Genomic DNA, 457,269 nt, shown 5'->3' on the forward strand with positions numbered 1-457,269 from the left:
GACGAGCGACTCGGCGTTGACGTTCTCGACGAAGGTCGCGCGAGTGAAGGCGCCGATGAAGCCGTTGAGCTTCCCGGGGTCGAACAGCACCTTGTTCGACAACGTCGAGCGCAGCAGCGACGACAGGAACTTCTGCTGCCGGCTGATCCGGCCGTAGTCGCTGTTGCCCTCCTGGTCGATCTTGCGGGCACGGACGTAGTCGAGTGCCCGTTTGCCGTCGAGCGTGTGGGTGCCGGGAGTCTCGATCAGGGAACCGAGTTCGTTGTCGTACAACGGTATGGAGGTGCACACCTCGACACCGCCGATCTCGTCGACCATCGATTCGAAGCCGGCGAAGTCGATGCCCACGAAGTGGCCGATCTTCAGCCCGGACATCTTCTGGATCACCTTGACCAGGCACTTCGGTCCGCCGAGGGCGTAGGTGGCATTGAGCTTGTCGCCTTCGGCGGCCGGATACAGCTCGGAATCGTATTCGCCGGTCGCGCTGTCCCATCCGCGGCAGACCGGTCGCTCGACATCCAGATCCCGGGGGAACGACACCGCGACCACGCGGCTGCGGTCGGCGGGGATGTTGACGAGGATGACGGTGTCGGCACGAGCGCCCTCGGCGTCCTCGACGGTTCCGGCGCCGATCTCACCGCTCGCACCGGCGCGGGTGTCGGTGCCGATGATCAGATAGGTCTCGTCGCCGGTCTGACCGACCGGGTCGACGATGTCCTCCGACTCGGTGTCGAGCGCGGCGATCTGGGAGAAGCCGGCCTCCGTGGACCGGACGTATCCCCACACCGCGCCGTTGCCGAGGAGCGCGAGGACCGAGACGAACGCCACCGCCGCTCTCGCCGCGAACCTCAGACGCTTCCGCTTGCGCTGTTTGCTCTGCGCGAGCCGGCCGAGGGTCGCATTGCCCACCGTGCGCGGCCGAGCGGAGCCGTGCGCCTTCTCGTCCGTCGCCTTGTCGTCGTTCTCGTCCTCGGCGTGCGATGCAACACCCGCGGGGGACACCGCGTCGATCTTGACGGTCGGCTGTTCGTCCGCGATAGGCGGTTGCTGTCGCGGAGGAGGCGTCTGCGGCGACCCGACGGGAGGCGCCGGTCGCGGCTCGATCGGGGGACGCGGCTCCGCCGGCGGTGCGGGGCGCGAGTCCGCGGGAGGCACCGGACGCGAGTCCGCAGGAGACACCGGACGCGAGTCCGCAGGAGACACCGGACGCGAGTCCGCAGGAGACACGGGGCGGGAATCCGCGGGGGGCACCGGACGCGCGGGCGGCGCAGACGGTACCGAAGGGGGAGGAGAGGGAGATCCGGCCATCCGGTCCGGCGCCTGGGTGCGCGGCGGGACGGGATTCTCCGGCGGCCGGGGCCGGGACGGCCCCGGAGGCACCCGGGAAGCGCCGGGCTGCACCGGCGGTACGACCGTGGTCGGCGGGCCCGAAGAGGTCGGCGGTACCGGAGGCGTGGGCGGTCCCGAAGGAGTCGGCGGAGCAGCCGGGGGCGGCGTCCTGCGCGGGAGCTCCGCGCGTCCGGTCTCCTCGGGCGCGACGTGCCGGGCGGATTCCGGGTCACGGGGACGGGCCGGGGGCAGCGACGAGGTGGACGTGTGCGGCGGATCGGCAGGAGGCGGGTCGGTGGGCGGATCCGATCGAGGGGACGGATCGGATCGGCGTCCCATCTTGTCGAGCAGTTCGGCGACGGTGAGCTGCTCCGGATCGTCCGAGTCCGCGGCACGGCGGTTGCGTGCGCTCTCGTGACGACGCGAATCGTCATCGGTGTCGTCGGAGCGGTGCACTCCACCCGAGCGGCTGCGGCGGGACGAGCGGGATTCGCGGTAGCTGCTGTCGGCTATCGGCCTTTCCCAGGGAGCGCGAGGATCCGGGGATCCTGTCTCGTGCTCCTCGTCCACCGATACCTGCTCTTTCCGCGGTCGTACCGCCTCGTCATCCGTCGTCGTCCACGTGATCGCTCACGGGCGACCGTCGCGAGGACTCCGCAATGATACTGATCGTCTGTTGCATGTGACCGTGACGCGGCTGTGTCGCACGACATCCATCGGTCGATCCGTCTGTCGTCCGGAACCACGTGCCGGGACGGGTTACCCGCCCGAGTGCATCATGTCGGCGCCCTCGGGCACGCAGGTGTCCTCGGGATCGTCGAGCCAGCCGTCGGGCAGTGCGACGCTGCTCGGGGAGCCCTGACGGCCCCGCGGGCCTTCGGCATCGGCGGGGAAGGGCACGTCGTGGTCGAGTTTGCCCAGCAGATCGTCGAGCTCGGCGAGCGTCGACACCCGGGCGAGGCCGTTGCGGATCTCCGAACCCGCCGGGAAACCACGCAGATACCAGGCGATGTGCTTGCGCATGTCGCGCAGGCCGCGGTCTTCGCCGTGGTGGTCGGCGAGAAGTTCGGCGTGCCGGCGCATGATCTGCGTCACCTCACCGAGATTCGGCGGGGTGGGGATCGTGCGACCACCGAGCGCGGCGCTCAGTTCGGCGAACAACCACGGGCGTCCGAGGCAGCCACGACCGACGACGACGCCGTCGCAACCGGTCTGCGCCATCATCTTCTCGGCGTCGGAGGCGTCGAAGATGTCGCCGTTGCCGAGCACGGGCACGTCGGTGACGTGCTCCTTCAGCCGGGCGATCTCGTCCCAGTCGGCCGCTCCCGAATACCGCTGCGCAGCGGTCCGGGCGTGGAGGGCCACGGCGGCGGCACCCTCGGCGGCCGCGATGCGACCGGCGTCGAGGTGCGTGTGGTGTTCGTCGTCGATCCCGATGCGGAACTTGACCGTGACCGGGACGTCGGTGCCCTCGGTGGCGCGGACGGCGGCCGCGACGATCTGCCCGAACAACCGGCGCTTGTAGGGGAGGGCCGACCCTCCGCCCTTGCGGGTCACCTTCGGCACCGGGCATCCGAAGTTCATGTCGATGTGGTCGGCGAGGTTCTCGTCGACGATCATCTTCGCCGCGGCGTAGGTGGTGTCGGGATCGACGGTGTACAGCTGCAGCGACCGTGGTGTCTCGGTGGGGCCGAAGGTCGTCATGTGCATGGTGACCGGGTGCCGCTCGACGAGGGCACGGGCGGTGACCATCTCGCACACGTACAGGCCCGACGTGCTGCCAGCCCGTTCGAGTTCGAGTTCGCGGCACAGCGTGCGGAATGCGACGTTCGTCACTCCCGCCATCGGCGCCAGCACGACCGGGCTGTTCAGTTCGAGCGGACCGATACGGAGGGATGACATGGGTACCTCTGGAAAACGTTGTGTGACAAAGAAATAGCGTGCCCGTCACTGGTGGGCCGCGGAAACGGCTGTGCCCGGTACCGAAACCGGCACCGGGCACAGGATAACCTCCGCCGGACTCGGCGGCGGTGTGCATCCGGACTCAGGCGTCCGCACACATGGGACTCAGGCGTCCGCGCCGACCTTCTCGCGCTTGGCGGCCTCACGGGCGAGGGAGCGATCGCGCATCTCCTCGAACCGCCCGGCCTGACGTCCCAGTTCGTCGAGGAAGTTGCCGAGCTTGTCGAGATCCTGCTGCGCCTCGCTGCCGAGATCGCGCTCGAAGATCCTCCACTTGCGCAGCACCGGCATCACGACGTCGTCGAGGTGCTGACGCAGGTCGTAGATGCCGTGCTTGGCCATGAGCACGCCGTTGCGACGGAAGTTCGGCATGCCGGCGCCGGGCATCTGGAAGTTCTCGAGCACCTCGACGATCGCGGCGAGCGTCTGGGCCGGAGCGATGTCGATCGCCGCGTCGCAGATGTTCCGGTAGAAGATCATGTGCAGGTTCTCGTCGGCGGCGATGCGCTGGAGCATCTTGTCGGCGATCGAGTCGTCGCAGGCACGGCCGGTGTTGCGGTGCGACACGCGGGTCGCGAGTTCCTGGAAGGTCACGTAGGCGACGGAGTGGAGCATGCCGGTCGAGTTGGGGGACGAGAAGCCGTTCGTCATGTGCTCCATGCGGGCGTTCTCGAGTGCGACGGGATCGACACCGCGCGTGACGACCAGGTAGTCGCGCATGACGATGCCGTGGCGGTTCTCCTCCGCCGTCCACCGGCCGACCCAGGTACCCCAGGCGCCGTCGCGAGAGAAGCTCTCGGCGATCTCCCGGTGGTAGGAGGGCAGATTGTCCTCGGTGAGCAGGTTGGTGATCATGGCCGCCTTGGCGACCTCGTCGAGCTTCGACTGCTCCGGTTCCCAGTCGACACCGCCCATCGCGGCGAAGTTCCGGCCCTCGTCCCACGGCACGTAGTCGTGGGGATGCCAGTCCTTCGCCATCGAGAGATGCCGGTTGAGGTTCGCTTCGGCCACAGGCTCCAGCTCTCGCAGCAGCTCCAGTTGAGTCAGGACTCGCGTCATGCTCTTCTACCCCTCACATCGTGTCCGTGTACTCCGCCGGCCTACGGAGGAGGGGAGCCCGGCCGTTCGTCGCCGCGGCACGCGGTGCGCCGGTGGCCCCCCATACTCGCCCGGATCACGGTACAGGTCCGAACCGCCCGACGACAGCACCGTCCCGCTCGTGCCGTATCACACGGGCGAGCGGAACGTGCTGCTCCAGCGGGTCTCAGCGCTTGCCGCCACCGAGAAGTCCACCGAGGAGGCCCCCGAGTCCACCACCCGAACTGCCGCCGAGCACGCTGCCGAGGACGTCACCGATTCCGCCACCGGAGCCGGCCGATCCGCCACCGGCGTTCTTCAGCAGACCCCCGAGGAGATCTGCGAGACCGCCGCCCTGCGGGGCGCTCGCGGTGTTCGTTCCCGCCCCGCCGCCGATCTGCTTGGCGAGATAGGACAGCACGATGGGGGCGATGATCGGCAGGACCTTGGCGATCAGATCGTTCCCGCCGGCGCCGTTCACGGAACCGAGGGTCGAGATCACCTGGTCCTTCTTGTCGCCGAAGACGTTGGAGACGATCCTGTCGCCGTCCTCGGTGTCGATCCCGTCGACGTCGACCGTGCCCTCGGCCAGGTTCGACTCGGAGTGCTTGCCCAGCGCGGAGAGCAGCGACGCCTCCCCGGTCGGGTTCTGGGCGTTGGCGTCGAGACCACCGACGAGGGTGGGGAGCGCTGCGCGGACGGCCGTCTCCGCCGTCGCGTTGTCGACACCGAGCCGCTGCGCCACCTGGTCGACGGGAATGCGGGCCATCAGATCGTCGAGACTTGCCATCGTTCCTGCCTTGACTCGTGGGTGCCCCGAAGCGGCCACCCGGTGCCGAGAGAGTATCGGGACGAGGCTCGTTCCAGCGGGAGGCGTCAATCGAGCGAGGCGGCGCTCGTCGACGAACGGCGCAGCGCGATGAGGCAGCACAGCAGCGCGACGAGCGTGCCGCTGAGCAGGAGCACGGTCCCGTTCTGATTGGTCAGTGTCGTACTGCGATTGAGTTCGACGTACTCGCCGTGGGTCTGGAACAGGCGCGTCCAGAACACCGCCGCCGTCGCGACACCGATCAGCGTCCCGGCCCAGCCGACGGCCACCGAATCGAACAGTGCGGCGGCGAGGAGCAGGACCGCGGCCACGACCAGCGGTACCGCGAGGGACTCGTACAGCGGCAGACCCGGGACCGCGACACCGGCCAGGTCGCCGTCGGGGAAACCGTCGCGCAGCGCCGACAGGGGAATTTCGGTGGGTCGTATCCCGCCGACCACCGGCAACACCGACCCGATTCCCAGAGCGACGGCGGCCAGGAACAGGCCCAGGTCCACGAAACTGCGCATGTTCCTCCCCGGACGATGAACGTTCGATTACCCCTGCGGCTCACCGTATACAAAGACGGGCAACCGCACCGGGTGAAATTCGCAGTGCGAAGAGACCTGCCCGAATGCACTGCTCCGAATGCGGTGGTCCGTAGGCTGAGATGCGCACGGCAGGTGCACCTACCGATCGGCCAGGAAGGTTCGAAATGACGGACATGAATGTCGACGAAGCGGGTTCGCGGAAAGGCTTGCCGCCGTGGGCGAAGAAGACCATCGCCGTGGTCGTGGCGCTGATCGTGCTCGTCATCGCCTACTACACCCTGGCGGCGTTCGTTCCTCGCTGGTGGGCGCAGCGGATCGCAAACCTCGCCGAGGGCGGCTTCGCGCGCGGAGTGCTGTGGGGTCTGCTCTTCGGCATCCTCTGCACGGCGATCCCCATCGCGCTGCTCGCGTGGATCTGGCAGGTCCGCAACTGGAAGTACCACCGCGGGCTGCAGATCACCTTCGCTGTGCTCGCGCTGGTGGTCGCCCTGCCGAACCTCATGACCCTGGCGGTCGTGCTGGGCACGGGGAACGGTGCGCACGCGGGGGAGCGGATCCTCGACGTGGACGCGCCGGGTTTCCGCGGCGCCACGTTGATCGGTGCGATCGTCGGAGCCCTGCTCGCGGTGATCTTCGTCGTCGCGCTCACCCGCTACCGCAAGCGCGGACGGGATCTGAAGCAGGCCCGCACGGACCTCGAACAGCGCCGGATCGAACAGGAACGGCTCGAAGCGCGCCGTGACGCGGAGAAGGAACTCGGCCGGCACACCGACGACGTCCCGCCCGGTTCCCACCGTCTCTGACGAAGGACCCGGACTACGACGAAGAACCCGGAACGTCCCGGAACGACGAACGCCGGCGTCGCGTACGACGCCGGCGTTGCCGGTGCCCCCAGTAGGGCTCGAACCTACGACCTGCGGATTAAAAGTCCGTAGCTCTACCAACTGAGCTATAGGGGCATGGGCGCACAGTGTAACCACACCGCACGGTGAGCCACGCTGCGCGATCGATGATATCGGACATCCGGCGGTGCGGACGCTGCCGGTGACCAATGGAAAGAGGCCCGGGTGCCCACCCCCTGCTTCGCACCCGAGCCGGACAAAGCGTACCACTCGGTGTGTTCTGTGGAAACCTGGGTACCGGGGGTGGGATTTCACGTTTCACCCGGTGGAACACGGCCCGGAGCCGGGATTGTGGGGGCAGACTAGAGTTGTCTCGTGGGGGAACACAGGAACGTGGAAGGCTGAATTTCCCCATGCCCCGTCAACAGGAGCGTGCGCGTCGTACGCGGGCTGCGATCGTCCGATCGGCAGCCACCGAATTCGCGCGGCGAGGTTTCGCCGCAGCATCGATCAACGCCATCCTCGAGCAGTCGAACGCCACCAAGGGTGCGATGTACTTCCACTTCGCGTCCAAGGAGGATCTGGCCCGGGCGGTACTCGACGAAGGGCTCGAGCATTACCGCGCCATCGTCGGCAGGTGGATGGACGTCCCCGATCTCGACCCCTTCGAGCGGCTGCACGGTCTCGTCGGTGATCTCGGTGCGGCCCTGCACGACGACGTGGTCATCGCCGCGGAGTTCCGTCTGGTCACCGAACCCGAGTTCGCGGAGGAGGTCAGGCTGCGCGGCAGCGTCCTGTGGGGACGGGCCGGCTATCAACTGGCACGCGAAGCGCAGGAGAAGGGCCTGTTCCGGCCCGATGTCGACCTCCAGCGTTTCGTCGAGGCGATCGCGTCGTCGCTCGCCGGTCAGCGCTATCTCGCCGACCTCACGTCGCCGGAGACCGACGTCCGCGCACGCTTCGAGGCCTGCGTGGAGGTACCGCTCGAAGCGATGGCGTCGGAGCAGTGGCTCGCGCAATGGCGGGAGAAGGGCTGGCCGAGCAGACCCGACAACGACGAATCGGCCACTTGACCTGCTGATTTGTGATTCGCGAATGCCGTGGCATAAGCTGTCCAAGCTCCCAACGGAACGCCAAACCCGTTGAGGGTGCGGTTCGGAGAAATCCGATCGGGCCCCCTTCGTCTAGCGGCCTAGGACGCCGCCCTTTCAAGGCGGTAGCGCGGGTTCGAATCCCGTAGGGGGTACGCTTCGACCTCGTCGAAGTGTGCAGTATCTTGGTGTGAGAAGTGAATATGTATGGCCCTGTGGCGCAGTTGGTTAGCGCGCCGCCCTGTCACGGCGGAGGTCGCGGGTTCGAGTCCCGTCAGGGTCGCTCCAGAGTTTCGATCGGCATTCGGTTCGGGTGCCGTCCGGCCAGGTAGCTCAGTTGGTACGAGCGTCCGCCTGAAAAGCGGAAGGTCGCCGGTTCGATCCCGGCCCTGGCCACCACGGTTGTCCGGCGAACAACCATCAATTTCATATCTTCGACCCACCGGTTACGGTGGGTCGAGCTGTGGGAACTCCGGTTCCTCATGGCCCTGTGGCGCAGTTGGTTAGCGCGCCGCCCTGTCACGGCGGAGGTCGCGGGTTCGAGTCCCGTCAGGGTCGCTCCAGGCGAAGCCCCGGTATCACATCGATACCGGGGCTTCGTCGTCGTCACCCGTTCGCAGGCCGATGCCTTCTCGCGGTCCCACTCGGATCGCCGATCCGCACCGGACGCGGTGCGGCTCGCTATCGTGAGGACACAAAACATGTTCTAGTGTGTGCCCTACACAACTAGTGGACATCTGTCCGAGCGACCTGGCCCTCCGAGCGAACCCCGAGGTGGAATGTGCGCGTAGCTCTGTTGTCGTACCGGAGCAAGCCGCATTGTGGGGGTCAGGGGGTCTACGTTCGCCATCTCAGTCGCGAACTCGTCGCCCAGGGACACACCGTCGAGGTGTTCTCCGGGCAGCCCTACCCCGAGCTCGACCCCGGCGTGACGCTCACGAAGGTGCCCAGTCTCGACCTCTACCGCGACGACGATCCGTTCCGCACCCCGAAGCCGGGCGAGTACCGCGACTGGATCGACGTCCTCGAGGTCGCCACCATGTGGACCGCCGGATTCCCCGAACCGCGCACCTTCGGCCTGCGCGCCGCACGTCTGCTGCGCGACCGCCTCGGCGACTTCGACGTCGTGCACGACAACCAGTCGCTCGCGTCCGGGTTGCTGCGCATCGCCGAGGACCTTCCCCTCGTCGCGACGATCCACCATCCGATCACCCGCGACCGCGAACTCGATCTCGCCTCCGCGACCACCCTCCGCCGCAGGATCACGCTCCGGCGCTGGTACGGATTCCTGCGCATGCAGGAGAAGGTGGCCCGGCGGATCCCCACCCTGCTCACGGTGTCGGAGAACTCGGCCGACGACATCCGCACGGCCTTCGGGATCGAATCCGAACGCATCCACACGATCCCGCTCGGCGTGAACACGGAGGTGTTCGCGCCCCGGCAGGACGAGCGTGTGCCCGGTCGGGTCGTCTGCGTCGCGAGCGCCGACGCCCCGCTCAAGGGTGTTCCCACCCTGCTCGAGGCGGTCGCGAAGCTGCGCACCGAACGCGAGGTCGAACTGGTCCTCGTCTCGAAGCTCGCCCCGGGCGGCGCCACCGAGAAGCTCATCGACGAACTCGCGATCGGCGACGTCGTGCGCACCGTCTCCGGGATCGACGACACCGAGCTCACCGACCTGCTCGCCTCCGCCGAGATCGCGGCGGTGCCGTCGCTGTACGAGGGATTCTCGTTGCCGGCCGTCGAGGCGATGTCGTGCGGAACACCGCTCGTCGCGAGCCGCGCCGGCGCGATCCCCGAGGTCGTCGGGGACGCCGGTCTCCTGGTGCCCCCGGGCGACGCCGAACAACTCGCAGCAGGACTCGCGGGTCTGCTCGACGACCCGGCCGAGCGCCGTCGTCTCGGCGCGAAGGGCCGCGACCGTGTGCTCGAACGCTACAGCTGGGCGGCCGTGGCCGCGCAGACCGCCGCGATCTACGACAAGGCGATCGCCGCGCATCGAGAGGGGAAGAACGGATGCTGACCGTCGACTTCGACCGCCTGGGCGTCGTACCGGGGATACGCGCTCTCGACATCGGGGCCGGCGCGGGGCGCCACTCCTTCGAGCTGTACCGCCGCGGCGCGGACGTCGTCGCCTTCGACCAGAACGCCGACGACATGAAGGCCGTCGCCGACATGTTCGTCGCGATGGAACTCGAAGGCGAGGTCCCCGAGGGTGCGCTCGCCCGGGCCGAGGTCGGCGACGCGCTCGCGCTGCCCTACGACGACGCGACCTTCGATCTCGTGCTCATCTCCGAGGTGCTCGAGCACGTGCCGGAGGACGAGCGGGCCATCGCCGAACTCGTCCGGGTCCTCAAGCCCGGTGGTGTCGCGGCCGTAACCGTGCCGCGCTGGCTGCCGGAGAAGATCTGCTGGGCACTGTCGGACGCCTACCACGAGGTGGAGGGCGGGCACATCCGCATCTACAAGGCCGACGAACTCGCCGCGAAACTCACCGCCGCCGGTCTCACGGTCTCGGGTACCGACCACGCCCACGCGCTGCACGCGCCGTACTGGTGGCTCAAGTGCGCCGTCGGCGTCGACAACGACGACAATCCGCTGACGAAGGCGTACCACCGGCTGTTGGTCTGGGATCTCATGAAGGCCCCGTGGGTCACCCGCACGGCCGAGAAGATCCTCGATCCCGTCATCGGGAAGAGTGTCGTGTTCTACCTCGAGAAGCCGGGAAACGCCGGTGCGGCACGGTGAATCCGCGCGCCTGACGGTGCCGTCGGTGCCGGGTGTGCTGTCGCCGGAACAGAGCCTGGCGACGGGCCGGGCCATCGCGCGGATGCAGGAGCCCTCGGGCGCCGTCCCGTGGTTCCCCGGTGGGCACATCGACCCGTGGGATCACATCGAATCCGCGATGGCGTTGACCGCCATCGGTTTACGTGAAGAGGCGGACGCCGCCTTCGAGTGGTCACGGCGGACGCAGCGTGCCGACGGGTCGTGGCCCATCCAGTTCCGCGGCGACATCGTCGAGAACCACGACACCGACAGCAATTTCACCGCCTACATCGCCGTGGGCGTATGGCACCACCACCTCGTGACGGGCGATCGCGGGTTCGTCGAGCACATGTGGCCGACGGTGCGTGCTGCGCTCGACCTCGTGGTCGACATGCAGTTGCCGGGCGGCCAGATCTCGTGGGCGCGAGGCGACGGCGGGATGTTCGACGAAGCGCTGCTCACAGGTTGTTCGAGCATCCACCAGAGTCTGTGGTGCGGTCTGCGGATCGCCGACCTGATCGGTGAGGCGCAACCCGAATGGGAGGTCGCGCTGATCCGTCTCGGCCACGCTCTGCGTCGGCACCCCGAGGCGTTCACGCCCAAGCCCGAGTACTCGATGGACTGGTACTACCCGATCCTCGGGGGAGCGGTGCGCGGCACCGATGCGCACGAACGGATCCGCGAGCGCTGGTCGGATTTCGTCGTCGACGGTCTCGGGATCCGGTGCGTCGACCATCGTCCGTGGGTCACCGGGGCCGAGACGTGCGAACTGGTCCTGGCGCTCGACGCCCTCGGCCACGCCGGGCGTGCCCGTGAATTGTTCGCGGCCATGCAGCATCTGCGCGACCCGGACGGTTCGTACTGGACCGGTCTGGTCTACGCCGACGGCAAGCGTTGGCCGGTGGAGGTCAGTTCCTGGACCAGCGCAGCGGTGATCCTCGCCGCCGACGCGCTCTCGCGCACGACGGGCGGAAGCGCGATCTTCCGGGATGCGGCGGCACCCGCCGATCAGGTGGGCGCCGACCGCTGCACCGAGCGCTGCCAGGTGCTCGTCCCGTAGTTCAGCTGCCGGGCAGGGAGCCGACCGTGCCGGCGGTGCGTTCGAGAACCCGCAGCGAGGACGTCACCGATTTCTCGACGAACTCGCCGCTCTCCAGTGCGAGACAGTAGATCTCGTACGGGGGCCGGCCGCCGTCCTTCGGGTCGGGGAAGACGTCGTGGATGATCAGGGCGCCGCCGATGCGCACCCATTTCGCCCAGCCGTCGTAGTCCGCCCGGGCTGCCTCGCTGCTGTGCCCGCCGTCGATGAACACGAACGAGGCCGGGGTGCGCCAGAACGACGCCACCACAGGAGAATTGCCGACCACCGCGACGACGTGCGATTCGAGGTCGCCGTCGGCGAGGGTGTGCCGGAGAGCGCCGACGGTGTCGAGCCGACCGGTGTGCGGGTCGACCAGTGACGCATCGTGGTACTCCCAGCCGGGCTGGTGCTCCTCCGAACCGTGGTGGTGGTCGACGGTGACGATGGTGCCGCCGGTCGCCTTGGCCGCAGCGCCGAGATACACGGTCGAGCGGCCGCAGTAGGTGCCGATCTCGACGCCGACGCCGTCACCGAGATACTGCACCGCAGCCTCGTGCAGTGCGGTTCCCTCGTCCTGGGGCATGAAACCCGGTGTCGCCTCGGCGAGTTCGATCGCCTCGCGGGGCAGGGTGGTGCGGGACATCGGATGGATCTCCGTTCTTCTCGCGTGATGCGGTGTATCCCGAGTCACCCTACCGACCGGTCGCGGCGTCCGATGCTTCCGGACACGACGGTGAGACTGTCGAGTTCGCGGATCGCGGCGCACGACCGCTTCACCATCACCGCGAACATGCGGTCGCCGCGCTCGGTCCTCGTGCCGTAGGCGCACCCGAAGACCGCGACGAGCGGACCCTGCAGCATCGCGAAGCGGTAGTCGTCCCAGCACTGCTGGAGGCCGTAGCCCTCGACGCCGTGGCACAGCAACGCGCGGTGATAGGTCGAGACCAGGGCCTGCTCGTGTTCGCGCCGGACCTCCGGTTCCAGGCTCGTCCCGACGAAATACGCGAGGTCGCGGGCGGGGAGTCCCACCGTCAGGGTCTGCCAGTCCACCGCGACCACACCGCTCTCGCCACCGGGAGGGAACAGGAGGTTGTCGAGCCGGTAGTCGCCGTGCAGCAGCGCGAACCGGTCGGATCGCGCGAGCACCCACTCCTGCGTGAGCTCCGCGCAGGCCCGCAGCGTATCGCGGTCCTCCGCGCCGATCAGGTCGCCGAGACCGTCGAGGAAGGTCTCGATGGCCGGACCGTACAGCTCGGCGAGGATCCGGGCCTGCTCGGCGTCCGTCGTGGTGAGCCAGTCCGATTCGTGGAGATCGGGTGCGCACCAGCGGGGACCGTGCAGTCCGGCGAGATTGCGGACGGCGTCGTGCGCCTCGTCGACGGTGCACCCGGCGAGCTGGTCGCCGGGTCGTGCGGGTGCGGCGTCCTCGAGGAGGAGGGTGAACTCGCCGTCCTCACCGGAGGCGACGTGATAGCAGGTGGGTGTGCGCACCGCGACGGACGGCTCGATGTCGCTGTAGAAGCGTGCCTCCCCGCGATAGGCGCCGGCGAGCATCCGCCGCGTCCCGGGATCGGGTGACGGGAGTTTCGCGACGAGTGAGGACGGCACGTCGTCGCCGGTCAGGACGAGCCGGTAACACAGGGCGATCTGACCCGTTCCGATCCGCTCGACCTGCACCGTGCGTACCGTGCCGCCGAGCACGGCCGAGAGTCGTTCGGGAGTCAGGTCGTCCACCGACAGCAACAGATCGGTCATGGTGCGCTCCGGCCGGGGTTGGCGGGTAGGGATGCGAAACGCTCGGGGTCGCGGATCGTCCGCCACGCGGCGACGACCGGAGCGAGCTCGGTGGGTGTGGCGCCGTGCAGGATCACGCTGTCGGCACCGGCGTCGAACTGGTCGGCGATGCGGGTCGCGCAGTGTGCCGCGCTGCCGGTCGCGCTCGCGGCGAGCCACTCGTCGGGCAGCAACGACCGGATGTGCATCAGCAGTTCGACCGGCGCTGCGTCGATCGGTCCGGAATGAGCACGGACCTGCGCGTCGTCCCGAAAGCGGTGCAGTACCTGGGGGTCCCAGCCGTTCGCACGGACGAGCACGTCACCGTAGCCCTGCAGGTAGGTCGCGAGCCGTCCGGTCAGTTTCCGCAACCGGAGATCCTCGGGGATCGACTCGTCGACGGTCGCGAGGACCGACCAGATGCGGACGGACTGCGGGTCGCGGCCGGCCTGCTCGGCGGCGCGTCGCACGGTCTTCACGGCGCGCGCGAGCGTGTCGTCGGTGAAGAAGGTGTGCAGGACGACGGCATCGGCCACGCGTCCCGCGAGGTCGAGCGTGCGCTCGCCGAGCGCGACCATGAGGATCGGGATGCCGTCGACGCCCTCGGCGGTGCGTCGCAGATACGGGAAGTCGCCGGCCGGGCCATGATGATCGACGGCCGCTTCACCGCGCCACAGCGTCCGGAGCAGGTCGACGGTGTCCTCGAGCTGCGCCGACGTCACGCGAGGCAGGCCCATGAGATCGAACAGCACGTCGAAGCCGCGGCCGAGCCCGAGGGCGTACCGGCCGCGGCTCAACCGATGCAGGGTGGTCGCCATCGTCGCCGTGACGAGGGGATGGCGGGTGTGCGGATTGGTCGCCGCGGTGCCGATCCCGAGCGTACGGCTCGTCGCGGCCGCCGCCCCGGCCAGCGCTGCCGCGTCCTTGGTGTCGAACCGTTCCGACAGGAAGACCGAACCGAGACCGATCTCCTCGGCGACGGTGATCTCGTCGAGCAGCGCCCTCGGGTCGTCGGTGTGCCCGGCGAGGCCGTAGAACCCGAGTTCCGGACAGTCCGGCTCCGGTGCGGACCCGCCGGGGATGCTCACGAGCGGGCCGCCGCCTTCCGTCGCTGCAACACGCTGCCCACTGCATTGTCGAGCTTCGAGCCCAGCGGCCAGCCCACGTAGTGGCACAGGAACAAAGCGATCTCGCGGAGCTGCTGCTCGTCGAGTTCGTCGTTCTTCAGCGCCGCCTCGATCTGGATCTCGGCGATGTCGGGAGCCCCCTGCGCGGTGAGTGCCCCGAGCAGCAGCAGTCGCCGATCGCGGATGGTCAGCCCGGGACGGGTCCAGATGTTCGCGAACAGGTGGTCGGCGGTGACGGCGAAGTGCTCGCCCGGGCCGTCCTGCATCTCCCAGCCGTAGACCTTGGACATCATCTCCAGGCCGCGGCGGCGGGTCTCGTCGGTCATGCGTGCTCCTTCCGGGAACGGGTCCGTGCGATCTCTCCCGTGCCGACTCCGAGGCCGGGGCCGAGGTCGGACAGCGCCCGGGCTCCGAGCGGCAGGTCGACTCCGAGTCGATCGCCGAGGTCCAGAGCCAGCGCGAGATCCTTCTCGCCGAGGGCGCGCACACGCGAGAAGATCGGGAACCAGGAGTCGTCCTCACCGAGGGGAGATGTGGTGTCGCGCCACATGATCGAACCGGCGCCGCCGGTGATCGCGTCGGTGTGCCGGACGACCTTGCCGAGCTCGGTGATGTCGAGCCTCGCGGCCTCGGCGAGTCGCTGCGCCTCCGTTGCCGCGGTGAACGCGATGAAGTGGAGCAGGTTGCGGGCGAGCTTCATCCGGGTTCCCGCCCCGACGGGACCCGCGTGCACGACCAGCGACGCGAAGGTGCCGAAGGGTTCCTCGATCTTCGCGAAGCCGTCGTCGGTCGCGCCGACCATCACCGCGAGAGTGCCGTTCTTCGCGCCGCCGGCGCCACCACTGACGGGTGCGTCGACGAAGTCGACTCCCTTCTCGGCGCACTTCGCGGCGAGTTCGACGGCGGTGGTGTCGGAGATCGTCGAGTGCACCGCGACGACCGTGCCGGGCCGTGCCGTCGCGAGCAGTCCGTCCGGACCGGCCAGGACGTCGCGGACCTGGGCGTCGTCGAGGACGGTCACGCACACGAGATCGCAGCCGGCGGCCAGCTCCGCCGGGCTCGACGCCGCGGCGGCACCCTTGTCGGTGAACGGGGTCATCGCCTCGGGCACCACGTCGAGCACGGTGAGGCCCCCGGGCCGGGTGAGCAGCCGCTCGGCCATGGGCGCCCCCATGTTGCCGAGCCCGATGTACCCGACCCGGCCGATCGCGGGGCCGGTCACGAGCGGATCACCTGCCCGCCGTCGACGTTGAAGATCTGCCCCGTGACCCAGGCGGCCTCGTCGGAGAGCAGGAACAGGCACATGCCGACGAGATCGTCGGGGGTGCCCATGCGCTTGAGCGGCAACTGCTTCACCATGTCGGCGACCATGTTCGCGGGGGTGGTGGTGCGGGTCGCCTCGGTGTCGATGGGGCCGGGGGCGATCGCGTTGATGCGGATGTTCGACCCGCCGAGTTCGACGGCGAGTTGCTGTGTGAGACCGTTGATCCCGACCTTGGCGAGGCCGTAGAAGCCCGAGTACAGCCAGGCCGCCGTCGACGACTGGTTGACGATCGACCCGCCGTTCTTCGTCATGTGCGGCCACACCGCGCGGGTGACGTTGAGGGCACCGTCGAGGTTCACGCTCATGAACTTCTTGTAGTAGTCCCACGGGACCGTCAGCAGCAGATCGAGTTTCATGCCGCCGTAGATGGCGGCATTGTTGACCACGTGGTCGATGCCGCCGTAGGTCTCGACGGTCGACGCGGCGAGTGCCTCGGCGGAGGCGGGGTCGGAGACATCGACCGAGGTGAAGCTCGCGATGCCGCCGTCGGCGACGATCTGTTTGGCGACCTGCTCGCCGAGTTCGGCATCGATGTCGGCAATCACCACGTTTGCGCCCTCGGCGGCGAGCGCACGTGCGTACGCCTCGCCGATCCCCTGGGCGGCGCCGGTGACGATCGCGGTGCGACCGGTGAAACGTGCCATCGGAAAAGTCCTTTCGGAAGTTCGGGTCAGCTCGCGGGCTCGGCGACGAGCTTGGTCTCCAGGTACTCCTCGAAACCGGCCACACCCATCTCGCGGCCGATCCCGGACTGCTTGTAGCCCCCGAACGGGGCGTCGGCGGCGTACCAGATGCCGCCGTTGACGCCCAGCGTGCCGGTCCGTACACCTGCGACGACCCGCGCGATGCGGTCCGGATCGGTGCCGAACACCGAACCCGAGAGGCCGTAGGGGGAGTCGTTGGCGATGCGGATCGCGTCGTCGTCACCGTCGTGAGGAATGATCACGAGCACCGGGCCGAAGATCTCCTCCTGCGCTGTGCGCGCGGAGTTGTCGAGGCCGGCGATGAGGGTGGGTTCGACGAAGAAGCCGCGCTCGTGTTCGGCGGGGCGTCCGCCGCCGGTGACGATCGTGCCGCCCTCCTCGACGGCGAGGCGGATGTATCCCTCCACGCGCTGCCGCTGCTTCTCGGAGATGAGCGGCCCGCACACCGTGCCGGGATCGCGCGGGTCGCCGGGCCGGATACCGCTCATGGACTTCGCGGTCAGGGCCACGGCTTCGTCGTACCGTTCGCGGGGAACGAGCAGTCGCGTGGTGATCGCGCAGCCCTGACCGGCATGCGTGCACACGGTGAAGGCCGCCATCGAGCAGGCGCCGCGCAGGTCGGCGTCGTCGAGGACGATGAACGCCGACTTGCCGCCGAGTTCGAGGAAGACCTTCTTGAGGTTCTCGGAGGCCGCGCGCATCACGGCCCGGCCGGTCGCGGTGGAACCGGTGAACGAGATCAGGTCGACGCGCGGATCCTCGCTCAGCTGTGCGCCGAGGCGGTGATCGCTCGAGGTGACGATGTTCAGCACTCCCGGTGGGATGTCGGTCTCCTCGGCCGCGATCCGCCCGACCAGGGCAGCGCACCACGGGGTGTCGGGGGCGGGCTTGAGCACCACGGTGTTCCCGGCGGCGAGAGCCGGCCCGAGCTTGGCGAAGTTGATCTGGTGCGGGAAGTTCCACGGCGTGATCGCGCCGACGACCCCCACCGCTTCCTTGAGCAGATAGCGGTGGGTGGGGATACCCATGGGGGAGGCGTTGCCGAGATCCTGCCTCCACGCGTAGCTTTCGGCGAGGTCGGCGAAGTAGAGCAGATCGTCGATGGGGCCTTCGAGATGCGCGGCGCTCGTGAGGAATCGGGGAGCGCCGACCTCGGCGATGGTGATCTCCCGCAGTTCCTCGATGTGCTCGCGCAGGGCGTCGCGCAACTGACGGAGGCAGCGGGCTCGGAAGGCGTGGTCGCGTGACCAGTCGGTGTCGTCGAAGGCGCGACGCGCGGCCGCGATCGCGGCGTCCATGTCGGTGGCGGTGCCCTCGGCCGCGTGGCCGAGCAGTTCTTCGGTGCTCGGATCGGTGATCGCGAAGGTGCCTCCGCTGCCGGGTACGAGCTTGCCGTCGATCAGAAGGGTGGAGCTGTCGGTGGGGCGAAGTGTCATCAGACGTTCCCTCGGTTCTGGACAGGTGTCTGGACTATAGTTCGGGCACTCGAGGCAGCGCAATGGGTGAACGGGGAACCTTATGGCAGAAAACAATTCGGGGCCGGACAATTCGACCCCGCTCGCGGGCCGCGTCGTGGTCGTGACGGGCTCCAGTCGGGGGATCGGACGGGCGGTGGCGCGGACCCTCGTCGACGAGGGTGCGCGGGTGGTGGTCAACGGCCGCGACGCCGAGGCGGTGCGCGACACCGTGGAGGAGCTCGTGTCGCAGGGCGGCAGTGCGATCGGAGTGTCCGGTTCGGCGGCCGCCTCCGGGGTCGCGGAGGATCTCCTCGGGGCGGCCCTCGACGAGTTCGGGGCGGCGGACGCGCTGATCAACTGTGCCGGCACCGCGGAACCTCCGGGCTCGTCGATCCTCACGGTCACCGACGAGGAGTGGGACGACCTGATCGATTCGCATCTGACCGGCACCTTCCGTACGTGCCGGGTGTTCGCGCCCCGGTTCGTGGCGCAGGGGAGCGGGGCGATCGTCAACACCGGATCGTTCGCGTTCCTCGGCGACTACGGCGGTACCGGATATCCGGCCGGAAAGGGCGCGGTGAACAGTCTGACCGCAGCGATCGCCGCGGAACTGCGCGAACACGGAGTGCGGGCCAACGTCGTGTGCCCGGGAGCCCGCACACGGTTGTCGACGGGACCGGAGTACGAGCGGCACATCGAGCGACTGCACGAGCGCGGACTGCTCGACGACGTCACCTACGAGGGCTCACGAAACCCGGCGCCGCCGGAGTACGTGGCGCGGCTCTACGCCTACCTCGCGAGCGGCACGGCGACCGTGACCGGCGGAATCTTCGCCGGCTCCGGATGTTTCGTCGGTCGGTTCGACAAGCCGGTACCGACGCTGCTGGCGTGGCGGGACCACGACACGTCGCCGCCCTGGACGCTCGACGAACTCGCCCACCTCGTGGAAGGCGCGAGTCGTGCGGGAGCGCCGGGATAGGTCGGTCCTCGACGAGCTCCGTCGTGTGAGGGCAGGGCTCAGAAGACCCGCAGTCCGAGGCGTCGCCGCGTGCGCAGATCGAGCAGATAGGCCTTCCACAGCAGCGGCCACACCCACGGCGTGACGCGGTGCAGGCGCCGGACCGCCACGAGATAGCGGTCGAAACGCCGCTGGTCGTCGGTGGTCCAGGGGTAGTGCATGAGGTCGCGGAACTCCGGCGGCAGTGCACCGCGGGTGATCAGTTCGAACGACCTGCCGAGCACCCGGTGGATCCCGCGGCCCAGTCGTCCGAGACGCACCTCGAGGAACGCGAGATTGCAGAGCTCGGTGAGGTACTCGCGCACCTGCTCGTTCATGGAGATGTCGGCGACGCCGGCCTTCCACAGTTCCTCGTACTCGTCGCGGGTCGTGGGCCACGACTCCGGCCGGACGTTCAGTGTCGTCGCGAGGGTCGCGCCGTCGCGGAGGATCCGGGCGTACTGCTCCTCGGTGAGCGGGCCGTAGAGGAACTCGTGCTGGTCGATGAAGTACTCGAGCAGGCAGGCGGCGACCCACAACTGCAGGGCAGGGGAGTTGGCGCTGTAGCGGACCTCCGCGCCGGGTGACGAGGTGACCCGGGCGTGGATCTTCCGCACCGACTCGCGGACGAAATCGCGGTCGGCGTCGTTACCGAACACCGCGACCGCCAGATAGGTGCCGGTCGTGCGGGCCCGCTTGATCGGATGGAGATCGGCGCGGCCGGTGTCGACCGTGCTGTCGACGACGCCCTGGCCGACGCCGGGATGGGCGAGCTGCATGATGACGTTGGCGGCGTTGATCGTGCCACCGAGCGGTGAGACGAGGTCGCCGAGAGTGTCGATCGTCCGCATGACCCCTCCATCTGAAGACGGACGTGTTCAGTTGGATGCCACTCTAGCGCGTCTTCGTGGGGTCGAGGGAGGCGCCGGTCAGAACTCCGCGCACGACCGTCTCGTAGATGTGGTCGAGGTCGAGTTCGTCGCCGAGGAAGCCGCTGCTCTGGAGGACCGCGAAGCCGTGCAGGGCGGCGAACATGCCGACCGCGGCCTCGAGAGTCTCCTCCTCCGGAACGCCGCAGGATGCGAGCATCGTGCGCAGGGCGACATTGGCATCCAGTGCGGCGGCGAGCAGGCCGTCGCGGTCGACCGGTGCGGTGGTCAATGCCTCGTAGCGACGGGGATGTTCGAGGGCCCAGGTGTGGTGGGCGTCGATGAGGGCGCGAAGCCCGTCGGCACCGCTGCGGCCCATCGCGACCTCGCGCAGGTGCGCTCCGAGATCGCTCATCGCGCGGATCTGCACGGTCGCCCGCACGTCGTCGAGATTGCGGACGTGGTTGTACAGCGAGGCCGTGACGATTCCCAAGCGCGACGAGAGGGTGCTCATCGTGAGCTGTTCCCATCCCAGCTCGTCGACGATTCCGAGCGCTGCCGCGACGACCTTGTCGCGGGTCAGTGTCCGTCGGCGCACGGGCCGGGAGTTGTCGTCTGCCATGAAAGCAGTCTAAGGGGCTTCCATTCCAAACGAACGTGAGTAGTTTGTAAACGAATGCCATTCGTACAATCCCACGAGAGCGGCTTCATGACGACTTCACCCACAGATCTCAAGAATCCCGACGTCTTCACCCAGGGGGTCCCGCACGACTACTTCTCCGAACTCCGGCGCACCTGTCCGGTCCACCGCCAACCCGAGGAGGGCACCGCGGGCTTCTGGGCCGTCACCCGGCACGCCGATGTCATCGCGGTCTCCCGCGACAGCACGACCTTCTCCTCGGCGCTCGGAACCACCCAGATCGACGATTTCGACGAGGAGACACGCCTGAAACAGGCGTCCATGCTGCTCAATCTCGACCCGCCGGAGCACACCCGCCTGCGGCAACTCGTCAGCCGAGGTTTCACCCCCCGCATGGTGAAGACGCTCGAGGAGCGTATCCGGCAGACGTGTGAACGCACCGTCGACGCAGCGATCGAGGCCGCACGCGACGGCGCGGTGATCGACTTCGTCCCGGCGATCTCGGCACCCCTGCCGCTGGAGGTGATCGCAGCGCTGCTCGGCGCACCGGCCGAGGACGTCGGGAAGCTGTACGACTGGTCGAACCGCATGATCGGCTGGGACGACCCCGAATACGGCACCACCCAGGAGGACGGCGAACTCGCCGCCGCCGAGATCTTCCTGTACGCCAACGAGATCGCCGCGCAACGGCGAGCCGAACCGCGCGACGACATCGTCTCGAAGCTGGTGTGTCCCGACGAGAACGGCGACACGCTCTCCGAGATGGAGTTCGACATGTTCTTCGTCCTGCTCGTCATCGCGGGCAACGAGACGACGCGCAACGCGATCTCGGGCGGGATGCAGGCCTTCGTCGATCATCCCGAACAATGGCGCAGGCTGCAGGACGATCCCGGCCTGATCGACAGCGCCGTGGAGGAGGTTCTGCGCTGGGTCACGCCCGTGGTGGGCTTCCGCCGCACGCCCACCTGCCCGGCCTCGATCGGCGACCAGCAGGTCGAACGGGGCGACAAGGTGATCATGTACTACCCGAGTGCGAACCGCGACGAGGAGATCTTCGACGACGCGCACGTCTTCGACATCGGACGCGAGCACAATCCGCACGTCGCCTTCGGCGGGACGGGTGTGCACTTCTGCCTCGGGGCGCATCTGGCGCGACTCGAACTGCGGATCATGTTCGAGACCCTCGCCGCCCGTATCGACCGGGTCGAGCCGGCCGGCGAACCGCGGCGGTTGCGGTCGAACTTCATCAACGGCATCAAGTCCATGCCCGTCCGTATCCACCCACGAGAGCACTGAATTCGTCGAATGAACGCGACGCGGGCATTGCCGACCCCCTCCGACCGTAGTAATGTCCAGACACGTGTCCAGAAACGTGAATCTCGAATCGACCCGCCGTCGCCTGACCGAGAAGCAGGCCGACACGGTTGCGAGGCTCACGCAGGCTGCGGTCGAGGTGCTCCGCGAGGAGGGCTTCACGGGGTTGACGGTGCGTATGGTCGCCGCCCGCGCCGGAGTCGCCCCGGCCACCGCCTACACCTACTTCTCGTCCAAGGAACACCTCGTCGCGGAGGTGTTCTGGCGTCGCTTGGCCAACGCTCCCACGGCCGACGCCGAGAGCACGAGCCGTGCCGATCGGGTGGTCGCGGTGCTGAGGGGAATCGCGCTGCTGCTGGCCGACGAACCCGAACTCGCCGCCGCCGTCACCAGTGCACTGCTCGGTCACGACCCCGATGTCGAACACCTGCGTGCGCGCATCGGACTCGACATCCGTCACCGGATCTCGGCAGCGCTCGGCGCCGACTCCGATCCGGACGAACTCGAAGCACTCGAACTGCTCTACGCCGGCGCGCTCGTCCGGGCCGGCATGGGCTACGGCACCTACGAGAAACTCGCCGACAGGCTGGAGACATCCGCCCGACTTCTATTGGAGTGATCCATGATCCAGGCATCCCCGGGCTCCGCGTCGCACGCAGGGCCCGCTTCGCCCGATCCACCGACGCTCGGCCCCGTGATCTTCAACCCGTACGACTACGCCTTCCACGAAGATCCGTATCCCACCTACCGCCGCCTCCGTGAGGAGGACCCGGCCTACCACAACCCCGACCTCGGATTCTGGGCCCTGTCCCGCCACGCCGACGTCGTCGCGGCCTTCCGCGACAACACTCGCCTCTCGAGCGCCAACGGTGTCTCGCTCGATCCGTCCGCCTACGGGCCCAACGCCCACAAGGTGATGTCCTTCCTCGCCATGGACGACCCGCGGCACATGCGCATGCGCCGCCTCGTCTCCAAGGGGTTCACTCCGCGCCGCGTCGCCGACCTCGAAGAGCGCATCCTCGAACTGACGCTGCGCTACCTCGAACCCGCTGTGGAGGCAGGGGAATTCGACTGGATCTCGGAGTTCGCGGGCAAGCTGCCCATGGACGTGATCTCCGAACTGATGGGTGTGCCCGAATCCGACCGCAGCGAGATCCGCCGTCTCGCCGATCTCGTCGTCCACCGCGAGGAGGGCGTGCTCGACGTGCCGGTCGCCGCGATGGAGGCATCGCTGCACCTCGTCGGTTATTACGCCGACATGCTCGCCGAACGCCGGAAGAAGGAGACCTCCGACCTCACGTCGGCGTTGCTGGAAGCCGAGATCGACGGCGACCGGCTCACCGACGACGAGATCATCGGCTTCATGTTCCTCATGGTGGTCGCGGGCAACGAGACCACCACGAAACTGCTCGGCAACGCCCTCTACTGGGGCGCGCACAACAAGTCCGAGGTGGCGCAGGTCCTCCACGATCCCGCCCGCGCACCGCAGTGGACGGAGGAGACCCTGCGCTACGACACTTCGAGCCAGATCGTCGCCCGCACCGCCGTCGCCGACATCGAACTGCACGACGCCACCATCCGGTCCGGCGACAAGGTCCTGCTGCTCATCGGATCCGCCAACCGCGATTCCGACGTATTCGACGCCGCCGACGACTTCCGCATCGGACGGGACAGCTCCCAGAAGATCGCCAGTTTCGGTGGGGGAGTCCACTTCTGCCTCGGTGCGCACCTGGCCCGCCTCGAGGCGAACATCGCGCTCGAACAGTTCGCCCGGCGCGTCGCCGACTACGAGATCGACGAGGACCGCTGCGAACGTGTCCATTCCACCAATGTCCGAGGCTTCGCGGCCCTTCCTGTAGAGGTAACCGAACGACATGCCTAGATTCGAACCCCACCCCGAACGTCGTCCCGCGCTGGTCGCCGGGGCCTCCTCGGGAATCGGTACCGCCACCGCCTACGCGCTCGCCGAGGCCGGACACCCCGTCGCACTCGGTGCGCGCCGCGTGGAGGAGTGCGCGGCGATCGCGGAGAAGATCCGCGGTGAGGGCGGCGAGGCCTTCGCCCACTTCCTCGACGTGTCGTCCACCGAGTCCGTCGACGAGTTCGTCACCGCAGCGGAAGAGGCTCTGGGCCCCGCGGAGATCGTCGTCTCGGGCGCGGGCGACATGGATTTCGCGTTGCCGCACGAGATGGACCCCGATCGGTTCGCCTTCCAGGTCAACGTGCACCTGATGGGCACGCAACGCCTGGCCCACCGCGCGCTGCCCGGCATGATCGAACGCAAGCGCGGCGACTTCGTCGTGATCGGATCCGACTGTGCCGTGCTGCCCCGGCCGTGGATGGGTGCCTACAACGCCGCCAAGACCGGCCTCGAAGCGCTCGTCCGCGAGATGCGGATGGAACTCGAGGGCACGGGAGTCCGCGCGTCGGTCGTGCGTCCCGGACCGACACAGACCGGCGCCGGCATGACCGCGCCGGCCGAGGTGCTCGAACCGATGCTCGAGGACTGGGGCACATGGGGATTCGCGCGACACCCCTACTTCCTTCGTGCATCCGACATCGCCGCGGCCGCGCTCTCGGTCGTCTCGGCCCCCCGCGGCGCCCACATCGTGCTCATCGAGGTTCAACCCGAAGCACCCCTGCGGAAGGACAATCCATGACCACACTCGTCGAACCCCGGCGTGTGTCCGGCGGCGAACACGAACACGGCCACCTCGAGGAACTGCGCACCGATCCCATCGCGCTCATGCGCCGGGTGCGTGAGGAGTGCGGCGACGTCGGGGTCTTCCAGCTCGCCGACAAGAAGGTCGTACTCCTCTCCGGTGCAGAGGCCAACGAGTTCTTCTTCCGGGCTGCGGACGAGGATCTCGACCAGCAGGCCGCCTATCCGTTCATGAAGCCGGTCTTCGGCGAGGGCGTCGTCTTCGACGCCAGCCCCGAGCGCCGCAAGGAGATGCTGCACAATTCGGCGCTGCGTGGCGAACAGATGCGGGGCCACGCGGCGACCATCGACCGCGAGGTGCAGGACATGGTCGCCGGCTGGGGCGACGAAGGCGAGATCGACCTGCTCGAGTTCTTCGCCGAGCTGACGATCTACACGTCGTCGGCCTGCCTGATCGGCAAGAAGTTCCGCGACCAGCTCGACGGACGATTCGCCCACCTCTACCACGACCTCGAGAAGGGCACCGACGCCCTGGCCTTCGTCGATCCCTACGCGCCGATCGAGAGTTTCCGGCGACGCGACGAGGCCCGCCGCGGACTCGTGGCCCTCGTGCAGGAGATCATGGACGGGCGCATCGCGAACCCGCCGCAGGGCAAGGAGGACCGCGACATGCTCGACGTCCTCGTCTCCATCAAGGACGAGGACGGCAAGGAACGTTTCAGCGCCGACGAGATCACCGGCATCTTCATCTCGATGATGTTCGCCGGCCACCACACCACCTCGGGCACGGCGGCCTGGGCGCTCATCGAACTGCTGCGCAACCCCGAGTACATGCAGCAGGTCACCGCCGAACTCGACGTCCTCTACTCCGACGGCGAGAGTGTGAGTTTCCATGCGCTGCGGCAGATCCCGGTGCTCGAAGCGGTCCTCAAGGAGACGCTGCGCCTGCATCCGCCGCTGATCCTGCTCCTTCGGGTCGCGCGCGACGACTTCGAGGTCGCCGGCTATCGGATCTCGGAGGGCGATCTCGTCGGTGCGACACCGGCGATCTCCAACCGCATCCCGGAGGACTTCCCGGATCCCGATGCCTTCGATCCCGGCCGCTACATCGACCCGAACCAGGAGGACATCGTCAACCGGTGGACCTGGATCCCGTTCGGGGCCGGCCGGCACCGCTGTGTGGGAGCGGCGTTCGCGCTCATGCAGCTGAAGGCGATATTCTCGGTTCTGCTGCGCGACTTCGAGTTCGAACTGTCCCAGCCGCCCGAGACCTATCGCAACGACCACTCCAAGATGGTGGTCCAACTCGAACAGCCGTGTGCTGTGCGGTACCGACGACGCACCCGGGCGGCGTCGGACACCGGCATGGCGACGCAGGAGTGAGGTTCGGATGAGGATCGAAGCAGATCTCGATCTGTGTCAGGGACACGCGATGTGCTCGATGGAAGCCCCGGACGTCTTCTCCGTCGCCAAACGGGGTGAGGTGGAGATCCTCCTCGATCCGGTGCCGGAGGAGATGCATGCCGACGTACGAGCAGCTGTGAAGTACTGCCCCACCCAAGCCCTTCGCATCGTCGAAGACTGAGGACCAGGAGACAGGATGGCCACGTTCGATCGTGCCGAGCTCGACGAGATGATCACCCGCTGGGTCGACGCCAACAAGCGGGCCGAGGCCGAAGGCGATTGGAAGCCTTTGGCCGACATGTACGCCGAGGACGCCACCTACGGCTGGAACTACGGTCCGAAGGACGAGTTCATGGCCGTGGGCCGCGAGGAGATCCGCGATCTCGCACTGGGCCAGGAGATGGACGGGCTCGAAGGCTGGCAGTATCCCTACCAGCAGTTCGTCGTCGACGAACGCTCCGGCGACGTGATCGGCTTCTGGAAGCAGGTCGCCGACAGGACCCGTGAGAACGGTGAGCACTACTCCGTGCACGGTATCGGCGGGAGCTGGTTCCGGTACGGCGGCAACTTCCAGTGGTCGTGGCAGCGCGACTTCTTCGACTTCGGCAACGTCTCGCACCTGTTCCTCGAGATGATCACGGCGAATGCGCTGTCCGACGGTATGCAGAAGCGGATCGAGCGATCGACGGGGAAGAAGCGGCTTCCCGGCTGGTACCGGGTCGGCGAGTCGCCGGTCCCGTTGTGGTGACCGCTGTGGACACCGGCGGATCGTTCGCCGCGCTCTCCCGCACCGACCTCGCCGTGCTCGTCCCCGAACTGTTGCTGTGCGGTCAGCTCATCGACCGTTCGGGGATGGCACATCTGATCTCGGCGTTCGGTCGGGAGGGCATGGCGGAGGTGGCCATCGAGGAATGGCAGGCGTCCTCGCCGTGGTACACGCGCCGCATGCAGCGTGCCCTGAAGTTCGAGGGCGACGACGTCGTCACCATCTTCAAGGGCATGCAACTCGACATCGGGGCGCCCCCGCAGTTCATGGACTTCCGCTATCGCGTCCACGACCGCGACCACGGCGAGTTCTGGCTCGACCACTGCGGGGCACTGATGGACGTCGAGCCGCTCGGCGACGCCTACGTGACCGCGATGTGCCACGACATCGAGGACCCGACCTTCGACGCCACCGCCCTCGCCACCAATCCGCACGCGAGGGTGCGGCCGATCCATCGGCCGCCCCGCGCGCCGGCCGATCGGCACCCGCACTGCGCATGGACGGTCACGATCGACGCGTCGTACGAACCACCGGCTGTCGAACCACACACCGAAGCGCTCGGCCGGACCGCGGCCGTGGCACTCGAGCTGAGTCCGATCGACCGGGACGGTGAAGGGAGACACGACTATTCGGGACCTCTCCTCGCAGACCTCCGGTTCGACGAGTTCTCGAAGTCGGCCCTGGTACGCATCGCCGAAGAGGTGTGCCTGCAACATCACCTGCTCGCTCTCGGCTTCCTCATGAGTGTGCGCAAGCGGACCGACGAGCAGTCCGCGATCGAGCTGACCCGTAAGCAGCTCACCGGCATCGCCGGCATCACGTCCGAGCGCATCCGTACCGCGCTGGGACTGCCGCGCTCGTTCGCCGGCCTGGCCGCGGTACTCGACGTGCATCCGCTGCTGGCACCGCACCGGTACGTCGATCGGGTGATCTGTTTCGACGACGACGCGCTGGGTCTCCGGATCAACCGGCGAGGTGGCGCCTTCGACGACGGGTCCTGGCCCACCCTGATCGACCCCGAACACCTCGGTCCGCTCGACGCCCTGGTGCGTGGTGTGGATCCGCACTTCACCACCCGCCTGGTCTCCGAGACCGAAGAGGCACTGGTCGTCGAGGTGTTCCGTGCCGAATCCCCGGCGAACGAGTGCGACGAGGTCGCCATCACCCGCTTCAGCACGGGTTCGTCCTTCGTCTTCGAGGATCGGGGTATCCCCCTCCCGCTCACGGTTGTCTGACCACGCTCCAGGAGAGCCATTCGTGAATACTGCGCTGTCCCGCCGTACCTTCCTGCGGGGAACCGTCGTCGGCGGTGCGGCTGTTGCCGCGTTGTCGTTGTCCCCGATCCCACGCGCACGCGCCGAGGTCACCGAGGAGCGCCATCGGGCGGTCGTCGTGGGCAGCGGATTCGGCGGTGCGATCACCGCGCTGCATCTCGGCCGGGCCGGTGTGCAGACCCTGGTCCTCGAACGGGGCATCCGCTGGCCCACCGGGCCGAACGCCGAGACGTTCCCACACATGCTGCAACCGGACCGGCGCATGTCGTGGTTGTCGTCCGCCCCGGTGATGACCGGTACTCCGCCGATCCCGACCGAACCGTTCACCGGGCTCATCGAACGGGTTCCGGGGAACGGTATGGACGTCATGTGCGGCGCGGGGGTCGGCGGGAGTTCGCTGGCCTATCACGGCATGACCGTGCAGCCCGACGGGCAGCGATTCTCCGATTCGGTGTCCTCGCGTATCGATTACGAGCTGCTGGCCTCCGACCACTATCGGCGGGTGGCGGGGATGCTGCAGGTCGCGACCATCCCGGACGATCTGCTCGACCACGATCGGTACCGTTCCTCACGCCAGTTCCTGGACCGTGCAGGTTCGGAGGGCTACGACACGTTCAGGGTGCCGATGTGCATCGACTGGGACTTCGCGCGACGGGAGCTGACCGGGGAACTGAAACCGTCCTACACGACCGGCGACGTCATCTACGGAGTCAACAACGGCGGTAAGTTCTCGGTCGACGTCACCTATCTCGCCGAAGCCGAACGCACGGGGCACGTCACGGTCGCGCCGCTGCACCGGGTCGACGACATCGAGCGGGCACCGGACGGCACCTGGATCGTGCACGTGGACCGGATCCACACGGACGGAACGGTTCTCGAACGCAAGCGGATCATCACACCGGCGTTGTTTCTCGGCGGCGGATCGGCCGGCACGACCCGTCTTCTCGTGAAGGCGAAGGCGAAGGGACTCGTCCCCGATCTTCCCGACGGCGTCGGAACGGGATGGGGCAACAACGGTGACCGGGTGTTCGCCGTGACGAGTCCGCTCGTCAGCCCCGGCGACCATCAGGGCGGGCCCGCCTGTGTGGGTATGCGCGACTACACCGACCCCGCCGGACCGTTGATGATCGTCACCGGTCCGGTGCCGTTCCCCGTCGATGTGGGAACGACGACGATGATCGGTCTGGGGATCGTCGACGGCCGGGGAGTCTGGCACTACGACGCCGGCCGCGACGATGCGGTCCTGAACTGGGATCAGGCCTACGATCGGGAACTCACCCGTGCGATCGAGGCCCGCATCCGGCGGATCGCGGGACCGGCCGCGATCGTCATCGACGTCAACGCCGTCGACATCAACACCTTCCATCCGCTCGGTGGTGCGCCGTTCGGGGTGGTGTGCGACGACGTGGGTCGCGTGCACGGCCAGCCCGGCCTGTACGTGGTGGACGGCGCCAAGATCCCGGGGTCGACCGGGGCGTGCAATCCGTCCATGACGATCGCGGCGCTCGCCGAGTACGGCGCCGACCACATCGTCTCGCGCGACCTGGACCGCGTGTTCTGACCTGACGGGTGGTTCCGGTGGCTCGGCCACCGGAACCACCCCTTCGGTCTCAGCCCTTCGCGGCCGACAGACCGGCGCGACGCCCGAAGAAGCTTCCGTCGCCCAGCGAGGTGCCGCTCGCATACCCCCAGGCGCACACGCCCGACGTGCAGCGACCCGCGGCGAACAGGCCGGGGATCGGATCGCCGGACACGTGCAGTACCTCCGAGTTCACCGAGGTGCGCAGGCCGCCGAGCGTGAAACCTGCTGTGCAGTTGCGGAGATCGAGCGCTGCGATGGGGCTGCCGATGGGCTTGACCCACTCGCTCTTCTTGCCCAGTACCGGATCGCTGCCGTTTTCCGCGTGCTTGTTGTAGACCTCGACGGTCGCCTGCAACGTGCCGGCCGGCAGCTCCATGTCGGATTCGAGTTCGGCGACGGTCTCCGCGACCCACTTCGGTCGGAACTTGAAGAAGGGTGTCGAACTCGTTGCCGCACAACCCTCCTCGTACGCCTGTTCGTCGATGATCAGGTACGCCTGGTTGTCGTTCTTCAGCAGCGTCAGCTGGCCGATGCGACCGGGGTAGGTGTCCTCGGGGACGTAGCGCTGACCGCGGCCGTTGACGAGGATGCCCCGGGCCATCAACTGCGGGTCGCCGAAGAAGGCGACCTCGGTGGCATCCATGTGCGCGAGATCGGCGCCGAGCGCCTGCGCCATGCGGATCGCGCGGCCGTCGTGCTCCTCGATCGCCGCACCCGGGCGACCGCTGAGCTGCGGCGCGTACGACTCGACCATCTCCTTGTTGTACGCGAAACTGCCGGTCGCGAGGACGACGCCGCGGCGGGCCCGGATGTGGACGTCCTTGCCGTACTGCTTGGCCACCAGGCCCACGACGCGTCCGTCGCCGTCGACGATCAACCGCTGCACCCGCACGTCGTATTCGGCGCGCACACCGAGACTTTCGGCGACCTGAGAGAGCGGCTGCATGAGCATGTACCCACCGCCCTTCTCACCGGTGCGCTTGTCGGTCATCTGCGGGACGTGGCCGCGCGGCGCGGGCGTCGCGATCTCGTTGAAGGGTGCGGAGTTCTCGCCGCCGGAGTACATCAGGCCGTCGTCGCCGGGGATCTCCCAGCCGGGTTCGCCCCAGAAGCTCTCCTTGAACACCACACCGTTGTCGACGAGCCACTCGTAGTGTTCGACGCTGCCTTCGCAGTACTCGGTGATCTTCGCTTCGTCGGCTCCCGGCCCGAGCGCGGCGAGCATGAACGCCTTCATGTTCTCGGGTGTGTCGTCGAATCCGAGGGCCTTCTGCAGCGGGGTGCCGCCGCCGAGGTAGACGATGCCGCCCGACAGTGAGGCGGCACCGCCCCAGCCCCCGGTCCGTTCGAGCACGAGCACGTCGGCACCCGCGCGGGCGGCCTCGATGGACGCCGAGACACCGGCGATGCCGTAACCGGCGACGACGACGTCGGCTTCGTGGTCCCAGGTGGAGACGCTGTCGGCGGGAAGGGGGTGGAGATCGGTGCTCATCGGGGTCCGTTCGGGTCGGTGATCAGTGGTCGAGTTTCGAGGCGAGTCGGTCGATGTACGCGACGACGTCGTCCTGGGGACGGTCGGGCAGGCCGAAGATCACCTCGGTGACCCCGGCGTCCTCCCAGATCCTCAGTTGCTCGGCGTCGTGACGGCCTGCCAGGGCGAGGATCTCGGGAGTCCCTGCACGGCCGGCATCGGCCCAGGCCTTGTGGAGGCGCGCGACGTTGTCGACGACGTTGTTCTCCGTGGGTGTGGTGATCCACCCGTCGGCGTGGCGGACGATCCAGTCGAAGTTGCGGTCGGTGGAACCGGCGCCGAGGAAGATCGGGGGCCGCGGCTGCTGTACGGGTTTCGGCCACGCCCAGCTCGGCCCGAACGCGACGAAGTCTCCCTCGTAGGAGGCCTCTTCCTCGGTCCACAGCGCCTGCATCGCTTCGAGATACTGGCGCATCGCGGTGCGCTTCTTCTTCGGCGGTACGCCGTGGTCGGCGAGTTCCTCGGCGTTCCAACCGAATCCGACACCGAAGTTCACCCGGCCGCCGGAAAGGTGATCGAGGCTCGCGATGGTCTTGGCGAGCGTGATGGGGTCGTGCTCGAGGGGCAGTGCGACGGAGGTGCCCAACTTGATCGTCGACGTCACCGCGGCGGCGAGTCCGAGCGCCACCCACGGATCGAGGGTGCGCATATAGCGGTCGTCGGGAAGGGTCTCGTTGCCCGTTCCCGGATGCGCGGATTCGCGACGGATCGGGATGTGAGTGTGTTCGGGCACATAGAAACTGTCGAAACCGCGACTCTCCGCGGTCGAGGCAGCGACTTCGGGCCGGATTCCCCGGTCGCTCGTGAACAGGGTGATTCCGTGGCGCACAGCAGCCCCTCTCCAGACGGTGACGGAGAAAATGTAACGCGTTCTACATCCGGAGGGAAGAGATTTCCGGACACCTGTCTGATTGTGGCCGGTCGGCGGTACGAAAAGGCAGGCGCACCACGCTGAACTATCCTCGAAACGGGCATGAACGGAAGGTGGCGTGATGACGGAGCAGTCGACGACGGAGACCGCGGGCGAGGAGTCGGCGTCGACGCAGACCTCGCGACCGGCCCTCGGGTCCACCCGGTCGCCCGGTGCGGGCCTGCGGCCGGCGCAGCGGGCGCGGTACATGCGGATCATCGCCTCCGCCGAGGAACTCGCCTCCGAGGGTGGCTACGACGCCGTGCAGATGCGGGCGGTCGCAGACCGATCCGGTGTCGCTCTCGGCACGGTCTACCGGTACTTCCCGTCGAAGAACCACCTGCTCGTCGTGGCGCTCGTATTCGAATTCGAGACCGCCGCCGAAGCCGTGACCACCGCGGAGATCCCGGGCGACGGTGCCGCCGAGCGTCTCATGGGCGTCCTGCGCGGGGTGATGCCGCGGCTGTCCGAGAATCCGCTGCGCTACGACGCGCTCATCCGGGCGGCGATGTTCGCCGATGCGTCCTCGGCGCCCGAACTCGACCGTCTCGGTGAGGTGCTCACCCGACTGTTCGCGCAGGCGGCGGGCATCGACATCGTCACCGAAGAGGTGCTCAACGCCGTGCGGATCATCGCCGACGTGTGGATGTCGGCGCTGGTCGCGTGGGTGGCGGGCCGGCAGTCGGTCGACGATGTGCTCGCGCACATGGACACCGCCGTCACGCTCGTGTTCGACCGGCTGAATCGACTGCAGCGGGCGAGCTGAGGCCCACCCGCTGCAGTTCGAGTTCGGGGTTCGATCAGGCCGGCACGTCCACGATGCCGATCGTGGGCAGGAAGAAGCACTGCGCGTCGCCGTTGCGGACGTTGCCGAAGACGGCCGAGAGCACGGTGCCCGATCCGGTCTCGACCGGCGCGACCCGCACACCACCCAGCGGCAGCGTGTCGGCAATGAAGGTCGTGATCGCCTGCTCGACGAGCCCGCGCAGGTCTTCGGGAACCCCGGCCGGGATGGCGCCCGCGGCCGCCTCCTCCGGCGTGCCCATCGGCACGAAACCGCCCTGGAAGGTGTTGACGTTGAACCACGCGAGCTGGATGCCCGAGGTGTCGGCGTCCTCCTCGAGCCCGACGGGGACGAAGGCGAAGAGCGTCTCGGCAGGGGAGACGACGTTCAGGTTCTCGGACACGAACGGGATGTCGGAGTTCGGCCACGGCCCGGGCAGAGCGCCCGCAACGGCCGGCACGGTGCCCAGCGGCAGGTCGCCGTCGGCCGTGCAGAACGGTGCGCCGGTGGGGTAGAGGAACGGTTCGACGCCGAGGCGACGCAGGAACTCCATGCCGTCCTCGTAGGCGCCGAGCGGGGTCGCTTCGGCCGCGTCGACCGCGCTTCCGCGTGCGTTCGCGATCGCTTCGGCAGCAGCGAGAGTCGTGGGATCGACGCCGGGCAGCGCGCGGAGGGCTTCGAGCGAGCTCACGAGCGGGCTCGTGGCGGGCGCTTCCGCCGGTGCTGCCGGCTCCGCGGGCGCGGGTTCGGCGACGGCGACGGCGGGAAGTGCCAGGCCGGCGGCGACGGTCAGGGCTGCGGCGGCCGAGATGCGACGCATCCGATTGCGGTGTCTGCGGCTCATGTGGGGTTCTCCTCCTGTGGGTCGTGACACCCGACGGGCTCTACCTAACTCTAAAGTAGAGGTTTAGAGTACGACCGTTCCAGGAGACCACAAGGGCGGCGCTCCGGCCAGAGCGCCGCCCCGTGGTGTTACCGAACCGACACCCATGTGGGTCGGTTGTGCAGATGATCAGTCCGGATCGTCCGGATGCTTTCGCAGATGCAGGATGCTCAGCAGGAGACCGCCCCACAGCGTGACGAGGGCGAGAATCATCATGGCGACGGCCGCTGTGCTCATCGGGTACCTCCGGTGGACGAGTCGGGTCCGGGCGAGGGATCGCCGGACGAAGCAGGCGCCTGGGCGGACGCGAGCGGACGGTTTTCGTCCAGCTCGTATTCCTCGTCGATTCCCCTGCGCCACGGGATGAACGTCAGGAGGACGGCGAGGATGATCACGCCGGCCTGCACGCTCCACCCGAAGGCCGTGACCAGGCTGTCGGGAAGACCGCCGTAGCCGTCGCGGACACGGTCGCGGATCTCGCTGAACAGCATGTAGCCGAGGACGAGCGGGGTGATGATGCCCGTGAACACCATCCAGCCCGTGCCGACCTTGAACGACGACACCGAGTTGAGGTGGTCGCGGAGTTCGGGCAGACGACGATAGATCCACGCGACCACCACGAGCGCCACGAAGGCGACACCCACGATGCCGAACTGGTTCGCGAAGCGGTCCACCACGTCGAGGGTGTTCAGGCCGGTGGTGGTGGGGAAGAGCAGCAGCGACACGATCGCCGACACACCACCGATGGCGAGAACGGCAGGCACCCGGCCGAGGCCCGTCTTGTCCTGGAAGGCCGAAACGGTCACCTGGATGATGCTGATCATCGACGTGAATCCGGCGAAGACCAGCGAGCCGAAGAACAGCACACCGAAGAGCGGGCCGCCGGGCATCTCCGAGACGATCGTCGGGAAGGCGATGAAGGCGAGACCGATACCGCCGGCGACCACCTCACCGACCTCGACGCCTTGCGCCTGGGCCATGAAGCCGAGAGCGGAGAAGACACCGATGCCGGCGAGCACCTCGAAGCTCGAGTTCGAGAACCCGACCACGAGACCCGAACCGGTGAGGTTCGTCTTGCGCTTGAGGTACGACGCGTAGGTCACCATGATGCCGAAGGCGACGGACAGCGAGAAGAAGATCTGCGCGTACGCCGCGATCCACACCCCGGTGTCGGTCAACGCCGACCAGTTCGGGGTGAAGAACGCATCGAGACCGGTGGTCGCGCCGTCGAGGGTCAGCGACCGGACGACGAGCGCACCGAACAGCAGGACCAGCAACGGCACGAAGAACCGGTTGGCGTTGCCGATACCGCGCTGGACGCCGAGAGCGAGCACCGCGAGCGTCGCGATCCAGACCAGCAGCAGCGTCCACGCGACGCCCGGCACGAAGCTCAGGCCGAAGGTCGCATCGGTGTCCTGGTTCAGGAACGAACTCATGAAGAAGCCTTCGGGATCGTCGCCCCATGCCTCGGTGATCGAGAAGAAGGTGTACCGCGCGGCCCAAGCCACGATCACCGCGTAGTACACGCCGATGACGAAGCACACCAGCACCTGCCACCAGCCGATGAACTCGGCGCCGCGGCGCAGTCTGCGGAAGGCCAGCGGCGGCGAGCCGCGGAACTTGTGCCCGATCGCGTAGTCGACCAGGAGAAGGGGGATACCCGCGGTCAGCAGCGCGACCAGATACGGGATCAGGAATGCGCCACCACCGTTCTCGTAAGCGATGTACGGGAAGCGCCAGATGTTGCCGAGTCCGACCGCCGAGCCGATTGCGGCCATGATGAACACCGACCGGCCCGACCAGACCTCCCGTTTACGTGTGACCTCGTGCTGTGCCACGGACCTCGTCCCTCCATTCATTCGGATGGAGGACAACGCTAGCGCCCCGACCGGCGCGCGGGCGATCTTTTCGGGTCGGCGCCTTCAGTCGTCGTCCCAGAGCCGCAGGTCCGGGGGAGTCTCGTCCTCCTCCTCGCCGACGTTCCGATAGCGGAATGCGAAAACGATCCAGCCGATCGCAGCGACGAGCACGAAACTGATCAACCGGTAGACGACCACCGCCGACAGGGCCTGCGCGCCGGTCATGCCGGAGGTGGTGAGCGCCGGGACCAGCACGGCGTCCATGACACCCAGACCGGCGGGGAGTAGCGGGATGGCGCGGCTGGTGGCGGTCCCGGCCGCGTAGGCCACCGCGATCCCTGCCAGGCTCGGTGCACCGCCGACCGCGTACGCGGCGAACGCCAGGCACGCACCGTCGCACACCCAGTTGCTCACCGACCAGCCGAACGCACGGGCCGCATGCGGACGGTCGAGTTGCACCGCGCTCAACTGGCCGACGATCTTCCGCCACGCCCGCGCACCCGCCTGTTCGGGCTTCTTCCGCAGCCGGTTCAGACTCCGCAGGGCGATCAGGCCGATCGATTCGAACGACCCCGGATTGCCCGCCGCGTACTGGATGAGCACGACCAGCAGCAACAGGCCGCCGATCGAGAAGATCAGCGAGAACGGGTTGTTGCTGGCGCCGACGAGCAGAGCGCCGACGAGACCCAGCAGGGCGAGTCCGGCAGCCTGCAGGAGACCGGCCATGACCAGCTGCCAGGTCGCCACCACCGGGGGTGCGCCCCAGTGGCGCATCTGCCGGTAGGTGAAGGTCGTCCCCACCACCGGTCCACCCGGCAGCGTCACGCTCATCGAGTTCGCCGCGAGGGCCACCGAAAGCGATTGCCGTTGTGAGACCTTCACACCCGCCGCGGACAGCAGTGCCCGCTGCACCCGCGCGAAGGTCGACATCTCCGCCATCGACGCGAACACCGCCGCCGCGACCCAGCCCCAGTGGAGGCGTCCGAGGCCGCGGACACTGTCGGACAGCTCCGGCCACACGAGCACGATCTCGACGGTGAGCACCACGACGAGCAGAGCTCCGACGATCCACTTGAGATACCGGCGCCGCTTCGGGGTCAGGGGCCCGTTCTCACCGTTCGTGCTCTCGTCGGGTCCGTCGTCGTCCGGCTCCTCGGGTTTCACGGTCTCGTTCGTCATCTATTCGGTGGGCCAGCTCGACAGCGTGCGGCGGTAGAGGTCCTCGACCTCGGCGATGTGCTCGTCGAGGTTCTCCCGCGACCAGCTGCTCACGTCGATCGGTTCGAGCACCGCCACGTCGACGGTGCCCGACCGCAGCAGGGTCGAGTGCTTCCACAGGATCTCACCGGCGTTGCGGATCACGACCGGCACGATCGGCACACCGGCCTGCATCGCGATGTGGAAGGCACCCTTCTTGAACCTGCCGATCGCCGGGGTCAGCGAGCGCGTGCCCTCCGGGGCGATGACGATCGACGTCCCCTCGCGGAGGGTGTCGACGACGGGTCCGAGCGCCGCGACCGCCCGTTCGGTGTTCGTGCGGTCGACGAAAGTGGCGCCGACGAACCGCAGGAGCGGACCGAACAACGGGTCGTTGGCCATCTCCTTCTTCGTCACGCCCGTGAAGTCCTGCCTCAGGACCTTGGCCAGCACCACCGGGTCGAGCTGACTCTGGTGGTTGAAGATGAACACCGCCGGCCGGGCGGCCCACGCATTCGCTTCCCCGACGATGCGTACGTCCACTCCGGCCAGAGCCAGGGAAACCTCGGTGCCGATGCTGATGATCGAGTCCAGCGCGGTCTTTCGGCTGCGGTTGATCAGGCCGAGTCCGAGACCCGTCCACACCGAGCCGAACATTCCGCCGTAGGCGGCGGCGGTGCGGACGAGTTCGCGGGCTCCCGGTGTGCCGCGCGGCCGGAACCGCATGATCGGCCAGTCGCGTTCGATGGCGACACGGGTGAGAGTGCGATCGGGATTCGTGGCGGTGGGGTTGCCGGCGACGGCCAGGAACTCCACGTCCTCACCACCGTTGGAATAGGTGTAGCTCGACTCGGCGTCGATGCCGTGCGTCTCGACGAAATTGCGCGCCGCCTCCGCTTTGCCGCTGCGCCACAACGATTTACCGTCGACCCGACCGGTGAGCACACCGTTCTCGACCTCGAGCGGGGTGAACAGGATGTGCTCGACGCCCAGCGCGTCCCCGGCGGCCTGGATCTGGTAACGCGAGGCCGACGAGGCGATCACCACCGTGTGGCCCGCGTTCTGGTGCGCGCCGATGAGCTGCCACGCCTCCGGATACAGGTGTCCCGCGATCGTCGTCATGAACAACCGGCTGCCGATCTCGTAGAGCTCGTCCTCGGTGTGACCGCGCCACGCCTTGAAGGCGATCGCGACGAAGCGTTCGAAGTCCTCCTCGGTCTCCGTCCCGCGGATCCCGTTGATCATCGTCGCGGCCAGTTCGGACGCGGAGACCTTCCCGGCGAGCACCCGATCGCGGAAGAAGTGGACACCGGAGAAGCCGTGCACGATGGTGCCGTCGAAATCGAAGAAGGCCGCCACCTCGGGTCCCTGCGGACCCGTGCGCACCCGTTCGAGGGCCTGCTCGAGGTTCACCGTTCCACCTTTCTGTTCGACACGTCGAGCGACTCGGCCAACGCGACCCGCTGGGCCAACTCCGACAGCTCCGTTGCGAAGGCCTTCCTGCGCTCGCGGACGATCTCGGAGTCCTCGTCGTGGTCGAGCAATCCTCGATTGCGCGCCAGGTCGAGCGCGGACGCGAACAACTCCGACGACACCGATTCCGGCCCGTACAGGCGGCGCTGCAGCAGCATCTGCCGACCCACCGCGACACACTCCGACAGGAAGGCTGCGCGGTCGACCTCGAGCTCCGGATCCCGGACGGCGAGACGCTCGGCGACGACGAGCTGCGCGTCGAAGAACGACCGCAGCGTGCGATGCGACATGAAGAAGCCCGTCTCGACGAGACCGGTCAGGGCCTCGTCCTTCGTCGGCAGCGTGTCGCCCCAGGACGGGACGAGCCAGGCCAGCTCGTCGCGCATCTGGACCTCGAAGGTGTCGCGGTCGGGGAAGAAGAACTCGAACTTCAGCAGGTCGCGCAGGTTCTTCGCCTCCTCCCACGCCACCCGCGCAGGATCGTCGCCGGGATTGACGTGCGCGTAGAGGATGGCCAGCTCCATGATCGACCGGTTGACGAACCAGTGCACACCGCTGTTGCGGTAGAACGCCGCGACGAGATGCTGACCCGGCTGGATCGAGTAGACCGGCTCCTCCCCGCCGGCGTAGGTGGTCACCACGCCCGCGTGGGTGAGCGACGAGAGCACGTCCTCGAGGCCACCCTCGACGTCGAGGATGTGGAGGCCGCCCTGCGGGACACCGCGGCGATCGAGATAGCGGCGGACCGGTGCGATCACGGCCCGCACCTCCTCGAGCGTCAGCGAGCGGTCGCGCACACCGAGCAGGGCCAGGGTGACCAGGCAGTTCACCGTCACGGGCGTGTTGCAGTTGATGCCGACCGCGACTTCGAAGGCGACCTTCTGCAGCGCCTTGCGGCGCAGCACCCGTATCTCCTCGGAATCCGTCGGCGCCGCGGACGGGTCGGCTGCCGGCGCCGGTGCGGTCAGGTCCGGATCCCCCCCGGCGACCAGCAGTTCGCGCATCGACACGGGATCGCCGAACCGCACGTACACGTTCCCGGCCCGCTTGCGCTGATTGCGGGCGTAGCGCACCAGCCATCCCAGGCCTTCGGTTTTCTTCGTCGCGCCGGTCTGTTCGGCGGCGACCGCCGCGACCTCGGCGAGCCCTTCGTAGGTGATCGAGACCGGCACCAGCATCGCGTCCTCGACGCGTCCGCCGCGGATCGCGTTGGCGACGTAGCTGAGCAATCCGTAGCGCGGGGCCCGGAGCTTTCCGGTGCGGGTCCGGCCGCCCTCGAAGTACCACTCGAGGTTGAACCGCTTGCTCAGCAGGAACGCGAAGTACTCCTCGAGCGCGGCCTTGTAGACGTCGTCGTCGGCGAAGCTGCGCCGGATGAACACCGTGCCGGTGCGGCGGGCGACGGGACCGATCGGCCAGAATGTGAGGTTGGCCCCGCCCATGATGTGGTTGCCGGGAAAATCGTTCGCCGCCAGGATGTCGCCCAGCACGAAGGCATCGGCGTAGGACCGGTGCGAGGGGAGGAAGACCAGGGAATACCGGCGGTTGGACTCGCGCAGTGCGCGCAGACCGGCCTCGTCGGCGTGCACGGTCCATGCCGACGAGTGCAACGGCCGCATCGCCTGCGTGAACAGGTCGGTGACCAATCGTGACTGCACGGCCACGAGTTCGTCGAGCGACCTGCGTGCCCGCGCCTCGACCTCGGCGCGCGAGAGGCCGTGCTCGGCGGCGATCTCGTCGAGACGGCGCCGGAAGATCGGCGAGTCCATGATCTGGGCGGCGACGAGCCGCGGGACCTTGTAGCGGTCGCCGATCACCGCTCGCTCGGCGCGTTCGAGCGCGACGACGGCGCGGCGGGTCACGTACCGCGCGAGAGCCCCGTCGTCGCCGTCACCGCCCTCCACCCTGAGCGCATCACGCAGTTCGGACAGGCGGGCCGGTTGCGCGACGACGATCCGGTAGCGGTCGGCGCCCTTGCGCACGAGCCATTTCTGCAGCAGCAGATTCGGATTGCGCGGGTTCGTGAGGGCGAGGACGTCGGCGAACCGGATACGCCGCGCACCGTCGCGCTCCGCCGGGAGCCACACGACCCGCAAGGGCAGGATCAGCGGATCGTCGGTGCGGGTCACGAGCTCCTCGGTGAGCACCCGTGAGTCGAGGTCGAGCGACTCGGGGCGGGTCGGCGTGCGGTACTCGGCGGGAAGCTCGTCCGAGCGCAGCCACTCCTCGATCATCGTTCGTTCGAGAGCCGTCGTGTACGCGAGGACCGTCACCGTGGGTCCGTCGTCCGCCCGCACGGTGTCGTCTCCTCGTACCCGGCTCGGTTGATCGTTTCTCATCTCACCCCGTCCAGAAGTCACCTCGGTGTGAAAGCTACCTGTCGCGGACGGTTCGTTCGGGCGATCCGGAGGAGAACACACACTGTGCGGATGCACCGGTGGGCGCTGTGCGGATGCACCGGTCGGCGCTGTGCAGATGCACCGGGGGAGTGTCTGAACGACAATATGGTGGACGAGAGGACTCGGTGGGAGCCGCCGACGACAGGGAGGGCGCAGTGACCACAGGTGCCGGACCGGAGGGTGTCGGCTACGCGGGGGTGAGGGAGACGCATTCGTCGGTGGTCTTCTTCGTCGGCGACCGCGTGCACAAGCTGAAGAAGCCGCTCGACCTGGGTTTCCTCGACAACCGCACGCGTGAGGCCCGCGAACGGATCTGCCACCGGGAGGTGGAGCTCAACCGGCGTCTCGCACCGGACGTCTATCTGGGTGTCGCGGACGTCCACGGCCCGGACGGACAGCTGTGCGAGCACCTCGTCGAGATGGTGCGGCTGCCCGACGATCGGCGCCTGGCCGCGGCGGTCCGCCGAGGTGAGGACGTGTCGGCGGTGATCGACGAGGTGGCACGGCAGGTCGCCGCACTGCACGCCTCCTCGCCGCACGGTCCTGAGATCGACCGGTGTGCCTCCGCGGACTTCGTCGCCCGGTTGTGGGATCTCAGCCTCGACCATCTCGGCCGGCTGGAGGTGGGGGCGGATCGTGCCGGAGTATTGGCGCGGATCGGGGAGTCCGTGCACCGCTATCTCGCAGGCCGGACGGTGCTGTTCGACGAACGCATCGCGGCGGGCCGGGCCGTGGACGGGCACGGCGACCTGCTCGCCGACGACATCTTCTGTCTCGACGACGGTCCGCGCATCATCGATTGCCTCGAGTTCGACGACGAGTTGCGCTACGGCGACGCAGTACTCGATCTCGCCTTCCTCGCAATGGATCTCGAACGTCTCGGTGCCGAACCCGCAGCACGGCGGTTGCTCGAGCAATATGGTGAGGTCTCGGGCGATCACCCGCCCTCCTCGCTCGTGCACCACTACATCGCCTATCGAGCGTTGGTGCGCGCGAAGGTGACCGCTCTGCGCTACGAGCAGGGTGATGCAGCGGCGCGGGAGACGGCGACCGGTTTCGTCGAGCTGCTCGAGGGACATCTCGACCGGGGACGTGTGCGCATGGTGCTCGTCGGTGGTGTCTCCGCGACCGGCAAGACGACACTGTCGCGCACGGTCGGTGCGTATCTCGGAGCGGATGTACTGCGCAGCGACGTCGTCCGCAAGGAGTTGGCGGGTCTGCAACCCACCGACCGCACCGGCGACGGTACGGATGCCGGTCTGTACGCACCGGCGCATTCGGAGGCGACCTACGGGGAACTGCTGCGCCGCGCCGAGACCGCTCTTGCCCGCGGGCGATCCGTCGTGCTGGACGCGACCTGGTTGTCGTCCGGGCAGCGCGACGCGGCCCGTAAGGTCGCGGACGGCGCCGGAGTGGACGTGATCGAGATCGAGTGCCGTGCGGACAAGGGAATCCTGTTGCAGCGGATGGCATCCCGCGCCGATCGCGGCGACGATGCATCCGATGCGACCCCTGCTGTGCTCGAACAGCAACTCCGTCGGCGGGATCCGTGGCCGGAGGCGGTGGCGATCGATACGGGTGTCGAGACCGTCGACGCGGCACGGCTGGCGAGCATGCTCGGTCCGGCGCCCTGGTGATCGCGCCCCGGGAACAGCGAACGGGGATCGCTTCGTCGAAGCGATCCCCGTCGGCCCGGAACGGTCGGTTCTAGACCTTGCGGGCGATGAGCACCGGGCACGGAGCCTTGTGCAGCAGGTTCTGGCTCGTGGATCCGAGCAGGGCGGCGCGGAACTGGCCACGCCCGTGGCTTCCGACCGCGACGAGCTGGGCGTCGTCGAGGTGCGCGAGCAGGACCTTCGAGGCCGGGCCCCGGTCGATCACACGCTCGACGGTGACCTCGGGATGGCGATCGCTCCAGCCGGCCAGCGTCTCGGCGAGAACCGCGGTCTCCGAGGTCTCCACGGCATCCCAGTCGACCAGTGCGGCCGTGGCGCCGACACCGAGTGCGGCGTCACCGAGCCAGGAGTGCACTGCCCGGAGCGGAACCCCGAGGGCCGACGCGAGATCGAACGCGTGAGTGACTGCGGCAGCGGACAATTCGCTGCCGTCCACACCGACGACGATCGGCCGGGAATCGGGCAGCGGAGAATCGGTGTTGCCGCGCCACACGACCACCGGGCAGGGTGAATGGTTCGCGACGCGCAGAACGGTGGAGCCGAGCAGGAAGTTCTCCAGCGCACCCGCGCCGGTGGCGCCCATGACGACCAGGCGTGCGTCCTCGGCGGCCTCGAGCAGCGACTTGGCTGCGGGTCCGGGACCGATGAACCTGCTGATCTCGAGATCGGGGTGATCTGCGCGGACTCGTTCGGCGGCGTCGGCGAGGAGCTTTTTGCCGTCCTCCTCGAGCTGCTGGATCATCTGCGACTGCACCAGCACCGCGGCCTCGCTGTAGAAGATGCCTTCCGGGGGCATCGAGTGCACGAGGTGGAGGGGTGCTCCGATACGCGACGCGACGGCTCCGGCCCACCGCGCTGCCGCTACAGCCGTCTCGGAGCCGTCGACGCCTGCGACGACTGCCTTGCGGGTGCTCGGTGTGCTCATCGATATCTCCTTCTCGTTGCGGCGCGCGGCTTCCCGTGCGCCGGTCGGCTCAAGGCCACGTTACCGCCACGACGCGGCTGTGGCCCGGTGTCGACGATCTTCATGATCTCCGATCCGGGGTGCCCGGGCCAGGGCCTTCGGACCTCGATCAGGTCCACAATCGGCGGGCGGAGCGGAAGGCCTTCTTCCAGCCGCCGTCCAGATGCGCGGCCTGCGCGTCGCCGAGCTCGGTCTCGATGCGGAACAGGATCCCGAGCCCGAAACTGGTCTCGGCGGCGTGCCCCTGCTCGGAGAGCATGTCCAGGAGATGTTCCCGCGCCACGACGGAGTCCTGGAATTCACCGAGCAGATCCTGGAAGTCGTCGAACCGGTCGAGGATCCGTCCCGAACGCTTCGGGTGCAGCGGCGCGATCACCTCGATGGCGTACCGCATCCGCTTGGCGCCCTTGCGGGCCCGGTGCATCAGCGCGTCGCGCTCCGCCGGGTTCTCGGCGTCGCCGACCTTGTCGACGCGGCGTGAGACCTTCTTCGACAGCGCTGCGACCGCGTGCAGCAGTTCCTTCCGTGCCACCTTCGGTCGCGCCCCCGCCGCTTCGGTGGCGGGAGCGAGGTCGTCGATCGCTGCGTCGAGGCGGGTGAGCAGCCCGACATACCGATCCGAGTTCAAGGTGTCGACGGCCTCGAGGCGGGCGGACTCCGACCTGGCCGAGAAGTACTCGTCGATACGGGCCCTCGTCGCTTCCCGATGCGATTCGACCGGGATGTCGGCCACGCGATCCGCGAGCCGCTCCCCTTGGACCTCGAGGTCGCGTGAGGGGCTGAGACGTCTTCCGAGCCAACGGAGTTCGTCGACGAGATCGTGATCGACGACGATCTCGTCGGAATAGGTCTGCAGTGCGCTGCGCAGACGCCGCGCGGCCTTGCGCATGCTGTGCACCGCGTCGGGCGTGTCGCGACGGACCGCGATGTCCGACAGCTCCAGGGTGTGCAGTTCGCTCGAGAGATAGTCGCGTACCGGGAGCAACCCCTTCGCGATCGACGGGCGGGTGGGGATCAGGTCGCCGAGCACGCGGTGGAGCTTCGACGGGCTCTCCGAACGGGTGATGCCGACGGCCGCGAAGCGCTCCTCGAGCGCCGTGAGGAATCGGCCGACCGCCTTGTCGCCGAGGGTGGAATTCCACTCGACCTCGATCTCCTTCCAGCGGATCTCCGATCCGTCGGCTCCGCGCACGGCGTCGACATCGTCGACCACCACCTCCGCGACGAGGCCGCCGTCGGACGACCGGAGTCGGTGCCGATGTCGTCGGGTCACGAGCAGAGCGGCCAGGCTCAGCGGGGCGCCGCGCCGGATGCCGCGCAACAAGGACTCGAGGTCTGCGGGAACGTCCTCGGCCGAGTCGTCACCGAGAGGGAAGTGCAGTTCGGTGCGGGTGTCGATACCGGACGGCAGTTTGAGATGCCATCCCGCGTCGTCACCGCCCTCGCGCCTCCGGAGCGTGATCTTCGAGCGCAGCAGGCTCAGCTCGGCGGTGTCGTAGTACTGGGCCGACAGTTCGAACCGGTCGACGTCGATCGCATCGACGGACGGCAGTCCCGTCAAGTCCGGAAGCGGCCGGTCGCCGGGGGCGGAATACTTGCGTTCCGCCTCCTCCGCGACGGTCGCCGGCGATGTGCTGCGCATGCATCTACTCCTTCTCCGTCTATGTCGAGTCCACCTTGCCACGCGGTCCGGTATGAGGTGATTCGTCCGACTGTGATCTGCCGATACCGGGCAAAGAGCACTTCGGCACTGGTCAAGGCCCGGTTCGGGGGTGATCATGGTTCGACGCGGGTCCGGAGGGTAGTGATGAAGGTTCTTGTTTCGGTGGCCAGTCGGCACGGCTCGACCGCGGAGATCGCGACAGCGCTGGCCGCGTCGATGCGTCACCACGGCGCGCAGGTCGACGTGAACGCGCCCGAACATGTCGACGAGGTCGACGCGTACGACGTCGTGGTGCTCGGCAGCGCCGTCTACCGCAGTCGCTGGCTGCGCAGCGCGCGGGAGTTCGCGGAGCGGCACGCGGCCGAACTGCGCGAACGCGACGTCTACCTGTTCTCGTCGGGTCCCGTCGCCTCGGGCGGGAGGTCGGTGAACACGTGCTACGACGCGTGCGCCGTCGCCGAGCGGGTTGGGGCCGTCGAACATCGCACCTTCCCGGGGAAGCTGGATCCGGCGGTGCTCGGCACCGGCGAACGGATGGTCGTCAGGATGGTCGGTGCCCCCTCCGGTGACTTCCGGGACTGGGACGCGATCGGGGCCTGGGGCACGCGCATCGTGGCACGCACGTCCGCCCGGGAGCACGATCTCGACGGCGTCGGTTCGGCTCCCGCGCGACGTGGGGCGCGCCGCTAGCGGATTCCACCCGGGCGATCAGCCCGAGCTGCCCTGGTAGTGCGTGCTGAGTTCGGCTGCGCGATCCCAGATCGACCAGTCCACCGGACGTTCCTCCAACTGGGCCTCGACCACCTCGAACCCGGCGTGCCAGGCGGCGCCGTGTGCGAGGGCGTCCTCCTCGTCGTCGGTGGTGTGGGTGAGGGTGAGCCAGCACCCGCCGGAGCCGTCGGGGGTGAGTTCCCAGTGCAGAACGTCGGTGTCCCAGAGGTATTCCAGGACCCGCGCGGGCCGCACCGTGAGCACACTGCCCATGGTGGTGTGCCCTTCGGGCAGGCCGAAGCGGCGGGTCTGCTCCTGTGTGGAGCGGAATTCGAGTGTCGCGCCGGGTGTGAGCTCGAACTCGACGTCGGCAGGGAACCAGGCGCGGAGATGTTGAGGATCGGTCAGGACCCTCCACACCTTCTCCGGCGGGTGGGGGAACGAGCGTTCGAACCGCAGGGCCACCCGCCCGTCATAGGTACGCGAGATGCTGCCGATTTCCATGGGAACCTCCAAGACGAGAACTCGCCGGTCAGCGGGGTCCTGGTGTGCTGTTACTCCATGCTGCCAGGTTTCGTCGGCTTACGAAGCGGGTCGGCCGACCTGTGATCGGATCGTGGAACGACAGGGATCTCGCCAGAAGCTGCAGCGGATTCGAATAGTCCTGCGGCCCAACCTCGTACACCTCAGGATAGAGGTTGTCGCCGAGGATGGGGATTCCGAGCGAGTTCATGTGTACCCGGAGTTGATGCGTCCGGCCGGTCTCGGGACGCAGACGGTAACGCGCACGGTCGCCGGCCGTGTCCACCACATCGATCGAGGTCACGGCGTTGACGGGACCGTCGACCTCGCGGGCCTGCAGCACGCCGCGCTCCTTGACGATGCGGCTGCGGACCTCGCGAGGGAAGTCGAGGCGCGGCGCGGCCGGGGCGATCGCCTCGTACTCCTTCTCGACGAGACGCCGGTCGAACAGCATCTGGTACGCGCGTCGCGCCTCGCGCCGGACGGTGAACACCAGGACGCCCGCCGTGAGCCGATCGAGCCGATGGACGGGGGACAGTTCGGGCAGGTCCAGTTCCTTGCGCAACCGGACCACGGCGGTCTCCGTCACCCAGGAGCCGCGAGGGGTGGTCGCCAGGAAGTGTGGTTTGTCCACGACGAGCAGGTTCTCGTCGCGGTGGAGCACGTCGATCTCGAAGGGGACGCGCGGTTCGGCGGGCGGATCACGGTAGAGATACACGAATTCGCGTGGGACGTACGGGGTCGAGAATGTGACCGCTGTGCCGTCCTGTACGACCACTTCGCCGGATTCGATCTTCTCCGCGATGCGCGTCGCATCGTTCGGAAAGCGCGTGAGCAGGAACTCCGCTATGGTCTCCCAGCTGGGATTTTCCGGCAGTCGCAGGCGGGTGGGGTTCAGGCCGTCGCGAACGGGGAGGGGAGCTTCGGGCACGGGTCGTCAGGCTAGCGGTGCGACCGGAATGCGAGCGCCGAAGGCCCGACGATAACGTTGCCGGACTTTCCACGATAACGATTGTGTGCAAGCCTGCTTAAGGTTTCTGCACCGTCGATATCCTGGGACGGAAGTGAAGAATGTTACTGGAGTGCAAGGGGAGCATGTTGTGACGATTTCGGCGAGAACCGGAACACGTCGGCGGGGGGGACGCGCTCTCGTGCGGCTGCTGGTGGCGGCACTGGTGCTTCCGCTGGCGCTCGCGTTCAGTGGGCTCGGCGCCGGCACGGCTGCGGCCGATCCGTACGAACGCTTCCACGAGGACATGGTCGCCGCCCCGGGCGGGGTCGGGGCGATCAAGGTACGCATCTGGCGGGCGAACAACGGCAGCAACAAGGCCGTCTATCTGCTCGACGGTCTGCGCGCCACCGACGACGTGAGCGGCTGGGAACACGAGACCAACGCGGCGTGGCTCGCCGATCACGGCGTCAACGTGATCATGCCGGTGGGCGGCCAGTCGAGCTTCTACGCCGACTGGTACGCGCCGAGCAATTTCAACGGCCAGCCCTACACCTACAAGTGGGAGTCCTTCCTCACCCAGAACCTCCCCGACCATCTCGCGAACGTCTACGGCATCGACCGCAGCAACAACGCGGTGGTCGGGCTGTCGATGGGCGGTAATGCGGCGCTGATCCTGGCCGCCTACCACCGCGACCAGTTCAAGTTCGCCGGCTCGCTCTCGGGTTACCTCAACCTCTCGGCCCCCGGTATGCGCGAGGCCATCCGTCTCGCCATGCTCGACGCCGGCGGATACAACTCCGACGCGATGTGGGGACCGCCCTGGGACCCGGCGTGGCTGCGTCACGACCCGTTCGTCGCGGCGCCGCAGATGCGCGGACTGCCGATGTGGATCTCCGCGGCGAGCGGTCTGCCCGGCCAGTACGACCGGCCGAACTCGCTCGTGGGCAGCTTCAACACGACCAACGCCATGGGTCTCGAAGCGCTCGCCCGCACGCAGAACCGCGCCTTCCAGGTGCGCCTGCTGACCCTGGGTATCGACACCGCACACTTCTCGTTCCCGATCGTCGGTACCCATTCGTGGGGTTACTGGCAGGACGAGCTGTGGGCGATGCTCCCGATGCTCAAGTCCTCGATTGGCGCCTGACGCCACCACATCGCTGGTCGGCCGCACCGTCGTCGTGACGGGGGCCACCAGCGGTGTGGGCGAAGCAACGGCCCGCGCCCTCGGGGCTGCCGGCGCCACCGTCGTCCTTGCCGGTCGCAACCTCGACCGGGGCAAGCGCATCGCCGACGAGATCGGCCCCCGGGCCGAGATGATGCCGCTCGATCTCGCCGACCTCTCGGCGATCCATGCCTTCGCGGACGCCTTCGCCGATCGCCGGATCGATGTCCTGGTCAACAACGCCGGGGTCATGGCGGTGCCGCTGCGTCGCACCGCCGACGGGTTCGAGATGCAGATCGGAACGAACCATCTCGGACACTTCGCCCTGACCGGACTGCTGTTGCCGCGTATCACCGGCCGCATCGTCACGGTGTCGAGCGCCGCCCACCTGATCGGCCGGATCGATCTCGACGACCTCAACTGGGAGCACCGCCCGTACAATCGCGCCGCGGGGTACGCACAGTCGAAGCTCGCGAACCTGTTGTTCGCGCTCGAGCTCGAACGACGCCTCGCCGCTGCCCGCTCACCGCTGCGCGCCGTCGCGGCCCATCCGGGCTACGCGGCCACCGAGGTGGGCAGCCACACGGGGACGTGGTTCGACCGGCTGTTCGGTTTCGGCAAGACGATCCTGCAGCGCACCCCGGACCAGGGAGCCGAATCAGTCGTGCTCGCCGCCTCCGATCCGGGCATCGCGGGCGGCTACATCGGCCCGCGTTTCCTCCTCTACGGAGCGCCCGGTGTCGCCGCCGTAGGGCGTCGCGCCCGCGACCGCGAGACCGCGACGCGGCTGTGGGAGTTGTCGGAGAAGCTCACCGGAGTGCACTTCGAGATCGGCTGATACGCATCGTCGCCCGCACCCCGTGACCGCCGCCCGAGGGGCGCCCTGCGGTCACGGGGTGCGGCGCATCGGCACGTGGTCGATCCCGGCCTCGAGATAGTTCGCTCCGGTGCGCACGAACCCGAATCGCGCGTACCAGTGCTCCAGATACGCCTGCGCCGAGATGTCGACCACCCCCGGACAGGTCCCGAGCGCCGCCTCGATCAGCTCCGCGGCGAGGCCGCGCCCGCGTGCGTGCCGGGCGGTGGCGACACGGCCGATGTGGGCGACGTCCCCGTCGTCGTGGAGCACGCGCAGCGTCGCGAGGACCTCGTCACCCTCCCGCGTCCAGAACAGTTCGGTGGTCGGGTCGAGATCGCGGCCGTCGAGTTCCGGTTCGCTGGTGATGCCCTGCTCGAAGACGAACACGTCGGTCCGCAGGGCGACGATCCGGTACAGGCTCTCGGGGTCGGTCTTCCTCAGCGGTGCATGGTGGATGGACGGCACGCCCCGATCGTAGGGGGACCCACTCTGTCGGGAGGACAGGGACGGGCTTCACCCGGCAGTGACGGTGGGTCGGCGGGCTTCACCCGCCCGTCGTGAACCCGTCGAGCAGTCCCGTATAGCGCTTCGGCGGGGGAGTTGCGAACTCGCCCCGCTTGCCGGTCGCCAGCCCCATGGTGACCAGCGACTGCACGGTCAGCGTCGCGGCCGCGACACCGTCGACCACCGGCACCCCGATCTCCGCGGAGATGTGGGCGCACAGGTCGGCCATCCCGGCGCAGCCGAGCACGATGGCGTCGGAACCGTCCTCGTACAGGGCATCGAGGCACGCCTCGGTGACGATCTTGCGTGCGTCGGGATCACTGTCGAGGGCCAGCACCGGCAGGTCGCACGCGTGCACGCCCCGGCACGCGTCGCGCATGCCGTAGCGGTGCGCGAGGTCCCACGCGCGTCCGGTCGTGCGGGCCAGCGTCGTGACGACGGAGAATCCGCGCCCCAGGACCGCGGCGGTGTGCATCGCGGCCTCGGCGATACCGACGACGGGCCCACCGGCGAGCTCGCGCGCCGCGTCCAGTCCGGGATCACCGAAGCACGCGACGACGTAGCCGTCGACGCCGTCGCGTTCACCCTTCTCGATCTCGCTGAGGATGCCCGGCACGGCGAGCGCCTCGTCGTAGTGGCTCTCGATCGACGGAGGCCCCATCGAGGGGCTGACCGCCTCGACGCGTGTGCCCGGACCTGCGACGGCCCGGGCACACGCCTCGATCGTGGCGGTCATCGACCACGTGGTGTTCGGGTTGACGACCTTGATGAACATGGAGGATCAGACTGCTTCCTGTGCGACCCGGTCGGGGAGACGGACTGCGAGGCGGGTACGGGTCGCGAGCAGGTGGTAGACGACGAAGCCGAGACCGCAGCCGATGAACCAGCTGTACTGGGCGGCGGTACCCATACCGGGAGCATCGTTGAACAGCACGGGAATCATCGCGACCACGGCGCCGACGACGGTCGCGATCACCGCGGCCGGGTTGTAGCCCTTGCGGTAGAAGTACGCACCCTTCTCCGACATCGTGAACAGGTCGTCGACGATCACCTTCTGCTTGCGCACGAGGTAATAGTCGGCGATGAGGATGCCGAACAGCGGACCGATGAACGCGCCCAGGGTTTCCAGGGTGTAGTGGATGACCTCGGGGTTGTTGTACAGATTCCACGGGGTGATGAGCACCGAGCCCACCGCGGCGATCATGCCGCCGGCGCGCCAGCTGATCTTCTGCGGGCTGACGTTCGAGAAGTCGAAGGCCGGCGAGATGAAGTTCGCGACGATGTTGATGCCGATCGTGGCGATGGCGAAGGTCAGCGCGCCGAGCACGATCGCGAAGGTCGAATCGATGCGGGCGACGGTCTCGACGGGGTCGGTGATCAATTCACCGTAGACGGGCAGCGTGAGCGACGCGGTGATCACCACGAGCAACGAGAAGACCAGGAAGTTCACCGGCAGACCGAGGAAGTTGCCCTTCTTCACCGCGGCGTAGGACTTCCCGTACCGGGAGAAGTCGCCGAAGTTGAGCATCGGACCGGAGAAGTACGAGACCACCAGGGCGATCGCGCCGAGCATGACCGGCACCGACGACCATCCGGTGTGCGTGACCTCACCGAGGGTCAGATCGATCGCGCTCCAACCGGCCTGGGAGATCAGATAACCGCACAGCAGGAACATCACGACGTAGACGGCAGGGCCGCAGAAGTCGATGAACCGCCGGATCGACTCCATGCCGCGCCAGAACACGCAGGCCTGCAGCACCCAGAGCGTCAGGAAGCTGACCCATCCGAGTGCGGACAGACCGGCGAATCCGTAGTCCTCGACCACCGCGTACGGCGCGAGCGAGGGGAACAGCTTGATCAGCACCACGTCCAGTGCCGCCGAGGCGAGGAAGGTCTGGATCCCGTACCACGCCACCGCGATCAGGCCGCGGATGATCGCGGGGATGTTCGCGCCGAGAACGCCGAAGACACTGCGGCAGATCACCGGATAGGGCACACCCGTGACCTGGCTGGGCTTGGCGACGAGATTGCAGAAGAAGTAGACGATCGTGATGCCCACGAGCAGGGCCACGAGGACCTGCCAGCTGGCCAGACCGAGAGCGAACAGGCTGCCGGCGGTGACGTACCCGCCCACGCTGTGGACGTCGGACATCCAGAAAGCGAAGATGTTGTACGAACCCCACCGCTGGTTCTTCAGCGGGGCGAGGTCGTCGTTGGTCAACCGCGGGTCGTATCCGGTCGCGGGCGGCGGGGCTGCGGCGGGGACGCTGCCGGCGCTCGGTGTCAGCACTTCGGTCATGCCTGCTCCTGTGCGAGGGGGAGCCGCCCGTGTCCCGGTGCGAGGCCGGTGGGCGGAGTCGAATCGATCGACGGAACATCAACGGCGGTGGTGAATTCCGATGTGCAGACCGTAACCGGGCGATATTGCCGGAGAGTTACCCGAACTGTATATCTTCCGCGGGAAGCAGGCCGGATTCGGCGGTGAGGCCGGAGATGGCGACGTCGAGGTGCCGGTTGTGGTGTTCGGACGCCGCGAGCAGCGCGTCGGTATCGCGCGCGAGGAAGGCGGTGAGCATCGCCTCGTGCTCGCGATGGAGTTCGGCGCGCTCGGAATCGCTCACGTGCACCATCGGCTGCACGGGTTCGGTTATGTTCCAGGCATATTCGAGCATGTGCAGCAGGCGGTGCATGCGGGACGGCCTGGTGAGGGCCATGTGGAAGACGCGGCTCTCGCGGTGATAACCACGCGAGTCGCTTTCCTGCACAGCGCGTTCGAGAATTCGATGCGACTCCTCGACGCGCCGGTCGTCCTCCTCGGTGGCGTTGCGCACGGCCGCCGCGAGCGACGCCGATTCGAGAGTCTCACGGACGAGGTACATCTCGCGCAGCTCCGCGATCGTCAGCTGGGCGACGATGTATCCGTGGTTCTGCCGGTGGGTCACGAGGCCTTCGCCGATGAGGGTCTTGAGTGCCTCCCGAACCGGGATGCGGCTCACCCCGAACAACTCCGAGACCTCCCCGACGGGGATCGGTGTGCCCGGGGGTGCGGCTCCGGAGAGGAAGGCGCGACGCAGCTCCTCGAGGATCACGTCCTGCGGGCGGCCCGGTACGTCGACGCGGAGCTCGTCCAGCAACGCGGATCTACGGCGTGGTGCCACGACCGGGTCCTCCTTCGTCACCGGAATGCGAGTGCTCGACTCCGCGAAGGTAGACCCGTCGTGTTACGTCCTCGTCTCCGCTGCGTGACAGGGATGCGCCCTCACGCGCCGCCGCGCGGAGGGAAGGTCGGCAGCGTCGGCATCGGCCGCGGCGTGGTGGGCGTACCCGTGGTGGGGCGAGGCGTCCCCGTGTTCGGCGCGTCGCTCTCCTCGGTGTCCCGGCGGGGGCGGTCCTCGTCCGGCTCGGTGTCGCGTCCGGGCCCGCCGCGCCTGGTGAAACCACCGGCGGTCGACGTCGCCGTGGTGGTGGGGGCGGCGGTGGATTCCGCATCCGGCTCGGCGGTCGGTGCCGAGGTGATGGTCACCACCGGTGCCTCGACCTCGGGTTCCTCCGTCGTCGTCTCCGCGGCCTCGGTGGTCGTGGTCTCGGTCGTCGCTGCGGTCGTGGTCGTCGCGACCGGCGACCCCATGTCGAGTGTCGGCTCGGCGGCAGGACGCAGGACCTGTCGCTCGACGGGCTCGGCCTGCGGGAACACGAACAATGCGCCGACACCCAGCACCGCGAACACCGCCACCGATGCCGCGATGACGGGAACGGTGCGCTTCGCCCGGCGATCGCGACGGGGGAAGCCCTCCCGGTCCAGCGGTTCGAGGCGGCGCCCGAGATCGATCAGTTCCGCCTCCGAGGGCTGCACCGCGAGCAGCCGTCCCCGCAGGTGCGCGGGTAGGGGAGTGAAGGGGAGAAGCGAGAACGTTCCGAGAGCGTTCGGCACCCGGGGCACCGCACGGTCGACGAAGTCCTGCGCATGGGCGAGGACACGTCCGTCGCCGCCGGAGCCGAGCATTGCCTCGATCTCGTGGGACGAGAAGTGATGCCGGACCGTGAGGTCGACGACCTCGCGGGCGGTGCCGTCGAGCAGGTGGACCGCCTCACGGACGTCGAGCACCTCGGAGGCGGCCTGATAGGCGGGGTCGGCCGCGGGGAGATATTCGAGGGCGGAGCCGGTGCGCTCGAGCACGCGGATACATTCGGCGCGGACCACGGCGTAGAGCCAGGCCCGCAGGAGGCTCTCGTCGCGCAGCGAACGGATCCGCGCGGTCGCCGTCCAGACCGCGTCGTACACCACGTCCGAGGCCGACGACACGGCGACGAAGCCGCACGCGTAGGCGTACAAGCCGGGGGCGAAACGATCGAAGACCGCTGCCGTGGCGTCCGGCTCCCCGTCCCGCAACGCTGCGGCGAGTTCGCGGTCCGGACGTCCGGGGTGGTGCCCCATCGATGGAACCTCCCTGTCGTGCATGCGCCCCCGCGCGCCTGCGGTCGTGAGTTCCGGGGAAGTCTACGAGCAGGTGCGCCCCACGGCGAGGACGCGATCCATCGGGCCCGTCGACGCCGGAAACGGGGGTGTCGCCACGCGGCGCGCGTCCGTAGGGTGGCGGGCATGGGGTGGACCACGAACGATATTCCGGATCTGTCGGGACGCACGATGGTCGTGACGGGGGCCAACAGCGGACTCGGTGCGGAGACCGCCCGGGCGCTGGCGCGGGCCGGTGCCGAGGTGGTGCTCGCCTGCCGCGATGTCGCCAAGGGTGAGGCGGTCGCGGCCGACCTCGGCGACCGCGCGACCGTGCGCCGTCTGGACCTGGCGGATCTCTCGTCGATCCGTGCGTTCGCCGACGAGGTGCGTGCCCGGTACGAGCGTATCGACGTCCTGGTCAACAACGCCGGTGTCATGGCGGTGCCGCTGCGGCGGACGGCCGACGGCTTCGAGATGCAGATCGGGACCAATCACTTCGGCCACTTCGCCCTCACCGGGTTGCTGCTCGACCGCATCACCGACCGGGTGGTGACGGTCAGCAGCACGATGCACCGCATCGGCAGCATCGATCTCGACGACATCAACTGGGAACGTCGCCGCTACGAACGGTGGCTCGCCTACGGGCAGTCGAAGCTGGCGAACCTGCTGTTCGCGTACGAACTGCAGCGGCGCCTCAGCTCCGCCGGATCGAGCGTGAGTTCGCTTGCCGCACATCCGGGTTATTCGTCGACGAATCTGCAGTACCGCAGCGAGTCCTGGCACGGGAAGATCGTCGAACTCGTCACCCCCATCATCGGGCAGTCCCCGCAGCAGGGCGCACTCCCGACTCTCTACGCGGCGACCTCGCCGGAGGCGGAACCGGGCGGCTACTACGGGCCGGATTCCTTCTTCGAGATGCGCGGCCGGCCGAAGCGGGTGCAGTCGACCTCGCGGTCACGCGACGAGATCCTGGCGCGGAGGTTGTGGGAACTGTCCGAGCGGCTGTGCTCCGTCGAGTACTCGATGCCCTAGAGCGCACGATGCCGTAGATCCTGCAGTTCTCAGGTCAGGGTGAACGAGACCGGCGGCAGATCGTCGCGCCGGCACAGTCCGGTCTGATCCACTAGGTCGAGGGTGCGCAGATAACGCCGGACCAGATCGCCTGCCGAGAGCCCCGCATCCGATGCGGTGCGCAGGGCGGCGGCGAGTCCGTCCCCGCGTGCCCAGCGGTGGATCGCGGCGACGGCGGTCGGATCCGGATCCGGCCCCACTTCCAGGCCGAGACGCTCTTCGCGTCCGGCGAGTTCGCTCCACAGCCGTGAGGTGGCGCGCAGCGCCTCGTCGATCGCCGGGGTGGTGCGTCCCGGGACTCCGACGGTGCGGCGCCGGGTCTCGCCCAGAGCGCTCGAGGCGACGGCGGCGAGTTCGGCCGGTGTCAGCCCCGACCACGCGCCCGTCCGCACGCATTCGGCGACGAGAAGGTCGTTCGCACAGTAGATCCGGCCCAGGCGACGACCGTCGTCGGTGACGTAGGCCGACCCGCCCATCGGGTCGCGGAGCAGATAACCCCGCTCCTCGAGCAGATCCAGTGTGCGATCGAAGGTCTCGACGAGGCGGCCGGTGACCGTGTCGATCTGCGACCGCATCCGTTCGGTGTCGCCGTGCACCGCGGCGCGTCGCGCCGAGAGGGCGAGGAGGCGCTCCCTGTCGCCGCGTCGATGCGCGGGATGCGACCGCACCGCCCGTGCCAGCGACGTCACCAGCTCGGCCGAACCGGAGCGCCGTGCCTCGGCGAGCCGGTCGCACAGGTGCCGGTACTCGGTGAAGCCCTCGACGTCCCCGAGTTCGGTGTCGAGATCACGCAGCGCCGTCGTGTTCGCGCGGACGGCGTCGGTGAGCGCCGCGACGGATCGTTCGGCCTGGAACTGGGCGAACGAGCGTCGCAGAAACTCGCGGGACCCGGGGATGCCGCGACCGGCGACCAGATTGACCGCGGTGTTGTAGCCGACGCGCAGCGAACTGTGCAGCGGGTACGAGCGTGCGCCGGCGAGACCGGCGACGGTCGCGGGGGCGGCCTCGGGACTCCACAGCACGACGGCGTGGCCTTCGACATCGATGCCGCGGCGGCCGGCGCGACCGGTGAGCTGGGTGTACTCGCCGGGAGAGAGGCGCACCGGGCCGTCGGCGGTGGGTTTGACGAGGCGTTCGAGGACGACGGTGCGCGCCGGCATGTTCACCCCCACGGCGAGGGTCTCGGTGGCGAACACGACCCGCACGAGACCGCGGGCGAACAACTCCTCGACGGTGTGACGGAAGGCCGGGATCAGGCCGGCGTGGTGCGCGGCGAAACCGCGTTCGAGTCCTTCGAGCCACTCTGTGTGACCGACGGCGTCGAGATCGGCAGGCGGCAGGGCGGCGGTGTGCCGGTCGGCGACCGCACGGATCTCGGCGACGTCGGCCGCCTCGGTGAGACGGACCGACGATTCGAGGCATTCGGCGACGGCGTCGTCGCAGCCGTTGCGGCTGAACCGGAACCAGATGGCCGGCAACAGTTGTTCGGCCTCGAGCCGGGCGACGACCTCGGGCAGGTCGGCGCCGGCCGGTCCGGGTGCTCCGCGTGCACGTCGCCGTCGCCGCCCACGGCCGGTCGCGGGGCCGGGTGCGGCCTCGACGAGCTGACGGTGGGCGATGTACCGCTCGAGGGTCTCGTCGACGGTGCCGCACGGGGACAGCAGGTCGAACAGCCGCCCACCGGCGAGCATGTGCTGGGTGAGCGGGACGGGCCGGGTTTCCTCGACGACGACCGCGAGGTCGCCGCGGACGCCGCGCAGCCAGCCGCCGAACTCCTCGGCGTTGCTCACCGTGGCAGACAGGCTGGTCAGCCGCACGTCGTCGGGAAGGGAGAGGATCGCTTCCTCCCACACCGCACCGCGCTCGCGGTCGGCGAGATAGTGCACCTCGTCCATGACGACGTGGGTGAGTCCGTGCAGGAGCGGGGAGCCGCCGTGCAGCATGCTGCGCAGCACTTCGGTGGTCATGACGACCACGGGCGCGTGCGGGTCCAGCGAGATGTCGCCGGTGAGCAGACCGACACGGTCGTCGCCGAAGCGGCGCGACAGGTCGAGGTACTTCTGGTTGCTCAGCGCCTTGATGGGGGTGGTGTAGAAGCAGCGTCCGCCCGCTGCGAGCGCGAGACGGGCGGCGAATTCACCGACGACGGTCTTGCCCGCCCCGGTGGGGGCGCACACCAGGACGTCGCGGTCGTCCTCGAGGGCGCGGCAGGCCTCGACCTGGAAGTCGTCGAGGGGGAAATCGAGTTCGGTCGCGAACAGCGCGAGCTGCGACCGGTCCTGCGTGCGCACGTGTCCACGCTACGGGTCGGCGCGGACACGTGCGCAGCGCAGGGGCACGTCACTCGCTCGTCACCCCTCGGGGGTGACTCAGTCGTCCGTCACCTCGAGGGTGACGTCGATGTTGCCGCGGGTCGCGTTGGAGTACGGGCACACCTGGTGGGCCTTCTCGGTGAGCTCGAGCGCCTGCTCGCGGGGGAGGTTCGGCAGGGTCACCTCGAGGGTCACGGCGAGACCGAATCCGCCGCCGTCGGTAGGGCCGATGCCGACACGGGCGCCGACCGCGGAGTCGCTGACGTCCGCCTTCTCCTGCCGGGCGATCATCTGCAGTGCCGAGTGGAAGCACGCGGCGTACCCGGCGGCGAAGAGCTGTTCGGGGTTGGTGCCCTTGCCGCTGCCGCCCATCTCGGTGGGGATGGACAGGTCGACGTCGAGCTTGCCGTCGCTGGTGCGGGCGTGGCCGTCGCGGCCTGCTCCGGTGGCGAGTGCTTCGGCGGTGTAGATGATGTTCACGATGTCCTGCCTTTCTTCGAGAGTGCGCCGGGTGCTTCCTGCAATGCGGCGGTCAGGCGGTGGAGCGTCTCGCGCAGCGCGACCAGTTCGTCGACGTCGAACCGGCTGTCCCGCGTCACGCAGCCGGGGATGTCCGCGGCCTCTGTCCGGAGTGCATCTCCCGCTTCGGTGAGGTGGACGACGACACGACGTTCGTCGGTCTGCTGCCGGCGTCGTTCGACGTATCCGGCGGCCTCGAGCCGTTTGAGCAGGGGGGACAGTGTGCCCGTGTCGAGATCGAGCGAGTCGCACAGATCCTGCACGCCTCGCGCATCGCGTTCCCACAGCGCCAGGAGCACGAGGTACTGCGGGTAGGTGATGCCCAGCCGATCGAGATGCGGCCGATAGGCGGCCGTGATGGTGCGGGAGGCGCGGTAGAGCGCGAAGCACACCTGCTGGTCGAGTTCGAGTGGAGACGGCACGGGAATGAATGTAGTGCCCCGTTTTGTTGTGCACAACATTAATGGCCACAACTCGATACGTGTTTCAGATCACTTCCATGTGGGAATTGAGAGAACTCTGGGCACGTTAGTTGAGTGAGAATGGCTCAAGTTCGACAGAAAGGCTTCGGAATGCCGGCATTCTTCGGGCCTGGTGGCCCCGGCCGAATCGACATCACACGTTTCATGAGCCGCGGTACCCAGGACCTCCTCGCCCACGCAGCGCGCTACGCCACCGACCGCGGTGACGCGGAACTCGATGTGCTGCACCTCCTCCGCGCGATGGCGGAGCAGGATCCGTCCCGCACGGCCATGACACGCGCCGGAGCCGACCCCGCCGACGTCGCTGCCGCCGTCGACCAGCGGCTGCCGCAGAGCCGCCCCGGTGAGGCCGTCTCCGCACCCGCACTGACCGGTGCCGTGAAGACCGCACTCCTCGAAGCGCACCAGCTCTCGCGTGCGCTCGGCTCCACCTACATCGACCCCGAGCACCTGTTCTTCACACTCGCGGCCGACCAGACCCGCGCTCCCGGACGCCTGCTGGCGTCGCTGGGCGTGACGCCGCAGTCGTTGCAGACCGCGTTGCAGCCCACCCCCGCAGCTCCCGTCGCGGAGGAGACCCCGACGCCGACCCTCGACAAGTTCGGCGTCGACCTCACCGAGCGGGCCCGCGGCGGCGGCATCGACCCCGTCATCGGCCGTGCCGACGAGATCGAGCAGACGATCGAGATCCTCGCCCGACGCACCAAGAACAACCCGGTGCTCGTCGGTGAGGCCGGCGTCGGCAAGACCGCCATCGTCGAAGGACTCGCCCAGCGCATCGTCGACGGCGACGTCCCGGACATCCTGCAGGACAAGCGGATCGTCCAGCTCGACCTGACGGCGATGGTCGCCGGAACCCGCTACCGGGGCGACTTCGAGGAACGCCTCACCGCGGCACTCGACGAGATCACCGCCCAGCAGGGGAAGCTCATCGTCTTCATCGACGAGATCCACACCGTCGTCGGCGCGGGCGCCGGCAACGAGGGCGCGATGGACGCGGCGAACATCCTCAAGCCGAAGCTCGCCCGCGGTGAACTGCACGTCGTCGGTGCGACCACCCTCGACGAGTACCGCAAGCACATCGAGAAGGATCCGGCGCTCGAACGCCGTTTCCAGCCGGTCACGGTCGACGAGCCCGCCCGCGACGACGCCGTCGCGATCCTGAAGGGTCTCGCCGATCGGTACGCCGAGTTCCACAAGGTCCGGTACACCGACGAAGCGCTCGAAGCGGCCGTCGACCTGTCGATGCGGTACCTGCCCGACCGGCACCTGCCGGACAAGGCGATCGACCTCGTCGACCAGGCCGGTGCACGACTGCGCCTGCGGGTGCCGCGCACCGACGTGACCGAACTGCGTTCGCGGCTGGACGAACTCGAAGCCGAGAAGGATCGCGCGGTCGAGGCCGAACAGTACGAGGAGGCCTCGCGCATCCGCGACGAGATCCTCCGCATCCAGGCGCGGATCGACGGTGGGGACGGTGACGGCGAGGGAACTCCCACCGTCGACCCCGAGCTGATCGCCGAGATCGTCTCGCGGGCCACCGGGGTCCCCGCCTCACAGATGACCCGTGCCGAGAAGGAGAGGCTGCGCACTCTCGAGGACGAGCTGCACAAGCGCGTCGTCGGGCAGGACGAAGCCGTCCACGCCGTGGCACGCGCCGTGCGGCGCAGCCGCTCCGGCATGAGCGACCCGCGTCGTCCGGTGGGCAGCTTCCTGTTCCTCGGTCCCACCGGCGTCGGCAAGACCGAGCTCGCGAAGGCACTCGCCGAGGTCCTCTTCGGCGACGAGCGCACCATGCTGCGCATCGACATGAGCGAGTTCGGCGAACGCCACACCGTGAGCCGTCTCGTCGGCGCCCCTCCCGGTTACGTCGGCTACGGCGAGGCCGGGCAGCTCACCGAACAGGTGCGTCGCCACCCCTACTCGGTGGTGCTGCTCGACGAGATCGAGAAGGCGCACCCGGACGTGTTCAACACGCTGCTGCAGGTCCTCGACGACGGTCGCCTCACCGACGGTGAGGGACGCACGGTGGACTTCACCAACACCGTCGTCATCATGACCAGCAACCTCGGTTCGGACATCATCTCGAGCCGCGGTGGCGCCCTCGGCTTCACCACCGGTGACGCCGAGGCGGCCGAGAAGCCGCTGCGCGATCGGGTCATGGGACGGCTGCGCGAATCGATGCGGCCGGAGTTCCTCAACCGCATCGACGAGATCGTGATGTTCCGCAAGCTCGACGACGACCAGCTGCATCGGATCACCGAGCTGCTGCTCGACGACAGCCGGAAGCGGCTGCAGAGCAAGGGGATCGATCTGGAGTTCACCGCCGACGCGGTGGCGTGGATCGCCCGCAACGGTCACCAGCCCGAGTTCGGTGCCCGTCCGTTGCGCCGCTCGATCTCCCGGGTGGTCGACGACCGCATCGCCGACATGCTGCTCGACGACGCGCTCGCCGAGGGCAACCGGGTCACGGCGGACGTCGTCGAGGACGAACTGCTGCTCCAGGTGAGCTGACCCGCACGACGAGGAAGGGGAGAGATGCCACGGCATCTCTCCCCTTCCCGCGTTCGGGCGGTGGTCAGCGGGCGGTGAGACGACGGATCGCCTCGAGCGGGAGATGCAGCCACGAGGGACGGTGCCGTGCCTCGTAGACCACCTCGTAGACCGCCTTGTCGAGCTCGTAACCGCGCAGCAGGACGTCGGAGTCCCGCGGATCCGTGCCCGAGGCAGCCGCGTAGCCGTCGCAGAAGGCGGCGCAGTTGCGTTCGGCCCACTCCCGGGCCCGGAACTCCCGCTGCGACTCCACCGCCGTGCCCTGTTCGGATTCACGGATCGAGTGGTGCGCGGCGTAGTCGAACGACCGCAGCATTCCCGCCACGTCCCGGAACGGACTGTCGGGTTTGCGGCGCTCCTCGAGGGACTTCGCGGGTTCGCCCTCGAAGTCGATGAGCAACCAGCGCTCCGGGGTGCGCAGCACCTGCCCGAGATGCAGGTCGCCGTGGATGCGGTGCACCGGAACCTGACCCTGCGCCGCGACCTCCTCGAACCGGGCCCGGACCGCGTCGGTGAGTTCGGCGAGCTCGGGGACCTCGGCCGCTGCACCCTCGAGACGGCGGATCATGCCCTCGGCCAGTTCGGCGGCGGCGCGCTCGTCGGTGCCGAGCGCGGAGCCGAGATGGGCGTGCACATCCGCCACGGCCGCACCGATGCGATGGGATTCCCCAGCGAAGTCGGTGCCCACCTCGTCGGCGCGCAGGTCTCCTTCGAGGAGCAGGTCCCGGACACTGCCGAGCGCCATCGACCAGCCGTCGGCCGAGTTCGCCGCGAAGTCCTGCACCATCGCCAGCGTGGTGCGGACCCCGTCGACCTCCGCTTCGATCCACGCCCGGATCGGGGCGATCGACCGGCACCCGTCCTCACCGAGTGCGAGCGGCAGCTCGACGTCCGGATTGATGCCGAGCGTGAGCCGACGGAACATCTTGAGCAGCAACTTCTCTCCGAGGACCACGGAGGTGTTGGACTGCTCCGCGCTCAGCGCACGCCCACGCAGGCCCGGTTCGATGACCGCGCCCGGCGCGGTGTGGAGCTCCACCGCACCGGCGGGGGTGCCGCTCGCCAGATTGCGCGAGTACCGGTCGAGGATTTCCTGATCGCGGAGGCCGTCGTAGACGTGCAGGCCGTGGTCGTGGGAATCGTCGGGACCGACCACACTCCACGACTGCAGTTCCTCGGGGAGATGAGGACGGAAGCCGAGGGGCACCTGATAGATCTGGTCCGCCGTCGAGTCGAACGAGACCTTCACGATCACGTGGTCGGCGCCGAAACCGGGCTCTTCCACGAGCGGATGACGCAGGACGACACCGATCCTGGTGACGGTGTGGCCCTTGGCCGCGAACCATCGCTGGTGCGGCATCCACTCGCGCAGGTCCTCGACGAGCCGTTCGTCCGGGTAGAGCTCGTTGTTGGTCGTCACGGCCGCACCGCCGCTTCCGCTTCGCTGCTCACCGGGTGTTCGCCCGGTCCCTCCTTCGACGGATCGGGTTGCAGGGCGAACCAGAAGAATCCGTGACCGGGCAGGGTGATCATGTAACCCTCCTCCGTGATCGTCGGAAACGGGACGGACCCGGTCAGCTCCACCGGGATCCACCCGGCGAAGCGCGACAGATCGAGGACGACCGCCTGCGGATAGCGCGACAGGTTGTTCACGCACAGGATGACGTCGCTGTAGTTGCGTTCCGGGCCGGGCGACATCTCGCGCAGGTAGGACAGGATCGCGGGATTCGCGCTGCCGAGTTCGGTGAACGAGGCCTTGCCGAAGGCGGGATGCTGCTTGCGGACCTGGATCATGCGACGCGTCCAGTGCAACAGCGAGTTCGTCGAGTTCATCTGCGATTCGACGTTCACCGCCTGGTACCCGTAGGTGGGATCCATGATCACCGGCAGGTACAGCCGGCCCGGGTCGGCGCGGGAGAAACCCGCGTTGCGGTCGGGGGTCCACTGCATCGGGGTCCGCACCGCGTCGCGGTCGCCGAGCCAGATGTTGTCGCCCATGCCGATCTCGTCGCCGTAGTACAGGACGGGGGAGCCGGGCAGGCTCAGCAACAGGGCGGTGAAGAGCTCGAGCTGGTTGCGGTCGTTCTCCAGCAACGGCGCCAGACGACGACGGATGCCGATGTTGGCGCGCATCCGCGGGTCGGTGACGTACTCGGCATACATGTAGTCGCGTTCCTCGTCCGTCACCATCTCGAGGGTCAGCTCGTCGTGGTTGCGGAGGAAGATGCCCCACTGGGCGGTCTTCGGGATCGGTGGGGTCTGGGCGAGGATCTCCGAGATGGGGAAGCGGTTCTGCCGCCGCACCGCCATGAAGATGCGCGGCATCAGCGGGAAGTGGAAGGCCATGTGGCACTCGTCGCCGATCTCGGGTTCGCCGAAGTACTCGACGACGTCGGTGGGCCACTGGTTCGCCTCCGCCAGCATCACCCGGCCGGGATATTCGGCATCCATCACCGCACGGCACTTCTTGAGGAAGGCGTGCGTCTCGGGGAGGTTCTCGCAGTTGGTCCCCTCGCGCTCGAACAGATAGGGGACCGCGTCGAGGCGGAACCCGTCGATGCCGAGATCGAGCCAGAAGCGCAGGACGTCGAGCATCGCGTCCTGCACTTCGGGGTTGTCGTAGTTCAGGTCGGGCTGGTGGGAGAAGAACCGGTGCCAGTAGTACTGCTTGCGCACCGGATCCCACGTCCAGTTCGACGTCTCGGTGTCGACGAAGATGATGCGGGCTTCCTGGTACCGGTCGTCGACGTCCGACCACACATAGAAGTCGCCGTACGGACCGTCGGGGTCGCTCCGCGATTCCTGGAACCACGCGTGCGTGTCGGACGTGTGGTTCATGACGAGGTCGGTGATGACGCGGATACCGCGTTTGTGCGCCTCGTCGAGGAAGATGACGAAATCCTCGACCGTGCCGAATTCCGGTAGCACGGCACGGAAGTCGCGGATGTCGTAACCACCGTCGCGCAGCGGTGAATCGTAGAAGGGCGGCAGCCAGATGCAGTCGGCGCCGAGCCACGCGATGTAGTCGAGTTTCTCGGTCAGCCCCCGCAGGTCGCCGGTGCCGTCGTTGTTCGAGTCGTTGAAAGCGCGGGCGAGGACCTCGTAGAACACCGCGGTCTTGAACCAGTCCGGGTCCACGGGCAGGCTGCGCGCATGGGCGAAGTCCTCGGCCCGGCTCTCGACGAGATGACCGTCTTCGGTGTGTTCGTATTCGGGTACTCGGTCGGACGGATCCGGCATGGCACCTCCGTGCTCGTCGCGTCGCAGGATGGACTCGCCCCAGAATGCCCCGGCGGACGGATTTCCACACCCGTACCGGACGGAACGCTATGTGAGTGCACGTGTGCGCCGATACATTGGCGGGCATGACTGCGAACCGGCCCGAAGGGCGGGTGGCCGAACTGTGCACCCGCATGCGTTCGTTCATCGACGACGAGGTGATTCCTCTCGAACCCGTCCTGAGCCGCCACGACGACAAGGCTGCCGAGGCGCTCGCCGGTCTGAAGGACAGGGCGAAGGAACTCGGGCTGTGGGCACTGGGGCATCCCGAGGAGATGGGCGGGGGCGGGGTTCCCTTCCTCGACTTCGTCTACCTCAACGAGATCATCGGACGCTCCGAGTACGGTCAGCTCGCGGTGGGATCGGTGTCCATGCAGGACGCCCTGATGATCCAGCGGCACGGCACCGCCGAACAACGCGAGCGCTGGATCCCCGGGCTCGTCTCCGGCGACATCCTGCCCTCCGTCGGCATGACCGAGCCGGACGTGGCCGGATCCGACCCTGTGCTCGTGCAGACCACCGCCCGGCTCGAGAACGGCGAATGGGTGATCGACGGACACAAGTGGTTCACCACCGGCGCCGCGCAGGCCGGCTACTGCACGGTCTTCGCCCGGACCGAACCCGAGTCGACGCCGCTGCACCGCAGCATCAGCGCGATCATCGTGCCCATCGACACCCCAGGACTCGAGATCGTGCGGGCGATCCCCACGATGGGGCACGACCCGAGCGATCACTACGAGGTGCGGTACGACGGTGTGCGGGTTCCCGAGGAGAATGTGCTCGGCGAACGCGGCAACGGCTTCGTCGTCGCGCAGGACCGGCTCGGGCCGGGACGGATCTTCCACTGCATGCGGTGGCTCGGCCAGGCCCAACGAGCCTTCGAACTCATGTGTGCCCGCGCCAACTCGCGCTTCGCCCACGGATCGCTGCTCGCCGAGAAGGGTGAGATCCAGCGCTACATCGCCGAATCCGCCGCCGACATCCAGGCCGCCCGTCTGATGACGCTGGACGCCGCGCGGGTGATGGATGCGGGGGAGGACGCCCGGGTCCGGATCGGACTCATCAAGTTCCGCGGCGCGCAGATACTGCACAATGTCGTCGATCGTGCGATCCAGGTGCACGGGGCGCTCGGTCTCACCGCCGACACGCCGCTCGAGGGGATGTACCGGCGGGCGCGCTACGCCCGTATCTACGACGGCCCCGACGAGGTGCACCGGATGTCCACGGCACGGCGGATGCTGCGCGACCCGGAACGCGTGCCGTGGCGGTAGACCGCCGGCCGTTCGTGATCGGTCCGATCGGCTCCCCGCCCTAGGGTCTTTCGGCACGCCGGGAGGCGGGTGCAAGTATGTGGCGTGGCATCGGGGGAGGTCGGCAACAGGGAGCGGTCGAGCGGCGCACGGCCCGAGGGACGATGGCGCTGTTCGATCGACGACGTGGCGCGCAGGATGCGCGCCGAATCCGCGTGTCTCGACGGCACCCTGAGCCTGATCACTTCGTCGGCCGTCGAGTTGATCCCGGGCGCCGAGCAGGCCGGGATCGCGGTGCGCACGTCCGGTCTGTGCTTCGAATCCCGCGCCGCGACCGGGCCGCTGCCGAGCGTGGTCGACGCACTGCAGCGGGAAGCGGGCGACGGCCCCTGCGTGGAGTCGATGCGGGAGCGCAGGACGATTCTCGTCACCGACATGCGATGTGAGAGTCGTTGGCCTGCAGTCTCTTCCGGATCCGCGGCCGCCGGTGTCGGATCGGCGTTGGTGCTGTGCCTGTACACCGGCGAGGTCCACGGAGCACTGCACGTGCACAGTTCCCGTGCGGAAGCGTTCGACGAACACAGCGTCGATGTGGGCACGAGCCTGGCGACCCACGCGGCGATCGCGCTGGTCGCCTCCCGCCAGGAGGAACAGTTGCGCGACGCACTCGCGTCCCGCGACGTCATCGGGCAGGCGAAGGGCATGCTCATGGAACGCTTCGCGGTGGGCGCCGACGACGCGTTCGTCCTGCTCCGGAAGCTGTCCCAGGAACGCAACGTGCCCCTGCGACGAATCGCGGGGCACGTGGTCGACGCGGGGCGGTGAGGTGTCTACGCCAGTTCGGGCGGGAAGCCTCCCGTGGCCACCGGACCCCAGCGGGTCGGGGTGATCCGGATCAGCGACTTGCCCTGATCACGCATGGCCTGCCGGTACTCGTCCCAGTCCGAATGTTCACCGGCGATGTTGCGGAAGTACTCGACGAACGGTTCGACGTCGTCGTGGGCATCGACCACCTCCGCGGTTCCGTCGACCTGCACCCACGCGTCGTTCCAGTCGTCGGACAGCACGACGACACCGACCTCCGGCCGGCTGCGGGCGTTGCGGGTCTTGGCGCGCCGGGGATACGTCGCGATCACGATGCGGCCGCTGTCGTCGACGCCACCGGTGACGGGGGAGGCCTGCGGTGTGCCGTCGTCGCGCTGCGTCATGAGGATCATCCGGTGCCGGGGCCGGACGAAGTCCAGCAGTTCCTCCAGGCCGACTGCGGTGTTGGTGGCGATCTTGCGGGCCATTCACGTTCTCCTGTTCCGAAGGGTCACGACTCGAGGAGCGCCGCGAGTCGCGCGAGGTCCTCTTCCACCATGCGCGTGTCGCGGTCGAACTCGTCGTCGGTCAGTTCGATCTGCCGGACGGTGAAGACGACCTCGGCACCGTCCGGGTGGGGGAGTACCCGCATCGGGTTGTACACCGTCGTCCCCGACGGCAGTGTCACCTCGTGGTCGAGCACCCCGTAGTCGTTGGCGCCGACGAACCGCACGGTGACCTCGCCCATCGGGGACTCCGCGACGAGGGTGTTGCCGACCCGCCGTACCTCGCTCCGCGCCAGGCCGGCCGCCCACTTCGGCAGGTTGTCGGGATCCGCGGCGAACTCGTAGACCCGGCGCGGTGGGCATCGGACGACCCGAGAGACATGGCGGCTGCGGACGACATGCGTGCTCATGCTCGCAACATTAGAAGTTCGAAAGCTCGATCGCCGACGGAAATCGGCTTCCCGTTTGCCGCACGCACACCGGTTTCCGAGGCGCACACTGGAAGTGTTCGAACCATCCGAAGGAGGCCCGGGAGCCTGCGCCGGGTTCTTCTCCTCCGAAGGAGCCGGCGGATGTCGTACACCGAAGACGACCCCAACGAAATCGCGGTCCCCGTTCACAGAGGCGCCCACATCGCCGACCCCGGACCTCTGGGTCTGGCAGCCTTCGCCCTCACGACGTTCATCCTGTCCTGCGCCAACGCCGGGTTCGTCTCGGCGGAGGCGGAAGCCGCCGTCTTCGGGGTGGCGTTGTTCTACGGCGGTCTCACTCAGCTCGCCGCCGGAATGTGGGAGTTCCTGAAGGGCAACGTCTTCGGGGCGACGGCCTTCAGCTCGTACGGGGCGTTCTGGTTGAGCTTCTGGTATCTGGTCACCTACACCGCCGAGGAGATGGGTGCCGAGCGGCACGTCGGGGTGGGCATCTTCCTGCTGGCCTGGACCATCTTCACCGTCTACATGTGGTTCGCCAGTACCCGGATCAGCGCGGCTCTCTTCGTCACCTTCTCGGTGCTCCTCGCCGCCTTCGTCTTCCTCACTCTCGGAGCGCTGCTGGAGCAGACCGGTCTGACGAGGGTCGGTGGTTATTTCGGGCTCGTCGCTGCCGCCGGTGCCTGGTACACCTCCGCTGCCGGGGTGCTGAGCACGACCTTCGGGCGTGTCGTCCTGCCCACGGGCCCACGCTGACGAGGCGCCTCTTCGTCCCCACACCGGGGGTGGTTTGACAGGCGCATCGGCCGTCCTGGTACAGTCCGGAGCTATGCAGCGTGCATATTTCTGGTTTAGCAGGCCGGCCCGGGGTGGGTCGGTCGGCGTGACCACGCGCTGACTTCTTCACCTACGAGCCGGATCCAGACCGGCTCGTCGGAATCTCAGGTTCTCTCGGGTCGGAATCCGCACCACCGAGAACAGGAACCATCGATGAGCTCCAGCACCGGAACCGCGACCAGCGGAATCTCCACGTCGAATCTCGACGAACAGCGCACCGTCAAGGTCAGCCCCCTCGTCGCACCCTCCGAGATCCGTGCCGAGTACGCACCCGACGCCGTCGTCGCAGCGACCGTCCGCTCGGGTCGCGCCGGCACCGTCGACATCCTCAACGGAGCCGACGACCGCCTCGTCGTCGTGGTCGGCCCCTGCTCCGTGCACGACCCCGCCGCCGCGATGGACTACGCGCGCCGCCTGGCCGCCAAGGCCGAGGAATTGCGCGACGACCTGCACGTCGTGATGCGCGTGTACTTCGAGAAGCCGCGCACCACGCTCGGATGGAAGGGCCTGCTCAACGACCCGCACCTCGACGGCACCTTCGACATCAACACCGGCCTGCGCATCGGCCGCAAGCTGCTGCTCGACGTCTCCGGTCTCGGCCTGCCCGTCGGCTGCGAGTTCCTCGACCCGATCCTGCCGCAGTACTACGCCGACCTGGTCACCTACGGAGCCATCGGCGCTCGCACCGCCGCGAGCCAGGTCCACCGCCAGCTGTGCAGCGCGCTGTCCATGCCCGTCGGCATCAAGAACTCCACCGAAGGTGACGTGCAGGTCGCGGTCGACGGCACCCGTGCCGCAGCGGCCAGCCACGTCTTCCCCGGCACCGACCTCGACGGTCAGGCTGCGCTCATCGAGACCGTCGGCAACCCGGACTGCCACGTCATCCTGCGCGGTGGTAGCGCGGGACCGAACTACGACGCCGAGACCGTGGCCGACACGATGGCCCGCCTGCGCAAGGCCGGTCTGCCCGAGCGTGTCGTCATCGACGCGAGCCACGGCAACAGCCGCAAGGACCACAACAAGCAGGTCGACGTCGTCACCGATGTCGCCGAGCGCATCGAGGCCGGCGAGAAGGGCATCGTCGGACTGATGCTCGAGAGCTTCATCGAGGCGGGACGTCAGGACCTGACCCTCGGCGAGGCCGACAAGCTCGACTACGGCAAGTCGATCACCGACGCGTGCATCGACTGGGACACCACCGCCGCGCAGCTCGACCGCCTCGCGCAGGCCGTGCGCACCCGTCGCGGCTGAACCGTCTGCGGCGCGAAGGGCCGGCGGAGTCGTCAGCGATGGCGAACCGCCGGCCCTCGTCGGTCCGGTAGCGTCGTTTCCATGGCTACGAACAGGTTGTCGATCGTCGTGCCGGCCCACAACGAGGAGCGTTACATCGCGCAATGCCTCGCGGCGCTGCTCGCCCAGAAGTCGGAGATCCACGAAATCCTGGTCGTGGACAACAATTCGACCGATCGCACGGCGCAGATCGTCGAAGCCATCGCCGCCGGCGAGCCCCTCGTGCGACGGATCGTCGAGTCACGGCCGGGTGTCGCATTCGCGCGTAATGCCGGATTGGACGCGGCCACGGGAGATCTCATCGGACGGATCGATGCGGACACGCGGGTTCGTCCCGGCTGGGCGCACACCGTCCGCAGCTTCTTCGCCCGCGACGACACCGCCGAGGTGGGAGCGATCAGCGGACTCAGCAACTCCTACGATTCCCCCTACCGCAGGCTCAAACAGTGGTACATCGACAAACGGGTCGCGCAAGGAGCATTCGGCGGGGAACGGCGGATCGATAATCTGCACGGCGCGAACATGGCACTGCGACGGTCCGCGTGGGAACGGGTCCGCGACGCCGTCAGTACCGACCCGAAGATCCACGAGGACATCGACCTCGCACTGTGTCTCCGCGAAGCGGACATCGAGATCGCCCAGCTCACCGAACTGTTCGTCGACGTGTCACCGCGCCGCGCCTACACACCGCCGAGCGAGTACGCGGCCTACATCCAATCGGGCATCGACACTTTCGAACTGCACGGCAGACTCACGCCGCAGATCCGCAAACTCGTTCGCCTGCAGTCGTGTCTCCACGTGATCGCGTATGCGGCATACCGGCCCTACGATCGCGAGCTGGGCAGGTTCACCCTCCGGCGAGCGATCTTCGGCTCGCGCGGACGCGCCATGCCCATCGACATGCAGGAGCGCACGACATCTCCGTGAGAACCGCGCCCTGTCCGCGGCGCTGCGACAACGGCGCCTTGTCCGCGGCGCTGCCGACGAAGGTGGCCGGGACGCCGCAGGGCGTCCCGGCCACAGCCGTGGGAGGTGCTCACCTCGTGTCTGTCACTTCAGGGGCGTGAAGTCGCGGCTGCCCAGATAGGGCGGACGCGGCTTCGACGCGGCGAACGGTTCGACAAGCGTGTTCTCGACGCTGTTGAACACCACGAACAGGTTCGAACGCGGGAACGGCGTGATGTTCCCGTTCGAACCGTGCATGCAGTTCGAATCGAAGACCGTCGCCGAGCCCGCCGGGCCGGTGAACGTCGCGATGCCGTGCTCGGCCGCCAGCCGGGTGAGGGTGTCCTCGTCGGGCGAACCCGTCGGCGGAACATGGGTGACCAGCGACTCGCGGTAGTAGTCCTCGGGCGTCTCGCCCGCGCACGAGACGTACGTCCTGTGCGAACCCGGCATGATCATCAAACCGCCGTTGTAGCCGTAGTTCTCGGTCAGAGCGATCGAGATGCTCAGGGCACGCGGCTTGGGCATGCCGTCCTCGGCGTGCCACGTCTCGAAGTCCGAATGCCAGTAGAACGGGCCTCCACGGAAGCCGGGCTTGACGTTGAGCCGCGACTGGTGGACGTACACATCGGATCCCAGCAGTTGCCGTGCGATACCGACGATCTCGGGCCTGCGGATGATGGAGTCCACGAGATCGCTGAGCCGGTGCACGTCGAAGACCGAGCGGACATCGCCGCTGCCCTGTTCACGGACCACACGGTCGTCGTCACCGAGCTCCCGGCCGAGTCGTGCGGTCTCCTCCAGGAGGTTCCCCACATCGTGTGCGGCGAGAAGCCCTTCGGCGGTGTGGAACCCGCGGCGGTCGTATTCGACCACGGCCTCGGCGTCGAGCGGCCCGCCGGTAGCCGAACCCCAGACGACGGGATCCTTCCTCTCGACGGACTCGCAGGCGGTGCGACCGCGGGTCGGATAGTCGTCGCGAACGATCGTGCGCATAGCTCGTAGATCACCCTCTCGAAAGTCGATGACGGTTCGCTTCCGACGTTCCCACTGAAAATGCAGGAATGCAAGCCGGGCTCCGGCATGTCCGCGTGCCGGCTCCTCGCCCAAAGCTCCTGGTCGAATCGAGTTTTGTTCCGGAACCGGCCGGGTATGCGGCGGCGTCGCGACGGTCGGCAGCCGCGAGCGTCAGCGGTGTTCTCGGTATGCGCGAGGGGTGTTTCCGGTCCACCTCTTGAACGCCCGGCGGAAGGCGCTCGGCTCGGAGAAGCCGAGCCGGGACGACAGATCGTCGACCGCTTCACCGCGTCTCAGACCCGCGATCGCGAGGTCGCGGAGGACCTCCTCGCGCAACTGCCCCAGCGACGTGCCCTCCTGGCGGAGCAGCCGGCGCAGATGGGGAGGGCTCACCGCGAGCCTGCCGGCGATGTCCTCGGCGGTCGCCGTCCGGCCTTCGATGCCCGACTCGAAGATCCGCCGAACCTGGGACGATACCGTCGACTCGTACTCACGTTCGGAGAGAATGAGATTCGGGGAATCGCGCAGGTACTCCTCGAGTGATTCCTCGGTCTGCACGAGTGGCGACTTCAGCGCGGCATTGTCGATCTCGAGTGCGGCCCGTCCCGCGCCGAAGGTCACCGGCACACCGAAGATCGCGTCGTAACTGCGGGCCAGGACGGGATCGGGTTCGGTGTACGGCAGGAAGACCGATTCGAGGGGGACGCGCCCGCCCACCAGCCACGCGGCGAAGCGGTGCAGCAGCATGAGAAGGAAATCCACCACCACGCGGGTCTTGTCGTCCACGACCTCCGGCAGTTCCACCTCCAGGAAGGTGGTGGACGCCCCCGGGGTCAGGCTCAGTTGCGGCAGGGACCGGATGACATGGTTCACCTCGATCATCCGTTGCAGAGCGTGGTCGAGATCGGGTCGGTGGATGAGGGTCAGGCACATCACCCGGAAGGTGCCGCGGGGCACGGGAGCTTCTGCGATGCCGAAGAGTTCGTCGTCGGTGATCTGCCAGACCACCTGGGTGAAGCGACTGACCTGGGCGGGCGTGAGCCGGGCATGGGGATGGGTGAGGACCGCGCGGCTGATGCGCGCTGCCTCGAGTGCCGGTTGCAGATCGATGCCCTCCTCGGCTCCCACCCGTACCGCTCGGGACACGAAGTCCGACGGGATGGTCGGTCGCAACATCTAGCGTGCCTCCTGCAATCCGTTCAGGCGTGCCACCGCTTCGGTGAGCACCTCGTCCCGTTTGCAGAACGCGAAGCGCACCAGATGGTTCCACGACGCAGTGTCGTCCACGAAGACGCTCACCGGTACCGCGGCCACCCCGATACGGCCCGGAAGTTCCCGGCAGAAGGCCACCGCGTCGGTCCGGCCGAGGGGTGTCAGATCGGCACACACGAAATAGGTTCCGGCGGAGTCGAACACCCTCAGACCGGCTTCGGAGAGTGCGTGGGACAGGAACGTTCGCTTGCGTTCGAGATCGGCGCGCATCGACGCGATCCACTCCTGTTCGTGCGTCAACGCATGTGCGACCGCCGGTTGGAAGGGCGCCCCACCGACGAACGTCATGAACTGTTTCGCGGCGCGCACCCCGTCGATCAGCTCGCGCGGGCCCATCGCCCACCCGATCTTCCATCCGGTGACGTTGAAGGTCTTGGCGGCACTCGAGACCGTGATCGTCCGTTCGGCCATGCCGGGCAACGATGCGAGCGGGATGTGCGTACGGCCGTCGAAGACCAGATGCTCGTACACCTCATCGGACAGCACCAGCAGGTCGCGTTCGCAGGCGAGCTCGGCCAGGGCGGTCAGCGCTTCACGGTCGTAGACGGTGCCGGTGGGATTGTGCGGGCTGTTGACGACCAGCATCCGTGTCCGGTCGGTGACGGCGGCGCGCAGGGCGTCGACGTCGAGCACGAAACCGTTCCCGGAACGGGTCAGCGGCACGGTCCGTCGCGTTGCGCCGGCGAGCGCCACCGAGGCCGCGTACGAGTCGTAGTACGGCTCCGTGAGGAGCACCTCCTCGCCGGGTTCGACGAGCCCGAGGATGGCGGCGCTGATTGCCTCGGTGGCGCCGACGGTGACGAGTACCTCGGATTCGGGGTCGTGGTGCAGGCCGTACCGCGCGGCGCGGTCGGCGGCGACGGCCTCGCGCAGGACCGGCATGCCGGACCCGGGCGGGTACTGGTTGACCCCCTCGGCGATGGCGCGGCGGGCGATCTCGAGCATGGCGGGCGGACCGTCGACGTCGGGAAAGCCTTGCCCGAGGTTGATCGCACCGTGCCGGACGGCGAGTTCGGTCATCTCGGCGAAGATCGTCGAGGCGAACGGTCGTAACCGGGAGACCGTACGAACTCGTCCCGAAGTCGTCGAATCAGCCATTCCTGCAGCGTAGCGCCCGCGGTGTCACATCCGTGCGGCCTGCCTCGTCTCCATGATGTAGGCCACCTCGAACCGGCGGAGTATCCGTCGGTCGCACCGGAAGGACACCGTCATGGCACGACTCGAAGCCGTCGCTCCCGACCGCACCGGTCCGATGACCCGTGCGATGTATGCGCTCGCCCGCCGCAGGTTCGGTTCGGTCCCCGAACCCTTCGCGGTGACGGCGCACCATCCGAGGTTGATGCGTACGAGCGGAGTCCACGAGATGCTCGCCCAACGCGCCTCCACGGTCCTGCCCGCCGCGGTCCGGGAGATCGCGGTCTACCGCGTGGCGTGGACCGTCGGATGCTCGTGGTGCATCGACTTCGGCACGATGCTCCAGCGGCTGGACGGACTCGACACCGAACGACTCGCCCACATCGCCGAGTACGAGACCTCCGATCTCTACAGCGACGACGAGAAGGCCGCGATCGCGTACGCCGACGCGATGACCGGCGACGTGGCGAAGGAGGTCACCGACGAACAGGTCGCCGACCTCGAACGTCGTTTCGGGCCGGCGGGCGTCGTCGAACTCACCTATCAGATCGCGCTCGAGAACATGCGTGCGCGCATGAACTCGGCGCTGGGCATCCACGATCAGGGATTCAGCACAGACGCCTGCCGGGTGCCGTGGGCCGACGAAGCCGGGAACGCATGACGCCTAGTCGAAGATGCCGTCGGGCAGAAGGACTCCGCGTCTGAGCTTCTCGGGGTTCGCGATGTCGTAGGCCGCCCAGATCCGTCCGTCCCGCACGGTCCACGCCGTCACGCGCGGAGGAAAGCCCGGCCGACCGTCCTCGGCCGGGCGACCGCGGTTCAACAGACCCAGCTCGCCGTTGACGAGGACCGGTTCGAAGGCCGTCAACGCCTCGGCACCGTAGAGCCGCAGCAGTCCGAGGATGAACCGCGCGACCTTCTCGGCGCCGACCACGACGTTCAGCGCGGTGCGCGTCGTGCCGCCGGCGTCCCCGATCATGCGGGCGTCGGGATGGAGCGCGGCGACGACGGCGTCGAGGTCGGCGCCCGCGAACGCCGCGACGAGTCGCCCGACGGCCTCCTCGTGTTCGGCCGGTGAACTCGGCGGTGGAACGGCCGAGACCGTCCGGCGGGCGCGGGAAGCCAGCTGGCGGGCGGTCGGGGTGGCGACGTCGAGGATCCGGGCGATGTCGTCGAACGGGATGTCGAACGCGTCGTGGAGCACGAACGCGACGCGCTGGGCCGGTGTCAGATTGTCGAGGACGACCAGGGCCGCGAGGCGGTTGTCCTCATCGCGCACGATCTCGTCGAGCGGATCCGGGGGAGCAGGGGAACCGAGGGGCGCGACGATCGGTTCGGGCAGCCACTGGCCCACATAGGTCTCGCGGCGCACCGCGGCCGAGCGCAATCTGTCGAGGCACAACCGTCCCACGACCGTCGTCAGCCAGGCACGCAGGTCGCGCACCTCGGAGACATCCGCGCCCGCAAGTCGCAGCCATGCGTCCTGCACGGCGTCCTCGGCGTCGGCGATGCTCCCGGTGAGGCGGTACGCCACCGACAGCAGGTGGGTGCGGTTCTCCTCGAACGTCTTCTGGGTGCTCTCGTCGAGCATGGGGACGATGCTAGACGCAAACGGCCGCGGGGCGAAGGGGTGTGGATCGCCCGTACGGATGCCGCCGGACGCCTATTCTCGTCCTCGAACGGAAGGGGCGCCGTGGGCAAATACGACATCAAGCGTGAGCACCGTGAGCTGTACACCTGCTCGACCGAGGATTTCACCGAGGTGCACGTCCCCGAGTTCGGTTACCTCGCCGTCGACGGCAAGAGCGATCCGAACGGTTCCGACGAGTACGCCGACGCCGTCGAGGCCCTCTACTCGGTGGCGTACACCCTGAAGTTCACCTCCGAGAAGGAACTCGGCCGGGATTTCGTCGTCGGGCCCCTCGAAGGTCTGTGGTGGAGCGAGGACATGAGCACCTTTCTCACGCGGGACAAGGACTCCTGGTCGTGGCGCATGCTCATCGCGCAGCCGCCCTGGATCACCGACGACATGGTGGACGACGCGATCGCAGCGGCGGGCGACAAGGCCCGCGCGAAGAAGAAGCCGCTCCCGTCCCTGTCGCGTGTGCGGCCGTTCCGGCTGACGGAGGGCAGGGCGCTGCAGATCCTGCACATCGGACCGTACGACGACGAGGGCCCCGTCCTGCAGCGCCTGCACACGCAGGTGATGCCCGAACGAGGGTTGGCATTCGCCGGCGACCACCACGAGATCTACCTGTCCGACCCTCGCCGCACGGCCCCCGAGAAACTGAAAACGATTCTGCGTCAACCTGTCGCAGGTATACAGGAGCGATGATGGCCGCCACCAGTGCAGGTCTGCTGTTCTACCGCATCGACGAGACCGGTCTGCTCAGCGTGTGGCTCGTCCACCCCGGTGGTCCGTTCTGGAAGGGGAAGGACGAAGCGGCCTGGTCGGTGCCGAAGGGGGAGTACGACCCGGAGGAGGATCCCCGGGAGGTCGCCCTGCGCGAGTTCACCGAGGAATGCGGGATCGAACCGCCGGACGTACCGCTGTCGTTGCTCGGTCGCTACCGGCAGTCGTCCGGCAAGATCGTCAGCATCTACGCGGGAGAGACGACGGACGAGTTGCAGTTCGTCGAAAGCAACACGTGCGAGGTCGAATGGCCGCCGAAGTCCGGTAAGCGGATCACGATCCCGGAGGTCGACGATGCCCGGTGGGTCGTCGCCGCGGACGCCGAGACGAAGCTGCACAAGGGGCAGCGGCAGGTATTGGAAGCGCTGCGTGCGCGATTGGACGACGAAGGCCGGTACTACCGCGTCGAGCCGTAGTCCGGCAGCACCATCGGAACGAGGAACTGCCGGGCGATCGACGCGAGGGCCTCGTCGTCGTCGATGTCGACGACCTGGCTCGGCGTGGTGAGGAACGACGCCGACATACGGACGAGCATCTCTGCCACCAGGTCGGTGTTCAGGTCGGCAGCGACCGTTCCGGCGCGTTGTTCGCGCTGCAACTGCCCCGCGACGAAACGGCGGACAGCGGCGAGCATCGTTCCGTCGTCGCCACCGATCGCGCCGGCGAACAGCCCCGGTTCGGTCTCGAGCAGATTGCCGATCAGTCTGTTCGTGCGGATGACGCGCAGCGCGCTGACGAATCCGAGGACCACGCGGTCGGCCACGGTGTCGGCCTGGGCGATGTCTTCGAGGAAACGCAGGAAGTAGCGGCGGAACTCGCGCATGATGACCTCGTCGACGAGGGCATCCTTCGATTCGAACTTGCGGTACAGGGTGATTCGCGACAGCTTCGCGCGGCGGGCGATCTCCTCCATCGAGGAGCGTTGGATGCCGGTCCGGCAGAACTGGTCGTAGGCGGCATCGAGCAGGCGCACGCGGGTCTCGTCGATCTCGGTACCCATGACGGATTCGTCCGGAAGGAGAAGTGCGTCCTGAAAGGCACGTTCCAGCAACGACGCCGATTCGGCAGGGGGTGGTGGGGAGGCGGGTGAGACCGCTCGGGAAATCGGCGACGCAGAATCCACATGTCCTCCTCGAAGGCCAGAGTTTACCGTTCCGGTCCTGTCGCCGACCATGCCGAGCAGTGACATTTCACGATTCATCGTGACCCGAGCCACGGTGTGGTTCCATGTTACAGAGAAACTCCAGATGTTTCATTGCTACATCCACGAGTCGTAGGGGAGCGACAGTATGGATAATCCGAGCAGGCGCGCCGTTCTGAAAACCGGTGGCCTCCTCGGTGCACTGGGCGCGTTCGCGGTGGCGACACCGGCCCAGGCCCGACCCTGGAGGTGGTCGCCCGCAGGACCGATACCGGGTACGGGGAGCGGTGCCGATCCACGACAGGTGTGGGACACCGAGGCCGACCCGCTCGTCGCCTCGTTGCTCGAGCGTGGCGACGTACCGAGGGTCAACGAGTTGCTGCGCACCTGGAAGAAGAACTCCCAGCCGTTGCCCGAAGGGCTTCCGAACGACCTGCGCGATTTCATGGAACACGCCCGGCAGTTTCCGTCCTGGGCCGATCCGGCGAAACTCGAGACGGCCGTTCGTTTCAACGAGAAGCGCGGGCTGTATCTCGGTGTCCTGTACGGATTCGTGAGCGGGATGATGAGCACGGTCATCCCGAAGGAAGCGCTGGCCGTCTACTACTCCAAGGGCGGCGCCAACATGAAGGGCCGTATCTCGAAGACGGCGAAGCTGGGTTACGACATCGGTTCTCGCAATGCATATCTCGGCGACGGCGAGATGATCGTCACGTCGGTGAAGACCAGACTCGTCCATGCCGGCGTGCGGCATCTGCTTCCGCAGTCCTCACACTGGGCCAATATGGCACCTGAGGACGTGCCGATCAGCCAGCACGACATGATGGTCACCTGGCACAGCCTGCCCACCAGCGTGATGCGCACTCTCGAGGAGTGGAAGGTTCCCATCCCGGCTCCGGAGGCCGAGGGATTCCTGCACTCGTGGCAGGTCAGCGCGCATATGCTCGGCATCGAGGACCAGTACATCCCGGCGACCTGGGACGACGCCGAATCCCAGGCGCAGGAGGTGCTCGATCCGATCCTGGCGCCCACACCCGAGGGTGTGAAACTCGCCGACATGCTGCTCGATCTCGGTAAGGGTCTGGACTTCTCGCTGTTGACCCGCCCGATCCTCGGTGCGCTGACACGGTTCGCGCTCGGCGACGAGATCGCCAACTGGCTCAATATTCCACGCGAACCGGTCTGGGGCACACTGCTCGACGTCGCGTGGGGCCCGTTCATCGCGGTACGCGAAGGCCTGCTGCCGCTTCCGCTGGCGCCGGATGCCTACTGGACGTTCGACGAACTGCTGCGCCAGTTCGTCCTGCTGTACATGTCGGAACTGCGCCCGATCAGCATCGAGATCCCCGAATACAACAATCCCAACTATCCCTGACCCGTTCGGGGCGAGGGCCGGCACAGTCGCTGTGCCGGCCCTCGTGGTGTCGCTTCAGTTCTGTGCCGTATCCGCCTTCAAGGAATCGATGGCGGCCTGCAAAGCGGTGGTGGCGTCGTCGGCGACCTCCGCGAGTCCCGGCTGATCGGCGACCTGCACCATCATCTGTGGGTTCATCGCGTCGACCACCACGGTGTCGGGATCCTCGGGGTCGGTGCGGACCACGACGTTGCAGGGGAGCAAGAGCCCGATCTGCCGATCGACCGTCACCGCCCGGTGGGCGAGCGGCGGATTGCATGCACCGAGGATCACGTAGTCCTCCATGTCCTCGCCGAGCTTGGCCTTCAGGGTGGCTTTCATGTCGATCTCGGTGAGCACGCCGAATCCCTGCCCGGCCAGTGCCTTGCGGGTGCGTTCGACCGCATCGTCGAACGAGGTGTGCAGGGTGGTCGAGAGTGCGAGTGTCATGGGTGTCCTGCTTTCTCTCGGAAGGGGAGGTGTCAAGCCAGGGCGAGGAAGAGCTTCTCGAGTTCGGCCTCGGTCATCGGCTCCTTGCCGTCCTGGGCCGTCTCGGTGAGGCATTCCCGCAAACCGCTCGCCACAATCTTGAATCCGGCGCGGTCCAGAGCGCGGGAGACCGCGGCGAGCTGGGTTACGACATCCTTGCAGTCACGGCCCTGTTCGATCATCGCGATCACTCCGCCGAGCTGACCCTGCGCGCGGCGCAGCCGGTTGAGTACCAGTGCGATGCTGTCTTCGTCGCCGACCATGGAGGCGTCCTTTCCTAGTTCTGTAGACCAGTGTACCCCCGGGGGTATCTGGTCGGAGTGTGAGTTGTGCGACCGATCTTCACCTTGTCGACCACGAGTGTGACAGCTACGCCGTGCGGGTATGAGGACGACGATTGCTGCGACGGCTGCGCTGCCGTGGTGCTTCGGTCTGCGCAGTCGGAGGGAGAACAGCGCGTGAGTGAGTTCATCACTTCGTCTCGTGATTCAGGGCTCGCTCGCTTGGTCGACAGTTCCGGGCGAGAGCATTGTCCCGAGCGACTGCGCATCGCTGCGACCTTGGCGGTTGTGGCGTCGGTGCACGTCCTGGGCTTCGGTCTGCTGGCGTGGGCCCAATGGACGTCGGCCGGCGACGCGGTGAGTGTGAGCGTCGCACTGACCGCATACGCGTTGGGGCTGCGGCATGCTCTCGACGCCGATCACATCACCGGTATCGACAACGCGACGCGTAAGTTCGTCGGCGAAGGCCGCCGGCCCATGAGCGTGGGCCTGGCGTTCAGCCTGGGGCATTCGACGGTGGTGTTCGTGGTGACGGTCCTGGTGGCAGCCGGGGTCGGCACCGCGACGCGGTTGTTGTCCGACGACGAACCGGCGACGGCGGTGCTGGCGACGGTCGGCGCGGTGGTCGCCGGGGGTTTCCTTGTGCTCATCGCCACCGTCAACGCCGTGGCCTGGGTGCGCTTGCGCGCCCTGCATCGCGAGCGCGAGCCGAACGCCGTGGCCGTGGAGCAGGCGCTGTCGCGCACGGCGGCGGCACGGGTGTTGCAGGCGCCCCTGCGCAGGGTGCGTCATCCCCGGCACATCTACGTGATCGGCGTCCTGTTCGGTCTGGGGTTCGATACTGCGATGACCATCGGGGTCGTCGCCGTCGCGGTCGCGACGACCCTCACCGGCGCCTCGGTGTGGTTGGTGCTGGCACTACCTTTGTGTTTCGCCGCGGGGATGACACTGGTCGACGCGATCGACGGCATCGCGATGACCAAACTCTATTCCGGTGAGGGTCTGGCACCCGGAACGAAGATCTTCTTCACGTTGATCACCACGGGTGTGTCGGTCGTCGCCGCAGCCGTGCTGGGAACCATCATTCTGGTGTCCACGGCGCGCGAGGTGTTCGCCTTGACCGACCCGTGGACCGGGTGGATCGCGGCTCTGAACCTGGAGTACGTCGGCCTGGCGTTGGCGGCGACATTTGCCGTGCTGTGGATGGGGGCGGCGCTGATCACCCGGCAGCGTTACCGCACTGCCGGGTGATCCGTTGGCCGAGGGACCGTCTCAGCCGGTGAGTCCGAGTTCGCGAGCACGGTCGAATTCGTCGTTGACGAGAACGACGTTGCGTTCGGGTGCATCGATCATCGATGCCGCGATCGACGAGCGGTAGCCGGACGCGCAGTGCACCCAGACTTCCCCGCGGGGGACCTCGTCGAGACGATCGGCGAGTTCGTGCAGTGCGATGTTGACGGCGCCGTCGATGTGCGATTCGTCGAACTCGTTCGCCTGCCGCACATCGAGGACGGTGACCTGCTGCTCGTCGCGTCTGCGGGCGAGAGCGGGGAAATCGGCGACACGATAGGAACGCAGTTCGGTGCCGGCGACGAGGGTGTGGATCTCGCCCACTGCTGCACCTTCGAGATCGTCGATGCCGATGCGGACGAGTTCGCGACGCGCGTCGAGTACCTGCTCCTCACTCTCTCCGATCAGGGTCAACGGCGCTCCCCAGGTGTAGAGCCAGCCCAGATAGGTTACGAACGAACCGGATAGTTCGAACCCGAGGGTGCCGCCGAGGTGTCCGGCGGCGAAAGCAGTGCGTTCGCGGAGGTCGACGACCCATTCGCCGGAGTCGATCCTCCGGCGTAGCTCCTCCGGATCGACGCGCTCGGGCATCGACAGGTCCACCGGCGCAGGTCCGGCGCGGTTGATCACTCCCATATGGGCGTAATAGGCAGGGTAGGCGGCCAGTCCCGCGAGCAGTTCGTCGACGTATGCCTGTTCGTCCTGGGTCAGGGCCGGGTTCGACGTACGTTCGCGGCCGATAGTGGACTCGTCGCCGCTGGCGGGTGTGGCGGCGCAGAAACTGCCGAAGCCGTGCGTGGGGTACACCTTCGTCTCCGCAGGCAGTTCCTCGGCGAGGCGGCGCACGGAGTGGTACTGCGCGTGGGTGAGTTCGTCGGTGTGCTCCTCGCCGACGAGATCGGTCCGTCCGGTCGTGCCGAAGAGCATCGAACCGCCGGTGAACACTCCGACGGCAGTGTCGTCGGGATCGCGCAGCACATAGCTGACGTGATGATGCGTGTGGCCGGGAGTGTGCATGACCTGGAATCGGAATGCTCCGGCGTCGACGATGTCGCCGTCGACCACCGCGCGCCGCTGGTAGCCGAGATCGTCGCCGGCCGGAACGACGTATTCGGCGTTCACTGCCCTGGACAGTTCGAGACCGCCGGTGACGTAGTCGTTGTGGATGTGCGTTTCGAGCACGTGGGTGATGCGTACTCCGCGTTCGGCCGCCAGCTTCAGTACTCGGTCGATGTCGCGTTGCGGGTCCACCACGGCACCGATGTCGCCCGCGCTGATCAGGTAGCTGCGATCGCCGAGGCCGGAGGTTTCGATGATCGACACGTCCATCGGGGGCTCCTTCGTTCGGGGTATGTACGGGACGAATACCCGTACCCGTATGGGTGAAACGGTGGATGCGGTAGCGGTCACCGCAGGAAGATCGCGTCGACGAGCACGTAGGCGGCCACGGCGAACACCAGATAGGCGAACCAGCGTTGAAGCCGGTCGGTGTCGATGCGGGTGCCGAACTGCCCCGCGACGAGCGACCCGACGATCGCTGTGCCGGCGAAGGCGGCGGTGATCGCCCAGTCGATGCTCGTGCCGCTCAGATGCGAGATCAGACCCGCGGCGGAATTGGCGACGATGATCACCAGCGAGGTGCCCACGGCGACCGGCATCTCGATGCCGAGCATGAGGACGAGCGCAGGGATGATCAGAAATCCGCCGCCGACACCGAACAGGCCGGTGAGAAAGCCGACCGCGAGGCCGGCCGCGATCGACCGAGGAGCGCAACGGCGCCAGTTGATTCGGGAGCCTTCGGTCGAGCACGCTGTTCCGGTATCGCCACGATCGGCGAGCATCCTCGCTCCTGCTACGACCATCACCACCGCGAACCCGATCAGAAGAGCGCGTTCCGGAAGCAACCGTCCCACGGCGCTGCCCGCGAAGGTGGCCGGAATGCCGGTGGCGGCGAAGATACCTGCCAGACGCCACTCGACCTGGCGAGCGCGTACTTTCGGAAGCACCCCCACCGCCGACGCCACGCCGACGACGATCAGTGAGATCGGGATGGCCTGCGCCATGCTCAACCCCAGGCCGAAGACCAGAGCCGGGACCGCGAGGATCGATCCGCCTCCGCCGAGCAGGCCGAGCAGCACGCCGATGACGGCACCGAAGCCGAGCGCGAGCACCAGCGTCATCTCGCTCCTTTCCGTCGCATCCTCTTTCAGTGGTACCCGGGACGGTCGGGATCGACCCCCGTGTCGGCTTCGGCAACGATCCGGTGCGGGGGTCGATCTTGACGCCGTTGCCGAATCACGCGGACTGCGACCACGGCGAACGCGATGACAGCGACTGTCAGGAGTAGGCCGGGACCGGGCATGTCCGTGGCCCATTGTCCGAGTGCAACTTGCAGGTCGAACTGCTCGTCGACGCCCATGAGGCCGGTGAGATTCGCGGTGCCGTCGGTGACGAGAAACAGCACGCCGATGCCGATGAACAGCAGACCCGAGATGAGGGAGGTGGTATGAGTTCGCAATGGGTCCAGCGTAACCGGGCGTCCTCGCAGCCAGGTGCGCTTGTGCAGGTCGAATCGTTCCCACGCGACGGCGAGTGCGAACAAGGGCAGTGCCATGCCGAGGGAATAGACAGCCATCAGTACGGCGCCGTGGAGTGGGTGACCGCCGGCGACCGCGATGGTCAGCACGCTTCCGAGTAGGGGTCCGGAGCAGAAGCCTGCGAATCCGTACACGGCCCCGAGCGCGAACACCGACAGGGCGCCGGAGCCGGTCAGCGAGTTCGCGGCTCGCTGCGCCGACTTCGAGGCGAAGCCTGCGCCGAGAACGGTCATGATGCCGAGACCGATGAGCACGATGCCACTGACCAGGGTGATCAGGGCGCGGTGCTGGGTCAGGAGCGCACCGACCAATCCGAGTCCGGCGCCCAGAGGCGCGAGCACCGAGGTCAATCCGGCATAGAAGAGTGCGGTGCGTGCTGCAAGACGTCCCGCGCCGTCGAAGGCATACGCGAAGAAGGAGGGCAGTAGCAGCGCCGAGCACGGACTGAGCAGGGAAAGCACGCCGCCGAGCAGGGCGCCGAGCAGACCGATCTCGGTCACGGCGCCGACCCGGCTGCTGCTTCGATGACCTGCTCGAAGACCCCGAGCGGTTGTGCGCCCAGAATCGGGGTGCCGTTGATCACGAACGACGGTGTACTTGCCACGCCGATGGTGTTCGCCTCGAGCATGTCGGCGTAGATGTCCTGGTCCACGGACGGGTCGGCGGCCTGCCGGTCGAATCGGTCCAGGTCGGGCACTCCGGCCGCAGCTGCGAAGCTGCGCAGGGCCTCCGATGTCAGGTCGGGATGACCACGATCGGGGGAGGAGGCGTAGACGGCCGTACCGAACTCCCAGAACTTCCCCTGTGCGGCAGCGGCGCGGCTGGCACGAGCCGCGGCCATCGACTGCTCGCCGAAGATCGGCAGGTCGCGCCATTCGATGCGCAGAATTCCCTCGTCCACGTACTTGTCGATCAAGGCCGGTTCGACGTCCCGGCTGAACTTGGCACAGAACGGGCAGCGGTAGTCGGAGTACGCGACCATCACCACGGGAGCGTCCACCGCGCCGATCGCCAACGGGTCGCCGTCGATGCGTCGGGACATGTCTCCGACCGGTCCCATCCGGGGAGTCGACCCAGATTCGGCCACCTCGTCGGTCCCGGTGCGGCCAACGACGAGAAACGCGAGCAGTACGGCGACGAAGACACCGAGCGTGCCGAGTAGCCACAGGTCTCGCCGGGTGTGGACGGTCTGTTTCGTCGGGGTCATGCGTGCCTCCACGGTCGGTCGTCCCGGAGTGGATCGATCACCCCGAACTACTAAGTGGGATAGTAGCTCGAGCTACTAAGCTACTTAGTAGCTCGAGCCGATCCCCATCGACAAGGATTCAGATGTGACGACCCCTCCTGCAGATCTCGATACCCGCAATCGCCTTGGCGATCAGAAGAATCCGTATCGCTTCAGGGCCCTCCTCCGAGCGGTGGTCGCGGGAGCGGTCACTCTCCTGGTCGTCGGCGTGCCGACCGACATCCTCGCGAACCCGTGGTTCGGCCGGGAGATCCCGGTGCGCTGGTGGGAATATCCGGTGCTGGGAGCGACTGTGATGCTGACCGCCCTGTGGTTCGGTCTACAGAACTCCCGTTCAGACCGCTCGCGGACGGCGACACCCGCGGCCGGCGTACTGCTGACCGTGTTCGCCGTGGGCTGCCCTGTCTGCAACAAGTTGGTGCTCGTCACCATCGGCGCGTCCGGAGCACTCGGATGGTGGGCCCCGCTACAACCGATTCTCGCCATCGTTTCGCTGGCCCTGCTCGCCGGCGCGGTTCTCTACCGGTGGCGACGCCGTCCCTGCGGTGACTCCTGCGAATCGCCGGTCACACGGTGAGGCAGGACGCGGTCACGATTGCGATGACGGAGGCTCCCGTGACCACCGCGGGGAAAGCGGAGAAGGTCACCGCGAAAGGGTAGGTGAAAGCACCGAGTGAACGGCCGGGTCCGCGAGCCGGGCTCAACCAGTGAAGTCGGGCGTCGAGGAAACCCTCGAACGGCTCACCGCGTGCCGCGGGTTCCGAGGAGTGTGCGCATCGGAGCAGCGCCTCGCGGACCGCGTCGTGGCCGCAGGCATGCGCGGCGCGGCGATCGGCTGCCAACTCGACCAGCACGCGTATCCACGGTGCTCCCTGCCGGCACAGCGGTACGAACGGCAATGCCGTGCTCAGAGCGCCACTGATCGCGACGATCACGTGGTGGCGGCCGCGAATGTGCGCGTACTCGTGGTCGAGTACCGCTCGACGCGCCCGCGGGTCGAGCGCCTTCAAACCCTCGGCGGCGATGATGGTGCCGTTGCGGCCACCGATGCTGTATGCGGCACATGCAGTGTCACGCAACCAGATCACCCCGCCTCCACCGCGGGTCCGGACCCCGCCGAGAACTCGGATCAGGTTCAGGTGGGCAGCGGTGTCGCGGCGATGCCGGCGATAGGAACGCGATACCACGACGAATATTCGTACGACGACCGATCCTGCGACCACCCACAGCACCGTCTCGGCGTAGGGCAGCCACGGCAACAGTCCCTCGTCTCGGGCGGCACGCACACACGACGCAGGTAGAGGCAGACGGTCCACATGCAAACCAGGCTTCGTGGCCACAGCCAGCGGGCCACCGACCAGCGCCGCGACGAACAGCATCTGGGCTGCCACCCACGCAGTCAGCGCACCGCGCGGATCCCGGCCCGGCACCGCCAGCCGCGAAAGCCACCGCGGTGCCGCGAACCCGAGCACGAGCGCTGCCACGAACAATGAAGTGGCAACGATCATGAACGAAACTCCCGGCGCTTGCGCGCCGTAGTTCTCCGGGCAGCCCGGCGCAGAATTCGGGACTCGTCCTCGGTCGCAGAACTGGCGAAGTGCAGCATGACCTGTTCGGCGTCACCGGACGTCCGAAGTACCTGGCGTAGGAGTTCCGCCGCGGTTTCCTCACGACTGCGGGTCGCGCGGTAGCTGTAACCGCGGCCGATCCGGTCGCGCGTGACCATGTCCTTGGTGTGCAAGTTGTCCAGGACCGTCATCACCGTCGTATAGGCCAGCGACCGTTCGGGTTCGAGGCGTGCCAGCACATCGCGTACACGAAGGGGTTCGTCGCTCTGCCACAGCACGTCCATGATCGCCGATTCCAGGTCGCCGAGGCCCATCACGTCCGTGTCACCGCTTTCGTCTCACTCCTACCGTTCGGGCGAAGCCCGGCACGGTTCCACTCTACGGCCTGCACACCGTCGTCGACGGCGGCGTGCAGGCCGCTGGTGAAGAAGTTCGGCCCGATGCTCAGGCGGTGGGGCCGCGCCGGACCTCTCGGCCCGCGGACACCCACGCTCTCGTTCCGCCGGCAACGGATACCGCGGGCCGTCCGGCCGATTCGAGGATCTCGGCTCCGCGCTTGCTCCGGTTTCCGGATGCGCAGATGACGTAGACGGTCTCTCCCGGAGATACCTCGCTCACACGGGCGGACAGTTCGGGGAGGGGGATCAATTGGGCGCCGGGAACGTGGCCCTGGATGTACTCGTAGTCCTCGCGGACATCGAGCACCGGAGCTCCGGACTCCCACGCCTGGATCAGAGCGGCAGTGTCGACTTCGTGCATGGTGAACTCCTCGGTTCGGGTCTGTCGAGAATGGGTGAGCACTTCCGAGTCTTCCGCTCAGCCCGCCGCCACGGCGGCGCGAGAGCGTCCTCCGAGTCGTTGCAGCGGGCAGTGCTCCCTGCGGTTGCAGGCATAGGTAGCGCCGGCGGCAACGACGGTGAGTGCCGCCGCGGCGATGCCGACGCCGGGATGGATCTCCTGCGCGAGGATGACGGAGGACATGATCAGGACGAACCAGCCGAAGCTCTTGCGCAGGGTGTCCGGATCGACCAGTGAGGTCAGGCGGCCGCCGATGAGGCTGCCCACGACGGCGGCACCGGTGACCATCGCCGCCAGACGCCAGTCGATCTGCACGTTGGACAGGTAACCGCCGAGTCCGGCGAAGGACTTCATGGCGATCACGATCAGCGATGTGCCGACCGCGACCGGCATCGGCAGACCACCGAGCAGCGCCAGAGCCGGGACGACGAGGAAGCCGCCGCCGGCGCCGACGAGGCCTGTGACCAGGCCGACGACCACGCCGTCGAGCAGGATCTTGCCCACGGGCATAGCCTGGTCGCCGTCGTCGGCCGCGGCCTTGTTCTTACGGCCGCGGAGCATGGCGATCGCTGTTGCGATCATCATTACGGCGAAGCCGAGCAGCAGGACGGTGCCGGGGATGAAGCGCGAGAGCAGACCACCGCCGTAGGCGCCGACCATGCCGGCCAGACCGAACAGGATTCCGGTGCGCCACTGCACGCGGCCGGCGCGTGCATGGGAAATCGCGCCGACCGCGCTGGTGACACCCACGACCAGCAGCGAAGTGGCAATCGCTTCCTTTGCGTCCATACCTGCCACGTAAGCGAGCAGCGGGACGGTGAGAATCGAGCCCCCGCCACCGAGCAGTCCGAGGGTGACACCGACGAGGACTGCCAGAGCTACGGTCAACGCGATCATGATCAGTTCCTCTCGGCGCGTTCGGTATTCGACTGGACCAGCTGCGCGACGATGCTCTGGGCGTCGCACGAGGCGCCGCGGTTGTAGGGCAGCTTGGACAGCAGCATGCCCATTGCGCAGGTGTTCGACAGTGCGGCGAAGGTCAACCCACCGCCGATTCCGGCGGCGAGCCACTTGAGCTTCGGCGCGGCGATGCTGCCGAGAACCGAGCTCAGCACGAGCGAACCGGCGACGAGCCGGACCTGGCGTTCGAGATCCCAGCGTTCGGCGCCGCGGTTGACGGGCAGGCCGGCCGCTTCCCAGCCGAGCATGCCGCCGGCGAGGATGTGGAGGTTGAACAATCCTGCGTCGCGCAGGGTCTCTTCGGCTTGACCGGCACGCTGTCCGGAGCGACACACCAGCACGACGTTCTCGTCGAAATGAGCGCAGAACTCGTCGCGGTGCTCGCGCAACAGGTCCAGGGGGACGTTGTAGGCGCCGGGGATGTGCACGGACTCGAACTCGCCCGGAGTCCGGACGTCGATGATCCGCACGTTCTTGCCGGAGTCGATCGACTCGTGCAAGGAGTTCGGGTCGACGGTGACAGCGGGGGACTCGGTCATGGGGGGCCTTTCGATCGGGGAATCGGATGGGGCTGATAAAAGTGCCCCAGGGGGTATTCTTCGACTATCGTACACATACCCCTAGGGGTATACGCAAGGAGTGTTGTCGTGTGAGCTCAGGCGAGGCCGAGGAACAACTCCTCGAGTTCCTTCTCGGTGAGGCGGTCGTCGCAGGCGGCGTCCTGTTCGTCGAGGATGCATCGGCGGAGCCGGTCCGAGATGATCTTGAATCCGGCGCGATGCAGCGCGTGGGATGTCGCTGCGAGCTGGATGACCACCTCGCGCAGATCGCGGTCGGTTTCGAGCATCGTGATAACCGCGGTGAGCTGGCCTTGCGCTCGGCGCAGGCGTCGCAGGGCGGCGGCATCGGCTTCCGGATTCTCCATCGGTAACTCCCTGCTCGATCCTGCGCTGCCGGGAAATCGAACCCGGATACCCCAGGGGGTACTTGACATACCCTAGGGGGTATATGCCACGATGTCTACATCACCGGAACATCACCCGGATCCAGCAACGGAGGAATCCATGATTCTCGAGCAGTACTACATCGAGTGCCTCTCCCACGCGTCCTACCTCATCGGCGACGAGAGCACCGGCAGGGCGGTCGTGGTCGACCCCCGCCGCGACATCACCGAATACCTGTCCGACGCAAAGAAGTACGGGCTGACCATCGAAGGTGTGATCAACACCCACTTCCACGCCGACTTCGTCTCCGGCCACCTCGAACTGGTCGACGCCACAGGTGCGTGGATCGGATTCGGTGAAGCCGCCGAGACCGACTACCCGATCCGCCGGCTGAGCGACGGCGAGAAGCTCTCCCTCGGCGAGGTCGAACTCGAAATCCTGTCCACCCCGGGCCACACCTGGGAATCGATCTCGGTGCTGGTGCGCGAACACCCCGACGCCGTCCCGACCGCGGTGCTCACCGGCGACTCCCTGTTCATCGGCGACGTCGGCCGTCCCGACCTGGTCAACCTCGGAGACGGCTCGACCAGCGATCTGGCGCGGGCCATGTACCACACCGTGCACGAGAAGCTGCTGACGCTGCCCGACGAGGTCGTCGTCATGCCCGCTCACGGCGCCGGTTCGTCGTGCGGAAAGAACCTGTCGACCGAACTCACCTCGACCATCGGGGAGCAGCGCGCCACCAACCCGTCCGTGCAACCGATGAGCGAGGACGACTTCGTCGCCCTGGTCACCGAAGGGCAGCCGGCCGCCCCGTCGTACTTCTCGGTCGACGCCGCGATGAACAAGCGGATGCACCCGCTCCTGCTGCAGGACCGCACCATTCCCGAGCTGAACCCCGAGCAGGTGAAGGCCGAACTCGAGGCCGGCACGCGTGTTCTCGATGCGAGAAGCGTCGACGATTTCGCCGCCGGGCATCTGCGCGGATCGGTCAACGTCGGGTTCGACGGGCGTTTCGCCGAGACCGGCGGCATGGTCGCCGAGGTCGGCGAGAAGATCGTGCTGATCACCTATCCCGGTGACGAGCAGGACGCCGCGGTGCGCCTGGCGCGAATCGGATCCGACGGTGCCGCAGGCTATCTGAACGTCGATCGGGACGGGACCTTCCCCGCGGAGCTGGCCGGCCTGATCGAGGCCGCACCCCGGACGACCGTCGAGGAACTCGACCGCTTGCTCGCCGCCGACGCGGTCACCCTCGTCGACATCCGCAACCCCGGTGAGCGCGAGTTCGGGACAATCCCGGGCGCGGTGCCGATCCCGTTGGCGCAGTTGCGGGCCCGTCTGGACCAGGTTCCCGCCGGCAAGCCGATCGTGGTGCACTGTGCCGGTGGATGGCGTTCGAGCGTGGCGGCTTCGCTGCTGCGGGCCCAGGGCTTCGAGAACGTCACGGACCTGCTCGGCGGCTACAACGCGTGGGCCGAATCTCACGTCCCTGCCTGATCATTCCGGCCTGGAGAAAGGAACGGAAACGATGACGACGAAGAACCTCACGATGGCGGACTTCGAATCCACCATCGTCGGCAACGACATCGTGCTCGTCGACTTCTGGGCGTCGTGGTGCGGCCCGTGCCGTGCCTTCGCCCCGGTCTTCGACAAGTCGTCGCAGGTACACCCCGAGATCGTGCATGCCAAGGTCGACACCGAGGCCGAGCAGCAGCTCGCCGCCATGGCGAACATCCGCTCGATTCCGACGATCATGGCATTCCGAGAAGGTGTGCTCGTCTACTCACAGCCCGGCGCGTTGCCGGCACCGGCTCTCGAGGACCTGATCACCCGGATCGAGGCCCTCGACATGACCGAGATCCACGACCAGGTTGCCGAACAACGCGCAGCCTCCCGCTCCTGACCCTTCGCCGGGTCCGTAGCGAACTCTCATCGAGGAGGACTCTCATGTGTTACCCCGTCGCCTGCCCGAACTGCGGAAAGACCGGATGGGGCGGATGCGGACAGCATGTCGACGCCGTCTTGCGTTCCGTGCCCGCCGCCGATCGCTGCACCTGCGGTCAGGACACCGTCCCGGCCCGCGCCGAGCGTCGAAGCGTGCGTTCGCTCTTCCGTCGCTGACCTCGGTCGCAACCATGGAGACGGTGTACGAACCGGAACCGGCCGTAGCCGTCGGCCCCGACCCGGAGGCCGGGGCGTGAGCCCCAGGGCCACGCCCCGGCCTCCGGTGCTGGGTCTGCGGGCCAACGCCGCGCAGTTCACCCTGCTGGTGGCGGTCAACGCCCTGGTGGGAGGCATGGTCGGTCAGCAGCAGACCGTTCTCCCGCTGCTTGCCGAGAACGAATTCGGGCTGAGCGGTTACACATTCATCTTCACCTACGTGGCAGCCTTCGGGATCACCAAGGCTGCCGCAAACTACTTCGCCGGGACCTTCTCCGACCGCTACGGGCGCAAACCGGTGCTGCTGGTGGGATGGTTGTTCGCCCTGCCGGTACCTCTCATGCTGATTCTCGCCACCGACTGGTGGTGGGTGGTAGCCGCGAACGTACTGTTGGGTATCAACCAGGGGCTCACCTGGTCGACGACCGTGGTGATGAAGATCGATCTGGTCGGTCCGGCCCGGCGCGGTCTGGCCATGGGACTCAACGAAGCTGCAGGTTACGGCGCTGTCGCCGTGACATCGCTGTTCGCCGGTTATCTGGCCGAGCATTTCGGTCTGCGCCCCGCACCCTTCCTGCTGGGGCTCGCGTACACCGCCCTGGCGTTGGTGTTGTCGGGTTTCTTCGTGAAGGAGACCCGGGATCACGCGTTGCTCGACGCCGGGCAACATGTGGCCCGCGCCGACGGAATCCACGATCACCTTCACGCCGACCTGACCGACCGTGAGATCGTGGTCCAGACCAGTCTTCGGGAACCCGCTCTGTCCTCGGCGAGTCAGGCGGGATTGGTCAACAACCTCAATTTCGGTCTCTCGTGGGGGTTGTTCCCCCTGTTGTTCGCCACCGCGGACCTCACCGTTGCACAGATCGGCCTGCTGTTCGCCCTTTATCCAGGAGTGTGGGGCGCGGGACAATTGGTCACCGGAGCCCTTTCGGACCGGATCGGCCGGAAGCACCTGATCACCGCGGGAATGGCCACGCAGGCGGTCGCCCTGGCGGTCATCGCGCTGAGCGACGCATTCGCGGGCTGGGCGACCGGCACCGTACTGCTGGGTGCGGGCACCGCCATGGTCTATCCCACCCTGCTGGCCGTGATCGGCGACGTCGCCCATCCGGTCTGGCGAGGCCGGGCCGTCGGCGTCTACCGCGTCTGGCGCGATCTGGGCTACGCGGTCGGGGCAGTCCTCGGCGGGATCGTCGCCGACCTGATGGGTCTGCACGCCGCGGTCGGAGTCGCTGCGGCCGTCAGCGCAACCTCCGCGCTGATCGTCGCTCTCCGGATGTACGAAACACACCGGCCGATGGACGCTGCTCGGTAGCAGTCAGGGCGAGCCGGGCACGTCCGATGACGAGTCGGCAGAGATCTCGGGCCCCGAACCGGTGGACGCGGAGGCCGGGATACCGGCACGGTCGAGGGCTTCCTCGGTGAGGGAGCGCCCCATCGCGATCATCTCGGCCGCCTTGTGGAAGTCGAGGCTTCGGCACGCGGTGCGCGGGACCTCCACGAGGATGTCGGGCGGATAGGCCGCCAACTGGAACCGGGACAGCGCCGACTGCATGATGTCGAGCGACCGGTTCATCACCGCGACGCGTCCGAACTTCGGGACGAGCGCATCGTCGGCGTCGACGTCTCCGGTGTCCTCGGTGTCCTCCTCCGGCGGCTCGTCGTTCGCCGCACTGGTCGAGAACCGGTTGACCACCGACCGCACGATGTCGGTGTCGAGCATCTGGTTGGCGCTGCGCCGGAAACGTGCCTTCCATTCCTCGATGGGCCGTGCCTCGGAGCTGGCGTTCTCGGGTGATTGTGCCGAGCCCTGCTCCTCCCCGCCGAGGCTGACTCCGATCGTGAGGTCGGCGGGCATGCCGACCGTCGGTGCGATCGGTAGGGGCGAGAGTGTGCCGCCGTCGGTGAGGACGCGGCCGTTGAGTATCACCGGCGTGATGACGCCGGGTATCGCGATGGATGCCCGGATCGCCGCGTGGACGGGACCTCGCTGGAACCAGACGGCGCGACCTGCTGCGAGGTCGGTGGCGACTGCGGTGAACGGAATCGGGAGTTCCTCGATCACCGCATCGCCGAGGATCTCCCGCATCTTGGACAGGATCCGTTCGGCGCGGATCGCGCCGGGAGCCGAGACCGACAGGTCGAGAAGGCGCACCACATCCATCTGGGACAGTCCGGTGGCCCATTCGGTGTACGGGTCCATCGCACCTGCCGCGTAGACGCCACCGACCAGCGCGCCCATCGAAGCGCCTGAGACTCCGACAATTTCGAGCCCGCGTTCCTCGATCGCCCGGATGGCGCCGATATGGGCGTACCCGCGGGCACCACCACTGCCGAGGGCGAGTGCCACGCGTGTCCGTCCGGCCATGGGTCCGATGGTACGCAGCACCCTCGCCGATATCCGACGGGAACGCAGTCGTCGTGTCGCGCACGGCGCCGGAGTTCGGAAGAATGTTCGGCGGTCGCACTGCACACTGGAGCCCGTGGGTGGATGGACGACATCGCGCCCGTACCTATCAGCGAAGGAGCCGCATGCGTTTCGGACTGTTCGTTCCCCAGGGTTGGCGCCTGGACCTCGTCGGCATCGATCCCTCCGACCAGTGGCAGGTGATGCGCGACCTCGCGCTCCGTGCCGATCGCGGCCCGTGGGAGTCGATCTGGGTGTACGACCACTTCCACACCGTCCCTGTACCCACCGACGAGGCCACGCACGAGGCGTGGACTCTCGTGTCGGCCTTCGCCGCCGTCACCGACCGTGTGCGCATCGGCCAGATGTGCACCGCCATGGCCTACCGCAACCCCGCCTATCTCGCGAAGGTCGCGGCGACCGCCGACATCATCTCCGGTGGGCGCATCGAAATGGGGATCGGTGGCGGATGGTACGAGCAGGAATGGCGCGCATACGGTTACGGATTCCCGTCGGCGGGTGAGCGACTGCGTCGGCTCGACGAGGGCGTGCAGATCTTCCGCCAGGCGTGGACCACGGGCTCTGCGACGTTCTCGGGCAGGCACTACACCGTCGACGGCGCCATCGTCCGTCCGCTTCCGCTGCAGGACGGCGGTATTCCCCTGTGGATCGCCGGCGGCGGCGAGAAGGTGACCTTGAAGATCGCCGCGAAGTACGCGCAGTACACCAACTTCGACGGCACACCCGAAGGATTCGCGCGGAAGTCGGAGATCCTGCGCGAGCACTGCGCCGAGGTCGGCACCGACTTCGACACCATCGTGCGATCGGCCAACTACAACGTGGCGATCGGCCGCACCGAAGCCGAGGTGCAGGACCGGCTCGAGGCTCTGCGGGCCCGTCTCGAACCGATCGTCGGAGCGGAGAAGGCCGACGGGGCGCTCGACGCCTTCCGGGGGATGCCCGCCGTCGGAACTCCCGAGCAGATCGTCGAGAACCTCACGGCGCTGAAGAAGCAGGGGCTCGAGTACGCGATCTTCTACGTTCCCGAGGCTGCCTACGACACCTCGGGGCTGGAGCTGCTCGAGAAGGAAGTGCTTCCGCACCTCGCGTGATACCCGCGGCCCCGGGTACTACAGCGCTGAGGCCACAGCGCCCGAGGGCTACAGGGGCCAGCCGTCCACGTGGCCGGGTGGGTCGTCGGCGGACAGTCCGGCGACCCACACGTCCCTCGGCACGCCCCGCTGGAGCAGGCCGTTGCGGGCGATGCCCTCGTAGCGGAACCCGACCCGCCGTGCGACGGCGGCGGAGGCACGGTTGCCGACGAAGGCACGCCAGGCGACACGCGGAACGAATCCGACCATGCCGCACAGCACTCCGTCCGCGGCGGTGCGCACGGCCCAATCGGGCCGTCCCTGCGTCCACCCGGCCGGAACGACGTCCTCGACGAAGTGCAGCGCGTCGGCCCGGGTGTAGGGGGAGGGCACGGTGGTCCACCGGGCGATCAGAGGATCCCGGCACGCCTCGGTGATGGCGTCGACGTCGGCCGGACCCGGTGGCGAGAGCACCACCGCGCCGTCGGTCAGCGTGCGTACGTCCATGTCACCACACTTCTGTGTCACCGCAGTTCTGTGTCACCGCAGTTCGGGTGGAAGTTCCTTGCTCGCCAGTTCGAGGCGACGCTCGTCGGTGGCGTCGACCTGGTCCACCATCTTCAGCTTGTCCTTCAGCACACGCCACTCCACCTCGGGGATCTGCGCGACCGCGTCGGCGATGACCTTCTGATCGCGGGTGCCCCAGGCGATCGGCATGGGGCCGACCATCTGCCACACACCCGAGTCGTTGCGGGTCGTGCGGTCGGACAGGACGGCGGCGCACGGCACCCGCTCACCGATCGCGATCCGATGACCCGGCATCGCCTCCACGTTGCGGGTGACCAGGGCGAAGTGCCGGCCGGACGTCTCGGGCTTGGCGATGTCGACCAGCGCGAGCAGCGTCAGCCCGCGGGCACGCTCGGCGGCGACGACGGCCGGGACGAGCGGACTGTCGCGGTAGAGCTGTTCGATGGTTCCCACTTTGCGCGGGGCCCACAGTGCCACCCACACCGACGTCGCGGCCGCGACCGCCAGCACGGCGGCGACGATGTACGCCCAGGCATCACCGAGCAGGAACAGACCGACCGCGCCCGCGATGCACACCACCCCGACGAATATCGCCGACCACCGCAGACGACGGACATCCGCGAGGGTCTGGTTCACGGCCTTGGCATGGGGCAGGTCCACAGGGAAGTCGAAGCGGCGCACGCCACCAGCTTATGGGAGCCCTTCGGCCGACCACTGCCGGTCTCCGGCGGCGAGCCCGGCCGCGGCGGGCTCGAGCAGAATGCGCACAACGGCGCTATCGCGCGCAACGGTGACTCGGCGAGGGACCCGGCCACACACTCTGCTGTAGCAGAGATCACACAACCCTCACGGCTCTCGGGCCGGACCTCACACGAACCTCCGGTCGCGTCCGCGACCCGTGGCCGACGTGTGCCCGGACCGGCCCCGATCACGTCAGAAAGTGGGCACCGCCATGCTCGTCGTCCTCGGCTTCCTGATGGTCGCCACGTTCATGTACCTGATCATGTCGAAACGGGCCACCCCGGTCGTCGGCCTGATCCTCATCCCGGTCGCGTTCGGCCTGATCGCCGGAGCCGGCACCGACCTCGGCGACATGATCGTCGACGGTGTCGAAAGTCTCGCCCCCACAGCGGCACTGCTGTTCTTCGCGATCATCTTCTTCGGCATCATGATCGACGTCGGCCTGTTCGACCCGCTCGTGCGGCTCATCCTGCGCCTCGTGCGCGACGACCCGGCGCGACTGGTGATCGGAACCGCGGTGCTGGCGATGGTCGTCTCCCTCGACGGGGACGGGTCCACGACGTTCATCATCACCACCTCCGCGTTGCTGCCGCTCTACCTGAAACTGAAGGTCAGCCCCGTCGTCCTCACCGTCGTCGCGGGACTGGCGAACGCCACGATGAACATCATCCCGTGGGGCGGGCCGACGGTGCGCGCAGCCAGCGCGCTCGGGTTGTCCCCGTCCGACGTGTTCGTCCCGATGATCCCGTCGCTCGTCGTCGGACTCGTGGTCGTGCTGGGCTTCGCCGCCCACCTGGGATTCGTCGAACGTCGCCGCGTCGGGAAGCTGACGTGGAAGCCCGATCCGATGCCGCTCGGCGCCGGTCCGTCCGGCGTGGGTACGACGGTCGGCAAGGACACGGACGGAACCGACGGGGAGGTCGGGCAGCTGGCTGCCGGGCTCGACCCCGACCGTCCGACCCTGCGTCCGCGCCTGCTGCCCTTCAACGCGATCCTCACGGTCGCGTTGCTCGTCGTCCTCGTCCTCGACATCCTGCCGATCCCCGTGCTGTTCATGATCGCCGCGGGTATCGCGCTGGCCGTGAACTTCCCGCGCGTCGTCGACCAGTCCGCCGCGATCGCACGGCACTCCTCGAGCATCGTGTCGGTCGTCGCGATGGTGTTCGCCGCGGCCGTTCTGACCGGCGTGTTCCAGGGCACCGGGATGGTCGAGTCGATGGCGTTGTGGCTCACCGGCGTCGTCCCCGACTCGCTCGGCCCCTTCCTCGCCGTCATCACCGGTCTGCTCAGCATCCCGATGACCTTCTTCATGACCAACGACGCCTTCTACTTCGGGGTGCTGCCCGTGCTGGCGGAGACCGCAGCGCAGTACGGCATCGAACCGGTCGAGATGGCGCGTGCGTCGATCACCGGGCAGCCCGTCCACATGCAGAGCCCGCTGGTCCCGGCGATCCTGTTGCTGGTGACCCTCGCCGGGGTGCCGCTGGCCGACCACCACCGCAAGGTGTTGTGGCGCGCCGGAGTGGTCTCGGTCGTGATGCTCGTGGTCGGGGTGGTACTCGGGCAGATTCCGTTCGGGTGAGATCGGCCCCGGGCCACACTGGACGGATGGGACGAACGGGAGCGACGCCGTGAAACTTCGCACCCAGGTACTTCTGCTCCAGTCCGCGGTGGTGGCGGTGGCACTCGGCATCGGATTCACGGTGTTCGCCACCACCACCGAGGATCGAGTCACCGACGAACACGGTCAGCGGGCGCTCGCGATCGCACGGTCGGTGTCCGCGGACCCGGCCGTGCGGGACGAGGTCGCGCGCTATTCGGCCGCCGACGACGGGGTGGTCTCCCCGGACAACCCCGAACTCGCATCCGGTGCGGTGCAGCAGGCCGCCGAGGCAGTCCGCGCCGCCACCGGAGCGTTGTTCGTCGTGGTCACCGACGACCAGGGGCTCCGGCTCGCCCATCCCGATCCGGAGCAGCTCGGCCGGAGGGTGAGCACCGACCCCACCGAGGCACTCGCCGGACGTGAGGTCGTGACCAGCGAGTCGGGCACACTCGGTGATTCCGTGCGGGCCAAGGTTCCGGTGACCGACCCCGCCTCGGGCAGGGTGGTCGGGGAGGTGAGCGTCGGCATTGCCACCGACCGGGTGCGCGCCGAACTGCGCAGCGACCTCGCCGATGCCGCCCTGATCGCACTCGCGGCGCTCGGGTGCGGTGCTGCCGGGTCGTTGCTGCTCGCCAACCGCTGGAAGCGACTCACCCTGGGACTCGAACCCGAGCAGCTCACCGAGCTGGTCCGCGAACAGAAGGTCGTGCTGCACGGGATCTCCGACGGGGTGGTCGGCACCGATGCCCGCGGCATCGTCACCGTCGTCAACGCCGAGGCGCGTCGGCTGCTCGATCTCGACGACGGGATCGGTCGCAACGTCGACACGCTCGGGATCACTCCGCGGCTGTTCGACGTGCTGCGCGCCGCGGACGGCACCCCGGTGGCGGCGACCACCGGCGACCGGGTCGTCGTCGCCGTCTCGCGGCGCGTGGTGCGCGACGGCCGGGACCTCGGCACGGTGATGTCGGTGCGGGACCGGACCGACATCGAGACGCTCACGCGTGAACTCGACGCCGTCAAGGCGATGAGTACGGCGTTGCGGGCCCAGCGGCACGAGTTCGCGAACCGGCTCCACCTGCTCGACGGCCTGCTCCGTCAGGGGCATGCGGAGCAGGCGCTCGAGTACATCGAACAGATCCTCGGTTCGGGACCGCTCGGTGAGCAGCTCGAGGGCATCGACGCGATCACCGACCCGTATCTGCACGCCTTCCTCGTCGCGAAGGCCGCACATGCGCGCGAGCAGGGAGTCACGCTCGTGCTCGGCGAGAACACGTGGGTGCACGCCACCGTGCGGGCACCCGTCGATGTCACCACGGTGCTCGGCAACCTGCTCGACAACGCCATCGAGGCGGCACGCACGAGCGGGCGCACTCCGGCGGAGGTCGAGGTCGAACTGATGGAGGACGGTGCCGACCTGCACGTGAGTGTCGCGGACACCGGCGACGGCGTCGATCCCGAGCTGCCCGACGTCTTCGTCGAGGGCGCGACGACCCGGAACGATCCGACGGTGCCCGGCGGCCGCGGAATGGGGTTGGCACTGGCCCGGCGCATCGCACGACTGCACGGCGGCGACGTCGTGCTCGCTGACCGCGGCGGGCAGCGCACGCCGGAGAATCCGACCGGGGGTGCGGTCTTCCTGGCGACGCTACCCGGGATGCTCGACGAAAGGGATACGGGATGGGCGGAACGGATCTGAAGGTCCTCGTCGTCGACGACGACTTCCGCGTCGCCGAACTCCACGCCTCCGTGGTCGCGGGTGTGGCGGGATTCGAGGTCTGCGCGGTCGCCGGGAGCATCGCGGCGGCCCGGGACGCCGTTCGGTCCGGTCCCGTCGATCTCGCCCTCGTGGACGTGTACCTGCCGGACGGTTCCGGGATCGATCTGATCCGGAGCCTCGAATGCGACAGCTTCGTGCTCGGTGCCGCCGGTGAGGGCGCGACGGTGCGCGCGGCGCTCGCCGCCGGTGCCCTGGTGTACCTGGTCAAGCCGTTCGCGAGCACCGAACTGGCCCGACGCCTGGCGGCGTACGCGCAGTACCGCAGGGTGGTCGCCGGGGAGGAACTCACCCAGACCGAGATCGACACGGCGCTGGCCGCATTGCGGCCGGTGTTGCCGGCCGCCCGGCCGGCACCCTCGCGTTCGATGACCGAGGAACTCGTGATGCAGGCACTCCGGGAATCACCGGAACCGATGTCGGCGGGGGAGGTGGCCGTGACGATCGGGGTGTCGCGCGCGACCGCCCAGCGCTATCTCGCGGCCCTCGTCGCGAAGAAACGCCTGCGGATGCAGTTGCGGTACGGCACCACCGGTCGTCCCGAACAGGAATACCGGCCCCTGTGACGAGGGGGCCCCGTGATCAGCGGTTCCGGAGGATTCCGCGTCAGCCGATCTGCGGTCCGAGCAGGTCGTCGGCGTCGGTGATCCGGTACGCGTAACCCTGCTCGGCGAGGAACCGCTGGCGGTGCGCGGCGTACTCGGCGTCGAGCGTGTCGCGCGAGACCACGGAGTAGAAGTGGGCCTGCCCGCCGTCGTGCTTCGGACGCAGCAGACGTCCGAGACGCTGGGCCTCCTCCTGACGCGAACCGAAGGTGCCCGACACCTGGATCGCGACCGAGGCCTCCGGCAGGTCGATGGAGAAGTTCGCGACCTTCGACACGACGAGCACCTTCAACTCGCCCGACCGGAACCGGTCGAACAGCGCCTCGCGTTCCTTCGTCTTCGTCGAACCCTTGATCACCGGGGCGTCGAGCGCTTCACCGAGCTCGTCGAGCTGATCGATGTAGGCGCCGATGATCAGTGTCGGGGCGTCCTTGTGCTGCTCGAGGATCGACTCGACCACCGGAATCTTGGTGCGCGCGGTCGAGCACAGCTTGTACCGCTCCTCGGGCTCGGCCACCGCGTACGCCATGCGCTCGGCGTCGGTGAGGGTCACACGGACCTCCACACAGTCGGCCGGCGCGATCCAGCCCTGGGCCTCGATGTCCTTCCACGGCGCGTCGAACCTCTTCGGGCCGATGAGCGAGAAGACGTCGCCTTCGCGCCCGTCCTCACGCACGAGCGTCGCGGTGAGGCCGAGGCGGCGGCGGGACTGCAGATCGGCGGTCATCCGGAAGACCGGCGCCGGCAGCAGGTGCACCTCGTCGTAGATCATCAATCCCCAGTCGCGGGAGTCGAACAACTCGAGATTGCGGTATTCGCCCTTCGACTTGCGGGTGATCACCTGGTAGGTGGCGATGGTGACCGGACGGATCTCCTTCTTCTCACCCGAGTACTCGCCGATCTCGTCCTCGGTGAGGGAGGTGCGCGCAATCAACTCGCGCTTCCACTGGCGCCCGGCGACCGTGTTCGTCACGAGGATGAGCGTCGTCGCGCCGGCCTTCGCCATCGCGGCGGCACCGACCATCGTCTTGCCGGCACCGCACGGCAGCACCACGACACCCGAGCCGCCCGACCAGAACGAGTCGGCCGCCAGTTCCTGGTAGTCGCGCAGGTGCCAGGGGTTCGTCTCGAAGTCCAGCGAGATCGAATGGGCCTCGCCGTCGACGTACCCTGCGAGGTCCTCGGCCGGCCAGCCGATCTTCAGCAGCATCTGCTTGACGCGTCCGCGCTCGCTCGGATGCACGATCACGGTGTCGTCGTCGATACGGGCACCGAGCATCGGTGCGATCTTCTTGTTCCGCAGGACCTCGGCGAGCACCGCCCGATCGAAGCTGACCAGGGTCAGGCCGTGTGCGGGGTTCTTGACCAGCTGGAGGCGCCCGTAGCGGCCCATGGTGTCGACGATGTCGACGAGCAGCGCCTGCGGGACGGCGAACCGGGAATGCGAGACCAGTGCGTCGACGACCTGCTCGGCGTCGTGACCGGCGGCACGGGCGTTCCACAGTGCCAGCGGCGTCACCCGGTAGGTGTGGATGTGCTCGGGGGCGCGTTCGAGCTCGGCGAACGGTGCGATCGCCTGCCGCGCCTCGTTCGCCCGTTCGTGATCGACCTCGAGGAGCACGGTCTTGTCGGACTGGACGATGAGCGGTCCGTCGGCCACGAGTGCCTCCTGTGGATGGAAAGTAGAACTTTCCCATTCTCCAGGTTCGGGCCGTACCGCGCCACCACGACGGTGTACGGCCGTGCGTTCCCCCGTGGCGGGAACGCACGGCCGACCGGTTTCACGGCGTACTCACCGTGCGAGCGACTGCCGCACCTCCATCACGCACACCAGTGCCTCGGAGATACCGGACCGGTAGCCGGCGTCCTTCTCGGAGGCGGGAGGCCTCGAATCCAGTTCCGATTCGAGTCGTTCCTGGATCTTGTCCAGGGCATGCAGCGTCCGCTTCATTCCAGTACCGATTTCTCTTTCTCAGGCCGGCTGTTTCATCGCGCCGGCTCGCTCGTCGAGAACGAACACCCGTGCACGCGCCAATGCGGCACGATATCCGTGCCGCTGTGCGTCGGTGCCCGTTTCCCGACCGGACAATCCACTTATCTTCTCGTACAGCGCTTCGAGCGCCGCGATTTCGAGATCCATGGCCTGCAACCGGATTCAGCTCCGCTTCCGCTTACGGATGAACTCGCCGGCTTCGGCGGCCTTCTGCCGCTTCTCCTGGCGACGTTCCTTCAGGGACTTCGCAGGCTTCTTCGGATTCTTGCCCTTGTCGGCCATTGTCACTCCATCTTCGATGAACAACCACTCGACAGGACCACACCATACGTCATTTCCCAGGAAATGCCAGTCGCTCGAATTATTCTGTGCGCCATCCGAACACGGCGCCGAAATATCCCGCACTCCGGTTTCCGGAGTTGATTTCACCGTGCGTCGATCCCTGTCGGGAAGTTCCGCGCGGCCGATACCGTCACCGGCGATGCTGTGCGGACAGAGGATGTCCACAGCCCGGGCAGACGGGGGAGAGCGATGGGCCGGACCGTGATCGCAGGCCGCAGTGCCTCGCGTCGCGAGCACCGTGCGTGTCGCGTCGTCCACCGATCGCGGTTCCGCGGTTGTCCGCACTGTCGCTGTCGGCTCTACCGCGACCGCTGATTTCGGGATCGTTCCTCTCGGGGCCGGGCCCGCGCCCGGGTTCCCGTTCGTCCTCCGGTAGCGCGCGTCGGCGCATTCCGCGCGACGTCGCGCCCCTCACCTTCGCAAGGAGTTCTCATGACCGTGTCCTCACTCGTGCGCTCTCGAAGATCGCGCGCTCCGATCGTCGTCGCGGCCGCGCTGAGCGTCGTGCTCACCGGGTGCTCCGGCGGCTCGACCGGGGGATTGTCCGCCGACGCCGAACTCCCCGAGGAGATTCCACCGGGGACGTCGTTGAGCATCGCGGTCAAGCCCACTCGTATCCAGCTCGAGGCGACCGGCCGTATCGACGAGTTGCCGTTCACGGTGTCGGACTGGCCCGATGTCTCGGCCGGTCCCGACGTCATCCAGGCGTTCCGCGGCGACGCCGTCGATCTCGCGGCCAATGCCGCGATTCCTCCCATCCAGGCCCATACCACCGGGCTCGACGCCAGGATCGTCGCCGTACGCGAGAAGGATTCGCCGCAGTACTCGCTCGCGACGGCACCCGGTACCGACATCGATTCGCTGGACGACCCGCGCGGCAGGAGAATCGCGTTGTCGCCGGGGCAGGCTCAGGGTGTCGTCGTGCTCCGGACGCTGAAGTCGGCCGGAATCGGCCTCGACGAGGTGGAATTCGTCGAACTGCCGAGCACTCAGTTCCTCACGGCGCTCCAGGCGAAACAGGTCGACGTCGCACCGCTGGCGGAACCGACCCTCACGAAGTACCTGAACCAGTACGAAACCGAGGGTGCGCGAGGGGTGTTCACGCCCGAGGTCGACGCGCTGAGTGTTCTGTGGGCTCCGGTGTCCGTGCTCGAGGACCCCGCGAAGGTCGCAGCGATCAAGGAGTTCATCCCGCTGTGGGCGCAGGGCGACGTCTGGGCATGGGAGAACCGGGACGAGTGGATCCGGAAGTACTACGTCGAGAGCGAGGGGGTCTCGTACGAGGACGGCAGGCGGATCGTCGACACCGTCGGCCAGAAACCGGCATATCCCACCGACTGGGACTCCGCGATCGAATGGACGCAGGAGACCTCGGAACTGCTCGACGAGGCCGGATGGTTCGACGAGTTCGACGTCGAGCAGATCTTCGATCGCAGATTCGAAACGATTGCCGCGGAGTCGGTTCCGCAGGAGTACCGGAAGGGGTCGGATTCGTGACCAGCACACTGACACAACCGGTGGAGGTCGGCGCCCGCCCGACGGACCCCGTCGATCCGCCACCGACGGACGGGATCAGGCCGCTTCGGCGGCTCGGTCTCCGCAAGGCCGTCCCGTTCTCGCGCATGACCGGCGTGGTTCTGCTGCTCGCCGTGTGGGCGATCGGGTCGGGTGCCGGATGGATCGACGACCGCAAGCTCTCCGCTCCCTGGACCGTGGTGACCAGCGCGGTCGAGCTCGTCGCGGAAGGAACTCTGCAACAACATATCCTGGCATCGCTGAGCCGTGCCGTGCTGGGCTTCGTGATCGGATGCGTCATCGGTACCGCGCTCGCGCTCGCATCCGGTCTGACCCGCACCGGCGAAGCCCTGATCGACGGCCCTGTGCAGTTCAAGCGTGCGATCCCGACGCTGGGTCTCATCCCGCTGCTGATCCTGTGGCTCGGCATCGGCGAGACCTTCAAGATCACGGTGATCGCACTCGGGACGGTCGTGACCATCTACATCCAGACGCACAACGCCCTCACGGCGCTCGAGCAGCGCTACGTCGAACTCGCCGAGGTCCTCGGTCTCACGCGCGCACAGTTCGTGTGGAAGGTGGTGCTGCGAGGAGCGCTGCCCGGATTCTTCCTCGGTCTGCGCCTGGCGGTGACCGGTGCGTGGCTCACCCTGATCGTGGTCGAGAGCATCAACGCTGTGAGCGGCCTGGGCAAGATGATGTTCAACGCCCAGAACTACGGTCAGCCGGACGTCATCCTCGTCGGATTGCTCGTCTACGGCGTCTTCGGTCTGGCATCCGACGCCGGTCTCCGGTTGCTCGAGCGTCGGGCGCTCGCCTGGCGGAAGACGCTGGGCGGATGAGCGCCGTACGCATCCGCGGCCTGATCCGCGGCTTCGGCGACCGGAACGTCCTCGACGGACTCGACCTCGAGATCCCCGAAGGGCAGTTCGTCGCCCTGCTCGGCAGGAGCGGATCCGGGAAGTCCACCCTGCTGCGTGCGCTCGCCGGCCTCGACTACGACGTGGAGATCCGCGGCGGCGCACTCGCGGTACCGGAGAAGGTCTCCGTCGCCTTCCAGGACTCCCGTCTGCTGCCCTGGCTGCGCGTGCTCGACAACGTCACGCTCGGTCTCGACAGGCAGGGCAGGAGCAGCGGATCCGAGATGCTGGCCGAGGTCGGCCTGGCCGGGCGCGAGGACGCCTGGCCGCTCGAACTCTCGGGCGGGGAGCAACAGCGTGTCGCGCTGGCCCGAGCCCTGGTACGGGAGCCGCAGTTGCTGCTCGCCGACGAGCCGTTCGGCGCGCTCGACGCCATGACCGCATCAGGATGCACGGACTGCTCGACGACCTCGTCCGCGCGCACCGTCCCACCGTGCTGCTCGTGACCCACGACGTCGACGAGGCGATCGTGCTCGCCGACCGGATCGTCGTGCTGGACGAAGGACGCATCGCCGTCGACCGCCACGTGGATCTCGACAAACCCCGTTCCATCACGGATCCCGGTTTCCGGGACATCCGTGAAGACCTCCTCACCGCCCTCGGTGTCATCACACAACCGTGACGAAAGACCTTTCACGACAGGAGAAGACATGACCGATCGTCGATTGCGCCTCAACGCCTTCCTCATGCCCATCGGCCACCACGAAGCGGCCTGGCGTCTGCCGGAGAGCGACCCGAACGCGAATCTCGACATCCAGCACTACATCTCGCTCGCCCGCACCGCCGAGCGTGGCAGGTTCGACTCGGTGTTCCTCGCCGACAGCCCCGTACTGTTCGCGAATCCCGAGCGGCGTCCGAGCGGCAAGCTCGAACCCACGATCATCCTCACCGCGATCGCAACGGCCACCGAGCGGATCGGTCTCATCGGGACCGCGTCGACGACCTACAACGAGCCCTACAACCTCGCGCGGCGATTCGCCTCGCTGGACTTCGTCAGCGGGGGACGTGCCGGCTGGAACATCGTCACCACCGCCGGGGACGACGCCGCCCGCAATTTCGGTCTCGACGGCGTGCCGGCGCACAAGAGCCGCTACGCGCGGGCCGCCGAGTTCGTCGAGGTGTCGACCAAGCTGTGGGACAGCTGGGAGGACGACGCGATCGTCGCCGACAAGGAGGCGGCGATCCACGCCGACTCCGCGAAGGTCCACACCTTCGACCACGAGGGAGAGTTCTTCTCGGTGGCCGGGCCGCTCAACGTGCCGCGGTCGCCGCAGGGCTACCCGCTGCTCGTGCAGGCGGGCTCGTCGGAGAACGGCAAGGACTTCGCCGCACTGTACGCCGAGGCGATCTTCACCGCCCAGCCCACCTTCGAGGAGGGCAAGGCGTTCTACGACGACGTGAAGGATCGCGTGGGCAAGGTCGGCCGCGACCCGCGGCAGGTGCTGATCCTCCCGGGCATCGTGCCCGTCATCGGCGATACGGAGAAGGAGGCACGCGAACTCGACGCCGAACTGGCCCGGCTGATCTCGCCCGAGTACGCGCGCCACCAGCTCGCCGAACGGTTCGGGCTGCGGCCGGAGCAGCTTCCGCTCGACGAGCCGCTGCCGGAGAACCTGCCGTCCGAGGACGAGATCGAGGGAGCCAAGAGCCGGTACACACTCATCGTGCAGCTCGCGCGACGGGAGAACCTCACGGTGCGGCAGCTCATCGAACGCCTCGGCGGCGGTCGCGGCCACCGCACTTTCGCGGGCACGGCCGAGCAGGTGGCCGACACGATCGAGCACTGGTTCCACAGCGGCGCGGCCGACGGTTTCAACATCATGCCCGCGGTGCTGCCGTCGGGGCTCGAGAAGTTCGTCGACGGTGTGGTGCCGATCCTGCAGGAGCGCGGTCTGTTCCGCGCCGAGTACACCGAATCCACCCTGCGTGGGCACTATGGGCTCCCGCGGCCGGAGAACCAGTTCACCGTCGGCAGGGCGTTCGCGCGGTTCGCGACGCAGCGCTGAGCCTCTCCGCCCACGGGCCGGTGGTGGGCGGTTCCGCGCGATGCCTGATCGACCGCACCCGGGTCCGTCGTCAGTCGACCAGCGCCACCGACGTGACGCGGTGCAGCACGAAACTGCGCACCGAGCCGGTCGCCGGGTCGAAGGCCTGCACCTGCCCGCCGCCCACCGACACCGGGTCGACGATGCGGCGCGTCGCGACACCCTGGGCGTCGACGTAGCCGAGGGTGACGCTGCGCTTGCCGTGGACGGCGAGTTGCAGCAGCGCGAGCGTCGCCGCACCGCCGGATCGGCTGCCGTCACCGCGTGCCGAGGCCGTCGGTGTCGCGGCCTCCGCACGGTCGCCGGCGCGCAGCGTGCGCACGAGGGTGTCGAGTTGCTCGTCGCTCGGCGCGGTGGGTCCGGCATAGCGGGCCCGGGCACGCGGCATCGCAACACGGGCGCCCCGGGGCCGTAGATCCACGATCGCTCCCGAGGCGTCCTCCCCGGCGGGCGCGAAGCCCGCGGCGCGCAGCTCGGTGAGCACCTCGGCGAGAGGCGCCTGCGAGATCGCGACGGTCGGGGCGACCGCGCGCAGGGCGAGCGTGGCGGCGACCGGGGCGGACAGCACCTCGGTGAGCAAGGCCGGATCGTCGGCGCGGACGAAGGACGTCGCCACACCGGCCCGCAGGCGTCCGTGGCGACGCGCGACGTCGTCGATCAGGTAGGTGAGCGACTGCGGCACCGGTGTGCGCGAATGCGTCGCGAACAGTCCGTGCAGGTCGCTCGCGCCGAGACCGGCGTCGAGCGCGCGCCGGATACTGCTGTCGCCGATCCGGTAGACGGTCGCGGCACCGGCCGATTCGACATCGGCGACGAGCGCGATCCGCTCGCCGAGTTCGGGGACGAGCGGGCCGGGAGCGACGACCGTGAGGTCGGCCTGGACGAGCACGTAGTCGACGGGTTCGGGCAGCACCGCCGCCATCTCGGCCTCGGCGTCGCCGCCGTGCAGCAGCGCCTTGCCCGGCGACGCGAGCATGCCGTGCGCGACGAGACCGAGTGTCGTCGCCTCCCGCACGGTCTCCACGACACTCGTCGTGTCGAAACGACCCGCCCAGCGCGGACGACGCCACGCCGCAGCGGCACGCAGGTCGGCGACGTCCGTGCCCGCCGCCGGCACGTCGGAGAGGACGTCGAGCAGCAGCCGCCGGTCACGGGCGGCGGTGGGGGACTTCACCTCGTCGGACAGTGCGGCGACCGGCTTGTCGTTCTGGTCGCGGCGGCCGATCAGCCAGGGCCGGCGCGGCAGGTCGAGCCAGGCACCGGCGAGCACGGCCCAGCGGTAGGCGGGGGAGGACGTGAGCCACGCGTCGGTGGCGGTGGTCGGGGCCCAGTGATCGTCGTCCCCGGGTGTCGGCGGGTCGGGGAGGCCGCGCGCGATCAGACCGGCACCGGCAAGGACCTCGACGACGAGCGCCGTCTCCTCGTCGTCGAGTCCGACCGCCTTCCCGACGCGATGCAGTTCGCGGACGCCGAGCCCTCCGGCCTTGAGGACGGGAGCGGGTTGCGCCCCGAGAATGTCGAGAACGTCCTCGCAGTGCCGCAACAGTTCGAGGGCGGCACCGGCAGCGGTCGCGTTGACGTCGGCGGTCGAGCGGGTGGGTTTCGGTGCGCGCGGGGGAGCGAGCGCCGCCGGATCGAAGGGGGCGTCGTCGCGCAGCGCTTGGCCCACCCGGTGGGGGAGTTCGACGGTCTCGTCGTCGATACGGAAGAGCAGCCCGGCAGCGAGCAGCTTCTGCACGGGCCGGTCGGCGGGAGTGTCCGGCGCGGCGTCGCGGGTCCGGCCGATCGGGGACGTGCGCGACAGGGTGTCGAGGATGCTGCGCTGCTCGGGCGGGAGAGCCGCGAGGAGGTCGTCGAGTTCCTGCCGGGACGGTCCGGTGACGTCGCCGGTGCGTCCGACGCGCCACGGAACGGCGTCCACGGCGGCGGCAACGAGACGCAGCTCGTCGGTGGACCCCCACACGAGCAGCAGCGAGCGCAGGGTGGACAGGATCCGGTCGAGATTCCTCGCGCTGATGCGGCCGGAGACCTCGTCGAGCACGGCAGCGCGGGAGACGGGGGTGTCCACCGCTCCGAGACGGGCCAGGACCTCGACGATCCCGAAGGCGGCGGTGTCGAGTTCGTCGGCCGCACGGAAGACCGAGGCGCGTTGCTGCGCTCGGCTCGCGAGCACGTTCATGCTCGCCGGTGGCGGCACCACGAGATCGGGACGGGCACGCAGCGTGGCGGCCAGATCCGTGTCGCGTCGACCTGCCAGCCAGCGGGCGAGGGAGTCCGAGGCGGTGTCGGGAGCGGGCGTGGTCGGGGACATCCCCTCCAGATTAGAGACCTGCGGTAGCAGGCCCCGAACTCACCTGCCAAAATGAGCGCATGGCTACCTCTTCGAAAAAGCATTACGTCGACCACGGATGGCCCGAGCTGGCCGACGGTGAGCACGCTGTCACCGAACTGTCGTCCACGCGTTCCGGTCCGCTCTCCCCGTACGGTGAGGACACCGTGTTCCCGTTGCCGGTCGAGGACCTGCCCTACACGCATCCGAAGACGGTGATCAACCGCTGATCCGATCGCGGATCACCGAACAGGCTCTTCCGTACGACGCCCGGTCCCTTCGCGGGGCCGGGCGTCGTCGTGTGAGGGAGGAACGAGCTCGTCCGCATATGCGGAAGGGCCCCGCACCGTGATCGGTGCGGGGCCCTTCCTGGATGTTCGGGGTGTTACTGCGGGAGCACCGCGCGAACGGCGTCCAGGATGTTCGGGTCGAGCTCGACACCGGCGTCCTGGAGTGCGGTGACGCCCTGCTCGAAGCCGGCCAGGATGCCCTGGACCTCGGCGGGGAGAGCGGGGGTCTCCGGAAGCTGCGGGACAGCGTTCTGGATGGCGGGCGCCGGGGTCTCGGCGGGAGCGCTGGGGGCTGCGTCGACGGAGCGCTGCGTGGGCGCGCTCGACAGTCCGAGGCTCGACGAGCAGGAGGGCCATGCGCCCCAGCCCTGGCCGGCGAGGACACGCTCGGCGACGGCGATCTGCTGTTCGCGGCTGGCCTGGTGGGCCGTGGCAGCGTATTCCTGGCCGCCGTAGGCGTTCCAGGTGCTCGGCGAGAACTGCAGGCCACCGTGGTAGCCGTTGCCGGTGTTGATTCCCCAGTTGCCGCCGGACTCGCACTGTGCGAGGCGGTCCCAGTCGGAGTCGGGGGCGGCAGCGGCCGTGCCGCTGAACGCGACACCCGTGACGCCGAGGACTGCGCCCGTCAGCGCGAACTTCGCGACGGTACGACCGGTATTGGTGGGCTTGCGATGGCGTCCGCTCATGTCGGTTCCGTGTTCCTCTCCGTACGCACCTACGAGGTCAGCTGTCGGGTTCGGGCTGAAGAGGTTGCCCGGCCGTGTCGCTCCGTTGGGAGCGCCTTCGGCTTCACCCCGAGGACCGTCGCGGTTGCGTCGGCCCGGGCCTCCTGGACACCGTCCGGCTGTGGGCCGATCGGTTCCTGGGAGACCGGTGGGTCCCCCGTTTCCTGTCCCCTGTGGATCGTTCGTCGGGACTTCCGGAACCACGGGACAGGAATTTGGCGCGGCGGTTCCGGACCGGTCGAGCCAGGCGGTTCGACCGGACATGACGGTAACGGTTCCGAGGGCGAAGTGTCACCAATTGATAACGCGCCGATTCGCGTGGCGACAGACGTGCGTGGCGCAGACCAGGGAATAAAGTCCCAGGTAGTGGGGTTCGGGTACCCGAAAATCCGTTTCGAGTCCCGCCCGTTATCCGCTCGTTATGTGAGAAAGGTCACATGTAACTCGGGCGGGCATCCACAGGAACGATCTCCCGCCCCAAGGGCATCAGGGAGATCGGGATCATCTTCAGGTTCGCGACGGCGAGCGGGATACCGATGATCGTGACGGCCATGGCGATCGCGGTGGCGATGTGGCCGAGGGCCAACCAGATGCCGGCCACCAGGATCCAGATGACGTTGCCGATCAGCGACATGGCGCCGGCCGTCGGCTTGTCGACCGTCGTCTTGCCGAAGGGCCACAGCGCATAGATGCCGATCCGGAACGACGCGATGCCGAACGGGATGGTGATGATGAGGATGCAGCAGATCAGACCTGCCGCGAAGTAGCCGAGCGCGAGCCACAGCCCGCCGAAGATCAGCCAGATGATGTTGAGCAGGATCCTCATGTCCGGTCTCCGTTCCGAGCGCGCCGGCCCGAGCGCAGCGCGAAGGCGATGGCGAGGGCGAAGCCCAAAGGCCATGCGAGGGTCAACAGGTACAGCACGAGCCCGGGCTTGCCGTCGGTGAGCGCCGGAATGAGGAAGATGGCGACGACCGCCACCACACCGACGACGAAGCAGGCGATCGCGGCCTTCAGGAGGCCGTTACGCGGGGCGGCAGACGAATCCGAAGATGAAGTACCCACGTGACCACGGTAGTCGCCGCGGGGACGAACGGTGACGTCCGGGAGCGGGAAGACGATTCGGGGGCGGACCCACCTCTGCGGGTACACTGACAGGTGTCCACGCGTCCCGCTCGACCGAGTCGGGGCGCGTTGTTTTGCATGTTGAACGGTTGCCCCACTGTGGGGCACAGCTGTCGAGGAGCAGGTGAGCGCGGTGCCGACCGGCAAGGTGAAGTGGTACGACGTCGAGAAGGGCTTCGGCTTCCTGTCCCAGGACGAGGGTGAGGACGTCTACGTCCGTGCCTCGGCGCTCCCGGAGGGAGTGGGAGCGCTCAAGCCCGGCCAGCGCGTCGAGTTCGGTATGGCGGTGGGCCGCCGGGGTCCGCAGGCGCTGAAGGTCGAGCTCCTCGAGCAGCCCACGCTGCGGCAGGGTCGCCGCGAGGCTCCCGCCCAGCAGAAGCGCCGCGCGCCGGACGAGCTGCACGGCATGGTCGAGGACATGATCAAGCTGCTCGAAGCAGCGGTCCAGCCCGATCTGCGGCGCGGGCGTTACCCCGACCGCAAGACCGGGCAGCGCATCTCCGAGGTCATGCGGGCGATCGCGCGCGAGCTCGACCACTAGATGTAATCCTGGGACGAACCACGACGGGCCGCCCTCGCCATGTGCGAGGACGGCCCGTCGTCGTACGCGGGGCCGAAGCTCAGAACGTCTTGACGGCCCACACGGCGTGCGCGATCGGTTCACCGGCCTCGTCGACCACGGCCGACGGCAGCTGGATCTCCACTCCGAGCAGCTGCAGCTCCGGAGAGCTCTCCACGGTGAGGGTGCGGCGCGCACCGGCCTCGAACATCGCGCCGTCGATGTAGGTCTGCCCGGTCTGCGTGTCGCCGTAGACGGTGAGGATGCGCCACGGCGCGTCGGCGATCTCCGACGGAAGAGACAGCTGCAGCGGGTAACCGGCCGGCACGTCGAGCTGACCGATCGGGTTCTCCACGCAGTCCTCGAGATAGAGATTGCAGTGCTGCGCGGGGTCGACCGTCACGGTCTCTCCCCGTGCGTACGCGGTGATCGTGGGGAGCGTGGGCTCGGCCGAATCGACCAGTTTCCACACCGTGGCGGCGACTCCCGCTACCACGACCACCAGGGCTACCAGCAGCAGCGCGAGAGTCTTCTTCGTCCGGGCCTGCAACTCAACTGTTCCAATCTTCGGTGGGGGATCCACCGGCGCGCCTTCGCCCGGCAGCCGTCTCGGTGGAGACGCGTTCGGGTCGACGGCCGCCGAATCCCGGCAGCAATGTCCCCCCACGGTATGTCAGCACCGTCTGCGCGAATCCGAGAACCAGCACGACCGAGACCACAGCGAATCCGAGCCACAGCTCGGTCGGCAGCAGCACACCCATCGCCCCACCGAACACCCAACTGAGCTGGAGGACCGTCTCGGACCTGCCGAAACCGGACGCGATCGACTCCTCGGGAAGGTCCTGCTGGAGCGATGCGTCGAGCGAGACCTTGGCCAGCGCGCTGGCGCACGCCGCGACGAGCGCCGCGAGCGCGGCGGCCAGGACGTTGCCGGTCGCGGCGACGACGGCGGCCACGACGACGACCGCGGCGGTGCATCGCACGACGATCAGAGCGGGCCGTCCGAGCGCGAGTCGCGCCCCGGTGGCGTTGCCCGCGAAGTTGCCGACCGCAGCGGCGGCACCGACACCACCGAGCATCGCGGCCTGCATGAGCGGATCCTGCCCGGTGGTGTTCTTCGCGACGAACGCCATGAACAAGGTCAGGAAGCCGGTGAGGATGCGGATCGTGCCGTTGCCCCACAGCCCGGTCACCACCGCCCGTCCCAGCGGTTGCTTGCGTTTGCCGGACTTGGTGACGATCACCTCGGTCACGGTGTCGGCGTTCAGCACCTCGGTGCGCGCGTCGGAGCGGTGGTACGACAGCGTCGCCGGCACCTCGCCCTCGGTGACCTCGACCCAGGCAGGGATACGCATGCTCAGGTAGGCGCCGAATGCGGTGATCCCGGCGCACAGCCACAGCGCGCCCGACGAACCGAACGCCCACGCTGCGGCCGCCGCGATCGCGCCGGCGCCGATCGTGCCGCCGACCAGGCCGAAGACCGTCAACCGGGAGTTCACCCGCACCAGGTCGATCTCCGGTGGCAGGACTCTGGGTGTCACCGCGGATTTGAGCACCGCGAACGATTTGCTCAGCACCATCATGCCGAGGGCCGCCGGATACAACAGCCAGCTGTCGAAGTTGAACACCAGCACCACTGCGAGCACCGTGCGCAGCGCGAACGACGTCGCCAGAGCGACGCGACGACCGTGTTGCAACCTGTCGAGCAACGGCCCGATGAGCGGGGCGATGATCGCGAACGGCGCGATCGTGATGAGCAGATACAGCGCGACCTTCGTCCTGTCCTCACCGGTGGCCGCCGAGAAGAACAGGGTGTTCGCGAGCGCGACGGCGATGGCCGCGTCGGAGGCGAAGTTCGCCATCGTCGCGTAGGTGAGCGCGGTCAGGCCCGACTTGTCGGCGCCGTCGGCCGTGGCCGCTCGACGGAAGGTCGCGATGCCCTTCGAAGTGAGTTCGCGGCTGCGCAGGGCCGCGACCCGCGTCACCGTCAACTTCCGCGGCATGCGCGGGGCGCGCGGCGAGTCGGTCTCGGACGAGGACTCCGTCCGACCGGCGGCCGACGCACCCGGTGGCCGGCGCGGATGGTCGACGGGATGCAGGGGCGGCAGGGGAGTGCGACGGCCCGAGACGCGGCGCGGAGGCGGATAGTTGCTGTACCCCGGATGCTGCGAACCCGGGGCATGGCCGTCCGCTCCCTCGGGGGCGGGTCGCTCGTCCGGTTCGGTCACGTCTTCGATTCTTCCCCACGCGATAGCGGCTGTAACACAAGGGCGGCACGTGGCCCGAGTGACGCGTGTCGCGATCGGTATGCCACCCGGATCACTCCACGAAACGCACTTCGAACAGCGTCGGCCAGTACTTGCCCGTCACCAGGAACCGATCGGTCCCGGGGATCTGCGCGATGCCGTTGAGGACGTCCACATCGGCGTCCTCGGGCAGCCGATCGCGCAGCGGAGCCGCATCGACCCGGGCCTCCACGCGGCCCGACGCCGGATCGATCAGCACGATCTCGTCCGTCTGCCACACGTTCGCCCAGACCCTGCCGTCCTCGGTGCACTCGAGTTCGTTGAGCTCCGACACGGCACGCCCGTCCCGGTGCACGGTGACGCGCCCGAGTTCGTCGAAGGTGGCCGGGTCGCGGAAGATCAGCTCGGCCGAGCCGTCGCTCATCACCAGGCGGTCGGGTTGCGCGCACAGCCCCCAGCCCTCGCCGTCGTAGTCGACCCGGCGCTTCTCGAGGAGGGTGTCGCGATCGCGGACGACGGCCGTGCCGTCCTTCCAGGTCAGCTGCCACAGCTCGTCGCCGACCACGGTGATGCCCTCACCGAAGAAGTCGTCGAGGACGGGTTCGCGGGTGCGCTCGGTCTCGGCGAGGGCGACGGTGCCGCCGTCGAGGTCGACTTGCCGGGCCGATACCCACGATCGCCCGGCCCGGCCGGTGCCTTCGAGCAGTTCGCCCTCGTCGATCTCGAGGCCCTGGGTGAACGCTTCCGGATCGTGGAGGTGCGTGGCGACGACCTCCACACCGAGTTCGGTGGCGGGCGGACCGGGTTCGGCGACGAGATCGTCGCCGCATCCGGCGGTGGTGACGCAGACGACCGTCGCGACCGCGGCCGAGAGGAGAAGACGGGACACGCGCCCATCCTGCACCTCGCGTGTGAGCGGTGCGTGTACGACCTTCCGCGACCCGCAGGCGCCGGAGCAGACAGGTCAGGCAGAATGGGGGCCGTGAGTGTTGCCTCTGCTTCCACTTCCCGAGGAACGAACCCCGTGGTCGATCCGGCGGTGCGTTCCGTGCTCGCCGACGCCGTCGACCTCGCCCGGGCCGCACTCGACGAACTCGGGGACGGTGGAGTCGGCGCCTATCTGGGCGTGACGCGCGAGGACGAGTGCTCGGCCACCCATCGTTTCGCCTCGGAGTTGCCGGGCTACCGCGGGTGGCAGTGGGCCGTCGTCGTGGCCGCCGCCCCGGACTCGGATCGGGTGACGGTGAGCGAACTCGTGCTCCTGCCCGGTCCCGACGCGCTCGTCGCGCCCGAGTGGGTGCCGTGGAGCGAGCGGATCCGTCCCGGCGATCTGGGCCCCGGCGACCTGCTGGCTCCCGCTCCCGACGACGTGCGCCTGGTCCCCGGTTACATGCAGTCCGGCGACCCCGAGGTCGACGAGACCGCTCTCGAGATCGGGCTGGGTCGCAAGCAGGTCATGAGCCTGGAGGGTCGCCTCGAGGCAGCGCAGCGCTGGTTCGACGGAGAGTACGGCCCCGGCTCGGAGATGGCGAAGGCCGCTCCGTCCTCGTGCCGCCTGTGCGGTTTCTACCTTCCGCTCGCCGGATCGCTGCGCGCGGCCTTCGGCGTCTGCGGGAACGAGTTCGCCGCCGACGGTCACGTCGTGCATGCCGAGTACGGGTGCGGCGCGCATTCCGACACGACCCTGCCCACCGGCGCCGGTTCGCCGATCTACGAGGCGTTCGACGATTCGGCAGTGGAGGTCGTCGAGCTCGGGCCGGCCACCGAGTCCGCGCCGACCGATTCCGCGCCGACCGATTCCACCGCCGAGTCGTCCGAGCCGTCCCCGCCCGAGTCGGAACAGACCGACTGACGTGACCCGGCCGGACCCCGCGGATCCGTTCGGGACCGCGGCGTTACGCGAAGGGATCATCGCGGCCTGGTCGTCGTCGCCCACCCGTCTGCGCGAGGACGCGGCCACCGAGGCCGATCACGTCCGTGCGGGGTACCGCGACCGCGTCCTGACCGAGCTCGCCCAGAACGCCGCCGACGCCGCGGCACGTGCCGGTGTGCCGGGTGAGTTGCGGGTGTGGTTCGCCGAAGGCCGTCTCCACGTCGCGAACATCGGTGAGCCGCTCGACGAGGGCGGTGTCCACGCGCTGACCGCGCTGCGCTCGTCGAACAAGACCGGCGCGGGATCCACCGTGGGGCGGTTCGGTGTCGGCTTCACGGCGGTGCTGTCGGTCTCCGACGACATCGAGGTGCGTTCGCGCACCGGTTCGCTCCACTTCTCGGCCGACCGCACCCGCGCGGTGCTCGCCGAGCGGAACCTGCCCGAGCCGGAATCCGGTGTCCCGGCGCTGCGCCTCGTGTGGCCGACGGAGACACCGCCGGCGACCGGCAGCGACACCGAAGTCGTGCTCGTCCTACGCCCGGGAGTCGACGCGGTCGCGTTGCTCGACGCCTTCCGTTCCGAGGCCCACGACATCCTGCTCGAACTCCCGGGCCTGCACACCCTCGTCGTCGCAGACGACGAATTCACCCGTCACCGGCGCGAACTCGACAGCGGCCTATGGGAGGTGCGGATCGGCGATCGCACCTGGTGGGAGTTCACCGGAGCGTCGGCGCGATGGCTGGTGCCCGTCGTCGACGGGCGGATCGACCCGGTCCGCAACGACGTCCTGCGGGCCCCCACCCGCTCCGACGAGGAGCTGTCGCTCCCTGCGATCGTCGTCGCCGACGTCGCCATGCAACCCGACCGGCGGCGTGTGCTTCCCGGCGCCCATGTCGAGAACGTCGCCCGCGGATACGCGCGGTTCGTCGCGGCTCTGCCCGCCGAGCAGCGACTCGACCTGGTGCCCCTGCCGGGTTTCGCGCGCAGCGAGGTCGACGGACGGATCCGCGAGGCGATCCTCGACGAGCTGGCTGCCGGCGCGTGGCTTCCCGCCGCCGACGGCAGCGCCGATCTGGTGCCCGACCGGGCCGTCGCACTCCCCGGTCTCACCGACGAGCTCGCCGACGTCCTCGGCGAGGTCGTCCCGGGACTCGTGATCCCCGAGTTGTGCGGGCCGCGACATGCCTCCGCGCTGACCGCCGTCGGCGTGCATCGGCTCGGTCTCGCGCGACTGGCCGAACTGCTCTCCGGGCACGAACGCGATCCGAAGTGGTGGAACCGCCTGTACGAGGCGCTCACTCCGCTCGTTGTCGACGCGGTCGCAGCCGAGGAACTCGCGTCCCTTCCCGTTCCGCTGTCGGACGGCCGGACCGTGACCGGCCCGCGCACGGCCGTGCTCGCGACGCAACTGCAGGATCTCGGCCCGGTGTCGATGCCGTGGGTGCGTCTCGTCCATCCCGACGCCGCGCATCCGCTGCTCGCCCGGCTCGGAGCCGGCACCGTGACGGTCGAGGACCTGCTCGCCGACCCGGCGCTCGTCGCGGCCGTCGAGGACACCGATCCCGACGACATCGACCCGGACGGCGACTCCCCGGCCGGTGAGCTCGCCGACGTCGTGCTGCGGCTGGTGCCGCTCGTGTCGCCCACGGCCGTGCCCCGCGAACTCGGGGCGCTGCTGTTGCCCGACGCCCACGGCGACCTCGTCCCCGCCGACGAACTGCTGCTTCCCGGTGCACCGCTCGCAGACGTGCTGGTCGCGGACGCGCCCTTCGGCACCGTCGACCCGTCCGTCCCCGACCGGTACGGCGCCGACGCCCTGCGCGCGATCGGTGTGGGCTGGGGTTTCACGGTCCTGCGCGCGGAACTGCCGACCGGACCCGACCACGACCTGCCCGACGAGCACCTGTGGTGGGAGCGGCTCGACGACGATCCCGAGGTGCTCGTCGCCGTGCGCGACCTCGATCTCGTCGACGATCGCCGCTGGTCGCGGGCATTGACCCTGCTGGCCGCCGAACCTGCGACGGCCGAGGCGATCACCGACCCCGCCGGATACACGGCGTGGTACCTGCGTACCCGCGCGTCGCTCGACGGCCGGCCTCTGGGGCACTACCGATTCGCCGACGACACCCTCTTCGAGGGTCTGCTCGACCCCTGCACCCACCCCGACGCATCGGCCTTCCGCAGCGCCCTCGCCGGTACGCGGATCGACGACACCGATCTGGCACAAACACTGCTCGACCGGCTCGCGGACGACAGCAGGTCGCCGGGACCGGCCGCGATCGTCGCCGCCCACGACGCGCTCGCAGCGGCCTTCTCGTCGGGTGGTCTCGACCCGGAGTCGGTGACCCTGCCCGACGGGGTGCGCAGCCTGGTGGGTGTCGTCGTCGATGCAGCCGACGCTCTCGTGCCCGACCGTCCGTGGTTCGCGGCCGCGATCCCGCACGACCGGCTCGTCACCGGGGGCCGGGGAACCGCCCACGCGCTCGCGGACGTGCTCGACATCGCCGTGGCATCCGCGGTGATCGACGCCGAACCTGTCGAGCAGGGCCGGAGTTCGACGTGGGAGCGCGAACCGGCCGCGGTCCTGGCCGGGATCGTCGCGGGTGTGCCGCTTCCGCGCGGGGTGCTCGCGCTGCACGACCGACTCGTCGTCCGCTGCTCCGGAGCGCTGACCGGTGAGGTCGAGGTCCCGTGGTGGGTCGACGCGGCCGGCACCGTCCACAGCACACCGGCCGGTCTGGCGGCGGCACTCACCGCGTTCGCGGCTCCGGACGTGAGAACCGAACCGTGACGCTCGATGCCGCGGTGCTCGACTGGATGGTGTCGATCCGTGAGCCGGGGCTGACCACCGCCGTGACCGCACTCACCCACACGGGCGGGGGAGTCGCCACGACCCTGATCGCCGCGGTGACGACGCTGCTGCTGGTGCGGGCCGATCGTCTGTCCGACGCCGTCCTCGTCGCCGGAGCGGTCCTCACGGGCTGGCCGGTGATGGTCCTGCTCAAGAATCTGTTCGGCCGCGTCCGGCCACCGGAACCCGAACGGCTGCTGGCCCTGCACACCGAATCGTTCCCGTCCGGACATGCGATGACCAGCGCCGTTCTGGCCACGGTGCTCATCGCGGTCGTCGTGCGCACATGGCCGCGGGGCGATCGCCGCCGGACCGCCGCGACGATCGCGCTCGCCGCCTACACCGTCGTGATCGGGCTCTCCCGCGTCTACCTCGCGGCGCACTGGTTCACCGATGTCGTCGCGGGCTGGATCTTCGGGATCACATGGGCACTGCTGTGGGTGTGGTTGATCACTCGGGTGCGGATCCGTCGCTGACACCGCTGCGGGCGTGTCGCGGACGGCTGTGGGCGAGGGTCAGTCCAGCCCCACCTGGGCACCCCGGTCGCCGCGCCGGGCGGCCCGGCGCTGCAGCAGGAAGAGCGCAGTTCCCAGCAGCCCCACCACGATTCCCGCCACGCAGACCGGGAGCACATCGTCCCGGAGCTCGCCGCCCACCACCGCCACGACGACGGTCGCCACCACCCACAGACCGGTTCCCACGGCGAGCGCGGGGCGAGGGTCGGCGAGGCGTCGGATGCGGGCTGCGACGAGCTGGGCGGGTTCCACGGTTTGCAGATTAGTTCCTTCGCGCTGCAATAATCGGTTCCCGTTGCGACGCCCCGTACTCGACGAGCGGATTTGTGGACATGGCCGTAGGCACCGACTCCAAGCGAACGTCCTTTCTGGACACCTATTTCAAGATCACGGAACGCGGTTCCACCGTGTCCCGGGAGGTGCGTGGCGGCATCGTCACGTTCTTCGCGATGTCGTACATCGTGGTCCTCAACCCGCTGATCCTCGGTAGCTTCTCCGCCGACGACGCGAGCGCGAAGGTCGACGTGATGGGCAACATCCTGCCCATCAACCAGGTCGCCGCCGTCACCGCGCTGGTCGCCGGCTTCATGAGCATCGTCTTCGGTGTGGTCGCCAACTATCCGTTCGCCATCGCCGCCGGCCTCGGCATCAACAGCCTGCTCGCGGTGACCATCGCGCCGCAGGTCACCTGGCCCGAAGCGATGGGCCTGGTCGTCATCGACGGCATCATCATCGTCGTGCTGGCCCTGACCGGTTTCCGCACCGCGGTCTTCAACGCGATCCCGGCAGAACTCAAGGCCGCCATCGCCGCCGGTATCGGCGCCTTCATCGCCATGATCGGCCTCGTCGACGCCGGCTTCGTCCGCCGCATCCCCGACGCCGCCGGCACCACCGTGCCCGTCGGCCTGGGCATCGACGGATCGATCGCGTCGTGGCCGACCTTCGTCTTCGTCATCGGCGTGCTGCTGATGGGTGTGCTCGTCGCCCGCAAGGTGCGCGGCGGACTGCTGATCGGCATCGTCGCCACCACGATCCTGTCGATGATCATCGAGGCCATCGCCGACGTCGGCCCCTCGCTGGGCACCAACCCCAAGGGCTGGAACCTCAGCACCCCCGAGGCCCCCGACTCCTTCTTCGGCATCCCGAACCTGAGCCTCGTCGGCAACGTCGACCTGTTCGGCGCGTTCACCCGCATCGGCGTGATCGCCGCGACCCTGCTCGTGTTCACCCTCGTCCTTGCGAACTTCTTCGACGCCATGGGCACCATGACCGGCCTCGGCAAGGAAGCCGGCCTGGCCGACAAGAACGGCACCCTGCCCGGTATCGGCAAGGCCCTCGTCGTCGAGGGCACCGGCGCCATCGTCGGTGGCGGCGCCTCCGCCTCGTCGAACACGGTGTTCGTCGAATCGGCCTCGGGTATCGCGGAAGGAGCCCGCACCGGCCTGGCCAACGTGGTCACCGGCGTGCTGTTCCTGCTCGCGATGTTCCTGACCCCGCTGTACGAGGTGGTCCCCATCGAGGCGGCCTCCCCGGCACTCGTGGTCGTCGGCGCCCTGATGATCGGTCAGGTCCGCGACATCGACTTCACCAAGTTCGAGATCGCCCTGCCGGCCTTCCTGACCATCATGGTCATGCCGTTCACCTACTCGATCGCCAACGGCATCGGCGTCGGCTTCATCACCTGGGTGATCCTGCACGCCGCCAGCGGCAAGATCCGCACCATCCACCCGCTGATGTGGATCGTCGCAGTGCTGTTCGCCCTGTACTTCTCGGTCGATCCCCTCACGGAACTGCTCACCTAGACGGCCGACGCGTGTTTCGGGCGATGTGACGTATTCTGCACGCCATGATCTCGGATACACGCGCACTCGCCGGTGACCTCTCACTCGCCGTAGTGCGTCTGACGCGTCATTTGCGGGGGAGACGCAGCGATTCCCGAGTTTCCCTGACCCAGATCTCGGCGATGGCCACCCTCGCGCAGGAGGGTGCGATGACCCCGGGGGCACTGGCAGCGCGCGAACGCGTCCAACCACCCTCGATGACCAGGGTCATCGCGTCTCTGCACGAACTCGGTCTCGTCGAACGGACACCGCACCCGACCGACGGACGACAGATCATCGTGACGCTGTCCGACGCCGGGAGCGAGCTGCTCGCCGACGAGGCGCAGGCACGCGAAGCGTGGCTGACCGAACGGCTCGAGAAGCTCGATCCCGACTCGCTCGCCACGCTGCGCGACGCCGTCGGAATCCTCACGGCGCTCGTCGCTGAAGACGACTGACCGCCCCGCGGTCGATCACGACCGACCGCACCGCGGTGGTGACGACCGACCGCACCGCGGTGGTGACGCCCGACCGCACTGCGGTCGATGACGACCGACCCGGTGCGGGAGGACGTGGGGGCGCTGGGAGAATGACCCGGTGGTTCACGTCATCGACATCGACGATCCTTCCGACCCCCGGGTGGACGACTTCCGCGATCTCAACTCCGCGGACCGTCGGCCCGACCTTCCCGGCGGCAAGGGGTTGGTGATCGCGGAGGGTGTGCTGGTGGTCCAACGCATGCTCGACTCCCGGTTCGCGCCGACGAGCCTGCTCGGAGTGGGTCGGCGGCTGGACGAACTCGCCGACGACCTGCGCGACGTCGACGTGCCGTTCTACCGCACCGATGCGGCGACCATGGCGGAGGTCGTCGGCTTCCACCTCAACCGCGGGGTGCTCGCCGTCGCGCACCGGCCCGAACCGCTGTCGCTCGACGACGTCCTCGACAAGGCGAGCACGGTCGCAGTGCTCGAAGGGGTCAACGACCACGAGAACATCGGCTCGATGTTCCGCAACGCCGCCGGGCTCGGTGTCGACGGTGTGCTCTTCGGGAAGGGATGCGCCGACCCTCTGTACCGGCGTGCGGTGCGTGTGTCGATGGGGCACGTCCTCCGTGTCCCCTTCGCGCACGTCGACCGGTGGCCGTCCGACCTGGATCTGTTGCGCAGCAGTGGCTTCCAGCTGATCTCGCTCACCCCGGACCCGCAGGCGATCCCGCTCGCCGAAGCGATGACGGGGGAGAAGGTCGCGCTGCTCCTCGGTGCCGAGGGCCCGGGCCTGACCGACCATGCGATGCGGGCGACCGACGTGCGCGCCCGCATTCCCATGGCTCCCGGCACCGATTCGCTGAACGTGGCCACCGCTGCTGCGATGGCGTTCTACGAGCGGGTGCGGCTCCCGCGATGAGCCAGGCTCGCGGCCCCGCGCCCACCCCCTGGGCGACGGGGCTCACACTGACGGCATTCTCCTTCGTCGCCACCGTCATCACCGTCGTCGCCTGCGGGCAGGCGCTCGGACGGATCCATCCGGCCCTCGCCGTCGTCGTCAATGTCGTGACGGTCGCGGGAGTTGCGCCGACGGTGTGGTCGTGGCTCCGGGTGCAGGTACTGCGCTGGCTTGCCGCCGGTTTCGTGGCCGGTGTGCCGTTCGGCTGGCTCGCGCTGATCGTGTCCTGACCGTCCCTGCGGAGCATTCCTCCCGCGGCAGGCATTCCGCAGAACGTCTCCGAAGCGCACACTCGGAAATGTCGGGTGGGCCGAAAGGAGCATCATGTCCCACGGTGCGCATGCCGAACAAGAGCACATGACGATCGGTCAGGGTCTGGCAGCCGGGATGTCGGTGGGAGCCGCCATCATCCTGACCTTGATCGGCGCGCTGCAGATCCTCCAGGGGATCGCTGCGGTCGCCGGCGACGAGTTGCTCGTCGCCGGGCCGGAATACACGTTCGCGTTCGACCTCACGACGTGGGGATGGATCCACATCGTCATCGGGGTCGCGATGGCGGTGGTGGGAATCGCATTGATCGCCGGTGCGACCTGGGCGCGCGTGGTGGCGATCGTCATCGCCGCACTGTCGATCGTGGCGAATTTCCTGTGGCTACCGAACTATCCGGGCTGGGCGATCCTGATCATCGCGCTCGACGTGATGGTGATCTGGGCGATCTCGGCGTGGAACCCCCGAGCGATCTACTCCTGAACGACCCGGTCGTGCGCCGGGCGCACGATCAGCGAAAACAGGTGTCCTTCACTCGTGATGGGCGTATGGTTTATGCGTTCCTTCCGGACGGGAGGGACGGAGGTCGTCATGGCTTGTAGAGACACCCGCCGACGCCGGAGTCGGACAGATGCCACGATTCGATCCGGTGTCGACGAGCGGATGAGCCGTGACTGGTGGTGGTGCCGGCAGCGGCACGCCGCAGGGGAAACAGGATTCGAGATCTTCAATTTCCGGGCGGTTTCGCGGGCATCGTTCCGTCCCCCGGTCCGGCCGAGGAGGTTCGGCTATGGATTCATTCTGGGACTACGTGTGGTACACAGTCGTCGTATTCGCATTCGTGGCATACCTGATCGTCCTGTTCCAAATCATCGTCGACCTCTTCCGTGATCACTCCGTGTCCGGCTGGGTCAAAGCGGTGTGGGTCATCGGACTGGTGATCCTCCCGTACCTCACGGCACTGGTCTATCTGATCGCTCGGGGCCGCGGGATGGCACTGCGGGCGCAGCAGGCCCAAGCGGAGGCGAAGCAGGCCACCGACGAGTACATCCGGACCGTGGCGGTCGGGAAATCCCCGGCCCAGCAGATCGCCGACGCCAAGGCCCTGCTCGATTCGGGTGCGATCACACCCACGGAGTACGAACACCTCAAGGCGCAGGCGCTCGGCAACGTCACGACCGGACGCGACGGCGTGCCCATCGCGTGAACCATCGGTGCGGGGAGGGCATCGAAGAACGGTGCCCTCCCATGGTCGGCTCGTGCGATCGTCGTGTCGCGTCGGGGCAGCCGGCGGTTGAAAATGTAAGGGTGACAGCGTAACCCGCAGCACCCTTGTTCCTCCGAATCGGATCGTGACCGCTCCTCGCGAGGGTCGGTGCACGATCGATGTCTCCTTCGTACACGAGAGGATCGTCATGTCGCATGACGTACGTCCCGACAGAGACGGGATGAGTGTGAAACAGGGCATCGCCGCAGGCACCTCGATCGGGGCCGCGATCATCCTGGCAACGGTCGGCGTCGTCCAGCTCTTCCAGGGCATCGCTGCGGTGGCCGAGGACGAAGTGTTCGTCCGGGGCGTGGAATACACGTTCAAGTTCGACTTCACCACGTGGGGATGGATCCACATCGTCCTCGGTGTCGTGATGCTGGTCGCCGGTCTCGCGTTGATGAGCGGTGCCACCTGGGCCCGTGTCACGGCGATCGTCCTCGCGGCGTTGTCGATCATCGCGAACTTCCTGTGGTTGCCGTACTACCCGTGGTGGTCGATCCTGATCATCGCGCTGGACGCGGTCGTGATCTGGGCGATCTCGACCTGGAACCCGCGCCCCGACTACTACTGACGCGACCGTGCAGGAAGACGGCCGCAGCGTCCGGGGCGATCCGGTCGCGAACGTCGCGGCCGATGACCCCCGATCGCGGACACGACGGAAAGCGCTGCACCTCACACTTCCCGGGTGTTGGGGTGCAGTGCTTTTCGCGTGCCTGTCCTTCACGCCGTCGCTGCTCCCGCGCGGCGGTCTCCTGCAGGGGATGATCTGCGGGATCACCGCTGCGATCGGATACGGTCTCGGTGTGCTCGTCGCGTTCGTGTGGCGTGCGTTCGCCGACCGTCCTCCTCGACCTCCGAAGGCGACGTCGTGGTGGACCTTCGGTGTCTGCGCGGTGGTCCTCTTCGCGGTCTTCTTCGGTCTCGGTCAGTACTGGCAGCACGAGATCCGTACTCTGATGGGGGTTTCCGAGTACAACCTGGCGCTTGCGGTCCTCTCCCCGCTCGTCGCGGTCGTGATGTTCGCTGTGCTGCTGGCGATCGGACACGGTATCCGCGCTCTGTACTACTGGGCGGCACGGACACTCGACCGGTGGATCGGGCAGCGGGCCGCGAACGTCGTGGGGTGGGTTCTCGTCGCGGGACTCGTGTACGCGATCGTCTCCGGAGTGCTCCTCGCCGGCTTCATCGACGCCGCCAACGCGGCGTTCTCGGCGCGGGACACGAGAACCGAGGAAGGTGTGCAGCAACCGACGACTGCACTCCGCTCCGGTGGACCGGATTCGGTCGTTCCGTGGGATTCTCTCGGGTGGCAGGGTCGGATCTTCGTCGGGCAGGGCCCGACCACCGAGCAACTCGGCGAGTTCGCGGAAGGTCCTGCTCTGGAACCGATCCGGATCTACGCCGGCCTGGCATCGGCGGACGACACCGAGGATCGCGCGTCCCTCGCGGTCGAGGACCTCACCCGGGCAGGAGGATTCGAGCGGAGCAACCTGGTGGTGGTGACGACGACGGGGAGCGGCTGGGTGGACCCGGCCCTGGTGGACTCCGTCGAGTACCTCACCGGTGGCGACGTCGCGACGGTCGCGATCCAGTACTCCTATCTGCCCTCGTGGATCTCGTATCTCGTCGATCAGTCGAAGGCGCGGGAGGCCGGACGCGACCTGTTCGACGCGGTCTACGACGTCTGGTCGAAGCTTCCCCAGGACGCCCGCCCCCGACTGCTCGTGGCTGGGGAGAGCCTCGGTTCGTTCGGCGGGGAGACCGCCTTCAGCGGCGAGTACGACCTGCGCAATCGCACGTCGGGTACGGTCTTCGCCGGACCTCCGAATTTCAACGTCCTCTTCCGGGAGTTCAGCGATCGCAGGGAGGCCGGCAGCCCCGAGATCGAACCGGTCTTCCGGGACGGCCGCACGGTGCGGTTCACGAACGACCCGCAGGCGGAGATCCCGCCGGCGGACGAGCCGTGGGAGGGCAGCCGGGTGCTGTATCTGATGCACCCGTCGGATCCGATCGTCTGGTGGAGTCCGCGCCTGATCACGAGCGAGCCGGACTGGATCGGCGAAGCCCCCGGCCATGACGTGCTCGAGGACATGGTGTGGATCCCGTTCGTGACCTTCTGGCAGGTCACGGCCGATCTGCCCTTCTCCACGGGCGTCCCTGCCGGGCACGGCCACAAGTACAGCACCGAGTACGTCGACGCCTGGGCCGTCGTCCTGCAGTCCCCGGAGATCACGCCCGACGACATCGAAGAACTGAAATCCATTGTCGGAGCAGAGGAGTGACGAGTCCGACCGGGAGCGTCGCTCGACGGCACGTCAGTGCGCGGCGAGTCGCCGCCACCAGGAGGTCTTCGGTGCGGGGACGGAGATCTGTGGGACGGGGGTGCGCAGCGTGAAACTCCACGTCTCGATGTTCCGCGGGTCGAGCTCGTCGTCGCGACGGCCGACGTAGCGGAATCCGAGCCACGCCCCGTGGGCCTCCTCGACGAGCTTGCGTGGGTGGAAGGGCAGGGACTCCGGGGGAGGGGGCACGTTCGGCGGCCAGCGGAGCGGATGCTCACCCGCCCAGAACGGGCGCTCCCACACGAACGGGAGTCCCTGATCCTCGAAGAACTCGACGGTGTTCGCCCCGAAGCTGCGGCGCAGCGTGCCGCACTCCCACACGGCGAACGATCCCCACGCGCCGGCCGGATCGGAGGCCAGCAGGCACGTGCGTTCGGCGGCGGGCGTGCGCAACCACATCGCGGGTAGCTCCGAGGGGTGGCGCAGCGCGAACCGGGGGCTCGACACCACCGTCACACCGGGATAACTGCCGATCCGGAATTGTTCGACGCCGTCGTCCTCGCAGGCATCCCCGGCCTCGGCCAGCGGAACCCGGCCGCCGGGATCGACCTGGAGATCCGGGAACAGGCGCGACAGAAGTGCCTGGGCCGCATCGCGATCCGGGGAGAACTCGCGCAGGACCGCTGCGGGATCGGGTGCGTCGACGTACCAGAGCGTCGACACCGTCGCCGACATCGTCGACGACTTCCTCAGACGCGTCCGTTACTGCGCACACCGAGCAGCACGTCGTCCCACGAGGGGAGTGCCGGCTTGCCGCGCTTGTCCTTCGCGGGAGCCTGCGACGTGCGCGATGCGTCGGTGTCGTCGGGCACCGTGACGGCGACGGCGGTCTCCTCGTCGGCGACCGGCTCGGGGGCCGGTTCGTCGGCGGCGGGGGCCTCCAGCGCGATCGGGGCGTGCCGCTCGGCGTTCTCCGCCTCGGTGGAATCGTCGACGTCGCGCGCGGAGTAGACCGGGGTCAGGTAGCGCAGGGGGCGACCGCAGTCGGGATCGACGAGATCGGCGGCGATGTCGTCGAGCGCGGTGATCGTGCCGCCGTGAGCGTCGGGCTGGTACCGCCAGTGGGCGCGGTTCGTGGAACGACCCGCGTGCCACCGCAGCTGTGCGACCCAGAAGCCCTCGTCGTCGCGCCAGGCGTCCCACTCGGCCTCGTCGAGGCTGTGCCCGCGAGCGCGGAAGGCCTGCGTGACGATCTCGTGGAGGGTCTCGACGGCGGGACCGTCGGGGCGGACGGGATGGCCCTTCTTGGCCATGTCGGCCGCCCGGGACCGCTCGAGCAGGACGGGATAGGCGAACCGTTCGACCTTGGCGACCGGGATGCCGGCCTCGTCGGCCACCTGTTCGACCGAGGCGCCGCCGCGGATACGGGCCTGGATCTCGCGAGGACGGAGCTGGCTGGTCGTCTCGATCTGGATCTGGCCGAGACGGGCCAGATCGCCGCGAGCGGCCGCGCGCAGGGTGTCGTCGACGGGAATGCGGAACTTGTCCCCCGTCGTGGGATCGGCGAGCACCACATGCTTAGCATCGGGCTCGAGACCGACCACTCGAAGCTCTCGCACCTTGACCTCCTCGCGCCGATCGCGATTGACCCGCCCGACTGTAACCGACCTGGATATTTTTCGTGGCCGGACACGCCGCGCCACGCCGAGCGACATCGCAAGAAATCCGACGCGGCGCGTTATCGTCCAGGGTTCGCCGAAATGTCTCGATGCGAGGTCGAGACTATGACGACAGCGGGGCCGGATCCGACATCGGACCCGGCCCCGCTGTGCGGCGTGCTCAGAGCTGGGAGACGACCCAGTCGATGCTCTTGGTCAGCTGCGTGACGTCCTCGGGATCGATGGCCGGGAACATGCCGATACGCAGCTGGTTGCGGCCGAGCTTGCGGTACGGCTCGGTGTCGACGATGCCGTTGGCCCGCAGGATCTTCGCGACCTGCGCCGCATCGACGGAGTCGGCGAAGTCGACGGTGCCGACGACCTGCGAACGCAGCGACGGATCGGCGACGAACGGCGTCGCGTACTCGGAGGCCTCGGCCCACTCGTACAGGCGCGAGGACGAATCCTTCGTGCGCGCGACGGCCCAGTCGAGACCGCCGTTGCCATTGAGCCACTCGATCTGATTGGCGAACATCAGCAGGGTGGCCAGCGCCGGGGTGTTGTAGGTCTGGTCCTTGCTGCTGTTGTCGACGGCGATCGGCAGCGACAGGAACTCGGGGGTGAAGCGACCCGACTCCTTGATCTCGGCGACACGCTCGAGCGCGGCCGGGCTCATCAGCGCGATCCACAGGCCACCGTCGGCGGCGAAGCTCTTCTGCGGGGCGAAGTAGTACACGTCGACGTCGGAGATGTTCACCGGCAGGCCGCCGGCGCCCGAGGTCGCGTCGATCGCGATCAGAGCGTTGTCGGAACCGGCAGGACGCTGGACGGGAACCGCGACACCCGTCGAGGTCTCGTTGTGCGCCCAGCCGATGAGGTCGGCCGACGCGTCGGCGACGATCTCCGGAGCCGAGCCCGGCTCCGAACCCACGACGATCGGGTCGCCGATGAACGGGTTCTTCTTCGCGACCGTCGCGAACTTCGACGAGAACTCGCCGTAGGTGAAGTGCTGCGAACGCTCCCGGATCAGACCGAAGGCCGCGGCGTCCCAGAAGGCGGTGGTGCCACCGTTGCCGAGGACGACCTCGTAGCCCTCGGGCAGGGAGAACAGGTCGCGCAGACCCGAGCGGACACGGGCGACGACGTCCTTGACCGGCTTCTGCCGGTGGCTGGTGCCGAACACCGAAGCGCCGACGTCGACCAGCGACTGCAGCTGCTCGGGACGAACCTTGGACGGGCCGCAGCCGAAGCGGCCGTCTGCGGGCTTGAGGTCGGCGGGAATGATCGGTGACGCGTCTGCCATCGGAATGCGTGTCCTAAGAGTCGAGGGACATGGTGCACAGGTAGTCTAGACCGCCCCCTCGGAGCCCCCGCCGGGCGCTGGTCGGCCCGGCAGGGGAAGAGGCATCAGCGATGCGTGATCGAATCCCAGCCCGTGACCTCGGAGGCAGGGCGCGGATCGGGGCCGGTGTAGATCGCTGCGGGACGCACGAGCTTGCCCAGGCGCTTCTGTTCGAGGATGTGGGCGCACCAGCCTGCGGTCCGTCCGCAGGTGAACATCGCGGGCATCATCGCCGCGGGGACTTCCGCGAAATCGAGGATCACCGCGGCCCAGAACTCGACGTTGGTCTCGATCGCCCGGTCGGGACGACGCTCGCGCAGCTCGGCCAGGGCGGCCTGTTCGAGCGCGGCCGCCGCCTCGAAACGGGGAGCGTCGAGCCGCTGGGCGGTGCTGCGCAGCACCCGGGCGCGGGGGTCCTCGGCGCGGTAGACGCGGTGACCGAAGCCCATGAGCTTCTCCTTGCGGTCGAGGATGCCCTTGACCAGCCCGCGCGGATCGCCGGTGCGTTCGGTCTCCTCGATCATCGGCAGCACGCGGGCCGGGGCACCGCCGTGCAGCGGGCCGGACATCGCGCCGACCGCGCCGGAGAGCGAGGCGGCCGCGTCCGCGCCGGTCGAGGCGATGACCCGGGCGGTGAACGTCGAGGCGTTCATGCCGTGCTCGGCCGCCGACACCCAGTAGGCGTCGATCGCCTCGACGTGCTTGGGATCCGGGTCGCCCTTCCAGCGGACCATGAAGCGCTCGGTGACGGTGCTCGCCTCGTCGATGCGCTGCTGCGGCACGGCGGGCTGGTAGATGCCGCGGGCGGACTGGGCGACATAGGACAGGGCCATCACCGCGGCGCGGGCGAGATTGTCGCGGGCGGTCGCGTCGTCGATGTCGAGCAGCGGACGGAAGCCCCAGATGGGTGCGAGCATCGCGAGACCGGCTTGGACGTCGACGCGCACGTCGCCGGTGTGGATCGGGAGGGGGAACGGCTCGGCCGGGTGCAGGCCGCGACCGAACTCGCCGTCGACGAGCAGGGCCCACACGTCGCCGAAGGTGACGCCCTTCTCGACGAGCTCTTCGATGTCGACCCCGCGATAGCGCAGTGCGCCACCGTCCTTGTCGGGCTCGGCGATGTCGCTCGTGAAGGCGACCACGCCTTCGAGTCCTGCGACGAAATCCTCGGGAACTGACGCGCTCGCTGCCATGACGGTTGGGCTCTCCTCGTTCGAGCACGGCCCGGTCCGAGCCGCGCTGCCGGTGGAATGAGGTCACCGTCGGGTGTGATCGGCGCCCCACTCGGGTCGTCGTCAAAACTGTAGCTCCCGTGGTCCGAGCGTCGACGCCCGGATGCCGGGAGTACCGTCGTCGTTCGTGCCGTCCGATTTCCCGTTGCCGCGCCCCGAGGGTGACGACCTCGCGCGTATGCGTGTCGACTACAGCCCGGCCGGGCCGACCGACGAGTCCCCGGCCGACTGCGATCTCACCCCCGGCGATGTCGCCGAGGGCTGGCTTCCGCTGGTGCGCACGTGGTTTGCGAATGCGGTCGCCACCACGGTGCCCGAGCCGAATGCGATGGTGCTCGCGACCGTCGACGAGCACGGCCACCCCGCGACCCGCACCGTGCTGTGCAAGAAGATCGACGCCGACGGCCTGACCTTCTTCACCAACTTCGAGTCCGACAAGGGCCGTCATCTGGCCGGGCACCCCTACGCGTCGGCGACCTTCCTGTGGCTGCCGGTCTACCGGCAGGTGACCGTCCGCGGGCCGGTCGTGCGCGTGCCCGACGAGGAGACCCTGGCGTACTGGCGGACTCGGCCGCGCGGATCCCGCCTGGGCGCGTGGGCGTCGCAGCAGTCGCGTCCGGTGGCGGAGCGCGCCGATCTCGAGCACGCCCTCGTCGAGGCCGCCGAGCGCTACGAGGTCGACGACGACATCCCGGTACCGCCGTTCTGGGGCGGATTCCGCATCGTGCCCGAGTCGGTCGAGTTCTGGCAGGGCCGGCCCAACCGGTTGCACAACCGGATCCGGACCCGGCTGGTGGACGGTCGCTGGATCACCGAGCGTCTGCAACCGTGAGGCGTCTGCTCGCCGACACCACACCGCTGCGCAACAAGGACTACGCCCGGCTGTGGTGGGCCGGGATCGTCACCGTCATCGGTGCGCAGATGGCGGTCGTCGCCGTACCCCAGCAGATCTACGAGATCACCCGCAACTCCGCCTATGTGGGGCTGACCGGCGTGTTCGGGCTCGTGCCGCTCGTGGTGTTCGGCCTGTGGGGTGGAGCCCTGGCCGATGCGATGGACCGCCGGAAACTGCTGATCGTCACCTCCACCGGTCTCGGTCTCACGTCGCTGTTGTTGTGGGCGCAGGCCGCGATCGGATTGAACAACGTGTGGGTGCTGCTCTGTCTCTTCTCGGTGCAGCAGGCGTTCTTCGCCGTCAACCAGCCCACCCGTGCGGCGGTGATCCCGCGGCTGTTGCCGGTCGGGCAGATCGCGGCGGCCACCTCGCTGAACATGACGGTCGTGCAGTTCGGGGCGATCGCCGGTCCGTTGTTCGCCGGCGCTCTCATTCCCGTCGTGGGACTGTCCACTCTCTATCTGCTCGATGCGATCTTCCTGCTCGCCACGCTGTGGGCGGTGGTCCGGCTCCCGGCGATCCCGCCGCTCGGTGAGGTCACCAAGGCCGGACTGCGCGCGGTCTTCGACGGTTTCCGATATCTGTCGGGCCAGAAGATCCTGCTGGCGTCGTTCGTCGTCGACATCGTCGCCATGGTGTTCGGGATGCCGCGCGCCCTGTTCCCGCAGATCGCCCACGAGTCGTTCGGCGATCCGGCCCAGGGCGGCTTCGCCCTCGGTCTGCTGTTCGCGGCGATGTCGGTCGGCGCGGTGGTCGGCGGTGTCTTCTCCGGATGGCTGCCGCGGGTGCAGCGCCAGGGTCTCGCCGTGATCGTGTGCATCGTCCTGTGGGGCGTGGCGATGGTCGGTTTCGGCGCCGCGGTGTGGTGGGCCGAACCCGAGGGCAGCGGTCTGCTGCTGTGGGTCGCCCTGTTCTTCCTGGCGTTCGGCGGGGCGGTCGACATGGTGTCCGCGGCCTTCCGCTCGACGATGCTGCAGACCGTCGCCACCGACGAGATGCGCGGCCGGTTGCAGGGCGTGTTCATCGTCGTCGTCGCGGGCGGGCCGCGTATCGGCGACGTGCTCCACGGTGCCGCTGCAGCGGCTGCGGGCACGGCCGTCGCGGCTGCCGGGGGAGGCGTCCTCGTGATCGTCGGCACGCTCGTGTGCGTCGTCGCCTTCCCGGCCTTCGTGCGCTACCGGGTCTCACGCACACTCGGGTGACGGGCCTGCGGGGTCGTCCGGCAGGGGAGCCCGCAACTCCGTGACGGCGATGCGCGCGGCCTCACCGATCGCCGCGTCGACGACGGGCAGTACGGGATCCGCGCGGGCGGCGCGGGTGAACACCGCGACGGCGATCGGATACTCGCCGGGGAACTCGACGACCGCCACCTCGTTGCGGATGATGCCGATCGTGCCGGTCTTGCCCGCGATCGCGACCCCGCGATGCGGGAAGCCCGACGCGATGCGATGCGGCCAGACCTGCGCGCGCATCACCTGCTGCGCGAAGTCGGTGCTCTCGGGCGAGAGCACCGAGCCCGACCACACGGCTTCGAGCAGTCGGGTCATCTCCTGCGGGGTGGTCGCGCTCGTATAGGCCGGGTCGTACGCCGAGACGGTCCAGGCCGCGTCGATGTCGGTGAGCGCCCGGAACGCCTCGACGGTGGTGCGGGTGTCCGTCTCTTCGACGAGGCGTTGATAGACGTCCGCCGTGCCACCGATGATCCGGGTCCGTGTGAGTCCGAGGCGCGCGAGGAGTTCCTCGACGGCGGTCGTGCCGATCTCGCCGAGCAGCACGTCGGCTGCCGCGTTGTCGGACACCGTCATCATCGACGCGGCCACGTCGCGTCGGCTCATCGTCACCGGATCCCGGAAGCTCGCGATCCCCGTCGGTCCGGGGGTGCAGTCCGACGGCACGATCCGCAGCTGCCCGGATGCGTCGAGCCGGCCGGCGTCCACCTCTGCACAGAACGCGAGGAACAGCGGAAGCTTGTACACCGACGCGAGCACCACGCGTTCGTCCCCGCGCACCGACAGCATCGCCGCACGCGGATCCGAACATCGGCGGGCGTGCAGCCATCCCGTGCACCCCGCATCCGCGAAGACCGCCCGGATCCGGTCGACCGCCGTGTCTCGCCGATCCCCGCCGGTCATCGGACCCGTTCCTTGAACAGGACGCGGTCGAGGGCGTCGACGTGCGCACCGACGTCGGCGTCGGCGCGTCGCACGATGCGCACCCGCAGCGCCAGCGCGGACGGAGCCCAGTCCAGCCAGGCCACGCCGGGCACCGAGCCGGGCGGTGAGGTCGACACCCCGAAGTGGGTACCGGCGGCCACGGCGGCGAGTACCGCACGGTCGTCCACCGCCGGGGTGGTGTCGACATCGAGTCCGCGTTCGCGCAACAGATCCTGCACCGCGTCGAAGGCCGCCGGGTTCCCCGTCCGCGGCGCCGCGGCGAACGTCAGGTCGGAGAGCATCGGCAGACGGGGCCGGTCGGAACGGGCGCTGCGGTGGTCGGCCGGCACGACGAGCCATCGCCGGAGTTTGACCACCGGGCCGGCGTCGAGTCCTTCGGTCAGGGCCGGATGTTCGACGACGGCGAGATCGCACATGCCCGAGCGCACGGCGTCGACGAGTTCGACGGTGCTCGCGGATCGTGTCGAGACGGTCGCTTCACCGCGTCTGCTCAATGCGGTGACGCACAGGGTGACCAGGCGGTCGGGCAGTGCGCGGGTGGCGCCCCAGTGCAGGAGACCCCGGGCGCGAGCGACGCGTCCGGCCTCGGCGAGGAAACGGTCGGCGTCGTCGACGAGGAGACGAGCGCGGGGGAGCAGTTCGGCTCCGGCAGGAGTGAGGACCGCTCCCTGCCTGGTGCGATGCACGAGTTCGGAACCGAGATGCTGCTCGAGTTTCCGAAGTCCTTGTGACAGAGGAGGTTGCGTCATGTCGAGCGCCGCCGCGGCCCGCCCGAAGTGTCCTTCCTCCGCGACGGTGACGAAGAACCGGAGATGGCGGATCAGGTCCATGGCAGGGGATTCAATCAGCACCGGCGGACGATTCGTCGACCCGCTGTGTCGCGCGGCCGGATCCCGCTCGTCGTCCCGGCCGCCAACAGCGGCGATAGTTTTTCCGACTCGTGCGGACGGCAGGTGGGTATTGGCGGGCCGATTCCCGTCGGTGGTGTCCTGTCGGCATGACACCCACCGAATCCATTGTCCGGAACGGATTGTCGCGCAGGGGTTTTCTCCACTCCGCTCTCGCCCTGTCGTCCGTCACCGCCGCGGCGGCCTGTGGGTCGCAGGACGGTCCGGTCGACACGATCCCGTCGACGACGGCCGAGTCGGCCACCGATACCCGGCTGCTCGCCGCCGGTGTCGACGAGCGCCTGAAGGAGATCGAGGACCGCTATGCCGTGAGGCTCGGTGTGGTCGCGCAGTCGCCGGTGACCGGGCGCGTCCACACCCACCGGGCCGACGAGCGGTTCGCGATCTGTTCTCCGTTCAAGGTCTACGCCGCCGCCGCGATCCTGCGCCTCGAGGCCGAGGGAACCCTCCGGCTCGACGAGACCCTTCCGATCGACCCGGACGACATCGTCGTCAATTCGCCGGTGACCTCGGAACATCAGGGGCGCGTGCTGCCGCTCGACCGGCTGTGCGAGGCCGCGCTCACCCGCAGTGACAACACCGCCGGAAACCTGATGCTGCAACGGATCGGTGGGCCCGAGGCTGTCACCGCCTTCGCCCGTTCCGTCGGGGACGGGACCACCCGGCTCGACCGCTGGGAACCCGAACTCAACGAGGCGGCACGGGGCGACCAGCGTGACACCACCACCGCTGCCGGACTGTCCCGTGGCTTCGGCGAGGTGCTGCTCGGTTCGGGGCTGCCCGCTCCGCAACAGCGGACACTGCTCGGCTGGATGCGGGCGACCACCACTTCGGACACCCGGATCCGCGGGGGATTGCCGTCGGGATGGACGTCGGCGGACAAGACGGGCGGGGGCAATCACGGGACGGTGAACGACGCCGGGGTGGTGTGGTCGCCGGACGGGCAGCCGCTGTTGCTGGTGATCCTGTCGGACTCGACCACCGGTGACCCCGACGCTCCCCTCGAGGGCGGGCCCGTCGCGGAGACCACCGCCGCGCTGGTCGATGCGCTCTTCGCCGTGCCGTGAGTACAGTGGCCGGCGTGGGGCGCCGGATACGCGCAGATCCCCGCGTAACGACCTTGGTGAGACCCGGGTAGTATTGCCGCAGGTTGTCGGCGTGTGCCGGCCTTGCGGCGCAGTCGCGGAGGGTGCGGGCGAGCGTTCGGAACCCACATGGACGACATACCGATCGGGGACTTTCGGCGGACCCTGCCGCAGCGCATACCCCGCGCTACGGCTAGGTTCTACGTGAATGTCCGGAAGTTTCTCGTAGGTCTGAGCTTGAGAGGGATCCTTCGTGCCCGCTGAGAATGACACCAACCCCACCCTCAGCTACCCCGGTGGCGAACACACGATGCCGATCGCCAAGGCGACGGAAGGCAATGACGGTATCGAGCTGGGCAAGCTCCTCGCGGCGACCGGGTACACCACCCTCGACCCGGGTTTCGTCAACACCGCCTCCACGAAGTCGGCGATCACGTACATCGACGGCGAGAAGGGCATTCTGCGGTACCGCGGATACCCGATCGAGCAGCTCGCCGAGAAGTCGACGTTCATCGAGGTCAGCTACCTGCTGATCTACGGTGAGCTGCCGACCGCGGAGCAGCTCGAGGTCTTCACCGACAAGATCCGCCGCCACACCCTCCTGCACGAGGATCTCAAGCGGTTCTTCGACGGCTTCCCGCGCAACGCGCACCCGATGCCCGTCGTGTCGAGCGCGGTCAACGCCCTGTCGGCGTACTACCCCGACTCCCTCGATCCGGACGACTCCGAGCAGGTCGAGCTGTCGACGATCCGTCTGCTCGCCAAGCTGCCGACCATCGCGGCCTACGCCTACAAGAAGTCGGTCGGCCAGCCCTTCCTCTACCCCGACAACTCGCTGTCGCTGGTCGAGAATTTCCTGCGCATGACCTTCGGCTTCCCGGCCGAGCCCTACGAGATCGATCCCGAGATCGCTCAGGCGCTCGACATGCTGCTCATCCTGCACGCCGATCACGAGCAGAACTGCTCGACGTCGACGGTGCGCCTCGTCGGTTCCTCCGACGCCAACCTCTTCACGTCCATCTCGGGCGGCATCAACGCACTGTGGGGCCCGCTGCACGGCGGCGCCAACCAGGCCGTGCTCGAGATGCTCGACGGCATCCAGAAGTCCGACGGCGACGTCAAGGACTTCGTCCGCAAGGTCAAGAACAAGGAAGACGGCGTGAAGCTCATGGGCTTCGGGCACCGCGTCTACCGCAACTACGACCCGCGGGCCGCGATCGTCAAGAAGACCGCCGACCGCATCCTCAAGAAGCTCGGTGCGGGCGACGAACTGCTCGAGATCGCCATGAAGCTCGAAGAGGCCGCCCTCACGGACGACTACTTCATCGAGCGCAAGCTGTACCCGAACGTCGACTTCTACACGGGCCTGATCTACCGTGCGATGGGCTTCCCGGACCGCATGTTCACCGTGCTGTTCGCCCTGGGTCGCCTGCCCGGCTGGATCGCGCACTGGCGTGAGATGCACTCGGACCCGACCCTGAAGATCGGCCGTCCGCGTCAGATCTACACCGGTTACACCGAGCGCCCGTACACGTCCCTCGAGGAGCGCTGAACCTCGTAGCGACCGGAAAGATCGACCGAATCCCGACGAGGAGACACGCATGACAAAGCCCGAAATCGAGTTCCAGGAGGGCCCCGCCCCCACCCAGTTGGTCATCAAGGACCTGGTGGTCGGCGAAGGTGCCGAAGCGGAGCCCGGATCGAAGGTCGAAGTCCACTACGTCGGGGTCGAGTTCGATACCGGTGAAGAGTTCGACTCGTCGTGGAGCCGTGGTGAGTCCATCACCTTCCCGCTGTCCGGTCTGATCGCCGGTTGGCAGGAGGGCATCCCGGGCATGAAGGTCGGCGGCCGTCGCCAGCTGACCATCCCGCCGGAGCTCGCCTACGGTCCCGCCGGATCGGGCCACCGCCTGTCGGGCAAGACGCTGGTGTTCATCATCGACCTGCTCGCCGTGCAGGTGCCGCCGGAGGTTCCGACGGTCGAGCCGGCAACCGGCCCGGCGCCCGCCGATCTCGTCATCGAGGACATCACCATCGGTGACGGCGACGAAGCGCAGCCCGGCGGCGTGGTCGACGTGCACTACCACGGGGTCGAGTACGACACCAACGACGTGTTCGACTCGTCGTTCGCTCGTGGCGACTCCGTCCGCTTCCCGCTCGGACGCCTGATCCCGGGCTGGCAGGAAGGCATTCCGGGCATGCGCGTCGGTGGACGTCGCAAGCTCACGGTGCCCCCGCAGCTCGCGTACGGACCGGCCGGTTCCGGGCATCCGCTCGGAGGCAAGACGCTGGTCTTCGTGATCGATCTGCTCGGCGTCGGATAACCCGACCCGCAACGACATTCGAGGCCCGCAACACCGGTGAGACCGCCGGGGTTGCGGGCCTCGTCGTCGTTCGGTGCCCGGCCGGCTCAGTTGCGGGACGCCCCGAGCATCGACAACGCGAGGTCGACGTAGTTGCGGGCCAGATCGTCGACGCCCACACGGCCGGGCCGGTACCAGCGGGCGACGTCGATCCCCAGCGACAGGATCGCCAGGGCTGCGGTGGGTACGTCGCCGACCCGGAACGCGCCGCTGTCGACGCCCGAGGAGATGACCTCCCGGACCACGGCGTCGGTGCGTCTGCGGATCTCCGCGATCTCGCGGTAGTGCTCCTCCGAGAGCGCATGCAGTTCGTACTGCGCCACCCGGCAGGTGGTGTGGTGCACGGCGTGGATCCGCACGAAGCGATCGACGATGGCGCGGATCCGCTCGATCGGGTCGGTGGAACTCGAAGCGGCGCTCTCGACCTCCTCGAGGACGTGGAGGTGCCCGTTGCGGCCGGCCTCGAAGAGCACGGCCTCCTTGGACGGGAAGTGCACGTAGAGCGCCGCGGGACTCAATCCTGCGCCGACGGAGATGTCGCGGGTGGTGGTCGCGTGGTAGCCGCGGCGTGCGAAGGACTCCACCGCGGACGCGACCAGCCGACGTGCGACCTCGGATCCACCGCCTGGGAGCGCTGCGGCGAGAGAGGCGTCGGGGGTCTGCTCGGGTGTGTCGGTCACGGGGTCCGTCCTGCGGGTCGCGGAGAAGGCGTCGTTGACATCATGCACCGTCGTTGGTCTACTGAGTGAGCGCTTAGTTCGTTCCTGCTGAGTTCGTTCCTGCTGCGGCCGATATCCGAGTCGCCCGAAAGGATCCTCGATGCCCTCTCCCGTACTGTCCCGCCGCGACCTGGACTTCCTCCTGTACGACTGGCTCGACATCGAGTCCCTCACCGCGCGGAGTCGGTTCGCCGAGCACTCCCGGGAGACCTTCGACGCCGTGCTCGACCTGAGCGCCGACATCGCCACGAAGCACTTCGCGACCCACAACAAGAAGGGCGACGCCCAGGAACCCCGCATCGGCGAGGACGGTCGCGTCGAGATCATCCCCGAGGTCAAGGACGCGCTCGACCTGTTCTGCAAGGCGGGACTCCTCGCCGGCGGGTTCGACGAGGAGCACGGCGGCATGCAACTGCCGGTCACCGTGCAGCGCGCATCGATGGCATGGTTCCAGGCCGCGAACGCCGGCACCTCGGCCTATCCCTTCCTCACCGCCGCCAACGCGAGCCTGCTGGTCACCCACGGCAGCGACGAGCAGATCGAGACGTTCGTGCCGCCGATGCTCGAGGGCCGCTTCTTCGGCACCATGTGCCTGTCCGAACCGCAGGCCGGTTCGTCGCTCGCCGACATCACCACGAGGGCCGTGCCCGCCGCGGACGGCACCTACCGGCTGACCGGCACCAAGATGTGGATCTCCGGCGGCGACCACGAACTCACCGAGAACATCGTCCACCTCGTCCTCGCCAAGATCCCCGGCGGGCCGGACGGGGTGAAGGGCATCTCGCTGTTCATCGTCCCGAAGTTCCTCGTCGAGGCCGACGGCACGCTCGGCGAACGCAACGACGTCGCCCTCGTCGGCCTCAACCACAAGATGGGCAACCGCGGCACCACCAACACCCTGCTCAACTTCGGCGAGGGCGTCCACACCCCCGGCGGCGAGGCCGGGGCGGTCGGCTACCTGCTCGGTGAGCCGCACCAGGGCCTGTCGTACATGTTCCACATGATGAACGAGGCCCGGATCGGCGTCGGCTTCCTCGCCACCTCCCTCGGCTACGCCGGGTACCTGCAGTCGCTCGACTACGCCCGTACCCGCGCGCAGGGCCGGCCGCTCGGCGCGAAGGATCCGGCCTCGCCGCAGGTGCCGCTCGTCGAACACGCCGATGTGCGCCGAATGCTGTTGGCGCAGAAGTCCTATGTCGAAGGCGCGCTCGCGCTGGGACTGTACTGCTCGAAGCTCGTCGACGTGCAGCGCACCGCCGAGAGCGACGACGAACGGACCCGCGCCGGTCTGCTGCTGGACCTGCTCACCCCCATCGCGAAGTCCTGGCCGTCGCAGTGGTGCCTCGAGGCCAACAGCCTCGCCATCCAGGTGCTCGGCGGCTACGGCTACACCCGCGAGTTCGACGTCGAGCAGTTCTACCGCGACAACCGCCTCAATCCCATTCACGAAGGCACGCACGGTATCCAGGGTCTCGACCTGCTCGGCCGCAAGGTGATCATGCAGGGCGGTGCCGCTCTCGCGCTGCTCGGCGAAGCGGTGGGCGAGACGATCGCGCGGGCGACTCAGGCCGGGGGCGACGCCGCCGCCTACGCCCAGCAGCTGGGTGCGGCCGTCGCTCGCGTCGCGGAGACCACCGCGACACTGTGGTCCACCGGCGATCCCGCTGTGGCCCTCGCCAACTCGTCGGTCTACCTCGAAGCCGTCGGGCACGTCGTGGTGGCGTGGATGTGGCTCGAACAGCTCCTCGCCGTGGGCGACCGCGAGGGCGACTTCTTCGACGGGAAGCGCGCCGCCGCACGCTATTTCTTCCGTTTCGAATTGCCCAGGACCGGACCGCAGTTCGATCTGCTCGCAAGCCTCGACCGCACGACCCTCGACGTGTCACCGTCGGTTCTGTAGCGACACATTCCAGGTGACCGTCAACGACCCGCCGACCGGTAGCGCATGCCACCGGTCGGCGTGGTCGTCGAAGGTGTCGACGATCCGGTCGACCACCGGGGTGACATCGTGTGCGGACACATATGCCGGAAGGCTCTGCGCCAGACCGCGTCGCACCTCCCAGACGGGAACGGCGATGCGCGCCAATTCCTCCGACCTGATCATGTCGGCCTCCGCGCGCGGCGGCATCGCATGCTTCTTCGCCTTGCGGCGTCGGCCCGCGCGGGTGCGTTCCGCGTTGTCGGCGGGCCAGAACAGGCCGTTGTCGCCCGCGGCCAGCTGCCCGAAGACGCCGAGTTCGATCCCCGCCTCCTTCTCGACCAGCAGATGTACGAGGTCGTGGGGGAGATAGGGGTGACCGCCCGGGCCGTTGCGCGGAGCAAGCTCCGGACCGGTGTCGCGGTGCACCGCGATCTCGTACCCGATGCCGGGACCCTTCGTGAAGACGACGCGCATGCTCGTCACGTTAGGCCCCGCGGGCAGAGGATCGCATCCGATTTTCAGGCGGACGCGCGCTCGACGAGCAACGACAGGGCGTGACGCACCGTCTTCGCGAGCACATCCTGGGGGTCACCGTCGAAGCGCTGCTCCTCGCTGTGGGTGCCGTCCGGACCGGTCGTCGCGAAGCAGACCGTGCCCGGCGGGCGGCCGTCCTGCGGGTCCGGTCCACCGGCGCCGCTCACGGCGACGACGATGTCCGCGCCCAGGAGACGAGAGGTGCTCTCCGCCATCGTGCGGGCCGCGCTCTCGGATACGACCGGACCTTCAGGAACCTCGAGCAGGCCGTACTTGACCTCGCGCGAGTACGCGACGATGCCACCGCGGAACCAGTCGGAGCTGCCCTTCGCGGCACCCAGGCGGGCTGCGAGCGTGCCCGCGGTGAGCGACTCCGCGCAGCCGAGCGTCAGCTCCTTGTCGGAGGCGAGCTGAGCCAGCTGCTCGATCAACTCGTCGGAGGTGTCCGTCCCCTCCACCACGTCGTCATCGGCCATGCGTGTCTCCTTCCAGAGCATCGGGTCGCACCCAGCGGGTGAGCAGGGTGCCGTCGTCGTCGCACACGAGGTGCGCACGTCGCAGGGGTGTCAGAGCGGCCGTCGGCGAGTGCGCGATACGCGCGGCGTTGCCGGCGGCCAGGACCGGAGCCCAGGTCAGGCACAGTTCGTCGACGACGCCGTCCTCGATCATGCGGCCGAACAGATTCGGTCCGCCCTCGCACAGCACCCGGAACCATCCGGCCTCGCCGATCGCCGCGAGCAGAGAGGGCCCGTCGATCACCGCGTCGGCGATGACGCGGACGTCGCCTCCGGCGGCCTCGACCGCGCGCCGGGCGGCCTCGGGGGCCCGTGCGGTCGTCAAGACCACGGGCGGGATCGTCGTGTCCGTGAACAGCCGCAGGTCGGTCGGCAGGTCGCACGAGGCCGTCACCACTGCGATCGGCGGTATCGGAGCGAGTCCGGCCTCCTCGCGGCGCGCACGCAGGGCCTCGCCGGTCCGGGCGCCGCCGTAGTTCTCGGCCCGCACGGTGCCCGCGCCCACGAGGATCACGTCGGCGAGTTCGCGCAGCAGCCCGAAGACCTTCTTGTCGGCGGGCGAGCCGAGGGCGCCGGATCGTCCCTCGACCGCCACGGCTCCGTCGAGGGAGGACACGAAGTTGATCCGCATCCACGGCCGGGACAGGTCGTCGGGGTAGGCGTAGAGAGCGCGCAGCGCCGTGTCGTCCACGTGCTGCGCCGCATCGGTGCCGTCGAGTCGTCGCATGTCGCCGATCAGACCACTCCCGCCCGCCGGATGCACGTCACGCGCCGTGCCCGGCGTCGAGATCGCCCACGGACTTGAAGGTCATGAGGCGGTCCAGGTCGCCGCGGAGCTCACCGCGTTCGGGTTCGAGGAGGAAACCGCCGTGGTCACCGGTCGTGAACGTCTCGAGGATCCGGCCGACGAACCACGCGCGCGGACCGTCCAGCACTGGCAGGCCGTGGGGTCCCTCGCGCCGCGCGCAGCGGTCGAACTTGTCGATGTCGTCGCCGGTGTGCTCACCGAACAGCGCTGCCAGTTCGCGGTCGTCCGGGGTCAGGACGTGCACGGCGAGGTGTTTCGTCTTCGACGCCACCCGGTAGGTCCGGTTCTTGTTCGACAGCGCCACCAGGAAGCGGGCCGGATCGATCGCGGACTGGGTCGCGAAGCCGATCAGGCAACCGCTGCGTTCCTCACCGTCGAATGCGGTGACGATGAACATCGGGTAGTCGAGCTGCGAGGCGATGTCCGCGAAACCGTCGGCGGAACCTTCGAGTGAGGTGTCGGCCATGAGCCGAATCGTACGGCCGTGCCCCCGCCCCGGCGGGAGTTCGGTACACGTGCGCCTGTGAGTTTGGTCTACGCGTGAGGTGGGGTACCCGCCGCAGTATGGACGCCGAGCACAGAGGTGACGGATCGTCGGGTGCCACCCTCGCCCCCGACGACCCGCGCAAACCCGACTCACCGACCGATCTGTCCAAGCCGTCGTGGAAGTACGTGCTGCGCAGGACGATTCGGGAGTTCAGCCGGGATCAGTGCACCGATCTCGCCGCCGCGCTGACGTACTACGCCGTCCTGTCGCTGTTCCCCGCGCTGCTCGTCGTGGTCTCGTTGCTCGGCGTGTTCGGCCAGGGACAGACGACGGTCGACACCGTGCTCGGCATGGTCGAGGACCTCGGCCCGTCCTCCGCCGTCGACACCCTGCGAGGACCGATCGAACAGCTCGTGTCCGCACCGACAGCCGGATTCGCCCTGGTCGTCGGTATTCTCGGCGCGCTGTGGTCCGCATCGGGATATGTCGGCGCCTTCGGCCGCGCCATGAACCGGATCTACGAGATCGAAGAGGGCCGGCCCGTCTGGAAGCTGCGCCCGTTGATGCTGCTGATCACTGCTGTGGCCCTGGTGGCCGCCGGTGCGACCGCTCTGATGCTCGTGATCAGCGGTCCGGTCGCACGCACGATCGGCGACGTCATCGGTCTCGGCGACACCGCCGTGACGGTGTGGAACATCGTCAAGTGGCCCGTGATGCTCGCACTGGTGGTCATGGTCGTCGCGGTGCTGTACTACGCGACGCCCAACGTGTCCCAGCCGAAGTTCCGCTGGGTCAGTCTGGGATCGCTCATCGCGATCGTCGTGTGGATCGTGGCCTCGGTGGCATTCGCCTTCTACGTCTCGAATTTCGGCAGCTACAACAAGACCTACGGCTCACTCGCCGGCGCGGTGATCTTCCTGCTGTGGTTGTGGATCACCAATCTGGCCCTGTTGTTCGGCGCCGAGTTCGACGCCGAGATGGAGCGTGGCCGTCAGCTGCAGGCCGGTATGCCTGCCGAGAAGACACTGCAACTGCCCGAACGTGATTCGCGCGCGAGCGAGAAGAACGCCGCCAAGCTGGAAGAACTCGTCGAGCAAGGGCGCAGGCTGCGTGAAGCCCACAGTACCGACAACCCCGACGGCTCCCCCGGAGAGGCGGCCGACCCCGTGGGCCCTACCGTGCCCACGACGGAAAGGAATCCGCGATGACGACACCCACCGGTAATGCACGCCCCGTGGCCGAACAACCGAAGAACCTGTCCACGGTAGAGCTCACCGAGCGACTCACCGAACAGGTCTCGACCCTGGTTCGGACCGAGGTCTCGCACGCGCTCGAGGAGGTCAAGTCCAAGGGCACCCGCATCGGTGTGGGCGTGGGGATCTCGGGTGCGGGAGCGATCCTGTTGTTCCTCGGTCTGGCGACGCTGATCGCGACGGCCGTGCTCGGCCTCGCCACCGCCGTCGAACCGTGGCTCGCGGCCCTCATCGTCGCGCTCGTGGTGCTCGCGGTCGGTGGCATCCTCGCCGCGGTCGGTGCCTCGAAGGCGAAGAACGCCGCACCGCCCGTGCCGGAACGCACGGTCGCCAGTGTCCGCGCCGACATCGACGCCGCGAAGGGAGCAACGAAGTGACCGCATCCGACAACGGTGGTCGTCCGGACGAGGTGGCCGACATCGAACGTCAACGGGCCGAACTCGCCGCGACCGTCGGCGAACTCACCGACAGACTCGACGTGCCCACCCGGGTCAAGCAGTCCGCGGCCGAACGGGCCCAGGAAGTCCGCAACCGGCCCGATCTGATCGCGGTGGCCGGCGGGGTCATCGCGGCCGTGCTCGTGCTGGTGCTTGTGAGGCGCAGACGGAAGAAGTGACGTAGGCGTACTCGAGCGGACGGATACTCGTGTTCTGCACCGAGTATCCGTCCGCTGCTGTGTGCAGGCTCAGCGGGGCGTGCCGTCAGCCGCCGAGCTGTTCCTTCAGCGCGTCGAGCACGGCCGGGTCCTCGATCGTCGACGGCACGGTGTACTCCTCGTGGTCGGCAATCTGCCGCATGGTCTTGCGGAGGATCTTGCCGGAGCGCGTCTTCGGCAGGGCCTGGACCACGGTCACGTCGCGGAAGGTCGCGACCGCACCGATCTGGTCGCGGACCATCGTGACGAGTTCCTGACGCAGGGTCTCGGGCTCGATCTCCACACCGGCCTTGAGCACCACGTAACCCGAGGGGCGCTGGCCCTTCAATTCGTCGCGGATGCCCACCACGGCGCATTCGGCGACAGCGGGATGCGAGGCCACCACGGCCTCCATGCTGCCGGTCGAGAGCCGGTGCCCGGCAACGTTGATCACGTCGTCGGACCGGCCGAGGACGAAGACGTAGCCGTCCTCGTCGACATAGCCCGAGTCGCCGGTGAGGTAGTAACCGGGGAAGGTGTCGAGGTACGACCGGCGGTACCGGTCGTCGTCCTGCCACAGGCCGGCCAGTGTGCCCGGCGGCAACGGCAGGCGGATGACGATGTTGCCCTCGGTGTTCGGATCGACGCGCTTGCCCTCTCCGTCGACGATCTCGACCCGGTAGCCCGGCACGGGGACAGTGGGGGAGCCGGCCTTGAGCGGCATCGCCTCGAGCCCGCGCAGATTCGCCGCGATCGCCCAGCCCGTCTCGGTCTGCCACCAGTGGTCGACCACCGGGCGGTCGAGCACCTTCGTCGCCCAGTGGTAGGTGTCGGGGTCGAGGCGCTCACCGGCGGCGAAGAGCGTCTGCAGCGAGTCGATGGGGTACTTCTTCAGTTCCTCGGCGTTCGGATCCGCCTTGCGCACAGCGCGAATCGCCGTGGGAGCGGTGAACAGTGCCTTGACGCCGTTCTCGGCGATGATCCGCCAGAACGCACCCGCATCGGGGGTGCCGACGGGCTTGCCCTCGTACATCACCGTCGTTGCTCCGACCAGCAACGGGCCGTAGACGATGTAGGAGTGGCCGACCACCCAGCCCACATCGGAGGCGGTCCACCACACGTCGCCCGGGTCGATGTCGTAGATGTTGCGCATCGACCACGTCAGGGCCACGGCGTGCCCACCGTTGTCGCGGACCACGCCCTTCGGCTTCCCGGTGGTGCCGGAGGTGTAGAGGATGTAGAGCGGGTCGGTCGCCGCGACCGTCACGGGCTCGGCAGGGGCGGCGTCGGCGCACAGTTCGTCCCAGTCGAACCACGCCGCCGAGGACGTCTGGTAGTCGGCCGCGGAGCCGGGGATCTGCTCGCGGTTCTTCACGATCACGGTGTGCGGCGGGGTCGGCGACAGGCCGATCGCCTGCTCGACGATCGGCAGGTACTCGATGGTGCGGCCGGGTTCGAGACCACCGGAAGCAGTGACGAGCACGACCGGCGTGGCGTCGTCGATGCGGGTCGCGAGTTCCTTCGCGGCGAACCCGCCGAACACCACCGAGTGCACCGCCCCGATGCGGGCGCAGGCGAGCATCGCGATGGCGGCCTCGGGGATCATCGGCATGTAGACGATGACGCGGTCGCCGGCGGCGACACCCTGGTCGCGCAGCACACCGGCGAACTTCGCGACCTCGTCGAGCAGTTCGGCGTAGGTGTAGGTGCGCTTGGCCGGGACCATCGCCGAATCCCAGATCAGGGCCGGGCGGTCGCCGTTGCCGGCGTCCACGTGCCGGTCGAGTGCGTTGACGCTGGTGTTCAGGGTGCCGTCCGGGAACCACTTGTACGACGATGCCGCCGAGTCGTCGAGAGCTCGCGTCGGCGCGCTCTCCCACTCGACCGCGCGGGCGGCCTCGAGCCAGAATCCCTCCGGATCCTCGGTGCTCCGACGGAACGCCTCCTCGTACGAGCCCATCGTTCGTGTCCTTCCTCGACGGCGGTTGTGGCCCGAACCACTCTATGTGACCTGCAAGGGGGTGGCTGCAGGTCTGCGCCGGACGGACACGACCAGGCGACGAACGGACGAAGTGCCTACCCTGAGCCGCATGACCTCGATCGCGGAAGACCTGCTGCTCCTGCTTCTGGACGACGAATCGGGAAAGCCTCTCGTCGACGGAGTGAAGTTGCCCCGCGTTCTCGCGGGTGCGGTGCTCCTCCAACTCGCCCTCGACGACGTGGTGGCGGTCGACACCGAGGGGGAGCAGGTGAAGAAGGGGCGGATCGCGATACGCACCGAGGCACGACCCGCCGATCCGATCCTTGCCGAGGCAGTCGAGCGTCTCGGCTCGGGCAGGCCGCTGAAGCCGACGTCGGCCATCGAAAAATTGCAGAAGGACCTGCAGGAGAAGCTTCTCGCGCGGGTCGTCGAGCAGGGCTGGGTCTCGGAGGAGCGCGGGAAGATCCTCGGGGTGTTCCCGACGAAGAAGTGGCCCGCGATCGATTCCACCCACGAGCAGCGCGTCCGCGACCTGATCCGCGCGGCGTTGATCGACGGCCTGACCCCGGAGCCACGCACCGCGGCGCTGATCGCGCTGCTGTCGGCGGCGGATGCGGCGCCGAAGGTGTTCCCGGACGCCGACAAGCGGGCAGTGAAGAAACGGGCGAAGGAGATCGCGCAGGCCGAGTGGGCGGCCGAGGCGGTGCGTGACGCCGTCGCGTCCGTCAACGCGGCCATGATGGCCGCCGCCGCGGCCGGCGGGGCTGTGGCGGGTTCGAGCTGATCCGGATCGCGCCGGGTCAGGAGTGCACGCCGAGCTTGCGGTACCGCTCGATCCGTCGCCGGTAGCGGTCCTCCGCGGGCTCGTCGGTGAGGATCGCGAGTTCGCGGGCGACCGCAGCACCGATCCGCTTGACGAACGAGACGGGTTCCTCGGTGGCATCGGGATGCTCGGGGACGATCGCGTCGACGACACCGTTGCGCAGCAGGTCGCGGGAGCGGATCCCCTGATCCTGCGCCATGGCCGGTGCGTGGGTGGTGTCGCGGTGCACGATCGCACTCGCGCCTTCGGGCGGGAGCGGGGCGAGCCAGCCGTGCTGCGCGCACAACACGCGGTCGGCGGGCAGAAGGGCGAGCGCGCCGCCTCCGGTTCCCTGACCGAGCAGCACCGACACCGTCGGGGTGGGCAGGGTGACGAGATCGGCGAGGCAGCGGGCGATCTCGGGTGCGAGCCCGCGTTCCTCTGCCTCCTTCGACAGCGACGCGCCGAGGGTGTCGATGACGAGCACGAGCGGCAGGCGCAGTTCGTCGGCGAGACGCATCGCGCGGCGGGCCTCGCGCAGTGCTCCCGGCCCCATCGTGCGTTCGGGTGACTGTCCCGCGCGGTCCTGGCCGAACATCACGCACGACACGCCCCGGAACCGGGCGAGGGAGAGCAGGACGGTGCGATCGGATTCGCCCTCACCGGTCCCGGACAAGGGGACCTGCGCGGAGGCGGCGTGACGCAGCAACTGCCGGATACCGGGCCGTTCGGGCCGTCGGCTGAGCATCACCGACTGCCAGGCCGGGATGTCGGGCACGTCGTCGACGGTGGTGATCGCCGGACTCGACGTCACCTCGGGCCGGTTGCCCTCGACGAGTACGCGCAGCAACCGGTGCACGACCTGCCGCACACCGCCGAGGGGCACGACCCCGTCGATCACGCCTTTGCGGTACAGGTTCTCCGCGGTCTGGACGTCCTCGGGGAAGTTCTCCTGGTAGAGCGCCTTGTAGACGCGCGGGCCGAGGAACCCGACGAGCGCGCCGGGTTCGGCGGCGGTGACGTGCCCGAGCGACCCCCACGACGCGAACACCCCACCGGTCGTCGGGTTGCGCAGGTACACGAGATAGCCGAGGTGGGCGGCCTTGTGTGCGGCGACGGCGGCGGCGATCTTCACCATCTGCACGAAGGCGAGGGTGCCCTCCTGCATGCGGGTGCCACCCGAGGTGGGCGACGCGAGCAGAGGTAGTCCCTCGGCGGTCGCACGCTCGACGGCAGTGACGATGCGCTCGGCGGCGGCGACACCGATCGAGCCTGCGAGGAAGGAGAATTCGCACACGATCAGAGCGACCCGGCGGCCGTGGACGGTGCCCGAACCGGTGAGCACGGATTCGTCGACCCCGGACTTCTCGGCGGCCCGCTCCAGATCGGCGAGGTACTTCTCGCCCGCCCCGACATCGATCGGCGGAACGTCCCAGGAGACGAAGCTTCCCGGGTCGAGCACCTTGTCGATGAACTCCTGCGCCGAGATCCTGCCACCGGCCACGTCGCCTCCACCTGTCCTCGTCCGTCGAGGTCAACCTATAACGGCGCGAACGAGGGGGAGGACATGTGCGTGTTCTTGCGACACACCGCACATATCCTCCCCCTCGTTGCGGGATCGGCTATCGGCCGAGCGCTTCCTTCCACGTGACCGTCCGGCCGATGCGCAGGATCGACCGCTGGTAGATGCGCGCGGCGATCACGCTGAGCACCGCGATGGCAGCGACCATCAGCGCGATGGTGCCGACGATCTGCACCGGCGTGGCCACCCCTGCCGCGATGCGCAGCGGCATGAGGATCGCCGAGAACGGCGGGATCCAGCTCAGCGTGGTGCTCCATCCCGCCTCGGGATCGTCGACCGACGAGAACGCCGCGAAGAACATCGCGAGGATCAGCATCACCAGCGGACCCGAGGTGGAGTTGACGTCCTCCTGCCGCGACACCATCGACCCCGCCGCCGCGTAGAGGACGGCGAAGAACGCGAAGCCGAGCACGAACCAGCCGAGGGTGCCGGCGAGCACGCCGAGGGCGGTACCGGTGATCGTGAGGGTGTCGGTGGCGAGCGCCGTGCCGACACCGACCACACCGTAGGCGGTGAGCTGCAGGAGCCCGACCGCGCCGATGCCGACGATCTTGCCCCACAACAACTGCAGCGGACGCAGCGTGGACAGCAGCAGTTCGACGACCCGCGAGGACTTCTCCTCGACGACACCCATCGCGACGTACATGCCGAACATCAGGATCTGCATGTACAGCAGGACCACGGCGATGATCGAGAGGATGATGCGTTGTCCCTGTTCGGGATCCGGCGGGTCGAGGGCCTCGACGGTCACGGTCGCCGCGGACACGTCGGCCGCGACCGCGGCGGGATCGACGCCACGGTCGGTCAGCGCGGCGACCTGGGCCTGCTGCACGACAGCGGCCTCGACGACCGCGCGGACGTCGGTGTCGAGTTCCGATTCGGTGATCGCCGTGACGGACGCTCCGTCGCCGGGGACGAGCGCGACGTCGAGATCACCGGAGGACACCTGCTCGCGGGCGGTGGCGGCGTCGGGAACGCCGGAGACCTCGAGCGGAGTGCCGACGGTCTCGCCGAGCGATTCGATCGTCGTCTGCAGCGCGGGTGCGCCCACCACTCCGACGGTGGGCCGGTCGTCGTCGCCGCCGGACAGGACCGAGGTGGCGACGATGCCGACGACGATCGCGACGAGGATGATCGCGTTGCTGATCAGGAAGCTCTTCTTCCGGACCTGCGTGACGAACTCGCGAGACGCGACGAGACCGACCGCGCGGGCGTTGCTCAACGGGGCGCTCATGCGGAAACCACCTCTCGGAACAGCTCGGTCAGGGACGGACGTCGGAGCGAGAACTCGTGGACCGGGCCGGTGGCCAGGGCCGCCTTGAGGATCAGCTGGTCGTCGGCGCCGGGGGTGACGGTGAGTACGGTGCGTTCGTCCTCGTACTCGGCGTGGGTGACGCCCGGCAGGCCGTGCGCCCAGCCTCGGGGTGCCTGCGGCGCGTGGACGACGAGGAGCGCGTCGCCCTTGGACCGCAGGTCGTCGACGGTGCCCACGGCGCGCATCCGGCCGGCGCCGATGATGCCCACGCGGTCGCACAGGCGCTGGACCAGGTCGAGCTGGTGGCTCGAGAACACCACCGGCACACCTTCTTTCGCCTTCTCGAGCAGGACGTCGCTCATGACGTCGACCGCCACCGGGTCGAGGCCGGAGAACGGCTCGTCGAGGACGAGGACCGTCGGGTCGTGCACGAGGGCCGCGGCGAGCTGTACGCGCTGCTGGTTGCCGAGCGACAGGGCGTCGACGGTGTCGCCGAGACGTTCGGCGATGCCGAGCCGCTCGGTCCACCGCTGCACCGCCTCCGACGCCTCCGACTTCGAAAGGCCGTGCAGCCGAGCGAGATAGGACAACTGCTTGCCGACCTTCATCTTCGGATACAGGCCGCGTTCCTCGGGCATGTACCCGATGTTGCGGCGCATCCCGAGGTCGACCGGCTTCCCGTCGATGCGGACCTCGCCGGAGTCGGCGGCCAGGACGCCGAGGGTGATCCGCATGGTGGTGGTCTTGCCGGCGCCGTTGCTGCCGACGAAACCGAACAACTCACCGGGGCGGACCTCGAAGCTCACGCCGTCGAGGGCGATCTTGTCGCCGTAGCGCTTCGAGAGATTGTCGATCGTCAGTGTCATAGCAGGTCCTCCGGATCGTCGTCGGGGCGGGTCCAGGCGAGCAGAACGGCGGGCAGGCAACCGCTGAACAGGATCGAGGCGAGTGCGAACCCACCCATCGAGTACGCGAGGGCCTGGTGGTCGAGGGAGTCGATCGAGGCGCCGAAGAGCAGGACGAAGATGGGGACCAGCAGAAGCGCCTGTGCCACCGACAATCCGATCGAACGAGCGCTGTTGCGTTCGGTGATCTCGCGTTCGTCGAGGGCGTGGCGGGGCGCGTCGGACTGTCTCCCCGACACGATCTGCAGGCAGGTCCACGCGGGAAGGAACGCGAGAACGACCGGCAGCCACACCAGGGAGACCATGATCGTGAAGTACGACGCGACGGCGGTGACGAACATAGCGCCGATGAGTGCGACCACTGTGCCGGCGAGGATGCGACGGCGATGTTGCGTGCGCCAGTTCGGTAGCCACCCGGAGGTGAGCTTCTCGTTCTCGAGGAACCGGCGGGTGCGGTAGTGCTCGTAACGGTCGATCAGTGAGGCGGTGGACACGTCAGGCCTCCTTTCGAGGCTTGTACAGCTCGGTCGACAACGGCGTGAACTCGGTACGGGAGAAGACGGCTTCGACCGGCAGTCCGAAGACATCGCAGATACGGAAGGCCAGATCGAGGCTCGGGTAGTGGTCGCCGCGTTCGAGCGCGCCGACGGTCTGCGGGTTCACATCGATGAGCGCGGCCAGTTGTGCGCGGCTCATGCCACGCTCCGCGCGCAGGACGCGGATGCGGTTGTAGATGGGGAGAGCTTCCCCACGGCGTACCGGACTCATGGAACAAAGTGTTGTGAAAACCCAACGCTTTGTCAATGGGAGAGGATGGATCGATATGTCGTAGTGTTGTCAGTCGTCGTCGGCGAAACCGCGGAGACGGTCGAGTTCGCGGCGTTCCTTCTTCGTCGGACGGCCCGCCCCGCGGTCGCGGCGGGGGAGCGCCGCGAGGATCTCCTTCGGCGGAGGCGGGGGACTGTGATCGATGTAGGCGGTCGCGGCGATCGGTGCACCCACGCGCTTGTTCACGAGCTGGGTGACCTCGACGATCTTCTCCGTACCGTGCGCGCGTACGCGGACCTCGGCGCCGATCGTCACCGGCGTCGACGGCTTGGCCGTCACACCGTCGACGCGGACGTGCCCGGCGCGGCACGCGCTCGCCGCGGCGGACCGGGTCTTGAACAACCGGACCGACCACGTCCAGCTGTCCACGCGCACGCTTCCACCCATCTACAGCAACTCCTCGCTCAACTTCCCGTCGTCGATCATCCATCGACGTGTCGTCCGTGTGGTCTCCAGCATGCGGCGATCGTGCGTGATCAGCAGCAGAGTGCCCTCGAAACTGTCGACGGCCTGCTCGAGCTGCTCGATCGCCGGCAGGTCCAGGTGGTTGGTGGGTTCGTCGAGCACCAGCAGATTGACGCCGCGTGCCTGCAGCAGCGCGAGCCCCGCGCGGGTGCGTTCACCCGGCGACAGCGACGACGCCGTCCGCAGCACGTGGTGACCCTTGAGAGCGAACTTCGCGAGCAGGGTCCGCACGTCGGCGTCCGGCCAGTCGGGCACGTTGCGCCCGAACGCCTCGACCAGCGGTTCGTCCCCCTCGAACAGGCTGCGGGCCTGATCGATCTCACCGACGAGCACACCCGAGCCCAGCGACGCGCGACCGGAATCCGGCTCGATCGTGCCGAGCAGCAACCGCAGCAGAGTGGACTTCCCGGCGCCGTTCGGGCCGGTGACGACGATGCGGTCGCCCCACTCGACCTGCGTGGTGATCGGCCCGAGGACGAAGTCGCCCCGCTGGACGACGGCCTCGCCGAGGGTCGCGACCACCGTGCCGCTGCGTGGGGCGGCGGCGATGCACATGCGCAGTTCCCATTCCTTGCGCGGCTCCTCGACGACGTCGAGCCGCTCGATGCGCCGCTGCGTCTGACGCGCCTTCGCCGCCTGCTTCTCGGTGGCCTCCGCGCGGTGCTTGCGTCCGATCTTGTCGTTGTCCTTGGACTTGCGGCGCGCGTTGCGGACGCCGTGTTCGAGCCAGTTGCGTTGCATCCGGGCGCGTTCCTCGAGCTGCGACTTGGTGTCGGCGAACTCCTCGTACTGTTCGCGCGCGTGTCGGCGCGCCACCTCGCGCTCGACGAGATACGCCTCGTACCCGCCCTCGTAGACCGAGATCTGCTGCTGCACGGGATCGAGTTCGACGATGCCCGTCACCGTGCGCGCGAGGAATTCGCGGTCGTGGCTGACGACCACCAATGCCGTGCGCGTCTCGTCGACGAACCGTTCGAGTCGTTCGAGGCCGGCCAGATCCAGGTCGTTCGTCGGTTCGTCGAGCAGGAGCACGTCGTAGCGCGAGAGCAGCAGTGCCGCCAACCCGGCGCGGGCGGCCTGACCACCGGAGAGCGACGTCATCGGAGCGTCGAGGCCGACGTCGAGACCGAGGTCGTCGACCACCTTCTCGGCGCGCTCGGCCAGGTCGGCGCCGCCGAGCGCCAGCCACCGTTCGAGGGCAGGGGTGTAGTCGTCCTCGCCGGAGTCGCCGAGCCGCTCGGCGGCGTCGTTCATGACGCGTTCGGCCTCGGCGACACCGGTGCGCCGGGAGAGGAAACCGAGGATCGTCTCGCCCGGCACCCGTTCGGGTTCCTGGGCGAGATAGCCGATGGTGGCGTCGGGCGGGCTGAGGACCACCGAGCCGGTGACATCGGCGTCACCGATCCCTGCGAGGGTCGTGAGCAGCGTCGATTTCCCGGCGCCGTTGGCCCCCACGAGGCCGATCACATCGCCGGGTGCGACGGTGAGATCGAGTCCGTCGAACAGGACACGTTCCCCGCGGGAGGCCGACAGGCCGTCGATACGAAGTGTTGCGCTCACGCTCCGAGTATCCCGGTCGAGGCGGAGCCGGGTTCCGGCGCGGGTCCTCCGTGCCACGGAACCACTCGTCAGCTCCGGCACTCGGCGGGGACGATCTCCTCGTCCTGCCCGTCCACCGGGACGAGATCGAGCGGATTGTCGATCTCGTCGCACGGCGTCCGGGCCGCGACGATCACGATCACGGCAGCGACGGCCGGCACGATCCCCGCCACCGCGAAGGTCGGCGCGAGCCCGACCGTGAGGGCCAGCGGCCCGGCCACGGCCATCGACAGCGGCATGAACACGATCGAGACGAAGAAGTCGAGACTCGACACCCGGCCCAGCAGATGCGCAGGCACCCGCCGTTGCAGCAGGGTCCCCCACACGACGGATCCGGCATTGAACAGCGCGCCGACGACGAACACCGCGGCGATCATGATCGGTACCGACCCGGAGACCCCGATGACGGCGAGGGGGACGCAGCCCAGCCCCCACATCAGAAGCGGGACGGTGAGATAGCGCCTCGGCAGCCGCAGCGACGCCACGAGCATCGACCCGACTGCCCCACCGACACCGAAACCGGCCATCACCATCGCGTGCTGCAACGGCCCGCCCCCGGTCGCCTCGCGGATCGCGAACGGGATCAGCACCTCGATCGGTCCCAGCACGCAGAAGACCGCGACGGACCCGAACAGGAGCGTTCCGAGCAACCACCGCGTGCGCACGGTGAACCGCACACCCTCCGCGAGATCGTCGAGCACGGAACGGAATCCGCTCGACCCTCCGGTCCGCGTGTCGTCGCAGCGGACCACGGTCGGGTGCATCGCGAGGATGCACAATGCCCCGACCACCTCGAGGAGCGCGACGGTGCACATGGCGACGGCGGGGGACGAGGCCGCCACGACGGCGCTCGCCGCCGCCGGACCAGCCGCCTGCACGAGCGTCGGCCGGAGCACACCCTCGACACCGTTGGCGGCGAGCAGGTCCTGCGGCGGGACGATGGACGGCAACAGTGCCGAATAGGCCGGGAACTGGACACCGTTGGCGAGTCCGAGTGCGAAGCCCACGACGGTGAGATGCCAGAAGGCGATCGACCCGTTCACGGCGAGCGCAGCCGTCACCGCGACCAGCACCGCCCGGGCGATGTACGTCGCGAGGAGCAGGGTGCGCTGCGGGATCCGATCGGCGAGCACACCCCCGAGAAGTGCGACGAGGAGCATGCCCACGGCAGGCCCCACTGCGACCGAGGACAGTTCGGCCGGACCGCCACCCATCTCGACGACCTGCCACACCACCGCGATGAGCCAGGTGCCCACGGACAGCAGTCCCGCGGCGAGCGCCAGGATCAGCAGGCGGTACTGCGGATGAGCGAACGGCCGCACGGGTCCGCGCGCCAGGCGCGGACGCCGGTGCGTCGGTGATGCGGTGTGGTTGCTCATCGCGTTCCCCCGGTCGTCGGACGGTCCGATGAGATCTTGCGACCTCGAGGCGACTCGAGGTCAAGTGTCTTCGCCCCCCGGGTGACCGATCAAACGATTTTTCCGTGAGTGTCGCCGTCAGCGTGCGGGTCCGACTTCGAGAACGATGTCTGCGGAACGTCTTTCGTCGTTCTCGGTGGTCCACTCGATCGACACGACGTCGCCGGGACGGTGACGGAGCAGATGTTCCTCGAGTTCTCCGGTCGACGAGACGCGCTCCCCGTCGAACGACACCACGACGTCGCCGGCGTCGAGACCGGCGTGATAGGCGGGACTGTCGTAGGACACCCACAGCACCTCGGCCCCGAGATCCTGCCCGTCCCTGCGGGCGGTGGTGACGCTCGCGCCCAGCCGGGGCGTCGGGCCCACGTGCACCGACCCTTCGCTCACTCCCGTCCGCACCTGTTCGACGACGGTGATCGCCTCGGTGATGGGCACGGCGTACGCCTCGGGGGTCGTGTCGGGCGAGGTGTCGGTGTTCCGCTGCACCGCGCCCGCGGTGTTGATCCCCACGACCGTTCCGTACTCGTCGACGAGCGGCCCGCCGGAATCACCCGGCCGGATCGGGGCATCGGTGCGGATCATCCCGGTGAGGCGGTGACGTGAACCGTCCGTGGCGTCGCGCACCACCACGTTGCGGTCGAACTCGACGATGGTGCCGGGGGTCGCCACGACGACCCCACCGCCCTGGGAGTTGCCGAAGGCCGTGACCCGGCTCCCCACCGGCGGCAGGTCCTCGGCGATCGTGGCGGCCGGGAGGTCGCTCGCGGTGCCGAGGCGCAGGACGGCGAGATCGCGTTCGCGGTCGTAGCCGAGGACCTCCGCGTCGTAGATCAGGCCGTCCGCACCGCTGACCGCGCTGATGTCGGTGGCTCCGCTCACCACATGATGGTTCGTGACGACCGTGCCGTCGGGGGTGATCACGATCCCGGTGCCCGTCATGCCCGTCCATCCCGCGCTCGCGTCGATCGTCACGACGACCGGCAGGGTGCGCGCGGTGAGTTCGTCGGCGGTCAACGGCGTCGGGGGAGGAGCGACCGGCGCCGGCGGTGGGGGAGGGAGCATGACGTCGACCAGGGCCGGTGCCGATGCGACGAGGCTGGCGGTGGTCGCGAGCGCGACCAGCAGCACCGATCCGCCCCGCCCGCTCACTGCTGCGGCACCTCGCCGGTGAGATGGTCGAGCAGTTCCCGGGCCGCGGCGCGACCGGCGCGGTTCGCCCCGATCGTGGACGCCGACGGGCCGTAGCCGACGAGATGGATGCGCGGATCCTTCGCGACGCGGGTCGCGAGCCGGCCGTCCATCGTGATGCCGCCACCGGCATTGCGCAACGACAACGGCGCCAGGTGGTCGAGGGAACTCCGGAATCCGGTGCACCACAGGATGACATCGACGTCGAGTGTCCGGCCGTCGCTCCACCGCACGCCGGTCTCGGTGATCTCGGAGAACATCGGGGACCGCTCCAGCACGCCGCGTTCGCGCGCTGCCCGCAGCGCCGGGGTGAGCGGGAGCCCGGTGACGGAGACGACCGATCCGGGTGGCAGTCCGCGTCGTACCCGATCCTCCACGAGCGCGACGGCAGCGTGACCGCGCTCGGCAGTGAAAGGCTCCTCGCTCCAGGCAGGTTCGCGTCGCGTCACCCAGGTGGTCTCGGTGACGCGGGAGATCTCGTCCAGGAGTTGGACCGCGGAGATGCCGCCACCGACGACGAGTACGTGCTGCCCGGTGAAGTCCTCGGCCGTTCGATAGTCCTTGGTGTGCAGTTGGCGTCCGGTGAAGCGTGCAGCGCCGGGATACCACGGGACGAAGGGGCGCTCCCAGGTGCCGGTCGCGTTGATGATGCCGCGTGCCGCGTAGACGGCCGATTCGGTCTCGACGCGCAGTCGCTCGCCGCGGTCGCACACGACCCGCACGGTGGTGGGGCGGTGGACGGGAAGGTCGAACTCCTTCTCGTAGGCGGCGTAGTACTGCGGTACCGCAGAGGCCGCCGGAACCTCACCCGCGGAGGTGTCGACGACGTCCGCGAACGCGAGGCCGGGCAGGTCGTGGACGCCGTTGACGGTGCTCAGTGTCAATGACGGACAGCGGTCCTGCCATGCGCCGCCGGGGCCGAACGAGTGGTCGAGGACGACGAATCCGGTCTCGGGTGCGACTCCGAAGCGGGTGAGGAAGTAGGCGGTCGACAGACCGGCCTGCCCGGCTCCGATCACGACGATGTCGACCGGCGTCGCATCGGCGGTCTGTATCTCGGCCGCATCGAGTGCCTCGTCGGCGAGCATCGCGAGCCTCCCTCTCGGATCGTTGTCCTTCATCATGCCGCGATCGCGGCCGATGCGCGGAAGGAACGCTGTCCGCAGCCGTAGAAATGTGATATCACTTTAATATCGCTTTGACTCTGGGAGGTAGGAACATGGATGTCGTGCAATCGCCCGTGACCGTCGAGCGGCCGGGCGGCTCGTCCAACGGCTGGTCGGTGCTGATCGCCGCCCTGGTCGTGATCGCCGTCGGCGCCGGTCTGATCGGCTGGGGAGCGGTGGATGTCGCCGTCCCGCTGATCGTCGCCGGTGGCGTCATCGTCGTGCTCGCCCTCGTGGCACTCGCCGGACTCGTCCTCGTCGAACCGAACGAGGCCCGCGTCCTCCAGCTCCTCGGCAGCTCGTACACCGGAACCCTGCGCGAACCCGGTCTGCGCTGGATGAACCCGCTCAACACCCGCCGCAAGATCTCCACCCGCATTCGTAACCACGAGACGGGCCGAGCCAAGGTCAACGACGCCGACGGCAACCCCATCGAGATCTCGGCGGTCATCGTGTGGCAGGTCGAGGACACCGCGCGGGCCGTCTTCGACGTCGACGACTTCGAGGAGTTCGTCGCCGTGCAGACCGAGGCCGCGGTCCGTCACATCGCCGGTTCGTACCCGTACGACGCTGCCCCGGAAGTGATGTCGCTGCGCCAGAACGCCGACGAGATCACCATCAAGCTCTCGGCAGAGGTCCACGACCGCGTGCAGTCCGCCGGTATCCGCGTCATCGAGACCCGCATCAACCAGCTCGCCTACGCACCCGAGATCGCCCAGGCGATGCTGCGACGCCAGCAGGCCGGCGCCGTGATCGCCGCCCGCGAGCAGATCGTCAAAGGTGCCGTCTCGATGGTCGGCACCGCCCTGGCCCGCCTCGAGGCCGAGCACACCGTCGAGCTCGACGAGGAACGCAAGGCCGCGATGGTCTCGAATCTCCTCGTCGTGTTGTGTGGAGACCAGAGTGCTCAGCCCGTCCTCAACACGGGATCGCTGTACCAGTAGGGATCATGCGGCATGGCCGAACGTAAGAAGGTGCTGCTGCGCCTCGACCCGGCAGTCCACGACGCGCTCGCGCGGTGGGCTGCCGACGAGTTGCGCAGCACCAACGCCCAGATCGAGTTCCTGCTCCGGCGGGCCCTCACCGAGGCCGGCCGGATGCCGCGCGAGGTGGGGCGCATACGCGGACCGGGCCGTCCGCGTGCCGATGCCGACGACGAGGAGTGAGCAGACATGGCCGGCACGGCACGACGGGGAGGCGCCACCGACGAGACGGGTCGCTACGCGGTGCTCTATCCCGCGCTCGCCGAGGCGGCCCACCGCGTAGGCGCGACCGCGATCGGTCTGATCGACGTGGGACGCCCCGCGGCGCTGAACCTGTGCGTCGACCGAGTGGGCATCACCTACAGCGACGGGGTGTTCCTGGGCGACCCGGATTCTCCTGTGCAGGAGAGCTGTTCGATCGTCCACGGCGGGTCGGTTCCCGACCGTGCGATGCCTCCGGTGGTCGCGCGCGTCGCTGTGACGCGCCACCGCCCCGACGTCGAGGACGCCCTGCTCGCCGAGGACCCACCCGTCCGGTTCTGCGGTGACGTCGTGGAGCTGCTGCACGAGGCGATCGCGGCGGTACCCGAGGATGCCCTGCCGGTCGTGACGACCACCTGGGCTCTGTCGCGTCTGGCGATTCCGCGGCGCCCGTCGTTCGTCGACCGCCTTCGCGAGGCGGCCACGGGACGAACGGTCGCATGGGTGTCGGCCGAGGGTGTAGGTGTCGCGCCGTCGGTCCCGACGCTCGGTGATCGTCCGGCCTCCGGCCACAGCATCGTCGGCATCGCGCTGTACGAGGGCGCCGAGCATCGGGTGGACGCGGTGGCGCGCTGCTGGTCGCGAGGTCGAATTCTCGACTGGTTCCACTGATCTCGATTCCACTGTTCCGGTGGTTCCACCCCCGCTCAGCGGGGTCGGATCCACCGAAATCGGATCAGGCGGCGAAGGTCGGTAGCAGGGTTCGCGTGATGCGAGCGGGCCAGTCGTCGTCCACCTCGCCGCGGCGCGCCTGCTCGGTGAAGTAGGCTCCGACGACGCAGTCCAGGAAGGTCTCCACATCGAGATCGGCGCAGACGGTTCCGTCGTCGCAGTGGCGTCGGATGGCCTCGGCGAGCATCTGCCGATGGCGCATCAACAGAGATCGCATCAGCTCGGTGAACCACGGTTCCTGTTCGGTGACGAGCGCCGCGAGCCCACCGAGCCCGATGCCCTCGTCGACGGAGAGGCGGGACTGCTCCACCACCCACCGCAGGAGCTCTTCGGCCGTGGCCTCCGGTTCCGGGGGTGCCGGTCGGGTGAGGGGTTCCATCACCGCCTTCAGCATCTCGCTGCGATCTCGGTACCTGCGGTAGATCGTCGTCCGGGCCATGCCGGCGACGTTCGCGACCGCTTCGATCGTGACGGCCTTCGGCCCTTTCGTGCGCAGCAGCAGGAGCACGGTGTCGGCGATCCGCTGTTCGGGTGAGGGTGTCGTCGCGGCGTCCATCGCCTTCGGCCTCTTCTTTCGGGTGTCGGGTCGGCCGCTCCATCGAAGCATGGCATTCGGACCGGAACGTCGATACAGTGGCTGTAGCTACAATACATGTAGCGTTTCGCTGTCAGGAGGTTTCGACATGTCCGTTCGCGCGTCCCGGGCAGGACGAATCGCGTTGTTCCTCGGTGTGCTCACCATGTCGTCGTCGTTCTGGGTGGAGACCACGGAGCCCGGTCGCGGCGCCACCCTCGGTCTGGGTGCTCTGGCGAGCATCTTCGCGCTGTGGTCGTTGGTCGCGCGCGATCCCACGAAGGATCACTGGGCGCTGTCCGTGGTGGGTCTGGCGATGCTCGTCTCACCGTGGGTCGGCCGCTTCGCAGGCGACGGCGCCTCGTGGATCGCGTGGATCTCCGGTGCGTCGATCATGATTCTCGGTGCCATCGCGTATCTCTCGGACGAGGCCGACAACGTGACCGAAGAGGTCGAGCGGTGGGAACGTGAGAGCTACGCGCCGACCGGCCGCGCCTGACGATCCGGCGCCTCGCCCACACTCGCGGGGCGGGTGGAATGATGCGGGGTGTTCGGTGACGAAGGGATGGGGCGACACATGATCGGGATCAGCCGCGACGGCGACGTCGTGACCGTGGAACTGCAACGCGAAGAGCGTCGTAACGCGCTCAACACGCAGCTGTGCGTGGAGATCCGCGAAGCGGTGGACAAGGCCGTGGCGGACGACGCGCGTGTCGTCGTGATCACCGGGCGGGGCACGAGCTTCTGCGCCGGGGCCGATCTCTCCGGCGACGTCTACGCCGAAGGGTTCACCGACAGCCTCGCCGAGATGCTGCGCACCATCGTGGAAGCCCCGATCCCGGTGATCGCGGCCGTCAACGGCCCGGCCATCGGTGCCGGCACCCAGCTGACGCTCGCGGCGGATCTGAGGGTCGTGGCGCCCACCTCGCGTTTCTCGGTTCCTGCTGCGCGCCTGGGCATCTCGGTGGATCGGTGGACGGTCCGGCGACTGGCCTCGCTCATCGGCGGCGGTCCGGCACGCGCGGTCTTCCTCGCCGCCGAACCCGTCCACGCCGAGGAAGCTCTTGCGCGTGGGCTCGCCAATCGCATCGGTGACCTCGCCGACGCGCAGGCCTGGGCGCACGAGATCGCGAAGCTCGCGCCGCTGTCGCTGAACGCGATGAAGTTGTTCCTCAACGACGACGGCACCCGCGACGAGGCCACGCCCGAGCAGACCGCCGCACTCGCCGCGGCGTGGCTCAGCGAGGACGCCCAGGAGGCCAGGCTCGCTCGTGCCGAGCGCCGCGACCCGATCTTCCGCGGACGATGAACATCCGGTCCGCCGTCTCGGCAGCGCTCGCCGGAGCGGGCACGCTGTGGGTGGCGCGCGCCGTGAACGGCCTGCCCGGTTCCATCGGCGCCTCGGTCTCCGACATCCGTCCCTACGCCGCCGCGTCGCCCCGCTACCGCGACGGTCGTTTCCACAACACCGACCCGGCGTCCGTGCTCGGCCCCGAGGCGGCGGGCGGTTTCGCGAAGGACCTGCTCACCCGCGGGTCGCGGGGGAGACCTCGCACCGAGGTGCCGTTGTCGACCTATCTCGCGCCGGTCGACGCGGCGGAACTCGCCATGACGTGGTTCGGGCACTCGACCGCCCTCGTCGAGGTCGACGGCTACCGGGTGCTGTGCGACCCGGTGTGGAGCGAGCGCGTGTCACCCTCACCGACCGTCGGCCCGGCACGTCTGCATCCGGCGCCGGTCGAACTGCAGACCCTGCCGCGCCTCGACGCGGTGGTGATCTCGCACGACCACTACGACCATCTCGACCGATTCACGGTCGAGAGCCTCGCCGTGCTGCAGCCGACCGTCCGGTTCGTCGTGCCGCTCGGGGTGGGCGCGCACCTGCGCCGCTGGCGGATCGCCGAGGAACGCATCGTCGAACTCGACTGGGACGAACACGTCGAGGTGGACGGCCTGCGCATCACGTGCACCGAGGCCCGGCACTTCTCCGGGCGCGGCCTGCAGCGCAACATCACGTTGTGGTCGTCGTGGGTGTTCACCGGGCCGACGCGCCGGGTGTTCTTCGGCGGCGACAGCGGGTACACCCCGCGGTTCGCCGACGTCGGCGAGGCCTACGGCCCGTTCGACCTGACATTGCTGCCCGTGGGCGCCTACGACAAGCGATGGCCCGACGTGCACATGAACCCCGAGGAGGCGGTGCGCACGCATCTCGACCTCGGTGGCGTCGACCGTCGCGACAGTCTGCTGGTCCCCGTGCACTGGGGAACCTTCGACCTGGCCTTCCACGCCTGGTCGGAGCCCATCACTCGGCTGCTGCCCGCCGCGCGGGAGTCGGAGGTGACCACCGCGGTGCCGATGCCGGGTCAGCGGATCGACGTGTCGAAGTCCGATGCGTCGAAGCCCGTCGCGGTCGATCCGTGGTGGCTCACGTCGAGCTGATCCACCTGCCACGGCACCGGTTGTTCGCTTTCGTGCCCTAATCTGGTTCGTCATGGCAGTAGAAGAGCCCACGACGGTGGTGGGAACGGGCGAGGCACCGGTCCTCGCATCCGACCATGCAGCCACCGGGCTGTCCACCGAGCAGGTCGCCGAGCGTGTGGCACGTGGCCTCGCCAACGATGTCCCCGACCGCGCGTCCCGATCGGTCAAGGACATCGTCCGGGCCAACGTGTTCACCCGGATCAACGCGATCCTCGGGGTGCTGCTGCTGATCGTGCTGGCCACCGGCTCGATCATCGACGGCATGTTCGGTCTGCTGATCATCGCGAACAGCGGCATCGGCATCATCCAGGAGGTGCGTGCCAAGCGCACCCTCGACAAGCTGGCCATCGTCAGCCAGACGAAACCCGTCGTGCGCCGGGACGGCGTCGCCGCACCGATCGCTCCGCGCGAGGTGGTCCTCGACGACATCATCGAGCTCGGCCCCGGCGACCAGCTGGTCGTCGACGGCGAGGTGGTCGAGGCCCAGGGTCTCGAACTGGACGAGTCGCTGCTGACAGGCGAGTCGGATCCCGTGCACGAGGTGCCCGGTTCGACGGTGATGTCGGGCAGCTTCGTCGCCTCCGGATCCGGCTCCTACCGTGCGACGAAGGTCGGCCGCGACGCCTACGCGGCGCGACTCGCGGAAGAGGCGAGCAAGTTCACGCTCGTGAAGTCGGAGCTGAACGCGGGCATCAACAAGATCCTGCGCTTCATCACCTACCTGATGATCCCCGCGGGTCTGCTCATCATCTACAACCAGCTCTTCTCCAGCGGCGAGTCGCTCGGCCCCGCACTGAGCGGCATGGTCGCCGCCCTCGTGCCGATGGTGCCCGAGGGCCTCGTGCTCATGACATCCATCGCGTTCGCGGTCGGTGTCGTCCGCCTCGGACGCCGCCAGTGCCTCGTGCAGGAGCTGCCGGCGATCGAAGGCCTCGCGCGCGTCGACGTGGTGTGTGCCGACAAGACCGGCACGCTCACCGAGAACGGCATGCGCCTGTCCGATCTCGAGGCCCTGGACGGAAGCAACCTCGACGAGGCCCGCGCCGCCCTGGCTTCGCTCGCCGCCGACGACCCGCGTCCGAACGCCAGCGTCCTCGCGATCGCCGAGGCGTTCCCCACCGCCCCCGGCTGGGGTGAGCCCACGGCGGTCGCGCCGTTCTCGTCGGCGAAGAAGTGGAGCGGCCAGTCGTACGGCACCCACGGCAACTGGCTGCTCGGCGCACCCGACGTGCTGCTCGACCCCGGCACCGAGGCGGCGCGACGCGCCGAGGAACTCGGCTCGAGCGGCCTGCGGGTGCTGCTCCTCGCGCGCAGCGACCGCCCGGTCGACGACGAACTCGCACCCGGCACGGTCACGCCCGCCGCGCTCGTCGTCCTCGAACAGCGGGTGCGCCCGGACGCGAAGCCGACCCTCGAGTACTTCGCCGGCCAGCAGGTCGACGTCAAGGTCATCTCCGGCGACAACGCGATCGCCGTCGGTGCGGTCGCCTCGTCCCTCGGCCTGCCGGGCAGCGCGTCTCCCATCGACGCGCGCTCCCTGCCGGAAGGCGACAACGAACTCGCCGACGTCGTCGAAGGCTCGACGACCTTCGGCCGGGTCCGTCCCGATCAGAAGCGCGCGATGGTCGGCGCGCTGCAGTCGCGCGGTCACACCGTCGCGATGACCGGCGACGGCGTCAACGACGTGCTCGCCCTCAAGGACGCCGACATCGGAGTCGCGATGGGGTCGGGCAGTCCCGCCACCCGCGCGGTCGCACAGATCGTCCTTCTCGACAACAAGTTCGCGACGCTGCCCTACGTGGTGGCCGAGGGTCGCCGGGTCATCGGCAACATCGAACGCGTCTCCAACCTGTTCCTCACCAAGACGGTGTACTCGGTGCTGCTCGCCTTCCTGGTGGGCGTGTCGGGTGTGCTGTCGCAGGTGTTCGACTTCGAGCCGTTGCCCTATCCGTTCCTGCCCCGGCACGTGACGATCGCGGCGTGGTTCACCATCGGCATCCCCGCTTTCCTGTTGTCGCTGGCACCGAACAACGAGCGGGCACGCTCGGGTTTCGTCTCCCGTGTGATGCGACTGGCGATTCCGTCCGGTGTCGTCGTGGGTGTGGCGACCTTCGTCTGTTACGTGCTCGTCTACGGCGGCCCGGAGCAGACCGAGCAGCAGAAGATCCAGGCCGGGACCTCGGCCCTGATCACCCTGCTGATCATCGCGCTGTGGGTGCTCGCCGTGGTCGCCCGCCCGTACCAGTGGTGGAAGATCGTGCTGCTCGCCGGTTCGGTGCTCGGCTACGTGATCCTGTTCTCCGTGCCGTTCACCCGGGAGTTCTTCGCGCTCGATCCGTCGAACGTCGGGTACACGACGATCGCGGTGACGTGCGGGCTGATCGGAGTCGTCCTGGTCGAGGCCCTGTGGTGGGTGTCGGGGCGTCTGCACGGGGAGCGCCGTCGCCTGTTCGCCGCCCCCGACGATCTGCTGCCGGGCGTACACTGACCCGCAGCGCACGGATGGGTGCGCCCGAACCTCACGGCGATCCGACGAGGGAAGGACCGAACGATGGGTTTCATGGATTCGGTGAAGGGCCTTGTGAACAAGGGCAAGGACTACGCCTCGAAGAACCCCGACAAGGCCGACCAGTTCATCGAGAAGGCCGGCGACCAGGTGGACGGACGTACCGGCGGGAAGTACGCCCAGCACGTCGACAAAGCGCAGGACGCCGCCCGTCAGCACCTGGGTACCACCGACAATCCCGCACCGGGCGCGCAGCCCGGACCGGGCGGTGAGCCGGGTCCCGAGGGCGGTCCCGGACCGGAAGCGCAACCGGGTCCGCGTCAGCCCTGATCACGGCAGGTATGGCAGCACGGTTCACGGTAGGTGCGGCAGCACGGTTCACGGGAGGTGCGGCAGCACCGTGTCGCCGAAGGTGTCGATGACCGGGCGCTGATCCGGCCCCACATGGTGCAGATAGATCTCGTCGAAACCGAGTTCGGCGAATTCGCACAGGCGGTCGACGTGTTCGGCGGGATCGTCGGACACGATCACCGCGCCCTCGAGGTCGCCGTCGTCGAGTTCGGCGGCGTGGGACTCGAATTCCTCGGGCGTGGCCAGTTCTGCCATCAGTTCCGGCGGTAGGGCGTTCGTCGCCCACTGTTCCCGCGCGATCTCGCGGGCACGCTCCCGGGTGGGTGCCCAACTCAGATGGACCTGCAGCACGGTCCGTCCGCGTCCGCCACCGTCGCGGTAGGCGCCGAGGATCCGGCGCAGGTCGTCGAGCGGGGCGTTCACGGTGACGAGACCGTCGACCCGGTCGGCGAAACGACCGGCCGTCTCGGGAGTCAGTGCGGGAAGCAGAATTTCGGGAGGAGTCTCCGGCCGGTCCCAGACCTGTCCGCGGTCGACCTTCACCGCGCCGTCGTGGTCGACGACTTCGCCTGCGTGCAGGCGTCGCACGATGTCGAGGTTCTCGCCGAGCAGTTGCTGCCGTTCCTCCTTGGGCTGCCAGGCAACTCCGGACATGCGTTCGTTGCAGTGCTCACCGCTGCCGAGTGCGAACCAGAAGCGGTGCGGGAACATCGATGCCAGAGTGGCGGTGGCCTGGGCGGTGACGACGGGGTGGTAGCGGAAGCCGGTCGCGGTGACGACACCGAAACGTAGGTCGGTGGTGGCCAGGGCCGCTCCGAGCCACGACCACGCGAACCCCGAGTGTCCCTGGCGGTGCGACCACGGTTCGATGTGGTCCGAGCACATGGCCGCCCCGAAGCCGGCCGCTTCGGCGAGCCGGACGTCCTCGAGCAGGCGGGATGGGGACGCCTGTTCGTGTGAGGCGTGAAAACCTATCAGCGTCATACCTGTCCGCTCCTCCGGTCGATCGGCGATCAGTACTTCTCGATGAGTGTCAGTGCAGCCGTCATGAGCGCGAGATGGCTCAGACCCTGGGGGAGATTGCCGAGGAAGGTGCCGTCCTCGGCGATCATCTCCGAGTACAGGCCCACGTCGTTGGCGAGCGGCACGAGTTCGCCCATCAGTTCGGTGGCCTCGTCGGTCCGTCCCGTCTCGGCCAGTGCCGCGACCATCCAGAACGCGCAGGCGACGAACGTCCCTTCCTCCTTGTCGGCGCCGCTGAACCGGTAGAGCAGCGGTCCGCGACCGAGTTCCCGTCGCAGGGCGTCGCAGGTGGCCTGCATGCGCGGACCCCGGTCGTATCCGCCGACGGCTCCGAGCAGGACGGACGCGTCGAGCCGATCGGTGCCGGGATAAGCGGTGTAGCAACCGAGTTCGTCCGACCAGCAGTTCTCCTCGATCCAGTCGCGGATGAGATCGCGTTCGCGGCGCCAGCGATCCGCCGTCCCCGGGATCTGCCCGACCTCGGCGAGGTGGACGGCGCGGTCGAGTGCGTGCCAGCAGCTCATCTTCGAGTTCGTGTAGTGCTCGCGTTCGAGCAGTTCCCAGATGCCGTGATCGGCCTGCTGCCAGACATCGCAGGTGTGGTCGGCGATGCGGGCGAGCAGACGCGCGGTCGCGATGTCGAGCACGTAACCCTCACTGCTGTAGAGGGTCACGATCTCGAACAGGTCGCCGTAGATCCCGAGCTGCAATTGCCCTGCGGCCCTGTTCCCCTCGACCACCGGGCCGATACCGCGCCAACCCGGAACATCCAGTCGCCGTTCGTCGTCGGGCGTTCCGCCGTCGAGCCGGGTGAACACCTCCGCATCGGCGCCCTGATCGCGCACCACGCGGAGCAACCAGCTCATCGCGGCGTGCACCTCCTCGCGATCGCCGAGACGGATCAGCGCGTGCAGGGTGTAAGCGGCGTCGCGCACCCAGGCGAAACGGTAGTCCCAGTTCTTCTCGCCGTCCGGGCTTTCCGGAACCGACGTCGTCGCCGCTGCGGCGATCGCGCCCGATCGGTTCTGCAACAGTTTCAGTGCGAGCGCGCTCCGGATCACCGCGTCGGCCCACGGCCCGTCGTAGTGCAGGAGCGACGACCATTGCTTCCACCGGTCGACGGTGCGGTCGATGTTGGCGTCGATCGCGCCGGCGTCGGGCAACGGCAGGGGTTCGTTCTCCGTCGACAGCACGGCGATGAGGTGCCGGGATCCGGCCGAGGTGGTGAAGCGGCCACCGATCGAGCGGTGCTCGACCACCGGTTCACCCGTGCCGGACGTGCGCACCCCGATGCTCACGGTCCCCACCCGCAGGACGGGGCCGTGTTCGGTCCGGTCGCACCAGGGCTGGTACCGGCCCAGTCCGGTGCCGGGGGCGACCGTCCAGCGCATCGCGACCTCGCCGTCCAGGCCCTCGACGCGGCGGGCGAGCTCACCCCAGGGCAACCGCCCGGCGACACCCGTGTCGATCGAATCGGTCACCCGTGCCCGCCCCTGTGCGGTGGTGAAGACGGCGCTCAGAACGTTCGTGCCCGGCACGTATGCGCGTTCGACGGTGAACTCGTCGACCGGACGCAGTTCGACGGAACCGCCCGTCGATGCGTCGAGCAGTCGTGCGAAGACCGGGTGCGAATCGAGGAGCGGAACCGGATACCAGTCCACCGAACCGTCCTCGGCGACGAGGGCGACGGTGTCACCGTCACCCAGCGCGGCATAGGTGCGCAGGTCCGCATAGCCGTCGTCGTCGCGGGCTGGGATCACACGCACTCCTCGCTGGGGCCGGGTACACGGCGGTCGATCGGTTGCATACCCCGGCCGCGTCGGGGCAAACGACCTGCCGGTCTCGCTGCGAGATCGGGTGTGCGGGCGCGTCGTGGAAGCAGGAGGGGCGGGGCGAACGGCATCCGGCAGGGCGGCCGAAGAAGAAGACGTGGCCGCCGTGTATCCGGGATTCGTTGTGCCACAGCGAATTTTTCACATCTTCTCGACATTGTGCAGGTAAGGGCGTGCAGCTATCGTGCGCCGTATACGTGGTGCAGACATCACCCGTCGTGCGACGACGAAGGGATCGGACGATGACCGCAGCGGCCTATGCCGAGTTCCTGCCCGAGAACTACCGATCGGCCTGTCGAGAACCGGAGTCCACCTGGTGGGACTGGCGCGGTCGCCGCGTCCACATCGCCCGCAACCCTCGCCCCGATGCTCCGGTGCGCGTGATGGGAATCCACGGCGCGGGCGGCCATTCCGCGGCGCTCTGGTCGTTCGCCTCGCTGGCCGCGGACGACGACGTGGACATCCTCTTCCCCGACATGCCCGTCTACGGACGGACCGTCGAACCCCGTCCCTCGCAGGTCCGGTACTGCGATTGGATCGACCTGCTCTGCGACCTCGTCGCAGCCGAACGCGCCGACGATCCCCGGCCGCTGGTCCTCTTCGGCGCGAGTATGGGCGGGATGATGGCCTACGAGGTCGCGGCTCGCACCGGGCAGGTGGCCGCGGTGATCGCGACCTGCCTCCTGGACCCCGGCGATGCCGAAGCCCGGGCGGCTGCAGCCCGATGGGGCTTCGCCGGAAGGATGGCACCCTCGGTTCTGCCGCCCGTGGCCCGGGTGGCGGGTGATCTCCGGTTGCCGATCAGATGGCTCGTGCGGATGAACCGGATGAGCAACGACCGTGACCTCACACGCATGTGCGAGTCCGATTCTCTCGGGGGAGGGGTCCGGATCCCGCTGGGATTTCTGGCCGACTGGTTCACCTACCCGCACACCGCACCCGAGGACTTCACCGCAGTCCCGGTGACGCTCGTGCATCCCGCCGCCGACCGCTGGACCCCACCGGAAACCAGCCTGCGGTTCCTCGACCGCATCTCCGGGCCGACGCAGGCCGTCCTGCTCGAGAACTGCGGGCACTGGCCGATCGAGGAGCCCGGCCTCACTCGGCTGATCGCCGCGACGCGCGCCGTCATCGCAGGGGTGGCCGAACAGGCGTAACCACGGAGCCGGCACCCGGACGCGGGTTCCCTTCGGGCGGCCGCCGGCTGTGTCACCATCACACCGTGAACCGGACACCTGGCACGGTGCCGTCGCGATGAACGGCGCGTGGATCCTGCTGGTCGTCATCGCCGGGATCGCGGTGACGGCCGTCGCGTCGCGACGCGACCTGCAGGCCCCGCTCGTGCTCGTCACCGTCGGAGCACTGGTGTCGTTCGCACCGGGTCTGCCGCGGCTCGAACTGGACCCGGACATCATCCTCGGGGTCGTCCTGCCGCCGCTGCTGTATTCGTCGGCCCTGCGGTTCTCGGTTCCCACCTTCCGGCAGTACCTGCCGTCGATCCTGCGGCTCGGCATCTACACCGTGCTCGTCACGGCGTTCGTCGTGGCGTGGACGGCGTCCGCGATGATGGCGACGCTGACCTTCGGTGCGGCGCTCGCTCTCGGCGCGGTCGTCGCACCGACCGACGCGGTCAGCGCTGTCGCCGTGGGACAGCGACTCGGACTACCGAAACGGGTCATCGCGGTGCTGACCGGGGAAGGTCTGGTCAACGACGCCACCGCCCTGACCCTGTTCACCGTGGCGATCTCGGCCGTCACCGGCACGCACATCCTCGCCGACTCGCCGTTCCTGTTCTTCCTCTACGAGGTCGCGGGTGGGATCGCCGTGGGTCTGGTGCTCGCGTATATCGTCCACCTGATCCGCGCCCGGATGTACGACTCGCCGCTCGAGACCGTGCTCGGGCTGGTGCTGCCGTTCGCGGCCTATCTCGCCGCCGAGGAGGTCCACGCCTCGGGAGTGCTCGCCGTCGTCGCCGCCGGACTGTTCCTCGGGCACCGCGCCACCGAGGTCTCGGTGAGCACGCGGCTGCAGGAACGCGCGGTGTGGAAGAGCGTCGACGTGGTGCTCGAGACCTTCGTCTTCGCCTATATGGGTCTGCAATTCCGGTTCGTCCTCGACGACGTCCGCGACAGCGGTACCGACCTGCATGTCGCGTTGCTGGGCGCGGTCGTGATCCTGCTCGTCGTCATGCTCGTGCGACCCGCGTGGGGTCTGCTGCACTGGGGCCGGCGCGCACTCGTGCGCCGCGCCGGATCCGAACGTCTCGGCCGCGACCAGCTGAATTTCCGGGAACACGTCGTGGTGTCCTGGGCGGGCATGCGGGGAGTCGTCACTCTCGCGGCCGCCGGCGGGGTGCCCGTGGTGATCGCGTCGGGTGCCGACTTCCCCGGTCGCGAGATGATCCAGATCTCCGCGCTGGTCGTCGCCATCGGCACACTGCTCATCCAGGGAGCGACCATGCCGTGGCTCATCCGCAGACTCGACGTCACCGACCCCTACGAGCGGCTGCGGACCGAGGAACAGATGGCGGTGGCCCGCAGGATCTCGGCGGAGTCCAGCGACCGTGTGCTCACCGAACTCGCCGCGCAGCCGCCCGACGGTGTGGATCCGGAGATCTACGACAGGCTGCTGGCCGAAGCACGCACGTCGCTGCGGTCGCGGCAGGAGGCAGAGACCGTTGAGGACGCGGCTGCAGACGCGGGAGCGCGACTTGCCGCGCTGTTCGACGACATCCGGCGAGCGTCCCTGCGGGCGCGACGACAGGATCTCATCGACGCACGTGATCGCGGGGAACTCGACGACGAGATTCTCCGCGACGTGCTGGAGAGTCTCGATGTCGACGAGGCAGCCGTCGAGGAACGCATCCGCCGCCGCCGTCAGGACGGCAGTGCACAACAGTAGGACGACAGCGCGCAACGGTAGACTTTCCGCAAGTGAACACCCCGCACGGCCCGGAACAGGTGCCGCACGATCCCCGCACCGACGTCTCCGTTCGGTTCGCTCTCCGGTCACCTGCTCGTCTGAAGACCGAACTCCTGGCCGGCCTGGTCGTGGCGCTCGCCCTGATCCCGGAAGCCATCGCCTTCTCCGTGATCGCCGGCGTCGACCCCCGGGTCGGGCTGTTCGCCTCGGTGACCATGGCCATCACCATCGCGATCGTCGGGGGACGGCCCGCGATGATCTCGGCGGCGACCGCGGCCGTGGCACTCGTGATCGCCCCGGTGTCCGAGCAGTACGGGGTGGACCATCTCATCGCGACGGTGATCCTCGGCGGCGTCTTCCAGGTGCTGCTCAGCTTCCTCGGCGTCGCCAAGCTCATGCGGTTCGTGCCGCGCAGCGTCATGGTCGGCTTCGTCAACTCGCTCGCGATCCTCGTCTTCGTCGCCCAGATCCCGCACCTCGTGGACGTGCCGTGGATGGTCTACCCGCTGGTGGCGGCAGGTCTGCTGGTGCTGGTGTTCCTCCCGAAGATCACCGAGGCCGTGCCGGCTCCGCTCGTCACGATCGTGCTCCTCACCGCCGTGACCGTGGCCTTCTCGCTGAACGTGCCGGACGTCGCGGACCAGGGTGAACTTCCCGAGAGCCTGCCCACCCTCTTCTTCCCGGACGTGCCGCTGACCTTCGAGACCCTCCGGATCCTCGCGCCGTATGCGCTCGCGATGGCCCTCGTCGGCCTGATGGAATCGCTGATGACGGCCAAGCTCGTCGACGACATCACCGACACCCGGTCGGACAAGACCCGCGAGGGCTGGGGCCAGGGCGTCGCCAACATCGTGACCGGATTCTTCGGTGGCATGGGCGGCTGCGCCGTCGTCGGCCAAACCATGATGAACGTCAAGGTCTCCGGGGCACGGACCCGTCTGTCCACCCTGGCGGCCGGCGTGTTCCTGCTGATCCTCGTGGTCGCGCTCGGCGACATCGTCGGTCTGGTTCCGATGGCCGCCCTCGTCGCCGTGATGATCATGGTGTCGATCGCGACGGTCGACTGGCACAGCGTCCACCCGCGGACGCTGCGGTTGATGCCGCTCAGCGAGACCGTCGTCATGGTCGTCACCGTCGTGGCCACGGTGAGCACCGGCAACCTCGCGATCGGGGTGTCGCTCGGAGTGCTCACCGCGATGGTGCTGTTCGCCCGCCGGGTCGCGCACATGACCACGGTCGAGAGGACCCTCACGAGCGACGACACGTGCACCTACGGGGTCACGGGGGAACTGTTCTGGGCGTCGAGCAACGATCTCGTCTTCCAGTTCGACTACATCGGCGACCCGGAGAACGTCGTCGTCGACCTCACCGCCGCCGACATCTGGGACGCGTCCACCGTCGCGACCTTCGATGCGATCCAGCAGAAGTACGCGGCCAAAGGCAAGACGGTCACCATCGTCGGACTGGACGGCGCGAGCCTAGAACGCCTCCGCCGGTTGTCCGGCCGACTCGGTGGGGAGAACTGACTGCGCCTCCCGGGAGCAGGCTGCCGTTGTCGAGGCGCAACTCGACGGCGATCGATTCGACGTAACGTGAGCGCATGATCGCGATCGAGCTCGCCGCGGTGGTACTGCTCCTGGTGCTGGTCGTGGTCTCGGTGGTGCTGTGGACCCGGCGGGTGGTCACCACACCCGCCGAACGCGCGGTCCACGCGACCCTGCACACGGCGTCCCTCGCGGCGCGACCCCTGCGTGCCGGGCTCGACGCGTCGTCGGCGGAGGAGGCCGCTCCGCACCTGCGGATGCTGCTGGCCGAAGCACGCGCGGTGGCGCTGCTGGACGAGAACGGTGCCCTGCTCGCCTGGGACGGCCCGTTCGAGGAACTGACGGACGAGATGATCACCGCCGCGGGCCGGGCCGTCGCCGACAAGCGCCGCGTGCTCGTCGGGCACCACGACCTGCGACGGGCCCACGGCGACCTCGCGGCCCGCGCACTGATCGCCCAGCCGCTCGTCGTGGAGGACATGGGTGTGGCGGGGGTGCTCGGCGTCGTGACGACCGTCGAACCCGGCCCGGCGCTGCTCGGTGCGATCACCGAGGTGGCGCGGTATGCGTGCAGCCAGATCGAGCTGGCCGAACTGGACGCCTCCCGCGCCCGGCTCGACCGCGCCGAGGTCCGTGCGCTGCGCGCCCAGATCAGTCCGCACTTCATCTACAACGCGCTCAACACGGTGGCGTCGTTCGTCCGGACCGACCCCGATCGCGCCCGCGAACTGCTGCTGGATTTCGCCGACTTCACCCGCTACTCGTTCCGCGCGGCCGGCGAGTACACCCTGCTCGCCGACGAACTGCGCAACATCGACCGGTACCTGACACTCGAACGCGCCCGCTTCGGCAACGCCCTCGAGGTACGCCTGCAGATCGCTCCCGAGGTACTCAACGTGACGCTGCCCTTCCTCGCTCTGCAGCCACTCGTCGAGAACGCCGTGCGGCACGGGATCGCGGGCAAGGACACCCGCACGGGCACCATCACCATCACCGCGGCCGACGAGGGCACCGACTGCGTCATCAGCGTCGAGGACGACGGCATCGGCATGGACCCGGAACTGCTGCGATCCGGCACGCTCGACGCGATCGCCGACAGCGAGCACGGCAGCGGCGTCCGCGAGTCCGCGCACGTGGGCCTCGCCAACGTCGACGACCGCTTGCGCGCGGCCTTCGGCAACGACTACGGCCTCGTCGTCGAGACCGCGCCGGGGGCCGGCACCCGGGTGAGCATGCGCGTGCCGAAGTTCAGGGCGGGTATCCGGCCGTGAGGAACACCCGGCATGGCACGATGGATTCGCCGTGAACGAGATCACAGACAACCTGACCGTGCTGGCGGTCGACGACGAACCGCCCGCCCTCGACGAGCTGGCCTACCTGCTGCGCGCGCAGGAGGAGATCGGCGTCGTGCACACCGCAGGAGACGCGACGACCGCTCTGCGCGTGCTGCGCGACGGAGGAATCGACGCGGTCTTCCTCGACATCAACATGCCCGGACTCGACGGGCTGGAACTCGCAGGCATCCTGCGCAATTTCGCGGTGTCCCCGGCCGTGGTGTTCGTGACCGCGCACGACGATCGCGCGGTCTCGGCGTTCGATCTCGGCGCCGTCGACTACGTCCTCAAGCCGCTGCGGGAGGAACGGCTCGCCGAAGCGGTCCGGCGGATCGCCGAGCGCCACCGGCCCGCCGCGCAGGCGACATCCGAGACCGGCCAGAGCGACGACGTGATCCCGGTCGAGCTCGGCGGTGTCACCACCCTCGTGCCGCGCTCGTCGGTCCACTGGGTCGAGGCCGAGGGCGACTACGCGCGCCTGCACACCGCGACCGGTTCGCACCTGGTACGTATCCCGATATCGACGCTCGAGAACCGCTGGGGCGACGCCGGCTTCCTGCGGGTGCACCGCTCCTATCTCGTGGCGTTGCCGCTCGTCACCGGTATCCGCAGTGTGGGTTCGGGTCTCGTCGTGTGCCTGCGCAGCGACAGCACCTCACCGCCCGTCGAACTGCCCGTCAGCCGCCGGCACACACGGGAACTCAAGGACCGGCTCATCCGAGGTCCCATGCAGTCGTGGACGTCGCGATGAGCACCACCGGCGGCCCGCCTCCGCCGCGTCAGAAGGTCGTCCTCGCCGAACGGCGTGGGGCGCGCATGGTCCGTACCCGGGTCGAGGTGCAGCAGCAGACCGAGGTGGGCGACGCGATGGTCCGCGGGCTGGTCCGGGCGCAGCTCGGGCTCGCGCTGCGGGTCGCGCTGTTCACGGTGTGTCTGCTGGGCGCCATCCCGGTGCTGTTCCACCTCGCTCCCGGTCTCGCCGCGGTGACGGTCCTCGGCATCCGCCTGCCGTGGGTGTTGCTCGGTGTGGTCGGTTATCCGATCCTGCTCGGTATCGCGTGGGTGTATCTGCGCCTCGCCGAACGCAACGAGCAGGATTTCACCGACCTTACCGACGATTGACGACCCCATGAGCGGATCGATTCCCGTCGTCACCGTCGTCGGTCTGGTCGCCGCGGCGATCGCCACCGTCGCGATCGGTGTGTACGGCGTGCGGATGGCGCGCACCACCTCGGATTTCCTCGTCGCATCCCGCAGCGTCGGCCCGCGCTGGAACGCCGCGGCGATCTCCGGTGAATACCTCTCGGCGGCATCCTTTCTCGGAGTGGCCGGGCTTGTGGCGAAGTTCGGTGCCGACGCCCTGTGGTATCCCGTCGGTTTCACCGCCGGTTATCTGGGTCTGCTGCTGTTCGTCGCTGCGCCGCTGCGACGTTCGGGTGCCTACACCGTCCCGGACTTCGCGGAGTTCCGGCTGGGGGAGAAGTGGCTGCGCACGCTGTCGATGATGGTCGTGGCGATCATCTGCATCCTGTACCTGGTGCCGCAGTTCCAGGGCGCGGGACTGACGCTCAACATCCTTCTGGGAGTGCCCGACTGGGTGGGCGTCGCGGTGGTCGGCGTGATCGTCGTCGCCAACGTGGTCGGTGGCGGGATGCGCTCGATCACCTTCGTGCAGGCCTTCCAGTACTGGCTCAAACTCACCGCGGTCGCCCTGCCCGCCCTGGTGCTCACGCTGCACTTCGTCGGTGACGACCGAGGTGTCGACGAACCCGTGCCGCCCACCGTCACCGAGACCACCACCGTCGACGTGACGATCGACGTGATCGTGCAGGTCGCCGAAACGCTCCCCGTCGTGGCGACCGGCGAGATCGACGGCCGGCCGGTCGCGGGCGTCTTCGAACTCGAACCGGGGGAGCACGTCCTCGGGGCCGGGACCGAACTGGTCCTCGACGCCGGGTCGCCGGTGCCGGTGGTCGCCGGTGCACCGACCGACAACGACACCTGGGCGTCGCCGGGGGCGGGGCTGGGAGCGAGCAGCGAACATCCGCTGTTCCAGGTGTATTCGCTGATGCTCGCGACCTTCCTGGGCACGATGGGGCTGCCCCATGTGCTCGTGCGCTTCTACACCAATCCCGACGGGCGGGCGGCGCGCATGACGTCGCTCGCCGTCATCGGCCTGCTCGGGTTGTTCTATCTGTTCCCCACGCTGCTCGGGGTGTTCGCGCGCCTGTACGTCCCGCAGCTGCTCATCACCGGACGCTCCGATGCGGCAGTGCTGCTGCTGCCGGGATCGGTGCTGTCGGGCTGGGGCGGGCAGTTGCTCGCGGCGCTGGTCGCCTCGGGTGCGATCGCGGCCTTCCTGTCGACGTCGTCCGGACTGCTGGTGAGTGTCGCCGGCGTGTTGTCCACGGACGTACTGCGCGGCCGGGTGCGCGACTTCCGGGTGGCCGCGGTGCTCGCCGGCGTGGTGCCGCTCGTGCTCGCCCTGTCGGTGACCTCCCTCGACCTGTCCCGTTCGGTCGGGCAGGTCTTCGCCATCGCCGCGTCGACGCTGTGTCCGCTGCTGGTGCTGGGGATCTGGTGGCGCGGGCTCACCGCGATCGGTGCCGCGGCGGGGATGGTCGTCGGTGGTCTCGTCGCGGGCGGTGCAGCCCTGGCGACCGTGCTGCTGCCGATCGATCCGTCGGTGGCCGCGGGGTGGCCGACGGTGCTCTCCGCCTACCCGGCGGCGTTGAGCGTGCCGCTGGCGTTCCTCACGATGATCACGGTGAGTCTTCTGACGCGTCGCCGGATCCCCAGGGACGTGGGTAGGACGTTCTCCCGCATGCACGTACCCGAGCGGCTCGGGATGGGCCGCGACCGCGAACTCGGCGCGTTCGGTGAGCGGGGCCGTGGTCCCGGTGAGAGGCGCCGTTCGTCGCGGTGACGCGACCGTTCGTCGCACGAGGGCACCCCTCGTCGTTCCGTCTCTTGTCTGCTCTGTTCGTGTGACAGCCGTCTCATTAGTGTTGTGATCATCCTCACCTCACACGACTATCAAGGAGTCGGCAGTGACCACAGCACCACTCAGCGAGAGTGGCGTACCCCAGCAGCGACGGATACCGACGCCGCAGGAGTTCGTCACGATGCAGGAGAGCCCGGAGTTCCAGGAACTGCGCAGCCGTCTGCGCCGTTTCGTGTTCCCGGTGACGGCGTTCTTCCTGGCCTGGTACGCCCTGTACGTCCTGCTGGCCACCTACGCGGACGAGTTCATGGCGACGAAGGTCATCGGCAACATCAATGTCGGGCTGATCCTGGGTCTGGGCCAGTTCGTCACGACCTTCGTGATCACCGCCGTCTACGTGAAGTTCGCCGGGCGTGAGCTGGATCCGCGTTCCGCCGCGATCCGTGAGGAACTGGAAGGACCGCAGCAGTGAGCGTTCTCGCGCAGAGTGGGGCCGACGTCGGCAACCCGATCCTCAACATCGCCATCTTCGTCGCGTTCGTCGTCATCACGATGGGCCTGGTCATCAAGGCCAGCCGCACGACGAAGAAGGCCTCCGACTTCTACACCGGCGGCGGCCAGTTCTCCGGCCCGCAGAACGGTTTCGCCATCGCCGGCGACTACCTGTCGGCCGCGTCGTTCCTCGGTATCGCCGGTGCGATCGCCGTCTACGGATACGACGGCTTCCTGTACTCGATCGGCTTCCTGGTCGCATGGCTCGTCGCCCTGCTGCTCGTCGCCGAACTGCTCCGCAACACCGGTCGGTTCACGATGGCCGACGTGCTGAGCTTCCGGCTCAAGGAACGCCCCGTCCGCATGGCGGCGGCGCTCTCGACCCTCGCGGTGTCGCTGTTCTACCTGCTTGCCCAGATGGCCGGCGCCGGCGGACTCGTCGCGCTGCTGCTCGACATCGAGGGCAAGGTCGGCCAGGCCATCGTCGTCGCGGTCGTCGGTGTGCTCATGATCGTGTACGTGCTGATCGGCGGCATGAAGGGCACGACCTACGTACAGATGGTCAAGGCCGTGCTGCTCGTCGCCGGCGCCGGCCTGATGTTCGTGCTCGTCCTGTTCGCGGTGCGGGGCAACTTCTCGCAGCTGCTCGCCGACGCACAGGCGATGGTGTCGAGCTCGTCGAACGAGGCCGTCGCCCAGCGTGACGTGCTCGCCCCCGGCGCCAAGTACGGCATCAGCAACATGACGCAGATCGACTTCTTGTCGCTCGGCATCGCGCTGGTCCTCGGCACCGCCGGTCTGCCGCACGTGCTGATGCGCTTCTACACCGTCCCCACCGCCAAGGAAGCACGTCGCTCGGTCACCTGGGCCATCGCCCTCATCGGCGCCTTCTACCTGTTCACCCTGGTGCTCGGTTACGGTGCCGCGAAGATGGTCGGCCCCGACGCGATCCTCGGCGCTCCCGGCAAGGAGAACTCTGCGGCTCCGTTGCTGGCCTTCGAACTCGGCGGCACTCTGTTCCTGGCGATCATCTCGGCCGTCGCCTTCGCCACGATCCTCGCGGTCGTCGCCGGCCTGGCCATCACCGCCTCGGCATCCTTCGCCCACGACATCTACGCCAGTGTCATCAAGCGTGGCAACGCCACCGAGGACGAGCAGGTGCGGGTCTCGCGGATCACGGTCGTCGTGATCGGTCTGGTGGCGATCGTCCTCGGTATCCTCGCCATGGGACAGAACATCGCCTTCCTGGTGGCCCTGGCCTTCGCGGTCGCCGCCTCGGCGAACCTGCCCACCCTGCTGTACTCGCTGTTCTGGCGGAAGTTCAACACGACCGGCGCCCTGTTCAGCATCTACGGCGGTCTGATCAGCTGCCTCGTGCTCATCGTGTTCTCCCCGGCGGTGTCCGGTGCACCCTCGGCGATGTTCCCGAACGTGGACTTCTCCTGGTTCCCGCTGTCGAACCCGGGCATCGTGTCCATCCCGCTCGCGTTCGCGCTCGGTGTCATCGGCACCTACGTCGGACGCCGCAGGCAGGAGGATCGGTACAAGCAGGCGGAGATGGAGGTCCGCTCGCTCACCGGTGTCGGTGTGGAGAAGGCCGTCTCCCACTGATCCTCTGCACCGCGGTGGCCCGCTCCCGATACGGGGGCGGGCCACCGCCGTGTCGGGGTGCGCCCCGCCGGCGGAACGGACCGTCTACTGTTGCGGACCATGGCGAAACTCGAAGTGTCCACCGACCTTCCGCTCGACCCGCACGCAGCGTGGGAGCACGCCTCCCGCCTCGAGTCGTTCGGGGAGTGGCTGAGCATCCACGACGGGTGGCGCAGCGACCTGCCGGACACCCTCGCCGAGGGCACCACCCTGCAGTCGGTGGTGTCCGTCAAGGGCATGCGCAACCGCGTCACGTGGACCATCGTCGAACTGGACGCGCCGCACCACGTGGTGCTGAAGGGCACCGGCAAGGGTGGCACGAAGTTCTCGATGCGACTCGCCGTCGCGGCCCGCGGGGACGGTTCGACGCTGTCGATGAAGATCGACCTCGGCGGGGCGCCCCTGTTCGGCCCGATCGGCTCGGGGGTGGCGCGGGCCCTGCACGGCGACCTGCAGTCGTCGCTCGACACCTTCGCGCGCCGCTACGGCGGGAACTGACGCCCGGCGCAGCGCGACACGACGCTCGGTCTCATCGAGCAGGGACATGATCCGATGCGGCCGCGCTCCGACGGTGCAGTCGTTCCACGCCGCTTGCGTACCAACGCTTACCGAAGACCAGCGCCACGATCGCGAGTGCGTACACCAGCGGGGTCAGTTGCAGCGCGGCGAGCAGACCCAGACGGTCGGCGAGGATCCCGACGACGAACGGCCCGGTCGCCAGCCCGAGGACGTTGTTGGCGACGGTGAGAGTGCCGAGCGCGGAGGCCCGCACCGACTCGTGGGTCAGTCGTGCCACCATGGCCGCGGTGGGACCGGAGGACCCGGCGGCGAAGAAGGCTCCGATTCCGATGAGGCCCAATTGCGCCGGACCCGGCGCCAGCTGGAATCCGATGGCGAGCGACACGAGGGAGACGGCGCAGTAGGCGATGGCGCTGGTCCACTTCGCCGACGGGTTCGTGCGGCTCACCCGATCGGTGATCATCCCGCACACCACCATGCCGGTGCCGATCAGCAGGACGAAGATCGATGCGACCATCCCGGCCTTGTCCGGGGCCAGACCGTACTGACGATTGAAGAAGCTGGGCGTCCATGCCAGCAGCACCGCGGCAGTGAACATCTGCAGACCGCCACCGAGATAGGCGCACCACACGGCAGGGCTGGTGAACAGTGTGGAGATCGGTACCCGGATCGGGGGTGACGAATCCGGACGAGGAGACGGTTCGGTCGGCGTCGTGTCCTGACCGACCTTGTGCGCCGCCAACCTACCTTCGGTGACCAGGGCGCGGAACAGAGCGACGAGGATCAGGCCGAGCACCGCCATGGCCGCGAACGACCACCGCCAGCTCAGGTGCACCGCGATGACGCCCCCGAGTGCGACGCCGATGACCGAACCGAACGAGCCGCCGGCCATGAAGGCGCCGCTGAGTGCGGAATGGACCCGCGGGACGAAGGCGCTCAGGATCACGGCGATTCCGACGCTGCCGTAGGCGGCCTCGCCGACCCCGACCAGGAAGCGGGCAATGAGCAACTGTTCGTAATCGGCTGCCACAGCGCAGAACAGCGTCGCGATACTCCAGATCACCGCCATCAGGGTGAGGCTCCGTACCCTGCCCCACCGATCGGCGAGGAGCGACAACGGGAAGGTCAACAGGCCCACCATCAGGGCGACGATGCTCGTCAGCGATGCGAGTTGTGAATCCGACAGTGCCCAGTCCGCTTTCAGGAACGGGAAGACCGCGCTGAGCACCTGGCGCGACATGTAATCCGAGAGCAGCAGTGCGAATGTCAGCGCGAAGACCAGCCAGGGGTATGCGACCCGTCGGCGTCGATTCTTCTCGGGTGCCGGTCCGCCGGAATCGGTTGGCTCGTCCGGTGATTCGAGGGTGAGTTCGGCAGGGGTGCCGATCGGGGTGGGGAGAATTCCCATAGGAGCTCCTCGATAGAAAAGGGGTGGGTCGGAACCCGAGCGGTTTCACGACTCTCACGCGGAGGAGGGGAGGACGGCGGGGCGTGCACGCCGATCCGCGATTGCCGTGGTGCACATCACAGTAGTCGGGGTGTGCGGCGCTCACTTATCCCGAGGGGACACGGGTCTGTCCATTTCGGGACACTCAGGCTTCGGACCGCTTGCGCCATTCTCGGGGAGTCATGCCGAAACGGCGTGTGAACCAGCGCGAGAAGCCGCTCGGAGCCGAGAACGACAACATTTCCGAGATCTCGGCGAAGGTGTGACGCCCACTCGTCACCAGTCGTTGGGCGAGTTCGGCCCGGGTGTCGTCGACGACCCCGGTGAAGGTCTGTCCCGACCTCGCCAGGTGCCGGTGGACGGTGCGGCGATCCACACCGAGACTTGCCGACACCTGGTCGACCGAACAGCGCCCGGTCGGTAACAGTAGTTCGACGAGTTCCCGGACCCGCCGCTCGAGCACGGGGGTTTCGGATGCCGAGAGGTCGTCGAGGACCTGTTGCGAATAACTTCGGAGGACGGGATCGGAGAGGCGATTGGGTAGGTCCAGATCGCCGGTGTACACGACGATTCCGGAATAGTTGCCGTCGAAGACGAGGGGCGCGTCGAAGACCCGACGGTGTGTGCTGTCGTCGTCGGGCCGACCGTGTTCGAAACACACCGACACGGGACGCCAGCGGTCGCCGAGCAGATACTGCAGAAGTTGGTGGATGACGGCGACCGCGAGTTCCGTGGCTTGGCGCACGGGCATGGGTTCGCCCGGTTCGACGCGGAGGGCGATCGTCGACAGTCCGTCACGTTCGGTGATGTCGATGAACAGCGCCTCGTTGTACGTGTGCTGGAAGCGGATCAGCATGCGCAGGGCGCTGCGGGCGTTCGGTTCGTCGCGGATGGCCACGCTCAAGGGGCCGAGGGTCGACAGGCGTCGCCGTTCGGCGAGTCTCAGTGCGAAATCCTGGTGGGCGGTGACGACGGCGGACAGTTCCAGCAAGCGGACGATCGACGCTGCCGGTACCCATCGGTCCTGCAGGTCGAGTCCGGACGGGTCCAACTCGACGCTGCGCAACAGTTCGATCGGGTCGACCGAGAGCGAGCGGGCCAGTTCGACGAATCCCGTCAGTGTGGCGTAGCGCGCCAACGGCTTCGGCAGCGTCATCGCGCGTCTCCTCGATGTCCCGTCGACCGATGAAGGGGTTGTCCCCGAATGACAACGAATATGTCCCGCAGGGGTAAGTATTCCGGATGTCCGCTCGTTAGTGTCGTGTTATCGGCGTCACACCCCCTCTGCGGTAGCAGAACGCCCGACATCCAAGGAGAACACAGATGGCACACGCGATCCGCTTCCACGAGACGGGCGGCCCCGACGTCCTCGAATGGGAAACCGTCGAGGTCGGCGATCCCGGCCCCGGCGAAGTGCGGATCCGGCACGAAGCCGTCGGCCTGAACTTCGCGGACACCTACTTCCGTACTGGGCTGTATCCGGCGCCGTTGCCGGCGGGAATGGGCGTCGAGGCCGCCGGCGTGATCGAGGCGGTCGGCCCCGGCGTCACCGACTTCCGCGAGGGTGACCGTGTCACCTACACGGGAAGCCCGCTCGGTGCATACAGCACCGAACGGGTGATGGACGCAGCACACCTCATCGCACTGCCCGACGCGATTCCCTTCGACACCGCGGCCGCGATGACCATGCGCGGCCTGACCGCGGCGTACCTCCTGCGCCGCATCCACCCCCTCGGAGCCGGCGACACGGTCCTGTTGCACGCCGCGGCCGGGGGTGTCGGCCTGATCTTCTGCCAGTGGGCGAAACGGTTGGGAATCAACGTCATCGGCACCACATCCAGCGACGAGAAGGCAGAAGTCGCTCGGTCCTACGGTTGTGCCGAGGTCATCGTCCACACCCGTGAGGACATCGCGGAACGGGTGCGCGAGCTGACCGACGGAGCCGGTGTGCCGGTCGTGTTCGACAGCGTCGGCGCCTCGACCCATCGTTCCTCGCTCGATTCCCTCGCCCGCCGAGGCCTGCTCGTCGCGTTCGGAACGGCCTCCGGCCCGATCCCACCGATCAGCGCCATGGACCTCGCGATCAAGGGCTCACTGTTCGTCACCCGTCCCGCGCTCGCGGACTACATCGCCGATCCGGTCGAGCGAGCCGAACTGGCGAACGAACTGTTCGCACAGGTCGCCGCCGGAGACATCGAGATCGAGATCAACCAGCGATACGCACTCGCCGATGCCGAACGAGCACACCGCGACCTCGAAGCCGGCATCAGCGTCGGCTCGTCGGTGTTCTCGCTCTGACCTTCGACCCGATCCACCCCGTCACGCCCAGGAGACCGTCATGACCACCACCGACCCCGCTCATGTCCGGGACGAGGCACATCGCCGATTCCCGATGGACGCACGACCGCTGACCGGCAGCATCGGCGCAGAACTGCACGGCGTAGACCTCGCCGAGGTGGCCCGCGACGACGAACGGTTCGCAGAACTGAAGGCGCTGCTGCTCGAACACAAGGTGTTGTTCTTCCGGAACCAGGAGATGAGCAGGGCCGAGCACGTCGCCCTCGCCGAGCGTTTCGGCTCGCTCGAGGACCATCCGGTACTCGGCAGCGATCCGGAACATCCCGGTCTGGTCCGTATCTACAAGGACCTCGACAGCCCACCCGAGGCGTTCGAGAACTCCTACCACTGCGACGCCACCTGGCGGGAGAACCCGCCCATGGGATCGGTGCTCCGATGCGTCGAAGGTCCGGCCGTCGGTGGCGACACGATCTGGGTGAACATGGCACTCGCCTACGAGCAGTTGCCCGGCCACGTGAAGGAACAGATCGCCGGGTTGCGTGCACGCCACAGCATCGAGGCATCGTTCGGTGCGCGACTGCCGATCGACAAGCGACTCGCGCTGAAGGACCGGTTCCCGGACGCGGAGCACCCCGTCGTGCGCACCCATCCCGAAACGGGCGAGAAGGTCCTGTTCGTCAACAGCTTCACCACACACTTCACGAATTTCCATACGGCGGACAACGTCCGTTGCGGTATCGACTATGCACCCGGGGCGGGCGAGCTGCTCCGGTTCCTGCAGAGCCGGGCGACGATCCCCGAGTACCAGGTCCGGTGGCGATGGACGCCGAACAGCGTGGCGATCTGGGACAACCGGTCCACCCAGCACTACGCGGTCCAGGACTACTGGCCTGCCGTCCGGAGGATGGAGCGCGCCGGAATCGCCGGCGATCGTCCCTTCTGACTCCGAGAACTTCCTTCCCTCATCACGCACGACCCGATCCACAGGAGACCACGATGCACTTCCACGACGATGCCTTGTTCCCCGAATGCCAGGAGAAGCTGGTCATCACCGCCGCCCCGTACGGACCCGAATGGGAACCGGAGGATTTCCCGGAAGACCTGCCGCTGACGATGGACGAGCACGTCCAGCAGGCGGTGGACTGCTACGAGGCCGGAGCCACGGTGCTGCACATCCACGTTCGCGAACTCGACGGCAAGGGCAGCAAGCGACTGTCGAAGTTCAACGAACTGCTCTCCCACCTGCGCGAAGCGGTGCCGGACATGATCCTGCAGGTCGGAGGATCGATCTCCTTCGCACCGGAAGGTGAAGGTGCCGAAGCGAAGTGGCTCTCGGATGATGTTCGGCACATGCTCGCCGAACTGGATCCCAAGCCGGACCAGGTGACCATCGCCATCAACACGAGCCAGATGAACATCATGGAGCTCATGACCGCGGACGACATCGCCGGCACCTCGATGGAGCGTCCGGAACTCGCGGTGACCTACCGGGAGATGACCGTGCCCGCCGGGCCGGAATGGGTCGAGGAGCACCTGCGACGCCTGCAGGCCGCCGGCATCCAGCCGCACTTCCAGCTGTCGTCGATCCCGCAGCTCGAGACCGTCGAACGCCTGATTCGACGCGGCATCTACACCGGTCCGCTGAACCTGACCTGGGTGGGGATCGGCGGCGGTTTCGACGGCCCGAACCCGTACAACATCATGAACTTCATCCAGCGTGTCCCGGACGGTGCCTGCCTGACACTCGAAACCCTCATGCGTTCGGTGCTGCCGGTCAACACCATGGCCATCGCCATGGGGCTGCACACCCGCTGCGGCAACGAGGACACCCTCTGGGGACGCAAGGGCGAGAAGATGACCTCGGTCGAGCAGATCCGGCAACTGGTCCGTCTCGCAGACGAACTCGGCCGTGAAGTCGCCACCGGAAAGGAAGCCCGTGAGATCTACCGGATCGGCGAGACCTACCGCGACGCCGACGAAACGCTCGCCAAACTCGGCTACGCCCCCAACCGCCGCCCCGGTCAGGTCGGCTTCACCCACCACAGCTGACACCCAGTGGCCCCCCGCTCGGAAATGCACCGCGCCAAGAAAGTTTCGGAGAGATGAACGACGACACCGAACCGACCGTGATCATCGTGCCCGGTCTGCGCGACCACGTCGCCGACCACTGGCAGACACTGCTCGCCGATCGGCTCGACCGGGTCCGCACCGTACCCCCGCTCGACCACGACCGACTGAGCCTGGACGCACGGATCGCCGCGCTCGACGCGGTCGTCGGCGACGTCGACGGTCCGATCGTGCTGGTCGCGCACAGTGCCGGCGTCCTGATCGCCGTGCACTGGGCCCACGCATCGACCAGACCGGTTCTCGGTGCGCTGCTCGCAACACCGGTCGATATCGAAAAGCCGCTCCCCGAAGGGTATCCGACCACGGCCGACCTCGATCGAGGCGGTTGGCTCCCGATACCGCGTCGCCGCCTTCCCTTCCCGAGCATCCTTGCGGCGAGCAGCAACGATCCACTCGCGGACCGGCGCCGGGTCGCAGGATTGGCGGAGGCGTGGGGCAGTCGATTCGTCGACCTCGGTGAGGTCGGGCATCTGAATCCCGCGTCCGGCTTCGGCGACTGGCCCGCCGCCGATCTGTTCCTGCAGGAACTGCTCCAGCGGTCCGGAGCGACAACGCGCGAGACCGCCCCCGTCCCGTCCGAATCCTGAAAGCGAACCAACGATGCTCAACCTGTCCGTTCTCCTGGAGGATTCCGCCCGACGGTATCCCGACCGGGATGCCTTGGTGCTGGGGAAGACCCGGATCGGCTACGGTGAACTCGACGCCCGAGCGAACCGGGTGGCCAACCTGTTGATCGCGCGTGGAATCGCGCCGGGCGACACCGTGGCGATGTCGATCCCCAACGTGCCGGAGTTCGTGATCGTCTACTACGGCATCCTCAAGGTCGGTGCCGTCGTGGTGCCCCTGAACATCATGCTCAAGGAACGGGAGATCGCCTACCATCTGCAGGATTCCGGCGCCCGGGCGTTCTTCTGCTCCGAAGGTGGACCCGACCTGCCCATCGGTGAATACGGTCGTGCCGGTTTCGCCGCAGCACCGAAGTGTCGCGACATGTTCGTCGTCGGCGGACTCGATGGTGCGGACAGTCTCGATACTGCGCTGGGGGAAGTATCGGATGTCCGCTCGTCGGTGGTACGTGATCCGCAGGACACGGCGGTGATCCTCTACACCAGCGGAACCACAGGAAAACCGAAGGGAGCCTGCCTTTCCCACTCCAACATGGTGACCAACGCACTCACCGCGAACCGCCTGTTCGACAGCACTCCGATGTGCCCCGACACGTACCTGGTGACCCTGCCGCTCTTCCACTCCTTCGGCCAGACCGTGACCATGAACGCGGGACTGTCGGTAGGGGCCACGCTGGTTCTCCTGCCACGTTTCGATGCCCGCACCGCACTGACACTGATGATCGAGGAGGACGTCACCGTCTTCGCCGGGGTCCCGACGATGTACTGGGCTCTGCTCGATGCGGTGGACGAGGCGGTCGACGTGCAACGGATCGCCGCCACGATGCGCCGGGCGATCTCCGGTGGCGCCGCCCTGCCCGTCGAGATCCTCACCCGGTTCTCCGAGCGCTTCGGCGTCCGGATCCTCGAGGGCTACGGGCTGTCCGAGACGTCTCCGCTCGCGTTGTTCAGCGATCCGGAACGCGACCCGCGGCCCGGATCGATCGGAGTCCCGGTGTGGGGAGTCGAGGCCCGCCTCGTCGACGCCGACTGGAACACCGTCACAGCTACCGACACGATCGGGGAACTCGCCCTGCGCGGACACAACGTCATGTCCGGATATCTCGGCCGGCCGGATGCCACCGCCGAAGTGATGCGGGACGGCTGGCTGCGTACCGGCGACCTCGCTCGCAGGGACGCGGACGGTTTCTACTACATCGTCGATCGCGCGAAGGATCTGATCGTGCGCGGAGGCTTCAACGTCTACCCCCGCGAGATCGAGGAAGTACTGATCACCCACGAGGCAGTGTCGCTCGCAGCGGTCGTCGGCGTTCCCCACGAGGTGTACGGCGAGGAGGTCGGCGCCTTCGTCGTCCTCGAGGCAGGGGATCAGACCACGGAAGAGGAATTGATCTCCTGGTGCCGCGACCGGATGGCGGGATACAAGTATCCGCGCTCGATCGAGATCGTCACGACGCTTCCGACGACCGCGACGGGCAAGATCCTCAAACGCGAACTCGTCGCCACGGTACGGACGAGCACGGTATCGACGAGTCAGGGTTCGTCGGATGTCGGGTGAGGTCGAGTTGACGTCGGCGCCGCAGGACGTCGTCCGCCCGGAAACGACGTCGGTGGGTCCGCGTTCCCGCACGGCCGCCCTCGCCGCAGGTATCGCGGTGTGCGCGGCCGGCGCTGCGATCGCGATCGGGTTCGGCCGGCTGTTCCCTGCCGTGAACCCGATGCTGATCGCGATCGTGTTCGGAGCACTGGTGGCCAATCTGATTCCCGTCCCGGCGTGGATCGGCCCAGGTGTGGATTTCTCGACCAAACGGCTGCTGCGCCTCGGCATCGCCGTGCTCGGCCTCCAACTGGTCTTCCACGACATCCTCGCCCTCGGGTGGGGCGTCATCGCGCTCGTCGTGGTCATCGTCACGGCCGGGATCACCGGGACGATGTACCTGGGGCGGGTCCTCGGACTTTCGTGGACTCAGCGGGTCCTCATCTCGTGCGGATTCTCGATCTGCGGCGCCGCGGCGGTGGCTGCCGCAGACGGAGTCGTCGACGCGAAGCGCAACGAGGTGATCACCTCGATCGCGTTGGTCGTCGTCTTCGGCACACTGATGATCCCCGGTGTTCCGCTGCTGGTAGGAGTGCTGGGGATGGACGACCGGCAGTCCGGCATCCTCGCCGGCGGGGCGATCCACGAGGTCGCGCAGGTGGTCGCCGCCGGAGGCATGATGGGTGGCGGAGCCCTCGCCGTCGCCACCGTGGTCAAGCTCGCCCGCGTCCTGATGCTGGCCCCGGTGATGGCATATCTGGGCGTGGTCCGTCGACGGCGCGGTCGCGAGGAGGGCGCCCACAAGGACACGATCGGGCGGCAGCCGCCGCTGGTGCCGGTGTTCGTGATCGGATTCCTGGTAGCTGTGGCGGTGCGGTCCTCCGGCGTGCTGCCCGACGTCGTGCTCGAACAGGCCGCGCTCGTGCAGTCGGCGTTGTTGACCACGGCCATGTTCGGCTTGGGCCTCGGGGTTCGTGTGGGACTGCTGCGCTCGATCGGACTACGACCGTTCGTAGTCGCTGCTGCCTCCACGCTGTGGGTGATGCTGATCGCCCTCGTCGGCGCCCTCCTGCTGAGCTGAACGGTCCGCGCCCGGCTTGCCGGCACAGCGGAACGTTCGGTGTCGCAGAGTTCTCTACCGGCAAAACACCTCTCGCCCGCGCACGATCGTGCCAAGCTCGGAAGTGGTGGTCGGTCCTCGACCCGAGAAGTTCGTCCGGCCCGCAAGGTCGGCTGTCCGGGCGCGCAGGAACGATTGCGAGGTCGAGTCGATGGCCGAGGAACACGAATCGCACCGGGGCCCGGTATCCGCCGACTCCCGCTGGTGGGCGTGGACCGCTGTCGTGGTGCTGATCGTCGCGATCGTGCTTCCGGTCGCCGAAGCCGGTCTGCGTGGTGTCCTCGCGCTGCTGCTGGTCGCGGTGGCCGGTGCAGCCCTGGCCGTTGCCGGGGCCTACTGGTTCCTCACCCACCGGGGGGTGGTCCGCGCGGTGGCTCTGACCGTGACCGTCCTCGTGCCGGTGGTCGTGGTGGTCGTCTTCGCACTGTCGGGTCACCTGTGGGTCGCTGTTGTGTCGGTGCTGCTCGTCGCCGTGGCGGTCGCATGCGGACGCCGCGCCCTACGAGGCGATCGCGTGAATCCGCAGCCGGAATTCCCGGCCGTTTCCGTGCACCATCCGTTCTTCGTGATGAATCCACGCTCGGGCGGGGGCAAGGTCGTCCGTTACGACCTGCAGCGCAAGGCCGAGGAACTCGGCGCCGAAGTGGTGTTGCTGAGCGGACCGCAGCAACTCGACGTCACCGAACTGGCGGAGAAGGCCGTCGAACGAGGGGCGGACCTGCTCGGCGTCGCGGGTGGCGACGGAACACAGGCCCTCGTCGCGGCGGTCGCAGCGGAACACCGACTTCCGTTCGTGGTGATCAGCGCCGGAACCCGGAATCATTTCGCTCTCGACCTCGGGCTCGACCGGGAGGATCCCGCTGCGGGTCTGGACGCCCTCCGTGACGGGGTCGAGCTGCGCGTCGATCTCGGCCGGATCAACGAGCGGCCGTTCGTCAACAATGCGTCCTTCGGGGTCTACGCAGAGGTGGTGCGGAGCCCTCAGTACCGTGCCGACAAGACAGCGACGGTGCTGCAGATGCTGCCCGATCTGCTCGGTGAGCAGGGCAGGCCGGGCCTGCGGGCGCACATCGACACCGAGACCGTCGAGGGACCTCAGGCGGTGTTGGTCAGCAACGGTCCGTACGCCTTCGACGACCTGGCAGGAATGGGCCGACGGCCCCGCCTGGACAGCGGCCGGCTCGGTGTCGTCGCGATCTCGGTCTCGAACGCACGCCAGGCGGTCGGCCTGTTCCGTCGCACCCACAACCGAGGCCTGTTGCAGCGCACCGCCACAGAAGTGGTCGTCGATGCGGACGTACCGGAGATTCCGGTCGGAGTCGACGGTGAGTCGGTGATGCTGTCGACACCCGTCCGATGCACGATCTCCACCGGAGCGCTACGAGTTCGTGTTCCCCGCAACCGTCCGGGAGCGCGTGTGCCGCCCCCGCACCTCGATTCCGTTCGGTTGCGGAAGATATTGTGGCCGAATTGAACTCTTCGGATCTCACATTCCGGCGCATCCTACGACTTCAATGGAGGGATGTGCAGATGGATGGCGTACACCGGTGATCCCGTCCTGATGGACGACCTCCTGTTCCGGCCGGTGCACTCCCTGATCGACCAGAGCCTGCATTCCAAGATGGGCGCAACTACCACGAACGGGGACGGCTTCGGCATCGGCTGGTACGGAGAGGGCCCGAGGCCCGCATTGTTCAAGTGCATCGAACCCGCCTGGAACGAGAGCAACCTCCGCGAGCTCGCCACGCAGATCCGTACGCCGTTGATGTTCGCGCATGTCCGCGCCTCGACGGGAACTCCGGTGCAGCGCACCAATTGCCATCCCTTCCGCTACGAGAACAGGTTGTGGATGCACAACGGGGCGGTGCACGGATTCCACCTCATGAAACGGGACCTGGCGATGGCCGTCGATGCGAGCCTCTACGACGCGATCCGGGGGTCGACGGATTCCGAGATGCTGTTCTACCTCGCGCTCACCTTCGGCCTCGCCGACGACCCGTTCACCGGCGTGGCGAAGGCCGTCGGTTTCGTGGAGGATATCGGAGCACGCATGGGCATCGAGAATCCCATGCAGGGAACGATCGCCACCACCGACGGCAGCAGCGTCTGGGTGTTCCGGTATTCGACGGAGCGGAAGACACGCTCGTTGTTCTACTCGGCCGACATCAAGGCGATACGGGCGCAGCATCCCGAAGTGGAAGTGCTGTACCAGCTGGGAGACGACACCCGCTTCGTGGTGTCCGAACCCCTTCGGGATCTCGAAGGGGCCTGGCTGGAGGTTCCCGAGTCGAGCGCGGGTGTCGTTCGGGGGAGCGATCAGGAGTTCCGGCCGTTCGCGCCGATCTCACCCGTGCGCTCGATGTGATCACGACGAATTCCCCGCTACAGACGTCGCTCCCGCCGAATGCGGCAACGATCAGGTCGTCGGTTGGTTCCCAGGGTTGCGCGCGGGCCTGATCACCAGTTCCAGAGCGAGCAGTGCCAGTACCGCACCCAGCACGATGAGCGTGACCACGAGTCCGGTGGGATAACGCCAGAACATCACGAGCAGTGCGGCCGCTCCGATGATGACCGATCGGATGGCGGTGCGGGCGCGGAAAGCGGTTTTCTCGAAGGGATTCGGCGAACGGGGCTGTCGCAGTCGCTGAACGGCATCGAGGCTGCGGCCGAGCCCACGCCGAACGGTCCGGGCGGAGGACGAGCCACCGGTGAGGTAGGCACCGAGAGCGATCACCAGTCCGAGCACCGCGACCGCCCGAAGGCTGGTCCGCAGCGGCATCAGCACGGCATCGATGATGGCTGCTGCCGCCTCCGGCGATAGGACGTCGGGCGGGACATCGTCGAGATACAGCGACCGGACGATGATGAGCGCGACCGCCAGAACGAACATTCCTACGACCAGTGCGAGGCCGACGAAGGCGAGTGCGCGTAGGCGACGGCCCGGCGGCGACTGCGCCGGCAGCAGCGGCGAGAGTGATCCAGGGCAGCACATCCGAAACGTTGTCGAGAGTGTTCACCGCCCGCTGCGCCCGGACCAGTTCCGGTGATCGGAACAGGACCAACTGCTTGTCGACACTCGGGATCTTCTCGGCGAACGTGAAACCGCGGTCGAGAAGACGTCCCTTCACGTTGTCGATCACCGTGCCGAGAGAGATGCTCACCGTGCCCGAATCGTCGACCGTCACCGACGACGGTCCGGCGTTCCCGGTCACGACCGCGACCAATGCGTTGTGGGCGACGCGGTGGGCCTGGATCCACAGATCCTCGAATCGCTCGCTCTGCACGAGCGACAACACCGTCTCGTTGACGAAGTTTCGTGCCTGCCCGGTGATCACCGGTGCCAGTCCCTCGACGGCGCGGTCGACGCGCGGCGCGTTCTCCGTGGCCGGAACGGCATCGGTGAGAGCAACGAGAGCGTCGGTCGTCAGTCCTTCGACGTCGACGCGCGTGAAGATCTCGTCGGTAACGGAATTCGCGATCTGTGTCTGGACGGCGGGATCCGAGCCCAGTGGGGCGACGGTGGTCACGTACCGGTCGGCGTCGAGGATCTCGCTGCGCACGAACCGTGCGGTGATCGAGAGGACGGCCAGAACCGCGACCAGCACGGTGAGCAGCGCAACCGCAGCCCAGCGCCATCCGTGTCTCGCGGGCCGCGGCTCCGGAACGGGCTCGACCCCGACAGCGGCTCGCTCCCGAAGCGTGGCGACCTCCGCACGCAACCGGTCGAGTTCGGCGCGTTCGTCGTCGCTCAGCCGGCCCGGTCGGGGCTCTTCACCGCCCGTGCCGATGTTCGTGGTCATCCCGGCATCGCCCCCTTTCGGGGCCGGATCCAGTATGCGCCGCTGCGGATCGCTCCGGCAGGAGTTCGAACCGTATTCGCTTCAGAAGTGGCCGTCGGGCGGTCATACTCGACGGGAGGGGGATCTGTTCTCGACGACACCGACGGAAGTCGGCTCCCGGCTTCCGTGAACGATCTTTCATCGAAACGAGGCTCCAGGTGACCGATTCGGATATAGACGAGATGGGCCCGGTCGACTATCTCGTCATCGAATTCCCTGCCGACCGACCACCGAACGGCTCTGCGCTACCGCTGCTGCTCGACCTCGTCGAGCAAGGCATCATCCGGGTGCTCGATCTCGCGTTCGTCCGCAAGGACACCGACGGTTCGGTCACCGGGATCGACATCTCCGAGGTCGGACTCGAAGGAGAAGTCGACGTGACGTTGTTCGCGGAGGCGTCGTCGGGCCTGCTCGGCGACACCGATTTCGACGAAGCGGGGGCTGCGCTCGAACCCGGCTGCTCGGCGGCCGTACTCGTCTACGAGAACACCTGGGCTGCTCCGCTGGCGCGGGCACTGCGTCGCAACGGTGCCGAACTCGTCGCGTCCGGGCGTATCCCGGTCCAGAGCATCCTGGCTTCGCTGGAGAAGCTCGACGTCGAAATGTGAGTCGAGCGAACGAAATACAGGAGGAGATCGACATGCCAGGACTACTCCGCGGGGTGGCTCGCACCGCAGTCGTAGCCGGGACGGCGACGGCAGTCTCCAACCGCGTCTCCCGTCGGCAGGGAGAGCGATGGGCATCGCAGGGGCAGGCCGTCTACGGTCGTCCGGCGCAGTACGCGCCCGAACCCGAACCCGTGCCCACGCCTCCTCCGGCCGCCCCACCTCCGGGTGGAACGGACCGCATCGCCGCGCTGAAGGACCTCGCCGAACTGAAGGCACAGGGCGTGCTCACCGAGGCCGAGTTCGAGAGGGAGAAGGCGCGAATTCTCGGATCCTGAAATACGAGTGCGGCATCCGGTGCGAGTGGCTACGACCGTTCCGACGCGACGATCGATGCGATGGGACCGGGCTCGTGGGCGACTGGAGGTGCACGGTACACCGGATCGGCGAGCCGGCCGACCGTCTGGCGAGGCTGTCGTTGGTGCTCGCGGACGAACTCACCTCGGCGGAGGTACGGGATCGTGCGCGTGCGCTCGCCCGTGAGCTCTTCGGGCACGACGTGGACGTCGGGGAGGTCGAGCCGGAGAATTGGTCGTCCCAGCGGCCACCGTCCACCCGGTCACCGTCGACTCGGCCGCCGTCGACATGATGCCGTACCAAGGACGCACTGCATCGGTTGGCGGAGAGCATGTTTCGTCCGGTGCGTCTCCGACTTTCCTTCCCGATGCAGTCGTCACCGTGTTCCGGAGGCGGAAGACGCGGCACTCGAGCTCGAGGGAAGGAGTGCGGACGCAACGAGTCCGACGAGCCCGATACACGCCAGCACGATCATCGCGGCCGCATACGAACGGTCCGGAGTGGCGAGGCCGACGACGAGTACGGTACCTGCCACGGCAGTGCCCAGGGACGAACCCAGATTGGACACGCAGCGCGACAGACCCGAGATCTCACCCTGCTGTTCCTCCGGGTACGCCGACTGCACGACGTTGACGGAGGGAGTGAGCATCGCACCCAGCCCGACGCCGATGAGTAACAGGCCAGGAGCGAACGCCCATGCGCTGGTCCACGCACGCACCAACAGGAGCAGAACCACGATGCCGGCGAGGGTGACGACGAAGCCGCTCATGATGAGAGCGCGCTGTGAATGCCTGTCGGCCAACCGCTCCGCCAGTAACGAGGCACCGAGGATGCCGGCGGTGGCCGCGGTGAAGATGACGCCGGTCTCGATCGCGTTGTAGCCGCGGACCACTTGCAGGAATGCCGAGACGACGAACGCGACACCCATCAATAGCAGCCACTGGATGTTCTGGGTGACGAGCGCGAGATTCGACGTGCGATTGCGGAACAGGCCAGTCGACAGCAACGGCACTCTGCCGGACCGTTCGAAGCGTCGTACGTGCAGGAAGAACCCCACGATGAGCAGGATTCCGATGCCGATGAGGCCGGCGGACACCGAAAGCGCGTTGTCCGCCTGGAGAATCCCCATGACGACGCAGACGAGACCTGCGGCGGACAGGACGGCACCGATCCCGTCGAAGGGGGTGGTCGGATCCGGGGGAAGGGGATCCTCGAGTCCTCTGCTCAGAACGACGATGGCGGCGACGATCAGTGCCTGGAAGACGAAGGCAGCCCGCCAGTCGATCGCGGTGGTGATCAATCCACCGATCAACGGCCCGGCCGCGGCGCCGATCCCACCCATACCGGTGATCACGCCGAAGGCCCGTGCCCGGGACTTCATGTCGGTGAAGAGCATCGTCGTGAGGATGTAGACGGGTGGGATCAGCAGTGCGGTGCCGATTCCTTCGAAGATCGAGTTGCCCAGGATCAGGATTCCCAGACCCGGTGCTGCCGCACTCAGGAGGGCTCCCACGCCGTACAGGACGAGCCCGGCGACGAAGCATCGCTTGCGGCCCCATCGATCCGTCAGCTTCCCACCCGGAATCATGAACGCCGCCATGACCAGAAGGAACACGGTGATCGCGGTCTGGACACCCTGCACCGTGGTGTCCAGATCGACGCTGATGTCGTTGATCATCACGTTCATGTTCGAACCTGCGAAACTGCAGATGAACTGAGCGAGGGCGAGTGGAAGCAACATTCGCCGGACGGGGGCGGACGGTCTCGCCACCGGATTGTCGGTCATCTCGTACTTCCCGTCGCGAAGGACGTCGCCGAAACTCTGCACGTCATGATCCACCGCGGTGGTGCACAGTGGCGTCGACGAGTCGAAACCGTGACCTTGACCTCGCATCCGAGACCAGAGGAGGATCGAAGGACTCGACTCCTCTTCTCGCGGGGGTACCGCCATGCTTCTCGAGGACTACGGCTTCATCGGTGACCTGCAGACCTCCGCGCTCGTCGGCCGGAACGGTTCGATCGACTGGCTGTGCATGCCCGCCTTCGACTCCGGATCGTGTTTCGCGGCTCTGCTCGGCGGCCCGGAGCACGGACGCTGGCTCGTCGCGCCCGAGGCGGAACCCGTGGCGGTGAACCGCCGCTACGTCGACGGCACCCTGGTGCTCGAGACCGACTTCGAGACCGCGGACGGTGCCGTCCGCCTGATCGACTTCATGCCTCGCCGGGGGTCGGGTCCGCCTCGGTTGGTCCGCATCGTCCAGGGTCTGCGCGGTCGGGTGCCGATGCGGATGCATCTGTCCTTGCGTCCCGACTATGCGGCCGTCACTCCATGGGTCGAGGCGGTGGCCGACGGTGCCGTCGCGACGGCCGGCCCGGATGCCTTCCATCTGTGCACGACGGTGCCGTTGGAGATCCGTGCCGGGACCGTCGAATCCGAGTTCGTCGCCGTGGAGAGCGGCCGATACCGATTCGCTCTGGACCGGTACCCATCCTTCGAACCGGCCCCCGTCGTCGAGGATGCCGAATCCGCGCTTGCACGCACCGTGGAGTGGTGGCGCGAGTGGACCGGTCGGTGCACCTACAAGGGGGCGTATCGCGACGAGGTGATCCGGTCTCTGATCGTCCTCGAGGGGATGACCGACGAGACGACCGGCGCGATCGTGGCGGCCCCGACCACCTCCCTGCCCGAAGCTCTCGGCGGGGTACGCAATTGGGACTACAGATACTGCTGGCTGCGCGACTCGGTGCTGGCACTCGAGGCGCTGCTCGCCGGCGGATACACCGGCGAGGCCCTGGCCTTCCGCGACTTCCTGCTCCGGGTGGGAACGGGTGATCCGGCCGATATCCAGATCATGTACGGGATCAGGGGCGAACGCCGGCTGACCGAGTTCGAGGTGGATCATCTGCCCGGTTACGAAGGGTCGGCACCTGTGCGGGTCGGTAACGCCGCCGCCGAACAGTTCCAACTCGATGTGTACGGCGAAGTCCTCAGCGTGGCGTACAAGGGGGCCGAGGCGCTCGGCAGGATCGAGGCGCGAATGTGGCCCCGATGGCAGGCGGTGATCGAGCACGTCGAGAAGATCTGGCGGGAACCCGACGACGGGATCTGGGAAACACGCGGTCCCCGCCGGGATTTCACACAATCCAAGGTGATGGCCTGGGTCGTCTTCGATCGTGCCGTCCGGCTCGCGGAGGGGTTCGGGCTCGACGCTCCTCTCGAACGGTGGAAGCGGACCCGCGACGAGATCCACGACGAGATCTGCGAACGTGGATACGACCCGGTCCGCGGCACGTTCACGCAGTACTACGGTTCCGCGGAACTCGACGCCAGCGTGCTGCTCATCCCGCTCGTCGGCTTCCTGCCTCCGACCGACGACCGGGTCACCTCCACGATCGACGCGATCCGGAACGAACTCGGTCGCGACGGCTTCGTATCCAGGTATTCCACGACGCACACCGACGACGGGCTTCCGGGGGACGAAGGCCAGTTCCTGGCCTGCTCGTTCTGGCTGGTGAGCGCTCTGGCGCTCAACGGCCGGGTCGACGAGGCCCGCGCATTGTTCGAGAGGTTGCTCGGACTCACCAATGACCTCGGACTGCTCGCCGAAGAGTACGACGTGCCGGCGGGACGGCAGGTCGGCAACTTCCCCCAGGCATTCAGTCACCTCACCCTCGTCGGCGCGGCCTGTGCGATCACTGTCGCCGAACGGGCACAGGCAGTGGATCCGGTCGACGGAGCACCGGCCGTATGACCCGACGTCATCCGAATGTCATGTGTCCGTAGGCTCTTCACACAAATGCGTGCGTGCTGTATGTATCCTGTCGGCACCCACAGCCCGGATACGCCCCCACGATCGTCGGTGTCTGTCCATCGAACGAACTGCATTGGCACGCCGTGAAATCGGTAGAAATCGTACGAATGTCGCCGATTCGGCGTGGACACTTCCCCGGACCCGCCGGGCACGTTTCAATGACAGGTGCAGAGGGGCTGTCGGGAGCGCAGGGGATACGCTTCCGCGTCGCTTGCTCCGTCGGGGACATTCGCGAACGGTGGCAGGGGAACAAGATGGAAAACGGTGTTGTGCTGTGGTTCGACGCCGGTCTGGGTCACGGGTTCATCCGTGACGACGACGGTACGGAGATCCTGGTGCACTACTCACAGATAGATGGGAGCGGCTACCGCTTCCTGACCGGTGGCCAACAGGTCCGTTTCGAGATCGGTTACGGGATCTTCGGTCGACATGCGGTCAACGTGCAGGTGTGCTGACATACGGGACGTTCGGATGGTGGGGTCGGGAGATGGACACACGGGCGAACGAGTGGGCGGAGGAGACCCACCTCGCTGCTGCAGCTCCGACCGAGGAGCAGATGTGGGCCTCGCGGGCCAAGATCTGCAGGCCGCCGACCCGAACGATGAGACGGTCGCGTCGATCGCTGCGCGGTGGGGCTTCTCCTCGCCCGGACGATTCGCGACGCAGTACCGGTCCGTCTACGGCCGGGCGCCTCGTGGGACCCGGTCGGGCAGGCTGTGGTCCGATCGAACTACTGCCGATCCTGTAGAAAACGAATAGACTGCACCGGAAGCGAACGATGCGTTCGCTGTCGACTCTGTCGGCGGGGCGCGAGACTTCCGACGCAGGGGGTCGGATCTGTCGACCTGCCCCGTCGGCCGTGCCTCGAGTACGCACAATCGGTCCCGGTGAGGGCATTTCGGCGTATGCTCAGGACATCGGTGATCGCCTGTCACCCCCTGCGCGGACGATCGCCGGCGCCGGGTGGATCAGAGGTAGGCCACTCGGGCGATGCCGAACCCTGTCGCCCATTTCCCCCTGCTCGGGTGGCAGGGTTTCGGCACGCCGCAGGTCGTTCGGCGCGCGGGCGTCATCACTTCAGCGGTCGGAATCCGGCCCCGTTCCTCGTGATTCGCCGGGATCGTCGTCGCCGTCGTCCACTTCGGGGAGGGACGCGGGGAGTTCGGCTGCATAGGGTGCACGGGGTGGGGCGATCTCGTCGAGGCGTTCGTTGATCGCATGGGTGATCAGATCGTGTTGCACACGGGAGAGGGGAAGCAGGCCGTCGAGATACGCCTCGATCTCCATCTTCCCCACCTCGCCGCCGAGCGCGAAGTGGCGGAGCCACAACTCCTCGACACCGGGTTCGGAAGCGCGGAGCGCAGCGAGGAGTTGCCGGCGATGCTCGCCGTCGGGGAAATAGTTCATCGCCGCGTCAGACCGACTCTCCGAACCTACCTCCTTTCGAAGCTCGGCGTTCCCGGACGTGCAGTCCCGATCGTCGCCCTTCGACACCGCACCCGAACGCGTCCGAATTGGCAGAATTCGAGATATGCCGACCCGGACGATCGATGGTCACCGCATCACCCTGACCAACCTCGACAAGGTGCTGTATCCGAGCACCGGGACGACGAAGGGCGAGGTCGTCGAGTACTACGAAGCCGTCGCCGAGGCGATGCTTCCGCACATCGCCGGCCGGGCCGCGACCCGCAACCGGTGGCCGAACGGTGTCGGCGAACAGTCCTTCTTCGAGAAGAACCTCCCCGACCACGCACCGGCCTGGATCGACCGTCGCACCCTGCACCACAAGGACCGCCGGGTCACCTACCCGCTGTTCGATTCCGCCGCCGGGCTCGTCTGGCTCGGGCAACAGGCCGCCCTCGAACTCCACGTGCACCAGTGGCGTTTCGACGGAGAGAAGGCAGGACCCGCGACCCGCATCGTCTTCGACCTCGACCCGGGGCCCGGCGTGGGCCTGGCCGAGTGCGCGGAGGTCGCCCGCCACGTCCGCGACACGGTCGCCGAACTCGGATGGACGGCCTATCCGGTCACCAGCGGCAGCAAGGGCATCCACCTGTACGTCCCGCTCGATCGGATGCTGTCGTCGTCGGGGGCGTCGAAGGTCGCGAAGCAGGTCGCACGCAATCTCGAGACCATCCTTCCCGACCTGGTGACCGCAACGATGGCGAAGTCGGCGCGCGAGGGCAAGGTCTTCGTCGACTGGAGCCAGAACAACAGTTCCAAGACGACGGTCGCGCCGTACTCGCTGCGCGGTCGCGACGAGCCGTGGGTGGCGGCGCCGCGCAGCTGGGACGAACTCGACGACCCCGACCTCGGGCAACTGCAGTTCCGGGACGTCCTCGCCCGCATCGACGAGTTCGGGGATCTGCTCGCCGGTCTCGACCCGCCCCTCGGCGAGGCCGTATCCGGAGACAAGGCGGTGTCCGGAGACAAGGCCGTGTCCGGCGGTAAGGCCGGGTCCGGCGGTAAGGCCGGGTCGGGAGACGCCCTGGACACCTACCGCGGCAAGCGCGACGCGTCGCGCACCCCGGAGCCGGTACCCGACCGTGTCCCCGAGAACGGTCCCGGCAACAGGTTCGTCATCCAGGAACACCACGCGCGTCGCCTGCACTACGACCTGCGGCTCGAACGCGACGGTGTACTGGCCTCGTGGGCCGTACCGAAGAACCTGCCGGACACCTCGGGGCGCAACAATCTCGCGGTACGGACCGAGGACCACCCGATCGAGTACCTGACCTTCCACGGGACGATCCCGAAGGGCGAATACGGCGCCGGCAGCATGACCGTGTGGGACACCGGCACCTACGAGACCGAGAAGTGGCGGGACGACGAGGTGATCGTGCGGTTCCACGGCGACAGGGTCGAGGGACGGTACGCGCTGATCCGCACCGAGAAGAACCAGTGGCTGGCGCACCGCATGAAGGACCAGTCGTCGCCGAGCACCGAGTCGTCCGATGCCGATCCGGCCTCCCTCGTCGGATCGTCGGGGTCCAAGGCCTTCCCGCGCGATCTCGCGCCCATGCTCGCGACCCCCGGTGACGTCTCGGGTCTCGACGCCGAAGACTGGGCGTTCGAAGGCAAATGGGACGGATACCGCGCCATCGCGGAGATCGAGGACGGCACCGTCAGGCTCCGCAGCCGATCCGGTCGCGGTGTCACCGGCGACTACCGGAAGCTCGTCGAACTCGCGACGATCCTCGACGGTCACCGGGCGGTGCTCGACGGGGAGATCGTCGCCGTCGACCGCTCCGGAGTGACGAGCTTCTCGATGCTGCAGCGCGGCGTGAACTACGAGTACCGCGTGTTCGACGTGCTGTATCTCGACGGGGTGTCACTGCTGCGCAAGACCTACGACGATCGCCGACGCGTCCTCGAGGCGCTCGCCGCTGCGACGGACGGACTGATCGTCCCGGATCTGCTCCCGGGTGACGGTTCGAAGGCCCTCGAACGCAGTAGAGCGAAGAACTGGGAGGGCGTGGTCGCGAAGCGCCGGGACTCCGTGTATCTGCCGGGCAAGCGCGGAGCCGGATGGATCAAGTCGAAGAACTGGCTCACCCAGACCGTCGTGCTCGGCGGATACCGCCGCGGCAAGGGCAACCGTGCCTCGACCTTCGGCTCCCTGCTGCTCGGCGTCTACGACGACGACGGTGAGTTCGTGTACGTCGGCAAGGTCGGCACCGGTTTCGACGACGAGACACTCCTGTCGGTGGCGAAGGCTGTGAAAGGGCACACGAGCCGCACGAACCCGTTCGCGAACGAGGTGCCGGCCGCCGAACGCCGCGATGCGGTGTGGTTGCGGCCCGAACTCGTGGGGGAGGTGCGGTTCGGGGGATGGACGGAAGGAGACCGGGTGCGGCACGCGAGCTGGCGTGGTCTGCGCGACGACATGGACGCGTCGAGCGTGGTGCGAGAAGAGGAAACAGGCACTGACTGCTAACGTTCGTCCGAAGTCGGGTGATCGGGCATTAGGGGAGGCATCAATGGCCGAGGGCTCGCGTGGCGTGGTCCGTCGGATCGGTTTGGTCGAGGATCACGAGTCGGTCGCGCTCGGGTTCGCAGCGATGCTCGCCGATCAACCCGATCTCGAGCTCGTGGGTACCGCCCCCACCGTCTCGGGTCTGCTCGAGCAGGTCACCGACCTCGACCTCGCCGTTCTCGACCTGCGCCTGTCCGACGGATCCTCCCCGAAGAGCAACGTCGAGCAGCTGCGCGCGGCGGGCCTCGAGACCCTGGTCTTCACCGGCGCCGAGAATCCGTATCTGCTGCGTTCGGCCGCCCGCGCCGGTGTGCTCGGGGTGGTGCGGAAATCCGAGCCCGCGGCCGTGGTGATCGAGGCGATCCGCGTGGCCGCCGCGGGAGGGCAGGTCGCCAGCACCGAATGGGCCGCGGCGATCGACGGTGATCCCGAACTCGACGACGTCGGTCTGAGTCCACGGCAGCTCGAAGTGCTCGAACTGTATGCGTCGGGGGAGAAGCTCGACCGGGTCGCCCGGCTGACAGGCCTCGCTCCGCAGACCGTCAACGACTACCTGCAGCGAATCCGCCAGAAGTACGCGGAGGCAGGTCGTCCCGCGCCCACGAAGACGGATCTGTACAAGCGCGCCGTCGAGGACGGATGGCTGCCGATGCCCGAACGGTCGGATGTCCGCCGTCGCTGACGAACCGGCCGGGGACGCCGGGGAGAAGTCGCACGATCGCAGCACCGCAGCCGCCGACCGGCTTCTCCGGATGTTCACGCGATTCGTCGCGATCGGATACCTCTGCTACTTCGCGTTGCTCGTGCCACAGATCCTCGAGGCGTCGGCACTCGTCGCGTGGTGGTGGACCCCCACCGCGACCGTCCTCATGTTCGGCTCCGGAGTCGCGCTCGGCGTCGCGTCGTTCCGCGGCTCGGTATGGATGCAGCGGACCGCAACCGTCAATGCGCTCGCCTACGTCGTGATGGTCGGGTTGTGGTTCGTGGCGTGGAACGGGACACAGATCCCGCAGGACCACTCGTTGTGGTTCACCGCCTTCCCCGGCCTCGCCTCGCTCGCGGCGGCGGTCGCGTGGCGACCCCGGCGGGCGTTCGTCCACATGCTCGTCGCGGTCCTGCTCGCGCAGGGCGCGAACCACCTCGTCCGCGACGCCCCATTCGGATACTTCCTGGCACCCGACCTGGCGTTCGCGTTCGTCTTCTGCACGGTCTTCCTCGCGGCTGCGGTGGTGGGCCTCGGCACCGGCCGCACCCTCGACGAGACCATCGCTGCCACCCAGGCCACGGCGGCCGCCGCGGCCGCAGCGGAGGCACGGAACGCCGAGCGCGCACGGTTCGATGCCCTGGTCCACGACCGCGTGATGTCGACCCTGCTGGCGGCGTCACGCAACGCACCCCGGGAGTCGCTCGTCGAGCAGGCCGAACGAGCGGTCGCCGAACTCGACGAGTTGCGGCGCGGCACCGATCGGGAGTCGGCGCTCGACGCCGCCGCGGTCGTGGCGCGGCTCCGATCGGCGGCGACCGAGGCCGACGAGGACGTCGTCTTCACCGGCCGTGTCGCCCCGGGATCCGGCGACGTTGCGTTCCCACCCGAACCCGCGCGCGCGACCGCCGCTGCCCTCGCCGAGGCGGTACGCAACAGCGTGCGGCACGCGGGTGAGGACGTGTCCCGCACGGTCGAGGTCGACGTGGCACCGAGATGGATCTCCGTGCAGGTCGTGGACGACGGCAGAGGTTTCGAACCCGACGCCGTCGACCCGCACCGGCTCGGTCTCGAAGTGAGCATCCGCGGACGTATGCGCCGACTGTCCGGTGGACGGGCGGTCGTGCAGTCCGCGCCGGGGGCCGGGACCCGGGTGTTGTTGTACTGGCGGGATCCGGCCGTATGAACACTGCGAACTCGACCGTCTCCGATCTGCTGCGGATGCACAGCCGGCCCGCGCGGGCCTTCGCCGTCATGTACGCGGTGACCTGCGTGGTGCTCGCCCTGAACACCGCGCCCCATGCGGAGGTCCGCTGGCCCCTCGCGATCGCCGTGATCGTGTGTGTGGCCGCCGCCTACGCGCTCGTCGCAGTCGAGGGGGACCCACTACCGGTGCGACCCGCACTGGCGATGACGTTCTCGGGAGCGATCGCGTCGGCGTCGGTGCTGTGGGTGGTGTCCGCCGATCCGGCGCCGCACCCCATCGAGTTGTGGCCGTTCGGGATGTCCACGACGATCCTCGTGTTCATGTGCGTGCGGGGACGCACGGGGTTCGCCTGGTGCGGGATGCTCCTCATGCTCGTCGTCGCCGCGCTGTGGTCGCATCTCACGGGCCCCGGGTTCGGCTACGGGCTCGGCCTGACGATCACGAGTGCGGGACCGGTGCTCATGGGCACCGTCTGCGCCTACACGATCCGCCCCCTCGCGCGGTCGATCTACCTGCTGCGCGCCCGGTCGATGCAGCGGATCGCAGCGGAGTCCGCAGCTGCCGCGGCCCTGGAGGAACGCGACGCTCGTCTCGGCAGCCTCGATGCGTCGGCGCGGCCGTTGCTCGAGCGGATCGTCTCGGGCGAACCCCTCGACGAGAACGAACGGATCGAGTGCGGACTCGTCGAGGCACGACTGCGCGACGGTCTGCGTGCGCCCGTACTCCAGGTACCCGAGGTCGACCGGGCCGCCGCTGCGGCCCGCCGGCGCGGCGTCGAGATCGTCATGCTCGACGACCACGCCATGGACTCGGCATCTCCCGAGGTCCGGCGCGCCGTCTACCGGGAGGTGGTGGACGCGCTCGATTCGGTGAGCGAAGGGTCGGTGACCGTGCGTGTGTTGCCGCCGGCCCGCGTGGCGATGGTGACGATGCTCGTGAAGGGCGAGGATGTGCGCCGAATCGAGATCGGGCACGACGGCTGCCGAACCGGTAATTAGTCGACACACCGATGCCCATATTTTCTTGGGCAGAGAAAAATCTGTCTGGGTAGTTGTCGGTTTCAACCGTTACGTTGTACCCACTCGAAACGGAGTTCGTCGGGGGACTCGGTTCGATCCCATGTATTCATCTCGGTAGGGACGCGCTATGACGACGATGCTCGAACACTCCCCGGCACAGAAGCCTGCGCCTCAGAAGCCCGCACTCTCGGCTCGCGAGATCGAGATCCTGCGGGCCTGGCTGCTCTGCGAGTCCAAGTCCGAGGCGGCTGCGAGCCTGTTCGTCACCGCAGCCACGGTCAGCACCCACATCGTCCGCATCCGCGAGAAGTACGCCCGCGTCGGGCGTACAGCGACCACGAAGACGGCACTGCTCGCCCGCGCTCTGCAGGACGGTGTGGTCTCCATCGACGAGCTGTGACCCGTCGGCCTGCCACCACACAGGGTGGACACACGACGGATCCCGTGAGCGCGGCCGACCGGATCCACCGGGTCTTCGGCCGGTTCATCAGCGCGGGCTACGTGTTCTACCTGCTGTTCGTCGTCCCCACAGCGGTGTCGCAGGCCCACCTCACGGCATGGTGGTGGTTGCCGACGGCACTGCTCGCGATCTTCGGCACCGGGATCGCGCTCGGGGTGGCAACCTTCCTGAGCGATGTCCGGTGGGTCGGACGACTCGCAGCCGCCAACGCCGTCGCCTTCCTGGTCGCGGCGGTCCTGTGGTTCCCGGCCTGGACGGGTGAGGTTTCCACGAACACGGCCTGGCAGGCGCTCTTCCCCGGAGTGGCAGGACTGTCCGCGGCGGCAGCGTGGCGGCCGCGGACGGCGCTCGCCTACCTCACGGTGGTGGTGCTCGTCGTGCAGGCCACCAACTACCTGCTGGTGAACACCACGACGGGATACCGATTCGTCCCGGAACTCGCGTTCGCACTCATGTTCTGCGGGGTCTTCGCTGCCGCGGCGATCGTCGCCTTCCGCACGGGCGACGTCCTCGATTCCACCGTCGCGGCCACCGAGCGATCCGTCGTCGCGGCGGCCGCGGCCGCGGCCAGGACGGTCGAACGCGAGCGGTTCGATGCGCTCGTCCACGACCAGGTGATGTCCACCCTGCTCGCCTCGGGTCGCGGCGCATCCGACGGTCCCGTCGCCGCCCAGGCCCGTCGTGCGCTGGAGATGTTCGACTCGCTGCGGCGCGGCGACGACACCGAGAGCAGCTTCGACGCCGACCGGGTGGCGGCCCAGTTCCGCTCGGCGGCCTCCGAAGTGGACGAGGACGTCGAATTCACGACTGCCACGAGCGTCGATGCCGGGCCGCACTACCCGGCCGACGTGATCAGGGCGGTCGCAGCCGCGCTGGCCGAGGCCGTGCGGAACAGCGTTCGCCACGCCGGCCCGGGCACGCAGCGTGCCGTGCACGTCGACCTCGGTTCCGGATCGGTCCGCGTGGTCGTCCGCGACGACGGCCACGGATTCGACCCGGCCCAGGTCGATCCCTACCGGATGGGCATCCGCGCGAGCATCCACGGACGCATGCGCAGCCTGGCCGGAGGCGACTCGCAGATCACCTCCGGTCCCGGAGGCACGACGGTGACGCTGTTCTGGCGCGATCCGGCAGAGCGTCGCGCGCCGTGACCGCCGAACCGACCCGCGACGTGCGCGACCTGCTGGGGATGCGCACCACGGCCGCACGTGTACTCGTGAGCCTCTACGCCCTGGTCTGCCTCGTGCTGGCGGCATTCGGCGCCGAGCACACGTCCGCGAGCTGGCCTCCCGCCCTCGCTGTGCTCGTGTGCACGTTCGCGGCGTTCACCCTCATCACCGTTCCGGGCGACCCGCTGCCGATGCCGGCGACGATCCTGCTCGCCGCCACCGGGACGGTCTCGTCGGCGCTCGTCTTCTCGGTGCTGCCGGTGCCGTCTCCGGGAGGCATCGCGACCTGGCCGCTCGGGATGTCCACCGTCGTCTTCACCTTCATGTGCGTGCGCGGACGCACGCTCGCAGCGTGGATCGGGTTGGCCTGCATGATCGCGACCGCGACCTTCTGGACCTACGTCACGGGACAGGGGATCGGACCCGGCCTGTCGCTGTCGGTCGTCAACGCGGCCCCGGTCCTCATGTCCACCTTCTTCGCCTTCACCCTGCGCCCCCTCGCCGGATCCATCTACCTGCTGCGGGCGATGTCGTTGCAGCGCAGCGCGGAACAGGCGGCCTCGGCGGCAGCGATCGAGGAGCGCGACGCGCAGCTCGACCGGCTCGACTCCCTGGCCCGGCCGCTCCTCGAACGCATCGCGACCGGGGAGCTGCTCGACCCGGGCGAGCGACGCGCCGGCGTGCTGCTCGAAGCGCGTCTGCGGGACGGGCTTCGAGCGCCCGCCCTGCAGGATCCGCAGGTCGTCGAGGCGGCCGACGCCGCGCGCCGGCGAGGTGTGGACGTGGTGATGCTCGACGATCACGGCCTGGACGGGGTGCCCCCGCACGAACAGGCCCGCCTCCGCCGCGCGGTCGCCGACGAACTCGACTCGGTCTCACACGGTTCCGTCACGGTGCGGGTCCTGCCTCCGGGACGCCGGGCGCTCGTGACGATCCTCGTGCGCGGGGACTCCGTGCGCCGCATCGAGCTGGGCAACGCGTCGCAGGGCTAGAGTCACACCTCGTGACCGTGCTGAAGTCGTTGCTGCTGTTCGCCGTTGCCGCCCTGTTCGAGATCGGTGGCGCGTGGCTGGTGTGGCAGGGCGTGCGCGAACACCGCGGCTGGATCTGGATGGGGTTGGGCGTGATCGCTCTCGGCGCTTACGGTTTCGTCGCCACACTCCAGCCCGACGCGAACTTCGGTCGCATCCTCGCGGCGTACGGCGGTGTGTTCGTGGCGGGTTCCCTGGTGTGGGGCATGGTGATGGACGGCTTCCGGCCGGACCGATGGGATGTCGCGGGCACGCTCGTGTGCCTCGCCGGCGTCGCCATCATCATGTATTCGCCCAGGTGACGCTGCATCCGGCCTCACCTCGGTGAGGAGGCATCCGGCACAGAGGTGGCCGGATGCCTCGCCCGAACGTCACGGCACCACGACGCTGCCGACTGCGGGGGTCGAGTTGCACAGCGGTCCACTGCCGAGATTCACCGAACCGAAGACCGTCGCCACGACCTCACCCGGCCCGGTGTCGACCAGCGTCGACAGGTTCGGGTACGCACCGCCGAGATCGACGATGCCGGCACGGCCGTTGTTGCGGTTGAGCCATGCGACGCTGACCTGTCCCGCCGCCGGGACCGGCCACAGGGCTTCCCGCGTGGAGAACAGGACGTGACCGCCGGGGACGCCCTCGTCCGGTCCGGGTTGCGCCGTGACCGAGGTGAACGACGCCAGGCTGCCCTGGTTGATGCAGCCGATGGTGATCGCCGTGCCCAAGGGCTGAGGGGGTGCAGCGGTGGCCACACCGGTGAATGCGATTGCGGCGGCGACGGGTGCCGCCAGGGCGAGAACTCGACGTGGGATTCGCAGTGCAGGCATGGTGCTGCTCCTCGGAAAGGGAAGGTCACGTCCGGGAGCCGACCGCAGCGAGGAATACCGCGGCGCGTCCCGCGCACCGATGACGTGCGTGAGTCTATCGAGACACCGAAGACCCAGGAGCGGTTTCGGTCTCGATCCGATACAGCTCGGAAGCATTGCGGCGCAGTACCGCGTCGGCGAGTTCGTCGCCGAGCACGTCCTCGACGAGGGTGATGTCGCTGTCCCGGAACGGTCGCGGTGCGCGGGTCGACGGCAGGTCGGTGCCGAACACGAGTGCACCGGGATTCACATCGGCAACGGCGCGAAGCGCGTCGGCCACCGGGAGATCGACGCGCCCGAACCCTGTTGCCTTCACGTGGATACCGCTCTCCACCAGCCGCAACAGTGACGGCAGGCCCTCCTGGGACAGGCCCAGGTGGTCGACGGAGACGGCGGGCAGTGCCGCGATCGTGGTGTGCAGCTCGGCCAGATCGCGCGAATCGATGTACAACTCGGCGTGCCAGCCGACGAGATCGTGGACCCGCCGGGCGAGCCGGTCGAGGTCGGACAGCGTGGCCGATCCGCCACGGCGGACGTTGAATCGCACGGCCCGCACTCCCGCCGCGTCGAGCCGGGTGATCTCGTCGTCCGAGGCGGTGGCCGGAAGTTGTACGACGCCGACGAAAGTGGGCCCGAGCCGGTCGAGCGCGTCGAGGAGATAGCCGTGGTCGAACGCCTGGAACGACCCCGACACCACCGCGCCTCCGGTGACACCCAGATGCGCGACCCGCGCGAGATAGTCGTCGACGGTGAACGGTTCGGGCAGATAGCCGTCGTTCTCGACGAGGGGGAAACGCGGATCGATGATGTGCAGGTGGGCGTCGAACATCTCCCCACGATAGGAAGCCCGGTCCGGGCGGAACAGGGTTCGGATCAGCGGGAGTTCACTCGCGGCGGCGATGCGCGGTGTGACGGCGGAGGAGGGATTCGGCCAGTTCCGCCACGAGGTCCCGTGCCTCGGGTGGCTCGACGATCTCGATGTGCTCGCCGAACTGCAGCAGTTGCCGCACACCGTCGATCGAGTCGTAGGCCACCGTGATCCGCGAGACGTCCGGTCGCGGCCCCGCGCTGCTCCCGCGCAGGCGGGCACCGAGGATGCGCCGGGCGAGATCGAGGCGGTTCGCCGCGAGATCGGCGGTGACGACGACGTCCTCGCGTCGTTCGAGCGCGTCGCCCAGTTCGCGTGCCAGGGCGGGCAGGGTCCGGCCGGGGGACAGGTGTCGAGGCCGGTCGAGCACTGTCCACGCACTCAGGCGGGTCAGCGCGAACAGTCGTGGTCGCCCCTCGTCGTCCGCCACGAGATACCAACGGCCCGCGCGGCAGAGCACACCGTAGGGATCGACGACGATCTCGCGTTCGTCGCGGTGCCCGCTCGACCGGTACGTGATGGCGAGTTGCCGGCCGCGCCGCAGGTCGCGGGTGAGGGCAGCGACGTCGGCCCGGTCCTCGGTGGCGAACCATCCCCGGTTGTCGACGGTGACCACCTCGGTCAGCGGCAGCAGGTCGTACTCGCGTGCGGTGGAGGGCGTGCGCCGGGCACGTGCGGTGAGCTTGTGGACGGCGTCCCTCGCGGCGGCGTCGACACCGAGTTGCCGGGCCCGGCCCATGTCGACCCCCAGGGCGCGCAGGACGTCCACCTCGGACGCGTTGAGCCGGTTCAGGTCGGTCTGCCGGCCGGGGAGCATCACGATGCCGCCGTACCTGCCGCGTTCGGCGACCACCGGAAGATCCGCGGCAGCAAGCGTTTCCACATCGCGCAGCACGGTGCGCTCGGAGACGCCGAACTCCTCCGCGAGTTCGGCGGCCGTGACCCGTCTGCGGGCCTGCAGGACGACCAGCATGCTCAGCAACCGCTGCGGCCGGTTCATCGACTGTCCGATCTCCTTCCGAAAACACGACAGGAACTGTCGGGTTTCGGTGTCACGGTAGTCCTCGAAGCCTTCACCGCCTACCGGAAGGAGATGTCGATGACCGTGTCGTCGCCCAATCTGTTCCTGATCTACGTGACCGACGTCGACCGCGCGACCCGCTTCTACAGCGAGCTGTTCGGCATGACCCCGCAGCTGACGACCCCGCGCTACGTGTCCTTCGAAGTGACGCCGGGAGTGCTGTTCGCACTGTGGTCGGGTCACGCGGAGACGGTGGATACGAACGCGCCGCGGTTCTCGGAGGTGGGCCTGATGGTGCCGGGATCGGCCGCCGCAGTCGATGCGATCCACGACGAGTGGGTAGGAAAGGGGGCGACGGTCGTGGAGGCGCCACACGACGAGGTGTTCGGGCGGACGTTCGTGGTGTCGGACCCGGACGGGAACCTCATCCGCGTCTCCCCGCTGGACTGAGCCTCCTCTCGACCGACCGGCCTACGACGCCTCGCGCATCGTGAGCCCACCGAGTTCGACCGTGTACGTCTGCGACGCCTCGTCCCACCACACGGAGTAGGTGGTGGGGTAGAGGCCCTCGCGCTGGTACGCCTCGGGCAGACGGAGTTCCTCGTGGTGCGCGGGCCGCGTCGCGAGCCACTCGCGGCTCAGCATGGGTTCGATGAACGCCTGCCGTCCGTCCCACGTGCCGTAGAGCACGGTCTCGGTGAGGTGGTGTCCCGCCGCCGGATCGTGCTCCGCCTCGGTGGTGTCCACCCAGTGCAGTCCCATGCCCGCGACGGTCGACGTCAGCGGATCCCCGGACGGTGCGTACCCCTCCGGTATGTAACGCGGGTCGGGCACGCGGGCCGCGGCCGGGATGTAGCCGGGGGCGAAGGGATGGATCGACTCCACCGTGGGCCGATCCAGGAGATAGAAGTGGACGTCGAAGTGCGGGACGTCGAAGCCGTGCTGGGGATCGTGGCCGTGCGAGTTCCAGTCGACCGTGACGTGGTCGAACGCGGTGGCGGCCGCCTCCTCGGGCAACTCGAGCACGTAGGCCTCGGTGACCGGCATCAGGGCACCGGGTAGGTCGTCGAGGGCGGCCGCATCGAGTCGCACCCCGATGGTGGCCGGCGTGCCCTCCTCGTCGACGGTGACGTACGTGCGGGCGTTGCCCGCCCCGACGGGATGAGCGGGTCCTTCGACGAGGCCCGAGACGCCCCCGGCGACCGCGGGGGCGGGAGGGACGAACAATCCGAGGACCGCCGCCGAGACGATCACGGCGAGATGTCGGGCACGAGGCCGAATGTCCATGTGAGGTCCTCGATTTCCGTCGTCGTCGAGCGGCATCGTTGTGGATGCTAACTGTCGCGCGGACGGTGGATGGCCGACTAGATCGAACCGTGATGCGTGGGCGGGAAGATGCCCGTGATGTTCGAGGAAGTGGGTCCGCCAGTGCTCGCGGATGCGGCGGAACCCGATCTGTGCCCCCGGCAGGATTCGAACCTGCGACACCCGCTTTAGGAGAGCGGTGCTCTATCCCCTGAGCTACGGAGGCGTCCGGCCGGGCGGAGCCGACCTTGGCGCGTTGTGAGTGTAGCCGCCGGACGCGTGCCGTAACCAAGCGCCCGCTCTCGAGGCTCTCGAGGCCGGGCGTACGACCTGCAGGTTCCCGCCGATTGAGATCAAGGAAAGGTAACACTGGCCTTTCCCTATACCGTTTTGTTACCTTGGGTCGCCAGGAGCGGCCGGGGGATACCCGGTCGAAGTCGGGACGAAACAAGGGACACACTGTGGGACGCCATCAGCGCACACGCGAAGACGAAGCATTCGACCTCGAGACGATTCGCGTGCCGTCCTCCGGCAAGGGCCGTCACCGCGTAGAGCCCACCGGTACGTCCGCTCCGGTCAAGGCCGCCACCGTCGCCGCTGCCACGGGTGCCTTCTTTGCCGTCGGCTCGCAGATCGGCGCCGGCACCGCTGCCGCGCATCCCGGCCACGACCACGTCCAGGCCGAGGCCCCCGCGCCCAGCCTGCCCTTCGAGCTTCCCGCGGGCCTGCTGCCCGAGGGTGTCGAGATCCCGGCCATCCCCGGCATCACCACCCCGGCCGAGCAGGGCGCGCCCGAGCTGCCCGCCGAGGTCACGAACTTCCTCGACCAGTTCTCCGGTCCCAGCTGGCTCGACCAGCTGAACCCCGCTGCTCCTTCTGCTGTGCAGCCCGTCTCCGGCACCCTCACCTCCGACTGGGGTCCGCGCTGGGGCGCACACCACGGCGGCATCGACATCGCCGCTCCGCTCGGCACGCCCATCAAGTCCGCGGCCAACGGCACGGTCCTCGACGCCGGACCGGCTTCCGGTTTCGGTCAGTGGGTCCGCGTCCTGAACGACGACGGCACCACCGCCGTCTACGGCCACGTGAGCACCTACCAGGTCTCGGCCGGTCAGCGTGTCAACGCCGGCCAGCAGATCGCCACCGTCGGCAACGAGGGCTGGTCCACCGGACCGCACCTGCACTTCGAGGTCTGGGACACCGAAGGCACCAAGATCAACCCCAACGCGTGGCTGAGCGATCGCGGCGTCGTCACCGACTGGGGCGGCTACCGCGCCGTCTGATCCCACCCGCGGTATCGGATCCCACCCGACGGCACGCCGTCGATCCCACCGCAGTGTTCGATCCCACCCGACGGCACGCCGTCGATCCCACCGCAGTGTTCGATCCCACCCGACGGCACGCCGTCGATCCCACCCGCAGCGTGAGCGCGCGCTAGGCTTGGCTCGACAGACCGCGCGCCGACCCGGGGGTTCCATTGGGAGCTGAGATATCCGCTCGTTCGTTCACCGGGGAAGACCGGCGGATGTTCCGGAGCAAGGTTCGCGACTGCATGAAGGCGCTCGAGCGGATGCTTCGAGAGGACGTCTTCGTCGACGTGCACTCGTCACCCGAACCGCATCTCGGCATGGAGATCGAGTTCAACCTCGTCCGCGACGACATGTCGCCCGCGATGTCGAACCTCGAGGTACTTCAGGCGATCGACGATCACGCGGTCTTCCAGACCGAACTCGGCCAGTTCAACGTCGAGATGAACGTCGAGCCACGACGTCTCACCGGCGACGAACCCTTCGAACTCGAAGAGTCGCTGCGGTCGTCGCTGCGGCGCGCCGACGAGCGGATGCACCTGCACGACGCGCAGCTGGTCATGATCGGCATGCTGCCCACGCTCGAACTCGACGATCTCGAACGGGGCCGGATCACCGCCAATCCTCGGTACGAAGCGCTCAACGAGCAGATCTTCGCGGCGCGCGGCGAGGACATCGAACTCGATCTCGACGGTGTGCCGTTGCCCGGCAGTGATGCCGTGGAAACCCTTCGCGCCGACATGAATTCGGTGGTCCCCGAGGCGGCCTGCACGTCCCTGCAGCTGCACCTGCGGATCGCCCCCGAAGATTTCGCGACGCACTGGAACGCTGCCCAGTGCCTGGCCGGAGCGCAGGTCGCGCTCGCGGCGAACTCGCCCTTCCTCGCCGGCAAGGCGCTGTGGCACGAGAGCCGGATCCCGTTGTTCGCGCAGGCCACCGACACACGCCCGCTCGAACTGCGGAACCAGGGTGTCCGTCCCCGCGTGTGGTTCGGTGAGCGGTGGATCGACTCCGTCCTCGACCTGTTCGAGGAGAACTCCCACTACTTCACGGCTCTCCTTCCGGAGGTCTCGGACGTCGATCCGATGGCCGAACTCGACGCCGGCCGGATTCCCGAACTGCGCGAACTGCAGATGCACAATGGCACCATCTACCGGTGGAACCGGCCCGTCTACGACATCAGCGACGGCCATCCGCACCTGCGCGTCGAGAACCGTGTGCTCCCTGCAGGACCGACCGTCCTCGACACCATGGCCAACGCCGCCTTCTACTACGGGACGCTGCGCGCCCTCACCGACGCCGACGAGCCGCTCTGGCGCGACCTCAGCTTCGACGCCGCCGAGCGGAACCTCGTGCTCGGTGCGAAGTTCGGTCTCGACGCGAAGCTGTACTGGCCGCGCACCGGATGGGTCGGCGCCGACGAACTCGTGCTGCGGTGCCTGTTGCCGCTTGCGCACCAGGGCCTCGAGGCATACGGACTGTCGGCGGCGGTCCGCGACCGCTATCTCGGCATCGTCGAGGGGCGTGCACTGACTCGGCAGACCGGGGCGGCGTGGCAACGACGGCAGGTGGCCCGACGCGAGGCTGCCGGCGAGAACCGTCGCACCGCCCTGCTCGGGATGATGAAGGACTACGTGCAGAACATGGCCTCGGGTACTCCCGCTCACGAGTGGGAGTGACGGCCCTACAGTTGCAGGGTCCGCGTCACGGCCACCGTCGGCTGGACGACGACGCGATCCGCGGGTGGCTCGAAGCCGGCTACTTCGCCGAGATCGTCACCGAGATCGGCGACGCGGACGCCTAGGCGGCTCTCGAGCATGCTCAACGTCAGCTCGACCTCGATCCCGTCGGCGCCGGGAGCCCAGAACAGGAAACCGAAGTCGTCGGACGGTTCGGCGCGGAAGCCGTCCACCGTCGCGCCGTGGACGTGGGCGGTGGTGTTGTCGATCCACAGTCCGACGGCCTGGGCGTTCCTCGGTGAGCTCAACCGCAGTCGTATCTTCCGGGCGCTTCCGCCGGTCGTGTCCTCGAGGATCTCGACCTCGGGCGCCTCGAGGTCGGCGACCGGGGCAGGCCCGTGGTACATCGGCCGGTGCTCCCGCCACGGGAAGGCGGTGGGGAGCGGTTCGGGCCCGGTGGTGAGCAGGCCTTCGCTCCAGTCGGATCGCGGGCCGTCGGGCGATCCCCACACCGCGGCACTCCGGTCGGCGTCGAGCGAGTACCAGAGGTATTCCTGCCGGGGATCGGTCGCACCGTCCCGGTTGAGATAGCCGGCGAGCAGCGTGCCCACCACGACGATCGCGATCGTGCCGGTCGCGGAGACGACGAGCCCGCGGGTGGTCGACGCGAACGGCTCGCACAGCGGGAGCACCGCGGCGAACGTGAAGGCGACGAACAGACCGGCCACCGGTGCCCCGTAGAGGAGTCCGGCGTCGAACGACACCAGCACGGCGGGCAGGCCGAAGATCACCGAGCCGAGCGCACCGAGCGCGATCGCGACGAGCGGCCACACCGTGTCGCGCTGCGGGAGCAGCAGCGCCACCAGCAGACCCAGCGCTGTCGGCAGGACGAGTACGAGCAGCGTCAGCGGCACACCGGCGAAGGGGATACCGGCGAGAGTGAGCACCGCGACGAGCGTGAACGCTCCGCACGTGAGCGCGGCGGCCGGACGGGCACGGCCCCACCACGATCGCGCGATCAGCAGTACGCCGAGAGCCGCGACGACCGCCGCGAACTGGAAGACACCCGGCCGGTAGGGCTCGTCGGCGACCGGCGCGGCCGTGCCCGGATCGACGGTCTGCACGATCCACCAGGGCAGCCACGCCGCGCCCGCCGCGAGCACGGCGGCGAGCAGGGCCACGGCCACGGCCGCGCCGACCTGCCAGGCCGAGGCCTCACCGCGGCGCACCCGCAGCACGACGATCGCCCCCACGATGGCGGCCAGCACGATCGCGCCGACCACCTCGGCCCAGCGCGCCATGTGGAGCAGTCCCCAGGGCGCGGTCGTCACGACCTGGTCGCCGCCGTCGTCGACGGTCGCGAGATCCGATCCGGCGAGCGTGCGGGCGGTCGCGAGGGAGGTGTCGCCCATGTGCTGCAGCGACGTCCTGCTGAGACGGTCGGGGGTGTCGAGAGGGCTGTGGTAGTACGCCGATCCCGCGGAGATCGCCGTGTCGAGGGCGTGGTGGCCGTGCTCGGCGAAGCGACGGAAATCGGTGTCGTTCGGCAGCGCCTCGAAGATCAGTTCGGTGAGGGAATCCGCGTTCGCGCCCGGTGCCCCCGCCAGGCTGTCGATCAGGACGCCGTTCGGTGAGGTGATCCGGAAGGTCGTCGGCGTACCGGCGTTCCCGCGGGCCTCGTGGTTGAGCACGACGACGGGACCGGCCCGGACGGATTCCGTGCCCACGAACCGGTGGGCGCCGAGCAGACCGTTCTCCTCACCGTCGGTGAGCAGGACGACGACGTCGTTCCGTGGGGGAGGGCCGGAGTCGATCGCACGAGCGACCTCGAGGACCGTGCCGACGCCGATCCCGTCGTCGCCCGCGCCGGGGGAGCCCCGGACCGTGTCGTAGTGGGCGGCGAGCACGACGGTGCCCGTGGGATCGGTACCGTCCCGGGTCGCCACGATGTTCTGCACGCGGGCGCCGCGTTGGGTCGCCTCACCGGACCGCGCCATCCATCCGACACCGGAGTCGACGCGGGTCGACCACCCGAGTTCCTCGAGGACGGCGACGAGATGGTCACGGGCATCGGCGTGGGCAGGCGACCCGAGCGGTCGTGGGCCGCCGGCGATCGCGTCGATGTGTTCGCCGGCGCGGGCGGCGCTGAAGACATCGGCGGGAGCGTCTGCACCGAGCGGCTCGTCGGATCCGGGGAACAAGGCGACGAGGCCCGCCACGAGGAGGACTCCGATCAGTGCCAGAACACTGCTACGCCGGGACGGGGCCGGGTGGCGAACAGCCGCGGCGGAGTCCATGGGTGCAGCCTAGCCGCGAATGCAGCGGTGCCCCGGCAGACTCGGCCGGGGCACCGCGATCGGATCGGGTCGGATCAGGAGGCAGGCGCCCAGCTGTCGGGTCCGAACACTTCGTAGTGGATGTTCTCGGCCGGGACGTTGCGCTCGATCAGGGCCTCGCGCAGCGAGAGCATGAACGGCAGCGGGCCGCACAGGTAGGCCTGGGTCTTCGGGTCGAGCGGCAGATCGGAGATGTCGGCGCGTCCGACGCGGACCGTCTCGAGCGGCTGACGGTTGCCGAGATCCTCGTACCAGCGGTACAGCTGGGCCGACGGGATCTTCTCGGCGAGGGTCTCGAGCTCGCGGCGGTGGGCGTGGCTCGCGACCGACCGGTCGGCGTGCAGGACCGCGACGGGACGTTCGTCGCCGACGCCGGCGAGGTGATCGAGCATGCCGATCATCGGGGTGCATCCGATACCGGCCGACGCCAGCAGGATCGGAGTGTCGTCCTCGGTGAGCACGAGATCACCGAAGGGGGTGGTGACCTCCAGCTCGTCGCCCTCGAAGACATTGTTGTACAGGAAGTTCGACACTTCACCGGCGGGAAGCGCGGTGCCGTCGGGTGCGGTGGTCGCGAGGACCCGCTTGACGGTGATGCGCCAGTCGCCCTTCGCGGGTGCGCTCGACAGGCTGTACTGACGGATCTGGCGGGCGCCGTCGGGGAGGTGGACGCCGACCGAGAGGTACTGGCCCGGACGGAAGGTGGGCAGCGGGGAGCCGTCGAGCGAGGTGAGGACGAACGAGACGGTGTCGGCGGACTGGTGGACGCGGTCGGCGACGCGGACGGTGCGCCAGACGTCGCCGGCCTCGACACCCGCGGCCCGGTACAGATCGGCCTCCATCGAGATGAGAGTGTTGGCCATCAGCCAGTACAGCTCGTCCCATGCCTTCGCGACCTCGGGAGTCACTGCCTCTCCGAGGATTTCGACGATCGCCTCGAAGAGGTGCTTGTGGACGATCCAGTACTCGTCGGGCTTGATACCGAGCGAGGCGTGCTTGTGGGCGATGCGGGACAGGATCGCCTCGACACGGGCGGGATCGGGATCGAGCTGGAGCGTCGCGAACGCCGCGATCGATCCGGCGAGTGCCTTCTGCTGCTCACCCTGCTTCTGGTTGCCGCGGTTGAACAGATCGCGTTCGAGCTCGGGGTGGGCGGCGAACATCTTGCTGTAGAACAGCGGGGTGATGTCGCCGATGGCGGCTCCCACCGCCGGGAGGGTCGCGGCGATGACGTCCTTGGATTCGGGTGAGAGCGGCATGGTGTGTCTCCTCGTGTGTGTCGTGACGGGCTGCACCGGCGGCCTCGCCGTGGGTCAGCGGCCGGTGGGTGGTTCGAGAGTGAGCAGGACCGGGCCGGCGTCAGGGGTCGCCAGGTCGGCGATCGTGACGTCGTCGAGAGCGGCGTAGAAGGCGTCCTGTGCGGTACGCAGCTTCGAGCGCAGGTTGCAGCCGTGACGCATGGGGCACGGCTTCGCTCCTTCGCACTCGACGACCTCTTCTTCACCTTCGAGGGCTCGGGTGAGCCATCCGAGGCTCGCCGTGCGGCCGAGTTCGGTGACGGTCAGGCCTCCGCCGCGTCCGCGGCGGGTGGCCACCACCCCGAGCTCGCCGAGTCGGGCGACGACCTTCGTCGTATGTGCGTACGACAGATCGAGCTGGTTTGCAATCGTTCTGGTACCGGGCATACTCCCCGCCGGGCCGGCGACGAGATGCATCACAACTCTCAGTCCGAGATCGGTGAACCGGGTGAGTTGCATGGCCCTACGCTAGTAAATTCGCATCCGCGGTGACAATTTTATGTGACGCACATCGCTGTCGATGGAATGCATTGCCACCGAAGGAATCCCGATGTGATGACCAAAGTCCGTATCCGGACGTAGCGGATCCGACTAGTCTCGGGGGCGTGAAACCACTCGGTGAGGCCCCCCGCGACCACAACCACGTGACCGTCGGTGCGGACGGCTCCCCGGCCTCCGAGCGGGCAGTGAGGTGGGCCGCGGCCACCGCGGCCGGCCGGAAGATTCCGCTGCATCTCGTCCACGCGGTGGACTTCGCGCCGTCGGGCTGGACGAAACTTCCCTTCTTCCGTCCCTCGCAGGTCTTCGAGTGGAGTGAGGCCGAGGCGCAGGCGCTCCTGAAGGAGGCCGCGGAGACCGCCGAGTCGGTGGCGCCGGATCTCGAGATCACCGCAGAGCTCGCGCTCACCGGAAGCGCCAAGTGGCTCGTCGAGCTGTCCCGCACGTCGCGGATGATCGTCCTCGGTGCCACCGGGAGCACCAAGCTGGGGGAGGCCTTCCTCGGTTCCACCCCGGTCTCCGTCGCCGGTCATGCCGAATGCCCGGTCGTCGTGGTGCGGGGACCGGAAGGGCCCGTCCCCGACGAGCGTCCCGTCGTCGTCGGTGTGGACGGCAGCCCCGCGAGCCGCCACGCGGTCGACCTGGCGTTCGAGGAGGCGTCCTGGCGCGGGGTCGACCTCGTCGCCGTCCACGTCTGGAGCGACCTGAAGGTCGGGGAGATCGACGAGTCGCCCCTCGACTTCGATCCCCGCGCGTTCGAGGAGTACGAGCACTCCCTGCTGTCGGAGTGCCTCGCGGGCTACGGCGAGCGCTATCCGGACGTGACGGTCCACCGGAAGGTCTACGTCGACGGCCCCCGCGCCCACCTGCGGTCCTGGAGCGGGAAAGCCCAGCTAGTCGTGGTCGGTACCCGGGGCAGGGGTGGCTTCAAGGGGATGGTGCTCGGCTCCACCGGAAACGCGCTCATGCGCGAGGCGCAGTGCCCGGTGATGGTGGTGCGACCGGTCACTACCTGACGGCGGTAGTGTTCGGGGGCACGTGGACGAACGCGCCCCGAACGGGGTGTGCAGCAGGAACGAAGGTGGCGCATGCGCATCGGAATGGGACTGAACTACAGCGGAGGTTTCGCGGAGACCGCGGCGGAGGTGGCCGACCTGGAGAAGGCCGGTCTCGACATCGTGTTCGTGCCCGAGGCCTACTCGTTCGATGCGGTGAGCCAGCTCGGTTATCTGGCGGCGAAGACCTCCCGCGTCGAGCTCGCCTCCGGCATCCTCCAGTTGTTCACCCGGACACCGACGCTCACGGCCATGACGGCGGCCGGCCTGGACTTCGTCTCCGACGGACGCTTCGTGCTCGGCATCGGCGCATCCGGTCCGCAGGTCATCGAGGGGTTCCACGGCGTTCCCTACAACGCGCCGCTGGGCCGCACGCGCGAGATCGTCGACATCTGCCGCCAGGTGTGGCGCCGCGAGAAGGTCGAGCACCAGGGCAAGCACTACCAGATCCCGCTGCCCGCCGAGCGCGGCACCGGTCTCGGCAAGCCGCTGAAGATCATCAACAAGCCTGTGCGCGAGCGCATCCCGATCATCATCGCGTCGCTCGGCCCGAAGAACGTCGAGATGACCGCCGAGATCGCCGAGGGCTGGCAACCGCTGTTCTACTACCCGGAGAAGGCCGCCGAGGTGTGGGGCGAGTCGATCGCCAAGGGCAAGGCCAAGCGCGATCCGGCTCTCGGCGACCTGCAGATCTACGCCCAGACCCCGCTCGCGATCGGCGACGACGTCGACCATATGCTCGACTGGGTCCGCCCCATGGTCGCGCTCTACGTCGGCGGCATGGGTGCCAAGGGCAAGAACTTCTACAACGACCTCGCGATCCGCTACGGCTACGCGAAGGAAGCCGAGACCATCCAGGAGCTCTACCTGGCCGGCAAGAAGGAGGAGGCGGCCGCGGCGGTGCCTGTCGAACTGCTGCGCTCGATCTCCCTGATCGGCTCGGAGGGCTTCGTGCGCGAACGTATCGCGGCCTTCGCGGAGGCCGGGGTCACCACCCTCAACGTCACCCCCTTCGCGGCCGACACCGCAGGTCGTGTGCGACTGATCGAACAGCTGCGACAGATCTGCGGCTGACCCACCGAGAAAGGTTCCGCGTGCGATGACCGAGAACAAGCCGATCGTCGTGGCCGTCGACGGATCCGACGCGTCCACGACCGCGGTGAGCTGGGCGGCACGGACGGCTGCGATCCGCGGCCTGCCGTTGCGCATCGTCACCGTCGTTCACATCCCCGCCTTCTACTACTCCGAGCCCTACCTCGCGCAGAGCTTCCACGAGGAGATGAAGGCGACGGCCCGCGACCGGCTCGACAATGCGGCCGTGCTCGCCCGGCAGATCATCGACGAGAACCGTCACGGGAACGTCGAGGTCACCACCGCGCAGCTCGAAGGCAAGGTCGTGCCCACGCTCATCGCGGAGGCCGAGCACGCCGACCGGCTGGTCGTCGGCTCGCGCGGTCTCGGCGAGGTGAAGGGTCTGCTCGCCGGTTCGGTCTCCACGGCGGTCGTCTCGCACGCGACGGCGCCCGTCGTCGTGGTGCGGGGCCGCACCCTCGACGGTGCGCCGCCGGCGGAGGGGCCCGTCGTGGTCGGTGTCGACGGATCGGTCTCGTGCCGCGACGCGGTGGAGGTCGCGTTCGAGGAGGCCTCCGCACGCGGGGCGACGCTCGTCGCGGTGAACGTGTGGAGCGACGTGAGCGTCCAGCCCTCGCTCGGCGCCGTCCCCGAGGACCCGCACTGGAGCCGGATCCAGACCGGTGAGGAGATCGTGCTCGCCGAACGTCTCGCCGGATACCAGGAGCGGTACCCGGACGTCACCGTCGAACGGGTCGTCGCCCGCGACCGGCCGGTGCGAGTGCTCAGCGAATATGCCGAGGCCGCACAGCTTCTCGTGGTCGGAACCCGCGGACGTGGTGGATTCAAGGGACTGCTGCTCGGCTCCACGAGCAACGCGCTGATCCAGACCGCGGACTGCCCGGTCCTCGTCGTCCGGTCGAAGGAGACCGAGGACTGATCCCGGACGGGGATCGATCCGGCGGACGAGCGATGCGGGGCGTCACCCGAAGTCGTCGACGCCCCGCTCGCGCAGTTCCCTCCACGCGTCGGCCGGATGCACACCCCGGCTGATCGCCCCGTTCTCGATGAGCACCCCGAGCATCTGCGAGAGGACGAACGCGACGTCCTCGACGCGTCCGCACTCGTAGCGGGCGGTCAGCCACCCGGAGACGTTCCCGGCCTTGGCGGCCTGCGCCATGTCCAGGGCCGTGTGGAACAACTCGCGGGTCGGATCGTCGATCGGATCCTCGGTCGGTGCGCTCATCGTCACCTCGATCTCTCTTCTCGTCAGAAACCCACGCGCAGGATCACCAGCGGCACGACCGGCAGGTCGAGCATCTCGGCCAGGCGCGAACCGGCGTCTTCGACGCGCAGGGGATGCGTCACGACCGACGCCGACAGTCGCGCGTCGATGGCCGCGAGCCAGCACCGTTCCACCGCCGCACCCACCCGGACCAGATCCGCCGGTGACGTCGACGGGGCGGAGAACAGCAGCACCGATTCGCGCGCGATCGCCGCCGCCAGCGCATCGATGTCGGGGATCCCGGTGGTGACCATGGCCTCGCCGGCCGCGCCGTGTTCGTCGAAGGTCGCGCTCCACGTGGTGACCACCTCGGCGTTGCCGCGCGGCTGCCAGTGGGACGTCCACGAGAACATCTCCCGCTGATAGTGCGGGTGACGCCGGCGGGCCTCCGCCGCGTAGGCGAGCACCTGGGCGAGGGCGGCGGACTCGTCGGCGGCGAGCAGGCGCACGTCGATGTCGGGTACCTCCCCGGCCGCGGCGACGACGTCGGCGAGCGTCTCCGTCGGCACCGGGATATCGGTGAACGATTCGCGGTGGCTGCGACGGTGCGAGATGGCGGCGTACAACCGCAGGTCGCGGCTGCTCGGGGTGCCCGAGCCGAGCGTCTCGATCCGGGCGATGAGTTCCGGACGTTGCGGATCGGGCAGCACGGAGGTGCGCGATCGGTTGCCGAGGACCCGGATCGCGAGCTCGAGATTCGCAAGGGCCGTACCGCACGAGATCAACCGGTCGACTCGCAGCGGGTCCGGGCCCGGCTCGGCGAACTCGAGGCGTTCCTCCAGTTCGGCGCTGTGATCGGGCAGGCGCAGATTCCACGGTTGCGTGTCGTGCACCGAGGGTGCCTCCACCACCGCACGCGCAATGATCTCGGTGTCACCGAGCGACCAGGTTCCGGCATCGACAGTCACGACATCCTCCTCGTCGGCTCGTTCGTCCCACATGTCCACCTCTGCCCCTCCAGCGTCTCCCGAGCGGCGCCCGCGGGGCAGGGGGAGAAGGTCCCCAGATGGGTGTCGAACGGCCCCGAGGACGTGGGTATCGCGGTACACCTGGGACAATGACGGGACAGCATGTCAACGAAAGGTGCCCGAGATGACCCGCGTGTTCCTCGTCGACGATCACGAGATCGTGCGGCGCGGCCTGGTGGATCTGCTGAGCAGCGTGCCCGACTTCACCGTCGTCGGTGAGGCCGCCTCGGTGGGCGAGGCCCTGGCCCGCGTGCCCGAGAGCGGCGCCGACGTCGCGGTGCTCGACGTGCGGCTCCCCGACGGCAACGGTGTCGAACTGTGCCGCGAGCTGCGTACCCGCATGCCGGGCCTGCGCGCCCTGATGCTCACCTCCTACGCCGACGACGAGGCGCTCTTCGACGCGATCATGGCCGGTGCCTCGGGTTTCGTGCTCAAGCAGATCCTCGGCACCGATCTCGTCTCGGCGATCCGCACCGTCGGTGAGGGCGGCTCGCTGCTCGACAGCCGTGCCACCGCCGCCCTCATGGAACGGATCCGGGCGTCGCGTACGGCCGATCCGCTGGCCGAGCTGTCGGAGCAGGAACGCGCCGTCTTCGAGCTCATCGGTGAGGGCCTGACCAACCGGGAGATCGCCGAACGGCTGTTCCTCGCGGAGAAGACCGTGAAGAACTACGTCTCGCGCCTGCTGGCGAAGCTCGGCATGCAGCGCCGCACTCAGGCCGCGGTGCTCGCCACCGAACTGCGCAACGAGCGCGGCAAGCCGACGTCCTAGTCCGACGGGTGCGGGACCGGTCCCGTCAGAGCGGGACCGCCCACAGCACCCGGGTGCCGCGCGGATCGGCGGGGCCGATCTCGCACGTCCCGCCGCACTGCACGGCGCGCCGCTCGAGGTTCGCCAGGCCGCTGCGGCGAGGCGTGTCGGGCAGACCCGTGCCGTCGTCGAGGATCTCGATCCGGAAGTCGTCCTGAACCGAGACCGACACCGAGATGTTGTCGGACTGCGAATGACGCAGCGCGTTGCTCAGCCCCTCGCGGAGCACGGCTTCGGCGTGCGGGTGGATGCGCATCGGCACCAGTGTGTCGATGGGGCCGACGAACTGCACGTTGGGTGCCACCGCGGAGTGGATGCTCAGATCGCCCACGACGTCCAGCAGTCTCCGGCGCAGGCTGTTCGACGCCGCCGCGCCGGTGGTGTGCAGATCGAAGATGGTCGTGCGGATCTCGCGCACCGTCCGGTCGAGTTGCTCGATCGCGTGGCGGATCACCTCCACGATGCGTTCGTTGTCCGCTCGGTCCGCGGTCGCGCTCTGCAGACTCATACCCGTGGCGAACAGGCGCTGGATGACGTTGTCGTGCAGGTCCTGTGCGATGCGATCGCGATCGGCCAGCACGTCGAGCAACCGCTTCTTGCGTTGCTGTTCGGCGAATTCGAGGGCCACGGCCGCGAGGTTCGCCATGGATTCGAAGCGGGCCACGTCCTCGTCGTCCCACGGTTCGGTACCGGCCTCGCGGGTCGCGACGAGCACGCCCGTGACCGTCGACGTCGCCGACAGCGGCAGCACCACCGCGTGGCCCTCGTCGCCCTGTTCCGTCGGCGGCAGTCCCTCGAGAGTGTCGAGGTGCATCGGCTGCCGGCTCTTGAGTGCTTTGAGCACAGGCGATCCGGTGAGATCGAAACGCTTGTCCTTCCCGCACGGGATCGCGGGGGACGCGGCCTGCAGGCGGCCGTGATGCCCGTCGACGAGCACCACATAGGCGCCCGCACACCGGGCGAGTTCGCGGACCTGGCCGGTGAGCATCGACAGCGTCTCGTCCACCGACCCACCCATCAGCAACCGGGAGTTGATGGATGCCATTGCGGTGAGCCATCTCTCGCGGGCAAGGGAGCCCTCGAACAGGCGCGCGTTCTCGACGGCCACGCCGGCGGACATCGCGAGCACCTTGAGGATCACCTCGTCCTCTTCGGTGAACTCGGGTGCGCCCAGCTTCTCGGTGAGATAGATGCTGCCGAAGACCTTGCCGCGCACCATGATCGGTGTGCCGAGGAAGCTCTTCATGGGCGGATGGTTGGGCGGGAAGCCGATGGAGGCGGGATGCTTCGACAGGTCGCCGAGGCGGACCGGCCGGGGATCGTTGATGAGCAGACCGAGGATGCCCCGACCCTCGGGCAGGTGGCCCATCACCTCGCGCTGCGTCGGATTGATCCCGACGTACACGAACTCCGACAGACCACCGTCGGCGGCGCGCACACCGAGCGCGCCGTAGCGGGCGTCGAGGAGGGCGGTCGCGGCGGTGACGATGCGCTGGAGCATGGAGTCGAGTTCGAGACCCGATCCCACGACGAGCACCGCTTCGAGCAGTCCGCGCAGGGTCGTCGGGGCGTCGACGGAGTCGTCGAGCCGGTCGCGGAGCTCGGCGAGCAGCGTGTCGATGGCGACGTCGGTGGGTTCGATCATGACTTCTTCTCTTCCAGCAGGTGCAGCGCGGCGGATACGGCGGATTCCGAGGGATCCGTCTTCGCGCGGCTCAGGTCGTGTGCGGCCCCGGTGACCTCGACGAGGGTCGTGGCCGCGGGCAGGAGATCGAGTGCCTCCCGCAGTTCGTCGAAGGTACCGAAGGGGTCGCGGTCGCCGTGGACGAACACCGTGGGCATCGAGATCTTCGGCAGGTGCTCGGTGCGCAGCTTCTCCGGCTTGCCCGGGGGATGGAGAGGATAGGACACCAGGACGAGGGCGTCGGCGATGCCGGGTTCGTCGGCCGCGAGCATCGACGTCTGGCGGCCGCCGTAGGAGACGCCGCCGAGCAGCAGGGGCCCGGACACGCGTTCGCGCAGCTCCGCGGCCGCGGCGGCCACCCCCTCGCGGTCCTCCGCGGCTCGGGACGGCTGCGGAGGACCCTTCGGCTTGCGACGGCGGAACGGCAGGTCGTAGCGCAGGGCGAGGAAGCCGGCGTCGGAGAACCGGCAGCACATCGCCTGCAGGATCCGGGCGTCGCAGTTGCCGCCGGCGCCGTGCGTCAACGCGACGGCACCCCGCGGGCTGCCCTCGGGAAGATGCAGGTGACCGGCCACGGTGCCGGTGTCCAGCGGTTCGACACTCACACCGATACGGTAACCGCCGCGTCGGCGACGTCTCCTCGGGCCTCCGTGCTCCGCAGCAGGTCGCTTGTGCTCCGTGCCGCAGGTCGCGCGTGCTGCTCCGTACCTCTACCGGCCGGCCGCCGCGCTGCGGGGGATCGGGCCGACGTCGGAATGGCGACCGGGCACGAGCGCGGCATGCCGGCCGCCCGGGCCGGGACCGCGGCGGGCGGCCAGTGCGTCGGCGACGGCACCGGTGACGAAGCCGTAGACGCTCTTGTGGAGGACGTCGATCGCCAGTTCCGAACGGGGCCACGTCTGCGGCGGTGCTCCCACGCCGGTCGCGTTCTCGAGGATCTGGTCGTTGGTGAGACGGACGACGGTGAACTTCGACGATGCGAGCGGCCCCCGCAGGCCGACCTCGGCCATGACCGAACGCAGGACGCCGAGTGCGATGCCCTGCCCGAAGTGCATCGCCCAGTTCAGGGCGGTCGAGTGCTGCCCGGCCGATTCGGACGCGCCCGTCAGCCGTGCGAGTACGCGGCCCGGCACGTGGGAGTTCGGTCGCCCGGTGACGGCCTGCTCGATCTTCTCCCCGACGGTCATGGCGGCGACGCCGGCCGCACCGGCGACCAGGCCTTCCCACAGTGCGTTTCTCAGCATGACCGCTCGGGTACCCGCCGCGGGATCGGAACAACCCGTATTCCCAGGGCGGAGTCCTACGGACGGCACGGTGAGGGAGTGATGACGGGAGCGACTCGACCCGGAGACACATACGGCGGAATCTCGGTGCGGCACTCCGCGATCAGTGGTGCCCTGCTCGGTGTGGCGCTCATGGCGGCGATCGACGAGATCGTCTTCCACCAGATCCTCGGCTGGCACCACTTCTACGATCGCTCCACACCCGCGGTCGGTCTCGCGTCCGACGGTCTGCTGCACACCGCCGAGTTGCTGGTTCTCGTAGCGGGATTCGCGTTGCTCGCGGATGTGCGCCGCAGGCACGCCCTGGCGGTACGGCACTTCTGGGCGGCGCTGCTCATGGGAGCGGGCGCGTTCCAGTTGTTCGACGGGCTGGTGAACCACAAGGTGTTCCGCGTCCACCAGATCCGCTACGACGTCGACGTGTGGCCCTACGACCTGGCCTGGATCGCAGGGGCTCTCGTGTTCCTCGTCGCCGGTGCGCTCCTGTGGTGGTCGGCGCGACGGAGCGCGCGCCCCACCGGGCTCTCGGACGGATAGGAGCCGTCGGTGCACGACCATCCGGCACAGGCGGGACCGGGAGCGCTCGCTCTCGTCGTTCTGTTCGCGGCGGCGGTGGCCGTCGCGCTGTACATCGGAGCGGCCGTGCGGCTGCGTCGACGCGGCGACGCCTGGCCGTGGTGGCGTGACGCGAGTGTCGCCGCAGGTGCCGGCGCCGTCGCTGCGGCAGCGGTGCTGCCTCTCGTCACGGCGGCGGTGCTGCCTCTCGTCACGGCGGCGGTGCTGCCTCTCGTCACGACGGCGGTGTTCCCTCTGCCCGGTGGTCCGTTCACCGCGCACATGGCCGGGCATCTGCTCGTCGGGATGGTCGGACCCCTGCTGATCGTGCTGGGCAGGCCGATGACGCTGCTGCTGAGGACCGTCCCGGTGGGAGGCGCACGTGCGGGTCTGCTCACCGTGCTGCATTCGCGACCGGCCGCACTGCTCACGGCGCCGGCCGTCGCGGCCGTGCTGGACATGGGTGGGCTGTGGGTGCTCTACCGGACGCCACTGTTCGCTGCCATGCACGACGACCCGCTCGTCGCGACCGTCGTCCACCTGCACGTCTTCGCCGCCGGGATGCTGTTCACCGTCGCGATCTGCCGCCTCGATCCGCTCCGCCGCCGGTACGGTCTCGCGCATCTCGCGGTGGTGTTGCTCGTGGCCGGCGCGGCTCATGCAGTGCTGGCGAAGACGCTGTACGCGCAGTCACCTCCCGGCACGATGTTCGCCGCATCCGATCTGCAGGCGGGGGCCCAGCTGATGTACTACGGCGGCGACGCGGTCGGTGTGGCCCTGGCCGTCGTGCTCGCCGTCCGCTGGTACGGCGAGATGGGGCGTGCCCGCGCGCGGGCGGTCACGGTCGGTCGCGCTCGACCGGCCGCGTGAGCCGGACCCACATGCGGTGCAGCATCGCGGCGAACACCACGACCCAGGCCGCCACCGCGACCCACAATTCGGCGGCACCGATCGCCCCGACCAGCGGCAGATCGTCGGCGCGACCCAGATACATCCCCGCGACCGCGTACATGCCGAGCGGGAAGACGATCGACCACAGGGCCGAGTCGTAGGTCAGCGGCACCCGATGGACGCGGTGACGCCACCAACCGGCCGCGACGAGAGGCGGCAGCAGCCACGTCGCGAAGGCCCAGATGACGACGGCGAGGCCCGCGATCAGTCCGCGGGTCGCGTCCACCATCGGGGCGTCGTCCATCTCGACGATGCGTGAGCCCGCCACGACGGTGATCGAGCACGCTCCCATCGACACCCAGTACGGTGCGGTCAGGTCGGTGGGACGCAGCGGGTACTGCAGCATCCGCGCCGCGACGAAGATGCCCGCCGCCGCGTACAGGAACAGCCCGACGCCCCAGGTGAACACCGCGACGGCGGCGAGGAGCCGGTCCAGTTCGCGGTAGACGGGCTGGAGGGTGGCCGCGGCGATGGCCACCGATTCGCTGGCGACGACCCAGACGAACCACGTTCCGTTGGCCTTCGCGAGGACGGGACGTTCCGCCGTGCCGAGCACGGCCGTCCACGGAACGACATATCCCAGTACCAGCCAGGTCGCCGCCGCACCCGCGAGCAGTACCGCCGCGGTGGAGTGCCACCCGTCCATCATCAGCCGCACGCCGAGCACGTTGCTGCCCGCGACGAAGGTGAAGAAGCCGAATGCCCGTCCGGAATCGGCGAGGTCGGCACGGACCCCGTCGCGGAACGCGAGAAACCGCCACACCGACAGGACCGCGAGCGTCGCGTATCCGATCGCGGACACGATCAGCAGCGCGGCCGATGCGAGGTGGAAACCACGGAGATGGAGACCGATGGAGACGATGCCGCCGGCCATGACGAAGGCGAAGTAACCCGGTGCGAGGGTGCGGACCTCTTCGCGGAGACGGGAACGGGCCTGCACGGCGCGCACGCTACTTCAGCAGGCGGGACATCCGCCGGTCGGCGAGGACCTTCCCTCCGGTCTGGCAGGTGGGGCAGTACTGGAACGAACGGTCGGTGTAGGAGACCTCTCGGACGGTGTCGCCGCACACCGGGCACGGCTCGCCGGTACGCCCGTGCACGCGCAGTCCCGACCGTTTCTCGCCCTTGAGGCGCGCCGCGTCCTGCCCGACCGAGCGGGTGACGGCGTCGGTCAGTACCGACCGCATCGACCCGTACAGGGCGGTCACCTCGTCGTCGGTGAGCTTGCCGGCTGTCGCGAACGGCGACTGCTGCGCGACGTGCAGGATCTCGTCGGAGTAGGCGTTGCCGATGCCCGCGAGAACCTTCTGATCGGTGAGCAGCGTCTTGAGACGCGAGGTGCTGTCGGTCAGGAGCGCGGCGAACTCGTCCCGGGTGAGCGCGAGCGCGTCGGGGCCGAGGCGGGCGATGCCGGGCACCGTCTGCGGACCGTCGACGACCCAGACCGCCAGGCGTTTCTTCGTGCCGGCCTCGGTGAGATCGAAGGCCGGTGTCGTCGCGTCGGGGGCGAACAGGTGCACACGGAGGGCGAGCGGACCGCGACCGAGTTTCGGGGGAGCCTGCGACGGTTCGTCGAGCCAGCGCAACCAGCCTGCCCGCGACAGGTGCGTGATCAGATGCAGCCCCGAACAGTCGATCGCGAGGAACTTGCCGAAGCGCGAAGCTCCGGTGATGTCGCGTCCCTGCAACGCCGTGATCGGCGGGTCGGCCGTCTGCAGCACGCTCAGCGCCGCGACGTCGATGCGTCCGACGACGCTGCCGACCGCGTGCTCGCGCAGGAACACCGCAAGTGCTTCCACTTCGGGGAGCTCGGGCATGGGAACAGGCTACGGTCGCCGGGCCGTTCGCGGGTGGCGACGGCCACCATCACCTCACCGATAGACTGCGCTCGTGACTGTGTCGACGCCCTACGAAGACCTGCTGCGCCTGATCCTCGAGACCGGCGCGGAGAAGGCCGACCGTACCGGAACCGGCACGCGGAGCCTGTTCGGCCACCAGATGCGCTTCGATCTGTCCGAGGGCTTCCCGCTGATCACCACGAAGAAGGTGCACCTGAAGTCCATCGTCTACGAACTGCTGTGGTTCCTGCGCGGCGACTCGAACGTCAAGTGGCTGCAGGAGCACGGCGTGACGATCTGGGACGAGTGGGCCGCACCCGACGGCGATCTCGGCCCGGTCTACGGCGTGCAGTGGCGCTCGTGGCCGACCCCGGACGGGCAGCACATCGACCAGATCAGCCAGGTGCTCGAGACGCTGCGCAGCAACCCCGACTCGCGGCGCATCCTCGTCTCGGCGTGGAACGTCGCCGAACTCGACCGGATGGCGCTCATGCCGTGCCATGCCTTCTTCCAGTTCTACGTGGCCGACGGCAAGCTCAGTTGCCAGCTCTACCAGCGCAGCGCCGACATGTTCCTCGGCGTGCCGTTCAACATCGCCAGCTACGCGCTGCTCACCCACATGGTGGCGCAGCAGACCGGACTCGAGCCGGGAGAGTTCATCTGGACCGGCGGCGACTGCCACATCTACTCGAACCACATCGAGCAGGTCACCGAGCAGCTCACCCGCGAGCCGTATCCCTACCCGACGCTGAAGCTGCACCCACGCGACTCGATCTTCGACTACCGCTACGAGGACGTCGAGATCGTCGGCTACCGGCACCACCCGGCGATCAAGGCGCCGGTGGCCGTCTGATGGGGGAGGTCACCCTCGTCTGGGCGCAGGCGCGCGGCGGTGTGATCGGCCGCGACAACAGCATCCCGTGGCACATCCCCGAGGACATGGCGTTCTTCAAGGACGCCACGATGGGCAAGCCGGTGGTCATGGGCCGGCTCACCTGGGACTCGCTCCCCCCGAAATTCCGGCCGCTGCCGGGCCGCCGGAACATCGTCGTCACCCGCAACGCCGAGTGGTCGGCCGAGGGCGCCGAGACCGCGACGAGTCTCGAGGACGCACTGACACTCGCCGGTGAGGACGAGGTCGTCGTCATGGGCGGGGGCCAGATCTACGCGCAGGCGATGCCGTTCGCGACGCAGCTGCTCGTGACCGAGGTCGACCTCGACGTCGCCGGAGATGCGACCGCCCCTCCCATCGGGACCGAGTGGGTGGCGGAGCCCGGGGAATGGATGACGTCCACCAAGGGAATCAGGTTCCGCTGGATCCGGTACGCGCGAAGCTGAGTTCTCGCGGCGGCATCTGAGCGATACTGCGGTACATGGACAAGCTCTCGTTGACCGCCCTGGCACGGCAGCAGCTCAAACTCGCAGCGGCGTCCAGCAGCGGACGCAGCTCCCAGACGGTTTTCGGTGGGCATACCAAGCACCTGCGGCAGACCGTCGTCGCGTTGCTCGCCGGCCACGAACTCGGCGAGCACGACAGCCCCGGCGAGGCGACCCTGCAGGTGCTGTCGGGCCAGCTCCAGCTCGTCGCCGGCAACGACGTGTGGAAGGGCTCGGCCGGCGACATGATCATCATCCCGCTGGTCCGGCACAGCGTCAGCGCCATCGAGGACGTCGCCTTCCTGCTCACCGTCGCCAAGTAGCGGCGCTCACTGCACGCGTCGAGTAGCGACGCTTACTGCACAGGTGCCGGAGCGGTGTACCCGCGGTAGCCCTCCCACGCGAGTCGGCGCTGGCGGCGCGGATCGTGCTCGATGCGCGTGACCTCGTCGAAAATCACTGTTGCGCGGTCCTTCTCGTCGTAGCGCGGCCACGACGGCAGTGGTTCACCGTGCCGGGCCACGTTCAGCCACTGGCGCTGCATCGACCCGGCGACCCTCCGCAGACCACGTCGCCCACCGAGCGCCGTGAGCGCCCGGCCGAGCGGTTCGTCGGTCTGGTCGAAGACGGCGAGCAACTCCACCGCGTGCGTCGCGTCGAAGCCCGTCCACCGCAGCAGTCGCGGCGCGAGATCGAAGCGGTACATGAAGGTCGGCGCGAAACGCGAATGTGCCTGCGCGATCTGCACGGACGGATACCAGAAGGTGAGGTCGCCGCCGAGATCGATCGCGGCACGCTCGTCCGGATATCCCGGATAGACCGCCGTGATGCGATCCTTCGCCTCCGGGTCGGTCGCGGCGAACAGCGCGTCGATCCGCCGCGGGTTCGTCGGAAGCGCGTCGAGGAACTTCGGGAACAGCGCACCTTCGCGGTCGTTCGTCCCGAGCACGAGCGGAACGGGATGTGCCGCGCCCGTCTCGTACGCCTCGAGCGGCTGGAGCGGAACGAAATCGCCGTCGACGACCGGGCCGAAGGGATGCAGACCCGGGGTCGCGCGCAGCACCTGCGCCCCGAGCCGCGATCCGACCCGCCCGAGTTCGACGGGGGAGGCGTCGAGCAGCGCCCGAGCGGCGGTATCCGGATCGGCACCGAGCAGTTCGACGAACTTGCGGCCCCATTCGGCCGAGCGGTCGGCGGTGACGACGAGATTCGGCGCCGGGCTCTGCGCGATCGCGGCGGAGAACAGTCCGCGCGCGGCGGGGGTCGCGAGCAGGGTCGTCACCGAGGTGCCGCCGGCGGACTCGCCGAATATCGTCACGTTGTCGGGGTCGCCGCCGAAGGCCGCGATGTTGCGCTGCACCCATTCGAGCGCCGCCACCTGGTCGCGCAGACCGAGATTGGAATCGAAACGCACGTCGTCGGTGGAGAAGGACCCGAAGTCGAGATAGCCGAGCGATCCGAGGCGGTAGTTGATCGACACGTAGACGACGTCGCCGCGCCGGACCAGCGACTCGCCGCCGTAGACCGACAGGGCACTCGTGCCGAGGGTGAACGCGCCGCCGTGGATGAACACCATCACCGGTCGCGGCGCGTGGACACGACCTGCGGGGGCGAGCACGTTGAGGGTCAGGCAGTCCTCGTCGGGACGCACGCGCACTCCGCGACGCCCGGTCTCGGCGTAGCGCGGACGCTGTGGGGCGGCATTGCCGAACCGTGTCGCATCGCGCACCCCCGTCCAGGGCTCGACCGGTTGCGGGGCGCGCAACCGCAGCGGCCCGACCGGGGGAGCGGCGTAGGGGATGCCGCGCCAGGTGAGGAGGTCGCCGAGCCGGGTGCCGCGGACGGTCCCGTCGGCGAATGTGACGTGGGTCTCGGGCGTCATGCTCCGCACTGTACGTGACGGCGCGTCACGGTAGCCGCCGCCTCCACCGTCGGCGTCACCAGGAGTGGGCCTCGAGTCCCCGGTCCGCGAGCTCGGCCAGCACGTAGGTGCGCAGCGTCGCGGTGTCGGGGAAGCGCTCCTCGTCGAGGGCGACGAACGCGAGGGTGTACCGCTCGTCGGTGTGGCAGGCGTAGACCGACAGGCGGGTCGCGGTGCGGGCCGGCCGGGTGTCGAGACCCGGGTGCATCGCGCGCATCGCGATCCCGGTGGTGCGGTACGGGCCCAGTGTCGTGAGTTCGCGGGGCACCGCACCGATGTTGGAACACAACAGGTCCCGCTCGCCCGCACCTCGCGCGACACGGGCGGCGAGGCGGTCGGGGAGGAGCTGCAGGATCTCGGCCGGCATGTTGTGCGGCGCTCCTTCCCGCGGCTGCGAGTAGGCGTGCGCGGCGCTGGCGCGGATGGAGGCGAGCGTGTCGCCGTCGTCGACGGAGATCCCCACCATCGACACGCCGTTGGAGACGGTTCCGTCCTTCCGGTCGTCGACCGGAACGGAGATGCGCACGGGGAACGGGATCCGGGCGCGTCGCGCGACACCGGCGGACACGGCGAGCAGCAGGGCGTTCGGGCTGCCGTCCTCCGCGGCGGCGACGGCCTTCCACTGCGCCGCGTCGACGTCGACGAGCGCGGTGCGCGGTCGCGAGCGCACCGTCTGCGGCGCGGGTGGCTTCTCCGTGCGGGGCGTGTACTTCACGCGGCGCAGCCCACTGCCGACCTTCCGGAACAGCTGCATCGCATCGCGCAGATCGGAATGGCGACCGGGGTCGGGTCGTCGCGGCCGGTCGGCGAGCGCGTCGGCGACCGCGCGGACGAATCCCCGCGCGTCGGTCAGGACATGTGAGCACACGATCGACAGTGCGGTGCCGCCACTCGTGAGGCGGGTCGCGGCGAGAGCCCAGCCGGGACCGAGCTCGGGATCGACGTTCACGTTCGCGTGCTCGTCGGCCCAATCGAGGAGCTCCTCGTCGGGGATGGGGGTCGCGGGATAGCGCAGCGGATGGACGTGCGTGTTGGGTTCGAACCGGGGGCGTGCGCCGGGAACACGGGGACGGACCACGCGGCGACCGAGCGGGCCTTCGGACAGTACGTCGTGAAGGGACAGCAACAGGGTCGCGTCCACGGTCTCGTCGGTGCGCCACAGACCCTGCATCACCGACGGCAGGCCGGTTCCTTTGTGGCGGTGGAGGAACATCTCGTCCACGACGCTCAGGCGATTCACAATCCCGACCGTAGCGCCGACCGTTGACCGAAGCACTGAACCGAGGTTCAATCCTTGGTGTGGCGTACCGGCGGACACCCGCAGTGCAGGAGCGACTCGACGCACAGCGCGAGGCGATCGCTGCCGCCGCGGTCGCTCTGCTCAGCGAACGCGGGTACAGCGGACTGTCCGTCTCGGCGGTCGCCGAACGGGCCGGTGTCGCCACCGGCAGCGTCTACCGGCACTACGTCGACAAGTCCGATCTCGTGGTGCGGATCTTCCGGGAACTGTGCGAACGGGAGGTCGAGGCCGTGACGTCCGCGGCCGCAACCGGATCCGGAGCCGACCGGGTGAGCGCGGTGGTCGACACCTTCTCCCGCCGTGCTCTGCGCAATCCCACCCTCGCCTACGCGCTGCTCGCCGAACCGGTCGACGTCGCGGTCGACGCCGAACGGCTCGTGCTGCGCCGCGCCTTCGCGGCGGCCTTCGCGAACGCCGTGCGCCACGGCATCGCGACCGGTGAATTCCCCGAACAGGATGTCGAACTCACCGCCGCCGCGCTCGTCGGGGCCGTCGGCGAGGTGCTCACCGGCCGTCTGCCCGGCGCGGCCGACGGTCGCCTTCGAGACAGCGCGGCCGGATCCACCGTCCCCGACCTCGTCGCCCTCGCACTGCGAGCGGCGGGGCACCTGCCTTCCGGAACGACTCAGGAGTGAAGCCGTGAATTTCCCCGCCACCCACGAGGTGTTCAACCAGGTACCGGATCTCGAGCCGTACCCGGCCGCCGACGATGCGGCCCTGCTCGAAGGACTGCGACGCGAGGGCGCGAGCTGGGCCGAGGACGAGGTCCGCGAACTCGGCGCGCTCGCCGGCACCGCCCGTGCCCAGGACTGGGGGCGGCTCGCCAACGAGTACCCGCCCGTGCTGCACACCCACGACCGCTGCGGTCACCGCGTCGACGAGGTCGAGTTCCATCCGCACTGGCACGACCTGATGACCGTCGCCGTCGAGAACGGCCTGCACGCGGCACCCTGGCGCGACCCGCGTCCCGGCGCGCACGTCGCCCGCGCCGCGAAGTTCTACGTGTGGGGGCACACCGACGCCGGGCACATGTGCCCCATCTCGATGACCTACGCTGCGGTCCCGGCCCTGCGCCACAACGCCGAACTCGCCGAGCGCTACGAGCCGCTGCTGGCCGCGCCGCACTACGACTTCGGGCTGCGCGAACCCTCCACGAAGCTCGGTCTCATCGCCGGGATGTCGATGACCGAGAAGCAGGGCGGTTCCGACGTCCGCGCCAACACCACCACCGCGACCCCCAACGCCGACGGCTCGTACACGATCGTCGGGCACAAGTGGTTCACGTCCGCGCCGATGTCCGACCTGTTCCTCACGCTCGCGCAGACCGAGCACGGGCCGTCGTGCTTCCTGCTCCCGCGCGTCCTGCCCGACGGCACCCGCAACGCCATCCGCATCCAGCGACTGAAGGACAAGCTCGGCAACAAGTCGAACGCCTCGTCCGAGATCGAGTACGAGAACGCGATCGGCTGGCTCGTCGGCCCGGAAGGCCGCGGCATCAACACCATCATCGAGATGGTGAACATGACGCGACTCGACTGCGTCATCGGCTCGGCCGTGAACATGCGGGTCGCGACGCTGCGCGCGGTCCATCACGCCCGTCACCGGAAGGCGTTCGGCGCGTTGCTCGTCGACCAGCCGCTCATGCGCAACGTCCTCTCCGATCTCGTCGTCGAATCCGATGCCGCGACGACGATGATGATGCGCCTGGCCGGGGCCACCGACCGCGCCGCCGGGGACGAGCAGGAAGCCGCCCTGCGCCGCATCGCGCTGGCCGTCACCAAGTACTGGGTGTGCAAGCGGGCGCCCGCAGTCGCCGCCGAAGCGCTCGAATGTCTCGGCGGCAACGGCTACGCCGAGGAATCGGGCATGCCGCGGCTGTATCGCGAGTCGCCGCTCATGTCGATCTGGGAAGGATCCGGCAACGTCGCGGCACTCGACGCGCTGCGCGCCATGGCCCGCCAACCCGACACGGTCGAGGCGTTCTTCACCGAGGTCCGACTTGCGGAAGGCGCCGATCCGCGGCTCGATTCGGCCATCGCCCGGGTGGGCAAGGAGCTCGCCGACCTCGAGGACGCCGAGTACCGGGCACGGCGGGTCGTGGAGCTCATGGCCCTGGTCCTGCAGGGCGCGCAGCTCGTCCGGCACGGGCATCCCGCCGTCGCGGAGGCCTTCTGCCGCAGCCGGCTCGACGACGACTGGGGCATCGCGATGGGCACACTGCCGACCGGCGTGGACACCGCCGCGATCCTCGACCGGATCTGACGGCGCGGGTCCGATTCTGCGGCGCTGTCACCTGTCGCAGGTCGCGGGCATACTGGAATACGTCCTGCGAGGAATCGACCACGGGTGGAGCCCGTCATGATCGGCAGCAACGAATGGTGGGAGTGGGGTCGGCAGATCGCACTCGCGGTGACCGAGCCGCATGCACTGCACCGTGCCCGCATGATCGTGCGCGGCGTCGTCGCCGAGTCCGAGGCGGTGAGCGACAGCCGCCGGGGCGACGCCGAGATCCACTCCGTGAACCTCGCGCAGGGCACTCCGGTCACGATGAGCCCCCGACTGGCGTCCATGGTGCGGTCGGCGCTGTGGGCGGCCCGCATGACGGGCGGGGCCGTCACCCCGGTCGACTCCGACGACGCCGCGGTCGACGCCGGAGCCATCCCACCGACCCACCCCATCCCCACCTTCCGCGATGTGCAGATCGACGGAGACATCGTGCTCGCCCCGTTCGGGGTGAGCCTCGAGCTCGGCGCGACGGCCGTGGCCGACACCGTCGACTACTCCGCGGCGCTCGTCGCGAACCTGCTCGAATGCGGGGCGCTCGTGCGCATCGGCGACGTCATGGCCACCGCGGGGCACGCGCCGGCCGGGGGATGGCAGGTGCCGCTCCCGGATCGGGGCTCGGTCGAACTGCCGGCCGGATCGGCGATGGCGTCGCACGCCAGCGACGTCGCCGATCCAGAGCGGTGGCGTCTCGTCAGCGTCATCGCTCCCGACGCGGTGTGGGCCGATGCGGCCGCGGCGACGGCGTTGCAGCGGGGGATCGGAGCCCTGTCCTGGCTCGAGCAGTACGACCTGCCGGCGCGTCTCGTCGACACGCACGGACGGGTCCGGACCACTACGGCCTGGTCCGATCCGAAGGCTGCCTGACGTCTCGGGCAGGGCGCGGTCAGGCTCCGTCGCGCAGGCGGCGGTAGATCTCGATCAGGTGGTCGGTGGACGCGTCGCCGGTATCGGGGGTGTCGTCGCCGGCGAGCACGGCTTGCAGGGCGGTGGCCTGGGTCTTGCCGAGTTCGACGCCCCACTGATCGAACGAGTCGATCCCCCACACGACGCCTTGGACGAAGGTCTGGTGTTCGTAGAAGGCGATGATCTGCCCCACCACCGAGGGGGTCAGTTCCGGGGCGAGGATCGTCGTCGACGGCCGATTGCCGGGCATCACCTTGTGCGCCACCAACGTCTCCTCGACGCCCTCGGCGCGGACCTCGTCGGCATCGTGGCCGAAGGCGAGGACCTTGGCCTGGGCGAACATGTTCGCCAGCACCAGCACCTGCATGCTGGTGGTGCCGTCGCGGGCGGGCAGGTCGTCGCCGGAACGGGCCAGGCCGAGGAAATCGACCGGCACGATCTCGGTGCCCTGGTGCAGCAACTGGAAGAAGGCGTGCTGGCCGTTGGTACCGGGTTCGCCCCAGAACACCTCCCCGGTCGGGCACGAGACCGGGGTGCCGTCGGCGCGCACGGATTTGCCGTTCGATTCCATGGTCAGCTGCTGCAGATAGGCCGGCAGCCGCGCCAGATCCTGCGCATAGGGCACCACCGCCCGCGACCGGTGGCCGAGGATGCTCGCGTTCCACACCCCGATCAACCCCGCCAGCAACGGCGCATTCTGCGCCGGGGCCGCGGTGGCGAAGTGGGTGTCGATCGCGTGCATGCCGGCGAGGAACTCACCGAACCGGGCCTTGCCGATGGCGCACATGACCGCCAGGCCGATCGCCGAACCCACCGAATACCGCCCGCCGACCCAGTCCCAGAACTCGAACATGTTCGCCGGGTCGATGCCGAACTCGACCACCCGCTCCGTATGGGTCGACACGGCGACGAAATGCTTGGCCACGGCGTCCTCGCCGAGGGCGTCGACGAGCCAGCGGCGCGCGGCGGTGGCATTGGAGAGGGTTTCGAGGGTGGAGAAGGTCTTCGACGCGACGATGAACAGCGTGGTGGCCGGGTCCAGGTCGGCCAGGGCGGCGGTCAGATCGGCGGGGTCGACGTTGGAGACGAATCGCGCCGTCGGGCCGTCGTGGAAACGGCGCAGGGCGCGGGTGACCATGGCCGGGCCCAGATCGGAGCCGCCGATGCCGATGTTGACGACCGTGGCGATCTTCTGCCCGGTGGCGCCGCGCCAAGCCCCGGTGCGGAGGCGGTCGGTGAACTCGCCCATCCGGTCGAGCACGGTGTGGACGTCGGCGACGACATCGACCCCGTCGACGATCAGTGTCGCGTCGCGGGGTAGGCGCAGGGCGGTGTGCAGCACCGCGCGGTCCTCGGTGACGTTGATGTGCGCCCCCGAGAACATCGCCTCCCGAGCGGTGGCGATTCCGGCGGTGTCGGCGAGCTCGAGCAGAGCCTGCAGGACGGGGGTGTCGAGGCGCTGCTTGCTGCAATCGATCACCAGATCCCCGGCACGGACCGTCAACGCCGAGACCCTGTCGGGTTCGGTGGTGAACAACTGCCGCAGCGACACCGATTCGAGCCGGTCGCGATGGTCTTCCAGAGCTTTCCACGGTGCCGTTGCGGTTACGTCGCTCATGTCGTCGACAGTAGTGCGCCCCGACACGGTGCGCCCGGTATGCGACCGTGCCCCCCCGATGTGACCGTGCCCGGTGTGACTGTGCCCGGTGTGACGAAGGGATCCCTCGGTTTCCCACAGCGAGCGACCGCGGCGCGCATGATGGGGCATATGGATGCTGCAGAACTGATTCGGTCCGTCCCCACCGACCTGTTCCTCGGCGGTGAATGGGTGGCGGCCGAGAACGGAGCCACCTTCGGAGTCCACGATCCCGCGACCGGCGACGAACTCACCCGAGTCGCCGATGCCGCGCCCGGCGATGCCCTACGGGCCCTCGATGCGGCCGTCGCGGCCGGTCCGGAATGGGCAGCGACCCCGCCGCGCGAACGCGCCGAACTGCTGCGAGCGGTCTGGCAGAAGATCACCGAGCGCGCCGACGACTTCGCGCTGCTTATGACACTCGAGATGGGCAAGGCACTACCGGAGAGCCGATCGGAGGTGACCTACGGCGCCGAATTCCTGCGATGGTTCTCCGAGGAGGCGGTCCGCATCGCCGGTCGCTACACGCCCGCCCCGGCCGGCACCGGACGCGTTCTCGTGACGAAACAACCCGTCGGTCCCTGCCTGGCCATCACGCCGTGGAACTTCCCGCTCGCGATGGGAACCCGCAAGATCGGTCCCGCCCTCGCGGCCGGGTGCACGATCATCGTCAAGCCCGCGTCCGAGACACCCCTCACGATCCAGCTGCTCGCGCAACTCTTCGACGAGGCAGGACTGCCCAAGGGGGTCCTGTCGGTGCTGCCGTCCTCGCATGCCGGTGAGGTCACCGGGCCGCTCCTCGAGGATCCCCGGCTGCGCAAGCTCACCTTCACCGGCTCCACCGAGGTCGGGCGCATGCTCGCCGAGAAGGCCGGTCGTTCGCTGCTGCGCACCTCGCTCGAACTCGGCGGCAACGCGCCGTTCGTCGTCTTCGAGGACGCCGATCTCGACGCAGCGGTCGAGGGTGCGGTGGCAGCCAAGCTGCGCAACGGGGGAGAGGCCTGCACGGCCGCGAACCGCTTCCACGTCCACAACTCGGTGCGCGACGCCTTCGTCGCCAAGCTCACCGAGCGCATGGCCTCGTACAAGCTCGGACCGGGAACGGACCCCGACGCGACGCTGGGCCCCCTGGTCAACGAGAACCAGAAGAAGACCGTGATCGAACTCGTGCAGGACGCGGTGTCGGCGGGTGCCTCGGTACGACTGGGCGGTGAACCCGCGGACGGCCCGGGATGGTTCTACCCGGCCACCGTCCTCGACGACGTGCCCAAGCAGGCCCGCATCCTGCAGGAAGAAGTGTTCGGGCCGGTCGCGGCCGTCACCGGCTTCGACACCGAGGAGGAAGCGCTCGCGGCGGCGAACGACACCCGCTACGGGCTCGCCGCCTACATCTTCACGCGCGACCTCGACCGGGCCCTGCGCGTGTCGCACGCGCTCGAAACGGGCATCGTCGGTGTGAACCGCGGTGTCGTCTCGGATGTCGCCGCCCCGTTCGGCGGAATCAAGGATTCCGGGCTGGGACGCGAAGGTGGTACCGAGGGCATCGAGGAATTCCTCGAGACCAAGTACATCGCCCTGCAGTAGGGAACTCAGCGATGGGCCGGACGGCCCCGCCGTCAGTGACTCGTACGGCCCCGCCGTCAGTGACCCAGGCGGCCACGCCCGAGGCGGAGCAGCAGCATCGCCAGGGTGTGGCCTTCCTGGCCCAGTTCGCTGAACCGCTCGAGGACCTTCATCTCGCGGCTGTGCACGAGACGGGTGCCGCCGGACGCCATCCGGGTACGCCCGATCATGCGGGAGACCTCGGTGCGCCGCTTGACCGCGGCCAGGATCTCGGCGTCGAGACGATCGATCTCCTTGCGGAGCTCCTCGATCTCGGCCTCGGTGGGCACTCCGGTGTCGTCGGCCTCGGCCGGTGTTCCGGCGTTCGCCTGGCCCGGCTCGCCGGAAAGGGAAGAATCGATGTGCGTGCTCATGTCGTCTCCTCGCATCTGCTCTGATGGATCGCCCGTATGGGAGCGGCTGTTACCGGTATCGGGTCGGGCCGGCAGTCGGGAATCGACAGCGACAACCGGAACTCGATCCGAGCCTGCAAAGGACAGAAGACATGGCCTCCAGTTTGCCACTCTCCCTGTAGGCCCTGCCACTCGGCTTGATCGACTTCGTGGTCCGGATCCGTTGTCCGAGCGGTCCGGTAGTTTGGTGAAACGATGAACACTCCCGTCGCGCTCGCACACTCCCGTCCCGGATCCGATGCTCTTCTCGAAGGGCTCAATCCGCAGCAGCGGGAAGCGGTCACGCACGAAGGGGCCCCGCTGCTGATCGTCGCGGGCGCGGGCTCCGGCAAGACTGCGGTGCTCACGCGCCGCATCGCCTATCTACTGGCCGAGCGCGGCGTCGCCCCTGGTCAGGTGCTCGCAATCACGTTCACCAACAAGGCCGCGGCCGAGATGCGCGAGCGGGTGGCGGCCCTGGTAGGGCCGCGCGCGAATGCGATGTGGGTCTCGACCTTCCACTCGAGCTGCGTCCGGATCCTGCGCGCGCAGGCGGGTCTGCTCCAGGGCATGAATTCGAATTTCACGATCTACGACGCCGACGATTCCCGTCGTCTGCTCACGATGATCGCGAAGGATCTCGAACTCGACAGCAAGAAGTACTCCGCCCGGTTGCTGTCCACGCAGATCTCGAACCTGAAGAACGAACTGATCGGGCCGGAGGAAGCCGCTCACGAGGCGGAGACCGATTCGGCGGCCACCGAACTCACCCGTGTCGTCGCCCGGGTCTACGCGCACTACCAGCAGCGCCTGCGCACGGCGAACGCCTTCGACTTCGACGACCTCATCGGCGAGACGGTGGCGCTGCTGCAGGCGCATCCGCAGGTCGCCGAGTACTACCGGCGCCGGTTCCGCCACGTGCTGGTCGACGAGTACCAGGACACCAACCACGCGCAGTACGTGCTGGTGCGCACTCTCGTGGGCGATCCGGAGGAGGGATCCGCAGTCTCCCCGAGCGAACTGTGCGTGGTGGGCGACGCCGACCAGTCGATCTACGCCTTCCGCGGCGCCACGATCCGCAACATCGAGGAGTTCGAGCGCGACTATCCGCAGGCGCGGACGATCCTGCTCGAGCAGAACTACCGCTCCACCCAGAACATCCTGTCGGCGGCCAATTCCGTCATCTCCAAGAACACGGGTCGCCGCGAGAAGCGGTTGTGGACCGATTCGGGCGAGGGCGAACTCATCACCGGCTACGTCGCCGACAACGAGCACGACGAGGCGCGGTTCGTCGCCGCCGAGATCGACCGGCTCGTCGACGGCGGCGACACCACCTACTCCGACATCGCGGTGTTCTACCGCACCAACAACGCCTCCCGCGCGTTCGAGGACGTCTTCATCCGGCACGGTGTGCCCTACAAGGTCGTCGGCGGTGTGCGGTTCTACGAGCGCAAGGAGGTGCGCGACGTCGTCGCGTACCTGAAGGTGCTCGACAACCCCGACGACACGGTGAGCCTGCGCCGCATCCTCAACACCCCTCGCCGCGGTATCGGCGATCGCGCCGAGGCGTGCGTGGCGGTGCACGCCGAGCGGCTCGGTGTGAGCTTCGGGCAGGCCCTCACCGACGCCGCAGCCGGCAAGGTCGCGTTGCTGAACACGCGGGCGCAGAAGGCGATCGCCGGTTTCGTCGAGATGATGGACGGCCTGCGGGCGATGCTCGTCGCGAGCGACGCCGACGGCAACGACATGGTCGACATCGGCGACGTCGTCGAGGCGATCCTCGAACGTACCGGGTACAGCGCCGAGTTGTCGGCGAGCGACGATCCGCAGGACGGTGCCCGTCTCGACAATCTCCACGAACTCGTCAGCGTGGCAAGGGAATTCAGTGCCGACGTCCGCAATTCGGCCGGGATCGTCGACGACGAGCGCGAAGAGGGGGATCCCGAACCGGGCTCGCTCGCGGCGTTCCTCGAGAAGGTCTCGCTCGTCGCCGACGCCGACCAGATCCCGGAGAGCGAGGCCGGCGTGGTCACGCTGATGACGCTGCACACCGCGAAGGGCCTCGAGTTCCCGGTCGTCTTCGTCACCGGTTGGGAGGACGGCCAGTTCCCGCACATGCGCGCCCTGGGTGATCCCGCCGAACTGTCCGAGGAACGGCGACTCGCGTATGTCGGCATCACGCGCGCGCGGCGGCGTCTCTACCTCACACGTGCCGTGCTGCGGTCGTCCTGGGGTCAGCCGCTCACCAATCCGGAATCCCGCTTCCTACAAGAGATTCCGCAGCATCTCATCGACTGGCGGCGCCTCGAGCCCACACCCGCGCGTGGTCAGGCGATCGGCTCGGGCACCGGTTCGCGCTTCGGTGCGGGCGAGCGGCGCGGTTCGTCGGGCACACCGAGTTTCGGTGCGGCGCGCGGACGCAACAACCAGTTGGTGCTCGACGTCGGCGACCGCGTCAGCCACGACAAGTACGGTCTGGGAACGGTTCTCGAAACCCGGGGTTCGGGCCCCACGGCCACCGTCGTGATCGACTTCGGCAGTGCCGGCAAGGTGCGGTTGATGCTCGTCGGCGGTGTGCCGATGATCAAGCTGTGATGCCCTGAAAGCCTGTGGCAGGCGCGGATTCGCACGCAGGAGCGGGTCCGCGCCGAAACGGGCAAGAGGGTGGAACGGGACGCAGTGCCCAACGTACGGCGGCGAGGTCGGTCAGTCGCGCTGGACGCCGAGGGCGATACCGCGGGTGGCGAGCCACGGAACGGGGTCGATCTTGTCGACGCCGTTGAGGTGCACCTCGAAGTGCAGGTGCGGGCCGGTGGAGAAGCCGCGGTTGCCCATGGTGGCGATCTGGTCGCCGGCCATGACGTGCTGACCCACGGTCACCAGCGACTGGTCGATGTGCCCGTACACGGTGACGGTGCCGTCGGCGTGGAGGAGGCGGACCCACATGCCGAAGCCGGAGGCCGGACCGGAATCGATGACCTCACCGTCGGCGACCGCGAGGATCGGGGTGCCGATGGGGCCCGCGATGTCGACGCCGGCGTGGAGGGTGCCCCAGCGGGCGCCGAAGTTCGAGGTGAACGACCCCACGGCGGGGAGGACGAACAGCGGGCGACGGGCCGCGGCCTCGCGCGCAGCGCGTTCCTCGCTGAACCGCTGGCCCTTGGCCAGGAGATTCGAGAACTGCGACAGGTCGTTCGGGTCGGCGATGTTGAGCACCTGCGGGGCCTGCGACGGCTCGGCGTCGGCGCTCGGCGCGAACTGCGCGGCCTGGGGCACTGCAGTGGCGGTGATGATCGAGGAATCGGCTTCGCCGGCGGCGAGAGCGACCTCGGAGTGCTCGGTGTTCTGTCCCGGACCACCGTTGGCTGCGGCCTGGCCCGCGGCGACCACGGCGCCTGCGGCAACCGCGAAGACCGCGGCGCGGCCCTTGAGGGCGGTGGGGGGAGTGGGAAGTCGATGGGCTCCACCGCGGGACGCGGGAGCGGTGACGTCGGTGCTCTCGTCGGGACGATCCTGCGCGAAGCGGTCGTCGCGGACGGCGTGGCCGAAGGAGTCGGAGTAGTAGGTGGGCTCGGGACCGGGGCCGGTGTTGCGGAAGTCCATCGTGGCGGCTTCCCAGGCGTTCCAGTCTTCGGGTGCCGATTCGGGACGGCGGGTTCGGCTCTCGGCACTCGGGTTACCAGAGCGCATCGCCATCCTCCGTTCGTGACCTCATCGTTACTTCGACCAGGCGACGGTAACGAAGCGATCGCGGGGGTGGCAAGCCGTAGTTCGTCCGGCGGACGTTATGTGAGTGGCATCACAGTGCAAACCGGGGCAAATTGGGACATGCCCCAGCGGTCGGCGTCCCAAACACTGTTTTCCGACATGTCACGAGTCCGTTGCGTCGCGGCAGCGTGGGATCCGGTGTCGGAGGGCGAGTGGGTACCTGTCATTCTGAACCGAGTGCTCCGCTCGAACGTGGCGTCCGCCACGTTCCGGGAGGGGAACTGCGAAGTCGTTCCCGGACCTACGCGCGCGTGACCTGTGCCACATGGGACTGCCGCGCGTGATCCGCGGCCCGGCCGAGAAACTAGAGTCCGAAACGACCCGCTCGATACCCCGGAGCGGGCGTGAACGCAGACGAGACGGTGAGCAGATGGATCTCTTCGAATATCAGGCGAAGGAACTCTTCGCCAAGCATGACGTGCCGACGTCGGCCGGCCGTGTTACCGACACTGTCGCCGGTGCCCGCGAGATCGCGGAGGAAATCGGCAAGCCGGTCATGGTCAAGGCCCAGGTCAAGGTCGGCGGCCGCGGCAAGGCCGGTGGCGTGAAGTACGCCGCCACCGCAGACGACGCGCAGACCCACGCCGAGAACATCCTCGGCCTCGACATCAAGGGTCACATCGTCAAGAAGCTCCTGGTCGCCGAGGCCAGCGACATCGCGGAGGAGTACTACATCTCCTTCCTGCTCGACCGCACCAACCGCACCTACCTGGCGATGTGCTCGGTCGAGGGCGGCATGGAGATCGAAGAGGTCGCCGCCACCAAGCCGGAGCGCCTCGCCAAGGTCCCCGTCGACGCCGTCAAGGGCGTCGACCTCGCGTTCGCGCGTGAGATCGCCGAGAAGGGCCACCTGCCCGCCGAGGTCCTCGACGCCGCAGCCGTGACCATCCAGAAGCTGTGGGAGGTCTTCGTCAAGGAAGACGCTCTCCTCGTGGAGGTCAACCCCCTCGTCCGCACCCCGGACGATCAGATCCTCGCCCTCGACGGCAAGGTCACCCTGGATGCCAACGCCGACTTCCGTCAGCCCGGCCACGCCGAGTTCGAGGACAAGGACGCCACGGATCCCCTCGAGCTCAAGGCCAAGGAGAACGACCTCAACTACGTCAAGCTCGACGGCGAGGTCGGCATCATCGGTAACGGCGCCGGCCTGGTCATGTCGACCCTCGACGTCGTCGCCTACGCAGGCGAGAAGCACGGCGGCGTCAAGCCCGCCAACTTCCTCGACATCGGTGGCGGCGCCTCGGCAGCCGTCATGGCCGCCGGTCTCGACGTCATCCTGAACGACGCTCAGGTCAAGAGCGTGTTCGTCAACGTCTTCGGTGGCATCACCGCGTGCGACGCGGTCGCGAACGGCATCGTCAAGGCCCTCGAGATCCTCGGCGACGAGGCCAACAAGCCGCTGGTCGTCCGCCTCGACGGCAACAACGTCGACGAGGGTCGCCGCATCCTCGCCGAGGCCGACCACCCGCTGGTCACGGTCGTCGCCACCATGGACGAGGCTGCCGACAAGGCGGCCGAACTCGCCTTCGCAGCGAAGTAAAGGGACACACAGAACAATGGCAATCTTCCTTACCAAGGATTCCAAGGTCATCGTCCAGGGCATCACCGGCGGCGAGGGCACCAAGCACACCGCGCTCATGCTCAAGGCCGGCACCCAGGTCGTCGGCGGCGTGAACGCCCGCAAGGCCGGCACGACGGTCTCGCACACCGACAAGGACGGCAACCCCGTCGAGCTCCCCGTCTTCGGCTCCGTCGCCGAGGCCATGAAGGAGACCGGCGCCGACGTCTCGATCGCGTTCGTTCCCCCGGCCTTCTCGAAGGACGCCATCGTCGAGGCCATCGACGCGGAGATCCCGCTGCTCGTGGTCATCACCGAGGGCATCCCCGTGCAGGACTCCGCCTACGCCTGGGCCTACAACGTCCAGAAGGGCAACAAGACCCGCATCATCGGCCCCAACTGCCCCGGCATCATCACCCCGGGTGAGGCGCTCGTCGGCATCACCCCGGCGAACATCGCCGGCAAGGGCCCGGTCGGCCTCGTCTCCAAGTCGGGCACCCTGACCTACCAGATGATGTTCGAGCTGCGCGAGTACGGCTTCTCGACCGCCATCGGCATCGGCGGCGACCCGGTCATCGGCACCACCCACATCGACGCCATCGAGGCGTTCGAGAAGGACCCGGAGACCAAGGTCATCGTCATGATCGGCGAGATCGGCGGCGACGCCGAGGAGCGCGCAGCCGACTACATCAAGGCCAACGTGACCAAGCCGGTCGTCGGCTACGTCGCGGGCTTCACCGCTCCCGAGGGCAAGACCATGGGCCACGCCGGCGCCATCGTCTCGGGCTCCTCGGGCACCGCTCAGGCCAAGAAGGACGCTCTCGAGGCGGCCGGCGTGAAGGTCGGCAAGACGCCGTCCGAGACCGCTGCGCTCGCTCGCGAGATCCTGCAGTCGCTCTGACAGCAGCGTCGCCTTCCGTGCGCGCCTTCCGGTGGCTCCGGCCATCGGGAGGCGCGCACGCGCTTTTTCCGGCGTAAATCCGGTCAGATGTCGATCCAGTCGACTCCCGCGGGTTCGAGTTCGCCCGCCCCTGACGTCAACGACGCCACCCAGCCCTCCAGTTCGCTCCGCTCACGCCCCGCGACGGTGAAGACGACCCGGTCCGCATAGGCCACGTCGAGCACCGCGACCCCGCGCCCGCGCAGTTCCGCCTCCACGCGACCCGCCTCGCCGTGATCGATCGCGAGGGTGAACTTCTCCTGCTGCCTGCGCTCGACGAGAGGCGCCTCGTCCAATGCCGTCGCGACCGCACCCGAATACGCGCGCACCAGCCCGCCCGCGCCGAGCTTGATCCCCCCGAACCACCGGGTCACCACCACCGCGACGTTCACCAGATCCCGGTGGTGCAGGACCTGCAGCATCGGGATACCGGCCGTGCCGCCCGGCTCCCCGTCGTCGCTCGACCGCTCGGCGCGTGCCGACGGGGCGTCACCCACCACGAACGCCCAGCAATGGTGTCGGGCATCGGGATACAGTCGGCGTTGTTCGTCGACGAAGGCGAGCGCGGCGTCGGCCGTGTCGACACGACGAACCGCCGCGAGGAAACGCGAGTGCTTCACCTCCGTCTCGACCACGACGTCGGGGCCCGGGGCGAGAGTGTGCGGCATGGACCCCATTCTCTCGGGTAGTCCCTAGGCTGTTGACTGCAGGACGAGTGACCGACACACACCGATCGACGGCAGGAGAATCGATGACATTCCCCACAGGCGCATCCGCCCAGAGCAAGGTGGTGCCGTTGCTGCTGCCACTCGCGGTGGCCGTGCTCGGTGCCGTGAACTTCCTGCTCGGCCTCACACCCTTCGTGAACATCACCTTCGGCTCCCAGGTGGCGCTCACGTCCTTCGATTTCGGCTTCGCCGTCGTGCCGCTGGCCTTCCTGCTCTTCGGCGGTGTGAGCGCGGCACTGTCGCTGCTCCCCGGCCAGGATCTGCGTGCCGTGGCCGTCGCGGCGTCGGGCGTCGGTTTCGTGACGTCCCTGTTCCAGCTGTTCCATCTGCCCGAGGACACCGGGATCGCGTGGGGCGGCGTGACGATCCTCGTCCTCGGTTTCCTGCAGTTCGCGCTGGCGCTCGTCGCGCTGCTGTTCGGCCTCGGCATCCTTGTGTCCGGCCGGTCGGGTGAGCGGAGCTCCTTCGGTTCGCCGCAGGGCGCCGGGCAGTACCAGGGATTCGGGACCGGTCCGGGAACCGGTCAGCCCCAGGGCTCCGGGGCGCCGCAGGGTTATGGTTCGCCGCAGGGTTACGGCCCGCAGGGATACGGCCAGCCCTACGGCGCGCAGCAGGGAGTCACCGGCGGGCAGTCCCAGTTCGGTGCGCCCCATCCCGGCCACCAGGCGTATCCCGGACAGCAGACCTCGGGGGAGTACTCCGGAGCGCAGCAGTACTCGGGGTCGCAACAGTACGGTGGGTCCCAGCAGTATCCGGGCGCGCAGCAGTACGGCGGGCAGCAGTACAGCGGAGCCCAGCAGTTCCCCGGTTCACAGCAGTTCCCGGGCGCCCAGCAGTACGGCGGGGGAGCGCAGTATCCCGGTGCCCAGCAGTACGGCGGACAGCAGTACACCGGTGCGCAGCCGACCCAGCAGTATCCGGTTCAGGAACCGCACGGCGCTCAGGACCCGACGGACCACACCGACACGCGGGCGGACGGCACAGTCACCCGGGCGGACGGCACAGTGTCCGATGACGACACGACGGGCACGGAACGTCGCGAGGAGACCGGGACCACTGCGACCGGCGACCAGGAGGCCACGCAGGCCTTCCGCGCACCGGACGACCAGCGGTGATCGGCGCGCCTGACACCACGACCGCCGTGTCGGTGACACTCTCGAACCGATGACTTCGACGCTCGGCCGGTCCACCCGGCACGTTCCCACCGACGACGACAGCCTGGACCCGGAGCGGTTCCGCATCCTGCTCGGCACCGCGGCCCGCGTTCCGGCGGTGACGCTCGCCGTCGTGGCCACCATCGTGGTGACGACGATGGTCGTCGCCAACAGCGACCTCACCGGCATCTACGCCGCGATCGCCGGCACGTGGCTCGCTCTGCACCAGGTGACGCTCACGATCGACGGCACGTCGTTGGGTGTGCTGCCGCTGCTGCCCACCGCGGTCCTGGTGCGGCAGGCGGCGCGCGGATGCGCGTCCGCGGCCGACGCGCTCGTCGAGAACAGCGGTTACGCCCTCGATCGTCAGGACGTCTCGCGCATCACCGTCGCCGTCCTCGCCGGCCCGCTGCTCGTGACCGCGGCGTCGCTGATCGTGCTGCAGGATGCGGCGAGCGTGCTGCCGGTAACGCCCCCGAACGCCGGTGCCGCGCTCGCGTGGGTCACCGGCATCTACCTCCTCGCGGCCCTCATCGGCATCGGGTCCCGCGTGTGGAGGCCGCTGGTGCGCTATTACGCAGCGCCCGACTGGCTCGTGCTCGCCTTCCGTCCGGCACTGCGGGTGCTGCTGGGAATGTTCGCCCTCGGTGGGGTGGTGGTCGTCGCCGGACTGCTGTGGTCGTGGAACGTCGTCGGTGAACTGCTCGCGCGCGGGGATCACTGGACCGGCGTGCTGGGGCTGACGGTGATGTCGATCCTGTACCTGCCCAACGTCATCATCGGTGCCGCTGCCGTCCTGGCGGGCAGCACCGTGCACTTCGGCGACATCCATCTGAGCCTGTTCGAGGCGACGGGCGGCGACCTCCCGGCACTGCCGGTGCTCGCGGCGGTCCCCTCGGGCCCGGCCGCAGCGTTCTGGCCGGTGCTGCTGGCCGTTCCGGCGACGATCGGTGCGCTGCTCGGCCGTTTCGCCGCGCAGCGAACCCTGCAGGCGAAGGCCGACGGTGCTCCGGTCGGCAGCGCCGATGCGGCATGGACGGTGCTCGCTGCCGCAGCGGGAGCCGGACTCGTCACGGCGCTGGCGACCTGGGTCGCGGGCGGTCCGCTCGGCGTCTTCGGCACGGTCGGCGCCAATTGGTGGCTCGCCGGAATCCTCGTCTTCGCCTGGTCGGGACTGCTCGGCATCATCACGGCCCAGCTGCTTGTGTGGCGCGAAGTACGATTGGCCGCGGCGGCGCTGCGCGCCGACATCGAGGTGGACGAGGAGATCTCGGAGGATGCGGCAGACGCGGCCCCGTCCGACAACACCGCCGACGGAGAGACCGACGCAGAACTCGAGGCGGCCGAGAGTGAGACCCCGGTACTCGAGGCTCCTGCGGCGGAGGACTCCGAGGCCGCTGATGTCGACAGTGCGGATGTCGACGGCGAGGATGTCGAGGACGCGGATGCCGACGAGGAGGAATCCTCCGTCGAGGACACCACCGCCGCCGAGCGCGAGGTCGCAGAGGTCGACGAGGACGAGGCCGACGAAGGCGATGCGACCGACGCCGTCGAGGACGACGACGTCATCGACGCCGAGGTGATCGAGGTCGTCGACGAGGATGATGCCGAGGACGACAGCGAGCCCGACGAGGAGGTCGCGAACAAGGCCGAGAAGGGCGCCGACTAGGCTCTCCTACGGCCGGTCGATCGGCCGACCCACCTCGACTTCACAGGAGTGGACCCTGACTGCCTCGCGTGACCAGCTGCCGCCCACCGCGCCGGCGCGGCTCGTCGTCCTCGCCTCGGGCACGGGCAGCCTCTTGCGTTCGCTGCTCGACGCCACCCGGACCGACGGATATCCCGCCACGGTCGTCGCTGTCGGTGTCGACCGCGAATGTCCCGCCGAAGGACATGCCGCGGACGAGGGGATCCCGTCGTTCCGCGTCGCGTTGCGCGACTTCGAGGACCGCACCGCGTGGGACCGCGCGCTGACCGACGCGGTCGCCGCCCACGAACCCGACCTCGTGGTGTCCGCGGGCTTCATGAAGATCCTGGGTTCGGCCTTCCTGGAGCGGTTCGCCGGCCGCATCATCAACACGCATCCCGCGCTGCTGCCGTCGTTCCCCGGCGCGCACGCCGTCGCCGACGCCCTGGCCTACGGCGTCAAGGTCACCGGTTCGACGGTGCATCTCGTCGACGGGGGAGTCGACACCGGGCCGATCCTCGCGCAGGAAGCCGTGCAGGTGCTCGACGACGACGACGAGGACACCCTGCACGAGCGCATCAAGGTTGTGGAGCGACGGCTGCTGGCCGAGATGGTCGCCGCCGTCGCCACCCGTGGAGTTGTTTCCGATGGACGAAAGGCCGTGATCCCCGGTGACCGAACGTAAGACTGTGCGCCGCGCGCTGGTCAGCGTGTACGACAAGAGCGGGCTGGTGGAGCTGGCGACAGGGCTCCACGCGGCAGGTGTCGAGCTGGTCTCGACCGGCTCCACGGCCAAGACCATCGCCGACGCAGGCGTGCCGGTGACGAAGGTCGAAGAACTGACCGGCTTCCCCGAGTGCCTCGAGGGCCGGGTCAAGACCCTGCACCCGCGCGTGCACGCCGGCATCCTCGCCGACACCCGCAAGCAGGACCACCTCGACCAGATCGCCGATCTCGGCATCGAGGCGTTCGAGCTCGTCGTCGTGAACCTCTACCCGTTCACGCAGACGGTCGCCTCGGGTGCGAGCCCCGACGAGTGCGTCGAGCAGATCGACATCGGCGGTCCGTCGATGGTGCGCGCTGCGGCGAAGAACCACCCGTCCGTCGCGGTCGTCGTCGACCCGGCCGCCTACGGTGACGTGCTCGCCGCCGTCGAGGGCGGCGGTTTCACCCTCGAGCAGCGCAAGCGTCTTGCCGCGCAGGCGTTCCAGCACACCGCCGCCTACGACGTCGCCGTCGCGAGCTGGATGAACAGCGGCTACGCAGCGCCCGAGGGCGACGAGTCGCAGTTCCCGGCGTGGACCGGCGCGACCTGGACCCGCGCGAACGTCCTTCGCTACGGCGAGAACCCGCACCAGGCCGCAGCCCTGTACGTGAACGAGGCCGGCGAGCCGGGGCTCGCGCAGGCCGAGCAGTTCCACGGCAAGGAGATGTCCTACAACAACTACCAGGACGCCGACGCCGCCTGGCGCGCCGCGCACGACCACAGCGAGCCGTGCGTCGCGATCATCAAGCACGCCAACCCGTGCGGTATCGCGATCGCCGACGACATCGCCACGGCACACCGCAACGCGCACGAGTGCGATCCGGTCTCGGCCTTCGGTGGCGTCATCGCCGCCAACCGTGAGGTGAGCGTCGAGATGGCCGAGCAGGTCGCCGAGATCTTCACCGAGGTGATCATCGCCCCGTCGTACGCCGACGGTGCCGTCGACGTGCTCTCCCGCAAGAAGAACATCCGCATCCTGCGCGCCGATTCGCCGAAGTCGGCTCCGGTCGAGATCCGTCAGATCTCCGGTGGGCTGCTGCTGCAGGAGCGCGACGTGCTCACCGCGGACGGCGACTCCACCGCCAACTGGCAGCTCGCGTGCGGCGAGGCTGCCGACGAGGCCACGCTGCGCGATCTCGAATTCGCCTGGCGCGCATGCCGTGCCGTGAAGTCCAACGCGATCCTGCTGGCTTCGGGCGGCGCGACCGTCGGTGTCGGCATGGGTCAGGTCAACCGCGTCGACTCGGCGCGACTCGCCGTGACCCGTGCGGGTGATCGTGTCGCCGGGTCGGTGGCCGCGTCGGATGCCTTCTTCCCGTTCGCCGACGGTCTGCAGGTGCTGACCGAGGCCGGCGTGAAGGCGATCGTGCAGCCGGGTGGCTCGGTGCGCGACAACGAGGTCATCGAGGCCGCTCGCGAGGCGGGCGTGACGCTGTACCTCACCGGCGCGCGGCACTTCGCGCACTAGTCACGACCACGCGCGGCACCCGCGCGCACCGTCGCTCAGGCGGCGTGCGCGTGGGTGCCGTTGTCGTGTGCGGTGTGTTCGACGGTGCGCTTGCCGCGGCCCTCGGAGATGACGAGCTTGGCGGCGCCACGGTCGAGCAGCTCGCGGATGAGATCCGCGGAGGCGGCGCCGCTCTCGGTACCGCCGACCCGGCTCAGGTCGATGGTGATGGCGTGACCGGTGAGGTCGTCGGGCAGTTCGGTCGACACGGTGCCGCCGGATTCGATTCGCAGTTTCATGGTGTTTCTCCTGTCGAGGTGATCTTGTACGGGTCGCGGTCGGGGATAGAGAAAGGGCACCCGGGGCGTATGTGCCCCGAGTGCCCGAGAACGAGTCGTCGTGTGACTTCTATTCTCGGGATCGCTCCGCCGCGAAGTGGAAGAAGAAGTGAGAAAACGGTACGGAACAACCGGCTACGTACATGTGCTTGTATCGCATCGGACCGTACCTTTCTCGTGTGAACCAGTTGGTTAACGGATGACCATACACGAACAACGCGGAATGGACATTTGTTATTTCTGCGTCGTCCGTGCGTGGGGTCGGGTGCTCAGCCCCTCAGCTTCTCGAGCCACGCCTCGAAACCGGACGTGAACTCGTCGGAGAAGGGCAGGTCGGCGACGTAATCGGCGCCCGTCGACTGCTGGTCGCCGATGTCCTTGAGCACGTGGTTGGTGCGCGTCATGCGCAGCGACGTCAGGCGGGTGTGGACGAGTGCCGCGTCGAGCGCGTCGACGTCCTCGACCCGCACCTGGATGTCCTTCGAGGAGACCGCGGTGAGCACCGGCAGGTCGCCGGCGACCTGTGCGGCGAGCATCCGCGGATCGAGCGCGTCCTCCTCGGCGAGCGCCTTCGCGTTGGCGGGGACGAGCCCGGCATTGCGCAACGGCTCGGGCAGGGTGTCGCTGAGGGTGCCGTCGGCGCGGAGCGACTCGACCGCACCCGTGAGCGCGACCCGCAGTTCGTCGGCGATCTGGACGGGGAGCTGTCCCGCGGCGACGACGGCGTCGAGCTGCGCGTCGATCTGGGCGGTCAGCAGGTCGAGCAGGCGCACGGCGAGCGGTTCGAGCAGACCGAGTCCGGCGACCGCGTCGTTGTCCTGGGCGAGCGACAGCGCGATCAGCGCGCCCTCGCTGTGCCCGACGACGTAGAGCCGCTCCGGGTCGACCCCGCGCTGCGAACCGAGGAAGGCGAGCGCGTCGGCGGCGCCGTCGATGAACGTCGAGAAGCCGAGATCGGCGACGTCCTCGACGCTGTACGGGCCGAGGCCGGTGACACCGCTGCCGAACTTGTCGTAGCGCAGGCTCGCGAAGCCCTTGCGTTCGAGCACGTCGGCGAGGTGCCGCAGGGTACCGATCGAGCCGGGGAGCAGTGCGCTGTCGCCGTTGCGGTCGGTGGGGCCGCTGCCGGCGAGCAGCAGGACGGCGGGCACCGGACCCCTCATGGAGACGGGTACCCGCAGGCTGCCGTGCAGGGTGACGTCGCCGCTGGAAAAGGTGATCTCGGTGTCCGACATGTCATGTGTCTATCAGAAGTCGCCGGGCCGGCCCGTATCGAGGGCGCCGCGGTGTGGCGTCGGTTTCGTCCGTGACGAACTGGCACGGCGCACCCGGCGGTAACCCCGCACTCCGAGCCACCCGAACAGCGCCAGCAGGGGGATGACGAGCAGGGGAGCGAGCAGCGCGATCAGCGACGTGACGAACGAGGTGACGCTCTCGACGATCGACAGCACCGGATTGCCGAAACCGGCGGTGGTCGCCGTGCTCGCGACCCGCGTACCCGTCTGCGCAGTGCTCACCGCCAGGGCGGTCGGGGCGCCGATCACGATGCCCGCGAGTGCTGCCATCGCCGGATCGAGGCTCGCGAAGGCCGCCCACGCCGCGAGCGCACCCGCGACCGGCCGGGTGACCGTGCCGACGGCGGACAGCGCGTTGTCCACGAGCGGCACGAGGTCGGCGACGACCTCCACGGCGGTGGCGATCGTCAGGGCGACGAGCGCCGAGGTGGACCCGAGCCACTGCATCGATTCGTTGAGGACCACGCCGAAGAGTTCGAAGTGGACCGCGGCCGACAGGAGCAGCAGCGGCAGGAAGGTGCGCAGCCCGGTGGCGGCCGCGAGCCCCAGCCCGAGCAGGGCCGCCAGGATCCAGGTGTCCATGCGGCGAGTGTAGGCGGACCGGTCGCGGGATCACGGATGCCGAAACTGCGGTTCGGTCGTACCTTGGGTGAGGTGACGTCACCCACACCGCGCCCCTCCACGGTCGGCGAGCTCCGCGCCTCCGGCCACGTGCAACGGTCCGTCAAGGACGAGATCCGGCACAACCTGCTCGCTGCGCTGCGCGACGGTACCGATCCGTGGCCCGGAATCCTCGGTTTCGAGGACACCGTCGTCCCGCAGCTCGAACGCGCCCTCATCGCCGGCCACGACGTGGTCCTGCTCGGCGAACGCGGCCAGGGCAAGACGCGCCTGCTGCGCACCCTGCCGCTGCTGCTCGACGAATGGACCCCGGTCATCGCCGGCTCCGAACTCGGCGAGCACCCCTACGAACCCATCACCCCGGCGTCGATCCGCCGTGCCGCCGAACTCGGCGACGACCTGCCCGTCGCGTGGCGGCACCGCAGCGAGCGGTACGCCGAGAAGCTCGCGACCCCCGACACCTCGGTCGCCGACCTCGTCGGCGACGTCGACCCCGTGAAGGTCGCGGAGGGTCGCAGCCTCGGCGACCCGGAGACGATCCACTTCGGTCTCGTGCCCCGCGCGCACCGCGGCATCGTCGCCGTCAACGAACTGCCCGACCTCGCCGAACGCATCCAGGTGTCGCTGCTCAACGTCATGGAGGAACGCGACATCCAGGTCCGTGGCTACACGCTGCGCCTGCCCCTCGACGTGCTGCTCGTCGCGAGCGCGAACCCCGAGGACTACACGAACCGCGGTCGCATCATCACCCCGCTCAAGGACCGTTTCGGCGCGGAGATCCGCACGCACTACCCGACCCGGCTCGAGGACGAGATCGCCGTCATCGAGCAGGAGGCGCACCTGCAGTCCCGCGTGCCCGACTATCTCTTCGAGATCCTCGCCCGGTTCACCAGGCTGCTGCGCGAATCGACCTCCGTCGACCAGCGTTCGGGTGTCTCGGCACGGTTCGCCGTCGCCGGCGCCGAGACCGTCTCGGCCGCGGCACTGCACCGCGGTGCGGTCCTCGGTGAGGACGATCCGGTCGCGCGTCCCGTCGACCTCGGCACGGTCGTCGAGGTGCTCCGCGGCAAGGTGGAGTTCGAATCCGGCGAGGAGGGAAGGGAATTCGAGATCCTCGATCACCTCCTCCGGCGCGCCACGGCCGAGACCGCCCGCTCGCGGCTCGCGGGCGTCGACCTCGGGCCGCTGGTCGCCGCCGTCGAACAGGGTGATCCGGTGGTCACCGGTGAGCGGATCACCGCGAAGGTGCTGCTCGACGAACTGCCCGAACTGCCCGTCCTCGACGCCGTCGCCGAGCGGCTCGGCGCCACCGACACCGGAACCCGCGCCGCGGCAGTGGAACTCGCCCTCGAGGGTCTGTACCTGGCGCGGCGCATCGCCAAGGACACCGGCGACGACGGATCGGCGGTGTACTCCCGATGAGCAGGTCGGCCCGCTACGGTCCGTATGCCGGGGGCGATCCGCTCGCCCCGCCGGTGGACCTGCGCGACGCGCTCGCCGCGATCGGCGACGACGTCATGGCCGGCGCGTCACCCAAGCGCGCCCTGCGGGAGTTGCTGCGTCGCGGGCAGGACGGCATGCGCGGCCTCGACAAGCTTGCCGCGCAGGCGAACCGGCGTCGACGTCAGCTGCTCGACCGCACCAACCTCGACGGCACCCTGCGCGAGGTGCGCGAACTCCTCGACCGCGCCGTGCTCGAGGAACGCAAGGAACTGGCCCGCGCCCTCGACGACGACGCGCGGTTCGCAGAGATGCGGATCGAGGAACTACCGCCGTCGACGGCGCAGGCCGTGCAGGAACTGGCCGACTACGACTGGCGCAGCGCGCAGGCCCGGCAGGACTACGAGAAGATCCGCGACCTGCTCGGCCGGGAGATGCTCGACCAGCGCTTCGCCGGGATGAAGCAGGTGCTCGAAGGGGCCACCGACGAGGACCGGCAACGCATCTCGGAGATGCTCAACGACCTCAACGATCTGCTCGACAAGCACTCCCGCGGTGAGGACACCGAGGAGGACTTCGAGCAGTTCATGGCCGAGCACGGCGAGTTCTTCCCGGAGAACCCGCAGAACGTCGAGGAACTGCTCGACTCCCTCGCACAGCGGGCCGCGGCGGCGCAGCGGCTGCGCAACTCGCTCACCCCCGAGCAGCGCGACGAACTCGACGCCCTCGCACAGCAGGCCTTCGGATCCCCGGATCTGATGAGCCAGCTCGACCGTCTCGACGGCCACCTGCGTGCCGCCCGTCCCGGCGAGGACTGGACCGGCTCCGAACAGGTGCGCGGCGAACAGGGCATGGGTCTCGGTGAGGCCACCTCGGCGCTGCAGGAGCTGTCCGAACTCGACCAGCTCGCCGAGCAGCTGTCGCAGCAGTACGCCGGGGCGTCCCTCGACGACATCGACCTCGACGCGCTCGCCCGTCATCTCGGACCCGAGGCCGCGGCCGATGCGCGTACCCTCGCCGAACTCGAGAAGGAACTACAGCGGCAGGGCTTCTTCGACCGGGGTGCCGACGGGCAGTGGCGACTGTCGCCCAAGGCCATGCGCCGGCTCGGCGAGGCGGCCCTGCGCGACGTCGTCAACCGCATCTCGTCGCGCACCGGGCAACGCGAGTCGCGGCGGGCGGGTGTGCTCGGCGAACCGACCGGCGCGTCGAAGGCATGGGAGTTCGGCGACACCGAACCGTGGGACGTCGTGCGGACCCTCACCAACGCGACCCTGCGCAGTCCCGGTCTGCCGGTGCGGATGTCGGTGCAGGACGTCGAGGTGATCGAGACCGAGCAGCGGACGCAGGCGGCCGTCGCGCTACTCGTCGACACGTCGTTCTCGATGGTCATGGACGGTCGCTGGGTGCCGATGAAACGCACGGCCCTCGCGCTCAACCATCTCGTGTCCACGCGCTTCCGCGGGGATGCGCTGCAGCTCATCGCGTTCGGCCGGCACGCTCGTGTGGTGTCGGCGCCCGAACTCGCCGGGCTCGACGGCGTCTACGAGCAGGGCACCAACCTGCACCACGCCCTGATGCTCGCGGGTCGTCATCTGCGTCGACATCCCAACGCGCAACCGGTGGTCTTCGTCGTCACCGACGGTGAACCCACCGCCCACCTCGAACCGGACGGCTTCGCGGCCTTCGACTACCCGCCGAGCGCACGCACTCTGGGGCTGACGGTGCGCGAACTCGACCACATCGCGCGGCTCGGCGCCCAGGTCACGATCTTCCGGCTCGGCAGCGATCCGGGGCTCGCGCGGGTCGTCGACGTGCTGGCGCGTCGCGTCGGGGGACGGGTGGTCGCGCCCGACGTCGACGGTCTCGGGGCGGCGGTCGTCGCCGACTACGTGCGGGCCCGTCGGCGGTCGTAGGAACTCTCAGCGGCGCACGGATCGCCACGTGGTCGTCGCGGCGGCGGACAGCAGGGCGGCGGTCACCCAGAAGATCGACGCGACCCCGGCGACCCCGGCGATCGCGCCGGCCACCATGGGCACCGCGACCTGCCCGAGACGGTTGCCGGTCAATCGCACCGCCAGCGCCGACGCGCGGTCGGCCGGTGCGACGAGTTCGACCACCCACGTCATGGTCAGGGGTTGGCCGACGCCCCAGAACATTCCGCACACGGCCAGCAAGGCGCACATGACCCACGGGTTCGGCACGAGCGGCAGCAGCGCGACGGGCACGATGGTCCCGGCGGTCGCGGAGACGAGCAGCCACCTGCGCGGAATCCGGCGCAGCGCCCACGGCAGCAGGGCACGCGAGACGATGGACGCCACGGTGCGGGCGGTGAGCAGGATCGACACCAGCAGCACACCGAACCCGAACTGCTCGCCGAGCAACGGCAGGTAGGCGACGACGAGGTCGACCGAGGCGAGGACCACCAGGCTCGACAGCATCGCGGGCTTCATGCCCTTCGTCCCGAGCATCGACAGGATCGACTGGGGCGCGCCGTCCTCCGCGGTGCGGCCGGAGCCGGGCGGTTCACGAAGTCCCAGCACGAGTGGAAGGGAGAGCAGCGAGACCACCGTCATGGCCAGCAGTGCGCCGGTGGTCTCGACGGAACCGTTGCCGTCACCGGTGGTCGCGGCGATCACGCCGGAGACCGGCACACCGACGGCCTGCCCGACCGATACACCCAGCGTGAGACCGGCGAACCCGCGATCCAGTTGACCCGGCGGCGACAGGATCGACACGAACGCCTGTCCCGACACCGTGACGAGCAACTGCCCGAGACCGAGCACGACGTTGCCGGCGGCGAGCACGGGCAATCCCGAACTGAGAGCGATCAACCCGGCGCCGACCGTGGTGACGACGATGCCCGAACGGAGAATGGCGGTCGCGTGGCCGCGGTCCACGGCGCGTCCCATCCGCACCGCCGCGATCAGTGGGACGATGGCGTAGAGCGCGGTGACGGCACCGATGGTCGTCGCGTCACCGCCGAGCGCGAGGATCCGGTAGGAGACCAGGACGCGGATCGACTGGAATGCCGCGTGCAGCAGGGCTGTGGACAAGCACAGGTACAGCAGCCAGTGACGCGGAGGATGCGGCATATGTCAGACGCCGGCGGTCACGACCCGGTCGCCGAGCGGCGACTGCAAGGAGACCTCGAGGGTGCCGGCGACGGCGACCATGATGCACATGCGGTCCTGCATCTCCGGCAGCGTGCCGCCGAGGAGCGTCACCGTCACCGCGTCGTCCGTTTCGGTGACGGTCGCGTCGACGCCGAAGCACTCGGGGGTGCCCGTCTCGAAGTGCAGGGCGATCCGGTCGTCGCTCACCCGCGACCACGACAGGATCGTCAGCGGATGTGCGTCGACGATGTCGGGTCGCGGCGAGAACGCCGTCGCCCCTGCCGGAACCGGTTCCTCGGGCAGTGCAGGGACGTCCGGTGTACCCGAACTCGATCCGCAGGCCGCGATGATCAGGTACATCGCGAGGACGGTGATTCCCCGGCAGACACGGACGACGGAACGCATGGTTCCCACGGTATTCCCGTGTCGTGTGTTCCTCATGCCAGCAGGGCGGCGGTCACGCCGATCGCAGGGATGGAGGCGAGGGTGGTGACGAGTGCGGCGTCGCGGGCGAGCACCGTGCCGCGACCGTAGGCACTGGCGTAGACGAACACGTTCTGCGCGGTCGGCAGTGCCGCGACCACCACGACGGCGAACAGCGCATGGCCGTCGAGGCCGAACACGAAACGCCCCATCAGGTACGCGAGCACGGGCTGGGCGAGGATCTTGAGCACCGAGGCGAGCGCGATGTCGCGGCGCGGGCTCGTCCCCTTCTCGAGCACTCGGACGCCCTGCAGCGACAACCCGAACGCGAGCAGCGCACCGGGAACAGACGCGCCGCCGAGCAGATGGAACGGCTGCAGCAGCGCTTGGGGAGGCGTCCACCCGCTGATCGCGATGGCGAGCCCGGCCGCGGCGGCCAGGACGATGGGGTTCTTGAACGGCGCGAGCAGGGTGTCGAGGCGCGAGACCCCGGCGCGCATCGTCGACAGGTCGAGCATCGTCAGCGCGATGGGGGAGAGCACGACGATCTGGAACAACAGCAGGGGAGCGACGAACGACGCGTCGCCGAGCACGAAGACCGCGATGGGGATGCCGAGGTTCGCGGAGTTGACGTAGCCGGCGCACAGCGCGCCGATGGTGGCCTCGGGAACTGCACGTCGCAGCCAGAGCTTCGCGACGACGAAGTGCACGATCGCGACGGCGAACGCCGTGGCCGCCGCGATGTAGAGATTGGGCGAGAAGATCACCGACAGGTCGGACGTCGCGAGCACGTCGAACAGCAGCGCGGGGGTGGCGACGAAGAAGACGAGCCGGCTGAGCACCGTCTGCGCCTCGTGCCCGAGTGTGCCCAGGCGCCCCAGCGTGAAGCCGATGGCGATGATCACGAAGATGACACTGAACCCCGCGATCACACCCGACACGGTTGCCTAGTCTAAGGACCCTGTGGATGAGTTCCCGAGGCAGGCGCCCGGAGCGCAGTTCTTGTCGATCGGAGCCGAATTTTTCGACGACAACTGCTCACTCGGGAACGTTCATCCACAGGGCGACGCTCCGGGGTTCCACGTCGAGCGGGCGTTGTGCAGGCTTCCGCCATGGGGGAATTCGACGAGCCGTTCAGCGGCACCGACGCACTGGCCGAGAAATGCTTGACGCCGTACCGACTGCGGACCATGCGCCGGCTGCATCGCGACGTGTACATCCATCCCGACGCGGAGATGACGGCACTGCGGCGTGCGCGTGCGGCGTGGTTGTGGACGCGAGGCGGTGGCGTACTGGCAGGGCTGTCCGCTGCCGCGGTGCACGGCAGCAGATGGGTCGACGGTCGTGCGCCGGCGGAGCTGCTCCGGACCGGGAGTCGCCGCGGCACGGCCGGGGTGAGGGTGCACGGCGACACCGTGCTCGAGGAGGAGGTCTGCGAGCGCGAGGGGATGTCGGTGACGACTGCCGCGCGGACCGGTTTCGATCTCGCCCGGTGGCTGGCACCGGCGCGAGCCGTCGAACAACTCGATGCGTTGTGTCGAGCCACCGGGCTGGATCCGGCAGACATCCTCACCGTCGCCGACCGGCACCGCGGGGAGCGCGGACTTCCGCAGGTGCGCGCGGTCGTGCCCCGCGTGGATCCCGGTGCCGAGTCTCCACCCGAGACCAGGGTCCGCCTGTTGCTCGTGCACCACGGACTACCGGCGCCGGCCACCCAGGTGCCGATCGTCGACGAGGGCAGGGTGGTCGGTTGGGCGGACATGGGGTGGCACGAATGGCGCACCGCCGTCGAGTACGACGGGGTGCACCACTGGACCGACGAGCGTCAGCGCACCAAGGACATCGAGCGCTACGAGTCGTTCGCCTCGCTGGGCTGGTCGGTGATCCGGGTGAACTCCGAGCAACTCCGAATGCGTCCGCTGACGATCGTCGAGCGGGTCCGCAGGGCGCTGCGGGCTTCGGGCGCACCCGTGTGATGTGCACTTCTCGTCGAAAATTTCGACGAATTTCGACAATACCTGCACATACGACGACGCCGCCCCTCCCGATGGGGAGAGGCGGCGTCGGAAGCTACGACCTACTTGCTGCTGACGTAGGGGAGCAGAGCCATCTCGCGGGCGTTCTTCACCGCGACGGCGACCTGACGCTGCTGCTGCGGGGTCAGGCCCGTGACGCGACGGCTGCGGATCTTGCCGCGGTCGGAGATGAAGGTGCGGAGCAGGTTGACGTCCTTGTAGTCGACGTACTCGATCTTCGCCGCGAAGAGGGGGTTCTTCTTGGGCTTGCGTCCCTCTACGGCACGCGACTTCTTCGACGGTCCTCGCTTGACTGCCATATCTCGCTCCTCACCAGCTCGACTTGTGGACGCCGGGTAGTTCCCCGCGGTGGGCGAGTTCACGCACACGCACTCGTGAGAGCCCGAACTTTCGCAGGTGGCCGCGCGGGCGGCCGTCCGCAGCGTCTCGATTGCGCAATCGTACCGGACTGGCGTCGCGGGGTAGACGCTGCAGTGCCCGCTGGGCTTCGCTGCGCTCCTCGGGCGAGGACGACGGTCGGCGCACGACCTCCTTCAGCTCCGCGCGGCGCTCGGCGTACCGGGCCACGATCGCCTTCCGTTGCTCGTTGCGCGCGATCTTCGATTTCTTCGCCATGACTACTTCTCCTCCCGGAAGTCGACGTGTCTGCGCAGCACGGGGTCGTACTTGCGCAGGACGAGACGGTCGGGATCGTTCCGGCGGTTCTTCCGGGTGACGTAGGTGTAGCCGGTTCCCGCGGTCGAGCGAAGCTTGACGACGGGCCGGATCTCGCTGCGTGCTGCCATCAGAACTTCTCTCCGCGGGCACGCAGACGCGCGACGACGCTCTCGATGCCGTCGCGGTCGACGATCTTGATGCCCTTGGTGGACAGGTTCAGCGTGACCCGGCGTCCGAACGAAGGTACGAAATAGGTTCTGCGCTGGATGTTCGGGTTCCACCGCCGGCTGGTGCGGACATGGGAGTGCGATACGGATCTCCCGAAACCGGGTCGCCGTCCGGTGAGTTGGCACGTGGCCGACACGTCGGCTCCTTTCGTAGGTAACGACAATCATTTTCGACAAAGTGCTTCGCTGACTGTACGCTCAGGTGTTGTTAATGACAATCGTTATCGAAAGGAGTCCTGTGGACACCAGGACGCCGCTCGTCATCGTCTGCGGATGGCGCGGACGGACTGCGCAGGTCGCGCGGTCGCTCCTGCGTCCGGGCACCGCGGTCGTCCACCACGACCTGTCCGGTCTCGACCAGGGCGTACTCCGCCGCTCAGTGCTCACCGTCGAGGGCGAACGCACCGAGATCCTCGAACTCGCGCACGGGTGCGTCTCCTGCACGCTGCGCGAGGATCTGCTGCCGCTTCTGCGCCGCATGCGCGACTACAGCAGCGTCGACCGGATCGTGCTGCACCTCGACCCGCAACTCGAACCCGAGGCACTGTGCTGGGCAGTCGAACATGTCGTGGTGAGCGGGATCGTCGGTCGTGTCGACGGACCCGCGTCCCTCGATGTCCGAGTGGACGGCGTCGTGACCTGCCTCGACGCCGCGACCTGGCTCGAGGACGCGACGGGCGACGACGAACTGAACGAGCGTGTCGACGACGACCGCACCCTGGCGCAGGTCGTCGTCGGCCAGGTCGAGTTCGCCGATGCGTTGGTGGTGCTTCCGGGAGCGGACGGCTGGCAGCAGGCACGCCTGCACGCGGTGCTCACCCGACTCGCCCCGGACGCGTCGATCGCGTGGGCGGGGGAACCGGACGTCGAGCGGCTCCTCCGCGAGATACCCGCCACCGCCCGTCGGGGGACGATCGACGGGGCGCACTCGCCTCTCCTACGAGGTCAACCGCCCCTCGACGACGACTGCGGAATCCGCCTCGTCGAGTTCTCCGCCGACCGGCCGTTCCATCCGGAACGTCTCCACCACGCGATCGACGTGCTGCTCGACGGCGTCGTGCGCGCCCGAGGGCGACTGTGGGTCGCCACCCAACCCGACAATGCGCTGCTCGTCGAATCCGCCGGTGGAGGACTGCGGGTCGCTCATGCCGGGCCGTGGCTCGTGTCGATGACTCCCGAGCAACAGCGCGAATTCCCGCCGGAACGCCGCGCGATGGCGTCGCTGCGCTGGGACGAACGCTACGGCGACCGGGACACGAGCATCGTCGTCCTCGTCCACGACGCCGACCCGGATCTCATCGACCGCACCCTGCGTGCGGCAGTCGTGACCGACGACGAGTTCGACCGCCCCGACCTGTGGCCGACCTGGCACGACCCCTTCGGTCGATTCCACGAAGACCCATGTGACGACCTCCCGGCAGACCGCCGCGACAACGAGAGAGAGGAACACCGATGAAACCGGCCCTGCATCCCGACTACCACCCCGTGGTCTTCCGGGACGCCAACACCGGCGCCACCTTCCTGACCCGTTCCACCGCGACATCCGAACGCACGACCGTCTGGTCGGACGGCCGTACCTACCCGCTGATCGTCGTCGATGTCACGAGCGACTCGCACCCGTTCTGGACGGGCGCCGCCCGCCTGCTCGACACCGCCGGTCGCGTCGAGAAGTTCGAGCGCAAGTACGGCCGGCGCCGACCCTGATCCCCGAACCTCCCGACATCGAAGGAGAACGACATGGCAGTCCCCAAACGCAGGAAGTCCCGCTCGAACACCCGTCATCGCCGGTCGCAGTGGACGGCGAAGGTCCCCGATCTCGTGCCGGTCACGGTCGACGGAACGACAGTGAAGGTGCCCCGCAGGCTCGTCGAGGCCGTGCACAGGGGTGACGTCGATCCCCGGACCGACTGAGTCGTAGAGCCCGCCCGCCACCGCGGGTTCTCAGCGCGCTCTCAGTAGGGGCAGGCCACAATGGTGATCATGCGCATTCTGGTGGTCGACGACGACCGTGCGGTGCGGGAGTCGCTGCGCCGGTCACTGAGTTTCAACGGATACACGGTCGACCTCGCGACGGATGGGCAGGACGCCCTCGAGCAGGTCGCGGCGTCGCGTCCGGATGCGATGGTGCTCGACGTGATGATGCCGCGCGTCGACGGTCTCGAGGTGTGCCGCCGACTGCGCAGCACCGGCGACGACCTGCCGATCCTCGTCCTTACCGCGCGCGACTCCGTCTCGGAGCGGGTCGCGGGTCTCGACGCGGGCGCCGACGACTACCTGCCGAAACCGTTCGCGCTCGAGGAACTGCTCGCGCGGCTGCGGGCGCTGCTGCGTCGTGCCGCGCCCGACCCGGACTCGTCCGCCGACGAGGTACTGCGGTTCGCCGACCTCAGCCTCGATCCGGCGACCCGCGAGGTCACCCGCGGCGACCGGCAGATCAGCCTCACCCGCACCGAATTCTCCCTGATGGAGATGCTCATGGCGAACCCGAGGAGGGTGCTCACACGCAGCCGCATCCTCGAGGAGGTGTGGGGTTACGACTTCCCGACCTCCGGCAACGCCCTCGAGGTCTACGTCGGGTACCTGCGACGCAAGACCGAGGCCGGCGGGGAACCGCGTCTGATCCACACGGTGCGCGGCGTCGGGTACGTGCTGCGCGAGACCCCGCCGTGAGCGACCCGATGCGACCACCTCTCCTCCTGACCCGCTCGGTGCCGCTGCGCACCCGCGTCACGCTCCTCGCGGCCGGCGCGGTGGCGCTCGCCGTCGCCGTCACCTCCATCGCGGCCTACGCGGTGGTCTCGCGGGCGTTGTACTCGGATGTCGACACGCAGTTGCGGGCGCGGGCCGCCGCGCTCGTCGAGTCGAGCACCCTCATCACCTACGACCCGCGCTACATCGGTGGGGCCCAGCTCTACAGCTCCGACATCAGCGTCGCCCTGATCTACCCGGATCTCGGCAGGTACGTGCCGCCGGGCTCGGCGGTGCCGATCGGCGAACCCGAGCTGGCGGTGGCCTCGGGCGACCGGGAGTCGTCGCTGCGCACCGTCGCCCAGCAGCGCGTCCTGGCCCAGCGCATGCCCGACGGCAGCACGGTCGTGATCGCGCAGCGACTGCGTCCCACCGTCGAGATCCTCAACCGGCTGGCGAGTGTGCTGTTCATCGTCGGTGGGTGCGGGGTGGTGCTCGCCGCCGCCGTGGGCGCGACCGTCGGCCGCACGGGTCTGCGTCCCGTCGCCCGGCTCACCGCCGCCGCCGAGCGGGTCGCCCGCACCGACGACCTGCGGCCCATCCGGGTGACCGGCCACGACGAGCTCGCTCGTCTCACCGAGAGCTTCAACATGATGCTGCGCGCCCTCGCCGAGTCGCGGGAGCGGCAGAGCCGGCTGGTCGCCGACGCCGGTCACGAACTGAAGACACCGCTGACCTCGCTGCGGACCAACATGGAACTGCTCATCGCGGCGAGCCGTCCCGGTGCACCGAGCCTGCCCGACGAGGACATGGCCGAACTGCGGGCCGACGTCATCGGCCAGATCGAGGAGTTGTCGACGCTCGTCGGCGATCTCGTCGACCTCGCTCGGGAGGATGCACCGGAGACGGTCTTCGAGGTCGTCGACGTCGCCGAGGTGGTGGACCGCAGCCTCGAACGTGCGCGTCGACGGCGTACCGACATCGAGTTCCGGGCGACCACCGAGCAGTGGTTCGTCTTCGGCGACCAGGCCGGACTCACCCGCGCCGTGGTCAACGTCCTCGACAACGCGGCCAAGTGGAGCCCGGCGGGGGAGGATGTCGTCGTGAACATGCGGCAGATCGCCAGCGGTCTGATGGAGCTGACCGTCGACGACGCCGGCCCGGGGATCCCGGAGGAGGAACGCGAACTGGTGTTCGAACGGTTCTACCGGGCGACGACCGCGCGGTCGATGCCGGGATCCGGTCTGGGACTGGCCATCGTGCGACAGATGGTCACGAAGCACGGCGGGACGATCGCCGTCGAACGGTCGAATCGGGGCGGCGCGCTGATCCGCATCGTGCTGCCCGGCACACCGACCCTCGACGGAGAGACACACCCCACCGAGATCGAATGAATTCGACGGCAGAATCGCGGGTACTTCTGAGGCGACTCTCAGCTGCCCGGTCCATGCTGGACGAAGAAGCGCGGAGGTGCTCGACGCACCCCGCATCATCGGCCACCGCACGCCGACGTCGACCCGTATGCGTCCGGTGGCCCCGGCGGACGAAGGTGAAGTGACGAATGAGTGAGGACCCCACCCGCGGCGCGGGAGCACCGCAACCGCAACCCCATCCGTACGGCCCCGGCGGATACACCGGCCCCTACCCGCAGACACCCCAGCAGTCGGCATCTCCGCCACCGACCGCAGGATCCGGCCGGATGCCGGGTCGCTCCGCCCTCGCCGTGGGGGCCATCGCGCTCGCGCTGGTGAGCGGCGGCATCGGTGGCGCGGTCGGCGCGTGGTCGGTGCGCGATTCGTCCGGACCGGTCGTCAACTCCCTCGACGCTCCGAAGCCCGATACCCAGTCGGTCGCCGCTGCCCCCGAGGGCAGCGTGCAGGCCGTCGCCGACAAGGTCGTGCCGAGCGTCGTGCGGATCGAGGTCGCAGGACGCACCGGCGCGGGTGAAGGGTCGGGCGTGGTCCTGTCGTCGGACGGATTGATCCTCACCAACAACCACGTCGTGGCGGGTGGAGGTCAGGGGGCGCAACTGACGGTCTTCTTCTCGGACGGGTCCACCGCGCCGGCGACGGTCGTCGGTGCGGATGCGGTGTCGGACATCGCTGTCATCCGGACCGAAGGGCGCACCGATCTCACTCCCATCGAACTCGGTAGTTCGGAGAATCTCGCGGTAGGCCAGGAGGTCGTGGCCGTCGGATCACCGCTCGGACTGCAGAGCACCGTGACGGCGGGCATCGTGTCCGCACTCAACCGGCCCGTGTCCACGAGCGGGGACAACGCCAATCAGGCGTCGGTCATCGACGCGATCCAGACCGACGCGGCGATCAACCCCGGCAACTCCGGCGGTGCGCTGGTCGACATGGAAGGCCGCCTCGTCGGCATCAACACCGCGATCGCCACGGCCGGCGGACAGTCGGGTTCGATCGGCCTCGGTTTCGCGATCCCCGTCGAACAGGCCCGGCGTGTCGCGCAGGAACTCGTCGACACGGGTAAGGCGACGCACGCGATCATCGGTGTCCAGGTTCCGTCCCGGGACGACGCCTACGGTGCGCGCGTCGTGGAGGTCGTGCCCGACGGGCCGGCCGACCGAGCCGGAATCCCCGACAACGCGATCATCGTCCGGATCGACGATCGGGTCGTGACCGACGGCGACTCGCTCATCGCCGCGATCCGCTCCCGCGCGCCGGGGGACACCGTGAAGATCACCTACAAGACGCCCGACGGCAACGAGACCACAGTCGACGTGGTGACTGCGTCGGATTCGGCCGGACGATGAGGAACGACATGGACATAGCTCACATTCCGGTACAAGAGCCGCATGCTTTCGAGCCGCAAACTACCGTGGACCTCATGGAACTCGAAGCTCCCAGAAAAGGCCGCGCACTCGTCGTCGTCGTCGACGATCGCGTCTCCCACGGCGACAGTCCGGACTCCGCGGGTCCGCTCGTCACGGAGCTTCTCGTCGAAGGTGGCTTCGCCGTCGACGGTGTCGTCACGGTCGCTGCCGACGAGGTCGAGATCCGAAATGCACTCAATACCGCGGTGATCGGTGGTGTCGATCTGGTGATCTCCGTCGGTGGCACCGGCGTCACCCCGCGCGATGTGACGCCCGACGCCACCGAGGACGTGCTCGACCACGAGATCCGCGGCATCGCCGAAGCGCTGCGATCGTCGGGCCTGGCGTCGGGTGCGATGGACGCCGGTCTCTCCCGCGGCCTCGTGGGTGTCTCCGGGTCGACGCTCGTGGTGAACCTCGCGTCGTCGCGCCCCGCCATCCGTGACGGGATGGCGACGTTGTTGCCTCTCGCCGCGCACGTCATCGAAGAGTTGTCGTGGATGGAGGAATGACGCCGTGTCCGACGACCGCGCTTCGTCGCGTGACGAAGTGACCGGCGAGCAGCAGACGAGCCGTGTCCGGATCGACCGGGCACGGCTGGCGCGCATCTTCGGCGACGTCCTTCCCGAGACCACTCGCGACGAGCGGCGTGAGAACGATCCGCGCAACGGCGAATCGGACGAATGGCTGCGCCGGCAAGTTCCGCCACACCACTCCGGTTAGTGATCTGCATCACTCTGCTCGGGTTGTACTGGTTCGGATTCCAGTTTGTTGTCGACCGCAACGAAACGTCGCCGCAACGGTCTGTTCACCTTCGCGTGGCCTCTGCGATATTTCGAGTAGGTGTTTCCGGTCACATAAGGTATTCGGTCTTGCACTGTGGGTGCAGCAATAGTATGCCCGCTACCTGCGGGTATGCCATCGGGCGTACCCGCTTACCTGTGATTCGAAGTTACGGATTCGAGGCGAATGAACGCCCGATTTGAGAATTTTCGGGAGGTAACCCGGCGGCTGAGCAGCGGGCCGTCTATACCGCAGCGTTACGAAACCTAGCCATTGCTCTAGGGATGGTCACGGTCTAATCTCCCTCTCAGGTTCAAACCGGGCGAGCCCAGGCTTAGCGGCCTGGGCTCGGTCACGAACCGGTAAAGCAAAACCGTGCGGACGATGGACGTACCGACACACCGGCGGCTGATCCGCCGGTGTGTTCGCTGTGGACAGCGGCCCGCGGGCGACAGGGCGACCACTTGTTGTCGGACGCGGTGCGCAACCCGGCACGCAGAGAACGGATGAGGCATTCATGAAGATTCAGACGCGACGTGGCTTCCGGGCCACCCGCAACGCCACGGTGGCAGCAGCTGCTGTGGCCGGTCTGGTTCTCGGATCGGCCGGCGCCGCAGGTGCCGAGGTCAACGACCAGAACCGGATCGTCTCCAACGGCCACGAGGTCATCGTCACGCAGGAGGACACCTTCATCAACGGTGTGCCCCCGATCGGCGGCAGCCCGCTGAGCCGTGAGTGGTTCCACAACGGCCGCGGCATCGCCAACATCGTCGGCCCCGAGGCGGCGGACTTCGAGGGTTCGACCTTCCAGTTCGGCTACCAGGTCGCGTGGACCGCTTCGGTGGACGGCGCGCTCGGCTTCAACTGGACCAGTCCGCAGATTGAGCTGGGTGCAGTGCGAGGTGTCAAGAACGTGCCTCTCTACGACCAGGTGTGGAATACCAACGACGACGGTGACTACATCGACTACGACGGCAACGTTGTCGAAGCAGAGGACCGCGTCCCCGCGACGACGGACGGCACCGAAGAGGGTGACCCGCTGTTCATCCCGAATGGGAAGACCAGCCCTGAGCCGTACGCCGAGGACGCCCTCGAAACGTCCGGGCTGCTGCCGCAGGCTACGGTCGCGATCGAGCTGACCCCGGCTCCTGGTATCGAAGAGGTTGTAGTCGCCGAAGGTGAGTTCGACGGTGACTTCAAGGAAGTTCAGATCGCCAACGTCCACGGTGCCGCTACAGGCGTCATCGGCCCGGTCTCCCTCCGTCCGTTCGTCCGTGTGATCACCGAGAACGGCGACAACGTCACCACCTACGGCCAGGTCTGGACCCTTTAGTCCTGCTCCGCGCCATCCCGCAAGAAATCCCCACCACCACAAACGGAGTAATCATGGGAATCAAGTCGCGTGGCTTCAAGGCCGCTCGTAACGCCACCGTCGCCGGTGCCGCCGTCCTCGGTCTGGTGCTCGGTGCCTCGGGCGCCGCTTCGGCCGAGGTCAACGACCAGAACCGCATCGTCTCCGACGGCCTCGAGGTCGTCGTGACCCAGGAAGACACCTTCATCCAGGGTGTTCCGGCCCTCGGTGGCAGCCCGTTCAACCGCGAGTTCTTCCACAACGGCCGCGGCACCGCGAACCTCCTCGGCGAGGACGCAGCCGACGCCGAGGGCACCACCTTCCAGTTCGGCTACCAGTTCGCCTGGGCAGGCAGCATCGACGGTGCCATCGGTGTCACCTACTCCACCCCGCAGCTCGAGGTCGGACTGAGTGCCGCGGACGGCGCATCCGCCACGGTCACCGACATCCTTCCGCAGGCCTACGCCGAGCTCGAGCTGACCCCGGCTCCGGGCATCGAGGAGCTCGTCGTCGCCGAGGGCGAGTTCGACGGTGATTTCAAGACCGTTCAGTTCTCGAACGTCCACGGCACCGCCTCCGGCGTCCTCGGCGCCGTCCAGGTCCGTCCGTTCGTTCGCGCCATCACGGCCAACGGCGACAACGTCACCACCTACGGCGCTCCCTGGACCGTCTAAGTAGACGTCCGGCTCAGGCCGAACACAGCACGACAAGACCGGGCTCGCTCGAATCTCGAGCGGGCCCGGTCTTTTTCGTCGTCGTGCACCTACTCGATGCCCGGGTTGGGTTTGGCGTGAGCGCCCTGAGTAGCCTGGCCGGCCTGTGCCTCGAGGATGTCGCGGATCTGGATGAGCAGGTCCTCGGCGCTGGCCTGCTTGTCCTCCGGCTCGGTGACGAACTTCTTCTTCGCCGCGTTGGCGGGGACGATGAGCACGAAGTACACGACCGCGGCGATGATGATGAAGTTGATGATCGCGGAGATCACCGCGCCGATGTTCACGAAGGTCTCCGGATTGCCGCTCACGATCTCGAAGCCCCAGCCCATCTCGTTGTCGCCGCCCACCGCGCTGATGAGCGGCTCGATGATGTTCGCGGTGAAGGCGGTGACGATAGCGGTGAATGCCGCACCGACCACGACCGCGACGGCGAGATCGAGGACGTTGCCCCTGAGTATGAAGTCCTTGAAGCCCTTCAGCATGGTGTGCTCCTTTTCGCGGCCTGTCCGCCGGAGCCGCGCACATGAGGTAGGTCACACGGACGTTCACACGATAAACCGCGAGGTCGGTTACGGGTGGCGATTGCGCTGGGGAAACGAGCGGATGCTCAGTGCAGTGTGACGGTCAGAGCACTGACGAGTGACGCCGCCGCGACCGCCGTGGCAGGTTCGGGCTCCAGCGCGACCAGCACGACCCGCTCGTTCCGATCCCTCGTCGAACCGCCGGATTCGGCCAGCACCACCACTGCACCCCGAGCGAGGACGTGGGCGCCGGGCAGGGGTCCCTCTTCGGTCTCCGTCACCGTCAGGACATCGACGCGGTCGCCCTCACGGAGCAGTTCGCTCACCCCGGCATCGGCGAGCCGGATGGGCACTACGCGGGCCTCGGTGGAGCCGGTGGCGACTGCGGCGAGACGAGGACCGAGAAGGCGGGTGTCCACGAGGGGTTCACCGGCCGGCACAGGGCCGGCGAGAGTGTGGCCCACGGCGTCGTCGACGTCGTGCAGGGTCCCGGCGACCACAGTGGACCGATCGCGCTCCACGTGCGCGACATCGTCGGCCGTGAGGGTGTGCCCGGGCGCGAGATCGTGAGCCGCGACGACGACACCCACACGATCGGTGTCGGGGTCGCCGCGCAGCGCGAGGATCACCGCGAGGACGGCGAGGAGTCCGGCCGCGATCCGGCGGGCCCGGACGATGCGCGACCAGCCGGGGCGGAGGAGTTCGACGAACCGGTCGGGGAGGGTGGGCTGCAGCGAGGCACCCGCAGAGGAGCGCGAGTGGTGCGGATGCGCGCGCGCACGCTGGAGGAACGAGAAAGGGCCGACGGGCATGCCCCGAACCTAGAAGGTGGGGATGCTCTGTCGGCCCCGATGAACCCTCGGAGACGGCGGTCTGTGGATGACTCGACCGCCTGTGGACAAAGGAGTCCGGAGGTCAGCTCGCGGCGGCCGCCGGAGCCGAGGACGTGCTGCTCGACGACGACGAGCTGGTGTCGCTCGACGAGGAGCTGGTCGAGCTCGTCGACGCGGATTCGCTCGCGGTGCTGCCGCTGCGGGAGTCGGTGCGGTAGAAGCCGCTGCCCTTGAACACGATGCCGACCGAGTTGAAGAGCTTGCGCAGCTTGCCCTCGCACTGCGGGCATTCGGTCAGGGAGTCGTCACTGAAGGACTGCACGATGTCGAACTTGTTGTCGCAGGCCGTGCAGGCATATGAGTAGGTGGGCACCGGTTGATCCTCCGCCAGTTCGTCGAACCGCAGTATTCGTCGTACTGCAGTTTTGGCACTCTACCGCCGACAGTGCCAACCGCGCTAGGGAGTGTGTTGTTCCGCACGGTCGCCGCTACCGAGCCGGACCAGCCCTTTCCCGGGTGTCAGCGCCCATCCCATACGGATGTCGTGGGGGTCCTCGGGGAGTTCGTCGACGAGCTCTTCATCGCGGACCACCGCGATGATCACGGCCTCGGGTGAGGCGAGGTGCAAGGTGCGGTCGTAGAAGCCGGCGCCGCGGCCGAGCCGCACGCCCCGCGCGTCCACCGCCAGGGCCGGGACGAGCACCGTGTGAGCCTTCGCCACCGCCTCGGGCGGGAAGATCTCACCACCCGGCTCGCGCAGCCCGAAATCGGCCGCCATCAGCGTCTTCTCGCCCATGTAGCGGGCCCACGACAACGGTTCGCCGGTGCGGGTCACCGGGACGAGCACCGTCGTTCCGGCCTCGGTCAGGGCGTCGAGGAGCGCGATCGATCCGGGCTCCGAACCCACCGGCACATATGCGCACACCATCGACCCCGCCGGGGCCAGCGTCGAGGCCACCGTGGCGAGCGCGGTGTCCTCGATTCTGCGCCTCGCAGCACTCAGCTCGCGCCGAGCTGTAAGAATGCGGTCACGCCAGACCGCTTTCGGGGGTGGGGGCATGTCTGCGCCTTACGATCGCCGAACCACCGTCCTCGGTGGCCGAAGTTTAGGGTGGGAGTCTATGACGAACAGTACGACCGGAGGCACGCGGCATTTCAAGACCGCGGTTGTCCCCGCAGCAGGTATGGGGACGCGGTTCCTTCCCGCAACCAAGACGGTTCCGAAGGAACTCCTGCCGGTGGTCGACACGCCCGGCATCGAGCTCGTGGCGGGTGAAGCCGCGGAGTCGGGCGCCGAACGCCTTCTCATCGTGACGGCGCCGGGCAAGGACGGCGTGGTCGCGCACTTCGTCGAGGATCTCGTCCTCGAGTCCAAGCTCGAGGAGAAGGGCAAGTACGAGCTCCTCGCCAAGGTCCGCAAGGCTCAGGGGCTGCTCGAGGTCGAGTCCGTGGTCCAGGAGAAGCCGCTCGGCCTCGGTCACGCCGTGGCGTGCGCCGAAGAGGCGCTCGATCCCGACGAGGACGCGATCGCCGTGCTGCTGCCCGACGACCTCGTGCTGCCGGTCGGCGTGCTCGAGACGATGCAGCGCGTCCGCGCCAAGCGTGGCGGTTCCGTGCTGTGCGCGATCGACGTGCCCAAGGATCAGGTCAGCGCGTACGGCGTCTTCGACGTCGAGGTCGTACCGGATGCCGCCAACCCCGACGTGCTCAAGGTGCTCGGCATGGTCGAGAAGCCGGCCGTGGAGGACGCACCGTCGACCTTCGCTGCCGCCGGCCGCTACCTGCTCGACCGGGCGATCTTCGACGCACTGCGTCGCATCGAGCCTGGAGCGGGGGGAGAACTGCAGCTCACCGACGCGATCGCCCTGCTCATCTCCGAGGGCCACCCCGTCCACGTGGTGGTGCACCGCGGCACCCGACACGACCTCGGAAATCCCGGGGGCTATCTGCGCGCTGCGGTTGACTCGGCGTTGAACACGGAAGAGTACGGGCCCTCGCTGCGCGAGTGGCTCCTCGAGCGCCTGAAGCGCTGACTGCAGGACGGGCTGGAGGACGAGAAGCGGTATGCGGTCGGTTGAGGATCAGCAGGCCAGGGTCACGGCGGCGGCAGTCGCACCCCGGCCGGTCCGGGTGGCCATTTCCGAGGCGCAGGGTCTGCTGTGTGCGGAGGAAGTGGTCACCGAGCGACCCCTACCCGGATTCGACCAGGCGGCGATCGACGGATACGCCGTGCGCAGCGTCGACCTCCAGGCCCCGGCCGAGACCGACGGCGGGTCCGCACCCGCCGAGGTGACGCTGCCGGTCGTGGGCGAGGTGCGTGCCGGTTCGCGTCAGCCGATCCGTCTCCAGCCCCGTCAGGCGGTGCGCGTCGACACCGGTGCGCCGCTGCCGACGCTCGCCGACGCGGTGCTGCCACTCGACAACACCGACGGTGGTGCCGCACGCATCAAGGTGCTCGAAGCGGTGCGTTCGGGCGACTACGTGCGTCGCACCGGCGACGATGTCCAGCCCGGCGACATCGCGGTGCGGGCGGGGACGATCATCGGGGCCGCCCAGGTGGGTCTGCTCGCCGCGGTCGGCCGCGACAAGGTGCTCGTCCATCCGCGGCCGCGACTGTCGGTCATCTCCGTCGGCGGCGAACTCGTCGACGTCGACCGCACCCCCGGGCCGGGGCAGGTCTACGACGTCAACTCCTACGCGCTGGCTGCGGCCGCGCGCGACGCCGGTGCCGACGTCAACCGGGTCGGCATCGCGAGCACCGACCCGAAGCGGCTGCGCGAGGTCGTCGAGGGTCAGCTGATCCGCGCCGAGATCGTCGTGATCGCCGGTGCCGTGGGCGGTGGCGCGCTCGAGGAGGTCCGCGAGGCGTTGTCCGATCTCGGTGAGCTGGGCGTCGAGCGGATCGCGATGCATCCCGGTTCGGTCCAGGGCTTCGGACGTCTCGGCCGCGACGAGGTGCCGACCTTCCTGCTGCCCGCCAACCCGGTGAGCGCGCTCGTCGTCTTCGAGGTGATGGTCCGGCCGCTGATCCGCATCGCGCTCGGCCGGCGCCAGCCGATGCGCCGCGTCGTCTCGGCTCGCACGGTCGCCCCGATCACCTCGATCCCCGGTCGCAAGGGTTTCCTGCGCGGCCAGCTCATGCGCGACGAGACGACGGGCGACTATCTCGTGCAGGCGCTCGGTGGCGCTGCCGGCTCGTCGTCGCACCTGCTCGCGACCCTCGCCGAGGCGAACTGTCTCGTCATCGTCGACCCCGAGGTCTCCGAGATCCGCACGGGAGATCCGGTGGACGTGGCGTTCCTCGGGCAGCGTGGTTGATGTCCCGTCATCCCGGCTGGCCGGCCGAACTGGGGCCGCTGCGGGTGGCCGGGGGAGTGGTGACCGTCCGATCGATCCGACTGCGCGATGCCGCGGCGTGGAGCCGCCTGCGTCTGCGTGATCGTGCGCATCTCGAGCCGTGGGAGCCGACCGGTGAGGCGCCGTGGGACATGCGGCACCACATCTCGGTGTGGCCGGGGCTCTATCGGAGCCTGCGGTCGGAGGCCCACAAGGGCCTGATGCTGCCGATGGCCATCGAACTGGACGGTAGGTTCTGCGGGCAGCTGACGGTGGGCAACATCGTGCGCGGAGCGTTGCGCTCGGCCTGGATCGGCTATTGGGTGGAGAAGGAGGTCAACGGCCTCGGTGTCGCGACCGCCGCCGTCGCCCTGGGCCTCGACCACTGCTTCGGCCCGGTCGGGCTGCACCGCGTCGAGGCCACCGTGCGCCCGGAGAACGAGGCCAGTCGCGCGGTGCTGCGCAAGGTCGGCTTCCGCGAGGAAGGTCTGCTGAAGCGCTACCTCGACGTCCAGGGCCGGTTCCGCGACCATCTGCTGGTCGCGATGACGGTCGAGGAGGTGCCGGGCTCGGTCTCGGATCGCCTCGTCCGTGCCGGTCGCGCGACCTGGTCCTGATCGCTTTCCGTCTCGAGTCGGGTCCGTCCGCTATGTAACGCAGGTTACTCGCAACTCGAGTAACAATCCCCAGCGCGTGTGGGATCTCTGTGATTAGAGTGAAGAAAGTGTCAATTGGTTTCGCGTGACTCGAGTGACGTCTGTTGTCGATCGAGTCGGCGTTTCTGTACAGGTAAACGCGGTGATGCCGTTAGCCTCATGTAGGTCGGTGGCGTCGACGGGCTGGTAGGGCGACGACTGGAGGGAGGACCACCGGATGCCGAACTCGCTTCTGTGGATCGGGCTCGTTGCCGTGTGGTTGTTCGTTCTGGTTCCCATGCTGGTCACGAAGCGTCCTCGAATCCGGCAGACGACCGACGCCGCGCTCGCAACTCGAGTTCTGCACCGCGGAGACGACGCGCCGATCACCCCTCGAGGGCCGGCCGCCGGGCACCGCAGCGATCCTCATTGGCGTCCGAGTCGTGACCGCACGCACCGCACACCCGCGGAGGACCGCATGAACACTGAACTCGACGACAGGCCGGAGATCGATTCCGACGAGGCCGACGTCCACGACGAAGCAGCACCCGACCGTGAGCCCGTGCGCGCACACGCACCGCAACGCCGGGGCCGCGGCGGATTCGACCCGCACGCCGATGCGGTCGCCAGCGCCGCACGATACGAATTCCGGCAGCGGGCCGTCCTCGGCCTGCTGATCGCCGCGATCATGACCTCGGCGCTCGCCCTGATCGTCTCGTCGGTCATGTGGTGGCTCGCCGGTCTCGCGGCCGTGGCCCTCGTCGCCTATCTGTTCTACCTGCGGCGCCAGGTGCATCTCGAGCAGGAGATCCGGCGGCGTCGCCTCGCACGACTGCAACGGTCCCGCGCGGGGGCCCGCGGCGGCCACGACGACGTTCCGCAGCGACTGCGTCGCCCGGGGGCCGTGGTCCTCGAGGTCGACGACGAGGATCCGGAGTTCGAACATCTCGATCGTTACGAGGACGACTACGGCATCGACCACGGCTACGACGTCCGAGCGAGCGACGGCGACGACGAGTCCGGCGACTACGTCGTTCCCCGCGCAGTGGGGGAATGATCGTCCGACGATGCTTCCGGCGGGGCCCGCACCGAATCGGTGCGGGCCCCGGCCCGTCTGCGGAGCAGGTCGCGAAATCGCCTGTCACCTGCGCCGACACTCCGATTTCGTGATGGACGGGGTGGTTTGCTAGAGTTTGCGAGTCGGTTCCCTCGGAACCTACGGGGCTGTGGCGCAGTTGGTAGCGCGCTTCGTTCGCATCGAAGAGGTCAGGGGTTCGATTCCCCTCAGCTCCACCCCCGAAAGCCCCGCCCTCGGCGGGGCTTTCGTCGTATGCGGGGTCATTCGCTGGCGGGTCCACGCCGAACCCGGCAGACTGTGTGGCATGGACCACAGGATGAGTGACGACGAGTTGCGTCGGGCGATCCGGGTACTGCGCGAGCGCGCCGATCTCGCGCGCAGCGAGAATCGCCACGACGATGTCGAGATGATCGAGCGCACGATTCGGCAATACCAGGAGGAGATGGCACAGCGGCTCTGAGTTCCGTCCCCGGAGTGGAACACGAACACTCCGGCCCACAAGTCGCTTCGCGCAGACACACAAGTCGCTTCGCTCCGGCGCATCCGGTTCGTCCGTGGCGCGCCGGAGCGTCGTGTCGTCACGGCGACGTTAGGGTGTCGCCATGGCGATCACCGACCTGCGCGGAACCAAATTCCTTGTGACCGGCGCGGCCAGCGGAATCGGCCGCGCCCTGGCCCATGCCGCTTCCGAACGCGGGGCCCGGCTGGTGCTCACCGACCTGCAGGAGGAGGCCCTCGACGAGGTCGTCCGCAGCGTTCGTGAACGCGGCGGCACCGTCCTGCACTCGGCCGCCCTCGACATCTCCGACTACGAGGCCGTCACAGCCTTCGCCCGCGACGTGCACGAGGCGTGCGGGTCGCTCGACATCGTCGCCAACGTCGCCGGAGTATCGGTGTGGGGCACCGTCGACCGGCTGAAGCACGAGCACTGGAAGCTCATGGTGGACGTCAACCTCATGGGGCCCATCCACGTCATCGAGAACTTCGTACCGGCGATGATCGAGGCCGGTCGCGGCGGGCACATCGTCAACGTCTCCTCTGCCGCCGGGCTGCTCGCCCTGCCGTGGCATGCCGCCTACAGCGCAAGCAAGTTCGGTCTGCGCGGGGTATCGGAGGTGCTGCGGTTCGACCTCAAGCGCGACGGCATCGGTGTCTCGCTCGTCGTCCCGGGGGCCGTGCGCACACCGCTCGTCGACACCGTGCAGATCGTCGGCGTCGACCGCGACCGCCCCGAGGTCCGCAAGCTCACCCAACGGTTCGTCCGGCACGCCGCGACGCCCGAGAAGGTGGCCGAGCGCATCGTCGCCGGCATCCTGAAGAACCGCTTCATGGTCTACACGTCGTTCGACACCAGGTTCGGTTACTGGTGGGCGCGTAAGTTCGCACCGCCCTACAACCTGGTCATGCAGGCCGCCAACGACTACTTCCGTCGCGTCGTCGGCACCAAGTGATCTCGGTGGATCCGACCCCGCTGAGCGGGGCCGGATCCACTGAACTCACTCCGACGCGCGGTGCAGCTCGGCGTGCAGGTGGTGCGTCAGCGGGGTGTCGGCGTGGGCCATCCAGAAGTCGTAGACCAGCGTGTCGCCGTCGACCTCGAAGCGCCGCCGGACCTCGTGTACGGGTTTGGCCTCGGGCGAGCGCTCCAGGGTGAGGGTGGTGAAGTCCAGCACGCCGCCGGCCGGCCTGGCCCGCTGGATCTCGACGAACCCGGTGGGCTGCGAGACGAGCAGTTCGACGTCGTCGCCGCTGCGGCGCAGGTAGCCGTTCTCCGTGTGCAGCGGGCGTCCCTCGGTCCGGTGCCGCGTACGGCTGACGTACATCAGGAACGGCTTGCCGGGGATGGTGGCGAACTCGATCGTCTCGTCGTACGCGAAGTCGTCGATGGTGGGGTAGTGGCCGTCGCCACCTCCGGTCCAGCGCCCGGCGAACGGTGCCAGGCACCCGAGCGGGTCGTCGGCCATGAAATCTCCCTCGTGTTCTCGGATCGGTGTGTTCTTCGCAATCGTTGTCGCCGTACTCGACGCGCCTGACCCGGCTGCCGCCGTCCTGCGCGATACCGTGAGCATATGAGTCATCGCTGGGGTGTCGAGTCCGAAGTCGGTGAACTCCGCGCCGTGATGCTGCACCGGCCCGGTGCCGAACTCGAACGCCTCACGCCCCGCAACAACGACCAGCTGCTCTTCGACGCCCTGCCGTGGGTGGCGCGCGCCCAGGAGGAGCACGACGCCTTCGCCGAGCTGCTGCGCAGCCGCGGGGTCGAGGTGTTCCTGCTGGCAGACCTGCTCACCGAGACACTCGAGGCCAGTGGCGCCGCGCGGGTGCAGAGCGTGTCGTCGGCCGTCGACGCGCAACGTCTCGGTTATGCGCTCGCAGAGGAGCTGACGGGCCATCTGCGTGCCCTGCCCGCTGCCGAACTCGCCCGGATCCTCATCGCGGGCATGACCTTCGACGAACTGCCCGCGGTAGGCAGTGGCGCGGCCCCGTCCCTCGTGCGCCTGATGCACCACGGCTCCGATTTCGCGATCGCACCGCTTCCGAACCTGCTGTTCACGCGCGATTCGTCGTTCTGGATCGGAACGCGCGTGGCGATCCCCAATCTGGCGCTGCCCGCGCGCCGGCGCGAGACCAGCCTCACCGACCTCATCTACGCCTTCCATCCGCAGTTCCTCCACGTGCGACGCGCGTACGAATCGCACACCGCGCCCGTCGAGGGCGGCGACGTATTGCTGCTCGCGCCCGGCGTCGTGGCCGTCGGGGTGGGGGAGAGGACCAGCCCGGCCGGTGCGGAAGCGTTGGCGCGCAGCGCCTTCGACGACGGTCTCGCGCACACCGTGCTGGCGGTCCCGATCGAGCAGCGACGGGCGTCGATGCACCTCGACACGGTGTGCACGATGGTCGACGTCGACGCGGTGGTGATGTACCCGGCGATCCGGGACAGCCTGCAGGCGTTCGCCATCCACCGCGAGAACGGCGCGGTACAGATCTCGGGACCGCGCCCCTTCCTCGAGGCGGCCGCCGACGCGATGGGGATCGAGAAACTGCGCGTCATCGACACCGGTCTGGATTCCGTTGTCGCCGAGCGTGAGCAGTGGGACGACGGGAACAACACGCTGGCCGTGGCGCCCGGCGTCGTCGTCGCCTACGAACGCAACGTCGAGACGAACACCCGCCTCGAGGATTCTGGGGTCGAGGTGCTGCGGATCGCCGGGTCGGAACTCGGTTCCGGCCGCGGCGGTCCGCGATGCATGTCGTGCCCGCTCTCGCGGGCGGTCCTATAACTGGCGTCAGAGGATCTCGCGCACCTTGTCGACCGGACGCGCGAGCACGGTGCCCTTGTCGGTGACGACCAGCGGGCGCTCGATGAGGATCGGGTTCGCGACCATCGCGTCGAGCAGTTCGTCCTCGGACGCCTCGGCCAGGTTCAGCTCCTTGTAGAGCGATTCCTTCTTCCGGATCGCCTGACTCGGTGTGAGACCTGCCGCATCGAGCAGCGACCGCAGCTCGTCGCGGGAGGGCGGAGTTTCGAGATATTTGATGACCGTGGGTTCGAGCCCGTTTTCCTTCAGCAACGCCAAAGTGTTGCGTGACGTGCTGCAACGCGGATTGTGATAGATCGTCGCCGTGGTTGCCATGGCCCGATTCTGCCCTGGCACAGCCCATACTCCGGTGTCACTCGCGCTCGTGTTGCCCGATTCGTCCCTGTTGAAGCTGTTGGGAAGCATTATTACGATTTCCGCGCCCTGAAGTTTTCGAATTCCCTCTCAGAAAAGGCACGGAGCACGATGCTCAAAGGTTTCAAGGATTTCCTGCTGCGCGGAAACGTCGTCGAACTCGCCGTCGCAGTGGTCGTCGGCGCGGCGTTCACGTCCATCGTCACGGCGTTCACCGATCACATCGTGAACCCGCTGGTCGCTGCTGTGGGTGGCGACAACGAGATGGGCTTCGGCTTCCGCCTGCTCTCGTCGAACGACGCGACCTTCGTCAACCTCGGTGCCGTCATCTCCGCGGCGATCAACTTCTTCATCATCGCCGCCGTCGTCTACTTCGTGCTCATCGTGCCGGTCAATGCCGCCAAGGCCCGCTTCGCGCCGGAGAAGGAGCCCGAGGACGAGCCGCTGAGCGAGACCGATCTGCTCATCCAGATCCGCGACCTGCTCGAGACCGGCAGCTACAACACCGCGCCCGCCGACGCGCCCTCGGCCGAAGCGCCCGTCAAGGTCACCGAGCGCTGATAACCTGCGAGAATGCTCGACCTCACCATCGATCCCGACTCACCCGTCCCGCCGTTCGAGCAACTGCGCCGACGCATCGTCGACCTGGTACACGATGGTGAGCTGATCGCAGGTTCCAAGCTACCCACGGTCCGGGGTCTCGCCGACACACTCGGCATCGCCCCGAACACGGTCGCGAAGACCTACCGGGAACTCGAGAAGCTGGGTGTGCTCGAGGCCCGCGGGCGGGCGGGGACGTTCGTCGCCGACACGGGCGATCCCACCCGGACGCGGGCCCAGCGATCCACCAACGAGTACGTTGCGGAGGTGAGGGCGCTCGGGATGTCCGACGAGGAGATCCTCGAATTCGTCTCGGCCGCCCTGCGCGCGGGCTGACCTGCCCGTCTTCCGGTTCGCGCAGAGTATGCAGGGTGCGTCCGAAATGTGACGATTTTCTCGGGTTCGGTGATTCCGCTCCGCAGGCGGCCGAAACTTGGAAGGTTTGTTCGCATGAACGTCCCTGGTGATCGGCCCGGGTCCGAGGAGATCGACGAGGTCTCGGGCGCCGGTGCTCCTGCAGTAGCCGAGTCTGCGGCGCATCCGCCGCAGACCGACAAGGTGGTCTTCGGAGTCGCTGCCGCGCTGGTCGCGGCGATCGTGGTGTGGGGTCTGGCCGCCACGGAGAACTTCGGGGCCGTTACCGGGAACATCCTCGACTGGATCGTCGTCGAGTTCGGCTGGTTGTTCGTGCTCACGGCGAGCGGATTCGTGTTCTTCGCGCTCTGGCTGGCGGTGAGTCGCTACGGCCGGATCCCGCTCGGCAAGGACGACGAGAAACCGGAGTTCCGCACCGTCAGCTGGATCTCGATGATGTTCGCCGCCGGCATGGGCATCGGTCTGATGTTCTTCGGTGTCGCCGAGCCGCTCTCGCACTTCGTCGAGCCGCCACCGGGCAGCAACGGCGGCACCGGCGTCGCGATGGCGACCTCGATGTTCCACTGGAGCCTGCATCCCTGGGCGATCTACGCCGTCGTGGGCCTGGCCATCGCGTACGGCACATTCCGCAAGGGCCGCAAGCAGCTCATCAGCTCGGCGTTCATCCCTCTGCTGGGACGCCGGGCCGAAGGGCCGCTCGGCAAGGTCATCGACATCCTCGCCCTGTTCGCGACCCTGTTCGGCACGGCGGCGTCGCTCGGCCTGGGCGCGCTGCAGATCGGATCGGGCTTCGAAGTCACAGGCTGGCTCGAGACGGCCGGCGTGATGCTGCTCGTCGCGATCGTCGCACTGCTCACGCTCGCGTTCATCGCGTCCGCGGTCACGGGTGTCGCCAAGGGCATCCAGTACCTGTCGAACATCAACATGGTGCTCGCCGCGATCCTGGCTGTCTTCGTGTTCGTGCTCGGACCCACCGTCTTCATCCTCAACCTCGTGCCCACCACCCTCGGTGCCTACGCCGCGGAGTTCGCCCGCATGTCGGCGCGCACGGCCGCCTCCAACGAGGCCGCAGGTGAGTGGCTGTCGAGCTGGACGATCTTCTACTGGGCGTGGTGGGTCTCGTGGGCGCCCTTCGTCGGCATGTTCCTCGCCCGCATCAGCCGTGGACGCACCATCCGCGAGTTCATCGTCGGTGTCATCCTCGTCCCGAGCCTCGTGAGCCTCATCTGGTTCTCGATCTTCGGCGGCGCCGGTATCGGACAGCAACTGGACGGGTACGACATCGCGGGCGCCGACAGCGTCGAAGGACAGCTGTTCGGGGTGCTCGGAAACCTTCCGCTCACCGGTATCGCCACGGTCGTCGCGATGCTCCTCATCGCCATCTTCTTCATCTCCGGAGCCGACTCCGCGTCGATGGTGATGGGCAGCCTCAGTCAGCGCGGCACCCTCGCGCCGAATCGTGGCGTCGTGATCTTCTGGGGCGGACTCACCGGCGGCGTCGCGGCCCTGCTGCTGTGGAGCGGCGGCGAGGAAGCGCTCAACGCCCTGCAGACGATGACAATCATCGCCGCGGCCCCCTTCCTCCTCGTGATGATCGGCCTGTGCGTGTCGCTCTACCTGGATCTGCAGCGCGACCCCCTGATCACGGGCGGGCGCAGGAAACGGACACTGCGCAAGGTCGAATGACCGAACGGTCCCGCATCGAGGGCGTCGAGTTCCTGCTCGACGTCCTCGATCCGCGTCCGGGCACGTCCGTCCTCGCGATCGACACCGGGCCCGCCTCCGCCGTGGTCGCCGAGCAGGTCGGCCCCAGCGGCCGCGTGCGCGTGGTCCCCTCGGCGACCCGTGCCCACGAGTTCGCGCAGCAGGAGCAGTTCGACCGCATCTACACGTTCGACCTTCCCGAACTCCGCACGGACACCATTGCGGTGGCCGCCCTCGCGCCGCTGCTGACCGGCGACGGACAACTGTGGGTGATCGACGAGGCGGGGCCGGGGGAGGACACCGGAACCGTCTCGATGACGGTGAGCACCGTTCTCGCACAGGCAGGATTCGCGATCGTCGACATCCTCGAACGCGGGTCGCGGGTCGCGGTGTGGGCAGCGGTCGCACAGCGGCATCACGGGTGACACACGACGCCGCGTGCCTGCGGTGAGTTGTCGTCCACCCCGAGTACGGTGTCGCCTGCCCGGCAGTTGCTCTTCGAGAGGAGTGCGCGTGACCGACACCGAACGATTCGACGAGGCCCTCGACCGCGACTGGGTCCGTTACGCCTCGCAGCTGGCCCGGCGCATCTCCGAACTCGCCGGCTCCGACGCGTTCGAGCTGCACGCCGAGACCGCCTCCGGGCCCGCGGCCTGCGTGCACGTGCACGCGAGCGCCGGCGGACACGCCACCGTCGAGGTCACCGGATCCGAGCCGGTCACCCGGCCGGTGTCCGAGGCCGACATGCTCGCCCGGCACATCGTGTCGGTGCTGCGCGGTCGCGGGAAGGTCCCGCATCCGGCCTTCCTGCAGGCACATCCGCCGTCCGCCCTCGGCGACCTCCGCGAGCGCGTGAGCGACGCACTCGCGCACGCCCTCGGGCGCCCGGTGCCGGTCGACGCCGACGGCGACTTCGTCGTGGTCCTCGACTCCCAGGTGGTCTTCGTCGTGATCGACGACGACGGCAGCATCCGGCTGTGGGCGCCGCTGCTGCACGCGATCCCCGAGAACGACACCCCGGGAGCTACGCCCGCCGCCGGTCGCACCCACGCGCTGGCCGAGCTCACCGAGCTGAACCGGACGTGGCCGCACATCAAGGTGGTGCTCGTCGAGGACCGCCTCGTCGCCACCGTCGACCTGCTCGGCGATCCGTTCGTACCCCGCCACCTGTCCGAGCTGCTCCAGCGACTCAAGGGCTTCCTCACGGTCGTCGACGAGCGATTCGCGCGCCGCTTCGACGGCGTCCGCTACGGCTCCGACAGGGACCGCGACGTCGACCTGCCAGAGGGCAGCGTGCTCGACGAACCGAACTGAACCCGGACCCTCCTCAGCGCCAGCTGGGGAGCCACAACTGGTCGTTCCAGTGCTCCGGCGTGATCGGCAGTGCCGTGAGGATCGGCCACAACCACACGAAGTTCGCGATGACGAGCCCCACATACAGGCACACCACGAGCAGCCCGGTCGTCCGCCGCTCCGTCGAGGCGTGCGGTGAACCGAGGATGTCGCCGAGCACCAGCGCGACACCCATCACCAGGAAGGGCGCCATCGGCACCGCGTAGAAGTAGTACATCTGCCGGTCGAGGCTCGCGAACCACGGCAGGATCCCCGCGCCGTAGCCGGTGAGCACCGCGGCCCACCGCCAGTCGCGGCGGACGAGCAGCTGCCACAGTCCCCACCCGAGCACCGGCAGCGACACCCACCACAGCGCCGGCGTTCCGACCAGCATCACGGCCTTGACGCACTGCTCGGCGTCGCATCCGCTGATCCGCTCGCCGTCGGCGAAGTAGTACAGCATCGGCCGCAGACCCATCGGCCACGTCCACGGCTTCGACTCCCAGGGATGCTGGTTGCCGGCCGAGTTCGTCAGACCGGAGTGGAACTCGAGGACGCTCGCGCTGTAGTACCAGAGCGAGCGCAGCGCGTCGGGCACGAACGAGAACATCCCGTCGTGGCCGATCCGCGAGCCGACCGCGTGACGGTAGACGCCGGTCTCGCTCGCGAACCACGCCCAGTAGGTCGACAGGTAGACCCCGAGCGGGACGAGCACGAGGGCGTACAACGCCGGACCGATGTCGCGCAGGGCCGTCCCGATCCACGGTCGCTGCACCCGGTAGGCGCGTCGAGTCGCGAGGTCGAAGGCGACGGACATCAGCCCGAAGAACGCGATGAAGTACAGGCCCGACCATTTGGTGCCCACCGCGAGACCCAGCAGGATGCCCGCACCGAAGCGCCACCAGCGCACCCCGAAACGCGGACCCCACACACTGTCGAGGACACGGCCCTCGGCGTGCACCTTCGCCATGCGGGCACGCACGTCGTCGCGGTCGACGATCAGGCACCCGAAGGCCGCGACGACGAAGACCGCCTGGAAGATGTCGAGCATGCCCAGGCGGGACGACACGAAGGTCACCCCGTCGACGACGAGCAGCAGACCGGCGACCGCGCCGAGCATCGTCGAACGGGTCAGCCGCCGCACGATCCGCACGACCAGCAGGACGAGCACGACACCGGCCGCCGCGGCCGAGAAACGCCAACCCCACGCCGTGTATCCGAACAGTGCCTCGCCGAGCGCGATCATCTGCTTGCCGACGGGCGGATGCACGACGAGCCCGTAACCGGGGTTGTCCTCGATCCAGCCGCCGGTGAGCACCTGCCAGCCCTGCGGTGCGTAGTGCTTCTCGTCGAACACCGGTGTCTTCGCATCGGTGGGGTAGTTGAGCATCGTGAACCGCGTGATCGCAGCGAGCGCCGTGACGAAGGCGGTGACGATCCAGCCACGCGCCCGATCTCCGGGGAGGGGCTCGGGTCCGGGCACCAACGGGCCGGGACCGATGAGGCGACGATCCTGCGCTGCCGACGGACCACGGCCGGGGGCCTGTGAAGGGCTGCGGTCCGTCACGGTCACGTTCCGATCGTAGGCTGAGCCGTATGCAGGCAGCCAAACCGGTCCAGGGCGCGAATCCGGGAGAGGGCCGGCTCGTGCTGGCCGCCACTCCGATGGGAGATATCGGTGACGCCTCGGCGCGTCTCCGCGACGCCCTCGGCACCGCCGACGTCATCGCCGCCGAGGACACCCGGCGCACCAAGGCACTCGCCGCGGCGCTCGGCGTCACCATCACCGGGCGGGTCGTGAGTTTCTACGACCAGGTCGAGGTGTCGCGGCTGCCGGGCCTGGTCACCGACATCGAGGAGGGCCGCACCGTCCTGCTCGTCACCGACGCGGGCATGCCGTCGGTGAGCGATCCCGGCTACCGGCTCGTCGCGGCGTGCGTCGAGGCCGGTCTGCCGGTGACCTGCCTGCCCGGTCCGTCGGCCGTCACCACTGCCCTCGCCCTGTCGGGCCTGCCCGTCGAGCGGTTCTGCTTCGACGGGTTCCCACCCCGCAAGCCGGGCCAGCGACGCGCGTATTTCGGAACGCTCGTCCACGAGCCTCGCGCCGTGGTGTTCTTCGAGGCACCGCACCGGCTCGCGGCGTGTCTGGCCGACGCCGTCGACGTGCTCGGCGGTGACCGTCGCGCCGCCGTCTGCCGCGAGCTCACCAAGACCTACGAGGAAGTGCGCCGCGGCACGCTTGCCGAACTCGCCGAGTGGGCCGTCGAGGGCGCGCGCGGTGAGATCACCGTGGTGCTCGAAGGAGCGGTTGCCGTGGCCACCGACCCCGTCGACCTCGTCGACGAGGTGGAACGGAAGGTCGAGGACGGGATGCGGCTGAAGGACGCCTGCGCCGTCGTCGCCGAAGCGGCGTCGAAGTCGTCCGGTGCGACGGTCTCGAAGCGCGAACTGTACGACGCGGTGCTGGAAGCGCGTCGCGACTGACGAGGCCTGCCGCCCACCGATCGAGAAGAACGCATATCGGACGCGCCGCGGGGTCCGGGGACACTGCGTGCCACGGAAGCCTAGACTCTGCCGGGTCCCGAGCGCAGACGTCACCGGCACCGGCCGGTCGGACGCTGTCGGGGGCTTCGGACGATCAGGAGGACGCGGATGGATTCGGTGAACGATTTCCTCGTCGAGGTGGGCGGGGTGGTGTGGGGGCCGTACCTGCTCATCCCGCTGCTGTTGGGTACGGGCCTTGTGCTCACGGTTCGGCTGAAGGGCATCCAGTTCCGCAAGCTGTGGCCCGCACTGCGGCTGGGTCTGATCACCCGCCACGATCCCGGAGCCACCGAAGGTGACATCTCCCAGTACCAGGCACTGACCACCGCGCTCGCCGCGACGGTGGGCGTGGGCAACATCGCCGGTGTCGGCACCGCGATCTACTTCGGCGGGCCCGGCGCGCTGTTCTGGATGTGGGTCACCGGCCTGGTCGGCATGGCCAGCAAGTACTCCGAGGCGTTCCTCGGCGTGAAGTACCGCACGACCGACGCCAAGGGTGAGCAGAGCGGTGGTCCGCAGTACTACCTCGCCCGCGCCATCCCCAACAAGGCCGGTCTCGTCCTGAGCCTGCTGTTCGCGGTGTTCGCCGTGCTCGCCAGCTTCGGCATCGGCAACATGACCCAGGCCAACACCGTCGCCACCCAGCTCGACGGCACCTTCGGTGTGCCCACCTGGCTCAGCGGCATCGTGATGACCGTGCTCGCCGCGGCGGTCCTGCTCGGCGGCATCAAGTCCATCGGCAGGGTCACCGCCGGCTTCGTGCCCGCCATGATCCTCCTGTACGTCGGCGCCGGCATCATCGTCCTCGCGGTCAACTTCACCCAGATCCCCGAGGCCTTCGCGCTCATCTTCACCGACGCCTTCACCGGCACCGCGGCCACCGGCGGCTTCATCGGATCGGTCTTCATGATCGCTCTGCGCTACGGCGTCGCCCGCGGCATCTTCTCGAACGAGTCGGGCATGGGCAGCGCGGCGATCGCCGCCGCAGCCGCCCAGACCACCCACCCGGTCCGTCAGGGCCTGGTGTCGATGACCCAGACGTTCATCGACACGATCATCGTCGTCACCTTCACCGGCCTGGTCATCGTCACCACCGGAGCCTGGGAGTCCGGCGAGCAGGGTGCCGCCATGACGTCGGCCGGCTTCGCCGACGGCCTCGGCGGGGACTGGGGTCACTGGATCGTCGCCATCTCGGTCGTCTTCTTCGCCTTCTCGACGATCCTCGGCTGGTCGTACTACGGCGAGCGGTGCGTCGAGCGACTCTTCGGTCGCCGCGGCGTGGTGCCCTACCGCGCAATCTTCGTGGTCGTGGTGTTCATCGGTGCCACCACCCAGCTCGAGGTGGTCTGGAACTTCTCCGACGTGATGAACGGCCTCATGGCCCTGCCGAACCTCATCGGTCTGCTGGTGCTGTCGGGTCTGATCGCGCGGGAGACGAAGGCCTATCTCGATCGCGACCCGTACCTGTTGGGCAACCCCGTCGCGACGGACGATCCCGACACCGTCAGGTAACCGGAGGAAACGGGAAAGGGCCCCGCGATGCGGGGCCCTGAACGTATGTGGAGCATGCCTCCACGCCGACCCGGAACTACCCCTCGTCAGTCCCTATCGGCGTGGAGGCCCCCGCCCCACGCTGCAAGGTCGAACCTTGCGTGGTCACCACTCTTCCGTGTCTTCGACGGGGACCAAAAATACCGACCGGCGCGGAACCGGTATCATCCCTGCTCAGACGTGGTGAGGAATTTTTCCGCAGCGGATGTTTGCAGGCGGGGAACGGGAGTACGAGGGGCGCGGAACGGATGGCAGACACCGGCGGAAAGCCTGGTTCGGCGCAGCGTCAGTTCTTCGCCGACCAGTTGCGGATGCTCTTCGCCGCGGCCGGTCGTCCCGCCCTCAAGAAGGTCGTCTCGGATGCCGCGATCGTCGCCCGGGCAGTGGGCAGCGACCGGACCGTCTCCGTCCAGCGGGTCAGCGACTGGCGCAGCGGCAACCGGATGCCGGCCAACTTCGAGTCGGTGCATCCAGTGCTCGTGGTCCTCATCCGCGCGGCGCGGGAACTCAACGCCGAACCGCCGGCCCCCGGTCTGTACTCCCTGAAGCAGTGGGAGAACTGGTGGAAGGCCGCGCGCGGGCAGGCGAACGCTCCGCGCACCAAGGAATCGGCACCGGCCTCGGTGCCGCCCGGGGTCCGCCCGTACAAGGGACTCGCGTCCTACCGTCAGAACGACGCCCGGTTGTTCTTCGGGCGCACCCAGAGCGTGCGCAGCCTCGCCGACGTGGTGACCGCCTCCCACGGGCAGGGCCCGGTCGTGGTGACCGGCGCCTCCGGCGTCGGCAAGTCCTCGCTCGTACAGGCCGGTCTTATTCCGCAGCTGTGTTCCGCGCCGGACTGCCACCCGGTGGTCCTCACCCCCGGCACCGACCCGGTCGCACGACTGGTCGACGCGTTCCCCGAACTGGCCGACGTCGGCGACCCCGCCGACCACACCGCCGTACATGCGGCCCTGCGCGCCGCGACCTCGCGCACGTCGTCGTCCTTGCTGTTGATCGTCGTCGACCAGATCGAGGAACTGTTCACCCAGTGCAGCGACGTCGCTCTGCGCACCGCATTCCTCACTCTGCTCGAGACGGCGTCGACCTGTTCCGACGGCGACGCGCCCGCCCTCGTCGTCGCGACGATGCGGTCGGACTTCTACGACCAGGCGGTGGCAACCCCGGTGCTCGCCCGGGCACTCGAGCGGCGGACCAAGACCGTCCAGCCCCTCGACCGCGACGATCTCGTCGAGGTCATCACCGCTCCCGCCAAGCTCGTGGGGGTCCGCCTAGAGCCCGGCCTCGTCGACCTCATCCTCCACGACCTCACGGGTCTGGCCGACGGTGAGATCAGTGGCACCGAGCTTCCCCTGCTCTCCCACCTGCTCGACTCGCTGTGGGACAAGCGCAGCGGGGGCACGCTCACCGTCGCCGCCTACCGCGCGACCGGCGGGGTCCGCGGATCCGTCGCCGCCGGCGCCGAACGGGCGTGGGAGAGTCTCGCCGACGATGCCGACCGGGCCCGCGCCCGCTCGATGCTCGTCCACCTGGTGTACGTCACCACGACCGGCACGGACGTCAAGATCGCCCGGTCGTTGAACGAACTGCTCGCGGTGGGCGGCGAGGATCGCGACGCGTCGAAACGCGTCCTCGACCATTTCGTGTCGGCACGTGTGCTCGTCGTCGACGCCGACTACGTCGAACTCATCCACGACGCGGTGATCGACGCGTGGCCCCGCCTCAAGTCCTGGATCCAGCAGGACCGCGCCGGCGCCGCCCTGCGGCAGCAGATCGAGGCCGACGCATCGACCTGGCTCGCCTCCGGACGCAACCGGGAACTGCTCTATCAACGCGGACGCATGGACGTCGTGACCGAGCAGAACCCGCACCTCGCCACGGCGGGCACCCCCGAGGACCGGCGCGGACCGGTCGCGCTCAGCCCCACGGCCGTGGCCTTCCTCGACGCCTCCCGCCGGCAGATCGCCCGCGAGACACGGACCCGGCGCGTCGGCATCGCCGCGATGGCGCTGTCCACGATCATCGCGTTCGTCATGACCGGACTGGCCTGGGACGCGAAGGGACGAGCCGAGACGGCACGGAGCACCGCGCAGTTCCAGCAGATCGTCGCGCTGTCCGACTCCCTGCGCGACGAGGACCCCACCGTCTCGGCGAATCTGGCGCTCGTCGCGGCCGAACTCCAGCCCGACAGCCCGGTCGCGTACTCGAGACTCATCGCCAGCCAGGCCGTGCCCCTCGCCTACACGCTGAGCGGACACACCGGGCCGGTCTACGGCGTCGTCGTCTCACCCGACGGGTCCACCCTCGCCTCGGCGAGCGACGACGGCACCGTCCGCCTGTGGGCACTCGACGGCGACGAACCGGTCGCGGTGGGCGAGCCGTTGCAGTTGTCGTCGAAGTACATGGCGTCCGTCTCGTTCAGCCCCGACGGCCGTTTCCTCGCGATCGGTGCAGGTGACGGCGGTGTGTGGATCTACGACGCATCCGATCGTGCTGCGCCGCGCGTGGTGCTCGACCGGCAGGTCTACGCCGGCGGCGCCGTGCACAACGTGCGGTACTCGCCCAACGGCCGGGTGCTCGCCGTGCCCTACGACGACGGGCACGTCGCGCTCGTCGACACCTCGGATCCCGGATCGGGCCGGTTCCCCGTCACCCTGGTCGACGGACACGACGGTGGTGTGCGGACGGTGGCCTTCCGTCCCGGTGGGCAGATCCTCGCCACGTCCAGCGACGACCGCACCGTCCGGCTGTGGGACGTGAGCACGCCGTCGCGGCCGGTGCCGCTCGGTGAGCCGCTCACCGGTTTCGGCGACGTCGCGCATTCGGTGAGCTTCAACGGCGACGGCACGATCCTCGCGGCGAGCAGCGACGACGGTGTGCTGCACCTGTTCGACACCACCGATCCGCGTGCGGCCCGCCCGCTGGGGGTGCCGACGAACGCCCACACCGGCGGTGTCTGGAACATCGCGTTCCTCCCCGACGGCCGCACACTGGCGAGCGCGTCCTGGGACGGCACCGCGAAACTGTGGGACGTCGATCCCTCCACGCGGAGCCTCGACGAGATCGGCCCGCCGCTGACCGGGCACGGAGGCGGTGTCCCGACGCTCGCGGTGAGCCCGACCGGCACCACCATCGTCACCGGCGGACAGGATTCCAACGTCCGGGTGTGGACGATGCCGCAGACCCGGGTGGCGGTGGCCGACGGTGCGCTGACCAGACCGGCGATCGATCGTGCCGGAGCCCTCGTCGCGACCGGCAGCTACGGACCGGATGTCACGCTCTGGCGGGTCGGTCAGGGTGGCGACTGGAACCGCGCCGGTGGGATCGCCTTGTCGCGCCCGCTCGGCGGTGCGTACGTGTGCGCGCTCTCGCCCTCGGGCACGATCCTGGCCACGGCACCGACGTCCGGCGGCAGCGTGCAACTGTGGGACGTGCGCGATCCGGCGACACCGAAGCCGTTCGGCGAGCCGGTGCCGCTCGACACGAGATTCACCTCCGCGCTGGCGTTCGGACCCGACGGGACGACCCTCGTGACCGGCGCCGACGACTTCTCGGTGCAATTGTGGGACATCGCGGATCCCGCCGAACCGGTGCCGTGGGGCGAACCGCTGACGGGACCGAAGAATCTCGTGCGCAGCGCCGCCATCAGCCCCGACGGTCGCAGTCTCGTGGTCACGAGTGCCGACAGTGAGATCTACGCCTGGAACGTGACCGATCCGCGCTCCCCGCAGCGGGTGAACGTCTCGGACGGGCACGTCACCGGGGTGAACACCGTGGCCTTCGGAGGGTCGAGCGACGTGCTGGTGACCGGCGGGGACGACCACGACGTCGTGGTCTGGGACCGCACCGGGTCCGGTGACCTCGTCGCCCGTGAGACCCGGTTGAGCGGCCATACCGGCACGGTCTACTCCGTCTCGATCACGCCCGACGGAACGCGCGCGGTCAGCGGCAGCGACGATGGCACCGTCCGCCTGTGGGACGTCGCCGACCCGGGGGACATGCACGAGATCGGTGGCCCGGTCACCGACATGGGAACGGGCCGATGGCAGGTGACCTTCGCGCCCGACGGCACCATCGTCGCCGCCGGCGGCGACGGTCTGCTCCGCACGTGGGGACTCGACGCCGACGCCGTCGTCGCCCGCATCTGCCGTTCCACCTCGGTGCACCTCGAGGAGGTACTCGACCGCTACGAGTTGCCGTCGCCTCCCGACGAGGTGTGCTGAGCTGCTGCCCGCGCGTCGCCGAGCGCGAGGATGCTGGCGGCCTTGTCCAGGCATTCCTGCCATTCTGCATCGGGATCGGAGTCGACGGTGATGCCACCTCCCACACCGAGAGCGCACACGCCGTTGCCGGCATCGTCATGGCCGAACTCGACGGTGCGGATCGCGACGTTCAGTTCGGTGCCGGCGATCGGACTCGACATGCCGACGGTGCCGCAGTAGACCCCTCGCGCCGAACCCTCCCACCGGGTGAGCAGCGTTCGGGCACGGAGCTTCGGACAGCCCGTGACCGATGCGGGCGGGAACGCCGCGTCGAGCACGTCGGCGACAGTCACGCCCGGTCGCCGCTCCGCCGCGACGGTGGACACCAGATGCCACACGCCCGGGGCGGGCCGCACGGTCAGCAGATCCTCGACCCGCACCGAACCCGTCTCGGCGACACGGCCGAGATCGTTGCGGACGAGATCGACGATCATCACGTTCTCGGCGACGTCCTTGACCGACGCTCGTAGCACGGCGGGGTCGGCGGAGCGGGGGAGAGTGCCCTTGATCGGACTTGACCGCAGCGTGTCGCCATGGAGGGAGACGAACAGTTCGGGCGACAACGACGCGATCGCACCCCACGATCCCTGCAGGTAGGCGGCGCGCGCCGGGGCGGTCCGGGAGATCCCGTCGGCGAAGAACGCCAGCGGATCGCCGCCCCACCGGCCGGTGAACCGCGTGCACACGCACGCCTGGTACACCTCGCCGGCGCGGATCGCGTCGAGACAGCGTTCGACGCCGCGGCGGTGCTCGTCGCGAGGCGGTGGTGTCCAGTCGATGTGCCAGTCGGATGCGGTCGGAGATGCGGCGCTCGACGGTGGTGCGAGCACCGCCGCGGCGAGATCGTCGGGGCAGGGTGCGGTGCCGAGCGTCTCGTACCACCAGCACCCGTCGGCGTCGAGACGCAGGACGGTGTCGGTCCACCCGCTCGCGGCGAGGGGCAATGCGGGTCGGTCCGGGATGCGATCCGGGTACGCGAGATAACCGATGCGCCCGCCCCCGATGAGCGGCCGATCGTCACCCACGGCGTCGGGAGCGTCCGCCGGGAGGGAGAAGACTCCCTCCGGTGGGACGGATTCGACGGACACGGAGGGGACAAGCACGGCCGCCGCCCCGAACCATTCGCCCGACAGTGCCGCCGGAGCGGGGACGGCGAGGATCCTGGCGCGTTCTGCGAGTGCACCGAGCACGCGATCGACGGTGCCGCCGCGGCCGAGTCGTTCCATCCGCATGGCGTCAGCTTGTCATGCCTGGTCGGAGGCATCGGGACGAGCCCCGAGATGCGCGAGCTTGTCGGGATTGCGGACCACGTAGACGCCGGTGACCAGGCCGTCGTCGATCTCGAAGTGCAACACCATGTCGAGGACACCCGCCGAGTACACGAGGACACCGGGCATCGAGTTCACCACGGCCGGCTCGATGGTCATGTCGGGCAGTGGATGCCGGACCAGTCCGAGGAACAGCCGGGCGACCTTCGCGGAGCCGAGGACCGGAACCCGGGCCGCATTGACCTTGCCGCCACCGTCGGCGAGGTACCGCACGTCGGGAGCCAACAGTGACAGCAGTCCGTCGAGGTCGCCGGTGGTGGCCGCGGTGAGGAACGCCGCGACCACCCGGTCGGTCTCGTCGCCTGCGGGAGTGAAGCGTCGCTGCCGGGCATGGACGTGCTCGCGGGCGCGATGCGCGATCTGCCGGACGGCGCTCTCGGTGCGGTCGACCGTCTCGGCGATGCGCCCGTACTCGAAACCGAACACCTCGCGCATCACGAAGACCGCGCGTTCGACGGGCGTCAGCGTCTCGAGCACCAGCAGCATCGCGGTCGACACCGACTCGGCGAGTTCGACCTCGGCGGCTGCGTCGGGAGCGGTGAGGATCGGCTCGGGCAACCACGGCCCGACATAGTCCTCCCGGCGGCGCTGCGCCGAACGCAGCGAGTTCAACGCCTGACGCGTCACGATCTGCGCCGCGTAGGCCCGCGGATTGTCGACGCTGCCGGTGTCGGTGCGGGCCCAGCGGATGTAGCTCTCCTGCAGGACGTCCTCGCTGTCGGCGACACTGCCGGTGATCTCGTAGGCGATCGAGAACAGCAACCCACGATGCTCGGTGAAGACGTCGTCGCCGGTCATACGCGCGCCTTCTCCCGTGCGGCGGTGTCCGGTCCGCGTCGGGTCGGCAGGGCACGTCCGCGCGCCTGGAGTCGCATGGAGTGGATGGTCCCACGAACGACGGCTTCCTTCACCGGTGCTGCGAGCCGACCGCGCACGGCCCACCTCGACGGGGTGTCGTCGCGTGCCGACAACTGCACGACGCCGCGATCGCGGCCGAGAGAGATGCAGGTCGTGACGAAACCGAGGGAGAGCGGTGCCGGCTCGCGTCCCTGCAGCAGTTGCCACACCGTGTCGGCGCCGTGGGTGCCGAGCGGCATCGCGGCCTGGCAGCTCATGCGCAGGTGGTCGTTGCCGTCCACCACCACGGCGTCGCCCACGCCGACGATCGGCATGCTGTCGCCCACGCCGACGATCGGCGTGCCGTCGACCGCCTGCAGGGTGTCGCGCACCCGGAGACGACCGTCGTCGTCGACCCGCAGGCCGCTGCGACGAGCCAGATCGGGCACGGAGAAACCGGCCGTGCGGACCACGAGGGTCGCGGGGATCTCGGAGCCGTCGTCGAGGACGACCGAGCCGTCGTCGATGCGGGCGACCTGCGTTCCCGACCGGACCTGAACGCCCAGTTCGTCGAGCCGGTGGAGGATGTAACGCTGCGTGTTCGCAGGAAGGGCCGCTCCCGGATCGCCGACGAGGACGAGGGTGCGCCGCGGATACGACTGTGCGAGTTCGGTGACGGTCTCGAGGCCGGTGAGCCCACCGCCGATCACGACGACGGAGGCGTGATCGTCCGCCTCGAGGAGAGCGTCGTGCAGGGCCGTGGCGGAGTCGAGGTCGGCGACGGAGAACGCCTTCTCCGCACCGGGGATCGCACCGGAGCCCGAGGTGCTGCCGACGGCGTAGATCACCGCGTCGCACGGCAGGACCGTCCCGTCGGCGAGGGACACCGCGTGCGGTTCGATCCGTACGGCCGAACCGACGTGCAGCGTCGCCCGCGGGTGCAAGAGATCGGACAGTTCGTGTGTGGCGGTTCCGGATCCGGCCGCCACCTGGTGGAGCCGGACGCGTTCGACGAAGACCGGTCGCGGGTTCACGACGGTGACCGCCACCTCAGGGTGTTCGGCGAGCAGACGGTTCGCGGCCATCACGCCGGCGTATCCCGCCCCTACGACCACCACATGGAATTGCGTCGTCATCGCTCTGTTCCCATCGCTGTCGGAAGTGGTGTCACCGATAGGACACCGCTCGTCGCGGGGATGTGACACGGCGCCGCCGCGAATTCCTGTGATGCCCGTCTCCTGCTGTCGGGCTCGTCGACGATCGATCCGGTCAGCGACCGACCGTGCGGGATTCCGGTGTCAGCGAGGCGGTCTCGGCCGCATCGCGACCGGCGTGGAAGCCGTCGGCGTCGACGCCGCGACTACGCGAGTCGCGGGTGACGGGGAACAGCCGCCGGAACTCGGTGTCGACGGCATCGGACCGCCTGGCGAGGATGGGCGCGAGTTTCGTGATGGGCATCTGCGCGTCGGCGGCGGCGTGGGCGGTGGCCCGGACATCCGCCTCGCGGAGACGTTCGCCGATCCGGTGCGCGTAGCCGGTGAGGAAGGCGCGGCGGAAGGAGGTCGCGGACGACCCGCGCCGCCCCGCAGTTCCGGCCGCCTGCACGGCCCGCCCGGCCTGCACGAGCAGCGAGGTGTACAGCATCTCGGCCTGCTGCAGGTCGGTGGCGGTGCCGACGATCGTCGCGATCTGCACCCGGGTGAACCACACCGTGCGCACGCGGTTCGCGTCGCCGATGGCGGTGAGGAGCAGGACCTTCTCGCGGATGTACGGGCTGTCGAGGTGGATGCGCCGGCCGACGACCGGGTCGGTGCCGGAGTCGGGCCCGGCCAGCAGCGCCGCACCCACCGCATGGCGCGAGACGAGTTCCTGCGCCTTCGCGGTGAGCGCTTCGGCCTCGTCGGGGAAGTCGGTGGACTCGGCCTTCGACAACAGTGCCCGGATGCGTTCGAGGATCCGGGTGTCGGGCGGGGTGGGCACGGACGGGTCGCCGGACCGGACGGACGGCCACCGCGACGGCGGGGGTGTGAGGATCGCGAAGGACGGCAGGTACTTCCAGGTGAAGGCGAGCCCTTCGATCTCGAAGCGGGTGACGTCGGGGCACGCGCGGAACAGACCGTCGGCCAGGGTCGGTGCCCCGGCTGCGTGGGCGGGACGCGGATGCCGGCGGGCGATCTCGTCGAGTTGCCGCACCCACTCGACGGGGGCGCGTTCGGCTGCGCGCCGGATCTGCGCGTCGAACAGCATCGTGGCCGCCGTCAGTGCGACATCGGAGGGACCACCCGAGCGGGCCGTCACGTGGAGCACGTCGGCGGGCTGCCATCCCCGCTCGTAGGCACCGCCCAGCTCGGCGAGCAGGGAGTGCTCGTTCAGACCACCGGATCGAACATGTGTTCTATCACTGCGCATGCGCCGCAGTGTGGCGCACGGTACCGACAGGTTTGCGCGGCGACGGAGAACACGCAGGTGAAAGGCTCTCCGTCGCCGGACCGGACGCTCAGTCCTCGTCGACGTAGCGCGGGAACACCGGTGCCGGGGCGGGCAGGGCGGTGCCCGGAGCCAGGCGGGTCGCGACGGCGTCGAACTGCCGTGCCTCGGGTGCCTGACCGAGGAGATCGAGGATGTTCGCGGCAGCATCGGGCATCACCGGCTGGACGAGCAGACCCACGATCCGCACGACCTCGAGCGTGACGTACAGGACCGTCGCCATCCGCTCGGGATCGGTCTTGCGCAGCACCCACGGCTGCTGCGCCGAGAAGTAGCGGTTGGTCTCGCCGAGCACGTGCCAGATCGCTTCGAGACCGAGGTGCAGGGCCTGGGCGTCGAACTCGGCGCGCACCTTCGCGAGCAGCGCGTCGGCCTGGGCGAGCATCGCCTCGTCGTCGGCGGTGAACTCGCCCGGCGTGGGCACGGTGCCCTCGAGATTCTTCGCGACCATCGTCAGGGAGCGCTGCGCGAGGTTGCCGAGGTCGTTGGCGAGATCGGCGTTGATGCGGGTGACGATCGCCTCGTGGCTGTAGCTGCCGTCCTGGCCGTAGGAGATCTCGCGGAGCAGGAAGAAGCGCAGCTGGTCGAGGCCGTACCGGTCGACCATCTCGAGCGGGTCGACGACGTTGCCGACCGACTTCGACATCTTCTCGCCCTTGTTGAACAGGAAGCCGTGGACGAAGACCCGCTTCGGCAGTTCGAGCCCCGCCGACATGAGGAAGGCCGGCCAGTAGACGGTGTGGAACCGCGTGATGTCCTTGCCGATGATGTGCAGGTCGGCGGGCCAGTAGCGGCGGTAGGACTCCGACCCGGTGTCGGGGAAACCGGCGCCGGTGAGGTAGTTGGTCAGCGCGTCGACCCACACGTACATGACGTGATCGGGGTGATCGGGGACCGGCACACCCCAGTCGAAGGTGGTGCGGGAGATCGACAGGTCCTTCAGGCCGCCGGAGACGAAGCTGACGATCTCGTTGCGACGGGTGGCCGGGGCGATGAAGTCGGGCTGCTTCTCGTAGAGCTCGAGCAGCTTGTCCTGATAGGCCGACAGCCGGAAGAAGTAGGTGGACTCCTCGGTCCACTCCACGGGGGTGCCGGTGTCGGTGGAGATCCGCGAGCCGTCCTCGAGCAGCGTGGTCTCGCCGTCGGTGTAGAACGCCTCGTCGCGGACCGAGTACCACCCCGCGTAGGTGTCGAGGTAGATGTCGCCCGAGTCGACCATGCGCTGCCAGATCGCCTTGCTCGCCTCGAGGTGATCGGCGTCCGTGGTGCGGATGAACCGGTCGTACGAGATGTTCAGCCGCTTGTCCATGGCCTCGAACACGTCCGAGTTGCGGGACGCGAGTTCGGTGACCGGGATCCCTTCCTTCGCGGCGGTCTGCTGCATCTTCAGACCGTGCTCGTCGGTGCCGGTCAGGAAGCGCACGTCGAAGCCGTCGAGACGCTTGAACCGCGCGATCGCATCGGTCGAGATGTACTCGTAGGCGTGCCCGATGTGCGGGGCGCCGTTCGGGTACGCGATCGCGGTCGTGACGTAGAACGGCGGGCGGGTGGTCTCGCCGGCAGCCGGGCGGGAGGAATCAGGCGCAGTCATGGTGGCCAGTAGTTTATAGGGCGTGAGCGCAGCCCGTCCCGCCCCCGAAGCCCCGCAGCCGTTGAGCCCCCTCGTCGACGCCCACACGCACCTCGACGCGTGCGGTGCCGAGGATGCCGCGACGACCTCCGCGATCGTCGATCGTGCCGCCGCGGTGGGGGTCGGACGCATCGTCACCGTCGCCGACGATCTCGAGGCGGCGCGTTTCGCCGTGCGGGCCGCGCACTGGGACGACCGCGTCCACGCGGCCGTCGCCATTCATCCCACCCGCGCGAACAGTCTCGACGACGCCACCCGCGCCGAGATCGAGAAGCTCGCCGCCGACCCGCGTTGCGTCGCGGTGGGGGAGACCGGCCTCGACCTCTACTGGCCCGGCAAGCTCGACGGGTGCGCCGAACCGGCCGAGCAGGAAGAGGGCTTCCGCTGGCACATCGACCTCGCGAAGCGACTCGGCAAGCCGCTGATGATCCACAACCGCGAGGCCGACGCCGACCTGCTGCGTGTCCTGCACGACGAGGGCGCACCCGAGAAGGTGATCTTCCACTGCTTCTCGTCGGATGCCGACATGGCCCGCCGCTGCGTCGACGCCGGATACCTGCTGAGCTTCTCGGGCACCGTGAGTTTCAAGAACGCGAAGGCCCTGCGCGAAGCGGCGCCGCTCGTGCCCCGTGAGCTGGTGCTGGTGGAGACCGACGCGCCGTTCCTGACCCCGCATCCCTTCCGGGGCGCGCCGAACGAGTCGTACTGCCTGCCGTACACCGTGCGCGCGCTCGCCGAGGTACGGGGCGAGGACGCCGACGAACTGGCCGCGGCCACCACCGCGAACGCCGAGCGGGTGTACGGACTTTCGTAAAGGGCACGCGCGTCCCCACTCCCGTCGTGAGAATACGGGCATGCGCTCCTTCGTCTACAACTCTCATCCGGTACGTGTGATCTTCGGCCCCGGTACCGCCTCGCGGGTCGCGGACGAAGTACGTCGACTCGGTCGTTCCCGCGTCCTGCTGCTCGCCGGCGAGCACGTGCGGCACCAGGCGGAGCTGGTCGAGAAGTATCTCGGTGATCTGCAGGTCGCGCGTTTCGACGGCGCGGTGATGCACACGCCGGTCGAGGTGACCGAACGGGTGCTCGGCCGGGTCACCGAGCACGACGTCGATGCGGTCGTCGCGGTCGGTGGCGGCTCGACCACCGGACTGGCCAAGGCACTGGCCCGCCGCACGGGGATCGATCAGGTGATCCTGCCGACGACCTACGCCGGGTCGGAGGTGACGCCCGTTCTCGGGGAGACCGCCGACGGGGTGAAGACCACACGTTCGTCGCCCGACATCCTTCCCGAGACCGTGATCTACGACGTCGAGTTCACCACCTCGATGCCCATTCCGTTGGCGGTGACCAGCGCGATCAACGCGATGGCCCACGCGGTCGAGGCCCTCTACTCCGAACAGGCCAATCCGATCGTCGACGCCCTCGCGCTCGAGGCCGTGGCCGCGATCGCCCGGGGTATCCCGGCGCTCGGTGCGGATTCGGCCGATCCCGAGGGGCGTTCGGATCTGTTGCTCGCGGCGTGGCTCTCCGGAACCTGTCTCGCCTCGGCGGGAATGGGGCTGCACCACAAGCTCTGTCACGTGCTGGGCGGCTCGTTCGACCTGCCGCACGCTGCCACGCACACCGTCGTGCTGCCCCACGCGCTCGCCTACAACGAACCGTCGGTACCGCACGTCATGGCGCGGGTCGCGCAGGCGCTCGGCACGGATTCGGCATCCGCGGGCGTCTACGACCTCGTGGCGGCGGCCGGTGGGCCGACGAGTCTCGAGGAACTGGGGTTGCGGCAATCCGACCTGGACGAGGCGGCACGACTGGTGACGGCGAAGCCGTATCCGAATCCCCGGGAGGTCACGGAGGTGGGCGTGCGGCGGTTGCTGGGGGAGGCATTCGCCGGTACCCGACCGGAACCGGCTCCGACGGCTGGTTGAAGCTACAACTACGGGTTGCTATCTTAGTTGTCGCTTCAACTAAGTGGGGCTCTCCGGCCTCCGACCCGAAAGGCTCGACATGAAGACCCCTCTCGTCCGCGACTTCGGCATCCTCGTCGCCCGACTCGTACTCGGCGTCATCTTCCTCGCGCACGGACTGCAGAAGTTCGACTCGTGGGGATACGAAGGCACCAAGGCCGGCTTCGAAGGAATGGGCGTGCCCGCCCCGGCCGTCTCGGCGTTCGTCGCCACCTGGATCGAGATCCTCGGCGGTCTCGCGCTCATCCTCGGTGTGCTCGTCCCCGTCTTCGGCGTCCTGCTGTTCCTGCTCATGCTCGGCGCGTTCTTCATCGTGCACGTGGAGAACGGAATCTACGTCGGCGACGGCGGTTTCGAGCTCGTCGCCGCACTCGGCGCAGGAGCTCTCCTGCTCGCGGCGGTCGGTGCGGGAGCGTTCGGCGTCGATCGATTCCTCGCGCGGAAGGTTCCGCTTCTGCGCACGGCCTGACCTGCGGGTCCGAGGCGCTGTGGACGATTTCTCCCGATCGTCCGCAGCGCCTTTTCCGTCCGATGACGCGCGCTTTTCGCATATGTCTTGTTATTCTCCTGCACGACATATGCGTTCACGGATCTCTCCGACAGGATCGATATGGCCGTGCAGCAAGCTGTTCCGCGTCGCGACACCACGTGGAATGTCAATCGACGGACCTTCCTCGTGGGCGCGGGCGCGCTCCTCGCTGCCGGCCTCGTGGGCGCCGGAACGTCTGCGGCACAGCCCCGGACGCCGCAGCGTCCCAACATCCTCATCATCATGACCGACCAGGAGCGTCAGCCGATGCACTGGCCGGCCGACTGGGCGCGCAACAATCTGCCCAACCGGCAGCGCCTGGCCGACACCGGGCTGACCTTCACACGGTCGTTCTGCAACGCCGCGATGTGCTCGCCCAGTCGCAGCACGTTCTTCACCGGGCTCTATCCCGCCCAGCACGGGGTGGTGAGCACCCTCACCGAGGGCGGCACGCTCTCGCCCACCGAACCTGTGCTGCCGGTGGACGGCCAGAACATGGCGAAGATGCTGCTCTCCGCCGGATACGACGTCCACTACCGCGGCAAATGGCACATGAGCAAGGGGGCCGACGGCGGTGACCCGTCGCCCGACGACATCGCGCGGTACGGCTTCGCAGGGTGGGAGCCACCGGAGGCCGGGCAGGACACCGCACCCGAGAACTTCGGCGGTGGCTGCGCCGACCGCGACGGCAAGATCGCCTCCGACGCCGCCGAGTTCCTGCGGTCGCGCAGCGCCACCGACGACAGGCCGTTCGCGCTCATCGTGTCGTTCGCCAACCCCCACGACATCCTCTCGTACCCGAAGACCTGGGATCAGGTCGACGGCGACTGCAACAACTACGGTGCCTTCGCGCCCGAGGCCTTCGAGCAGGGAATCGACCTGCCGCCCACCATCGACGAGGACCTGCTCCGCAACTTCAAGCCCACCGCCCAGGCCGAGCTGCTCCTGCTGCTCGCCGGGGCGCTCGGTCCGCTCGTCGGTCCCGAGGCGGCACGGCAGTACGTCAACCTGTACGCCTACATGCACAAGGTCGTCGACCAGCACATCGGAACCGTTCTCGATGCGCTGGAATCGGTTTCGGGCATGCGCGAACGCACCGTCGTCTTCCGGGTGGCCGACCACGGCGAGATGGGCCTGTCGCACGGCGGACTCCGCCAGAAGGCCTTCAACGCCTACGAAGAAACGCTCAATGTTCCTCTCGTGGTGAGTAATCCGGTGATGTTCCCGGGGCCGGTCTCCACCGACGCGCTCGCGTCGCTGATCGACGTCATGCCCACCCTCGCGACGATGGCCGCCGTGCCCGACCGTTCGGCGTGGACGTTCAAGGGCGTCGACCTCACGCCCGTCATCGAGGGTGCGTCGTCCGGTGGCACGCCACCACAGGTGCAGGACACCGTCCTGTTCACCTTCGACGACGAGAACGCCGCCGCGGCCAACGGGCAGACGACGGTGAAGCAGCCCAACCACATTCGCGCCGTCCGGCAGGACAGGTGGAAGTACGCGATGTACTTCGATCCCTCGGGTCGCGCGCTGCCGCAGTTCGAACTCTACGACCTGCACGACGATCCGCTCGAGACGCGCAACCGCGCGAACCCGCTCGACCTCGCGAACTTCGACCCGGTGCAGGTCGCGACCATGCACGCCGTCCTGATGGACGTGATGGCCCGCACGGGCACCACCCCGGCCGTGCCGATTCCTCGGTACCCCGTACCGAGCGGATCCGCCGATCTCCCGATCCCCAGCGGATCGGCCGGACGCTGACGAACCCGATCACCGGCAGCCGCGACCACCGGTAAGCGGCCCGGAAACCGCTGTGCCCGCGAAGCCGGCCGCTCCATCGGAGGCTGTGGGCATCGGCACCTCGAACGCCCCCGCATGGGGCAGAGCACAGATGCGCGGGATGTTCGGTCACCTCACCGAGCCCGTGTCCGCGGTGCCCGAATCGAGAGGAATTCCTTTTTCCGAGTATCGATCGAAAATGGCAATTTCGGACACTCGGAAATGATCGAGGTAATACCGATCCGATATCTGTGACGTGCGTCGTGATCTGACAGAAATCATCATCTGTGCAGCTAGAGGCGATGAAGTTGCGATAACAATTCCGTCTCGTTACCGTGCTGTGATCACAGTTGTCGTCCGTCTGGAAAGAATCGTGTCACCTTTCACCAAGATCAATCGCGTCAAGTCGCCGGTGTTCTACTCGGTGGTCGCCGCCGTCTTCGTCACCCTCGGTGCCGGTGGTGCCACTGCTGTGGTTCAGCACAAGGACGTCGTCCTCGACGTCGACGGTGAGCAGCGTGCCTTCGGCACGATGAACTCCAACGTCGGCGACATCCTGGCCGCCGCCGGCTACACCGTCGACGAGAACGACGTCGTGGCCCCGGCCGTGGACTCGTCCGTCTCCGACGGCGACACCATCGTCCTGCGACAGGCCCGCGAGCTGCGTCTGACCGTCGACGGTGAGGAGCGCTCGGTGTGGACCACCGCGCTGACCGTCGACGAGGCACTCGACCAGTTCCGCCTCTCCGACGACGCCTACGTCTCCGCTTCGCGTTCGCACCGTCTTCCGCTCGACGGCGCCGATCTCGAGGTCGTCAACCCCAAGACCGTGCGCTTCGCCGACAACGGCGCGCCCGCCGCCGAGGTACGCGTCGCAGCGCCGACGGTCGCCGAGTTCCTGGAGTCCCAGGGCGCCAGGCTCGAGCAGGCCGACAGCGTCACCCCTGCCCTCGGCGCGGAGCTCGAGGAGGGCATGGAGGTCGTGGTCACCCGCGACCGGACCGAGTCGCGGACCGAGAACCTGCCGATCGCCCCGCCGGAGAACCGCGTGGACGATCCGAACATGCTCGAGGGCGAGACCGCCGTGAACGACCCGGGTGCTCCGGGCGAGCGGTTGGTGACCTTCGACGTCCACACCGTCAACGGTGTCGAGGTCGGACGCACCGAGACCGCCTCGAAGGTCCTCGCCGAGCCGCGGCCCGTCGTGGTCCGCGTCGGCACCAAGCCGAAGCCCGCTGTGCCGGCCTCGGGCCGCGCATCGACCTGGGACTCCATCGCCCAGTGCGAGGCGACCGGCAACTGGGCCATCAACACCGGCAACGGTTTCTACGGCGGCCTGCAGTTCACGCAGCAGACGTGGGCCGGCTTCGGCGGCACCCAGTACGCGCCGCGCGCCGATCTCGCGACGCGCGAGCAGCAGATCGCCGTCGCGGAGAAGGTCCAGGCGGCCCAGGGCTGGGGCGCATGGCCGGCCTGCACCAGCAAGCTCGGTCTGCGCTGACCGGCACGGGTGTGCACGGTGTGACCTGCTTCCGAGTGCGCTAGGTTCACCACGTGTCAGCAGACGATCCCGAAACCACTCCGAGGGCCACCCCGGCTTCTCCGCGCGGCCTCGCCGCGCTGCTCGGACCCGCCGAGGTCCGCGCACTCGCGGAGGAGTTCGGGGTGCGCCCGACGAAGCAGCTCGGCCAGAACTTCGTGCACGACGCGAACACGGTGCGCCGCATCGTCAACGTCGCCGGGGTCGGCCCCGAGGATGTCGTGCTCGAGGTCGGGCCCGGCCTGGGCTCGCTCACCCTCGCTCTGCTCGACGTCGTCGACCGCGTGGTCGCGGTCGAGCTCGATCCCGTTCTCGCGCAGCGTATTCCCGCGACCGTGCAGGAGCGGGCCTCGCAGCTCGCCGACCGGTTCGACGTCGTGCACATGGACGCGATGAAGGTGCTGCCGAAGGACCTTCCCGTCACGCCCACCGCGCTCGTTGCGAACCTGCCCTACAACGTCGCGGTGCCGGTGCTGCTGCACCTGTTCTCCGAATTCCCTACTCTGCGAACTGCTCTCGTGATGGTGCAGGCCGAGGTCGCCGACCGGCTCGCAGCCGAACCGGGCGGAAAGATCTACGGCGTGCCCAGCGTGAAGGCGCGGTTCTTCGGCGACGTCCGCAGGGCCGGCGCCGTCGGGCGTGCGGTCTTCTGGCCCGTTCCCCAGGTGGAATCGGGCCTCGTGCGCATCGACCGTTACGCAGAGCCGCCGTGGCCCACCGACGCGCAGACGCGCGCCCGGGTCTTCGCCGTCGTCGACGCGGCCTTCGCCCAACGGCGAAAGACGTTGCGCGCAGCGCTGAGTGGATGGGCGGGCTCGCCCGCAGAGGCCGAGAGGCGCCTGCTCGCGGCCGGTATCGAGCCGTCGACCCGCGGGGAGAAGCTCGACGCCGCAGCCTTCGTGCGACTCGCAGGAGTGGAGTGATCCCGGTCACTCTTCCTGGTGGTCCGTTGCGATGTGTGGTTAAGTTGTCCTCGGTCGTTAGGTAGTGTGTTCGTGGTTTACCCCTCGCACATTTCTGGTTGCGAGCGGAGGCGATAGCCACGATGGAATCGTTTCAGCCGTGTAGTGACAGACCCGGGAGCCGAAACCGACTCCCGACGAGACAGAACGTCTATATCCGTTCTGCCTGCAAGTGAAGGACAGCAACATGGCTGAAGGTACTGTGAAGTGGTTCAACGGCGAAAAGGGCTTCGGCTTCATCGCTCCCTCGGACGGCTCCGCTGACGTCTTCGTGCACTTCTCCGAGATCCAGGGCCGCGGCTTCCGCACCCTCGAGGAGAACCAGCGCGTGAGCTTCGAGATCGGCCAGGGCCAGAAGGGCCCGCAGGCCACCGGCGTGAACGTCATCGGCTGATACCGATACTCTCCGAATCCGGGCCGGCACCTCAGGGTGCCGGCCCGGATTCGTTGTATCCGGTCAGCCGATCATCGCCCCGTAGCCAGTGATGCCGAGGCCGGACGAGCCGGTCGACGACCCCGCGGAGTCGGCCGAACCGGTGGCCACTCCGGCCGAGCCGGTAGGCGGATTGACGCAGTCCACGAGATTCAGCGAGCGCAGGACCAGGTCGCCGAGCGAGCAGACGCGCGGCGGGGCCGGTTCGGCCGAGGCGACGCCGGCGGTTCCCAGCGTGGCCGCCGCAGCGACGACGCAGACGGCGACCGCAGTGCGTACGGATCGAGTCACATTTCCTCCAGAGTGTTCACGAGTCGCCCGATCGTAGAGCGTGGCCGCGGCGGTCGGGAAGCATCCGTATCCCGAGTAAGCTCTGTACTCGTGCTTTCCGTCGTGCCGACCCCCGTGACAGTGCGGGTCCCGTCCAAGGTCAACCTGCATCTCGCGGTGGGCGACCTCCGTCCCGACGGCTACCACGACCTGCACACCGTCTTCCAGGCCCTGTCCCTGTACGACGAGGTGTCGGTGGTCCCCGCCGACACCCTGAGCGTGGCGGTGCGCGGCACGGGCGCCGAGGTGGTGCCCACCGATTCGACGAACCTGGCGTGGCGCGCCGCCGAGATGATGGCGGAGCGGGCCGCGCGCACCCCCGACGTGGCGATCACGATCGACAAGGGCATCCCCGTCGCCGGCGGAATGGCCGGTGGCAGTGCCGACGCGGCCGCGACGCTGGTCGCGCTCGACGCGCTGTGGGGGATCGGGGCACCCCGGGAGGACCTCGCGGATCTCGCCGCCCGCCTCGGCAGCGACGTGCCGTTCTGCCTCCACGGCGGAACGGCGATCGGAACCGGACGGGGCGAGCGCCTCGTCCCCGTCCTCACCCGCGGCACCTTCCACTGGGTGCTGGCCCTCGCGAAGGGCGGCCTGTCCACACCGGTCGTCTTCCGCGAACTCGACCGGTTGCGCGCCGAGGGGGAACCTCAGCGCGTCGGCAGCGCCGATGCCGTGCTCTCCGCGCTCGGCTCCGGCGACGCCCACCAGCTCGCGCCCCTGCTCGGCAACGACCTGCAGGCCGCGGCCCTGTCGCTCGACCCCATGCTGCGACGCACGCTCCGCGCGGGTGTCGAGGCCGGTGCTCTGGCGGGCATCGTCTCCGGTTCGGGCCCCACCTGCGCGTTCCTCGTCGAGGACCAGCACGCCGCGGTCACCGTGAGTGCCGAACTCGCCGGTGCCGGTGTGTGCCGTACGGTGCGGGTCGCCTCCGGTCCGGTGCCCGGCGCCCGTGTCGTCGGCGACGCCGATCCCGCACACCCCTGATCCTGTAGTACATCCCCGCAATCCTCGGAAGGCGTTGCTCCACGTGGCGAATCTGATCAACCTCGAACAGGTCTCGAAGTCGTTCGGCATCAAGCCGTTGCTCGACTCGGTGTCCCTCGGCGTGAACGAGGGGGAGCGGATCGGTGTCGTCGGCCTCAACGGCGGCGGCAAGACGACGATGCTCGAGGTGCTCGCCGGCATCGAGGAGCCCGATTCGGGCCGGGTGAGCCGCGTGAACGGTCTGCGCATGGCCGTCGTGACTCAGCGCGGCGGTCTGCAGGAGGGCTCGACCGTCGGCGAGGTCGTCCTCGGGCCGCTCGGCGTGGCCGAGCACGAGTGGGCGGGCGACGCACGCATCCGCTCGGTGCTCACCGGCATCGGCATCGACAATCTCGGCCTCGACGCGGTCGTCGACGGCCTGTCCGGCGGCGAGCGTCGCCGGGTCGCCCTCGCCGCAGCCCTCGTGCAGGATCTCGACCTGCTCGTCCTCGACGAGCCCACCAACCACCTCGACGTCGAAGGCGTGCAGTGGCTCGCCGAGCACCTGCTGTCGCGGCGCAGCGCGCTCGTCGTCGTCACCCACGACCGCTGGTTCCTCGACACCGTCGCGACCCGCACCTGGGAGGTCGTGAACGGGCAGGTCGAGAGCTACGAGGGCGGCTACAACGACTGGATCTTCGCGCGCGCCGAGCGTGCCCGCCAGGCCGACGCGATGGAGGAGCGCCGCCGTAATCTCGCGCGCAAGGAACTCGCGTGGCTGCGTCGCGGTGCCCCGGCCCGCACGTCCAAGCCGAAGTACCGCATCGAGGCCGCCGAAGCGCTGATCGCGAACGTGCCGCCGCCGCGCGACTCGGTGGCGCTGGCGTCGTTCGCCAAGCGTCGCCTGGGCCGCGTCGTCATCGAACTCGAGGACGCCACGCTCACCACTCCGGAGGGCCGCGAACTGGTCCGCGACCTCACCTGGCGTCTCGGCCCGGGTGAGCGGATCGGTCTCGTCGGCGTCAACGGCTCGGGCAAGACGACCCTGCTGCGCACGCTCGCGGGCGAACTCGAACCGGCGCAGGGACGTCGCATCCAGGGTCAGACCGTCGAGATCGGCTGGCTGCGTCAGGAACTCGACGATCTGCCCACCGACATGCGGGTGCTCGAGGCCGTCAAGGAGGTGGCCGAGCGGATCACGCTGGGCGACAAGGAGATCTCCGCCGGTCAGCTCGCCGAACGCCTGGGCTTCACCCCGGCCCGGCAGCGCACCCCGGTCGGCGACCTGTCCGGTGGTGAGCGTCGCCGCCTGCAGCTCACGCGCGTGCTCATGGCCGAACCGAACGTGCTGCTCCTCGACGAGCCCACCAACGACCTCGACATCGACACCCTCCAGCAGCTCGAGGACCTGCTCGACGGCTGGGCCGGAACCCTCGTGGTCATCAGCCACGACCGGTATCTCGTCGAACGCATCTGTGATTCGACATGGGCCCTGTTCGGTGACGGCCGGCTCACGAACCTTCCCGGTGGTATCGAGGAGTACCTGCGCCGGCGCGCGGCCATGGGCGACGGCGACGTGCCGTCGGTGGCGTCGACCGTCTCGAAGACCGGCGACGCCGCGGAGCAGCCGAAGAAGCGCGACGGTGCCGCCGAACGTGCCGCGCGCAAGGAACTGTCACGCCTCGAGCGTCTCGTCGCGAAGCTGACCGAGAAGGAGGAGAAGCTGCACCACGACCTCGCGGAGGCGGCGACCGATCCCGACCGGCTGCAGAAGCTCGACGCGCAGTTGCGCGAGGTGGTCGCGGAGAAGGAAGCGGCCGAGGAGCAGTGGATGGAGCTCGCCGAAGATCTCGACTGAATCCTCTTGACCTCGAGTCGGCTCGAGGTCGCAGGATGGGCGTCGTCAGAAGGAACGCCCATCAGGAGGATTCATGTCCGTCACCGAAACATCCGGTACCTCTACGCATCTCCCGCAGTCCCGGCTCGCGCGTTCCGCGGTGGTGATTGCCGCGTCCGTCGTGACCGCACTGGTGGTCAACCTCGTGCTGTGGGCCGCCGGGCTCGTCGCGGGAGGCTCGTTCGAACACACCGACGCCGGTGAGGTGGTGAGCGCGGCGCCCGGTGGCGTGGTGCTCATGTCCGTCGTCCCGCTCACCGTCGGTCTCGCCGTCGCCGCCCTGCTCACCCTGTGGTGGAACGGTTTCGCGCGGATCGCGCAGGTCGTCGGGGCGCTGCTGCCGCTGGCGACGATCCAGGGCACGATCTCCGCGGACTTCGACACGCCGAGCACCGTCGCGCTGACGCTGATGCACGTCGTGATCGCCGTGGTGGTCGTCGTCGCCCTGGAGATGCTCCGTGCGCGTGACTGAAACGAGTAGGGGGAGGAAATGTGCGCTTCCGCAAGGAAAGTCGCACATTTCCTCCCCCGAGTTCGGGCGGAGACCTACAGGCCGAGCAGCTTGCTGATGATCTCGTTCATGATCTCGTTGGTGCCGCCACCGATGCCGAGGACGCGGGCGTCGCGGAAGTGGCGCTCGACCTCGCTCTCACGCATCAGGCCGATACCACCGGCGAGCTGAACCGCCTCCATGACGGCGTGGTCGCACACCTTGACGGCGTTGTTCTTCGCCATCGAGGTCTCGAGCAGCATGCCCTCGCCGTTGACCCACCGCTCGGCGACCGAACGGCAGAACGTCCTCGCCGCGGTGATCTCGGTGGCGAGCTCGGCGAGGCGGTGCCGCACGACCTGACGCTTGGACAGCGGGCGGCCCATCGTCTCACGGGATTTCACCCACTCGACGGTCAGGTCGAAGCAGCGCTGCGCGGTGGCGACGGCCTGGAAGGCCAGCGACAGGCGCTCACCCTGGAACTGCTGCGCGATCTGACCGAACGCCGAGTTCTCGGCGCCGATGAGGTTCGAGACCGGCACGCGCACGTCGTCGTAGAACAGCTCGGCGGTGTCCGAGCACAGCCAGCCCATCTTGTCGAGCTTGCGGGAGACCGTGAAACCCGGTGTGTCCGTGGGGACGACGACGAGCGAGATGCCGCCGGCGCCGGCGTCGCCCGTGCGCACCGCGGTGGTCACGAAGTCGGCGCGCGTACCCGAGGTGATGTAGAGCTTCGCACCGTTGATGACGTACTCGTCGCCGTCACGACGCGCGGTCGTGCGGATGTTCGCGACGTCGGAGCCGCCGCTGGGCTCGGAGATCGCGAGCGAACCGATGGCGCGACCCTCGAGCGCGGGACGTGCGAACCGCTCGATCAGGTCGGTGTTGCCCGACGAGACGATGTGCGGGGTCGCGATGCCGTGGCTGAACAGCGCCGAGATCAGGCCCGACGAACCACCGGCGAGGATGATCTCCTCGAGGATCGCGAGCATGTCGAGGGCGGTGCCGCCCGAGCCGCCGTGCTCCTCGGCGACCGAGGCGCCGAGCAGGCCCGCGTCGGCGGCCTTGCGGTGCAGTTCGCGCGGGATCTCGCCGGCACGTTCCCACTCGTCGAGGTGGGGGACGATCTCCTTGCGGGTGAAGTCCGCGGCGAGCTGACGGAGTGCCTTCTGCTCGTCGGTGTCCCAGCGGATCACTTCGGTGGTGGTCATGCCTATTCGCCCTTCCAGACGGGTTCGCGCTTCTGCATGAAGGCCATGACGCCTTCGAGGGTGTCGGCGCTGGTGGTGAGACGTGCGAGGGCCTTGTCGGTCAGCTCCCAGGGCAGGTCCTCGGCGGGGACGTTGCCGTCGATGATGCCGCGGGCGACGGTCTTGCTGGCCTGCACGGCGAGCGGAGCGCCCTTCGCGACGTCGGCGGCGAGAGCGAGAGCGGTGTCGAGGACGTCGGCCTGCGGGACGACCCGGTTGACGAGGCCCCAGCGCAGGGCGTCGGCGGACGACATCGGCTTGCCCGCCAGGACGAGTTCCATCGCGACGGCGCGGGGGATGGCCTGGCCGATGCGGAAGACGCCGCCGGCACCGGCGATCAGGCCGCGGTGCACCTCGGGAAGGCCGAATTCGGCTGTCTCGGAGGCGACGACGAGATCGCTCGCGAGGGCGAGTTCGGTGCCACCTCCGAGCGCGGTGCCGTTGACCGCGGCGATGACGGGCTTGGAGATGTGGTGCTTGACGACACCGGCGAAGCCCCAGTGGGCGGTCTCGGGCGGGGTGACCCCGTCCGGTCCCTTGGTGCCGAGGGCCTTGAGGTCGGCGCCGCCGCAGAAGACGGCGTCGCCGGCACCGGTGAGCACCACGACGCGCACGTCGCGATCCTCTTCGGCGCGGTCCCAGGCCTCACCGAGTGCCTGGTGCACGTCGGCGTTGATGCTGTTGGCCGCCTTGGGACGGTTGATGGTGACGAGCAGGACGTGCTCGCGCTTCTCGACGAGAACGACGGGTTCGCTCACGACTGGGACTCCTCGGGGGACAGGTGCTCGATGCGGGTGACGGTGAGATTGCCACCGTTGTCGGTGACGTGGACGGTCTCGCCGACGATGTCGGCTCCGGCGGCGAGGACCGCGGCGCCGGCGGCGTCGGTCTGGCCGGAGACACGCCGGCCGTCGGGGGTGAGACCGATGAGGAAGCCGATCGACGGGTTGCCGTCGCGACCGAATTCGGCTGTGGCGGTGACGATCTGGACCTCACCGCTGTAGTCGGTGGCGGCCTCGGGTGCCGACGGCTCGAGCAGCACGTGGTCGGGGTCGCCGACGTAGCCGTCGGTGTGCGGGGCGCAGCCGAGGACCACGACGTGCTGGTAGGTCAGGTAGCCGCCGTTGCCGTGCACGAGGGCGAGCTCGCCGTCCTGACGCAACCGCTTTGCCACCGACACCACCGAGTGCAGCGTGTAGCTGTTGAGCGGGCCGCCGAAGAAGGAGTGCCCGCCGGTCACCGACGGGACGGTGTCGCGGGGGAGACCGAGCTGCTCGATGAGCAGCTTCGGGACCACGGGGAAGCAGCTGTAGGCGTCGATGATGTCGAAGTCGCCGGGACGCAGGTCGGTCGCCGAGAGCGTGCGGCGCAGCGCGTCGTCGAGTGCGGCCGAGCGTCCGAAGTCGCCGCGGGCGAGCACGTCCGAGGGCTCGGTCGCGCCGGCACCGCCCCACACGTAGAGCAGGTGGTCGTCGGGGACGCCGAGTTCGCGGGCCACGGCGAGCGAGGTGACGACCACGGCCGCGGCCTGGTCGACGAACGGCATCGCGTTGACCAGCAGCGGGTACGGGTCGGTGACGAGGCGGTTCTTCCCGGCGATGGTGCGGATGTCGTCGGCGGTGCGGCGCTCGGGGTTCCACGACGCCGGGTTCTCGGCGGCGAACTCGGAGAAGGCGGCGTACAGCGTCGCCGACCAGTCGAGCGACTTCTCGCGCGAGTGTCCGAGATCGTGGCTGAGCCGGTTCTCGAACAGCGGGTAGACGCGCGTGGGGACGATCATGCCGGCGCGCTGCATCGCGGGGCTGCCGAGGTCCTCGTTGCTGATCGGCGCGGGGCCGCCCGGGGCGGTGGTCCATCCGAGCGTGACCGGATCCGTCCCGGCCTTGTAGGAGTTGGTCGCCGAGGCCTGCGCCTCGCCGCCGACGAGCAGCGCGACGGTGCTGGTGCCCGCGGCGATGTCGTGGCCGATGCGGTCGAGCAGGGCCGCCGGCCAGTGGCCGCCGATCGGCGTGGTCGACGTGTGCTCGGGTGTCGCGCCGAGACGTTCGGCGAGCAGGCCCGGCAGGTCGTCGTAGTTCCAGCTCGCGGTCCTGATCGCGTGGATGGTGTCGATCCGCGTGGCGAGATCGGCGCCGGAGTCGGCGATCGCGGCGAGGGTGGCCTCGTGGATGAGGTCGAGCGGTTCACGCGGGTCGGCGGGCGCACCGGCACGGCCGGAGCGCAGGTCGCCGACGCCGATCACGACGGGAACCCGGGTGGGGTCGGTCATGGCGTTCCTTCGGTCTGCTCGGGGGGAGGAGGACGCGGCCAGCTTAATACGGACTATTTCAGTCTGTAAATCGAGGAGTGGTCTGGCACACTTGCCCGACGTGACCGAAGTACCCGCACCGCGCCGCCGCGGGCGCCCCCGCGACGCCGACCTCGAGGACCGCGTCTTCGACGCCGTGCTCGAGGTGTATTCCGAGACGAGCTGGCGTGGCTTCACGATCGACGCGGTCGGGCGACGCGCGCGGGTGGGCCGCGCCGCCCTCTACCGCCGGTGGTCGAGCAAGGACGACCTGCTGGTCCAGGCCCTCGAAGCACGCAGTCCGCTGCCCGTGCCGATCGACACCGGCGCGCTCCGGTCCGATCTCGTCGAACTCGCCCGGCAACTGTTGCGCGGTTACCGGACCACCCCGGGCCTGGTGAGCCTGCGCGTCGCGCTCGATGCCCGCGCCAATCCCGAACTGCTCGCCCGGCTGATCCACACCCTCAACCGCAGCCGCGTGCTCGCGGCACGCACGATCGTGCACCGCGCCGTCGAGCGCGGTGAACTCCCCGCCGACACCTCGGCGACGCTGCTGCTCGAGATGGTCACCGGCACCGTGCTCAGTCACGCGCTGTTCGCGTTGGCGACCCCCGACCAGAGCGTCGACGACGACTACGCCGAACTCGTCGTCGACGCGACCATCCGCGCGCTGCGCCGTCCCGAGTCGTGACCGACACGCACTCCCGTGATCGAATCGCGATCGAATGCCGCCTGGTAACAGTGTGATTCCGGCCGTCTGCGCCGGTCGTCCGGGCTAGCCTGGAATGCGAATACTCGCAGGGGGGCGCCAATGGGAGGCCGACGATGGATGTGCAGGCGGTAGCGGAGATCACGCGGCTCAAATACCGTTATGCGCGAGCGCTCGACACGAAGGACTGGGACGAACTGGCGAACACCCTCACCCCCGACGCACACGCCGTCTACGGGGAGTATCTCGTTTTCGACTCACGCGACGCCTTCATAGGTTTCCTCGAGAACACGCTGGGAACGCGCTTGATCACGGAGCACGCGTGTTCCCATCCCGAGATCGACATCGCCGACGACGGCCGCACCGCCACCGGGGTGTGGTTGCTGTCCGACACCGTGATCATCCCCGAGGACGGGATGATGTTGCGCGGATCGGCCTACTACCACGATCGATACAGCCTGGGTGACGACGGATGCTGGCGGATCGGCCGCACCGGATATCAACGCGACTGGGAGACGGTCACATGCATGGGCGACTCGCCTTCGGTCCGGTTGACGACCAATCGATGGGCGCTGCTGCAGCAACCGAAAGCGTCCTGAGCGGGAACGACGAGATGGTCTCGGAGAGCTCCGCCGATTTTCCCCCTCCGGGAGGCTCCGGCGATTTTCCCCGCCCGGGGGCGCTGCCCTATCTGACGGTGCCGCGGGCCCACGAGGCGATCGAGTGGTACACCCGGGTGTTCGGGGCCTCGCTGACCGCCGAACCGGTCGTGATGGACGACGGTCGTGTCGGGCACGCCGAACTGCGGTTCCCCAGTGGAATGATCTATCTCGCAGACGAATTCCCTGAACTCGGACTCACCGCGCCGCAGGAGGGAGCGGTCTCGGTGAGCCTGATGCTCGAGGTCGCCGATACCGACACGGTGCTCACCCGCGCCCGTCTGGCCGGCGGTTCGGTCGAGAGGTGGATCAACGAGGCCCACGGTCATCGCAACGCCACCCTGCTCGATCCCTTCGGGCATCGCTGGATGCTCGTCGGCCCGTTGACCGGCAAGCTGCCGCCCCCTCGGGAATGAGCTCCCCGCTCGGTACCATGCGGCGATGAGCGAGATCGCGCGTCGCAGTGAGTTTCCCGATGTCCGTGGCTGGATCCGGGCCCTGCCCACCCTCACGGCGTCCGCCCCGCGGTTCGAACCGGCCGCGACGCCGCAGGAGACCTTCCTCCGGTGGCTCGCCGAGGCGGCCGAGGCCGGCGTCGCCGAGCCGCACGCCGCGACCCTGTCGACCGTCGACCCGTCCGGGACGCCCGACGCACGCATGCTGCTCATCAAGGACGTCACCGACGACGGCTGGTGGTTCTCCGGCGACGACCGTTCCCCGAAGGGCCGCCAGCTCGACGCGACACCGGCCGCCGCGCTCACCGTGTACTGGCGCGAACTCGGCCGTCAGGTCCGCGTGCGCGGCCCCGTCCTGGCCGGCCCGCCCGAGGTGTGTGCCCGCGACTTCCGGGAACGGTCGGTCTTCGCCCGTGCCGTCGCCTCCACGGGACACCAGAGCGAGGTCCTCACCGATCCCGCCGAGTACGACGACCTCGTGCGGGAACGCCTGACCGCGCTCGAACACGACCCGGACCTCGTCTCGCCGCACTGGACGGCGTGGTGCGTCGCCGCCGAGGCCGTGGAGTTCTGGCAGGCGGATCCCGGCCGGCGGCACCTGCGGTATCGCTACCGGCGTGCGGGGGACCGGTGGGTCACCGAGGAACTTCATCCGTGACGTGTCGCGTGAGAGGGATCCGTCCCCTGCGCCCGGTAGGCTCCCGCCCGTGAACGAGTCCTTCATCCGCACACGCGTCGCCAACGGAGTCGGCGAAGTGCAACTCGACCGTCCCGGTGCGCTCAACGCGCTCGACCGGTCGATGATCCGCGACGTCCGTTCGTCGCTTCTCGCCTGGCGCGACGACCCGGCCGTCACGGCCGTGCTCGTCACCAGCACGTCCGACCGCGCGTTCTGCGCCGGTGGCGACGTCAAGCCGGTGCGCGAGGTGGCTCTCGAGGGACGCTTCGACACCGTCCGGGAGTACTTCGCCGACGAGTATCGCCTCGACTAACTGGTCGCCACCTACCCGAAGCCCTACCTTGCGGTCCTCGACGGCGTCACGATGGGCGGTGGCCTCGGTATCTCGGTGCACGGCGCGGTGCGTGTGACCACCGAGAAGACCACGATGGCCATGCCCGAGACGGCCATCGGGTTCGTTCCCGACATCGGGTCGAGCCACTTCCTCCCGCGCCTGCGCGGCACCACCGCGCGGTGCGACGCGGTGGGGATGTACCTCGCACTCACCGGTGCCCGCATCGACGCCGGCGACGCGCTCGCCGTCGGCCTGGCCACGCACCATGTGCCCAGCGCCCGCATCGACGAGTTCGCCGACCGCATCCGCGCCGGGCAGTGGCGCGACGCCCTCGACGAGTTCGTCGAACCGGCCCCCGAATCCTCCCTGGCGCAGCGTTTCCCCGATATCGAGACGGTGTTCGGCGACGGCACGGTGCTCGACATGGTGGCCCGCCTCGACAGCCTCACCGACATCGACGCCGAGTGGGCGGAGCAGACCCGCACGGCCCTGCGGTCGTTGTCGCCGACGAGCGTGTGGGCCACGGCCGAACTCATGCGGCGCGGCGCCGAGAGCACCCTCGAGGAATGCTTCGCCCGCGAACTCGACGTCGCCGTGCGCGTCGCCGCGACGCCGGACTTCATCGAAGGTGTGCGCGCCGTGCTCGTCGACAAGACCCGCGACCCGCAGTGGTCGCCCGCGACGCTCGAGGACGTCGATCCGGCGGCGATCGCCGCACTGTTCGGCGACGGATAACCCGGGACCTGCCCGCCGCTACCGGGCGTGACGCTGCGGTACCTGCAGGTCGACGACGATGGGCTGCCCACCGAGGGTCGCGTGGATCTCGGGCTTCTCGAGGCCACCGGCGAGCAGGTACTCGCCGAGCAGGGTGAGCAGTTCGTCGTCATCTGCCATCGGGTCGCCGTGCGAGCCGATTCCGCGCGAGTCGCGGGAGGTCAGTTCGTTCTGCGCGAGTCGCGCGGCGATGCGCACCGACGCCACGCCCATCGAATTGCGCCGCGACGGGACCGGGCCCGGTGCGGTGATCGTGCCGAGGCTCTCGGTGGCCGTCGTGGTCGTCGTGGTGGTGGCGGGCCCGCTCGCGGAGCCGTTCGTGCCGGTGCTGCTCACCAGGGTCGTTCCTTCCTCGGAATTGCCGGCGCCCACCCCGCCGGCCGGGTCACCTTCGAGCACTGCGTCCCCCACGCTCGTGCGGTGTGTTCCGGGATCCGGCGTACTCGTCAGCGGGGTACTGCTCGGAAGAGGAGTGCTCGGCAACGGGTAGACGAAGGTGCCCGAGCGCTTCGCGCGTCCGGATCGCCTGCCGGTCTCCGCCGTCCCACCGGACGACATGTCCTCACCGGCCGTGGCCGGTACGTCGTCGTTCATCGACACAACTCCTGATTCCACCCGAATACGTCGGATCGACGAAAGGGAAAGTATCAGTAAAATCCGCTGGACGCACTACCCGTCCGGCGTCGTCGGGACGGTCAGTCGGTGGCCGCGACCAACGGTTCGAGAGTCAGCTCCGGCAGCTCCTTGAGGATGTACTGCAGCCGCCACTTGTCGCTGACGAGAGCGAGGAGCGCGCCGTCCGATCGGGTGAACACCTCGACACCGCGCTGGCGGTTCAGCTCGTCGGCCGAGGCCGCGTCGGTGCGACGCGCGAGCGAGTAGCCGAGATGCTCGATCTTCGGGTCGACGTTGTACTCGGCCTTCATCCGCGCCGCGACCACCTCGAACTGCATCGGACCGACGGCCGCCATCACCGGCGACGCGTCGCCGCGGACGTCGTTGCGGAGGATCTGCACCACGCCCTCGGAGTCGAGCTGGTCCACGGCCTTGCGGAACTGCTTGTACTTCGAGGCGCTCTCGGCCCGCAGGATCGCGAAGTGCTCGGGCGCGAACGACGGGATCGGCGGGAACTCCACCTTCCTGTCGACGTAGAGGGTGTGGCCCGGCGCCAGCGCGGTCGCGTTGACCAGGCCGACGACGTCGCCCGGATAGGCGTTCTCCACCGTGGAGCGTTCGCGACCGAAGACCGTCAGCGCGTACTTGGTGGCGAAGGGCTTACCGGTCTGCGCGTGCGTGACGACCATGCCGCGCTCGAACACACCCGAGACCACACGCATGAACGCGAGCCGATCGCGGTGGGCGGTGTCCATGCCGGCCTGCACCTTGAACACGACGGCGCTGAACGGATCGTCGACCTCCCGAGCGGTCTCGTCGATCGCGAGACGGGCCCGCGGCGGCGGAGCGAGCGTGACCAGGGTGTCGAGGATCTGCCGCACACCGAAGTTGAGCATCGCCGACGCGAAGATCACCGGCGAGGTCTGCCCGGCGAGGAACAACTCCTGATCGTGGTCCTGGCCGTTGGCCGACAGCAGTTCGGACTCCTCGGCGGCCTCGACCCAGGTGTCGCCCTCGAGGGCGAGCGCCTCGTCGGGGGACAGATGCTCCTCGGGCGCGATCTTGGCGCCACCGGCCGTGCGGGTGAACTTGATGTACTCGGCCGCGTCTCCGTCCTCGCCGCGGCGCAGCAGACCGCGGAAGTCGCCGGCGATGCCCACGGGCCAGAACAGGGGAGTCGGCGTCAGGCCGATGCGCTCGTCGATCTCGTCGAGCAGTTCCAGCGGAGTGCGGCCGGGGCGGTCCCACTTGTTGATGACGGTGACCACGGGGATGCCCCGGTGGCGGCACACCTGGAACAGCTTCAGCGTCTGCGGCTCGAGGCCCTTCGCCGCGTCGATGAGCATGACGGCGGCGTCGACGGCGGTGAGGACGCGGTAGGTGTCCTCCGAGAAGTCGGAGTGGCCGGGGGTGTCGACGAGATTGACGACGTTGACGACCTCGTCGTCGGTGCCCGCGATGTCCGAGCGGGTGTAGTTGAACTGCAGGGCCGTGGAGCTGACGGAGATGCCGCGGGCCTTCTCCATCTCCATCCAGTCGGAGACCGTCGACTTGCGGCCGGCCTTGCCGTGGACCGCGCCGGCCTCGGAGATGACCTTCGCGTGCAGGGCGAGCGCCTCGGTGAGCGTCGACTTACCGGCGTCGGGATGGGAGATGACGGCGAAGGTGCGTCTGCGCTCGGCTTCGGCTCTGACCTCCTTCGCGGACCCGGACTTCGCTGTGCCGGAGGACTGCGCAGGCTCCGTCGTGCCGGTGGATTGACTGTCGGCCGAAGCGTGCGGGGTGCTCAACGGGAAAAACCTCTCGAAGGGGGCAGGGAGTAGGGGCGCTATCGCCGCCAACTCGTCCATGTTACTCGGCGATTCGGTGTCGATTTCCGCCAGATTCGATCACGTTTCCCCGGGGTCGCCCCATACCGACCGCTCGACGGCGCACGCTGATGTGCAACTACCGGATCTTGGTCGAGGTCGTGCACCACCGGACGAGGAGCGGGTCGTGAGCAGGTTCACCGAGGAGATGTACGCGACGGCGGAGGCGGACACCGGGGCTCTGATCACCGGCGAACCGGATACGCCGCTGCGGCAGAGCTGGGGAGGGATCCACCGGCAGGCGCGACGCATGGCCGGCGCGCTGGCCGCGGCGGGCATCGGACCCGGTGACGCGGTGGGCGTCCTCGCAGGACAGCCGGTGGACATCGCGCCGGTCTGCCAGGCTGTCTGGATGCGCGGCGGAAGCGTGACGATGCTGCACCAGCCCACCCCGCGCACCGACCTGCAGATGTGGTCGCGCGACACCGAGGTGGTGCTGCGGATGATCGACGCCCGCGCCGTCGTGCTCGGCGCACCCTTCGAGATCGCGGAGCCGCTGCTGCGCGAACGCGGCATCTCCGTCGTCACCGTGGAGCGGATGCGGGAGGGGAGGCCCGTCGATCCCGTCGACACGGCGGAGTCCGACATCGTGCTGCAACAGCTGACGTCCGGCTCCACGGGCTCGCCGAAGGCGGTGCGGATCACGCACGGCAACTTCTACGCCAACGCGACGGCGATGATGGACCGCGTCAAGTTCTCGCTCGACGACGACGTCATGATCAGCTGGCTGCCGCTGTTCCACGACATGGGCATGGTGGCCTTCCTCAGCGTCCCCATGCAGGTGGGCGCCGAGGTCGTGTCGGTCACGCCACTGGACTTCCTGCGTTCGCCGATCCTGTGGGCGGAGCTGATCAGCAAGTATCGCGGAACCCTCACCGCAGCACCGAATTTCGCGTACTCGTTGCTGGCCCGGAAGTTGTCGCAGGCGCCGGACGGCGCGCTGGACCTGTCGTCGATGCGCTGGATGTGGAACGGTGCCGAGCCGGTCGATCCCGACACGATGGAGGCGCTCGCGGAGGCCGGAGAGCGCTTCGGTCTCGACCCGTCCGCCCTCGCGCCCTCCTACGGGATGGCCGAGACCACCCTCGCGGTGTCGGTTCCCGATCCGGGACGCGGGATGGTGCTTGACGTGGTGGACCCCGACCTGCTCGAAGCCGGCGGGATGGCCGTGCCGACCAACCGCACCCACGCACGCCGCATGCCCACCCTCGGCCGTCTCGTGGCCGGTCTCGAGGGCCGGGTCGTCGACCGCGACGGGCAGGTGCTGCCGCCCCGCGGCGTGGGCATCATCCAGTTGCGCGGCGAGGCCGTCACGCACGGTTATCTCACCGTGGACGGACCCGTCCCCGCGCAGGATGCGGACGGCTGGCTCGACACCGGCGACGTGGGCTACTTCACCGAGGACGGACTCGTCGTGGTGTGCGGCCGGGTGAAGGACGTCATCATCATGGGCGGCCGCAACATCTATCCCACCGACATCGAACGGGCGGCGGGGACCGTCGACGGCGTGCGTCCCGGCAACGCCGTCGCCATCCGGCTCGACGCGGGGGACAAGCGCGAATCGTTCGCGGTGGCCGTGGAGACCAAACTCTTCGACCACCCGGACGAGGTGCGCCGCATCGAACACGACGTCGTGCACGCGGTGGTCGCCGAGGTGGGCGTGAGGCCCCGCACGGTCGCGGTGCTCGGTCCCGGCAGCATCCCGAAGACCTCCTCGGGCAAGCTGCGTCGCGGCACCTCGCTGGCGCTGCTGACGCGGGCCTGACCGTCCCGCGCCGATCGATGCGGGGTCAGTGGATGCGGTTCTGGGCGCCCTCGAGGCCGAGCTTCAACAGCAGTTCGACGGCGTCGGCGCCTTCCTCGCACCACACGTCGAGTTCTTTGCGTTCGATGGCCGAGAACGGCTTGAGCACGAAGTCGGCGGGATCCTGGCGACCGGGCGGGCGGCCGATGCCCATCCGGACCCGCAGGTAGTCCTTGGTGCCGAGCGCCGACGAGGTCGACCGCAGGCCGTTGTGGCCGTTCTCGCCACCTCCGAGCTTGAGCCGGATCGTCCCGAAGTCCAGGTCGAGCTCGTCGTGCACGACGATCACGTTCGCGGGATCGACCGAGAAGAACTTGGCGAGGGAGGCGACCGGACCACCGGACAGGTTCATGTAGGTGCGCGGCTTCGCGATGATCACCTGCCGCCCGTCGAGCCGGGCCTGCACGATGTCGGCGTTGCTGCGCTTGTGCGCGGAGAACTTGCCGCCCACACGTCCGGCCAGCACGTCGGCCACCATGAATCCGATGTTGTGCCGGGTGTTCTCGTACTTCGGGCCGGGGTTGCCGAGACCGACCACGAGCGCGGCGTCGTCGCCCACGAGCTGATCCTTCCGTGCATTCGAACGACATGCGGCGCGCCACCCCGAAGGGATGACGCGCCGCACGAGTGACTTCACAGGGAGCCGGGGAAGGCTCAGGCCTCCTCGGAGGCCTCTTCGGAGGTCTCTTCGGAGGTCTCTTCGCCCTCGGCGCCTTCCATGGCGTCGGCGGAGGGAGCCTCGACGATGTTCACGAGCAACAGCTCGGGATCGTCCTGCAGGGTCGCACCGGCGGGCAGCTCGACGCCACCGGCCAGGATCTGGGTGCCGGCCTCGGCGCCCTCGATCGAGACGGTGATCTCCTCGGGGATGTTGAGGGCGTCGGCCTCGAGCTTGATGGTGTTGACCTCGTTGACCACCAGCGTGCCGGAGCCGGCCTCACCGGAGAGGACGACGGGCACCTCGACGGTGACCTTCTCGCCCTTCTTCACGACGAGCAGGTCGGCGTGCTCGATGTAGCGGCGGATGGGGTGGACGACGACCGACTTGGTCAGCGCGAGCTGATCCTCGCCGTCGATGTCGAGGGTGAGGATGGCGTTGGTGCCGTGGTTACGCAGCACGGCTGCGAACTCGAGGTCGGGGAGGGCGAGGTGCCGGGGCTCGGTGCCGTGGCCGTAGAGGACGGCGGGGACCTGGCCGGCGCGACGGGCGCGGCGTGCGGCACCCTTGCCGAACTCGGTGCGGACGCTGGCTACGAGACGATTCTCGTCGGACATGATGTGACGGCTCCTACGCTGGTGGCACTTCGTGGTCGGGTGTTCTCGAACGAACGGATCCGACACGTGCGACCGGGGAGCACATTGCTTCCGTCGCAGCCGCGTCGATCACGGTGATCCAGCGATATTGCGGTTCACCCTCGCCGAGACAACTCGAACCACTTTACCGGACGACGTCGAGCGGGGACAAACAGCCCTGTCGTCGACTCGCGGCCACGAGCGGCGCACGGCCTCACGAACGGGCGATGTCGTGCACCGAGGCGAGGAACCTGTCGACGTCGGCGGGCGAGACGAAGTAGTGCGGCGACGCCCGCACCACCGACTGCAGGTCGCGCGAGGTCATGTCCAGCAGCGTCGAACTGCGGCTGCTGACCGTGACCGTCACCGACCGCTCGGCCAGGGCATCGCGGACCTCCCGCGGGTCGCGGCCGTCCACGGTGAACGAGACGATGCCGCTGCGCTGCTCACCGAGATCGGTGACGGTGACGCCGTCGATGCCTGCGAGCCCGTCCCGCACGTGCCCGGCCCGGTAGGCCACCGCTTCGGCCACGGCGTCGACACCCAGATCGAGGAGATAGTCCACGGCTGCGCCGAGACCGAGCCGGGCCGCCACCGAGGCCTCCCACATCTCGAAGCGCGTGGCGTCGGGGGCGAGCTCGTAGCTGTCGGCCGAGGTCCACGAGGCACTGCGCAGGTCGAGCACCGCCGGTTCGAGTTCGGTCACCAGCCGCGGCCGCACGTAGAGGAAACCGGTGCCGCGCGGACCGCGGAGCCACTTGCGCCCGGTGCCCGACAGTGCGTCGACATCGAGTTCGGGCACGCTCACCGGCAGTTGCCCCACCGACTGGCACGCGTCGAGCAACACGAGCGCCCCGACCGCGTGCGCGGCGTCGGCGATCTCCCGGACGGGGTTGACCAGCCCGCCGTTGGTGGGGGCGTGTACGACGGACACGAGCCGCACCCGTTCGTCGAGCATCCCCTCGAGTGCCTCGACGTCGATGCGACCGGACGGATCGGACGGAACGACCTCGACGGTGGCGCCGGTCGCCTGCGCGCGCTGCAGCGCGGCGATCGCGTTCGCGGCGTACTCGGCCTGCGAGATCAGGATGCGGTCACCCGGTTGGAGCGGCACGGCGTAGAAGAAGGACGTCCATGCGCGCGAGGCGCCGTCGGACAGCGCGAGGGAGGTCTCCGGCACGTCGAACAGGCGACCGAGCGAGGTCTTCACGGCCGTCAGGTCGTCGAGCCGCTCGTCGGCCGCCACGTACCCGCCGACCTCGGCCTCGCGGCGCAGGTGCGCGAGCATCGTCTCGAGCACCGGTGTCGGGGGCAGCGACGAGCCGGCGCTGTCGAGGAAGACCCGGTCGAAGCATCCCGGTGTGTCGCGTCGAGCCGCCTGGAGGTCCAGCACGGACCGCTCACCTCCTCCGTCGTCCGTATCGTCGGAGTCGAGCCTGCCCGGTGGAGTGCGTTCGCGCACGCACCGGTGCGTTATCCGCGCGTCGTGTCCCCGGGCGGGTTAGTCTCGACCGCAGACCTGGCGCACCGGCCGAGGGGGTGGACGAATGGCAATGGCAGTCGATGCCCCGGCCTCCCGTGCCCGTAAGGAACTCGGCTCCCGAGCAGCAGCGGAGGATCACGTCCGCAGCAGGGCGTTCCGGCTGGGAATTCCCAGGTTGATCGGGGTCGAACTCGAATGGCTCACCGCGCGGGCCGACGGCACCGAATCGCGTCCCGAACTCACGACGCTCGTCGAGGCCCTCGGGCCCCACGCACCGCGCACGGTGGCGCCGTCGTCGTCCGCCCGTCCCCTGCCGTCGGGCAGTGCGGTCAGCGTCGAGCCGGGTGGTCAGGTCGAGCTGTCGAGCGTGCCGTGCACCTCGGCGCGGCAGGTGTGCGATCGGCTCACGGCCGACCTCCGCATGCTCCGGGCGTTGCTGGCCCGCCGGTCGGTGATCATGCTCGACCGCGCCGCCGACGAGGTGCGGCCTCCCCACCGTCTGCTACGCACCCCGCGCTACGGGGCGATGGAACTCCGCTACGACCGCATCGGCCCGATGGGCCGGCTCATGATGAACAGCACTGCGTCGGTGCAGGTTTCCGTCGATGCGGGACGCGACGAGGCGGAGATCGTGCAGCGCTGGGAGCTGCTCCACGCCATCGGCCCGGCGATGATCGCGGCCTTCGCGTGCTCGCCCCGGCTGCGGGGCGCTCCGGAGGGCGACTGGGCGTCGCAGCGGATGCGCACGTGGCTCGAACTCGATCCCGCTCTCGGTCACGTCGACCATCCCGCCGACTACCCCGCGTGGGTGCTCGACGCACCGCTGACCTGCGTGCGTTCGGAGCTGCCCGAGTGGTACGCACCGCCCGGCGCGACCTTCGCGGCATGGCTCGCGGGCGAGCTCGACGCCGACATCCGTCGTCGACCCACCGTCGACGACCTCGACTACCACATGACGACGCTGTTCCCGCCCGTTCGGCCGTGCGGGCACCTCGAGGTGCGCTATCTCGATGCGCAACCGGCCGAGTCGTGGCAGGTACCCGTCGCGGCCCTCGAGGCGTTGCTGTCGGCACCCGAGGTCTCCGTGGAGGCGTGCGCGATCGCCGCCCCGGTGCGCGACCAGTGGGCCGAGGCGGCCCGCGTCGGTCTCGCATCGCTCGAATTGCGTGCTGCCGCAGCGGGTCTGCTCTCGCTCGCGGCGGAGTCCTCCCGCGACATGCGGTTCACCGCGGCGCTCGACGCGGCCGCGGCACGGTGCCTGCGCGGACTGGCGCCGGGTGAGGAGGTGCGGTGACACCTGCTCGTGTTGCGCTCAGGCGTCACCTCGAGCGGGCGCGTGCCCGCACCGAGGTACTCACCTCCGTGCCGGAACAGGATCTCACCGCACAACATTCGCCGTTGATGAGCCCGCTGGTGTGGGATCTCGCGCACATCGCCAACCAGGAGGAACGCTGGCTCGTGCGGGTCGCGGGCCGGCGCCCTGCGGTCCGCGGCGACATCGACGATCTCTACGACGCGTTCCGGCATCCCCGCGCGACCCGCACGGGGCTGCCGCTGCTCGACCCCGACGCCGCCCGCGGTTACGCGCGTGCCGTCCGCGATCTCACCTGGGACGTGCTCGAGCACAGTGCATTCGACGACGAGCTGACCCGCGAGGGCTTCGTCTTCGCGATGGTCGCACAACACGAACAGCAGCACGACGAGACGATGCTCGCGACTCACCAACTGCGGCAGGGGCCGCCGCTGCTCGACGCGCCGGACGCGCCGCGCACCGGAACCGTCCGCGACACCGAACGCGTCCGGATCCCCGCCGGCGCATTCGAGATGGGCACGTCCACCGATCCGTGGGCCCTCGACAACGAACGTCCGGCGCACGTCGTCGAGGTGCCGGAGTTCGAGCTCGACGCGGTGCCCGTCACCAACCGTCGGTACCTCGAGTTCGTCGAGGACGGTGGCTACGAGCGGCCCGAACTGTGGAGCGAGGTCGGTTGGCGGCATCGCCTCGACGCCGGTCTCGAGGCCCCGCAATTCTGGAGTCGCGACGAAACCGGATGGAACCGAACGGCCTTCGGTCGCACCGCGCCGCTGCACCCGGACGAGCCGGTCGTGCACGTGTGCTTCCACGAAGCCGAGGCGTTCGCCTGCTGGGCCGGTGGACGTCTTCCGACCGAGGCCGAATGGGAGAAGGCGGCACGCTGGGATCCGGCCACCGGAGCAAGCCGCCGATTCCCGTGGGGCGACGAGGATCCCGGCCCCGACCACGCCAATCTCGGTCAGCGTCATCTCGGTCCCGCCGTCGTCGGCGCGTATCCGCAGGGAGCGTCACCGCTCGGAGTGCACCAGCTGATCGGCGACGTGTGGGAGTGGACGTCCACCCCGTTCACCGGTTATCCGGGCTTCCGCGCGTTCCCGTACCGCGAGTACTCGGAGGTCTTCTTCGGCGACGGACACCGGGTGCTGCGCGGAGGCTCCTTCGGAACCGACGAGGTCGCGTGCCGCGGAACCTTCCGCAACTGGGATCTGCCCATCCGCCGCCAGATCTTCTCCGGGCTCCGCGTCGCGTACGGGACGGGCGATGTGTAGACATCTGGCGTACATCGGACCGGAGACGAACGTCGCCGCACTGTTGTCCACCGGAACCAATTCACTGCTCCGCCAGTCGTGGGCGCCCACCGACATGCGTGGGGGAGGCACGATCAACGCCGACGGTTTCGGTGTCGGATGGTGGAGTGCCGAGGGCACCTTCGGACGCTACCGGTCGGCGTTGCCGATCTGGTCCGATTCCTTCGTCGGTGAAGGCCTGACGTCGATACGGTCGCGCACCGTCGTCGCCGCGACCCGCTCGGCCACCGAGGGGATGCCCGTCGAACGATCGGCGTCCGCACCCTTCTCCGACGACCGGTGGGCGTTCAGCCTCAACGGTGTCGTCCGGGGCTGGCCGGGATCGCTCGTCACGCTCGCCGCCGCGCTGCCCGTCGCCGAACTGCTGCGGCTCGAATCGCCCACCGACGCCGCCACGCTGTGGCTCCTGCTCCAATCGCGGCTGCGCTCGGCCGATCCCGAACCGGCACTGATCTCACTCGTCCACGACGTGCTGGAACTCGCACCGGACTCACGGCTGAACATGTTGCTGTGCAACGAATCCGGGATCTGGGCCACCGCCTGGTACCACTCGCTGTGGACGTTCGTCGACGAGCAGGTCGCGATCGTGGCGTCCGAACCGTTCGACGACGACAGTCGCTGGAAACCCGTACCCGACCGGCATCTCGTCGCTGCGATGCCGGGCAAACTCATCGTCTCACCACTGGAGGTCGGCTCACCGTGATCGTCGACGTGCATCTGCGCCCCGAGGACCTCGACGCCAAACTGCGCGAGGACGCACGGCGCGGACTCACGTCCGATCCCAAGTACCTGTCACCGACCTGGCTGTACGACGCGCGCGGCAGCGAACTGTTCGACGAGATCACGCGGCTGCCCGAGTACTACCCGACGCGCACCGAGTTCACCCTGCTGCGACAGCACGCCGCCGACTTCGCCGACGCCGCCCGCCCCGAGATGCTCGTCGAACTCGGCTCCGGGTCGTCGGAGAAGACGCACGTGCTGCTCGACGCCCTCGAACCGTATCTCCACACCTATGTGCCGCAGGACGTCTCCGAACCGGCGTTGCGGTCGGCCGTCACCAGACTGGCGGCGGAGTATCCGAACCTGACGGTGCACGGGGTGGTCGGCGATTTCACCGATTCGCTCGCGCATCTTCCTGCCGGCGGGAAACGCGCGATCGCGTTCCTCGGCGGCACGATCGGCAACCTCGTCCCGAGCGAGCGCGCACAGTTCCTTGCCGGGACGGCCGCGATCCTCGACCCCGGCGAGTGGTTGCTGCTCGGCGCCGGGCTCGTCATCGACCGCGACACCCTGATCGCCGCCTACGACGACGCGGCGGGGGTGACGGCGGAGTTCGACCGGAACGTCCTGCGGGTGCTCAACGCCCGGCTCGGCGCCGACTTCGATCCCGCCCGGTTCGTGCATCGTGCCGTCTGGGACCCGGAGAACGAGTGGATCGAGATGCGCCTCGAGGCGACCGAGGCGATGGACGTGAGTATCCCGGGCCTCGATCTGCAGATCACCCTCGCCGAGGGGGAGCAGATCCGGACCGAGATCTCCGCGAAGTTCCGCCTCGTCGGTATCTCGCAGGAACTCGCCGACGCGGGATTCGTCGTCCGGCACGAATGGGTGGATCCGGACGGACGGTTCGTCCTGCTCGCCGCGTCCCGGGAGTAGCCCTCGACAGGCGGCCGACGAGGCGATTCGACTTCCGCCGCGCCCACACGGGACGCTGGAGGACATGACGTCCTCCCGTGCCGTCCTGACGACCCCGGTCCTGGTGCTCATGGCCGTGGCGACGGGTCTGTGTGTGGGCGGCAACTATTTCAACCAGCCGCTGCTCGACTCCATCGCCGAAGCGCTGGACACCTCCCGATCGGCCGCCGCTTCCACTGTGACGGTCGCACAGGTCGCCTACGCTCTCGGCCTGCTGTTCCTCGTGCCGCTCGGCGACATGTTCCCGCAGCGGCGACTGGCGGTGATGCTCATGCTGACCGCGGCGGCGGGTCAGGGGCTGAGCGGTTTCGCACCGAACATCGGGGTGCTCGTGGTGGGCACCGCGATCGCCGGTCTGTTCTCGGTGGCCGCGCAGGTACTGGTGCCGTTCGCAGCGACCCTCGCGACGCCGGAATCGAGGGGTCGCGCGGTCGGTACCGTGATGAGCGGCCTGCTCGTCGGGATCCTCGTGGCCCGGAGCGTCGCGGGCATCCTCGCCGAACTCGGCGACAGCTGGACGACGGTCTACCGGGTGAGCACGGTCGCCATGGTGATTGTGGCCCTCGCGTTGTGGCGGGTGCTGCCGGCGACGCCACCGGTGGTCCGTCAGGGTTACGGCAGCATCCTGCGATCCCTCGGGACGTTGATCGTCACGCATCCCCGCCTGCGGACCAGGACGCTGCTCGGCGGACTGGGTTTCGCGTCGGTGGGTGCGCTGTTCTCGACGATGGCGTTCCTGCTGTCCGACCCGCCGTTCGGCCTCGACGACCTGCAGATCGGCCTCGTGGGGCTGGCCGGGGTGGCCGGTGCGTTCGCCGCGACCGCGGCGGGCCGGCTCGTCGACCGCGGTTACGGACCGCCGACGACGGCGGTGGGGGTGTTCACGCTGATCGCGTCGTGGGCGGCGCTCGCGGCGGGTGGGAGTTCGCTGGTGTGGTTCGTCGTCGGGATGCTCGTCGTCGACCTCGCGCTCAATCTCGTGCACATCACCAACCAGAACATCGTGTACGCCCTCGACCCCGACGCCCGCTCGCGCGTCAATTCGGTCTACATGACGGGCTACTTCGTCGGGGCGGCATCCGGTTCGGCGCTCGGCACGATGGCGTGGAGCGCCGGTGGGTGGACCGCTGTGTGCGTGCTCGGTGTCGGACTGGCGGCGCTCGCGGGCGTCGTGTGGGCGCTCGATCTGCGGCTCACCGCCCGGATGCGTGCGCGTTCGGCTACAGCGACCGGCGGACCGGCAACAGCCTGAGATCACGCGCCCGGCCGATCGCCTCCACCCGCGTGTGCACCCCGAGCTTGCGGTAGATGCTGCGCAACTGGGTCTTGATCGTGTTGTGCGAGACGAACAACTTCTTCGCGATGTCGGCGTGCGTCGATCCCAGTGCGAGCAACTCCAGCACGTCCGTCTCACGCCGGGACAGTTCGACGTGGGTGACGGGTTCGGTGAAGACGGACCCGATCGCTTCGTCCGGGCCGGTGGGACCGCCGAGTTCCGCGAGACGCCCGGCGACACCTTCGGCCAGAGTCGTGAATGCGCGGCGGTTGCCGAGGGCCTCGGCGAGTGTGCAGGCCCGCTGCCAACTGCGGACCGCGGCGTCCTTCTCGTCGAGATCGAGATGGGCGCTCGCCTCGACGAGCAACGCCTCGAGATGTGCGCGCGGGAAGCCGCACTCCGTCCAGTGAACGCGCTTGAGCTTCTCGAGCGCGACGTCGGGATGGCCGGTGAACAGTTCGACGCGCGCATTCGTCACCACGAGTATCGGATGGTTCTGCGGCGCCTCCTCGGCGAGGGCGCGCGCGAGGTTGCCGTTGCCGAGCGCCAGATGCAGATCGATCTCGGCAGCCCCGAGCAGGATGCGGGAGAACGCGCCGCGGGCGAACAGATCGTGGTGCGAGGCGATGAGCCGGTGGAGTTCGGTGAGTCCGTCGTAGGCGTTGCCCGTCACCAGGTTGTAGTAGGCCCGGCCGTAGGCGACGAATCCCCAGAGTTCCTCCGAGACCCGCGGGACGCCGAGCTCGTCGAGATATCCGACGGCACGGTCGAGCTCGAGCGAGTCGAGGTGGACGAGCGTGGACGCCACCCGGCCGCCCACCTTGACCATCTCGCCCCAGCGGCCCTCGGTGGGCTCGGCGTTGCTCTCGGTGCGCAGCCATTCCCGGGCGCGCGGATTGTCGCCGGTCACCGCCCAGTTCAGCGCCGAGCTGCCTGCGGCGTTCTGGATGACGAAGGCGATGTTCGCGGCGTAGGCACCGCGGTAGGCGCGGCGGAAGACGGTGGTGGACTCGGTCAGATATCCGGCGAGCTGGAGCGTGATCGCCCACTGCACGCGCAGCAGCGGAAGCTGCGGGCCGAGATCGTCGGACCGGTGTTCGAGGATCGAATGGACCAGCGGACGTAACAGCAGCGTCAACCGCGCGGCCTCACCGAACTCGCCCGAGACCCGCAGGGTCAGGGTCTGCACCGTCGCGACGTAGACGGCCTGCGCGGCGCCGGGCGTCTTCCCGAGCTCGGCGAGTTCGTCGGGATCCGTGGGCAGGGAGGCGTGCAGGATCGAATGTTCGTCGAGCATCTGTGTGAACAGCGCGCGACCGGCCTGGACCGACGGATGGTCGCCGAGTTCCTGGTCGGGGATCTGCCGGAGCACCTTGACGAGAACGTCGAAGGAACTGTCGACCATGCGCGCCCAGGATTCCTCGACGATCGCCACGGCGGTCTGCCAGTCGCCGGCCTCGACGGCATAGATCGACGCCTCGGCGGGATTGCCGGCGTCGCGGTGCGCCCGGGCCAGTTCGACGAGCAGTGCGTCGACCCGTCCGGGGTGTTCCCGGCGGGAGATGTCGAGCACACAGGAGCGGACGGCGTCGGGCCACCGCCACGTCCGGGGATCGTCGAAGGGCGAATCCATCACGAGGCCTGCGGCGGCGAGTGTCGCCAGTGCTCGTGAGGCGGCGAGTGTCGCCGGTGCTCCTGAGGCGGCAGGTGTCGCCGGTGCATCCGAGGCATCTTCCGCGCCCGTCAGTTCGGCCGCCCGGTGGGCGGTGACACTGTGGGCCGCGGCGACGGAGAACGCGAACTCGCGGTGCGCGTCGTCGAGTTCGTCGAGCCGGTTCTCGACGTAGGTCCGCACGAGGCGGGCCAGGGCGGGTGTCGGCAGTCCCCGGGAGTCGATCAGGCGCTGGGGCCGGCTCCGGGCCACGACCGCGGCCGCCGATACAAGCGTCGGCACCCCACCGAGCGCACGTCGGACGACCTCGCACTCGCTGTCGGAGCGTTCCGGTCCGGCGTCGCGCAACAGCGTCGTCGTCTCCTCGACCGTGAAGGCGAGGTCGGCGGCCGGGATGTACGTGGAGTCGATCCCGCGGAGGACGACCTCGGTCATGTCGGTGCTGTTTCCCGGCAGGCAGACGATCGCATCGAGCCGCGGGCAGCGATCGAGCAGCCGGAGGGTTCCTTCGAGCACCTCGGCCGAGTTCCGCGGCGACACACAGGCGAGCACGAGCAGGCAGGGTGAGCCCAGATCGCGGAAGGTACGGACCACACGCTCGAACGGGGAATCGTCGGGACCCTCGGGGGCGGCCTCGACGGCCGGGTGGTCGGCGAGGACCTCGAGCACACGCTCGGACAGGTCGCCGTCGCCGGATGCGGTGAGTTCGGGAACCCAGACGATCGTGTGGTCGGGTCCACCACCCTGATGGAGCCATCCTGCGACGAGGGTCCGCTTGCCGAAGCCCGGGGGAGCGTCGACCACCGTCAGCGTGGAGCACCGGTCGAGACAGGCGAACAGCCGGGGCCGCGCCAGGGCCGAGGACAACGAACGCCACGCGGGTGCACCGACGCGAGGGGAGTCGGAAACACTCACGCGCACTCCTTCGGAAGGCTTCGGCCCGGATCCGCGCAGGCGAGAACGCCCGAGCAGCGCCCCCCCGACAGGCCCTTGGTCGATCACAGACTACCCGGTCCGTTGTCGTGAGGTGGGGTAACGACACCTACCGTGACGTGCAGTAACGACCGCAGCCCCGCACCCGGATCGTCGAGCGGACTCGACGGAGCGGGGCGGGGCTGCGGTGGTGCGGTCCGGCGACTAGCTGCCGGATGCGCTCAGACGTGCCTTCTCGAGTGCGGCGAGGGTGCGCAGGATCGTCGCCTTCTGCTTCTCCAGATCGCTGCGGCGGGCGCGGGCGGCGAGACCGCTCTGCTCGGCCACGAGGGCGAGCTGCGCGTCGATCGCGGAGAGCTGATCGAGCAGCGCGAGGGCGCGGGTCTGGATCTCCTCGACGTCCACGGCACCCGTCCGGACCGGAGCCGCGGTCTTCGCCGGCTTGGGCGAGGAGGACGAGGACGAGCTTCGGGATGCGGAGGACGGACGCGTGGAGGTCTGCGCGGAGGAACCGGTGTGGCTCTCGGTGATCGCGGCGGCGCGGGGACGCAGCGCCTTGCGCACGAGTGCCGGGTCGGGCTGCTCGGCGAGACGGATGTCGTTGAGGGCGCGGCGGGCCTCGCGGGCGGCGAGGCGGTGCTCGTACTCCTCCTCGTCGTCGGACTGCAGGGTGCCGCCGATGGGGCGCAGGCCGTACATGCCCATGAACTTGCGGGCCTCGTCGATGACGGCTTCGTGCTTACGGCATGTGGCACAGCGAGGTTCGTTGCGGAAGACCTCGACCGAGTCGGTGTCACCACACCAGACGCACGCACCCGGCGACCATCGTCGGACCGTTCGGATTGTCGCGTTTTCCGTAGGGGCTTCGAGAGTTTGCGCGTCGGTCACGAGGTGCCACTTTAGGTGAAAGCCGAGTTACGCAGGGGAGGGGGGTCTCGCACGACCTGCGACGATTTCGCGCGGCGTGACGAAGATCATTCCCCTCCCGGCGCGTCCTTCAAACCATTGCGCCACACAGCATTTCCATACCACCCGGTCTGCCGGATCACGTTGCGGTAGCGGCGGCGAGCCAGCGCACCAGCGGCCGGAACTCGCGCCACGCCGAACGCACCTCCTCGAGGGTGCGCGGACTGTCGATCCACGGCGGGGAGATCTCCGTCCGGCCGGCCCACAGCGACCGGTGACGCATGAGTTCGATGCGGGGATGATCGGCGTCCACGCCGCGCGGCCGGGACTTCAACCGGTCGCCACCGATCTCGTATCCCGCGCGCTCGAGCTTGCGCACGATCCTCCCGAGCTCGGGACCGCGACGGTCGTGATCGACCCCGGCCCGGTAACCGGCGATCTGATCGGACGAACCGTGGAACAGGCCCGCGGCGACCCGCAGCCCCGCGGCGTTGATCTCGACGTAGTAACCGACGCTCTGCGCGACGGAGACGAATCCGCCCTGATGGGTCTTGTACGGCAGCTTGTCCTTGCTGAACCGCACGTCGCGGTACGGACGGAAGGCCTTGCCCTCCCCGAACTCCTCCTCGAGTTCCGCGAGCAGGGCAAGCATCGGGCCGCGCACGCAGTCGTCGTAGACGGCCTTGTGCGCGGCCCAGAATGCTTTGCTGTTGTCGGCCTCGAGATCGTCGTAGAAGTCGAGGGCCGCGACGGGAAATCCGGTGAACACCCGGACAAGTCTGCCCCGTCGTCGAGCGGAAGGTCAGGCGACCCCGTTGAACAACGAGGTGACCGAGCCGTTCTCGAAGACCTCGCGGATCGTCTGCGCGAGCAGCGGAGCGATCGACAGCACGGTGAGGCAGTCGAACTGCTTCTCCGGCGGGATCGGCAGCGTGTTGGTGACGATGACCTCCTTGGCGCCGCACGAAGCGAGGCGCTCGGCGGCCGGATCGGAGAGCACACCGTGGGTGGCGGCGATGATGACGTCGCCCGCGCCGGCCTCCTTGAGGATCTTCACAGCGCCGGCGATGGTGCCGCCGGTGTCGATCATGTCGTCGATCAGGATGCAGGTGCGGCCGTCGACCTCACCGACCACGCGGTTCGACTTGACCTGGTTGGGCACCAGCGGGTCGCGGGTCTTGTGGATGAACGCCAGCGGCGCGCCACCGAGGGTGTCGGCCCACTTCTCGGCGACACGCACACGACCGGAGTCGGGGGAGACCACGGCGATATTCTCGACGCCGTACTTGCCGCGGATGTACTCGGCGAGCTGGCCCTGGGCGTGCATGTGGTCGACCGGACCGTCGAAGAAGCCCTGGATCTGATCGGTGTGCAGGTCGACCGTGATGATGCGGTCGGCGCCGGCGGTCTTGAGCAGATCGGCGATCAGGCGGGCGGAGATGGGCTCGCGGCCGCGGTGCTTCTTGTCCTGACGGGCGTACGGGTAGAACGGCAGGATCGCGGTGATGCGCTTGGCCGAACCACGCTTGAGCGCATCGATCATGATGAGCTGCTCCATGACCCACTGGTTCAGCGGGAACGGATGGCTCTGCAGCACGAAGGCGTCCGAACCACGCACCGACTCCTCGAAACGCACGAACGTCTCACCGTTCGCGAAGTCCCGTGCAGTCTGCGGGGTGAGGGGGACGCCCAGTTCCTTCGCGACCTGCTCCGCCAGCTCGGGATGGGCCCGGCCGGAGAAGAGCATCAAGTTCTTCTGGTTGTCGATCCAATTGGTCACTGGTTCTGGCCGTCCTTCTGGCGATCGTGGTCGTGCTGCTGCTGTGCTCTCGATGCTGCCTCGGCAGCGGGGGTACCGGCGCGATTTCGCTGGACCCACCCTTCAATATTGCGCTGTGGCGTACCCGACACCGCCAGCGCCCCCGGAGGAACGTCGCGACGGAGTACTGTTCCGGCGCCCGTGTAGGCGCCGTCGCCCACCGTGAGGGGAGCGACGAACATCGTGTCCGACCCGGTCCGGACGTGTGACCCGACGACCGTGCGGTACTTCGTCACCCCGTCGTAGTTGACGAACACGCTCGACGCTCCGATGTTGGAGTGCTCGCCGATCTCCGCGTCGCCGACATAGGTGAGGTGGGGGACCTTCGAATGCGCCCCGATCTGCGCGTTCTTCGTCTCGACGAAGGCGCCGAGCTTGCCGCACGCGCCGAGTTCGGTGCCGGGACGCAGATAGGTGAACGGGCCGACCGTGGCCTCCGCGCCGATCACCGCGTCGGAACCGTGGGTGCGCACCACGGTGGCGCCGGCGCCGACCTGCACGTCGGTCAGCGTCGTGTCGGGGCCGACCTCCGCGTCGTCGGCGATCACCGTGCGGCCGCGCAACTGCACACCCGGATGGATGGTGACGTCGGTGCCGAGCACGACGTCGACGTCGATCCACGTCGAGGCCGGGTCGATCACCGTGACACCCTCGCGCATCCAGTGCTCGAGCAGGCGCCGGTTGAGTTCGGTGCTCAGTGCAGCGAGCTGGACGCGGTCGTTGACGCCGGAGACCTGCACGGCGTCGTCGGTGTGCACACCGCGGACGGTGCGGCCCTCGCCGCGGGCGATCTTCACGACGTCGGTCAGGTACAGCTCGCCCTGCGAGTTGTCGTCGCTCAGCTTGCCGAGGGCCGATCGCAACGCCGCCACGTCGAAGGCGTATACGCCCGTGTTGATCTCCTGGATCGCGCGCTGCATCGGGGAGGCGTCCTTCTCCTCGACGATCGCGGCGACATCGCCGTCGGTGGTGCGCACGATGCGTCCGTAGCCGGTCGGCTCCGACACTGTCGTGGTGAGGACGGTGACGGCGGCCGGCTCCGTGTCGAGGTGCGCGTCGAGCAGCTCCTGCAGGGTGTCGGAGCGGAGCAGCGGGACGTCGCCGGCGGTGACGACGACCGTGCCGTCGAAGTCGTCGGGGAGGGCGTCGAGACCGCACTCCACGGCGTGGCCGGTGCCGAGCTGTTCCTCCTGGACGGCCACTTCGATCTCGCGATCGAGGCCCGCGGCGACGGCACTCACCTCGGCGGAGACCTCCTCGCGGCGATGCCCGACGACGGTGACGAGATGGGCGGGTCCGAGTGCGGCGGCGGCGTACAGGGAGTGCGCGAGCATCGTGCGTCCACCGAGGGTGTGCAACACCTTCGGTGTCTTCGACCGCATCCTTGTTCCTGCTCCGGCTGCCAGCACGACGATCGCGGTCTGCACTTGCATGTAGCTCCCTCGACACGTTTCTGCACGCCGGTCCGTGCGTGCACCGGGAAGCGCTGAGGCTCCCCGGGACGGTTCCCGCTCCGCCGCCAGGACTCGAACCTGAACTATCTGAACCAAAATCAGAGGTGCTGCCGATTACACCACGGCGGACTGCCACACCCCCGCGGCGGAACCGGCGGGCGTGCGCCCCCGATCCTCGCACGAGACGGCCTCGGCGTCGAACCTGGGGTGGCGCGATCGGGAATGGATAGGCTGTCGAACGTTCGAGTACGTCCCGCCGCCGAAGGAGGACCTGTGTCGCAGGCGTCGCAGAAGCGAACCGAGCGCACTCCGCGGATCCGGATGACGGGCACGCAGCGTCGGGAACAGCTCATCGAGATCGGTCGCGCGCTGTTCGCCGAGCGCGGCTACGAGGGCACCTCCATAGAGGAGATAGCTCAGCGGGCGCAGGTCTCCAAGCCGGTCGTCTACGAGCACTTCGGCGGTAAGGAAGGTCTCTACGCGGTGGTCGTGGACCGCGAGATGACCGTGCTGATGTCGATGGTCACCGAGAGCCTCACCCGCAACCGCTCGAGGATCCGCGTCGAGCGGGCCGCGCTCGCTCTGCTCACCTACATAGAGGAGCGCACCGACGGCTTCCGCATCCTCGTGCGAGACTCGCCGATGTCCGCCGAGGAAGGTACCTATTCGAGCCTGCTCAACGAGGCGATGCGGCAGGTGGGGGAGCTGCTGACCGGCGACTTCTCCCGGCGGGGCCTCAACCCCGAATTCGCTCCACTCTATGCCCAGGCGCTCGTCGGCATGGTCGCCACCACCGCGACGTGGTGGCTCGACCGCCGCACCCCCTCGAAAGAGGATGTGGCAGCCCACCTCGTGAACCTGTGCTGGAACGGCCTCATCGGTCTGGAAGCGGACCCCAAGCTCGGGGAACCTCCGGTTTCCGAATAGTTCTCTCGTTTTCGGGACCGTCTGCTCTCTACTTTCAGGTAAGTCGCGTTATCGTTGGGATACCCGTGAGAAGGCAGGCTGTGGTGGGACGACAAGTACGCGCAGAGGTGACACGCGAATCGGTGCTGCAGGGCGCAGCCACGATCTTCGTGCGCGACGGCTACGCGGACGCGAACCTGGGCGACATCATCGAGGAGGCCGGCGTCACCAAGGGCGCGCTGTACTTCCACTTCGGTTCGAAGGAAGAACTGGCACGCGGGGTGATCGACTCCGGCTATCTCCGCTTCGAGGCCGCCGCCGAATCCAAGATGGACCGCCGTTCCCCGGCGCTCGAGACGCTGATCGACCTGTCGGTCCTGCACGTCGACATGTCCGAGACCGATTCCGTGGTGCGGGCGATGTTCCGGCTGTTGGTCGAGATCGGCGACTACCAGGGCACCGAGCACCGACCCTACGAGATCTGGCAGACCGGCCTGCAGGAGCTGGCCGCGAGGGCGGCCGAGGAGCGCGACCTCGTCGAGGACGTCGATGTCCACGCCGTCTCCCTGTTGCTGCTCGAACAGGCGATGGGTGCCCGGATCATGGCGAACGCCCTCACGGCGACCGAACGGCTCGCCGAACAGACGGGCGCGATGTGGCGGATGATCCTGCCCGCGCTGGTGCCGGCGAACAAGCTCGAATACTTCCGGCAGTTCGTGGAGCGCCGTCTGCGGCTGCAGTCGTGAGTTTCGGGCCGTTCTCCGCGGAGGAGGCCCCGGCGGCGCTGGCGGGTCTGCTCGACCGGTTCGGGCCCGACACCGCCGTGACGATCGGTGTCGTGCCGCCGTTGCTGACCATCGCCCAGGCCGCCGACGTCCTCGGTTGCTCGCGCCGGCACGTCGCGCGCCTGGTCGACACCGGCGCACTCGCCGCCGACTTCCACGGCCTGCACCGGCGGGTGTCGCGCTCCGACGTCCTCGAACTCGCGAAGCAGCAGGCGGAGGTGGTCACGACCGTCCTCGACGGACTCGCCGACCTCACACGGCGCGAAGGACTGTACGACCCGTTCTGACAGCATGACGCGGCCCGCCGCGGCAGCACGGTACGGTTCGTTCCGACGATTCGACGAAGGGTGACGATGCCGGTTCGAGTGGTGCTCGGTGCGACGGTCCTCGCCCGTCCCCGCCTGCGCGATGTGGCGCTCGCCCTTGCCGAAGACGGCCTCTACCAACCCTTCTGGAGCGACGGGATCATCGCGGAGGTGGACCGCCGACTGCCGCAGGAACTGCTGCGTCCCGCCCGCGACTTCCTCTTCGCCGAACTCGACCGCGCCTTCCCCGACGCCCGGGTCGTCTGGCCCACCGCCGTGCTCCGCGAGGTGCCGCACGTGACGGGACCGAGGGAGGCGCACGTGACGTCGGTGGCGTTGCTGTGCCACGCCGACGCTGTCGTCACCGCCGACCCCGAGCTCACCGGGGCGCTGGAACGGTCGGGTATCGAAGCGTGGACGCCCGACGCCTTCGTCACCTTCGCGCTCGACGCCGATCCCGCCCGCACCCGCGCGGCACTGCTGAGGATGGTGCGCCGCCGTTGGCTCGCCGACGACGACACCCGGCGCGAGGCGGGCGACGACGAACTGTTCGCAAAGCTGGCGGAGTGGGCGGCGCGCGAGCTCGGTGCCAGCAGTGCCGACCTTCTCGTCCCCACGCGGTGATCATCCTCGCGACCCCGGCGCGGTAGCGCCCGTCACGCCACGGCGCGGTGACGCCCGGGGAACAGCGGAATAGACTCGACAAGGTTCTCGTCCCACACTCAGGAGCGCCTTCCTTGTCTGCTGTGCCCCCGGCCGCTGTCCCACTGTCCGGATTGGCGCGGATCGCGCTGGCCGACGACAGACTGCGCAGGATCGGCGAGCTCGCCGGTTCCGCCGAACAGGAGATCGTCGCACCACCCGCCGCGCGGCCGTTCGTCGCTGCGGCGCTGGCCGAGAAGACACCTCTGCTCGTGGTCACCGCCACCGGACGCGAGGCCGACGATCTCACCGCCGAACTCACCGAGATGCTCGGCGAGGGCGTCACGCAGTTCCCCTCGTGGGAGACCCTGCCGCACGAGCGCCTGTCGCCGAGCGCCGACACGGTGGGCCGTCGCCTGCACGTCCTGCGTCGCCTCGCCCGTCCCGGCGATCGCGACCTCGGGCCCGAACTGAAGGTCGTCGTCGCCACCGTGCGGTCGCTGGTGCAGCCGATGGCCCCCGGACTCGGCGAGATCGACCCCGTCACGCTGCGGGTCGGCACCGAACACGACTTCGAGGAACTCGTCGAGCGGCTCGTCGAACTCGCGTACAGCCGCGTCGACATGGTCGGCAAGCGCGGTGAGTTCGCGGTGCGCGGTGGCATCCTCGACGTCTTCCCGCCCACCGCCGACCATCCGGTCCGCGTCGAGTTCTGGGGCGACGAGGTCACCGAACTGCGCTGCTTCTCGGTCGCCGACCAGCGTTCGATCTCCGAGGTCGACGTGCCGGTGCTGGTCGCGCCGCCGTGCCGCGAACTGCTGCTCACCGACGAGGTCAAGGCCCGGGCCGCGCAGCTCGCCCAGGACAACCCGGCCGATGCGGCGCTCGTCGAGATGCTCGACAAGATGGCCGGCGGCATCCCCGTCGAGGGCATGGAAGCGCTGCTGCCGGTGCTGCAGCCCGGCGAGTTGCAGTTGCTCACCGACGTTCTGCCCGCCGGGACGCACGTGCTGATCTGCGATCCGGAGAAGGTCCGCACCCGCGCGAGCGATCTCGCTCGCACCGGGCAGGAGTTCCTCGAGGCGTCGTGGACCGCCGCCTCGATCGGTGGTGCGGCGCCGCTCGACACCTCGAACCTCAACGGTGTGGACGGCCGGAAGCTCGATCTCGGTGCGTCGGCCTACCGGTCGCTGCGCCAGGTGCGCGAGGCCGCGCAGGCCGCGGGCAGACCGTGGTGGACGCTGAGCCCGCTCGCCTCCGGTGCCGACACCGAACTCGTCCTCGACGTGCAGCCGGCCCCCGAGGTCCGCGGTTCCGAGGACCTGCTGTCGATGCTGTTCGTGAACCTGCGCGCCCACGTCACCGCCGGGGGCCGCGCGGTGATCGTCGTCGCCGGTGCGGGCACCGGACAGCGGATCCTCGAGCGGCTGAAGGAGAACGAGGTCCCCGCCGCGAAGCTCGAACCGGGCACCGAGCCGGTGCGCGGGCAGGTCGGCGTCATGCGTGGCTGCCTGCACGAGGGCGTGGTCCTCCCCGGCAACGACGACAACGTGGTGCCGGGGCTGGTGGTCGTCACCGAGGCCGACCTCACCGGCAACCGCGTCGTCACCGAGGGCCGCAAGACTCCCGTCAAGCGTCGCAACCAGGTCGACCCGCTCGCCCTGAACGCCGGTGATTTCGTCGTCCACGACCAGCACGGCATCGGCAAGTTCGTCGAGATGGTCGAGCGGACCGTCGGTGGCGCCCGCCGCGAGTATCTCGTCATCGAGTACGCACCCGGCAAGCGTGGCCAGCCCGGCGACAAGCTGTTCGTGCCGATGGAACAGCTCGACCAGCTCTCCCGGTACGTCGGCGGCGAACTGCCGTCCGTCAGCAAGCTCGGTGGATCCGACTGGGCGAACACCAAGCGCAAGGCGCGCAAAGCGGTTCGCGAGATCGCCGGCGAACTCGTGCGGCTGTACGCGGCGCGGCAGGCCTCGCCCGGCCATGCCTTCGCGCCCGACTCGCCGTGGCAGAAGGAGATGGAGGACGCCTTCCCCTTCACCGAGACGCAGGACCAGCTCACGGTGATCTCCGAGGTCAAGGCCGACATGGAGAAGGCGGTGCCGATGGACCGCGTCGTGATCGGTGACGTCGGCTACGGCAAGACCGAGATCGCGGTGCGTGCGGCGTTCAAAGCGGTACAGGACGGCAAGCAGGTCGCGGTGCTCGTCCCCACGACCCTGCTCGCGCAGCAGCACCTGCAGACCTTCACCGAGCGGATGGCGGCCTTCCCCGTGACCGTGAAGGGACTGAGCCGGTTCACCGACGCGTCGGACTCGCGCGCGATCACCGAGGGCATGGCCGACGGCACCGTCGACATCGTCGTCGGCACCCACCGTCTGCTCCAGACCGGGATCCGCTGGAAGGACCTCGGTCTCGTGATCGTCGACGAGGAGCAGCGTTTCGGTGTCGAGCACAAGGAGCACATCAAGGCGCTGCGCACGCACGTCGACGTGCTCACGATGTCGGCCACACCGATCCCGCGAACCCTCGAGATGAGCATGGCCGGGATCCGCGAGATGTCGACCATCCTCACCCCGCCCGAGGAACGGCACCCGATCCTCACCTATGTGGGTGCCTACAACGACAAGCAGGTCGCCGCGGCGATCCGCCGGGAGTTGCTGCGCGACGGCCAGGTCTTCTACGTCCACAACCGGGTGAGCTCGATCGACAAGGCCGCCAAGCGACTCCGCGATCTCGTCCCCGAGGCACGGGTCGCGGTCGCGCACGGGCAGATGAACGAGGAGACGCTCGAGAAGACGGTCCAGGGCTTCTGGCAGCGCGAGTTCGACGTGCTGGTGTGCACGACGATCGTCGAGACCGGTCTCGACATCTCCAACGCCAACACGCTCATCGTCGAACGCGCGGATTCGCTCGGCCTGTCGCAGCTGCACCAGCTGCGCGGTCGCGTCGGGCGTTCGCGCGAGCGTGGCTACGCGTACTTCCTGTACCCGGCGGAGAAGCCGCTGACGGAGACCGCCTACGACCGGCTCGCCACGATCTCGCAGAACTCCGATCTCGGCGCAGGTATGGCCGTGGCCATGAAGGACCTCGAGATCCGCGGCGCCGGTAACGTTCTCGGCGCCGAGCAGTCCGGTCACGTCGCCGGCGTGGGCTTCGACCTGTACGTGCGGCTGGTCGGCGAGGCCGTCGAGGCGTACCGCGCCGCGGCCGACGGCCGCACGGTCACCACCGACGAAGCACCCAAGGAGGTGCGGATCGACCTTCCCGTCGACGCGCACATCCCGGCCGACTACGTCGCGTCCGACCGGCTGCGTCTCGAGGCGTACCGCAAACTCGCCGCCGCGAACGACGATGCCGCGATCGCCACGGTCGTCGACGAACTCGTCGACCGCTACGGTCCGCTGCCCGAGGAGGTCCAGCGGCTCGTGTCCGTCGGCCGGTTGCGGTTGCTGTGCCGCGAGTACGGCCTCGAGGAGGTCGCGGTCACCGGCACCCAGATCCGGATCTCGCCGATGGAGCTGCCCGACTCGAAGCAGATGCGGCTCAAGCGGTTGTATCCGGGCGCGCAGTACCGCGCGACCAGCGGTCTGGTGCAGCTGCCGATCCCGCGGACCGGCGGGGTCGGATCGGATCGGGTGCGCGACGTGGCGTTGCTGCAGTACATCGCCGACTTCCTGCTCGCCCTCGACGGCAAGCCGCAGGGTTCGGTGGATCTGAACAGCGCGGCGACGGTGAATGCATGACCGACTACACCGCTCTCGCCGAGGCGGCGGCCGTGATGGACAGACTGTGGTCGTTCGGGGGCTGGGAGGTCACCCAGACCCACGAGAGTCTGCGCCGCTATCTGATCGAGGAGACCTACGAGGTCCTCGACGCCGTCGAGTCGGGTGATCCGGACGAGCTCCGCGAAGAACTCGGCGACCTGCTGCTGCAGGTGCTGTTCCATTCCCGGATCGCCGAGGCGAACGGGCAGTTCACGGTCGACGACGTGGCGGCGACGCTCGTCGCCAAGCTGGCAGCGCGCAGCCCGCACCTGACCAACGGCCACACCGGTCCGCTCGACGTCGCCGAGCAGGAAGCGGCGTGGGAGGTCGCGAAGAAGGCGGAGAAGGCACGCGCGTCGTGCCTCGACGGGATCGCGACGGCGCAGCCTGCACTCTCCCTGGCCGACAAGGTGATCGAACGCGCGATGCGGGCGGGCCTCCCGGAGGACCTGGTGCCCGAGGCGTTGCGGGTCGTCCGGATCACCGGCACGGGTGACACGGAGTCGACGCTCCGGTCGGCGATCCTCGCGTTCGCCGGATCGATCCGGGCGGCGGAGGAGGCCGCGCACACCGACGGTGTTCCGCGCGGCGGGCTCGACGAGGAAACGTGGCGCCGCTACTGGAGAACCGCCTCCTAGGCGACGAGTATCCGGTCCACTCCGCATCGATACCGAGCGCTCAGCCGCCGAACCGGACTCCGTTCCGGCCGTCCGGTGACAGATACCAGCGGCCGTGGAATTCCGGAAGCTGCACTCGTGCTTCGTGTAGCCGTTCAGGAGCCGTGAGCAGGATGCAGTCGGGCGCCGCGGCACGTAATGCGTCGAGGCCGACGATGGGAACGTCGGTGCCGGGCATGCGGTGGCCTGCTGCGGGCAGAGAACCGTCGGCCATGCCGGCCATGACGGAGCGATCCACGTGAGCCCGGACGAACAGAGCGACGGCCTGGGAGGCCGATCCGTAGGCGAAGACCTTCCGATTCCGCATGTGCATCTGTTTCAACCAGCTGTTCAACTCGGCTGCCTGTCGGTCGGCCTGCCGTTGCAAGGTGCCGAGAGTGACAGGGTTCGTCAATTCCATCGCGCGTTCGGAGGCCAACAGGCGCCGTGTTCCCGGTGCCGAACTCGTCCACGGATCACGTTGCGCTGCAAGCAGGACCGATCCGCCGTGTAGATCGAAGATCCACGTCTGGGCGATGTGTAGGCCCACGTCACCGAGCAACCGGCGGAGTGCGGTCAGGGAGTAGTAAGCGAAGTGACCGTGCCGCAAGGTATTCCATCGTCCTCGAGACGTGATCGCCGACAGGGACTGGAACTGCATCAGGAAGGTGCCATCGGGCTCGAGGGCTGCCGCACGCTTCAGGAAACCGGCTCGCTGGTCGGGTTCGTGCATCATCGCGAAGGAATCGAGGACGAGAGAAGCAGAAGCGCCCACCGGGGTGGGATGGAAGCCCCGCTCGACGAGCAGCGGCAACCATGATCCTACATCGTGTCCGGCCTGATTAGTTCGCTGTTCGGGGCTCGTCCTTGCGCAAGCCGAATCACCCCGTCCCCGAACTGGAGGTACCCATCTGACGCACGTCCCGACGACCCCGAATAGCCTTTCTGGCCGGAACGTAAGGACACACCTCGGGGGACTTGATGACTACAGGATCTGAACTGCCTCAGCCGGGCGCATTCCAACCGGTGGGAGAACCGGGGGCTGGATTTCCCACACCACCGAGGTTCCGCCGTTGCGTGCATCTTTCGACCCTCGCCACCCTGCTGCTCGGGATCCCTTGGTTGCTGTTCAGCCTTATCATCATCGGGCTTGTGGTGGACATCATCGCCCCCAACAACGACACCGCCCTCTCGACCACGATCGCGGCATTCCTCGCGTCAGGCCTGCTGGTCTTCTTCCGACCAACAGAAGACGTGATCGCCAGAGTGATGTTCCGTCTGCGGAAGCCAACCATGGCTGAAGCCAGCGTCCTCGACATGGTGTGGGGTGATGTCGCCGTCGCAGCCGGGGTCCGGCCCGAGCGGTACCGGCTCTGGGTGCAGGACACTCAGGAGTTGAACGCCTTCGCCACCTCGGGGCACATCGTGGCCGTGACCCGCACCGCGTTGGAGATGCCGCCGAACCACCTCGCCGCGGTACTGGCCCACGAACTCGGCCACCACCTCGGCGGACACGCCTGGGCGAGACTGCTCATGTACTGGTACGCCATTCCCGGCCGGATGACCGCGAAGGCGTTCTACTGGATCAACCACATGGTCTTCGCGATTCTCACGGGTTTCACCCTCGGTGCCGCCGGTGGCGCAGTCGCTGGCCGCGCAGGAGGGCAGGCAGCGGGGTGCCTCGTCGGGCCGATCGTGCGTCTGTTCCCGGTGCTGTGGCTGCTCGGCCTAGCGTGGTTCGCCTACGCCATCCACCCCGCATTGCTTCTTCTGTTCGCGATCCCCTTCGTGCTGGCCTGGTTCAGCAGGTACGGCGAGAAGTACGCCGACCGGGTCGCCGCTGACCTCGGTTACGGACCGCCGCTGATCGAAGTGCTCTACGGGTGGCTCAACGCGGGCCACGACGACGCACGCAAGCAACAGGGCTGGCGTGCCAACATGTTCTCCAGCCACCCCTCGTGCGCGGCCCGCATCCAGGCCCTCGAGAAGCGCCTCTACGGCCACACCCAGATCGGCAGCCGGCCATGAGGTGGCTCCCACAGCGCAAACACATCCGTGTGGAACAACCCTGGGACTACCTTCGCCACGACGATCCTGCCGCGGCAGGGATTCTGGATGCGCTGGCGAATGACCAGACCCTCGACGACATCGACCGGGCCCGCATCCTCACCGCCGTCGACCACGCCGCCCACGACCCGGAGATCCGCCAGCGCCTGACCAGCGAACTCGCCACGCTCGGATCGGCAGCGGCCCTGCACCCCTCCGGTCTCCGCACCCTGCCGGGCACCCGGTTCGCGATCCACAACGTGCTCGCCGGGCAGGTGCGGCTCGGCCGGGTGGTGCCCACCGCGAACAGTGCCCTGATGCGGGCCGGCGACTTCGGTGTCGACCACGACGTGCTGAGGACCTCGCTCATGGTGATCGGCCCGCCCGGATCGGGAAAAACCCGAAGCCTCGCCATCCCCATCGTCGAGCACCTCTCCCTCGCGTCCCTGGCGGGGAAGGCGAGTCTGGTCGTCATCGACCCCAAGGGCACCGACTTCGCCCACGACGGCTGGTTCGACATCACGATCGACCCCCTCAACCCGACCCACGGGTTCAGCCTGTTCGGAGGCGCCACCAACGCCGACACCGCAGCGGACCGGCTCGCCGCAGCACTGCTGCCCCCGAACGTGTCCGACGACAAGGCGTACTTCAAGGACGCCTCTTACAACGCGCTCTACGACTGCCTCGCGCCGTATCACGCCGCGTACGGGACCTGGCCGACAGTGAAGGAGCTCCTAGCGCTGCTGCGTGCCTCCCAGGCCGTTCACGACCAGGTGAAGGCAGCCTTGAAAGGCACAGCCGGAGCGAAGGAATGGAAGGAGCATCTAGACAACCGGGTCCGGCAGTCCCAGGGCAGTCACGACCCCGCCGCCAGTCTCGTCGAACGCCTCGCGAGGCTCGACCGGCCGGCGCTGCGCAGGATCTTCGACCACAAGCAGAGGTTCGAGATGCGTGACATCAACAGGCCAATTCGAGTCCGGGTCGCCATCCCCGAAGCCGACTATCCGGAAGCGTCGCGGGTGCTGGCCAGGCTGGTGGTCTCTCAGTTCGTGCAGACCACCTCGGCCCCGGATACCAACCGCCGCATCTTCAAGGGGCTTGTCATCGACGAGGCGGGGCGATACGTCGACGACTACGTCGCCCGCGGCGTGCAGAAGGTCCGCTCCAACAACGCCGGCATGGTCCTGCTCACCCAGACCCTCGCCGACTTCCCACCCGACGTGCGCCCGACGATCTTCGGATCCACCGGCTGCAAAGCAGTTTTCGGTGGAGTCGACCCGGAGACCGCGGACCACTTCTCGCGATGGTTCGGCGACGAATGGATCACCCAGAACACCGTCAGCCGCGGCCAAACCAGCAGTATCACCTACGACGACCGGACAATCCTCACCCGGCGCAGTGGTCACAGCGAGGGCCAGACCCAGTCGGTGTCCAGTCGACGTATCGAACGCGCACGCTGGACACCATCGGACATCATCACCGGCGTCCCGCCCGGACACGCGCTGATGGCGCTCGCCACCAGCGATGGCAACCGTGTCGGTCCGATGCTGGTCAACCTCCGGAACTGACCGGACGGACTGCGGCCCAACCAAAGATGGTTGGGCCGCAGGTGTTCGCGGTTACCCGATCATTTCCCGAGAAGGGGGATCGCGCGTTCCACGAGTGGCAGAAGCTCCGGACAGAACACACCGACGATGGGAAGGATGAGCATCACGACGCCGATGATCACCCTGATGATGCCGGCCACTTCCGTGGTCAGGTGATAAACGGCGGCGGCGAGCCTTCCGACCGCGTCCACGTTGTCCGTGGTGCGGTCGACCTTCGCGACGAAGGTGTTACGGTTCCGGTTGTTGTAGCGAGCCATCGGTTCTCCTCGAACCGTCAGGGATCAAGGGTCGCCAAGCGATGACTGCGCTAACAGCCACTACCGACGAACCCAAGATCCAGGTGAATTGACCTGAAAGGTTGAGTTGCCGGTGTAGTGGCAGCCTCTGTTTAGTTGTGCGGTCGAGAGTGTACCGGGGATCTCCGACATCCGATCCGCGAGCAGGTCATTGGGCTGTGTCGCCGGATGCCGGTAGCCTCGGGCTGTCGGTGGAGGTGCGCTAACACCGTTTGACATCGACAGGGGGCCGCGGCGTGGCTTGTAGCGAGCCCTGCGCCGCGGCTCTTCTCACTTCGCGGTACCAGGTGCGAGGCCTCGACGATCCGCGTACAGGTCATCGACACCGTGTGCGGTGCAAGCTCAGCGATTCACACTGCCCCATCGAACCGAGTCGCATCGCGCGGGGCCGCATTACGGGATGTTCCTGGACCCCCGGCCGGCAACGCGGGCGATCGTGGAGGAGTGCCCCCCGAAGCGGGAAACCGACGGAAGGTCGGTGGGAGTGCCGGGCTGGCGCACACAGGTCGAAATTGAGAATCTTCTGCCGCACCTGGTTGCCGACCCCGACGTACCTCCCGCATAGGTTTCCGCACTGTTGCGCACTGCCTGTTCTCACCTGGCTGGCGTTGTGCGGGAATCCGATTCCATGCGCGCAGGAGGAGACTGGCAGGTATGTCAGAGCGTGAGCCGCAGCCGGGGTTGAGCGACCGCGACATGGACCAACTGAAGGCGGTGGGGTCGATGCTCCAGTCCCTTCGCGACGCGTTCGTAAGTGGAGATGATGATGGCGGCGCCGCCGTGGTCCGGCAGCTTGCGCAGGTCGACATCGACTGGGATCGCATACGTGACTGTTTGCACGTACCGGAGGACGCAGGAGAGTACGCCGACGGATTACAGCAGATCCTGTTGCGGATCCCCGACGGGTGGGGACGGTATGTCCGGGCTGGCAAGGGTTGGTACTCGATCCTCGTCGGGCTCGACGAGGCTCTCGCTGCCCTCGATCCGGAATACCTGGTGTATCAGGTCAAGGAGAAGTTCGGTGGCCTGCGTTACTACTTCGGCACCGACCTCGATGAGGTCCAGGGGCCGCCCAGAGGGTCTGGGACGAAAGGACTCTCGGATCCGGCGGTGAGGAGTATCGGCGAATCCTCCGAGGATACCTGTTCGCGATCGCGGCGCTCGCTGTCGCCGGATACGGATGGGGGACCTCTGCGGGCCGGTCCTGGGCCTTCGGCGCCTTGCCGATCGCGCTCGTGCTCACCCTGGCGGGCCGGAAGATCCTGCAGTGGCGACTGTCCCGGGGGCGTTCGCAAGGTCGTTGTCTCCGTTCGGTGCTGGTGGCCGGGGACCTCGACGAAGTGCACGAACTCGTCGCGCGTGCCGATTCTCTGCAGCAAGCGGGGTGGCGGGTCGACGGCATCTGCCTTGCGCCCGACGCTTCTGCCGATGCCCGCCCCCTCGCGATCGACGACGTCCCCGTGCTCGGCACGGACGAGAACGTCATCACCATCGTCGAACAGCATCGTTTCGAAGCGGTCGCGCTGTTGCCGTCCGGCCGATGGTCACATCCGAGGATGCGGAACCTGAGCTGGGAACTCGAACGGCTCGGCGCGGACCTGCTCGTCGCCCCTGTGCTCATGGACGTCGTCGGACCGCGCCTGCACATCACCCCGGTCTCGGGGCTACCTCTGCTGCAGTTGAGCGCCCCCTGCTACAGCGGCCCCGCCTGGATCGTGAAGAACGTACTCGACCGGGTCCTGGCGATGCTCATCCTGATGATCTTCGCACCGGTGATGCTGGTCGTCGCTGTCGCGACGAAGGTCGACGGTGCGGGTCCGATTCTGCACTCCCAGGTCCGGGTGGGACGCGGTGGACGCACGTACACCGTATACAAGTTCCGCAACGATCCGGGCGCGAGCCGGATCGCGCGGTTCATCCGCCGGCATTCGCTCGACGGACTTCCACAGCTGGTCAACGTCGTCAAGGGGGACATGTCGCTGGTAGGGCCCCAGCCACCGCTCGGATCCGAGGTCGAGCGGTACGGGAACGATGGCGCCGCGCGCCGGTTGTTCGTCAAACCCGGACTCACCGGACTGTGGCAGGTCAGTCGTCGTGACCATCTCCACTGGGACGAGTCCGTTCGGCTGGATCTGCGCTACATCGAGAACTGGACGCTCCTGATGGATCTGTCGATCCTCCGGCGCACGGTGGGCGCCGTCCTCCGCGGCGACAGTGCGTACTGATCCACACCCTTCTGTTCCGAATTCGATCCCGACCCACGCTTGTCTACGAGAGGCGGACACGATGCTGATGGTCACCGGAGGTGCCGGCTACATAGGAGCGCATGTCGTCAGGTCGTTGCTCCGGGACGGCCATGAGGTCGTCGTCTTGGACGACCTCTCCACCGGACGGCCGGAACTGGTCCCCGACGGTGTGCCGTTGGAGACCGGGGCCGTCTGCGACAGTGCATTCGTGGCCGATGTGCTCGATCTCTACGACGTCGACTCCGTGGTCCACCTCGCCGGTCGGAAGGCCGTGGACGAGTCGACAGCCCGGCCCGGGTACTACTACCGCGAGAACGTCTTCGGGATGTTGAGCATTCTCGAGGCAATGGTGCGTACGGACATGCGGTCGATCGTGTTCTCGTCGAGCGCAGCGGTATACGGCACGACCGACTGCGAGAGGGTCACAGAGAACTCGCCCACGAACCCGGCCTCCCCCTACGGGCGGACGAAGCTGATGTGCGAGTGGATGCTGCGCGACATCGCTGCAGCCGAAGGCATCAGCTGGACGGCCCTGCGGTACTTCAACGTGGCAGGAGCCGGAGAACCGAGTCTCGCGGACAGGGGGGCGCGCAATCTTGTCCCGAAGGTGTTCCAGGCCCTGGACGAGGGTCTACCCCCGACCGTCTACGGAGACGACTACGAGACTCCGGACGGAACATGCATCCGCGACTACATCCATGTCGCAGACCTGGCAGATGCGCACGCGGCCGTGGTGCCGACGACACGGTCCGCACGCACCGCCGCCACCTACAACGTCGGACGCGGGCACGGCGCAAGTGTGCTGGAAGTGATGAGGGCGGTGCAGCGCGCGAGCGGCGTGTGCTTCGACTGGCGGGTCGGTGATCGACGTGCCGGGGATCCGGCGCGGGTGGTGGCCGATGCGGAACGCATGAGCCGAGATCTCGGGTGGCAGGCCCGCCGCGACCTGGACGACATCGTGAGCAGCGCGTGGCAGGCGTGGTCCGGTGCGCGACCCGTGGCCGCCGTGCCGGGTGAGGAGGGTGACACCATCCCGGTCGGAACCTGACCCCCGGTGGAGTCCGACCCCTCGCGGATTCCACCCTCCGAGGCCGGCGCCGACGATCAGGCGGGATCGTCGGCGCCGGTGGGTCTGCCGGTGCATCTGCCGGTGCGTCTACATGGGGTTTTCGTCCCGTATGGAATATGGAGGGGTGCCGTCCGATCGAGAACCCCGACGCTGGCTGTGGCCGGTGGTCCTGCTCAGTGCGCTCGTCGCCGTCGTCTTCGTGGCGGTCGAGTCCGCACTGCACTCACCCCGGCGGCCGTCCGTCGAGATCCCCGACGGCGTTCCACCGGCTCCCGGCCTGCCCGTTCCGCCCATCGACGTGAACGGTCCCGGCCGCACAGCGGCGCAGCTCGCCGACTGGGCCGAATCACAGTCCCGCGAACTGGGCATCCCCACCACCGCACTCGAGGCGTACGGGCACGCGGCGGCCGTCCTGGCGGTCGGCACCCCCGGATGCGGCCTGTCGTGGACGACCCTCGCCGGCATCGGCAACGTGGAGAGCAGCCACGGACGGTTCGGCGGCGCCTCCCTCGGACCCGACGGCAGCGTCTCGCCGCCCATCCGGGGTGTCCCGCTCGACGGCACCAGGGGCAACGCCGAGATCCGCGACACCGACGGTGGCCGCCTCGACGGCGACCCGGTGCTCGACCGGGCGGTCGGGCCGATGCAGTTCATCCCCGAGACCTGGGAACGATGGGGTGCCGACGCGAACGGCGACGGCATCGCCGACCCCGACAACATCGACGACGCGGCTCTGACCGCGGGACGCTATCTGTGCGACCGCGGAGGCGACCTGACCACCGCGGAGGGTTGGACGAACGCCCTGATGGCCTACAACCGCTCCACCGAATACCTGATGCTCGTCCGCGACCGCGCCGCCGCCTACGGCGTGGGAGTGCGGCCGTAGACGGCACCGCGCCGGGCCTCGAGCGCGCCTGTGCCTCACACGCAGGTCGCGACCGTTAGGCTGTCCCCAGCGTGCAGACACCGCAGCGTGACAGTCCATCGAAGGAGAATCAGCCAGTGGCCATCATTGAGCAGGTAGGAGCCCGCGAAATCCTCGACTCCCGTGGCAACCCCACGGTCGAGGTCGAGGTGCTGCTCGAGGACGGAAGTTTCGCCCGCGCTGCGGTGCCGTCGGGCGCCTCCACCGGCGAGCACGAGGCCGTCGAGCTGCGTGACGGCGGCGACCGTTACCTCGGCAAGGGCGTCGAGAAGGCCGTCGAGGCCGTCCTCGCCGAGATCGGCCCGGCCATCATCGGCCTCGACGCCACCGAGCAGCGCACCGTCGACCAGGCCCTCCTCGATGCCGACGGCACCCCCGACAAGGGCCGCCTCGGCGCCAACGCCCTGCTCGGCGCGTCGCTCGCCGTCGCGAAGGCCGGTGCGGAGTCGTCCGGACTCGAGCTGTTCCGCTACGTCGGCGGCCCGAACGCCCACATCCTCCCCGTGCCGATGATGAACATCCTCAACGGTGGCGCCCACGCCGACACAGGCGTCGACGTCCAGGAGTTCATGGTCGCCCCGATCGGCGCCCCGACCTTCAAGGAATCCCTCCGCTGGGGTGCCGAGGTCTACCACTCCCTCAAGTCCGTGCTCAAGAGCAAGGGCCTGGCCACCGGCCTCGGCGACGAGGGCGGCTTCGCCCCCGACGTCGCGGGCACCAAGGCCGCGCTCGACCTGATCAGCGAGGCCATCTCCAAGACCGGCCTGAAGCTGGGCAGCGACGTTGCGCTCGCGCTGGACGTCGCTGCCACCGAGTTCTACACCGAGGGCACCGGCTACAAGTTCGAGGGCCAGAACCGGACGGCCGCCGAGATGGGCGCCTTCTACGCCGAGCTGCTCGGCCAGTACCCGCTGGTCTCCATCGAGGATCCGCTCAGCGAGGACGACTGGGAGGGCTGGGTCGCGCTCACCGAGGAGATCGGCGACAGGATCCAGCTCGTCGGCGACGACCTGTTCGTCACCAACCCCGAGCGCCTCGAGGACGGCATCGTCAAGGGCGCCGCGAACGCGCTGCTCGTGAAGGTCAACCAGATCGGCACCCTCACCGAGACCCTCGACGCCGTCGACCTCGCACACCGCAACGGCTACAAGACGATGATGAGCCACCGGTCCGGCGAGACCGAGGACACCACCATCGCCGATCTCGCCGTCGCCGTCGGCAGCGGACAGATCAAGACCGGCGCGCCCGCCCGCTCCGAGCGTGTCGCCAAGTACAACCAGCTGCTGCGCATCGAGGAGTCCCTCGGTGACGTCGCTCGTTACGCCGGCGAGCTCGCCTTCCCGCGGTTCTCCGTCGAGGGCTGATCGCCGGCATGAGTCAGCGCGGTAGATCCCGTCCCGGAGCGAGGCGCACCCGCACCGAGGGTGTGTCGGGCGTCCGGCGTCCGGGCCGGGTCCGGCCCACGGGATCTACCGCCCCGGCCGAACACTCGGCCGAGAACGCGGGTGCGCGGCCTGCCGGTCGCGAGGACCCCGTTCATTCGTCGCCCGGTCGCGGCCGGCCCGGTGGTTCGGGGCGAGCCCGCCCCACCCGGGTCGGCGCGCCCCGCGACTCCCGCCGCACCCGCACCGAACGCACCGTCCTCGGCCTGTCCACCGGCCGCGCCGTGGTGCTCGCCCTCGTCGTGTGCGGTCTCGCCCTCACCCTCGCGGTGCCGCTGCGCACCTACGTGAGCCAGCGTTCCGAAGCCGAGCAGCTCGCCGCCGAACGCGTGCAGCTCGAACAGGAGATCGCGGCCCTCGCGGAACAGAAGGCCCGCATGGAGGATCCGGCCTGGGTCCGTGCCCAGGCCCGCGAGCGACTGCGGTTCGTCGTCCCCGGCGACATTCCCTACCAGGTGCAACTGCCGGGCGACGCCCCACCCGAACGCGAGGAACGCGAACCCGAGCGGCCGACGACCGGCGCCTGGTACAGCGACCTGTGGTTGTCGGTCTCCGAACCGGCACCCGAACCCGAGCCCGAACCCGTGCCGCAGCAGATGCCTGTGGCACCCCCAGAACCAGGAGATGTTCCCGGGTGACCGATCACGTCACGCAAGAAGACCTCGACGCCGTCGCCGCCCAGCTCGGGCGTGAACCCCGCGGTGTCCTGGCCATCGCCTACCGTTGCCCCGACGGTGCGCCCGGAGTGGTGAAGACCGCGCCCAAGCTGCCCGACGGCACGCCCTTCCCGACGCTCTACTACCTCACCGACCCGCGCCTCACGGCCGAGGCCAGCCGGCAGGAATCGGCCGGGGTCATGAAGGAGATGACGGAACGTCTCGGCACCGACGAGGAACTGGCTGCGGGCTACCTGCGCGCCCACGAGTCGTACCTGGCCGAACGCGACGCGATCGAGTCGCTCGGCACCGACTTCACCGGCGGAGGCATGCCCGAGCGCGTCAAGTGCCTGCACGTGCTGATCGCCCACTCCCTGGCGAAGGGACCGGGCGTCAACCCGCTCGGCGACGAATCCGTCGCTCTCGCAGCCGATGCCGGTCTGCGCGGCACCGCCGTTCCCGCGGACTGGCCCACCTACGCGGAACTGCGCGGAGAAGAGCAGTGAGAGTCGCGGCAGTCGACTGCGGTACCAATTCGATCCGTCTGCTGATCGCCGACGTGGGGGACGACGGCACGCTCACCGACGTCACCCGGCTCATGAAGGTCGTGCGGCTCGGTCAGGGTGTGGACGCCACCGGACGACTCGCCCCGGAAGCGATCGAACGCACGCGGGTCGCTCTGGTGGAGTACGCCGATCTGATCCGCGAGACCGGAGCCACCGCGGTCCGCATGGTGGCCACCTCGGCGACCCGCGACGCGAGCAACCGCGAGGACTTCTTCTCGATGACCCGCGAGGTGCTCGGAGCGGTGATCCCCGGCGCCGAGGCCGAGGTCATCACCGGCGACGAGGAAGCGCGTCTGTCCTTCGCCGGCGCGGTCGGTGAACTCGACTCCGCCCGTGGGCCGTTCGTCGTCGTCGACCTCGGAGGCGGATCCACCGAAGTGGTGCTCGGCGATGCCACCGGAGTGCACGCGGCCTATTCGACGGACATCGGGTGTGTGCGCCTGACCGAGCGGTGCCTGCACGACGATCCGCCCACCGGCGAGCAGGTCGCGCAGGCCCGGCAGGTCGCGGGAGAGAAGATCGGCGAGGCGCTCGAGCGGGTGCCGGTCGAGCAGGCCCGCACCTGGGTGGGCGTCGCCGGCACGATGACCACTCTCGCCGCCCTCGCTCTCGAACTCGACGAATACGACTCGGAGAAGATCCATCTGTCGTCGGTGCCCTTCGATCGTCTGCGTGAGGTGTGCGACGGACTCGTCTCCGCGACCCGCGAGAAGCGCGCTGCGCTCGGCCCCATGCATCCGGGCCGCGTCGACGTCATCGGCGGCGGTGCCATCGTCACCACCGTCCTCGCCGACGAACTCGAACGCCGCGCGGGCATCACGGAACTCGTCGTGAGCGAACACGACATCCTCGACGGAATCGCCATGTCGGTCGCACGCTAGTTTCCGGATCCGTGTGGTGTCGACCCCGGATTCCGGGGTTCGATCCACACGGATCCCGAGCGCGCGCGGCTCCGGACGGTGCGGGGGAGACTTCTCGACGAATGTGTGGTTGACTGTGTCCCGGTCGTAGTTTTTGTTCGCGTCTTGCCACGCTCGCAAATCCTGATTGCGAGCGGATGGTTCTCCTTTCGGAAGTCACCGCATGTGATGACGGCCTGGCTCTGCCGAACTTTCGGCGGAGTTCCGGTACATGACAGAAGGAGACAGACATGGCTGAGGGCATCGTGAAATGGTTCAACTCCGACAAGGGTTTCGGCTTCATCGCCCCCGAGGACGGCAGCGCTGACGTGTTCGCGCACTTCTCGGAGATCCAGTCCGGCGGCTACCGCAGCCTCGAGGAGAACCAGCGTGTGAAGTTCGAGATCGGCCAGGGCGCCAAGGGCCCCCAGGCCACCGGAATCACCGTGATCTGATTCGATCTCCCGTCCCCTCAGGGGATTCGAGACATGCATCGGGCCCGCCTCGCCACGTCGAGGCGGGCCCGATGCATGTCTCGAGCAGGTCGTTCAGCGGTCCTGTACCGCCCGAGCGCCGGTCATGACGTCCCGCAGTTCGACGACGGTGCCAGCCCGGCGAACCTGCCGTCGAGAAAGTCCAGTGCGCCGGGAAGGCCGATCACCGCGGCGGTGATGTGATCCGTATCCGGAGTCGGTTCGGTCTGCACGGGCACACCCGCCTCGCAGTATCTACGCAGGGTCGTGGTGATCGACTGGAGTGGAATCAGTCCATCGGTCGGTGAATGCCATTCGTAGACCGGGGCGTTCGGTACCGCCGCAATCTTCTCGACGCTGTTCTCGTCCAGCACCGCTCTCACGGGTGGACTGTCGAGCAGGGTCATGCCCACCTCGGGGTCGGCGACGTCGGCAATGCTCCTTCCTGCGCCGGCGAGCAGGATCTCGTTGGTGCACGCGTTCGCGATCCGGTCGCGCAGTTCCCGGCCCGAAGCGTTGAGCTGATCGGTGATCGGCATGCGATCCGGGTACTCACGCTCGAGCCCGAGGGCGGCCGCCATAGCCAATCCGAAGGCGGGATGGGCCGATTCGCCGAGGGCCTCCGCCATCTTGCCGATATCCATGGGGACCCCGCCGTAGGCGCTGCCCACGATCGGGATCTCCGGTGCGTAGGTCGGGGCCAGTGCGGCAGCCATCGCCGTCGCCATTCCACCACCGGAATAACCGGCGATCCCCACCGGGCTGTCGGAGAGCCCGAGCGGGGCGTGTCGCTGAGCGGCCCGGATGCCGTCGAGGGTGATCTGCCCGCCCACCTTCGCGGCGCCGTATGCGCTGTTCGGTCCGAGATGATCGGGGATCGCCAGCGACCAGCCGCGCTGGATCGCGACGAGCAGGCCCGGTGATTCCCGGATGCCGCGGAGCGGGTTCTCCGCGTACAGCGCGGTGGACGGCGCGCATTCGAGCCCGAGAGCGTTGATGATCGCCTGATACGAGACGAGCGGACGGCCCGGCGCCCCGCCCTGCGGCGACAGCACGGTCGTCACGGCGGAGATCGGCTCACCGGCGGAGTTCGTCGACCGGAATTTCAACTGCACCGCGTCGGTGTCGGGGAAGCCCAGCGGGGGCGGCACAGCACGCACGGCGAGGATATCGCCGGGCTGCCGATCGGCGATGTCTGCCGGTGTGCCGTAGAAGGAATCGTGCAGGGCTGCGGGGTAGACGATGCTCTCCGCATGCGCGGCAGACGTCGTCGCCAGGGCCGGTATCGCTGCGAGCGTCGCCACTGCTGTCGCGATGCCGAGTCGCCGGGTCCGACACCACGCGGTCGTGAAACGCATCCATCGTCCTTCTCGTCGTGACGGCTGTCCGTTTTGTACACCTTGCGCAGATGTCTACCCTGTCGCGCGGGGCGTGACAACACACGAATCCGGTCGCATCACGCGGCGTGGTGCCGGCAGGTGCAGCGCACCGCCCGTCGCGAGGGGCCACGCTCGCGACCCGGCGCTGTCCCACCCGGATTCGCGCGCTAATGTGATGCCCACGCCCCTATAGCCCAATTGGCAGAGGCAGCGGACTTAAAATCCGCCGAGTGTGGGTTCGAGTCCCACTGGGGGCACTCACTTCCGGTCCCGTATTTCGGACGTTTCTGTGGATCCGGCTCCGCTGGGCGGTGTTCAATACACCGAAACCGATCGGGGGATGCGATGCGCGTGATGGTGGGGGCCGCGGTGGTCGTGGTGGTGGGAAGTGTGCTGACGGCATCGGCGGTGTCGGCGCAACCGGCCGGACGCACCGAGATGCCGTACGTGTCGTCGGCGCCGCTGGCCGGTGAGGTGCTCGGATCGGTGGTGTCCGTTCCCGCCCCGCTACCGCCGGAGGCCGGCCCACGTCCACCGGCCTGTGATCGGTTGTCGTATCTGCGGTGGCGATCGGCGGACGGGCCGGAGCATTCCGCCGACGCCGACCGGATCCTCGTCGCCCAGCCCGGCATCTTCGAGGGGGCGGGCGCGTTCGAGAGCGTCGCGCGCAACACCGTCGCTGCTGCCGCGACGCGCGGTTCCCGCATCGAGTTCTGGGCGCTGGACCGGCGATCGAACTGTCTCGAGGACCACATCGGTACCCGGGCCGCTCTGCGGACCGGTTCGCTCGACACCGCGACCGACTACTACTTCCACGGTGCCGAGGTCGACGGGCAGCGGTTCGGCGGTCACGCGACCGGCCCCGACGTCGCGTGGCTCGCCTCTGTCGGACTGGAACAGACACTGCGCGATCAGTACGACCTGCTACGTCACGAACTTCCGGACCCGGCACTGCGGAAACAGAAAGTGTTGTGCGGCGGGCATTCTCTCGGTGGTTTCGTCACCGGCTACTTCGCGGAGTGGGATTTCGACGGAAATCCGGCGACCACCGACGACGCCGGCTACAACCAGTGCGGTGGGTACTTCGCGCTCGACACGGTGATCAGAGCCGGAGCGCCGTTCCCCGGCCGGGGCGCGCTCCCGGATCTGCCCGACACGGTGTCCGCTCCGCTCGATGCGTTGTCCGGTTCGATCTCCACGGTGTCGCCTGTGCTCGCGCTCCCCGCGGTCATCAACCCGGAGACGACGAATCTGCTGGCACTCACCGGTCTCGCGGCGCGGCTCGACCCGGACGGCATCGACGGCATCGTCCCGCGCATGCCGGACAACCCGAACGTCGATTGGACGTTGCGGACGCTGCTGGCGAGGGATTACGCGATGTTCGTGACCGGTGAGCCGGACGTGCGGACGCTGAACGCCACCAACGAGGCCGTTCTCGGGGCGATCCTCGACGACAATTCGCAACCGCTGGGATTCCTGCAGGCGAGCGTCGGCTTCATCACGGGGGCTCCCGTGCGCGACAAGCTGTTTCCTGTTCCCAGCACCCCGGAGGTGCTCGGTTCGGGGATGTTCGGCGACGCACCCAAGGCGTCGCCGGAAGTCTTCGCCGATCCGGCGGTCGTCTACCGCTGGCTCGACTACGACGAGGTGGGCACGGCGGCGTCGTCACCCGACGAGGCGCGGTACACCGATCGGGGGAGCGAGGTGACCTCGATCGCGGAGCTGGCGCGGAATCTGTCGGAGCCGCCACTGGATTTCACCGAGTGGTACTTCCCGTCGAAGCTGCCGTTCGACCTCGCGTCCGCAACCCGTTTCGAGGGGCATCTCCACCGCGACGCCGTCACCCGGAATCCCGTCGTGACACTGCTCGCGGGAGGTGGGATCACGGTTCCGGAGACGAATCATCCGAACGAACGCAGGGTGACACTTCCGGGCTACAACCACATCGACGTGCTCACCGCATCGGCGGTTCAGAACGACGGGCGACCCGAGCAGGTGTCCCAGGCGCTGGCCGACTTCGCAGTCGACTGATCCCGGTGCCGGTCGTCCGGATCAGGCGCCGCGGGCCGAGAAGATGGAGGTGTAGTCGTGGGGACCGGTGTTCTCGGCGACGACGGCGACGGGTTCGCGCTCGATCTCTGCCTCGGGGCTCGTGGGGGCGAGGAAGATGGGACCGTCGAATTCTTTGTTCTGGCTCATGGCCGTCCTTTCGGGTGCGGTCGGGTAGACCCCGACCATCGAGGGCAGTGCGAAGAAGAGGGGCCGCGGTACACGCGGCGGAAGACTCTCACGTTCGGCTCGTAACCTTCGGGCACTGTCGGTGCGAGGTAGCTCACGGAGTGCGAGCCGAGCGTTGGTCCCACCCTACACCAGAGCGCTCCGGCAACGTTTGATCGGCGAGTCGGACGGGAAGCCCCACGTCATGGCTACCTATCGAGTGATCGACCCCACCGGTAACGTCGTGGACACCAAGGAAATCGAGAGTGCGGACGACGCGCACGCCTGGTTCGTCGACCAGCGCGCGGACAACAGCGAACTCGGTTGGCGCATGGAGGCGCAGAACGAGCAGGACGGCACCTGGCACTTCTTCGACGACACCGAGGGCACCACGCAGTAGGCATCCACACACGCGCGGTGCCGGTAGTCGTGACTACCGGCACCGCGTGGGTCGGACTACTTCTTGAAGGCGTTCTTGACGTCGTCCACGGCGTCCGAAACCTTGTCGCCGGCCTGCTTCAGACCGCTCGAGGCCTGATCGCCCCGGCCTTCGGCTTCGAGATCACGGTCGCCGGTCGCCTGACCGGTGTTCTCCTTGATCTTGCCGCCTGCTTCTTCTGCCTTGTGCTTTGCCTTGTCGACGAAGTCGGCCATCGGTCCTCCTCTGTCATCGAACGTTCTCGGTCGTCGGACGTTGCCTCAACGGAGTACCCGCCCCGAACCGAGCGAAAACGACCATGGCGTGCCCCGGCGTGCCAGACTGCGGAAACAGAGAGCCAGGAGGAGATCGATGTCGCATCCCACCAGCCCCGGCCCCGAGGACGACGATCCGATCAGTGACGCTCCCGACGCCGATCCCGAACTCGTACGTGACGGCTCGGTGCAACGTCGACGATCCGCCGGCGGGGTGATCGTCGCGATACTGGCGGTCGTCCTGGTTCTGGTGCTGCTCGTCGTCCTGCTCTGAGCACCCGGCGCGAAATCAGAGCCAGTCGCGTCGCTTGAACTGGACGTACAGCACGATCGCCGAGACGGCGATGATCACGGCACCGGTCACCATGCCCCAGACCTGACCGAAACCCGGATAGGGCACGTTCATGCCGTACCACCCGGTGATGGCGGTGGGCACCGCGATGATCGCCGCCCATCCGGTCAGCTTCTTCATCACGATGTTCAGGTGGGAGTCCTGCAAGGACAGATTCGTCTCGAAGATGGAATCGACCATGTCGCGGAGCGAATCGGTCCATTCCGCCGCTCGCATCACGTGGTCGTAGAGGTCGTTGTACCAGCTGTCGAGTTCGGGATGGCGGTTCTGTTCGGCGCGGGTCCGGGCCACGGCGTTGACGATCTCCCGCATCGGGAGCACGACGCGCCGCAACTGCACGAGTTCCTTCCGGAGGCGGTAGACCCGGCGCTGGATCATCCGTGTGGAGACCTGGTCGTCGAACAGGTAGTCCTCGACCCCTTCCGCCGCATCGTCGAGTATCTGGATCGTCTCGAACTGTCCGTCGACGACGGTGTCCAGCAGCCCGTGCACCAGTGCTCCGGGACCGTACTGCAGCAGATCCGAGTGCTCGTCCCAGCGACGTACCACTTCGTCGATGTCGTGGGGGGTTCCACGGCGCACCGTGACGACACCGCGAGGCAGGACGAACGCCGAGATTCTCGTGGTGCGCAAGCGGGATTCGTGGCCCCGCTCGATGTCGTCGTCCCCGTCCCAGGACAGGTGGGTGGCGTACACCGTGAGGAAGGTGTGGGTGGAGTATCGGGTCGCCTTGGTCCGTTCACCCTGAGCAAGGGAGTCCTCGACCGCGAGCGGATCGAGATTCCATTCGCCGGCGAGTTCGAGCAGATGTGCTTGCTCGGGGTTCCACAGGTCCACCCACACCAGGGAGTCCTCGTCGGCGAGATATCCCGCGACGTCGGAGAGCGGAAAGCCGTCGTCGACGAGTTTGCCGTCGGTCCATCGCCGGGTCCGGATGGGAATTTCCTCGAGGTCCGTCATGCCGCGAGTGTCCCCGAAATCCGAGTTCTTCACACCACGGGCCTGTTCTCCGACTCTGCGAGCCGGGTGACGCGCGCGAGGAACTGCTCGTCGACGGGGGGCCACTCGTCCGGCCGGTCGTTCTCCCTCATCCGCCGGTGGAGAGCGGCGAGGACGCGTGCCGTCCGCGGACCTCCGTCCACCGGAAACCGCACCATCCCGCGTGATGCGCACTCGTCGACCACCGCGGCGAGCGTGCGCTCGGCCTCCTCCGTGCGTCCGGCGGCATGCAGGCAGCACACGAGCAGTCCTCTCGCCTGCAGGTGTGCGCGGGGACGCACTCCCTCGGTGCGGCGTACCCACCGCTGTGCCCATTCGACCGCGCGTTCCACCGCCTCCGGCTCGTCGCTCTCGCAGAGCAGGCGGATCGCCGTCGCGTCCTCGAGCTGACGGGTGATCTCCACCGTGCCGTCCGGATCGGGACGGTCGGACTCGGGCACACGACGTGCCGGTACGGGAACCGTGCCGAGCCCCAGTCTCAGGCGCTCGTTCTCGATCCGTGCCCGCAACCGGGGAAGATCGTTGATCGCTGCTGCGCACAGTCCTTCCTCCAGGAGTTGCCCCGCGGATTCCCGGTCGTGCCGCAGCACCTTCAGGCGCGCCGAGGTGACCACCCGGGCGATCATGAAATCGGTTGCCCCACCTTCGATGCCCAGTCTGTTGCTCTCGTCGATCAGGGTCTCGGCTTCGTCGATCCGGCCCTGCTCGTAGAGCAGTTCGCCGAGCATCGCTGCCGCGAGGCGGCCCGAATGCGTATGGATGCCGCCGGTGCGCCGTGCCCGCAGCAAGGCCGAGCGGAAGTACTCTTCCGCGCGGGCGACGTCGAGTTGTTCACCGACCGCGATCCCGCACAGGCATTGCCCGTAGATCGACGTGAACGGGCCTCGGGTCTCGTGGTGGAAGGGCGCCGCCCATTCCTGCATGCGGACGGCCTCGTCGAAGTCGAAGCGGAAGATCTCGGCGTAGGAGGCGAAGACCGCGGCCGCCGCGACGACCCAGGGATGCACAGCCCCCGGATCGTCGAGGCACGGCGCGACGAGTTCGTCGATCCCCTGCAGAATGTCGGCGTTCATGAGGACCGCCGCTTCGGCGGCGTCGGCCTCCACACGCAGAGCGTGGGGGTCCTGCCCGGCGGTGACGCCGCGATCCAGGAGTTCGCGTACGGCGGCGAGCGCGCTGCGGGCGCGATCCAGTCGTTGCGCCGCGGTGTTCGCCCATGCCTGCGCCAACAGGAGCCGGGGCTCACGGGCCACGGAGCGGGGCGGCAACCGGTCGATCAGCGCGAGCAGGGGAGCGATGTGACCGTGCTCCATCAGGTACATGCCGTCCGAGGCGAGCAGGTCCACCGCGAAGTCGGTGTCGCCGAGCTCCAAGGCGTGATCCACCGCTTCGGGCAGCATGCGATGGGCTGCGAACCAGGTTGCGGCCGTGCGGTGCAGGCCGGCGATCCTCTCGGGATGATCTCGTTCGAGTCGTCGCCGCAGGAAGTCGAGGAACATCTGGTGGTACCGGAACCAGATACGTTCGTCGTCGACGTGGCGGACGAAGAGATCGCGTGCCTCCGCTTCCTCGAGCATCGCCTGGCTGCGTGGATCACCGGTCAATGCTGCGGCCAGACTGCCACTGACGGATTCGGTGATGCACGTGGACAACAGGAATTCGTACATTCGCGGTTCGAGCGTCGAGAGCACGTTGTCGGCGAGGAATTCCTCGATCGCGTGGTGCCGGCCGGTGATGTTCTCGATCATCCACGACGGATCGTCGCTGGTGCGCAACGACAACGACGCGAGTTGCAAGGCTGCCACCCAGCCGTCGGTGGTCCTGTTCAGTTCGTGGACGTCCGCCGGGGCGAGATCGATGCCACTCACGCCGCGCAGGAAAGAGCTCGACTCGTCCACGTCGAATCGCAATGCTTCCGAATCGATTTCGACCAGCTCGTCCTTGACGCGCATACGACTCGCGGGGAGACCGGAACGGTTGCGGCTCATCACGACGAGGTGCAGATGGTGGCAGCCCTTCTCGAGCAGGAAGTCCAGCGCGGCGATCGTCCCGGGTGAGGTGACGCGGTGCCAATCGTCGATGAACAGTGTTGCCGCGGTGTCGGTGCGGTGGAGATCGTCGATCAACGTGTACAACACGTAGCGTTCTGCGTCCTGTCCGTGCGCGTCGAGGATCCTGGAGAGTTCGCGTGTCGACGAGGAACCGACCTCCTTCATCGCCTCGACCAGATGCGTGAGGAACCACAGCACGTTGTCGTCGTCACTGTCGACCGTCAACCAGGCGACGGGCACCCCGTCCGCCGCGAGTGCATCGCGCCACTGCGAGGCCAGGGTGGACTTCCCGAAGCCGGTGGGGGCGTGGATGGCGGTCAGGCGGCGGCGCCGTCCGGCGCGCAGCTGTGAGATCAGCCGGCTGCGTTCGACGAGGGGCCGTGTGGTCGAGGGCGGACGGAACCGGGTCGACGGTGTGACGGATCCGGGTCGACGGTGTGACGGATCCGTCCGCGCGATCGGGCAGTGCTCCCGACCTGTGATCGGTGGCAGGAAGATCCGGCGGGGCCGCGGGCGGATCCGGCGGGGGAGGCCCCGGCAGCGCCATGGTGTCGACCGGCAGGCCGTGCGCCCGCTGGATGTTCCGGAGGACGTCCCCGAAGGCGGCGGCGGTCTGCGGCCGGTCCTCGGGCTCGGGGGCCATACCGCGCTCGAGTGCATCGCACAGGTCGTCGGGAACACCTTCACCCCGCAGATCGGGAACAGGCTCGGAGGTGATGCGCAGGAACTGCGCGACGACCTTCTCGCCTTTCTTCCGCTCGAAGGCTGCGTGCCCGGTGATCGCGGCGAACAGGGTGGCGGCGAGGCCGTAGACGTCGGCTGCGGGTGTGGGGGCCCGGCCTCGCAGCACTTCCGGGGCCGTGAACGCCGGGGATCCGGTGATCTCACCGTCCGAGGTGCGGAATCCGTCGCCGATCCGCGCGATGCCGAAATCGGTGAGTTGCGGCTCTCCGTATTCGGTGAGGAGGATGTTCGCGGGTTTGACGTCGCGGTGCAGGACGTCGGATCGGTGGGCCGTCTCCAGCGCGCCGGCCAGCTTGACGCCCAACCGGACAGCTTCGGCCCACGAGAGGGTGCCGTGCCGGCGGACACGGGTGTCCAGCGAGTCGTGAGGGTGATAGGGCATCACCAGGTACGGAAGACCGTCGTCCGTGACACCCGTCTGCAGCACGGTGACGATGTGCGGATGCCCCGACACACGTCCCATCGCCCGCTGTTCACGCAGGAACCGCTCGAGATTCGTCGGGTCGGGACTCCGCCGGAGCACCTTCACAGCGACATCCCGGTCGAGTGATTCCTGCCTGCAGCGGTAGACCACGCCGAAGCCGCCACGGCCGATCACCTCGGCATCGGAGAAGCCCGCGTCGTGGAGCGCGCGGACGATGTCGGTCTCGGTCACGTCGACGGTCGGTGATCGTCGGGTGGCCGGATCGTTGTCGGACATCGGCGCCACCTCGGGAAGCGGTTTCCCCACAATAGTCCCCGGATCTGCACGCCCGCTGAATATCCTGCGTCGCCCCTGGTCTACCGTGGTCCGGCCGGACCACGGTGCATCACCGGGAACGGTCAAACGACACTGCGACCAGAAGTGGGACATAGATGAAGAAGACTCTCGCGGCGCTGTTCGGTGCAGGTGTGGTCCTGCTGGCGGCGGCGTGTGGATCCTCCGACGGATCCGACTCGGCCGAGGAGACCACCACCACCACGAGTACCTCGGCAGCCGCCGAAGCCGGCAGCACGGGCACCACCGTCGAGCTCGGCAAGAGCTACGAGGAGAACTGCGAGGCGTTGCTGCCCTACCTCGACGAGCTCGAGGAGTGGGGCCAGGACCGTGCGGCAGCCGCCCAGGCCGTCGCGGACGCCCAGCAGCAGCTCCCGGCGTGGCAGGATCTCGGGGAAGACGAGCAGGCCGACACCCTGCGTGCCATCGAGAACGCCGGCCAGGGGAAGTGCTGACAGCCGAGTGCTGATGGATGAGTTGTTCGACAGGTTGCGGCGCTTCCCGGACGTGGAAGCGCCCAATCTGTTCGCAGTAGACGGTGCCGACCGGTTGATCCTCGACGAGGCCGCTCCCGCGCTCGACGCCGCGGCTCCCGGGACCGTGATCGTCGTCGACGACAGGTACGGAGCCCTCACGCTCGGGACCGCGGTGCGCCACGACGTCGGCCTCCTGCGTGTCCATCAGGACTCGATCGTGGGTGAGCGATCCCTCGCGGCCAACGCCGATCGGGAAGGGCTCACGGATCGTTACCGGTCCTGTGCCCTCGACGAGGAGTTGCTCGCCGGGGCGCGCGTCGTTCTGTTGCGCCTCCCGCGCTCGCTGTCCGCGCTCACCGAGATCGCCGAGATCGTCGCACGCAGTGCCGACCCCGGGGTCGTCGTGTTCGCCGGCGGACGTGACAAGCACATCAGCCGCGCGATGAACGACGTACTCGGTGCGTCCTTCGCCGACGTCCGTGCCTCGCGGGGCCGGCAGAAGTCACGCGTGCTCACGGCGCGCGGTGCCCGGCCCGGGCCCGCCTCGTTTCCCGTTCGCGAGAGTCTCCCCGAACTCGACCTGACCGTCGTCGCGCACGGGTCCGTCTTCGCCGGCCCCCGCCTGGACATCGGCACCCGTTTCCTCCTCGACTTCCTTCCCCGCATCGATCGTGGTGCGCAGCTCGCAGTCGATCTCGGCTGCGGCACCGGCATCCTCGCCGCGATGGTCGCCCGGCAGCTCCCGACCGCCAGGGTGATCGCCACCGACCAGTCGGCCGCGGCCGTGACCTCCGCCGCGGAGACGGCTGCCGCGAACGGCCTGTCCGATCGCATCGAGACGCTCCGCGACGACGCCGCAGCGTCGATTCCCTCGGGGTCGGTCGACCTCGTCGTGTGCAACCCGCCCTTCCACGTCGGCGCGACCGTGCACACCGGCGCAGCGCACAGGATGTTCGCCGCTGCCGCCCGGATCCTGCGCCCGGGAGGGGAGATGTGGACGGTCTACAACCGTCATCTCGACTACCGTCCGGCGTTGTCCGGGGTCGTCGGTACCACCCGAGTCGAGGGCCGGAACCGCAAGTTCACCGTGACCCGCTCGGTGCGTAACCGGTAGAGTCCGATTCGTCCGAGGTTTCTCGACGATTCGGGAACTCGTGAGGTTGCCTCCTCGTTGAACGGACAGAAGCGACCACAAGAAGGGAAGTGCACGGTGCGCACCACCAGTAACCCGGTGTTCCGCAACCTGCCCAAGCAAGAGGGCGGCGGATACGCCACGTTCGGCTCTGCGACGGCGGGCGCCGCGCAGGTCACTCAGCAATTCGGTCAGCCGCAGACGGATCCGTGGGCACGCCCCACCGACCAGCGGACGATGACCATCGACGACGTCGTCACCAAGACCGGCATCACGCTCGGTGTGCTCGCCGTCTCGGCACTCATCTCCTACGTGCTGGTCAACTCCAACGTCGGCCTGGCAGCTCCGTTCGTCATCGGCGGCGGTCTGATCGGTCTCGTCCTCGTGCTGGTCGCGACGTTCGGCCGCAAGATGGACAACCCGGCGATCGTCCTCGCCTACGCGGTGGCGGAAGGCTTCTTCCTCGGCGCGCTGTCGTTCATGTTCACCGACATCACGTTCGGTGGCGCGGGCGGCGCGACCCTGATCGCGCAGGCCGTCCTCGGTACCTTCGGCGTGTTCTTCGGCATGCTCGTCGTGTACCGCACCGGCGCCATCCGCGTCACGCCGCGCCTGACCCGCATGATCGTCGGCGCCCTCGTCGGTGTCCTGGTCCTGGCGCTGGGCAACCTCATCGCCGGCTTCTTCATCGACGGTGGCCTGGGCCTGCGCGACGGCGGCCCGATCGCCATCATCTTCAGCCTCGTGTGCATCGGCATCGCGGCGTTCAGCTTCCTGCTGGACTTCGACTCCGCAGATCAGCTGATCCGCGCACAGGCCCCGGAGAAGGCCGCCTGGGGTGTCGCCCTCGGCCTGACCGTCACCTTGGTGTGGCTGTACGTCGAGATCCTGCGACTGCTCAGCTACTTCCAGAACGACTAGTCGTTCGCAGCACGACGGACCCCGGGCGTACAGCCCGGGGTCCGTCGTCGTTTACCGGCACGCATGCACCGTCACCGACCCTCGACGCGCGACGTGGGAACATGGAGACATGCGCATTGCGGATTCCGTCGTCGACCTCATCGGAAACACACCCCTCGTCAAACTCAACTCGGTGGTGAAACCGGGTTCGGGCCTCGTGGCCGCGAAGGTCGAGTACCTCAACCCCGGTGGCAGCTCCAAGGACCGCATCGCGGTGAAGATGATCGACGCCGCCGAGGCGTCGGGCGAGCTGAAACCCGGTGGGACCATCGTCGAGCCCACGTCCGGCAATACCGGCATCGGCCTGGCCCTCGTCGCCCAGCAGCGCGGCTACAAGTGCGTGTTCGTGTGCCCCGACAAGGTCAGCGAGGACAAGCGCAACGTGCTGCGGGCCTACGGTGCCGAGGTCGTCGTGTGCCCGACCGCTGTTCCGCCGGAGCACCCCGACAGCTACTACACCGTCTCCGACCGCCTCGCCCGCGAACTGCCGGGTGGCTGGAAGCCCAACCAGTACTCCAACCCGGGCGGTCCGGCCAGCCACTACGAGAGCACCGGTCCGGAGATCTGGAAGGACACCGACGGCAAGATCACGCACTTCGTCGCCGGGGTCGGTACCGGTGGCACCATCTCGGGCACCGGCCGGTACCTCAAGGAGGTCTCCGGAGGAGCGGTCAAGGTCATCGGCGTCGACCCCGAAGGCTCGGTCTACTCCGGCGGCACGGGCCGCCCCTATCTCGTCGAAGGTGTCGGCGAGGACTTCTGGCCCTCCGCCTACGATCCCTCCGTCCCCGACGAGATCATCGCCGTCTCCGACGCCGATTCCTTCGAGATGACGCGGCGCCTCGCTCGCGAGGAGGGCCTGCTCGTCGGCGGTTCGTGCGGCATGGCGGTCGTCGCTGCCCTGCAGGTCGCCGAACGTGAAGGCCCCGACGCCGTCGTGGTCGTCCTGCTCCCCGATGGTGGCCGCGGCTACATGTCGAAGATTTTCAACGACAAGTGGATGGCCAGCTACGGCTTCCTCCGCGCGCCGCTCGACGGCAAGCCCGACGACTCGACCGTCGGCGACGTGCTGCGTGGCAAGAGCGGCGATCTGCCCGATCTCGTACACACCCACCCCTCGGAGACGGTGCGCGACGCCATCGAGATCCTCCGCGAGTACGGCGTGTCGCAGATGCCGGTCGTGGGTGCGGAGCCGCCCGTCACCGCAGGTGAGGTCGCCGGCTCGGTCAGCGAACGCGAACTGCTCAGCGCGGTCTTCGAGGGTCGCGCGAACCTCGCCGATCCGGTCGAGAAGCACATGAGCCCCCCGCTGCCGAACATCGGCGTGGGCGAGTCCATCGACGCCGCCACCAAGGCGTTCGGCGACACCGACGCGCTCATGGTGATCGACGACGGCAAGCCCGTCGGAGTGATCACCCGCCACGACCTGCTCGGATTCATCTCCCAAGGCCGATAGGACACATATTTCATGACCGATCAGAACCAGCACGGTTTCGCGACCCGCGCCATCCATGCCGGGTACGAGCCCGACCCCCAGACCGGTGCCGTCAACGTGCCGATCTACGCGTCGTCGACCTTCGCCCAGGACGGCGTCGGCGAGATGCGCAGCGGCTTCGAGTACGCCCGCACCGGCAACCCCACCCGTCGTCCCCTCGAGGCGAACCTCGCCGCGCTCGAGAACGGCACCTACGGCCGGGCGTTCGGCTCGGGCATGGCCGCCACCGACTGCCTGCTCCGTTCGGTGCTGCGTCCGGGCGACCACCTCGTCATCCCCAACGACGCCTACGGCGGCACCTTCCGCCTCATCGACAAGGTGTTCACGCAGTGGGGGATCGAGTACACCCCGGCCGCGATCAACGACGCCGACGAGGTGCGCGCGGCGGTGCGCCCGAACACCAAGCTCGTGTGGGTGGAGACGCCCACCAACCCGCTGCTCAACATCGGCGACATCTCGGCACTCGCCGACATCGCGCACGAGGGTGGTGCCAAGATCGTCGTCGACAACACCTTCGCGTCGCCGTACCTGCAGCAGCCGCTCACCTTCGGCGCTGACGTCGTGCTGCACTCGACCACCAAGTACATCGGTGGTCACTCCGACGTCGTCGGTGGCGCGCTGGTGACGAACGACGAGGAGCTCGACGCCGCCTTCGCGTTCCTGCAGAACGGTGCGGGTGCCGTGCCGGGCCCGTTCGACGCCTTCCTCACGCTGCGCGGCATCAAGACGCTCGCGGTGCGGATGGAGAAGCACTCCGACAACGCCGAGAAGCTCGTCGACTTCCTGTCGGGCCACTCGGCCGTGAGCAAGGTGCTGTACCCGGGTCTCGAATCGCATCCGGGCCACGAGTACGCGGCCAAGCAGATGCGCCGTTTCGGCGGCATGATCTCCGTGCGCCTCGCCGGTGGCCGCCAGGCCGCGCTGGACTTCTGCAAGCGCACCGAGATCTTCACCCTCGCCGAGTCGCTCGGTGGCGTGGAGTCGCTCATCGAGCATCCGGGTGCGATGACCCACGCCTCCACCGCCGGGTCGCTGCTCGAGGTCCCGGAGGATCTCGTCCGGCTGTCGGTGGGCATCGAGGATGCCGCCGACCTGCTCGCCGACGTCGAACAGGCGCTCGGCTGACACACCGGCCGTAGAAGACACGAGAAGAAGGCGTCCCGAGGGACGCCTTCTTCTCGTGTCGATCGGAAGAACAGCGACGCGTCGCCCGCCGTTTCGGAAGAGTCGGAGCCATGACCGTCGCCGACGCCGGCCGGCTGGGCCCGCGCCCGATCGGAGGTCGCCTGCGATGCATGACGCGTGACGGCGACGTGCGGAAGGAACCGCATAGCCCCCGGAAGCACTACCGGGCGCCGTACGATCACGTGGTGACGGACAGCGAACATCCCGAATCCGCCCTGTGGGACACCGTGCTCGACACGGTACGGAGCCACGGACCCATGACGATCGACGAGGTGGCCGATCACCTCGAGGAACACGGATTCGGCTCCGCCGAGCAGGTGATGATCGATCTCGAACAGTCGGAACCGCATCCGCTGCTGCTGTGGTTGTCCGACGACCGGGTCGCGGCGACGGATGCGCTGTTCGAGGGGAGGACGCTCACACACCGCCTCACCGCGGACGAACTCGACCGGCACGCGATCCCGGTCGCCGACATCGAACCGCTCCTGCTGCTCGTCTCCGAGGAGGACGAGTTCGATCTCGTGCAACCGGGTGGATCCGAAGCTGCTGCCACGCAGAACGATCCGGATTCGGGTGGGGTCGTCGGTCGGGAGACGATCGTCTTTCCCGGAGGGGCCCTGTCGGGTCGCGAACCCGGCGATCTGCTCGCGCTCACCGTGCGGGACGGTCGCCTGTCGTTCGCTCCGGCCGACGACGAAGTCCGAAGCAGCGAGGCCGAATTCGTGCACGCGCTCGAACAGGCCATCGCCCGGGACCAGGTGGCGAGCCTCGACGGTGCCTTCCTCGACGTGCTCGCCGATGCACCGGACGCGTTCTCTGCGCCGTCCCTGCCACTCGGGGAACTGCTCGCCGGAGCCGGACTGGACCGCAGCGGAGACCTGGTGGCACCGAAGGGATTCGACTTCGACGGATACTCCGACCGGGCGATGTTCGAGATCTATGCCGAACAGCTCGGCATCCCCGTCGACGCCGTGCCCGGTGTGGCCCTGTTCGCGTCACTGGTCGAAGCCCTCGAACGTGGCGACGACGCCGAACTCGACGAGCGTTTCGCCGTGGGGAAGTCCGGTCTGTACTCGGTGCTGTCCGATCCCGAGATCGCCGAGACCGTCTACGACGAACTGGTGGGGGAGAAGCTCGCGCCCGAGGCGATCGAGCAGGCCGCGCTGTGGCTGCTCGACCATGCGCCGCGACGCGCGGCGGGGGCGGCGCACTGGATCGCCGGTCGCGCGGCCGAATCGACCGGACGCATCACCGAAGCCGAACGGCACTACGAGCGTTCGGCCGACCTCGACTCCGCCTTCGACCTGCCGTTGTTCGACCTCGCGCGCTTCGCCTCCGATCGCGGGGACGCGATCCGGGGGCTGTCCCTGCTCGCGCGGGTGCCGGGTGGCGACGAACATCCCCTCCACGAACTGCTCGAACGGTACCGGCCGAAGGAGGTTCCGGGGCTCGGCCGCAACGACCGCTGCTGGTGCGGGTCGGGCCGCAAGTACAAGGCGTGCCATCTCGGGCGCGCCAAGCACTCGCTCGAGGAGCGGTCCGACTGGCTGTACATGAAGGCGGCCATGCACGCCCTGGAACCCGGATGGGCGGAACAGCGGGTCGCGCTGGCGGAGGCCCGCTCCGGTTACGGGGACGACGATGCGGTGGCCGAGGCCGTCGCCGATCCGCTCGTCGAGGACGTCCTGCTCTTCGATGCCGGCGCGTTCGCGGATTTCGTCGAGCGTCGCGGGGAGTTGCTGCCCGAGGACGAGGCGGAACTCGCCCGCTCGTGGCTGGCGGTCGAGCGTTCGGTCTTCGAGGTCGAGGCGAGTGCGCCGGAGGAATCGCTCACGCTGCGCGACGTCCGCAGCGACCGGGTGGTCGAGGTGTCCGCGCCCTGGCTCGCAGGTGAGGTGCCCGCCGGCACGTTGCTGTGCGCCCGCGTGATGCCGGTAGGTGAGGACCGATGGGTGATGCCCGGTGGCTGCGAACCGGTGACGGAGGACCAGCGGGACACGCTCGTTGCACTGCTGGGCGAGGACACGGTCGATCCGGTGGACATCATGGACGTCCTGACCCATCCCGATGCCGCGGATTTCTATCCGGAACCGTAACTCTGGTCACACAGGTAACACGAGTCCCACTGATCCCAAGACTAGAACGTGTTCCTGAATATATGTGATAAGAACATCCGGAAGCCGTACTGGTGATCGACCTCACAGTTACGGTGAGAGCGGTTGATGGATGGATGTGGGGGTAGCGGATGTCGGTGGACCCGTCTGCGGTCATCGTGGCAGTGGCTACGGCAGCAAGTGCGCTCGTTCAGGGCGTGGACCTACCAGCAGAGATCAAGGATCAGATCAACGGGGCGATCGAATCGTTCGAGGCGACTGCCGAGAACGCCGACACGGACGTGGCGAACTTCGTCGCGTCGTTGCCGGAACCGATGCAGCAGGGAGCCCAACAGGCGGTCGCGGATGCGACAACGGCGGTCGCGGGGGCGATCGAGCCGCATCTGCCCGAGGAGGCGGCCGCGGCACTGCACCCCGCCGATCCGGAAGCGGCTCCGCCCGCGCTGGCGCCCGAACCGCCGGCCGCCCGGCCCGGACCCTTCGGGATACCGGTCCAACCGCCGGCGACCGGCGCGGTCGGGAACCCGCAACCGGGTCCCACGATTCCCGGCACCGGGATCACACTGCCGTCGATCCCGGCGATCCTTCCCGGAACGCGACTCGCACCCATCGGTGCGATCGCCGTGTTCGCGCCGTGGCTGAAGAAGGCCGGCGAACTGTGCGACGGGATCTCCGCGCCGGTCCTCGCGGCCCTCTACTCCGCCGAGAACGGTTTCCGGTACGGCCCGACCGCACCGGTCTCGCCGGTCGGCGCCCGCGGTCCGGGGCAGTTCATGCCCGGCACCTGGGACCAGTACGGCAAGGACGCCGACGGTGACGGCAAGGCCGACGTTCTCGGTATCGCCGACCCGGTCATGGCGTCGGGCAACCTCCTGTGCGACAACTACAAGCTCATCGACGACTGGAAGAAACGCGGTCTGGTCGAAGGCGACACCCTCGATCTGACCCTCGCGGCCTACAACGCCGGTCTCGGCGCGGTGAAGCGCTCGGGTGGCATGCCGTCCGGTCATCCCGACTACGAGAACCAGACGAAGCCCTACGTCGCGAAGATCCGCGCGACCGAGCACGTCTTCGCCCGCATGCTCTCGCCGTTCCTCGGCCTGGGCATCGGAGGCGGGGCCGGCGACGTCGGCAATCGCATCGTCGACCTGGCCTTCAAGTACCTCGGCCTGCCGTACGTCTGGGGTGGCGGCAATATCAACGGGCCGTCCGGCGGCGGTTTCGACTGCTCCGGCCTGACGTCGTACGCGGTGTTCGCCGCGACAGGCATCACGCTGCCGCGCACGTCCGAGACACAGTGGCACATCGGCACCGAGGTGCCGCTGTACGCGGCGCGCCCCGGCGACCTGCTGTTCGGCAACTGGCAGGCCGGGGGACCGGGTCACGTCGCCATCTACATCGGCGGCGGGCAGATGGTGCACGCGCCCACCACCGGCGACGTCGTGCGGGTGGGGCCGGTCTTCCCCGACATGAAGGCGCGGCGCATCTTCTGATACCTGCCGTGAACACGCGAAAGGCCCGACCGGATTGGCGGTTTCAAGGGGTCGACGCAACACCGCTGTTAGTTGGTGGTGATTAGATCACGCAGACGCTCGGCTGGAGTATCCCAGCCGAGCGTTTTGCGTGGCCGGCCGTTGAGCTCCTGGGCGACGTGCTCGAGGTCCGCCGGGCTGTAGACACTCAGATCGGTGCCCTTGGGGAAATACTGCCGCAGCAGTCCGTTGGTGTTCTCGTTGGTGCCGCGCTGCCAGGGGCTGGCCGGGTCACAGAAGTAGACGGCCATATCGGCAGCGATACCGAACTGCTTGTGCCGGGCCATCTCGGCGCCTTGATCCCAGGTCAGCGAGCCACGAAGATGGGCGGGCAGGTCTTTCATCGCGGCGATGAGCGCGTCCCGCACGGATTCGGCGTCGTGCCCGTTCGGCAGGTGCAGCAGCATCGTGTAGCGGGTGGTGCGTTCGACGAGGGTGCCGATCGCGGTCTTGTTCAGCTCACCGGTGATCAAATCGCCTTCCCAGTGCCCGGGCACCGCACGGTCGGCGACCTCGGCGGGCCGGTCACTGATCATCACCATCGGATCGGTGAATCGCTGATACCGCTGACCGTCCGCGCGGTGCGGTTTACGTCTCGCCCGTCCGGTCCGAAGTGACTGTTGTACTTGCTTTTTGAGGCCGCCTCGGGCTTGGAAGTAGAGGGCTTGGTAGATCGTTTCGTGGCTCACCCGCATACTTTCGTCGTCGGGATGATCCCGGCGTAGACGGTGCGAGATCTGCTCCGGTGACAACTTCCGGGACAGGCCTTCCTCGACCGCTGCCCGCAGGACCGTGTTCACCACCAGTTTGGACTGCTTGGGCCGCGCCCGGGCCGTGGCGGCGGCTCGATCGGCCTGATACGGCAGGTAGCTGCCCTCGATGCTGTGCCGACGAATCTCCCGCGAGACGGTCGAGACGTTCTTGCCGATCCGAGCGGCGATGGTTCGCAGCGAATCCTCGACGAGCAGGCCGTCGGCGATCGCGATCCGGTCCTCGGTCGACAGATACCGGTCGCTGATCGCCGGCCGTCCGCTGCCCTCACAGGTCACACTGGTCACAGACTGTGTGTAGACGGTTCCGTGGTGGTAGTCCACCACCCGCCCATCGGGATGGATCCGCTTATTGTTCGAGCGCCGGATTCCCTGCCGCCAGTCCCGTGCGGTGCGTTCGTTGACCCCGACCTCACGGGCTGCTCGTCTGGCCGACCAGCCCGCTGCGATCAACTCCAGGCAACGACGCTTGGCTTCGAGTTTGCCCTTCGGTGAGATTTTCTCCCTGCCGACCAGTCCCTCGTCCACCAGGATCCGGCGGGCCACCGAGTGCGCGACCTTCGATGCCTTCGCCGCCCGATTGATCGACCCGGTCTCGTTGTAGACAGACACGATCAGCGCACGGTCGGCGGTGCCGGCCGGGCCACGGGATCTACCCGCCGGCCGGTCGATGGCCCTCAAGATCGCGTAGCACCGCTGCCGGGGCAGCCCGATCGCGGCCGCGGCCTCCTTGACCGGAATCCCGGCATCGATCAGTCGTGCCAGTTGGTTACCGAACCGGTCGCAGTCCTCCGTGAACGACATGATCGTCGCAACCTCTCGTTGAGAGTGTTGCGACGATCATGTGAACCCGCCATTCTCCGGTCGGGCCTTTCGGCTGCAGAGGCGATCAGCCGCGGTAGGGTTCCGCGCTCACCAGGGTCACCTTCATGGTGTTGCCGTTGGGCAGCGTGTACTCGCGGGTCTCGCCGACCTTCGCGTCGATCAGGGCGCCACCGAGGGGCGAGCTGGGGGAGTAGGTCTCGAGCTCGCTGTTGCGGGCGCCTTCCTCGCGGGTCGCGATCAAGAACGTCTCCGTGTCGGTCTCGTCGCCGGCGTAGTAGACGGTGACGACGGAACCGGGGAGGGCGACACCCGACTCGGTCGGAGCGACGCCGACCTTGGCGGTGCCCAGCAGCTCCTGGAGCTGACGGATACGGGCTTCCTGCTGGCCCTGTTCCTCACGGGCTGCGTGGTAGCCACCGTTCTCCTTGAGGTCGCCTTCCTCGCGACGCTCGTTGATCTCGGCGGCGATGACAGGACGATTCGCGATGAGCTGGTCCAGCTCGGCCTTGAGCCGGTCGTACGACTCCTGCGTCAGCCAGGTCACCTGGGTCTCGGTCATCCTCGATCACTTCCTTCGGGTTGGAGCCCCCGGCTCCGTGGACAAGTCGTGCACATGCAACGACCGCGACAGCACGACCCCCGTCGTCCCCCCCTTGTTGTCAGGCTGAACGGAAGTCGTACTGTCTGTTGATGCTCTTATGCAGCAATACACGGCCCCAAAGGGTGGAACCGTGTATCCGGCTATTTTAGCATCACTCCCGTCGCTGCTCCGGGAAAGCGCAGGAAGACGCTGGTCGCGGCAGGTTCCTAGGGTGCGCGGAGGTACTCGGGGGCCTCGGTGGCGCAGCCGTAGGTGTCGCCCATTCCGGGGCGTTGTGACGTCTTGACCGTGGAGGTCAGCACGACCGTCTGCGAATCGGATGCCGGGATGAGCACCTCGCGCCGTCCGGTCTCGCTGCCGTCCTTCGACCGGGCCCGGATGATGCAGACGGCGTCCTCGGACGGATCGTCGCGCGTGACCTTGAGCTGGATGTCGATGGTGCTGTCGTCGATGATCTCGAAGGCGACGACCTCCGACTCGATCGGAGCCGAGTTGTTCTGGAACAGAACGAACGCCACGACGAGCCCCGCGAGCAGACCGGCGATGGTGAAACCCCAGCGCTTGCCGCGTGTCGACACGCGGGGTCCGGGGTACCGGGAGGAGGGGTACCGGTCGGTGGGCACGGTGTTGCTCATCACTTTGCTTTCACAGCGGAACGATGGATCGGGCGTCGCCGCAGGGTCACGGCTGACGTCGGAATTATCAGGTGGAACTATAGAGGACGGATCCGAAGCGACCGCGACGCGGGCGCAGGGTCGGTTCCGGCGAAGCAGACGACGTGAGGTGGAGGAATACACGTGAGCGGACTACGGCTCATGGCCGTGCACGCCCATCCCGACGACGAGTCGAGCAAGGGCGCGGCCACGATGGCCCGGTACTCGGCCGAGGGGCACGAGGTCCTGGTGGTCACGCTCACGGGCGGAGAGCGCGGCGACATCCTGAATCCCGCCATGGACGTGCCCGGCATCCGTGAGCGCATGAGCGAGGTGCGCCAGGAGGAGATGGCCGAGGCGGCCCGCATCCTCGGGGTGCGGCAGCAGTGGCTCGGCTTCGTCGACTCCGGACTGCCCGAGGGCGACCCGAAGCCTCCGCTGCCGGAGGGCTGCTTCGCGGCGATCCCGCTCGACGAACCGGTCCGCCGGCTCGTGCAGTCGGTGCGCGAGTTCCGCCCCCACGTCATGACCACCTACGACGAGAACGGCGGCTACCCGCACCCCGACCACATCCGGTGCCACGAGGTGTCGGTCGCGGCCTACGAAGCGGCCGCGGATCCGGATTTCCACCCCGAGCTGGGCGAGCCCTGGGCGGTGAGCAAGCTCTACTACTCGCACGGGTTCATCCGTAAGCGGCTCGAGCTGTTCCGCGAGGAGTACGAGCGTCGCGGGGAGCCGTTCCCGATGGAGCAGTGGCTCAACAAGTGGCGCACCGAGCAGGGCGACATCATGGGGCGCGTGACCACCCAGATCACCTGTGGCGACTACTTCCCGAAGCGCGACGACGCGCTGCGGGCCCACGCCACCCAGATCGACCCCAACGGATCGTTCTTCGCGGTGCCGTTGGACATCCAGCAGAAGGTGTGGCCGACCGAGGAGTTCGAGTTGGCCAAGACCCGCGTGAGCACGGAGCTTCCCGAGACGGATCTGTTCGCGGGCATCGAGGACGGACAGGGCAAATGACGATAGGCACGCTCGCGGTCGATGTTCTGGCCGTCGAGATTCTGGCCCAGGAGCCGACCGGCCCCGAGTTCGGCAAGGCGTCCCCGCTCGGACTGGCCATCGTGGTGGTCCTGCTGGTCGCGACCGCTCTGCTGATCTGGAACATGAACAAGCGGCTGAAGAAGCTGCCCGAGAACTTCCAGCCGGAGCATCCCGAACCCGACCAGGCCGTGGACGACGGCACGCTGCCGGGTGCGATCCCGGGTGGGGCCGAGGAGGAGAGGGCCGGCGGCACGAAGGCCACCGGTCCGGAACGTCCGGAAACCACCAAGGGAAGCTGACGACCGGCCGTCACCGAGGGTGCTCCTTCCGTAGCGTGGGGGCATGGCGAACCGACTGGCCGACGCCCTGAGCCCTTATCTGCGGCAGCACGCCGACAATCCGGTCCACTGGCAGGAATGGGGCGACGACGCGCTCGCCGAGGCGCGCGAGCGCGACGTGCCGATCCTGCTGTCGATCGGGTACGCGGCCTGCCACTGGTGTCACGTCATGGCACACGAGTCGTTCGAGGACGAGGCCACGGCTGCCGTCATGAACGAGAACTTCGTGTGCATCAAGGTCGACCGCGAGGAACGGCCGGACATCGACGCGGTCTACATGAACGCGACCGTCGCCATGGCCGGTCAGGGCGGCTGGCCGATGACCTGCTTCCTCACCCCGGACGGTTCCCCTTTCTACTGCGGCACGTACTACCCGAACACGCCGCGCGGCGGCATGCCGTCCTTCGTCCAGCTGCTCGAGGCCATCACCGAGACCTGGCACAACCGTCGCGACGAGGTCTCGCAGGCCGCCGACGCCGTGGCCACCGAACTCCGTCGCAGCAGCGGGGGACTGCCCGTGGGGGAGGCCGCTGTCGAGGCCGCCCTGCTCGACGCGGCGGCCGCGGCGATCGCCACCGACGAGGACCGCGAACACGGCGGCTTCGGGGGCGCACCCAAGTTCCCGCCGTCCAACCTGCTCGAGGGGCTGCTGCGCGGATACGAGCGCACGCGTTCCGCCGAGACGCTCGGTCTCGTCGAGCGCACGACCGACGCGATGGCGCGAGGTGGGATCTACGACCAGCTCGGTGGCGGTTTCGCCCGCTACAGCGTCGACGTCGCCTGGACGGTGCCGCACTTCGAGAAGATGCTCTACGACAACGCGCTGCTCCTGCGGCTGTACGCGCACCTCGCGCGGGTGACCGGCGCGGAACTGCCGACGCGGGTCACCCGGGAGACCGCCGAGTTCCTGCTACGCGACCTGCTCACCACGGACGGCGGATTCGCCTCGGCGCTCGACGCCGACACAGACGGGGTCGAGGGCCTGACCTACGTGTGGACTCCCGACCAGCTCGTCGAGGTGCTCGGCGCGGAGGACGGCCGGTGGGCCGCGGAGGCCTTCACCGTCACTCCCGGCGGCACCTTCGAGCACGGCACCTCGGTGTTGCAGCTGCTCGACGAGCCCGACGATCCGACCCGTCTCGCCGACGTGCGGGCCCGCCTGTTCGCGGCCCGGCAGGATCGCGCGCAACCCGGGCGCGACGACAAGGTCGTCACCGCCTGGAACGGTTTCGCCATCACCGCACTGGCCGAGGCCGGCGTCGCACTGGGCGAACCCGCCTGGATCGACGCTGCGGCGAGGTGCGCGCGGTTCCTGCTCGACCGGCACCTCGTCGACGGACGACTGCGCCGCGCGTCGCTCGGAGGTGTCGTCGGATCTCCCTCGGGCGTGCTCGAGGACTACGGAGCGCTCGTCACCGCACTGCTCGCCGTCCATCAGGGGACCGGGGACAGGAGCTGGGTCGAGCGCGCGCGAGAACTCGCCGACGTCGCGCTCACGCAGTTCGCGGATCCGGATCGTCCAGGGAGCTGGTTCGACACCGCGCACGACGCCGAATCGCTGGTCGCCCGGCCGCGCGATCCGGTCGACGGGGCGACGCCGTCGGGGGCCTCGCTGATCGCCGAGGCGCTGCTCGGTCTGTCCGCGCTCGTGCACGACGACCCCCGCTACGCCGACGCCGCCGCGCTGTCGCTGTCGGCGGCGTCGATCCTGCTCGAGAAGGCGCCGCGTGCCGGAGGGCACTGGCTGACCGTGGCCGAGGCGTCGGTGCGCGGTCCGCTGCAGGTCGCCGTCGTGGGTGGGGGCGAACTCTTGGACCTCGCGCGCCGGATCGCGCCCGGGGGAGCGGTCGTCGTGGGTGGCGAACCGGACTCGTCGCCGCTGCTCGACGGTCGGCCGCTCGTCGACGGAGCGTCCGCGGCCTATGTGTGCAGGGGTTTCGTGTGCGATCGGCCGGTGACGACGGCGACGGAACTGCGCGAGGTCCTCGCCGCGGTCTGACCTGTCACGGCCATGCGGAGACGGTGCGCGAGCCGAGGAAATCGCCCACGCTCGTCACCGGCGCTTCGAACATTCCGGCGATCGCATCGACGAGGAACAGGGCGAAACCCGTCCAGTCGGGTTCCACCCGTTCCCGTTCGAGCCGTGCTTCGTAGTCGGCGCACGCGTCCACGACGAGTTTCCCCAGCAGCCACGACCGACCGGTGATCACACCGTCGGGGATGTCGGCGACGCACGCCCTGGCCCGTTCGATCAGAGCGTCCAGATGGGGATCCTCGACGACGCTGCGGCCCACGATGTCGACCATCGAGGGGACCGTCCGGAGCTGTCGGAGGAACCGGGCGCGCCAACTGGGGACGGGCATCGATGCGAGCTGATCGGTGAACGGGACGACGAGGCAGCTCAGGTAGTCGCGCAGTCCCGGTTCGGGGCCGAGCAGGCCGACGAGTTCGGCTCGTCGTCGGCGGGTGTCCTCGGCGTAGCGGGTGACCATCGCGCGGACGAGTTCGTCCCTGCTCCCGAAGTGGTAGTTGACGGCCGAGTGGTTCGCGTTGCCCGCGTGCTCGGCGATGCGCCGGTTCGAGACCCCGTCGACGCCGTAGGTCGCGAACAGTTCCTCCGCGGAGTCGAGTAGTGCTCGCCGTGCCTGGTCGCCGTAGGTGCTCACGCTGGAACCCGCTGCTCTCTCGTTCTGCCGTACGGCTCATCGGTGGGTGGGACGAACGTCACCAGTGTCTCAGGTTGTCCATTTTAAGACACGCGGCGTAGCTTTTTAAGTCAGTCAGCGTATTTCCGAGTTGCCGGTACCGGCCGGGAAGCGTTCAGTCCATGACCGGATATCGAGGAGTTCGTCAGTGACCGACACCGCTACGACCGAGAAGAACGATCCACCGGGAGGTGACGGCCCGACCGAGGCCGAGCTCGCCCGCGCCCGCAAGGAACAGATCGGGCGTTACGTCGCGATCTTCGTGATGCCGCTGTTGATGGTCGGCATGATGATCACCGGCTATCTGTACGCGATGCACGCACCGGCCCCGCACGACATGCCGATCGCCGTCGCCGGATCGTCGCAGCAGCAGGCCTACGACTTCGCCCGCGCACTCGAGGGCGCCGATCCGGAGGCGGTCGACGTCCGCGTCGTCGGGACCGACGACCGGGCACGCGACCTCGTGCTCTCCCGGGAGGTCGCGGGCGCCGTCTCGCTGTCCGACGCGGGCACCGCCACCGTGTACACCGCCGGCGCCGCCGGGGCCTCGCAGTCGAACATGGTCACCGGTCTGGTGGCCCCGCCGATCATCGGATCGGGTCTCGACCTCACGGCCGAGGACCTGGCTCCGCTACCGGACCACGACATGGCCGGTCTGGGCGTGATGTTCATGGCGCAGGCATTGATGCTCGCGGGCTACATGCCGCTGAGCATCATGCTGTCCAACTCGCCCGAGCTGCTGCGCTTCCGTCGCATCGTACCCCTGCTCGCAGGCTGGTCGGTGCTGATCGGCACGCTCGTGTGGCTCGTCGCCGGACCGATCCTCGGCGCGGTCGAGGGCCCCACCGCGACGCTGCTGGGAATCAGTTGGCTGTCCATCTTCGCCGTGGGCTCGGTGCAGTTGTTCCTCACCCGGATCCTCGGACCGATGGCGGTCCTGGTGGGCATGCTCTTCGTGATTGTCCTCGGCGTCCCCGCGTCGAATCTGGGTATGTCGGTGTACGCACTGCCGTCGATCTACCCGTGGTTGCACGGCTTCCTGCCCACCGCGGCCGCCGGTGAGTCGCTGCGGTCGGTCGTCTACTTCGGCGGCGACGGGGTCGGCGGGCACCTCCTGGTGCTGGTGATCGGTGCGGTGCTTGCGCTCGCCGCGACCCTCGGGGTCGATGCCCTGAAGCGTCGCCGCAACCCCGACGCCGGTGATCCCGAGATCACGATGCCGTCGCTCACGCCCGGACCGCGTCCGGAGAGCAACCGCGTCCGGTACCTGACCCTCGCGTTCTTCCCGTTCGCGATGGTCGTGCTGATGCTGTCGATCATGCTCGGCGCGATGTACCAGCCGACGCCGCGCGACATGCCCGTCACCGTCGTCGCCGCGAGCACCGAACAGGCCGAACAGACGGTCGCCGGGCTCGAGCAGAACATGTCCGGCCTGTTCGACCTGCGGACCTCGGATTCGATCGAGGCAGCGCGCGCCGACGTCCGGGATCGCGAGATCGTCGCGGCGTTCGTCCTGCCGTCCGCGGCGTCCCCGACCGCGACCCTCATCACCAACGAGGCTGCGGGCATGAGCCAGCAGCAGGTCGTGCAGCGGGTCTTCGAGCAGGTCGCGGGCGGCATGCAGCTGCCGCTCACCGTCGAGAACATGACGCCGCTGCCGGGCTCCGACACGATGGGCACGGTGACGCTCTACGTCGCGATGGGCTGGATCATGTCCGGCTTCATGGTGGTCGTCGTGGCCGGCGGCGCGCAGCCCGCCGCGATGGTCCTGCGCCGCTTCCTGCCGATCTCCGCGGGGTGGGCGCTGTTCATGCCGGCCGTCCTGTGGGTGATCGCCGACCCGATCACCGGAGCCGTCGACGGGCACTTCCTGCCCCTGTGGGGCGTGGGGATCGTGGCGACGTTCACGACCTCGATGTTCACGCTGGCGCTGCACCGTCTGTTCGGGCTGCTCGCCGTCATCCCCGCCGTCGGCATCCTGATGTTCCTCGGTGTGCCCGCCTCGAACGGGGCGATGTCGATGTACATGGCGCCGGAGGCCTTCCGGTTCCTGCACGGTGTGCTGCCGATGCCGGCGGCCGTGGAATCGGTGCGCTCGATCCTCTACTTCGGGGGCGACACCGTCGGTCCGCACCTGGTCACGTTCGCGATCTGGGGCGCTGTCTCGTTGCTCTTCGTGATCGCCTTCGACCGGATCCGCGCCGGTCGGCGGACCGAGGCGGATCCGGTGGTGGAGCGCTCGCCGGAGAGGGTCTAGCTGCTCACGGGAGCTGCGACCGCGAGGTTCGGCGACTCGATGCCGTTCTGATCGAATGCCTCGAGCACCGAGCGGGTGAGGCTGCGGCGGATCGCCCACTGCTTGCCGGCGCGCACGCGCACGGTCAGCCGCAGCGTCACCGCACCCGCCGTCACGGAGTTGACCCCGAGCAGTTCGGGCTTCTCCAGGACGTCGGGTGCGATGTCCTCGCGTTCGACGCCGTCGAGCACGGCCCGCAGGGCGATCTGGCAGGCGCGGTCGACGTTGGAGGTCGGCGCGATCGGCACGTCGATCACGGAGACGGCGTGGCCCTGGCTCATGTTGCCGACGCGCAGGATCTCGCCGTTGCGGCAGAACCACAGGGTGCCGTCGATGTCGCGGACGGTCGTCACGCGCAGGCCGACCGACTCGACGGTGCCCACCGCGTCGCCGAGGTCCACCACGTCGCCCACGCCGTACTGGTCCTCGAGCAGCATGAACATGCCCGAGATGAAGTCCCGGACGAGGTTCTGCGCACCGAAACCGAGCGCGACACCGGCGATACCGGCCGAGGCGATGAACGGCGCGACGTTGAAGCCGAGGGTGTCGAGCGTCTGCAGCACCACCCAGACGAGCACGACGACCGACACACCGGACTTGAACACCGAGCCGATCGTCTGGGCACGCTGGATCCGGCGTTCGCGCGCGTAGGGATCACCGATGGCGCGTTCGGCGCGTTCCTGCAGCGGCGCGAGGAACGATCGGCGGGGCTTGCCGGATCTCTCGCGCGGCTTCGTCATGCGGTCGATCAGCCGGTGGAGGACGAAGCGGAGCGCGATCGCGACGACGATGTAACTCACGATCGCCAGCGGCCGGTGGATCAGCCAGTCCCGGTTGGTCTCGGTCAGTTCGAAGGCGAGCAACGGAATAGACATCCCTCGCGAGTCTACAAACGGGTGCCGGTTGCTTCAGGTGGTGTGAGAAGTTGCACGAAGCGGCCCATGAGGTTTCAACCGAGAATCACCAGCCACACCGCTACCGCGTGACACAGGGCCGCGATCACCGTCGCGGCGTGGAAGAACTCGTGGTGCCCGAAGGTCGCGGGCCACGGATCGGGCCAGCGGGTGGCGTAGAGGATCGCACCTCCGCTGTAGAAGAGCCCTCCGACCAACAGGAGCAGCATGGGGGCGAGACCGACCTCGGCGACCAGCTGTCCGGCGACGGGCACGATCGCCCATCCGAGCAACAGATACAGCGGCACACCGACCCAGCGCGGCGCGGTCGGCCACAGCATCTTCAGAGCCACGCCCGCCAGTGCGCCCGCCCACACGACGATCAGCAGCGGCCGCCCGGACTCCGGGGGCAGGGCGAGCGTCGCGAACGGGGTGTAGCTGCCGGCGATGAACACGAAGATCATCGAGTGGTCGGCGCGCTTCATCCACACGCGGGCCCGGGGACCCCAGTTCAGGCGGTGGTAGAGGGCGCTGACTCCGAACACTCCGCACACGGTGAGGCTGTAGACCGTCGCTGGGAGTACGGCGTCCGGACGGTCGGCGAGGAAGGCCGCTGCCGCGACGAGTGCGGCACCGGCGACGACGGCCACGCCGAACGCCCAGGCGTGGATCCATCCGCGCATCCGCGGCTTGACGGGCAGTTCCTCGAGGCCGAAGGCCGTCATGCGTGCGCTCCTTCCGGTACCGGACAGTAACCTACGCACCCGTAGGTTTGTTCCGTCGCCACGTTACAGCGTGGAACCGCGCTCCGGGAGGCTCTGTGACCACCGACGCGACCCTCCCTGTGCCTGGGCGTAATGTGACTCGCGTGGTGATGACGGGGTGAGCGTCCGCGGATTGCTGTACCGGCTCTACGAACGCCGGCTGCTGAAGGAACTCGAAGGAGCACGGAATCCGCGACACGTCGCGGTGATGTGCGACGGCAATCGGCGCTGGGCGCGCGAGAACGGCTTCACCGACGTCAGTCACGGTCACCGCGAGGGCGCCAAGAAGATCGCCGAACTGCTGGGCTGGTGCGACGCGGCCGGCATCGAGACGGCGACGATCTACCTGCTGTCCACCGAGAACCTCCGGCGCGACCCGGAGGAGCTCGATGCTCTGCTCGAGATCATCTCCGACGTGGTGGAGGAGATCTCCGCGCCCGGCCAGAACTGGAGCGTGAAGATCGTCGGCACCACCGACCTTCTCCCGGCCGACCACGCCAAGCGACTGCACGAGGCCGCGGCCGGCACCGCGGGCCGGACGGGCACGCACGTCAACGTCGCCGTCGGGTACGGCGGTCGCCAGGAGATCGTCGATGCGGTGCAGTCGCTCCTGCGGGTGCGCTACGCGCAGGGGCTGCGCGGCGAGGAACTCGTCGAGTCCGTGACCGTCGACGGCGTCGACAGTCACCTCTACACGTCCGGCCAGCCCGATCCGGATCTCGTGATCCGTACGTCCGGCGAGCAGCGACTGTCCGGATTCCTGCTCTGGCAGTCCGCCTACTCGGAGATCTGGTTCACCGAGGCATACTGGCCCGAGTTCCGCCGGGTCGACTTCCTGCGCGCGCTGCGCGACTACGCCGCACGGCACCGCCGCTTCGGCGCCTGACAGCACCGCCGGTTCGGCGCCTGAGGCAGGGCCGAGCGGCAGGCCGCGTCAGAGCTTGCGCAACCGGAGCCGGTTGATGGCGTGATCCGAGTCCTTGCGCAGGACCAGGGTCGCGCGCGGTCGCGTGGGCAGGATGTTCTCCACCAGGTTCGGCAGGTTGATCGAGTGCCAGATCTCCTTCGCGGCACTCATCGCGTCCCGGTCCGACAGGTTCGCGTAGTGGTGGAAGTGCGCCTCGGGATCGGCGAAGGAGGTCTTGCGCAGCGCGAGAAAGCGCTCCACGTACCACTTCTCGATGTCCTCGATGCGCGCGTCGACGTAGATCGAGAAGTCGAACAGGTCGGAGACCATCAGTCGCGGACCGGTCTGCAGCACGTTCAGGCCCTCGATGATGAGGATGTCCGGCTGCCGCACGATGTGGTACTGGCCCGGGATGATGTCGTACGAGATGTGGGAGTAGATCGGCGCCGCAACCTCTTTCGCTCCCGACTTGACCTCGGTGACGAACCGCAGCAGCTTGCGTCGATCGTAGCTCTCGGGAAAACCCTTGCGGTGCATGATGTTGCGCCGCACCAGTTCCTTGGTGGAGTAGAGGAACCCGTCGGTGGTCACGAGATCCACCCGCGGGTGGTGATCCCAGCGTGCCAGCAACGCCTGCAGCACACGTGCCGTGGTGGACTTGCCGACCGCCACCGAACCGGCCACACCGATCACGAACGGCACCTGCTGGTCGGGATGCTTCTCCCCGAGGAAGGTCGCGGTCGCGGCGAACAACCGCTGCTTCGCTGCGACCTGCAGGTGGATCAACCGGGCGAGGGGGAGGTACACCTCCGCGACCTCCGCGAGGTCGATCTGCTCGCCCAGGCCCCGAAGCCCGATGAGTTCGTCCTCGGTGAGGACGAGGGGAGTCGACTTCCGCAGCGTCCGCCACTGCTTGCGGTCGAACTCGACATACGGGCTCGGTTCGTTCAGACGAGCCATCGGCACGGCTTCCCGGTGGCGCGGCGGATGCGGCGTTGCATGTCCATGTAACGGATTGTGCTCGCTGACACAGGCGGATGCCTCCCCGGGGTCCCCACTCCGGCGGGTTCTCCTGTGTCGGCTCGCCGACGAGCGACTAGGCTCGGCCGGTATGGGAGCCGACGACTTCGTGAACGAATATCTGCTGCTGGGCCTGGCTTTCGACCGGCTCGAGGAAGGGTTCGTCGACGCCTACACGGGCGATCCCGCGCTGCGGCGGAAGGTCGAGAACGCCCCGACTCCCGATCCCCGTGATCTATCACACACCGCGCGACGGCTGCGGGACGAACTGCCCGGTGCGGGACTGTCCGACGAGCGCACCCGTTTCCTCGACGTGCATCTGCGCGCCCTCGACTGCTCGGCCCGCAAGTTCGCGGGGGAGGAGATCGGTTTCGTCGACGAGGTCGAGGCGTACTTCGACGTCCGCATCGAGCCCGGCGACGAGGACGCCTACCGCGACGCGCACCGTCGCCTCGACGCTTTGCTGCCCGGCACCGGATCGCTCACCGAACGGATGCAGGCCCACCGCAAGTCCGAGGTGATCCCCGCCGATCGTCTCGCCGAATGCGTCGAGGCGTTCTCGAGCGCTCTGCGGGAGAAGGTGCGGGCGGTCCACCCGCTGCCCGACACCGAGCGTGTCGAGTACGAGGTCGTCGGCGACAAGCCGTGGTCGGGCTTCAACTACTACCTCGGCGACTACCGGTCGCGGGTCGCGATCAACTCCGATCTCGAACAGACGATGGCGCACCTGCCCCGGCTGATCGCGCACGAGGCGTATCCCGGTCACCACACCGAGCACTGCCGCAAGGAGGCCGGTCTCGTCGCCGACGGTCAGGCCGAGCAGACGCTGTTCCTCGTCAACACCCCGCAGTGCCTCATGGCCGAAGGGCTCGCCGATCTCGCACTCGACGCGATCGTCGGCCCGGGCTGGGGGACGTGGGCGCAGGAGATCTACGCCGATCTCGGGCTCCGGTTCGACGGCGAACTCGCCGAACAACTGTCCGAGGCGTCCGAGCAGTTGCTGTCGGTGCGGCAGGACGCCGCGCTGCTGCTCCACGACCGCGGGCGCAGCCACGACGAGGTCGTCGAATTCCTGCAGCGCTGGTCGCTGTCGAGCCCCGAACGTGCCCGGCAGTCGCTGCGCTTTCTGTCGTCGCCGTTGTGGCGTGCCTACATCAGCACCTACGTCGAGGGCTACCGGCTCCTCGGCGGCTGGCTCGAGCAGGTTCCGGCCGGAGCCGAGCGCGCCGACCGTTTCCGGCGCCTGCTCGACGAACCCCTGGTGCCCAGCAGCCTGCGGTGAACCGCAGGTTGCTCGGGGACCGGCTTCCGCAGCGGTGGACGGCCTTCGTAGACTGGAGGTCGTATCCCTGACGCCCTCTGCTTGGAGAAACCTCGATGACCGCTGCGCCCGGCGCCGACGTGAACACTGCCGCACTGAACGACCTCGATCCCGAGGTCGCCGAGGCCATGGCCGGCGAGCTGTCGCGTCAGCGCGACACGCTCGAGATGATCGCGTCGGAGAACTTCGTGCCGCGCGCCGTCCTCCAGGCCCAGGGCAGCGTCCTGACCAACAAGTACGCCGAGGGTTACCCCGGCCGTCGCTACTACGGCGGCTGCGAGAACGTCGACGTCGTCGAGGACCTCGCCCGTAACCGCGCCAAGGAGCTCTTCGGCGCCGATTTCGCGAACGTCCAGCCGCACTCGGGTGCGCAGGCGAACGCGGCGGTGCTCATGGCGCTGATGACGCCCGGCGAGAAGCTGCTCGGTCTCGACCTCGCGCACGGCGGCCACCTCACGCACGGCATGAAGCTCAACTTCTCCGGCAAGCTGTACGACGTCGCGTCCTACGGGGTCAGCAAGGACGACCACCGCATCGACATGGACGAGGTCCGCGACATCGCCCTGCGCGAGAAGCCGAAGGTCATCGTCGCCGGCTGGTCCGCCTACCCGCGTCACGAGGACTTCGCCGCCTTCCGCTCCATCGCCGACGAGGTCGGTGCCTACCTGTGGGTCGACATGGCGCACTTCGCCGGTCTGGTCGCCGCGGGTCTGCACCCGTCGCCGGTGCCGTACGCCGACGTCGTCTCCACCACCGTGCACAAGACGCTCGGTGGCCCGCGTTCCGGCCTGATCCTCGCCAAGCAGGAATGGGCGAAGAAGATCAACTCGGCCGTCTTCCCCGGTCAGCAGGGCGGCCCGCTCATGCACGCGATCGCCGCGAAGGCCGTTGCACTGAAGATCGCCGCGAGCGACGAGTTCAAGGACCGTCAGCAGCGCACCCTCTCCGGTGCCCGGATCATCGCCGATCGCCTGTCGCAGTCCGACGTCGCCGACAAGGGCATCTCGGTGCTCACCGGCGGCACCGACGTGCACCTGGTCCTGGTCGACCTGCGCAACTCGCAGCTCGACGGCCAGCAGGGTGAGGACGCCCTCCACGAGGTCGGCATCACCGTCAACCGCAACGCCGTGCCGTTCGACCCGCGTCCCCCGATGGTCACCTCGGGCCTGCGTATCGGCACCCCGGCGCTCGCGACCCGCGGTTTCGGCGACGAGCAGTTCGCCGAGGTCGCCGAGATCATCGCGCAGACGCTCATCGGTGGCGCCGACGCCGAGTCGCTGCGCACCCGCGTGAGCGCCCTGGCGCAGTCCGTGCCGCTGTACGAGGGTCTCGAGGACTGGCGTCTGATCTGACGGCTTCCTACTGTCGCCGACCGGCCCGCACCGAACTCCGGTGCGGGCCGGTCGCGTATCCGGGGGACGAGACATCCCAGCGCAGGGTTGGTTAGGGTAGCCTACGCACGCCGACACTGTCGGTGCCCGCACGCGTACCCCCGAACAGCAGAAGGAAGTCGCATGGCCATCCCGAGCATCGATCCGTACGAGTTGCCCACCGGCGACGAGATTCCCGATGCTCGGGTGGACTGGACGCTCGACGCGTCCCGCTGCGCCCTGCTGATCCACGACATGCAGAAGTACTTCATCGACGCCTACCAGCGCGACGCCGAACCGCTCGCGACCGTGGTGCCCAACATCGTCCGCCTCCGCGAGGCGTGCCTGGCCGCCGGTATCCCCGTCGTCTACACGATGCAGCCCGGCGACCAGCATCCGTCGCGTCGCGGCATCCTCGCCGACTTCTGGGGCGTGGGGCTGAGCACGGGCCGCGACACCGAGGTCATCGACGAACTCACCCCCGGCCCGGACGACATCCAGGTCACCAAGTGGCGCTACTCGGCGTTCCAGCGCACCGACTTCCGTCAGCTGCTCGCGCACAACGGCCGCGACCAGCTCATCGTCACCGGCGTCTACGCGCACATGGGCTGCATGCTCAGCGCCGCCGACGCCTTCATGAGCGACGTCGCGCCGTTCATGGCCCTCGACGCCACCGCCGATTTCTCCCGCGACGAGCACCTCATGGCGCTGCAGTACGTCGCCAAGCGGGTCGGCCGGGTCGAGACCACGGATGCGCTGATCGAGTCGATCACCGCGTCGGCGCGTCGCCGCGATCGCGAGACCGAAGAACTCACCGCGTCGCTGCGCTGACCGACACGGTCCGAGAAAGCAGGAACGTCAGCACATGCAGCGAATTCTTCTGTCCGGCAAGATCCATCGCGCGACCGTCACCCACGCCGATCTGCACTACGTCGGATCGGTGACGATCGACCGCGATCTCCTCGACGCCGCCGACATCCGCGAGGGCGAACTCGTGCACATCGTCGACATCGACAACGGGGCACGGCTCGAGACCTATGCGATCGAGGGGGAACGCGGGTCGGGTGTCATCGGCATCAACGGTGCTGCGGCACGGCTCGTTTCGCCCGGCGACCTCGTGATCATCCTGTCCTACCGTCACGTCGACGACGAGCAGGCCCGCGACTTCCGGCCGCGCATCGTGCACGTCGACGGGGTGAACACGATCGTCGAACTCGGCGCCGATCCGGCACGACCCGTCCCCGGCGCGACCGGCCAACTCTCACCGCGCTGACCCGGGAAACGATTTCGGTGTTCTCGACCTCGCCAGGCGCTGTCGAGAACACCGAAACAGAGCACACAGGAATCGTCTAGGTGGTGCCGCGACGGCGCGCCTCGAGGGTCTCGACGGCCTGCTCGCGCAGCAGCCGCAGGCGGGCCAGTGGGCGATCGGACTCGGGGCTGCGCCAGTAACCCGACGCGTCGAGCATCGGCTTGGCGATGCCGAGCCGCTTCGACACGGCGCGCAGTTCCTTCACGATCGACGCCTCGCCGGCGATCCACATCCAGCCCTCGCCGCCGCGCGGCGCACCCGACTCGACGGCCTCGGCGAGCACGGTGGCGTCGGAGACGCCGGGACGGCGGTGCACCCACGTCACGCCCGCGAGATCGGACTGTTCCTCCTGCGAACCGTCGACCAGCGCGAAGACGTGCATCGGCACCGTGCCGCCGAAGGTCTCGACGAAGCGCCCCAGCGCGGGCAGTGCGGTCTCGTCGCCGGCGAGCAGCCACCAGTCGGCGCCCTGCGGAGGGATGATCGCGACCTTGGGTCCCGCGAGATGGAGCACGCTGCCGGGTTCGGCGGTGCGGGCCCAGTTACCGGCGGGGCCGTGGCCGTGCAGGACGAAATCCAGATCGAGCTCCCCGGCCACGGGATCGAACCGCCGCACGGTGTAGGCGCGGGCCACGGGTGCGGGCTTGCGGGGCCAGTGCAGGTGCCCGTCGTGCTGCTCGGGCAGGGCAGGGGTGTCGCTGCCGGGTTCGGGCAGGAAGATCTTGACGTAGTCGTCGGCACCCTCGGTGGTGAACGCCGGGGCGTCGTAGTCGCCGCTGCGGAAGGCACCGAGCTGCTCGCCGCCCAGGGTGATCCGACGCATCCGCGGTGTCACGTCCACCGCGCGGAGCACGGTCAGGCGCCGCAGGACGATGGGCAGGGAGACGCGGGTCGGGGGCGTCGTCACCGGCATGGTGAGCTCCTTCCGGACGGGACCGGCCGGACAATTCGGGCGGGCGCGTCGCTGCTGGTATGGTTAGGCGGCCCTAACTATATCCGGACGGAGGGGCGGATCCGAGGGGGCGGGTCCAGGAATGTCGAGGAGTACCCGTGGAATCGATCGTGCCTCTGCCGTTGACCGCTGCCCAGGCGGGAATGTGGTTCGCGCAGACGATCGACCCGTCGAACCCGACACTCGTCACCGGGCACTTCCTCGAGATCGACGGCGCCATCGATCCGGCCGTCCTCGCCAGCGCCGTCCACACGGTCTTCGCCGAGTCCGCCGGACTACGCGCCCGGATCGCCGTCGTCGACGAGGTGCCCGTCCAGTTCCCCGGTGCCCATCCGGCGCCGGAGATCGAGGTCACCGACCTCACCGCCGACGCCGACCCGCGGCGGACGGCCGTCGACACGATGTGCGCGATCCTGCGCGTGCCGATGGATCCGACGGCCGAAGCCGGCATCGGCGCCCGGGTGTTCGTCCTCGGACCGGACCGCGTCCTGCTGTTCCTGCGCGCCCACCACGCGTTGCTCGACGTCTACGGCTACAGCCTGATCGAACGCCGCATCGTCGCCGTGTACACCGCACTCGTGCGCGGCGAGGACATCCCGCCCGCGACCTTCGCTTCCGTCGAGCAGATCGTCGCCGAGGACGAGGAGTACCGCAGCAGCGAGCGCATCGTCGCCGACCGCGACTTCTGGACCGGGACGCTGCGCGGTGCGCCCGACGCACTCGGCCTCGCAGAGACCGCGGTGCCGGCTGCATCGTCGCTCGCCCGCGCGGTGGTCACCGAATCGGTGCAGGTCCCCGGGGACGTCGCCGAGGCACTCGACGCAGCAGCACGCCGCGCCGGGGTGGGCTGGCCCGACCTCGTCACCGCCGCGACCGCCGCCTATCTCGGCCGGGTCACCGGGGTCCGCGACGTGGTGCTCGGCTTCCCGGCCATGAACCGGATGGGCAGCGTCGCCGCGAAGGTGCTCACCACCGCCGTCAACGTCGTGCCCCTCCGCATCGAGGTCGCCCCGGAGGCGAGTCTCGCGGCGCTCGCCGCCGATGTGCGTGCCACCGTCGCCGCACAGGGACGCCACACCCGCTACCGGGGCGAGGACATCCACCGCGACCTGCGTCTGCCCGCGACCAGCCCCGGTCCGGTGGGCCCCACCGTCAACATCAAGCCGTTCGGCGACACCGTGCGATTCGGCGACGCGACCGCCACCGTGCACTCGCTCGCGCGCGGTCCCGTCCACGACCTCGCGGTGGTCGCCCGTCGCGTCGACAGCACCCGCGCACTCGAACTGACCCTCGACGCCGACGCCGACCGGTACACCGTCGAGGAAGTCGCCGGTCACGCCGCGGCCCTCGCGCGACTGCTCGCCTTCGCCGCCCGGGAGGACGCTGACGAGCGTCCCCTCGCTCACGCGGACCTGCTGGACCCGGATTTCCGTGCCGGCCTCGAATCCCGTTGGCACGGAACCGTCGCCGAATCCGTCGCGCCCGACGCGATGGATCTGTTCGACGCGCAGGTGGCCGCCACCGGTGCCGCGCCCGCGCTCGTCGCCGGCGCCGACCGTCTCACCTACGCCGAACTCGACGCGCGCATCGATGCCGTCGCAGACGAACTCGCACGGGCCGGCGCGGGACGCGAGGTGACGGTCGCGCTCGCGCTGCCGCGCACCGCCGACATGGTGGTCGCGCTCCTCGCCGTGCTGCGGACGGGCGCGGCGTACCTGCCGCTCGACCCCGCCTTTCCCGCCGAGCGACTCGAGTACATGCTCGACGACGCGCGACCGGCGATCCTGCTCACCACCGACGACTTCGCCGACCGTCTCGGCGCATCGATCCCGGACGCCACGGCGGTCTTCCGTGACGGCGTCCTGCACTGGCGCGGCGACGTCCCCGCCGGCACCACGCCTTCCGGGCGAGTCGTGCCCGACCAGTCGGCATATGTCATCTACACCTCGGGGTCGACCGGCCGGCCGAAGGGTGTCGTGCTCTCGCGCGGCGCACTCGCCCGCTTCGTCGACGCCGCGACCGATCTCACCGGAATCGGCACGCACACCCGGCTTCTCGCCCTGACCACCCTGTCGTTCGACATCTCGGTGCTCGAACTGATCGTGCCGCTGTGCCGCGGCGGGGCCGTCGTGCTCGCGGGCGACGACGAGGCGCGCGATCCGGCGGCCCTCGCCACGCTCGCCGCCACCGAGTCGGTGAACTGCATCCAGGCCACCCCGTCGCTGTGGGGCGCGATCGTCGAGCACGACGGTCTGGATCTCGCCGGTGCGGACGTGCTCGTGGGCGGCGAGGCCCTACCCGCCGTCCTGGCCGGAACCCTCGCCGCGCGAGCGCGTTCGGTTGTCAACATGTACGGTCCCACCGAGGCGACGGTGTGGTGCACCTCCGCTCCGGTCGCGCCGGACCTGCCGTGGACCGGGTCGGTGGGCCGCCCCTATCCGGGAACCGGTGTGCGCGTGCTCGACCGGCAGTTGCAGCCCGTGCCGGTCGGCGCGGCCGGTGAGCTGTACGTCGTGGGGCAGCAGCTCGCACGCGGTTACGGCGGCCGCCCCGGCCTCACCGCGACCCGCTTCGTCGCCGACCCCTTCGGCGACGGCCGGATGTACCGCACGGGCGATCTCGTGCGCTGGACCGCCGACGGCACCCTGCAGTATCTCGGACGCGGTGACGACCAGGTCAAGGTTCGCGGCCACCGCATCGAACTCGGCGAGATCGAAACCGCAGCAGCGCACTTCCCCGGCGTGACGCAGGCCGTCGTGGTCGCCCGGCCCGACGCCACCGGAGCGGCCCGCCTCGTGGGCTACGTGACCGGCACCGACGTCGACACCGCAGCGCTGCACGACTTCCTCCGCACGCGTCTGCCCGAGTACATGGTGCCGTCGGTGACGGTCGTGCTCGACGAGTTCCCGCTCACCGCGAACCTCAAGGTCGACCGCAAGGCCCTGCCCACCCCGGAGATCGGCGCCCCCGACACCGGACGCGATCCCGAGACCGCCACCGAACACACCCTCGCGGATGTCTTCGCCGACCTGCTCGGGCTCCCGGCCGTCGGTGTCGACGCCGACTTCTTCACCCTCGGCGGAACGTCGCTGTCCGCCACCCGACTCGTCGCGCGGATCCGTTCGGCGCTGGACGTCGAGGTGTCGCTGCGCGACGTCTTCAACGCTCCCACCGTGGCCGAATTGGCCGTGGTGGTCGACGGTGCGAGCCCGGCACGGCCCCGCTTCGTCGCAGGGCCGCGACCGGAACGGATCCCGTTGTCGTCGGCCCAGCAACGCCTGTGGTTCCTCGACCGCGCCCAGGGACCGTCGCCGACCTACAACATCCCGTTCGCCCTCGAACTGCACGGCCGGCTCGACGCCGACCTGCTCGACCGTGCGCTGGTGCACGTCGTTGCCCGGCACGAGGTGCTGCGCACCGTCGTCGGCGTCGTCGACGGTGAGCCCGTGCAGGTCGTCACCGACACGCCGTCGACGATCCTGCAGGTCGCGGAGGCGCGCGACGGGAATGCCGCGGCACTTCTCGACGCGGCTGCGCGGGCATCCTTCGACCTCGGACAGGACCGTCCGTTCCGTGCGCATCTCGTGCGACGCGCACCGGATGACGCGGTGCTGCTGCTCGTCGTGCACCACATCGCCGGCGACGAGTGGTCGGCCGAGACGGTCTTCGCCGACCTCGCCGCCGCCTACGCGGATCTCTCGGCGGGTCGTGTGCCCGACGACGCGCCGCGTCCCCAGTACGCGGACTTCGCGGTGTGGCAGCGCGGTCTCGCCGACGACCCCGTCGCGGCCGCGCTCCGCAACCGCGATCTCGCGTTCTGGCGTTCCACCCTCGCCGGGGCACCCGAGGAACTCGCCCTGTCGCACGACCGTCCGCGACCCGCGGTGCCGAGTCACCGCGGTGGCGAGGTGCACGTGCAGGTGGGTTCGGAACTGTCTGCGGCCCTTCGGGATACGTGTGCCCGTTCCGGGACGAGCATGTTCATGCTCACCCACGCCGCGGTGGCCGCCCTGTTCACCGCGCTCGGTGCGGGCGACGACATCGTGCTCGGCGCGCCCGTCGCGGGTCGCGCCGACAGTGGGCTCGAGGACATCGTCGGCTTCTTCGTCGACACCGTCGCCCTGCGCACCGATCTGTCCGGCGATCCCGACACCGCCGAGATCCTGACACGCGTACGGCGCGCCGACCTCGCCGCGCTCGCCCACCAGGAGGTGCCGTTCGACGAGGTGGTCGACGCCGTCGGTGTCACCCCGTCGCTCGCGCGGCACCCGCTCTTCCAGACGATGGTGCAGTACCGCACCGAACCGGTCGTCCCGCAGATCGGCGACACCGTCGCGACCGTGTCGTATCTGTCCACCGGCGCGTCGAAGTTCGATCTCACCGTCGACTTCGTCGACGCCACCGACGGTTTGTCGATCCGCTTCGAGTACGCCGAGGACCTCTACGACCGTACGAGCGTACGGACCCTGGGGCAGCGTCTGCTGTCGGTGCTCGCGGCCTTCGCCGAACCCGAACCGCGGCACCTCTCGACGATCGACGTGCGCACCGAGGAGGAGCGCGCCGCCGGCACCGCCGAGGCGGTGCCCGCCACCACGCAGCTGCTGCCGGATCTGCTCGCGGCGGCCTTCGCCACCCACCCGGATCGCCCGGCGCTCGTGTTCGGCACCGAGACCCTGAGCTATCGGGAATTCGGGGCGCGCGTGCATCGTTCGGCTCGTGCGCTCGCCGAGCGGGGCATCGGACCCGGCAGTGTCGTCGCGGTCGCGGCGGCACGCTCCGACGCCGCCGTGGTGGCCCTGGCCGCCGTCGTCGTCGCCGGTGCCGCCTACCTGCCCGTCGACCTGTCGTACCCGCCGGCACGCATCGAGTTCATGCTCACCGACGCCGCACCCGATCTCGTGCTCGTCGATACGGACGGCGCCGTGCCCGGAGGGGCACCGGAGCTGACCCTCGCCGCACTGGCAGAGGCGGCACAGGGCCACCCCGACGCGCCGGTGACCGACCTCGACCGCACCCGGCCGCTGCATCCGGAGGACGGATCGTACGTCGTCTACACCTCCGGTTCGACGGGTGTGCCCAAGGGGGTCGTCGGAACCGCTGCGGCGCTGGCGAACCGGCTGGCGTGGCAGGCGGCACGCGTCCGCCCGGCCGGCGACGACGTGCGCCTGGCCAAGAGCTCGCTGAGCTTCATCGACGGTTCCACCGAACTGTTCGCCGGTCTGCTCTCCGGTGCGACGATGGTCCTCGCCGACGACGCGGCCTCCCGTGACGCCGAGACCCTCGCCGATCTCGTCGCCCGGCACCGCGTCCGGATGCTCACCGCGGTGCCCAGCCTCGCCGAGACCCTCGCCGCCCTGCGCCCCGAGGCCGCGGAACTCGTCGACACGTGGTTCCTCAGCGGAGAACCCCTCGGCGCGAGCGTGATCGCGGCACTGCCGGGCGCACGGGTGATCAACTCGTACGGTTCGTCGGAGGTCGCCGGCGACGTCACGACCTGGACGGCGCCGGGCTCCGACGTCGACCGCGTCCGCATCGGTGCCCCCGTCGACGGCGTGACCGCACGCATCCTCGACCGGCACCTGCGTCCCGTCCCGGACGGGGTGACCGGCGAACTCTACGTCGGGGGAGTGCAGTCCGCCCGCGGCTATCTCGGCCGCCCGGACCTGACCGCGGCGCGGTTCGTCGCCGACCCCACCGGGAGCGGCGCTCGGCTGTTCCGTACCGGAGACCTGGTGCGGCGCAGTTCCTCCGGAGAACTCGACTTCGTTTCGCGCGCCGACCACCAGCTGAGCCTGCGCGGCTTCCGCATCGAACCCGGCGAGGTCGAGGTCGCATTGCGGCGCCACCCGGCGGTGACCGCGGCCCTCGTCACCGTGCGCCCGTCGGCGTCCGGAACCGATCTGCTCGTCGGCTACGTCGTCGCCGATCCGGCCGCACCGCGCCCGACGGTCACCGACCTGCAGGACCACCTGCGGACGGTGGTGCCGGACTACATGATTCCCGCCGTCTTCGCCGTCCTCGACGCCATGCCGACCCTGCCCAACGGCAAGGTCGACCGCGCGGCTCTGCCCGATCCCGCGCAGAGCCACAGCACGCGCGAGGCCACCGACGACGAACGCGCCGTGTGCGAGGTGCTCGCCGAACTCCTCGGTGTCCCCCAGGTGGGCCCCGACGACGACTTCTTCGCCCTCGGAGGCAATTCGCTCCTCGCGACACGTCTGTCCGCTGTGCTGCGCGTGCGCACCGGCCGGAACCCGTCGATCCGCGACATCTTCGATCTGCGCACCCCCGCGCGACTCGCGGCGACGGTCCCGGCCACCGCCGCCGGACCCGAACTCGTGCGCCGCGACCACGCCGATCTCGTCCCGATGTCGGCGGCGCAGCGCCGGCTGTGGTTCCTCTTCCGCCTCGAGGGCGCGTCGGCGACCTACAACATCCCGTACACGATGCGGTTGCGCGGCACACTCGACATCGACGCCCTGCGCGGCGCCCTGCAGCACCTGATCGCCGGGCACGACACGCTGCGCACGGTGTTCACCGAACCGGACGAGGATGACGTCGAGCAGATCGGCTACCAGCGGGTGCTGCCCGTCGAGGACTGCACCGTCGACCTGCGGATCGTCGACACCGCCCCGGCGGATCTCGACGCGCTGCTCGCCGAGGAGGCGGGCCGCCCGTTCGATCTCGCCCACGACCTGCCGATCCGCGCGACGCTCGTGCGCACCGCTCCCGACGACGCGCACCTGATGGTGCTCGTGCACCACATCGCCGCCGACGAGTGGTCCGCCACGCCGCTGGTCGCCGACCTGTCGGCCTGGTACGCGCACCTGACCACCGGGGCGCCCGCACCTGCGTCGCTGCCGGTGCAGTACCGGGATTTCACTCTCTGGCAGGACGAACGTCTCGGTACCGGGGAAGAGTCTCTGCGTGAGGTCCAGACCGAGTACTGGGCACGCGTCCTCGACGGCGCACCCGAAGAACTCGCCGTGCCGCACGACCGGCCGCGCGGTGCCGTCAGCAGCTACCGCGGCGGCGCGGTCCCGTTCACCGTCGACCCGCAGACCCGCTCGGCACTCGCCGATGTCGCCGCCGAATCCGGCGCGACGATGTTCATGCTCACCCACGCCGTCGTCGCGGCACTGCTGCGCGCGCACGGCGCCGGGGACGACATCGTCGTCGGCACTCCCGTCGCGGGGCGCCCCGACGCCGCCCTCGATCGGATCGTCGGCTTCTTCGTCAACACGCTCGTGCTGCGCACCGATCTGTCCGGCGATCCCACGGTCCGCGACCTGCTCGCGCGGGTCCGGGAAGTCGATCTCGACGCCTACGCGCACCAGGACCTGCCGTTCGAGGTGCTCGTCGAACGACTCGCCCCGGCCCGGTCGCTCGCGCGCCAGCCGCTGTTCCAGATCATGGTGCAGTACCGCGACCGGCTCGACGAGATCCGCATGCCCGGTCTCGACGCCGAACCGGTCTTCGTCGAGACCGGCACGTCGAAGTTCGACCTGACCTTCGACCTCGCCGAGACCGACGACGGTGGGATCCGCGGTCGCATCGAGTACGCGACCGATCTGTTCGACCGCGACACCGTCGACGGATTCGCGCAGCGGCTCACGGCCCTGCTGGCGGAGATCGCGGCGAATCCGGACGCCTCGCTGTCGGAGCTGAGCGTGCTCACCGCCGGCGACCGGAAGGTGTTGGCGGCAGCGGAGATCGGCACGGTCCGCGACAACGGTCCCGATCGCACGATCCCCGAACTGTTCTCACAGCAGGTCGCTGCGACACCGAATGCCCTCGCACTCGTCGACGACGCCACCGGACGGCGGTGGAGCTACGCCGAACTCGACCGTGCCGTCGCCGCCCTGGCCGGACACCTGCGTTCCGTGCCCGGAGTAGGAACGGATGCCGTCGTGGCCGTGGCGATTCCGCGCAGCACCGCGCTCGTGGTCGCCCTGCTCGCGATCCACCGCGTCGGCGCGGCGTATCTGCCGCTCGACGAGAACTATCCCGCCGACCGACTCGCGTACATGCTCTCCGATGCGCAGCCCGTCGCGGCGGTGGTGGCAACCGACGTGGCGATGACCTTCGACTCCGGTGTGCCGGTGCTCGAGGCCGACGAATCCGGTTCCGTCGGTACCGATCCCGTAGAGACGGTCACCGCACCGGCCGCGATGCCTCTCGACCGCGCGGCGTACGTGCTCTACACCTCCGGATCCACCGGAACCCCGAAGGGCGTCGTCGTCGGCCATCGCGCCGTCGCGAACCGGCTGCGGTGGATGCAGGACGAATACGGTCTCACCGCCGAGGATCGGGTGCTGCAGAAGACCCCGTCCGGATTCGACGTGTCGGTGTGGGAGTTCTTCTGGCCGCTGATCACCGGCGCCACGCTCGTCGTCGCGACCGCCGACGGTCACCGCGACCCGCACTATCTGCGCGACGTGATCGCCCGGCAGTCGATCACCACGGCGCACTTCGTGCCGTCGATGCTCGCGGCGCTGCTCGACGTGCTCGCCGAGCAGGACGGGCCGCTGCGCCTGTCCCGGGTGATCTGCAGTGGTGAGGCGCTGACCGCCGATCACCGTGACCGCTTCCACACCCTCGTCGACGCCGAACTGCACAATCTCTACGGCCCGACCGAGGCGGCCGTCGACGTCACCGCGGCACCGATTCCGGCGCAGGACATCCCGTGGGTCCCGATCGGGCGACCGATCGACAACACCCGCACCCTCGTCCTCGACGAACGGCTCCGGCCGGTGGCGCCGGGCGTCGTCGGCGAGTTGTATCTCGGCGGTGTCCAGCTCGCCCGCGGCTACCACCGGCGGGCGAGCCTGACGGCGGGCCGGTTCGTCGCCGACCCCTTCGGTGACGTGGGGGAGCGGCTCTACCGCACCGGCGACCTCGTGCGATGGCGCGACCGGGGCGCGGGTCTCGAACTCGACTACATCGGTCGCGCCGACGGCCAGGTCAAGCTCCGCGGCCTGCGCATCGAACTCGGGGAGATCGAGGCGACGCTGGTCGCGCATCCGAACGTCGCGCAGAGCGCCGTCGTCGTGCGCGACGGCATGCTCACCGGCTACGTGGTGCCCCTGTCCGGGCACACCGTCGAACCTGCGGACCTGCTCGTGCACGCCGCGACCTCCCTGCCCGATCACATGGTCCCGGTCACCGTGACCGTGCTCGATGCACTGCCGCTCGGACCGAACGGCAAACTCGACCGCAGGGCACTCCCGGACCCCCAGCCGACCGTGACGGCGCGCCGCGACCCGGAGACCCCCGCCGAGGCCGCACTGTGCGAATTGTTCGCGGAGGCACTGCGTCTCGACGTCGTCGGACCGGACGACGACTTCTTCGCGCTCGGTGGCGACAGCATCGTCTCGATGCAGGTCGTCACGGCCGCGCGTCGCAAGGGCATCGAATTCGGTCCGCGCGAGATCTTCCGGTGGCGCACCCCGGCCGGTCTCGCCGCCGTCGCGCAGTTCGCCGAGACGGCCGAACGGCCGGCCGGTCCCGTGGACGATCGGGAGCCGGGCCCGGTGCCCGTACCGCCGGCCGTGCACGCGCTGCGCGAGACCGGCATCGAGCCGGCCGGTGCGGCGATCGTGTTCGCCGTCGACACCCCGGCGGACGAGGAGCAGGTCGCCGAGGCTGCGCGCACGGTGGTCGCCGCGCACGATGCGTTGCGCATGCGGCTGACCCGCGTGGCGTCGGTGCTGTGGTCGCTCGACACCCACCCCGCCGACGAGGTGCCGGTCCGGGTCGTCGAGACCACCGATCTCGCAGCCGCCGAGCAGCGGGCCCGCATCGAGGCCGCCACGACGCTCGACCCCGAATCCGGGCCGGTGCTCTCGGCCGTCCTGCTGACCACCGGACAGGCGGGTCGCCTCGTGGTGGCGGTCCACCCGATCGTCGCCGACGGTGTCTCCGTCGGCGTGCTCGCCGCCGACCTCGCTGCGGCGGTGACCGGGAGACCGGTCGCCGTTCCCGCAGCCACCGCGCGGGGACTCGCGACCCGCATCAACGAGCGCGCGCAGGATCCGGCGCTGCTCGGGGAACTGGCGCACTGGGCGCAGGTCCTCGCACCGGGGGCCGCGCTGAGCACGGCTGTGCTCCCCGTCGGCGATCCGGTCGAACCTGTCGAGGTCGCCCCCGTCGAGATCCCCGCCGGTCCGGCCGATGAGCTGGACCCCGCTGCCGCAGCGGTGACCGCGCTGGCCGTCGCTGTCGCACGCGTCCGCGAGGCCGCGCCGGCACAGCTGCTCGTCGAGATCGAACGCGACCCGCGCCGGGTCTCCGACGGCGAGCCGGACTGCACCCGGACCGTCGGGCCGTTCGCCGTCGGTGTGCCCGTACGGGTTCCCGTCGCCGACGATCCGGACGCCGTGTCGGCCGGTGTGACCGCCGCCGTGGACGCCGTGCCCGGGGACGGTTCCGGCTACGCGCTGCTGCGACACCTCAACGCCCAGGCCGCGCCGGCCTTCATGGCGCTGGCCCGACCCGACGTCCTCGTCCGGATCGAGACGGTGCCGACGGAACGGCGGACCCCGTCCGGTCACGCCCTCGAGTTGTCGGTGCGGATCGAGGACGAGGCGGACGGTCGCATATTCGTGGCGACGATGCGGTCGGACGGACGAATTCCCTCCGAGGAGATCCGAGCGCTGTCCGAGGCCTGGACGACGGCGATGAACGCGCCGGTGGGAGCAGGTTTCAGCACCCCCTCGGGCACCTAGTATGGTTAGCCTAACCATCAGCTAGTCGGTATGCGCCCGCGGTTCGTCGCGGCATCCGTGGGAGAGAGAAAATTCGATGCAGTCGGTGTATCCCGTCACGCGCGCGCAGCGGACCATCTATTTCGGTCATCAGCTCGACGCCACCGGGCACCTCTACAACACCGGCATGTACACCGAGACCATCGGTGACGACATCGACATCGACCGGATGATCACGGCGATCCACTCGGTGCTCGACGTCGCGGAGACCCTGCACGTCAACTTCGACGTCGACGCCGACGGCAACGTCGTCCAGATCCCGCGCGCGACCCACGAGTGGGACCTGCCGGTCATCGATTTCCGCGGCGAGGACGACCCGGCGGCGGCGTCCGACCGCTGGATGCGCGAGACGATGAGCGAACCGCAGGACCTCGCCCGCGACCTGCTGTTCCGATTCGCCATCCACCGCCTGTCCGACGACACCGTGCGGCTGTACCAGCAGTACCACCACATCGTGAACGACGGCTACGGCATCGGCCTGGCGACCACCGCGATGACCAAGGCGTACGTCGAGGGCAAGGGCCCCGACCGCGCCGCGGAGTGGACCCTCGAACGGTACGTGCGCGTCGACGAGGAGTACGTCGCGAGCGAACAGCGCGAACTCGACCGTCGCTACTGGCTCGACGAACTCGCCGACCTCCCGCAGGTGACGCGCCTGCTCGGCTCGGGTCGCCTGTCGAGCCCCGGCGAACTCGTCGCCTGGTCGCACATCGACGCCGACGGACGCGGCCGGCTCGAGCGGTACGCCAAGGCCCACGGCACCCGGCCCGCCACCGTGCTCATCGCACTCCTCGGTGCCTATCTGGCCCGGGCCACCCGCCGCCGCGACGTGGTGATCAGCCTGCCCACGACCGCGCGTGGCACCCGCGAACTGCGCACCGTGCCCGCGATGGTCGCCAGCGTCCTGCCCCTGCGTTTCGACGTGCCCGACGACGCGCGTCTGGCCGACGTCGCCGAGGTCATCGACGGCAAACTGCTCGGACTGCTCAAGCACGGCCGGTACCGCGGCGAGGATCTCGGCCGCGAACTCGCCGAGATCGACCCGGACTGGCGGCCCCCGACCGTCGGCGTGAACATCATGCCCGCAGCTGCCTCGCGGTACTCGGTCGGCCGGGAATCGCAGGCGCACATGCTGTCCTCCGGACCGGTCGGCGAACTCGAATTCATCCTCGTGCTCGAGAAGGCCGGGCACCCGATCGAGATCGGACTGCGCGGCCACGCCGACGATGCACCGCTCGCGCAGCGCTGCGCCGCCGACCTCGACGACTTCCTCACCGCGATCCTCGACGACCTCGACGCGCCGCTCGGCACCTTCGACGTCGCCCCGGCACCGTCGCTCGCCGAGAAGCCCGAGGCCGACCACGTGGGCGAGAGTTCCGAGGCCGATCACATCGGCGTTGCCGCCGGGCACGAGGACACCATCGCGGGGCCGCTCGCGCTCATGCCGGCCACCGCGCGACGCCGCGACGCCGGACTCGCCGTCGACGCCGACCTGCGCGAATACCGCATTCCGGCTCCGGAGGATCTCACCGAGGACACCCTGGCCGCCGCCGTCGCCGCCGTGGTCGCGCACCACCCGGCGCTGCGGACGACCCTCACCGCACCGGCCCCGGTGCTGTGGCTGCTGTCGGTGAACGACACCGCCGCCGTCGACGCCCGGACTCTCGTCGCGGACGCCGCGCTGCCCGCGGGAGCCGCGACCGCCGACCTGCCCCTGCGTCCCGAGGCCACCGTCGGCCGGATCCTGACCGCGGTGCGGCTCACCGGCGCGGACGAGACCGCCGGGGAACTGGTCTTCCTCGCCCCCGCCGGACTCGTCGACGAGACGTCCTGGTCGATCGTCACCGCCGACCTGCACCGCGCCCTGCGCGCCGCCCGGCGCGGCACGCAGATCGTGCTGCCGCCCGTGCCCACCTCGCCCGCGACCCACGCCCGCGTCTTCACCGAGCAGGCCGCCTCCCCGCAGCGACTCGCAGAACTGCCCGACTGGATGACCACCGTCGCACCCGGTGCCGAGTTCGCCGCAGCGGTGGCCACCGGCCGCACACGGACGCCCGTGACCGTCACGCTGACCGACGACGAATTCGCCACGGCGACAACCACGGTGGCCGGTCTCGTCTCGGGTGACTCGACCGATGTGTGGACCGCGGTGACAGCAGCCGCGGTCGCGAACACCCGTGAGAGCGGCGACGGTGAACTGCTCGTCGACATCGTCCGCGACGGCCGCATCGCACTGACCGCCGACGCCGACCTCACCCGCACCGTCGGCGCGCTCGACTGGACGACGCCGGTGCGGCTGGCGCTCGCCACCGATCCGCTCGACGCCCTGCGCGCCGCGAAGGAACGCCTGCGCGCCGCCCCCGACCGGGGCATCGGCTGGCCGATGCTGCGTTACGCCAACGTCCAGGCCGGACCGGCCCTCGCGCCGCTCGGGCAGCCGCAGGTGCTCGTGCGGAGCGGCGGAGACCGCATCGGCAACTACCTGCTCGACATCCACGTCGAACGGGGAACCGGCGGCGCCACGGTGCATCTCACCGCCGACGAGGCTCTCGACCCAGATCTCGTGGCCCGGCTCGCCGAGGCATGGCGCGCGGCATTCGCCGATCTCCTCGGCCGCGCCGACGCAGCCTCGGGAAGAACCTCCCTCACCCCGTCCGATCTCGGGCACGTCACGCTCACGCAGGCCGAGATCGATCGTGTCGCACGGATCGCGCCCGTGCGGATCGAGGACATCTGGCCGCTGTCGCCGCTGCAGCGCGGCCTGTACTTCCAGTCGGTCTTCGACTCGTCGAAGGACATCTACACCGCCCAGTTCTCGCTCGACTTCGGCCACCGCCTCGACGTCGCGCGCCTGCGCCGCGCCGCCGCACGGTTGCTCGCCGAGAATCCCACCGTGCGTGCCGGTTTCACCGACTACGGTCTGTCCGATCCGGTGCAGTTCATCGGCGCGGCGGATCTCGAGGTGCCGTTCACCGAGGTCGACCTCACCGACCTCGACCCCGCCGAGCAGCAGGCCCGCGCCGAGAAACTGATCGAGGAGGATCGGCTGCAGCCGTTCGACCTCGCGTCCCCGCCGCTGTGGCGCATGCTGCTGCTGCACCTCGACGGCATCGACCGTCTCGTCGTCAACCGCGAATTCATCCTGTGGGACGGCTGGTCCGGTGCGCTGTTCGTCGACGAACTGCTCGCCCGCTACGCCGGTGACGAGATCGCGGCGCCCGAAGCGGGTTTCACCGATTACCTGCAGTGGCTCGCCGCACGCGACCGCGCCGCCGCCGAGCAGGCCTGGCGCGACGAGTTCGCCGGTTTCGACAAGCCCACGCTGCTCGCCGGATCCACCCGCGACCGCGCCGCCATCGTGCCGCTGCGCATCGAGTCGTTCATCGACGAGACGCTCACCGCGGCACTGCGCGACCGGGCCCGCAGCACGGGTGTCACCCTCAACGCGTTGATGAACGCCGTCGTGGGCCTGCTGCTCGCCGCCGAGTCCGGCAGCACCGACGTCGTGTTCGGTTCCACCGTCGCCGGGCGGCCCACCGAGATCGTCGGACTCGACCGCGTGATCGGCATGTTCCTCAACACCGTCCCGGTGCGGGTGCGCCTGTCCGGTGCCGAGACCGTCGCGGACCTGCTGCGCCGCATGCAGGACGAGTACGCCGACCGCATGGAGTTCGAGTATCTCGGACTCGGCGACATCCTCCGCGCCGTCGGTCATTCCGAACTGTTCGACACCCTGTTCGTGTTGCAGAACTTCAAGGACGCCGACGAGATGGCCCGGCAGTCCGCGCGGCACGACATCGTCGCGGAGGACAGCCTCGACCACACGCACTATCCCCTCGCGATCGTCGTGTCGCCGGGACAGACGATGCACGTCAAGATCGACTACCGGCCCGACGTCGTCGACGGCGCGCGTGCCCGGGCCCTGCACGACCGCTTCATGGCGCTGCTCGAGTTCGTCGCCCGCGGAGTGGATCTGCCGGTCGCGTCCGTGCCGGCACTGACGGCCGCCGAGCACGCCGTCACCGATGCCCGGCTGCGCGCCGAGATCCCCGAGGTCGAGGACGTCACCGTCGCCGAGATGCTCATCGCGCGCGCCGCGACCGACGCCGACCGCATCGCCCTCGTCTCCGGTGAACAGAGCTGCACCTACGGCGAACTCGCCGGCCGCGTCGAAGCGCTCGCCCGCACCCTCATCGCCGGGGGAGCGGGGCCCGAGACCATCGTGTGCCTCGGCCTGCCCCGCAGCATCGACACCGTCGTCGCGCTCTTCGCGATCCTGCGCACCGGTGCCGCCTACCTGCCGCTCGAACTCGACCAGCCCGACGAGCGTCTGCGCACCGTCATCGACGACGCGCAGCCGGCGCTGTTCCTCACCACGACCGCGGTGCAGAACCGTCTCGGCCTGCCCGCCGACCGCAGCATCCGCCTGGACGAAGCGGTCGCGATGGAACTCGGCACCGCCGACACCGCGCCGCTGACCGACGCCGAACTCGGCGCGTTCGCCCCGGGCCGTCCGGGCCGGCTCGAGCACCCCGCCTACGTCATCTACACCTCCGGGTCCACCGGCAAGCCGAAGGGTGTGGTCACCCCCTATCGGGGCCTGACCAACATGCAGCGCAACCATCAGGACGAGATCTTCGATCCGGTGGTCTCGTCGGTGGACGGACGCCGGATGCGGGTCGCGCACACCGTGTCGTTCGCCTTCGACATGTCGTGGGAGGAACTGCTCTGGCTCGTCGAGGGTCACGAGGTGCACGTCTGCGACGAGGACCTGCGTCGCGACGCCACCGCGCTCGTCGAGTACTGCAACACCCACGCCATCGACGTCGTGAACGTCACCCCCACCTACGCGACGCAGCTGATCGCGGACGGCATGCTCGACGAGGGGCCGGGACAGCACCGCCCGCCGCTCGTCCTGCTCGGCGGTGAGGCCGTGTCGGATTCGGTGTGGACGCGCCTGCGCGAGACCGACGGCACCCTCGGGTACAACCTCTACGGCCCCACCGAGTACACGATCAACACCCTTGGCGGTGGCACCGAGGACAGCGCGACCCCCACGGTCGGCGTCCCGATCCGCGCGACCCGCGCCTACATCCTCGACCCGTGGCTGCGCCCCGTCGTCGACGGTGTCGTCGGCGAGTTGTACATCGCCGGTGTGGGTCTCGCGCGCGGCTATCTGAACCGTTTCGGGCTCACCGCCGACCGGTTCGTCGCCGATCCGTGGTCGGCCGGTGGTCGCATGTACCGCACGGGCGACCTCATGCGCCTGCGTGCCGACGGCAACCTCGACTATCTCGGCCGCGTCGACGACCAGGTCAAGATCCGCGGCTACCGCGTCGAACTGCACGAGATCGCGGCCGTGCTCGAGGAGCACCCCGAGGTCGGCACCGCGGCGGTGATCGCCGTCGACGACCCGCTCGTACCCGGCACGAAACGACTCGCCGCCTACGCGGTTCCGGTCGGTGCCGGTGATCCGTCCGATCTGACCTCGCGGCTCGTCGCCCACCTGCGCGCCCAGCTGCCCGACTACATGGTCCCGGCCGGGGTGCAGCTCATCGACTCCGTGCCGATGACCGTCAACGGCAAGCTCGACACCCGCGCCCTGCCCGAACCGCAGGCCGCCACGGGCCTCGGCGGACGCGCACCGCGCACCGGGACCGAGAAGGTCCTGTGCGAGGTCTTCGCCGACGTCCTCGGCATCGACGAGGTCGGCGCCGACGACGACTTCTTCGAACTCGGCGGGCACTCGATGATCGCCATGCGGATCGTCGGCCGCATCCGCTCCGAACTCGGCGTGGACGTCACCATCCGCGACCTGTTCGAGGCCCGCAGCGTCGAGGAACTCGCCCGCCGCATTCCCGGTGCCGCAGCGGCGCTCCCGCCGGTCACCGCGCTGCCGCGCCCCGACCGGGTGCCGCTGTCGGCCGCCCAGGAACGCCTGTGGCTGCTGCAGCAACTGCAGGACGACAGCCTCGCCTACCACTACGCGCACGTCGCGCGCCTCGACGGTGCGGTGGACGCCGATGCCCTTGCCGCGGCGGTCGCCGACGTCGTGGAACGTCACGAGAGCCTGCGCACCATCGTCGAGTCCGAGGACGGCACGCCCTACCAGCGGATCCTGTCCACAGCCGAGGCCGTGCGCTTCGAACTGCACGAGACGGAATCCGAGGATGCCGTCCGGGTGTTGCTCACCGAGCGGCTCACCGCGTCGTTCGATCTGCGCACGGACCCGCCGCTGCGGGTCGTGCTGGTGCGCGTCGCACCCGACCGGCACGTCCTCGCGGTGGTGCTGCACCACATCGCGACCGACGAATGGTCGGACGCGCCGCTGCTCGGCGACCTCACCCGCGCCTACCTCGCCCGATCGGCCGGTGCGGCACCCGAGTGGTCGCCGCTGCCCGTCCAGTACGCCGACTACACGCTGTGGCAGCGCGAACTGATCGAGGCCGGCCGGATCGACACCCAGATCGACTACTGGACCGACACTCTCGCGCAGCTGCCCGACGAGATCGTCCTGCCCACCGACCGGCCCCGCCCCGCGCGGCCGACCGGCGCGGCGGGCAACACCACCGCGACGGTCCCCGCCGACATCGCCGCCCGCCTGCGTGCGGTCGCGGATGCCCGTGGCGGCACGATGTTCATGGCGCTGCACGCGGCCGTCGCGGCACTGCTCTCGCGGCTCGGCGCGGGCGACGACATCGTCGTCGGCACCCCGGTCTCGGGCCGGTCCGACACCGCCCTCGACGAACTCGTCGGTTTCTTCGTCAACACCCTCGTGCTGCGCACCGACCTGTCCGGCGAACCCACCTTCGCCGATCTCCTCGACCGGGTGCGCGAAACCGATCTCGCGGCGATGGCGCAACAGGAGGTGCCCTTCCAGCAGCTCGTCGAGCGACTCGCACCGCCGCGCGTCGAGGGACGGAACCCGCTGTTCCAGGTGATGGTGAGCTACCTGCAGCGCCCCGCGCAGCTGCCCGACCTGCTCGGTGTGCCCACCCGCTGGGAGCCGCTGAGCAACGTCCGCGCCAAGTTCGACCTCAATCTCACCTTCGTCGACGCCCCGGACACCGGTGAGGTCGCCGTGTCGGTGGAGTACGCGACCGACCTGTTCGACGCCACCACGGCCGATACGTTGCTCGCCGCGCTGCTCACGCTGCTCGATCAGGTCGCGAGCACACCCGAGACCAGGATCGGCGACGTCGCGATCCTCGACGCCGACGAGGCCGCGGGGCAGCTCGCCGTCGGCACCGGCGCGCGCGTCGACTTCGCTCTCGTCCCGCTGAGTCAGGCACTCGCGCGCAGTGCCGCCGAGCACGCCCGACGACCGGCTCTCGTCGCGGCCGACCGCACCCTCACCCACGCTGCGCTCGACGCCGCCTCGAACCGCCTCGCCCGCGAACTCGTCGCGCTCGGTGCCGGACCGGGTGCGATCGTTGCGGTCGCGGTGCCCCGCTCCGTGGAGCAGGTCGTCGCGATCCACGCCGTCGTGAAGTCCGGTGCGGCCTACCAGCCGATCGACACGACGCTGCCCGAAACGCGCATCGAGTACCTGCTCGGCGACGCGCGTCCGCGAGTCGTGCTCACGCGCAGCGACATCGAACTGCCCGGTGAGCATCCGCGACTCGACCTCGACGACGCCGAGGTCCGTGCCCGCATCGACGCCCGCAGCCCGGAGCCCGTCACCGACACGGACCGGATCGCGCCGCTCACCCTCGACCACCCGCTCTACGTCATCTACACCTCGGGGTCGACGGGTCTGCCCAAGGGCGTCGCCGTGTCGCACCGCGCCGTGGCGAACCGGCTCGAATGGGTGCGCCGCGAACTGCCGCTCTCGCCCGACGACCGGGTGCTGCTGCGCACGCCCGCGACCTTCGACGTGTCGGTGTGGGAGTTGTTCGCGCCGTTCGTCGACGGTGCGAGTGTCGTCGTCGGCGGACCCGACGCGCATCGCGATCCCGTCGAATCGGCGACCTTGCTGCGCGGCGGGAACATCACCGTCGCCCACTTCGTGCCGTCGATGCTCGAGGAGACTCTCGCCGTGCCCGCCACCGCGGGCGCCGCGAACCTGCGCCGCATCGTGTGCAGCGGAGAAGCACTGTCGCCCCGCACCGTCGAACGCGCGGCGAAGGTGCTGCCGCAGGTGAAGGTCCACAACCTGTACGGCCCGACCGAAGCTGCCGTCGAGGTGACCCTCGACGCCGACCCGGGTGCCCGGATCGGTTCGCCCACCCGCGGTTCCGTCATCGGCCGGCCGGGCGCGAACGTGTGCCTGTACGTGCTCGACCGGTATCTGCGCCCCGTGCCGGCCGGCACCCCCGGTGAGCTGTACATCGGGGGAGTGCAGGTCGCGCAGGGCTATCTGCGGCGCCCGGCACTCACCGCGCAGCGGTTCGTCGCCGACCCCTACGGCGATACCGGTGAGAGGCTCTACCGCACCGGCGATCTCGCGCGATGGGACGCCCGCGGCGACCTCGAATTTCTCGGTCGCGGCGACGACCAGATCAAGCTGCGAGGTCTGCGCATCGAGCTCGGTGAACTCGAGGCGGCTCTCGATGCCGTCGACGGTGTCGCCCGTGCCGTAGCGGCGGTCAAACCCGGTCCCGCCGGCTCTGCCGGTCCGACCGGCACAGGCGATTCGGTGCTCGTCGGATATGTCGTTCCCGCAGCGGAAGTCGCGGTGGACCCGGTGGCGGTCCGTGAGGCGCTCGTCGGACGTGTGCCCGACTATCTGCTGCCCGCACGGATTCTCGTGATCGACGCGGTCCCGACGACCTTCAACGGCAAACTCGATCGCAGTGCCCTTCCGGCACCGGAGTTCGACACCGGATCCGGACGGCAGCCGCGTACCGAGCTCGAAGCGACGATCGCGACACTGTTCGCGGATGCGCTGGGACTCGACGAGGTCGGTATCGACGACGACTTCTTCGCGCTCGGTGGGCATTCGCTCGCTGCGATCCGGCTCGTGAACGCGATCCGCTCGGAGCTCGGCGCCGATCTGGCCCTGCGCACGGTCTTCGACGCCCCGACGGTGGAGTCGCTCGCGCAGCGGTGCGCGGCGGCGGGTCAGGCGTCGCCGCGACCCGCGCTGGTTGCGGCCGACCCGCGACCTGCGATGGTGCCGCTGTCGTACGCGCAGCAACGCCTCTGGATCCTCGACCAGCTCGGGGCCCGCGGCGGCGTGTACAACGTGCCGGTCACGTGGCGGGTGCACGGACGCGTCGACGTCCCGGCACTCGAAGCGGCCGTGCGCGACGTCGTCCTGCGTCACGAGGCGCTGCGCACTGTCTTCCCGACCGAGGACGGACAGGCCTACCAGCAGGTGCTCACGCCCGACGAGGTCCGCGTGATCGCCGACCACCGCCCGGTCGACCCGGCCGACGTCCGCGGCGCGCTCACCGAGGCGATCGATCACCGCTTCGATCTGTCGGCCGAGCTGCCGGTGCGGCTGTCGGTCCTCGACGCCGGGGACGACACCGTCGTGGCGCTGGTGATCCACCACATCGCCGTCGACGAGTGGTCGACCAAGGCGCTGCTCACCGATCTGGCGACCGCCTACGCGCTGCGGCAGATGGGGCAGGCACCGGAGTGGACGCAGCCCGCCGTGCAGTACGCCGATTTCACACTGTGGCAGCGCGACCTGCTCGGCGACCCGGCGGATGCGGAGTCGCTCGCCGCGCGTCAGCGCGCCTACTGGCGCGACGCCCTCGCCGGCCTGCCCGAGGAACTGCCGCTGCCGACCGACCGGACCCGTCCGGCCCGCACCTCCTATCGCGGTGGCGCCGTGCCGTTCGCGCTCGACCCGGAGGTCGTGCGCGCACTGCGGGAAGTCGCACGCGCACACGACGTCTCGATGTTCATGGTCGTGCAGGCCGCCGTCGCGGTGCTGCTCGCCGCCTACGGCGGTGGCGAGGACATCCCCCTCGGCACCCCGGTCTCCGGACGCGGCGACGCGCAACTCGAGGATCTCGTCGGCTTCTTCCTCAACACCCTCGTGCTGCGCACCGACCTGTCCGGCGACCCGACCGTCGCCGAACTGCTCGACCGGATCCGCCGCACCGACCTCGAGGCGTTCGACCACCAGGACCTGCCGTTCGAGCAGGTCGTCGACGCGGTGCTCGGCTCCGACCGATCCGTCTCGCGCGCCCTGCACCCGCTGTTCCAGGTGATGATCGTCTATCTCGTCGAACCCGATCCGCGCAGTGCGGGTGGGCTCACGGCGGGTGTCACCCCCGAACCGCACCCGATGGAGACCTCGAAGTTCGACCTGTCGTTCGACCTCGTCGAGTATGCGGGCACCGACACCGTCGTCGGCGTCGTCGAGTACAGCTCCGACCTGTACGACCGCGGCACCGTCGAACGTCTCGCCGCCGGACTCGACCGGGTGCTGCGCACGCTGGCCGGGGGAGAGGCGCACCGGCGCCTGTCCGCCATCGACGTCCTGCCGGCCGACGAACGCGCCCGGCTCGAACAGTGGCGGGCCACACCGGCACCGGTCACCGAGGCCGTCACCGTCGCGGACCTGTTCGACGACGCGGTCGCCCGCCACCCGCACGAGACCGCGCTCGTGGCAAGCGATCTCGAATGGACCTTCGCCGACCTCGCGTCCCGGGTCCGCCGATGGGCGCGCCTGCTCGTCGACCACGGTGTCGCTCCCGAGACCCGCGTGGCGCTCGTGCTGCCCCGCACGGCCGACTCGATCGCGGCGATGCTCGCGGTGCTCGTCTCCGGCGGCGCCTACGTCGCGCTCGAACCGCGCACTCCCACCGAGCGTGTCGCGACGATCCTCGGCACCGCGGAGCCGGTCGTCGTGCTCACCACCGCGGAGCTCGCGTCGTCGCTGCCCGCGGTGGACGCGCCGGTGCTCGCGCTCGACGACGAGACGCTCGCGGCGCGGGTCGCCGGCTACGACGGCGCCCCGCTGACCGACGCCGACCGGCTCGCACCGCTGCGCGCCGACCACCCGGCCTACGTCGTGTACACCTCCGGCTCCACCGGCACACCCAAGGCGGTCCTCGCCCTGCACCGCGGCCTGACCGCGCTGTTCCACAGCCACCGCGCCGACCTCTACGCGCCCACGCAGGCACGGACCGGACGCGACCGGCTCCGGGTCGGCCACGCGTGGTCGTTCGCCTTCGACGCGTCGTGGCAACCGCAGCTGTGGCTCTTCGACGGGCACGCGGTGCACGTCGTCGACGAGAAGGTCCAGCGCGACCCGGCCGAGATGGTCCGCGTCGCCCACGAATCCCGCTGGGACTTCGTCGAGGTCACCCCGTCGCACCTCGCGCAGCTGCTCGATCACGGACTCGCGGACGACGGCCGGTGCCCGGCCTCGCTCGGCTTCGGTGGCGAGGCCGTCTCCCAACCGATGTGGGACCGGCTGCGCGACCTGGACGGGGTGAGCGCCTACAACCTCTACGGGCCGAGCGAGAGCACCGTCGACGCGCTCGTCGCACGGGCTTCGGACGCGGACGCGCCCGTTGCCGGCCGACCGGTGGCCGGAACCCGGGCCTACATCCTCGACCGGTGGATGCGCCCCGCGCCGATCGGCGTGGAGGGCGAGCTCTACCTCGCCGGTCGTGGACTGGCCCGCGGTTATCTCGCCGACCCGGGTCGCACCGCCGACCGTTTCGTCGCGGACACGATCGATCCGGAGTTCCCCGGTGATCGCATGTACCGCACGGGTGACCGGGCCCTGTGGGCGTCCGACGGACACATCCGGTACCGCGGACGCGGCGACGACCAGGTCAAGATCCGCGGTTACCGGATCGAGCCGGCCGAGATCGAGACCGTGCTCTCGTCGCGACCGGACGTCGCGACCGCCGTGGTGCTCGCCCGCACCGATCTCGGTGCGACGGCACGTCTCGTCGCCCACGTCGTCCCGGCCGCCGGGCACACCCTCGACGCCGAGACGCTGCGACGCGCGGTCGCGCGGGTGCTGCCCGACTACATGGTGCCGTCGGCGACGGTCGTGCTCGACACCCTGCCCACGCTCGCCAACGGCAAGATCGACCGCGCCGCGCTGCCGCGACCGGAACTCGCCCCGCGAACGCACCGGGCACCGTCCACACCGGCCGAAGAACTGCTGTGCGCCCTCGCCTCCGAGGTCACCGGCGTCGAGCAGGTCGGCGTCGACGACGATCTGCTCGAACTCGGATGCGACAGCATCTCGGTGATGCGGATCCTCGGCGGACTGCGCGCGGCCGGATACGTGATCGACGCCGAGTCGATCTTCACCACCGGGTCGATCGGCGGACTCGCCGCGACCCTCCACGAGAACGAGATCCGCGGCGCCGGGAACGGGGACCCGGCCGGCGGACCCACGAAGTGTTCTACAGCAGAGGAGAATCGATGAGGATCCACAAGCGACTGCGCCGGATCGGCGTCGCCCTCGCCGCCACCGCCATGCTGGTCGGTGTCACGGCGTGCGGCTCGGACACCGACAGCGGTGGCTCGTCCGGCAGCGCGACGGCGGCGAACGGCGAGTTCCCGGTCACCGTCTCCGGCAAGTTCGGCGACACCACCGTCGAGTCCGCCCCGACCCGCGCCCTGCCGCTGTCGCCGCAGGACGCCGACATCCTGCTGTCGCTGGGCGTCACCCCGCTCGCGCTCCCCGTCGATGCCCAGAACCTCGCCGCGACCGGCGGCACCGGTGTGTGGCCGTGGGAGGCCGAAGCGCTCGGCGCCGACGTCCCGCCGCTGCTGAACATGGACGGCGGTGCCACGGTGATCGCCGAGCAGATCGCCGCGCTGCAGCCCGACATCATCGTCTCCACCGGCTTCTGGGGACTCGAGCAGAACACCTACGACCAGCTCGCCGAACAGTTCCCCGTCGTCCACTTCGACTACCGCGCCAACGGTGAGCCGTGGCAGGACTCCACCCGCAAGATCGCCTCGGCCCTCGGCATCCCAGAGAAGGCCGAGGAGGTCATCGAGCAGGCCGAGGTCGATCTCGACGCCGCCAAGGAGCAGTACCCCGCGCTCGACGGCGCGACCTACAACGCGATCATCGGTGACACCGGTGGTCAGCTGTCGGTGCTCGCCGCCGACGACCGCGGCATCGGGCAGTTCCTGAACTCCCTCGGCCTCGAGCTCAGCGAGTACGCGAACACACTGCAGGTCGATGCCGACGGACGCGGTGTGCTGTCCTACGAGGAGATCTCGCAGCTCGACGCCGACCTGCTCGTCGTCGTCTCGCCCACCGGCGATCTCGGATACCTGACCAAGTTCGAGGCGTGGAACCGTCTGCCGGCCGTCGAGCGCGGCGCGGTCGTCTCGCTCGCCCGCAACACCGGCATGCCGAACGCCGTGGGCTTCCCGTCGGCGTTGTCGCTGAAGTGGGCCACCGACGAGATCGCCCCGATGCTCGCCGACGCCGCCGCGAAGTCCGAGTGACGGCCCGGCAATGAGCAACGGCGCCCTCTTCGATCTGCGGCCGCTGCGCGAGAGCGCGGCCTTCCGCCGGATCTTCATCGCTCGCACCATCTCGATCTTCGGTATCGGGATGCTCATGGTCGGCGTACCGATCCAGGTCTACGACCTGACCGGATCGTCACCGATGGTGGGTCTGGTCTCCGCGCTCGAAGGGGGCGCTGCGATCGGCGGCATGCTGCTCGGCGGCATGCTCGCCGACCGCTACAACCGCAAGTTCCTGATCCTGTTCGCCCGCACCGTCTCAGGCCTCACCTTCGTCGGACTGGCCGTCAACGCCGGCCTGTCGTCGCCCTCGGTGCCGGCGATCATCGCCCTGACGGTCGTCAACGGCCTGATCGGGTCGATCAGCATCGCCGCTCTGCTCGCAGTCGTACCCACCCTCGTCCCCAATGACCAGCTCGTCGCCGTCGGCGCGCTCAACGTCCTCAGTGCCCGCGCCGGAGCCGTCCTGTCCCCGGCGCTCGGCGGTCTCGTCATCGCTACGTTCTCGGTGGCGTGGAACTACTGGGTGGCCGCGATCGGCACCGCCGTGACCGTCACCCTGCTCTCGGGCCTGCCCGCGCTGAACCCACCGACGGCGGACGCCGGGCACGACGCCGACGCACCCGCGGAGACGGTGACCGGCTTCCTGCGCCGTGAACGCGTCGTCGGCGGGGTGATGATCGCCGGTGTCGTCGCGATGCTCGGCGGCGGTGTGCTCGTGCTCGTACCGGCCTTCGCCGACGCGCGTTTCGAGGGCAACGCGGTCGCCATCGGCGTCATGTACGCGGCGATCGCGCTCGGTGCCGCCGCGGCCACGGTCACCAGTGGATGGCTCGGTCGTTCGGTGCGGCCCGGCCGCGTGCTGCTCACCGCCCTGGTCCTCGGTTTCGTCGTCCAGGCACTGGTCGGCGTCACGTCCGTCCTGGCGCTCACCGCGGTGCTGCTCGTGATCGTCGGTGTGTTCGGGGCCGTGCAGGAGGTGCTGCGCTACTCGCTGATCCAGACGCACACGCCGCACACGCTGCTCGGCCGGGTGAACGGCCTGTGGTCCGCCCAGGAGGTCGCGGGCATGTCGGTCGGTGCGCTCGTCGCGGGCCTGTTCGGCGGCATCTTCGACGCCCCGGACGCGGTCGTCTGGTACAGCGCCGCGATGGCGGTCCTCGCGCTGCTCGTGACCCTGGTGCTGCGGCGCCTGCGCGGCGCGGCGGTGGAACCGAGCGCGTATCCGGTCACGGTCGAGTGACCGTACGCCGCGCGATCCACGGGTTCGCGCGCTCCTGACGCAGCGGAGTCGACTGTGTTTGCTGGGGTTCAGGGGTACTTACGAGGTGTCGTTAACGCAATCTTCACCGACACGCTTCCCCCTGCCGAGCGAATCGTCCGTATCGGGGTTAGCGTCGGGGGTGTAGGCGGCGCAGGTGCCGTCTACACGGGAGGTCCCTGATCGTGTGGCTGACACAGTCCGAGCGAGGGGGCCGGCACCGGGCCTCCGTGGTCGTGACGACACCGGGGACCCACCGGCCCACCGAATACGTCCGGGCGGTGCCGTCCGGGCCGAGGAGCCCCACGTGAACGCAACACGCTCCGTCCCCACCCGCTCCGGCCACGCCTCCGGTACCGCCGCTGCGAAAGAATCCGCTGTACGCACCTACGTGCTGGACACTTCAGTGTTGCTCTCCGACCCTTGGGCGGTCACCAGGTTCGCCGAGCACGAAGTCGTCCTTCCGCTGGTCGTGATCGGCGAACTCGAAGGGAAACGGCACCACCACGAACTCGGCTGGTTCGCCCGCGAATCGCTGCGTCTGCTCGACGACCTGCGGCAGCGGCACGGACGCCTCGACCAGCCCATCCCCATCGGGGACGAGGGCGGCACCCTCCACGTGGAGCTCAATCACACCGACCCCATGGTCCTGCCCGCGGGATTCCGCACCGACACCAACGACTCCCGCATCCTCGCGTGCGCCCTGAACCTGGCCACCGAGGGGCGCGACGTGGTGCTCGTCAGCAAGGACATCCCGTTGCGCGTCAAGGCCGGTGCCGTCGGTCTCGACGCCGACGAGTACCACGCCCAGGACGTGGTGATCTCGGGATGGACGGGCATGACCGAACTCGAGGTCGACCGGGCCCTCATCGACGAGATGTTCACCGAGGGCATCGTCGACATCGACGACGCGCGGGATCTGCCGTGCCACACGGGAATCAGGCTTCTCGGTGGTTCGTCCAGCGCACTCGGCCGGGTCACCGCCGACAAGCGGGTGCAGCTCGTCCGCGGCGACCGGGAGGCGTTCGGACTGCACGGGCGCTCCGCCGAGCAGCGCGTCGCGCTCGACCTGCTGCTCGACGAATCTGTCGGCATCGTCTCCCTCGGCGGCAAGGCCGGAACCGGAAAGTCCGCGCTGGCACTGACGGCCGGACTCGAGGCCGTCCTGGAAAGACGCACCCACCGCAAGGTGGTCGTCTTCCGGCCGCTCTACGCGGTGGGCGGGCAGGAACTCGGGTACCTGCCGGGTACCGAGGCCGAGAAGATGAATCCGTGGGGCCAGGCGGTCTTCGACACCCTGGAAGGACTCGCCAGCCCGGCGGTACTGGAGGAGGTGCTCAGCCGCGGAATGCTGGAAGTGCTGCCGCTCACGCACATTCGCGGCCGGTCGCTGCACGATTCGTTCGTCATCGTCGACGAGGCACAGTCGCTCGAACGCAACGTGCTGCTCACCGTCCTGTCGCGGCTCGGTGCGGGATCGCGCGTCGTGCTCACCCACGACGTCGCCCAGCGCGACAACCTGCGTGTCGGCCGGCACGACGGTGTCGCGGCGGTCATCGAGAAGCTCAAGGGACATCCACTGTTCGCGCACGTCACGCTCACCCGCAGTGAGCGGTCGCCGATCGCGGCGCTGGTGACGGAGATGCTCGAGGAGTTCGCTCCGGGCGCCTGACGCCCGAGCACGGCCGACACGGCGCGTCCGGCATCCGCCGGGCGCGCCGTCGTCGTCAGGCCTCGTCGGAGGCGTCGGTGTCCTCGGGGAGAGGGCCGAGTTCGGCCTCGAGCACTTCCTGGACCACGCGCATCGCAGCGAGTCCGGCGGGGGCACCGCAGTACGCCGAGCAGTGGATGACGGATTCGACGATCTCCGTGCGGCCGAGCCCGTTGCGCAGGGCTCCGCGGACGTGTCCGCGCAGTTCGTTCTCGGCGCGCAGAGCGATGAGCATGCCGAGGTTGAGCAGGCTGCGACTGCGCCGGTCCAGGCCGGGACGCGACCACACGGCCCCCCAGGCGTGCTCGGTCACGAACTCCTGCATCGCCTCGGAGTCGGTGCCGCGGGACCGCTCGAACGCCCGCTCGACGAAGTCGTCACCCATCACTTCGCGCCGGATCTCCAGACCCGCCGTGAATCCCGGAGTGTGCTCGGCGTCGGACATGTTCATCGCTCCCTGCTGATCCGTCGCCGAACGGTTCGGCGCCGAACGGATTCTATGGGGGCGCCCATCCATGGCTCTTCGGGGAGCGGTGGGGGTGAGGATCGTCAGGAGCGTCGCAGGACGGCGCGCAGTACGCCCACGACGGTTCCGCGGAGGAAGGTGAGGACGTCGAAGTGGTCGTCCCACACGGCGATCCGTCCGTCACGCAGTTCGAAGGTGCCGCACACCCAGAACTCGATGCTCACCGGTCCGAAACGCAGGATGTCGGTGCGTTCGGTGAGCACGATGTCGCCGTCGGCTGCAATGTGGTGGACGACGACACCGAAGCCCACCGAAGGCCGTGCGAGGCCGGCGAGGATCTTCCGGACCCGGGAACCGCCGCGGATGGTGGGGAGCCAGGTGTTGTGCCACGCGATGTCGTCGGTGATCAGCGAGGCGGCGCGGTCGATGTCCTCCGCGGCCGTTGCCTCCAGGAAATCGGTCACCGTGGCGACGGCGTCCTGCGCGGTGGCGGTCTGTGTGCTCATCGTTCTCCTCGGCGTCGGCTGCGTCGCATGGTAACGGCAGGATGCCGGGGGTGGGGTGGATTCGTGCAAGCACGGAATCACCGGAAACCGGGTTGTGTCGCGGAGGAGTCGGGCACCCTGAAATCAGGTACCCGTCCTCTCGAGTGACAGGAGCGAAACCGATGAATCGAATTCCCCGACGCAGAGCAGCGTTGGTGGCGGCCGCAGCGGCGGTCGGACTGGTGGTCGCGGGCTGCAGCGACGACCAATCCGCGGAGGAGACGGTGGGCAGCGCGACCAGCGCGGTCCAGTCCGCCGCGGAGAGCGTGGCGTCCGAGGCGGAGAGCGCCGTCGAATCGATCACGCAGGGCGACGATTCGCCCGAGGCCGACGAGCCCGCGGCGGATCAGTCCAGTGCGGTGCCGGGACCGGACGGCGAGCAGGTCGAACTCAGCGGACCGATCCTGCAGAAGTACGACGAGGTCGGCGGTGCGTCCAGCCCGCTCGGCGCCGCGACCGGCCAGCAGGAGGAGGTCGGCGACGGTTACGTCGCGGAGTTCGAGGGCGGCATCATCGCGTGGAGCCCCGACACCGATTCCCACATCGTGTGGGGTGAGATCCGCACGGCCTGGGAGGCCGCGGGTGGCGCCGGCGGCGACTTGGGCTTCCCGATCACCGACGAGGAACAGACGCCCGACGGTGCGCGGAGCAACTTCCAGTTCGGTTACATCACGTGGGCGCCCGGCGCCGGGACCGAGGTGGTCCAGGAGTGAGGTGACTCCCCGGCTCGCTGAGCCCTCGCTATCCGCTCACGTTTTCGCCATCCGCTACAGGAACTTGCTGTAGCGGATGGCGAAATTCGTAGCGGATGCAGGCGGGGGTAGGTCCGGACCCTGCGGGTCAGGACTCCTCGTCCACCCGCGTCATCGCCAGGACGTCGAGGCGGCGGTCCAGTTCCTCCTCGCTCAGGCGGTCGCCGACGAGGCCGCGGTCCACGACGGTCTGACGGATCGTCTTCTTCTCCTTCAGGGCCTCCTTGGCGACAGCGGCGGCCTCCTCGTATCCGATCGCGGAGTTGAGGGGAGTGACGATCGACGGCGACGACTCCGCCAGCGTGCGCAGATGTTCGACGTTCGCGACCAGTCCGCTGATACAGCGATCGGCGAACAACCGGGAGACGTTGGCGAGCAGACGAATCGACTCGAGGACGTTGCGGGCCATCACCGGGATGTAGACGTTGAGTTCGAACGCCCCGGCTGCGCCGCTCCACGCCACGGTGGCGTCGTTGCCCACCACCTGTGCGGCGACCTGCGTAACCGCTTCGGGAAGAACAGGATTGACCTTGCCCGGCATGATCGAGCTACCGGGCTGCAGATCGGGGAGCTGGATCTCGGCCAGACCCGTGAGCGGGCCGGATCCCATCCAGCGGATGTCGTTGGCGATCTTCGTCAGCGACACGGCGACGGTGCGGAGCGCCCCGGACACCTCGACCAGCGCGTCGCGCGCGGCCTGCGCCTCGAAACTGTTGCGGGCCCGCTGCAGCTCCTCGAGCCCCGTGGTCTCGACGAGCACGGCCACCACGCGCGGACCGAAATCCGCCGGCGCATTGAGGCCCGTGCCCACCGCGGTACCGCCGATCGGCAGTTCGCCGAGGCGGGGGAGGGTCGCCCGAAGGCGTTCGATCCCGGCCTCGATCTGGCGGGCGTAACCACCGAATTCCTGGCCCAAGGTCACCGGGACCGCATCCATCAGGTGCGTACGACCCGACTTGACGACCGTGCGCCACTCCTTCGCCTTCTCGTCGAGGGCGCCGTGTAGGTGCTCGAGGGCAGGGATCAGATCCTTGACCGTCGCCTCGGTCGCTGCGACATGCGTCGCGGTGGGGAAGGTGTCGTTCGACGACTGCGACATGTTGACGTCGTCATTGGGGTGGACCGTGACGCCGGCCTTCGCGGCGAGCGAGGCGATGACCTCGTTGGTGTTCATGTTCGAGCTCGTGCCCGAACCGGTCTGGAAGACGTCGATCGGGAACTGGTCGTCGTACTCACCCGCGGCGATGGCATCGGCGGCCGCGACGATCGCGTCGGCCTTGTCGGGGTCGAGCAGACCCAGGTCCTTGTTCACCCGGGCACACGCGCTCTTGAGCAGACCCAGCGCGCGGATCTGTGCGCGTTCGAGTCCACGGCCCGAGATCGGGAAGTTCTCCACGGCGCGCTGCGTCTGGGCGCGCCACAAGGCGTCGACCGGAACCTGGACCTCGCCCATCGTGTCGCGTTCGATACGGAACTGCTGAGAAGACTGTTCGGTGTCGGTCATGTCCTCCACGTTATGCCGCCGGAACGAACGAGGAGGGGCACTGCACCAGAACTCGGTGCAGTGCCCCTCCTCGGAACGATCGCTGTAGATCAGGGCAGTGACGATCAGGGCAGTGACGATCAGGGCATGGGCGGCGGCGAGCCGGCGACACCGTGGAAGTCGATGGACGAGAACTCGCTGAGCTTCTGCAGGCGGTGGTACGCCTCGATCATGCGGACCGTGCCCGACTTGCTGCGCATCACGATCGACTGCGTCTCCGCGCCACCGGCGGAGTAGCGGACACCGCGGAGCAGCTCACCATCGGTGACGCCGGTCGCGCAGAAGAAGATGTTCTCGCCGGTGACGAGATCGGTGGTGGTGAGGACACGGTCGAGATCGTGTCCGGCGTCGATCGCCTTCTGGCGCTCGGCGTCGTCCTTCGGTGCCAGGCGACCCTGCAGCGCACCACCCATGCAGCGCATCGCTGCCGCGGCGATGATGCCCTCGGGGGTACCGCCGATGCCGAGCAACATGTCGACACCCGAACCCGGACGTGCAGCGGCGATCGCGCCGGCGACGTCGCCGTCGGAGATCAGACGGATACGGGCACCCGCCTCGCGCACCTCCTTGATGATCTGCGCGTGGCGTGGACGGTCGAGGATCGTCACGGTCAGGTCGGCGTGCGCGATGTTCTTCGCCTTCGCGACGCGACGGATGTTCTCCGCGATCGGGGCGGTGATGTCGATGACGTCGGCGGCCTCGGGGCCGACGGCGATCTTCTCCATGTAGAACACGGCGGACGGGTCGAACATCGCGCCCCGCTCGGCCACGGCGAGCACCGCGATCGCGCCGGGAGCGCCCTTCGACATGAGGGTCGTGCCGTCGATCGGGTCGACCGCGACGTCGCACAGCGGACCGTCGCCGTTGCCGACCTCCTCGCCGTTGTACAGCATGGGCGCTTCGTCCTTCTCGCCCTCACCGATCACGACGACACCCTGCATCGACACGGAGCTGACCATGTGCCGCATCGCGTCGACCGCGGCACCGTCGCCACCTTCCTTGTCGCCGCGTCCGACCCACCGACCGGCCGCCATCGCCGCGGCTTCGGTGACGCGGACCAGTTCGAGCGCGAGGTTGCGGTCCGGAGCTTCGCGGCGTGGGGTGCTGGCCGTCATGGGCTACTGCCTCCTGGAGACTTTTCGGTCGACGCGGGTTGCGCCGGCAGAGGGAGCGGGCGCCGAGGGCGCCCGCACGATCCGTGTGTGTCGCGTGGCTATTGTCTCATCACGGCCGATGGTGTGGGCTGTCGGACCCGCCCGGCCTGAACCTGCCCGTTTCGTAGCTGTCAGACTGGACGGGTGGCATCCAAGAAACCTCGCATCCTGCAAGACGGTCGAGATATGGCGTGGTCGCTGATCCCGCTTCTCGTGCTGATCCTCTTCATCGCGGCGATCGCCAGCCAGTGCGAGTTCAAGCCCGGCGGACCCACGGCGGGTCCCGTGCCGAGCTTCGACATCGATGCCGGCCTGAAATACGACGCGGCGGAACTCGGATTCCCGATCCGCCACCCCGAGGTGCCCGAGGACTGGCAACCCAACTCCGGCAGCCGCAGCATCGTCTCCGGTAACCAGGGCGGCGATTCGAGCACCGTCGGTTTCATCACTCCCGCAGGTCGCTACGTGCGCTTCACCCAATCGGATGCCGGTGAGGACGAACTGGTGCGATTCGTCGCCGGAGGTGCCCGCACCGCCACCGACACCCGGTCCGTCGAGGGCCACGACTGGGTGGTCTACGGAGGCGAGGGCGTCGAAGCACTCTGGGTGTCCGACTTCGGCGACGTGCGCATCCTGATCGGTGGGTCGGGCGACGAGGCGGAGTTCACCACCCTGGCCACGGCCGCGGGCAGGGCCGAGCCGCTCGAACCCTGATCCGGGTCCGGTCGGTCGAACGCTGATCCGGGTCGGATGGGTCGAGGACTGATCGTTCGAGATCAGTCCTCGTCGTCCTCGTACTCGTCTTCGTCCTCGTCGTCCGCGAGGGAGAGTGCCTGCTCGACACGTTCGCGAGCGCCGGCGAGGTGTTCTTCGCAGCGCTTCGCGAGCGCCTCGCCGCGCTCCCACAGCTGCAACGAGTCGTCGAGGTCGAGCCCGCCCTGTTCGAGCATCTTCACGACGTTGACGAGTTCGTCCCGAGCTCGCTCGTAGCCGAACTCCCGCACATCGGCGTTGGCGTCGTCGGTTCCCGCGTTCGTCACTGTCCTGATCTTCCTTGTCGTTCGTGTCCCATGACGGCGGCGCGGGCCGCGCCGTCCGCCACGCGCACCCGCAGCTGGGTGCCGATGGGCATCTCGTCGAGTGTGCGTACCACTTCGGGGGCGCTGCCCGGCACGATCCGCTGGACCACGGCGTAGCCACGCGCCAGGGTCGCCGCGGGTCCGAGGGTCGCCAACCGTGCCCGCAGGTGTTCGAGCGTCGACGACTGCGACGAGATCAATCGCGTGACGTCGCGTCGTGCCGCGTGCTGCAGCCGCTCGATCTCCTCGTTCCGGCGGTCGAGGTCGCGGAACGGATCGGCCAGTACGGGACGGTCGCGCAACTGTGCGATCACGTGTTCCTCGCGCCGGACCCAGTTGCGCAGCGCCGCCGCCGACCGTGCTCTCAGTTCGTCGACGAGATCGAGTTCGGCAACCGCATCGGGTACGACGCGCTTCGCGGCGTCGGTGGGGGTCGCGGCTCGCAGATCGGCGACGTGATCGCAGAGCGGGCTGTCGGGTTCGTGGCCGATCGCGCTGACCACGGGGGTCGTGCACGCGACGATGGCACGGCACAGCGCCTCGTCGGAGAAGGGCAGCAGATCCTCGACGCTGCCGCCACCGCGGGCGAGGACGATCACGTCGACGTCCGGGTCCTTGTCGAGTGCTTCGAGGGCCTCGATGAGCTGCGTGACCGCGGTCGGGCCCTGCACGGTCGCGTGGCGCACGTCGAACTGCACGGCCGGCCAGCGACGCTGCGCGACCGACAGCACATCGCGCTCGGCCGCGCTGCCCCGGCTGGTGACCAGGCCGACGCGGCGCGGCAGGAAGGGGAGTGGGCGCTTCAGCCGCGGGTCGAACAAGCCCTCGGCTGCGAGCAACGCGCGCAGCCGCTCGAGACGCGCGAGAAGTTCGCCGATGCCGATCGCCCGGATCTCGGTGACCCGCAGCGCGAGGCTGCCGCGACCCGGCCAGAAGGTCATCTTCCCGAACATGATCACGCGGCTGCCCTCGGTGAGCGGCACCCCCGACTGCTGCAACAACTGTGGTGAGCAGGTCACCTGCAGGGACATGTCCACCGACGGGTCACGCAGGGTCAGGAACGCCGTCCGCGTCCCGGGACGGGCGTTGATCTGCGTGATCTGCCCTTCGACCCAGATGGTGCCGAGCTTGTCGATCCACCCGGCGACCTTCTGCGCCACGGTACGGACGGGCCAGGGCTGCTCCGCGGAGTTCGGGCGTGCCGCGTTCTGTCCGGCCGTCACTTGTTACGCGCGCTCGTGATCCGGTTCGACAGCATCGTCACGAACGGAGTACGCGCGGCGTGAGCATTCTCGTATTCGAGCAACGCTGTGAGCTCGTCCACCGACAGTGCGCGCAGACGGGCACGCAGCTGTGCGAGGGTCAGCGAGTCGTAGTCGAGGTATTCGACGATCTCGGAACGGTCGCCGGCGGCGACCTTCGTGTCCGTGGTCTCGCCGATCTTCGTGCCCTCGGCGTCGGCTGCCTTCTTCGGAGCGGTCTTCTTCGCTGCCGTCTTCTTCGCGGGGCCCTTCGTCGTCGCGGTGCCGACCTTCACCGGTGCGGCCTGCTCGGCCACGGGCGCATCGGCCTCGGTCGCCGGCGGGATCGAGTACAGGGCGAACCGGCCGGGAGCGCCGTTCGGGGTGTTGTTCGTCGAGGTCACGGCCTCGTCCGAGGCGGTCGAGCCGTCGTCGTCGAAGGTCGCCCACTGTGCGGTCTCGCCGGGCTCGGCTCCGAAGATCTCGAAGAACTGGTCGCCCTTGATGGCGAGCGAGGTCATGACCTGCTGCACTCGCATCGTCGTCTGCAGGATCTGGCTCACCGTCGTCATCGGCAACGAAACGGCTGTGCTCGGCAGCTTGAGGGTCTCTTCGTACGCGGTGACAGCAACGCCGGCAGCCACCCGTGCCAGGAACGGTGGACGGATCATGCCCCAAGACTGCCCGATGATCGGCGTGATTGGTAGCCGGGGAGCACGTCGGCCGCGAGCTGGGAAGCCCCACTCCGACGCGCCCCGTACTCTGGAGGTATGTCTGCGCCTGTTCCTCTCGAAGTCGGGATCACACGGTCCGCCGGTCCCTCCACCTCCGGAAAGCGCGTCCTGCTCGCCGAGCCGCGCGGCTACTGCGCCGGCGTCGACCGCGCCGTCGAGACCGTCGAGAAGGCGCTCGACAAGTACGGTGCGCCGATCTACGTCCGCAAGGAGATCGTGCACAACCGCCACGTCGTCGACACGCTCGCCGACCGCGGTGTGGTGTTCGTCGACGAGACCGACGAGGTGCCCGAGGGTGCCGTGCTCGTGTTCTCGGCGCACGGTGTGTCGCCCGCGGTCCACGAATCGGCCGCTGCCCGGCAGCTGCGCACCATCGACGCGACCTGCCCGCTGGTGACGAAGGTCCACCAGGAGGCCAAGCGCTTCGCCCGCGACGACTTCGACATCCTGCTCATCGGTCACGAGGGCCACGAGGAGGTCGAGGGCACCGCAGGTGAGGCCCCCGACCACGTGCAGCTCGTCGACGGCCCCGACGCCGTCGATTCGGTGACCGTGCGCGATCCGTCGAAGGTCATCTGGCTGTCCCAGACCACCCTCAGCGTCGACGAGACGATGCAGACCGTGCAGCGCCTGCGCCAGAAGTTCCCGCAGCTGCAGGATCCGCCGAGCGACGACATCTGCTACGCCACCCAGAACCGGCAGGTCGCGGTGAAGGCGATGGCACCCGAGTGCGATCTGGTGATCGTCGTGGGGTCGCGGAACTCGTCGAACTCCGTGCGGCTCGTCGAGGTCGCCCTCGGTGCGGGTGCCCGGGCAGCGCACCTGGTCGACTACGCCAAGGAGATCGATCCGGCCTGGCTCGAGGGTGTCGAGACCGTCGGCATCACCTCCGGTGCGTCGGTCCCCGAGATCCTCGTTCAGGGCGTCGTCCAGTTCCTCGACGAGCGCGGCTTCCACGACGTGCAGTCGGTGACGACCGCCAACGAGACCCTGGTGTTCGCCCTGCCGCGCGAACTGCGCGCGTCGCGTCGCTGAACCTGTAGTCCGTAGAGCGAAGACGACCGGTCACCGCCGTGAATCGGCAGGTGACCGGTCGTCTTCGTCGTGTGGGTCAGTCCTCGTAGCGGTCGCGGTACCGCACGCGCGGCGGCTCGTAGCCCTGTGTGGGTGCGGGGGAGGGCGCCGGCCGACCGGTCTCCGGATCGGGTGCCGGACGGCGACGCGGCTCGCGGACCTCCGGCTGTACCGGGTCCGCAGGTCGGGGAGCGCGGGCACGCCGGGGAGCGGGCTGCTCGGCGGCCGGGCCTTCGGGACGGACGCGGCGACGGGGTCGGGTGTCGGCGACCTCCCGGACCGACGCCTTCGCGACCGGCTTCCCGCGGCCCGAAGCGGTGCGAGGCGCATCCGCAGGGGTGGCCGTCGCCGGTCGCCCCCGGCCCGCACGCCTGGTCGGCCGGTCGTTCGCAGCGCGCGTCGGCCGGTCGCCCGCGGCGCGAGCGGGGCGGTCCTTCGCGGTTCCGGCCTTCGCTGCCCGCGGCTTCGCCCGCTCTCGCGGCGCACGGGCACGTACTCCCGTGTTCTGTCGGGTCACGAAGATCCGGAAACCGCCGATGGCCAGTGCCAGTAGGGTCGCCACCAGCATCGCCGGGAAGCGGTTCACCAGCGGATAGGCGACGTTGAGCGCGAGATCCTTCAATCCGCCGGTGCTGTCGGAGGAGACGATCTCCTGACCGATCGGCACCGCGAGGAGCAGCAGCAGAGGCGGCTGGGCCATGGCCGTGAACAGTCCGCGATAGCGCACCGCCACCACGGCCGCGACGCAGCCGAGCACGTAGAAGACAGTGAACGCAGAGGTCAGCTCGTTCCCGCGTGCGCTGTCGAGCAGCACCCCGAGAAGCGTCGTTCCGGCTGCGATCGCCACGGCACCCCACCAGGGCACACCGGGCACCGTAGGCACCAACGACCGCATGTCGAGCGGCACCGCCGAACGTGCACGTTGGGTTGCAGACACAACGTAGACATTAGCGTGGCGATGTCAGCTCGCTTCGTCGACAGGACCGTCCGCCACTGCTCTTTCTGCCAGAGTGCTGCGCCGCGGCCAGGCGTCGACACGCTGCACCTCGGGCACCTCACCGTCGAATATTTCCAGGTCGTGGAGCTTGCGGGCCGTCACGCCCACCCGGGTGTCCATCGACGAGACCGTCATGTTGAACGAATCGACGGCCTTGCCGAGCTGGTTGCCGAGCCGGTCGAGGTGGGAGCCGACCACACCGAGCCGTTGGTACAGCTCACGGCCCAATCGGTGGATGGTCGCGGCGTCGCGGGAGAGCGCCTCCTGCCGCCAGGTGTGCGCGATCGTGCGCAGCAGCGCGACCAGCGTGGTGGGTGTGGCGAGGATGACGTTCCGGGCGAAGGCGTGCTCGAGCAGATCGGGATCGGCGCCGAGCGCGGCATCGAGGAACGGATCGCCCGGCACGAACAGCACCACGAACTCGGGCGTCGGGTCGAACGACTCCCAGTAGACCTTGGCCGCCAGCTGGTCGATGTGGGTGCGCAGTTGGCGTGCGTGGCGCGTGAGGTGCCGGTCGCGCTCGTCGGGCTCCTCGGCCTCGGCGGCATCCAGATAGGCGGCGAAGGGCACCTTCGCGTCGACGACGATCTGTTTGCCGCCGGCGAGGTAGACGAGCAGGTCGGGGCGTACCCCGTCCTTGCTCACCTGGGTGTCGAAGTCGCAGTGCCGGACCATCCCGGCGAGCTCGACGACGCGTTCGAGCTGGATCTCGCCCCATCGTCCGCGGATCTGCGGCGCGCGCAGCGCGGTGACCAGCTGCTGGGTGCGGGTGGACAGCAGCTGCGACGCGCGGTGCATGCCCTCGACCTGCTCACTCAGCCCGGCGTAGGCGTGCACGCGGTTGCGTTCGACGTGCTCGACCTGCCGGGCCAGCGCGCCCACGGCCTCGTTCAACGGGCCGACGAGCCGCGACACCTGGTCGCCGATGGCGCCGGACTGCCGGCGGGCGGCGTCCTCGCTCACCGCGGCCAGCGACTGACGCAGCTGCTCCTCGTTGTCGCGGAGGGCCGCCAGCTGAGCCTCGGCACGGGCTGCACGTTCGCCGTCGCGGGAGGCCCGCAACAGCCAGCCGAGCACCACCCCGAGACCGAGCGCGACGAGCAGGCCGAGTGCCGTGAGTGCTGTCATGTGGCGGATGATGCCTCATCGATGCGACATCCACCCGACATCCGGGGATGTCGGTCCTCTCCTCTACCGTCTGTCCCATGCGGATCCTGCACACCTCCGACTGGCACATCGGCCGCACCTTCCACGGTGTCGACCTGCTCGCCGACCAGGCGCGTGCGCTGCGGGCCATCGCCGATCTGGTGGCCGAACGCCGGATCGACGTGGTGGTCGTGCCGGGCGACGTGTACGACCGGTCGATCCCGAGTTCCGACGCGGTCGCCGTGTGCAACGCCGGCCTCGAGGCCATCCGTGAGGCAGGGGCGATCATCGTCGCCACCTCCGGCAACCACGACTCGCCGGTCCGGCTCGGTGCCGGCGCCGCCTTCGCCGCGCACGGTGGTCTGCACCTGATCACCCGCGTGTCGCAGATCGACAGCCCCGTCGTCCTGCACGATGAGCACGGCCCGGTCCGCTTCTACGGCATCCCGTATCTCGAACCGGAGATCACCCGCGCCGAGCTCGGCGTGCCCGAGGCCCGCTCGCACCAGCAGATCCTCGACGCGGCGATGGAACGCGTACGCGCCGATGTCGCGGGTCGCGACGGCGGCACCGACGCCGCGGGTCGCGACGGCCGCACCGTCGTCCTGGCCCACGCCTTCGTCGTCGGTGGCGAGCCCAGCGACTCCGAGCGGTCCATCTCCGTCGGCGGGGTCGAGACGGTCGCCGCCTCGTCGTTCGACGGTGCCGACTACGTCGCGCTCGGTCACCTGCATTCCCCGCAGACGGTGAGCGAGACCGTCCGGTACTCGGGATCGCCGTTGCCGTACTCCTTCGGCGAGCGCTCGCACCGCAAGGCGGTGTTCGTCGTCGACCTCGACGCCTCGGGTGCGGCGTCCGTCGAGCGGGTCGATCTCCCGGTGATCCGCGAATTGACCCGTCTCGAAGGCGAACTCGACGATCTGCTCGCCGATCCGGCGCATGCCGCCGTCGAGGAGCACTACGTCTCCGCGGTGCTGACCGACGCGATCCGCCCGCTCGACGCCATGCGTCGCCTGCAGGAGCGGTTCCCGTACGCCGTGCACGTCGAATGGCAGCGACCGGCCGGATCCACGGAGGGCAACTACCGCGACAAGGTGCGCGGGCGCAGCGATCGCGACATCGCCGCGTCGTTCCTCACCGATGTGCGTTCCGAACCGTCCGAACGCGAGCGCGGCTGGATCGACGAAGCGTTGAGGGAGGTCGACCGCCGACGCGGCATCGGCGACGAGACCGACACGCAGTGGCGGACGGACGTGCCGGCATGAGACTGCACCACCTCGAGATCACTGCTTTCGGTCCGTTCGCCGACACCGTCGAGATCGACTTCGACGAGCTCGGCGCCGACGGGTTGTTCCTACTGCACGGGCAGACGGGCGCGGGCAAGACGTCGATCCTCGACGCGGTCGCGTTCGCGCTCTACGGCACCGTCCCCGGTGCTCGCTCCGAGGGACGCCGGTTGCTGTCCGACCACGCACGGGTGGGTGCCGTGCCGACGGTCCGGCTCGAGGCGACCATCGCGGGTCGCCGTCTGGCCATCGAACGCAGCCCCGACTTCGAACGCCCGAAGAAGCGCGGCACCGGCACGATCAAGCAGCAGGCCAAGGCGAATCTCACCTGGCTCGACGGGTCGGGGGAGAACCTGTCCCGCGCCCAGGAGATCGGCGACGTCGTCAAGTCGCTGCTCGGGATGAGCGCCGAACAGTTCTTCCAGGTGGTGCTCCTTCCGCAGGGCGACTTCGCCCGGTTCCTGCGCGCGAACAGCGAGGAGCGCGGCAGGCTGCTCGAGCGTCTGTTCGACACCACCCGTTTCGGCGACGTCGAGCAGTGGTTCCGCGATCGTCGCGGTGCCGGAACGAAACTGCTTGCCGAGCAACAGAAGAAGGTCGAAGTGCTCGCGGCGAAGGTGGCCGCGTCCGCCGGGATCGAGGCGGGTGCCGACGCCGATCCGGTGGAATGGGCGGGCCGCCTGCTCGCCGAGGCCGCCGAGAACCGCGACGACGCCGCCGCAGCGCTCGCACGAGTCCGCGCCGTCGACGAGGCCAACCGGCGCAGGCTCGACGAGACCGTCGCTCTCGCCGACCGACTCCGCCGCCGCCGCGACGCCCTGAACATCCTCGCCGAACTCGAGCAGACGCAGACGCAGCGCGTCGCCGTGACAGCCGAGCGCGACGCCGCGCATCGCGCGGTGAGCGTCGCGGTCGTCGATCGGGAGGCCGCCCGCCTCGCGCGCGAGGCCGATGCCGCCGTGGCGCGCGCCGAGACGGCCGCCGCGCCGCTCCGCAACGACGACGAAGGACGCGAACTCCTCGGGGCTGTCGGGCCGACGCCGTCCGCCGCCGACCGCGACATCATCCGACCTCGGTGCGAGGAATGGTCCTCGGAGGCAGCGCGACTCGACGTCCTACTCGATCGCCGTCGTCGTCTCACCGAACTCGAGAACGAACGCGAGAAGTTCGCCGGACGTCGCCGTGCCCTCACCGACGAGCGTCGGCAGGTGATCGACGAGCGCGCCGCGCTGCCCGAACGATCGACCGCCGCTGCTGATGCGGTCGCCGAGGCCGAACGCGCAGCCGCGATGCTTCCCGGGCTCTCCACCGCGCGCGACCGCGCCGCCGACGCGCTCGACGCCGCCACCGAACTGGCTTCGCGCCGAACCGAACTCGAAAGGCTCGAAGCTCGGGTACTGCAACTGCACTCCGAATTCAACGACGCGCGCGACGCGCACCTCGACGTCCGGCAGCGCCGGATCGACGGAATGGCAGCCGAACTCGCCGCGCGTCTCACCGACGGCGAACCGTGCGTGGTCTGCGGTTCCACCGAACATCCCGAGCCCGCGCGCCCGGCTCCCGACACTGCGACGAAGGCAGACGAGGAACGCGCCCACGCCGCCGAGCAACGCGCCGCCACCGCGCTGAGCGAAGCACGCGAGGCCGTCACCGAACTCTCCGGGATCGTCGCCGTCCTCCGACAGCGTTGCGGCGACGCCGAACTCGCCGAACTCACCACCGCCCACGCCGAGGCGGTCCGCGCCCACGACGAGGCCGCCACCGTCGTCGGCCGGCTCGACCACCTGCGCGCGGCGGTCGAGGACCTGCGCAAACTCGACACGGTGTTGGCCGAACAGGAGAAGCGGCTCGACGCCGAACTGTCCGAGCTCGCCCGCGAGGACGCGGTCCGCGCGGCCGAGATCACGGAGATCCGCGAACGCATCGTCGAGGCCGTCGGCGACCTCGACCTGCTCGCCCCGCGACGCAGGACGGTCGCCGCACTGTCCTCCGCCGCCACCGCACTGCTCGATGCCCGCACCGCCGCCCTGCAGGCGCGCACGGCCGCCGACGAACGCGCCGCCGATGCCCGCACCGCAGCCGCGGAGGCGGGCTTCGCCGACCTCGACAGTGCCCGCGCAGCTGTCCGGACGCCCGAGCGGCTCGCCGAGATCGACCGTGTCCTGCGTGCCGCCGACGACGAACGCGCGGTGGCAACCTCCACGCTGAACGACCCGGCGATCGCGGCGCTCACCGGCGACGAGGTCGCCGACGTGGAGGCCGCGCGTGCGGTGGTGGACGAGGGTGCCGCCGCGGTCGAGGCCGCCCTGAGCGCGGCCACCGAGGCCGAGCGCCGGCACCTCGACATCGAGAACTACACCCGACGGCTCGAGCGTGCGTGCGCCGAACTCGCCCCGCTGCTCGACGAACACGCCGAACTCTCCGCGCTCGCCGACGTCGTCGCCGGGATGGGGTCGAACGCCAAGAAGATGTCGCTGCGCTCGTACGTGCTCGCGGCGCGACTCGAAGAGGTCGCCGACGCCGCCTCCGAACGTCTGCGCAGGATGTCCGGCGGCCGCTACGAATTCGTGCACTCCGACGCCGCCGAGAGCCGGGGACGTCGCGGCGGTCTCGGCCTCGACATCCACGACGAGTACACCGGCGCCGTGCGGTCGACGAAGACGCTGTCGGGCGGCGAGTCCTTCCAAGCGTCCCTCGCACTCGCCCTCGGACTCGCCGACGTCGTCGCCGCCGAGGCCGGTGGGCTCGTGCTCGACACGATGTTCATCGACGAAGGGTTCGGCTCACTCGACGCCGACTCCCTCGAAGCCGTCATGGGCGTGCTCGACGAACTGCGCGCGGGAGGCCGTGTGGTGGGCGTGGTCAGTCACGTCGACGAGATGCGGCAGCGGATCCCGAGCAGGCTGCACGTCATCCGTGGCCGCTCGGGATCCACCGTCCGCGTCGCGAGCTGACCGCCCCTCAGTCCTCGGAGGCGGCCGGTGCCGGAGATGCCGGCTTCGGATCGGGCACCGAGGTGTCGCCGGGAGCAGGGAGTGCCTTCGTCTCGTCGTCCTCGCCTTCACTGGCGCGTTCGTCGATCTGTTCGCCGATGTAGCGGATGACCACCGCGGCCACCGCCGCGACCGGCACCGCCAGGAACGCACCGACGATCCCGAACAGCGACGATCCGGCCGTCACCGCGAGCAGCACCACGGCTGCGTGTAGGTTCATCGACCGCGACTGCAGCACCGGCTGCAGCACGTTCCCCTCGATCTGCTGCACCGCGATGATGAGGACCAGCACGATGATCGCGGTCGTGAAACCGTTGGCGACGAGTGCGACAAGCACCGCCAGCGCACCGGCGACGAACGCACCGACGATGGGAATGAATCCGCCGATGAAGGTGAGAATCGCCAGCACGGGTGCGAGCGGGACACCGAGGATCAGCAGGCCGATACCGATGAAGAGGGCGTCGATGAAGCTCACCAGGGCCTGCGTGCGGATGAACCCGCCCAGCGTGTCCCACATGCGGCCGAGTACCGCTTCGAGGTGACGTCCGGCGCGGCCACCGCTCACGCGGTGCAGCCACGGCACGAAGCGCGGGCCGTCCTTGATGAAGAAGAACGTCAGCACGAGGACGAGAGCGAGCGTGACGAGCAGCGAGCCCGCCGTGCTCACACCGGAGAAGACACCGCCGGCGATGGTGGCGGCACTGCCCTGCACTCGCTCGACCACCGCGTGGACGGCGTTGTCGAGTTGTTCGTCGCGCAGGTTGATCGGGGGTCCCTTCACCCATTCCTGCACGGTGTTGATGCCTTCGGTGGCCTTGTTGGCCAGGTCGGGCATCTGGGAGACCACCGACGGGACGATGCCGGCGATGATGCCGCCGACGATCGCGAAGAACATCACGAGGGTCAGGCCGGCCGCAGCAGCCGGAGGAACGCCGCGTTTGGTCATGAAGCGGGTGGGCGGCCACAGGATCGTGGAGACGACGATCGCCAGGGCGACCGGCAACACGATCACCCACATCTTCTCGATGATCCAGCCGATCACCACCGCACCGGCGGCGATGACGACCAGGCAGGCCGACCACTTGGCGAGCCAGATTCCGCCCGTGCCCAGCAGGCTCCCGCGGTCGGGTTCAGCCGACGGCTTCTCACTGCTGTTTCCGCTGGGCGCGGTCTTCGATTCGGTCAACGACGGTCCTTCCGACATGTATCGAGCTCGATACCGATCGACAGTCGCCAATCTACGGTCACCGAGCGCCGCGCGTGGTCCGGACGACACGCCGGAAACGGCGCTGAAGGGTCCCCGGCCGTGGCATTCTCGAAACGTGACGAACCGAACGGGCACGACCCGACGCCTGCGTGTACCTGCGGCGGTCGTGGCGATCGCCGCCGCCTTCGCGCTCACCGCGTGCAGCTCCGACGACAGTTCGAGCAATGAGGACGTGCGGTCGTCGGCGGATGTCGCCGTCACGAGCGTCCAGGAGCAGGCCGAAGGCGCCATCTCGTCGGTGCAGAGCATCGCGTCCAGCGCGGCCCAGCGGGCCGGCGACATCTTCGACAAGGCGAAGCTCGACATCTTCGTCGCGGCCTTCCGCACCGGCTATCCGCAGCTGTCGGCCGACCGGGAGACGCAGGACATCGAGTCCATCGTCACCGAGACCTGCCCGCTCATCGACGAGGGTGCATCCGACCAGGAAGTGAACGCGAAGGTCCAGGAGGTCGCGACCAACGGGTCGACCGCGCCAGACGAGGATCAGGCTGCGCGCATCGCGCAACTGGTGCGGGCGGCGTGCGGATGAAGTGAGTGGAGGGCGGCCGCGTAGAATATCGATTCCGTGAGCCTTACCCTCGGAATCGTCGGTCTTCCCAACGTCGGCAAGTCGACGCTGTTCAATGCGTTGACCAAGAACGATGTGCTGGCAGCGAACTATCCGTTCGCCACCATCGAGCCCAATGTCGGCGTCGTCGAACTGCCCGATCCGCGTCTGAACCGGCTCGCCGAGATCTTCGGTTCCGAGCGCATCCTCCCGGCCACGGTGTCGTTCGTCGACATCGCCGGCATCGTCAAGGGTGCTTCCGCCGGTGAGGGTATGGGCAACAAGTTCCTCGCCAACATCCGCGAGGCCGACGCCATCTGCCAGGTCGTGCGCGTGTTCGACGATCCCGACGTGGTCCACGTCGAGGGCAAGGTCGACCCGATGGCCGACATCGAGGTCATCGCGACCGAGCTGATCCTCGCCGACCTGGAGACGATCGAGCGGGCGCTGCCGCGGCTCGAGAAGGAGTCCCGGAAGAACAAGGAACTCGTCGCCCAGCTGGAGGAGACGAAGAAGGCGCAGGCGATCCTCGAGGACGGCCGCACCATCTTCTCCGCCCAAGCCGAGGTGAAGGGCGAGCTGCTGCGCGACCTGCACCTGCTCACCGCCAAGCCGTTCCTGTACGTCTTCAACGCCGACGAAGCCGTCCTCACCAATGAGGAGCGCAAGGAGGAGCTGCGCAAGGCCGTCGCACCGGCCGACGCCGTCTTCCTCGACGCCAAGGTCGAGTCCGAGCTCCTCGAGCTCGACGAGGACGAAGCGATGGAGCTGCTCGAATCGATCGGCCAGACCGAGGCCGGTCTGAAGCAGCTCGCGCGGGCCGGTTTCCACACCCTCGGTCTGCAGACCTACCTGACGGCGGGCCCGAAGGAATCGCGCGCCTGGACCATCCGCAAGGGCGACACCGCCCCCAAGGCGGCCGGCGTGATCCACACCGACTTCGAGCGCGGCTTCATCAAGGCCGAGATCGTCTCGTTCGCCGACCTCGACGCGGCCGGCTCGATGGCCGAGGCGAAGGCCAAGGGCAAGGTCCGCATGGAGGGCAAGGACTACGTCATGGCCGACGGCGACGTGGTGGAGTTCCGTAGCGGACTAACCTCTGGTGGCAAGAAGTGACCGGCGAGCACTGGGATCTCACCGCCCACGTCAGGGGCGCGATTGGTGAAGCGCTGGTGGCGGAAGCGGTTTACCAGCGACACGCTGACACGATTCTCCATAGTCCCCGGCACAGAGGGTACGACGTGTCAAGCGTTGAAGGGGACGTGCGGGTGGATGCGAAGGTGGCCTCGATCCTGCACGTTGACCTCGACGGTGGCGGCAGTGTCGATGCGGTCGAGTGGGACGCGGGCGGACGCGCTGAAGTTCTGCATGATTCAGCGACTCACCTCGGGCTGGTCGTTCTCGACTCGTCGCACACCGCGCTGAGGTTGTTCAATGGGACTGACGTCGTACTGCGGGGCGACGTTGTAGCCGACGGTCGGGTCTTCCTGGTCCCCGCAGACGTGGCACGCGAGGAGTCGAGTCCGATCTGGAGCACGCGGGAGTGCCGCCCGAGCAAGGGTCGCTTCCGCTACCTGCGACTGGCGACCGTAACTCGGTACGAGGTGGAGTTCCGCTTCAACGTCTAGAGTCCCTGGTCAGCAGGGGTTTTGTCGCTCTCCGTCCGCAGTGCGTCCGCAGTAGCTTCCGCGAAGAGTCCGTCCGCAGCCTTGCGTGTCCGGTCGGAAGCATCCGGCCATAGGTGCGAGTACGTCGTGAGCGTGACTGCAGCGGAGTGGTGCCCGAGGGCACGTTGCACGGTCACCACGTCGCACCCTGCAGCGATCAGCCCGGACGCATAGAAGTGGCGTAGATCGTGCAGGCGTAGATCTCCGACGCCTGCACTTTCTCGCGTCTTGCGCCAGCGGTAGCCGACGCTGTTCTGATGCCACGGATGCTCGCCTCTTCCGGGGAACATCCACCGCTGAGGGTCGGTGCCGGCGCGCCAGTGTGCGATGTGCACCGACAGGAGATCGAGCAGACCTTGCGGGGCCGGAATGGTCCGCTCGGATCCGTACTTCGGTCCCCGGATCTCGACCTCGTGCCCGTTGGCTTTCTGTACCTGCCGACGAACCTGGATTTCTCGTCGTAGGAAGTCGATGTCCCTGACTTGGAGGGCTGCAGCTTCCCCGAGGCGTAGACCGGCGAACGCGCAGAGTCCGACGAATGCCCGGAAGTCGTCCTCAGCTTCCCTGAGTAGTGCACCGACTTCCGCGGGCGTCGGTATGACCATTGCTGCTTCGGTGCGACGAACGCGGGGGAGGGTCACGGTTTGCGAGGGATCGCGAGCGAGCATTCGGTCGCGCACTGCAGCGCGCAGGACAGAGCGCACGTTGTTGAACCGGGTCTTGATTGTCGACGGCTGTAGCTCTGCGTCGACCATTGACCGCACCCACTTCTCTACGTGCGACGGGCGTAGGTCTGCGAGTGCCACGTCTGAGAAGGTGACTCCGTTCGCTGCGAGGTTCATTGCTCGCTCGGTCCCCGGCACCCACACTTGCCGTGTCGACCACTCTCGGTAGAACGAAGAGAAGGTGACTTTGCCCTTCGCCGGGTCGATATAGGTTCCCGTGACTTGAGCTGCGGTCACCTCGTCGAGCCACTGTTGCGCGTCGACTTTGCGGGTGAATGACCGGGCGTGTTCTTTGCTGGCTTCGTCTACGTAGCGGGCGCGCCAACGCTTCCCCTTGCCGTTGTTCGCTGAGGGTGTGCCGTCCGCTTTGCGCCAGCGATCTTCGACGCCGGCACGACGATTACGCCTTTGCCGTGCCATCGCCTGCCGCCTCAAACGGCCATCCCAGAAGCTCCAGCATTCTGTGATCTGGTTCTTCGCCGGGAAGAAGTCCAAAGGTCTGGAGCATTGCTTCCTCTACCCCCTCGTGGCATTGAACCGCGAGGTCCTCGCCGAGAAGTAGCTTTGACGCCGTGATCGTGTCTGTGTCCGCGCCTTCGCTTTGGTGGAGGAGCCAGAAGGCAAGTTCGATCCGCTCGAACTGAGCCTCTTTCGCAGCATTCCGGACCTCCTTATGAGCCTGTAGCACCGACGTGATCTTGTTCTGCCCGGTAGCGGTCGCGTCTATCTCCTGCGGACTTCTCGTGAACATATCCACGGAGACGCCGAGGGCTTCAGCCATGCTCATTGCTTCCGTCAACTTCAGTGTGCGAGTGCCATTTTCGACTTTCACCACTGTTTGCTGGTGGAAGCTCTCGCCTAGCTCATTCAGTCGTTGCGCCAACTCGATCTGTGAGAGCCCCGCTGCCATTCGGAGCTTCTGGATTGCTTGGCCGATCGCCTTGTTTCGGTCCGTTGCCATTGACTCAAGGTACAGCGGTTGGGTGTTAGCGGCCAACACCGAATAAACGTAACAACAATTTGGTGTGTTGACAGAATCCTACTTTGGTGTAGCGTTTGCGGTGTTGGAACTGAACACCAGGAGGGTGTAATGCCAGATCGAACCCATGCCGACGTAGCAGGGCAGGCCGAGGAGTTCTGGAAAGCGAAGCAGGTTTCCGAGTACACCGGCATCCCCGAAGGCACATTGCGCTACTGGGTCCACATCGGCCGGGGACCGAAGAGCTTTCTTCTCGGACCTCGCCGCCGAGTTTGGCGCAGGAGTGTCGTCGAAGCATGGATCGCAGCGCAGGAGGCTGCATCCGCATGAGGCGGAACGACGAAAACGCCCCCGATGCCGGCCAGGGCATCGAGGGCATGGAATCAAACCCGCAGGAAACAGGAGATTCTGACTTGAATACTACTCGACCGACGGCCGCAGAAATCGCCGAAGCTGGGCACGCCGCCGGCTACTCCAACTTCACGCACGCACTCGTAGTGCGCATGGAACTGCAATGCACGCCCAGTTGCGACCGCAGCCGCGAGGAATGGCTCGAGCTCGCAGTGCGCCGCCTCGCAGAGCTCGAGGTGACCCGATGAGCACCCTCGAATTCGTCCTCATCGTCTTTCTCTTCACCGAGAACGTCGCCCTCCTGCTCGTGAACCACTTCGATCGGCAGGCAGCCGAACGGGACGGGTTCGGGGAAGCCGCCGAAGTCGCGATGCGCCCCCGACGCGACCACCTCGCCGAAGCGCTCCACGCAGGCAGGAGACGCATCCCGTGACGTGATCCGCTGTCCCGATTCGCACATCCCCGCACCTCTGCGAAATGGGAACCAAAGAAATCCTCCCGATGCGGCCGGGGGAGCCAAACCCCCCGGCCGCGCAGAACGAAAGGACGACGCAACACCATGCGTCACAACGACTCTAGCGCGGACGGAACAGACAGCGCATTCAACGCAGCACATCGAGACCTGCTCGCCGTGGCGCAGCAGTGGATCGCGCACCAGCCTTCGGGAACGACGTTCACCGCCGCACAAATGGCGCTGTACCTGCCGCCATACGCGAATGACAAGCCGTGCCGCCTGGGAGCCCTCGTGCGAGAGCTGAACCGTCGCGGGTACATCGAGTTCCACGGGTACGGCCCGCGTGCCGCAGACGGCGATTGGGACGCCCCGGCACGGGTGTGGCGTCGCACCGCTCTACAGGTCGAAGGTGAGGCCGTGGCATGAGCATCAATCACCCCCGAACCATGCTCGAACGCGGATTCGCGCTCGGACCCCTCGAAGGCAAGAAGGCATTCCTCCCCGGAGGATTCCACGCCTTCACCACCAGCCGAGACGAACTCAACCAGCTCGCTCGCCGCTACCCCGGATGCAACTGGGGAGGCCGCAAGATAGGCGTGATCGCCTTCGACGAAGATCCCCGCCACGGTGGGAATCTCGACGACATCGGCCCCGACGTACTCGACACCCTCGTAGTACGCACGGGCACCGGAGGCCGGCACGCCTACTTCCAGTTCGACGGAGAGATCCGCGGCAAGCTCGCCGACTACCCCGGCATCGACCTCAAATCCGGTCGCACCGGTTACACCGTCATGCCCGGATCGATCCACCCGGACACCAAACGCCCCTACGTGATCGAACGGAACATCGAGATCAAACCCCTCCCGCAAAGACTGCTCCCTCTTGTGAAGCCGCCGACCTACACACCGCAGCCGACCGTGCTCAGCCCCGAACGGCGAAGCAACGGCATCGTCCGCAAAGTTGCCGAAGCCTCCGAGGGAGGACGTAACGCGGTCACGTTCTGGGCGTTCTGCCGAGCGTTGGAAAGAGGGGAGCAGTCATTGCTGGACGACATTCGAGCAGCGGCCGCTGCGGTCGGTCTCGACGAACGAGAGATCGAAACGTGCCTGCGATCCGCGCAGCGCACCGTGGGGAGGGCTGCATGAGCGACAACAATCACGAACCGCAGTCTGTGCGCGTCGTCAAACTTGAGCCCATCACCACTGTGCAGGACGACGTTCCGGTGTGGGTGTGGGAGTACGGCGGCAAGGGAAGGATGCCGCTCGGTGCGCTCTCCCTGTTCGCTGGACGTCCCGGCGCGGGTAAGTCCACGGCAGGACGATGGTTCGCATCCTCGTTCTCGAACGGCACGATAGCCGGCGCATGGGAGGGGAAGCCCGTGAACGTCGCGTATATCGCCGCCGAGGAATCCGCTAAGTATGTCGTCAAACCCGGATTGCGGGCAGCGGGTGCCGACCTGAATCGCGTCTACACCCCGACTGTCGAGTTCGGTGGCAAAGAGGTCAAGTTCCTGTCCTCCCAGGACATGCAAGCCCTCACCGACGAGCTGATAGCCCACCAGGTGAAGGTCGTAGTTGTCGATCCGTTGATGTCGACCATCGGATCGAAGACCGACATCAACCGCAACAACGAAGTGCGCTCGCTGATCGAACCGTGGGCCAAGCTCGCCGAAGCGATTGACGGAATCGTGGTCGGAATCGCGCACCTGAACAAGTCCGGCAATGGCGATGTTGTCGCCGGCATCAACGGTTCGTCTGCCTTCGGTGAAGTCGCCCGTACCGTCTTCGGATTCGTGAAGGACCCGGAATCCGAGGATGGTGAACGCATCCTCTCCCAGGAGAAGAACTCCATCGGCGAGGAAGACCTCGCCCTTACGTACCGGATCGAATCAGCGACCGTGACCACCGACAGCGGCAAGTCTGCAGAAGTCGGTCGGTTCGTCATCGTCGGGGAGTCCGACCGCACCGCTGGCGATGTCCTTCGTTCGGCTCCGAAGACCGTCGAAGACTCGGGAAACCACGACGAGATCGACCAGTGGTTAATGGAGCTGCTGTCGTCCGGTCCGGTCGCGGCGAAGGAGGTCTACTCCGCCGCAAACGCAGCCGGATACTCGACCGACAAGGCGAAGCGCGCCAAGGGACGACTCAACAAGGAATCCCCTCTGATCGACGTCTACCGGCCCGAGATTCCCGGCCCGTGGTTCTGGCGCCGACTCGACGCCCCCAAGGGAGCAGAGGGCGCCGCTAAGGGCGCGACACCTGAGAACGATGCTCCCTTGCATTCTTCTGCTCCCTTGCAGGTCAAGCCGGGTTCCCATGAGAGCACCGACGCCCAAGGGAGCAAGGGAGCAAGGGAGCAAGGGGTCACACGCGGTAGCGCCGAGCATGTGTGCAAGGTCTGCAAAACCCCCTGTAACCCGAACGTCTCAGCGCACGTCGAGTGCATCATCACAGCCCCTGGATCGGAAGAGAGCGCAGCATGACCCGAGCAGCCCGACCGCCGCGGATCCCGGACCCGATCGCCGCACTGATCGACGACCGCCTCACCGGTGCAAGGTGCGCTGGCAAGTCCCCACTGTTCGATGCCGAACTCGACGACGAGACCGCCGAGGAGCGCAGCGACCGACTCACCTGGGCACGGGGACAGTGCACCCGGTGCCCCGTCCGAGGGGCGTGCAGGGATGCAGTAGGGGAGCAGGAACACCCTCACGGGGTCTGGGCAGGCGTAGTGCACGGTCTGCCTGGTCGCCCCGGACGGGAGGCCGCATGAAACGCGCCGCCATCCCGAGCCTGCAACCCCGCATCTACGCAGGCACCAAACGGGTCCTGCTCGAGATCGGAAACGACCACTACGTACTGACCGCCGAGGAAGCACTCGCAGCCGCAGACCTCCTCGTCGATGCAGCCGAACGAATCACCGAACGAATGGAGAACCAATGAACGACGACGACGCAGAACGCGAGTTCGTGCGAGAACTCTTCTCGCAGCCTGTTCCCCGCGACGTAGTACCCCCGACCGGGCTCACCCGCGAGGACGTCCTACGGATGAACGACAACACCGGAACGTGGACGCAGATCCACACGCCGGGGGAAGTCGTCGAGGACACCGACGGCAACCCGATCGGTGTCACCCCGGACGAAGTCGAAACCGTCTACTTCGCCGGTGCCGCCATGACCGAACACGAACTCGAACAACTGGGACTTTCCCCCGAGGACGTGCCGAACATCCGAATCCTGCCCGACCGTAAGTGAAAGGGACCATCATGACCGAACAGAACGCCGAGACCGTCGACACCACCGAGGTCGACACCATCGACACCCCGGAACTCGAGACCACCGAAGTCGAGACCCCCGAGGACACGCAGCCCGACGAAAGCAAAGAGGCCGCGAAGTACAGGCGCCGCCTCCGCGAAACCGAGAAGGAACGCGACCAGCTCGCCGAGCAGCTCGACACCCTCCGCAGGCAAGTCATCGAACAGATCGCCGGGGACAGCGGACGACTGCGCAAACCCGAAGCCCTGTGGAAGACCAGCATCACCGTCGCGGACCTGCTCGACGACGCCGGCCGAGTCGACTCACAGAAGGTCATCGACGCATCGAAGTCCGCGGTGGCAGAACTGGGACTCGCCGAAAAACGCCCCGGCAACTTCGTGCCCCGCGAAGGCAACAACCCGCGAGTTGGCATGAGCGACAATTGGACCGGAGCATTCACCCCCAAGTGATAACCCTCCCGGTTCGGTACACTGTGACCTGATCGCAGGAACTTCGAGCCAGGTGCCCGAACCTACGGTCACGTTGCCTCAGGGAGGCCCTCACGGAACGGCCAGCGGCCGCCGGAGCGAAACACCAATTCGCCTGGCGGCCGTTGTGCTGCCATCCATGAAAGGAGCCCCCCAAGTGGCTACCGAAACCACCAAGACCAGCGCTAAGGCATGGTCCCCCGATATCACCGCTTTCGCCCCGTCCGAAGCGATCCCCGACGCCCTCGTTCTCCAGACCTCCACGGTCGTCGGACGCATCGAAGGCGACGAACCCGCCGTGCGAGTCGCCTACGTCGACGACGCAGACGCGGACTTCGTGGCCGAAGGCGCAGAGATCCCCGAAGACGACCCGGCACTGTCGGAAGTCCTCGTGCACACCGGCAAGGTCGCGCAGCTCGTGCGCCTGTCGCGGGAACAGTACGCGCAGGCGCAGACCCCGCAGATGCTCGCCGAGTCCGTGCGCCGTGCTGTCACCAAGCGCGCGAACCTCGCCTACATCGCGCAGGCCGCACCCACCTCGCCGGCAGTGACACCCCCGGCAGGTCTGGTCAACGTCGCAGGCATCGAAGAGGGAGACGCCGTAGCGTCCGACCTCGACGCCCTCGTCGACCTGATCGCAACCCTCGAGAGCAACGGGGCAACCCCGTCGCACATCCTCGTAGACCCCATCGCCTGGGCATCGCTGCGGAAGTTCAAGACCGGCACCGGATCGGCTCAGACCCTGCTCGGGGCCGGCACCACCGACGCAACCAAGTCCCTGCTCGATCTGCCCGTGATCGTCACCAGCGCACTCGCCGGCGGTACCGGCCTGGTCATCGACCGCAGTGCCATCGTGTCCGCAGTCGGAGACGTGCAACTCGCCACCTCGAGTGACGTGTACTTCGCATCGGACAGCATCGGCATCCGCTGCACCTTCCGCTTCGGCGCCAACGTGGTGCGACCCGAACGCATCGGCTCGTTCACCGTCACCGCACCCGCCGCGTAAGAAAGGCACACACGATGGCCGTCAGCATCAACATCGAAGATCTCACCCCGTTCGCCCCGAACATCGACGAGGCCCGAGCGGAAGCGATGATCGAGGATGCACTCGCGCTGGCGGCCATCGTCGCGCCCTGCATCATCGAGGACACCTTCACTCACACCGGAGCAGCCCGCGCCATCATCCGCGGCGCCATCCTCCGATGGAACGACGCCGGCAGTGGTGCGATCACCTCGCAGGCAGTCGGGCCGTTCTCCCAAACCGTCGACACCTCACAGGTACGACGTGGCATGTTCTGGCCGAGTGAGATCAAGCAACTGCAAGAGCTGTGCGGCAAGAGCAACGCACGTGCGTTCTCCATCGACACCGTGCCCGCGTGGACACCGCCGACAGTGCATCCGTTCCTCACCGACACTGACGAGCTGTAGACCCCACGCTGGTCGAACTCGCAGGTCAGCGCGTTGCTGCCTCTGGCTTACGCAGCGATCTCTCCCCACACCCCCCCGCCCCCACCCCGAGGAGTTTGAATGAGCCGCACCAGTGACAGCCGATACCAGCGCAACCGTGCCCGTGTCCTCCGTGGCGATCCCGTCTGCCATCTATGCGGGGAACCGATCGACCGCACTCTCAAGTGGCCGGACCCGATGAGTGGCAGTGCGGATCATCTCGAGCCTGTGAGCCGAGGTGGGCACAACCGCGGACCGCTCGCCCCGAGTCACCTCGGATGCAACTCGCGACGGGGGAACGACGTCGGGCAGGGCCGGACTCGACGCAGCCCGAACAAGCGACCCCCGGAACCGCATCCGGGGCTGCTCCATTAGCCGGTGGGGGGTGGGGAAGTCCCCTTCCACCCGTTATCGACGGCACCTGCGGCGTACGTGGTCGGGTTCCTTACGGGTCTGGGGTTCCTGGGGAGCGGTCGGGAGAAGGCGTTTCAGCGCTCCCTGTGTTCGCCGCTGAGCGGCGTTTCCTGGCTTGAGGTATCCGAGGTACCCCCGGCATTTCGTAGTTCGGCGTGCTTGAGGATTCCCGCGAGCCGCAGCAGTGTCTGAACCTCGTCGGTCGTCATGTCAGGTTGGACGCAGCGCATAGGGGAGTGGTTCCGTCCGCAGTGCGTCCGCAGTAGGTTCGAGAGCCGCCCTCGGTCGCCAACATTGCCAACCGGTATATCTGCAGGTAGACCGCGATTCCCTATATTCGTCAATCTCTGCAAACTCCCAGAAGGGAGTTCCGCTTCAACGTCTGATGGGGCCAAGGAGCCGCTTCAACGTATAGCAGCGTGCCGAATCTCCACTCCTCGCGATCGTGCGCAGCTCGGACCGGTCGATCGAGGGCGCTGCCCCTACACTCCGGAGCCGTCGACGAGACCGGCGTCGAGCGCCAGGACTGCCGCGTGTGTGCGGTTGCGCGCACCGAATTTGGCGAGGATCGACGACACGTGTGTCTTCACCGTCTCCCGGGTGACGTGGAGCGCTTCGGCGATCTCACGGTTCTCGGCACCTCGCACCAGCGCCTCGAGAACTCGTAATTCGGTCGGGGTGAGCGCCGGTCCGTTTCGGGCACGGTGGCGCGGCGTCGACATGAGATCGCGTACTCGTTCGGGAAAGAGGACCGAACGACCACCTGCGACGGTACGTACCGCGTTCGCCAATTCCGTGGCTCCGCTGCGTTTGAGGACGAAACCGGAGGCTCCGAGCCGTAACGCCTCGACGAGATAGGCGTCGTCGTCGAAGGTGGTCATCATGACCACCGCCGGTGCTTCGGGCGATCGCACGATTCGGCGCGCCGCTTCGAGACCGTCCAGTCGGGGCATCCGGACGTCGAGCAGCAGCACGTCGATATCGTCGCGCTTCTCGGTGAGTTCGATGGCGCCGACGCCGTCGGTGGCGGTCGCGACCACGTCGAGGTCGTCGACCGCCCCGAGGATCGTCGCGAGACCGTCGAGCACGAGTGGATCGTCGTCGACCACCGCGACCCTGATCACGATCCCTCCAGCGGGAATCGTGCCCGTACGATCCACGATCCGTCCTCCTCGTGGATGGTGAGAGTGCCCTCCGCGTGGTCGGCGCGGGTGCGCATCGTCGTCAATCCCATGCCTCGGCGACGGGAAGCGACACCCGGACCGGGGGAGCCGGTGGAATCTGCGATCCCGTTCCGCACGAGGATGTCCAGGATGTCGCCGTGGTTCAGTTCGACGCAGATGTGGCCGTCGCCGTGGCGGAGTGCATTGGTCAACGCCTCGCGCACCACTTCTACTGCTGCGGTCGCGGTGGGTTCCACGAGTCGCTTCGGCGGATCACCGGATTCGACGAGGTCGGCACCGGCAAGATCGGCCATCGACCGTATCTCCTCGAGGGGGTGCCCCCGGGCCGGTGCATCGTCGCTCGGTGCGGTCAGCCGGCCGATGGTGTTGTCCAGCTGTGCGAGAGCCGCACGGCCGAGTTCCTCGATCGCGTCGAGATGCCGATTCTGTTCCTGCGAAACGGCTTTGGCTGCCTGTGCTTGCACGGTCATGGCCGTGAGTGTGTGGCCGATCGAATCGTGCAGTTCGTGGGCGAGGCGTGTGCGCCACGTGAGTTCGGTGTTCGCTGCGCGAAGTTCGTCGAGACGGTCGGTGGCGGTCGGTGCGAGCATCATCGGAGCGAGTCGTCGCTCGAGGATCGCGGTGCCGACGAGCACTGCCAGGGCAACGATCACCGCGCCCAGCCCGATCGCCGCGCGCACCGGTGTCGGCATGCCGGTGAGAATCCCTGCCGATCCGACCCGCTCGGCAGGGAAGAACAGACCCACCCCACTCGGCAGACCGATCAGCAGTGCGATGAGTGCAACGGAACCGAGTGCCATGCTGGTCAGCGCCCACCACAGACCTTGCCGGCGTGCCGCCCAGTCGTGTGGATCGCGGGTATCGGGCACGGTGACGTCGAGGAGAGTCCGGGCCGCGGTGACCTCGAGGGATCTCACGCCCGGCGCGGTGAGGACCGCGCCTACGACGACGATCGTGAGCGCACCGAGCGCCGACACTGCCACGGTGATCTCCCAACGCCCGAGATCGATGTTCGTTGCGATCGCCGCACCGAACAGCACGCCCAGAGCGGCAACCGACGACGCCGCGGCCGCACCGATGAGCACGTGCACGCCGGCGAGCAGGACACGGGAGATCGTCACCGACACATCGGTTATTGAACCTCATGGAGGGCGCGCGGTGCCTCCCCCACACGGGGGAGAACGAACCCGTCTCTCGGGGGAGGTGATCCGATCCGGGAAGCGGGACCGTCGGAACATGAACACGATCTCTGCACCTGTACAGCACGCACCCGTCCCGATACAGCGAGTCCTGACAGCCGTGTCGATCCTGGCCTGCCTGCCCTATCTCGCTCTGAAACTGTCCTGGCTGAGCGGCTTCGATGTAGGTCTCGGTCCTGCCGCGGCGGAGTGGGGCACCACGATGTGGGTCATGAATCTGGGTACGGCGGCGATGGACTCGTACGCCGTGTTCCTCGCGGTCGCGTTCATCGCGTCGTGGCGCCGGCGCGTTCCGGACGTGGTGATCCTGGTGCCGATGTGGATCGCATCCGGTTTCCTCGCGGTCATCGTCGTCGGTCTGCCCGTACAGCTCGCGCTCGGAGTCGACGCGACCGCGCCGGCGGAGGAACCCGTCGTACTCGAAACCTGGGTGTGGTCTGTGGTCTACGCAGGCTTCTTCGTGCTCGGCGTCTCGCTGCTCACGAACTTCGCACTCGATGCACGCGCCCACTACGTGCCTCGAATCCGTCGTGCCTCCGGCGACGGCCGCATACTGCTCGTCGCAGCCACACTCGCCTGTGGCGTCATCGCCTCGAAGATCATGGGTTTCGTCGAGTCGGGTTTCGGTGGCACGGGTGTCGCCGACGCGACTCTGATCGGGGCGGCTGTTGCGGTCGTGCCGTCCCTCGCCTACGCCCAGCGGCGCGGGAACACATCGGCGGCGGTGTGCGTATGGTTTGCCGGTGCGCCCTTCTTCTCGATAGGGACGTACACGCTGGTGCTGACGGTGGTGCCACACGATCTCGCCGACATCCCCGGGCATGCCACGATCAGTGGGGTACTCATGCTCGCGCTGGGTCTGGTTGCGGGGTGGACGTTGCACAGCATGCTGGGCCGGCCGGTCGTGCTCGACGGCCGCCGAACCGCCCCGGAGCCGACAGGACGGACATGAGAATTCGCCCGAATGCGCTCAGCTTCCCCACATCTGCGCTTCGTCCGGGGTGCACCGGGTGAGGAAGCGGCAGAGCGTCATTCCGCGCGGGCCACGCCCCAGCGAACCACTTCGAGCGGTCCCTCCTCCGACGTCGGAGGTTCGAACCGCTCGAAGTACTCCGTCGCCGTCCGCTCGGTCAGCGGCCAATCGTCCGCCCACCTCCCGTGCCGGTCGCCGAGCCGGCCCAGGATGGGCTCGAGATCCGTCGCGATGTACACGGTCTCCGGCACGATGCCCTGCGGTGCGAGCAGTGTGCGGAACTCGTCACGTTGTCGCCGGAACCAGAATCCGAAGTCGAGCACGACATCGTTTCCCGCCGCGACAAGGCGCAGCAAGCGCGCCTTCAGATCTGCCGCCACCTCGGCAACGACGTCGGCGGAGGGCATCGTCGTGATCCCGCGATGCCAGAACTCCACCTCATATGACAAACGCGTCCAGCCCTCGTGCTCCAGGCGCTTGGCGTAGGTGCTCTTGCCGGCACCGGCCGGCCCGCACATCATCAGGACGCGAGGTCCTCGCGTCCTGTTCGCTGCCACCGGGCCGACGGTACACACCGCCACTGACATCGAGACCGGTACGCTCCGCTCGTCGCTGATCCGAATCGGATCGGACACGACACAATCCACACGCCCCGGGTGTCGGGGCACCGCGTCAGGTGGAGGCCTTCTCGGTCTTCGGTGACAGTCTGCCGAGCACCGCGCTTCCGATGATGCCGACGATGATCATGCCTATTCCGACGGCGTCGGGTACCGAATCGGTGACCCACCCGAAGATCCCTGCGACCAGCACGAAGGTCGGCAACCAGTCGATCAGCCTCAGGATGGACGGGGCAGGTTCGGACTCACCCTGCGTCGCCGCGAACTTCGCTCCGGCGTAGTCCGGATAGAACTCGGTGAAGGAGACCGCGAAGAAGATCGCCGCGAGCTGGAGCACCCAGCCGGTCCAGAAGTTGCCCGGGTCGCGCATCACGGCGTCACCGATGAACCCGACGATGGCGGAGAAGGTGAACGCACCGGCCCAGACCGCGGAGATCACGTAGTTGATCTTCATGAACAGGGGAGACGTCCAGTACTCCTGGGGCGTGTCCTCTTTCGCGTAGGGGAGTGTGAACGGCCTGCGCGCGATCAGGGTGGCGACGACGAACACCGCGAGCGCGATGTTCGTGAGTTCACCCGCCCAGATCTCCATCCAGTCGATGACACCGTCCGACGCGATGAGGCCCACCGCGGCCAGCACGACGAAGAACGCCGCGCCGAACACGTCGAGGGCGTGTATCTTGATGCCGCGTCGCGCGCCCACCCACATCGTCAGCAGGACGAGGCCGAGAGCGAAACACACCGCTTCCTCGAACCGTCCGGGGGCCGACAGGACGGACATGAGGATCCACGGTGCGATGCCCGACAGTGGCGACCGGAGGTAACCGTCGACGACCTTGGTCATGCCTACCAGCGTATTTCGTGAAGCCGGGCATGTCGGAGTTTTCGGAGGATCGACCAGGATCCGCTCGGGCGCACTCAGTCCTGCGTGGTCGGTGCTTCGGCCAGGCTGCGCCGGGTGGAAAAGCGACGCTCGTCCCCCGACAAGGGGTCGACGAATTCGAGTTCCCGCGCGAGCAATTGGAGGGGAAGCGAATGGTCGTCCGGCGTCTCGGGCAGCAGGACGGGATACCAGTGGTCGCCGAGGATCCCGATACCGAGCGCCGCCAGATGCACGCGCAGCTGATGCATCCGACCCGTGTGCGGGCGCAACAGAGTGTGCAGGACGGCCCGTCCCGACCCGCTCACCCCGGATCCGAGCACCTCGATCAGCGTCTCGGAGTTGGGTTCGCGGGTGTCGTCGACGACCACGCGCAACTCACCGCGCCGCGCCTCGATGTGATTGCGGTACAGCACGGGGACCGGACGTCCGGCGATCTCCGGCGCTGCCGGATCCCATTCCGCCGGCAGTGCGGACACCGCCTCGTACACCTTGGTGACCTTCCGCTTCTCGAACAGCGACTGGTAGGCACCGCGCGTTTCGGGCCGGGCCGAGAACATCACCAACCCGGCGGTCGCCCGGTCGAGCCGGTGGATCGGTGTCAGATCCGGGTTGTCGAGACGGGTCCGCAGCCGGACCAGTGCCGATTCGCGCAGGTAGCGCCCGCCCGGAGTCGTCGGAAGAAAATGCGGTTTGTCGACCACGACGAGGTCGTCGTCGATATGCAGGATCTCCTCGTGGAACGGCACCGGTTCCTCGACGGGCAGATCGCGGTAGTACCAGACGAACCGGTGCGCTCCGAGCACCGTGCTACGGCCGATCGGTTCTCCGTCGATCCCCACGATCTCGCCGGCGTCGAAGCGGCGATAGAGATCGTCGGGGTCGAGATGGTCGAATCGTGCGACGACGTACTCGGCGACCGTCGACCACGGACCGGAGGTCGGAACACGCAGTCGCGTGGCCCCGACCCCGTTCCTGACGGGCAACGGTGAGGGCATCGGCACGGGCACCATCCTCCCATCGGCCGCGACGTGAGCTGCGCCTCGGTGATGGGCGACTGTGCGATCGGAGAGCGACGGCGCGATCAGAGCTTGTCGAGATCCACGGGCGGATAGTTGCCGTAGATGCCGTGGTCGAATCCTTGCAGGTAGCTGTGATGCTGGGCTGCGGCGTTGTGCGTCAGCTCCTGGGCGCGTGCGGCGTCCCGGGCGCGTGCCTCGCGCTGCTGTTCGAGCAGGTACTTCAGAACGAACCAGGCGACGGCTCCGACGGCCGCGATCACCAGGATGCCGAGCAGGACCTTCCAATAGGAGACGACGAAACCGATCACGAGCAGGAGGGCGAAGAACCCCAGGAACTCCCTCATCACGTCCTCTCCGGAGAAGCGGGTGCCGCTTTCGTCTGTTTCGCCGACTGTATCGCCGCGGACCGACACCCCGTTTCGCCGATGCTCGTCGGGGACGGTCGGCACCGTTCTGCCACCATGTCCGCATGACTGCACCGGCCCGGCTCGGCATCCCGACCGGCACGCTCGCGCTGCTTGCCGCTCTGTACTTCGCGCAGGGCCTGCCGTACGGGTTCTTCACCCAGGCGCTTCCGGTGGTGCTCCGCGAGTCGGGCTTCTCGCTGATCGCGATCAGCGCGACGGGTGTGCTGTTCGCGCCGTGGGCGCTGAAGTTCCTGTGGGCGCCGTACGTCGACCACTACGGAACGCGGCGGCAGTGGCTGCTCTCGCTCCAGCTCGCGGCGTCGGCGGTGTCGTTGATCCTGGCGTGCCTCGATCTGTCGTCGACGCTGCGGTGGTTGCTCGTCGGCATCGCGGTGGTCAACGCCCTCTCGGCCACACAGGACGTCGCGACGGACGGTCTGGCCGTGGAACTGCTCGGACCGACACAGCGCGGGCTGGGGAACGGTATCCAGGTCGGCGCGTACCGCATCGGGATGATCGTCGGTGGGGGAGCGCTGCTGTGGGTGTTCTCCCTCGCGGGCTGGCGCAGCCTGTTCCTCGCGATGGCGTTCCTGCTGGTGCTGACGACGATCCCGGTGTGGCGACTGCCGCGCACGGAGCGAGCGGCCACGCCGGATCGGGAGCCGAGAAGCGCGACCCGCATGACGGTCGCGTGGTGGGCGCGTCTGCGCCGCCCCGGCATGCTCGCGTTCATCCTGCTCATCGGGGGCTTCAAGTTCGGTGACTCGATGGGGTCGGCGATGGTGGGCCCGTTCATGTCCGACTCCGGACTCACCCTCGGGCAGATCGCGCTGGTCAAGGGCGTGCTGTCCTCGGCAGGCGCTCTCGGCGGCGCCGCGCTCGGCGGGTGGCTGTGCTTCCGTCGTGGTCGCCGGCAGGCCCTGCTGATCGGTGGCGTCACCCAGACGGCGAGCCTCGCCTTGTACGTCGTCGCGTCGCTCGGCTACGGCGGGTTCGGGCTCATCGTCTCCGCGAGCCTGGCCGAACACATCCTCGGCGGTGCCGCGACGGTCGCGGTGTTCACGCTCATGATGGACGCCGCGGACAGGGACCACGCCGGCAGCGACTACACCCTGCTCGCGTGCGCGATCGTCGTCGTGCAGGGCATCGCGGGATTCACCGCCGGTGTGGTCGGAGACGTCTTCGGTTATCCCGCGCTGTTCGGCACGAGCCTGGTGTTGTCGGGAATCGGATGTGCCGTCCTGTTGCTCGCGCTCGATCGGGGCATCGGACCGAGCGGGGTGCACGGTGTGTGGCGGAGCGGCGCGGGTCAGGCGGTCTCGCGTCCCCGGTGATCACGGGTACTGCCGATCACCGCGACCAGTACTGCAGCATCGGCTCCTCGGCGAGCACCGTCGACCCCTCGGAGATGACGAGGGCACTCGACGAGATGCTGTACTGCACACCGGCGTTCGTGGCGGTGAAACCGTCGCCCGAGGGCACGGGATCGTCGATCTCGATCGCCGCCCCGTCGTTCGTACGGACGCCCTTGTAGTAGTACCGCCCGGCCCCGGTCTCGCACACCACGACGAGTGAGTCGGCCGTCTGTCCGATGGTGACAGCGGGATTCGTGTGGTTGCACCGCGCCTCGGGGATGCCGACGAAACCCTGGGGGTCGGTGTCCTCGGAGGCCGACACGGGCGGAAGTGGACGTGCGGGTCCGGTCGCGGGCGCGGGATTGCCGGTCGCCGTGAGTTCGAGGTCCTCGATCCGCAGGGCCACGTCGCCCGGAAGCACAGTGACGTAGCTGTTGCCCTGCACGATGCTGTTGGCCGTGATGCACTCGAAGTCGCCGGTCAGGCACGACAGCCGCTCCCAGTAACCACCGAGCGAATCCGTCGGGCGTAGCGCGTATTCGCCGGGTGCGATGTCCACCCCGACCTTCAGGGTGCCGTTGGCCGGGAAGCCGCTCGGAGCGGCGGACCGACTCGCCTGTGCTCGCGGGGCGGGCGGATCCGCTTCCGCTCGTGGGGCAGCAGACGGCGACGCGGTGACCGTCACGGTCGACGGGGACGGACTCGCGGCGACGGCGCTCTCCGATCCCGGATCGGATGAGCGGGTCAGGACGACGACCAGAGCGGCGACCGCGGCGACGACGGCGACGAGCAGGGCACCGCCCACGAGCCACGGCCACTTCGGTCGTCGCGGCGGGGTCGGGGTGGGCCAGGGTGGCGGGGGAGCGCCGTAGCCGTAGCCGTATCCGTCCGGCGGAGGCTGCATCGACATCGGGGTCCCTTCGCTGTCGCGGTGGTGTGCCTCCTGATATCGCTGCCGATGTCTCCCGCTGTTACGTCACGCGGGGCGGGGCTATCCGGTGCGCTGCAGGTCGGTGCAGGGAAGGGCCAGTTCGGCGAGATCGTCGAGGGAGACGGGCAGCACCCGTGCGAGGGCGGCGATCGTTGCGAAGGCCGGCGTCGCCAGTCGTCCGGTCTCGATCTTCCGAAGGGTCTCCGGCGAGATGTCGGCGGCCCGGGCCACCTCGGTGAGCGTCCTGCTGCCTCGGGCTTCGCGCAGCCGTCCGCCCAGGCGTTTGCCGGCGGCCAGCTGTTCCGGGGTCAGGGGGAGTCGCACCATGACCCGCAGTCTAGCCGTGTCGGTATGAAAATACCGATCACCGCGTTAGGGTGGTATTTAAATACCGTTATGTGATCCTGAGGAGTACCCCCGTGCTGGAACTGAAGACCCCCGGTGAGATCGCGGCAATGGACGTCACCGGCACGTTCATCGCCGAACTGCTCGACGACCTGACGGGCCGCGCCCGGCCCGGCGTGAACCTGCTCGATCTCGAACAGCGCGCACGGGACATGATCGAGGAACGCGGCGCAGTCTCGTGCTACTGGGACTACGCGCCGTCGTTCGGGAGCGGACCGTTCCGCAACGTAATCTGCCTGTCCGTCAACGACGCAGTGCTGCACGGACTCCCGCACGACTACGTGCTCCGGGACGGCGACCTGCTCAGCATGGACATCGCCGTCTCGATCGACGGCTGGGTCGCCGATTCGGCGCGCAGCATCATCGTCGGCGCGGAGCGTCCCGAGGACCGGCATCTCGTCGAGGCGACCGAGGTGGCGCTGGCCGCGGGTATCGCCGCCGCGCTCCCCGGCAATCGCCTGGGCGACATCTCTGCAGCGATCGGCGCCGTCGCCGCCGAGTACGGCTACCCCGTCAACACCGAATTCGGCGGTCACGGACTCGGTCGCACCATGCACGAGGATCCGCACGTGGCGAACGCCGGACGCAAGGGCCGCGGACTCGTGCTGCGTCCCGGCCTGACACTCGCCCTCGAGCCGTGGTTCGCGGCGGGGACGGACAAGATCGTCTACGACCCGGACGGCTGGACCATCCGCTCCGCCGACGGCTCGCGTACCGCGCACAGCGAACACACGATCGCGATCACCGAGGGTGAACCGCTGGTGCTGACGAAGCGGGAGCGTGTCACGGAATGATCCGACCCCGTCGCGGATCGGGTGATCAGGTGAGATCGATCCGGTAGATCCCGTCGGATTCGCTGTCCGCGAAGTACAACGACTGCCCGTCGGATGTCGTCGCGAGACCCGTCACTCCGGACCTGCCCGTCTCGAAGACGCGGCGCGGGGTGCCGTCCCACGCGAACTCGAGAATGCGACCGGATGAGTGGTCGGAGACGAACCACGAATCGTCGCCGGCAGCAAGACCGGCCGGGCGGCCGATCACATCCGGAGCGGTGACGTCCTCGCGGGTCGCTTCCCACACATAGGAATACTCGGACAGGGTCTCCATCGGCCGGATCCAGCGGTCGCCCGCTCCCGCGATGGCCTCGTGGTTGCCGCGACGTTCGACCCACGCTGCCACCGTCTCGGGATCGTCGCCGTCGCCGGGGCCGTTCTCGATGTGGCTCCAGTCGATGACGCCGGGTCCCTGTTCACCGTGGCCGGCGGGCGAGTCGTTCCAGTTGTCGACCATCAGCTCGTATCGGCCACTGTCGGGTCGGAAGCGCCGGACGACCCCT

The 457,269-nt window shown here is 68.6% G+C and carries 429 protein-coding genes, 9 tRNA genes, 8 pseudogenes and 1 riboswitch (2 of these 447 only partly in view); of the genes and pseudogenes, 249 read left to right on the top strand and 197 right to left on the bottom strand.

Annotation, left to right across the window (positions count from 1 at the left end; all coding sequences use genetic code 11):
* The 5 genes from AC0LPE_RS03735 to AC0LPE_RS03755 all read right to left on the bottom strand — a co-directional run.
* A protein-coding gene (locus tag AC0LPE_RS03735; protein ID WP_237451077.1) for an LCP family protein crosses the window boundary here: on the bottom strand, positions 1–1,308 show its 5' portion. It extends 642 nt beyond the left edge of the window; the window shows 1,308 of its 1,950 coding nt (coding positions 1–1,308); its start codon is at positions 1,306–1,308; its stop codon lies off the left edge, out of view.
* A 780-nt stretch (positions 1,309–2,088) separates the two neighbouring features.
* Positions 2,089–3,231 (bottom strand): tRNA dihydrouridine synthase DusB, encoded by a 1,143-nt coding sequence (dusB, locus tag AC0LPE_RS03740; protein WP_088897469.1) that lies wholly within the window; start codon positions 3,229–3,231, stop codon positions 2,089–2,091.
* A gap of 165 nt (positions 3,232–3,396) precedes the next feature.
* On the bottom strand, positions 3,397–4,350 hold the full coding sequence (locus AC0LPE_RS03745; RefSeq protein ID WP_088897468.1) for an acyl-ACP desaturase: 954 nt from the start codon (positions 4,348–4,350) through the stop codon (positions 3,397–3,399).
* A 205-nt stretch (positions 4,351–4,555) separates the two neighbouring features.
* The gene (locus AC0LPE_RS03750; protein ID WP_145691353.1) at positions 4,556–5,158 is read right to left on the bottom strand and encodes a DUF937 domain-containing protein; all 603 of its coding nucleotides are present in this window, start codon (positions 5,156–5,158) and stop codon (positions 4,556–4,558) included.
* Positions 5,159–5,244: 86 nt separating this feature from the next.
* Positions 5,245–5,706 (bottom strand): hypothetical protein, encoded by a 462-nt coding sequence (locus AC0LPE_RS03755; protein WP_016695567.1) that lies wholly within the window; start codon positions 5,704–5,706, stop codon positions 5,245–5,247.
* 185 nt (positions 5,707–5,891) lie between these two features.
* Between AC0LPE_RS03755 and AC0LPE_RS03760 the strand changes: the two genes are divergently transcribed.
* Entirely contained in the window at positions 5,892–6,530 is a 639-nt protein-coding gene (locus AC0LPE_RS03760; RefSeq protein ID WP_490605627.1) for a hypothetical protein, read from the top strand.
* A gap of 83 nt (positions 6,531–6,613) precedes the next feature.
* Here AC0LPE_RS03760 and AC0LPE_RS03765 read toward each other — a convergent pair.
* Positions 6,614–6,686: transfer RNA gene (locus tag AC0LPE_RS03765), tRNA-Lys, on the bottom strand.
* A 296-nt stretch (positions 6,687–6,982) separates the two neighbouring features.
* Here AC0LPE_RS03765 and AC0LPE_RS03770 point away from each other — a divergent pair.
* The 8 genes from AC0LPE_RS03770 (at position 6,983) to AC0LPE_RS03805 (ending at position 11,483) form a co-directional block, all read left to right on the top strand.
* Positions 6,983–7,642: a TetR/AcrR family transcriptional regulator gene (locus AC0LPE_RS03770; RefSeq protein WP_016695565.1), complete on the top strand. Its 660-nt coding sequence runs from the start codon at positions 6,983–6,985 to the stop codon at positions 7,640–7,642.
* A 100-nt stretch (positions 7,643–7,742) separates the two neighbouring features.
* Positions 7,743–7,815: transfer RNA gene (locus AC0LPE_RS03775), tRNA-Glu, on the top strand.
* A 54-nt stretch (positions 7,816–7,869) separates the two neighbouring features.
* Positions 7,870–7,943: transfer RNA gene (locus AC0LPE_RS03780), tRNA-Asp, on the top strand.
* A 39-nt stretch (positions 7,944–7,982) separates the two neighbouring features.
* Positions 7,983–8,059 (top strand) — tRNA-Phe (locus AC0LPE_RS03785).
* A gap of 85 nt (positions 8,060–8,144) precedes the next feature.
* Positions 8,145–8,218 (top strand) — tRNA-Asp (locus tag AC0LPE_RS03790).
* Positions 8,219–8,441: 223 nt separating this feature from the next.
* The gene (locus tag AC0LPE_RS03795; RefSeq protein ID WP_490605628.1) at positions 8,442–9,680 is read left to right on the top strand and encodes a glycosyltransferase family 4 protein; all 1,239 of its coding nucleotides are present in this window, start codon (positions 8,442–8,444) and stop codon (positions 9,678–9,680) included.
* Positions 9,674–10,405 (top strand): class I SAM-dependent methyltransferase, encoded by a 732-nt coding sequence (locus AC0LPE_RS03800; RefSeq protein WP_088897463.1) that lies wholly within the window; start codon positions 9,674–9,676, stop codon positions 10,403–10,405. The genes AC0LPE_RS03795 and AC0LPE_RS03800 overlap by 7 nt, the downstream gene beginning before the upstream one ends.
* Positions 10,392–11,483 carry a prenyltransferase gene (locus AC0LPE_RS03805; protein ID WP_490605629.1) on the top strand — a complete coding sequence of 364 codons (1,092 nt, stop codon included), beginning with the start codon at positions 10,392–10,394 and terminating at the stop codon, positions 11,481–11,483. The genes AC0LPE_RS03800 and AC0LPE_RS03805 overlap by 14 nt, the downstream gene beginning before the upstream one ends.
* Before the next feature lies 1 nt (position 11,484).
* Here the strand turns inward: AC0LPE_RS03805 and AC0LPE_RS03810 are convergent, their stop codons facing one another.
* Genes AC0LPE_RS03810 through AC0LPE_RS03840 form a run of 7 tightly spaced genes read right to left on the bottom strand, consistent with a single transcriptional unit; the run spans position 11,485 to position 17,868 of the window.
* A complete protein-coding gene (locus AC0LPE_RS03810; protein ID WP_016695561.1) occupies positions 11,485–12,147 on the bottom strand; it encodes a class I SAM-dependent methyltransferase in 663 nt (220 codons plus the stop codon).
* Between the two features lie 44 nt (positions 12,148–12,191).
* Positions 12,192–13,259, bottom strand: coding sequence for a phosphotransferase (locus tag AC0LPE_RS03815; RefSeq protein ID WP_088897461.1), 1,068 nt, complete (start codon positions 13,257–13,259; stop codon positions 12,192–12,194).
* Positions 13,256–14,365, bottom strand: coding sequence for a TIGR03857 family LLM class F420-dependent oxidoreductase (locus AC0LPE_RS03820; RefSeq protein WP_145691351.1), 1,110 nt, complete (start codon positions 14,363–14,365; stop codon positions 13,256–13,258). The genes AC0LPE_RS03815 and AC0LPE_RS03820 overlap by 4 nt, the downstream gene beginning before the upstream one ends.
* Positions 14,362–14,730 (bottom strand): carboxymuconolactone decarboxylase family protein, encoded by a 369-nt coding sequence (locus AC0LPE_RS03825; protein WP_016693004.1) that lies wholly within the window; start codon positions 14,728–14,730, stop codon positions 14,362–14,364. The genes AC0LPE_RS03820 and AC0LPE_RS03825 overlap by 4 nt, the downstream gene beginning before the upstream one ends.
* The gene (locus AC0LPE_RS03830) at positions 14,727–15,626 is read right to left on the bottom strand and encodes an NAD(P)-dependent oxidoreductase (protein ID WP_490605630.1); all 900 of its coding nucleotides are present in this window, start codon (positions 15,624–15,626) and stop codon (positions 14,727–14,729) included. Before AC0LPE_RS03830 ends, AC0LPE_RS03825 begins: the two co-directional genes overlap by 4 nt.
* Positions 15,623–16,372: an SDR family oxidoreductase gene (locus tag AC0LPE_RS03835; protein ID WP_016693006.1), complete on the bottom strand. Its 750-nt coding sequence runs from the start codon at positions 16,370–16,372 to the stop codon at positions 15,623–15,625. The genes AC0LPE_RS03830 and AC0LPE_RS03835 overlap by 4 nt, the downstream gene beginning before the upstream one ends.
* A 26-nt stretch (positions 16,373–16,398) precedes the next feature.
* A complete protein-coding gene (locus tag AC0LPE_RS03840) occupies positions 16,399–17,868 on the bottom strand; it encodes an aldehyde dehydrogenase (protein ID WP_088897458.1) in 1,470 nt (489 codons plus the stop codon).
* A gap of 82 nt (positions 17,869–17,950) precedes the next feature.
* On the opposite strand from AC0LPE_RS03840, the gene AC0LPE_RS03845 reads away from it, so the two are divergent.
* Complete coding sequence (locus AC0LPE_RS03845) at positions 17,951–18,868, top strand: SDR family NAD(P)-dependent oxidoreductase (RefSeq protein WP_145691349.1); 918 nt, start codon at positions 17,951–17,953, stop codon at positions 18,866–18,868.
* Between the two features lie 38 nt (positions 18,869–18,906).
* Here the strand turns inward: AC0LPE_RS03845 and AC0LPE_RS03850 are convergent, their stop codons facing one another.
* Complete coding sequence (locus tag AC0LPE_RS03850; protein ID WP_490605631.1) at positions 18,907–19,737, bottom strand: oxygenase MpaB family protein; 831 nt, start codon at positions 19,735–19,737, stop codon at positions 18,907–18,909.
* A gap of 43 nt (positions 19,738–19,780) precedes the next feature.
* Positions 19,781–20,377 carry a TetR/AcrR family transcriptional regulator gene (locus AC0LPE_RS03855; protein ID WP_490605632.1) on the bottom strand — a complete coding sequence of 199 codons (597 nt, stop codon included), beginning with the start codon at positions 20,375–20,377 and terminating at the stop codon, positions 19,781–19,783.
* 87 nt (positions 20,378–20,464) lie between these two features.
* Between AC0LPE_RS03855 and AC0LPE_RS03860 the strand changes: the two genes are divergently transcribed.
* The 9 genes from AC0LPE_RS03860 to AC0LPE_RS03900 all read left to right on the top strand — a co-directional run bounded on the left by AC0LPE_RS03860 (position 20,465) and on the right by AC0LPE_RS03900 (position 29,376).
* Entirely contained in the window at positions 20,465–21,691 is a 1,227-nt protein-coding gene (locus AC0LPE_RS03860) for a cytochrome P450 (RefSeq protein WP_268655184.1), read from the top strand.
* Positions 21,692–21,767: 76 nt separating this feature from the next.
* Positions 21,768–22,328 (top strand): TetR/AcrR family transcriptional regulator, encoded by a 561-nt coding sequence (locus tag AC0LPE_RS03865; RefSeq protein WP_016693012.1) that lies wholly within the window; start codon positions 21,768–21,770, stop codon positions 22,326–22,328.
* A 75-nt stretch (positions 22,329–22,403) separates the two neighbouring features.
* Positions 22,404–23,591: a cytochrome P450 gene (locus AC0LPE_RS03870; protein WP_016693013.1), complete on the top strand. Its 1,188-nt coding sequence runs from the start codon at positions 22,404–22,406 to the stop codon at positions 23,589–23,591.
* Entirely contained in the window at positions 23,584–24,369 is a 786-nt protein-coding gene (locus tag AC0LPE_RS03875; RefSeq protein WP_145691345.1) for an SDR family oxidoreductase, read from the top strand. The genes AC0LPE_RS03870 and AC0LPE_RS03875 overlap by 8 nt, the downstream gene beginning before the upstream one ends.
* Positions 24,366–25,754, top strand: a complete 1,389-nt coding sequence (locus AC0LPE_RS03880) for a cytochrome P450 (protein ID WP_490605633.1) — start codon at positions 24,366–24,368, stop codon at positions 25,752–25,754. The genes AC0LPE_RS03875 and AC0LPE_RS03880 overlap by 4 nt, the downstream gene beginning before the upstream one ends.
* A gap of 7 nt (positions 25,755–25,761) precedes the next feature.
* Positions 25,762–25,956 carry a ferredoxin gene (locus AC0LPE_RS03885; protein WP_088897856.1) on the top strand — a complete coding sequence of 65 codons (195 nt, stop codon included), beginning with the start codon at positions 25,762–25,764 and terminating at the stop codon, positions 25,954–25,956.
* A 15-nt stretch (positions 25,957–25,971) separates the two neighbouring features.
* On the top strand, positions 25,972–26,523 hold the full coding sequence (locus AC0LPE_RS03890; RefSeq protein WP_490605634.1) for a Cif family virulence factor: 552 nt from the start codon (positions 25,972–25,974) through the stop codon (positions 26,521–26,523).
* Positions 26,517–27,776: a hypothetical protein gene (locus AC0LPE_RS03895; protein ID WP_088897855.1), complete on the top strand. Its 1,260-nt coding sequence runs from the start codon at positions 26,517–26,519 to the stop codon at positions 27,774–27,776. The genes AC0LPE_RS03890 and AC0LPE_RS03895 overlap by 7 nt, the downstream gene beginning before the upstream one ends.
* Positions 27,777–27,798: 22 nt before the next feature.
* A complete protein-coding gene (locus AC0LPE_RS03900) occupies positions 27,799–29,376 on the top strand; it encodes a GMC oxidoreductase (protein WP_490605635.1) in 1,578 nt (525 codons plus the stop codon).
* 49 nt (positions 29,377–29,425) lie between these two features.
* Here AC0LPE_RS03900 and AC0LPE_RS03905 read toward each other — a convergent pair whose 3' ends face one another.
* Positions 29,426–30,889, bottom strand: a complete 1,464-nt coding sequence (locus AC0LPE_RS03905; protein ID WP_145691340.1) for an FAD-dependent oxidoreductase — start codon at positions 30,887–30,889, stop codon at positions 29,426–29,428.
* Between the two features lie 22 nt (positions 30,890–30,911).
* Positions 30,912–31,757, bottom strand: coding sequence for an LLM class F420-dependent oxidoreductase (locus AC0LPE_RS03910; protein ID WP_455408127.1), 846 nt, complete (start codon positions 31,755–31,757; stop codon positions 30,912–30,914).
* 163 nt (positions 31,758–31,920) lie between these two features.
* Here AC0LPE_RS03910 and AC0LPE_RS03915 point away from each other — a divergent pair, with 163 nt between their 5' ends.
* Positions 31,921–32,604 carry a TetR family transcriptional regulator gene (locus tag AC0LPE_RS03915; RefSeq protein ID WP_490605636.1) on the top strand — a complete coding sequence of 228 codons (684 nt, stop codon included), beginning with the start codon at positions 31,921–31,923 and terminating at the stop codon, positions 32,602–32,604.
* A 34-nt stretch (positions 32,605–32,638) separates the two neighbouring features.
* On the opposite strand, the gene AC0LPE_RS03920 is transcribed toward AC0LPE_RS03915, so the two are convergent.
* The 6 genes from AC0LPE_RS03920 to AC0LPE_RS03945 form a co-directional block, all read right to left on the bottom strand.
* The gene (locus AC0LPE_RS03920) at positions 32,639–33,466 is read right to left on the bottom strand and encodes a hypothetical protein (RefSeq protein ID WP_088897851.1); all 828 of its coding nucleotides are present in this window, start codon (positions 33,464–33,466) and stop codon (positions 32,639–32,641) included.
* A 168-nt stretch (positions 33,467–33,634) separates the two neighbouring features.
* Positions 33,635–33,742, bottom strand: coding sequence for a methionine/alanine import family NSS transporter small subunit (locus tag AC0LPE_RS03925; RefSeq protein WP_006551747.1), 108 nt, complete (start codon positions 33,740–33,742; stop codon positions 33,635–33,637).
* Positions 33,739–35,364 (bottom strand): sodium-dependent transporter, encoded by a 1,626-nt coding sequence (locus AC0LPE_RS03930; RefSeq protein ID WP_455431349.1) that lies wholly within the window; start codon positions 35,362–35,364, stop codon positions 33,739–33,741. The genes AC0LPE_RS03925 and AC0LPE_RS03930 overlap by 4 nt, the downstream gene beginning before the upstream one ends.
* A 63-nt stretch (positions 35,365–35,427) precedes the next feature.
* On the bottom strand, positions 35,428–36,543 hold the full coding sequence (locus AC0LPE_RS03935) for a lysylphosphatidylglycerol synthase transmembrane domain-containing protein (RefSeq protein ID WP_490605637.1): 1,116 nt from the start codon (positions 36,541–36,543) through the stop codon (positions 35,428–35,430).
* Entirely contained in the window at positions 36,544–37,974 is a 1,431-nt protein-coding gene (locus AC0LPE_RS03940; protein ID WP_088897848.1) for an HAD-IB family hydrolase, read from the bottom strand. It lies immediately after the preceding gene.
* Positions 37,971–40,373 (bottom strand): glycerol-3-phosphate 1-O-acyltransferase, encoded by a 2,403-nt coding sequence (locus AC0LPE_RS03945; protein ID WP_490605638.1) that lies wholly within the window; start codon positions 40,371–40,373, stop codon positions 37,971–37,973. Before AC0LPE_RS03945 ends, AC0LPE_RS03940 begins: the two co-directional genes overlap by 4 nt.
* 185 nt (positions 40,374–40,558) lie before the next feature.
* Between AC0LPE_RS03945 and AC0LPE_RS03950 the strand changes: the two genes are divergently transcribed.
* Positions 40,559–42,070, top strand: a complete 1,512-nt coding sequence (locus AC0LPE_RS03950; RefSeq protein WP_490605639.1) for a bifunctional aminoglycoside phosphotransferase/ATP-binding protein — start codon at positions 40,559–40,561, stop codon at positions 42,068–42,070.
* Between the two features lie 70 nt (positions 42,071–42,140).
* Here the strand turns inward: AC0LPE_RS03950 and AC0LPE_RS03955 are convergent, their stop codons facing one another.
* The 3 genes and pseudogenes from AC0LPE_RS03955 to AC0LPE_RS03965 all read right to left on the bottom strand — a co-directional run.
* Complete coding sequence (locus AC0LPE_RS03955; protein ID WP_088897845.1) at positions 42,141–43,034, bottom strand: universal stress protein; 894 nt, start codon at positions 43,032–43,034, stop codon at positions 42,141–42,143.
* A 148-nt stretch (positions 43,035–43,182) separates the two neighbouring features.
* A complete protein-coding gene (locus AC0LPE_RS03960) occupies positions 43,183–44,103 on the bottom strand; it encodes a CHAD domain-containing protein (protein WP_490606306.1) in 921 nt (306 codons plus the stop codon).
* 114 nt (positions 44,104–44,217) lie between these two features.
* Positions 44,218–44,670, bottom strand: a pseudogene (locus AC0LPE_RS03965) (CYTH domain-containing protein); the annotation flags it as partial.
* Between AC0LPE_RS03965 and AC0LPE_RS03970 the strand changes: the two are divergent.
* Positions 44,600–44,776 (top strand): annotated as a pseudogene (locus AC0LPE_RS03970) (hypothetical protein); the annotation flags it as partial. The pseudogenes AC0LPE_RS03965 and AC0LPE_RS03970 sit on opposite strands and share 71 nt — an antisense overlap.
* 104 nt (positions 44,777–44,880) lie before the next feature.
* Positions 44,881–45,426 carry a flavodoxin domain-containing protein gene (locus AC0LPE_RS03975; RefSeq protein WP_490605640.1) on the top strand — a complete coding sequence of 182 codons (546 nt, stop codon included), beginning with the start codon at positions 44,881–44,883 and terminating at the stop codon, positions 45,424–45,426.
* Positions 45,427–45,444: 18 nt separating this feature from the next.
* Here the strand turns inward: AC0LPE_RS03975 and AC0LPE_RS03980 are convergent, their stop codons facing one another.
* Positions 45,445–45,951, bottom strand: coding sequence for an SRPBCC family protein (locus AC0LPE_RS03980; protein ID WP_490605641.1), 507 nt, complete (start codon positions 45,949–45,951; stop codon positions 45,445–45,447).
* A gap of 28 nt (positions 45,952–45,979) precedes the next feature.
* On the bottom strand, positions 45,980–46,900 hold the full coding sequence (locus AC0LPE_RS03985) for a pseudouridine synthase (protein WP_059384209.1): 921 nt from the start codon (positions 46,898–46,900) through the stop codon (positions 45,980–45,982).
* A 169-nt stretch (positions 46,901–47,069) separates the two neighbouring features.
* Here AC0LPE_RS03985 and AC0LPE_RS03990 point away from each other — a divergent pair, with 169 nt between their 5' ends.
* Positions 47,070–48,065 (top strand): alpha/beta hydrolase, encoded by a 996-nt coding sequence (locus tag AC0LPE_RS03990; RefSeq protein ID WP_370670874.1) that lies wholly within the window; start codon positions 47,070–47,072, stop codon positions 48,063–48,065.
* Complete coding sequence (locus AC0LPE_RS03995; protein ID WP_490605642.1) at positions 48,055–48,921, top strand: oxidoreductase; 867 nt, start codon at positions 48,055–48,057, stop codon at positions 48,919–48,921. The genes AC0LPE_RS03990 and AC0LPE_RS03995 overlap by 11 nt, the downstream gene beginning before the upstream one ends.
* Before the next feature lie 51 nt (positions 48,922–48,972).
* Here the strand turns inward: AC0LPE_RS03995 and AC0LPE_RS04000 are convergent, their stop codons facing one another.
* The 5 genes from AC0LPE_RS04000 to AC0LPE_RS04020 all read right to left on the bottom strand — a co-directional run bounded on the left by AC0LPE_RS04000 (position 48,973) and on the right by AC0LPE_RS04020 (position 53,881).
* Complete coding sequence (locus tag AC0LPE_RS04000) at positions 48,973–49,407, bottom strand: GNAT family N-acetyltransferase (RefSeq protein WP_059384207.1); 435 nt, start codon at positions 49,405–49,407, stop codon at positions 48,973–48,975.
* A gap of 79 nt (positions 49,408–49,486) precedes the next feature.
* Positions 49,487–50,221 carry an aspartate/glutamate racemase family protein gene (locus AC0LPE_RS04005; RefSeq protein ID WP_490605643.1) on the bottom strand — a complete coding sequence of 245 codons (735 nt, stop codon included), beginning with the start codon at positions 50,219–50,221 and terminating at the stop codon, positions 49,487–49,489.
* A 6-nt stretch (positions 50,222–50,227) separates the two neighbouring features.
* Positions 50,228–51,745 carry an NCS1 family nucleobase:cation symporter-1 gene (locus AC0LPE_RS04010; protein ID WP_160873767.1) on the bottom strand — a complete coding sequence of 506 codons (1,518 nt, stop codon included), beginning with the start codon at positions 51,743–51,745 and terminating at the stop codon, positions 50,228–50,230.
* A 136-nt stretch (positions 51,746–51,881) separates the two neighbouring features.
* Positions 51,882–52,604 (bottom strand): GntR family transcriptional regulator, encoded by a 723-nt coding sequence (locus AC0LPE_RS04015; protein WP_490605644.1) that lies wholly within the window; start codon positions 52,602–52,604, stop codon positions 51,882–51,884.
* A 101-nt stretch (positions 52,605–52,705) separates the two neighbouring features.
* Positions 52,706–53,881: an RNA polymerase sigma factor gene (locus AC0LPE_RS04020; protein WP_487041992.1), complete on the bottom strand. Its 1,176-nt coding sequence runs from the start codon at positions 53,879–53,881 to the stop codon at positions 52,706–52,708.
* 165 nt (positions 53,882–54,046) lie between these two features.
* Between AC0LPE_RS04020 and AC0LPE_RS04025 the strand changes: the two genes are divergently transcribed.
* Positions 54,047–54,934 carry an oxidoreductase gene (locus tag AC0LPE_RS04025; RefSeq protein ID WP_160873769.1) on the top strand — a complete coding sequence of 296 codons (888 nt, stop codon included), beginning with the start codon at positions 54,047–54,049 and terminating at the stop codon, positions 54,932–54,934.
* 29 nt (positions 54,935–54,963) lie between these two features.
* Here the strand turns inward: AC0LPE_RS04025 and AC0LPE_RS04030 are convergent, their stop codons facing one another.
* The 3 genes from AC0LPE_RS04030 to AC0LPE_RS04040 form a co-directional block, all read right to left on the bottom strand.
* Positions 54,964–57,264 (bottom strand): DEAD/DEAH box helicase, encoded by a 2,301-nt coding sequence (locus AC0LPE_RS04030; protein ID WP_490605645.1) that lies wholly within the window; start codon positions 57,262–57,264, stop codon positions 54,964–54,966.
* 78 nt (positions 57,265–57,342) lie between these two features.
* Complete coding sequence (locus AC0LPE_RS04035) at positions 57,343–57,765, bottom strand: organic hydroperoxide resistance protein (RefSeq protein ID WP_024103052.1); 423 nt, start codon at positions 57,763–57,765, stop codon at positions 57,343–57,345.
* Positions 57,762–58,226: a MarR family winged helix-turn-helix transcriptional regulator gene (locus AC0LPE_RS04040; protein WP_024103053.1), complete on the bottom strand. Its 465-nt coding sequence runs from the start codon at positions 58,224–58,226 to the stop codon at positions 57,762–57,764. The genes AC0LPE_RS04035 and AC0LPE_RS04040 overlap by 4 nt, the downstream gene beginning before the upstream one ends.
* Before the next feature lie 150 nt (positions 58,227–58,376).
* Here AC0LPE_RS04040 and AC0LPE_RS04045 point away from each other — a divergent pair, with 150 nt between their 5' ends.
* Entirely contained in the window at positions 58,377–60,800 is a 2,424-nt protein-coding gene (locus AC0LPE_RS04045; RefSeq protein WP_490605646.1) for an ATP-dependent Clp protease ATP-binding subunit, read from the top strand.
* Positions 60,801–60,864: 64 nt separating this feature from the next.
* Here the strand turns inward: AC0LPE_RS04045 and AC0LPE_RS04050 are convergent, their stop codons facing one another.
* Both AC0LPE_RS04050 and treS read right to left on the bottom strand, forming a co-directional pair.
* Complete coding sequence (locus tag AC0LPE_RS04050; protein WP_490606307.1) at positions 60,865–62,199, bottom strand: maltokinase N-terminal cap-like domain-containing protein; 1,335 nt, start codon at positions 62,197–62,199, stop codon at positions 60,865–60,867.
* Positions 62,200–62,255: 56 nt separating this feature from the next.
* Positions 62,256–64,079 (bottom strand): maltose alpha-D-glucosyltransferase, encoded by a 1,824-nt coding sequence (gene treS / locus AC0LPE_RS04055; protein ID WP_490605647.1) that lies wholly within the window; start codon positions 64,077–64,079, stop codon positions 62,256–62,258.
* Between the two features lie 125 nt (positions 64,080–64,204).
* On the opposite strand from treS, the gene AC0LPE_RS04060 reads away from it, so the two are divergent.
* Complete coding sequence (locus AC0LPE_RS04060) at positions 64,205–65,389, top strand: acyl-CoA dehydrogenase family protein (protein WP_490605648.1); 1,185 nt, start codon at positions 64,205–64,207, stop codon at positions 65,387–65,389.
* An 84-nt stretch (positions 65,390–65,473) separates the two neighbouring features.
* On the top strand, positions 65,474–66,193 hold the full coding sequence (locus AC0LPE_RS04065) for a GAF and ANTAR domain-containing protein (RefSeq protein ID WP_490605649.1): 720 nt from the start codon (positions 65,474–65,476) through the stop codon (positions 66,191–66,193).
* A 5-nt stretch (positions 66,194–66,198) separates the two neighbouring features.
* Here AC0LPE_RS04065 and AC0LPE_RS04070 read toward each other — a convergent pair whose 3' ends face one another.
* Positions 66,199–66,660 (bottom strand): PPOX class F420-dependent oxidoreductase, encoded by a 462-nt coding sequence (locus AC0LPE_RS04070; protein WP_229567249.1) that lies wholly within the window; start codon positions 66,658–66,660, stop codon positions 66,199–66,201.
* 23 nt (positions 66,661–66,683) lie between these two features.
* Entirely contained in the window at positions 66,684–67,088 is a 405-nt protein-coding gene (locus AC0LPE_RS04075; protein WP_490605650.1) for an SRPBCC family protein, read from the bottom strand.
* Positions 67,089–67,250: 162 nt separating this feature from the next.
* Between AC0LPE_RS04075 and AC0LPE_RS04080 the strand changes: the two genes are divergently transcribed.
* From AC0LPE_RS04080 to AC0LPE_RS04090, 3 genes are all read left to right on the top strand, one after another.
* Complete coding sequence (locus tag AC0LPE_RS04080) at positions 67,251–67,862, top strand: acetate uptake transporter (RefSeq protein WP_490605651.1); 612 nt, start codon at positions 67,251–67,253, stop codon at positions 67,860–67,862.
* 234 nt (positions 67,863–68,096) lie between these two features.
* Complete coding sequence (locus AC0LPE_RS04085; protein ID WP_490605652.1) at positions 68,097–69,194, top strand: 3-deoxy-7-phosphoheptulonate synthase; 1,098 nt, start codon at positions 68,097–68,099, stop codon at positions 69,192–69,194.
* An 81-nt stretch (positions 69,195–69,275) separates the two neighbouring features.
* Complete coding sequence (locus AC0LPE_RS04090; protein ID WP_160873776.1) at positions 69,276–70,160, top strand: glycosyltransferase; 885 nt, start codon at positions 69,276–69,278, stop codon at positions 70,158–70,160.
* Positions 70,161–70,283: 123 nt separating this feature from the next.
* On the opposite strand, the gene thpD is transcribed toward AC0LPE_RS04090, so the two are convergent.
* The 3 genes from thpD to AC0LPE_RS04105 all read right to left on the bottom strand — a co-directional run bounded on the left by thpD (position 70,284) and on the right by AC0LPE_RS04105 (position 73,565).
* Complete coding sequence (thpD, locus tag AC0LPE_RS04095) at positions 70,284–71,174, bottom strand: ectoine hydroxylase (RefSeq protein ID WP_159416623.1); 891 nt, start codon at positions 71,172–71,174, stop codon at positions 70,284–70,286.
* Positions 71,175–71,366: 192 nt separating this feature from the next.
* On the bottom strand, positions 71,367–72,371 hold the full coding sequence (locus AC0LPE_RS04100) for an AraC family transcriptional regulator (protein WP_026061800.1): 1,005 nt from the start codon (positions 72,369–72,371) through the stop codon (positions 71,367–71,369).
* The gene (locus AC0LPE_RS04105; RefSeq protein WP_490605653.1) at positions 72,372–73,565 is read right to left on the bottom strand and encodes a pyridoxal phosphate-dependent aminotransferase; all 1,194 of its coding nucleotides are present in this window, start codon (positions 73,563–73,565) and stop codon (positions 72,372–72,374) included.
* A gap of 112 nt (positions 73,566–73,677) precedes the next feature.
* On the opposite strand from AC0LPE_RS04105, the gene AC0LPE_RS04110 reads away from it, so the two are divergent.
* A complete protein-coding gene (locus tag AC0LPE_RS04110; protein WP_026061798.1) occupies positions 73,678–74,262 on the top strand; it encodes a carboxymuconolactone decarboxylase family protein in 585 nt (194 codons plus the stop codon).
* 3 nt (positions 74,263–74,265) lie between these two features.
* On the opposite strand, the gene AC0LPE_RS04115 is transcribed toward AC0LPE_RS04110, so the two are convergent.
* Positions 74,266–75,192, bottom strand: a complete 927-nt coding sequence (locus tag AC0LPE_RS04115; RefSeq protein WP_016695665.1) for a sigma-70 family RNA polymerase sigma factor — start codon at positions 75,190–75,192, stop codon at positions 74,266–74,268.
* Between the two features lie 102 nt (positions 75,193–75,294).
* On the opposite strand from AC0LPE_RS04115, the gene AC0LPE_RS04120 reads away from it, so the two are divergent.
* Complete coding sequence (locus AC0LPE_RS04120) at positions 75,295–75,936, top strand: GyrI-like domain-containing protein (protein WP_160873779.1); 642 nt, start codon at positions 75,295–75,297, stop codon at positions 75,934–75,936.
* Complete coding sequence (locus AC0LPE_RS04125; protein WP_088897872.1) at positions 75,936–76,430, top strand: NUDIX hydrolase; 495 nt, start codon at positions 75,936–75,938, stop codon at positions 76,428–76,430. Before AC0LPE_RS04120 ends, AC0LPE_RS04125 begins: the two co-directional genes overlap by 1 nt.
* On the opposite strand, the gene AC0LPE_RS04130 is transcribed toward AC0LPE_RS04125, so the two are convergent.
* Complete coding sequence (locus AC0LPE_RS04130; protein ID WP_490605654.1) at positions 76,412–77,014, bottom strand: TetR/AcrR family transcriptional regulator; 603 nt, start codon at positions 77,012–77,014, stop codon at positions 76,412–76,414. The two genes, AC0LPE_RS04125 and AC0LPE_RS04130, sit on opposite strands and share 19 nt — an antisense overlap.
* Before the next feature lie 289 nt (positions 77,015–77,303).
* Between AC0LPE_RS04130 and AC0LPE_RS04135 the strand changes: the two genes are divergently transcribed.
* Positions 77,304–78,530, top strand: coding sequence for an oxygenase MpaB family protein (locus AC0LPE_RS04135; RefSeq protein ID WP_490605655.1), 1,227 nt, complete (start codon positions 77,304–77,306; stop codon positions 78,528–78,530).
* Between the two features lie 54 nt (positions 78,531–78,584).
* Here the strand turns inward: AC0LPE_RS04135 and AC0LPE_RS04140 are convergent, their stop codons facing one another.
* On the bottom strand, positions 78,585–78,998 hold the full coding sequence (locus tag AC0LPE_RS04140) for a DUF302 domain-containing protein (protein ID WP_019289964.1): 414 nt from the start codon (positions 78,996–78,998) through the stop codon (positions 78,585–78,587).
* A 32-nt stretch (positions 78,999–79,030) separates the two neighbouring features.
* Positions 79,031–79,300 (bottom strand): metal-sensitive transcriptional regulator, encoded by a 270-nt coding sequence (locus tag AC0LPE_RS04145; RefSeq protein WP_016695659.1) that lies wholly within the window; start codon positions 79,298–79,300, stop codon positions 79,031–79,033.
* A 306-nt stretch (positions 79,301–79,606) separates the two neighbouring features.
* Between AC0LPE_RS04145 and AC0LPE_RS04150 the strand changes: the two genes are divergently transcribed.
* Positions 79,607–80,569, top strand: a complete 963-nt coding sequence (locus tag AC0LPE_RS04150) for a HoxN/HupN/NixA family nickel/cobalt transporter (RefSeq protein WP_019289963.1) — start codon at positions 79,607–79,609, stop codon at positions 80,567–80,569.
* 21 nt (positions 80,570–80,590) lie between these two features.
* Here AC0LPE_RS04150 and AC0LPE_RS04155 read toward each other — a convergent pair whose 3' ends face one another.
* From AC0LPE_RS04155 to AC0LPE_RS04170, 4 genes are all read right to left on the bottom strand, one after another.
* Positions 80,591–81,937, bottom strand: coding sequence for an MBL fold metallo-hydrolase (locus AC0LPE_RS04155; RefSeq protein ID WP_019289962.1), 1,347 nt, complete (start codon positions 81,935–81,937; stop codon positions 80,591–80,593).
* 77 nt (positions 81,938–82,014) lie between these two features.
* Positions 82,015–82,788 (bottom strand): sulfite exporter TauE/SafE family protein, encoded by a 774-nt coding sequence (locus tag AC0LPE_RS04160; protein WP_019289961.1) that lies wholly within the window; start codon positions 82,786–82,788, stop codon positions 82,015–82,017.
* A 26-nt stretch (positions 82,789–82,814) separates the two neighbouring features.
* Positions 82,815–83,705, bottom strand: a complete 891-nt coding sequence (locus AC0LPE_RS04165) for a cytochrome c biogenesis CcdA family protein (RefSeq protein WP_490605656.1) — start codon at positions 83,703–83,705, stop codon at positions 82,815–82,817.
* Positions 83,702–84,412, bottom strand: coding sequence for a DsbA family protein (locus AC0LPE_RS04170; protein ID WP_490605657.1), 711 nt, complete (start codon positions 84,410–84,412; stop codon positions 83,702–83,704). The genes AC0LPE_RS04165 and AC0LPE_RS04170 overlap by 4 nt, the downstream gene beginning before the upstream one ends.
* Before the next feature lie 124 nt (positions 84,413–84,536).
* On the opposite strand from AC0LPE_RS04170, the gene AC0LPE_RS04175 reads away from it, so the two are divergent.
* Entirely contained in the window at positions 84,537–85,028 is a 492-nt protein-coding gene (locus AC0LPE_RS04175) for a hypothetical protein (RefSeq protein WP_490605658.1), read from the top strand.
* Here the strand turns inward: AC0LPE_RS04175 and AC0LPE_RS04180 are convergent.
* From AC0LPE_RS04180 to AC0LPE_RS04205, 6 genes are all read right to left on the bottom strand, one after another.
* Positions 85,018–85,959 carry a M56 family metallopeptidase gene (locus AC0LPE_RS04180; RefSeq protein WP_037217044.1) on the bottom strand — a complete coding sequence of 314 codons (942 nt, stop codon included), beginning with the start codon at positions 85,957–85,959 and terminating at the stop codon, positions 85,018–85,020. The genes AC0LPE_RS04175 and AC0LPE_RS04180 overlap by 11 nt on opposite strands.
* Positions 85,956–86,333, bottom strand: a complete 378-nt coding sequence (locus tag AC0LPE_RS04185; RefSeq protein WP_019289956.1) for a BlaI/MecI/CopY family transcriptional regulator — start codon at positions 86,331–86,333, stop codon at positions 85,956–85,958. The genes AC0LPE_RS04180 and AC0LPE_RS04185 overlap by 4 nt, the downstream gene beginning before the upstream one ends.
* A 130-nt stretch (positions 86,334–86,463) precedes the next feature.
* Positions 86,464–86,778 (bottom strand): rhodanese-like domain-containing protein, encoded by a 315-nt coding sequence (locus tag AC0LPE_RS04190; RefSeq protein ID WP_283479526.1) that lies wholly within the window; start codon positions 86,776–86,778, stop codon positions 86,464–86,466.
* A gap of 57 nt (positions 86,779–86,835) precedes the next feature.
* Positions 86,836–87,714, bottom strand: a complete 879-nt coding sequence (locus AC0LPE_RS04195; RefSeq protein ID WP_106200586.1) for a sulfite exporter TauE/SafE family protein — start codon at positions 87,712–87,714, stop codon at positions 86,836–86,838.
* Between the two features lie 2 nt (positions 87,715–87,716).
* Positions 87,717–88,316 (bottom strand): rhodanese-like domain-containing protein, encoded by a 600-nt coding sequence (locus tag AC0LPE_RS04200; RefSeq protein ID WP_283479528.1) that lies wholly within the window; start codon positions 88,314–88,316, stop codon positions 87,717–87,719.
* Positions 88,317–88,432: 116 nt separating this feature from the next.
* A complete protein-coding gene (locus tag AC0LPE_RS04205) occupies positions 88,433–88,702 on the bottom strand; it encodes a metal-sensing transcriptional repressor (protein ID WP_019289952.1) in 270 nt (89 codons plus the stop codon).
* Positions 88,703–88,841: 139 nt separating this feature from the next.
* Here AC0LPE_RS04205 and AC0LPE_RS04210 point away from each other — a divergent pair, with 139 nt between their 5' ends.
* The 4 genes from AC0LPE_RS04210 (at position 88,842) to AC0LPE_RS04225 (ending at position 92,202) form a co-directional block, all read left to right on the top strand.
* Positions 88,842–90,221, top strand: coding sequence for an MBL fold metallo-hydrolase (locus AC0LPE_RS04210; RefSeq protein WP_490605659.1), 1,380 nt, complete (start codon positions 88,842–88,844; stop codon positions 90,219–90,221).
* 31 nt (positions 90,222–90,252) lie between these two features.
* Positions 90,253–90,627: a thioredoxin gene (gene trxA / locus AC0LPE_RS04215; RefSeq protein WP_016691289.1), complete on the top strand. Its 375-nt coding sequence runs from the start codon at positions 90,253–90,255 to the stop codon at positions 90,625–90,627.
* A 44-nt stretch (positions 90,628–90,671) separates the two neighbouring features.
* Positions 90,672–90,845: a DUF8730 family Cys-rich protein gene (locus AC0LPE_RS04220; protein WP_016691290.1), complete on the top strand. Its 174-nt coding sequence runs from the start codon at positions 90,672–90,674 to the stop codon at positions 90,843–90,845.
* 76 nt (positions 90,846–90,921) lie between these two features.
* Entirely contained in the window at positions 90,922–92,202 is a 1,281-nt protein-coding gene (locus AC0LPE_RS04225) for an MFS transporter (protein WP_039587574.1), read from the top strand.
* A gap of 3 nt (positions 92,203–92,205) precedes the next feature.
* Here AC0LPE_RS04225 and AC0LPE_RS04230 read toward each other — a convergent pair whose 3' ends face one another.
* On the bottom strand, positions 92,206–93,255 hold the full coding sequence (locus AC0LPE_RS04230; RefSeq protein WP_283479533.1) for a patatin-like phospholipase family protein: 1,050 nt from the start codon (positions 93,253–93,255) through the stop codon (positions 92,206–92,208).
* 164 nt (positions 93,256–93,419) lie between these two features.
* Between AC0LPE_RS04230 and AC0LPE_RS04235 the strand changes: the two genes are divergently transcribed.
* Positions 93,420–94,406: an LLM class F420-dependent oxidoreductase gene (locus AC0LPE_RS04235; RefSeq protein WP_085469247.1), complete on the top strand. Its 987-nt coding sequence runs from the start codon at positions 93,420–93,422 to the stop codon at positions 94,404–94,406.
* A 48-nt stretch (positions 94,407–94,454) separates the two neighbouring features.
* Here AC0LPE_RS04235 and AC0LPE_RS04240 read toward each other — a convergent pair whose 3' ends face one another.
* Both AC0LPE_RS04240 and AC0LPE_RS04245 read right to left on the bottom strand, forming a co-directional pair.
* Positions 94,455–94,892 carry a GNAT family N-acetyltransferase gene (locus tag AC0LPE_RS04240; RefSeq protein WP_283479537.1) on the bottom strand — a complete coding sequence of 146 codons (438 nt, stop codon included), beginning with the start codon at positions 94,890–94,892 and terminating at the stop codon, positions 94,455–94,457.
* A gap of 33 nt (positions 94,893–94,925) precedes the next feature.
* Positions 94,926–95,594, bottom strand: coding sequence for a DUF3239 domain-containing protein (locus tag AC0LPE_RS04245; protein ID WP_283479540.1), 669 nt, complete (start codon positions 95,592–95,594; stop codon positions 94,926–94,928).
* Positions 95,595–95,865: 271 nt separating this feature from the next.
* Between AC0LPE_RS04245 and AC0LPE_RS04250 the strand changes: the two genes are divergently transcribed.
* From AC0LPE_RS04250 to AC0LPE_RS04260, 3 genes are read left to right on the top strand one after another with little or no spacing between them, the layout of a single operon-like run.
* On the top strand, positions 95,866–97,236 hold the full coding sequence (locus tag AC0LPE_RS04250; protein WP_085469336.1) for a CitMHS family transporter: 1,371 nt from the start codon (positions 95,866–95,868) through the stop codon (positions 97,234–97,236).
* Positions 97,237–97,285: 49 nt separating this feature from the next.
* Entirely contained in the window at positions 97,286–98,956 is a 1,671-nt protein-coding gene (locus AC0LPE_RS04255; protein WP_490605660.1) for an ATP-binding protein, read from the top strand.
* Positions 98,938–99,600, top strand: coding sequence for a response regulator (locus tag AC0LPE_RS04260; RefSeq protein WP_059381820.1), 663 nt, complete (start codon positions 98,938–98,940; stop codon positions 99,598–99,600). The genes AC0LPE_RS04255 and AC0LPE_RS04260 overlap by 19 nt, the downstream gene beginning before the upstream one ends.
* A 40-nt stretch (positions 99,601–99,640) precedes the next feature.
* On the opposite strand, the gene AC0LPE_RS04265 is transcribed toward AC0LPE_RS04260, so the two are convergent.
* From AC0LPE_RS04265 to AC0LPE_RS04280, 4 genes are all read right to left on the bottom strand, one after another.
* A complete protein-coding gene (locus AC0LPE_RS04265) occupies positions 99,641–101,299 on the bottom strand; it encodes a DNA repair helicase XPB (RefSeq protein WP_059381819.1) in 1,659 nt (552 codons plus the stop codon).
* A gap of 132 nt (positions 101,300–101,431) precedes the next feature.
* Positions 101,432–101,590 carry a hypothetical protein gene (locus AC0LPE_RS04270; RefSeq protein ID WP_016691299.1) on the bottom strand — a complete coding sequence of 53 codons (159 nt, stop codon included), beginning with the start codon at positions 101,588–101,590 and terminating at the stop codon, positions 101,432–101,434.
* Between the two features lie 21 nt (positions 101,591–101,611).
* On the bottom strand, positions 101,612–101,779 hold the full coding sequence (locus AC0LPE_RS04275; protein ID WP_016691300.1) for a hypothetical protein: 168 nt from the start codon (positions 101,777–101,779) through the stop codon (positions 101,612–101,614).
* Positions 101,780–101,794: 15 nt separating this feature from the next.
* A complete protein-coding gene (locus AC0LPE_RS04280) occupies positions 101,795–102,232 on the bottom strand; it encodes a hypothetical protein (protein ID WP_155418936.1) in 438 nt (145 codons plus the stop codon).
* A gap of 174 nt (positions 102,233–102,406) precedes the next feature.
* Between AC0LPE_RS04280 and AC0LPE_RS04285 the strand changes: the two genes are divergently transcribed.
* From AC0LPE_RS04285 to AC0LPE_RS04300, 4 genes and pseudogenes are all read left to right on the top strand, one after another.
* On the top strand, positions 102,407–103,471 hold the full coding sequence (locus tag AC0LPE_RS04285) for a PhnD/SsuA/transferrin family substrate-binding protein (protein WP_490605661.1): 1,065 nt from the start codon (positions 102,407–102,409) through the stop codon (positions 103,469–103,471).
* Entirely contained in the window at positions 103,468–104,331 is an 864-nt protein-coding gene (locus AC0LPE_RS04290) for an ABC transporter permease (RefSeq protein WP_490605662.1), read from the top strand. Before AC0LPE_RS04285 ends, AC0LPE_RS04290 begins: the two co-directional genes overlap by 4 nt.
* Positions 104,307–105,031: pseudogene (locus tag AC0LPE_RS04295) on the top strand (ABC transporter ATP-binding protein). The gene AC0LPE_RS04290 and the pseudogene AC0LPE_RS04295 overlap by 25 nt, the downstream one beginning before the upstream one ends.
* A 28-nt stretch (positions 105,032–105,059) precedes the next feature.
* Positions 105,060–106,415, top strand: coding sequence for an NtaA/DmoA family FMN-dependent monooxygenase (locus AC0LPE_RS04300; protein WP_160873791.1), 1,356 nt, complete (start codon positions 105,060–105,062; stop codon positions 106,413–106,415).
* 70 nt (positions 106,416–106,485) lie between these two features.
* On the opposite strand, the gene AC0LPE_RS04305 is transcribed toward AC0LPE_RS04300, so the two are convergent.
* The gene (locus AC0LPE_RS04305) at positions 106,486–108,765 is read right to left on the bottom strand and encodes a helicase-associated domain-containing protein (protein ID WP_088897818.1); all 2,280 of its coding nucleotides are present in this window, start codon (positions 108,763–108,765) and stop codon (positions 106,486–106,488) included.
* A 59-nt stretch (positions 108,766–108,824) separates the two neighbouring features.
* On the opposite strand from AC0LPE_RS04305, the gene AC0LPE_RS04310 reads away from it, so the two are divergent.
* Positions 108,825–109,013, top strand: coding sequence for a hypothetical protein (locus AC0LPE_RS04310; protein ID WP_006551681.1), 189 nt, complete (start codon positions 108,825–108,827; stop codon positions 109,011–109,013).
* 155 nt (positions 109,014–109,168) lie between these two features.
* Here the strand turns inward: AC0LPE_RS04310 and AC0LPE_RS04315 are convergent, their stop codons facing one another.
* From AC0LPE_RS04315 to AC0LPE_RS04325, 3 genes are all read right to left on the bottom strand, one after another.
* Positions 109,169–109,759, bottom strand: coding sequence for a resuscitation-promoting factor Rpf1 domain-containing protein (locus tag AC0LPE_RS04315; RefSeq protein WP_490605663.1), 591 nt, complete (start codon positions 109,757–109,759; stop codon positions 109,169–109,171).
* A gap of 10 nt (positions 109,760–109,769) precedes the next feature.
* A riboswitch (cyclic di-AMP (ydaO/yuaA leader) is annotated at positions 109,770–109,944 on the bottom strand.
* A gap of 287 nt (positions 109,945–110,231) precedes the next feature.
* Complete coding sequence (locus tag AC0LPE_RS04320) at positions 110,232–110,624, bottom strand: YccF domain-containing protein (RefSeq protein ID WP_016691310.1); 393 nt, start codon at positions 110,622–110,624, stop codon at positions 110,232–110,234.
* Positions 110,621–110,863 carry a hypothetical protein gene (locus AC0LPE_RS04325; RefSeq protein ID WP_051032935.1) on the bottom strand — a complete coding sequence of 81 codons (243 nt, stop codon included), beginning with the start codon at positions 110,861–110,863 and terminating at the stop codon, positions 110,621–110,623. Before AC0LPE_RS04325 ends, AC0LPE_RS04320 begins: the two co-directional genes overlap by 4 nt.
* 193 nt (positions 110,864–111,056) lie before the next feature.
* On the opposite strand from AC0LPE_RS04325, the gene AC0LPE_RS04330 reads away from it, so the two are divergent.
* Complete coding sequence (locus AC0LPE_RS04330; protein WP_229568255.1) at positions 111,057–111,464, top strand: cold-shock protein; 408 nt, start codon at positions 111,057–111,059, stop codon at positions 111,462–111,464.
* 79 nt (positions 111,465–111,543) lie between these two features.
* Here the strand turns inward: AC0LPE_RS04330 and AC0LPE_RS04335 are convergent, their stop codons facing one another.
* The 3 genes from AC0LPE_RS04335 to AC0LPE_RS04345 form a co-directional block, all read right to left on the bottom strand.
* The gene (locus AC0LPE_RS04335) at positions 111,544–112,032 is read right to left on the bottom strand and encodes a DUF2771 domain-containing protein (protein WP_088897816.1); all 489 of its coding nucleotides are present in this window, start codon (positions 112,030–112,032) and stop codon (positions 111,544–111,546) included.
* A gap of 1 nt (position 112,033) precedes the next feature.
* The gene (locus AC0LPE_RS04340) at positions 112,034–113,710 is read right to left on the bottom strand and encodes an MFS transporter (protein WP_490605664.1); all 1,677 of its coding nucleotides are present in this window, start codon (positions 113,708–113,710) and stop codon (positions 112,034–112,036) included.
* Between the two features lie 91 nt (positions 113,711–113,801).
* Positions 113,802–114,617 carry a glutaminyl-peptide cyclotransferase gene (locus tag AC0LPE_RS04345; RefSeq protein ID WP_490605665.1) on the bottom strand — a complete coding sequence of 272 codons (816 nt, stop codon included), beginning with the start codon at positions 114,615–114,617 and terminating at the stop codon, positions 113,802–113,804.
* 135 nt (positions 114,618–114,752) lie between these two features.
* Between AC0LPE_RS04345 and AC0LPE_RS04350 the strand changes: the two genes are divergently transcribed.
* The 3 genes from AC0LPE_RS04350 to AC0LPE_RS04360 are packed head-to-tail and all read left to right on the top strand — an operon-like array spanning position 114,753 to position 118,928.
* Positions 114,753–115,580: a DUF3027 domain-containing protein gene (locus AC0LPE_RS04350; protein WP_088897813.1), complete on the top strand. Its 828-nt coding sequence runs from the start codon at positions 114,753–114,755 to the stop codon at positions 115,578–115,580.
* A gap of 1 nt (position 115,581) precedes the next feature.
* Complete coding sequence (locus AC0LPE_RS04355) at positions 115,582–118,392, top strand: sacsin N-terminal ATP-binding-like domain-containing protein (protein ID WP_490605666.1); 2,811 nt, start codon at positions 115,582–115,584, stop codon at positions 118,390–118,392.
* Positions 118,389–118,928, top strand: a complete 540-nt coding sequence (locus tag AC0LPE_RS04360; protein ID WP_088897811.1) for a phosphatase PAP2 family protein — start codon at positions 118,389–118,391, stop codon at positions 118,926–118,928. Before AC0LPE_RS04355 ends, AC0LPE_RS04360 begins: the two co-directional genes overlap by 4 nt.
* Positions 118,929–118,967: 39 nt before the next feature.
* Here AC0LPE_RS04360 and AC0LPE_RS04365 read toward each other — a convergent pair whose 3' ends face one another.
* Positions 118,968–119,219, bottom strand: coding sequence for a DUF2530 domain-containing protein (locus tag AC0LPE_RS04365; RefSeq protein ID WP_016691319.1), 252 nt, complete (start codon positions 119,217–119,219; stop codon positions 118,968–118,970).
* Between the two features lie 80 nt (positions 119,220–119,299).
* On the opposite strand from AC0LPE_RS04365, the gene AC0LPE_RS04370 reads away from it, so the two are divergent.
* From AC0LPE_RS04370 to AC0LPE_RS04405, 8 genes are all read left to right on the top strand, one after another.
* Entirely contained in the window at positions 119,300–120,769 is a 1,470-nt protein-coding gene (locus AC0LPE_RS04370; protein WP_016691320.1) for an NCS2 family permease, read from the top strand.
* A 44-nt stretch (positions 120,770–120,813) separates the two neighbouring features.
* Positions 120,814–121,245, top strand: a complete 432-nt coding sequence (locus AC0LPE_RS04375; RefSeq protein ID WP_085469263.1) for an Rv0880 family HTH-type transcriptional regulator — start codon at positions 120,814–120,816, stop codon at positions 121,243–121,245.
* Between the two features lie 139 nt (positions 121,246–121,384).
* Positions 121,385–122,191 (top strand): TrmH family RNA methyltransferase, encoded by an 807-nt coding sequence (locus tag AC0LPE_RS04380; protein ID WP_490605667.1) that lies wholly within the window; start codon positions 121,385–121,387, stop codon positions 122,189–122,191.
* Positions 122,188–122,460: a DUF2537 domain-containing protein gene (locus AC0LPE_RS04385; protein WP_059381800.1), complete on the top strand. Its 273-nt coding sequence runs from the start codon at positions 122,188–122,190 to the stop codon at positions 122,458–122,460. The genes AC0LPE_RS04380 and AC0LPE_RS04385 overlap by 4 nt, the downstream gene beginning before the upstream one ends.
* Before the next feature lie 94 nt (positions 122,461–122,554).
* Positions 122,555–122,980 (top strand): DUF7144 family membrane protein, encoded by a 426-nt coding sequence (locus tag AC0LPE_RS04390; RefSeq protein ID WP_059381799.1) that lies wholly within the window; start codon positions 122,555–122,557, stop codon positions 122,978–122,980.
* A gap of 307 nt (positions 122,981–123,287) precedes the next feature.
* Positions 123,288–123,704: an SHOCT domain-containing protein gene (locus AC0LPE_RS04395; protein WP_059381798.1), complete on the top strand. Its 417-nt coding sequence runs from the start codon at positions 123,288–123,290 to the stop codon at positions 123,702–123,704.
* A gap of 208 nt (positions 123,705–123,912) precedes the next feature.
* The gene (locus tag AC0LPE_RS04400) at positions 123,913–124,338 is read left to right on the top strand and encodes a DUF7144 family membrane protein (protein WP_059381851.1); all 426 of its coding nucleotides are present in this window, start codon (positions 123,913–123,915) and stop codon (positions 124,336–124,338) included.
* Between the two features lie 127 nt (positions 124,339–124,465).
* Positions 124,466–126,049, top strand: coding sequence for an alpha/beta hydrolase (locus AC0LPE_RS04405; RefSeq protein ID WP_490605668.1), 1,584 nt, complete (start codon positions 124,466–124,468; stop codon positions 126,047–126,049).
* Between the two features lie 33 nt (positions 126,050–126,082).
* Here the strand turns inward: AC0LPE_RS04405 and AC0LPE_RS04410 are convergent, their stop codons facing one another.
* From AC0LPE_RS04410 to AC0LPE_RS04425, 4 genes are all read right to left on the bottom strand, one after another.
* Positions 126,083–126,784, bottom strand: coding sequence for a DUF6928 family protein (locus AC0LPE_RS04410; RefSeq protein WP_229567281.1), 702 nt, complete (start codon positions 126,782–126,784; stop codon positions 126,083–126,085).
* Between the two features lie 14 nt (positions 126,785–126,798).
* Positions 126,799–127,668, bottom strand: a complete 870-nt coding sequence (sepH, locus tag AC0LPE_RS04415; protein WP_186455329.1) for a septation protein SepH — start codon at positions 127,666–127,668, stop codon at positions 126,799–126,801.
* Positions 127,669–127,888: 220 nt separating this feature from the next.
* The gene (gene serC / locus AC0LPE_RS04420; RefSeq protein WP_060651998.1) at positions 127,889–129,010 is read right to left on the bottom strand and encodes a phosphoserine transaminase; all 1,122 of its coding nucleotides are present in this window, start codon (positions 129,008–129,010) and stop codon (positions 127,889–127,891) included.
* Positions 129,011–129,114: 104 nt separating this feature from the next.
* A complete protein-coding gene (locus tag AC0LPE_RS04425) occupies positions 129,115–130,242 on the bottom strand; it encodes a citrate synthase 2 (protein ID WP_059381794.1) in 1,128 nt (375 codons plus the stop codon).
* Positions 130,243–130,426: 184 nt separating this feature from the next.
* Between AC0LPE_RS04425 and pdxH the strand changes: the two genes are divergently transcribed.
* Positions 130,427–131,113, top strand: a complete 687-nt coding sequence (gene pdxH / locus AC0LPE_RS04430; RefSeq protein ID WP_490606308.1) for a pyridoxamine 5'-phosphate oxidase — start codon at positions 130,427–130,429, stop codon at positions 131,111–131,113.
* Entirely contained in the window at positions 131,110–132,378 is a 1,269-nt protein-coding gene (locus AC0LPE_RS04435; RefSeq protein WP_088897806.1) for an MFS transporter, read from the top strand. Before pdxH ends, AC0LPE_RS04435 begins: the two co-directional genes overlap by 4 nt.
* Here the strand turns inward: AC0LPE_RS04435 and AC0LPE_RS04440 are convergent.
* Positions 132,361–133,308: a serine hydrolase gene (locus AC0LPE_RS04440; protein WP_016694478.1), complete on the bottom strand. Its 948-nt coding sequence runs from the start codon at positions 133,306–133,308 to the stop codon at positions 132,361–132,363. The two genes, AC0LPE_RS04435 and AC0LPE_RS04440, sit on opposite strands and share 18 nt — an antisense overlap.
* On the bottom strand, positions 133,305–134,180 hold the full coding sequence (locus tag AC0LPE_RS04445) for a LysR family transcriptional regulator (RefSeq protein ID WP_106200561.1): 876 nt from the start codon (positions 134,178–134,180) through the stop codon (positions 133,305–133,307). The genes AC0LPE_RS04440 and AC0LPE_RS04445 overlap by 4 nt, the downstream gene beginning before the upstream one ends.
* Before the next feature lie 167 nt (positions 134,181–134,347).
* On the opposite strand from AC0LPE_RS04445, the gene bla reads away from it, so the two are divergent.
* From bla to AC0LPE_RS04465, 4 genes and pseudogenes are all read left to right on the top strand, one after another.
* Positions 134,348–135,325 carry a class A beta-lactamase gene (bla, locus tag AC0LPE_RS04450; protein WP_237451064.1) on the top strand — a complete coding sequence of 326 codons (978 nt, stop codon included), beginning with the start codon at positions 134,348–134,350 and terminating at the stop codon, positions 135,323–135,325.
* A gap of 271 nt (positions 135,326–135,596) precedes the next feature.
* Positions 135,597–136,895 (top strand): citrate synthase, encoded by a 1,299-nt coding sequence (locus AC0LPE_RS04455; RefSeq protein ID WP_490605669.1) that lies wholly within the window; start codon positions 135,597–135,599, stop codon positions 136,893–136,895.
* Between the two features lie 49 nt (positions 136,896–136,944).
* A pseudogene (locus tag AC0LPE_RS04460) lies at positions 136,945–137,295 on the top strand (FKBP-type peptidyl-prolyl cis-trans isomerase); the annotation flags it as partial.
* A gap of 6 nt (positions 137,296–137,301) precedes the next feature.
* On the top strand, positions 137,302–137,667 hold the full coding sequence (locus AC0LPE_RS04465) for an FKBP-type peptidyl-prolyl cis-trans isomerase (RefSeq protein WP_039958015.1): 366 nt from the start codon (positions 137,302–137,304) through the stop codon (positions 137,665–137,667).
* Positions 137,668–137,753: 86 nt separating this feature from the next.
* Here the strand turns inward: AC0LPE_RS04465 and AC0LPE_RS04470 are convergent, their stop codons facing one another.
* Positions 137,754–138,386, bottom strand: a complete 633-nt coding sequence (locus tag AC0LPE_RS04470) for a TetR/AcrR family transcriptional regulator (protein WP_390889807.1) — start codon at positions 138,384–138,386, stop codon at positions 137,754–137,756.
* A 139-nt stretch (positions 138,387–138,525) separates the two neighbouring features.
* Between AC0LPE_RS04470 and AC0LPE_RS04475 the strand changes: the two genes are divergently transcribed.
* Positions 138,526–140,325: an acyl-CoA dehydrogenase gene (locus tag AC0LPE_RS04475; protein WP_490605670.1), complete on the top strand. Its 1,800-nt coding sequence runs from the start codon at positions 138,526–138,528 to the stop codon at positions 140,323–140,325.
* Here the strand turns inward: AC0LPE_RS04475 and AC0LPE_RS04480 are convergent.
* From AC0LPE_RS04480 to AC0LPE_RS04495, 4 genes are read right to left on the bottom strand one after another with little or no spacing between them, the layout of a single operon-like run.
* Positions 140,308–140,820, bottom strand: coding sequence for a hypothetical protein (locus AC0LPE_RS04480; protein ID WP_186455328.1), 513 nt, complete (start codon positions 140,818–140,820; stop codon positions 140,308–140,310). The two genes, AC0LPE_RS04475 and AC0LPE_RS04480, sit on opposite strands and share 18 nt — an antisense overlap.
* 44 nt (positions 140,821–140,864) lie before the next feature.
* Positions 140,865–141,356, bottom strand: a complete 492-nt coding sequence (locus AC0LPE_RS04485; protein ID WP_106200558.1) for a CinA family protein — start codon at positions 141,354–141,356, stop codon at positions 140,865–140,867.
* On the bottom strand, positions 141,346–142,122 hold the full coding sequence (locus AC0LPE_RS04490) for a pyrimidine reductase family protein (protein ID WP_186455327.1): 777 nt from the start codon (positions 142,120–142,122) through the stop codon (positions 141,346–141,348). The genes AC0LPE_RS04485 and AC0LPE_RS04490 overlap by 11 nt, the downstream gene beginning before the upstream one ends.
* A 37-nt stretch (positions 142,123–142,159) precedes the next feature.
* On the bottom strand, positions 142,160–142,669 hold the full coding sequence (locus tag AC0LPE_RS04495; protein WP_490605671.1) for a flavin reductase family protein: 510 nt from the start codon (positions 142,667–142,669) through the stop codon (positions 142,160–142,162).
* 98 nt (positions 142,670–142,767) lie between these two features.
* Here AC0LPE_RS04495 and AC0LPE_RS04500 point away from each other — a divergent pair, with 98 nt between their 5' ends.
* The 3 genes from AC0LPE_RS04500 to AC0LPE_RS04510 are packed head-to-tail and all read left to right on the top strand — an operon-like array spanning position 142,768 to position 144,559.
* Positions 142,768–143,898 carry a YihY/virulence factor BrkB family protein gene (locus AC0LPE_RS04500; RefSeq protein WP_490605672.1) on the top strand — a complete coding sequence of 377 codons (1,131 nt, stop codon included), beginning with the start codon at positions 142,768–142,770 and terminating at the stop codon, positions 143,896–143,898.
* Entirely contained in the window at positions 143,895–144,320 is a 426-nt protein-coding gene (locus AC0LPE_RS04505; protein WP_060652009.1) for a phage holin family protein, read from the top strand. The genes AC0LPE_RS04500 and AC0LPE_RS04505 overlap by 4 nt, the downstream gene beginning before the upstream one ends.
* On the top strand, positions 144,317–144,559 hold the full coding sequence (locus tag AC0LPE_RS04510) for a DUF3618 domain-containing protein (RefSeq protein WP_006551638.1): 243 nt from the start codon (positions 144,317–144,319) through the stop codon (positions 144,557–144,559). Before AC0LPE_RS04505 ends, AC0LPE_RS04510 begins: the two co-directional genes overlap by 4 nt.
* Before the next feature lie 85 nt (positions 144,560–144,644).
* Here AC0LPE_RS04510 and AC0LPE_RS04515 read toward each other — a convergent pair whose 3' ends face one another.
* Positions 144,645–146,537, bottom strand: a complete 1,893-nt coding sequence (locus AC0LPE_RS04515; protein WP_490605673.1) for a propionyl-CoA synthetase — start codon at positions 146,535–146,537, stop codon at positions 144,645–144,647.
* Between the two features lie 130 nt (positions 146,538–146,667).
* Between AC0LPE_RS04515 and AC0LPE_RS04520 the strand changes: the two genes are divergently transcribed.
* Positions 146,668–147,342 carry a GOLPH3/VPS74 family protein gene (locus AC0LPE_RS04520; protein WP_490605674.1) on the top strand — a complete coding sequence of 225 codons (675 nt, stop codon included), beginning with the start codon at positions 146,668–146,670 and terminating at the stop codon, positions 147,340–147,342.
* Between the two features lie 16 nt (positions 147,343–147,358).
* On the opposite strand, the gene AC0LPE_RS04525 is transcribed toward AC0LPE_RS04520, so the two are convergent.
* The 10 genes from AC0LPE_RS04525 to AC0LPE_RS04570 form a co-directional block, all read right to left on the bottom strand.
* Positions 147,359–148,864, bottom strand: a complete 1,506-nt coding sequence (locus tag AC0LPE_RS04525; RefSeq protein ID WP_490605675.1) for a carboxyl transferase domain-containing protein — start codon at positions 148,862–148,864, stop codon at positions 147,359–147,361.
* A gap of 118 nt (positions 148,865–148,982) precedes the next feature.
* The gene (locus AC0LPE_RS04530; protein WP_088897797.1) at positions 148,983–150,176 is read right to left on the bottom strand and encodes an ABC transporter permease; all 1,194 of its coding nucleotides are present in this window, start codon (positions 150,174–150,176) and stop codon (positions 148,983–148,985) included.
* Entirely contained in the window at positions 150,173–151,063 is an 891-nt protein-coding gene (locus AC0LPE_RS04535; RefSeq protein WP_160873800.1) for an ATP-binding cassette domain-containing protein, read from the bottom strand. The genes AC0LPE_RS04530 and AC0LPE_RS04535 overlap by 4 nt, the downstream gene beginning before the upstream one ends.
* Positions 151,060–151,596, bottom strand: a complete 537-nt coding sequence (locus AC0LPE_RS04540; protein WP_088897795.1) for a hypothetical protein — start codon at positions 151,594–151,596, stop codon at positions 151,060–151,062. The genes AC0LPE_RS04535 and AC0LPE_RS04540 overlap by 4 nt, the downstream gene beginning before the upstream one ends.
* A 1-nt stretch (position 151,597) precedes the next feature.
* A complete protein-coding gene (locus AC0LPE_RS04545; RefSeq protein WP_033096769.1) occupies positions 151,598–151,870 on the bottom strand; it encodes a helix-turn-helix transcriptional regulator in 273 nt (90 codons plus the stop codon).
* 69 nt (positions 151,871–151,939) lie between these two features.
* Entirely contained in the window at positions 151,940–152,317 is a 378-nt protein-coding gene (locus AC0LPE_RS04550) for an RNA-binding S4 domain-containing protein (protein ID WP_006551630.1), read from the bottom strand.
* Positions 152,318–153,955, bottom strand: coding sequence for an ABC-F family ATP-binding cassette domain-containing protein (locus AC0LPE_RS04555; RefSeq protein WP_490605676.1), 1,638 nt, complete (start codon positions 153,953–153,955; stop codon positions 152,318–152,320). It abuts the gene before it with no gap.
* A gap of 68 nt (positions 153,956–154,023) precedes the next feature.
* Positions 154,024–155,373 carry an MFS transporter gene (locus AC0LPE_RS04560; RefSeq protein ID WP_490605677.1) on the bottom strand — a complete coding sequence of 450 codons (1,350 nt, stop codon included), beginning with the start codon at positions 155,371–155,373 and terminating at the stop codon, positions 154,024–154,026.
* Positions 155,374–155,490: 117 nt separating this feature from the next.
* Positions 155,491–156,564 carry a S1C family serine protease gene (locus AC0LPE_RS04565; RefSeq protein ID WP_490605678.1) on the bottom strand — a complete coding sequence of 358 codons (1,074 nt, stop codon included), beginning with the start codon at positions 156,562–156,564 and terminating at the stop codon, positions 155,491–155,493.
* Positions 156,561–157,691 carry an NAD(P)-binding domain-containing protein gene (locus tag AC0LPE_RS04570; protein ID WP_490605679.1) on the bottom strand — a complete coding sequence of 377 codons (1,131 nt, stop codon included), beginning with the start codon at positions 157,689–157,691 and terminating at the stop codon, positions 156,561–156,563. Before AC0LPE_RS04570 ends, AC0LPE_RS04565 begins: the two co-directional genes overlap by 4 nt.
* A 131-nt stretch (positions 157,692–157,822) precedes the next feature.
* On the opposite strand from AC0LPE_RS04570, the gene AC0LPE_RS04575 reads away from it, so the two are divergent.
* Genes AC0LPE_RS04575 through AC0LPE_RS04585 form a run of 3 tightly spaced genes read left to right on the top strand, consistent with a single transcriptional unit; the run spans position 157,823 to position 159,625 of the window.
* Positions 157,823–158,713, top strand: a complete 891-nt coding sequence (locus AC0LPE_RS04575) for an SPFH domain-containing protein (protein WP_490605680.1) — start codon at positions 157,823–157,825, stop codon at positions 158,711–158,713.
* Positions 158,714–158,725: 12 nt separating this feature from the next.
* A complete protein-coding gene (locus AC0LPE_RS04580) occupies positions 158,726–158,935 on the top strand; it encodes a type II toxin-antitoxin system antitoxin (protein WP_060652022.1) in 210 nt (69 codons plus the stop codon).
* A 6-nt stretch (positions 158,936–158,941) separates the two neighbouring features.
* Positions 158,942–159,625, top strand: a complete 684-nt coding sequence (locus AC0LPE_RS04585) for a DUF2332 family protein (protein ID WP_490605681.1) — start codon at positions 158,942–158,944, stop codon at positions 159,623–159,625.
* A gap of 64 nt (positions 159,626–159,689) precedes the next feature.
* On the opposite strand, the gene AC0LPE_RS04590 is transcribed toward AC0LPE_RS04585, so the two are convergent.
* Positions 159,690–160,241, bottom strand: a complete 552-nt coding sequence (locus AC0LPE_RS04590; RefSeq protein WP_490605682.1) for a TetR/AcrR family transcriptional regulator — start codon at positions 160,239–160,241, stop codon at positions 159,690–159,692.
* A 127-nt stretch (positions 160,242–160,368) separates the two neighbouring features.
* On the opposite strand from AC0LPE_RS04590, the gene AC0LPE_RS04595 reads away from it, so the two are divergent.
* The 5 genes from AC0LPE_RS04595 to AC0LPE_RS04615 all read left to right on the top strand — a co-directional run bounded on the left by AC0LPE_RS04595 (position 160,369) and on the right by AC0LPE_RS04615 (position 165,576).
* On the top strand, positions 160,369–160,758 hold the full coding sequence (locus tag AC0LPE_RS04595) for an SPW repeat domain-containing protein (RefSeq protein WP_277371039.1): 390 nt from the start codon (positions 160,369–160,371) through the stop codon (positions 160,756–160,758).
* A gap of 78 nt (positions 160,759–160,836) precedes the next feature.
* Positions 160,837–161,568, top strand: a complete 732-nt coding sequence (locus AC0LPE_RS04600; protein ID WP_490605683.1) for an enoyl-CoA hydratase — start codon at positions 160,837–160,839, stop codon at positions 161,566–161,568.
* A complete protein-coding gene (locus AC0LPE_RS04605; RefSeq protein WP_490605684.1) occupies positions 161,565–162,698 on the top strand; it encodes an MBL fold metallo-hydrolase in 1,134 nt (377 codons plus the stop codon). Before AC0LPE_RS04600 ends, AC0LPE_RS04605 begins: the two co-directional genes overlap by 4 nt.
* A gap of 52 nt (positions 162,699–162,750) precedes the next feature.
* Entirely contained in the window at positions 162,751–165,228 is a 2,478-nt protein-coding gene (locus AC0LPE_RS04610) for an HAD-IC family P-type ATPase (RefSeq protein WP_490605685.1), read from the top strand.
* A gap of 63 nt (positions 165,229–165,291) precedes the next feature.
* Positions 165,292–165,576: an antitoxin gene (locus tag AC0LPE_RS04615; RefSeq protein WP_016694995.1), complete on the top strand. Its 285-nt coding sequence runs from the start codon at positions 165,292–165,294 to the stop codon at positions 165,574–165,576.
* A 48-nt stretch (positions 165,577–165,624) separates the two neighbouring features.
* Here AC0LPE_RS04615 and AC0LPE_RS04620 read toward each other — a convergent pair whose 3' ends face one another.
* The gene (locus AC0LPE_RS04620) at positions 165,625–166,581 is read right to left on the bottom strand and encodes a TIGR03885 family FMN-dependent LLM class oxidoreductase (RefSeq protein ID WP_490605686.1); all 957 of its coding nucleotides are present in this window, start codon (positions 166,579–166,581) and stop codon (positions 165,625–165,627) included.
* A 29-nt stretch (positions 166,582–166,610) separates the two neighbouring features.
* Positions 166,611–168,380, bottom strand: coding sequence for a glycoside hydrolase family 15 protein (locus AC0LPE_RS04625; protein WP_490605687.1), 1,770 nt, complete (start codon positions 168,378–168,380; stop codon positions 166,611–166,613).
* A 314-nt stretch (positions 168,381–168,694) separates the two neighbouring features.
* Between AC0LPE_RS04625 and AC0LPE_RS04630 the strand changes: the two genes are divergently transcribed.
* From AC0LPE_RS04630 to AC0LPE_RS04675, 10 genes are all read left to right on the top strand, one after another.
* Entirely contained in the window at positions 168,695–169,609 is a 915-nt protein-coding gene (locus tag AC0LPE_RS04630; RefSeq protein ID WP_200359509.1) for an alpha/beta hydrolase, read from the top strand.
* 97 nt (positions 169,610–169,706) lie between these two features.
* Complete coding sequence (locus AC0LPE_RS04635) at positions 169,707–171,353, top strand: Na+/H+ antiporter (protein ID WP_490605688.1); 1,647 nt, start codon at positions 169,707–169,709, stop codon at positions 171,351–171,353.
* Between the two features lie 32 nt (positions 171,354–171,385).
* Positions 171,386–172,900: a SulP family inorganic anion transporter gene (locus tag AC0LPE_RS04640; protein ID WP_490605689.1), complete on the top strand. Its 1,515-nt coding sequence runs from the start codon at positions 171,386–171,388 to the stop codon at positions 172,898–172,900.
* 74 nt (positions 172,901–172,974) lie between these two features.
* The gene (locus AC0LPE_RS04645) at positions 172,975–174,189 is read left to right on the top strand and encodes a sensor histidine kinase (RefSeq protein ID WP_490605690.1); all 1,215 of its coding nucleotides are present in this window, start codon (positions 172,975–172,977) and stop codon (positions 174,187–174,189) included.
* Positions 174,190–174,220: 31 nt separating this feature from the next.
* Positions 174,221–175,003 carry a LytR/AlgR family response regulator transcription factor gene (locus AC0LPE_RS04650; protein WP_490605691.1) on the top strand — a complete coding sequence of 261 codons (783 nt, stop codon included), beginning with the start codon at positions 174,221–174,223 and terminating at the stop codon, positions 175,001–175,003.
* Positions 175,000–175,374 carry a membrane protein gene (locus tag AC0LPE_RS04655; RefSeq protein WP_037191816.1) on the top strand — a complete coding sequence of 125 codons (375 nt, stop codon included), beginning with the start codon at positions 175,000–175,002 and terminating at the stop codon, positions 175,372–175,374. Before AC0LPE_RS04650 ends, AC0LPE_RS04655 begins: the two co-directional genes overlap by 4 nt.
* A gap of 7 nt (positions 175,375–175,381) precedes the next feature.
* On the top strand, positions 175,382–177,178 hold the full coding sequence (locus AC0LPE_RS04660) for a sodium/solute symporter (RefSeq protein WP_490605692.1): 1,797 nt from the start codon (positions 175,382–175,384) through the stop codon (positions 177,176–177,178).
* Between the two features lie 124 nt (positions 177,179–177,302).
* Complete coding sequence (locus AC0LPE_RS04665; RefSeq protein WP_019289889.1) at positions 177,303–177,668, top strand: DUF485 domain-containing protein; 366 nt, start codon at positions 177,303–177,305, stop codon at positions 177,666–177,668.
* Positions 177,665–179,299 (top strand): solute symporter family protein, encoded by a 1,635-nt coding sequence (locus tag AC0LPE_RS04670; RefSeq protein ID WP_490605693.1) that lies wholly within the window; start codon positions 177,665–177,667, stop codon positions 179,297–179,299. The genes AC0LPE_RS04665 and AC0LPE_RS04670 overlap by 4 nt, the downstream gene beginning before the upstream one ends.
* Positions 179,300–179,398: 99 nt before the next feature.
* Positions 179,399–179,836, top strand: coding sequence for a type II toxin-antitoxin system Rv0910 family toxin (locus AC0LPE_RS04675; protein WP_016695006.1), 438 nt, complete (start codon positions 179,399–179,401; stop codon positions 179,834–179,836).
* Positions 179,837–179,867: 31 nt separating this feature from the next.
* Here the strand turns inward: AC0LPE_RS04675 and AC0LPE_RS04680 are convergent, their stop codons facing one another.
* Both AC0LPE_RS04680 and AC0LPE_RS04685 read right to left on the bottom strand, forming a co-directional pair.
* Positions 179,868–181,265, bottom strand: coding sequence for an MFS transporter (locus tag AC0LPE_RS04680; RefSeq protein ID WP_490605694.1), 1,398 nt, complete (start codon positions 181,263–181,265; stop codon positions 179,868–179,870).
* A gap of 184 nt (positions 181,266–181,449) precedes the next feature.
* The gene (locus tag AC0LPE_RS04685; protein ID WP_490605695.1) at positions 181,450–182,460 is read right to left on the bottom strand and encodes an AraC family transcriptional regulator; all 1,011 of its coding nucleotides are present in this window, start codon (positions 182,458–182,460) and stop codon (positions 181,450–181,452) included.
* 167 nt (positions 182,461–182,627) lie between these two features.
* Here AC0LPE_RS04685 and AC0LPE_RS04690 point away from each other — a divergent pair, with 167 nt between their 5' ends.
* The 8 genes from AC0LPE_RS04690 to AC0LPE_RS04725 all read left to right on the top strand — a co-directional run bounded on the left by AC0LPE_RS04690 (position 182,628) and on the right by AC0LPE_RS04725 (position 191,377).
* The gene (locus tag AC0LPE_RS04690) at positions 182,628–183,602 is read left to right on the top strand and encodes a quinone oxidoreductase family protein (RefSeq protein ID WP_490605696.1); all 975 of its coding nucleotides are present in this window, start codon (positions 182,628–182,630) and stop codon (positions 183,600–183,602) included.
* A gap of 94 nt (positions 183,603–183,696) precedes the next feature.
* Positions 183,697–184,545: a TauD/TfdA dioxygenase family protein gene (locus AC0LPE_RS04695; protein ID WP_229568259.1), complete on the top strand. Its 849-nt coding sequence runs from the start codon at positions 183,697–183,699 to the stop codon at positions 184,543–184,545.
* Positions 184,546–184,598: 53 nt separating this feature from the next.
* Positions 184,599–185,651, top strand: a complete 1,053-nt coding sequence (locus AC0LPE_RS04700) for a beta-keto acid cleavage family enzyme (RefSeq protein ID WP_490605697.1) — start codon at positions 184,599–184,601, stop codon at positions 185,649–185,651.
* A 53-nt stretch (positions 185,652–185,704) separates the two neighbouring features.
* Positions 185,705–186,316 (top strand): RBBP9/YdeN family alpha/beta hydrolase, encoded by a 612-nt coding sequence (locus AC0LPE_RS04705; RefSeq protein WP_490605698.1) that lies wholly within the window; start codon positions 185,705–185,707, stop codon positions 186,314–186,316.
* 13 nt (positions 186,317–186,329) lie between these two features.
* The gene (locus AC0LPE_RS04710) at positions 186,330–187,913 is read left to right on the top strand and encodes a long-chain-fatty-acid--CoA ligase (protein ID WP_490605699.1); all 1,584 of its coding nucleotides are present in this window, start codon (positions 186,330–186,332) and stop codon (positions 187,911–187,913) included.
* Positions 187,903–188,973 carry a YeiH family protein gene (locus AC0LPE_RS04715; protein WP_490605700.1) on the top strand — a complete coding sequence of 357 codons (1,071 nt, stop codon included), beginning with the start codon at positions 187,903–187,905 and terminating at the stop codon, positions 188,971–188,973. Before AC0LPE_RS04710 ends, AC0LPE_RS04715 begins: the two co-directional genes overlap by 11 nt.
* A gap of 190 nt (positions 188,974–189,163) precedes the next feature.
* Positions 189,164–190,486: a diacylglycerol kinase family protein gene (locus AC0LPE_RS04720; protein ID WP_160873819.1), complete on the top strand. Its 1,323-nt coding sequence runs from the start codon at positions 189,164–189,166 to the stop codon at positions 190,484–190,486.
* Positions 190,487–190,546: 60 nt separating this feature from the next.
* Complete coding sequence (locus AC0LPE_RS04725; protein ID WP_120281602.1) at positions 190,547–191,377, top strand: class II glutamine amidotransferase; 831 nt, start codon at positions 190,547–190,549, stop codon at positions 191,375–191,377.
* Between the two features lie 51 nt (positions 191,378–191,428).
* On the opposite strand, the pseudogene AC0LPE_RS04730 reads toward AC0LPE_RS04725, so the two are convergent.
* A pseudogene (locus AC0LPE_RS04730) lies at positions 191,429–192,812 on the bottom strand (hypothetical protein).
* 197 nt (positions 192,813–193,009) lie between these two features.
* On the opposite strand from AC0LPE_RS04730, the gene AC0LPE_RS04735 reads away from it, so the two are divergent.
* Entirely contained in the window at positions 193,010–193,459 is a 450-nt protein-coding gene (locus tag AC0LPE_RS04735) for a DUF6325 family protein (protein WP_024103124.1), read from the top strand.
* Between the two features lie 32 nt (positions 193,460–193,491).
* Positions 193,492–193,794: an SHOCT domain-containing protein gene (locus AC0LPE_RS04740; protein ID WP_037217018.1), complete on the top strand. Its 303-nt coding sequence runs from the start codon at positions 193,492–193,494 to the stop codon at positions 193,792–193,794.
* A 395-nt stretch (positions 193,795–194,189) separates the two neighbouring features.
* Here AC0LPE_RS04740 and AC0LPE_RS04745 read toward each other — a convergent pair whose 3' ends face one another.
* Positions 194,190–195,707: an MFS transporter gene (locus AC0LPE_RS04745; protein WP_490605701.1), complete on the bottom strand. Its 1,518-nt coding sequence runs from the start codon at positions 195,705–195,707 to the stop codon at positions 194,190–194,192.
* A 55-nt stretch (positions 195,708–195,762) separates the two neighbouring features.
* Here AC0LPE_RS04745 and AC0LPE_RS04750 point away from each other — a divergent pair, with 55 nt between their 5' ends.
* Both AC0LPE_RS04750 and AC0LPE_RS04755 read left to right on the top strand, forming a co-directional pair.
* A complete protein-coding gene (locus AC0LPE_RS04750; RefSeq protein ID WP_490605702.1) occupies positions 195,763–197,565 on the top strand; it encodes a glycoside hydrolase family 15 protein in 1,803 nt (600 codons plus the stop codon).
* A gap of 314 nt (positions 197,566–197,879) precedes the next feature.
* Positions 197,880–198,080 carry a cold-shock protein gene (locus AC0LPE_RS04755; RefSeq protein ID WP_490606309.1) on the top strand — a complete coding sequence of 67 codons (201 nt, stop codon included), beginning with the start codon at positions 197,880–197,882 and terminating at the stop codon, positions 198,078–198,080.
* Between the two features lie 622 nt (positions 198,081–198,702).
* Here AC0LPE_RS04755 and AC0LPE_RS04760 read toward each other — a convergent pair.
* The gene (locus AC0LPE_RS04760; protein WP_033096756.1) at positions 198,703–199,032 is read right to left on the bottom strand and encodes a hypothetical protein; all 330 of its coding nucleotides are present in this window, start codon (positions 199,030–199,032) and stop codon (positions 198,703–198,705) included.
* Between the two features lie 124 nt (positions 199,033–199,156).
* On the opposite strand from AC0LPE_RS04760, the gene AC0LPE_RS04765 reads away from it, so the two are divergent.
* The 8 genes from AC0LPE_RS04765 to AC0LPE_RS04800 all read left to right on the top strand — a co-directional run bounded on the left by AC0LPE_RS04765 (position 199,157) and on the right by AC0LPE_RS04800 (position 207,492).
* On the top strand, positions 199,157–201,562 hold the full coding sequence (locus tag AC0LPE_RS04765) for an ATP-dependent DNA ligase (protein ID WP_490605703.1): 2,406 nt from the start codon (positions 199,157–199,159) through the stop codon (positions 201,560–201,562).
* Between the two features lie 43 nt (positions 201,563–201,605).
* Positions 201,606–202,283, top strand: a complete 678-nt coding sequence (locus AC0LPE_RS04770) for a response regulator transcription factor (RefSeq protein WP_085469313.1) — start codon at positions 201,606–201,608, stop codon at positions 202,281–202,283.
* Complete coding sequence (locus AC0LPE_RS04775; RefSeq protein ID WP_237451066.1) at positions 202,267–203,490, top strand: sensor histidine kinase; 1,224 nt, start codon at positions 202,267–202,269, stop codon at positions 203,488–203,490. The genes AC0LPE_RS04770 and AC0LPE_RS04775 overlap by 17 nt, the downstream gene beginning before the upstream one ends.
* A complete protein-coding gene (locus AC0LPE_RS04780) occupies positions 203,487–204,509 on the top strand; it encodes a DUF8320 family protein (RefSeq protein WP_490605704.1) in 1,023 nt (340 codons plus the stop codon). Before AC0LPE_RS04775 ends, AC0LPE_RS04780 begins: the two co-directional genes overlap by 4 nt.
* A gap of 148 nt (positions 204,510–204,657) precedes the next feature.
* Positions 204,658–204,930 (top strand): LuxR C-terminal-related transcriptional regulator, encoded by a 273-nt coding sequence (locus tag AC0LPE_RS04785; protein ID WP_016692216.1) that lies wholly within the window; start codon positions 204,658–204,660, stop codon positions 204,928–204,930.
* 44 nt (positions 204,931–204,974) lie between these two features.
* Entirely contained in the window at positions 204,975–206,141 is a 1,167-nt protein-coding gene (locus AC0LPE_RS04790; RefSeq protein ID WP_490605705.1) for an ATP-binding protein, read from the top strand.
* Positions 206,138–207,151 (top strand): DUF8320 family protein, encoded by a 1,014-nt coding sequence (locus tag AC0LPE_RS04795; protein WP_490605706.1) that lies wholly within the window; start codon positions 206,138–206,140, stop codon positions 207,149–207,151. The genes AC0LPE_RS04790 and AC0LPE_RS04795 overlap by 4 nt, the downstream gene beginning before the upstream one ends.
* Before the next feature lie 11 nt (positions 207,152–207,162).
* Entirely contained in the window at positions 207,163–207,492 is a 330-nt protein-coding gene (locus tag AC0LPE_RS04800) for a YnfA family protein (RefSeq protein ID WP_229567343.1), read from the top strand.
* 69 nt (positions 207,493–207,561) lie between these two features.
* Here the strand turns inward: AC0LPE_RS04800 and AC0LPE_RS04805 are convergent, their stop codons facing one another.
* From AC0LPE_RS04805 to AC0LPE_RS04815, 3 genes are all read right to left on the bottom strand, one after another.
* Positions 207,562–208,014, bottom strand: a complete 453-nt coding sequence (locus AC0LPE_RS04805) for a hypothetical protein (protein ID WP_016692212.1) — start codon at positions 208,012–208,014, stop codon at positions 207,562–207,564.
* A gap of 94 nt (positions 208,015–208,108) precedes the next feature.
* Positions 208,109–208,882 carry an amidohydrolase family protein gene (locus tag AC0LPE_RS04810; protein WP_490605707.1) on the bottom strand — a complete coding sequence of 258 codons (774 nt, stop codon included), beginning with the start codon at positions 208,880–208,882 and terminating at the stop codon, positions 208,109–208,111.
* A gap of 55 nt (positions 208,883–208,937) precedes the next feature.
* Positions 208,938–209,921, bottom strand: a complete 984-nt coding sequence (locus AC0LPE_RS04815; RefSeq protein WP_490605708.1) for a helix-turn-helix transcriptional regulator — start codon at positions 209,919–209,921, stop codon at positions 208,938–208,940.
* Between the two features lie 99 nt (positions 209,922–210,020).
* Here AC0LPE_RS04815 and AC0LPE_RS04820 point away from each other — a divergent pair, with 99 nt between their 5' ends.
* Complete coding sequence (locus tag AC0LPE_RS04820; RefSeq protein WP_229567350.1) at positions 210,021–210,392, top strand: VOC family protein; 372 nt, start codon at positions 210,021–210,023, stop codon at positions 210,390–210,392.
* Positions 210,393–210,413: 21 nt separating this feature from the next.
* Here AC0LPE_RS04820 and AC0LPE_RS04825 read toward each other — a convergent pair whose 3' ends face one another.
* Both AC0LPE_RS04825 and AC0LPE_RS04830 read right to left on the bottom strand, forming a co-directional pair.
* Positions 210,414–211,229, bottom strand: a complete 816-nt coding sequence (locus tag AC0LPE_RS04825; RefSeq protein ID WP_490605709.1) for a DUF5602 domain-containing protein — start codon at positions 211,227–211,229, stop codon at positions 210,414–210,416.
* 171 nt (positions 211,230–211,400) lie between these two features.
* A tRNA-Arg gene (locus AC0LPE_RS04830) sits at positions 211,401–211,473 on the bottom strand.
* A 235-nt stretch (positions 211,474–211,708) separates the two neighbouring features.
* On the opposite strand from AC0LPE_RS04830, the gene AC0LPE_RS04835 reads away from it, so the two are divergent.
* Positions 211,709–212,530, top strand: a complete 822-nt coding sequence (locus tag AC0LPE_RS04835) for a M23 family metallopeptidase (RefSeq protein ID WP_160873835.1) — start codon at positions 211,709–211,711, stop codon at positions 212,528–212,530.
* Positions 212,531–212,724: 194 nt separating this feature from the next.
* Positions 212,725–214,233 carry a glutamate-cysteine ligase family protein gene (locus AC0LPE_RS04840; RefSeq protein WP_490605710.1) on the top strand — a complete coding sequence of 503 codons (1,509 nt, stop codon included), beginning with the start codon at positions 212,725–212,727 and terminating at the stop codon, positions 214,231–214,233.
* A 5-nt stretch (positions 214,234–214,238) separates the two neighbouring features.
* Here AC0LPE_RS04840 and AC0LPE_RS04845 read toward each other — a convergent pair whose 3' ends face one another.
* The 3 genes from AC0LPE_RS04845 to AC0LPE_RS04855 all read right to left on the bottom strand — a co-directional run bounded on the left by AC0LPE_RS04845 (position 214,239) and on the right by AC0LPE_RS04855 (position 218,326).
* Entirely contained in the window at positions 214,239–216,530 is a 2,292-nt protein-coding gene (locus AC0LPE_RS04845) for a M28 family peptidase (protein ID WP_490605711.1), read from the bottom strand.
* Positions 216,531–216,604: 74 nt separating this feature from the next.
* A complete protein-coding gene (locus AC0LPE_RS04850; protein ID WP_490605712.1) occupies positions 216,605–217,828 on the bottom strand; it encodes a globin domain-containing protein in 1,224 nt (407 codons plus the stop codon).
* Between the two features lie 54 nt (positions 217,829–217,882).
* Positions 217,883–218,326, bottom strand: coding sequence for an RrF2 family transcriptional regulator (locus tag AC0LPE_RS04855; protein ID WP_490605713.1), 444 nt, complete (start codon positions 218,324–218,326; stop codon positions 217,883–217,885).
* Between the two features lie 146 nt (positions 218,327–218,472).
* Here AC0LPE_RS04855 and AC0LPE_RS04860 point away from each other — a divergent pair, with 146 nt between their 5' ends.
* The 3 genes from AC0LPE_RS04860 to AC0LPE_RS04870 all read left to right on the top strand — a co-directional run bounded on the left by AC0LPE_RS04860 (position 218,473) and on the right by AC0LPE_RS04870 (position 221,431).
* Positions 218,473–219,381 (top strand): universal stress protein, encoded by a 909-nt coding sequence (locus AC0LPE_RS04860; protein ID WP_016692202.1) that lies wholly within the window; start codon positions 218,473–218,475, stop codon positions 219,379–219,381.
* A 72-nt stretch (positions 219,382–219,453) separates the two neighbouring features.
* A complete protein-coding gene (locus tag AC0LPE_RS04865; protein ID WP_088897747.1) occupies positions 219,454–220,494 on the top strand; it encodes an LLM class F420-dependent oxidoreductase in 1,041 nt (346 codons plus the stop codon).
* A 25-nt stretch (positions 220,495–220,519) separates the two neighbouring features.
* Positions 220,520–221,431 (top strand): universal stress protein, encoded by a 912-nt coding sequence (locus AC0LPE_RS04870; RefSeq protein ID WP_016692200.1) that lies wholly within the window; start codon positions 220,520–220,522, stop codon positions 221,429–221,431.
* Between the two features lie 42 nt (positions 221,432–221,473).
* Here AC0LPE_RS04870 and AC0LPE_RS04875 read toward each other — a convergent pair whose 3' ends face one another.
* Complete coding sequence (locus AC0LPE_RS04875) at positions 221,474–221,743, bottom strand: hypothetical protein (RefSeq protein WP_016692199.1); 270 nt, start codon at positions 221,741–221,743, stop codon at positions 221,474–221,476.
* 17 nt (positions 221,744–221,760) lie between these two features.
* Positions 221,761–222,717: a nitroreductase family protein gene (locus AC0LPE_RS04880; protein WP_490605714.1), complete on the bottom strand. Its 957-nt coding sequence runs from the start codon at positions 222,715–222,717 to the stop codon at positions 221,761–221,763.
* 151 nt (positions 222,718–222,868) lie between these two features.
* Here AC0LPE_RS04880 and AC0LPE_RS04885 point away from each other — a divergent pair, with 151 nt between their 5' ends.
* Positions 222,869–223,516, top strand: coding sequence for a response regulator transcription factor (locus AC0LPE_RS04885; RefSeq protein WP_033096942.1), 648 nt, complete (start codon positions 222,869–222,871; stop codon positions 223,514–223,516).
* A gap of 25 nt (positions 223,517–223,541) precedes the next feature.
* Here AC0LPE_RS04885 and AC0LPE_RS04890 read toward each other — a convergent pair whose 3' ends face one another.
* From AC0LPE_RS04890 to AC0LPE_RS04900, 3 genes are all read right to left on the bottom strand, one after another.
* Positions 223,542–225,200, bottom strand: coding sequence for a sensor histidine kinase (locus AC0LPE_RS04890; RefSeq protein ID WP_490605715.1), 1,659 nt, complete (start codon positions 225,198–225,200; stop codon positions 223,542–223,544).
* Positions 225,197–225,844: an alpha/beta hydrolase family protein gene (locus tag AC0LPE_RS04895; RefSeq protein ID WP_016692196.1), complete on the bottom strand. Its 648-nt coding sequence runs from the start codon at positions 225,842–225,844 to the stop codon at positions 225,197–225,199. The genes AC0LPE_RS04890 and AC0LPE_RS04895 overlap by 4 nt, the downstream gene beginning before the upstream one ends.
* Before the next feature lie 105 nt (positions 225,845–225,949).
* Entirely contained in the window at positions 225,950–226,483 is a 534-nt protein-coding gene (locus AC0LPE_RS04900; RefSeq protein WP_490605716.1) for a hypothetical protein, read from the bottom strand.
* Positions 226,484–226,609: 126 nt separating this feature from the next.
* Here AC0LPE_RS04900 and AC0LPE_RS04905 point away from each other — a divergent pair, with 126 nt between their 5' ends.
* Together AC0LPE_RS04905 and AC0LPE_RS04910 are read left to right on the top strand one after the other, a co-directional pair.
* Positions 226,610–227,059, top strand: coding sequence for a DUF2243 domain-containing protein (locus tag AC0LPE_RS04905; protein ID WP_253250027.1), 450 nt, complete (start codon positions 226,610–226,612; stop codon positions 227,057–227,059).
* A gap of 9 nt (positions 227,060–227,068) precedes the next feature.
* Entirely contained in the window at positions 227,069–227,947 is an 879-nt protein-coding gene (locus tag AC0LPE_RS04910; RefSeq protein ID WP_490605717.1) for a cytochrome c oxidase assembly protein, read from the top strand.
* Here the strand turns inward: AC0LPE_RS04910 and AC0LPE_RS04915 are convergent.
* On the bottom strand, positions 227,916–228,977 hold the full coding sequence (locus tag AC0LPE_RS04915) for a tellurite resistance/C4-dicarboxylate transporter family protein (RefSeq protein WP_490605718.1): 1,062 nt from the start codon (positions 228,975–228,977) through the stop codon (positions 227,916–227,918). The genes AC0LPE_RS04910 and AC0LPE_RS04915 overlap by 32 nt on opposite strands.
* Position 228,978: 1 nt before the next feature.
* Positions 228,979–229,845: an Fpg/Nei family DNA glycosylase gene (locus tag AC0LPE_RS04920; RefSeq protein ID WP_490605719.1), complete on the bottom strand. Its 867-nt coding sequence runs from the start codon at positions 229,843–229,845 to the stop codon at positions 228,979–228,981.
* A gap of 73 nt (positions 229,846–229,918) precedes the next feature.
* On the opposite strand from AC0LPE_RS04920, the gene AC0LPE_RS04925 reads away from it, so the two are divergent.
* From AC0LPE_RS04925 to AC0LPE_RS04935, 3 genes are read left to right on the top strand one after another with little or no spacing between them, the layout of a single operon-like run.
* Complete coding sequence (locus AC0LPE_RS04925; RefSeq protein WP_059381706.1) at positions 229,919–230,719, top strand: thymidylate synthase; 801 nt, start codon at positions 229,919–229,921, stop codon at positions 230,717–230,719.
* Positions 230,719–231,204 (top strand): dihydrofolate reductase, encoded by a 486-nt coding sequence (locus AC0LPE_RS04930; RefSeq protein ID WP_059381705.1) that lies wholly within the window; start codon positions 230,719–230,721, stop codon positions 231,202–231,204. Before AC0LPE_RS04925 ends, AC0LPE_RS04930 begins: the two co-directional genes overlap by 1 nt.
* A 35-nt stretch (positions 231,205–231,239) precedes the next feature.
* Positions 231,240–231,566 (top strand): cupin domain-containing protein, encoded by a 327-nt coding sequence (locus AC0LPE_RS04935; protein WP_016692188.1) that lies wholly within the window; start codon positions 231,240–231,242, stop codon positions 231,564–231,566.
* Positions 231,567–231,598: 32 nt separating this feature from the next.
* Here the strand turns inward: AC0LPE_RS04935 and AC0LPE_RS04940 are convergent, their stop codons facing one another.
* Both AC0LPE_RS04940 and AC0LPE_RS04945 read right to left on the bottom strand, forming a co-directional pair.
* Complete coding sequence (locus tag AC0LPE_RS04940) at positions 231,599–233,125, bottom strand: carboxylesterase/lipase family protein (RefSeq protein WP_423659890.1); 1,527 nt, start codon at positions 233,123–233,125, stop codon at positions 231,599–231,601.
* A 55-nt stretch (positions 233,126–233,180) separates the two neighbouring features.
* Entirely contained in the window at positions 233,181–234,404 is a 1,224-nt protein-coding gene (locus AC0LPE_RS04945; RefSeq protein ID WP_160873846.1) for a hypothetical protein, read from the bottom strand.
* A gap of 59 nt (positions 234,405–234,463) precedes the next feature.
* On the opposite strand from AC0LPE_RS04945, the gene AC0LPE_RS04950 reads away from it, so the two are divergent.
* The 3 genes from AC0LPE_RS04950 to AC0LPE_RS04960 all read left to right on the top strand — a co-directional run bounded on the left by AC0LPE_RS04950 (position 234,464) and on the right by AC0LPE_RS04960 (position 237,614).
* Positions 234,464–235,099: a TetR/AcrR family transcriptional regulator gene (locus AC0LPE_RS04950; RefSeq protein ID WP_160873847.1), complete on the top strand. Its 636-nt coding sequence runs from the start codon at positions 234,464–234,466 to the stop codon at positions 235,097–235,099.
* A gap of 4 nt (positions 235,100–235,103) precedes the next feature.
* Positions 235,104–236,726 (top strand): acyl-CoA dehydrogenase family protein, encoded by a 1,623-nt coding sequence (locus AC0LPE_RS04955; protein WP_160873848.1) that lies wholly within the window; start codon positions 235,104–235,106, stop codon positions 236,724–236,726.
* A gap of 96 nt (positions 236,727–236,822) precedes the next feature.
* Positions 236,823–237,614 (top strand): FAD:protein FMN transferase, encoded by a 792-nt coding sequence (locus tag AC0LPE_RS04960; protein ID WP_490605720.1) that lies wholly within the window; start codon positions 236,823–236,825, stop codon positions 237,612–237,614.
* Between the two features lie 19 nt (positions 237,615–237,633).
* Here AC0LPE_RS04960 and pgi read toward each other — a convergent pair whose 3' ends face one another.
* Positions 237,634–239,271 carry a glucose-6-phosphate isomerase gene (pgi, locus tag AC0LPE_RS04965; protein ID WP_490605721.1) on the bottom strand — a complete coding sequence of 546 codons (1,638 nt, stop codon included), beginning with the start codon at positions 239,269–239,271 and terminating at the stop codon, positions 237,634–237,636.
* 150 nt (positions 239,272–239,421) lie between these two features.
* Here pgi and AC0LPE_RS04970 point away from each other — a divergent pair, with 150 nt between their 5' ends.
* Positions 239,422–240,873: an NAD-dependent succinate-semialdehyde dehydrogenase gene (locus AC0LPE_RS04970; RefSeq protein WP_026061403.1), complete on the top strand. Its 1,452-nt coding sequence runs from the start codon at positions 239,422–239,424 to the stop codon at positions 240,871–240,873.
* 56 nt (positions 240,874–240,929) lie between these two features.
* Here the strand turns inward: AC0LPE_RS04970 and AC0LPE_RS04975 are convergent, their stop codons facing one another.
* The gene (locus AC0LPE_RS04975; protein WP_016693405.1) at positions 240,930–241,265 is read right to left on the bottom strand and encodes a chorismate mutase; all 336 of its coding nucleotides are present in this window, start codon (positions 241,263–241,265) and stop codon (positions 240,930–240,932) included.
* A 234-nt stretch (positions 241,266–241,499) separates the two neighbouring features.
* Between AC0LPE_RS04975 and pcrA the strand changes: the two genes are divergently transcribed.
* Positions 241,500–243,878, top strand: coding sequence for a DNA helicase PcrA (gene pcrA, locus AC0LPE_RS04980; protein ID WP_490605722.1), 2,379 nt, complete (start codon positions 241,500–241,502; stop codon positions 243,876–243,878).
* A gap of 111 nt (positions 243,879–243,989) precedes the next feature.
* Here the strand turns inward: pcrA and AC0LPE_RS04985 are convergent, their stop codons facing one another.
* On the bottom strand, positions 243,990–244,979 hold the full coding sequence (locus AC0LPE_RS04985) for a M23 family metallopeptidase (protein ID WP_390889806.1): 990 nt from the start codon (positions 244,977–244,979) through the stop codon (positions 243,990–243,992).
* A 442-nt stretch (positions 244,980–245,421) separates the two neighbouring features.
* On the opposite strand from AC0LPE_RS04985, the gene sucC reads away from it, so the two are divergent.
* Positions 245,422–246,591 carry an ADP-forming succinate--CoA ligase subunit beta gene (gene sucC / locus AC0LPE_RS04990; RefSeq protein ID WP_016693408.1) on the top strand — a complete coding sequence of 390 codons (1,170 nt, stop codon included), beginning with the start codon at positions 245,422–245,424 and terminating at the stop codon, positions 246,589–246,591.
* 16 nt (positions 246,592–246,607) lie between these two features.
* Positions 246,608–247,510 carry a succinate--CoA ligase subunit alpha gene (gene sucD, locus AC0LPE_RS04995; RefSeq protein ID WP_006553762.1) on the top strand — a complete coding sequence of 301 codons (903 nt, stop codon included), beginning with the start codon at positions 246,608–246,610 and terminating at the stop codon, positions 247,508–247,510.
* Between the two features lie 83 nt (positions 247,511–247,593).
* On the opposite strand, the gene AC0LPE_RS05000 is transcribed toward sucD, so the two are convergent.
* Positions 247,594–248,217 (bottom strand): IMPACT family protein, encoded by a 624-nt coding sequence (locus AC0LPE_RS05000; protein ID WP_160873852.1) that lies wholly within the window; start codon positions 248,215–248,217, stop codon positions 247,594–247,596.
* Between the two features lie 83 nt (positions 248,218–248,300).
* Between AC0LPE_RS05000 and AC0LPE_RS05005 the strand changes: the two genes are divergently transcribed.
* From AC0LPE_RS05005 to purH, 4 genes are read left to right on the top strand one after another with little or no spacing between them, the layout of a single operon-like run.
* Positions 248,301–249,392: a DUF5336 domain-containing protein gene (locus AC0LPE_RS05005; protein ID WP_490605723.1), complete on the top strand. Its 1,092-nt coding sequence runs from the start codon at positions 248,301–248,303 to the stop codon at positions 249,390–249,392.
* Between the two features lie 49 nt (positions 249,393–249,441).
* The gene (locus AC0LPE_RS05010) at positions 249,442–251,100 is read left to right on the top strand and encodes a cell division protein PerM (protein ID WP_490605724.1); all 1,659 of its coding nucleotides are present in this window, start codon (positions 249,442–249,444) and stop codon (positions 251,098–251,100) included.
* Between the two features lie 55 nt (positions 251,101–251,155).
* The gene (purN, locus tag AC0LPE_RS05015; protein ID WP_024103172.1) at positions 251,156–251,803 is read left to right on the top strand and encodes a phosphoribosylglycinamide formyltransferase; all 648 of its coding nucleotides are present in this window, start codon (positions 251,156–251,158) and stop codon (positions 251,801–251,803) included.
* Complete coding sequence (purH, locus tag AC0LPE_RS05020; protein ID WP_064255721.1) at positions 251,790–253,352, top strand: bifunctional phosphoribosylaminoimidazolecarboxamide formyltransferase/IMP cyclohydrolase; 1,563 nt, start codon at positions 251,790–251,792, stop codon at positions 253,350–253,352. Before purN ends, purH begins: the two co-directional genes overlap by 14 nt.
* A 35-nt stretch (positions 253,353–253,387) precedes the next feature.
* On the opposite strand, the gene AC0LPE_RS05025 is transcribed toward purH, so the two are convergent.
* The 3 genes from AC0LPE_RS05025 to AC0LPE_RS05035 form a co-directional block, all read right to left on the bottom strand.
* Positions 253,388–253,630 carry a hypothetical protein gene (locus AC0LPE_RS05025; RefSeq protein ID WP_016693414.1) on the bottom strand — a complete coding sequence of 81 codons (243 nt, stop codon included), beginning with the start codon at positions 253,628–253,630 and terminating at the stop codon, positions 253,388–253,390.
* 308 nt (positions 253,631–253,938) lie between these two features.
* On the bottom strand, positions 253,939–254,904 hold the full coding sequence (locus AC0LPE_RS05030) for an alpha/beta hydrolase (RefSeq protein WP_160873855.1): 966 nt from the start codon (positions 254,902–254,904) through the stop codon (positions 253,939–253,941).
* A 12-nt stretch (positions 254,905–254,916) separates the two neighbouring features.
* On the bottom strand, positions 254,917–255,546 hold the full coding sequence (locus AC0LPE_RS05035) for a DUF4126 domain-containing protein (RefSeq protein ID WP_160873856.1): 630 nt from the start codon (positions 255,544–255,546) through the stop codon (positions 254,917–254,919).
* 72 nt (positions 255,547–255,618) lie between these two features.
* Between AC0LPE_RS05035 and AC0LPE_RS05040 the strand changes: the two genes are divergently transcribed.
* Entirely contained in the window at positions 255,619–257,007 is a 1,389-nt protein-coding gene (locus tag AC0LPE_RS05040) for an ATP-binding protein (RefSeq protein ID WP_088899247.1), read from the top strand.
* Positions 257,004–258,941, top strand: a complete 1,938-nt coding sequence (locus AC0LPE_RS05045; protein ID WP_490605725.1) for a vWA domain-containing protein — start codon at positions 257,004–257,006, stop codon at positions 258,939–258,941. Before AC0LPE_RS05040 ends, AC0LPE_RS05045 begins: the two co-directional genes overlap by 4 nt.
* Positions 258,942–258,947: 6 nt before the next feature.
* On the opposite strand, the gene AC0LPE_RS05050 is transcribed toward AC0LPE_RS05045, so the two are convergent.
* From AC0LPE_RS05050 to AC0LPE_RS05060, 3 genes are read right to left on the bottom strand one after another with little or no spacing between them, the layout of a single operon-like run.
* Positions 258,948–260,120 carry an MFS transporter gene (locus AC0LPE_RS05050; protein WP_490605726.1) on the bottom strand — a complete coding sequence of 391 codons (1,173 nt, stop codon included), beginning with the start codon at positions 260,118–260,120 and terminating at the stop codon, positions 258,948–258,950.
* 3 nt (positions 260,121–260,123) lie between these two features.
* A complete protein-coding gene (locus tag AC0LPE_RS05055) occupies positions 260,124–260,546 on the bottom strand; it encodes a hypothetical protein (RefSeq protein ID WP_160873859.1) in 423 nt (140 codons plus the stop codon).
* A gap of 32 nt (positions 260,547–260,578) precedes the next feature.
* Entirely contained in the window at positions 260,579–261,505 is a 927-nt protein-coding gene (locus AC0LPE_RS05060) for an AEC family transporter (RefSeq protein ID WP_490605727.1), read from the bottom strand.
* Positions 261,506–261,676: 171 nt separating this feature from the next.
* Here AC0LPE_RS05060 and AC0LPE_RS05065 point away from each other — a divergent pair, with 171 nt between their 5' ends.
* On the top strand, positions 261,677–262,540 hold the full coding sequence (locus AC0LPE_RS05065) for a DUF559 domain-containing protein (protein ID WP_160873860.1): 864 nt from the start codon (positions 261,677–261,679) through the stop codon (positions 262,538–262,540).
* 101 nt (positions 262,541–262,641) lie between these two features.
* Here AC0LPE_RS05065 and rpsR read toward each other — a convergent pair whose 3' ends face one another.
* From rpsR to rpmB, 4 genes are read right to left on the bottom strand one after another with little or no spacing between them, the layout of a single operon-like run.
* Positions 262,642–262,899, bottom strand: coding sequence for a 30S ribosomal protein S18 (gene rpsR / locus AC0LPE_RS05070; protein ID WP_006553776.1), 258 nt, complete (start codon positions 262,897–262,899; stop codon positions 262,642–262,644).
* A 10-nt stretch (positions 262,900–262,909) separates the two neighbouring features.
* Positions 262,910–263,215, bottom strand: a complete 306-nt coding sequence (rpsN, locus tag AC0LPE_RS05075; RefSeq protein WP_006553777.1) for a 30S ribosomal protein S14 — start codon at positions 263,213–263,215, stop codon at positions 262,910–262,912.
* 2 nt (positions 263,216–263,217) lie between these two features.
* Positions 263,218–263,385: a 50S ribosomal protein L33 gene (gene rpmG, locus AC0LPE_RS05080; protein ID WP_006553778.1), complete on the bottom strand. Its 168-nt coding sequence runs from the start codon at positions 263,383–263,385 to the stop codon at positions 263,218–263,220.
* On the bottom strand, positions 263,385–263,621 hold the full coding sequence (gene rpmB / locus AC0LPE_RS05085; RefSeq protein ID WP_160873861.1) for a 50S ribosomal protein L28: 237 nt from the start codon (positions 263,619–263,621) through the stop codon (positions 263,385–263,387). Before rpmB ends, rpmG begins: the two co-directional genes overlap by 1 nt.
* Before the next feature lie 101 nt (positions 263,622–263,722).
* Here rpmB and mrf point away from each other — a divergent pair, with 101 nt between their 5' ends.
* The 10 genes from mrf (at position 263,723) to AC0LPE_RS05135 (ending at position 271,816) form a co-directional block, all read left to right on the top strand.
* Positions 263,723–264,940: a ribosome hibernation factor-recruiting GTPase MRF gene (gene mrf, locus AC0LPE_RS05090; RefSeq protein WP_490605728.1), complete on the top strand. Its 1,218-nt coding sequence runs from the start codon at positions 263,723–263,725 to the stop codon at positions 264,938–264,940.
* Entirely contained in the window at positions 264,937–265,188 is a 252-nt protein-coding gene (locus AC0LPE_RS05095; protein ID WP_088899221.1) for a type B 50S ribosomal protein L31, read from the top strand. The genes mrf and AC0LPE_RS05095 overlap by 4 nt, the downstream gene beginning before the upstream one ends.
* Before the next feature lie 33 nt (positions 265,189–265,221).
* On the top strand, positions 265,222–265,395 hold the full coding sequence (rpmF, locus tag AC0LPE_RS05100; RefSeq protein ID WP_088899222.1) for a 50S ribosomal protein L32: 174 nt from the start codon (positions 265,222–265,224) through the stop codon (positions 265,393–265,395).
* 69 nt (positions 265,396–265,464) lie between these two features.
* Positions 265,465–266,154: a response regulator transcription factor gene (locus AC0LPE_RS05105; protein WP_088899223.1), complete on the top strand. Its 690-nt coding sequence runs from the start codon at positions 265,465–265,467 to the stop codon at positions 266,152–266,154.
* A gap of 8 nt (positions 266,155–266,162) precedes the next feature.
* Positions 266,163–267,566, top strand: coding sequence for a HAMP domain-containing sensor histidine kinase (locus AC0LPE_RS05110; RefSeq protein ID WP_490605729.1), 1,404 nt, complete (start codon positions 266,163–266,165; stop codon positions 267,564–267,566).
* Between the two features lie 167 nt (positions 267,567–267,733).
* Positions 267,734–268,948, top strand: coding sequence for a S1C family serine protease (locus AC0LPE_RS05115; protein ID WP_490605730.1), 1,215 nt, complete (start codon positions 267,734–267,736; stop codon positions 268,946–268,948).
* A 74-nt stretch (positions 268,949–269,022) separates the two neighbouring features.
* Positions 269,023–269,520 carry a MogA/MoaB family molybdenum cofactor biosynthesis protein gene (locus AC0LPE_RS05120; protein WP_016932331.1) on the top strand — a complete coding sequence of 166 codons (498 nt, stop codon included), beginning with the start codon at positions 269,023–269,025 and terminating at the stop codon, positions 269,518–269,520.
* 4 nt (positions 269,521–269,524) lie between these two features.
* Positions 269,525–269,731 carry a hypothetical protein gene (locus AC0LPE_RS05125; protein WP_016932332.1) on the top strand — a complete coding sequence of 69 codons (207 nt, stop codon included), beginning with the start codon at positions 269,525–269,527 and terminating at the stop codon, positions 269,729–269,731.
* A gap of 577 nt (positions 269,732–270,308) precedes the next feature.
* Positions 270,309–271,124: an MspA family porin gene (locus AC0LPE_RS05130; RefSeq protein ID WP_490605731.1), complete on the top strand. Its 816-nt coding sequence runs from the start codon at positions 270,309–270,311 to the stop codon at positions 271,122–271,124.
* A 53-nt stretch (positions 271,125–271,177) separates the two neighbouring features.
* Positions 271,178–271,816: an MspA family porin gene (locus tag AC0LPE_RS05135; RefSeq protein WP_490605732.1), complete on the top strand. Its 639-nt coding sequence runs from the start codon at positions 271,178–271,180 to the stop codon at positions 271,814–271,816.
* Between the two features lie 89 nt (positions 271,817–271,905).
* On the opposite strand, the gene mscL (AC0LPE_RS05140) is transcribed toward AC0LPE_RS05135, so the two are convergent.
* From mscL (AC0LPE_RS05140) to AC0LPE_RS05155, 4 genes are all read right to left on the bottom strand, one after another.
* Positions 271,906–272,337 carry a large-conductance mechanosensitive channel protein MscL gene (gene mscL / locus AC0LPE_RS05140; RefSeq protein WP_006553790.1) on the bottom strand — a complete coding sequence of 144 codons (432 nt, stop codon included), beginning with the start codon at positions 272,335–272,337 and terminating at the stop codon, positions 271,906–271,908.
* Positions 272,338–272,462: 125 nt separating this feature from the next.
* The gene (locus AC0LPE_RS05145; RefSeq protein ID WP_006553791.1) at positions 272,463–273,188 is read right to left on the bottom strand and encodes an SAF domain-containing protein; all 726 of its coding nucleotides are present in this window, start codon (positions 273,186–273,188) and stop codon (positions 272,463–272,465) included.
* 103 nt (positions 273,189–273,291) lie between these two features.
* The gene (locus AC0LPE_RS05150; protein ID WP_387426376.1) at positions 273,292–273,582 is read right to left on the bottom strand and encodes an FmdB family zinc ribbon protein; all 291 of its coding nucleotides are present in this window, start codon (positions 273,580–273,582) and stop codon (positions 273,292–273,294) included.
* 84 nt (positions 273,583–273,666) lie between these two features.
* Entirely contained in the window at positions 273,667–274,269 is a 603-nt protein-coding gene (locus tag AC0LPE_RS05155) for a 5-formyltetrahydrofolate cyclo-ligase (RefSeq protein ID WP_024103191.1), read from the bottom strand.
* A 61-nt stretch (positions 274,270–274,330) separates the two neighbouring features.
* Here AC0LPE_RS05155 and AC0LPE_RS05160 point away from each other — a divergent pair, with 61 nt between their 5' ends.
* The 7 genes from AC0LPE_RS05160 (at position 274,331) to AC0LPE_RS05190 (ending at position 279,709) form a co-directional block, all read left to right on the top strand.
* A complete protein-coding gene (locus tag AC0LPE_RS05160; protein ID WP_016692916.1) occupies positions 274,331–275,242 on the top strand; it encodes a UTP--glucose-1-phosphate uridylyltransferase in 912 nt (303 codons plus the stop codon).
* A 31-nt stretch (positions 275,243–275,273) separates the two neighbouring features.
* Positions 275,274–276,527, top strand: coding sequence for a molybdotransferase-like divisome protein Glp (glp, locus tag AC0LPE_RS05165; RefSeq protein ID WP_490605733.1), 1,254 nt, complete (start codon positions 275,274–275,276; stop codon positions 276,525–276,527).
* Complete coding sequence (locus AC0LPE_RS05170) at positions 276,527–277,162, top strand: GNAT family N-acetyltransferase (protein ID WP_019288787.1); 636 nt, start codon at positions 276,527–276,529, stop codon at positions 277,160–277,162. Before glp ends, AC0LPE_RS05170 begins: the two co-directional genes overlap by 1 nt.
* 256 nt (positions 277,163–277,418) lie before the next feature.
* Positions 277,419–278,237 (top strand): divisome protein SepX/GlpR, encoded by an 819-nt coding sequence (gene sepX / locus AC0LPE_RS05175; RefSeq protein ID WP_490605734.1) that lies wholly within the window; start codon positions 277,419–277,421, stop codon positions 278,235–278,237.
* 163 nt (positions 278,238–278,400) lie between these two features.
* Positions 278,401–278,473, top strand: a tRNA-Ala gene (locus tag AC0LPE_RS05180).
* A 101-nt stretch (positions 278,474–278,574) separates the two neighbouring features.
* The gene (locus AC0LPE_RS05185; RefSeq protein WP_153811617.1) at positions 278,575–278,718 is read left to right on the top strand and encodes a hypothetical protein; all 144 of its coding nucleotides are present in this window, start codon (positions 278,575–278,577) and stop codon (positions 278,716–278,718) included.
* Positions 278,719–278,860: 142 nt separating this feature from the next.
* Entirely contained in the window at positions 278,861–279,709 is an 849-nt protein-coding gene (locus AC0LPE_RS05190) for an SDR family oxidoreductase (protein ID WP_059381670.1), read from the top strand.
* A gap of 45 nt (positions 279,710–279,754) precedes the next feature.
* Here the strand turns inward: AC0LPE_RS05190 and AC0LPE_RS05195 are convergent, their stop codons facing one another.
* Complete coding sequence (locus tag AC0LPE_RS05195; RefSeq protein ID WP_059381669.1) at positions 279,755–280,222, bottom strand: heme-binding beta-barrel domain-containing protein; 468 nt, start codon at positions 280,220–280,222, stop codon at positions 279,755–279,757.
* A 105-nt stretch (positions 280,223–280,327) separates the two neighbouring features.
* Between AC0LPE_RS05195 and arcA the strand changes: the two genes are divergently transcribed.
* On the top strand, positions 280,328–281,539 hold the full coding sequence (arcA, locus tag AC0LPE_RS05200) for an arginine deiminase (protein ID WP_088899232.1): 1,212 nt from the start codon (positions 280,328–280,330) through the stop codon (positions 281,537–281,539).
* A 6-nt stretch (positions 281,540–281,545) separates the two neighbouring features.
* Here the strand turns inward: arcA and arsC are convergent, their stop codons facing one another.
* A complete protein-coding gene (arsC, locus tag AC0LPE_RS05205) occupies positions 281,546–281,893 on the bottom strand; it encodes an arsenate reductase (glutaredoxin) (protein WP_085468971.1) in 348 nt (115 codons plus the stop codon).
* Between the two features lie 150 nt (positions 281,894–282,043).
* Between arsC and mscL (AC0LPE_RS05210) the strand changes: the two genes are divergently transcribed.
* The 5 genes from mscL (AC0LPE_RS05210) (at position 282,044) to AC0LPE_RS05230 (ending at position 285,925) form a co-directional block, all read left to right on the top strand.
* The gene (gene mscL, locus AC0LPE_RS05210) at positions 282,044–282,493 is read left to right on the top strand and encodes a large conductance mechanosensitive channel protein MscL (protein ID WP_016692908.1); all 450 of its coding nucleotides are present in this window, start codon (positions 282,044–282,046) and stop codon (positions 282,491–282,493) included.
* Positions 282,494–282,505: 12 nt separating this feature from the next.
* On the top strand, positions 282,506–282,868 hold the full coding sequence (locus tag AC0LPE_RS05215; RefSeq protein ID WP_088899233.1) for a GntR family transcriptional regulator: 363 nt from the start codon (positions 282,506–282,508) through the stop codon (positions 282,866–282,868).
* Between the two features lie 114 nt (positions 282,869–282,982).
* Complete coding sequence (locus AC0LPE_RS05220) at positions 282,983–284,593, top strand: BCCT family transporter (protein ID WP_490605735.1); 1,611 nt, start codon at positions 282,983–282,985, stop codon at positions 284,591–284,593.
* Positions 284,590–285,036: a hypothetical protein gene (locus AC0LPE_RS05225; RefSeq protein WP_490605736.1), complete on the top strand. Its 447-nt coding sequence runs from the start codon at positions 284,590–284,592 to the stop codon at positions 285,034–285,036. The genes AC0LPE_RS05220 and AC0LPE_RS05225 overlap by 4 nt, the downstream gene beginning before the upstream one ends.
* An 88-nt stretch (positions 285,037–285,124) precedes the next feature.
* Positions 285,125–285,925, top strand: coding sequence for a T3SS (YopN, CesT) and YbjN peptide-binding chaperone 1 (locus AC0LPE_RS05230; RefSeq protein ID WP_088899248.1), 801 nt, complete (start codon positions 285,125–285,127; stop codon positions 285,923–285,925).
* 13 nt (positions 285,926–285,938) lie between these two features.
* Here the strand turns inward: AC0LPE_RS05230 and AC0LPE_RS05235 are convergent, their stop codons facing one another.
* Positions 285,939–287,516, bottom strand: a complete 1,578-nt coding sequence (locus AC0LPE_RS05235) for a dolichyl-phosphate-mannose--protein mannosyltransferase (protein ID WP_490605737.1) — start codon at positions 287,514–287,516, stop codon at positions 285,939–285,941.
* A 23-nt stretch (positions 287,517–287,539) separates the two neighbouring features.
* Here AC0LPE_RS05235 and rsmI point away from each other — a divergent pair, with 23 nt between their 5' ends.
* From rsmI to AC0LPE_RS05250, 3 genes are all read left to right on the top strand, one after another.
* Positions 287,540–288,427: a 16S rRNA (cytidine(1402)-2'-O)-methyltransferase gene (gene rsmI / locus AC0LPE_RS05240; protein WP_059381661.1), complete on the top strand. Its 888-nt coding sequence runs from the start codon at positions 287,540–287,542 to the stop codon at positions 288,425–288,427.
* A gap of 168 nt (positions 288,428–288,595) precedes the next feature.
* The gene (locus tag AC0LPE_RS05245) at positions 288,596–289,999 is read left to right on the top strand and encodes an alanine/glycine:cation symporter family protein (RefSeq protein WP_490605738.1); all 1,404 of its coding nucleotides are present in this window, start codon (positions 288,596–288,598) and stop codon (positions 289,997–289,999) included.
* A gap of 287 nt (positions 290,000–290,286) precedes the next feature.
* Positions 290,287–294,261: an nSTAND1 domain-containing NTPase gene (locus AC0LPE_RS05250; protein ID WP_145691656.1), complete on the top strand. Its 3,975-nt coding sequence runs from the start codon at positions 290,287–290,289 to the stop codon at positions 294,259–294,261.
* Here AC0LPE_RS05250 and AC0LPE_RS05255 read toward each other — a convergent pair.
* The 5 genes from AC0LPE_RS05255 to metG all read right to left on the bottom strand — a co-directional run bounded on the left by AC0LPE_RS05255 (position 294,225) and on the right by metG (position 300,543).
* Positions 294,225–295,532 (bottom strand): aminodeoxychorismate synthase component I, encoded by a 1,308-nt coding sequence (locus tag AC0LPE_RS05255; RefSeq protein ID WP_088899240.1) that lies wholly within the window; start codon positions 295,530–295,532, stop codon positions 294,225–294,227. The genes AC0LPE_RS05250 and AC0LPE_RS05255 overlap by 37 nt on opposite strands.
* A gap of 12 nt (positions 295,533–295,544) precedes the next feature.
* The gene (locus tag AC0LPE_RS05260) at positions 295,545–296,426 is read right to left on the bottom strand and encodes an RNA polymerase sigma-70 factor (protein ID WP_088899241.1); all 882 of its coding nucleotides are present in this window, start codon (positions 296,424–296,426) and stop codon (positions 295,545–295,547) included.
* Positions 296,423–297,601, bottom strand: a complete 1,179-nt coding sequence (locus AC0LPE_RS05265; RefSeq protein WP_490605739.1) for an NAD(P)/FAD-dependent oxidoreductase — start codon at positions 297,599–297,601, stop codon at positions 296,423–296,425. Before AC0LPE_RS05265 ends, AC0LPE_RS05260 begins: the two co-directional genes overlap by 4 nt.
* A gap of 133 nt (positions 297,602–297,734) precedes the next feature.
* Entirely contained in the window at positions 297,735–298,874 is a 1,140-nt protein-coding gene (locus AC0LPE_RS05270; RefSeq protein ID WP_016693591.1) for a DUF2786 domain-containing protein, read from the bottom strand.
* An 88-nt stretch (positions 298,875–298,962) separates the two neighbouring features.
* On the bottom strand, positions 298,963–300,543 hold the full coding sequence (gene metG / locus AC0LPE_RS05275) for a methionine--tRNA ligase (protein WP_229567392.1): 1,581 nt from the start codon (positions 300,541–300,543) through the stop codon (positions 298,963–298,965).
* 22 nt (positions 300,544–300,565) lie between these two features.
* On the opposite strand from metG, the gene AC0LPE_RS05280 reads away from it, so the two are divergent.
* From AC0LPE_RS05280 to AC0LPE_RS05310, 7 genes are all read left to right on the top strand, one after another.
* Complete coding sequence (locus AC0LPE_RS05280) at positions 300,566–301,396, top strand: TatD family hydrolase (protein ID WP_160873879.1); 831 nt, start codon at positions 300,566–300,568, stop codon at positions 301,394–301,396.
* Positions 301,397–301,436: 40 nt separating this feature from the next.
* Complete coding sequence (locus AC0LPE_RS05285; RefSeq protein WP_229567394.1) at positions 301,437–302,513, top strand: maleylacetate reductase; 1,077 nt, start codon at positions 301,437–301,439, stop codon at positions 302,511–302,513.
* Between the two features lie 79 nt (positions 302,514–302,592).
* On the top strand, positions 302,593–303,021 hold the full coding sequence (locus AC0LPE_RS05290; protein WP_490605740.1) for a DoxX family protein: 429 nt from the start codon (positions 302,593–302,595) through the stop codon (positions 303,019–303,021).
* Between the two features lie 141 nt (positions 303,022–303,162).
* On the top strand, positions 303,163–304,842 hold the full coding sequence (locus AC0LPE_RS05295) for a sulfatase family protein (protein ID WP_490605741.1): 1,680 nt from the start codon (positions 303,163–303,165) through the stop codon (positions 304,840–304,842).
* Positions 304,843–305,233: 391 nt separating this feature from the next.
* A complete protein-coding gene (locus AC0LPE_RS05300) occupies positions 305,234–306,361 on the top strand; it encodes a resuscitation-promoting factor (protein ID WP_490605742.1) in 1,128 nt (375 codons plus the stop codon).
* Between the two features lie 53 nt (positions 306,362–306,414).
* Positions 306,415–307,323: a 16S rRNA (adenine(1518)-N(6)/adenine(1519)-N(6))-dimethyltransferase RsmA gene (gene rsmA, locus AC0LPE_RS05305; protein WP_490605743.1), complete on the top strand. Its 909-nt coding sequence runs from the start codon at positions 306,415–306,417 to the stop codon at positions 307,321–307,323.
* 226 nt (positions 307,324–307,549) lie between these two features.
* Positions 307,550–307,756: a cold-shock protein gene (locus tag AC0LPE_RS05310; RefSeq protein ID WP_006553820.1), complete on the top strand. Its 207-nt coding sequence runs from the start codon at positions 307,550–307,552 to the stop codon at positions 307,754–307,756.
* A 63-nt stretch (positions 307,757–307,819) separates the two neighbouring features.
* Here the strand turns inward: AC0LPE_RS05310 and AC0LPE_RS05315 are convergent, their stop codons facing one another.
* A complete protein-coding gene (locus AC0LPE_RS05315; protein WP_490605744.1) occupies positions 307,820–308,086 on the bottom strand; it encodes a hypothetical protein in 267 nt (88 codons plus the stop codon).
* Between the two features lie 90 nt (positions 308,087–308,176).
* On the opposite strand from AC0LPE_RS05315, the gene AC0LPE_RS05320 reads away from it, so the two are divergent.
* The 3 genes from AC0LPE_RS05320 (at position 308,177) to AC0LPE_RS05330 (ending at position 311,460) form a co-directional block, all read left to right on the top strand.
* Complete coding sequence (locus AC0LPE_RS05320) at positions 308,177–309,112, top strand: 4-(cytidine 5'-diphospho)-2-C-methyl-D-erythritol kinase (protein ID WP_490605745.1); 936 nt, start codon at positions 308,177–308,179, stop codon at positions 309,110–309,112.
* A gap of 43 nt (positions 309,113–309,155) precedes the next feature.
* On the top strand, positions 309,156–310,949 hold the full coding sequence (locus tag AC0LPE_RS05325; RefSeq protein ID WP_160873883.1) for an ABC-F family ATP-binding cassette domain-containing protein: 1,794 nt from the start codon (positions 309,156–309,158) through the stop codon (positions 310,947–310,949).
* A gap of 73 nt (positions 310,950–311,022) precedes the next feature.
* Positions 311,023–311,460 (top strand): DUF6069 family protein, encoded by a 438-nt coding sequence (locus AC0LPE_RS05330; RefSeq protein WP_088899081.1) that lies wholly within the window; start codon positions 311,023–311,025, stop codon positions 311,458–311,460.
* Positions 311,461–311,534: 74 nt separating this feature from the next.
* Here AC0LPE_RS05330 and AC0LPE_RS05335 read toward each other — a convergent pair whose 3' ends face one another.
* The 3 genes from AC0LPE_RS05335 to AC0LPE_RS05345 are packed head-to-tail and all read right to left on the bottom strand — an operon-like array spanning position 311,535 to position 314,997.
* Positions 311,535–312,689: an acyl-CoA dehydrogenase family protein gene (locus AC0LPE_RS05335; protein WP_088899082.1), complete on the bottom strand. Its 1,155-nt coding sequence runs from the start codon at positions 312,687–312,689 to the stop codon at positions 311,535–311,537.
* 2 nt (positions 312,690–312,691) lie between these two features.
* A complete protein-coding gene (locus AC0LPE_RS05340) occupies positions 312,692–313,486 on the bottom strand; it encodes an enoyl-CoA hydratase/isomerase family protein (protein WP_088899083.1) in 795 nt (264 codons plus the stop codon).
* Positions 313,483–314,997: an acetyl-CoA acetyltransferase gene (locus AC0LPE_RS05345; protein ID WP_145691648.1), complete on the bottom strand. Its 1,515-nt coding sequence runs from the start codon at positions 314,995–314,997 to the stop codon at positions 313,483–313,485. Before AC0LPE_RS05345 ends, AC0LPE_RS05340 begins: the two co-directional genes overlap by 4 nt.
* 100 nt (positions 314,998–315,097) lie before the next feature.
* On the opposite strand from AC0LPE_RS05345, the gene AC0LPE_RS05350 reads away from it, so the two are divergent.
* The 5 genes and pseudogenes from AC0LPE_RS05350 to AC0LPE_RS05370 all read left to right on the top strand — a co-directional run bounded on the left by AC0LPE_RS05350 (position 315,098) and on the right by AC0LPE_RS05370 (position 318,586).
* Positions 315,098–315,706, top strand: a complete 609-nt coding sequence (locus tag AC0LPE_RS05350) for a TetR/AcrR family transcriptional regulator (RefSeq protein WP_016695774.1) — start codon at positions 315,098–315,100, stop codon at positions 315,704–315,706.
* Positions 315,707–315,840: 134 nt separating this feature from the next.
* A complete protein-coding gene (locus tag AC0LPE_RS05355; protein WP_490605746.1) occupies positions 315,841–316,323 on the top strand; it encodes a nuclear transport factor 2 family protein in 483 nt (160 codons plus the stop codon).
* A 14-nt stretch (positions 316,324–316,337) separates the two neighbouring features.
* Positions 316,338–316,799: a VOC family protein gene (locus tag AC0LPE_RS05360; RefSeq protein WP_016695772.1), complete on the top strand. Its 462-nt coding sequence runs from the start codon at positions 316,338–316,340 to the stop codon at positions 316,797–316,799.
* 25 nt (positions 316,800–316,824) lie between these two features.
* Positions 316,825–317,496: a pyridoxine/pyridoxamine 5'-phosphate oxidase gene (locus AC0LPE_RS05365; RefSeq protein ID WP_088899086.1), complete on the top strand. Its 672-nt coding sequence runs from the start codon at positions 316,825–316,827 to the stop codon at positions 317,494–317,496.
* 49 nt (positions 317,497–317,545) lie between these two features.
* Positions 317,546–318,586, top strand: a pseudogene (locus AC0LPE_RS05370) (enoyl-CoA hydratase/isomerase family protein).
* Between the two features lie 18 nt (positions 318,587–318,604).
* Here AC0LPE_RS05370 and AC0LPE_RS05375 read toward each other — a convergent pair.
* On the bottom strand, positions 318,605–319,219 hold the full coding sequence (locus AC0LPE_RS05375) for a hypothetical protein (RefSeq protein ID WP_490605747.1): 615 nt from the start codon (positions 319,217–319,219) through the stop codon (positions 318,605–318,607).
* Positions 319,220–319,320: 101 nt separating this feature from the next.
* Entirely contained in the window at positions 319,321–321,030 is a 1,710-nt protein-coding gene (locus tag AC0LPE_RS05380) for a peptide chain release factor 3 (RefSeq protein ID WP_490605748.1), read from the bottom strand.
* 205 nt (positions 321,031–321,235) lie between these two features.
* Between AC0LPE_RS05380 and AC0LPE_RS05385 the strand changes: the two genes are divergently transcribed.
* Complete coding sequence (locus tag AC0LPE_RS05385) at positions 321,236–322,873, top strand: fatty acyl-AMP ligase (protein WP_088899090.1); 1,638 nt, start codon at positions 321,236–321,238, stop codon at positions 322,871–322,873.
* A gap of 25 nt (positions 322,874–322,898) precedes the next feature.
* Here the strand turns inward: AC0LPE_RS05385 and pth are convergent, their stop codons facing one another.
* From pth to AC0LPE_RS05400, 3 genes are all read right to left on the bottom strand, one after another.
* Positions 322,899–323,471 carry an aminoacyl-tRNA hydrolase gene (gene pth, locus AC0LPE_RS05390; RefSeq protein ID WP_088899121.1) on the bottom strand — a complete coding sequence of 191 codons (573 nt, stop codon included), beginning with the start codon at positions 323,469–323,471 and terminating at the stop codon, positions 322,899–322,901.
* A 95-nt stretch (positions 323,472–323,566) separates the two neighbouring features.
* Complete coding sequence (locus AC0LPE_RS05395; protein WP_490605749.1) at positions 323,567–324,187, bottom strand: 50S ribosomal protein L25/general stress protein Ctc; 621 nt, start codon at positions 324,185–324,187, stop codon at positions 323,567–323,569.
* Between the two features lie 232 nt (positions 324,188–324,419).
* On the bottom strand, positions 324,420–325,598 hold the full coding sequence (locus tag AC0LPE_RS05400; RefSeq protein WP_088899122.1) for an aminotransferase class V-fold PLP-dependent enzyme: 1,179 nt from the start codon (positions 325,596–325,598) through the stop codon (positions 324,420–324,422).
* 160 nt (positions 325,599–325,758) lie between these two features.
* Here AC0LPE_RS05400 and egtA point away from each other — a divergent pair, with 160 nt between their 5' ends.
* The 5 genes from egtA to AC0LPE_RS05425 all read left to right on the top strand — a co-directional run bounded on the left by egtA (position 325,759) and on the right by AC0LPE_RS05425 (position 331,257).
* Positions 325,759–326,982 (top strand): ergothioneine biosynthesis glutamate--cysteine ligase EgtA, encoded by a 1,224-nt coding sequence (gene egtA, locus AC0LPE_RS05405; RefSeq protein ID WP_490605750.1) that lies wholly within the window; start codon positions 325,759–325,761, stop codon positions 326,980–326,982.
* Complete coding sequence (gene egtB / locus AC0LPE_RS05410) at positions 326,979–328,271, top strand: ergothioneine biosynthesis protein EgtB (protein WP_088899093.1); 1,293 nt, start codon at positions 326,979–326,981, stop codon at positions 328,269–328,271. The genes egtA and egtB overlap by 4 nt, the downstream gene beginning before the upstream one ends.
* Positions 328,264–329,013, top strand: a complete 750-nt coding sequence (gene egtC / locus AC0LPE_RS05415) for an ergothioneine biosynthesis protein EgtC (RefSeq protein ID WP_088899094.1) — start codon at positions 328,264–328,266, stop codon at positions 329,011–329,013. The genes egtB and egtC overlap by 8 nt, the downstream gene beginning before the upstream one ends.
* Complete coding sequence (gene egtD / locus AC0LPE_RS05420; protein ID WP_088899095.1) at positions 329,010–329,966, top strand: L-histidine N(alpha)-methyltransferase; 957 nt, start codon at positions 329,010–329,012, stop codon at positions 329,964–329,966. The genes egtC and egtD overlap by 4 nt, the downstream gene beginning before the upstream one ends.
* A 64-nt stretch (positions 329,967–330,030) precedes the next feature.
* Positions 330,031–331,257: an MFS transporter gene (locus AC0LPE_RS05425; RefSeq protein WP_490605751.1), complete on the top strand. Its 1,227-nt coding sequence runs from the start codon at positions 330,031–330,033 to the stop codon at positions 331,255–331,257.
* Here AC0LPE_RS05425 and AC0LPE_RS05430 read toward each other — a convergent pair.
* The 6 genes from AC0LPE_RS05430 to AC0LPE_RS05455 form a co-directional block, all read right to left on the bottom strand.
* Positions 331,226–333,868 (bottom strand): helix-turn-helix transcriptional regulator, encoded by a 2,643-nt coding sequence (locus tag AC0LPE_RS05430; RefSeq protein ID WP_490605752.1) that lies wholly within the window; start codon positions 333,866–333,868, stop codon positions 331,226–331,228. The genes AC0LPE_RS05425 and AC0LPE_RS05430 overlap by 32 nt on opposite strands.
* Positions 333,869–334,090: 222 nt before the next feature.
* Positions 334,091–334,774: a hypothetical protein gene (locus AC0LPE_RS05435; protein WP_026060991.1), complete on the bottom strand. Its 684-nt coding sequence runs from the start codon at positions 334,772–334,774 to the stop codon at positions 334,091–334,093.
* Positions 334,775–334,931: 157 nt separating this feature from the next.
* Complete coding sequence (locus AC0LPE_RS05440; RefSeq protein WP_160873891.1) at positions 334,932–335,561, bottom strand: DUF2461 domain-containing protein; 630 nt, start codon at positions 335,559–335,561, stop codon at positions 334,932–334,934.
* A gap of 33 nt (positions 335,562–335,594) precedes the next feature.
* The gene (locus AC0LPE_RS05445; protein ID WP_006553847.1) at positions 335,595–336,572 is read right to left on the bottom strand and encodes a ribose-phosphate diphosphokinase; all 978 of its coding nucleotides are present in this window, start codon (positions 336,570–336,572) and stop codon (positions 335,595–335,597) included.
* Entirely contained in the window at positions 336,569–338,044 is a 1,476-nt protein-coding gene (glmU, locus tag AC0LPE_RS05450; RefSeq protein ID WP_026060992.1) for a bifunctional UDP-N-acetylglucosamine diphosphorylase/glucosamine-1-phosphate N-acetyltransferase GlmU, read from the bottom strand. The genes AC0LPE_RS05445 and glmU overlap by 4 nt, the downstream gene beginning before the upstream one ends.
* Positions 338,045–338,122: 78 nt before the next feature.
* A tRNA-Gln gene (locus tag AC0LPE_RS05455) sits at positions 338,123–338,194 on the bottom strand.
* Positions 338,195–338,386: 192 nt separating this feature from the next.
* On the opposite strand from AC0LPE_RS05455, the gene AC0LPE_RS05460 reads away from it, so the two are divergent.
* The 6 genes from AC0LPE_RS05460 to AC0LPE_RS05485 all read left to right on the top strand — a co-directional run bounded on the left by AC0LPE_RS05460 (position 338,387) and on the right by AC0LPE_RS05485 (position 345,111).
* Positions 338,387–338,992: a TetR/AcrR family transcriptional regulator gene (locus AC0LPE_RS05460; RefSeq protein WP_172415033.1), complete on the top strand. Its 606-nt coding sequence runs from the start codon at positions 338,387–338,389 to the stop codon at positions 338,990–338,992.
* A gap of 83 nt (positions 338,993–339,075) precedes the next feature.
* Positions 339,076–339,717: a ScbR family autoregulator-binding transcription factor gene (locus tag AC0LPE_RS05465; RefSeq protein WP_490606310.1), complete on the top strand. Its 642-nt coding sequence runs from the start codon at positions 339,076–339,078 to the stop codon at positions 339,715–339,717.
* Entirely contained in the window at positions 339,714–340,043 is a 330-nt protein-coding gene (locus tag AC0LPE_RS05470) for a helix-turn-helix domain-containing protein (protein WP_016691471.1), read from the top strand. The genes AC0LPE_RS05465 and AC0LPE_RS05470 overlap by 4 nt, the downstream gene beginning before the upstream one ends.
* Before the next feature lie 66 nt (positions 340,044–340,109).
* The gene (locus AC0LPE_RS05475; protein WP_490605753.1) at positions 340,110–340,685 is read left to right on the top strand and encodes a PIN domain-containing protein; all 576 of its coding nucleotides are present in this window, start codon (positions 340,110–340,112) and stop codon (positions 340,683–340,685) included.
* Positions 340,686–340,798: 113 nt separating this feature from the next.
* The gene (mfd, locus tag AC0LPE_RS05480; protein ID WP_490605754.1) at positions 340,799–344,452 is read left to right on the top strand and encodes a transcription-repair coupling factor; all 3,654 of its coding nucleotides are present in this window, start codon (positions 340,799–340,801) and stop codon (positions 344,450–344,452) included.
* The gene (locus AC0LPE_RS05485; RefSeq protein WP_016691474.1) at positions 344,449–345,111 is read left to right on the top strand and encodes a nucleoside triphosphate pyrophosphohydrolase; all 663 of its coding nucleotides are present in this window, start codon (positions 344,449–344,451) and stop codon (positions 345,109–345,111) included. The genes mfd and AC0LPE_RS05485 overlap by 4 nt, the downstream gene beginning before the upstream one ends.
* 40 nt (positions 345,112–345,151) lie before the next feature.
* Here the strand turns inward: AC0LPE_RS05485 and AC0LPE_RS05490 are convergent, their stop codons facing one another.
* The gene (locus AC0LPE_RS05490) at positions 345,152–345,943 is read right to left on the bottom strand and encodes a Rossmann-fold NAD(P)-binding domain-containing protein (RefSeq protein WP_490605755.1); all 792 of its coding nucleotides are present in this window, start codon (positions 345,941–345,943) and stop codon (positions 345,152–345,154) included.
* 263 nt (positions 345,944–346,206) lie between these two features.
* Here AC0LPE_RS05490 and AC0LPE_RS05495 point away from each other — a divergent pair, with 263 nt between their 5' ends.
* Complete coding sequence (locus AC0LPE_RS05495; protein ID WP_490605756.1) at positions 346,207–347,157, top strand: M48 family metalloprotease; 951 nt, start codon at positions 346,207–346,209, stop codon at positions 347,155–347,157.
* A 29-nt stretch (positions 347,158–347,186) separates the two neighbouring features.
* Positions 347,187–348,743, top strand: a complete 1,557-nt coding sequence (locus AC0LPE_RS05500; protein ID WP_490605757.1) for a type IV secretory system conjugative DNA transfer family protein — start codon at positions 347,187–347,189, stop codon at positions 348,741–348,743.
* A gap of 59 nt (positions 348,744–348,802) precedes the next feature.
* Here AC0LPE_RS05500 and AC0LPE_RS05505 read toward each other — a convergent pair whose 3' ends face one another.
* Positions 348,803–349,039 carry a hypothetical protein gene (locus tag AC0LPE_RS05505; protein WP_490605758.1) on the bottom strand — a complete coding sequence of 79 codons (237 nt, stop codon included), beginning with the start codon at positions 349,037–349,039 and terminating at the stop codon, positions 348,803–348,805.
* A 696-nt stretch (positions 349,040–349,735) separates the two neighbouring features.
* Positions 349,736–349,918: a hypothetical protein gene (locus AC0LPE_RS05510; protein WP_490605759.1), complete on the bottom strand. Its 183-nt coding sequence runs from the start codon at positions 349,916–349,918 to the stop codon at positions 349,736–349,738.
* Positions 349,919–350,166: 248 nt separating this feature from the next.
* Between AC0LPE_RS05510 and AC0LPE_RS05515 the strand changes: the two are divergent.
* The 8 genes and pseudogenes from AC0LPE_RS05515 to AC0LPE_RS05550 all read left to right on the top strand — a co-directional run.
* Positions 350,167–351,303 (top strand): annotated as a pseudogene (locus AC0LPE_RS05515) (sugar transferase); the annotation flags it as partial.
* Between the two features lie 67 nt (positions 351,304–351,370).
* Positions 351,371–352,372 (top strand): UDP-glucose 4-epimerase GalE, encoded by a 1,002-nt coding sequence (galE, locus tag AC0LPE_RS05520; protein WP_490606311.1) that lies wholly within the window; start codon positions 351,371–351,373, stop codon positions 352,370–352,372.
* Positions 352,373–352,556: 184 nt separating this feature from the next.
* The gene (locus AC0LPE_RS05525; protein ID WP_430716220.1) at positions 352,557–353,279 is read left to right on the top strand and encodes a lytic transglycosylase domain-containing protein; all 723 of its coding nucleotides are present in this window, start codon (positions 352,557–352,559) and stop codon (positions 353,277–353,279) included.
* A 116-nt stretch (positions 353,280–353,395) separates the two neighbouring features.
* A complete protein-coding gene (gene eno / locus AC0LPE_RS05530; protein WP_016694026.1) occupies positions 353,396–354,682 on the top strand; it encodes a phosphopyruvate hydratase in 1,287 nt (428 codons plus the stop codon).
* Positions 354,683–354,690: 8 nt separating this feature from the next.
* Positions 354,691–355,398, top strand: a complete 708-nt coding sequence (locus AC0LPE_RS05535) for an FtsB family cell division protein (RefSeq protein WP_490605760.1) — start codon at positions 354,691–354,693, stop codon at positions 355,396–355,398.
* Positions 355,395–355,922, top strand: coding sequence for a DUF501 domain-containing protein (locus tag AC0LPE_RS05540; RefSeq protein ID WP_490605761.1), 528 nt, complete (start codon positions 355,395–355,397; stop codon positions 355,920–355,922). Before AC0LPE_RS05535 ends, AC0LPE_RS05540 begins: the two co-directional genes overlap by 4 nt.
* On the top strand, positions 355,919–356,863 hold the full coding sequence (locus AC0LPE_RS05545; protein WP_490605762.1) for a Ppx/GppA phosphatase family protein: 945 nt from the start codon (positions 355,919–355,921) through the stop codon (positions 356,861–356,863). Before AC0LPE_RS05540 ends, AC0LPE_RS05545 begins: the two co-directional genes overlap by 4 nt.
* Before the next feature lie 269 nt (positions 356,864–357,132).
* Positions 357,133–357,336 (top strand): cold-shock protein, encoded by a 204-nt coding sequence (locus AC0LPE_RS05550; RefSeq protein WP_241385381.1) that lies wholly within the window; start codon positions 357,133–357,135, stop codon positions 357,334–357,336.
* Positions 357,337–357,458: 122 nt separating this feature from the next.
* On the opposite strand, the gene AC0LPE_RS05555 is transcribed toward AC0LPE_RS05550, so the two are convergent.
* A complete protein-coding gene (locus tag AC0LPE_RS05555) occupies positions 357,459–358,712 on the bottom strand; it encodes a lipase family protein (RefSeq protein ID WP_430716213.1) in 1,254 nt (417 codons plus the stop codon).
* Positions 358,713–358,916: 204 nt separating this feature from the next.
* Here AC0LPE_RS05555 and AC0LPE_RS05560 point away from each other — a divergent pair.
* Both AC0LPE_RS05560 and AC0LPE_RS05565 read left to right on the top strand, forming a co-directional pair.
* Positions 358,917–358,990, top strand: a tRNA-Leu gene (locus AC0LPE_RS05560).
* Positions 358,991–359,078: 88 nt separating this feature from the next.
* Positions 359,079–360,764 (top strand): hypothetical protein, encoded by a 1,686-nt coding sequence (locus AC0LPE_RS05565; RefSeq protein ID WP_490605763.1) that lies wholly within the window; start codon positions 359,079–359,081, stop codon positions 360,762–360,764.
* A 21-nt stretch (positions 360,765–360,785) separates the two neighbouring features.
* Here AC0LPE_RS05565 and AC0LPE_RS05570 read toward each other — a convergent pair whose 3' ends face one another.
* Positions 360,786–360,932 carry a hypothetical protein gene (locus tag AC0LPE_RS05570; RefSeq protein ID WP_241385378.1) on the bottom strand — a complete coding sequence of 49 codons (147 nt, stop codon included), beginning with the start codon at positions 360,930–360,932 and terminating at the stop codon, positions 360,786–360,788.
* A 223-nt stretch (positions 360,933–361,155) separates the two neighbouring features.
* Between AC0LPE_RS05570 and AC0LPE_RS05575 the strand changes: the two genes are divergently transcribed.
* Positions 361,156–361,350: a hypothetical protein gene (locus AC0LPE_RS05575; RefSeq protein ID WP_241385377.1), complete on the top strand. Its 195-nt coding sequence runs from the start codon at positions 361,156–361,158 to the stop codon at positions 361,348–361,350.
* A 56-nt stretch (positions 361,351–361,406) separates the two neighbouring features.
* Here AC0LPE_RS05575 and AC0LPE_RS05580 read toward each other — a convergent pair whose 3' ends face one another.
* A complete protein-coding gene (locus AC0LPE_RS05580; RefSeq protein WP_241385376.1) occupies positions 361,407–361,604 on the bottom strand; it encodes a CsbD family protein in 198 nt (65 codons plus the stop codon).
* Between the two features lie 136 nt (positions 361,605–361,740).
* Here AC0LPE_RS05580 and AC0LPE_RS05585 point away from each other — a divergent pair, with 136 nt between their 5' ends.
* On the top strand, positions 361,741–361,917 hold the full coding sequence (locus AC0LPE_RS05585) for a hypothetical protein (protein WP_430716211.1): 177 nt from the start codon (positions 361,741–361,743) through the stop codon (positions 361,915–361,917).
* 15 nt (positions 361,918–361,932) lie between these two features.
* Here AC0LPE_RS05585 and AC0LPE_RS05590 read toward each other — a convergent pair whose 3' ends face one another.
* Both AC0LPE_RS05590 and AC0LPE_RS05595 read right to left on the bottom strand, forming a co-directional pair.
* The gene (locus tag AC0LPE_RS05590; protein WP_241385374.1) at positions 361,933–362,955 is read right to left on the bottom strand and encodes a magnesium transporter CorA family protein; all 1,023 of its coding nucleotides are present in this window, start codon (positions 362,953–362,955) and stop codon (positions 361,933–361,935) included.
* 29 nt (positions 362,956–362,984) lie between these two features.
* Positions 362,985–366,489: pseudogene (locus tag AC0LPE_RS05595) on the bottom strand (protein kinase domain-containing protein).
* A 155-nt stretch (positions 366,490–366,644) separates the two neighbouring features.
* Here AC0LPE_RS05595 and AC0LPE_RS05600 point away from each other — a divergent pair.
* The 7 genes from AC0LPE_RS05600 (at position 366,645) to AC0LPE_RS05630 (ending at position 375,401) form a co-directional block, all read left to right on the top strand.
* On the top strand, positions 366,645–367,001 hold the full coding sequence (locus AC0LPE_RS05600) for a hypothetical protein (RefSeq protein WP_241385372.1): 357 nt from the start codon (positions 366,645–366,647) through the stop codon (positions 366,999–367,001).
* 13 nt (positions 367,002–367,014) lie between these two features.
* The gene (locus AC0LPE_RS05605) at positions 367,015–368,136 is read left to right on the top strand and encodes a class I SAM-dependent methyltransferase (RefSeq protein WP_430716209.1); all 1,122 of its coding nucleotides are present in this window, start codon (positions 367,015–367,017) and stop codon (positions 368,134–368,136) included.
* Positions 368,137–368,232: 96 nt separating this feature from the next.
* On the top strand, positions 368,233–369,075 hold the full coding sequence (locus AC0LPE_RS05610) for a Bax inhibitor-1/YccA family protein (RefSeq protein WP_016691266.1): 843 nt from the start codon (positions 368,233–368,235) through the stop codon (positions 369,073–369,075).
* A gap of 109 nt (positions 369,076–369,184) precedes the next feature.
* A complete protein-coding gene (locus AC0LPE_RS05615; RefSeq protein ID WP_241385369.1) occupies positions 369,185–370,570 on the top strand; it encodes a cystathionine beta-synthase in 1,386 nt (461 codons plus the stop codon).
* 12 nt (positions 370,571–370,582) lie between these two features.
* Positions 370,583–371,734, top strand: a complete 1,152-nt coding sequence (locus tag AC0LPE_RS05620; protein WP_016691268.1) for a cystathionine gamma-synthase — start codon at positions 370,583–370,585, stop codon at positions 371,732–371,734.
* A 245-nt stretch (positions 371,735–371,979) separates the two neighbouring features.
* The gene (locus tag AC0LPE_RS05625) at positions 371,980–373,890 is read left to right on the top strand and encodes an SEC-C domain-containing protein (protein WP_261380022.1); all 1,911 of its coding nucleotides are present in this window, start codon (positions 371,980–371,982) and stop codon (positions 373,888–373,890) included.
* A 149-nt stretch (positions 373,891–374,039) separates the two neighbouring features.
* Positions 374,040–375,401: a C40 family peptidase gene (locus AC0LPE_RS05630; protein ID WP_490605764.1), complete on the top strand. Its 1,362-nt coding sequence runs from the start codon at positions 374,040–374,042 to the stop codon at positions 375,399–375,401.
* Positions 375,402–375,469: 68 nt separating this feature from the next.
* On the opposite strand, the gene AC0LPE_RS05635 is transcribed toward AC0LPE_RS05630, so the two are convergent.
* The 3 genes from AC0LPE_RS05635 to AC0LPE_RS05645 form a co-directional block, all read right to left on the bottom strand.
* Positions 375,470–376,660, bottom strand: a complete 1,191-nt coding sequence (locus AC0LPE_RS05635) for an IS30 family transposase (protein ID WP_248690839.1) — start codon at positions 376,658–376,660, stop codon at positions 375,470–375,472.
* A 439-nt stretch (positions 376,661–377,099) separates the two neighbouring features.
* On the bottom strand, positions 377,100–377,594 hold the full coding sequence (gene greA, locus AC0LPE_RS05640) for a transcription elongation factor GreA (protein ID WP_006553878.1): 495 nt from the start codon (positions 377,592–377,594) through the stop codon (positions 377,100–377,102).
* 248 nt (positions 377,595–377,842) lie between these two features.
* Positions 377,843–378,271, bottom strand: a complete 429-nt coding sequence (locus AC0LPE_RS05645) for a DUF4307 domain-containing protein (protein WP_016691271.1) — start codon at positions 378,269–378,271, stop codon at positions 377,843–377,845.
* Positions 378,272–378,451: 180 nt separating this feature from the next.
* On the opposite strand from AC0LPE_RS05645, the gene mca reads away from it, so the two are divergent.
* The 3 genes from mca to AC0LPE_RS05660 are packed head-to-tail and all read left to right on the top strand — an operon-like array spanning position 378,452 to position 381,670.
* Positions 378,452–379,312, top strand: a complete 861-nt coding sequence (mca, locus tag AC0LPE_RS05650) for a mycothiol conjugate amidase Mca (protein ID WP_016691272.1) — start codon at positions 378,452–378,454, stop codon at positions 379,310–379,312.
* Complete coding sequence (locus tag AC0LPE_RS05655; RefSeq protein ID WP_016691273.1) at positions 379,309–379,632, top strand: hypothetical protein; 324 nt, start codon at positions 379,309–379,311, stop codon at positions 379,630–379,632. Before mca ends, AC0LPE_RS05655 begins: the two co-directional genes overlap by 4 nt.
* A gap of 43 nt (positions 379,633–379,675) precedes the next feature.
* Positions 379,676–381,670, top strand: coding sequence for a thioredoxin domain-containing protein (locus tag AC0LPE_RS05660; protein WP_490605765.1), 1,995 nt, complete (start codon positions 379,676–379,678; stop codon positions 381,668–381,670).
* Positions 381,671–381,674: 4 nt separating this feature from the next.
* Here AC0LPE_RS05660 and AC0LPE_RS05665 read toward each other — a convergent pair whose 3' ends face one another.
* Positions 381,675–382,337: a TetR/AcrR family transcriptional regulator gene (locus AC0LPE_RS05665; protein WP_088896592.1), complete on the bottom strand. Its 663-nt coding sequence runs from the start codon at positions 382,335–382,337 to the stop codon at positions 381,675–381,677.
* A 187-nt stretch (positions 382,338–382,524) separates the two neighbouring features.
* Between AC0LPE_RS05665 and AC0LPE_RS05670 the strand changes: the two genes are divergently transcribed.
* The gene (locus tag AC0LPE_RS05670; RefSeq protein WP_490605766.1) at positions 382,525–384,633 is read left to right on the top strand and encodes an ABC transporter permease; all 2,109 of its coding nucleotides are present in this window, start codon (positions 382,525–382,527) and stop codon (positions 384,631–384,633) included.
* On the opposite strand, the gene AC0LPE_RS05675 is transcribed toward AC0LPE_RS05670, so the two are convergent.
* Together AC0LPE_RS05675 and trhA are read right to left on the bottom strand one after the other, a co-directional pair.
* Positions 384,630–385,547: a mechanosensitive ion channel family protein gene (locus AC0LPE_RS05675; protein WP_026060961.1), complete on the bottom strand. Its 918-nt coding sequence runs from the start codon at positions 385,545–385,547 to the stop codon at positions 384,630–384,632. The genes AC0LPE_RS05670 and AC0LPE_RS05675 overlap by 4 nt on opposite strands.
* Before the next feature lie 74 nt (positions 385,548–385,621).
* Positions 385,622–386,290: a PAQR family membrane homeostasis protein TrhA gene (trhA, locus tag AC0LPE_RS05680; protein WP_016691278.1), complete on the bottom strand. Its 669-nt coding sequence runs from the start codon at positions 386,288–386,290 to the stop codon at positions 385,622–385,624.
* Between the two features lie 157 nt (positions 386,291–386,447).
* Here trhA and AC0LPE_RS05685 point away from each other — a divergent pair, with 157 nt between their 5' ends.
* Positions 386,448–387,215, top strand: a complete 768-nt coding sequence (locus AC0LPE_RS05685) for an isoprenyl transferase (protein ID WP_145692749.1) — start codon at positions 386,448–386,450, stop codon at positions 387,213–387,215.
* A gap of 48 nt (positions 387,216–387,263) precedes the next feature.
* Here the strand turns inward: AC0LPE_RS05685 and coaA are convergent, their stop codons facing one another.
* The gene (gene coaA / locus AC0LPE_RS05690) at positions 387,264–388,196 is read right to left on the bottom strand and encodes a type I pantothenate kinase (protein ID WP_016691280.1); all 933 of its coding nucleotides are present in this window, start codon (positions 388,194–388,196) and stop codon (positions 387,264–387,266) included.
* Positions 388,197–388,347: 151 nt separating this feature from the next.
* Here coaA and AC0LPE_RS05695 point away from each other — a divergent pair, with 151 nt between their 5' ends.
* The 4 genes from AC0LPE_RS05695 (at position 388,348) to panD (ending at position 392,220) form a co-directional block, all read left to right on the top strand.
* On the top strand, positions 388,348–389,538 hold the full coding sequence (locus AC0LPE_RS05695) for a DUF885 domain-containing protein (RefSeq protein ID WP_490605767.1): 1,191 nt from the start codon (positions 388,348–388,350) through the stop codon (positions 389,536–389,538).
* 95 nt (positions 389,539–389,633) lie between these two features.
* Positions 389,634–390,929 (top strand): serine hydroxymethyltransferase, encoded by a 1,296-nt coding sequence (gene glyA / locus AC0LPE_RS05700; RefSeq protein ID WP_490605768.1) that lies wholly within the window; start codon positions 389,634–389,636, stop codon positions 390,927–390,929.
* Positions 390,930–391,091: 162 nt separating this feature from the next.
* Positions 391,092–391,778, top strand: a complete 687-nt coding sequence (locus AC0LPE_RS05705; protein WP_071934515.1) for an isochorismatase family protein — start codon at positions 391,092–391,094, stop codon at positions 391,776–391,778.
* A 34-nt stretch (positions 391,779–391,812) separates the two neighbouring features.
* Positions 391,813–392,220, top strand: coding sequence for an aspartate 1-decarboxylase (gene panD / locus AC0LPE_RS05710; RefSeq protein WP_160877113.1), 408 nt, complete (start codon positions 391,813–391,815; stop codon positions 392,218–392,220).
* A gap of 76 nt (positions 392,221–392,296) precedes the next feature.
* Here the strand turns inward: panD and AC0LPE_RS05715 are convergent, their stop codons facing one another.
* The gene (locus tag AC0LPE_RS05715; protein ID WP_160877115.1) at positions 392,297–393,172 is read right to left on the bottom strand and encodes a siderophore-interacting protein; all 876 of its coding nucleotides are present in this window, start codon (positions 393,170–393,172) and stop codon (positions 392,297–392,299) included.
* 137 nt (positions 393,173–393,309) lie between these two features.
* On the opposite strand from AC0LPE_RS05715, the gene AC0LPE_RS05720 reads away from it, so the two are divergent.
* The 5 genes from AC0LPE_RS05720 to phoH2 all read left to right on the top strand — a co-directional run bounded on the left by AC0LPE_RS05720 (position 393,310) and on the right by phoH2 (position 420,323).
* Entirely contained in the window at positions 393,310–403,938 is a 10,629-nt protein-coding gene (locus tag AC0LPE_RS05720; RefSeq protein ID WP_490605769.1) for an amino acid adenylation domain-containing protein, read from the top strand.
* 76 nt (positions 403,939–404,014) lie between these two features.
* Complete coding sequence (locus AC0LPE_RS05725) at positions 404,015–416,329, top strand: amino acid adenylation domain-containing protein (RefSeq protein WP_490605770.1); 12,315 nt, start codon at positions 404,015–404,017, stop codon at positions 416,327–416,329.
* The gene (locus AC0LPE_RS05730) at positions 416,326–417,369 is read left to right on the top strand and encodes an ABC transporter substrate-binding protein (protein WP_088896598.1); all 1,044 of its coding nucleotides are present in this window, start codon (positions 416,326–416,328) and stop codon (positions 417,367–417,369) included. The genes AC0LPE_RS05725 and AC0LPE_RS05730 overlap by 4 nt, the downstream gene beginning before the upstream one ends.
* A 10-nt stretch (positions 417,370–417,379) precedes the next feature.
* Positions 417,380–418,633: an enterobactin transporter EntS gene (gene entS, locus AC0LPE_RS05735; RefSeq protein ID WP_490605771.1), complete on the top strand. Its 1,254-nt coding sequence runs from the start codon at positions 417,380–417,382 to the stop codon at positions 418,631–418,633.
* Positions 418,634–418,958: 325 nt separating this feature from the next.
* Entirely contained in the window at positions 418,959–420,323 is a 1,365-nt protein-coding gene (gene phoH2 / locus AC0LPE_RS05740; RefSeq protein ID WP_174247077.1) for an RNA 5'-3' helicase PhoH2, read from the top strand.
* A gap of 55 nt (positions 420,324–420,378) precedes the next feature.
* On the opposite strand, the gene AC0LPE_RS05745 is transcribed toward phoH2, so the two are convergent.
* Both AC0LPE_RS05745 and AC0LPE_RS05750 read right to left on the bottom strand, forming a co-directional pair.
* On the bottom strand, positions 420,379–420,807 hold the full coding sequence (locus AC0LPE_RS05745; protein ID WP_016693948.1) for a carboxymuconolactone decarboxylase family protein: 429 nt from the start codon (positions 420,805–420,807) through the stop codon (positions 420,379–420,381).
* Between the two features lie 104 nt (positions 420,808–420,911).
* Positions 420,912–421,334, bottom strand: a complete 423-nt coding sequence (locus AC0LPE_RS05750) for a limonene-1,2-epoxide hydrolase family protein (protein ID WP_024103278.1) — start codon at positions 421,332–421,334, stop codon at positions 420,912–420,914.
* A gap of 161 nt (positions 421,335–421,495) precedes the next feature.
* Between AC0LPE_RS05750 and AC0LPE_RS05755 the strand changes: the two genes are divergently transcribed.
* The gene (locus AC0LPE_RS05755; RefSeq protein ID WP_026061516.1) at positions 421,496–422,086 is read left to right on the top strand and encodes an LGFP repeat-containing protein; all 591 of its coding nucleotides are present in this window, start codon (positions 421,496–421,498) and stop codon (positions 422,084–422,086) included.
* Positions 422,087–422,213: 127 nt separating this feature from the next.
* On the opposite strand, the gene AC0LPE_RS05760 is transcribed toward AC0LPE_RS05755, so the two are convergent.
* Both AC0LPE_RS05760 and glpX read right to left on the bottom strand, forming a co-directional pair.
* Positions 422,214–423,629: a class II fumarate hydratase gene (locus tag AC0LPE_RS05760; RefSeq protein ID WP_490605772.1), complete on the bottom strand. Its 1,416-nt coding sequence runs from the start codon at positions 423,627–423,629 to the stop codon at positions 422,214–422,216.
* Positions 423,630–423,748: 119 nt separating this feature from the next.
* On the bottom strand, positions 423,749–424,783 hold the full coding sequence (gene glpX, locus AC0LPE_RS05765) for a class II fructose-bisphosphatase (protein ID WP_016693944.1): 1,035 nt from the start codon (positions 424,781–424,783) through the stop codon (positions 423,749–423,751).
* A 183-nt stretch (positions 424,784–424,966) separates the two neighbouring features.
* On the opposite strand from glpX, the gene AC0LPE_RS05770 reads away from it, so the two are divergent.
* Positions 424,967–425,536 carry a DUF4245 domain-containing protein gene (locus tag AC0LPE_RS05770; RefSeq protein ID WP_024103281.1) on the top strand — a complete coding sequence of 190 codons (570 nt, stop codon included), beginning with the start codon at positions 424,967–424,969 and terminating at the stop codon, positions 425,534–425,536.
* A gap of 62 nt (positions 425,537–425,598) precedes the next feature.
* Here the strand turns inward: AC0LPE_RS05770 and AC0LPE_RS05775 are convergent, their stop codons facing one another.
* Genes AC0LPE_RS05775 through AC0LPE_RS05785 form a run of 3 tightly spaced genes read right to left on the bottom strand, consistent with a single transcriptional unit; the run spans position 425,599 to position 427,813 of the window.
* Entirely contained in the window at positions 425,599–425,862 is a 264-nt protein-coding gene (locus tag AC0LPE_RS05775; RefSeq protein ID WP_160877127.1) for an exodeoxyribonuclease VII small subunit, read from the bottom strand.
* Complete coding sequence (xseA, locus tag AC0LPE_RS05780; protein WP_016693942.1) at positions 425,859–427,124, bottom strand: exodeoxyribonuclease VII large subunit; 1,266 nt, start codon at positions 427,122–427,124, stop codon at positions 425,859–425,861. The genes AC0LPE_RS05775 and xseA overlap by 4 nt, the downstream gene beginning before the upstream one ends.
* A complete protein-coding gene (locus AC0LPE_RS05785) occupies positions 427,121–427,813 on the bottom strand; it encodes a lipid droplet-associated protein (RefSeq protein ID WP_160877129.1) in 693 nt (230 codons plus the stop codon). The genes xseA and AC0LPE_RS05785 overlap by 4 nt, the downstream gene beginning before the upstream one ends.
* A 99-nt stretch (positions 427,814–427,912) precedes the next feature.
* On the opposite strand from AC0LPE_RS05785, the gene AC0LPE_RS05790 reads away from it, so the two are divergent.
* The gene (locus AC0LPE_RS05790) at positions 427,913–428,911 is read left to right on the top strand and encodes a 4-hydroxy-3-methylbut-2-enyl diphosphate reductase (RefSeq protein WP_106200449.1); all 999 of its coding nucleotides are present in this window, start codon (positions 427,913–427,915) and stop codon (positions 428,909–428,911) included.
* A gap of 76 nt (positions 428,912–428,987) precedes the next feature.
* On the opposite strand, the gene AC0LPE_RS05795 is transcribed toward AC0LPE_RS05790, so the two are convergent.
* Together AC0LPE_RS05795 and AC0LPE_RS05800 are read right to left on the bottom strand one after the other, a co-directional pair.
* Positions 428,988–429,887 carry a DUF6542 domain-containing protein gene (locus AC0LPE_RS05795; RefSeq protein WP_490605773.1) on the bottom strand — a complete coding sequence of 300 codons (900 nt, stop codon included), beginning with the start codon at positions 429,885–429,887 and terminating at the stop codon, positions 428,988–428,990.
* A gap of 24 nt (positions 429,888–429,911) precedes the next feature.
* Positions 429,912–431,075, bottom strand: coding sequence for a DNA recombination protein RmuC (locus AC0LPE_RS05800; protein WP_490605774.1), 1,164 nt, complete (start codon positions 431,073–431,075; stop codon positions 429,912–429,914).
* 77 nt (positions 431,076–431,152) lie between these two features.
* Between AC0LPE_RS05800 and AC0LPE_RS05805 the strand changes: the two genes are divergently transcribed.
* Together AC0LPE_RS05805 and AC0LPE_RS05810 are read left to right on the top strand one after the other, a co-directional pair.
* Positions 431,153–432,358 (top strand): exonuclease SbcCD subunit D, encoded by a 1,206-nt coding sequence (locus AC0LPE_RS05805; RefSeq protein ID WP_059381563.1) that lies wholly within the window; start codon positions 431,153–431,155, stop codon positions 432,356–432,358.
* The gene (locus AC0LPE_RS05810) at positions 432,355–435,333 is read left to right on the top strand and encodes an AAA family ATPase (protein WP_490605775.1); all 2,979 of its coding nucleotides are present in this window, start codon (positions 432,355–432,357) and stop codon (positions 435,331–435,333) included. Before AC0LPE_RS05805 ends, AC0LPE_RS05810 begins: the two co-directional genes overlap by 4 nt.
* Before the next feature lie 7 nt (positions 435,334–435,340).
* Here the strand turns inward: AC0LPE_RS05810 and AC0LPE_RS05815 are convergent, their stop codons facing one another.
* A complete protein-coding gene (locus tag AC0LPE_RS05815) occupies positions 435,341–436,576 on the bottom strand; it encodes an AI-2E family transporter (RefSeq protein ID WP_060651802.1) in 1,236 nt (411 codons plus the stop codon).
* 118 nt (positions 436,577–436,694) lie between these two features.
* Between AC0LPE_RS05815 and AC0LPE_RS05820 the strand changes: the two genes are divergently transcribed.
* Genes AC0LPE_RS05820 through AC0LPE_RS05830 form a run of 3 tightly spaced genes read left to right on the top strand, consistent with a single transcriptional unit; the run spans position 436,695 to position 438,814 of the window.
* The gene (locus AC0LPE_RS05820) at positions 436,695–437,168 is read left to right on the top strand and encodes a hypothetical protein (RefSeq protein ID WP_230823772.1); all 474 of its coding nucleotides are present in this window, start codon (positions 436,695–436,697) and stop codon (positions 437,166–437,168) included.
* Positions 437,169–437,204: 36 nt separating this feature from the next.
* Entirely contained in the window at positions 437,205–438,302 is a 1,098-nt protein-coding gene (ychF, locus tag AC0LPE_RS05825; protein ID WP_490605776.1) for a redox-regulated ATPase YchF, read from the top strand.
* Positions 438,299–438,814 (top strand): hypothetical protein, encoded by a 516-nt coding sequence (locus AC0LPE_RS05830; RefSeq protein WP_443209757.1) that lies wholly within the window; start codon positions 438,299–438,301, stop codon positions 438,812–438,814. The genes ychF and AC0LPE_RS05830 overlap by 4 nt, the downstream gene beginning before the upstream one ends.
* On the opposite strand, the gene AC0LPE_RS05835 is transcribed toward AC0LPE_RS05830, so the two are convergent.
* Both AC0LPE_RS05835 and AC0LPE_RS05840 read right to left on the bottom strand, forming a co-directional pair.
* Entirely contained in the window at positions 438,811–439,998 is a 1,188-nt protein-coding gene (locus tag AC0LPE_RS05835) for a tyrosine-type recombinase/integrase (protein WP_490605777.1), read from the bottom strand. The genes AC0LPE_RS05830 and AC0LPE_RS05835 overlap by 4 nt on opposite strands.
* Positions 439,979–440,539 carry a helix-turn-helix domain-containing protein gene (locus AC0LPE_RS05840; RefSeq protein ID WP_490605778.1) on the bottom strand — a complete coding sequence of 187 codons (561 nt, stop codon included), beginning with the start codon at positions 440,537–440,539 and terminating at the stop codon, positions 439,979–439,981. The genes AC0LPE_RS05835 and AC0LPE_RS05840 overlap by 20 nt, the downstream gene beginning before the upstream one ends.
* Before the next feature lie 129 nt (positions 440,540–440,668).
* Here AC0LPE_RS05840 and AC0LPE_RS05845 point away from each other — a divergent pair, with 129 nt between their 5' ends.
* The 12 genes from AC0LPE_RS05845 to AC0LPE_RS05900 all read left to right on the top strand — a co-directional run bounded on the left by AC0LPE_RS05845 (position 440,669) and on the right by AC0LPE_RS05900 (position 446,528).
* Complete coding sequence (locus AC0LPE_RS05845; RefSeq protein ID WP_490605779.1) at positions 440,669–440,887, top strand: helix-turn-helix transcriptional regulator; 219 nt, start codon at positions 440,669–440,671, stop codon at positions 440,885–440,887.
* A complete protein-coding gene (locus AC0LPE_RS05850; RefSeq protein WP_490606407.1) occupies positions 440,854–441,156 on the top strand; it encodes a hypothetical protein in 303 nt (100 codons plus the stop codon). The genes AC0LPE_RS05845 and AC0LPE_RS05850 overlap by 34 nt, the downstream gene beginning before the upstream one ends.
* Positions 441,153–441,341 carry a hypothetical protein gene (locus AC0LPE_RS05855; protein ID WP_490605780.1) on the top strand — a complete coding sequence of 63 codons (189 nt, stop codon included), beginning with the start codon at positions 441,153–441,155 and terminating at the stop codon, positions 441,339–441,341. Before AC0LPE_RS05850 ends, AC0LPE_RS05855 begins: the two co-directional genes overlap by 4 nt.
* A 126-nt stretch (positions 441,342–441,467) precedes the next feature.
* Complete coding sequence (locus AC0LPE_RS05860; protein ID WP_490605781.1) at positions 441,468–441,788, top strand: hypothetical protein; 321 nt, start codon at positions 441,468–441,470, stop codon at positions 441,786–441,788.
* On the top strand, positions 441,785–442,507 hold the full coding sequence (locus AC0LPE_RS05865) for a bifunctional DNA primase/polymerase (RefSeq protein WP_490605782.1): 723 nt from the start codon (positions 441,785–441,787) through the stop codon (positions 442,505–442,507). Before AC0LPE_RS05860 ends, AC0LPE_RS05865 begins: the two co-directional genes overlap by 4 nt.
* A complete protein-coding gene (locus tag AC0LPE_RS05870) occupies positions 442,504–443,844 on the top strand; it encodes an AAA family ATPase (RefSeq protein ID WP_490605783.1) in 1,341 nt (446 codons plus the stop codon). The genes AC0LPE_RS05865 and AC0LPE_RS05870 overlap by 4 nt, the downstream gene beginning before the upstream one ends.
* Positions 443,841–444,131, top strand: coding sequence for a WhiB family transcriptional regulator (locus AC0LPE_RS05875; protein WP_490605784.1), 291 nt, complete (start codon positions 443,841–443,843; stop codon positions 444,129–444,131). Before AC0LPE_RS05870 ends, AC0LPE_RS05875 begins: the two co-directional genes overlap by 4 nt.
* Positions 444,128–444,301: a hypothetical protein gene (locus AC0LPE_RS05880; protein WP_490605785.1), complete on the top strand. Its 174-nt coding sequence runs from the start codon at positions 444,128–444,130 to the stop codon at positions 444,299–444,301. The genes AC0LPE_RS05875 and AC0LPE_RS05880 overlap by 4 nt, the downstream gene beginning before the upstream one ends.
* Positions 444,298–444,612 carry a hypothetical protein gene (locus AC0LPE_RS05885; RefSeq protein ID WP_490605786.1) on the top strand — a complete coding sequence of 105 codons (315 nt, stop codon included), beginning with the start codon at positions 444,298–444,300 and terminating at the stop codon, positions 444,610–444,612. Before AC0LPE_RS05880 ends, AC0LPE_RS05885 begins: the two co-directional genes overlap by 4 nt.
* A gap of 11 nt (positions 444,613–444,623) precedes the next feature.
* Complete coding sequence (locus AC0LPE_RS05890) at positions 444,624–445,082, top strand: hypothetical protein (RefSeq protein ID WP_490605787.1); 459 nt, start codon at positions 444,624–444,626, stop codon at positions 445,080–445,082.
* A 175-nt stretch (positions 445,083–445,257) separates the two neighbouring features.
* Positions 445,258–446,106, top strand: coding sequence for a phage major capsid protein (locus tag AC0LPE_RS05895; protein WP_490605788.1), 849 nt, complete (start codon positions 445,258–445,260; stop codon positions 446,104–446,106).
* A gap of 14 nt (positions 446,107–446,120) precedes the next feature.
* Positions 446,121–446,528: a hypothetical protein gene (locus tag AC0LPE_RS05900; RefSeq protein WP_490605789.1), complete on the top strand. Its 408-nt coding sequence runs from the start codon at positions 446,121–446,123 to the stop codon at positions 446,526–446,528.
* A gap of 914 nt (positions 446,529–447,442) precedes the next feature.
* Here the strand turns inward: AC0LPE_RS05900 and AC0LPE_RS05905 are convergent.
* Together AC0LPE_RS05905 and AC0LPE_RS05910 are read right to left on the bottom strand one after the other, a co-directional pair.
* Entirely contained in the window at positions 447,443–448,084 is a 642-nt protein-coding gene (locus AC0LPE_RS05905; protein ID WP_129977289.1) for a response regulator transcription factor, read from the bottom strand.
* On the bottom strand, positions 448,081–449,265 hold the full coding sequence (locus AC0LPE_RS05910; protein ID WP_160874939.1) for a histidine kinase: 1,185 nt from the start codon (positions 449,263–449,265) through the stop codon (positions 448,081–448,083). The genes AC0LPE_RS05905 and AC0LPE_RS05910 overlap by 4 nt, the downstream gene beginning before the upstream one ends.
* Before the next feature lie 178 nt (positions 449,266–449,443).
* Here AC0LPE_RS05910 and AC0LPE_RS05915 point away from each other — a divergent pair, with 178 nt between their 5' ends.
* Positions 449,444–450,295 carry a hypothetical protein gene (locus tag AC0LPE_RS05915; protein WP_160874937.1) on the top strand — a complete coding sequence of 284 codons (852 nt, stop codon included), beginning with the start codon at positions 449,444–449,446 and terminating at the stop codon, positions 450,293–450,295.
* 77 nt (positions 450,296–450,372) lie between these two features.
* Here the strand turns inward: AC0LPE_RS05915 and AC0LPE_RS05920 are convergent, their stop codons facing one another.
* The 4 genes from AC0LPE_RS05920 to AC0LPE_RS05935 form a co-directional block, all read right to left on the bottom strand.
* Positions 450,373–450,873, bottom strand: coding sequence for a P-loop nucleotide/nucleoside kinase family protein (locus AC0LPE_RS05920; RefSeq protein WP_337200222.1), 501 nt, complete (start codon positions 450,871–450,873; stop codon positions 450,373–450,375).
* Between the two features lie 115 nt (positions 450,874–450,988).
* Positions 450,989–451,777: a DUF3159 domain-containing protein gene (locus AC0LPE_RS05925; protein WP_160874935.1), complete on the bottom strand. Its 789-nt coding sequence runs from the start codon at positions 451,775–451,777 to the stop codon at positions 450,989–450,991.
* 74 nt (positions 451,778–451,851) lie between these two features.
* Entirely contained in the window at positions 451,852–452,826 is a 975-nt protein-coding gene (locus tag AC0LPE_RS05930) for a pseudouridine synthase (RefSeq protein ID WP_088896616.1), read from the bottom strand.
* Positions 452,827–452,897: 71 nt separating this feature from the next.
* Entirely contained in the window at positions 452,898–453,179 is a 282-nt protein-coding gene (locus tag AC0LPE_RS05935; protein WP_160874933.1) for a hypothetical protein, read from the bottom strand.
* Positions 453,180–453,304: 125 nt separating this feature from the next.
* On the opposite strand from AC0LPE_RS05935, the gene AC0LPE_RS05940 reads away from it, so the two are divergent.
* Positions 453,305–454,576: an MFS transporter gene (locus tag AC0LPE_RS05940; protein ID WP_490605790.1), complete on the top strand. Its 1,272-nt coding sequence runs from the start codon at positions 453,305–453,307 to the stop codon at positions 454,574–454,576.
* Positions 454,577–454,592: 16 nt separating this feature from the next.
* Here AC0LPE_RS05940 and AC0LPE_RS05945 read toward each other — a convergent pair whose 3' ends face one another.
* Together AC0LPE_RS05945 and AC0LPE_RS05950 are read right to left on the bottom strand one after the other, a co-directional pair.
* On the bottom strand, positions 454,593–455,507 hold the full coding sequence (locus tag AC0LPE_RS05945) for an Rv1352/Rv1906c domain-containing protein (RefSeq protein WP_143543529.1): 915 nt from the start codon (positions 455,505–455,507) through the stop codon (positions 454,593–454,595).
* Positions 455,508–455,588: 81 nt separating this feature from the next.
* Positions 455,589–455,855, bottom strand: coding sequence for a helix-turn-helix domain-containing protein (locus tag AC0LPE_RS05950; RefSeq protein ID WP_016693921.1), 267 nt, complete (start codon positions 455,853–455,855; stop codon positions 455,589–455,591).
* A 92-nt stretch (positions 455,856–455,947) separates the two neighbouring features.
* Between AC0LPE_RS05950 and map the strand changes: the two genes are divergently transcribed.
* Positions 455,948–456,727, top strand: coding sequence for a type I methionyl aminopeptidase (gene map / locus AC0LPE_RS05955; protein WP_026061509.1), 780 nt, complete (start codon positions 455,948–455,950; stop codon positions 456,725–456,727).
* A 25-nt stretch (positions 456,728–456,752) separates the two neighbouring features.
* On the opposite strand, the gene AC0LPE_RS05960 is transcribed toward map, so the two are convergent.
* A protein-coding gene (locus AC0LPE_RS05960; protein ID WP_088896621.1) for a hypothetical protein crosses the window boundary here: on the bottom strand, positions 456,753–457,269 show its end. 920 nt of this gene lie beyond the right edge of the window; 517 of the gene's 1,437 nt are visible here — the last part of the coding sequence; its start codon lies beyond the right edge, outside the window; it ends in the stop codon at positions 456,753–456,755.

The organism is Rhodococcus sp. S3, from assembly GCF_058211795.1.

Coding starts and splice junctions, on each gene's coding strand:
- dusB (WP_088897469.1), bottom strand. CDS start 3,231: ATGTCATCCCTCCGTATCGGTCCGCTCGAACTGAACAGCCCGGTCGTG.
- AC0LPE_RS03745 (WP_088897468.1), bottom strand. CDS start 4,350: ATGACGCGAGTCCTGACTCAACTGGAGCTGCTGCGAGAGCTGGAGCCT.
- AC0LPE_RS03750 (WP_145691353.1), bottom strand. CDS start 5,158: ATGGCAAGTCTCGACGATCTGATGGCCCGCATTCCCGTCGACCAGGTG.
- AC0LPE_RS03755 (WP_016695567.1), bottom strand. CDS start 5,706: ATGCGCAGTTTCGTGGACCTGGGCCTGTTCCTGGCCGCCGTCGCTCTG.
- AC0LPE_RS03760 (WP_490605627.1), top strand. CDS start 5,892: ATGACGGACATGAATGTCGACGAAGCGGGTTCGCGGAAAGGCTTGCCG.
- AC0LPE_RS03770 (WP_016695565.1), top strand. CDS start 6,983: ATGCCCCGTCAACAGGAGCGTGCGCGTCGTACGCGGGCTGCGATCGTC.
- AC0LPE_RS03800 (WP_088897463.1), top strand. CDS start 9,674: ATGCTGACCGTCGACTTCGACCGCCTGGGCGTCGTACCGGGGATACGC.
- AC0LPE_RS03810 (WP_016695561.1), bottom strand. CDS start 12,147: ATGTCCCGCACCACCCTGCCCCGCGAGGCGATCGAACTCGCCGAGGCG.
- AC0LPE_RS03815 (WP_088897461.1), bottom strand. CDS start 13,259: ATGACCGATCTGTTGCTGTCGGTGGACGACCTGACTCCCGAACGACTC.
- AC0LPE_RS03825 (WP_016693004.1), bottom strand. CDS start 14,730: ATGACCGACGAGACCCGCCGCCGCGGCCTGGAGATGATGTCCAAGGTC.
- AC0LPE_RS03835 (WP_016693006.1), bottom strand. CDS start 16,372: ATGGCACGTTTCACCGGTCGCACCGCGATCGTCACCGGCGCCGCCCAG.
- AC0LPE_RS03840 (WP_088897458.1), bottom strand. CDS start 17,868: ATGACACTTCGCCCCACCGACAGCTCCACCCTTCTGATCGACGGCAAG.
- AC0LPE_RS03845 (WP_145691349.1), top strand. CDS start 17,951: ATGGCAGAAAACAATTCGGGGCCGGACAATTCGACCCCGCTCGCGGGC.
- AC0LPE_RS03850 (WP_490605631.1), bottom strand. CDS start 19,737: ATGCGGACGATCGACACTCTCGGCGACCTCGTCTCACCGCTCGGTGGC.
- AC0LPE_RS03855 (WP_490605632.1), bottom strand. CDS start 20,377: ATGGCAGACGACAACTCCCGGCCCGTGCGCCGACGGACACTGACCCGC.
- AC0LPE_RS03860 (WP_268655184.1), top strand. CDS start 20,465: ATGACGACTTCACCCACAGATCTCAAGAATCCCGACGTCTTCACCCAG.
- AC0LPE_RS03875 (WP_145691345.1), top strand. CDS start 23,584: ATGCCTAGATTCGAACCCCACCCCGAACGTCGTCCCGCGCTGGTCGCC.
- AC0LPE_RS03880 (WP_490605633.1), top strand. CDS start 24,366: ATGACCACACTCGTCGAACCCCGGCGTGTGTCCGGCGGCGAACACGAA.
- AC0LPE_RS03885 (WP_088897856.1), top strand. CDS start 25,762: ATGAGGATCGAAGCAGATCTCGATCTGTGTCAGGGACACGCGATGTGC.
- AC0LPE_RS03890 (WP_490605634.1), top strand. CDS start 25,972: ATGGCCACGTTCGATCGTGCCGAGCTCGACGAGATGATCACCCGCTGG.
- AC0LPE_RS03905 (WP_145691340.1), bottom strand. CDS start 30,889: ATGAGCACCGATCTCCACCCCCTTCCCGCCGACAGCGTCTCCACCTGG.
- AC0LPE_RS03915 (WP_490605636.1), top strand. CDS start 31,921: ATGACGGAGCAGTCGACGACGGAGACCGCGGGCGAGGAGTCGGCGTCG.
- AC0LPE_RS03920 (WP_088897851.1), bottom strand. CDS start 33,466: ATGAGCCGCAGACACCGCAATCGGATGCGTCGCATCTCGGCCGCCGCA.
- AC0LPE_RS03925 (WP_006551747.1), bottom strand. CDS start 33,742: ATGAGCACAGCGGCCGTCGCCATGATGATTCTCGCCCTCGTCACGCTG.
- AC0LPE_RS03930 (WP_455431349.1), bottom strand. CDS start 35,364: ATGAATGGAGGGACGAGGTCCGTGGCACAGCACGAGGTCACACGTAAA.
- AC0LPE_RS03935 (WP_490605637.1), bottom strand. CDS start 36,543: ATGACGAACGAGACCGTGAAACCCGAGGAGCCGGACGACGACGGACCC.
- AC0LPE_RS03945 (WP_490605638.1), bottom strand. CDS start 40,373: ATGAGAAACGATCAACCGAGCCGGGTACGAGGAGACGACACCGTGCGG.
- AC0LPE_RS03955 (WP_088897845.1), bottom strand. CDS start 43,034: ATGAGCACACCGAGCACCCGCAAGGCAGTCGTCGCAGGCGTCGACGGC.
- AC0LPE_RS03975 (WP_490605640.1), top strand. CDS start 44,881: ATGAAGGTTCTTGTTTCGGTGGCCAGTCGGCACGGCTCGACCGCGGAG.
- AC0LPE_RS03980 (WP_490605641.1), bottom strand. CDS start 45,951: ATGGAAATCGGCAGCATCTCGCGTACCTATGACGGGCGGGTGGCCCTG.
- AC0LPE_RS04005 (WP_490605643.1), bottom strand. CDS start 50,221: ATGTTCATCAAGGTCGTCAACCCGAACACCACGTGGTCGATGACCGCC.
- AC0LPE_RS04010 (WP_160873767.1), bottom strand. CDS start 51,745: ATGACCGAAGTGCTGACACCGAGCGCCGGCAGCGTCCCCGCCGCAGCC.
- AC0LPE_RS04020 (WP_487041992.1), bottom strand. CDS start 53,881: ATGGGGCACCACCCCGGACGTCCGGACCGCGAACTCGCCGCAGCGTTG.
- AC0LPE_RS04025 (WP_160873769.1), top strand. CDS start 54,047: ATGGGGTGGACCACGAACGATATTCCGGATCTGTCGGGACGCACGATG.
- AC0LPE_RS04045 (WP_490605646.1), top strand. CDS start 58,377: ATGCCGGCATTCTTCGGGCCTGGTGGCCCCGGCCGAATCGACATCACA.
- AC0LPE_RS04050 (WP_490606307.1), bottom strand. CDS start 62,199: ATGCCGCACCAGCGATGGTTCGCGGCCAAGGGCCACACCGTCACCAGG.
- treS (WP_490605647.1), bottom strand. CDS start 64,079: ATGCCGGATCCGTCCGACCGAGTACCCGAATACGAACACACCGAAGAC.
- AC0LPE_RS04060 (WP_490605648.1), top strand. CDS start 64,205: ATGACTGCGAACCGGCCCGAAGGGCGGGTGGCCGAACTGTGCACCCGC.
- AC0LPE_RS04070 (WP_229567249.1), bottom strand. CDS start 66,660: ATGGCCCGCAAGATCGCCACCAACACCGCAGTCGGCCTGGAGGAACTG.
- AC0LPE_RS04075 (WP_490605650.1), bottom strand. CDS start 67,088: ATGAGCACGCATGTCGTCCGCAGCCGCCATGTCTCTCGGGTCGTCCGA.
- AC0LPE_RS04080 (WP_490605651.1), top strand. CDS start 67,251: ATGTCGTACACCGAAGACGACCCCAACGAAATCGCGGTCCCCGTTCAC.
- AC0LPE_RS04085 (WP_490605652.1), top strand. CDS start 68,097: ATGAGCTCCAGCACCGGAACCGCGACCAGCGGAATCTCCACGTCGAAT.
- AC0LPE_RS04090 (WP_160873776.1), top strand. CDS start 69,276: ATGGCTACGAACAGGTTGTCGATCGTCGTGCCGGCCCACAACGAGGAG.
- thpD (WP_159416623.1), bottom strand. CDS start 71,174: ATGCGCACGATCGTTCGCGACGACTATCCGACCCGCGGTCGCACCGCC.
- AC0LPE_RS04100 (WP_026061800.1), bottom strand. CDS start 72,371: ATGTTGCGACCGACCATCCCGTCGGACTTCGTGTCCCGAGCGGTACGG.
- AC0LPE_RS04105 (WP_490605653.1), bottom strand. CDS start 73,565: ATGGCTGATTCGACGACTTCGGGACGAGTTCGTACGGTCTCCCGGTTA.
- AC0LPE_RS04110 (WP_026061798.1), top strand. CDS start 73,678: ATGGCACGACTCGAAGCCGTCGCTCCCGACCGCACCGGTCCGATGACC.
- AC0LPE_RS04115 (WP_016695665.1), bottom strand. CDS start 75,192: ATGCTCGACGAGAGCACCCAGAAGACGTTCGAGGAGAACCGCACCCAC.
- AC0LPE_RS04125 (WP_088897872.1), top strand. CDS start 75,936: ATGGCCGCCACCAGTGCAGGTCTGCTGTTCTACCGCATCGACGAGACC.
- AC0LPE_RS04130 (WP_490605654.1), bottom strand. CDS start 77,014: ATGGGTACCGAGATCGACGAGACCCGCGTGCGCCTGCTCGATGCCGCC.
- AC0LPE_RS04135 (WP_490605655.1), top strand. CDS start 77,304: ATGGATAATCCGAGCAGGCGCGCCGTTCTGAAAACCGGTGGCCTCCTC.
- AC0LPE_RS04140 (WP_019289964.1), bottom strand. CDS start 78,998: ATGACACTCGCACTCTCGACCACCCTGCACACCTCGTTCGACGATGCG.
- AC0LPE_RS04145 (WP_016695659.1), bottom strand. CDS start 79,300: ATGGTCGGCGACGAAGACAGCATCGCACTGGTACTCAACCGGCTGCGC.
- AC0LPE_RS04155 (WP_019289962.1), bottom strand. CDS start 81,937: ATGGACGTGTCGATCATCGAAACCTCCGGCCTCGGCGATCGCAGCTAC.
- AC0LPE_RS04160 (WP_019289961.1), bottom strand. CDS start 82,788: ATGACGCTGGTGCTCGCGCTCGGCTTCGGTGCCGTCATCGGCGTGCTG.
- AC0LPE_RS04170 (WP_490605657.1), bottom strand. CDS start 84,412: ATGACCCCGACGAAACAGACCGTCCACACCCGGCGAGACCTGTGGCTA.
- AC0LPE_RS04180 (WP_037217044.1), bottom strand. CDS start 85,959: ATGATCGTTGCCACTTCATTGTTCGTGGCAGCGCTCGTGCTCGGGTTC.
- AC0LPE_RS04185 (WP_019289956.1), bottom strand. CDS start 86,333: ATGGGCCTCGGCGACCTGGAATCGGCGATCATGGACGTGCTGTGGCAG.
- AC0LPE_RS04190 (WP_283479526.1), bottom strand. CDS start 86,778: ATGCACGAAGTCGACACTGCCGCTCTGATCCAGGCGTGGGAGTCCGGA.
- AC0LPE_RS04195 (WP_106200586.1), bottom strand. CDS start 87,714: ATGATCGCGTTGACCGTAGCTCTGGCAGTCCTCGTCGGTGTCACCCTC.
- AC0LPE_RS04200 (WP_283479528.1), bottom strand. CDS start 88,316: ATGACCGAGTCCCCCGCTGTCACCGTCGACCCGAACTCCTTGCACGAG.
- AC0LPE_RS04205 (WP_019289952.1), bottom strand. CDS start 88,702: ATGGAGAATCCGGAAGCCGATGCCGCCGCCCTGCGACGCCTGCGCCGA.
- AC0LPE_RS04210 (WP_490605659.1), top strand. CDS start 88,842: ATGATTCTCGAGCAGTACTACATCGAGTGCCTCTCCCACGCGTCCTAC.
- trxA (WP_016691289.1), top strand. CDS start 90,253: ATGACGACGAAGAACCTCACGATGGCGGACTTCGAATCCACCATCGTC.
- AC0LPE_RS04220 (WP_016691290.1), top strand. CDS start 90,672: ATGTGTTACCCCGTCGCCTGCCCGAACTGCGGAAAGACCGGATGGGGC.
- AC0LPE_RS04230 (WP_283479533.1), bottom strand. CDS start 93,255: ATGGCCGGACGGACACGCGTGGCACTCGCCCTCGGCAGTGGTGGTGCC.
- AC0LPE_RS04235 (WP_085469247.1), top strand. CDS start 93,420: ATGCGTTTCGGACTGTTCGTTCCCCAGGGTTGGCGCCTGGACCTCGTC.
- AC0LPE_RS04240 (WP_283479537.1), bottom strand. CDS start 94,892: ATGGACGTACGCACGCTGACCGACGGCGCGGTGGTGCTCTCGCCACCG.
- AC0LPE_RS04250 (WP_085469336.1), top strand. CDS start 95,866: ATGCTCGTCGTCCTCGGCTTCCTGATGGTCGCCACGTTCATGTACCTG.
- AC0LPE_RS04260 (WP_059381820.1), top strand. CDS start 98,938: ATGGGCGGAACGGATCTGAAGGTCCTCGTCGTCGACGACGACTTCCGC.
- AC0LPE_RS04270 (WP_016691299.1), bottom strand. CDS start 101,590: ATGAAGCGGACGCTGCATGCCCTGGACAAGATCCAGGAACGACTCGAA.
- AC0LPE_RS04275 (WP_016691300.1), bottom strand. CDS start 101,779: ATGGATCTCGAAATCGCGGCGCTCGAAGCGCTGTACGAGAAGATAAGT.
- AC0LPE_RS04285 (WP_490605661.1), top strand. CDS start 102,407: ATGACCGTGTCCTCACTCGTGCGCTCTCGAAGATCGCGCGCTCCGATC.
- AC0LPE_RS04300 (WP_160873791.1), top strand. CDS start 105,060: ATGACCGATCGTCGATTGCGCCTCAACGCCTTCCTCATGCCCATCGGC.
- AC0LPE_RS04305 (WP_088897818.1), bottom strand. CDS start 108,765: ATGTCCCCGACCACGCCCGCTCCCGACACCGCCTCGGACTCCCTCGCC.
- AC0LPE_RS04310 (WP_006551681.1), top strand. CDS start 108,825: ATGGCTACCTCTTCGAAAAAGCATTACGTCGACCACGGATGGCCCGAG.
- AC0LPE_RS04315 (WP_490605663.1), bottom strand. CDS start 109,759: ATGAGCGGACGCCATCGCAAGCCCACCAATACCGGTCGTACCGTCGCG.
- AC0LPE_RS04320 (WP_016691310.1), bottom strand. CDS start 110,624: ATGAGGATCCTGCTCAACATCATCTGGCTGATCTTCGGCGGGCTGTGG.
- AC0LPE_RS04370 (WP_016691320.1), top strand. CDS start 119,300: ATGGCCGTAGGCACCGACTCCAAGCGAACGTCCTTTCTGGACACCTAT.
- AC0LPE_RS04375 (WP_085469263.1), top strand. CDS start 120,814: ATGATCTCGGATACACGCGCACTCGCCGGTGACCTCTCACTCGCCGTA.
- AC0LPE_RS04385 (WP_059381800.1), top strand. CDS start 122,188: ATGAGCCAGGCTCGCGGCCCCGCGCCCACCCCCTGGGCGACGGGGCTC.
- AC0LPE_RS04390 (WP_059381799.1), top strand. CDS start 122,555: ATGTCCCACGGTGCGCATGCCGAACAAGAGCACATGACGATCGGTCAG.
- AC0LPE_RS04395 (WP_059381798.1), top strand. CDS start 123,288: ATGGATTCATTCTGGGACTACGTGTGGTACACAGTCGTCGTATTCGCA.
- AC0LPE_RS04400 (WP_059381851.1), top strand. CDS start 123,913: ATGTCGCATGACGTACGTCCCGACAGAGACGGGATGAGTGTGAAACAG.
- AC0LPE_RS04410 (WP_229567281.1), bottom strand. CDS start 126,784: ATGTCGGCGACGGTGTCGACGCTCTGGTACGTCGACGCACCCGATCCC.
- serC (WP_060651998.1), bottom strand. CDS start 129,010: ATGGCAGACGCGTCACCGATCATTCCCGCCGACCTCAAGCCCGCAGAC.
- AC0LPE_RS04425 (WP_059381794.1), bottom strand. CDS start 130,242: ATGGCAGCGAGCGCGTCAGTTCCCGAGGATTTCGTCGCAGGACTCGAA.
- AC0LPE_RS04440 (WP_016694478.1), bottom strand. CDS start 133,308: ATGACCGGCGGGGATCGGCGAGACACGGCGGTCGACCGGATCCGGGCG.
- AC0LPE_RS04445 (WP_106200561.1), bottom strand. CDS start 134,180: ATGGACCTGATCCGCCATCTCCGGTTCTTCGTCACCGTCGCGGAGGAA.
- bla (WP_237451064.1), top strand. CDS start 134,348: ATGACACCCACCGAATCCATTGTCCGGAACGGATTGTCGCGCAGGGGT.
- AC0LPE_RS04475 (WP_490605670.1), top strand. CDS start 138,526: ATGCCCTCTCCCGTACTGTCCCGCCGCGACCTGGACTTCCTCCTGTAC.
- AC0LPE_RS04480 (WP_186455328.1), bottom strand. CDS start 140,820: ATGCGCGTCGTCTTCACGAAGGGTCCCGGCATCGGGTACGAGATCGCG.
- AC0LPE_RS04485 (WP_106200558.1), bottom strand. CDS start 141,356: ATGGCCGATGACGACGTGGTGGAGGGGACGGACACCTCCGACGAGTTG.
- AC0LPE_RS04490 (WP_186455327.1), bottom strand. CDS start 142,122: ATGCGACGACTCGACGGCACCGATGCGGCGCAGCACGTGGACGACACG.
- AC0LPE_RS04495 (WP_490605671.1), bottom strand. CDS start 142,669: ATGGCCGACACCTCACTCGAAGGTTCCGCCGACGGTTTCGCGGACATC.
- AC0LPE_RS04500 (WP_490605672.1), top strand. CDS start 142,768: ATGGACGCCGAGCACAGAGGTGACGGATCGTCGGGTGCCACCCTCGCC.
- AC0LPE_RS04505 (WP_060652009.1), top strand. CDS start 143,895: ATGACGACACCCACCGGTAATGCACGCCCCGTGGCCGAACAACCGAAG.
- AC0LPE_RS04515 (WP_490605673.1), bottom strand. CDS start 146,537: ATGGGCTCGTACGAGGAGGCGTTCCGTCGGAGCACCGAGGATCCGGAG.
- AC0LPE_RS04520 (WP_490605674.1), top strand. CDS start 146,668: ATGACCTCGATCGCGGAAGACCTGCTGCTCCTGCTTCTGGACGACGAA.
- AC0LPE_RS04530 (WP_088897797.1), bottom strand. CDS start 150,176: ATGAGCGCCCCGTTGAGCAACGCCCGCGCGGTCGGTCTCGTCGCGTCT.
- AC0LPE_RS04535 (WP_160873800.1), bottom strand. CDS start 151,063: ATGACACTGACGATCGACAATCTCTCGAAGCGCTACGGCGACAAGATC.
- AC0LPE_RS04545 (WP_033096769.1), bottom strand. CDS start 151,870: ATGAGTCCGGTACGCCGTGGGGAAGCTCTCCCCATCTACAACCGCATC.
- AC0LPE_RS04550 (WP_006551630.1), bottom strand. CDS start 152,317: ATGGGTGGAAGCGTGCGCGTGGACAGCTGGACGTGGTCGGTCCGGTTG.
- AC0LPE_RS04560 (WP_490605677.1), bottom strand. CDS start 155,373: ATGAGCAACCACACCGCATCACCGACGCACCGGCGTCCGCGCCTGGCG.
- AC0LPE_RS04570 (WP_490605679.1), bottom strand. CDS start 157,691: ATGCTCGCCGACGAGGCACTCGATGCGGCCGAGATACAGACCGCCGAT.
- AC0LPE_RS04575 (WP_490605680.1), top strand. CDS start 157,823: ATGGATGTCGTGCAATCGCCCGTGACCGTCGAGCGGCCGGGCGGCTCG.
- AC0LPE_RS04580 (WP_060652022.1), top strand. CDS start 158,726: ATGGCCGAACGTAAGAAGGTGCTGCTGCGCCTCGACCCGGCAGTCCAC.
- AC0LPE_RS04585 (WP_490605681.1), top strand. CDS start 158,942: ATGGCCGGCACGGCACGACGGGGAGGCGCCACCGACGAGACGGGTCGC.
- AC0LPE_RS04590 (WP_490605682.1), bottom strand. CDS start 160,241: ATGGACGCCGCGACGACACCCTCACCCGAACAGCGGATCGCCGACACC.
- AC0LPE_RS04595 (WP_277371039.1), top strand. CDS start 160,369: ATGTCCGTTCGCGCGTCCCGGGCAGGACGAATCGCGTTGTTCCTCGGT.
- AC0LPE_RS04600 (WP_490605683.1), top strand. CDS start 160,837: ATGATCGGGATCAGCCGCGACGGCGACGTCGTGACCGTGGAACTGCAA.
- AC0LPE_RS04605 (WP_490605684.1), top strand. CDS start 161,565: ATGAACATCCGGTCCGCCGTCTCGGCAGCGCTCGCCGGAGCGGGCACG.
- AC0LPE_RS04610 (WP_490605685.1), top strand. CDS start 162,751: ATGGCAGTAGAAGAGCCCACGACGGTGGTGGGAACGGGCGAGGCACCG.
- AC0LPE_RS04615 (WP_016694995.1), top strand. CDS start 165,292: ATGGGTTTCATGGATTCGGTGAAGGGCCTTGTGAACAAGGGCAAGGAC.
- AC0LPE_RS04620 (WP_490605686.1), bottom strand. CDS start 166,581: ATGACGCTGATAGGTTTTCACGCCTCACACGAACAGGCGTCCCCATCC.
- AC0LPE_RS04630 (WP_200359509.1), top strand. CDS start 168,695: ATGACCGCAGCGGCCTATGCCGAGTTCCTGCCCGAGAACTACCGATCG.
- AC0LPE_RS04635 (WP_490605688.1), top strand. CDS start 169,707: ATGAACGGCGCGTGGATCCTGCTGGTCGTCATCGCCGGGATCGCGGTG.
- AC0LPE_RS04645 (WP_490605690.1), top strand. CDS start 172,975: ATGATCGCGATCGAGCTCGCCGCGGTGGTACTGCTCCTGGTGCTGGTC.
- AC0LPE_RS04655 (WP_037191816.1), top strand. CDS start 175,000: ATGAGCACCACCGGCGGCCCGCCTCCGCCGCGTCAGAAGGTCGTCCTC.
- AC0LPE_RS04660 (WP_490605692.1), top strand. CDS start 175,382: ATGAGCGGATCGATTCCCGTCGTCACCGTCGTCGGTCTGGTCGCCGCG.
- AC0LPE_RS04675 (WP_016695006.1), top strand. CDS start 179,399: ATGGCGAAACTCGAAGTGTCCACCGACCTTCCGCTCGACCCGCACGCA.
- AC0LPE_RS04680 (WP_490605694.1), bottom strand. CDS start 181,265: ATGGGAATTCTCCCCACCCCGATCGGCACCCCTGCCGAACTCACCCTC.
- AC0LPE_RS04685 (WP_490605695.1), bottom strand. CDS start 182,460: ATGACGCTGCCGAAGCCGTTGGCGCGCTACGCCACACTGACGGGATTC.
- AC0LPE_RS04690 (WP_490605696.1), top strand. CDS start 182,628: ATGGCACACGCGATCCGCTTCCACGAGACGGGCGGCCCCGACGTCCTC.
- AC0LPE_RS04695 (WP_229568259.1), top strand. CDS start 183,697: ATGGACGCACGACCGCTGACCGGCAGCATCGGCGCAGAACTGCACGGC.
- AC0LPE_RS04700 (WP_490605697.1), top strand. CDS start 184,599: ATGCACTTCCACGACGATGCCTTGTTCCCCGAATGCCAGGAGAAGCTG.
- AC0LPE_RS04705 (WP_490605698.1), top strand. CDS start 185,705: ATGAACGACGACACCGAACCGACCGTGATCATCGTGCCCGGTCTGCGC.
- AC0LPE_RS04710 (WP_490605699.1), top strand. CDS start 186,330: ATGCTCAACCTGTCCGTTCTCCTGGAGGATTCCGCCCGACGGTATCCC.
- AC0LPE_RS04715 (WP_490605700.1), top strand. CDS start 187,903: ATGTCGGGTGAGGTCGAGTTGACGTCGGCGCCGCAGGACGTCGTCCGC.
- AC0LPE_RS04720 (WP_160873819.1), top strand. CDS start 189,164: ATGGCCGAGGAACACGAATCGCACCGGGGCCCGGTATCCGCCGACTCC.
- AC0LPE_RS04725 (WP_120281602.1), top strand. CDS start 190,547: ATGGCGTACACCGGTGATCCCGTCCTGATGGACGACCTCCTGTTCCGG.
- AC0LPE_RS04740 (WP_037217018.1), top strand. CDS start 193,492: ATGCCAGGACTACTCCGCGGGGTGGCTCGCACCGCAGTCGTAGCCGGG.
- AC0LPE_RS04745 (WP_490605701.1), bottom strand. CDS start 195,707: ATGCGAGGTCAAGGTCACGGTTTCGACTCGTCGACGCCACTGTGCACC.
- AC0LPE_RS04750 (WP_490605702.1), top strand. CDS start 195,763: ATGCTTCTCGAGGACTACGGCTTCATCGGTGACCTGCAGACCTCCGCG.
- AC0LPE_RS04755 (WP_490606309.1), top strand. CDS start 197,880: ATGGAAAACGGTGTTGTGCTGTGGTTCGACGCCGGTCTGGGTCACGGG.
- AC0LPE_RS04760 (WP_033096756.1), bottom strand. CDS start 199,032: ATGAACTATTTCCCCGACGGCGAGCATCGCCGGCAACTCCTCGCTGCG.
- AC0LPE_RS04765 (WP_490605703.1), top strand. CDS start 199,157: ATGCCGACCCGGACGATCGATGGTCACCGCATCACCCTGACCAACCTC.
- AC0LPE_RS04770 (WP_085469313.1), top strand. CDS start 201,606: ATGGCCGAGGGCTCGCGTGGCGTGGTCCGTCGGATCGGTTTGGTCGAG.
- AC0LPE_RS04775 (WP_237451066.1), top strand. CDS start 202,267: ATGTCCGCCGTCGCTGACGAACCGGCCGGGGACGCCGGGGAGAAGTCG.
- AC0LPE_RS04780 (WP_490605704.1), top strand. CDS start 203,487: ATGAACACTGCGAACTCGACCGTCTCCGATCTGCTGCGGATGCACAGC.
- AC0LPE_RS04785 (WP_016692216.1), top strand. CDS start 204,658: ATGACGACGATGCTCGAACACTCCCCGGCACAGAAGCCTGCGCCTCAG.
- AC0LPE_RS04805 (WP_016692212.1), bottom strand. CDS start 208,014: ATGCCTGCACTGCGAATCCCACGTCGAGTTCTCGCCCTGGCGGCACCC.
- AC0LPE_RS04810 (WP_490605707.1), bottom strand. CDS start 208,882: ATGTTCGACGCCCACCTGCACATCATCGATCCGCGTTTCCCCCTCGTC.
- AC0LPE_RS04815 (WP_490605708.1), bottom strand. CDS start 209,921: ATGAACCGGCCGCAGCGGTTGCTGAGCATGCTGGTCGTCCTGCAGGCC.
- AC0LPE_RS04820 (WP_229567350.1), top strand. CDS start 210,021: ATGACCGTGTCGTCGCCCAATCTGTTCCTGATCTACGTGACCGACGTC.
- AC0LPE_RS04825 (WP_490605709.1), bottom strand. CDS start 211,229: ATGGACATTCGGCCTCGTGCCCGACATCTCGCCGTGATCGTCTCGGCG.
- AC0LPE_RS04845 (WP_490605711.1), bottom strand. CDS start 216,530: ATGGACTCCGCCGCGGCTGTTCGCCACCCGGCCCCGTCCCGGCGTAGC.
- AC0LPE_RS04850 (WP_490605712.1), bottom strand. CDS start 217,828: ATGCCGCTCTCACCCGAATCCAAGGACGTCATCGCCGCGACCCTCCCG.
- AC0LPE_RS04855 (WP_490605713.1), bottom strand. CDS start 218,326: ATGCAACTCACCCGGTTCACCGATCTCGGACTGAGAGTTGTGATGCAT.
- AC0LPE_RS04865 (WP_088897747.1), top strand. CDS start 219,454: ATGCGCATCGGAATGGGACTGAACTACAGCGGAGGTTTCGCGGAGACC.
- AC0LPE_RS04870 (WP_016692200.1), top strand. CDS start 220,520: ATGACCGAGAACAAGCCGATCGTCGTGGCCGTCGACGGATCCGACGCG.
- AC0LPE_RS04880 (WP_490605714.1), bottom strand. CDS start 222,717: ATGTGGGACGAACGAGCCGACGAGGAGGATGTCGTGACTGTCGATGCC.
- AC0LPE_RS04885 (WP_033096942.1), top strand. CDS start 222,869: ATGACCCGCGTGTTCCTCGTCGACGATCACGAGATCGTGCGGCGCGGC.
- AC0LPE_RS04890 (WP_490605715.1), bottom strand. CDS start 225,200: ATGATCGAACCCACCGACGTCGCCATCGACACGCTGCTCGCCGAGCTC.
- AC0LPE_RS04900 (WP_490605716.1), bottom strand. CDS start 226,483: ATGCTGAGAAACGCACTGTGGGAAGGCCTGGTCGCCGGTGCGGCCGGC.
- AC0LPE_RS04920 (WP_490605719.1), bottom strand. CDS start 229,845: ATGCCCGAGCTCCCCGAAGTGGAAGCACTTGCGGTGTTCCTGCGCGAG.
- AC0LPE_RS04930 (WP_059381705.1), top strand. CDS start 230,719: ATGGGGGAGGTCACCCTCGTCTGGGCGCAGGCGCGCGGCGGTGTGATC.
- AC0LPE_RS04935 (WP_016692188.1), top strand. CDS start 231,240: ATGGACAAGCTCTCGTTGACCGCCCTGGCACGGCAGCAGCTCAAACTC.
- AC0LPE_RS04940 (WP_423659890.1), bottom strand. CDS start 233,125: ATGACGCCCGAGACCCACGTCACATTCGCCGACGGGACCGTCCGCGGC.
- AC0LPE_RS04960 (WP_490605720.1), top strand. CDS start 236,823: ATGATCGGCAGCAACGAATGGTGGGAGTGGGGTCGGCAGATCGCACTC.
- pgi (WP_490605721.1), bottom strand. CDS start 239,271: ATGAGCGACGTAACCGCAACGGCACCGTGGAAAGCTCTGGAAGACCAT.
- AC0LPE_RS04970 (WP_026061403.1), top strand. CDS start 239,422: ATGGATGCTGCAGAACTGATTCGGTCCGTCCCCACCGACCTGTTCCTC.
- AC0LPE_RS04975 (WP_016693405.1), bottom strand. CDS start 241,265: ATGAGCACGCACATCGATTCTTCCCTTTCCGGCGAGCCGGGCCAGGCG.
- pcrA (WP_490605722.1), top strand. CDS start 241,500: ATGAACACTCCCGTCGCGCTCGCACACTCCCGTCCCGGATCCGATGCT.
- AC0LPE_RS04985 (WP_390889806.1), bottom strand. CDS start 244,979: ATGGCGATGCGCTCTGGTAACCCGAGTGCCGAGAGCCGAACCCGCCGT.
- sucC (WP_016693408.1), top strand. CDS start 245,422: ATGGATCTCTTCGAATATCAGGCGAAGGAACTCTTCGCCAAGCATGAC.
- sucD (WP_006553762.1), top strand. CDS start 246,608: ATGGCAATCTTCCTTACCAAGGATTCCAAGGTCATCGTCCAGGGCATC.
- AC0LPE_RS05000 (WP_160873852.1), bottom strand. CDS start 248,217: ATGCCGCACACTCTCGCCCCGGGCCCCGACGTCGTGGTCGAGACGGAG.
- AC0LPE_RS05005 (WP_490605723.1), top strand. CDS start 248,301: ATGACATTCCCCACAGGCGCATCCGCCCAGAGCAAGGTGGTGCCGTTG.
- AC0LPE_RS05010 (WP_490605724.1), top strand. CDS start 249,442: ATGACTTCGACGCTCGGCCGGTCCACCCGGCACGTTCCCACCGACGAC.
- AC0LPE_RS05025 (WP_016693414.1), bottom strand. CDS start 253,630: ATGAAACTGCGAATCGAATCCGGCGGCACCGTGTCGACCGAACTGCCC.
- AC0LPE_RS05030 (WP_160873855.1), bottom strand. CDS start 254,904: ATGTCGGACACCGAGATCACCTTTTCCAGCGGCGACGTCACCCTGCAC.
- AC0LPE_RS05035 (WP_160873856.1), bottom strand. CDS start 255,546: ATGGACACCTGGATCCTGGCGGCCCTGCTCGGGCTGGGGCTCGCGGCC.
- AC0LPE_RS05045 (WP_490605725.1), top strand. CDS start 257,004: ATGAGCAGGTCGGCCCGCTACGGTCCGTATGCCGGGGGCGATCCGCTC.
- AC0LPE_RS05050 (WP_490605726.1), bottom strand. CDS start 260,120: ATGCCGCATCCTCCGCGTCACTGGCTGCTGTACCTGTGCTTGTCCACA.
- AC0LPE_RS05055 (WP_160873859.1), bottom strand. CDS start 260,546: ATGCGTTCCGTCGTCCGTGTCTGCCGGGGAATCACCGTCCTCGCGATG.
- AC0LPE_RS05065 (WP_160873860.1), top strand. CDS start 261,677: ATGGGGGAATTCGACGAGCCGTTCAGCGGCACCGACGCACTGGCCGAG.
- rpsR (WP_006553776.1), bottom strand. CDS start 262,899: ATGGCAGTCAAGCGAGGACCGTCGAAGAAGTCGCGTGCCGTAGAGGGA.
- rpsN (WP_006553777.1), bottom strand. CDS start 263,215: ATGGCGAAGAAATCGAAGATCGCGCGCAACGAGCAACGGAAGGCGATC.
- rpmG (WP_006553778.1), bottom strand. CDS start 263,385: ATGGCAGCACGCAGCGAGATCCGGCCCGTCGTCAAGCTTCGCTCGACC.
- AC0LPE_RS05095 (WP_088899221.1), top strand. CDS start 264,937: ATGAAACCGGCCCTGCATCCCGACTACCACCCCGTGGTCTTCCGGGAC.
- rpmF (WP_088899222.1), top strand. CDS start 265,222: ATGGCAGTCCCCAAACGCAGGAAGTCCCGCTCGAACACCCGTCATCGC.
- AC0LPE_RS05105 (WP_088899223.1), top strand. CDS start 265,465: ATGCGCATTCTGGTGGTCGACGACGACCGTGCGGTGCGGGAGTCGCTG.
- AC0LPE_RS05110 (WP_490605729.1), top strand. CDS start 266,163: ATGCGACCACCTCTCCTCCTGACCCGCTCGGTGCCGCTGCGCACCCGC.
- AC0LPE_RS05115 (WP_490605730.1), top strand. CDS start 267,734: ATGAGTGAGGACCCCACCCGCGGCGCGGGAGCACCGCAACCGCAACCC.
- AC0LPE_RS05120 (WP_016932331.1), top strand. CDS start 269,023: ATGGAACTCGAAGCTCCCAGAAAAGGCCGCGCACTCGTCGTCGTCGTC.
- AC0LPE_RS05130 (WP_490605731.1), top strand. CDS start 270,309: ATGAAGATTCAGACGCGACGTGGCTTCCGGGCCACCCGCAACGCCACG.
- AC0LPE_RS05135 (WP_490605732.1), top strand. CDS start 271,178: ATGGGAATCAAGTCGCGTGGCTTCAAGGCCGCTCGTAACGCCACCGTC.
- mscL (WP_006553790.1), bottom strand. CDS start 272,337: ATGCTGAAGGGCTTCAAGGACTTCATACTCAGGGGCAACGTCCTCGAT.
- AC0LPE_RS05145 (WP_006553791.1), bottom strand. CDS start 273,188: ATGCCCGTCGGCCCTTTCTCGTTCCTCCAGCGTGCGCGCGCGCATCCG.
- AC0LPE_RS05155 (WP_024103191.1), bottom strand. CDS start 274,269: ATGCCCCCACCCCCGAAAGCGGTCTGGCGTGACCGCATTCTTACAGCT.
- AC0LPE_RS05160 (WP_016692916.1), top strand. CDS start 274,331: ATGACGAACAGTACGACCGGAGGCACGCGGCATTTCAAGACCGCGGTT.
- glp (WP_490605733.1), top strand. CDS start 275,274: ATGCGGTCGGTTGAGGATCAGCAGGCCAGGGTCACGGCGGCGGCAGTC.
- AC0LPE_RS05170 (WP_019288787.1), top strand. CDS start 276,527: ATGTCCCGTCATCCCGGCTGGCCGGCCGAACTGGGGCCGCTGCGGGTG.
- sepX (WP_490605734.1), top strand. CDS start 277,419: ATGCCGAACTCGCTTCTGTGGATCGGGCTCGTTGCCGTGTGGTTGTTC.
- AC0LPE_RS05185 (WP_153811617.1), top strand. CDS start 278,575: ATGAGTGACGACGAGTTGCGTCGGGCGATCCGGGTACTGCGCGAGCGC.
- AC0LPE_RS05190 (WP_059381670.1), top strand. CDS start 278,861: ATGGCGATCACCGACCTGCGCGGAACCAAATTCCTTGTGACCGGCGCG.
- AC0LPE_RS05195 (WP_059381669.1), bottom strand. CDS start 280,222: ATGGCCGACGACCCGCTCGGGTGCCTGGCACCGTTCGCCGGGCGCTGG.
- arcA (WP_088899232.1), top strand. CDS start 280,328: ATGAGTCATCGCTGGGGTGTCGAGTCCGAAGTCGGTGAACTCCGCGCC.
- arsC (WP_085468971.1), bottom strand. CDS start 281,893: ATGGCAACCACGGCGACGATCTATCACAATCCGCGTTGCAGCACGTCA.
- mscL (WP_016692908.1), top strand. CDS start 282,044: ATGCTCAAAGGTTTCAAGGATTTCCTGCTGCGCGGAAACGTCGTCGAA.
- AC0LPE_RS05215 (WP_088899233.1), top strand. CDS start 282,506: ATGCTCGACCTCACCATCGATCCCGACTCACCCGTCCCGCCGTTCGAG.
- AC0LPE_RS05220 (WP_490605735.1), top strand. CDS start 282,983: ATGAACGTCCCTGGTGATCGGCCCGGGTCCGAGGAGATCGACGAGGTC.
- AC0LPE_RS05225 (WP_490605736.1), top strand. CDS start 284,590: ATGACCGAACGGTCCCGCATCGAGGGCGTCGAGTTCCTGCTCGACGTC.
- rsmI (WP_059381661.1), top strand. CDS start 287,540: ATGCAGGCAGCCAAACCGGTCCAGGGCGCGAATCCGGGAGAGGGCCGG.
- AC0LPE_RS05245 (WP_490605738.1), top strand. CDS start 288,596: ATGGATTCGGTGAACGATTTCCTCGTCGAGGTGGGCGGGGTGGTGTGG.
- AC0LPE_RS05250 (WP_145691656.1), top strand. CDS start 290,287: ATGGCAGACACCGGCGGAAAGCCTGGTTCGGCGCAGCGTCAGTTCTTC.
- AC0LPE_RS05255 (WP_088899240.1), bottom strand. CDS start 295,532: ATGCGGATGGAACGACTCGGCCGCGGCGGCACCGTCGATCGCGTGCTC.
- AC0LPE_RS05260 (WP_088899241.1), bottom strand. CDS start 296,426: ATGACCGGCGACGACGTCTTCACCGAGCATCGTGGGTTGCTGTTCTCG.
- AC0LPE_RS05265 (WP_490605739.1), bottom strand. CDS start 297,601: ATGACGACGCAATTCCATGTGGTGGTCGTAGGGGCGGGATACGCCGGC.
- AC0LPE_RS05270 (WP_016693591.1), bottom strand. CDS start 298,874: ATGCGCAGTGATAGAACACATGTTCGATCCGGTGGTCTGAACGAGCAC.
- metG (WP_229567392.1), bottom strand. CDS start 300,543: ATGACTGCGCCTGATTCCTCCCGCCCGGCTGCCGGCGAGACCACCCGC.
- AC0LPE_RS05285 (WP_229567394.1), top strand. CDS start 301,437: ATGCGCTCCTTCGTCTACAACTCTCATCCGGTACGTGTGATCTTCGGC.
- AC0LPE_RS05290 (WP_490605740.1), top strand. CDS start 302,593: ATGAAGACCCCTCTCGTCCGCGACTTCGGCATCCTCGTCGCCCGACTC.
- AC0LPE_RS05295 (WP_490605741.1), top strand. CDS start 303,163: ATGGCCGTGCAGCAAGCTGTTCCGCGTCGCGACACCACGTGGAATGTC.
- AC0LPE_RS05310 (WP_006553820.1), top strand. CDS start 307,550: ATGGCTGAAGGTACTGTGAAGTGGTTCAACGGCGAAAAGGGCTTCGGC.
- AC0LPE_RS05330 (WP_088899081.1), top strand. CDS start 311,023: ATGTCCGTCACCGAAACATCCGGTACCTCTACGCATCTCCCGCAGTCC.
- AC0LPE_RS05335 (WP_088899082.1), bottom strand. CDS start 312,689: ATGACCACCACCGAAGTGATCCGCTGGGACACCGACGAGCAGAAGGCA.
- AC0LPE_RS05345 (WP_145691648.1), bottom strand. CDS start 314,997: ATGACCGACCCCACCCGGGTTCCCGTCGTGATCGGCGTCGGCGACCTG.
- AC0LPE_RS05355 (WP_490605746.1), top strand. CDS start 315,841: ATGGATGTGCAGGCGGTAGCGGAGATCACGCGGCTCAAATACCGTTAT.
- AC0LPE_RS05360 (WP_016695772.1), top strand. CDS start 316,338: ATGGTCTCGGAGAGCTCCGCCGATTTTCCCCCTCCGGGAGGCTCCGGC.
- AC0LPE_RS05365 (WP_088899086.1), top strand. CDS start 316,825: ATGAGCGAGATCGCGCGTCGCAGTGAGTTTCCCGATGTCCGTGGCTGG.
- AC0LPE_RS05375 (WP_490605747.1), bottom strand. CDS start 319,219: ATGAACGACGACGTACCGGCCACGGCCGGTGAGGACATGTCGTCCGGT.
- AC0LPE_RS05395 (WP_490605749.1), bottom strand. CDS start 324,187: ATGTCCGACGAGAATCGTCTCGTAGCCAGCGTCCGCACCGAGTTCGGC.
- egtA (WP_490605750.1), top strand. CDS start 325,759: ATGGCAGTCGATGCCCCGGCCTCCCGTGCCCGTAAGGAACTCGGCTCC.
- egtC (WP_088899094.1), top strand. CDS start 328,264: ATGTGTAGACATCTGGCGTACATCGGACCGGAGACGAACGTCGCCGCA.
- AC0LPE_RS05425 (WP_490605751.1), top strand. CDS start 330,031: ATGACGTCCTCCCGTGCCGTCCTGACGACCCCGGTCCTGGTGCTCATG.
- glmU (WP_026060992.1), bottom strand. CDS start 338,044: ATGCAAGTGCAGACCGCGATCGTCGTGCTGGCAGCCGGAGCAGGAACA.
- AC0LPE_RS05460 (WP_172415033.1), top strand. CDS start 338,387: ATGACGGGCACGCAGCGTCGGGAACAGCTCATCGAGATCGGTCGCGCG.
- AC0LPE_RS05475 (WP_490605753.1), top strand. CDS start 340,110: ATGCCGGTTCGAGTGGTGCTCGGTGCGACGGTCCTCGCCCGTCCCCGC.
- AC0LPE_RS05485 (WP_016691474.1), top strand. CDS start 344,449: ATGACCGACTACACCGCTCTCGCCGAGGCGGCGGCCGTGATGGACAGA.
- AC0LPE_RS05505 (WP_490605758.1), bottom strand. CDS start 349,039: ATGGCTCGCTACAACAACCGGAACCGTAACACCTTCGTCGCGAAGGTC.
- galE (WP_490606311.1), top strand. CDS start 351,371: ATGGTCACCGGAGGTGCCGGCTACATAGGAGCGCATGTCGTCAGGTCG.
- AC0LPE_RS05535 (WP_490605760.1), top strand. CDS start 354,691: ATGAGTCAGCGCGGTAGATCCCGTCCCGGAGCGAGGCGCACCCGCACC.
- AC0LPE_RS05550 (WP_241385381.1), top strand. CDS start 357,133: ATGGCTGAGGGCATCGTGAAATGGTTCAACTCCGACAAGGGTTTCGGC.
- AC0LPE_RS05555 (WP_430716213.1), bottom strand. CDS start 358,712: ATGCGTTTCACGACCGCGTGGTGTCGGACCCGGCGACTCGGCATCGCG.
- AC0LPE_RS05565 (WP_490605763.1), top strand. CDS start 359,079: ATGCGCGTGATGGTGGGGGCCGCGGTGGTCGTGGTGGTGGGAAGTGTG.
- AC0LPE_RS05570 (WP_241385378.1), bottom strand. CDS start 360,932: ATGAGCCAGAACAAAGAATTCGACGGTCCCATCTTCCTCGCCCCCACG.
- AC0LPE_RS05575 (WP_241385377.1), top strand. CDS start 361,156: ATGGCTACCTATCGAGTGATCGACCCCACCGGTAACGTCGTGGACACC.
- AC0LPE_RS05580 (WP_241385376.1), bottom strand. CDS start 361,604: ATGGCCGACTTCGTCGACAAGGCAAAGCACAAGGCAGAAGAAGCAGGC.
- AC0LPE_RS05585 (WP_430716211.1), top strand. CDS start 361,741: ATGTCGCATCCCACCAGCCCCGGCCCCGAGGACGACGATCCGATCAGT.
- AC0LPE_RS05590 (WP_241385374.1), bottom strand. CDS start 362,955: ATGACGGACCTCGAGGAAATTCCCATCCGGACCCGGCGATGGACCGAC.
- AC0LPE_RS05600 (WP_241385372.1), top strand. CDS start 366,645: ATGAAGAAGACTCTCGCGGCGCTGTTCGGTGCAGGTGTGGTCCTGCTG.
- AC0LPE_RS05605 (WP_430716209.1), top strand. CDS start 367,015: ATGGATGAGTTGTTCGACAGGTTGCGGCGCTTCCCGGACGTGGAAGCG.
- AC0LPE_RS05615 (WP_241385369.1), top strand. CDS start 369,185: ATGCGCATTGCGGATTCCGTCGTCGACCTCATCGGAAACACACCCCTC.
- AC0LPE_RS05620 (WP_016691268.1), top strand. CDS start 370,583: ATGACCGATCAGAACCAGCACGGTTTCGCGACCCGCGCCATCCATGCC.
- AC0LPE_RS05630 (WP_490605764.1), top strand. CDS start 374,040: ATGTCGGTGGACCCGTCTGCGGTCATCGTGGCAGTGGCTACGGCAGCA.
- greA (WP_006553878.1), bottom strand. CDS start 377,594: ATGACCGAGACCCAGGTGACCTGGCTGACGCAGGAGTCGTACGACCGG.
- AC0LPE_RS05645 (WP_016691271.1), bottom strand. CDS start 378,271: ATGAGCAACACCGTGCCCACCGACCGGTACCCCTCCTCCCGGTACCCC.
- mca (WP_016691272.1), top strand. CDS start 378,452: ATGGCCGTGCACGCCCATCCCGACGACGAGTCGAGCAAGGGCGCGGCC.
- AC0LPE_RS05655 (WP_016691273.1), top strand. CDS start 379,309: ATGACGATAGGCACGCTCGCGGTCGATGTTCTGGCCGTCGAGATTCTG.
- AC0LPE_RS05660 (WP_490605765.1), top strand. CDS start 379,676: ATGGCGAACCGACTGGCCGACGCCCTGAGCCCTTATCTGCGGCAGCAC.
- AC0LPE_RS05675 (WP_026060961.1), bottom strand. CDS start 385,547: ATGTCTATTCCGTTGCTCGCCTTCGAACTGACCGAGACCAACCGGGAC.
- trhA (WP_016691278.1), bottom strand. CDS start 386,290: ATGACGGCCTTCGGCCTCGAGGAACTGCCCGTCAAGCCGCGGATGCGC.
- coaA (WP_016691280.1), bottom strand. CDS start 388,196: ATGGCTCGTCTGAACGAACCGAGCCCGTATGTCGAGTTCGACCGCAAG.
- AC0LPE_RS05695 (WP_490605767.1), top strand. CDS start 388,348: ATGGGAGCCGACGACTTCGTGAACGAATATCTGCTGCTGGGCCTGGCT.
- glyA (WP_490605768.1), top strand. CDS start 389,634: ATGACCGCTGCGCCCGGCGCCGACGTGAACACTGCCGCACTGAACGAC.
- AC0LPE_RS05705 (WP_071934515.1), top strand. CDS start 391,092: ATGGCCATCCCGAGCATCGATCCGTACGAGTTGCCCACCGGCGACGAG.
- panD (WP_160877113.1), top strand. CDS start 391,813: ATGCAGCGAATTCTTCTGTCCGGCAAGATCCATCGCGCGACCGTCACC.
- AC0LPE_RS05715 (WP_160877115.1), bottom strand. CDS start 393,172: ATGCCGGTGACGACGCCCCCGACCCGCGTCTCCCTGCCCATCGTCCTG.
- AC0LPE_RS05725 (WP_490605770.1), top strand. CDS start 404,015: ATGCAGTCGGTGTATCCCGTCACGCGCGCGCAGCGGACCATCTATTTC.
- AC0LPE_RS05730 (WP_088896598.1), top strand. CDS start 416,326: ATGAGGATCCACAAGCGACTGCGCCGGATCGGCGTCGCCCTCGCCGCC.
- entS (WP_490605771.1), top strand. CDS start 417,380: ATGAGCAACGGCGCCCTCTTCGATCTGCGGCCGCTGCGCGAGAGCGCG.
- AC0LPE_RS05745 (WP_016693948.1), bottom strand. CDS start 420,807: ATGTCCGACGCCGAGCACACTCCGGGATTCACGGCGGGTCTGGAGATC.
- AC0LPE_RS05750 (WP_024103278.1), bottom strand. CDS start 421,334: ATGAGCACACAGACCGCCACCGCGCAGGACGCCGTCGCCACGGTGACC.
- AC0LPE_RS05755 (WP_026061516.1), top strand. CDS start 421,496: ATGAATCGAATTCCCCGACGCAGAGCAGCGTTGGTGGCGGCCGCAGCG.
- AC0LPE_RS05760 (WP_490605772.1), bottom strand. CDS start 423,629: ATGACCGACACCGAACAGTCTTCTCAGCAGTTCCGTATCGAACGCGAC.
- glpX (WP_016693944.1), bottom strand. CDS start 424,783: ATGACGGCCAGCACCCCACGCCGCGAAGCTCCGGACCGCAACCTCGCG.
- AC0LPE_RS05785 (WP_160877129.1), bottom strand. CDS start 427,813: ATGATCCGTCCACCGTTCCTGGCACGGGTGGCTGCCGGCGTTGCTGTC.
- AC0LPE_RS05790 (WP_106200449.1), top strand. CDS start 427,913: ATGTCTGCGCCTGTTCCTCTCGAAGTCGGGATCACACGGTCCGCCGGT.
- AC0LPE_RS05800 (WP_490605774.1), bottom strand. CDS start 431,075: ATGACAGCACTCACGGCACTCGGCCTGCTCGTCGCGCTCGGTCTCGGG.
- AC0LPE_RS05805 (WP_059381563.1), top strand. CDS start 431,153: ATGCGGATCCTGCACACCTCCGACTGGCACATCGGCCGCACCTTCCAC.
- AC0LPE_RS05810 (WP_490605775.1), top strand. CDS start 432,355: ATGAGACTGCACCACCTCGAGATCACTGCTTTCGGTCCGTTCGCCGAC.
- AC0LPE_RS05815 (WP_060651802.1), bottom strand. CDS start 436,576: ATGTCGGAAGGACCGTCGTTGACCGAATCGAAGACCGCGCCCAGCGGA.
- AC0LPE_RS05835 (WP_490605777.1), bottom strand. CDS start 439,998: ATGGCACGGCAAAGGCGTAATCGTCGTGCCGGCGTCGAAGATCGCTGG.
- AC0LPE_RS05840 (WP_490605778.1), bottom strand. CDS start 440,539: ATGGCAACGGACCGAAACAAGGCGATCGGCCAAGCAATCCAGAAGCTC.
- AC0LPE_RS05845 (WP_490605779.1), top strand. CDS start 440,669: ATGCCAGATCGAACCCATGCCGACGTAGCAGGGCAGGCCGAGGAGTTC.
- AC0LPE_RS05850 (WP_490606407.1), top strand. CDS start 440,854: ATGGATCGCAGCGCAGGAGGCTGCATCCGCATGAGGCGGAACGACGAA.
- AC0LPE_RS05855 (WP_490605780.1), top strand. CDS start 441,153: ATGAGCACCCTCGAATTCGTCCTCATCGTCTTTCTCTTCACCGAGAAC.
- AC0LPE_RS05860 (WP_490605781.1), top strand. CDS start 441,468: ATGCGTCACAACGACTCTAGCGCGGACGGAACAGACAGCGCATTCAAC.
- AC0LPE_RS05865 (WP_490605782.1), top strand. CDS start 441,785: ATGAGCATCAATCACCCCCGAACCATGCTCGAACGCGGATTCGCGCTC.
- AC0LPE_RS05870 (WP_490605783.1), top strand. CDS start 442,504: ATGAGCGACAACAATCACGAACCGCAGTCTGTGCGCGTCGTCAAACTT.
- AC0LPE_RS05875 (WP_490605784.1), top strand. CDS start 443,841: ATGACCCGAGCAGCCCGACCGCCGCGGATCCCGGACCCGATCGCCGCA.
- AC0LPE_RS05880 (WP_490605785.1), top strand. CDS start 444,128: ATGAAACGCGCCGCCATCCCGAGCCTGCAACCCCGCATCTACGCAGGC.
- AC0LPE_RS05885 (WP_490605786.1), top strand. CDS start 444,298: ATGAACGACGACGACGCAGAACGCGAGTTCGTGCGAGAACTCTTCTCG.
- AC0LPE_RS05890 (WP_490605787.1), top strand. CDS start 444,624: ATGACCGAACAGAACGCCGAGACCGTCGACACCACCGAGGTCGACACC.
- AC0LPE_RS05900 (WP_490605789.1), top strand. CDS start 446,121: ATGGCCGTCAGCATCAACATCGAAGATCTCACCCCGTTCGCCCCGAAC.
- AC0LPE_RS05925 (WP_160874935.1), bottom strand. CDS start 451,777: ATGACCAAGGTCGTCGACGGTTACCTCCGGTCGCCACTGTCGGGCATC.
- AC0LPE_RS05930 (WP_088896616.1), bottom strand. CDS start 452,826: ATGGTGCCCGTGCCGATGCCCTCACCGTTGCCCGTCAGGAACGGGGTC.
- AC0LPE_RS05935 (WP_160874933.1), bottom strand. CDS start 453,179: ATGAGGGAGTTCCTGGGGTTCTTCGCCCTCCTGCTCGTGATCGGTTTC.
- AC0LPE_RS05940 (WP_490605790.1), top strand. CDS start 453,305: ATGACTGCACCGGCCCGGCTCGGCATCCCGACCGGCACGCTCGCGCTG.
- AC0LPE_RS05945 (WP_143543529.1), bottom strand. CDS start 455,507: ATGTCGATGCAGCCTCCGCCGGACGGATACGGCTACGGCTACGGCGCT.
- AC0LPE_RS05950 (WP_016693921.1), bottom strand. CDS start 455,855: ATGGTGCGACTCCCCCTGACCCCGGAACAGCTGGCCGCCGGCAAACGC.